At 60.9% G+C, this 461,373-nt stretch carries 364 protein-coding genes, 7 tRNA genes, 3 rRNA genes, 1 other RNA gene and 5 pseudogenes (2 of these 380 only partly in view); 210 read left to right on the plus strand and 170 right to left on the minus strand.

Annotation, left to right across the window (positions count from 1 at the left end):
- The 3 genes from HS101_10230 to HS101_10240 form a co-directional block, all read right to left on the minus strand.
- A protein-coding gene (locus HS101_10230; GenBank protein ID MBE7506647.1) for a class I SAM-dependent methyltransferase crosses the window boundary here: on the minus strand, nucleotides 1-171 show its 5' end (the start). The gene continues 681 nt to the left of window position 1, outside the view; only the first 171 of its 852 coding nucleotides appear in the window; the start codon lies at nucleotides 169-171; its stop codon lies off the left edge, out of view.
- Nucleotides 172-340: 169 nt separating this feature from the next.
- Nucleotides 341-1,957: an activator of (R)-2-hydroxyglutaryl-CoA dehydratase gene (locus tag HS101_10235; GenBank protein ID MBE7506648.1), complete on the minus strand. Its 1,617-nt coding sequence runs from the start codon at nucleotides 1,955-1,957 to the stop codon at nucleotides 341-343.
- Between the two features lie 733 nt (nucleotides 1,958-2,690).
- Nucleotides 2,691-3,962, minus strand: coding sequence for a glycosyltransferase (locus HS101_10240; protein ID MBE7506649.1), 1,272 nt, complete (start codon nucleotides 3,960-3,962; stop codon nucleotides 2,691-2,693).
- Nucleotides 3,963-4,070: 108 nt separating this feature from the next.
- Here HS101_10240 and HS101_10245 point away from each other — a divergent pair, with 108 nt between their 5' ends.
- Nucleotides 4,071-5,294 carry a glycosyltransferase family 4 protein gene (locus tag HS101_10245; GenBank protein ID MBE7506650.1) on the plus strand — a complete coding sequence of 408 codons (1,224 nt, stop codon included), beginning with the start codon at nucleotides 4,071-4,073 and terminating at the stop codon, nucleotides 5,292-5,294.
- A 475-nt stretch (nucleotides 5,295-5,769) separates the two neighbouring features.
- Here the strand turns inward: HS101_10245 and preA are convergent, their stop codons facing one another.
- Nucleotides 5,770-7,206 carry an NAD-dependent dihydropyrimidine dehydrogenase subunit PreA gene (gene preA, locus HS101_10250; protein ID MBE7506651.1) on the minus strand — a complete coding sequence of 479 codons (1,437 nt, stop codon included), beginning with the start codon at nucleotides 7,204-7,206 and terminating at the stop codon, nucleotides 5,770-5,772.
- 295 nt (nucleotides 7,207-7,501) lie between these two features.
- On the opposite strand from preA, the gene HS101_10255 reads away from it, so the two are divergent.
- Complete coding sequence (locus HS101_10255; GenBank protein ID MBE7506652.1) at nucleotides 7,502-8,458, plus strand: glycosyltransferase family 2 protein; 957 nt, start codon at nucleotides 7,502-7,504, stop codon at nucleotides 8,456-8,458.
- Between the two features lie 14 nt (nucleotides 8,459-8,472).
- Here HS101_10255 and HS101_10260 read toward each other — a convergent pair whose 3' ends face one another.
- Nucleotides 8,473-10,419, minus strand: a complete 1,947-nt coding sequence (locus HS101_10260; GenBank protein ID MBE7506653.1) for an ABC-F family ATP-binding cassette domain-containing protein — start codon at nucleotides 10,417-10,419, stop codon at nucleotides 8,473-8,475.
- A 208-nt stretch (nucleotides 10,420-10,627) separates the two neighbouring features.
- Here HS101_10260 and HS101_10265 point away from each other — a divergent pair, with 208 nt between their 5' ends.
- On the plus strand, nucleotides 10,628-11,851 hold the full coding sequence (locus tag HS101_10265) for an efflux RND transporter periplasmic adaptor subunit (GenBank protein MBE7506654.1): 1,224 nt from the start codon (nucleotides 10,628-10,630) through the stop codon (nucleotides 11,849-11,851).
- A gap of 10 nt (nucleotides 11,852-11,861) precedes the next feature.
- Complete coding sequence (locus HS101_10270; protein ID MBE7506655.1) at nucleotides 11,862-15,068, plus strand: multidrug efflux RND transporter permease subunit; 3,207 nt, start codon at nucleotides 11,862-11,864, stop codon at nucleotides 15,066-15,068.
- Between the two features lie 58 nt (nucleotides 15,069-15,126).
- Here HS101_10270 and HS101_10275 read toward each other — a convergent pair whose 3' ends face one another.
- On the minus strand, nucleotides 15,127-15,678 hold the full coding sequence (locus HS101_10275; GenBank protein MBE7506656.1) for a hypothetical protein: 552 nt from the start codon (nucleotides 15,676-15,678) through the stop codon (nucleotides 15,127-15,129).
- Nucleotides 15,679-15,760: 82 nt separating this feature from the next.
- Nucleotides 15,761-17,059, minus strand: a complete 1,299-nt coding sequence (gene eno, locus HS101_10280) for a phosphopyruvate hydratase (GenBank protein ID MBE7506657.1) — start codon at nucleotides 17,057-17,059, stop codon at nucleotides 15,761-15,763.
- 303 nt (nucleotides 17,060-17,362) lie between these two features.
- On the opposite strand from eno, the gene HS101_10285 reads away from it, so the two are divergent.
- Nucleotides 17,363-18,835 carry a B12-binding domain-containing radical SAM protein gene (locus HS101_10285; GenBank protein ID MBE7506658.1) on the plus strand — a complete coding sequence of 491 codons (1,473 nt, stop codon included), beginning with the start codon at nucleotides 17,363-17,365 and terminating at the stop codon, nucleotides 18,833-18,835.
- A 111-nt stretch (nucleotides 18,836-18,946) separates the two neighbouring features.
- Here the strand turns inward: HS101_10285 and HS101_10290 are convergent, their stop codons facing one another.
- Nucleotides 18,947-19,471, minus strand: a complete 525-nt coding sequence (locus tag HS101_10290; protein MBE7506659.1) for a hypothetical protein — start codon at nucleotides 19,469-19,471, stop codon at nucleotides 18,947-18,949.
- A 281-nt stretch (nucleotides 19,472-19,752) separates the two neighbouring features.
- On the opposite strand from HS101_10290, the gene HS101_10295 reads away from it, so the two are divergent.
- Nucleotides 19,753-20,979, plus strand: coding sequence for an MFS transporter (locus HS101_10295; protein ID MBE7506660.1), 1,227 nt, complete (start codon nucleotides 19,753-19,755; stop codon nucleotides 20,977-20,979).
- A gap of 21 nt (nucleotides 20,980-21,000) precedes the next feature.
- Here the strand turns inward: HS101_10295 and HS101_10300 are convergent, their stop codons facing one another.
- The gene (locus tag HS101_10300; protein ID MBE7506661.1) at nucleotides 21,001-21,987 is read right to left on the minus strand and encodes a PKD domain-containing protein; all 987 of its coding nucleotides are present in this window, start codon (nucleotides 21,985-21,987) and stop codon (nucleotides 21,001-21,003) included.
- A gap of 153 nt (nucleotides 21,988-22,140) precedes the next feature.
- On the opposite strand from HS101_10300, the gene HS101_10305 reads away from it, so the two are divergent.
- The 13 genes from HS101_10305 to ruvB all read left to right on the plus strand — a co-directional run bounded on the left by HS101_10305 (nucleotide 22,141) and on the right by ruvB (nucleotide 36,473).
- Nucleotides 22,141-22,596 (plus strand): response regulator transcription factor, encoded by a 456-nt coding sequence (locus HS101_10305; protein MBE7506662.1) that lies wholly within the window; start codon nucleotides 22,141-22,143, stop codon nucleotides 22,594-22,596.
- A gap of 621 nt (nucleotides 22,597-23,217) precedes the next feature.
- Nucleotides 23,218-24,000, plus strand: a complete 783-nt coding sequence (locus tag HS101_10310; protein MBE7506663.1) for a hypothetical protein — start codon at nucleotides 23,218-23,220, stop codon at nucleotides 23,998-24,000.
- A 55-nt stretch (nucleotides 24,001-24,055) separates the two neighbouring features.
- Nucleotides 24,056-25,423, plus strand: a complete 1,368-nt coding sequence (locus HS101_10315) for a sigma-54-dependent Fis family transcriptional regulator (GenBank protein MBE7506664.1) — start codon at nucleotides 24,056-24,058, stop codon at nucleotides 25,421-25,423.
- Nucleotides 25,424-25,500: 77 nt separating this feature from the next.
- The gene (gene ribD / locus HS101_10320; GenBank protein ID MBE7506665.1) at nucleotides 25,501-26,616 is read left to right on the plus strand and encodes a bifunctional diaminohydroxyphosphoribosylaminopyrimidine deaminase/5-amino-6-(5-phosphoribosylamino)uracil reductase RibD; all 1,116 of its coding nucleotides are present in this window, start codon (nucleotides 25,501-25,503) and stop codon (nucleotides 26,614-26,616) included.
- Nucleotides 26,617-26,733: 117 nt separating this feature from the next.
- Entirely contained in the window at nucleotides 26,734-27,966 is a 1,233-nt protein-coding gene (locus HS101_10325; GenBank protein ID MBE7506666.1) for a TlpA family protein disulfide reductase, read from the plus strand.
- A 21-nt stretch (nucleotides 27,967-27,987) separates the two neighbouring features.
- Nucleotides 27,988-29,724, plus strand: coding sequence for a glycosyltransferase family 39 protein (locus HS101_10330; GenBank protein ID MBE7506667.1), 1,737 nt, complete (start codon nucleotides 27,988-27,990; stop codon nucleotides 29,722-29,724).
- An 88-nt stretch (nucleotides 29,725-29,812) separates the two neighbouring features.
- The gene (locus HS101_10335) at nucleotides 29,813-31,021 is read left to right on the plus strand and encodes a redoxin domain-containing protein (GenBank protein MBE7506668.1); all 1,209 of its coding nucleotides are present in this window, start codon (nucleotides 29,813-29,815) and stop codon (nucleotides 31,019-31,021) included.
- Nucleotides 31,022-31,203: 182 nt separating this feature from the next.
- Nucleotides 31,204-32,097 carry a diaminopimelate epimerase gene (locus HS101_10340; protein ID MBE7506669.1) on the plus strand — a complete coding sequence of 298 codons (894 nt, stop codon included), beginning with the start codon at nucleotides 31,204-31,206 and terminating at the stop codon, nucleotides 32,095-32,097.
- Nucleotides 32,094-32,594 (plus strand): 2-C-methyl-D-erythritol 2,4-cyclodiphosphate synthase, encoded by a 501-nt coding sequence (ispF, locus tag HS101_10345; GenBank protein MBE7506670.1) that lies wholly within the window; start codon nucleotides 32,094-32,096, stop codon nucleotides 32,592-32,594. The genes HS101_10340 and ispF overlap by 4 nt, the downstream gene beginning before the upstream one ends.
- A gap of 92 nt (nucleotides 32,595-32,686) precedes the next feature.
- Entirely contained in the window at nucleotides 32,687-34,198 is a 1,512-nt protein-coding gene (locus HS101_10350) for a cysteine--tRNA ligase (GenBank protein ID MBE7506671.1), read from the plus strand.
- Nucleotides 34,183-34,770 carry a crossover junction endodeoxyribonuclease RuvC gene (ruvC, locus tag HS101_10355; GenBank protein ID MBE7506672.1) on the plus strand — a complete coding sequence of 196 codons (588 nt, stop codon included), beginning with the start codon at nucleotides 34,183-34,185 and terminating at the stop codon, nucleotides 34,768-34,770. The genes HS101_10350 and ruvC overlap by 16 nt, the downstream gene beginning before the upstream one ends.
- Nucleotides 34,767-35,399, plus strand: a complete 633-nt coding sequence (locus tag HS101_10360; protein ID MBE7506673.1) for a Holliday junction DNA helicase RuvA — start codon at nucleotides 34,767-34,769, stop codon at nucleotides 35,397-35,399. The genes ruvC and HS101_10360 overlap by 4 nt, the downstream gene beginning before the upstream one ends.
- Before the next feature lie 6 nt (nucleotides 35,400-35,405).
- Nucleotides 35,406-36,473 carry a Holliday junction branch migration DNA helicase RuvB gene (gene ruvB, locus HS101_10365; GenBank protein ID MBE7506674.1) on the plus strand — a complete coding sequence of 356 codons (1,068 nt, stop codon included), beginning with the start codon at nucleotides 35,406-35,408 and terminating at the stop codon, nucleotides 36,471-36,473.
- Here the strand turns inward: ruvB and HS101_10370 are convergent.
- From HS101_10370 to trxA, 6 genes are all read right to left on the minus strand, one after another.
- Nucleotides 36,470-37,684, minus strand: a complete 1,215-nt coding sequence (locus HS101_10370) for an amidohydrolase family protein (GenBank protein MBE7506675.1) — start codon at nucleotides 37,682-37,684, stop codon at nucleotides 36,470-36,472. The genes ruvB and HS101_10370 overlap by 4 nt on opposite strands.
- Nucleotides 37,677-38,978: an amidohydrolase family protein gene (locus HS101_10375; GenBank protein MBE7506676.1), complete on the minus strand. Its 1,302-nt coding sequence runs from the start codon at nucleotides 38,976-38,978 to the stop codon at nucleotides 37,677-37,679. The genes HS101_10370 and HS101_10375 overlap by 8 nt, the downstream gene beginning before the upstream one ends.
- Before the next feature lie 189 nt (nucleotides 38,979-39,167).
- The gene (locus HS101_10380; protein MBE7506677.1) at nucleotides 39,168-41,363 is read right to left on the minus strand and encodes an ABC transporter ATP-binding protein; all 2,196 of its coding nucleotides are present in this window, start codon (nucleotides 41,361-41,363) and stop codon (nucleotides 39,168-39,170) included.
- 166 nt (nucleotides 41,364-41,529) lie between these two features.
- Nucleotides 41,530-41,835 carry a DUF4286 family protein gene (locus HS101_10385; GenBank protein ID MBE7506678.1) on the minus strand — a complete coding sequence of 102 codons (306 nt, stop codon included), beginning with the start codon at nucleotides 41,833-41,835 and terminating at the stop codon, nucleotides 41,530-41,532.
- A complete protein-coding gene (locus HS101_10390) occupies nucleotides 41,832-43,775 on the minus strand; it encodes a hypothetical protein (GenBank protein MBE7506679.1) in 1,944 nt (647 codons plus the stop codon). Before HS101_10390 ends, HS101_10385 begins: the two co-directional genes overlap by 4 nt.
- 499 nt (nucleotides 43,776-44,274) lie before the next feature.
- The gene (trxA, locus tag HS101_10395; GenBank protein MBE7506680.1) at nucleotides 44,275-44,601 is read right to left on the minus strand and encodes a thioredoxin; all 327 of its coding nucleotides are present in this window, start codon (nucleotides 44,599-44,601) and stop codon (nucleotides 44,275-44,277) included.
- Nucleotides 44,602-44,884: 283 nt separating this feature from the next.
- Between trxA and tpx the strand changes: the two genes are divergently transcribed.
- The 6 genes from tpx (at nucleotide 44,885) to HS101_10425 (ending at nucleotide 53,156) form a co-directional block, all read left to right on the plus strand.
- Nucleotides 44,885-45,391, plus strand: coding sequence for a thiol peroxidase (tpx, locus tag HS101_10400; GenBank protein MBE7506681.1), 507 nt, complete (start codon nucleotides 44,885-44,887; stop codon nucleotides 45,389-45,391).
- Between the two features lie 1,006 nt (nucleotides 45,392-46,397).
- The gene (locus tag HS101_10405) at nucleotides 46,398-48,644 is read left to right on the plus strand and encodes an FdhF/YdeP family oxidoreductase (protein ID MBE7506682.1); all 2,247 of its coding nucleotides are present in this window, start codon (nucleotides 46,398-46,400) and stop codon (nucleotides 48,642-48,644) included.
- A 54-nt stretch (nucleotides 48,645-48,698) separates the two neighbouring features.
- The gene (locus tag HS101_10410) at nucleotides 48,699-49,733 is read left to right on the plus strand and encodes a 23S rRNA (adenine(2503)-C(2))-methyltransferase RlmN (GenBank protein MBE7506683.1); all 1,035 of its coding nucleotides are present in this window, start codon (nucleotides 48,699-48,701) and stop codon (nucleotides 49,731-49,733) included.
- Nucleotides 49,730-50,218, plus strand: a complete 489-nt coding sequence (locus HS101_10415; GenBank protein MBE7506684.1) for a GNAT family N-acetyltransferase — start codon at nucleotides 49,730-49,732, stop codon at nucleotides 50,216-50,218. The genes HS101_10410 and HS101_10415 overlap by 4 nt, the downstream gene beginning before the upstream one ends.
- 94 nt (nucleotides 50,219-50,312) lie before the next feature.
- Nucleotides 50,313-51,524 (plus strand): hydroxyacid dehydrogenase, encoded by a 1,212-nt coding sequence (locus HS101_10420; protein ID MBE7506685.1) that lies wholly within the window; start codon nucleotides 50,313-50,315, stop codon nucleotides 51,522-51,524.
- 30 nt (nucleotides 51,525-51,554) lie between these two features.
- On the plus strand, nucleotides 51,555-53,156 hold the full coding sequence (locus HS101_10425; protein ID MBE7506686.1) for a phosphoglycerate dehydrogenase: 1,602 nt from the start codon (nucleotides 51,555-51,557) through the stop codon (nucleotides 53,154-53,156).
- Between the two features lie 303 nt (nucleotides 53,157-53,459).
- Here the strand turns inward: HS101_10425 and HS101_10430 are convergent, their stop codons facing one another.
- Nucleotides 53,460-53,840, minus strand: a complete 381-nt coding sequence (locus HS101_10430) for a DUF2294 domain-containing protein (GenBank protein MBE7506687.1) — start codon at nucleotides 53,838-53,840, stop codon at nucleotides 53,460-53,462.
- A gap of 825 nt (nucleotides 53,841-54,665) precedes the next feature.
- On the opposite strand from HS101_10430, the gene HS101_10435 reads away from it, so the two are divergent.
- On the plus strand, nucleotides 54,666-55,052 hold the full coding sequence (locus HS101_10435; GenBank protein MBE7506688.1) for a carbon storage regulator: 387 nt from the start codon (nucleotides 54,666-54,668) through the stop codon (nucleotides 55,050-55,052).
- Nucleotides 55,053-55,181: 129 nt separating this feature from the next.
- Here the strand turns inward: HS101_10435 and HS101_10440 are convergent, their stop codons facing one another.
- Entirely contained in the window at nucleotides 55,182-55,562 is a 381-nt protein-coding gene (locus tag HS101_10440; protein MBE7506689.1) for a DUF2294 domain-containing protein, read from the minus strand.
- 350 nt (nucleotides 55,563-55,912) lie between these two features.
- Between HS101_10440 and HS101_10445 the strand changes: the two genes are divergently transcribed.
- The 19 genes from HS101_10445 (at nucleotide 55,913) to HS101_10535 (ending at nucleotide 71,438) form a co-directional block, all read left to right on the plus strand.
- A complete protein-coding gene (locus HS101_10445) occupies nucleotides 55,913-56,653 on the plus strand; it encodes an isochorismatase family protein (GenBank protein ID MBE7506690.1) in 741 nt (246 codons plus the stop codon).
- A 307-nt stretch (nucleotides 56,654-56,960) separates the two neighbouring features.
- On the plus strand, nucleotides 56,961-57,269 hold the full coding sequence (locus HS101_10450) for an RNA-binding protein (GenBank protein MBE7506691.1): 309 nt from the start codon (nucleotides 56,961-56,963) through the stop codon (nucleotides 57,267-57,269).
- A 141-nt stretch (nucleotides 57,270-57,410) separates the two neighbouring features.
- Entirely contained in the window at nucleotides 57,411-57,899 is a 489-nt protein-coding gene (locus tag HS101_10455) for a hypothetical protein (GenBank protein ID MBE7506692.1), read from the plus strand.
- 333 nt (nucleotides 57,900-58,232) lie between these two features.
- Nucleotides 58,233-59,147 (plus strand): DUF1571 domain-containing protein, encoded by a 915-nt coding sequence (locus tag HS101_10460; GenBank protein MBE7506693.1) that lies wholly within the window; start codon nucleotides 58,233-58,235, stop codon nucleotides 59,145-59,147.
- A gap of 34 nt (nucleotides 59,148-59,181) precedes the next feature.
- Complete coding sequence (locus HS101_10465; protein MBE7506694.1) at nucleotides 59,182-60,105, plus strand: prolyl oligopeptidase family serine peptidase; 924 nt, start codon at nucleotides 59,182-59,184, stop codon at nucleotides 60,103-60,105.
- A gap of 382 nt (nucleotides 60,106-60,487) precedes the next feature.
- Nucleotides 60,488-60,910, plus strand: coding sequence for a DUF2294 family protein (locus tag HS101_10470; GenBank protein MBE7506695.1), 423 nt, complete (start codon nucleotides 60,488-60,490; stop codon nucleotides 60,908-60,910).
- Nucleotides 60,911-60,935: 25 nt separating this feature from the next.
- Nucleotides 60,936-61,424: a DUF2294 family protein gene (locus HS101_10475; GenBank protein MBE7506696.1), complete on the plus strand. Its 489-nt coding sequence runs from the start codon at nucleotides 60,936-60,938 to the stop codon at nucleotides 61,422-61,424.
- A gap of 57 nt (nucleotides 61,425-61,481) precedes the next feature.
- Entirely contained in the window at nucleotides 61,482-61,697 is a 216-nt protein-coding gene (locus tag HS101_10480; GenBank protein MBE7506697.1) for a hypothetical protein, read from the plus strand.
- 79 nt (nucleotides 61,698-61,776) lie between these two features.
- The gene (locus HS101_10485) at nucleotides 61,777-62,811 is read left to right on the plus strand and encodes a WG repeat-containing protein (protein ID MBE7506698.1); all 1,035 of its coding nucleotides are present in this window, start codon (nucleotides 61,777-61,779) and stop codon (nucleotides 62,809-62,811) included.
- A gap of 176 nt (nucleotides 62,812-62,987) precedes the next feature.
- Nucleotides 62,988-63,158 carry a DUF1328 domain-containing protein gene (locus HS101_10490; GenBank protein MBE7506699.1) on the plus strand — a complete coding sequence of 57 codons (171 nt, stop codon included), beginning with the start codon at nucleotides 62,988-62,990 and terminating at the stop codon, nucleotides 63,156-63,158.
- A 198-nt stretch (nucleotides 63,159-63,356) separates the two neighbouring features.
- Nucleotides 63,357-64,067 (plus strand): hypothetical protein, encoded by a 711-nt coding sequence (locus HS101_10495; GenBank protein MBE7506700.1) that lies wholly within the window; start codon nucleotides 63,357-63,359, stop codon nucleotides 64,065-64,067.
- A 363-nt stretch (nucleotides 64,068-64,430) separates the two neighbouring features.
- Nucleotides 64,431-65,429, plus strand: a complete 999-nt coding sequence (locus HS101_10500; GenBank protein MBE7506701.1) for a DUF3494 domain-containing protein — start codon at nucleotides 64,431-64,433, stop codon at nucleotides 65,427-65,429.
- 58 nt (nucleotides 65,430-65,487) lie between these two features.
- Nucleotides 65,488-65,628, plus strand: a complete 141-nt coding sequence (locus HS101_10505; protein ID MBE7506702.1) for a hypothetical protein — start codon at nucleotides 65,488-65,490, stop codon at nucleotides 65,626-65,628.
- 174 nt (nucleotides 65,629-65,802) lie between these two features.
- Nucleotides 65,803-66,348: a hypothetical protein gene (locus tag HS101_10510; protein MBE7506703.1), complete on the plus strand. Its 546-nt coding sequence runs from the start codon at nucleotides 65,803-65,805 to the stop codon at nucleotides 66,346-66,348.
- A 161-nt stretch (nucleotides 66,349-66,509) separates the two neighbouring features.
- Nucleotides 66,510-67,658, plus strand: coding sequence for a glycosyltransferase (locus HS101_10515; GenBank protein ID MBE7506704.1), 1,149 nt, complete (start codon nucleotides 66,510-66,512; stop codon nucleotides 67,656-67,658).
- Nucleotides 67,659-67,834: 176 nt separating this feature from the next.
- The gene (locus HS101_10520) at nucleotides 67,835-68,806 is read left to right on the plus strand and encodes a hypothetical protein (GenBank protein MBE7506705.1); all 972 of its coding nucleotides are present in this window, start codon (nucleotides 67,835-67,837) and stop codon (nucleotides 68,804-68,806) included.
- On the plus strand, nucleotides 68,781-69,764 hold the full coding sequence (locus tag HS101_10525; protein MBE7506706.1) for a glycosidase: 984 nt from the start codon (nucleotides 68,781-68,783) through the stop codon (nucleotides 69,762-69,764). Before HS101_10520 ends, HS101_10525 begins: the two co-directional genes overlap by 26 nt.
- A gap of 805 nt (nucleotides 69,765-70,569) precedes the next feature.
- Complete coding sequence (locus tag HS101_10530) at nucleotides 70,570-71,085, plus strand: hypothetical protein (protein MBE7506707.1); 516 nt, start codon at nucleotides 70,570-70,572, stop codon at nucleotides 71,083-71,085.
- A gap of 35 nt (nucleotides 71,086-71,120) precedes the next feature.
- A complete protein-coding gene (locus tag HS101_10535; GenBank protein ID MBE7506708.1) occupies nucleotides 71,121-71,438 on the plus strand; it encodes an HPF/RaiA family ribosome-associated protein in 318 nt (105 codons plus the stop codon).
- A 246-nt stretch (nucleotides 71,439-71,684) separates the two neighbouring features.
- Here HS101_10535 and HS101_10540 read toward each other — a convergent pair.
- Nucleotides 71,685-71,769: transfer RNA gene (locus HS101_10540), tRNA-Ser, on the minus strand.
- A gap of 305 nt (nucleotides 71,770-72,074) precedes the next feature.
- Between HS101_10540 and HS101_10545 the strand changes: the two genes are divergently transcribed.
- The 4 genes from HS101_10545 (at nucleotide 72,075) to HS101_10560 (ending at nucleotide 77,740) form a co-directional block, all read left to right on the plus strand.
- On the plus strand, nucleotides 72,075-72,713 hold the full coding sequence (locus HS101_10545; protein MBE7506709.1) for a sigma-70 family RNA polymerase sigma factor: 639 nt from the start codon (nucleotides 72,075-72,077) through the stop codon (nucleotides 72,711-72,713).
- Nucleotides 72,714-72,786: 73 nt separating this feature from the next.
- Complete coding sequence (locus tag HS101_10550) at nucleotides 72,787-75,582, plus strand: serine/threonine protein kinase (GenBank protein ID MBE7506710.1); 2,796 nt, start codon at nucleotides 72,787-72,789, stop codon at nucleotides 75,580-75,582.
- Nucleotides 75,583-75,638: 56 nt separating this feature from the next.
- Nucleotides 75,639-76,748 (plus strand): 3-dehydroquinate synthase, encoded by a 1,110-nt coding sequence (aroB, locus tag HS101_10555; protein ID MBE7506711.1) that lies wholly within the window; start codon nucleotides 75,639-75,641, stop codon nucleotides 76,746-76,748.
- 371 nt (nucleotides 76,749-77,119) lie between these two features.
- Nucleotides 77,120-77,740: a PEP-CTERM sorting domain-containing protein gene (locus HS101_10560; GenBank protein MBE7506712.1), complete on the plus strand. Its 621-nt coding sequence runs from the start codon at nucleotides 77,120-77,122 to the stop codon at nucleotides 77,738-77,740.
- Between the two features lie 209 nt (nucleotides 77,741-77,949).
- Here the strand turns inward: HS101_10560 and HS101_10565 are convergent, their stop codons facing one another.
- Together HS101_10565 and HS101_10570 are read right to left on the minus strand one after the other, a co-directional pair.
- The gene (locus HS101_10565) at nucleotides 77,950-78,231 is read right to left on the minus strand and encodes a hypothetical protein (GenBank protein MBE7506713.1); all 282 of its coding nucleotides are present in this window, start codon (nucleotides 78,229-78,231) and stop codon (nucleotides 77,950-77,952) included.
- A gap of 467 nt (nucleotides 78,232-78,698) precedes the next feature.
- A pseudogene (locus tag HS101_10570) lies at nucleotides 78,699-79,780 on the minus strand (IS3 family transposase).
- 173 nt (nucleotides 79,781-79,953) lie between these two features.
- On the opposite strand from HS101_10570, the gene HS101_10575 reads away from it, so the two are divergent.
- Complete coding sequence (locus HS101_10575; protein ID MBE7506714.1) at nucleotides 79,954-80,841, plus strand: hypothetical protein; 888 nt, start codon at nucleotides 79,954-79,956, stop codon at nucleotides 80,839-80,841.
- Between the two features lie 80 nt (nucleotides 80,842-80,921).
- Here HS101_10575 and pheT read toward each other — a convergent pair whose 3' ends face one another.
- From pheT to HS101_10605, 6 genes are all read right to left on the minus strand, one after another.
- On the minus strand, nucleotides 80,922-83,315 hold the full coding sequence (gene pheT, locus HS101_10580) for a phenylalanine--tRNA ligase subunit beta (protein MBE7506715.1): 2,394 nt from the start codon (nucleotides 83,313-83,315) through the stop codon (nucleotides 80,922-80,924).
- A gap of 56 nt (nucleotides 83,316-83,371) precedes the next feature.
- Nucleotides 83,372-83,641, minus strand: a complete 270-nt coding sequence (locus HS101_10585) for a DUF2283 domain-containing protein (GenBank protein ID MBE7506716.1) — start codon at nucleotides 83,639-83,641, stop codon at nucleotides 83,372-83,374.
- 278 nt (nucleotides 83,642-83,919) lie between these two features.
- Nucleotides 83,920-84,150, minus strand: coding sequence for a type II toxin-antitoxin system HicA family toxin (locus tag HS101_10590; GenBank protein MBE7506717.1), 231 nt, complete (start codon nucleotides 84,148-84,150; stop codon nucleotides 83,920-83,922).
- Nucleotides 84,151-84,152: 2 nt separating this feature from the next.
- Nucleotides 84,153-84,416, minus strand: a complete 264-nt coding sequence (locus HS101_10595; GenBank protein MBE7506718.1) for a hypothetical protein — start codon at nucleotides 84,414-84,416, stop codon at nucleotides 84,153-84,155.
- A 22-nt stretch (nucleotides 84,417-84,438) separates the two neighbouring features.
- Nucleotides 84,439-85,494: a phenylalanine--tRNA ligase subunit alpha gene (pheS, locus tag HS101_10600; GenBank protein MBE7506719.1), complete on the minus strand. Its 1,056-nt coding sequence runs from the start codon at nucleotides 85,492-85,494 to the stop codon at nucleotides 84,439-84,441.
- Between the two features lie 86 nt (nucleotides 85,495-85,580).
- Nucleotides 85,581-85,829 carry a hypothetical protein gene (locus tag HS101_10605; GenBank protein MBE7506720.1) on the minus strand — a complete coding sequence of 83 codons (249 nt, stop codon included), beginning with the start codon at nucleotides 85,827-85,829 and terminating at the stop codon, nucleotides 85,581-85,583.
- 120 nt (nucleotides 85,830-85,949) lie between these two features.
- Between HS101_10605 and HS101_10610 the strand changes: the two genes are divergently transcribed.
- From HS101_10610 to arsB, 3 genes are read left to right on the plus strand one after another with little or no spacing between them, the layout of a single operon-like run.
- Nucleotides 85,950-86,336, plus strand: a complete 387-nt coding sequence (locus HS101_10610; protein ID MBE7506721.1) for a winged helix-turn-helix transcriptional regulator — start codon at nucleotides 85,950-85,952, stop codon at nucleotides 86,334-86,336.
- A complete protein-coding gene (gene arsM / locus HS101_10615; GenBank protein ID MBE7506722.1) occupies nucleotides 86,333-87,148 on the plus strand; it encodes an arsenite methyltransferase in 816 nt (271 codons plus the stop codon). Before HS101_10610 ends, arsM begins: the two co-directional genes overlap by 4 nt.
- 36 nt (nucleotides 87,149-87,184) lie before the next feature.
- Nucleotides 87,185-88,324, plus strand: coding sequence for an ACR3 family arsenite efflux transporter (gene arsB / locus HS101_10620; protein ID MBE7506723.1), 1,140 nt, complete (start codon nucleotides 87,185-87,187; stop codon nucleotides 88,322-88,324).
- A gap of 36 nt (nucleotides 88,325-88,360) precedes the next feature.
- Here the strand turns inward: arsB and HS101_10625 are convergent, their stop codons facing one another.
- Nucleotides 88,361-89,080 (minus strand): aquaporin, encoded by a 720-nt coding sequence (locus HS101_10625; GenBank protein MBE7506724.1) that lies wholly within the window; start codon nucleotides 89,078-89,080, stop codon nucleotides 88,361-88,363.
- 187 nt (nucleotides 89,081-89,267) lie between these two features.
- Between HS101_10625 and HS101_10630 the strand changes: the two genes are divergently transcribed.
- From HS101_10630 to HS101_10640, 3 genes are all read left to right on the plus strand, one after another.
- Nucleotides 89,268-90,140 (plus strand): carboxypeptidase regulatory-like domain-containing protein, encoded by an 873-nt coding sequence (locus tag HS101_10630; protein MBE7506725.1) that lies wholly within the window; start codon nucleotides 89,268-89,270, stop codon nucleotides 90,138-90,140.
- A gap of 98 nt (nucleotides 90,141-90,238) precedes the next feature.
- Entirely contained in the window at nucleotides 90,239-91,336 is a 1,098-nt protein-coding gene (locus HS101_10635; protein MBE7506726.1) for a cytochrome-c peroxidase, read from the plus strand.
- 182 nt (nucleotides 91,337-91,518) lie between these two features.
- A complete protein-coding gene (locus tag HS101_10640; GenBank protein MBE7506727.1) occupies nucleotides 91,519-92,805 on the plus strand; it encodes an MFS transporter in 1,287 nt (428 codons plus the stop codon).
- 364 nt (nucleotides 92,806-93,169) lie between these two features.
- Here HS101_10640 and HS101_10645 read toward each other — a convergent pair whose 3' ends face one another.
- The 4 genes from HS101_10645 to HS101_10660 all read right to left on the minus strand — a co-directional run bounded on the left by HS101_10645 (nucleotide 93,170) and on the right by HS101_10660 (nucleotide 97,721).
- A complete protein-coding gene (locus tag HS101_10645) occupies nucleotides 93,170-94,192 on the minus strand; it encodes a thrombospondin type 3 repeat-containing protein (GenBank protein MBE7506728.1) in 1,023 nt (340 codons plus the stop codon).
- A gap of 671 nt (nucleotides 94,193-94,863) precedes the next feature.
- On the minus strand, nucleotides 94,864-95,784 hold the full coding sequence (locus HS101_10650; GenBank protein MBE7506729.1) for a hypothetical protein: 921 nt from the start codon (nucleotides 95,782-95,784) through the stop codon (nucleotides 94,864-94,866).
- Between the two features lie 2 nt (nucleotides 95,785-95,786).
- Complete coding sequence (locus tag HS101_10655) at nucleotides 95,787-96,710, minus strand: polysaccharide deacetylase family protein (protein MBE7506730.1); 924 nt, start codon at nucleotides 96,708-96,710, stop codon at nucleotides 95,787-95,789.
- 63 nt (nucleotides 96,711-96,773) lie between these two features.
- Nucleotides 96,774-97,721, minus strand: a complete 948-nt coding sequence (locus tag HS101_10660; GenBank protein ID MBE7506731.1) for a hypothetical protein — start codon at nucleotides 97,719-97,721, stop codon at nucleotides 96,774-96,776.
- Between the two features lie 604 nt (nucleotides 97,722-98,325).
- On the opposite strand from HS101_10660, the gene HS101_10665 reads away from it, so the two are divergent.
- Complete coding sequence (locus tag HS101_10665) at nucleotides 98,326-100,248, plus strand: hypothetical protein (protein ID MBE7506732.1); 1,923 nt, start codon at nucleotides 98,326-98,328, stop codon at nucleotides 100,246-100,248.
- Between the two features lie 15 nt (nucleotides 100,249-100,263).
- On the opposite strand, the gene HS101_10670 is transcribed toward HS101_10665, so the two are convergent.
- A complete protein-coding gene (locus HS101_10670) occupies nucleotides 100,264-101,751 on the minus strand; it encodes a dienelactone hydrolase family protein (GenBank protein ID MBE7506733.1) in 1,488 nt (495 codons plus the stop codon).
- 129 nt (nucleotides 101,752-101,880) lie between these two features.
- Here HS101_10670 and HS101_10675 point away from each other — a divergent pair, with 129 nt between their 5' ends.
- Nucleotides 101,881-102,975, plus strand: coding sequence for a tRNA-dihydrouridine synthase (locus tag HS101_10675; GenBank protein ID MBE7506734.1), 1,095 nt, complete (start codon nucleotides 101,881-101,883; stop codon nucleotides 102,973-102,975).
- A gap of 29 nt (nucleotides 102,976-103,004) precedes the next feature.
- On the opposite strand, the gene HS101_10680 is transcribed toward HS101_10675, so the two are convergent.
- On the minus strand, nucleotides 103,005-103,370 hold the full coding sequence (locus HS101_10680; protein MBE7506735.1) for an STAS domain-containing protein: 366 nt from the start codon (nucleotides 103,368-103,370) through the stop codon (nucleotides 103,005-103,007).
- A 103-nt stretch (nucleotides 103,371-103,473) separates the two neighbouring features.
- Between HS101_10680 and tsaB the strand changes: the two genes are divergently transcribed.
- Nucleotides 103,474-104,202, plus strand: a complete 729-nt coding sequence (gene tsaB, locus HS101_10685; GenBank protein ID MBE7506736.1) for a tRNA (adenosine(37)-N6)-threonylcarbamoyltransferase complex dimerization subunit type 1 TsaB — start codon at nucleotides 103,474-103,476, stop codon at nucleotides 104,200-104,202.
- Here tsaB and HS101_10690 read toward each other — a convergent pair whose 3' ends face one another.
- Nucleotides 104,203-104,388, minus strand: a complete 186-nt coding sequence (locus HS101_10690; GenBank protein ID MBE7506737.1) for a hypothetical protein — start codon at nucleotides 104,386-104,388, stop codon at nucleotides 104,203-104,205.
- A gap of 178 nt (nucleotides 104,389-104,566) precedes the next feature.
- Between HS101_10690 and HS101_10695 the strand changes: the two genes are divergently transcribed.
- The 3 genes from HS101_10695 (at nucleotide 104,567) to HS101_10705 (ending at nucleotide 109,609) form a co-directional block, all read left to right on the plus strand.
- On the plus strand, nucleotides 104,567-105,604 hold the full coding sequence (locus tag HS101_10695) for an aminotransferase class I/II-fold pyridoxal phosphate-dependent enzyme (protein ID MBE7506738.1): 1,038 nt from the start codon (nucleotides 104,567-104,569) through the stop codon (nucleotides 105,602-105,604).
- Between the two features lie 123 nt (nucleotides 105,605-105,727).
- Nucleotides 105,728-109,258: a methionine synthase gene (gene metH / locus HS101_10700; protein ID MBE7506739.1), complete on the plus strand. Its 3,531-nt coding sequence runs from the start codon at nucleotides 105,728-105,730 to the stop codon at nucleotides 109,256-109,258.
- A 129-nt stretch (nucleotides 109,259-109,387) separates the two neighbouring features.
- Nucleotides 109,388-109,609 (plus strand): hypothetical protein, encoded by a 222-nt coding sequence (locus HS101_10705; protein ID MBE7506740.1) that lies wholly within the window; start codon nucleotides 109,388-109,390, stop codon nucleotides 109,607-109,609.
- Between the two features lie 40 nt (nucleotides 109,610-109,649).
- On the opposite strand, the gene HS101_10710 is transcribed toward HS101_10705, so the two are convergent.
- From HS101_10710 to HS101_10740, 7 genes are all read right to left on the minus strand, one after another.
- Nucleotides 109,650-110,819: a PEP-CTERM sorting domain-containing protein gene (locus HS101_10710; protein MBE7506741.1), complete on the minus strand. Its 1,170-nt coding sequence runs from the start codon at nucleotides 110,817-110,819 to the stop codon at nucleotides 109,650-109,652.
- A 181-nt stretch (nucleotides 110,820-111,000) separates the two neighbouring features.
- Nucleotides 111,001-112,296, minus strand: coding sequence for a beta-ketoacyl-[acyl-carrier-protein] synthase family protein (locus HS101_10715; protein ID MBE7506742.1), 1,296 nt, complete (start codon nucleotides 112,294-112,296; stop codon nucleotides 111,001-111,003).
- The gene (locus tag HS101_10720; protein ID MBE7506743.1) at nucleotides 112,293-113,642 is read right to left on the minus strand and encodes a beta-ketoacyl-[acyl-carrier-protein] synthase family protein; all 1,350 of its coding nucleotides are present in this window, start codon (nucleotides 113,640-113,642) and stop codon (nucleotides 112,293-112,295) included. The genes HS101_10715 and HS101_10720 overlap by 4 nt, the downstream gene beginning before the upstream one ends.
- A gap of 33 nt (nucleotides 113,643-113,675) precedes the next feature.
- Nucleotides 113,676-114,155, minus strand: coding sequence for a beta-hydroxyacyl-ACP dehydratase (locus HS101_10725; GenBank protein ID MBE7506744.1), 480 nt, complete (start codon nucleotides 114,153-114,155; stop codon nucleotides 113,676-113,678).
- Between the two features lie 13 nt (nucleotides 114,156-114,168).
- Nucleotides 114,169-114,558 carry an acyl carrier protein gene (locus tag HS101_10730; protein MBE7506745.1) on the minus strand — a complete coding sequence of 130 codons (390 nt, stop codon included), beginning with the start codon at nucleotides 114,556-114,558 and terminating at the stop codon, nucleotides 114,169-114,171.
- Between the two features lie 33 nt (nucleotides 114,559-114,591).
- Entirely contained in the window at nucleotides 114,592-115,101 is a 510-nt protein-coding gene (locus HS101_10735; GenBank protein MBE7506746.1) for a beta-hydroxyacyl-ACP dehydratase, read from the minus strand.
- A gap of 252 nt (nucleotides 115,102-115,353) precedes the next feature.
- A complete protein-coding gene (locus tag HS101_10740) occupies nucleotides 115,354-116,235 on the minus strand; it encodes a prepilin-type N-terminal cleavage/methylation domain-containing protein (GenBank protein MBE7506747.1) in 882 nt (293 codons plus the stop codon).
- A gap of 158 nt (nucleotides 116,236-116,393) precedes the next feature.
- Between HS101_10740 and HS101_10745 the strand changes: the two genes are divergently transcribed.
- On the plus strand, nucleotides 116,394-117,284 hold the full coding sequence (locus HS101_10745; GenBank protein MBE7506748.1) for an SDR family oxidoreductase: 891 nt from the start codon (nucleotides 116,394-116,396) through the stop codon (nucleotides 117,282-117,284).
- Here HS101_10745 and HS101_10750 read toward each other — a convergent pair.
- A complete protein-coding gene (locus HS101_10750) occupies nucleotides 117,281-119,074 on the minus strand; it encodes a VWA domain-containing protein (protein MBE7506749.1) in 1,794 nt (597 codons plus the stop codon). The genes HS101_10745 and HS101_10750 overlap by 4 nt on opposite strands.
- A 165-nt stretch (nucleotides 119,075-119,239) precedes the next feature.
- Here HS101_10750 and HS101_10755 point away from each other — a divergent pair, with 165 nt between their 5' ends.
- The 11 genes from HS101_10755 to HS101_10805 all read left to right on the plus strand — a co-directional run bounded on the left by HS101_10755 (nucleotide 119,240) and on the right by HS101_10805 (nucleotide 132,931).
- Nucleotides 119,240-120,151, plus strand: coding sequence for a sugar phosphate isomerase/epimerase (locus HS101_10755; GenBank protein ID MBE7506750.1), 912 nt, complete (start codon nucleotides 119,240-119,242; stop codon nucleotides 120,149-120,151).
- A 38-nt stretch (nucleotides 120,152-120,189) separates the two neighbouring features.
- Nucleotides 120,190-121,215 carry a DUF1570 domain-containing protein gene (locus HS101_10760; GenBank protein ID MBE7506751.1) on the plus strand — a complete coding sequence of 342 codons (1,026 nt, stop codon included), beginning with the start codon at nucleotides 120,190-120,192 and terminating at the stop codon, nucleotides 121,213-121,215.
- A gap of 42 nt (nucleotides 121,216-121,257) precedes the next feature.
- The gene (locus HS101_10765; GenBank protein ID MBE7506752.1) at nucleotides 121,258-122,136 is read left to right on the plus strand and encodes a bifunctional 5,10-methylenetetrahydrofolate dehydrogenase/5,10-methenyltetrahydrofolate cyclohydrolase; all 879 of its coding nucleotides are present in this window, start codon (nucleotides 121,258-121,260) and stop codon (nucleotides 122,134-122,136) included.
- Between the two features lie 146 nt (nucleotides 122,137-122,282).
- Nucleotides 122,283-123,398: a VWA domain-containing protein gene (locus tag HS101_10770; GenBank protein ID MBE7506753.1), complete on the plus strand. Its 1,116-nt coding sequence runs from the start codon at nucleotides 122,283-122,285 to the stop codon at nucleotides 123,396-123,398.
- 94 nt (nucleotides 123,399-123,492) lie between these two features.
- A complete protein-coding gene (locus tag HS101_10775) occupies nucleotides 123,493-124,395 on the plus strand; it encodes a MotA/TolQ/ExbB proton channel family protein (GenBank protein ID MBE7506754.1) in 903 nt (300 codons plus the stop codon).
- A gap of 18 nt (nucleotides 124,396-124,413) precedes the next feature.
- The gene (locus HS101_10780; protein ID MBE7506755.1) at nucleotides 124,414-124,851 is read left to right on the plus strand and encodes a biopolymer transporter ExbD; all 438 of its coding nucleotides are present in this window, start codon (nucleotides 124,414-124,416) and stop codon (nucleotides 124,849-124,851) included.
- The gene (locus HS101_10785) at nucleotides 124,848-125,330 is read left to right on the plus strand and encodes a biopolymer transporter ExbD (GenBank protein ID MBE7506756.1); all 483 of its coding nucleotides are present in this window, start codon (nucleotides 124,848-124,850) and stop codon (nucleotides 125,328-125,330) included. The genes HS101_10780 and HS101_10785 overlap by 4 nt, the downstream gene beginning before the upstream one ends.
- Nucleotides 125,327-128,056 (plus strand): tetratricopeptide repeat protein, encoded by a 2,730-nt coding sequence (locus HS101_10790; GenBank protein MBE7506757.1) that lies wholly within the window; start codon nucleotides 125,327-125,329, stop codon nucleotides 128,054-128,056. Before HS101_10785 ends, HS101_10790 begins: the two co-directional genes overlap by 4 nt.
- A gap of 19 nt (nucleotides 128,057-128,075) precedes the next feature.
- On the plus strand, nucleotides 128,076-128,852 hold the full coding sequence (locus HS101_10795; protein MBE7506758.1) for a hypothetical protein: 777 nt from the start codon (nucleotides 128,076-128,078) through the stop codon (nucleotides 128,850-128,852).
- A gap of 161 nt (nucleotides 128,853-129,013) precedes the next feature.
- Nucleotides 129,014-131,590, plus strand: coding sequence for a hypothetical protein (locus tag HS101_10800; GenBank protein ID MBE7506759.1), 2,577 nt, complete (start codon nucleotides 129,014-129,016; stop codon nucleotides 131,588-131,590).
- A gap of 57 nt (nucleotides 131,591-131,647) precedes the next feature.
- Nucleotides 131,648-132,931, plus strand: coding sequence for a glycosyltransferase family 4 protein (locus HS101_10805; GenBank protein ID MBE7506760.1), 1,284 nt, complete (start codon nucleotides 131,648-131,650; stop codon nucleotides 132,929-132,931).
- Between the two features lie 18 nt (nucleotides 132,932-132,949).
- Here HS101_10805 and nth read toward each other — a convergent pair whose 3' ends face one another.
- The 4 genes from nth to HS101_10825 are packed head-to-tail and all read right to left on the minus strand — an operon-like array spanning nucleotide 132,950 to nucleotide 135,907.
- Nucleotides 132,950-133,672 carry an endonuclease III gene (nth, locus tag HS101_10810; protein MBE7506761.1) on the minus strand — a complete coding sequence of 241 codons (723 nt, stop codon included), beginning with the start codon at nucleotides 133,670-133,672 and terminating at the stop codon, nucleotides 132,950-132,952.
- Nucleotides 133,669-134,115, minus strand: a complete 447-nt coding sequence (locus tag HS101_10815) for a DUF4149 domain-containing protein (protein MBE7506762.1) — start codon at nucleotides 134,113-134,115, stop codon at nucleotides 133,669-133,671. The genes nth and HS101_10815 overlap by 4 nt, the downstream gene beginning before the upstream one ends.
- Nucleotides 134,116-134,171: 56 nt before the next feature.
- Nucleotides 134,172-134,846 carry a molybdenum cofactor biosynthesis protein MoaE gene (locus HS101_10820; protein MBE7506763.1) on the minus strand — a complete coding sequence of 225 codons (675 nt, stop codon included), beginning with the start codon at nucleotides 134,844-134,846 and terminating at the stop codon, nucleotides 134,172-134,174.
- 14 nt (nucleotides 134,847-134,860) lie between these two features.
- A complete protein-coding gene (locus HS101_10825) occupies nucleotides 134,861-135,907 on the minus strand; it encodes a phosphotransferase (protein ID MBE7506764.1) in 1,047 nt (348 codons plus the stop codon).
- A gap of 124 nt (nucleotides 135,908-136,031) precedes the next feature.
- On the opposite strand from HS101_10825, the gene mtnP reads away from it, so the two are divergent.
- Both mtnP and HS101_10835 read left to right on the plus strand, forming a co-directional pair.
- Nucleotides 136,032-136,919, plus strand: coding sequence for an S-methyl-5'-thioadenosine phosphorylase (gene mtnP, locus HS101_10830; protein MBE7506765.1), 888 nt, complete (start codon nucleotides 136,032-136,034; stop codon nucleotides 136,917-136,919).
- Nucleotides 136,916-137,449: a phosphatidylglycerophosphatase A gene (locus tag HS101_10835; protein MBE7506766.1), complete on the plus strand. Its 534-nt coding sequence runs from the start codon at nucleotides 136,916-136,918 to the stop codon at nucleotides 137,447-137,449. The genes mtnP and HS101_10835 overlap by 4 nt, the downstream gene beginning before the upstream one ends.
- A 741-nt stretch (nucleotides 137,450-138,190) precedes the next feature.
- Here HS101_10835 and HS101_10840 read toward each other — a convergent pair.
- The gene (locus tag HS101_10840; GenBank protein ID MBE7506767.1) at nucleotides 138,191-138,874 is read right to left on the minus strand and encodes a hypothetical protein; all 684 of its coding nucleotides are present in this window, start codon (nucleotides 138,872-138,874) and stop codon (nucleotides 138,191-138,193) included.
- Between the two features lie 536 nt (nucleotides 138,875-139,410).
- A complete protein-coding gene (locus tag HS101_10845) occupies nucleotides 139,411-139,689 on the minus strand; it encodes a helix-turn-helix transcriptional regulator (GenBank protein MBE7506768.1) in 279 nt (92 codons plus the stop codon).
- A 1,172-nt stretch (nucleotides 139,690-140,861) separates the two neighbouring features.
- Between HS101_10845 and tnpA the strand changes: the two genes are divergently transcribed.
- Nucleotides 140,862-141,290 carry an IS200/IS605 family transposase gene (gene tnpA, locus HS101_10850; protein ID MBE7506769.1) on the plus strand — a complete coding sequence of 143 codons (429 nt, stop codon included), beginning with the start codon at nucleotides 140,862-140,864 and terminating at the stop codon, nucleotides 141,288-141,290.
- Between the two features lie 643 nt (nucleotides 141,291-141,933).
- Nucleotides 141,934-143,246: pseudogene (locus tag HS101_10855) on the plus strand (IS1380 family transposase).
- Nucleotides 143,247-143,904: 658 nt separating this feature from the next.
- Here the strand turns inward: HS101_10855 and dnaK are convergent.
- Nucleotides 143,905-145,815: a molecular chaperone DnaK gene (gene dnaK / locus HS101_10860; GenBank protein ID MBE7506770.1), complete on the minus strand. Its 1,911-nt coding sequence runs from the start codon at nucleotides 145,813-145,815 to the stop codon at nucleotides 143,905-143,907.
- A gap of 384 nt (nucleotides 145,816-146,199) precedes the next feature.
- Between dnaK and HS101_10865 the strand changes: the two genes are divergently transcribed.
- A complete protein-coding gene (locus HS101_10865) occupies nucleotides 146,200-147,504 on the plus strand; it encodes a thioredoxin family protein (protein ID MBE7506771.1) in 1,305 nt (434 codons plus the stop codon).
- A 159-nt stretch (nucleotides 147,505-147,663) separates the two neighbouring features.
- On the plus strand, nucleotides 147,664-149,334 hold the full coding sequence (locus HS101_10870; GenBank protein ID MBE7506772.1) for a glycosyltransferase family 39 protein: 1,671 nt from the start codon (nucleotides 147,664-147,666) through the stop codon (nucleotides 149,332-149,334).
- 21 nt (nucleotides 149,335-149,355) lie between these two features.
- Here the strand turns inward: HS101_10870 and fsa are convergent, their stop codons facing one another.
- Nucleotides 149,356-150,000: a fructose-6-phosphate aldolase gene (gene fsa, locus HS101_10875; GenBank protein ID MBE7506773.1), complete on the minus strand. Its 645-nt coding sequence runs from the start codon at nucleotides 149,998-150,000 to the stop codon at nucleotides 149,356-149,358.
- 180 nt (nucleotides 150,001-150,180) lie between these two features.
- Here fsa and mutM point away from each other — a divergent pair, with 180 nt between their 5' ends.
- From mutM to HS101_10905, 6 genes are all read left to right on the plus strand, one after another.
- A complete protein-coding gene (gene mutM / locus HS101_10880) occupies nucleotides 150,181-151,011 on the plus strand; it encodes a bifunctional DNA-formamidopyrimidine glycosylase/DNA-(apurinic or apyrimidinic site) lyase (protein MBE7506774.1) in 831 nt (276 codons plus the stop codon).
- The gene (locus tag HS101_10885; protein ID MBE7506775.1) at nucleotides 151,008-152,210 is read left to right on the plus strand and encodes a hypothetical protein; all 1,203 of its coding nucleotides are present in this window, start codon (nucleotides 151,008-151,010) and stop codon (nucleotides 152,208-152,210) included. Before mutM ends, HS101_10885 begins: the two co-directional genes overlap by 4 nt.
- Before the next feature lie 149 nt (nucleotides 152,211-152,359).
- A complete protein-coding gene (smc, locus tag HS101_10890; protein ID MBE7506776.1) occupies nucleotides 152,360-155,959 on the plus strand; it encodes a chromosome segregation protein SMC in 3,600 nt (1,199 codons plus the stop codon).
- 215 nt (nucleotides 155,960-156,174) lie between these two features.
- Entirely contained in the window at nucleotides 156,175-156,495 is a 321-nt protein-coding gene (locus tag HS101_10895) for a transposase (protein ID MBE7506777.1), read from the plus strand.
- Nucleotides 156,405-156,824, plus strand: coding sequence for a transposase (locus HS101_10900; protein MBE7506778.1), 420 nt, complete (start codon nucleotides 156,405-156,407; stop codon nucleotides 156,822-156,824). Before HS101_10895 ends, HS101_10900 begins: the two co-directional genes overlap by 91 nt.
- Before the next feature lie 772 nt (nucleotides 156,825-157,596).
- On the plus strand, nucleotides 157,597-158,430 hold the full coding sequence (locus HS101_10905; protein ID MBE7506779.1) for a hypothetical protein: 834 nt from the start codon (nucleotides 157,597-157,599) through the stop codon (nucleotides 158,428-158,430).
- A 502-nt stretch (nucleotides 158,431-158,932) separates the two neighbouring features.
- On the opposite strand, the gene topA is transcribed toward HS101_10905, so the two are convergent.
- Complete coding sequence (topA, locus tag HS101_10910; GenBank protein MBE7506780.1) at nucleotides 158,933-162,073, minus strand: type I DNA topoisomerase; 3,141 nt, start codon at nucleotides 162,071-162,073, stop codon at nucleotides 158,933-158,935.
- Between the two features lie 790 nt (nucleotides 162,074-162,863).
- Between topA and HS101_10915 the strand changes: the two genes are divergently transcribed.
- From HS101_10915 to HS101_10940, 6 genes are all read left to right on the plus strand, one after another.
- Nucleotides 162,864-165,671, plus strand: a complete 2,808-nt coding sequence (locus HS101_10915; protein ID MBE7506781.1) for a zinc-dependent metalloprotease — start codon at nucleotides 162,864-162,866, stop codon at nucleotides 165,669-165,671.
- A 350-nt stretch (nucleotides 165,672-166,021) separates the two neighbouring features.
- Nucleotides 166,022-166,438, plus strand: coding sequence for a hypothetical protein (locus HS101_10920; GenBank protein ID MBE7506782.1), 417 nt, complete (start codon nucleotides 166,022-166,024; stop codon nucleotides 166,436-166,438).
- Nucleotides 166,439-166,648: 210 nt separating this feature from the next.
- On the plus strand, nucleotides 166,649-166,900 hold the full coding sequence (locus tag HS101_10925; protein MBE7506783.1) for a hypothetical protein: 252 nt from the start codon (nucleotides 166,649-166,651) through the stop codon (nucleotides 166,898-166,900).
- Nucleotides 166,901-166,930: 30 nt separating this feature from the next.
- Entirely contained in the window at nucleotides 166,931-167,587 is a 657-nt protein-coding gene (locus HS101_10930) for a hypothetical protein (protein ID MBE7506784.1), read from the plus strand.
- Between the two features lie 162 nt (nucleotides 167,588-167,749).
- Nucleotides 167,750-168,151, plus strand: coding sequence for a hypothetical protein (locus HS101_10935; GenBank protein MBE7506785.1), 402 nt, complete (start codon nucleotides 167,750-167,752; stop codon nucleotides 168,149-168,151).
- 43 nt (nucleotides 168,152-168,194) lie between these two features.
- Entirely contained in the window at nucleotides 168,195-169,046 is an 852-nt protein-coding gene (locus tag HS101_10940) for a type II secretion system protein (protein ID MBE7506786.1), read from the plus strand.
- 26 nt (nucleotides 169,047-169,072) lie between these two features.
- Here HS101_10940 and HS101_10945 read toward each other — a convergent pair whose 3' ends face one another.
- Genes HS101_10945 through pilM form a run of 13 tightly spaced genes read right to left on the minus strand, consistent with a single transcriptional unit; the run spans nucleotide 169,073 to nucleotide 184,092 of the window.
- Nucleotides 169,073-170,311, minus strand: coding sequence for a type II secretion system F family protein (locus HS101_10945; GenBank protein ID MBE7506787.1), 1,239 nt, complete (start codon nucleotides 170,309-170,311; stop codon nucleotides 169,073-169,075).
- 13 nt (nucleotides 170,312-170,324) lie between these two features.
- A complete protein-coding gene (locus HS101_10950) occupies nucleotides 170,325-171,545 on the minus strand; it encodes a PilT/PilU family type 4a pilus ATPase (GenBank protein ID MBE7506788.1) in 1,221 nt (406 codons plus the stop codon).
- Nucleotides 171,538-173,253 carry a Flp pilus assembly complex ATPase component TadA gene (tadA, locus tag HS101_10955; GenBank protein ID MBE7506789.1) on the minus strand — a complete coding sequence of 572 codons (1,716 nt, stop codon included), beginning with the start codon at nucleotides 173,251-173,253 and terminating at the stop codon, nucleotides 171,538-171,540. The genes HS101_10950 and tadA overlap by 8 nt, the downstream gene beginning before the upstream one ends.
- 35 nt (nucleotides 173,254-173,288) lie before the next feature.
- Nucleotides 173,289-173,630 carry an STAS domain-containing protein gene (locus tag HS101_10960; GenBank protein ID MBE7506790.1) on the minus strand — a complete coding sequence of 114 codons (342 nt, stop codon included), beginning with the start codon at nucleotides 173,628-173,630 and terminating at the stop codon, nucleotides 173,289-173,291.
- A 31-nt stretch (nucleotides 173,631-173,661) separates the two neighbouring features.
- A complete protein-coding gene (locus tag HS101_10965) occupies nucleotides 173,662-175,431 on the minus strand; it encodes an HD domain-containing protein (GenBank protein ID MBE7506791.1) in 1,770 nt (589 codons plus the stop codon).
- A 47-nt stretch (nucleotides 175,432-175,478) separates the two neighbouring features.
- A complete protein-coding gene (locus HS101_10970) occupies nucleotides 175,479-175,889 on the minus strand; it encodes a response regulator (GenBank protein MBE7506792.1) in 411 nt (136 codons plus the stop codon).
- 29 nt (nucleotides 175,890-175,918) lie between these two features.
- Nucleotides 175,919-177,526, minus strand: coding sequence for a PAS domain-containing protein (locus HS101_10975; protein ID MBE7506793.1), 1,608 nt, complete (start codon nucleotides 177,524-177,526; stop codon nucleotides 175,919-175,921).
- The gene (locus HS101_10980) at nucleotides 177,523-178,860 is read right to left on the minus strand and encodes a tetratricopeptide repeat protein (protein ID MBE7506794.1); all 1,338 of its coding nucleotides are present in this window, start codon (nucleotides 178,858-178,860) and stop codon (nucleotides 177,523-177,525) included. Before HS101_10980 ends, HS101_10975 begins: the two co-directional genes overlap by 4 nt.
- A complete protein-coding gene (locus HS101_10985) occupies nucleotides 178,857-180,884 on the minus strand; it encodes a secretin and TonB N-terminal domain-containing protein (protein ID MBE7506795.1) in 2,028 nt (675 codons plus the stop codon). Before HS101_10985 ends, HS101_10980 begins: the two co-directional genes overlap by 4 nt.
- A 58-nt stretch (nucleotides 180,885-180,942) precedes the next feature.
- Nucleotides 180,943-181,650, minus strand: coding sequence for a hypothetical protein (locus tag HS101_10990; GenBank protein MBE7506796.1), 708 nt, complete (start codon nucleotides 181,648-181,650; stop codon nucleotides 180,943-180,945).
- A gap of 51 nt (nucleotides 181,651-181,701) precedes the next feature.
- The gene (locus tag HS101_10995; GenBank protein ID MBE7506797.1) at nucleotides 181,702-182,265 is read right to left on the minus strand and encodes a hypothetical protein; all 564 of its coding nucleotides are present in this window, start codon (nucleotides 182,263-182,265) and stop codon (nucleotides 181,702-181,704) included.
- Nucleotides 182,262-182,930 carry a hypothetical protein gene (locus tag HS101_11000; GenBank protein MBE7506798.1) on the minus strand — a complete coding sequence of 223 codons (669 nt, stop codon included), beginning with the start codon at nucleotides 182,928-182,930 and terminating at the stop codon, nucleotides 182,262-182,264. The genes HS101_10995 and HS101_11000 overlap by 4 nt, the downstream gene beginning before the upstream one ends.
- Nucleotides 182,931-182,943: 13 nt before the next feature.
- Nucleotides 182,944-184,092: a pilus assembly protein PilM gene (gene pilM / locus HS101_11005; protein ID MBE7506799.1), complete on the minus strand. Its 1,149-nt coding sequence runs from the start codon at nucleotides 184,090-184,092 to the stop codon at nucleotides 182,944-182,946.
- Between the two features lie 846 nt (nucleotides 184,093-184,938).
- On the opposite strand from pilM, the gene HS101_11010 reads away from it, so the two are divergent.
- Nucleotides 184,939-186,258 (plus strand): IS1380 family transposase, encoded by a 1,320-nt coding sequence (locus HS101_11010; protein MBE7506800.1) that lies wholly within the window; start codon nucleotides 184,939-184,941, stop codon nucleotides 186,256-186,258.
- Nucleotides 186,259-186,518: 260 nt separating this feature from the next.
- Here the strand turns inward: HS101_11010 and HS101_11015 are convergent, their stop codons facing one another.
- The 4 genes from HS101_11015 to HS101_11030 all read right to left on the minus strand — a co-directional run bounded on the left by HS101_11015 (nucleotide 186,519) and on the right by HS101_11030 (nucleotide 194,244).
- Nucleotides 186,519-187,373, minus strand: a complete 855-nt coding sequence (locus tag HS101_11015) for a carbohydrate ABC transporter permease (protein MBE7506801.1) — start codon at nucleotides 187,371-187,373, stop codon at nucleotides 186,519-186,521.
- On the minus strand, nucleotides 187,370-189,742 hold the full coding sequence (locus tag HS101_11020; protein MBE7506802.1) for an extracellular solute-binding protein: 2,373 nt from the start codon (nucleotides 189,740-189,742) through the stop codon (nucleotides 187,370-187,372). The genes HS101_11015 and HS101_11020 overlap by 4 nt, the downstream gene beginning before the upstream one ends.
- A 6-nt stretch (nucleotides 189,743-189,748) precedes the next feature.
- On the minus strand, nucleotides 189,749-193,135 hold the full coding sequence (locus HS101_11025; GenBank protein MBE7506803.1) for an alpha amylase N-terminal ig-like domain-containing protein: 3,387 nt from the start codon (nucleotides 193,133-193,135) through the stop codon (nucleotides 189,749-189,751).
- Between the two features lie 77 nt (nucleotides 193,136-193,212).
- Nucleotides 193,213-194,244: a LacI family DNA-binding transcriptional regulator gene (locus tag HS101_11030; GenBank protein ID MBE7506804.1), complete on the minus strand. Its 1,032-nt coding sequence runs from the start codon at nucleotides 194,242-194,244 to the stop codon at nucleotides 193,213-193,215.
- Between the two features lie 210 nt (nucleotides 194,245-194,454).
- Here HS101_11030 and HS101_11035 point away from each other — a divergent pair, with 210 nt between their 5' ends.
- From HS101_11035 to pdxA, 8 genes are all read left to right on the plus strand, one after another.
- Entirely contained in the window at nucleotides 194,455-195,435 is a 981-nt protein-coding gene (locus tag HS101_11035) for a DUF1559 domain-containing protein (GenBank protein MBE7506805.1), read from the plus strand.
- A 382-nt stretch (nucleotides 195,436-195,817) separates the two neighbouring features.
- On the plus strand, nucleotides 195,818-199,978 hold the full coding sequence (locus HS101_11040) for a proprotein convertase P-domain-containing protein (GenBank protein MBE7506806.1): 4,161 nt from the start codon (nucleotides 195,818-195,820) through the stop codon (nucleotides 199,976-199,978).
- A 160-nt stretch (nucleotides 199,979-200,138) separates the two neighbouring features.
- On the plus strand, nucleotides 200,139-202,910 hold the full coding sequence (locus HS101_11045; protein MBE7506807.1) for a hypothetical protein: 2,772 nt from the start codon (nucleotides 200,139-200,141) through the stop codon (nucleotides 202,908-202,910).
- A 293-nt stretch (nucleotides 202,911-203,203) separates the two neighbouring features.
- Nucleotides 203,204-203,881, plus strand: a complete 678-nt coding sequence (locus HS101_11050; GenBank protein ID MBE7506808.1) for a PEP-CTERM sorting domain-containing protein — start codon at nucleotides 203,204-203,206, stop codon at nucleotides 203,879-203,881.
- A 165-nt stretch (nucleotides 203,882-204,046) separates the two neighbouring features.
- Complete coding sequence (locus HS101_11055) at nucleotides 204,047-206,176, plus strand: tetratricopeptide repeat protein (protein ID MBE7506809.1); 2,130 nt, start codon at nucleotides 204,047-204,049, stop codon at nucleotides 206,174-206,176.
- Nucleotides 206,177-206,447: 271 nt separating this feature from the next.
- On the plus strand, nucleotides 206,448-207,389 hold the full coding sequence (locus HS101_11060) for a hypothetical protein (GenBank protein MBE7506810.1): 942 nt from the start codon (nucleotides 206,448-206,450) through the stop codon (nucleotides 207,387-207,389).
- Nucleotides 207,390-207,600: 211 nt separating this feature from the next.
- Complete coding sequence (locus tag HS101_11065) at nucleotides 207,601-208,245, plus strand: riboflavin synthase (GenBank protein MBE7506811.1); 645 nt, start codon at nucleotides 207,601-207,603, stop codon at nucleotides 208,243-208,245.
- Nucleotides 208,246-208,345: 100 nt separating this feature from the next.
- Nucleotides 208,346-209,419 (plus strand): 4-hydroxythreonine-4-phosphate dehydrogenase PdxA, encoded by a 1,074-nt coding sequence (pdxA, locus tag HS101_11070; GenBank protein ID MBE7506812.1) that lies wholly within the window; start codon nucleotides 208,346-208,348, stop codon nucleotides 209,417-209,419.
- Nucleotides 209,420-209,576: 157 nt separating this feature from the next.
- Here pdxA and HS101_11075 read toward each other — a convergent pair whose 3' ends face one another.
- The 5 genes from HS101_11075 to HS101_11095 all read right to left on the minus strand — a co-directional run bounded on the left by HS101_11075 (nucleotide 209,577) and on the right by HS101_11095 (nucleotide 217,763).
- Nucleotides 209,577-211,403, minus strand: a complete 1,827-nt coding sequence (locus HS101_11075) for a matrixin family metalloprotease (GenBank protein MBE7506813.1) — start codon at nucleotides 211,401-211,403, stop codon at nucleotides 209,577-209,579.
- Nucleotides 211,404-211,515: 112 nt separating this feature from the next.
- Entirely contained in the window at nucleotides 211,516-213,480 is a 1,965-nt protein-coding gene (locus HS101_11080; protein MBE7506814.1) for a hypothetical protein, read from the minus strand.
- A gap of 530 nt (nucleotides 213,481-214,010) precedes the next feature.
- Nucleotides 214,011-214,880 carry an inositol monophosphatase gene (locus HS101_11085; protein ID MBE7506815.1) on the minus strand — a complete coding sequence of 290 codons (870 nt, stop codon included), beginning with the start codon at nucleotides 214,878-214,880 and terminating at the stop codon, nucleotides 214,011-214,013.
- Nucleotides 214,881-214,966: 86 nt separating this feature from the next.
- Entirely contained in the window at nucleotides 214,967-216,364 is a 1,398-nt protein-coding gene (locus HS101_11090) for a diguanylate cyclase (protein ID MBE7506816.1), read from the minus strand.
- A gap of 292 nt (nucleotides 216,365-216,656) precedes the next feature.
- On the minus strand, nucleotides 216,657-217,763 hold the full coding sequence (locus HS101_11095) for a class I mannose-6-phosphate isomerase (GenBank protein MBE7506817.1): 1,107 nt from the start codon (nucleotides 217,761-217,763) through the stop codon (nucleotides 216,657-216,659).
- Between the two features lie 92 nt (nucleotides 217,764-217,855).
- On the opposite strand from HS101_11095, the gene arfB reads away from it, so the two are divergent.
- Complete coding sequence (arfB, locus tag HS101_11100; GenBank protein MBE7506818.1) at nucleotides 217,856-218,293, plus strand: aminoacyl-tRNA hydrolase; 438 nt, start codon at nucleotides 217,856-217,858, stop codon at nucleotides 218,291-218,293.
- Here the strand turns inward: arfB and HS101_11105 are convergent.
- The gene (locus HS101_11105; GenBank protein ID MBE7506819.1) at nucleotides 218,290-219,162 is read right to left on the minus strand and encodes a hypothetical protein; all 873 of its coding nucleotides are present in this window, start codon (nucleotides 219,160-219,162) and stop codon (nucleotides 218,290-218,292) included. The two genes, arfB and HS101_11105, sit on opposite strands and share 4 nt — an antisense overlap.
- Before the next feature lie 476 nt (nucleotides 219,163-219,638).
- Here HS101_11105 and HS101_11110 point away from each other — a divergent pair, with 476 nt between their 5' ends.
- From HS101_11110 to HS101_11130, 5 genes are all read left to right on the plus strand, one after another.
- On the plus strand, nucleotides 219,639-220,382 hold the full coding sequence (locus tag HS101_11110; GenBank protein MBE7506820.1) for a DsbA family protein: 744 nt from the start codon (nucleotides 219,639-219,641) through the stop codon (nucleotides 220,380-220,382).
- A 209-nt stretch (nucleotides 220,383-220,591) separates the two neighbouring features.
- Entirely contained in the window at nucleotides 220,592-221,221 is a 630-nt protein-coding gene (locus HS101_11115; GenBank protein ID MBE7506821.1) for a hypothetical protein, read from the plus strand.
- 210 nt (nucleotides 221,222-221,431) lie between these two features.
- Nucleotides 221,432-222,517 carry a PIN domain-containing protein gene (locus HS101_11120; GenBank protein MBE7506822.1) on the plus strand — a complete coding sequence of 362 codons (1,086 nt, stop codon included), beginning with the start codon at nucleotides 221,432-221,434 and terminating at the stop codon, nucleotides 222,515-222,517.
- The gene (locus tag HS101_11125) at nucleotides 222,514-222,795 is read left to right on the plus strand and encodes a hypothetical protein (protein ID MBE7506823.1); all 282 of its coding nucleotides are present in this window, start codon (nucleotides 222,514-222,516) and stop codon (nucleotides 222,793-222,795) included. The genes HS101_11120 and HS101_11125 overlap by 4 nt, the downstream gene beginning before the upstream one ends.
- Before the next feature lie 160 nt (nucleotides 222,796-222,955).
- Nucleotides 222,956-223,636 carry a superoxide dismutase gene (locus tag HS101_11130; GenBank protein ID MBE7506824.1) on the plus strand — a complete coding sequence of 227 codons (681 nt, stop codon included), beginning with the start codon at nucleotides 222,956-222,958 and terminating at the stop codon, nucleotides 223,634-223,636.
- 69 nt (nucleotides 223,637-223,705) lie between these two features.
- On the opposite strand, the gene HS101_11135 is transcribed toward HS101_11130, so the two are convergent.
- From HS101_11135 to HS101_11150, 4 genes are all read right to left on the minus strand, one after another.
- Nucleotides 223,706-224,533 (minus strand): hypothetical protein, encoded by an 828-nt coding sequence (locus HS101_11135; GenBank protein MBE7506825.1) that lies wholly within the window; start codon nucleotides 224,531-224,533, stop codon nucleotides 223,706-223,708.
- 39 nt (nucleotides 224,534-224,572) lie between these two features.
- Complete coding sequence (locus HS101_11140) at nucleotides 224,573-225,676, minus strand: peptidylprolyl isomerase (protein MBE7506826.1); 1,104 nt, start codon at nucleotides 225,674-225,676, stop codon at nucleotides 224,573-224,575.
- Nucleotides 225,677-225,819: 143 nt separating this feature from the next.
- Entirely contained in the window at nucleotides 225,820-226,752 is a 933-nt protein-coding gene (pyrF, locus tag HS101_11145; protein ID MBE7506827.1) for an orotidine-5'-phosphate decarboxylase, read from the minus strand.
- A gap of 112 nt (nucleotides 226,753-226,864) precedes the next feature.
- Nucleotides 226,865-227,053: a hypothetical protein gene (locus tag HS101_11150; protein ID MBE7506828.1), complete on the minus strand. Its 189-nt coding sequence runs from the start codon at nucleotides 227,051-227,053 to the stop codon at nucleotides 226,865-226,867.
- A gap of 567 nt (nucleotides 227,054-227,620) precedes the next feature.
- On the opposite strand from HS101_11150, the gene HS101_11155 reads away from it, so the two are divergent.
- From HS101_11155 to HS101_11195, 9 genes are all read left to right on the plus strand, one after another.
- A tRNA-Ile gene (locus tag HS101_11155) sits at nucleotides 227,621-227,694 on the plus strand.
- Nucleotides 227,695-227,908: 214 nt separating this feature from the next.
- Nucleotides 227,909-227,981 (plus strand) — tRNA-Ala (locus tag HS101_11160).
- 367 nt (nucleotides 227,982-228,348) lie between these two features.
- Nucleotides 228,349-231,264, plus strand: a 23S ribosomal RNA gene (locus HS101_11165).
- A 201-nt stretch (nucleotides 231,265-231,465) separates the two neighbouring features.
- Nucleotides 231,466-231,573, plus strand: a 5S ribosomal RNA gene (gene rrf, locus HS101_11170).
- Between the two features lie 571 nt (nucleotides 231,574-232,144).
- Nucleotides 232,145-232,573 carry a DUF393 domain-containing protein gene (locus HS101_11175; protein MBE7506829.1) on the plus strand — a complete coding sequence of 143 codons (429 nt, stop codon included), beginning with the start codon at nucleotides 232,145-232,147 and terminating at the stop codon, nucleotides 232,571-232,573.
- Nucleotides 232,574-232,693: 120 nt separating this feature from the next.
- A tRNA-Arg gene (locus tag HS101_11180) sits at nucleotides 232,694-232,767 on the plus strand.
- 52 nt (nucleotides 232,768-232,819) lie between these two features.
- Nucleotides 232,820-234,001: a HupE/UreJ family protein gene (locus tag HS101_11185; GenBank protein MBE7506830.1), complete on the plus strand. Its 1,182-nt coding sequence runs from the start codon at nucleotides 232,820-232,822 to the stop codon at nucleotides 233,999-234,001.
- 704 nt (nucleotides 234,002-234,705) lie between these two features.
- Nucleotides 234,706-236,279: ribosomal RNA gene (locus HS101_11190) — 16S ribosomal RNA — on the plus strand.
- Nucleotides 236,280-236,815: 536 nt separating this feature from the next.
- Nucleotides 236,816-237,268 (plus strand): hypothetical protein, encoded by a 453-nt coding sequence (locus HS101_11195; protein MBE7506831.1) that lies wholly within the window; start codon nucleotides 236,816-236,818, stop codon nucleotides 237,266-237,268.
- 28 nt (nucleotides 237,269-237,296) lie between these two features.
- Here HS101_11195 and HS101_11200 read toward each other — a convergent pair whose 3' ends face one another.
- Entirely contained in the window at nucleotides 237,297-238,583 is a 1,287-nt protein-coding gene (locus tag HS101_11200; GenBank protein ID MBE7506832.1) for an IS256 family transposase, read from the minus strand.
- A 231-nt stretch (nucleotides 238,584-238,814) separates the two neighbouring features.
- Between HS101_11200 and HS101_11205 the strand changes: the two genes are divergently transcribed.
- From HS101_11205 to HS101_11235, 7 genes are all read left to right on the plus strand, one after another.
- Nucleotides 238,815-240,089, plus strand: a complete 1,275-nt coding sequence (locus HS101_11205) for a DUF362 domain-containing protein (protein ID MBE7506833.1) — start codon at nucleotides 238,815-238,817, stop codon at nucleotides 240,087-240,089.
- 37 nt (nucleotides 240,090-240,126) lie between these two features.
- Nucleotides 240,127-240,630: a phosphohistidine phosphatase SixA gene (sixA, locus tag HS101_11210; protein ID MBE7506834.1), complete on the plus strand. Its 504-nt coding sequence runs from the start codon at nucleotides 240,127-240,129 to the stop codon at nucleotides 240,628-240,630.
- Nucleotides 240,631-240,800: 170 nt separating this feature from the next.
- Entirely contained in the window at nucleotides 240,801-241,745 is a 945-nt protein-coding gene (locus HS101_11215) for a CHAD domain-containing protein (protein ID MBE7506835.1), read from the plus strand.
- A gap of 48 nt (nucleotides 241,746-241,793) precedes the next feature.
- Nucleotides 241,794-243,515, plus strand: coding sequence for a Ppx/GppA family phosphatase (locus HS101_11220; protein ID MBE7506836.1), 1,722 nt, complete (start codon nucleotides 241,794-241,796; stop codon nucleotides 243,513-243,515).
- On the plus strand, nucleotides 243,512-244,207 hold the full coding sequence (gene tmk, locus HS101_11225) for a dTMP kinase (GenBank protein MBE7506837.1): 696 nt from the start codon (nucleotides 243,512-243,514) through the stop codon (nucleotides 244,205-244,207). Before HS101_11220 ends, tmk begins: the two co-directional genes overlap by 4 nt.
- A complete protein-coding gene (locus HS101_11230) occupies nucleotides 244,204-244,977 on the plus strand; it encodes a thymidylate kinase (GenBank protein ID MBE7506838.1) in 774 nt (257 codons plus the stop codon). The genes tmk and HS101_11230 overlap by 4 nt, the downstream gene beginning before the upstream one ends.
- Nucleotides 244,978-244,995: 18 nt before the next feature.
- A complete protein-coding gene (locus tag HS101_11235) occupies nucleotides 244,996-245,676 on the plus strand; it encodes an NAD(P)H-hydrate epimerase (protein ID MBE7506839.1) in 681 nt (226 codons plus the stop codon).
- 9 nt (nucleotides 245,677-245,685) lie between these two features.
- Here the strand turns inward: HS101_11235 and HS101_11240 are convergent, their stop codons facing one another.
- Both HS101_11240 and HS101_11245 read right to left on the minus strand, forming a co-directional pair.
- A complete protein-coding gene (locus tag HS101_11240) occupies nucleotides 245,686-246,552 on the minus strand; it encodes an alpha/beta fold hydrolase (protein ID MBE7506840.1) in 867 nt (288 codons plus the stop codon).
- Nucleotides 246,553-246,772: 220 nt separating this feature from the next.
- Nucleotides 246,773-247,759, minus strand: a complete 987-nt coding sequence (locus HS101_11245; protein ID MBE7506841.1) for a hypothetical protein — start codon at nucleotides 247,757-247,759, stop codon at nucleotides 246,773-246,775.
- A gap of 216 nt (nucleotides 247,760-247,975) precedes the next feature.
- On the opposite strand from HS101_11245, the gene HS101_11250 reads away from it, so the two are divergent.
- Complete coding sequence (locus HS101_11250) at nucleotides 247,976-248,692, plus strand: glycosyltransferase family 2 protein (protein MBE7506842.1); 717 nt, start codon at nucleotides 247,976-247,978, stop codon at nucleotides 248,690-248,692.
- Between the two features lie 19 nt (nucleotides 248,693-248,711).
- Here the strand turns inward: HS101_11250 and asnB (HS101_11255) are convergent, their stop codons facing one another.
- Nucleotides 248,712-250,700 carry an asparagine synthase (glutamine-hydrolyzing) gene (gene asnB, locus HS101_11255; protein MBE7506843.1) on the minus strand — a complete coding sequence of 663 codons (1,989 nt, stop codon included), beginning with the start codon at nucleotides 250,698-250,700 and terminating at the stop codon, nucleotides 248,712-248,714.
- A 175-nt stretch (nucleotides 250,701-250,875) separates the two neighbouring features.
- Between asnB (HS101_11255) and HS101_11260 the strand changes: the two genes are divergently transcribed.
- Together HS101_11260 and HS101_11265 are read left to right on the plus strand one after the other, a co-directional pair.
- Entirely contained in the window at nucleotides 250,876-251,625 is a 750-nt protein-coding gene (locus tag HS101_11260) for a CPBP family intramembrane metalloprotease (protein MBE7506844.1), read from the plus strand.
- 302 nt (nucleotides 251,626-251,927) lie between these two features.
- A complete protein-coding gene (locus HS101_11265) occupies nucleotides 251,928-252,848 on the plus strand; it encodes an acyl-CoA desaturase (protein ID MBE7506845.1) in 921 nt (306 codons plus the stop codon).
- An 806-nt stretch (nucleotides 252,849-253,654) separates the two neighbouring features.
- Here the strand turns inward: HS101_11265 and HS101_11270 are convergent.
- Complete coding sequence (locus HS101_11270; GenBank protein ID MBE7506846.1) at nucleotides 253,655-256,606, minus strand: N-6 DNA methylase; 2,952 nt, start codon at nucleotides 256,604-256,606, stop codon at nucleotides 253,655-253,657.
- A 612-nt stretch (nucleotides 256,607-257,218) separates the two neighbouring features.
- Here HS101_11270 and HS101_11275 point away from each other — a divergent pair.
- The 8 genes from HS101_11275 (at nucleotide 257,219) to HS101_11310 (ending at nucleotide 265,251) form a co-directional block, all read left to right on the plus strand.
- Nucleotides 257,219-258,115: a hypothetical protein gene (locus HS101_11275; protein MBE7506847.1), complete on the plus strand. Its 897-nt coding sequence runs from the start codon at nucleotides 257,219-257,221 to the stop codon at nucleotides 258,113-258,115.
- A gap of 99 nt (nucleotides 258,116-258,214) precedes the next feature.
- On the plus strand, nucleotides 258,215-258,805 hold the full coding sequence (locus HS101_11280; GenBank protein ID MBE7506848.1) for a hypothetical protein: 591 nt from the start codon (nucleotides 258,215-258,217) through the stop codon (nucleotides 258,803-258,805).
- A 96-nt stretch (nucleotides 258,806-258,901) separates the two neighbouring features.
- Complete coding sequence (locus HS101_11285) at nucleotides 258,902-259,702, plus strand: DUF554 domain-containing protein (protein ID MBE7506849.1); 801 nt, start codon at nucleotides 258,902-258,904, stop codon at nucleotides 259,700-259,702.
- Nucleotides 259,703-259,826: 124 nt separating this feature from the next.
- A complete protein-coding gene (locus HS101_11290) occupies nucleotides 259,827-261,662 on the plus strand; it encodes an SLC13 family permease (protein ID MBE7506850.1) in 1,836 nt (611 codons plus the stop codon).
- Between the two features lie 137 nt (nucleotides 261,663-261,799).
- A complete protein-coding gene (locus HS101_11295; protein MBE7506851.1) occupies nucleotides 261,800-262,369 on the plus strand; it encodes a hypothetical protein in 570 nt (189 codons plus the stop codon).
- 15 nt (nucleotides 262,370-262,384) lie between these two features.
- Nucleotides 262,385-262,750: a hypothetical protein gene (locus tag HS101_11300; protein ID MBE7506852.1), complete on the plus strand. Its 366-nt coding sequence runs from the start codon at nucleotides 262,385-262,387 to the stop codon at nucleotides 262,748-262,750.
- A 40-nt stretch (nucleotides 262,751-262,790) separates the two neighbouring features.
- Nucleotides 262,791-263,687 (plus strand): CPBP family intramembrane metalloprotease, encoded by an 897-nt coding sequence (locus HS101_11305; protein MBE7506853.1) that lies wholly within the window; start codon nucleotides 262,791-262,793, stop codon nucleotides 263,685-263,687.
- A gap of 244 nt (nucleotides 263,688-263,931) precedes the next feature.
- On the plus strand, nucleotides 263,932-265,251 hold the full coding sequence (locus HS101_11310) for an IS1380 family transposase (protein ID MBE7506854.1): 1,320 nt from the start codon (nucleotides 263,932-263,934) through the stop codon (nucleotides 265,249-265,251).
- A 276-nt stretch (nucleotides 265,252-265,527) separates the two neighbouring features.
- On the opposite strand, the gene HS101_11315 is transcribed toward HS101_11310, so the two are convergent.
- The 3 genes from HS101_11315 to HS101_11325 all read right to left on the minus strand — a co-directional run bounded on the left by HS101_11315 (nucleotide 265,528) and on the right by HS101_11325 (nucleotide 269,519).
- Nucleotides 265,528-266,142, minus strand: a complete 615-nt coding sequence (locus HS101_11315) for a hypothetical protein (GenBank protein MBE7506855.1) — start codon at nucleotides 266,140-266,142, stop codon at nucleotides 265,528-265,530.
- A 520-nt stretch (nucleotides 266,143-266,662) separates the two neighbouring features.
- The gene (mgtE, locus tag HS101_11320; GenBank protein ID MBE7506856.1) at nucleotides 266,663-267,988 is read right to left on the minus strand and encodes a magnesium transporter; all 1,326 of its coding nucleotides are present in this window, start codon (nucleotides 267,986-267,988) and stop codon (nucleotides 266,663-266,665) included.
- A gap of 181 nt (nucleotides 267,989-268,169) precedes the next feature.
- Nucleotides 268,170-269,519, minus strand: a complete 1,350-nt coding sequence (locus HS101_11325; GenBank protein ID MBE7506857.1) for an aspartate aminotransferase family protein — start codon at nucleotides 269,517-269,519, stop codon at nucleotides 268,170-268,172.
- A gap of 186 nt (nucleotides 269,520-269,705) precedes the next feature.
- Here HS101_11325 and ffs point away from each other — a divergent pair.
- From ffs to recR, 4 genes are all read left to right on the plus strand, one after another.
- Nucleotides 269,706-269,804, plus strand: an RNA gene (gene ffs, locus HS101_11330) — signal recognition particle sRNA small type.
- 7 nt (nucleotides 269,805-269,811) lie between these two features.
- The gene (gene dnaX / locus HS101_11335) at nucleotides 269,812-271,311 is read left to right on the plus strand and encodes a DNA polymerase III subunit gamma/tau (GenBank protein ID MBE7506858.1); all 1,500 of its coding nucleotides are present in this window, start codon (nucleotides 269,812-269,814) and stop codon (nucleotides 271,309-271,311) included.
- 9 nt (nucleotides 271,312-271,320) lie between these two features.
- Nucleotides 271,321-271,659: a YbaB/EbfC family nucleoid-associated protein gene (locus tag HS101_11340; GenBank protein MBE7506859.1), complete on the plus strand. Its 339-nt coding sequence runs from the start codon at nucleotides 271,321-271,323 to the stop codon at nucleotides 271,657-271,659.
- Nucleotides 271,660-271,695: 36 nt separating this feature from the next.
- Nucleotides 271,696-272,298 (plus strand): recombination protein RecR, encoded by a 603-nt coding sequence (gene recR, locus HS101_11345; protein ID MBE7506860.1) that lies wholly within the window; start codon nucleotides 271,696-271,698, stop codon nucleotides 272,296-272,298.
- A gap of 411 nt (nucleotides 272,299-272,709) precedes the next feature.
- Here recR and HS101_11350 read toward each other — a convergent pair whose 3' ends face one another.
- From HS101_11350 to HS101_11365, 4 genes are all read right to left on the minus strand, one after another.
- Entirely contained in the window at nucleotides 272,710-273,234 is a 525-nt protein-coding gene (locus tag HS101_11350; GenBank protein MBE7506861.1) for a DinB family protein, read from the minus strand.
- A 37-nt stretch (nucleotides 273,235-273,271) separates the two neighbouring features.
- Entirely contained in the window at nucleotides 273,272-273,616 is a 345-nt protein-coding gene (locus tag HS101_11355; protein MBE7506862.1) for a nuclear transport factor 2 family protein, read from the minus strand.
- A 64-nt stretch (nucleotides 273,617-273,680) separates the two neighbouring features.
- The gene (locus HS101_11360) at nucleotides 273,681-274,145 is read right to left on the minus strand and encodes a DoxX family protein (GenBank protein ID MBE7506863.1); all 465 of its coding nucleotides are present in this window, start codon (nucleotides 274,143-274,145) and stop codon (nucleotides 273,681-273,683) included.
- 53 nt (nucleotides 274,146-274,198) lie between these two features.
- Nucleotides 274,199-274,696: a MarR family transcriptional regulator gene (locus HS101_11365; protein ID MBE7506864.1), complete on the minus strand. Its 498-nt coding sequence runs from the start codon at nucleotides 274,694-274,696 to the stop codon at nucleotides 274,199-274,201.
- Between the two features lie 250 nt (nucleotides 274,697-274,946).
- Here HS101_11365 and HS101_11370 point away from each other — a divergent pair, with 250 nt between their 5' ends.
- Nucleotides 274,947-275,096, plus strand: coding sequence for a hypothetical protein (locus tag HS101_11370; protein ID MBE7506865.1), 150 nt, complete (start codon nucleotides 274,947-274,949; stop codon nucleotides 275,094-275,096).
- 99 nt (nucleotides 275,097-275,195) lie between these two features.
- Here the strand turns inward: HS101_11370 and HS101_11375 are convergent, their stop codons facing one another.
- The 4 genes from HS101_11375 to HS101_11390 all read right to left on the minus strand — a co-directional run bounded on the left by HS101_11375 (nucleotide 275,196) and on the right by HS101_11390 (nucleotide 279,079).
- Entirely contained in the window at nucleotides 275,196-275,627 is a 432-nt protein-coding gene (locus HS101_11375; GenBank protein ID MBE7506866.1) for a DUF309 domain-containing protein, read from the minus strand.
- A gap of 9 nt (nucleotides 275,628-275,636) precedes the next feature.
- Nucleotides 275,637-276,398 carry an isoprenylcysteine carboxylmethyltransferase family protein gene (locus HS101_11380; GenBank protein ID MBE7506867.1) on the minus strand — a complete coding sequence of 254 codons (762 nt, stop codon included), beginning with the start codon at nucleotides 276,396-276,398 and terminating at the stop codon, nucleotides 275,637-275,639.
- A gap of 53 nt (nucleotides 276,399-276,451) precedes the next feature.
- Nucleotides 276,452-278,500, minus strand: coding sequence for a redoxin domain-containing protein (locus tag HS101_11385; protein ID MBE7506868.1), 2,049 nt, complete (start codon nucleotides 278,498-278,500; stop codon nucleotides 276,452-276,454).
- A gap of 201 nt (nucleotides 278,501-278,701) precedes the next feature.
- The gene (locus HS101_11390) at nucleotides 278,702-279,079 is read right to left on the minus strand and encodes a CoA-binding protein (protein MBE7506869.1); all 378 of its coding nucleotides are present in this window, start codon (nucleotides 279,077-279,079) and stop codon (nucleotides 278,702-278,704) included.
- A gap of 1,053 nt (nucleotides 279,080-280,132) precedes the next feature.
- On the opposite strand from HS101_11390, the gene HS101_11395 reads away from it, so the two are divergent.
- The gene (locus HS101_11395) at nucleotides 280,133-281,704 is read left to right on the plus strand and encodes a hypothetical protein (protein ID MBE7506870.1); all 1,572 of its coding nucleotides are present in this window, start codon (nucleotides 280,133-280,135) and stop codon (nucleotides 281,702-281,704) included.
- A 166-nt stretch (nucleotides 281,705-281,870) separates the two neighbouring features.
- On the opposite strand, the gene HS101_11400 is transcribed toward HS101_11395, so the two are convergent.
- Nucleotides 281,871-283,499 carry an exo-alpha-sialidase gene (locus HS101_11400; protein ID MBE7506871.1) on the minus strand — a complete coding sequence of 543 codons (1,629 nt, stop codon included), beginning with the start codon at nucleotides 283,497-283,499 and terminating at the stop codon, nucleotides 281,871-281,873.
- Nucleotides 283,500-283,857: 358 nt separating this feature from the next.
- On the opposite strand from HS101_11400, the gene HS101_11405 reads away from it, so the two are divergent.
- Entirely contained in the window at nucleotides 283,858-284,994 is a 1,137-nt protein-coding gene (locus tag HS101_11405; GenBank protein MBE7506872.1) for a hypothetical protein, read from the plus strand.
- 183 nt (nucleotides 284,995-285,177) lie between these two features.
- Here HS101_11405 and HS101_11410 read toward each other — a convergent pair whose 3' ends face one another.
- The 3 genes from HS101_11410 to HS101_11420 all read right to left on the minus strand — a co-directional run bounded on the left by HS101_11410 (nucleotide 285,178) and on the right by HS101_11420 (nucleotide 287,489).
- On the minus strand, nucleotides 285,178-286,683 hold the full coding sequence (locus HS101_11410; protein MBE7506873.1) for a glycine--tRNA ligase: 1,506 nt from the start codon (nucleotides 286,681-286,683) through the stop codon (nucleotides 285,178-285,180).
- A gap of 53 nt (nucleotides 286,684-286,736) precedes the next feature.
- Complete coding sequence (locus HS101_11415) at nucleotides 286,737-287,123, minus strand: hypothetical protein (GenBank protein MBE7506874.1); 387 nt, start codon at nucleotides 287,121-287,123, stop codon at nucleotides 286,737-286,739.
- Between the two features lie 153 nt (nucleotides 287,124-287,276).
- Nucleotides 287,277-287,489, minus strand: coding sequence for a YgiT-type zinc finger protein (locus HS101_11420; GenBank protein ID MBE7506875.1), 213 nt, complete (start codon nucleotides 287,487-287,489; stop codon nucleotides 287,277-287,279).
- Between the two features lie 237 nt (nucleotides 287,490-287,726).
- On the opposite strand from HS101_11420, the gene HS101_11425 reads away from it, so the two are divergent.
- Nucleotides 287,727-289,400, plus strand: a complete 1,674-nt coding sequence (locus HS101_11425; protein ID MBE7506876.1) for a hypothetical protein — start codon at nucleotides 287,727-287,729, stop codon at nucleotides 289,398-289,400.
- A 698-nt stretch (nucleotides 289,401-290,098) separates the two neighbouring features.
- Nucleotides 290,099-290,887, plus strand: coding sequence for a PEP-CTERM sorting domain-containing protein (locus HS101_11430; protein MBE7506877.1), 789 nt, complete (start codon nucleotides 290,099-290,101; stop codon nucleotides 290,885-290,887).
- A gap of 160 nt (nucleotides 290,888-291,047) precedes the next feature.
- On the opposite strand, the gene HS101_11435 is transcribed toward HS101_11430, so the two are convergent.
- On the minus strand, nucleotides 291,048-291,557 hold the full coding sequence (locus HS101_11435; GenBank protein MBE7506878.1) for a transcriptional repressor: 510 nt from the start codon (nucleotides 291,555-291,557) through the stop codon (nucleotides 291,048-291,050).
- Nucleotides 291,558-291,699: 142 nt separating this feature from the next.
- Here HS101_11435 and HS101_11440 point away from each other — a divergent pair, with 142 nt between their 5' ends.
- Entirely contained in the window at nucleotides 291,700-292,317 is a 618-nt protein-coding gene (locus HS101_11440; protein MBE7506879.1) for a 4Fe-4S dicluster domain-containing protein, read from the plus strand.
- A 261-nt stretch (nucleotides 292,318-292,578) separates the two neighbouring features.
- Here the strand turns inward: HS101_11440 and HS101_11445 are convergent, their stop codons facing one another.
- The 7 genes from HS101_11445 to HS101_11475 all read right to left on the minus strand — a co-directional run bounded on the left by HS101_11445 (nucleotide 292,579) and on the right by HS101_11475 (nucleotide 304,204).
- Nucleotides 292,579-293,160, minus strand: a complete 582-nt coding sequence (locus tag HS101_11445; protein MBE7506880.1) for an IS630 family transposase — start codon at nucleotides 293,158-293,160, stop codon at nucleotides 292,579-292,581.
- Nucleotides 293,157-293,528 carry a transposase gene (locus HS101_11450; GenBank protein MBE7506881.1) on the minus strand — a complete coding sequence of 124 codons (372 nt, stop codon included), beginning with the start codon at nucleotides 293,526-293,528 and terminating at the stop codon, nucleotides 293,157-293,159. The genes HS101_11445 and HS101_11450 overlap by 4 nt, the downstream gene beginning before the upstream one ends.
- An 81-nt stretch (nucleotides 293,529-293,609) precedes the next feature.
- Nucleotides 293,610-295,583, minus strand: coding sequence for a signal peptide peptidase SppA (gene sppA / locus HS101_11455; GenBank protein MBE7506882.1), 1,974 nt, complete (start codon nucleotides 295,581-295,583; stop codon nucleotides 293,610-293,612).
- A gap of 61 nt (nucleotides 295,584-295,644) precedes the next feature.
- Nucleotides 295,645-298,002: a hypothetical protein gene (locus HS101_11460; GenBank protein MBE7506883.1), complete on the minus strand. Its 2,358-nt coding sequence runs from the start codon at nucleotides 298,000-298,002 to the stop codon at nucleotides 295,645-295,647.
- 559 nt (nucleotides 298,003-298,561) lie between these two features.
- Entirely contained in the window at nucleotides 298,562-299,464 is a 903-nt protein-coding gene (locus HS101_11465) for a sigma-70 family RNA polymerase sigma factor (protein ID MBE7506884.1), read from the minus strand.
- A 163-nt stretch (nucleotides 299,465-299,627) separates the two neighbouring features.
- The gene (locus HS101_11470; GenBank protein ID MBE7506885.1) at nucleotides 299,628-302,552 is read right to left on the minus strand and encodes a protein kinase; all 2,925 of its coding nucleotides are present in this window, start codon (nucleotides 302,550-302,552) and stop codon (nucleotides 299,628-299,630) included.
- Between the two features lie 29 nt (nucleotides 302,553-302,581).
- Complete coding sequence (locus tag HS101_11475) at nucleotides 302,582-304,204, minus strand: hypothetical protein (protein ID MBE7506886.1); 1,623 nt, start codon at nucleotides 304,202-304,204, stop codon at nucleotides 302,582-302,584.
- Nucleotides 304,205-304,551: 347 nt separating this feature from the next.
- On the opposite strand from HS101_11475, the gene HS101_11480 reads away from it, so the two are divergent.
- Entirely contained in the window at nucleotides 304,552-304,869 is a 318-nt protein-coding gene (locus tag HS101_11480) for a hypothetical protein (protein ID MBE7506887.1), read from the plus strand.
- A gap of 210 nt (nucleotides 304,870-305,079) precedes the next feature.
- Nucleotides 305,080-306,498, plus strand: coding sequence for an amidophosphoribosyltransferase (locus tag HS101_11485; GenBank protein ID MBE7506888.1), 1,419 nt, complete (start codon nucleotides 305,080-305,082; stop codon nucleotides 306,496-306,498).
- A gap of 47 nt (nucleotides 306,499-306,545) precedes the next feature.
- Here the strand turns inward: HS101_11485 and HS101_11490 are convergent, their stop codons facing one another.
- Entirely contained in the window at nucleotides 306,546-307,448 is a 903-nt protein-coding gene (locus tag HS101_11490) for a zinc dependent phospholipase C family protein (GenBank protein ID MBE7506889.1), read from the minus strand.
- Nucleotides 307,449-307,622: 174 nt separating this feature from the next.
- On the opposite strand from HS101_11490, the gene HS101_11495 reads away from it, so the two are divergent.
- Entirely contained in the window at nucleotides 307,623-308,219 is a 597-nt protein-coding gene (locus HS101_11495; protein ID MBE7506890.1) for an RDD family protein, read from the plus strand.
- A gap of 158 nt (nucleotides 308,220-308,377) precedes the next feature.
- Here HS101_11495 and HS101_11500 read toward each other — a convergent pair whose 3' ends face one another.
- The 3 genes from HS101_11500 to HS101_11510 all read right to left on the minus strand — a co-directional run bounded on the left by HS101_11500 (nucleotide 308,378) and on the right by HS101_11510 (nucleotide 311,654).
- A complete protein-coding gene (locus HS101_11500) occupies nucleotides 308,378-308,881 on the minus strand; it encodes a DUF4411 family protein (protein MBE7506891.1) in 504 nt (167 codons plus the stop codon).
- Nucleotides 308,881-310,071, minus strand: a complete 1,191-nt coding sequence (locus HS101_11505) for an ImmA/IrrE family metallo-endopeptidase (protein ID MBE7506892.1) — start codon at nucleotides 310,069-310,071, stop codon at nucleotides 308,881-308,883. The genes HS101_11500 and HS101_11505 overlap by 1 nt, the downstream gene beginning before the upstream one ends.
- Before the next feature lie 80 nt (nucleotides 310,072-310,151).
- On the minus strand, nucleotides 310,152-311,654 hold the full coding sequence (locus HS101_11510) for an asparagine--tRNA ligase (GenBank protein ID MBE7506893.1): 1,503 nt from the start codon (nucleotides 311,652-311,654) through the stop codon (nucleotides 310,152-310,154).
- Between the two features lie 625 nt (nucleotides 311,655-312,279).
- Between HS101_11510 and HS101_11515 the strand changes: the two genes are divergently transcribed.
- Nucleotides 312,280-314,340, plus strand: coding sequence for a serine protein kinase (locus tag HS101_11515; protein MBE7506894.1), 2,061 nt, complete (start codon nucleotides 312,280-312,282; stop codon nucleotides 314,338-314,340).
- A gap of 10 nt (nucleotides 314,341-314,350) precedes the next feature.
- Here HS101_11515 and HS101_11520 read toward each other — a convergent pair whose 3' ends face one another.
- Nucleotides 314,351-314,752, minus strand: a complete 402-nt coding sequence (locus HS101_11520) for a hypothetical protein (protein MBE7506895.1) — start codon at nucleotides 314,750-314,752, stop codon at nucleotides 314,351-314,353.
- Nucleotides 314,753-315,009: 257 nt separating this feature from the next.
- Between HS101_11520 and HS101_11525 the strand changes: the two genes are divergently transcribed.
- Entirely contained in the window at nucleotides 315,010-316,311 is a 1,302-nt protein-coding gene (locus HS101_11525; protein MBE7506896.1) for a DEAD/DEAH box helicase, read from the plus strand.
- 46 nt (nucleotides 316,312-316,357) lie between these two features.
- On the opposite strand, the gene HS101_11530 is transcribed toward HS101_11525, so the two are convergent.
- Together HS101_11530 and HS101_11535 are read right to left on the minus strand one after the other, a co-directional pair.
- Nucleotides 316,358-317,809 carry an adenylosuccinate lyase gene (locus tag HS101_11530; GenBank protein ID MBE7506897.1) on the minus strand — a complete coding sequence of 484 codons (1,452 nt, stop codon included), beginning with the start codon at nucleotides 317,807-317,809 and terminating at the stop codon, nucleotides 316,358-316,360.
- A 28-nt stretch (nucleotides 317,810-317,837) separates the two neighbouring features.
- Nucleotides 317,838-318,836, minus strand: a complete 999-nt coding sequence (locus tag HS101_11535) for a DUF1570 domain-containing protein (protein ID MBE7506898.1) — start codon at nucleotides 318,834-318,836, stop codon at nucleotides 317,838-317,840.
- A gap of 145 nt (nucleotides 318,837-318,981) precedes the next feature.
- Between HS101_11535 and HS101_11540 the strand changes: the two genes are divergently transcribed.
- The gene (locus tag HS101_11540; protein ID MBE7506899.1) at nucleotides 318,982-320,013 is read left to right on the plus strand and encodes a thioredoxin-disulfide reductase; all 1,032 of its coding nucleotides are present in this window, start codon (nucleotides 318,982-318,984) and stop codon (nucleotides 320,011-320,013) included.
- A gap of 12 nt (nucleotides 320,014-320,025) precedes the next feature.
- On the opposite strand, the gene HS101_11545 is transcribed toward HS101_11540, so the two are convergent.
- Entirely contained in the window at nucleotides 320,026-320,943 is a 918-nt protein-coding gene (locus tag HS101_11545) for a glycosyltransferase family 2 protein (protein ID MBE7506900.1), read from the minus strand.
- Nucleotides 320,944-321,126: 183 nt separating this feature from the next.
- Between HS101_11545 and HS101_11550 the strand changes: the two genes are divergently transcribed.
- Nucleotides 321,127-322,611, plus strand: coding sequence for a hypothetical protein (locus tag HS101_11550; GenBank protein MBE7506901.1), 1,485 nt, complete (start codon nucleotides 321,127-321,129; stop codon nucleotides 322,609-322,611).
- 10 nt (nucleotides 322,612-322,621) lie between these two features.
- Here the strand turns inward: HS101_11550 and HS101_11555 are convergent, their stop codons facing one another.
- On the minus strand, nucleotides 322,622-323,038 hold the full coding sequence (locus HS101_11555) for a DUF3052 domain-containing protein (GenBank protein MBE7506902.1): 417 nt from the start codon (nucleotides 323,036-323,038) through the stop codon (nucleotides 322,622-322,624).
- A 340-nt stretch (nucleotides 323,039-323,378) separates the two neighbouring features.
- Between HS101_11555 and HS101_11560 the strand changes: the two genes are divergently transcribed.
- From HS101_11560 to HS101_11570, 3 genes are all read left to right on the plus strand, one after another.
- Nucleotides 323,379-323,450 (plus strand) — tRNA-Asn (locus HS101_11560).
- A gap of 293 nt (nucleotides 323,451-323,743) precedes the next feature.
- Nucleotides 323,744-324,943, plus strand: a complete 1,200-nt coding sequence (locus HS101_11565) for an ImmA/IrrE family metallo-endopeptidase (GenBank protein MBE7506903.1) — start codon at nucleotides 323,744-323,746, stop codon at nucleotides 324,941-324,943.
- Nucleotides 324,940-325,401, plus strand: coding sequence for a DUF4411 family protein (locus HS101_11570; GenBank protein ID MBE7506904.1), 462 nt, complete (start codon nucleotides 324,940-324,942; stop codon nucleotides 325,399-325,401). Before HS101_11565 ends, HS101_11570 begins: the two co-directional genes overlap by 4 nt.
- Here HS101_11570 and HS101_11575 read toward each other — a convergent pair.
- From HS101_11575 to HS101_11595, 5 genes are read right to left on the minus strand one after another with little or no spacing between them, the layout of a single operon-like run.
- The gene (locus HS101_11575; GenBank protein MBE7506905.1) at nucleotides 325,398-325,865 is read right to left on the minus strand and encodes a hypothetical protein; all 468 of its coding nucleotides are present in this window, start codon (nucleotides 325,863-325,865) and stop codon (nucleotides 325,398-325,400) included. The genes HS101_11570 and HS101_11575 overlap by 4 nt on opposite strands.
- Nucleotides 325,838-327,160, minus strand: a complete 1,323-nt coding sequence (locus tag HS101_11580; protein ID MBE7506906.1) for a recombinase family protein — start codon at nucleotides 327,158-327,160, stop codon at nucleotides 325,838-325,840. The genes HS101_11575 and HS101_11580 overlap by 28 nt, the downstream gene beginning before the upstream one ends.
- Before the next feature lie 24 nt (nucleotides 327,161-327,184).
- Nucleotides 327,185-327,622 (minus strand): DUF2924 domain-containing protein, encoded by a 438-nt coding sequence (locus tag HS101_11585; protein ID MBE7506907.1) that lies wholly within the window; start codon nucleotides 327,620-327,622, stop codon nucleotides 327,185-327,187.
- Nucleotides 327,623-327,649: 27 nt separating this feature from the next.
- Nucleotides 327,650-328,021, minus strand: coding sequence for a hypothetical protein (locus tag HS101_11590; GenBank protein ID MBE7506908.1), 372 nt, complete (start codon nucleotides 328,019-328,021; stop codon nucleotides 327,650-327,652).
- 31 nt (nucleotides 328,022-328,052) lie between these two features.
- Entirely contained in the window at nucleotides 328,053-328,397 is a 345-nt protein-coding gene (locus HS101_11595) for a hypothetical protein (GenBank protein MBE7506909.1), read from the minus strand.
- A 144-nt stretch (nucleotides 328,398-328,541) separates the two neighbouring features.
- On the opposite strand from HS101_11595, the gene HS101_11600 reads away from it, so the two are divergent.
- Together HS101_11600 and HS101_11605 are read left to right on the plus strand one after the other, a co-directional pair.
- The gene (locus tag HS101_11600; protein MBE7506910.1) at nucleotides 328,542-328,787 is read left to right on the plus strand and encodes a hypothetical protein; all 246 of its coding nucleotides are present in this window, start codon (nucleotides 328,542-328,544) and stop codon (nucleotides 328,785-328,787) included.
- Complete coding sequence (locus tag HS101_11605; GenBank protein MBE7506911.1) at nucleotides 328,784-329,035, plus strand: hypothetical protein; 252 nt, start codon at nucleotides 328,784-328,786, stop codon at nucleotides 329,033-329,035. Before HS101_11600 ends, HS101_11605 begins: the two co-directional genes overlap by 4 nt.
- A 142-nt stretch (nucleotides 329,036-329,177) precedes the next feature.
- Here the strand turns inward: HS101_11605 and HS101_11610 are convergent, their stop codons facing one another.
- Both HS101_11610 and HS101_11615 read right to left on the minus strand, forming a co-directional pair.
- A complete protein-coding gene (locus HS101_11610; GenBank protein ID MBE7506912.1) occupies nucleotides 329,178-329,789 on the minus strand; it encodes a TetR/AcrR family transcriptional regulator in 612 nt (203 codons plus the stop codon).
- An 843-nt stretch (nucleotides 329,790-330,632) separates the two neighbouring features.
- Nucleotides 330,633-330,746, minus strand: a complete 114-nt coding sequence (locus tag HS101_11615; protein MBE7506913.1) for a helix-turn-helix domain-containing protein — start codon at nucleotides 330,744-330,746, stop codon at nucleotides 330,633-330,635.
- Between the two features lie 241 nt (nucleotides 330,747-330,987).
- Here HS101_11615 and HS101_11620 point away from each other — a divergent pair, with 241 nt between their 5' ends.
- Together HS101_11620 and HS101_11625 are read left to right on the plus strand one after the other, a co-directional pair.
- The gene (locus HS101_11620) at nucleotides 330,988-331,293 is read left to right on the plus strand and encodes a transposase (GenBank protein ID MBE7506914.1); all 306 of its coding nucleotides are present in this window, start codon (nucleotides 330,988-330,990) and stop codon (nucleotides 331,291-331,293) included.
- 47 nt (nucleotides 331,294-331,340) lie between these two features.
- On the plus strand, nucleotides 331,341-332,342 hold the full coding sequence (locus HS101_11625; GenBank protein ID MBE7506915.1) for a DDE-type integrase/transposase/recombinase: 1,002 nt from the start codon (nucleotides 331,341-331,343) through the stop codon (nucleotides 332,340-332,342).
- A gap of 152 nt (nucleotides 332,343-332,494) precedes the next feature.
- Here the strand turns inward: HS101_11625 and HS101_11630 are convergent, their stop codons facing one another.
- Nucleotides 332,495-333,676 carry a hypothetical protein gene (locus HS101_11630; GenBank protein MBE7506916.1) on the minus strand — a complete coding sequence of 394 codons (1,182 nt, stop codon included), beginning with the start codon at nucleotides 333,674-333,676 and terminating at the stop codon, nucleotides 332,495-332,497.
- A 276-nt stretch (nucleotides 333,677-333,952) separates the two neighbouring features.
- Here HS101_11630 and HS101_11635 point away from each other — a divergent pair, with 276 nt between their 5' ends.
- The 21 genes and pseudogenes from HS101_11635 to HS101_11735 all read left to right on the plus strand — a co-directional run bounded on the left by HS101_11635 (nucleotide 333,953) and on the right by HS101_11735 (nucleotide 355,367).
- Entirely contained in the window at nucleotides 333,953-334,525 is a 573-nt protein-coding gene (locus HS101_11635) for an RNA polymerase sigma factor (GenBank protein MBE7506917.1), read from the plus strand.
- Nucleotides 334,522-335,283 carry a zf-HC2 domain-containing protein gene (locus HS101_11640; protein ID MBE7506918.1) on the plus strand — a complete coding sequence of 254 codons (762 nt, stop codon included), beginning with the start codon at nucleotides 334,522-334,524 and terminating at the stop codon, nucleotides 335,281-335,283. Before HS101_11635 ends, HS101_11640 begins: the two co-directional genes overlap by 4 nt.
- A gap of 26 nt (nucleotides 335,284-335,309) precedes the next feature.
- Nucleotides 335,310-335,873, plus strand: a complete 564-nt coding sequence (locus tag HS101_11645) for a TlpA family protein disulfide reductase (protein ID MBE7506919.1) — start codon at nucleotides 335,310-335,312, stop codon at nucleotides 335,871-335,873.
- A gap of 364 nt (nucleotides 335,874-336,237) precedes the next feature.
- Nucleotides 336,238-337,002 carry a trypsin-like peptidase domain-containing protein gene (locus tag HS101_11650; GenBank protein MBE7506920.1) on the plus strand — a complete coding sequence of 255 codons (765 nt, stop codon included), beginning with the start codon at nucleotides 336,238-336,240 and terminating at the stop codon, nucleotides 337,000-337,002.
- Nucleotides 336,999-337,922: a serine/threonine-protein phosphatase gene (locus HS101_11655; GenBank protein ID MBE7506921.1), complete on the plus strand. Its 924-nt coding sequence runs from the start codon at nucleotides 336,999-337,001 to the stop codon at nucleotides 337,920-337,922. The genes HS101_11650 and HS101_11655 overlap by 4 nt, the downstream gene beginning before the upstream one ends.
- A gap of 196 nt (nucleotides 337,923-338,118) precedes the next feature.
- On the plus strand, nucleotides 338,119-338,799 hold the full coding sequence (locus tag HS101_11660; protein ID MBE7506922.1) for a hypothetical protein: 681 nt from the start codon (nucleotides 338,119-338,121) through the stop codon (nucleotides 338,797-338,799).
- Nucleotides 338,800-338,893: 94 nt separating this feature from the next.
- The gene (locus HS101_11665) at nucleotides 338,894-339,781 is read left to right on the plus strand and encodes a hypothetical protein (GenBank protein MBE7506923.1); all 888 of its coding nucleotides are present in this window, start codon (nucleotides 338,894-338,896) and stop codon (nucleotides 339,779-339,781) included.
- Between the two features lie 511 nt (nucleotides 339,782-340,292).
- Nucleotides 340,293-341,126, plus strand: coding sequence for a hypothetical protein (locus HS101_11670; GenBank protein ID MBE7506924.1), 834 nt, complete (start codon nucleotides 340,293-340,295; stop codon nucleotides 341,124-341,126).
- Nucleotides 341,127-341,204: 78 nt separating this feature from the next.
- Nucleotides 341,205-341,990 carry a prepilin-type N-terminal cleavage/methylation domain-containing protein gene (locus tag HS101_11675; GenBank protein ID MBE7506925.1) on the plus strand — a complete coding sequence of 262 codons (786 nt, stop codon included), beginning with the start codon at nucleotides 341,205-341,207 and terminating at the stop codon, nucleotides 341,988-341,990.
- A gap of 53 nt (nucleotides 341,991-342,043) precedes the next feature.
- Entirely contained in the window at nucleotides 342,044-343,099 is a 1,056-nt protein-coding gene (locus HS101_11680; protein ID MBE7506926.1) for a methyltransferase domain-containing protein, read from the plus strand.
- A gap of 74 nt (nucleotides 343,100-343,173) precedes the next feature.
- The gene (locus tag HS101_11685; protein MBE7506927.1) at nucleotides 343,174-344,307 is read left to right on the plus strand and encodes an inorganic phosphate transporter; all 1,134 of its coding nucleotides are present in this window, start codon (nucleotides 343,174-343,176) and stop codon (nucleotides 344,305-344,307) included.
- Entirely contained in the window at nucleotides 344,308-345,330 is a 1,023-nt protein-coding gene (arsS, locus tag HS101_11690) for an arsenosugar biosynthesis radical SAM protein ArsS (GenBank protein MBE7506928.1), read from the plus strand.
- A 12-nt stretch (nucleotides 345,331-345,342) separates the two neighbouring features.
- Nucleotides 345,343-346,908: a DUF3179 domain-containing protein gene (locus tag HS101_11695; protein MBE7506929.1), complete on the plus strand. Its 1,566-nt coding sequence runs from the start codon at nucleotides 345,343-345,345 to the stop codon at nucleotides 346,906-346,908.
- A gap of 210 nt (nucleotides 346,909-347,118) precedes the next feature.
- Nucleotides 347,119-348,618: a VTT domain-containing protein gene (locus HS101_11700; protein ID MBE7506930.1), complete on the plus strand. Its 1,500-nt coding sequence runs from the start codon at nucleotides 347,119-347,121 to the stop codon at nucleotides 348,616-348,618.
- A gap of 66 nt (nucleotides 348,619-348,684) precedes the next feature.
- Complete coding sequence (locus HS101_11705; protein ID MBE7506931.1) at nucleotides 348,685-350,223, plus strand: mercuric reductase; 1,539 nt, start codon at nucleotides 348,685-348,687, stop codon at nucleotides 350,221-350,223.
- 253 nt (nucleotides 350,224-350,476) lie between these two features.
- On the plus strand, nucleotides 350,477-351,292 hold the full coding sequence (locus HS101_11710; GenBank protein ID MBE7506932.1) for a ferredoxin--NADP reductase: 816 nt from the start codon (nucleotides 350,477-350,479) through the stop codon (nucleotides 351,290-351,292).
- A gap of 36 nt (nucleotides 351,293-351,328) precedes the next feature.
- The gene (locus HS101_11715; protein ID MBE7506933.1) at nucleotides 351,329-352,855 is read left to right on the plus strand and encodes a hypothetical protein; all 1,527 of its coding nucleotides are present in this window, start codon (nucleotides 351,329-351,331) and stop codon (nucleotides 352,853-352,855) included.
- Between the two features lie 33 nt (nucleotides 352,856-352,888).
- Nucleotides 352,889-353,119 (plus strand): hypothetical protein, encoded by a 231-nt coding sequence (locus tag HS101_11720; protein MBE7506934.1) that lies wholly within the window; start codon nucleotides 352,889-352,891, stop codon nucleotides 353,117-353,119.
- A 121-nt stretch (nucleotides 353,120-353,240) separates the two neighbouring features.
- Nucleotides 353,241-353,906 (plus strand): annotated as a pseudogene (locus HS101_11725) (glycosyltransferase family 2 protein).
- Nucleotides 353,907-353,924: 18 nt separating this feature from the next.
- Nucleotides 353,925-354,569, plus strand: a pseudogene (locus tag HS101_11730) (glycosyltransferase).
- Entirely contained in the window at nucleotides 354,552-355,367 is an 816-nt protein-coding gene (locus HS101_11735) for a glycosyltransferase family 2 protein (GenBank protein MBE7506935.1), read from the plus strand. The pseudogene HS101_11730 and the gene HS101_11735 overlap by 18 nt, the downstream one beginning before the upstream one ends.
- Before the next feature lie 805 nt (nucleotides 355,368-356,172).
- Here the strand turns inward: HS101_11735 and HS101_11740 are convergent.
- The 4 genes from HS101_11740 to HS101_11755 form a co-directional block, all read right to left on the minus strand.
- Nucleotides 356,173-356,574: a hypothetical protein gene (locus tag HS101_11740; protein MBE7506936.1), complete on the minus strand. Its 402-nt coding sequence runs from the start codon at nucleotides 356,572-356,574 to the stop codon at nucleotides 356,173-356,175.
- A gap of 231 nt (nucleotides 356,575-356,805) precedes the next feature.
- Nucleotides 356,806-358,347, minus strand: coding sequence for a phage terminase large subunit (terL, locus tag HS101_11745; protein MBE7506937.1), 1,542 nt, complete (start codon nucleotides 358,345-358,347; stop codon nucleotides 356,806-356,808).
- Between the two features lie 187 nt (nucleotides 358,348-358,534).
- Nucleotides 358,535-359,206 carry a helix-turn-helix domain-containing protein gene (locus HS101_11750; GenBank protein ID MBE7506938.1) on the minus strand — a complete coding sequence of 224 codons (672 nt, stop codon included), beginning with the start codon at nucleotides 359,204-359,206 and terminating at the stop codon, nucleotides 358,535-358,537.
- Nucleotides 359,203-360,501 (minus strand): DNA modification methylase, encoded by a 1,299-nt coding sequence (locus HS101_11755; protein ID MBE7506939.1) that lies wholly within the window; start codon nucleotides 360,499-360,501, stop codon nucleotides 359,203-359,205. Before HS101_11755 ends, HS101_11750 begins: the two co-directional genes overlap by 4 nt.
- Nucleotides 360,502-362,081: 1,580 nt before the next feature.
- Here HS101_11755 and HS101_11760 point away from each other — a divergent pair.
- From HS101_11760 to HS101_11770, 3 genes are all read left to right on the plus strand, one after another.
- Nucleotides 362,082-362,591, plus strand: coding sequence for a DUF2924 domain-containing protein (locus tag HS101_11760; protein ID MBE7506940.1), 510 nt, complete (start codon nucleotides 362,082-362,084; stop codon nucleotides 362,589-362,591).
- On the plus strand, nucleotides 362,588-363,421 hold the full coding sequence (locus HS101_11765; GenBank protein MBE7506941.1) for a recombinase family protein: 834 nt from the start codon (nucleotides 362,588-362,590) through the stop codon (nucleotides 363,419-363,421). Before HS101_11760 ends, HS101_11765 begins: the two co-directional genes overlap by 4 nt.
- 105 nt (nucleotides 363,422-363,526) lie before the next feature.
- A complete protein-coding gene (locus tag HS101_11770; protein ID MBE7506942.1) occupies nucleotides 363,527-364,048 on the plus strand; it encodes a transposase in 522 nt (173 codons plus the stop codon).
- 138 nt (nucleotides 364,049-364,186) lie between these two features.
- Here the strand turns inward: HS101_11770 and tkt are convergent, their stop codons facing one another.
- From tkt to HS101_11865, 19 genes and pseudogenes are all read right to left on the minus strand, one after another.
- Complete coding sequence (gene tkt, locus HS101_11775; GenBank protein ID MBE7506943.1) at nucleotides 364,187-366,238, minus strand: transketolase; 2,052 nt, start codon at nucleotides 366,236-366,238, stop codon at nucleotides 364,187-364,189.
- Between the two features lie 13 nt (nucleotides 366,239-366,251).
- The gene (locus tag HS101_11780) at nucleotides 366,252-367,223 is read right to left on the minus strand and encodes an alpha/beta fold hydrolase (GenBank protein ID MBE7506944.1); all 972 of its coding nucleotides are present in this window, start codon (nucleotides 367,221-367,223) and stop codon (nucleotides 366,252-366,254) included.
- A gap of 66 nt (nucleotides 367,224-367,289) precedes the next feature.
- Nucleotides 367,290-367,760 carry an RpiB/LacA/LacB family sugar-phosphate isomerase gene (locus HS101_11785; GenBank protein MBE7506945.1) on the minus strand — a complete coding sequence of 157 codons (471 nt, stop codon included), beginning with the start codon at nucleotides 367,758-367,760 and terminating at the stop codon, nucleotides 367,290-367,292.
- Nucleotides 367,760-368,920 (minus strand): alkene reductase, encoded by a 1,161-nt coding sequence (locus HS101_11790; GenBank protein MBE7506946.1) that lies wholly within the window; start codon nucleotides 368,918-368,920, stop codon nucleotides 367,760-367,762. The genes HS101_11785 and HS101_11790 overlap by 1 nt, the downstream gene beginning before the upstream one ends.
- A complete protein-coding gene (locus HS101_11795) occupies nucleotides 368,917-369,423 on the minus strand; it encodes a carboxymuconolactone decarboxylase family protein (protein ID MBE7506947.1) in 507 nt (168 codons plus the stop codon). Before HS101_11795 ends, HS101_11790 begins: the two co-directional genes overlap by 4 nt.
- A 77-nt stretch (nucleotides 369,424-369,500) precedes the next feature.
- A complete protein-coding gene (pgl, locus tag HS101_11800; GenBank protein ID MBE7506948.1) occupies nucleotides 369,501-370,214 on the minus strand; it encodes a 6-phosphogluconolactonase in 714 nt (237 codons plus the stop codon).
- Nucleotides 370,211-371,611: a glucose-6-phosphate dehydrogenase gene (zwf, locus tag HS101_11805; protein ID MBE7506949.1), complete on the minus strand. Its 1,401-nt coding sequence runs from the start codon at nucleotides 371,609-371,611 to the stop codon at nucleotides 370,211-370,213. The genes pgl and zwf overlap by 4 nt, the downstream gene beginning before the upstream one ends.
- Nucleotides 371,604-372,308, minus strand: coding sequence for an HAD family hydrolase (locus HS101_11810; protein MBE7506950.1), 705 nt, complete (start codon nucleotides 372,306-372,308; stop codon nucleotides 371,604-371,606). Before HS101_11810 ends, zwf begins: the two co-directional genes overlap by 8 nt.
- A 22-nt stretch (nucleotides 372,309-372,330) precedes the next feature.
- The gene (gene gnd / locus HS101_11815) at nucleotides 372,331-373,350 is read right to left on the minus strand and encodes a decarboxylating 6-phosphogluconate dehydrogenase (GenBank protein ID MBE7506951.1); all 1,020 of its coding nucleotides are present in this window, start codon (nucleotides 373,348-373,350) and stop codon (nucleotides 372,331-372,333) included.
- Between the two features lie 79 nt (nucleotides 373,351-373,429).
- Complete coding sequence (gene pgi, locus HS101_11820) at nucleotides 373,430-375,172, minus strand: glucose-6-phosphate isomerase (GenBank protein ID MBE7506952.1); 1,743 nt, start codon at nucleotides 375,170-375,172, stop codon at nucleotides 373,430-373,432.
- Nucleotides 375,158-375,805: pseudogene (locus HS101_11825) on the minus strand (ROK family protein). The gene pgi and the pseudogene HS101_11825 overlap by 15 nt, the downstream one beginning before the upstream one ends.
- A gap of 54 nt (nucleotides 375,806-375,859) precedes the next feature.
- A complete protein-coding gene (tal, locus tag HS101_11830; protein MBE7506953.1) occupies nucleotides 375,860-376,945 on the minus strand; it encodes a transaldolase in 1,086 nt (361 codons plus the stop codon).
- 111 nt (nucleotides 376,946-377,056) lie between these two features.
- Nucleotides 377,057-379,462, minus strand: coding sequence for a glucan 1,4-alpha-glucosidase (locus tag HS101_11835; GenBank protein ID MBE7506954.1), 2,406 nt, complete (start codon nucleotides 379,460-379,462; stop codon nucleotides 377,057-377,059).
- Nucleotides 379,463-379,467: 5 nt separating this feature from the next.
- Nucleotides 379,468-380,919, minus strand: coding sequence for a glycosyltransferase family 4 protein (locus HS101_11840; GenBank protein MBE7506955.1), 1,452 nt, complete (start codon nucleotides 380,917-380,919; stop codon nucleotides 379,468-379,470).
- 619 nt (nucleotides 380,920-381,538) lie between these two features.
- Nucleotides 381,539-383,044 (minus strand): mercuric reductase, encoded by a 1,506-nt coding sequence (locus HS101_11845; GenBank protein ID MBE7506956.1) that lies wholly within the window; start codon nucleotides 383,042-383,044, stop codon nucleotides 381,539-381,541.
- A gap of 1,377 nt (nucleotides 383,045-384,421) precedes the next feature.
- A tRNA-Phe gene (locus tag HS101_11850) sits at nucleotides 384,422-384,494 on the minus strand.
- Between the two features lie 180 nt (nucleotides 384,495-384,674).
- A complete protein-coding gene (locus HS101_11855; GenBank protein ID MBE7506957.1) occupies nucleotides 384,675-386,189 on the minus strand; it encodes a S1 RNA-binding domain-containing protein in 1,515 nt (504 codons plus the stop codon).
- Nucleotides 386,190-386,755: 566 nt separating this feature from the next.
- Nucleotides 386,756-388,540, minus strand: a complete 1,785-nt coding sequence (rpoD, locus tag HS101_11860; GenBank protein ID MBE7506958.1) for an RNA polymerase sigma factor RpoD — start codon at nucleotides 388,538-388,540, stop codon at nucleotides 386,756-386,758.
- 211 nt (nucleotides 388,541-388,751) lie between these two features.
- Entirely contained in the window at nucleotides 388,752-390,668 is a 1,917-nt protein-coding gene (locus HS101_11865; protein ID MBE7506959.1) for a DNA primase, read from the minus strand.
- Nucleotides 390,669-391,068: 400 nt separating this feature from the next.
- Between HS101_11865 and HS101_11870 the strand changes: the two genes are divergently transcribed.
- Both HS101_11870 and HS101_11875 read left to right on the plus strand, forming a co-directional pair.
- Nucleotides 391,069-391,809, plus strand: coding sequence for an outer membrane lipoprotein carrier protein LolA (locus tag HS101_11870; GenBank protein MBE7506960.1), 741 nt, complete (start codon nucleotides 391,069-391,071; stop codon nucleotides 391,807-391,809).
- 49 nt (nucleotides 391,810-391,858) lie between these two features.
- Entirely contained in the window at nucleotides 391,859-392,827 is a 969-nt protein-coding gene (locus HS101_11875) for a hypothetical protein (GenBank protein ID MBE7506961.1), read from the plus strand.
- A gap of 25 nt (nucleotides 392,828-392,852) precedes the next feature.
- On the opposite strand, the gene HS101_11880 is transcribed toward HS101_11875, so the two are convergent.
- Together HS101_11880 and serS are read right to left on the minus strand one after the other, a co-directional pair.
- Nucleotides 392,853-394,565 carry a M3 family oligoendopeptidase gene (locus tag HS101_11880; protein ID MBE7506962.1) on the minus strand — a complete coding sequence of 571 codons (1,713 nt, stop codon included), beginning with the start codon at nucleotides 394,563-394,565 and terminating at the stop codon, nucleotides 392,853-392,855.
- A gap of 423 nt (nucleotides 394,566-394,988) precedes the next feature.
- Nucleotides 394,989-396,320, minus strand: coding sequence for a serine--tRNA ligase (gene serS / locus HS101_11885; protein MBE7506963.1), 1,332 nt, complete (start codon nucleotides 396,318-396,320; stop codon nucleotides 394,989-394,991).
- A gap of 244 nt (nucleotides 396,321-396,564) precedes the next feature.
- On the opposite strand from serS, the gene HS101_11890 reads away from it, so the two are divergent.
- Nucleotides 396,565-397,800: a VCBS repeat-containing protein gene (locus tag HS101_11890; protein ID MBE7506964.1), complete on the plus strand. Its 1,236-nt coding sequence runs from the start codon at nucleotides 396,565-396,567 to the stop codon at nucleotides 397,798-397,800.
- A gap of 263 nt (nucleotides 397,801-398,063) precedes the next feature.
- Nucleotides 398,064-398,684: a hypothetical protein gene (locus HS101_11895; protein MBE7506965.1), complete on the plus strand. Its 621-nt coding sequence runs from the start codon at nucleotides 398,064-398,066 to the stop codon at nucleotides 398,682-398,684.
- Nucleotides 398,685-398,807: 123 nt separating this feature from the next.
- Here HS101_11895 and HS101_11900 read toward each other — a convergent pair whose 3' ends face one another.
- Nucleotides 398,808-399,149, minus strand: coding sequence for a hypothetical protein (locus HS101_11900; GenBank protein MBE7506966.1), 342 nt, complete (start codon nucleotides 399,147-399,149; stop codon nucleotides 398,808-398,810).
- Nucleotides 399,150-399,388: 239 nt separating this feature from the next.
- On the opposite strand from HS101_11900, the gene HS101_11905 reads away from it, so the two are divergent.
- Nucleotides 399,389-400,393, plus strand: a complete 1,005-nt coding sequence (locus HS101_11905) for a hypothetical protein (GenBank protein ID MBE7506967.1) — start codon at nucleotides 399,389-399,391, stop codon at nucleotides 400,391-400,393.
- Between the two features lie 203 nt (nucleotides 400,394-400,596).
- Nucleotides 400,597-401,277 carry a Bax inhibitor-1 family protein gene (locus HS101_11910; protein MBE7506968.1) on the plus strand — a complete coding sequence of 227 codons (681 nt, stop codon included), beginning with the start codon at nucleotides 400,597-400,599 and terminating at the stop codon, nucleotides 401,275-401,277.
- Nucleotides 401,278-401,360: 83 nt separating this feature from the next.
- On the opposite strand, the gene ligA is transcribed toward HS101_11910, so the two are convergent.
- From ligA to HS101_11945, 7 genes are all read right to left on the minus strand, one after another.
- Complete coding sequence (gene ligA, locus HS101_11915; protein ID MBE7506969.1) at nucleotides 401,361-403,424, minus strand: NAD-dependent DNA ligase LigA; 2,064 nt, start codon at nucleotides 403,422-403,424, stop codon at nucleotides 401,361-401,363.
- 63 nt (nucleotides 403,425-403,487) lie between these two features.
- Nucleotides 403,488-405,542: a hypothetical protein gene (locus HS101_11920; protein MBE7506970.1), complete on the minus strand. Its 2,055-nt coding sequence runs from the start codon at nucleotides 405,540-405,542 to the stop codon at nucleotides 403,488-403,490.
- 241 nt (nucleotides 405,543-405,783) lie between these two features.
- On the minus strand, nucleotides 405,784-406,590 hold the full coding sequence (locus HS101_11925) for a hypothetical protein (GenBank protein MBE7506971.1): 807 nt from the start codon (nucleotides 406,588-406,590) through the stop codon (nucleotides 405,784-405,786).
- 172 nt (nucleotides 406,591-406,762) lie between these two features.
- A tRNA-Ala gene (locus HS101_11930) sits at nucleotides 406,763-406,835 on the minus strand.
- Nucleotides 406,836-407,181: 346 nt separating this feature from the next.
- On the minus strand, nucleotides 407,182-409,854 hold the full coding sequence (locus HS101_11935) for a vitamin B12-dependent ribonucleotide reductase (protein MBE7506972.1): 2,673 nt from the start codon (nucleotides 409,852-409,854) through the stop codon (nucleotides 407,182-407,184).
- 1,052 nt (nucleotides 409,855-410,906) lie between these two features.
- Nucleotides 410,907-412,346, minus strand: coding sequence for a GGDEF domain-containing protein (locus tag HS101_11940; protein MBE7506973.1), 1,440 nt, complete (start codon nucleotides 412,344-412,346; stop codon nucleotides 410,907-410,909).
- Between the two features lie 357 nt (nucleotides 412,347-412,703).
- Nucleotides 412,704-413,120 (minus strand): NADH-quinone oxidoreductase subunit A, encoded by a 417-nt coding sequence (locus HS101_11945; protein ID MBE7506974.1) that lies wholly within the window; start codon nucleotides 413,118-413,120, stop codon nucleotides 412,704-412,706.
- A 228-nt stretch (nucleotides 413,121-413,348) separates the two neighbouring features.
- On the opposite strand from HS101_11945, the gene HS101_11950 reads away from it, so the two are divergent.
- The 5 genes from HS101_11950 (at nucleotide 413,349) to HS101_11970 (ending at nucleotide 418,219) form a co-directional block, all read left to right on the plus strand.
- Entirely contained in the window at nucleotides 413,349-414,083 is a 735-nt protein-coding gene (locus HS101_11950) for a hypothetical protein (protein MBE7506975.1), read from the plus strand.
- Nucleotides 414,083-415,558 carry a RimK family protein gene (locus HS101_11955; GenBank protein ID MBE7506976.1) on the plus strand — a complete coding sequence of 492 codons (1,476 nt, stop codon included), beginning with the start codon at nucleotides 414,083-414,085 and terminating at the stop codon, nucleotides 415,556-415,558. Before HS101_11950 ends, HS101_11955 begins: the two co-directional genes overlap by 1 nt.
- Nucleotides 415,555-416,790: a glutamate--cysteine ligase gene (locus HS101_11960; GenBank protein ID MBE7506977.1), complete on the plus strand. Its 1,236-nt coding sequence runs from the start codon at nucleotides 415,555-415,557 to the stop codon at nucleotides 416,788-416,790. Before HS101_11955 ends, HS101_11960 begins: the two co-directional genes overlap by 4 nt.
- Nucleotides 416,741-417,499 (plus strand): N-formylglutamate amidohydrolase, encoded by a 759-nt coding sequence (locus tag HS101_11965; GenBank protein ID MBE7506978.1) that lies wholly within the window; start codon nucleotides 416,741-416,743, stop codon nucleotides 417,497-417,499. Before HS101_11960 ends, HS101_11965 begins: the two co-directional genes overlap by 50 nt.
- A 105-nt stretch (nucleotides 417,500-417,604) precedes the next feature.
- Nucleotides 417,605-418,219 carry a histidine phosphatase family protein gene (locus HS101_11970; protein MBE7506979.1) on the plus strand — a complete coding sequence of 205 codons (615 nt, stop codon included), beginning with the start codon at nucleotides 417,605-417,607 and terminating at the stop codon, nucleotides 418,217-418,219.
- Nucleotides 418,220-418,972: 753 nt separating this feature from the next.
- Here HS101_11970 and HS101_11975 read toward each other — a convergent pair.
- The 5 genes from HS101_11975 to HS101_11995 all read right to left on the minus strand — a co-directional run bounded on the left by HS101_11975 (nucleotide 418,973) and on the right by HS101_11995 (nucleotide 425,377).
- Nucleotides 418,973-420,850, minus strand: a complete 1,878-nt coding sequence (locus HS101_11975) for a lamin tail domain-containing protein (protein ID MBE7506980.1) — start codon at nucleotides 420,848-420,850, stop codon at nucleotides 418,973-418,975.
- Nucleotides 420,851-420,910: 60 nt separating this feature from the next.
- Nucleotides 420,911-422,083 (minus strand): HlyD family efflux transporter periplasmic adaptor subunit, encoded by a 1,173-nt coding sequence (locus tag HS101_11980; GenBank protein MBE7506981.1) that lies wholly within the window; start codon nucleotides 422,081-422,083, stop codon nucleotides 420,911-420,913.
- 6 nt (nucleotides 422,084-422,089) lie between these two features.
- Nucleotides 422,090-422,803: a hypothetical protein gene (locus tag HS101_11985; protein MBE7506982.1), complete on the minus strand. Its 714-nt coding sequence runs from the start codon at nucleotides 422,801-422,803 to the stop codon at nucleotides 422,090-422,092.
- Nucleotides 422,800-423,579, minus strand: coding sequence for a polyphosphate polymerase domain-containing protein (locus HS101_11990; GenBank protein MBE7506983.1), 780 nt, complete (start codon nucleotides 423,577-423,579; stop codon nucleotides 422,800-422,802). Before HS101_11990 ends, HS101_11985 begins: the two co-directional genes overlap by 4 nt.
- Before the next feature lie 478 nt (nucleotides 423,580-424,057).
- A complete protein-coding gene (locus HS101_11995; protein MBE7506984.1) occupies nucleotides 424,058-425,377 on the minus strand; it encodes an IS1380 family transposase in 1,320 nt (439 codons plus the stop codon).
- Nucleotides 425,378-425,710: 333 nt separating this feature from the next.
- Between HS101_11995 and mnmA the strand changes: the two genes are divergently transcribed.
- Nucleotides 425,711-426,850 (plus strand): tRNA 2-thiouridine(34) synthase MnmA, encoded by a 1,140-nt coding sequence (gene mnmA, locus HS101_12000; protein ID MBE7506985.1) that lies wholly within the window; start codon nucleotides 425,711-425,713, stop codon nucleotides 426,848-426,850.
- 9 nt (nucleotides 426,851-426,859) lie between these two features.
- Here the strand turns inward: mnmA and HS101_12005 are convergent, their stop codons facing one another.
- On the minus strand, nucleotides 426,860-427,405 hold the full coding sequence (locus HS101_12005) for a hypothetical protein (GenBank protein MBE7506986.1): 546 nt from the start codon (nucleotides 427,403-427,405) through the stop codon (nucleotides 426,860-426,862).
- A 147-nt stretch (nucleotides 427,406-427,552) separates the two neighbouring features.
- Between HS101_12005 and HS101_12010 the strand changes: the two genes are divergently transcribed.
- Nucleotides 427,553-429,439, plus strand: a complete 1,887-nt coding sequence (locus tag HS101_12010; protein ID MBE7506987.1) for a radical SAM protein — start codon at nucleotides 427,553-427,555, stop codon at nucleotides 429,437-429,439.
- A gap of 15 nt (nucleotides 429,440-429,454) precedes the next feature.
- Here HS101_12010 and HS101_12015 read toward each other — a convergent pair whose 3' ends face one another.
- Entirely contained in the window at nucleotides 429,455-429,715 is a 261-nt protein-coding gene (locus tag HS101_12015; GenBank protein ID MBE7506988.1) for a hypothetical protein, read from the minus strand.
- Between the two features lie 555 nt (nucleotides 429,716-430,270).
- Between HS101_12015 and HS101_12020 the strand changes: the two genes are divergently transcribed.
- The gene (locus HS101_12020) at nucleotides 430,271-430,681 is read left to right on the plus strand and encodes a hypothetical protein (protein MBE7506989.1); all 411 of its coding nucleotides are present in this window, start codon (nucleotides 430,271-430,273) and stop codon (nucleotides 430,679-430,681) included.
- Complete coding sequence (locus tag HS101_12025; protein ID MBE7506990.1) at nucleotides 430,678-430,962, plus strand: hypothetical protein; 285 nt, start codon at nucleotides 430,678-430,680, stop codon at nucleotides 430,960-430,962. The genes HS101_12020 and HS101_12025 overlap by 4 nt, the downstream gene beginning before the upstream one ends.
- Nucleotides 430,963-431,536: 574 nt before the next feature.
- Here HS101_12025 and HS101_12030 read toward each other — a convergent pair.
- Nucleotides 431,537-432,829 carry a DUF1015 domain-containing protein gene (locus HS101_12030; protein MBE7506991.1) on the minus strand — a complete coding sequence of 431 codons (1,293 nt, stop codon included), beginning with the start codon at nucleotides 432,827-432,829 and terminating at the stop codon, nucleotides 431,537-431,539.
- 152 nt (nucleotides 432,830-432,981) lie between these two features.
- On the opposite strand from HS101_12030, the gene HS101_12035 reads away from it, so the two are divergent.
- The gene (locus tag HS101_12035; GenBank protein MBE7506992.1) at nucleotides 432,982-433,704 is read left to right on the plus strand and encodes a class II aldolase/adducin family protein; all 723 of its coding nucleotides are present in this window, start codon (nucleotides 432,982-432,984) and stop codon (nucleotides 433,702-433,704) included.
- Nucleotides 433,705-433,730: 26 nt separating this feature from the next.
- On the opposite strand, the gene asnB (HS101_12040) is transcribed toward HS101_12035, so the two are convergent.
- Nucleotides 433,731-435,671 carry an asparagine synthase (glutamine-hydrolyzing) gene (asnB, locus tag HS101_12040; protein MBE7506993.1) on the minus strand — a complete coding sequence of 647 codons (1,941 nt, stop codon included), beginning with the start codon at nucleotides 435,669-435,671 and terminating at the stop codon, nucleotides 433,731-433,733.
- Nucleotides 435,672-435,787: 116 nt separating this feature from the next.
- Between asnB (HS101_12040) and HS101_12045 the strand changes: the two genes are divergently transcribed.
- The 3 genes from HS101_12045 (at nucleotide 435,788) to HS101_12055 (ending at nucleotide 441,053) form a co-directional block, all read left to right on the plus strand.
- A complete protein-coding gene (locus HS101_12045; GenBank protein MBE7506994.1) occupies nucleotides 435,788-436,930 on the plus strand; it encodes a glycosyltransferase in 1,143 nt (380 codons plus the stop codon).
- 406 nt (nucleotides 436,931-437,336) lie between these two features.
- The gene (locus HS101_12050) at nucleotides 437,337-439,997 is read left to right on the plus strand and encodes a hypothetical protein (GenBank protein MBE7506995.1); all 2,661 of its coding nucleotides are present in this window, start codon (nucleotides 437,337-437,339) and stop codon (nucleotides 439,995-439,997) included.
- Between the two features lie 288 nt (nucleotides 439,998-440,285).
- Nucleotides 440,286-441,053, plus strand: a complete 768-nt coding sequence (locus HS101_12055) for an SIMPL domain-containing protein (GenBank protein MBE7506996.1) — start codon at nucleotides 440,286-440,288, stop codon at nucleotides 441,051-441,053.
- A 33-nt stretch (nucleotides 441,054-441,086) separates the two neighbouring features.
- Here the strand turns inward: HS101_12055 and HS101_12060 are convergent, their stop codons facing one another.
- Nucleotides 441,087-443,345: a serine/threonine protein kinase gene (locus HS101_12060; protein MBE7506997.1), complete on the minus strand. Its 2,259-nt coding sequence runs from the start codon at nucleotides 443,343-443,345 to the stop codon at nucleotides 441,087-441,089.
- Between the two features lie 8 nt (nucleotides 443,346-443,353).
- Entirely contained in the window at nucleotides 443,354-443,914 is a 561-nt protein-coding gene (locus HS101_12065; protein MBE7506998.1) for a sigma-70 family RNA polymerase sigma factor, read from the minus strand.
- An 845-nt stretch (nucleotides 443,915-444,759) separates the two neighbouring features.
- Between HS101_12065 and HS101_12070 the strand changes: the two genes are divergently transcribed.
- From HS101_12070 to HS101_12090, 5 genes are all read left to right on the plus strand, one after another.
- Complete coding sequence (locus HS101_12070; GenBank protein MBE7506999.1) at nucleotides 444,760-445,401, plus strand: carbonic anhydrase; 642 nt, start codon at nucleotides 444,760-444,762, stop codon at nucleotides 445,399-445,401.
- Nucleotides 445,402-445,516: 115 nt separating this feature from the next.
- Complete coding sequence (locus tag HS101_12075; protein MBE7507000.1) at nucleotides 445,517-447,115, plus strand: SulP family inorganic anion transporter; 1,599 nt, start codon at nucleotides 445,517-445,519, stop codon at nucleotides 447,113-447,115.
- A 296-nt stretch (nucleotides 447,116-447,411) separates the two neighbouring features.
- Nucleotides 447,412-449,625 (plus strand): threonine--tRNA ligase, encoded by a 2,214-nt coding sequence (locus HS101_12080; protein MBE7507001.1) that lies wholly within the window; start codon nucleotides 447,412-447,414, stop codon nucleotides 449,623-449,625.
- A 36-nt stretch (nucleotides 449,626-449,661) separates the two neighbouring features.
- A complete protein-coding gene (locus HS101_12085) occupies nucleotides 449,662-450,312 on the plus strand; it encodes a translation initiation factor IF-3 (GenBank protein ID MBE7507002.1) in 651 nt (216 codons plus the stop codon).
- Between the two features lie 126 nt (nucleotides 450,313-450,438).
- Complete coding sequence (locus tag HS101_12090; protein MBE7507003.1) at nucleotides 450,439-450,756, plus strand: hypothetical protein; 318 nt, start codon at nucleotides 450,439-450,441, stop codon at nucleotides 450,754-450,756.
- A gap of 70 nt (nucleotides 450,757-450,826) precedes the next feature.
- Here HS101_12090 and HS101_12095 read toward each other — a convergent pair whose 3' ends face one another.
- Nucleotides 450,827-452,272 (minus strand): glycosyltransferase family 39 protein, encoded by a 1,446-nt coding sequence (locus HS101_12095; protein ID MBE7507004.1) that lies wholly within the window; start codon nucleotides 452,270-452,272, stop codon nucleotides 450,827-450,829.
- Between the two features lie 51 nt (nucleotides 452,273-452,323).
- Between HS101_12095 and maf the strand changes: the two genes are divergently transcribed.
- Genes maf through HS101_12110 form a run of 3 tightly spaced genes read left to right on the plus strand, consistent with a single transcriptional unit; the run spans nucleotide 452,324 to nucleotide 454,231 of the window.
- The gene (gene maf, locus HS101_12100) at nucleotides 452,324-452,911 is read left to right on the plus strand and encodes a septum formation protein Maf (GenBank protein ID MBE7507005.1); all 588 of its coding nucleotides are present in this window, start codon (nucleotides 452,324-452,326) and stop codon (nucleotides 452,909-452,911) included.
- 36 nt (nucleotides 452,912-452,947) lie between these two features.
- Complete coding sequence (locus HS101_12105) at nucleotides 452,948-453,622, plus strand: hypothetical protein (protein MBE7507006.1); 675 nt, start codon at nucleotides 452,948-452,950, stop codon at nucleotides 453,620-453,622.
- Nucleotides 453,623-453,670: 48 nt separating this feature from the next.
- The gene (locus HS101_12110) at nucleotides 453,671-454,231 is read left to right on the plus strand and encodes a LemA family protein (GenBank protein ID MBE7507007.1); all 561 of its coding nucleotides are present in this window, start codon (nucleotides 453,671-453,673) and stop codon (nucleotides 454,229-454,231) included.
- A gap of 30 nt (nucleotides 454,232-454,261) precedes the next feature.
- On the opposite strand, the gene HS101_12115 is transcribed toward HS101_12110, so the two are convergent.
- Together HS101_12115 and HS101_12120 are read right to left on the minus strand one after the other, a co-directional pair.
- The gene (locus tag HS101_12115; GenBank protein ID MBE7507008.1) at nucleotides 454,262-456,964 is read right to left on the minus strand and encodes a ComEC/Rec2 family competence protein; all 2,703 of its coding nucleotides are present in this window, start codon (nucleotides 456,962-456,964) and stop codon (nucleotides 454,262-454,264) included.
- Nucleotides 456,961-457,977 carry a hypothetical protein gene (locus HS101_12120; protein MBE7507009.1) on the minus strand — a complete coding sequence of 339 codons (1,017 nt, stop codon included), beginning with the start codon at nucleotides 457,975-457,977 and terminating at the stop codon, nucleotides 456,961-456,963. Before HS101_12120 ends, HS101_12115 begins: the two co-directional genes overlap by 4 nt.
- Nucleotides 457,978-458,031: 54 nt before the next feature.
- Here HS101_12120 and HS101_12125 point away from each other — a divergent pair, with 54 nt between their 5' ends.
- Nucleotides 458,032-461,373, plus strand: the 5' portion of a protein-coding gene (locus HS101_12125) for a PQQ-binding-like beta-propeller repeat protein (protein MBE7507010.1). The gene runs 1,449 nt beyond the window's last position; 3,342 of the gene's 4,791 nt are visible here — the first part of the coding sequence; the start codon lies at nucleotides 458,032-458,034; its stop codon lies beyond the right edge, outside the window.

Below are 461,373 nucleotides of genomic sequence, written 5' to 3' on the forward strand. Positions count from 1 at the left end.
CTGCGTCTCGCGATGATTCAGAATCTCTCCCGGCCGTACGTCCGAACCGGCTATCAGATTGTCGACCGTGAACTTCACGGTTGACGCCTGCCTCAGGCCGTCCTCATCCTTTCGTCGCAGCACCCAGTTCTGCAGGGACTGCGGTACAAACTTCCCAATAAGTCGCTTCATCGAACCGCCACATCCTTTCAATGGCCGTCGCTGCAGCACCGCGATGACTCGCTGGAATTCGGCTGCAGGCCTTAAGTGGATGTTACGGTCGTTTCACCGCTTCCGACAATCCAAACACCTCCGAAACCGGTCCCGAACAGGCGTCCCGGATCCCCTGCGGATATCCCGCTCAAACGCCGACCAGCTCCGCCGCGCGAGACTCGGCCTCCACGCCCGCCGCCTTCATTCGTGCGCCGACGTCCAGGACAAAGTTCGCGGCCTTGCTGACGAATCCCTTGTGGTGCCCCACGTGCTGGAGCGGTCTTCGCAGTTCGCGATTCTCCGGCAGGTCAACAAACTCCCGAATCTGCTCCAGCGAGTAACCCGACGCCGCAACCGCCCGCTTGAACTCGTCCTTGCACTTCAGCTTGGCTTCGCCCAGCGCCATCTGAACCCGGCTGTGGGCATTGATGTCGCCCTCGCCCGACGTCTCGATGGGGATGTAGATCATCTCCTTGAAGTGACTCGTCACCGCCGCCTGGGCCCCATCACTCTGCGTGCTCGGCATGCAGCCGAAGGGCTTGAGCGAGAGCACCATGTGGGCAAGGTCTTTGTTTGAGTAATAGATGTTCTTGGCGACTTCCAGGTGACCCTCGCCGCCGCCGGCGCGACTGTTGTAATAAGGGTGCCCGGCGCGCGTGAGCTCAAGCTGTGGGGCCAGCTCGTGCACCGTGCCGCCGATCCCCTTGCGGAGCTTGTTGTACTCGTTAATAAGAATCTTCTCGGCCAGGGTCAGCGTGAAGACCTGCTTGCGCGCCTCGATCTCGCTCGCCAGATAAGCCTTGACGTTCCACTTCGGAATGTTGGTGCCGTCCTCGCGCAGGCCTTTGCGGTCATTCGCCTTCAGGCCCGCCTGATGCAGCATGTAGCAGATCCACGTCGCCACCGGCTCGACCAGCACTTCGGCGCCCTCGCCCTCGAGGAACGGGAACATGCGGAAGTTGCCGTCGCCCTCGGTCGTCTGGGCCCAGAACTCGCCCGTCACCTTCACGATCGGCTTGGGCCGCAGGAAATCAACCTCGATCTCCTCCTCGATCAGCTTGCGGCACTGCTCGAAAACGTCTGCGTAATAGGTCCCCTTGAGCTGGTCCAGGAACTTGGCCGCGTCGGCAGGGGTCTTTACCGGGGCGATCTTCGAAAGAAGCTTCGAAAGGACGCCGCTGTTCACGTCGTCATAATTCTTCGAGCGAACGGCGTTCTGGCACAAGTCCATGCACTTCTGCATGATCTCGTTCGTCTTGCCCGGCTCCAATTCATAAGGCCGAATCTGGTAGGCGACCTCATTGAGGATGTCCCCCATGAACATCGCATTGAGCAGGGTCAGGAAGAAGTTCAGGTTGAACTCCAGCCCCGCCTCCACCGCCGCCTGATCGAGCCCGCCCTGCTGCTGAAAGAGCATGACCCGGAAGCCGTCAAACCCGCTGTTGCGCAGGGCCAGCCGATACTCCGCCTCATACATGCCGAAGCGGCACGGTCCGCAAGCCCCGGCGGTCACAAACAGGTGATCGCTGAGAATCTTCTCAAGCGGGATGCCCTCTTCGTCGCGCATCCGCTTGAGATGATTGACCAGCGAACCGACCGTGAAATAGGTCGGATTGCATTGACCGTTGTTGCCGAATTCCTTACCCGCCTGGAAGTCAGCCTTCACCGGCGTCGGAATGAGTCCGACCTTATACCCCAGACCCTCAAGCCCGGAGACGATGAGTTGCTCATGGCGCAGCGTCAGGCCGCCAAGCCAGATCGTCACCTTGCCGCGCTCGGTCTTGGTGAATTCCCGCTCCCTGGGTCGCTTGAAGTGACTGATGGGCCCGACTTTCAGGCCGGCCTCTTTCATCATGCGCTCGCGCTCGGCGTGAAGCGTGGCTTCGACCGAGTCGCCTAACAATGGGAGCGAGATGCCGCCGGCGCTCGCGGCCTCAGTTTTTTCCGAGTGGCCTGTGCGTGCAACCATGATCCTGTCTCCTTGTTTCCTCGTATCCGTGTCGGACTCGTTGCCGTTTCGTTATCGTGGCGGTTTCGGCGATCGTGAATCGTCAATGTCCCAGATTGCCCTATTCTGGAACGCCCGGCCGTACGTTAGTTGGCACTAGCTTGTGCCTTGCCCAACCGGGATATCGGACTGGACTAGGTATGGCATTTCAACATTCTGTCGATCATAAGTCCAGCGTTTTTTTAAGTTAATCGCACGGGCAACATCCGGCCTCTCACGTTCAGTAAGACTAACGCAAAAGTTAGTGATGACTAACTTGCCATTTCGGGGAAGCCTATTCGCAAACTTGCTGAGGCGTTTCTCCCCACAAGCTTCGATGGCCAGAGAGCTTAGATACAGGACCGAATCAGTCCGCTTTCAATCCGCGACATAAAAAACCAGAGCCGATCGCCCCGGCGGATTCAATGCCCGCGCGCCAACTAAGAGGGATGTCTCCCAGTCATTCCGTCAGGGTGCCTTGGACAAGGTTGAAAACGACGGAATTCCAGATTCACGAATTCGAAAGCACGCCCCGAATGTGTCGGGCGAGACGCTCCGCTTGGCGTCGGCGATGGAACGCATCCAATCCAGATGGTGCGCCTCCCCCCGATCCCTCAGCGACAAGCCGCTCCGCATGCTCAAGCGCCCTTAAGAACCCGTCGTCATCCCCCAACCTGGCAAAACAGCATCGATCCGCCGCAAACTCCTCCAGCAGCCGACGGTCATTCGAGCCAGGCTCCTCCTCAAGGCAGATGATCGGCCTCCCCGTCTGCAGATACTCAAACAACTTCGCGCTGTATCCCCACTGCCCGACGTAAGCGCCGGAGATTAACAACAGCGCATCGGCCGACTGCATCCACTGCCCGGCGACCTCGCGCGAGGCCAGACCGGTCGTCTCCAAGATGTCCGACACGCCGAGTCGCTGGACATATGCGCGTGAAAGATTTCCGACGAAGACAAAGCGAATTCCACCCCGCCTCCCGCGAAGCCTCCGCACCGACTCAAAAAACAAATCCGGTCGATTCCGCTCAATGACCGTCCCGACGTGCGCGATGACCAGTCGCTTGTCCTCCCTGTCCCTTCTCGCCGCAATGACCCGCGACGGGTCCGACGACCCAGGGCCCGCCTCGCCGTCCGCGCACGGATCAAAACCGTTCATCACCACACCGACGCGTCCCCGCGGCACGCCATGCTCCGCCGCAATGGCATCCGCCATCGCCTCCGAGACGGCCACCACGCCCGCCGCCGCGCGAATCGCTTCTCGTTCCAAAGACTGATGCCGCTCCGCCGCCTGTGCCGACGTCGGTTCATAACCGCCCGGCCCCAGCCATCGATCCCGAAAATCCAGCACCAGCGGAACCCCCGTCTTGCGATGGATAGCAAGTGCCGCTACTACGACACTGGCCGGTGGAAAAGTGGCCAATATCGCGTCGAATTGCTCCTCGCGGACCAGCCGCTCCCCGCGCCGGGCCGCGCCGGCCGCCCAGTGCCCGAACCGATCGGGAAACACCAGATCACGCACCCATCGCGAAATCCGCCCCGTCTCCCGTGGGCCGTCATACTCTCCAAACGTCGCCGCGCTCGCCCCCAGCGGATCGGCCACGCCGATCACGCGCGCTCTTCCGTCAACGATGTCGTCCTCCTCGCGCTCCGCCGTCAGCACGCACACATCCACGCCGAAATCAGGCAGGTATTTCGCGAACGAGGCGATCCGCTCGGCCGCTGCCCCAACAGCCGGGGGGTACCAGTATGAGACCAGCAGCACTTTCATTCGGCGTTGCATCTGCGCTCCCGCTGCCCCATTGAAACATCCGCCCCGCCTCGTGTCGAAGCCCAGTCGGTCGGTTGCCGCGTCTCTCGCCTGCCGCTCACCAGCCGTTAACATGCCGCCATGTCGATCGACGCCCCGAGTCCAGGTCCGCTCGCCGGTCGTCATGTCGTCATCGTCCCCGCGTGGTGGCCGTCGCCCGAAGATCGGCTGGCCGGCGTCTTCTTCCAGGATTACGTGCATATGTTCGCCGCGGCGGGGGCCCGCGTCGGCGTCGTCTATGCCGATCTCGTCAGCCCGCGAAAAGTGACTCGCGACGCCCCCGTGTCGCTGATCCCGCGCACCACCATCGAGCAAGTGGGCGATTCCCCCGTCCTGCGCATGCGCGGCCTGCACACCGCCTTCGGTCGGCCGTGGATTCAGATGCAGCGTTTTCGCCGTTGGCTGCGAAAGGGATTGGTCGCCTATTCTGCCCGTTTCGGTCGGCCCGACGTGCTGCACGCCATGTGCGCCATCCCCAGCGGCTGGGCCTGCACGCACCTGTCCGACCCCCTCGCCCGCCGCGTCATCATCACCGAGCACACCGGCCCGTTCTCCCTCGCACTCACGCCGGCCACCGCCGAGCCTTTCGTCTTCGAGGCGATTCGCCGCGCCGTTCACGTCGTTGCTGTCAGCGAGCTGCTCAAGTCGCAGATGATCGCCGCCGGCGCGACGCGGGAGATTCACGTCATCGGCAATCCCGTCGCGGATGAGTTCACGACTTCGCCGATTCCGTCCGCGGAGCCGATGAGCCCCGCGAAGGGTCCGCTCCATGCCCTCTTCGTTGGCCGGCTCACCCCCGAGAAGGGAGTTTACGACTTGATCGATGCCGCCCAGAGACTCGCCCCGCGCTGCGATGTCATCTGGCGCCTCATCGGCGATGGGCCGCTGGCGCCGGAGTTGGAACAGACTGTCCAGCGGCCTGACCTGGCAAATCGCGTCAAGCTGCACGGCCCCCTCGATCGGCCGCAGATCCGCGATCACCTGCTTAGCGCCGACTTCTTCGTCCACCCCAGCCACGGCGAAACCTTCGGCCTCGCATTCGCCGAAGCCCTCTGCATGGGCCTGCCCTACGTCGCAACCGATGCCGCCGCGCAGGCACTCTCCCCACGCCCCGAAGACGGTGTCCTGTATCGGGCAGGCAGCCCTGCCGACCTCGCCGCCGCCGTTGAGACACTCATTTCAACCAAACCTTCGTCTGGCCGAACCAATCGCGCCGCCCACTATCGAGCGAGGTTTTCCGCACAGGCCGTTGCATTGCAATACGCAGAGTTGATCGCCTCGCCGTCGATCCAAAACCGACGCTGAATTTCAGCGACCGATCACGTCGAGGCACATTCATGCGAGGTCGGGGCTCACTGACGTGCGTCGCGACCGGCCGAGCATAGCTGGAAGCCATCGCTCCATGGACCGATCTTTAGCCGGTCGGCTTTTGCTACCAGCTTTAGCGGGTGGACCCTGTCTCATTCTGCTTCTTCACGAGCCGGCTTCAGCCGGCTTGCTCACGAACTAGGCAACTCGTCCATCAATCAATCCAGGTAAGGCGCGGACAGTGAGCAAGAATCGACTCGTAGAAGGCAAATCCTCTATGTCCACCTGGAAATCACCAGCGCTGCGAGTTTCTTACCAGAGGTCTCGGCCCCTAAGCCCCAGGACGGTCCATCCGCGCTTTTTCACCCAAAACGCGAACCGCCCCAACACGTGCCCGCCACGCGACTTGCAAACGTCCGCGCTCGCTTGTGTCACCTTATGTCACCTTCGTTTGGGCGATCAAAACCACGCGTCAGACGTGTTCCGGCGGTTGAATCTTGGCCATCTCTCCTGCGGCCAGCTTCTTCTGATACTCCCGCCAGGTAATGTCCGGGATCGTCCCCGCAACCTGTTTCATCGAAATGCACCCTTCCACCGGGCACACCAGCGAGCACATGTTGCAGCCCACACAGGTGTCCTGCTTGATGGTGAAAACCCCGACATATCCATCCCCCGAGCCGGGCAGAACGTTGACGTCGCCGCTCTTGGTGAAGTTCATGTTGGGATTGACGAAGGCCTGGCCGTTACCGTTGCCGCCGGTCGCGTGTGCGACCTTGCCGTACTTCTTGACGAATTCCGGCTCCTCGACGCGTTCCCACTTGATCGACTGGTGGCAGCCGTCTTCGCAGGCGATATAGCAGAGGCCGCAATGAACGCACTTGGCCTGATCGATTTCGGCGACGACCTTGTGCCCGAGGTTAAGATTACCCCAGTCGGTGATGTTCGGCAGCGCCTTGCCCTGGAAGTCGGAGATTCTCTTGAAGCCCTTTTCGCGCATCCAGTTCTTCAGGCCGCTCTCCATGTGCTCGACGATGCGGAAGCCGTAATGCATGACGGCCGTACAGACCTGCACGCACCCGGCCCCGACCAGCAGAAACTCAACCGCATCCTGCCATGCCTGAATCCCGCCGATGCCGCTGACCGGGATGCCCACCTGCGGATCAGCCGCCACGCTGCTGACCATGTTCAGCGCGATCGGCTTGACCGCCGGACCGCAGTAGCCGCCGTGCGATCCCTTGCCATCGACGGCGGGACGCGGCGCGAAGCTGTTCAGGTCGATGCCCATGATGCTGTTGATCGTATTGATGAGCGAAACCGCATCGGCGCCCGCCTTGGCCGCCGCCCGGGCCACCATGCGCGGATCGGTGACGTTCGGCGTCAGCTTGACCATCACCGGAATCTTCGCCACCTCTTTGCACCAACGGGTGATCATCTCCGTGTATTCGGGAACCTGTCCGACGGCGGCGCCCATGCCGCGCTCGCTCATCCCGTGCGGACAACCGAAGTTCAGCTCGACCCCGTCGCACCCGGTGTCCTGCACCTGCTTGATGATGTCGTGCCAGATTTCCTGCTTCGACTCCACCATCAGCGAGACGAAAAGGGCGTGATTCGGGAACTCCTTTTTGATCTGCCGGATTTCCGCGAGGTTCACTTCGAGCGTGCGATCGGTGATGAGCTCGATGTTATTGAGTCCGACAACCTTGCGTCCGTCGTAGTCGATCGCGCCATAGCGGCTGGAGACGTTGACGATCGGCTCATGGGTCAGCGTCTTCCATACTGCGCCCCCCCAGCCGGCCTCGAAGGCCCGGCGAATCTGGTAGGCGCTGTTGGTCGGCGGAGCCGATGCCAGCCAGAAAGGATTGGGAGCTTTCACGCCACAGAAAGTGATGGACAGATCGGGTGAAGACATCGGTCGCACTCCTGAATCATTCCGAACGAGTGATCGGGGTTCTCATTGTAACACTAAACCGGTGCCTGCCAGTGCGGGATTTCCAACTGGGTCCGCCCCCCGTGGGAACTGTTCCCATATTCGACTTCCCCGCCCGGCATTTGGAATCGGGACAGTCCTCCGCTGCCGAATTCGCCGCCGCATTCTGTCCTCCGGCTCGGATCGTTGCGGCCGCACGCGTGCGCCTCTGGACAGAACAAAGGCCGCGGTTTATAGCCCTTGCTTCAATGATGGCGGCAACGCGTCGAGGGACCTGATGAAGCTGATCGTGCAAATCCCCTGTCTGAACGAGGAAGCCACGCTCCCCGCGACCCTGCGCGACATCCCGCGGCAGATTCCCGGCATCGACAAGGTCGAAATTCTCATCATCGACGACGGCTGCACCGACCGCACCCTGGAGGTCGCCAAAGAGATGGGCGTCGAGCACGTCCTCAAGTTTCCCGGCAATCGCGGGCTGGGGCATGCCTTCTCCGGCGGCATGGACTACTGCCTGCGCCACGGCGCCGACATCATCGTCAACACCGACGGTGACAATCAGTACTTCGGCGGCGACATCCCGCGTCTGGTCCAGCCGATCCTCGAGGGTCGGGCCCACATGACCATCGGCGACCGCGAGCCGGAAAAGGTCGCCCACTTTTCATTCATCAAAAAGAAGATGCAGACGCTCGGCAGCAAGGTGGTGAGCTTCCTCGCCGGCATGCCGGTGCCCGACGTGGCCAGCGGCTTCCGCGCCTACAGCCGCGAGGCGGCCATGCGGCTCGTCTGTTCAACCGACTTTGATCACACGGTGGATCACGCCATTCAGGCGGGGCGAAAGCGGCTGATCACCATCAGCATGCCGATCAGGACCAACGAGAAACTCCGCGAGAGCCGGCTGTTCTCCAACATCGGCGTCTTCATCACCCGGTCGGTCGGCATCATGGTGCGCGTCTATTCGTCGTACCAGGCGATGAAAATCTTCACCATCGCGGGCCTCACGACCTTCGGCCTCGGCTTCGTCATCGGCCTGCGGTTTCTCTATTACTTCTTCTTCACCGAAGAACACGACCTGCACGTCCAGTCGCTCATCCTCTCCGCCGTCCTGCTATTAGCGGGTTTCCAGATGATCCTCACCGGCATCGTCGCCGACCTCATTAACTCAACCCGCGCGATTGTCGAAGATGTGTCCTACCGCCTTCGCCGCGTGGAAGATCAGAAGTCGCGGTCTGATTGATGCCACCGGACAACTCACGACCCGGCATCGACCGCCGCTTCCCATTCGGTGTTCAGTTCGTCGAGCGACGCCTTCAGCGCGTGATACTCTTCGTGAAGTTGCTTCGACCGTGCCGCGTCCTTCATCAGAACCGGATTGGCGAACGACGCCTCCAAATCCTTGAGTCGCGTCTCCTGCTCGATGATCTGCGACTCCAAATCCTCTATCCGCTTGGCCGCGTACTTCGACCGCGACTTAGGCCGTGACCCCGATGAGGAACCGCCCTGTGACGCGCGGCGCTGCGCCGCCTCACGGGCCGCTGCCCGCTCACGCTCCTTCTCCGCACGGGCAACCTCTTCGCGCTGCGCCAGCAGGCTCGCGTAGGTTGACCAATTCCCGGCGACAAGTTCGTGCTTTCCTCGCTCGGGCAGCACCAGGAGCCGCTCCGCGACGCGATCGAGAAAGTAGCGATCGTGACTGACCATCAGGATGCTGCCGGGAAACAATGTCAGCGATTCTTCCAGTGCCTCACGCGCCGGAATGTCCAGATGGTTGGTCGGCTCGTCCAGAATGAGCACTTGCGGACTCTGCCAGACCAGTCGCGCCAGCAGGACGCGTGACTGCTCACCGCCGGAAAGCGAACCCACCCGCTTGAATACCGAATCCCCTCGAAACAGAAACAACGCGAGATACGACCGGGCCTCAGCCTCCCTGATCTCGGGTCGAACCTGCCGAACCGCCTCAATCACCGTCAGCGACGCATCAAGGTCGCGATGCTCCTGGTCGTAGTAGCCGACGGTGAGATTCTGGAACAGCCGGACGGTTCCGCTCGTCGTGGGCGTCTGCCCCAGGAGCATCCGCAGCAGTGTCGTCTTGCCGACACCGTTGGGCCCGATGATGCCGATTTTCTCACCCCGGGTCATCTCAAAGTCCAGATCGCGGATGAGCACCAGATCGCCGAACGCCTTGCCGGCCTTTTCGCAGCGGATGACCATGTCGCCACCGCCGACCTGTTTGCCGAACTGAAGTTTCAGCTTCGCCGCGTCACTCTTGGGCTTCCCCAGTATCCTGCCGTCGGCCTCCATGCGATCCAGATATTTCTGCCGACCGCGGGCCTGCTTGGCGGAGTCCTTGGCGAATTTCACCTTGGCGATGTAATCGCGCTGGTGTGCCAGCCATGCGGACTGCTTCTCGTAGTCGCGCACCGCCTGAAGCTGACGAATGCGCTTGGCCTGGGCGTAGTTCGTGTAATTGGTCGGATAGACCTCGGTCTTGTGGTCCTCGACCTCAATGATCTTGGTGACGACACGGTCGAGCAGGTAGCGGTCATGGGAGATGATGACCGCTCCGCCGTGATAGCCGGCGAGGTACTTTTCCAGCCAGCGCGTGGCGTCGATGTCGAGATGGTTCGTCGGCTCGTCAAGCAGCAGGAAGTCGGAATTCGAGAGCAGCAGCCGCGCCAGCGCCGCGCGGCACTTCTGTCCGCCGGAAAGCTGCTCGACGAGTTGGGCATACTCATCCGGCGAGAACGAAAGGCCCCCGAGCACCTCGCGCATGCGGATCTCATAGTCATAACCGCCGGCCGCCTCGAAACGGGCGCGAAGCCGGTCGTACTTTTCCATGAGCGCCGGTTCGTCGGCGGTGCCGTGGGCGTCGCTGATGGCGTGGGACAACTCGGCGATCTGCGACTCCAGCGCGCGGTGGTCATCAAAGACGCTCGACACGACGTCGATTAGCCGCGCGCCGGGCGTGAGATTCGGTTCCTGCGGCAGGTAGCCGATGGTCGTTCCGCTGGAGATGGTCACCGTCCCCATGTCGGGCGGCTCGTTGCCGGTGATCAGGCGAAAGAGCGTGGTCTTGCCGCTGCCGTTGGCCCCGATGAGGCCGACCTTCTCGCCCTTGTGCAAATCGAGCGTTACGCCGGAAAGGACTTCATTTCCGCCGAATGACTTGAAGATGTTCTGAAGCGCGACCGCAGCCATGCCATAGGGTAGCAGAGAATCCGCTTCGGACGAAAGTGCGTGACATGCCGGACTTGGATCGGCGCTGGTTTTGAAGCACGCAACTCGATATGGGTTCGCCCAGCTATGCAATCGATTGGCATGGACTATACTTCCTTCCCAGGTCGGGACGGCCCAAACTGCATAATTGGCAACCCATGCGGGAGTGGCTGCGAGCGAGGAAAGAAACATGGCACGCATCATCCCGCTTTTCCTTTTCGCGGCCGCCCTGACGGGGTCCTGCGACAGTTCGCACAAGGCTCCTCCCCCTTCGCGAGAGCCTCCGGTCGTCAGCATCGCAAAGCCGCTTCAGATCGACTATCAGCCGTATGCCGATTTCACGGGCCGATTAGCCGCGGTCGAAGAAGTCGAGGTGCGGCCGCGCGTCGGTGGATTTCTGGAAAAGGTCAATTTTCAGGTAGGCAGCGACGTCGGCGCGGGAGATGTCCTGTTCGTGATCGACGCGCGACCATTCCAGGCCGAAGTGGATCGCGCCGCCGCGGAGGTGTCTCGAGCTGAATCGGCATTCAAGCAAAGCGAGATTGAATACAAACGCATTGAAGACTTGTATCAAAAGGAATCCGCGACGCAGATAGAGTTTGACCGTCTCATGGCGGCGCGCGACATGGCCAAGGCCGAATTGGCCGCCGCGAATGCCGCGCTGGCCAGGGCTCAGCTTGACCTCGAATGGACGAGGGTCACGGCACCCATCTCGGGCAGGGTCAGTCGCAATTTCGTCGATGCCGGCAACCTCGTCCAGGGCGGAGTTGGTATCGGCACCCTGCTGACGCGGATCGTGACCATGGACCCGATTTTCGTCTATCTCGATGTGGATGAGCAGACCATGCTGAGGTGCCAGAGGAAAATTCGCGAGGGAAAGATGGAGACCTACCGCGAGGGCATCGTTCCCGTTTCACTCGAACTTGCCAATGAGCAAGGATACCCGCACGAGGGCGGTGTCGACTTCGTCGATAACCGGGTTGATGCCGATACCGGTACCCTTCGCATTCGCGGGCGATTCGACAATCCGAAGCGGATTCTGGGTCCGGGTATGTTTGCCCGCGTTCGTCTCTTCATCGGAGAACTCCAGAGGTCGCTTTCTGTGTCGGAGCGCGCGATCGGCTTCGATCAGGGCGAGCGTTTTCTGCTCGTCGTCAACGCGAAAAATGAGGTGGAGTACCGCCGAATCAAGATAGGCGGCCTCGAAGAGGACATGCGCATCATTATGGAAGGGGTGGCTCCGGATGACTGGGTCATCGTCAATGGCCTGCAAAGGGTACGCCCCGGCGTCAAAGTCACACCGCAGAAAGTGAACATGCGGACGTTTGCTCCGGTCGAGAGCCCGTCCGCGCCAGACCCGGCGAAGGCCGCATCGCCCGCAATTACCAGCCAACCTGTGTCGGAAAACAACTAGGAGACCGGGTGTGTTTGCGAGGTTTTTCATAGACCGACCGGTCTTCGCTGCCGTCATTTCGATCGTGATCACGATCGCAGGCCTGGTGGCGCTGTTCACGCTGCCTGTCGCACAGTATCCGGAGATCACCCCCCCGACGATTCATGTGTCCTGCGTTTATCCCGGGGCCAGCGCTCAGGTGGTGGCGGATACAGTGGCCGCGCCCATCGAGCAGCAAGTCAACGGTGTCGAGAACATGCTTTACATGTCCTCGCAGTGCACCAATGACGGCACTTACAGACTGACTGTCACTTTTGAAGTAGGCGTGAACCTGGACATGGCCCAGGTCCTGGTGCAGAACCGAGTTTCTCAGGCGCTGCCCATGCTGCCGAGTGAAGTGACCGCCATCGGCGTGACGACGAAGAAGCGATCGCCGAATATCCTCCTTGCAGTCAACATTTACTCGCCGGATCAGCGATTTGATCAGCTCTATTTAAGCAACTACGCGACGATTCAGGTGAAGGATGAACTGGCCCGCATCGAGGGGGTGGGCGATGTTTCCTTTCTCGGTCAGCAGGACTACAGCATGCGGCTGTGGCTCGATCCCGATCGCATGGCCGAGCGCAGGCTGACGGCGTCCGACATCGTTGCGGCACTTCGCGAACAGAATATCCAAGTGGCCGCCGGGCAGATCGGTCAGCCGCCGGTGCCGGCTGGTCAGGAGTTTCAGTACGTCATGACCACGCTCGGCCGCCTGGTTGAGGCCGAACAATTCGGCGAAATCATCGTGAAGACAGGCGACTCCGGGCAGGTGACGAGGCTCCGTGACATCGCCCGAATGGAGCTCGGCGCCCGAAACCAGGATCAAAGCGCGACCCTCGATGGCAAGCCCTCGGTAGGACTGGCGATATTCCAGTTACCCGGCTCCAACGCGCTGTCCACGTCAGACGCCATCCGGGAAAAGATGGAGGAGCTGTCCAGGCAGTTTCCCGTGGGGCTTGAGTACGCGATCGTCTACGACACGACGCCCTTTGTCCGCGAATCAATTCATGAGGTGGTTATCGCCATGCGGGACGCGATCATCCTGGTCGCGATTGTGGTGATCGTCTTTCTGCAGAACTGGCGATCCACCTTGATTCCTCTCCTCGCCGTACCTGTTTCGCTCATCGGAACATTCGGTCTGATGGCCGTCGCGGGTTTCAGCCTGAACAATCTGACCCTGTTCGGTCTTGTCTTGGCGGTGGGCATCGTCGTCGATGACGCGATTGTGGTCGTCGAAAACGTCGAGCGGTGGATCGAGAGCGGCCTGTCACCTAAAGAGGCCTCCTACAAGGCCATGAATGAGGTGACCGGCGCGATCATTGCCATCGCCTTCGGCCTTTCGGCGGTGTTCATTCCGACAGCGTTCGTCTCAGGGATCACGGGACAATTTTACCGGCAGTTTGCCCTGACGATCGCAACGTCCACGCTTATTTCGGCGCTGGTATCGCTGACACTCAGTCCGGCCCTTACTGCGATCATGTTGAAACCGGAGGGCGCGAAACGTGACATCCTGAGCCGAATCATCGACCTGGTGCTGGGTTGGTTCTTTCGCGGGTTCAACCGGACCTTCGACTGGACGACTCACACTTACACAAGACTCGTTCGGAGATGCATGCGGGCTTCGGTGATCGCGATGCTCGTTTACTTCGGCCTTCTTGGCGCCACCTACTACGGATTCACGCACGTGCCGACCGGGTTTATCCCCAATCAGGACAAGGGCTACCTGCTCATCAATGTTCAATTGCCGGACTCCGCATCGATTGAACGCACCCGATCTGTCCTGGCACGGGTGGAGCAGATCGCTCGCGAGACACCGGGTGTCAAGCATTCGGTGGGCGTTTCAGGTCAGTCATTTCTCCTCAATGCGAACGGGTCGAATTTCGCTTCGATGTTCGCGGTCCTGGATAGTTTTCATAATCGCAATTCTCAGGAGCTCTCCGCTGATGCGATTGCGAATCAGCTTCGCCGTCGGTACTTCGCTGAAATCCAGGAGGCCATGGTATCGATCTTCGGCGCGCCACCTGTGGATGGACTTGGAAATGCCGAGGGATTCAAGATCATGATCGAAGATCGCGGCGGCGCGGGGCTGCCGGCGTTGCAGGCTCAGGCGGACAATGTCGTGACCGTCGGCAATCAGCAGCCGGGCCTCGTCGGTCTCTTCACTCAATTTCGAGCGGACACTCCGCAGCTTTACGTCGACATCGACCGCACCAAATGCAAGACCCTTGGCGTTCCGCTGGACGAGGTCTTCAATACGCTTCAGGTTTTCCTTGGAGGGTACTACGTCAACGACTTCAACCGATTCGGGCGCACATGGCAGGTCAACCTACAGGCCGCGGGGCCCTTTCGTGCGGACCCGGAGGACGTCAAGAAACTCAAGGTTCGTAACGGCGCGGGTGACATGGTGCCGATCGGTACGCTTGCAACCGTGCGGGATTCCAGCGGCCCCGTGCTGATAACACGATATAACATGTATCCTGCGGCGACAATCAACGGCGCGTCGATGCCTGGCTACAGCTCGGGCGAAGCGATCAGCACCATGGAGGCCATCGCCGGCAGCGAACTACATCGCTCCGTCTCATTTGAATGGACCGAGCTGACCCTCATAGAAATTCTCGCGGGCAATACGGCGATCTTCATCTTTCCGTTGTGCGTCCTCTTTGTTTTCCTGACGCACTCCGCCGAGTACGAAAGTTTCGCTTTACCGCTTGGCATCATCATGATCGTGCCCATGAGCATGTTGTGTGCGCTGATCGGCGTCTCTCTACGCGGCATGGATAACAACATCTTCACGCAGATCGCCTTCATCGTGCTTGCGGGTCTTGCCTGTAAGAATGCCGTATTAATTATTGAGTTCGCCAAGCAGCAGCATGATGCGGGCATGTCGGTATTCGAGTCGGCGGCCGAGGCGGCACGGCTGCGGTTGCGGCCGATTTTCATGACTTCGTTTACCTTCGTTCTCGGCGTCGTGCCGTTGATGATCGCGACGGGGGCGGGTCATGAAATGCGACAGACGCTCGGCACGGCGGTGTTTTCCGGCATGCTCGGCGTGACTCTGTTCGGCATTTTCCTCACTCCGGTTTTCTACTTTGTCATTCAATCCGCCGCTTTGAAGTTGCGGCCGGGTCATGCCCATGGACCGGTGGAATCGAGCGAACCGCCGGAAGTCGATGGCGCCACGAATCACAGCGAGTGAATTCTGAAATGATTTGCGTGTGACGCGGGCCGCCGTGTCCGAATGACCGGTCAGATCGTCACGATGTCGCCTGAGCAGTTGACGCGGCCGTCTTACTCATTCTCGATTCATCGCGCGGACTGAATCGCAATCTTGGGGCGAATAACACAAACGCCGCGATCGTGAGGCCGCACGACATCAGGAGGAAGACGGGCCGCAGGCTCGGATCGAGGAAGAGCGAGATAAGCCCCTTTGAATCGGCCCAACTCTCAGCGCGAAGGGCCCAATACGGCCAATCGGCGGGCAGGTGAAGCGCCGTTCGCGAAGCCTGTGCGTGGGTCAGACTCTCAGCCTGTTGGGGAAGAAATGAGCCATCGCCGAGGACGGGCAGGATGACTTCGTTCGGCCGTTTGTAGTGGAGGTCGAGGACGGCGAGGCGTTCGTTGACAACGGCGTCGTTCTTGAAGGCATACATCAGCTCGTCGCGGCGGGCCACTTCAGCTTCCAGGGCGGCGACATCCGCGGCGAGTTGGGTTTCTTCGGCCAGCAGGTCGCAGTAGTCCCGGAGGATCGGCAGCAGCACGGTCGGCGCGAAGACGACGAACGAAAGGCCCAGGAGCAACAGAAACATTAACCGATGACCCAGCGGAGAAGTGGGCGCCGGTTCCAATGGTCGCGACTGCGAGCTCTCGATCATCTGATCGGGCAAAGTTCTAACCCTTGTTCCAGTATTTGCCGCCGTAGACCGCCTGGTCGCCGAGGTGCTCTTCGATTCGGAGGAGCTGGTTGTACTTGGCCAGCCGATCGGTCCGCGACAGGCTGCCGGTCTTGATCTGTCCGGCATTTGTGGCGACGGCGATGTCGGCGATGGTGGTGTCTTCGGATTCTCCGCTGCGATGACTGATGACCGCGGTCCATCCGTTTCGGATGGCCATGTTGATGGCGGCGAGGGTCTCGGTCAGCGTGCCGATCTGATTCACTTTGATGAGAATGCTGTTGGCGGCCTTTTTGTCGATGCCCTGCTGAAGCCGCTTCGTATTCGTCACAAAGATGTCGTCGCCGACGAGTTGCAGCTTATCGCCCAGCCTGGCGGTAAGCTTGCACCAGCCGTCCCAGTCGTCTTCGGCGAGGCCGTCCTCGATGCTGCAAATCGGCCACTGCTTGGCCTTCTCCGCCCAATAGTCGGTCAACTCCTCGGAGCTGACGACGCGGTTGGGATTGCTCTTGTAGAACTTGTATTTGTTCTTGGCGCCGGCCTCGTTGGCCATTTCGGTGGCGGCCGGGTCGAGGGCGAACCATATCTGCTCGCCGAGCTTGTAGCCGGCCTTTTCGACGGCCGTGGCAATGACTTCAAAGGCCTCATCGTTTGACTTCAGGTTGGGCGCGTAGCCGCCCTCATCGCCCACCGAGGTGTTGTGGTCCTTCTCGTACAGGACCTTCTTCAGCGTGTGAAAGATTTCCGCGCCCCATCGCAGGGCCTCACGGAAATTCGGCGCGCCCCACGGTTGAATCATGAATTCCTGAAAATCAACGGTGCTGTCGGCATGCTTGCCGCCGTTGAGGATGTTCATCATGGGTACGGGCACGACATGGGCATGGCACCCGCCGAGATAGCGAAAGAGCGGCAGGTCGCACGACTCTGAGGCGGCCTTCGCCACGGCCAGGGAGACCGCAAGGATCGCATTGGCCCCGAGGTGGCTCTTGTTGGCTGAGCCGTCGAGGTCGATCATCGCCGCGTCGACCTCTTCCTGATCCATTGCGTCCATGCCAATGACGCACTCGGATAGCTTGTTGTTGACGTTTTCCACGGCCAGAAGGACGCCCTTGCCAAGATAGCGATTCTTGTCCCCGTCGCGCAGCTCCACCGCCTCGTATTCGCCGGTTGAAGCGCCGGAAGGGACGATCGCCTGGCCGGCAGAGCCGTCTTCCAGGACGACCACCGCCTCGACGGTCGGGTTGCCGCGGGAGTCGAGAACCTCGCGGCCGTGGACGTGTACAATTTCGGTGCTCATATCGCTGCCTTTGCGCGCGCAAGGGGTTAGAGTTCTATCGTCCGCGACCAATCTACCGCTGTACGGTCTTGCGGCGTACCGGGGTCGCACGGTCGAGACCCGCTCTTTCAAACGGATCAGGCGGTCAATGTAGGCCCGGGTACGGCTGGTGACAAGAACAGGCGCAATTCCCGCCGGTTGGCGGGCCTGGCTCGATCGGGTCGCCGGCGACTGAGGAAATATGACTCGGCGCGAAGGAAGCCGTTGCGCGGTACGCTTCGCAACGATAAACGGACACACGTGTCCGTTGTTTTGGAGTCAATCATGAACGTACTGCTCGTCTGGCCAAAGACGCCGGACACGTTTTGGAGTTTCAACCATGTCCTGCCTTTCATCTCTCGAAAGGCCGCCCACCCGCCGCTTGGTCTGATGACCGCGGCCGCGTTCCTGCCGCGAGATTGGGCGATTCACCTCGTGGACCTGAACGTCCGTCCGATGAGCGACGCTGACATTGCATGGGCCGATTACGTGATGATCTCGGCCATGATTGTCCACGTTGAGTCCGCGAAGGAAGTCATCGCTCGGTGCATCAAACAGGGAAAGCCGGTCATCGCGGGCGGCCCGTTGTTTACGACCGGTCACGAGCGTTTTCCTGAGGTCAATCACTTTGTTCTTGGCGAGGCTGAAGAGCTGATGGCGGACCTCGTCGCCGACATGCGCTCCGGTACGGTCAAGAAATACTATCTGGCGAATCGCAAGCCCGACGTCTCCCAGACGCCGCCGCCTCGCTGGGACATCATCCGCATGAAGGACTATGCGACCATGTCGGTGCAGTATTCACGAGGCTGCCCGTTCAACTGCGAGTTTTGCGACATCATTGTGATGAACGGTCGTGTGCCGCGCGTCAAGTCGCCGGAGCAGATGGTCGCCGAGTTGGATTCGCTCGTCACGGCAGGCTGGGACGGGCCGGTTTTTGTCGTTGACGACAACTTCATCGGGCACAAGGTCAAGGCAAAATCACTGCTCCGAGCGATCATCGCATGGCGTCAGAAGCATCGGATGAAGATCACATTCCTGACCGAAGCTTCGCTGAACGTGGCGGACGATGGGGAACTACTTGAATTGCTGGCTCAGGCCGGCTTCAAAAAGCTCTTCATCGGGATCGAGAGTCCCTCGGAGGAGAGCCTCGGTGAGTGCTCGAAGGTGCAGAACGCGGGGCGCGATCTTGTCGCGGATGTGAAGAAGATTCAGGCGGCCGGCCTGGAAGTCATGGGCGGGTTCATCGTGGGATTTGATAACGACAAGGAGAGCATTTTCGAGCGGCAGTGGCGGTTCATTCAGGAGGCGGGCGTCGTCACGGCGATGGTGGGATTACTGACTGCGCTGCCGGAAACGCAACTCTTCAAGCGGCTTCAAAAGGAGGGGAGGCTTTTGGGCCACAGCACGGGCAATAATCTTGACGCCGTGCTGAATTTTGTGCCCAAGCTGGATCGAGAGACACTGCTGCAAGGCTATCGCGATCTGGTGTGCCGGCTCTACATGCCGCGGGAGTATTACCGACGCATACTTACGTTTCTGCGACAGTACAAGCCCACCGGCCCGAAGACGCCGATCACGGTGCTCGACGTACGAGCGTTCCTGCATTCAATGTGGGCGATGGGCGTAGTCGGGTCGGGCAGGTTCGCCTTTTGGCGATTCGTGACGCGGGCATTTATCTTTCATCGACGGGCATTCGCCGAGGCGATGGGGATGGCCATCATGGGGTACCACTTTCGCCGCGTGGCACGGTCGATCTAGACTCGTCAGCCGCGAAACGAGGATGATGTTTGGGCAATAGAAAAGCCCACGGATTCGAATCCGTGGGCTTGGGTGTACGAACGTCTTATTGCTCGTTGTGAAGCGGCGTTCCTATTTTTTCTTGCCGTGGTCTTCAAAGTAATCCACGAGTTCCTTCGCGGCTGATTCGGCGAGATCATCATCGCCGGAGCCCGCTGCCTTGCTCTTGGTAACGATCTGCACGCGCCCGATGTCCGCGCCGTCCGCCTTCAGATAAAAGAGCGTCACGACGAATTTCTCCGGCATCAGGCCGCCGACACCGCCGCGGTGATACCACATGATGGCCGGCTCGATGGTCAGCATGGGCGAGCTGCCCTTGAACGGCGCGTCCTCCTCGGTGACAAGATACTTGCGCAACTGGGCGGACAACTGCGTCTTGAACTCAGTGCTCACCAGTCCGCCGAGCTCGGTCCGCGGCGGGGCGATGGTCACGCCCTGATAGCTGGCGAAACTGCCTCCCGACATCCCCGGAACGGGCTCGGACTTGGAGCTGGAACCCTTCATTTCGTTGACAGCGCGTCCGACGACCTTCGTACAGCCGGTATTCGAGCTCAATGCGGCAAGCAGGACGAAAGCGGCAATCGATTTCGGCTTCATTCTTTTGCTCCAAAAAAAGCTAGGTCTTGAAATGCAATTGGTTTCTACACAGGCCGTACGAACGAAACGGCCTAGACACGATCGCCGGTATTCTAGTCCGTCGGCATTCTCGGTCAAATCAGAGTTAGGCGGCACCTGTCAGAGACTCGTACTCCGATGGTCGAAGGCCAATACCTTGATGGGAACCACGGACTGTCGCTGCCGTTGTGGCGATTTCTCAAGGCTTCGTAGAGGATGCCGACTGATTCGGGAGCCCTGCCAAGCGGCTGGGAAATCGTGCCATGCTGCGACAATACCTCAACCTTCCACGCCCGGTCCACATTTTGTGCCTGGGCATGTTCATCAATCGCGCCGGCTCGTTCATCATTCCGTTTCTGGCAATCTACATCGCGCAAAAACTCGGCTACGGTGTTTCATTTGCCACCTGGACCATGGGTGCATTCGGACTCGGGTCGATCTGCGCCTCCCTCGCCGGGGGGCACCTTGCGGATCACATTGGCCGCAGGGTGGTGATGTTGGCCGGGCTCTTCGGCGGGGCGGGTGTCATGATTGTCATGAGTCAGCTCTCCAACCGATGGGCCATCATGGGCGCTGCGTTCTCGCTCTCGCTGATAGCCGACACGTACCGGCCCGCGGCGTCGGCGATGATTGCAGACCTGACCACGGCGCATGAGCGCCCTCTCGCGTTCGGGCTGATGTACGTGGCTATCAACCTCGGCTTCGCCATCGCCCCGGTCGTGGGTGGGTTTCTCGCGGAGAAATCATTTCAACTGCTGTTCTGGGGTGACGCTCTAACGTGCTCGGCCTATGGCGTGATCATTTTCCTCTTCATCCGCGAGACGCGACCCGTGTCGGGCAAGGCGTCTGCGGATGGCTCGCAGGATGATGGCGCACAGGTGCCGCTGCGTGAGGCGGCAAGGCACATTCTCCATGACGGTCCGTTCCTGAGGTTTTGTGCAGCCTCATTGCTCTTCGCGATCGTTTTCATGCAGGCGATGTCCACGCTCCCGCTCTATCTGGCTGGGCTCGGCATAGGCGAGAAGGACTATGGGCGCATCATCGCGTTCAACGGGGCGATGATCACACTGCTGCAACTGCCGCTGACTGCGCGATTGAACAGATACAATCGCGCCTACATTGTCACCGTGGCTGCCGTGATAACGGGCATCGGCTTTGGGCTCAACGCCCTGGCGACGCTGCGATGGCACTTCATCGTTACGGTGGTTGTCTGGACGTTCGGTGAAATGATGCAGTCGCCTTACATGCACGCCATCGTCGGCGACATGGCCCCGGTGAAGTTGCGTGCTCGATACATGGGCGTATTTACATTGATGTATGCACTGGCGATTTCGTTCGGTGTCCCCGCCGGCGGACAGGTGCTCAGCCGTTTTGGCGGGGAGGCTCTTTGGGTATCAACTCTGGTGATCAGTCTGCTGGGGGCCTGTATCTACTGGAGCATTCGCAATGAGATCGGCAAAGTGCCACCGGCCCCAGTCGAGGGGACATAATCGCTGGGAAAGTGGTAACACTTATGGTGTACCGACCGAGATATCGCGCTTGCGGGAATATTTCTTCCCATTAGACATGGCGACATTCACGGTGACTTCGTAACGACCGCTTTTCGCGTACACATGTGTCGGGGATGGCTCGATCGATTCTTCCCCGTCGCCGAAATACCATCGCTGGCGGGCAACTGGTGGCACGGCATCAAGTCGAAACTTGATCGTCGTTAATGCGTCCGGGTCTGGCACGCTCGTCGTGATACGCACCCACAGCCGCTCCTTGACCACCTTCTTGAAGTACTTCCAGGCAAGTTCGGGGTCGATGCGCCGATGCGTGCCGGCAATCTCCAATGCGTCGACATACATTCCGTGATCGCGAAGCCACTTGATGCACGCGACGCTCTGATCCCGCAGGAGGACGTCGCCCTGGCCATAGACGATGCTGATCGCCTGCCAGCGATCCAATCGATCCTCGGGAACATCCATGAATCGGGGATCGAAGGAACCCTGGCGAATAAGCAGGGCTCTGAAAATCTCCGGGTGGCGCAGGCCGGTATGCAGGATGGCAAAACCGCCGGCCGACCAACCGGTCAGGAATACCTGATGCTCAGCGATCTTGTATTGTCGCTTGATGGTGTCGACGACTTCCAGGATGAGCTGCTCGTCTTCGCGTTGAAGAGCTAACTGACGATCGGGCGACGGCGGCAAGTCTCCCCGGACACCGCTGAGGGTAGGCGCGACAACGATGATGCCCTGGTTCTCGGCGAACCCCGCCCACTCCCGCATCTGCAGCGGCGCGGTGTCGTAGGGCCAGGTTCCATGACAAAGGACGATGAGCGGCCAGGAACGTGCGTCGCTGTAGGTGCTGGGTACGAATCGCAGGTAAGGAGCCTGAGACTTCTCGGCCTTCACTTCAACGACGGGGGCCTGGCTGGGCAGGGTCTCCAGCGAAGGACAGCCGACGATAAGCGGCGACAGGAACAGAGACAGGCCGGCGCGGAATAGACTTCGCATATGGGACATCGGCCTATATATAAAGTGCTTGCGGCAATCCCGCCATCTTGATGCCCGGCAAGTTCGTTCCTATACTTTAGAAATAACAATCGACTGTGTGACCTCACCGGAGCCTTGAGCGGGGGGAGATCCGCTTAGGCAGGAGCAGCAACCATGCCGGCTAAACTTGAAGGCCGTTCGATACTGATCGTCGATGACGACCCGGACATCCTGTCCACCGTGCGGATGGCCTTTGAAAGCGCGGGCGCGAAAGTCATGACCGCAAACGACGGCAATAAAGGCGTCGACATGGCTCAGCGGCTCGATCCCGATCTCATCGTCCTGGACATGATGATGCCGAAGCGCAGCGGCTTTCTGGTCTTGGAGATGATCAAGCCCGGAAAAGAGACCGGCGTCCGACCCTTTGTGATCATGATCACCGCGAACGAGGGGAAGCGCCACGAGCTTTATGCGCGCCACCTCGGGGCCGATGAATACTTGAACAAGCCGTTCAGCATGGACCGCCTATTGGAGAAGTCCTGCGAGCTGCTTGGCGGTCAGTTTATCCCGCCAGAAGAGGCCTACCTCCGCCACCATCCCGAAGCCCGACCCCGCAGTCGCACCGACTAAGTGCGCAGGTTCAATGCATCGGGCATTTCTCCAACGATCCTAACTGCACCGAACTATGGGTGATTCGAAACTCGATTTCACGGCTCAACGAAATTGATGGCCGTTGCACTTTCGTATTCGGACGCTTCTCAGTTCTTCGAGTTTGTGGCCACGGCAAACGTTCTTCCACTTACGCTGCGTGGATGTTTTAGTTCGCTTCCGATTTTCCGAAGCTTGTCGATTCCACCTTGTTCGAATTTGTCGGCAATGAAGACTTTCATAAGGCGCCTCGATGCAACGTGTTCTTCCATTGGGAGACGTTAGCAATTGCCATGCCAGGACGCAGCATCGCGAATAGGAAGCCTGGCAGCGGAGAATCGGACGCTGATTAGGGCCTTAATGCATGGGCAAATTCGGCCTCAGGCAAACGGCGGGGGAAGTTGCCGGTTGCGAAGTTCTCGAATTCCGGTCATTCTAGAGACGGTGTAGACGCGTTCTCCTGCCCGGTGAGCTTCGCCTACCTAGGATTCGTAAAGGTTCACTATGAGTTATGTCCGCCTCCTCGCCCATGATGCCATTCATGGCCTACGGGGGTTTTTGGTGTTGGATGCCTTTGTGCGGCTCTTTATATGGGCTGCGTCGATGGCCTTTTGCGCAGCGCTCTTTACGCATTACGGTCTCTGGCCGTCGGAGACCATCATCGGAGCGAATCTCCCCACGGCGTGGGCCTGGGCGGGAACTTTGGTCAAGTGGATTATCGCCTACAACTCGATTTACGTCTTGATGCTGATTGTGCTGCGTCTGCCGATTCCGACCCCGCGCGAGGGTCGTTACTCACTCAAGCCGGGAAAGATCCCCAGTATTCAATTGGTCTGGTCGTGCCTGATCGCGACGCTCACCAAGGCTCGCTTCGAGGCGCCGTTCCCCGCGTTCCTGGTTTTTCATATGGCGAATTTGCCGCCGCTGTCCTGGCTAATGTCGATGATCTTCGGCCCGCGGAGCAAGTCCTGCTATGTAACCGATCCGCGGATTATCGACCCGCATCTCGTTTCGGTAGGGCGCAACGTTGTGATTGGGATCAACGCCATCATCGCGGCTCACTATCAGGAAAAGGACGCTGTCATCATCAAGCGAACGATCATCGAAGATGACGTCATCATTGGTGCATCGGTTCTGATGTCCGGGGCTCACATCAAGCGCGGAGCAACGATCGGCGCCGGCGCGGTGGTGCTGCCGGGCACGGTGGTTGGCGAGAACGAACATTGGGCCGGCAATCCCGCGCGTCGGCGGAAGGCCTCGCAGGATCAGAAGGCAACGGCCGAGCCATTGACCGAATCGTCGTACGCCGTACCAGACTTTTCCCATCCACAGGGAGAGCAGGGCACGGCGATCATCTCCGAGGCGCGCTCGGTGCCGATGGCATAGTCACCGGCGACTGCCGATTTGAGCGTACAGCGCCGTCCAGTTACATTTTCCATTGATGTCCGACACGGCATTTATCCTGATCGTCGAAGACGAGCGATCGCATGGCGAGGCGCTCAAGGAAGGCCTTGAGCGTAGCGGCCACGCGTGCCTGCTCGTCGAATCGGGCGAGCAAGCCATGACTTCGCTGGCCCGCAGACTGCCGCATGTGGTGATCTCCGACTATCAACTGGGCGGAACCATGAACGGGCTCGATGTCATTAAGAAGGCTCGGGAACTCGGTCCGTGGATGCAAGGCATCCTGATTACGGCGCACGGCGATGAAAAGCTGGCCCGGGATGCCATCATCGAGGGAGGCGCGTACGACTACCTGACGAAGCCGCTGGATTTGGAGGAGCTTCGCGGGACCGTGGGCCGGGCGGCGCGGCAGGCGCTGACGCTTCGCGAGAATCTCGCGATGCGCGAGCAGCTCAACAAGGCATATTCGTTCGAGGGCATTATCGCCGCTTCGAGTGCCATGCGGAGCGTCCTCGATCGGGCCCGACGGCTGGCTAACACGAAACTGACCGTGGTCATCTACGGCGAATCCGGAACGGGCAAGGAGCTGATCGCCCGGGCGATTCACAACAACTCGGATCGACGCAAGAAGGCATGGGTTCCGGTGAACTGCGCGGGAATCACCGAGAGCATCCTTGAGTCCGAATTGTTCGGTCACGTGAAAGGGGCATTCACCAACGCCCACGCCGACCGGGCGGGGCTTTTCGAAGTGGCCGACGGGGGCACGATTTTTCTCGACGAGATCGGCGACATGCCGAATCCGATGCAGTCGAAGCTGTTACGCGTGCTGGAGAACGGAGAGATCGTGCGTGTCGGTTCGAGCCGACCGATCAAGGTGGATGTCCGCGTGGTGTGCGCGACGAACCGCGATCTGAAACAGGCCGTCGCCGAGAAGACCTTTCGAGAAGACCTGTTCTTCCGCATCAATCAGGCGGAGATCAATTTGCTTCCGCTTCGCGATCGGCGGGACGACATTCCGCCGTTGGTGCACAGCTTCATTCAGCAGTCGAATTTGCTGCATCGCAAGGACGTTCGCGGCGTGACGCCGGACTGCCTTCGGATGCTGGAGAACTATCGCTGGCCGGGCAACGTCCGCGAACTTCAAAACGTCGTGAACCAGATGGTGGTCTTCTGCGATAGTGATACGCTGGACCTTGCGGACCTGCCTTCGACGCCTCCGATCAATGTCTCAACGGATATTGTTCCGCTCAAGCCGAGGGCGATGAATCTGACGCTGCGCGAGCTGGAAAAGCTGGCAATCCAGCACGCCCTGGCCCAACACGGCGGCAATCGTGAGAAGGCGGCTAAGCAGCTCGGAATCGGCGCGCGCACGCTCTATCGAAAGATCAAGGAATATGACATCCGTTAGCGGCGGGTCGGCGTGTCGCTTCGTCGGGGATTGAAGCGTCCTGTCGGTTGAGCCGTTGCCATTTGAGCCCATGTCCCATGAAGAATTGGTCGCAGGAAGATGAACGATTCATGCGGCGGGCCCTGGCGATTGCCCGGCGGGCAGAGGGTCGCGTCGAGCCGAATCCCATGGTGGGCTGCGTGCTGGTCAAGCGGGGCCGTATCGTCGGCGAGGGCTATCATCGGGTCTTCGGTGGGCCGCACGCGGAAGTCAATGCCATTGCTTCCGCCGGCAGGGCAGCGAAGGGGGCAACCGCCTATGTCACGCTTGAGCCTTGTTGCCATCATGGCAAGACGCCGCCTTGCACTGAAGCGCTCATCCGATCGGGCGTCGGGAGCGTCATCGCGGCAATGAAAGACCCCAACCCTCTTGTTGCAGGCCAGGGACTTCGCCGGCTTCGCGCCGCAGGCATCACCACCCGCGTCGGCCTGCTGAAACGGGAGGCGGAATTGCTGACCGCGCCTTTCATCACGTGTCAAACGCTGAGGCGGCCGTACTTCATCCTCAAATGGGCTCAATCGCTGGACGGCAAGATCGCCACGCGCACCGGAGACTCTCAATGGATTACATCGCTCGCGAGTCGCCGCGAGGCGCACCGTCTGCGAGCCCGCGTCGATGCGGTCATTGTTGGCGTGGAGACGGTGCTTGCCGATGACCCCGAACTAACGGCACGCCACGCGCCCCGACGGCGTACCGCCACGCGTGTCGTTCTCGACTCTCGATTGCGCACACCGCCGGCGGCGCGAATGGCGCGAACGGCGAACGTGACGCCGACGCTGATTGTCACCAGCTCGGCCGGGATCAAACAAAAATCAAGAGCGGCGGCCCTGAGGGCTGCCGGCTGCGAGGTGATCGCCATCAAGTCAACGCAATCGGGAATCTCTCTTCCCGCGCTGGCCCGCGAGCTTTATCGGCGGTCCATGACAAACGTGATGGTCGAAGGCGGCGGTCGGATCCTTGGGAGCTTCTTCGATTCGGGACTGGGGGATGAGGCCATGATTTTTGTCGCTCCGCGCTTGATCGGCGGGGCGGAGGCTCCCGGGCCGCTAGGCGGCATTGGCCCGAAAAACATGACGGATTTGGCCGCGCTGGAGGTGGTCACCGTCCGTCGCCTGGGGGTCGATCTCTGCTATAATGTGAGATTTCGCAGGTAGTATCGTTTTGCCATGAGTCGCGGCGCATTCCTGGCGGCGTGGCGTCGATGGTCAGTCCCGCCGATTCGTTTCGCGTGGACCGCTGAGACGAAACGGCTGATTTGCACGGAGAAAGTCATGAAGAGAGTGAAGCTGGTCGCGGCGATTTGTTGTGTGCTTGCATCGCCCGCGATGGCGGATGATGCAAAGCCGAACCCCAGGGCCGTTCTCGAACGTGCCAACGCAGCGGCAGCAAAACTCAATGCGATTTCGTATGATGCGAAGTTCTACGGTGAGGGGGTGATGGCGAAGAACATTCCGACGATGCAGGGACACGTCATCGCCCATCGTGGTGCGATGCCGACAAGGCCGAAGGTCCGGCTGGACGGCGAACTCACCCCTCCGGGCGGAGATACCCCGATAAAGTTCAAATTTGCCAGCGACGGCATGAAGGCGTTTCGAATTGATGACGAGAAGAAGCAGTTTCTCACCGGCGATGCGGCGACACTTAAGTCAACAGAGATGTCGGGGCTTATTCCTCCTAAGTACTTCGTTGATGCTCCGTACAAAGGGGAGCTCGATCTTCAGGACATTACGCATGCGGGCGTCGAAAAGATAGACGGCGTTGATTGTGACGTCATAGAGATCATCTACGACGCCTCAACCGGCCGAAAAATGACCTATTGGCTGGGCGCCAAGGACGGTCTATTACGCAAAGTTCAGAACATCATGGCGGTCCGTGTGCCGGGCAAGACGGAGCCGGAAACCGGACGCATCGTCTTTGAGACGTCGCGTTTTGATGCGCAGCCAAAGATCGACGAACAGACATTCGCCTTGTTCGCTCCCGAGGGCTATCAGTCGCAGGTGATCGCGACGCCGGAATTCGGCCCGGATGGCCTGCTCGCGGCAGGAAGGCCCGCACCGGACTGGGAGCTGAAAGACTTCGACGGCAAGACCGTCAGGCTCAAAGACCTTCGCGGCAAGGTCGTGCTGATGGATTTCTGGGCGAGTTGGTGCGGTCCGTGCAAAATGGTCATGCCCGGCATGCAGGCGATTCATGAAAAATTCAAGGACAAGCCGGTCGTCATCTGCGGCGTCAACTGTCGCGAGCGAGCCGAGACCGCGCCCGCGGCGAGGCAGTTCGTAAAGGATAAGAAGCTCACATACACCCAACTCATCAACGGCGATGAGGTCGCCAAGGCTTACCATGTACGCGGCATCCCCTGCATGTACGTGATCGGCCCGGATGGAAACATCATCTATGCGACCTCCGGCTATCAGCCGACTCATGAGCAGATGTTCACGAAGTTCATCGAGGAGACGCTCAAGTCGATGCCTTCGGAAGCGGCAACAAAGGTCTCGGTTAAGTAAGCCCCCAAGAATGCCCCATTAATGCCCCTTTCGTGGCAACGTCGTCATGCCGTGCTGGGTGTTTTCGCCCTTGCCGCACTTTTGCGGCTACCGGCGCTGGAACGCTGTCCGCCGCCGCTCCAACAGGACGAGGCATCCCGAGCCTACGACGCATGGTGCCTCTGGGAGACGGGGGGCGATCGCCACGCGGCGCGATGGCCCTTTTTTCTAGAGAGCTTCGGTCCGGGCGATTTCACCGCCGCGCTGAGCACTTACATCACCATTCCATTCGTCGCCCTCTTCGGGCCGGGCGCTTTGGCTGTACGGCTGCCGGACGCGATCTTCGGCGTGCTATCTGTCGTCCTGCTATACGGCTGGCTCAGACGCCAGTATGACGAGCGTTTCGCACTGGTCGCAGCATTGTTCCTGGCGACGAGTCCCTGGCACATTTCGATCTGTCGAACCGGACATGAATCAGGTTATGCGCCGTTTTTTCTGATCGCAGCGCTAAACGCAGCCTATCGCGCGGGGCTACTGCCGTGCGGAGATTCGAATTCATGGCTCCAGGTGCAATCGCCCAGATCGGCCCTCGGATACTCGTTGCTGGCCGGGTTCATGCTTGCAATGCTGGCTTGGCTATACCCTGCAACCCGATTGCTCACGCCGCTTCTCATTCTCGCCTGGCTCCTCTTTTCCACCCCTCGCCCTAAAGACATCGCCGCGACAACCAGAAAGTCGATGATCGCAGGGTTGGCGGGGCTCTTCATCGGCGCGTGTCCGCTCTGGATCACCGCCGTATTCCATCCTGAGCGCCTCGCGGCCCGAGCCGGCGTCACCGTTTTTATGGATTCCGACGAGCCGCTTTCGGCTCGATTCGTCAATATAATTGAGAGCTACGCTGCCAACCTCTCTCCGCAGTATCAGTTCCAATCGTTCGATGACATCTCAGGCGCGTATTACGACGGGGTTGGGCTTCATCTTCTTGTCTTTGCGCCGTTCGTGATCGCAGGGCTGATTCGGGTTGTCTTGGACGCACGAGGCCGCGCTTGGAGCCGCTTCCTGCTCGCTTGGTTTGTCCTCTACCTCGTACCGGCTGCAATTTGTGTGGATTGGAACCCGCACTCGTTTCGCACGGTGGGCGGCATCCCGCTATTTGCCATCATCGCTGCGACTGGCTGGCGATGGCTCGGTGAGATGCTGGTGCGCTACAGGCCCGTGTTACTCGTGCCAATGCGGAATCTGGCTATCGCCCTGATCGGGGTGAACCTGATCTACTTTGCAAACGCTTACTTTCGCGTGCTGCCCGAAAATCTCGAGCGCGGATATCAGACGGCCCTGGTAAACGCAATTGAGTTTGCCGGGGCGCGCGCGAAGGACGCCGACTTCGTGCTGGTGACACAGCGGGCCATCCAGCCGAGTATTTACGTTCTGCTGTATGCGCCGATTCCCCCCCGTGACTATTTGCAGCTTCCCGTCATCCGGGCCGGCGGCCTTCAGGGTTTCGACGAGGTGGTGCGGGTCGGAAAATACTATTTTCCGCCGAGCGGCCGGGGCGATCCCAAACTCGCAGCGAAATTCTCCAAGGTATGGAATGAACTGCCTCCGGACGCTCAGGGGCTGGTGATCGAGGCGAAGGGCAAATTCGGCGGCGGCAGGGTACTGGCCCAATTTGGTGAAGCGCCGGAAATCCCGGACGGCAGTACATTGGAGGTCCGCTGGTGGCAAAGGTCCGAGGACCCGGCCCCGCGAGACGATGCCTCAAAGGTCGGGAATCCGTGAATAGTATGCCCCGCGAATTCGTTCTAATATCTGTCGCCTGAGCCGAGCTGATAAGACATCGACTCAACGTCGAGCAGGGGAGTCATCCATGAAGTTGCATCATTGGACCTTTGGATCGCTCATTGTCGTCATGAGCCTTCCGGCGTTGGCCCGTGCCGACACCCTCCCGGACGTTCAGGAGATTCTGGAAAAGGCCGACGCGAACACCAAGGCTCTGACCGCAGTGAGCTACGAGGCGGAGTATTTCGGAGAGGGTCATCCTGACGTCGTTAGTCGCGTGACCCGAGTTCGTGGAAAGGCGACTGCTTTGGAGGTCAAAAAGGATCTGGTCGGAAGCATATTTGGTTCGTCCGGCAATCAGATGCGTTTTGAGGGCGAGTTCCAGATGCCGGGCACTGACGACTGGATTCCCTTTCAGGTCGCCACGGACGGTCGCAAGGTGACGCGCATTGATCCGGCGGGCATGTCGTTCACCACGGCAGCTCTGCCGAATGGGAGGAAGCTTCTGAATCCGGCTCAAAAAATACTGATGCTGGAGTATATCCACCCGAAACCGTTTAGTGATGAGTTGAACGCGATCAGCTCTGCAGTAGAGGGCGAAGCGGAAATCGACGGCTCAGATTGCTACGTAGTGTACGTGAAATATCAGGACCATTCCGAGTCGCGGTGGTTTTTCGGCAAAGAGGACTTTCTGCCTCGACGTGTGGAGCGGATTGTGCGCGGAGATGCCAAGGGCGCGGAAGTTCTTGTCGTGAAAAACCTGAACACGAACCCCGCCATCGAGAAGGCCACATTTCGGCTGTCCCCGCCCGAAGGATACATCGAGCGGAAATTCGACAACGAGGAGGAAGCGTCTGCGGCTGAGCAATTGTTGCCGATCGGTTCGACAGCGCCGGATTTTGAGTTGAAGACGCCGGAAGGCAAATCGGTCAGACTGAAGAGCCTTCGTGGAAATGTCGTCGTACTCGATTTCTGGGCGACCTGGTGCGGACCCTGTAAGCAGGCCATGCCCGGTGTGCAGAAGCTTCAGGACCGTTACAAGGACAAGCCGGTGAAGGTCATCGGGATCAGTTGCTGGGAGCGCAAGACGGCAGACCCCGATCAATACATGAAGGACAAGGGCTACACATACGGCCTCCTGCTGGGCGGCAACGAAGTGGCCGACCTCTACAAATTGGACGGCCTTCCGACTTTCTACGTCATCAACTCCGCCGGCAAGGTTGTCTATGCCTCCACCGGTTTCCTCCGCGACAAGGAAGAGGAAATCTCCAAAATCATCGACAATTCGATCGAATAATCCCTGCCCTCGGTGATGGTTGGGGCAACCCTGCCTTTTCTAAGGCCCGACCAATAGTTCGTCGTGCAACGATCGAGGTCGCCGCCGTCTGCTGCGCCCGCTGCTTGGCGAACACGATCCGCCGACGCTAAACTTGCCCGTCCGAAGGAGTGCAGGCATTGGCTAGGTTTGAATTCACCAAGATGCACGGGATCAGCAACGACTATGTTTATGTCGATTGCTTCAGGCAATCGCTGAACGGAGTCGATGTTCCCGCCCTGTCTCGCCGGATCAGCGATCGTCACCGGGGAATCGGTTCCGACGGATTGATTCTCATCACGCCGCCGTCGAAGGACGTCGCCGCTGACGCGCGTATGGAAATGTACAACGCGGACGGCTCTCGCGGGAAGATGTGCGGCAATGGCGTGCGCTGCGTGGCCAAGTACGCCGTGGATCACGGGTTGGCGGACGCCAAAGATGACAAACTGCGCGTGGAGACCGATCGCGGCGTCCTGACGCTCGTCGTCCTCCGCGGGCCGGGCGGCAGGGTCGAGCGCGTTCGCGTGGACATGGGGCCCCCGATTCTTGAGGCCGCGGACATTCCCGTTGAATTTCCAAGGCATCACGCTGGACCGATCGTTCGCTATCCCCTGGGCAGGTACATTCCGCTGGGCCAGCCCGCCGCATGGATGGAGGACTGCGGCTTCGAGCCTTTCATGACCTGTGTGTCGATGGGCAATCCACACATGGTGGTCTATTGCGGGAATGTCGCCGGCGTGCCGCTGCAGATGCTCGGGCCATTCTTCGAGCGGCAGAACATCTTCCCGGAGCGAATCAACGTCCACTTCGCCACGGCGCAGAGTCGAACCGAAGTGACGATGCGAACGTGGGAACGGGGAAGCGGAATCACCCAGGCCTGCGGGACCGGGGCCTGCGCCGTACACGTTGCGGGCGTTCTTGAAGAGCGGTTGGACCGTTCGACAACGGTTCATCTGCCCGGCGGCGACCTGAGTTTGGAGTGGCCCAGGGGCGCCGAGTCCAGCGTCTTCATGACCGGTCCGGCGGAGGAAGTCTTCCAGGGGGTTTGGGAAGAATGACGACAGACTTAATCATTCATCGGATTGGGCTGGGCACCGACCTTCATCGCCTGGTTGCGGGCGGACCCTTGCGATTGGGCGGCGTCGATATCCCGTTTGAATACCAGGCGGCGGCGCACAGCGATGGTGACGTCGTTCTGCATGCGGTCACCGATGCACTGCTTGGCGCGGCAGGGCTGCCAGACATCGGCGAGCGGTACCCGGACAGCGATCCGGCGAACAAAGGGGCGGACAGTCGCAGGTTTATCGCCGAGGTACTTGGAGATCTTCGCCGTAGCGGGTTCGTCCCTGTGAATCTCGATATCGTGATTCAGGCCGAACGACCGAAGCTTTCGGCTCACAAGGCCTCCATTCGTGACTCGGTTGCCCAGCTTCTCGGCCTCTCGCCCGATCGTGTGGCGGTCAAGGCGAAGACCAACGAGGGCCTCGACGCCATCGGGCGAGGCGAGGCCGTCGGCTGCGTGGCCGTGGTTGGCCTCATGTCGATCTCTTGTTAGATTAGCGTTCGGTCGAGGCGGGATGAAGCGGCGCGGCTCGCCTTCGCCGCTCTAAGTTCGCCGATCAGTTGTTACCCAGGTGACCCACAAACATGACGCTTCGCTTGTACAACACGTTATCCGGAGAAAAGGAAGTCTTCGAATCCGTCGAGCCCGGCAAGGTGGGCATCTACCTGTGCGGGCCGACGGTTTACAAGCCCGCCCACATCGGACACGCGGTTGGTCCGGTGATTTTCGACGTCATAAAACGGTACTTGAGCTACAAGGGGTTCAAGGTTACCTGGGTCGTCAACATAACGGATGTTGAGGACAAGCTGATCGCCGCATCGCGCGAGGCGGGTCGAACAGTGCCGGACCTCGCTCGGGAACTGGAACGCGAATATGTCGAGGCAATGGCCCGACTCGGCGTTCGGGCGATCGATCACATGCCTCGCGCCAGCGAGCACATCGGCGAAATCATCGCTCACATCAAACGCCTGATGGGTAACGGCGTCGCCTACGAAGCGGGCGCTGACGTTTACTATGACGTGGCCAAGAATGCAGAGTACGGAAAGCTGAGCCACCGCAAGCCCGAGGAGCAGCATGCTGGTACGCGTGAGGGACTCGTGCATTCCGGAAAGCGGAATCCGGGCGATTTCGCATTATGGAAAGGCGCCAAGCCGGATGAGCCTGCCGACGTGCAGTACGACTCCCCCTGGGGCAAGGGCCGACCCGGCTGGCACATCGAATGTTCGGCGATGGCGATGAAATATCTCGGCCAGACGTTTGATATCCACGGCGGTGGATTGGACCTGAAGTTCCCACACCACGAGAACGAAATCGCCCAGGCGGAGATGGACACGGGCAAGCCCTTTGCCCGGTATTGGCTGCATCACGGATTGACGCGATTCAACACGAAGAAAATATCGAAGAGCGACGCGAGCTTTGAGCCGGTCATGGAGTCGCTTCAGTTGCGCAACCTGTTGGCGAAACACCCTCCGGAGTTGCTGCGATTTCTCATTCTTCAATCGCAGTATCGCTCGCCGATTGATTTCTCCGAGGAGGCTTTGCGCGCCGCGAAGACCGCACTCGACACGTTCTATCGTTTGCTGGAGCGAATCGAGCGAACAACCGGCGTCGATCCGTACACCTTGAAGGTTTTGGCGGAGCAGGTGCGCGAACAGAATCCCCTGCCGGCCGCCGAAGACCTGATTCAGGAAACCGTGCGTCAGCAGGTCCGATTTCTGGAGGCGATGGACGACGACATCAACACCGCCGGCGCGATCAGCGTTCTGTTCGAGTTGGCGGGCATTCTTAACCGCTTCCTGGACGCCTCGCGCCTGGAGACAAAGGAAGACGAGAAGTTGCGCAAGGCGGGGCAGGGCGCGGCGGGGACGTTCATGATGCTGGCGCGACTGCTCGGGCTCTTTATCGAGAAGCCGCGGGGCGAAGAGTTGGACTCGAAGGGCGATGCCGCGGGATTGCTCGATCTGATCATCGAAGTGCGAAAGATGTCGCGCGACGCGAAGCAATTTCAGATCGCCGATCGGATTCGTGACAGATTGACGGAGCTGGGCTTTACGCTGGAAGACGGCCAGGATGGCACCCGATGGCGACGCGCCTGATCACCAGGCCTGTTAACCCGGCCCGATCTGATGATGCTGCGCTCGACGCCGCCTCAGCGGGGAAGCCCCCACTTCTGATTCTCGGAATCGATCCCGGCCTGGAGCGCACGGGTTATGCCGTCCTGGAGCGTACGGACACGGTCCGCGACGCCGGCTTGATTCGCTCCAATCCACGGGCCTTACTCGCATCGCGGCTGGGAGAGATCGCCGCGAGTCTCGACGAGGTCATCGACGAATGGCGACCGCAGCTCGTCGCCGTGGAGGAATTGTTCGCTCATTACAAACATCCACGCACGGCGATTCTGATGGGGCATGTTCGTGGGGTTGTGCTGCTCGCCGCGGCAAGGCGGGGTATTGGTGTTCTCGGGCTGCCGTCTACCCACATCAAGAAAGCGCTGACGGGAAACGGCCACGCTGGAAAAACGCAGGTGCAGCGTGCGATTCAGGCGACACTGAACCTGAAGCGTTTGCCGCAGCAGGCCGACGTCGCCGACGCACTGGCCATCGCGTGGTGCGCGGCGGTCACGAGTTTGAGACGCGACGACGGCTCGGCGGGGAGATCGCAACGATGATCGTGCGAATGCGCGGCCAGTTGAGCGAACTCGACGAGGTATCGGTCACCCTCGATCGCGACGGCATCTCCTACGAAGTCCTGGTCCCGGGCTATGCTGTGCCGGAACTTGCCGCGAGTCGCGGTCAGTCAATCACCCTGCACACAATTGAGTATCTGGAGGGAAGTTCCGCGGGGGGAAATCTGACGCCAAGACTGATCGGATTCCTTCACCCCGAGGACCGCGAGTTTTTCGAGACCTTTCTGACCGTCAAAGGCGTGGGCGTGCGAAAGGGACTGCGGGCACTCGCGGCTCCCGTGGCGAGGATCGCGGCCGATATTGAGAATGGTGATGCCGTCGCCCTGGCACGGCTGCCGGGTATCGGGCGACGGATGGCGGATCAGATCGTCGCGGAGCTCCGCGGCAAGGTGAAGGCCCACGCCTTTGCGGCGGCAACGTCCCCGGCGGCCGCGATCTCTGGATACAGCGCCGAGCAGCGCGATGCGATCGAAGTTCTCGTGGCCTGGGGAGATTCGCGGGCCGACGCCCAAAAGTGGATTGCGCGGGCAGCGCAGCTCCATTCCGACTTGTCCACTCCCGAAGCCTGGGTGAAAGCGGCGTATCGAATCAAGAGCGGGGCGGAGGGGTAAGTTCCGATGAGCCGCGAACGAATGATGAGCAACGAGCCGGGTGACGCCCGCGAGGAGCAGTCCAATTGGGCCCTGCGACCACGCCGACTGGATGAGTGCATCGGCCAGCGGCAGGTGATTGCCCAGCTTCGTATTGCCTTGGATGCAGCGAAAGGGCGACGCGAGCCGTTGGAGCACGTGCTTCTGGATGGGCCGCCGGGTTTGGGAAAGACAACGCTGGCCTATGTCATCGCAGAGGAGATGCAGGTTGCCGATCGCATTCGCATCACCAGTGGTCCGGCGATCGTGAAGACGGCCGACCTGATGAGCGTCCTGACGAATCTCTCCGAAGGCGACATTCTGTTCATCGACGAGATTCACCGGCTCAACAAGGTCGTCGAAGAATTCCTGTATCCCGCGATGGAGGACTATCGCGTCGATTTCACGATTGAGGGCGGCATGTCCGGCCGGACGGTGAATTTCCAGCTCAAGCGTTTCACCCTGATCGGCGCGACCACACGGGCGGGAATGCTGACGGCGGCCATGCGCGATCGATTCGGCCTGCGGTATCACCTTGAGTTCTACGAACCGGACGACTTATTGGAGATTGTGCGTCGCTCCGCGAAACGGCTGGAAATCCAGACCGATGAGGAATCGATGCGGATGCTGGCCGAGCGGTCACGGGGCACGCCGCGCGTGGCGAATCGGCTCCTGCGCCGCGTGCGCGACTACGCCCAGGTCCGCGCCGACGGAAAGCTGACGATCGGCGTCGTGGAGAAGGCGTTATCCATCGAGGAGATCGACGGCATCGGCCTGGACCGGCTCGATCGCGCCTTTCTCGCCGCCCTCATCGACACCTATCGCGGCGGTCCCGCCGGCATCGAGGCCATCGCCGCGACAATGGGCCAGAGCCGCGACACGCTCGAGGATATGGTCGAGCCTTTTCTTCTGCAGAGGGGATTTGTCACCCGCACGCGCCAAGGCCGATGCGCCACGCACCGGGCATATCAGCACCTCGGCCTGCCGCCGCCGGCCGATGCAACCAGCGCGGAGCCGAGCGATGCCGACGACGGGCTCTTTAGCGGTTCTGCTTAGCGCGCCGACTCGCTGACGATCTTGCCATTGATAACGACGCCGATGCAGTGCGTCGTGTATTCGAGCGGATCGCCGTCGAACAGCGCCACGTCAGCATCCTTGCCGGGCTCCAGAGTGCCGACACGATCGGCGATGCCGAGGATCTTCGCGGCATCGATGGTGATCATCGAGAGCGCATCGTTGAAAGAGTTTCCATTGGCTGCTGCGATTCCGGCCTCGAAGAGTACCACCCGCGTCTTGGGCACGTAAGATTCGTATCCGCTCTGGAGGGCCGTCGGGACGCCGGCCGCACGGAGCCTCGCCGCCGTTTCGAAGCTGATGTTCTCCGTTTCCCCTCGGCCGCTGCGCGCCATCGTCGGGTGAATGATTACCGGCACGCCGGCGGCCTTGATCTCGTCGAGAATCAGATATGCCTCCGCGGCCCCGTCGAGGACGAGCTTAAACCCGAACTCCTTCGCGACGCGAATCGCGGCCAGCATATCCGTAGTTCGATAGGCCGTGACCATGAGCGGCAGCTCGCCGGAAAGGACTCTTCCGAGCGTCTCAAGGCGCAGATCGCGATCGGGCCGCTTCTTCTCATCTTCCTCGCCCATCTTCTTCTGATAGGTCTGCGCCTTAAGTAACTCAGCACGCAGCATGGCCACGGCCTTGGACCGCGTGCCGGGGGACTTGGCATCTCCCCGCCCATCGACGCCAAGCCTTGCCGCGACCATCGCCACCGGCTTGATGAGCGCCTCGTCGACCGTGTTGCCTGTGGTCTTCACGATCATCGTCTGACCGGAGACCAGCGCGCCGGGGGCGTGGCCGGTGTGAATCGTAGTGATGCCGAAGCCGCGCAGCCATTCGATGAGGAGCTCGTTCGGGTTATAGCTGTCGATGGCGCGCAGCTCGGGCTGAATCGCGTCCGTTAGATCGAGCTGATCCTGATCTTGGTCTTGATTCAAATAGCCGGTCAGGCCGACGACAGTGTGGGCGTCAATGAGGCCCGGCGTCACCACGGCGGCACTAAGCACCCGCGCACCCTGTGGAACCGGGATCGAAGCGGCAGCGCCAACTCGGGTGATCTTGCCGTCTTCCACGATAACCACTCCGTCGCTGATCGCCGATCCGGCCATCGTATGAACGGTCGTCCCGCGGATGACAAGGGTCTCTGCACTCGTCGTGGAGCAGATTGAAAACAACACCGCCGCGATGAGGGAAAATCTAATCATTGTTCGGGCCCTCGAAGCAGCAGAAGTGCATGACCTGATCGTGTCCTGCGCCATACCCGCCGACGGCATAGAGTCGATCGGCCGGGTTCGCCAGGTCAAAGACGCGAGTCCCCTCGACGTAGGTTTCGAGGACGTGTGTATAGACACTGAGCGGATCGCCGGAGAGAACAATGAAGTCCGCATCTTTCCCGGGCTCCAGCGATCCGATGCGATGATCCAGTTCGAGCATTCTCGCGCCGGCGATGGTCAGGGCTTCCAGTGCCTTCTCGCGCGACATGCCGGCGCGGACACCGAGGGCCGCCATGCGCAGGAAAAGCCGTGAGTCCGTGATGGGGTCATCCGTATGAAACGCGACCAATACGCCGGCCTTCTCAAGGATGGCGGCGGTCGTCATCACCAGATTCGCCGCCTCAATCTTCCCGCCGGGGCTGTCAACAAGAATCACGGAACACGGCGCCTTCGCCGCCGCGATTTCATCCGCGACCTTCCACGCTTCGCTGACGTGGTGGAGGACAACCTTGAAGCCGAACTCCTTCTGAAGCCGAAGCACGGTCATGATGTCGTCATTGCGATGGGTGTGATGATGGACGACGCGGCGACGCTCCAATACCTCGACCATCGCCTCCATCTCCAAATCGCGCTCAGGCATTTTCTCGGGGTCGTCCTTCGCGTCGGCGATTTTCTGACGATAAGCCTGCGCCTTGACGTACTTCTGTCGAACCAGCGCCGCAGACTTGGATCGTGTCCCGGGAAACGGTGGGCCCTTCTGCGAATTCGTGCCGTTGGCCATCTTCATGCCGCCGAGGATTTGCCCCTGGGCGTCACGGATGGCCAAGTCCTCGATGGTGTGACCGTCTTTGTCCTTGACGTAAATCGTCTGTCCGGAAAGCAGATGCCCCGACCCGGGCATGATGTTCATCGTCGTCAGGCCGCCTGCCTGGGCCTTCTGAAAGCCGGAGTCGCGAACATTGATCGAATCGAGCACGCGTACGTCGGGCTGAATCGGCGCGCTCGAATCGCCGCCCCAGCCGCCGCCGACGTGGCTGTGCGTGTCAATGAGGCCGGGCATGATGACCTTGCCTCGAACGTCGATGCGCTCGGCGTCATCGGGTATGCGCGTTGCACCAGCGGCGCCGACAGCAACGATCTTGCCGTCCTCAATAATGAGAACGCTGTTCTCGATCTCCGGTGCGCCGATCGGAATCAGCGTGGCGCCGATGAACGCTTGAGTCGCCGCCCGAACCTCGCCTGCAACGCAGCAGAAAATCAGCCAAAAAGCGATGATGCTTCGCACGGTTTCCCTCTCCTCCCACGGTGTGATACGCAGAGAATCTGGTTCGCGATCTCCCCTCGGGCCAATGAACCCATCTTAGCGGAACCGAGGGAATGATTCATAGATGGGCGAATGTGCGCTCGGCACAACAGGTCCGAGAAACCCGTCAGACCGCGCGCGTGCTTAGCGACTGGTTCTCGAATGCTGCGATTACTTGTCGTCCAGAATCTGAGATCCGTACAAGGTTTGATAGAGCTTGCAGCGCTCCATGAGTTCCGGATGCTTGCCCGAATCGACCACACGGCCTCGGTCAAGAACGACGATGCGGTCCGCCTGGAGAATCGTCGAGAAGCGGTGGGCGATGATCAGTGCGGTCCGACCCTCCAGAAATCGCTCCACCGCGTCGTGAATCTTCTGCTCGCTCTCGCTGTCGATCTGACTGGTCGCCTCATCGAAGATGAAAATCGGCGCATTGCGCAGAATCGCCCGGGCAATGGCGATGCGCTGCTTCTGACCGCCGGAAAGCTGCGTGCCGTGTTCCCCGACGTATGTGTCGTACCCTTCGGGCTTCTCGCAAATGAACTCGTGTGCGTACGCGGCCTTCGCCGCATCGACGATTCGCTCGTGGTCCGGGTCGGGGCCGGGCGGAAACCTCTCCGGGTGCCGTCGACGCAGGACAAGCCTCCGGAGCAACCGGTCGTCGCCATAAGCGATGTTGTTGGCGAGGGTGTCGGCAAAGATCACGCTGTCTTGCGTGATAAGGCTGATCTGCCTTCGGAGTGACCACATCGAGTAATTCGCGATGTCCCTGCCGTCAATAAGAATGCGGCCTTCCTGCGGATCAAAGAATCGCATGAGCATGGCCAGAAGGGTTGTCTTGCCGGATCCGTTAGGCCCGACGAAGGCGATTCGCTCACCGCGCTTGATCGTCAGACTGATTCCATCAAGCGCGGGCCTTTCGCTGCCTGGGTAGGTGAAGTGAATGTTCTGCAGCTCGATGCTCTCGCTGATCGTCGGCAATACGTCGGCATCGTGACGACCGGATTCTTCCGTGGGCAAATCGATAATCTCGAAGACGCGGTCCAGCGCGGCGTTGGCCTGCTGAATGCGGTTGTAGAAAGATGACATCTTTCGCACGGGATCAAACATGCCCGCCATGCACGCGGCGATCGTGGCGAACTTTGCAAAGTCCATCCGATTGTCGAACATCAGATTGGCGAAATAGGCGATGGCCCCGATCGCAACAAAGACGCCCATCACTTCAAAGGCAGGCCCGGTCAGCGCGTCGGTGCGCTCGATCTTCATCTGCTGCCGCAGCATGTGCATGTCGACGGCGTGGAGATGGCGGCGCTCGTAGCTCTCCATCGTGTAGCCCTTGACCACGCGAATCCCGCTCAAAGCGCTCTCCAGTGCGTTGAGCATCCGGCCGTATCCCTGCAGAAGACCCTTGTTCGCCTTGCGGATCATCTTGCCGAATTTGCGGATCAGAATACCGGCGAGTGGAGCGACGGCGACGGTAATAAGCGTGATTCGCCAGTCGAGAAACAGGGCGAATGCGAATGCGAAACCGGCCTTCAGCGGCTCGCGCAGGCTCTTGGCAAAGACGAAGTTGAGGCCGCGATAGATGTCCTGGCTGTCCTGAACAAACCGGCTGACCGTATCGCTTACGCCACGCGAGGCGAAGTAAGAAACGGGAAACCTCAGCACCCGGTCATACATCTGCCGGCGAATGGCAACGACGGTGCGCCCCGCGACAAGGGCGATCAGATACTCACCGAAGAATCGGCACACGCCGCCGACCACCGTGATGACGAGAATGGTCGCGAAGACGATGGAGAGCGTCCGCATCTTCGCTTCCTTCGTCGTCTCGGCAGGCAGGAGACGTCCGATCCGAAGCAGCAGGTAATCGAGCGATTTCAGATCCTTCAGTTGCACCGTCGCGGAATGCGTCTCTCCGGTTCCCGGATGCAGCACTTCAATCGTCGCGTCCGATCCCTTGGGCAGGGCCGTCACCTCGCGAAACGCCTCCGGTCCGGAGAGCTTCTGCCCGTTGAGGCTCACCACCGTGTCACGATCCCGCACCCCTTCAGGTAGCTGCTTGGCCCCCTTGGTAGCCACGATCTGGAGTTGCCCGTCGGACTCAATCAACAGAAAGCGAAGCCGCTTCTCGCTGATCGTCTGATCCACCCAGGTCGGAAGGCTCTGGTTGTCGGCCATCAGCTTGATGACCGGCAGTAGCGTCACGATGTTCAGCGAGTACGTCATCGCGAAGATGACGATGCAGAACAGGCCGGGATACAGAGTACGGAAGTACGGCCGGGAAAAGCGCAACACGCGCATGAAATGAATCGGTGAGCCGCCCTTGCGGGTGGTATCAGACTGGTTGGCGCTTGGGCCTCCGGGCATTCGCGTCTCGGCTCCTTCCAGCACCCCTGGGCCCCCGCGGGTGGACGGGGCATTCTAGGGTAAGACCGCTTCCGCCGAAATGCGACGAAGCATTCCGCGCAACGGCATCTGGATTGGGCGGTCGCGATCCGATATTTCCGGACGATCTGGGGAATAAATGACGAAACTACGCGATTTGTTCGCCGGTCCGACGTGTATAGGTGACTTCCTCCGGGGCGAAGAGGGCAATCCCCTCGGCGCGCAGGCGCGGGGCATGGTCAGCAAGATACCGATCAAACGCCTCCCGCGAATCGAACCAATATTGAGCGACAAGTGTGGCGGCCGGCGAATCGAGGCGTATGACCTTCCCGTCCAAAGCCCCCGCGGCGACGACGTCCGCGATGTGCTTTGCGCGCAGCCACTCTTCCCAGCGAAGCGCCGCATCTTCGTGAGTGAAGGTAGCCTGGACTTCGTAAAGAATCCGCCCGGTCATGGATTAAGGAACGCCTGAATGAACAGGGGAATATCCGCGCCGTTCGCCGACGCTGAGCCGTCGAAGTCGGATCGCTCGACGTGACACGGCTCCGTGTCGAGATCCACCAGCACCTGCGCGAAGGCGTCAACATCATCCATATCCACGTCGTCGTCGCAATCAACATCGGCATTACCGCCGGGCACCATCACGACAAGCGTCAGCATGAGTGAGTCACTCGCCTCCCCGGGGATGTCCTCATCGCTCACGTCAATCTGTACGAGGCTCTCATAGGTGCCGGGTGCAAGGCCGGTGGTGTCAAACGAGAAGTCGATCGTCGATGAAACGGGGCCGATGCCGCTGGTCAGTGTAGGACTTCCGCCGCCAAACGGGGCCGCCACACCCGTGACGCCGTCGATGTCGAGCGTGGCCTGGTCCTCGTCGTGACCGAGATTAAAGATTTCGACGGGCAGCGGGTGGACGCCTGAGTTGGCCTGGAGCGACTGCGAAATCAGCTTTGCGTTTACTTCAGAGGTGTTATCGAAAGAGGCACTGGCAGGGCGTAGCACGCGAGTCTCCATATTGAAGTCGGGGTCGAGCACCTGCGCCGCCTGGCTGGCGGAAGTGACATCAACCGATCCGGCAAAAAGGCCAACGGTGCTGGTATCGAGCACAAGTGGCACGATCTCGGCAGGGTCGAGCGCCGGAATGACGCCGGTTGCCGAACCCGACAGGATGCCGGAGCCCTCAATCTCGTAATCGAGTTCATCCGCCCCCGCTGCAGTGATGGCTTGGGCGACGTTTCCTACTTGCACCTCAGCGTTGACCGCGGCCCCCACAATCACGCGGCCGCAGTCGCAACTAAACGACGCGCTCAGCACCGCAGGTAACTGGTAATCCACCACCACCGGCACGTGGTCACTCGCGGTCTTCAGATTCGTTGCCAGCGCGTTCGATCGCGGGATGTCCAGCGGATAGTAGGTGTTGTTCCCTGCGTTGATGTCCGTGTCGTAGTGGTTGCCATCATTGCCGAGCGCGCGACATGTTCCAGGAATCAGCGCCAGTCCCTCTCCGTCGTTGAATGCGGCGGTGATGTGCTGATGATCGAATCGGTCGTCCATTCCGCCGGCGACGAGTGAGCAACCATTGCGGCAGGGCGCCTGGGTGTGCTTGATCGCATTGCCCGCTCCGGCCCACGAACCGGTCCCCAGCGGGTCGAATGATTGGCCGTTGCCCGGTGTGGAAAGAAACTTCAGGTAGGCGGATTCTAGGTTGTGATAAACATTCCAGTCGCCGGTGTAGATGATGTGCGTCCCAGCGGGAAGCGAATCGGCATTGGAACGAACCGCGGTCGCGCCTGAAAGTCGTTGCGCGGCATCGCTGGAGTTGGGTGAAGCCTTGAGATGGCAACTATAGATATAGAAGGTCGCCGCGGGTGAGTCGTAGTCGATCAACCTCAGCTTCCAGCGGTCGGCGTTCCGGCCTGCGCCGGTGGAGATGTCCACGTGTCCCGCGACTTCTTCCACGAGCATGTCGGAGCGGTAGTACATCGCCTGAGCGCCGGCCGAACTGGACTCGCTGGTATTCGGCGGCGTGTTGATAGTGAAAGTTCCCAGGGCATAGGTGACGCCCGGCGGGGCGACGGTGTTGAGCATGGCGAGGAGAGGCGCCGCATCGGCACTACCCATCTCCTGAAATGCATAGACGTGCGGGGCGACGGCGAAGCCGGGTTTGTCGTCATTGTTCAGTGCCACGAAGACGGCCTGAAGGGCGGCCTGATTGCCGTTGAGCCGTGCGACGTTGTAATTGACGACTCTCAGTTGTGCTTGGGCGGCGGGCGTGAGAGCGCCGATGAGCAACGAGGCGATAAGGGCCGGGGCGATGAACTTTTTCATGGGTGTGTACTCAGTGATGGCCGCCTGATCGCCCTCCTCGGTCCAAGCGCCGGCATGCAAGACCATTATAACAGTATTGGAGACCTTTGAGGCCAGATTCAGTCTTTCGGACCTCAACAGGATTTTGTGAGGACAGTCCGGGATTGAGGCAGATTTCGATTGACCCGTAAAGGTTCCTATAGATACACTTTGGGTGTGGGCCTGAAGTGGTCGCGTTTGGTCCTCCAAAAATGGGCGGACGACCGACTCGATTCGCGAGGGTCCGCGGCGGAGCAGCGGCCCAACGGCCGCTTTTCCGCACTGGGCCCGCTGGCGACGGTCGGCGGGCGGGTTTCGGCCCGACGGCGCCAGTCACATTTGTTTGCCGGGCGTCTGCCGGGGAGTCGGCCCTTTGAAGTGGAGGTGATCCGTGGACATAGGTAAACGTTGGAGGCTGCTGTAGGGCAGCGAACGTGGCTGCTGCCAGCAGCCTTACTCAGCTTCGCCCGCCGGAAGTCCATGCGGACTCCGGCGGGCCTTTTTATTTGCCGAGTGATGGATGGGCCTCAAGCAGCGAGCGGCGCGCTTAGGCGCCGGCGAGGGCCGCCTGGAAGTCCTTCTTGCTGGTGAGGCCGACGAACTTTTGTGCCACTTGCCCGTCCTTGAAGATCAGCACGGTCGGGATTGCCTGAATGTTGTACTTGACCGGCGTCTCGCGATTGGCCTCGGTGTCCATCTTGCCGACCTTCACGCGGCCGGAATACTCCGTGGCGAGTTCGTCGATGGTCGGGCCGAGGGCTTTGCAGGGCATGCACCAGTCGGCCCAGAAATCGACAAGGACCGGCTGGCCCGATTGGAGTACTTCCGATTCAAAGTTGGCGTCCGTGAATTCGAGTGTATCTGGTCCGGCCATTTCTTAAATCTCCTGTGTCGCGTGACTTCGTCCGGCCCCCTCTGGTCCGCCGGAACATGGGTAGGGTCAGACGTCGTGCCTGTCCGCATCATATGTTTAGATGGCGTCCATCGCCGATCGGTTTCGGATTCTAGTAGGATGGGTACACAAGTCAAAAACGGCCGTTACGCAAGGCCCAGGCGTGATTCGTTGACGACTGCACGCCCCGAAATTAGAATCTTCAACCAATTCAGAAGTCAAGAACCCATCCAAATGTCGCACTCGAATCAAGGGAGATGACACCATGTCCAGAACGTGCACCCTTAAGGGAAACCCTTTGGATCTCGCGGGACCGGAGCTGAAGGTCGGCGATACGGCCCCGGACGCCGTGCTGAAGAAGTCGCTGGTCGATGATTTCAAGATCAGCGAGTCTGCCGGCAAGGCGCGGATTTTCAGCGTGGTCCCCTCGCTGGACACGCCGGTCTGTGCCGAGCAGACGAGACGGTTCAACAAGGAAGTCGCCAACCTGCCCAACGTCGACTTCTACACCATCAGTTGCGACCTGCCGGTGGCGATGAGCCGCTTCTGCGGCGCCGAGGGCATCAACACCGAGCGGATGAAGACGCTTAGCGATCATAAGGAGACCTCCTTCGGCCAGGCCTACGGCGTCTTGATTCCCAAGCTGCGGATTCTTTCCCGCGCCGTGTTCGTCGTCGATGCGTCGAACAAGCTGCGCTACGTCGAGTATGTACCGGAAGTCGCCAGTCATCCGAACTACGACGCCATCCTTGCCTGCGCGAAGGGGCTGTAATTTTTCGATCGGCCGGGCGAGAAATCGGCCGAGACGAGACGCGCGAGCTTGACAACGGTCGGCAGGTTTGCCGGCCGTTTTTTTTGCGCCGCGAGCGGGCCGGGAGATCGCCGGATTCGAAGTGACATAAGGTGACACAAGCCTCTTGCGGATTGTGGTAACGCTTGTGGCGGGCGCGGGTTGGGGTGGTTCGCGATTTGGGTGGTTTTGCGTGGAAACGTCGAAACGTCGAAACGTCGAAAAGTCGAAACGTCGAAACGTCGAAACGTCGAAATGGTGAGCGGCGGCGGGGTTGCGTGGGGGCATTCGAGAGGGTCCAGGCAAATGCAGAGGCGGCGGTGCTGATTGGGTCGCCGGTTGGTGTTGATGGCGATTGGGGGGCCGGATTTTCTGGGACCGCTTGCTGACGCGCGCGGCTCGGATTGGGGGGGCGGCGAGCGAACAAATCGATGGTGACAATAGGCGAAAAACGTTTTTTGGGGGCGAATGCAACTCGCGTGGTGGACATGTGTTGGGGTGGTTCGCGAATTAGGCGGTTTTTCGTGAAAACGCTTAAGGTGAGACACGACCGGTGTATGCCCGAATGTGCATGGCAAATTTCGGGAAATTTCGCTTGTAAGTCTTTGAAAAATGAGCCGGGAAGGTGACCCAAGTGAAACGCGAGCTGCGCGCGGGCGAGCATCCGCGACAACTCTTCGGAATTGTGTCTCGCGACGGGGGTTGCTGGTTGGCCGTCGCCAAACGGCAAGCCGCATCGAGGCCTGCCGCCGGGGGATTGCTCACGCGGTGACGTCCTCGCTTGCGCTTCGGGCTGGTATGGGCTTTGGATGGGTGCGGATGTTCGCATAGCAAAGGAAATGCTTGCTCCCTGTGCGCGCGGATTTTTTTCTTGAAGCGGGCGGAGTTAGTGGGTGGAGGAGGGGCGCCGGTCAATGACCGCCGGGCCGATGGCGGTAGAATGCGCTTTCGAGTGGGAGGTGCATCTTCAATCGGGAGGCGCGATCACATGGGCAAGCGGCAGAGCGGCGGGGGGTGGCAGGCGATCGGCTACACCCTGAGCGTTGCGCGGCGCGTGGGGTGGCGGCGAATGTGGCGGAGCGTGCGCTCGAAGAACGCGTGCAAGACGTGTGCCCTGGGGATGGGCGGGCAGCTCGGGGGCATGCGCAACGAGGCGGGGCACTGGCCGGAGATCTGCAAGAAATCGTTGCAGGCGATGGCCGCGGACATGCAGGACGGGCTGCGGCGCGAATTTTTCGACAAGTACGGATTCGACGAATTGCAAATGCTGACCTCGCGGGAACTGGAGGCGGCCGGGCGCATCGTGCAACCGCTCCACGCCGGGCCGGGCGAGGGACGCTATCGGCCGATCGACTGGGACGAGGCGCTTGCCCGGGTGGCGGAGAAGCTGAAGGCGACCGATCCGGCGCGCAGCTTTTTCTACATGAGCGGGCGATCTTCGAATGAGGCGGCCTTTTTGCTGCAACTGTTTGCCCGACTGTACGGGACGAATCACGTCAATAATTGTTCGTATTACTGCCACCAGGCGAGCGGCGTGGCGCTAAGCGACTGCATCGGCAGCGGGACGGCGACGGTGACGCTCGACGATCTGGAGCATGCCGACCTTTTCTTTTTGATCGGGGGCAATCCGGCGTCGAACCATCCACGGCTGATGCGCACGCTGATGAATCTGCGCCGCCGGGGCGGGCAGGTCGTGGTGATCAATCCGGTGGTGGAGCCGGGACTGGTGAACTTCAGCGTTCCGTCGGACGTGCGGAGCCTCTTGTTCGGATCGCAGATCGCCAGCGACTACGTTCAGCCGCACATCGGCGGCGATATCGCCCTACTGACCGGCGTGGCCAAGGTGGTGCTGGAGCGCGGGGCGGCGGATCGTGCCTTCATCGAGGCGGCGACCGACGGGGCGGCGGAGTGGGAGGCAAGCGTGCGCGGTGCTTCGTGGGCGGAGATCGTCGGCCGATCGGGCGTGGCGCGCGAGGTTATTGAGAGGATCGCCGAACGCTACATTCAATCGAAGGCGACGGTCTTCGGTTGGACCATGGGGATCACGCACCACGAGCACGGCGTGCAGAACATCCATTCAATCGTCAATCTCGCCCTGCTGCGCGGGATGGTCGGCAGGCCGCACGCCGGGCTGCTGCCGATTCGCGGACACAGCAACGTGCAAGGGGTCGGCTCGATGGGGGTCACGCCGACGCTGAAGGCGGCGGTGTTCGATCGATTGCAGAATCATTTCGGTGTTATGCTGCCGACGTGGGCCGGGCACGACACGATGAGCTGCATGCATGCGGCGGAGCGCGACGAGATGGATGTCGGCGTGTGCCTCGGCGGGAATCTGTTCGCGTCGAACCCCGATTCGACATTTGCCCGACGGGCGATGGGGAAGCTGGACCTGGTTGTCTATTTGAGCACGACGCTGAACCTGGGGCACGTTTGGGGGCTGGGTAAGGAGACGATTGTGCTGCCGGTGCTGGCGCGCGACGAGGAGTCGCAGCCGACGACGCAGGAGTCGATGTTCAACTATGTGCGACTGAGCGAGGGGGGGCCGGCGCGGCACGACGGGCCACGGAGTGACGTGGGCATCGTCGCGGCGCTTGCGGGGGCGATTCTCGGCGATGAAGGGCCGATTGACTGGGACGAATTGCAGACGCATCGCACGATCCGCGAGGCGATTGGCAAGATCGTGCCGGGATTCGAGCGACTCTCGGAGATCGACGAGACGAAGCGGGAGTTTCAGATCGCGGGGCGGACGTTTCACCAGGCGCGCTTTGCGACGGCGAGCGGCCGGGCGAAGTTTCACGTGACGGCGATGCCGGACGCGACGGGCGGTGACGGGCAACTACGCATGATGACGGTTCGCTCGGAGGGGCAGTTCAACACGGTGGTCTATGAGGAGGAGGACATCTATCGCGGGCAGGACCGGCGCGACGTGGTTCTGATGAACCCGGGCGATATGGAGCGGCTGGGCCTTCGCGGTGATCAGCTTGTGACGGTGCGCAGCGAGACGGGGGAGATGGCGGGCGTGCGGGCTCGGCCGTTCGAGATTCGCGCGGGGAACTGCCTGATGTACTTCCCGGAGGCGAACGTGCTGGTGCCGACACGGAGCGACCCGCGGTCGAAGACGCCGGCGTTTAAGTCGGTGATGGTGAGGGTTGAGGCGGCGGCGGGCGGGCTTGTGCTGCTTGGCGTGGAGAGGGCCGTGCGCAAGCGAGCGGGCAGTGACCTGAAGGCGTGCTGAGGTGGATCGCCAGTGATTGATTCCTGGTAGAATAGCCGCGGAGGTCGGTGGGCATTGGACGTTCTTGAACTGACATTCGATCAACTCCGCGCGGCGCGAGCCGTGTCGCCTGGGAAGCTTGCGGAGCTGCGCCGCGCGTATGCCCGATTGATGCGCGGGGAGGCGGAGGTTGAGGGCGATTTGACGGCGGCGGTTGCGCCGGTGGTTCGCGAGCAGCGCGACGGCGAGCTGATCAAGTTTGCTCAGCGACTGCCTTCGGGACTGGAGACGGAGAGCGTCATCATTCCGATGAAGGGCCGGCAGCGGGCGTGGCGGACGCTCTGCGTTTCGTCGCAGGTGGGCTGTGCGATGGGCTGCACCTTCTGCGAGACGGCGCAACTTGGGCGGCTGGCGAATCTGTCGGCGGGCGAGATCGTCGGGCAGGTGGTTGCGGCGCGGCGCGTCTTTGACGCCGATATTCGCAATGTCGTCTTCATGGGGATGGGCGAGCCGTTTGATAACTTCGAGAACGTCATTCAGGCGGTTCGCGTGCTGACGGACCCGATGGGGCTTTCGCTGGGCAAGGCGCATGTCACCATCTCGACGGTCGGTCGCACGGAGGGTATTCGCCGGCTCGCCGCATTGGGCTGGCGGCGGATTAATCTTGCGGTGTCGCTGAATGCGCCGAACGATGAGATTCGCTCGCAGATCATGCCGATCAATCGCGTCGAGCCGATGGCGATGCTTCGCGATGCGCTCGTGGCCTATCCGCTGCGAACGTGTCAGTTTTTTATGATGGAGTACGTGCTGATCCCCGGTGTGAACGACGCCGCGGAACACGCGCGGGAGCTTGTTGAATACCTGCGGCCGATCAAGTGCTGTTTAAACGTGATCCCGTATAACCCGCGTCGCGACTCGCCGTGGCCTGCGCCGCGCGAGGAGGACGTCGTCCGGTTTATTGGGCAGGTCGAAACCGCCGGGCAGTTCGTCAAACGGCGGCTGACCAAGGGGCGCGACTTCATGGCGGCCTGCGGGCAACTTGGCAATCGAGAGCTGAAGCGACCACGGACGGGCGAAGCGGTGTCCCTTTCCATCGCCGGTGCGATATGAGTGCGCGCATTCGAAAGTTTGAGCCTGCCGATCACGCCGAGTGGCTTCGCATGCGCTGCGCGCTTTGGCCGGAGTGCCCCCTGGAGGAGCATCACTGCGAGATGGCGAACCTGATGAGTCGCCTCGCCGATCAGGTGGTGTTCGTCGCGGTGCGGCCGTCCGGCGGGCTGGGGGGCTTTGTCGAAGTTTCGCTGCGCTCGGCGGCGCTGGGAGTGGAGTCGGGCCCGGTGGGATTTGTGGAGGGGTGGTTTGTTGATCCCGACATCCGCCGCGAGGGCATCGGTCGCAGGCTCATCGAGGCGGCCGAGGAGTGGGCGCGGGAGCGAGGGTGCATTGAGATGGCGTCGGATACGCCGGTGGACAATACGGCGAGCATCGCGGCGCACCGGGCGGTCGGCTATCAGGACACGGAGCAACTGGTTCACTTCCGCAAGGCGCTTTTTCCGCGCGGGCCGAACGAGGTCGCGGACGGCAGCGGTATTTAGCCGGGTGAATCCCGCGAATCTGTGCGCCGCGTCTTAAGTTCGGTATCATCACGCTTCGGTCATCTCGACGGAAATCGCGGAACGGAGCGGCATCATGAAAGTCCTCATTGCGGATAAGTTTGAAGCCTCGGGGATCGACGGCCTTCGCGCCGCCGGGTGCGAGATCATCAGTCAGCCGGGCCTCAAGGGCGATGAACTGAAGGCCGCGATCGTGCAGAGCGAGTGTCAGGCGCTGGTGGTCCGAAGCACCAAAGTCACCGCCGACATGCTCGACGCCTGCTCGCAGCTCGGATTGATCGTCCGCGCCGGGGCGGGCTACAACACCATCGACGTTGCCGCCGCCTCGCGAAACGGCATCTACGTATCCAACTGTCCCGGAAAGAACGCGGTCGCCGTGGCCGAGCTGACATTCGCACTGATCCTCGCGCTGGACCGCCGCGTCGCGGACAACACCGCCGACCTCCGCGCGGGTAAATGGAACAAGAAGGAATACTCTGTCGCGCGCGGGCTCAAGGGGCGGACGCTCGGCGTTGTCGGGCTGGGGCAGATCGGACTCGCGGTCGTCGCTCGTGCGCTGGCGTTTGAGATGGACGTTGTGGCATGGAGCCGATCGCTGACTGATGAGACCGCCGGCGAACTGGGCATCACGCGCATGGACAGCGCCGCAGAGGTCGCCGGGGCCTGCGACATTCTGAGCATTCACATTGCCGCGGCCGCCGACACGAAGGGCCTCATCGGCGCGAGCGTCCTCGATCGGTTGAAGCCGGGCAGCTATGTCGTCAATACGGCGCGGGCGGATGTGCTCGACTATGCGGCGCTGGCGAAGGCGATTGAAAAGAATCAGATCCGCGTGGGGCTCGATGTGTTCCCCGGCGAGCCGGAGACGGCGACGGCGGACTTTCAGGCGGACATTCTCAAGGCCGGGGGCGTGGTCTATGGAACGCATCACATCGGGGCGTCGACTGACCAGGCCCAGGAGGCCATCGCCGCCGAGACGGTCCGCATCATCAAGACGTTTAAGGAGACGGGGCAGGTTCCCAATTGCGTGAACATCGAAACGAAATCGCCCACGTGCTGCCAACTGGTCGTGCGGCATTACGACCGCGTGGGAGTTCTCGCCTCGGTGCTGGACATGCTTCGCCGGGCGGAGATCAACGTGGGCGAGATGAGCAACACCATCTTCCAGGGCAGCAAGGCGGCGGTCGCGGTTATCAGACTGCACCAGAAGCCGCAACCGGAGCTACTCGCCGCCATCGCCGATATGAAGGAGATGATCATCAAGGTGGACCTCAAACCGATCGTCTAACAACTGCCTGGGTGGGGGAGCCGGAACGACATGTTCAAGATTCTAGTGGCGGACCAAATCGCGGATGAAGGGCTCGCAGCCCTCCGCGCGAGGTCTGATATCTCCTTTGAAATAAAAACCGGCCTTTCGCCCGACGCGCTCGGCAAGATAGTCGGCGAATTCGACGGGCTGATCATCCGCTCCGGCGTGAAGGTCACACGCGAGGCACTGGCGAACCCCGGCAAGCTGCGCGTGATCGCGCGGGCGGGCGTCGGGGTGGACAATGTGGACGTGCCCGCGGCGACGGCGGCCGGCGTGCTGGTGATGAATACGCCGGACGCCAATACGGTCTCGACCGCTGAACACGCGATCGCCATGATCCTCGCCGCCATGCGCGGCATCGCCGGGGCGCACTCGCACGTTATTGAGGGCAAGTGGGAGCGCAAGCAGTTCATGGGTCGCCAGGTCGCCGGAAAGACGCTGGGAATCGTAGGGTTCGGTCGCGTCGGCTGCGCGGTCGCTCGACGGGCGCTGGGGCTCGACATGACCGTCATCGCCTTCGACCCGCTGCTTTCCGCAGAGAGCGCGTTGGACGGACGCGTGCGCCTGGTTCGCAGGCTTGAGGACCTTCTTCCGCTGGTCGACATTCTCACGCTTCATGCCTCGGTGAGCGCCGAGAGCAAAAAGATGATCGGCAAGCCGCAGCTTGAGCGCATGAAGCCTGGGGCGGTGTTGGTGAACTGTGCGCGGGGGGCGTTGCTCGATGAGGCGGCGGTCGCCGAGGCGCTGAATGCCGGGCGACTGGGCGGCGCGGCGATTGATGTTTTCTCCACGGAGCCGCCGGCGGGCAACCCGCTTCTGACGGCGAAGAACGTGGTGCTGACGCCGCATCTGGGCGCTTCGACGGAAGAGGCGCAGACGGCGGTTTCCACCGAGGCGGTGGAGTCGATTCTCAACTATCTCACGAATGGCGTCATCCGCGGGGCGGTGAACGTGACCGGCATGCCGTCGAATCTGTCGGCGCGCGACCGGGCGTACATGGACCTGACCGCGCGCATGGGGACGATCCTTTCACCTTTCTGCGCCGGGGGCGTCGAGCGCATCGAGCTGGTCACCCAGGGCGGCGATGCCTTGAGGGCGCTTTGCCCCACTTTGGCGCTGACCGCGCTGACCGAGTTGATGAGCCCGCACATTGAAGGCCGGCTGAACCTGGTGAACGCCGCCGATTTCGCGAAGGAACGCGGCATCGCGGTCGGCCATACCGGCCAGTCAGGCCGCCGCGACTACTACGAAGTCGTCACGCTGAAGATCGCACGCGGCACGGAAACGCACATCAGTGAGGGGGCCGTTTTTCAGGACGGCCTTCCGCGCATCCTGTCGATCGATGGCTATGGGATGGAGATCGTGCCTGAGGGGCTGCTGGTGCAAATCTTGAACAACGACCAGCCGGGCGTCATCGGACTTGTGGGCACTTTCTTCGGCGACCACAAGATCAACATCGCCGACATGGCGCTTTCGCGCCGCGGTCGGCTGGCATTGATGGTGCTGAAGATCGACGGCGAGCTGCCGGATGCGGTGCTCGACGCGCTGCGGGCCAAGGGTCCGCCGATTTTGTCGGTGCGGGCGGTGCAGCTTGCAGCGGTTGGTTCGTGAAGACCTTCCGCGGACGGCGGCGCGGGCTGCACTGCGAGAATCTTTGCGATCTCGCGGATTCGTCGGGCTTATCGAACTGGGAATTACCCACGACTACAGCAACGGCCGTGCGAGAAGGATGGCGATCGGCCCTTTTCGAGATGGCTCACGGCTCTCCGATGAACCGGAGGACAGGTCGGGGGCGTCCTACAACTTGAATGTGAAACGCGCTGTCGCGAACGTGCTGATGAATGATCGGTACTCCATAGCCGCAGTCGGATGCGCATACGGCCGTTGCAATCGGCGCAATGAATTGTGCACGCGCTATCGTCGTTTCGCCTCGCGGAAATCGGGCGGTTTGACGAGCGTGAAGACCACCAGTTCCTCTCCGGTCACGGTGCTGATGTCGTGGTGCAGGCTCACCACTTTGACACCGGTGATCTGCTCGACCATCGCCTCCATGACGGACCTCGCGGTCTCGATCAGGTGAACGCGCACCTGCTTGAGCAAGTCTCTGCCCTTGTCAACGGCGAGCGTTTTGACAAGTTGCTGTTCGGCGGCGGTCAGGACGCCTTTGAGTCGGACGATCAGAAGATCGCCAATGAGGTAAGCGTGGATCTCCTTCGGTCCCCGGCCCATGTATTCCTGCTCAAATCGATTGATCGCGTCGCAAATCGCAGCTTCGAGTTCACCCAGCGTTTTCATAGTGTGTTTAACAGTAGAGGGTTTCAGCGCGTTGTTGGGGACCGGGGAACGCCACGAAAATCACGGTTCCAAGCGATTTCGGAGAAATAGTAGTCGAACTTCGGAATTCCGCCATGAGCTTCCGAACAAAACCGATATTCGCGCGGCCGGCGGCCTGGACGAGTGCTCTCGTAAGTGGCACATTTTGGCGGGTCGCGAACCGCTCCCATTCCGACTGCAAGTCGAGCCAGAGCAGCACAATCCGTTTCAGATTTGCGGCGCAAAGGACAACGCAAAAACACGGCGCCCATGGATGCGTCGATCACGTGTGATGGGGACATGATCACGCCACTTGTCAAAATCGGTCCTTGCTTTGTTCCGGGGAGTCGATATAGTCCGGCCTGGAAGAGATTGGCGAGGAACTTCGGCCGATCTCATCAAATTCTGAGTCTTGTTCGTCGGATGACTTATTAAGGAGCAGGTCGCGCAGGCGACAGGCTCGTTGCAGAGTAAGCCGACGTGTTTGAGCGCCTCCGGGCGATCAAACACGTCGGCTTTTTTTTGTTCTCGATTTCACAGGTCGATTCGCACTGTTCAAGTTGGAACATCATGGACCAGCCCGAATCGGACATGGCGAAGTAAACCCCCGAGCGGCCGGACCGCAACGGCGGGATTCTTCAACAGTCAACGGCACAACAGAGCGCGATGATGCAACAATTGGAGCCGCGGCCGGCGTGTTCATTTCGGGCACGACGGTACAGGCATGACTACCCGCTCAAGGCATTGATGCAGGCATTGGGGGCGTCACCCGCGCCCCTGCGTCCGTGTCAGAATTGAGGCACTCAAATGTTTGTACTATCGAGAAAAAGTAATGAATCGGTGGTGGTTGGCAGCGAGAACATCCTTGGCCGGGTGCTGAGGGTCACGGTCCTCGAGATTTTGGATGGATGCGTGACGCTGGCGTTCGACACCGACGAGGATGTGGTGGTCAAGGCATCCGACTCGCAGACTGAATCCCCAAGTGGTCCGCCGATCGAGCGCCAACCCATGCGTGTCGAGATCGTGGAGGGTCGCCGTCGATGGCTTGAACGGCCGAAAAGCACTCCTATCGGAATGCTGTCGCCGTTTTGCAACCTGTGGCGAAAGACCACCGGGCTTGACGATGTCGACGAACCGGCGAGTTTGCAACCAGGATTTGGCCGGGCTCAACACCGCAAATGTCTTGTGCACTGATAGGGAAGCGTCATGAACGCTTGCCCGTTTACTCCGATTGGAGTCGCGAAATTGTTTTTGCCGCTTCGCGATGCCGCGCATCACTGAAATTCGCCATTGGTTCAACCGGCGAAACGCATTGTGCACGCACTATCGTCGTTTCGCCTCGCGGAAATCGGGCGGCCGGACGAGCGTGAAGACCACCAGTTCCTCTCCGGTCACGGTGCTGATGTCGTGGTGCATGCTCACCACTTTGACACCGGTGATCTGCTCGACCATCACCTCCATGACGGACCTCGCGGTCTCGATCAGGTGAACGCGCACCTGCTTGAGCAAGTCTCTGCCCTTGTCAACGGCGAGCGTTTTGACAAGTTGCTGTTCGGCGGCGGTCAGGACGCCTTTGAGTCGGACGACCAGAAGATCGCCAATGAGGTAGGCATGGGTCTCCTTCGGCCCCCGGCCCATGTATTCCTGCTCAAATCGATTGATCGCGTCGCAAATCGCAGCTTCGATTTCACCTGACGTTTTCATAGGGAATCTGATCCGAATCAAAAATACAGTGGAGAGCTTGACAATGAGAATGTGAGCCAATTCACCAAACCATTCGTCAAGCCGACGAGATTGAAGCCATTATAGTCGAGCCTCGAATGGACGGCAATTGCCTTTTCGAACGGCTCGACTATGATGGTTACACATAAGCGGCGTAAGAAATTCGCCGTTTTTCACGAAACCAATCAATGATTGTCGGATGACTAGACAAGGGGCAGCCCGGCTTTGTCGGGCGGTCTGTTGAAGAGTAGGCCGACGTGGGTATGCACCTTTGGGTGTGAGTCCACGTCGGCTTTTTTTTATTTGATGATCGACAGCGGAAGGGGAAGCACATGAGAGTACATACCAACATCGCTCGAAGGGTCCAACCCTCGCATACCAGCATTCTTCTGGATTTAAATACACAGTGCGATCTGTTCCTGTCCAACGGAGCGCTGCCGGTTGTCAACCGGGCAGAGGCCATATCCAACATCGGGCGGATCATGAGTTGGGCACGAATCAGATCGGTGCCCGTCGTGTCGAGTCTTGAGAGCATCCGCATCCAGTCGCATCCCAATGGGTTGCCAGCGTATTGCGTCGATCGTTCCCTGGGCCAGCGCAAAGTACCCGTGACGCTGCTGCCCAAGCGCACCGTGGTGCATGACAATCATGCGGTCGATGTTTCTCCGAATTTATTCAAACGCTATCAGCAAATTATCCTCTTCAAGCGCGCGCGAGACTTTCTATCGAATCCCAAGGCGGATCGACTCTTTACCTCGATATCCAGCCATCACGTATTTGTCATGGGGGCTGTCGCCGAGCAGTGTGTGACGGTTACGGTGATCAGACTGCTGGCTCAAGGGCATCGAGTCGCAGTCATTACCGATGCCTGCGGCGCATGGGACGCTGACGCCGGTGCGCAGGCCATGCGCCAGATGGACGCCAAGGGGGCTGTCCTGGTATCGACGGATGAGACGGTCCGCGGCGCTGCTGATGAGCGTCTGCAAGATTCACTTTCCGATGATGTGGACAGAGAAATCGAGTCATGTGTCACCAACTCACAACAATCTGCCGAGCCATTCTGTTGGACGTAGGTCATGTTGATCCAGTTTGGTTACCCATTGGCTCCGTCCTCCCCCGCGGATTGGGGTGCGATAGGCCGTCCAACAGTACCGGTAGGTGCGTTTTCATCCGTTCAGGACTTCCTTACCCGCCTCTCCTATAGTCGATTGATCGGCTTGACGAATGAGCCTTCAGATCTGTCCCGATGACTCATCGACGAGGGCAGTGGCAGCTTTTATTCGCGTGCCGATCCGGCCGGTGTAGCGAAGAGAACCAATTCAATGCGGCCCTGAAAGTAAGCAGGAGCCGATGAGCCCAAGTCGCAAGGGAGTGTTTGGCATGGGAAAGAAACTTTACGTCGGGAATCTGGATGTCAGCGTTGGCGATGCAGAGCTTGAGCAACTGTTTGGCTCGCTAGGCAGGATCGAGAGCGCCAAAGTCGTCATGGACCACGACACGAACCAAAGCAAGGGCTATGGAATCGTGGAGATGTCCACTGAGGTTGAAGCGCTGGCGGCCATTTCGACCCTGAGCGGCCAAGAGCACGCCGGCAAAGCGCTCAAGGTCAGCGAGGCCAGGCCGAAGCCGAAGGCGTTGGCGGTCGGGGAGCCGGTGGTGAAGTCCGGCGCCAGAATCCCCCAATGGTAGCGCGTGCAGCGCGGAATCGGAGCTATTTCGGAGAGATTCCCCACTCCTGTGTGCCCCGTTGACCAGTGTCTGCGGGTCGGCGAATTCATTTGTCGGACCGGATGATCGCTAAAGCCAATGGGGACTTGGAGATGGATGGTGATGAAGACCTCGGGAGATTCTCCTCACGTTGATACAGACGCAGTGGACATCGCGAAACAATTTCAAGTCGAGGTATCGCTTCTCGAAAATATCGAGCAGGCGATTCGATTCACGCTCGATTGGGACTCCGGGACACACGAAACGGTCCGGAAGCTGTCGACGTTGCGATTTGCGACGCAGACTTTCGAACGTCATCTGGCGCGAGTTCGGGCCCTGTCAGAGCATGGCGGATACATGCATCTGATTACAGACAAGAAGCCGCGATTGGCCAATGAAGTCACGGAACTCAAGAGTGCCCGGGACGAGCTGCAGGATCAATTTGAGCGCTTGATTGTTGCCCTGGAACACCTATCCGCGGGTAATCCGGCGCGGCTTGAGGAGATTTGTAGCGACTACCGGAGTTTCCTGGAGGCGCTGGATTTGCATGGTCAAAATGAGCGGGAGCTTTTTCATCGCGCTTGTTTCGAGGAGCTGGGCGGTTCGGGATAACATCCGGGGCGAGAGCACTCTGACAATTGGATTCTGCAATTCAACGCCTCATTGTGCCTTTTCAGTTGAATGACGAAGATCGACTCTTCCGGCTGTTGTTATTTGCGTGGATGTGCGCTATAGTTTTCTGGCAGCAAGGTCAGCGCGGAAGAATCGCCGGCCCCCGCTACCGCAAATCTTTGATCGTTGGATGACTTAATAAAGGGCAGTTCGGCAGTTCTGGACGGCCCGTTGAAGAGTATGCCGACGTGATTGAGTGCCTTTGGGTGCTCAACCACGTCGGTTTTTTTTCGCGCTGCGACGCGAGACGGTCGCGAAGAACGGGAGAACATCGTGGTAAGCCTGTCAGATAAATACAGTTCGAACCTGATGCGTTGGATCACTCGATTCAGGGCCAGGACGTTTGTTGGTTTGTCACTGATCACGCTGTTTTGCATTCAGTTCCAACTCGGCGCCGGGATCGTTGTGCCAGAAGTCCTGCGCGAATCGGTGGTGATGGCCGGGGTCACTGCCAATACGCCTCTGTTTGAATCGTTGATTCGGCGCGACCCATTGGGAGCGCTGATCGAGGCACGGACTGAGCACGTGCGCATCGTGGTCGATTATGAATGCGTCATGGTGAAGCAGGAACTTCTACCGTCCGGGATGAGCAAGGAGCAGGAAATCAAAGTCAAATTCAGGCATTCGCCCTACAGCGTCTATATGGAATGGGTGCGCAATCCGGGCATGGCTGTGCGTGTGCTCTACGTCAAGGGGCGATGGAGAGACTTGAAAGCAACAAACCCTGATGAACGTGAGCTGGCGATTGCCCAGCCCGGCGTCATCGCCCGACTTTTCATAAAGAGCGTTAAGGAACCGATTCATGGGCGGCTGGCGAAAAAGGCGTCTCGACGGTTTCTCGACGATTTTGGATTCCAGAAGACACTGGACCGGCTCATCAAGGTCAGCGAGCAAGCCAAGTCACGAGGTGAACTCACGCTCAAGTATTGTGGTGAGAGCCAATTCGATGGCAGGCCGGTATGGGTTATCCGACGGCATCTGCCGTACACCGCCGAGGGCGGACTTTATCCCGATCGCACCGCGGAGATTCTTGTGGACAAGGCGCTTCGCGTGGCCGTTGCCGTCTATTGCTATTCTGACGTCGAGCGGCACCCAAGCAATCTCCTTGCCAAGTACGAATATCGCAGCATTCGCATGGGCGCCGGCCTGACCAACAGAGACTTCGAACCCACCACCTACGGAATGTGATTCCCCTTCAAGAAAGAAAAGCAGGATGCACAAGGTGCACTTATCAATCGTTGTTATCGGCTTGGCGCTCTTCGCCGGCTGCGCCATTCCCCAACCGCGGGGCATGGGACAATATGCCCGTGTCCAGGAGCCGAGCACGTCGGCGTGGTATCACCTGTATCTGCCTGTCGACTATGTGAAGAACAAGGGCCGGCGTCCGGACCGCCATCAGCAGAAGTGGCCACTGGTCATGACTTTCCACGGCATGAAACCCTACGACAACGCGCTTCCACAGGAACGCGAGTGGGAAGAGCAGGCCGACATCTACGGATATGTCGTCTGCGCACCTGAGCTTCGGACCTGCGATTCCTTCGTTGAGTTTCCGCTGACGAAGGAACACGACTACGTGTTGGAGGACAAGCGGAATGTCATCGCCATCATGGACCACATCTTCGCCACCACGGAGGCCGATCCCGAAAGGGTGCTTTCGACGAGCTGGTCCTGCGGCGGCTATCTGGCGCATTATTTCGTAAACCGCTTCCCCGACCGTTTCGCGTGCATCGCGACTCGACTTTCCAATTTCTCGGCCGAACTCTTGGAGGAAGACAATGTCCCGCTCTATCGCGACCGGGTGCCCGTGGCGATTTACATCGGAGACGGCGACTTCTCGGCGTGCAAGCGCGAATCAGAGGAAGCCGCGGCCTGGTACAAGGCCCGTGATTTCCGTGTCGTGAGCGCCATGATGATCGATAACATGGGCCACCGGCGCATCCCACAGTTTGCGGCGGCATTCTTCGCGGGACAATTAGGCATCCAGCCGTTGCACCCCGTGAACGCCGCCAAGACCGTCTCCACGGAGTTAATGACGGATTACTACCCGCCGAGTGAGCTGATGGCGAGATTCTCGCCAGTTGAGCGAAATGCATCGTCTCCCAATCAAGGACGATCGCGCAACGTGCAGTCGCTTTCGAGCCGTTAATTCTGATAGGTCCCATTGTCAGCTTGCATCTGACGCGCCCTGAGGGGCGATCTTCGTTATTCACCCCTATCTCGCGGTTTTCAAGAATTAAAGGGATGAGGGAAGTAAATATAACGGTTTGTCGGCAATCAAGAACTTGCGCGCTATGATCCACTCGGTCACGGGGCTCTATTAGTCATTGTGATAGATGCCGTGACGAATTGACTCGAGGAATTCGGAAGACTAAATAAGGGGCAACTCGCAGCAGCGGGAGGCTCATTACTGAGTAAGCCGACGTGGTTGAATGCCTTTGGGCGTTTGAACGCGTCGGCTTTTTTTTTTGCTTAAGAGTTACCTGGATTTCGGTGGCCAAGGCAGGGCACCTTAACACGAATGATCAAAAATGATGGATGCATCACATTCGGAGATCGCACGCGAGATCGCCTTTGCAGCCAGCGCGTTTGAATTGCTGGTGACGGGCCACTCACCCAAGTCGGTGACCGTGGTGCTCAGCGATCGGACGTTGGTGATCACGCTGCACGGAGCTCTGTCGCCCGCCGAGCAGGTCCTTGTCAAGAGCCCTGCCGGCGCCGCGCAGGTGCAGGCATTCCATCAACAGTTGATCGCCACCGCAACTGATCCGTTCCTGCAAGAGATCACGAGAATTACTGGAGTGGGGGTGCTCCAGGCGACCTCCAAAGTCGCGGTAACGACCTCCGCCGTGGTGATGTTGTCTGCGCCTGGAACCAAGGTCCATGTCTTTCTGCTTGGCGGAAGCGTGCCGGTGTGTACCTGGAGCGGAAATGGACAGGTCGAGGCCGCTTAAACAGAGAGATTCAACGAGAACGAATATGACGGACAAATCCAAATCAGAAATTCAAAAAAATGACCCGGATCGGGTCGCGAATGGTGACAGCCCGCCGGGCCAGACCCAGTTGACGATGGCCCAGCAGATAGCCCGGGCGGCGAGCGCGTTCGAGCAGGAGAGGACCGGCATCATCCCGACTTCGGTAACGGTGGTCCAATGCGATGGGACATTGGTCATCACACTTCACGGCGCCTTGTCCCCGGCCGAACGGGCATTGGCAAATACCGCTGCCGGGGCTGCGCAAGTTCAGGAATTTCACCGGCACCTGTTCGCCAACGCCTCCAACTCGCTCAGGCAGGAGATCAAGAGGATTACTGGGGTTGATGTGCGCGAAGCCGCCGTGGAGGTCGAGCCGACATCCGGGGCTCTCGTAGGGGTATTTACAACCGGGACGACTGTGCAGGTGTATTTGATGGCCCAGGACATCTCCGCGGAGTCCTGGAACCGGGGCATTCCCGACAAGATCGTGTGAGAGTGCTGTCTTGAAACGGGAAAGATCGCCGTGTTCGTCATAACGAGAAGAAATGCAGTGTCGGTGATCTTGGATGGACTTGATAGCCAATCCCAATCGCTCAAGGTCACGGTGCTCAAGATTGAAGGCGGGAAGGTGCGGTTGGGCTTCGAGGTCAATCGGGGTGCTTCCATCCATCCTGCGGAGCCCAGGGACTGCGTCACTGCCGGCCTGGCAATGGAATACGCGAATGGAGGTGCGTGTGACGGCGATTTCGCCGCTGGAATGAATTAGGAATGAACCGAATGTGAAACGCCAATGTGACCGGCTTGCTCGACACCGACCGCTCCGGCACGCAAACAGAAAGACATGTATGCAAAAACCACGAAATTTCCTGAATACGGCCTGTGTTCTCGGGACGCTTGCCTTCACGGCTCAGAGCCTCCGTGCGGCTGACTTGTATCCCATCACTCGCGATGACAAGTGCGGCTTCATCGACAATACGGGAAAGGTTCAGATCCCCGCCACTTTCAAGGCCGTCCGTCCTTTCTCAGATGGCCTTGCCGCCGCGCAGCAGGATGACAAGTGGGGGTTCATCGATACTGAAGGCCGCTGGGCCATCAAGCCGGAATTCGAGATGGCAGACGATTTCTCTGAAGGCCTCGCCAAGGTATGCAAGAAGACCGGCGTGCTTGGGTTGGGCGGCAAGACGTGCGGGTTCATTGATCAAAAAGGCAAATTCGTCATCGATTATTCCTACAGCGACGCCGGCCGCTTCTCGGAAGGCCTGGCGCGAGTGGAAAAGGACAAGATGTGGGGTTTCGTCGACAAGACCGGAAAGATCGTAATCGAACCGCAGTTCAACGAGGCCGCGGATTTCGCGGACGGACTGTCTTGCGTCAAGGCGGGCGGAGAGTGGAAGGGAATGTACGGTTTCATTGATGCAAAGGGCAGGATGGCGATTAACCCGACGTTTAGCGCCTCTGCCAGCTTCAATGAGGGCCTGGCCAACTTCGAGAAGGACGGCAAGTGCGGCTACATGGACAAGAGCGGCAAGGCCGTCATCGAGCCGCAGTTCGAGGGAGCATGGGGCTTCTCTCATGGTCGAGCCTGCGTGAAGGTCGGCGGCAAACTCGGATTCATCGATAAGGCCGGCAAGATGGTCATCAACCCGGTGTATGAAAACGCCAAGGCTTTCAACGAAGGCCTCGCCTCCGTGCAGCGCGAGGGCAAGTGGGGTTACATCGGCACCGATGGCACAACGATGATTCCGCTCACTTATGAAGAGGCGGGCGATTTCACGAACGGTCTCGCCCAAGTCAAGTCACGCGGCGTCATGAGCTGGGTCGGAAAGAACGGACAGACCGTCTGGAATCCGACGACCAAGTCCGCCTCGCTCGGCGGTTGATATTCCGGCTGCTCAGGTGCGAGAGGACATGCGACCCTCATGGCTCTCTCGCACCTACAGCCGTTGTCTCGGTCTGTGCGTCTTAAAAGGCAATGCATCGCGTTTCAACGAATGAATCTGTACTTGAACGGGAATCCCAATGCAGGATCCGGTTCAGTGCAGGGGAGACATTGACCATGTTACGGCTAGCTGTCATTTTTCTGGTGGTCGCCTTGATCTCCGCCTTTTTTGGCTACGGCGGCGTTGCAAACTATTCCTATGAAGGCGCGAAGATCCTTGTCTTCGTCTTTCTTGTTCTTGCTGTCCTGTCTTTCCTGCGAGGAAGGTACAGAAGGCCGTCGATCTGACGGTGAACCGCGCTCGGTCCATTGGGGCAGACTGGCGGCATTCGGTCGGGCTTGGCCGCCAGCTCTGAGGGGAGATGATGGCGCGAGTCCCTGGATGGGATGAACCTCAAGAAGGGGTTCGCCCAAGTTGCAGCTGCGTAATTTAGGAACTGAAACCCTTTCGGTAGTGATTCTTCGGAACATTGCGGAAGAAATGAGTTGACCATGTTTACCATGAGATGGAAGCCCCCGCGCCCGATTACAAAGTGGGCTCCAGCTATTGCGATTTTGGTATCAGCGGCCGGTTGTGGACCGACTATCAAGACGGTCACGCCGACCGGCAAGCAGCCGCTGGAGTCTGTGCTGATTGAAGGTGACGGAGAGCGCGGCGGCGTGAAAGGTCTGGATCATGCCACGATCACAGTTGACGGTGGGACGGTCGGCACGCCACTGTTTTCATATCCTAGACCAGAAGTCTTCATCCCGGTACGCCGGGGAGATGGCCGCACGACTACGGGCACAGTCGAGGTGTCGGCTCGAAACGCTGCCGGCGTCGGGAATGTTGTCGCCTACACGGCAGCCAACGTGCCCGTTAACGCGCCGACGGTGAGCATCGACGTCATCACGCCGCCCACCCGGCTGCAGTTCTCCAACGAAATCACGATGACCATCGTTGGCGGAGGGATATTCCCGGGTGCGCGCAACTCGGGCCTTGATCGCCCGCATGCAGGACCGCCGGAGGTGCAGGCAGTACCCGCGGATGGCGGGGCGAATGTGTCGGCCGTGAAATCGATCTGTCTGACGGCCAACTCAATCCAGGTGTTCTTTGCCGACACGCTTCCGCGTGGCACCTACAGAATCTACCTGAAGAATGACGATCGCTACGGCGGCGCAAGCGGAACGTCGGATGTGATGTTCAAGTGGAAGTAGTCGCCGATTCGAGGAGTTCCGAGGAATTGTGGATCTGATCGAGGCGATGCGGAGAAGACCTGTGGACTAAAGAAGTTCGTACGCGATCGGTAGAGGATCCGCGAACACAACAAGCATCTGCAGGAAGTCGATGGGCGGAAGGCTACTGCCATGGCGGAGCCCCAAACATCACCGAACCCATGATGACTTCTGCTGCTCGGCCCGGAAGATGCGAAATGCAGCGTCAATCAAACAAGAGAGAAAAAAATGTATACCTGTAGTTTATGCGTATCCCGCAAGGTCCTAATGGTGCCTGTTGCACTTGTGCCGCTCATTCTAACGGCCAGTTGCGGATTGCTCTTTCTTTCGGGAGTCCCCGGCCCATTGGGCGGATTCCCCGATACCGTTTCGCCAACCGTCAATTCGACAGTTCCTGCGAACACGGCAACCAATGTAAAGCTCAATCAGAAAATAAGCGCGACATTCAATGAGGCGATGGACCCCGCCACGATGACAAACGTCAACTTCACCGTGACGGCGCCCGGACCAACAGCCGTTCTCGGTGACGTGACCTATGCAAACAATGTCGCGACTTTCGCGCCGTCAACTGCCCTTGCCCCCGGCACCACACTAAACGCCGAAGTTACGATTGGATCCAAGGACGTGGCTGGAAACGCTTTGGCGCAGAATTTCTTATGGAGCTTCACAACCGGAACAACGATCGCTCCAGATCCGGAGGCTCCCAACCAATCACCAGTCGACCTGCAATCCACTGCTGGATTTGCAGTCCTGGCTGGCTCCGCAGTCTCCAACAACGCGGGTGCGACCATCCTTAATGGCGACCTGGGGGTCAGTCCAAGCGCCACGGTCAATGGATTCCCTCCTGGCGTCGTGAATGGAACGATCCACGCGGCCGATCCGACCGCCGATCAGGCGAAGCTCGACTTGACCGCTGCATTTCTTGACGCCCAGGGACGATCAACAGACTCTCAAACTTTGCCCGGAAATCTGGGTGGACTTACCTTTGCGCCGGGCCTGTATACCAATTCGACTTCGGTTCTGATATCGGGATCGGGACCGGGCAACAATGTCACGCTCGATGCCCAGGGCAATGCGAACGCAGTCTTCATCTTCCAGATGGGCTCAACACTAACTACGGGGCCCGGCAGTCAGGTGATCCTGAGCGGCGGAGCCAAGGCGGCCAACGTGTTTTGGCAAGTCGGCACATCGGCGACGCTCGACACGACTTCCATCTTCAAGGGGAATCTTCTGGCTCAGACATCCATCACGTTAAATACCGGCGCCACGGTCGAGGGCAGGGTTTTGGCCCAGAACGGTGCAGTCACTTTGGACGCTAACACGATCACAACACCCACACCGTAGCAGATGAGGCAGCGAAGAGATGTCAGATGAGCGTGGCATCAGAAAGAGAAACGGAGTCATGAACAAAAACTGGCTTGGCGCGGTAGGCGCCGTACTGGCAATCGTCATCATCCTGTGGCTGATCGGCGGGGGCAAGATCAGCTGCCGCGATAGCTTCTGGGACAGTGACAAGAAGGTGATCGAAATCACCCACGATTGACGGCTCCGCCCACTACAGCCGAACGATCAAAACGAATGCATAAGGAAACATGTCAAAGCGAATGGGTAGAGGGCCGCCATTACAAACCAGACGATTGTACGTCGTGGTTTTATTTGGTGGATTCCTGAACCCCTTGCCGCGCCTGTCGCTGGTGCGGGAATTTGGAGACAGACCATGACAAAGCAATTAGCAATGACGACAACGGTGATGACCATGAGCCTCCTGTGCCTGGGGTGCGGGCGCATTTTTTCTGAAAGCATGGGCGCACGAGGAGCCTCGGGGCGCGTAGTCGATAGCAGTACATCGCAGGATCTCTCGAAGTATAAGAGCCTGAACTTCGAAACCATCACGGTCGCAAAAGGGGTGCAGGCTCCGACGGAGATGCCCGCCTTGATCCGCTCGGATTTCCTGGCAGTGGCCGATGAAAGAGGACTCGGGCAGGAAGGAGAACCCGGTCTCCGGCTGTCCGGTGAGATCATTCACTACGAAACAGGCAGCAAGCTGGACACGGTAACGGGCCCGTTGGAACAAGTGATTCTTCGCACGACGTTGACGGATGTGCAGAGCGGTGAAGTTGTGCAGGAAACGAATCTGGTTGGCCGTTCGAAGGCCTCATCGTCCAGCGGCGCTGAGAGCTTGGCTGGAGGCCTCGGTAAGGCACTGAATACGTGGCTCAAAAATGGCGGCGTGAAGAACAGTAATGAGAAGAGTGAGGGTTGAGTTCGCGTCGCTCATACGATTCATGATTCACATTTTTTCCGTAAGCGGTGCTGAGCATGCTTGACAAATCACGAACCCGCCACGTTCGGCCTCTTTTTGTGTCCACTTATCCGCCGGAAGAATGCGGACTCGCCACCTTTACGAAGGACTCCGCCGACGCGGTGGATCTGGTGGCGCTGGGACCGGTGTCATCGGTCGCCGCGATCCAGAAAACATGCGCACTCGACTACGCAAGTCCGCGCGTCGTGGATGTCATCGACAACAGCCGCCCCCATGCCTACCGCATGGCCGCGGAGGCGGTTAACGCTGGACCGTTTGATGTCGTCAGCCTGCAACACGAATTCGGGCTCTACAGCGGTGACTGGGGAGCGGACATACTGGACTTCGTGCTCGCCTGCCGCAAGCCCGTTGTCACGACATTCCACACGCTGATGACCGAGCCGAAGCCGCTTCCCCGGCGTATCATCCGAAACCTGGCGGCAAACAGCCGGGGAATCGTCGTGATGACGAAGATCGCCGCGAAGCTATTGGTCAGCGTTTACGGCGTACCGTCTGCGCGCGTGCGAGTCATTCCACATGGCGTTCCCCTGGTCTCATTGGACCACGACCGGGAGCATAAGGTCCGGCTGGGCCTGCCCGGCAAGAAGCTCATCTGCACCTTTGGTTTGATCAGCCGGGGCAAGGGGCTGGAACACATGATCAAGGCCATGCCGCGGATCGTGGCTGCTTTCCCGGATGCAATCTATCAAATCATCGGCGTCACTCACCCCCAGGTCAAACGACAAGAGGGCGAGGTCTATCGCGAATATCTTGCTCGCATGGCGGATGCGTTGGGCGTCGGCGCTCACGTGCATTTTGTGAATGAGTTTCTAAGCCTGCCCGATCTCCTGGAATATTTGCAGGCGTGCGACGTTTATGTCACTCCCTATGCTGGCAAGGACCAGATCGCCAGCGGCACCCTGGCGTATGCAATGGCCGCGGGACGCGCCATCGTGAGCACGCCCTACCTATATGCCGAGGAGGTGTTAGCCGATGGACGGGGTATGCTTGTGCCACCCGCGGATCACGCCGCTCTCGCCGATGCGGCGCTGCGACTCCTGGGTGACGAGGCGTTACGAAAAGAAATGCGCCGGAAAGCCTATGAATACGCCAAGCCAATGCGCTGGCCAAGCGTGGGCCGCGCGTATTTAAAACTCTTTTGCGAGATTGTAGCGTCAAGCTCAGCCAGAACCGCTCGAAGCCAATCGGCGACGTCGGCAACTCTGCATCAAAAGAGTCCTTCGGCTGCGGCTCTCAACTTAGGAATGTAATGGAATTCCCGAACACAGTCTCGCTTGATCACCTGGACCGGATGACGGATTCCACCGGGCTTATCCAACACGCCATTTACTGCGTTCCGAGGCGCGAGAGTGGATATACGGTCGACGACAACGCCCGTGCGCTGCGACTTTGTACACGGTTGTGGTGTCAACATCCGGACGACCGCATGTTGAGCCGAGTGACGGTGTATTTGAGCCTGTTGGAGTACGCGCGTCGCCCCGGTGGAGGGTTTCACAACTTGATGAGCTACCAGCGCCATTGGCTGGACACGGATAGCGAGGGAGACTGCCAGGGCCAGGTAGTTCGGGCATTGGCCGAGGTGCTCGCCAGCAGTCTGCCGGAGGACTTTCGTATTCTTGCTCTTGAGCTCATCGAAGGAGCTCTTCCCACACTGTCAGAACTACGTAGCATTCGGGCGGAGGCGTATGTGATTCTTGCCTGGGGCCGTCTTCGCGATGCGAATCTGGATGGCCTCGAAAAACTGGAGCGCGTGGCCCACTCAGCGGTCCGGCGATTGCTGGATTGCTATCACCGATCTTTTCGTCCCGGATGGTCCTGGTTTGAGTCGCACATGACCTATGCCAATGCAGTATTGCCGCATGCGCTGTTCGTCGCCGCGCGGCACTGGCCGGACGAACCATTCCTCGATGTTGCGAAGGCGTCATATACCTTTCTCGATTACGAAACAACGTCGAAGAACTTCTTCCAGCCCATCGGGAACAACGGCTGGTACCCTCACGGGGAGACGAAGGCAGTCTACGATCAACAGCCCATTGAAGCCGTCACCATGGCCGACGCCGCGCTTGCCGCATTCGGCCTCGTCGGCGAGGACAAATACCTGGCATCCTTTCATCGGGCGCGCGATTGGTTTCATGGCCGCAATAGTCTGGGACTGCCGCTCGTCGATGCCCGATCGGGCGCGTGCCGCGATGGCCTGCATTCCTCCGGCATGAATCGAAACCAGGGAGCGGAGTCGACCCTTGCGTACCTGCTCACAGAGGTAAGTCATGGCGAACTCCAGCTCATGGCGCCACGGAACGGTCAGGCCACGGGCAGCCCGGGACAACACATGCCGAACACGCATAAGAATCCCATAGAGAAGGAAGTCACAAATGCATCGAGCGTCAAATCGCCCTAGCTTGCACACGGTACTTTTTACGCGTCATAGCGCAAATCCCATTCTCACTGCCGCCGACTGGCCTTACCCGGCGCACTCGGTATTCAATGCCGGCGCATGCCAGATCGGCGACGAGACGATCCTGCTCGCACGGGTCGAGGATCGCCGCGGTCATTCACACCTGACCGTCGCGCGCAGCAACGACGGAGTGTCCAACTGGCAGATTGACACCAGTCCGAGCTTTGCCCCGGATTTAGAACTTCATTCCGAAGAGGAGTGGGGTGTGGAGGACCCTCGCCTCACCTGGATGGAAGAACGCCAGGAGTGGATCATTGCCTATACCGCGTACTCTCCGAGCGGCCCGCTGGTCGCGTTGGCCCGAACCAAAGATTTCACGTCATTCTCCCGTTTGGGCCCCGTCATGCCGCCTGAGGACAAGGATGCCGCGGTGTTCCCTCGTCGTTTCGGAGGCAGGTATGCAATGATTCACCGGCCGGTTTCCTCGGGAAGCTCCGGCGCCCACATATGGATCTCGTTCTCGCCGGATCTGATCCACTGGGGAGACCACCAGGTTTTGCTACACGCGAGACAGGGCGCCTGGTGGGACGCGAACAAGATCGGGCTCTCTCCTCCCCCGCTCGAAACTCCAGAAGGATGGCTGATCCTCTATCACGGCGTTCGGCATACGGCAAGCGGTTCCATTTATCGACTTGGCCTGGCCCTGCTGGACCTCGAAGATCCGCGCCGCGTAATTCGCCGTAGCGATGAGTGGATCTTCGCACCGGAGATGCCCTATGAGTGCCACGGGGATGTAGGCTACGTGGTGTTTCCCTGTGGTTGGATTCTGGACAAGGCAACTGGCGTCATTCGGATCTACTATGGTGGAGCTGACTCGTGTCTGGCACTGGCGACGGCTCAGGTATCAGAACTCTTGAATTACCTGAAGAAATGTCCTGGGCCGGTGAATATGACGCGGTGATTTGATTCGACCGCGTTCCACCGTTTCGAGAATCCGGGGCGATTCGAGCCGATTGCCTGATGGAAAAAGGCAGCGGTGGTTTCACCATAGACGAGGCGTCGATGAGGGACAACTGAAACGAGTGCAATAACCGAGGCCGCGCGGAGGATCGCCGCGGATCGGAGAAGGGGAAGGAATTCGATCTCCTTCGCTTTTGCAGCCTGTGCCGAAGCCGCCGTTTAACGCCCAACATCGAGAGCGACTGCGACTTCGCGCGACTCGCTGATGTATTGTCCCCTTACAGCTTTTGCCATTTCTTGATGCGTTTTGAGGACAGTTTATGGGCAGTCGCGTTCATGTAAGCACTCAAGCGAACAATCGCGCTTCAATTTCCCAGATCGTTCGTTCCCATGCGGCTGAGTGATTGGCGCGACCTTGATGCGGCGCAAGCAGGTGGAATAGGGACGCCCGCGTACATTGATCCGCCGGACTGATCCGCGATTGTTTGGATAGCTGGGTCATCTAGATTGATGTCTCCAAAACCCCTACAATTACGCGGAAGCCGAGCGCGAGTTTGAAGAAGTCAGCCGGACGCCGGCGGCAGTGAGCCTTTGCCGCGATCGCTCGCGATGGCCTTTGCGCCTCCGAGGAGTGACGGACAATCTTGTCTTGAAAAGCCTCCTCGAAGAAATGGCGTTCTCCGGCGGAAAGCCGGTTGACGCTGCGCCACAGGCTGAGAATCGCATGCCGGAAGTAACAGTCTGATCAGATCGGCTGGAGCGCATCAAGCGCGGCGGATCTATCCAAGAAGATGCAGGAGGCGTACATGGGCCACTCAATCAAACAAATACGTCGGAAGCGAGGACTGCTCGGAACCGGAGATGCGTCGGGCGACGGTGGCGTTGCTCCCAAACATCGAGCGTCCGGCTTGTCGCGGCCGGGCACGGGTCGACTCGGACGGGCGCTGGCGAAGGCGAGGAAGGAGACGCCGGGCACGCCCAATGAACCGAACAAGCCAAAGAAAAAGAAAAAGAAAACCTCATCGGCGGAGGCACTCAAGGAATGGGAAAACGAAGGCGGACAGACGCCGCCGCAAAGCGTACGACCACCTTCGAAAGCGGCGGCCGCCAGGAAGTCCGTGAAAAAGAAAAAACGAAAGCCTGCATCATCTTCTCCCAATCCACAATCCGTCTCCGCAGCAGATCGCGCGCGACAACGCAAAGCCAAGGCCGCCGCCAAGCTCTCTCGGGTCAAGCGCTCCGGTCTTAAGAACCGCGTGCTTGGACACGTGTCCGCCCGGGGCAAGCGCGCCCAAGCCCGTCGCGATGCGAAGAACGATTAAAAGCTAGGCACTTCGATTATTGAGGAACACACGTCATGATGATACAAGTCAATACGGGTAGACAGACCCCCGACTCCGCCGGCCTGACCGATTATGTTGAAAAGTTGATCCACGATGAGTTCGATCGCTTTGCGGACAGAATCACCCGGGTCGAAGTCCACCTGACCGACGTAAACAGCGCGGCCAAGTCGGGCGGCGACGATAAGCGATGTCAGATCGAGGTGCGCATGTCCGGCCTGCAGCCGTTAAGCGCGACCAACCACGCCGATTCGCACGAATTGGCGATGAATGGCGCCGCTGGAAAAATGTTGAGACTAATCGAAGCCACGCTGGGAAGGCTTGACGATCGTTGAGATTTGACGTGCGGCGGCCATCTGAATTGCTCGAATTAAGTGACAAACTGCACGACGACGACAGCCAGTAAGCGATGCCGGAGAACACGGGACACGCCCAATCGAGACGCAGGCGTGTTGAACAGTCAAAATCGGAATCGACAGTCAACCTCGCGTTTGATGTTGAGGCCGGTTTCGCAGTCAATAACCGTGACAACGCGGCAAGCTCCTTCTTTAGGCAAGCTTGCGACTTGCTTTGAGAATCATCGGAGAGGGAGGGATTCGAACCCCCGGTACCTTGCGGTACAGCGGTTTTCAAGACCGCCACCTTCGGCCACTCGGTCACCTCTCCAGCGGACCGTCGGCGGGCGCGCCGGTGGGCCTGAATCGAAATCGCGCCGCCCGATGGTCATCGGGATTGTACACCTCAAGATTCGGTTGGAAAGCGCGGGGCCCGTTTCGTCCATTTCCCGAGTGCCGCCCTCCCAAAATGATAGCCGTAGCCAAGCCAAATGCCCGGCGGGAAGCCCTATGACATGGGTCTCTCGTGGCCTTTTCCGCCGGTCCGCCGCGACACGGCTCGCCGCGATTGTCAGGTAAATCGCGGGCACATTTCCAATGGGGCGGGTAGAATCACCCCGTAGAGAGGGTCGGCTCGTGAATTCGCTTCCACAAGATGACGAGTCTTCACTGAAGACCTTGGTGTCCCGCGCGGTCGACGGGGACGCCGATGCCCTCTCTACCATGCTTGGTCGCTACGGGCCGGAGATCGAGGGCCGGCTTCAAATCTCGCGCAAATGGCGCACGGTTCTCGAGCCGGGCGATGTCATGCAGGTGACCTACCTGGAGGCCTTCATGCAGATCGGCCGGTTCCGGCCGGATCAGCATGCAAGCTTCCCGGCATGGCTCAAGCGCATCGCGGAGAACAACCTGCGCGACGCCATTCGGGCCCTCGAACGTCAAAAGCAACCGCAGCCTCACATGCGCGTCGAGGCGGCGGTGGGCGCGGAGTCCTTCGTCCAGCTCTACGAGGCCCTGGCGGCGACTTCCACGACGCCCAGCCGCGTCGTCGGAAAGGCGGACACCAAGCGGCTTCTCGAAGAATCCATCGATCAACTCCCCCCCGATTATGCCAGGACGGTGCGGCTCTACGACCTTGAAGGACGCCCGATCGGCGAGATTTGCAGACAGATGGGCAGGTCAGCGGGAGCGATTCACATGCTTCGGGCGCGGGCCCACGAACGACTGTGCGAGCTTCTTGGCACCGCCTCGGCGTGGTTCGGATCGAACGCGTGAATCGGGCCGCCGGTTTGTCGCATGAGAATCAGGAGGGCGGACCGGGATTCGGTCGCCCGTAAGGTCACCAAGCGTGAGCGAGCAAACTGGATCATCAGGACGTCACCAGGCGTGGATCAGCGCTGCGCGCGAGCAATTCGCGGCGGCCAAGGGGGTCGGCGGGTCGTCGGGCGATCGCGCGGCCATCGGCGCACCGGGCGGCACCGCGTCGACGACGGGCGGACGGCGAATCTCGGCTGCGCCCGAATTGCCGGGCTATTCGGGACTGGTCGAGCTTCATCGCGGCGGACAGGGCGTCGTTTATCGCGGGGTGCAGAAATCGACGGGCCGAACCGTGGCCATCAAGGTCATGCGCGAGGGGCCCTTTGCCGGGGAGAGCGATCGACTTCGATTCGAGCGCGAGGCGGCGATCCTGGCAAAGCTCCAGCACGATCGCGTCGTGGGGATCCTGGATCGCGGCGAGGAGGCGGGGTGCTACTACTTCGTCATGGATTACGTGGACGGCCGGTCGCTTGACCGGTATGTCCGTGAGGAGCAACCCAGCCTCCGTAAGCGGCTGGAGTTGTTCGCGCTCATATGCGAGACGGTCAGCGCCGCGCACGTCAAAGGCATCATCCACCGCGACCTTAAGCCGGGCAATCTGCTCGTCGATGAGACGGGGCAACCGCGCGTCCTCGACTTCGGCCTGGCCAAATTGACGTCGCTGGATGACTTCACGGTGACACCCGCGCAGACGATGACCGGGCAGTTCATCGGCTCTCTTCCGTGGGCGTCACCGGAACAGGTGGGCGGTGAGCCGGATCAGATCGACACGCGCACCGATGTCTATTCACTCGGCGTCATTCTGTTTCATCTACTGACCGAGACATTTCCCTATCGCGTCGTGGGCCGTCCCAAGGATGTGATGGAGAACATTCTGTCCGTCGTGCCGGACGCTCCGTCGCGTGTGGCGAAATCTACTTTCCAGGTGACAGCGCCCGGCGAACGAGTTGACGCGGATCTCGACACGATCGCGCTGAAGTGCCTTCAGAAGGATCGGGCACGGCGCTATCAGACAGCGGCGGAGCTGGCCCGTGATGTTCGGCATTATCTCGGCGGCGAACCGATCGAGGCCCGGCGTGACAGCACGTGGTACCTGCTGACCAAGTTGGCGGCGCGACATCGCACGCCGGCCGTCGTCGCCGGGGCGTTTGTCCTGCTGCTCGTCGGTTCGGGCGTCGTTTCGCTGGCCCTCTGGCGACAGGCGACGCAGGAACGCGATCGAGCGATCAAGGTCGGCGACATGGAGGCGTCGGCGCGGCATCGGGCGGACGCGGAGGCGGCCAAGGCGCAGGCGGTCAGCGGATTTCTGGAAGAGATGCTGACGGCGGCCGACCCGACGGTGGCGCGCAACCCCGATCTCACCGTGAAAGAGGCGCTCGATGTGTCGGCGAAGAAGATCGACGAAGGCTCGCTGAAGTCACAGCCGGAAGTCGAGATCGCGGCGCGCAACGCCATCGGCAAGACCTATTTCGGACTCGGACTTTATGAGGAGTCGCTGGCCCAGCATCGCCGCGCTTTGGAGATGGCGCGGCCGGACGGCGAGGGCACGGCGGCGATCGTCGATGAAGACATGCTGGCCGAACTGCTTCGCAGGCTCGGCGAGACTTTGTCCACGATGGGCAAAATCGAGGAGGCGGAAAAGGTTTTCGGCGAGGCGATTGAGATCGGACGACGGCTTCACGGCGACCGAAGCACCGAAGTCGGATTCTGTCTGAACGAACTGGCGATCATCCGGAAGACCCTCGGCGACCGGGAGGGGGCGGAGAAGCTCTATCGTGAGACCCTTGAGATCACGCGGGTAACGCCGGGGCCGGATAGCGCTGAGTACTGCGTCACGTTGAACAATCTGGCGATCCTCGTTTCCGGCCGCGGAGATTTCGACGAAGCCGAAAAGATGATGCGCGAAGTGCTCGAAACGCGCCGCAGGGTGCTCGGCGAGGACAGCCCGGAAGTTGCCAACAGCCTGAACAGCCTCGCCAATGTGCTTCAATCCAAGGGCGATGCCAAAAGCGCCGAGGCGATGCTGCGCGATGCATTGGCCCTGCGCCGGCGCGTGTTTGGAGCGGAGCATCCCGCGGTGGCGACGAACATCAACGATCTGGGCGTGATGCTGGACGGGCTGGGTCGCCACGACGAGGCAGCGGAGTTGCTGACGCAGAGCCTGGAGATGCGCCGCAAGCTCTTGGGCCCCGAGCACACGGAGACCGCCGTCAGCATGAACAACCTGGCGTACGCCCTCTTCAACAACCACGACTACCCCGGGGCGATCAAGATGTTCAGCGACGCCCTGGAATTGATTCGCAAGGGGTTTGGCCCGGTCCATCCCTATGTTTCCGGCGTCCTGTGGAATCTGGCGGATGTCTATGAGGCGATGCACGACGACGAGGCCTTCGAGAAAGCGACACGCGAGATGCTTGAGGTCGATACAAAAATCTTCGGCCTGGAAAGCGCCAAGGTCTGCAACGATCAAGTCCGCGTGGCCATGTGTTTGATCCGTACCGAGCGGCCGGCTGAGGCGGAGGGCCTGCTGCGACAGTGCGTGAAAGTTCGCGAGAAGGTGCTTCCGCCGGGGACATGGACCATTTACTCCGCGCGCAGCCTTCTCGGTGAAGCCCTCGCCGCCCAGAAGAAGTTTGATGAGGCCGAGCCACTGTTGGTTTCTGCGTGTGATGATCTTCAGAAAAATGAAGTCGCGCCGCCGATTCGCAAGAAGGAGGCAATCGAGCGCGTCATCCGGCTTTACGAATCCTGGGGCGTCGCCGCCGCCGACAAGCTGAGTCTGGCACAGCCGTGGCGCGACCAGTTGGCCAAGCTCGATGAGCCCTAGCCCGACCCTGCCGGCCGCCGGTTCAAAGTTGCACCCGTCGCGCTTATCATCTCCGCATGTCCACCGCCGCACAGGTTCGAGTTGATCTGCCGGGCCGCGCCTATGACATCCTGATCGGCGAGGGCGAGTTGGATCGCCTCGGCGAGCAAGTCGCCGCACGCATCGAATCGAAACGAGCCACCATTGTCACCGATAGTCATGTCGGGCCGCTTTACCTCAAGCGCGCCGCTTCAGGGCTGGGGCGCTCAGGCATCGATACGCACGCCGTCACAATTCCAGCCGGGGAAGCCTCGAAGTCACTGACCCAGCTCGCTCGCGTCTTTGACGAGTTAGCGGCGCGCGGCCATTCGCGCGACGAGGTGGTCATCGCGCTGGGCGGCGGGGTCATCGGCGACCTTGCCGGTCTCGCCGCGGCGCTTTGGAATCGCGGTATGCCCTTCGTGCAGTGCCCGACGACGCTGGAGGCGCAGATCGACGCATCCATCGGCGGCAAGACGGCGATCAACCATTCGGCGGGCAAGAACCTGATCGGCGCCTTTCATCAGCCGTCGGTGGTGTGCATCGACGTGACATGCCTGGGGACGCTGTCCGACCGCGACTTCATTGCAGGCCTCGCCGAGTCGGTCAAGCACGCGATCATCTGCGATCCGGCGTTCTTCGCATGGCACGAGACGAACGGGAAGCAAGTGCTCGCCCGCGAGCCGGCCGCGATCATTGAGTTGGTTCGGCGCAATTGCGAGATCAAGGCCCGCGTGGTTGAGCAGGACGAGCGCGAGTCTGCGACCGACGGCGTGGGACGCGCGGCGCTGAACTTCGGCCATACCATCGGCCATGCCATCGAGGCCCAGGCAGCATATGCCCTGCGTCACGGCGAGGCGGTGGCGCTGGGGATGATCGCGGAGATGGACCTGGCCGTCCGGCGCTGCGGGCTTGTCGCGGCCGATCGTGATCGGGCCATCGCGCTGATGGGAGCGACCGGCCTGCCGACGAGGAGCACGGCGCCGATCGACGCAGATGACATCATTTCACGATTGGGGACGGATAAGAAGAAGCGCGGGCAAATGGTCCGGTTTGTCGTGCCGCGCCATATCGGACAGGTAGCGTGGCTGGAAGGCGTGATCGAAGACGATCTCCGCCGCGCGCTCGCAGGCGTGTCGATGCCGTAGCACATCGCGGCGGCTGCCGATAATCCCGCCCTCGTTTCAACAAGCAATTCGAAATCCTGTCGAGCGGCCCAGGCACCCCAGTTTGCGGACGCACTTTTGCGCAGCGGAAGGCGGCGCGCCCGCACAGGCCGCAGATTCAGCGCGCGCGCAACAGCTTCACATCAGCCGCGTCCTAGCGACGCGGTGACGCTTCTTATTGAACACAACAAATCGGGGGGAGCCGAAGGGCGCCGTCGGCCCGGCAGTTGCCACATACACCAGCAAGACTGACCCACGCTGCCCTCAAGTGTTCATAGGCAGCCCGACCCGGCGAAGTCAAACGACCGCAGCAAAGGGCAATAACGCCCGAAGAATTGAAAGGGGCAAGACACATGAAGAATCGAATCCATCAGCTCTCACTGGCCGTCATCGCCTGCGGCTTCAGCGCTTCGACCGCCAACGCCACGCTCATCGACTACAACGGCATGGGATTCAAGTCGTCCATCAACTACAAGCTTGACGGCGATCCCAAGAGCGTCAAAGCGGGACAATTGCTTATCGACTTCGACGGCAAGGACGAGATCGCCTACTGCGTCGATCTTCGTCACACCATCAAGAGCGAGTGGCAGGCAACGTTTGTCAATGTCGATTTCATCAACGGTGGCAAGGCCGCCGCGTTCCTCTTCGACACCTTCGCCGCCGCCGTGGACAGTAATCTCAAGGCCGCCGCCCTTCAGGTCGCCATCTGGGAAGTCGTCGAGGACTATAGCTCGATCAACCTGGGCAGCGGCAATTTCAAGCTCACCACGACCGGCTCGATCGCTGCCCTGGCCCAGAGCTACCTGAGCGTCATCCCTGCCAACCTGAGCAACTACAACACCGACGCCTACATCATCAAGAGCGGCTCGAATCCGCGAAGCCAGCACCTCATCGTGCCGGAGCCGGGAACGCTGATCGCCATCCTCGCCGGCCTGCCACTGGTCTTCCGCCGCAGACGCGAACTGGCCGCCTGACCCTGATATCACCTTCTCCTGTTACCTGCCTACTGTTCGGACGCACACCTTTCCATCGGGCACTCGCAAAGGACGCGAGTGCCCGGTGGTTTTTTACGCGCTTCCGGGACGCCCAGTCGCCGATGTCGCAAGATTAAGTTGTGACCTGGGGCCCGGGATTTCGTATTCAAGGGAGGGTACGCGCGGGAGGCAGGCAGCCCGCCGAATTGTCATGCGAGGACTGAGTATTCATGATGGATGACGCCAGGGGAGAGCGGGGTGAGGGGCTTGGAGGATGGGTGCGCCGGCATCCGAAGCTGACGGCGGTTTTCTGCCTCTTTCTGCTCCTGCTGATGGGCACGCTCCTGTTTGACCGCGCGGCGGGCAATCGGCTTCAACACGAGCTGGACGCGATCAAGGCGCGCGGCGAGCCGATCAGCGTGCAGGATGTCAACGAGGCGAAGATCAATCTGCCGGACGAGAAGAACCCCGCGTTCACTGTGCTTTACCATGCCCAATTCCTGCAAAGGACCTGCAAAGTTTCTGAGGACGCCGACAAACGCCTACCGGAAATCGGGAGCGCGAAGCCGGAGTTCACGGGCGTTCCGCTTCCTGCCGAACAAGTTGAGGCACTTCGGTGGTACTTCGATTCGCGGATTAACGATGTCTATCCGCTCGCGGACCCCACCGACTCGCCATCCGAGGACGAATCCAGAAACACGACGCTTGCCACGGCCGTTGAGGAGATCGAAGCAATCCTGGCCGAGCCTGGCGGGCGATACCAGGTCACGGTCATCACTGACCTGCCCCCAATTTATGTACCAGTTGCTATGAGAGTCGAGTCCACTTTTCGATCCTGCGCAGGCGCTGATAGCGAACCGGCAGGAGGGGAAGAAGCCGGGGTCCAGGGGCAGAGCCCTTGGCGGGGGTTTGGGGGCAGGGCCCCCAAGGCTTCCGATCTACACTGGGCCGCATACGCCGCCGGCGTCTGATAGCCCAGCGACGAATGCGGCCGATGGTGGTTGTAATCATTTTGCCAGGTGGCCGCCAGGACCTTGGCCTCGCGCAGATCGGCGAAGGACTCGGCATTGAGCAGTTCATCGCGCAGCTTGCCATTGAAGCTCTCGGAGTAGCCGTTCTCCCAGGGGCTGCCCGGCTCGATGTAGAGCGTGCCAATCTGCGCCGCCTCCAAGTAGCTTCGCAGCGCCTGGGCGATGAACTCCGGACCGTTGTCACTGCGGAGGAACCGCGGCGCCCCGCGAATGAGGATCACCTGGGCGACGATGTCGATGATCACCGAGGCGGTCATGCCGCGCTCGACTTCCAACGCCAGGCACTCCCGGGTGTACTCGTCGACCAGCGTCAACCACTTCAGCGACCGATGGCCCTCATCCCGGTCATGGATGAAATCCCAGGCCCAGACGTGGTTGGGGTGTTCCGGGCGATGACGCAGAATCCCCCCGTCGCTATGGCCCAATCTGCGCTTCTTGTGCTGCCTTCGAGGCACTCGAAACCCTTCCTTCCGCCACAAGCGATAAACTCGCTTGCGGTTCACCTTCCAGCCCTCACCCCGCAAGAGCGCCCAGACCCGACGGTAGCCATACCGGGGATGGTGTCGTACCTGCTCATGCATCGCGCGCACCAGCATCGGCTCATCCTCCACCACGAGCGGCTCGTACCGCTGAGTGCTTCGCGGCTGACCAACCACCTCACACGCCCGACGCTCCGACACCTCGCATGCCGTCTGCGCCTCCTGCACCGCCTCCCTGCGGCGCGCCGGGCTCGCTATTTTCCCTTCAGCACTTCCTCCAGGATCTGCTTGTCCAGAATCAGGTCGGCCACCGCCTTCTTTAGCCGGCGGTTCTCGATCTCCAGCTCCTTGAGCTGCTTGGCCGCCTCGGCCTTCATCCCGCCGTACTGGTTCCGCCAGCGGTGAAGGGTCGGCTCGCTGACTTCCAGCCGCTGGCACACCTGACCGATGCTCGCCCCGGCCGTCAGCATCGCGTCCGCCTCACGCAGCTTGGCGATGATCTGCTCCGGGCCATGTCGTCTTCGCTTCATCAAGAATCTCCTTGCCCATCCGGGCAGTTAAGACTCTCATAAGAACTGGATCAAGTCTCGGGGAGCAGGTCATCACGCCTGCCATTAACACACTGCTGCCTGAATTGTCGAAATATCGGCAAGCTGCTCGATTTCTTGCGGCATCATGCGCACTGAATGCCGAGACAGGCGACATGACTGCATGCGCGAGGGATCTGGATGGCATTTATCGATTGGCAAGACTGTTTGACGGCGGGTATCAGTGGCTGATCGCCATGCTTGTTGACGTAAGCATTGAGGCGCATCACTTGTCATGGATCGAGCGCGTCATCAACCGCGTCGGACTGGATGCCACCCACTTGGCGACCATCCAGGGCCAGCTTGAGCGAACGCAAAATGGTCCCGACTTTCAAGGGTCGATGATGTCGGAGCGCGTCATGTTCCTTGATACCTATCAATGGGCGCGGTCGGGAACGGGAGGCGGCTTTGCCGCTCTATCGGGCTTGATAGCGGGCGGTCCGGGGACCGGCTCGTCAATTAACATTTGGGGGTACCTTCCCGCGCTGCCGAGCCTGGACGTGGTGTACGGGCTGGGCATGTACGCGGAACTCGTCGAAGCCACGCAGGAGCCTGGACCACAGTCACTCAAGCGAGCCAAGCAGGCCGAATCCAAAGCGATGTCTGCGCCGGCGTACCACGTCTATTCCCGGATCATGTTGCCGTCACTGTCGCGCTCGGTCGAATTGTGGCTACGCGGGGTCGGCTCCAAGCGGGCGATGATCGCCGCCCTGGCCTGCGAGCGGTATCGGCTGGCCAACGGCGAGTGGCCGGAATCGCTGACCGACCTCGTTCCGCATTACCTCAAGGCCGTCCCGGTCGATCCGTTCGACGATGCGCCGATTCGCTACGCCGTCACGCCCGAGGGGATCAGTCTCTGGTCCATCGGCGAGGACCTCAAGGACGACGGGGGCGACACCAAACGCCGCGAGAAGCAGACCGCCAGCAACAAGCCCACCGACTGGGGCTGGGTGATTCTCAATCCCGACCTTCGCGGCAAGCCTCTTCCGGAGCCGACGAAATAATCATTTTCTGAATTCGGCGTACTGCGTCATCCACGTCCGGCAGGGGCGCCGGACGCTACGGTTGCGCAATTGCGAGCGATTTATCCGCGAAGCTCCAGTCCGATCGCGCTAAGGTGCTTTTTGAAGCTGTCCTGAAACGTGCGGATGTCTTCTTCGCTGAGCGTGCCGTCGTCCTTGCCGATCTCGGCGCGGAAGGTGAGGCTGCGCTTGCCCTGCGGAATGGACCCGCCCTGGTAGGCATCGACAAACTCGACGCGTCGAAGCTGGGCGTGCGAATACTTCGCCAGTTCCTGCCTCACCGCTTCGTAGCGTCGGCCCGCGTCGCAGAGGGTTGAGAAGTCCAGCCGGACGCGCGGGAACTTCGGCAGCGCGGGCAGCTTCTCATGCCGACCGAGCAGATCGACGACCGCCGACAGATCGATCTCGCAAAGCGCCATCGAGACGGCCTTGAGCCGCTCGTCGATCTTCTGCTTGCACGCCAGCGGCAGGATCGTCGCCCGGCCTATCGTCCGATCGCCGGTGCGCACCTCGGCGATGCGCATCTCGTCCTCCCAGGGCTTCGCGCTGGTTGCCTCGGCGAAATCGATGGAGCCTTCGAACACCTGCATGGCCCAGCCGGCCAGCGCACCGCGCAGTCGATCCCAGACCGTGCCGTCCGCCTTCGCGCCTGACTGCGCCACGAGCAGGGCCATGTGCCGCCGCTGCGACTTCTCCACTTCCTTGATGCCGGGGAAGAAGGCGCTGCCGATCTCGATCAGGTTAAACCGCTCGTAGTGATGGCGGTTGCGGTCGGCCATGGCCAGCAGGCCCGGAGCAAGCGACTGCCGCAGGCGCGAGCAATTGTCCGCGGCGGGGTTTCGCAGGGTGATGCACTCGCCGGGCTCGAAGCCGAGCGCCTTGACCCAGTCGTCGTCGTACCAGATGTAATCGTGCACCTCGACGAAATCGCCGCCGACGCAGAAGTAGTCGAGCGTGCGCTGCTCCAGCGCGAGATCGGCGGACGGCTCGTAATAGCGCGCCGCCACGGTCGGCAGGACCGGGTCGATGTTGTTGTAGCCCACGAAGCGCGCGACCTCCTCGATGAGGTCCGCCTCGATGGCGATGTCTTTTGTCGCCCGATAGGACGGCGGCGTGACGAGCAGCTTCGCGCCGTTGCGCCGGCAGGTGAACTCCAGCTTCGTCAGAATCTTGCAGATCTCGTCGGGCGTTACCGGCTTGCCGATGAAGCGCGCGGCGAAGGCGCAGTCCAGCTCGATCGTCGGCGCCTTCTTCGGCGCGGGGTAGCAGTCTGACAGCGCGCTGGCGACTTCCAGGCCCGGCAACTCGGCCGAGGCGAGCCGGTGAAACCTCGCGATTCCCAGCACGGTGTTCGCCGGGTCGAGCGACTTCTCAAATCGGGCGCTGGCCTCGGTGCGATGGCCCATGGCCGTGGCGGCGCGGCGGATTGTCGCGGCGTCGAAGTTCGCCGACTCCAGCAGCACGGTCTGCGTCTTCGCGCCGACTTCCGTCTCGGCCCCGCCCATGATGCCGGCGATGGCGACGCTCTTGCGGTCACACTGGATCATCAGCGCACCGTCCGGCATGGTGCGCGATACGCCGTCGAGCGTGGTGAACTTTTCCTTCGGCGAGGCCGTGGCGACCTGAATGTTCGTCAGCCGCGCCCCGTCAAAGGCGTGCATCGGCTGGCCGAGCTCCATCATGATGTAGTTGGTCAGATCGACCAGCAGATCGATCGGCCGCTGCCCGCAAAGTGCCAGCCGGGCCTGCATCCACAGCGGCGATGGCTGCGCCGCGAGGCCGCGCATGAGCAGGCCGGTGTACCGCGGGCACTTCGCCGGGTCGTCGATCTCGATGGGAATCTCCGGCAGGCTGTCGGTCGGCAGTTCGCCGAGATCGGTCACGTCATATTTTTTCAGCGGCAGGTCGAGCATCGCGGCGACTTCGCGGGCGATGCCGTAATGGCCCCAGCAGTCCGGCCGATGCGTGATGGACTTGTTATCAATCTCGATGATCCAGTCGTCGAACAAGGCGGGGTCGATCGACGAGCCCGGCTTCGTGCCCGGCGGCAGGACGATGGCATTCGCCCCGACCTGCACGAGGCCCAGGGCCTGACCGGCGACGATCATGCCTTCGGACGGTCGGCCGGCGGGGTCGGTGGTGCCAAAGGTGTGGCCCGCGACCTTCGCCCCCGGTGGGCCGTAAATGACCAGCGAACCGGCCACAAGGTCGGGCGCGGCGGAGAGGGTGGCGTACTGCTTGTCGGCGATGAGCGTCACCTTCTGCAGCTTCACCTCGCCGGGCACGCGCTCGACGCCGTCGATCCGCGCCGCGACGAGGCCAGAGAAGTTCGCCTCGTGATGCTCAATGCCGTCCACCTCGGCGGCGGTGATGGTGAAACGAAGGGCCAATTCCCGCGGGTCAGTGCCGGACGGAACGGCGACGAAGTCTTTGAGCCAGTTGAGAGAGATCAGCATGGGTGCGTATTATGCGGAAGTGGGCGGGAAAGTCGATTCAAATGGGGGCGCTAGGATCAGGCGGCCGCGAGGGGGCGAACATCTTCCGCCGTAAGTGGTTTCTCGTGAAGGCTGTTTAGTACTTGATTGATGTCTTCCAGGCTTGCCTGCATCGGTGACGTGATCTCAACTCCAATGGCCCGACCATCGCCGGTGAAATCGACGACCAGCCCTTTGTCGCGCTTCTCAGTTCTTGCCGAAGTGTCCCCAGGCTTGCGATCAAGGTACAAGTACGCGGCAAGCGGCCGTCCTCGTCGAAATGTGCCTTCCAGGTACCTGTGCTTCATGGTTCTATCCGCCGGCATTCTCAATCGCGCACGCAGTCGCATTGAAAAAACTAAATGGAGTACCGGGGCGAAGCATCACTTCCTACGTCGAGCAGCCCGGTCCCTGCGAGTTCGTCGCGCGGTAGCTTTCGCGCCGTCAGCCCTCTCCTGCGACTACCAAAAGGATAATTCCTCATCGCGGGTCATGCTCTTGACCAACGAATAGACTTCGGTAGCGCCACGCCGCTGCATCGCAATGCAGTCAATCTTCTTTTTCCGCATACGTTGCACTGGCTCTTTTAGGCCCGTTCCAGGAGCCTGAAATACTCATCCCGATCAATCCCGGCGGTCCTCAGATTATTGCGGATGATCGAAACGGAAACTTCGTCGTATGTTGGAATCACGATAGGCCGCAGCACGCCCGGTTTGGTATAGCTCCGGTGGCTGCCTTCCTGTCTTGCAAATGTGAATCCCGCGGCCAGAAAGACCTTTTCCAATGTACGCCAATTCAAGGGAGTCATTCGCGGCATATTTAGACCGCCACTGCATGTCGTTCAACTCCCACCCAGACGGGTGCGATCCAAGTGCTGCCCTGTCGCGTGTACCCGCATTCCTCAAGAATCGTTTCCAAAGTCCCCGCATCGGTTGCAGTCTTGAGAAAGCACCGCACCGCCTCATCGACGGCCTCCCGCGCCGCCTGCGGCGAAGGGCCGCTGCTCATCACGTCCAGCGGGAGCGCGTGCGCGATGTACTGCGAGCCTTCCTTCCAGATGTTGATTGTGCAGTCAAGATTCATGGCGCACCTCCCTCTCAAGGTATTATACGGGGTTTCCGCTCAATCTCTGCGGGTTGACCATGCCGCGAATGTCGCCGCTGTTGAGAATCCGAATATCTCCCACCCCGTACTTCATCATCGCCAGCCGCGTCAGGCCCAGCCCGAAGGCAAACCCCGTGTACTCGTGCGGGTCGATGTTGCCGTGCCGCAGCACGTTCGGATGCACCATGCCGCAGGGCAGAATCTCCACCCACCCGCTTCGCTTGCAGGTGGCGCATCCGCTGCCGCCGCAGATCGCGCAGCTCATGTCCAGCTCGAAGCCCGGCTCGACGAACGGGAAAAACCCCGGCCGCAGGCGGACTTCCACATCCCGCTGAAACACCTCGCGCAAAAGCAGCTTCATGAACGCGATGAGATGGGCGATGGAAATATCCTTGTCGATCAGCAGGCCCTCAAGCTGATAAAACGTATTCTCGTGCGAGGCGTCGATCGCCTCATAGCGAAAGCACCGCCCGGGTGCGATGACCCGTAGCGGTGGGCCGAAGCGCTGCATCGCCCGAACCTGACACGGGCTGGTATGCGTGCGAAGCAGCCAGCCGTTGGTGAGCCAGAAGGTGTCCTGCGTGTCGCGGGCCGGGTGATCGGCGGGGATGTTCAGCGCTTCGAAGTTGTAGAACTCCGTCTCCATCTCCGGACCGCCGACCACGGCGAAGCCCAGGCTGGTGAAGATGCGCTCCACCTCGCGCTGCACGGCGGTGACGGGGTGAAGGCTGCCGCGCTGGGCGGCGGGCGGCGGAAGCGTCGGGTCGAAATCGGCGGACTGCTTCTTCGCCCCGGCGACCTCGCCCTTCCGCACGCCATCGAGCGCCGCGGCGAACAGCTCCTTGACCGCGTTCTTGGCCTGATTGATCGCCTGCCCGGCGAGCCCGCGCTGGTCCGGCGGGAAGGACTTGATGGTGCCGAGGGCCTCGGCGAGCGGGCCCTTGGTCAGCTTGGACTCCGCGCCGCGAAGGGCGTCGGCGGACTTGGCCTCGGCAACAGCAGCAGCGGCGTCGGTCCTGACCTGGGCGAGAAGTTTTTCGAGCGCGGCGAGGTCCATAAAGGGTCCTGAAAAGTACGATTCAGAGCGGTATTGATACGGGACGGGAGCGATGCGGGCAAGGTGATGAAAAGGCGGTCGGTGGATCAGCCGCGGCGCTTGCGTCGATCCGGCTGGTGGGCGTGTCCGTTTCCGATCACTTCGATGCCGGCAACGTGAAGGAACGGGATCAATGTGTACTTGTCAGACCTCGGCTCGGCAACGAGGATTTGCGACTTCATCACAACGACAAGGCTGGGATTGCGAACATCGTATGCAGCACCGCTGCTTGCCCGAATGCGAAACGGGTGAAACGGCTCCTTCTCGACAAGCTCACGAATCGAGGCGATTGTCATAGCAACATCATAGGTCCGCGGCGGTATTGCATCAATAACTCGACTTGCGGCATATATTTACAGTTTCCACAGCACGCGACGACTTGACATCAATCTGGATCCATTGCTATCATTTGCACAATGACGCAAATAAACAAAACTACCTGCGGCCCCCCCAACCGCCCCTGCTGCCAGGATGTCGCCGAGCTCATCGAGCCGAAGTTCTTCCGCGCCCTGTGCGACCCCAATCGCGTCGCCATCCTCGCCCGCCTCGCCCAATGCGGAAGATCCTGCACCGTCGGCGAAATCGCCTGCTGCTGCCCCGTCGACGTATCCGTCGTCTCGCGGCACCTGGCCATCCTTCGCGACGCGGGCATTCTGGAAGCGACCCGCCGTGGCAAGGAGGTTTATTACTGCGTCCGGTTCGACACGTTTGTGTCGACCCTCCGCGTCATCGCCGACGCCATTGAGTCTTGTTGTCCACCACCACAAAAAAAGGTTCCCCTTAAGAAGGAGAAACGCAAGTGAATACCCCGATCGACGTTCGAAAGATGGTCTCCGAATCCTACACCCATGCCGTCAACAATCCCGGCACCGGCTGCTGCGGCGGAAGTTGCTGCCCCACGCAAAAAGGCGCCCTCGCCAAGCTCGCCGGCTACGACTCCCAGGAGCTGGCCGCCCTTCCCGTCGAAGCCGTCATCAACTCCTTCGGCTGCGGCAATCCGCTTGCCTTCAGCGAAGTGCAGCCCGGCGACGTCGTGCTCGACCTGGGCAGCGGCGCGGGAATCGACCTGATCATCGCCGCGAAGATGGTCGGCCCGACCGGCCGCGTCATCGGCGTGGACATGACCGACGCCATGATCGAAAAGGCCCGGGCAAACATCGCCGCGGCGGGGATGAAGAACATCGAAATCCGAAAGGGCATCATCGAAGAGATGCCCGTCGAGTCGGGAACGGTCGATTGGGTCATCTCCAACTGCGTGATCAATCTCTCACCGGACAAGCCGCGCGTCTTCGCGGAGATCGCCCGGGTACTCAGGCCCGGCGGGAAGATGCGCGTGTCGGACATCGTCGTGCGCGAACTACCCGAAGCGGTGCGCAAGAACGCCGCGCTGTATAGTAGTTGCATCGCCGGGGCGATCGGCGAAGAGGACTACCTCGCAGGCCTCAAAGATGCGGGACTCCTCGATGCGGAGGTGCGCGATCGGCATTTATACGACGCGCCGCAGATCGAGGCCCTGGTCGGGTCTGAACTGGGATTGAATGCCGAGACAGCCGGCCTCGCGAAGACGACCGTCGGAAATGTCTGGAGTGCGATCTTCTACGCAAGAAAGCCCTGACCCACCGGTCGATGTAAATTCAATAGGAATTTCGCGATGAGCAATCAAACCGAGGTCCGTCGCTTGAATGTCTTTGAGCGGTACCTCACCCTATGGGTCGGACTCTGCATGGCCGTGGGCGTCGGGCTTGGAAAACTCGCGCCGGGCGCCATTGATTCGCTTCGGCGAATGGAATTCGGCGGCGGAAGCCAGATCAACATTCCCATTGCGGTGCTGATCTGGCTGATGATCTACCCGATGATGCTGAAGGTGGACTTCGCGTCGATCGTCGGCGTGGGCAAACGGCCGAAGGGTCTCATCATCACCTGTTTCGTGAACTGGCTGGTCAAGCCCTTTTCAATGGCTCTGCTCGGTTGGGTTTTCTTCAAAGTCCTCTTCCGGCCGCTGATCGGCGCGGAACTCGCGGACCAATACATCGCAGGCGTGATTATCCTCGCCGCGGCCCCCTGCACGGCAATGGTCTTCGTCTGGAGCTACCTGACGCGCGGCGACCCGGCCTACACCCTGGTACAGGTCTCGGTCAACGATCTGCTGATGCTCGTGCTCTTTGCGCCGATCGTCACGCTTCTGGTCAGCGGGGCGTCCGCGCTGACCGTCCCGTTCATGGTCCTCCTGTATGCCGTCATCTGTTTTATCGTGATTCCCCTGTCGGTGGGCGTCGCAACCCGCGTATGGCTGGTGCGGTCTCGCGGACTGGACTGGTTCGAAAAGACTTTTCTGCCGCGCTTCCACCCCGTCGCCGTCCTGGCCCTGCTCGCGACGCTCGTGCTGATCTTCGCCTTTCAAGCGGATAACATCACGAACCGCTCTCTCCACGTGGTGCTCATCGCCGTCCCCATTCTCATTCAGGTCTTCTTCAACTCGTCACTGGTCTATGGTTTGATGAAAATCTTCCGCGTACCGCACAGCATCGCCGCGCCGGGCGCCCTCATCGGGGCGAGCAACTTCTTCGAGCTGGCCGTCGCCACGGCGATCGCCTTGTACGGTCCCGATTCCGGCGCCGCCCTGGCCACGGTGGTCGGCGTGTTGGTGGAAGTACCGGTCATGTTGAGCGTTTGCGCATTCTGCAATCGGACGCGAGGGTGGTTCGACGCCGCAAGCCCCGAAGAATGTCCCACACCGGAGCAAGGATGCTGTGCCAATTGGCAAACGTTCGTTGCAGGCACGGCCGATTGAGCATTCGACCGCTGGTTGAATCTCCAGGATCCCTCTCTATGCCGTTTTCTGCTTGAGGAACCCATCATAGATCAGCGCGGCCACAACAGCCCCGACGATCGGGCCAATCCAATACACCAATTGCTGTGGCCAAAAGACATCGAGATTTCCGCTCATGGCCGCGACGATCCCGGGGCCAAATGTGCGGGCGGGGTTCATCGACGCGCCCGTTAGCGGACCTCCGACGAGGATATCCGCACAAACGATGAGTCCGATTCCGAAGCCGCCGATCTTGGGAGTGCGAGGATCAATTACCGTCCCGAAGACGGCCACGAGGAGCAGAAACGTCAGGCACGCCTCGATCAAGATAGCCTGCCCGGTCGTGACCGGATTCGCGTAGATCGGTGTGCCAAGGCTCGCCGCGAGGACGACCTGCTGATCGCCGACGGTCAGGCCTTTGAAAACGGCCAGCACCAGTGCGCCGGCGATTGTCGCGCCGATCAACTGGGCGATGATGTAACCAATCGCATCCGACAGGCTGATTCGTCCCGTCACCAGCATGGCAACCGTCACCGCAGGATTCACATGACCTCCGGATATATACATCGTGGCCGAGACCGCCACCGACAAGGCGATGCCGTGTGCAACGGCGATCCCCAGCAGACCCACTCCTGGAGCGAACTCCTGGTGGACCGCCAGGCACATCGCCCCGGCGCCGATGAAGCACAGCATGAAAGTCCCGACGGCCTCCGCGACGAACTTCGACGTATTGTTCATAAGGCTTGTCCTGCTCAATGATTCGAATCGTCAGACAGACAATACGGTGAAGGGTATGTGACCGCATCAGCGCGTGTCAAGATTGGTTCCACCGATGGCCGATCCGTGCCACGGGCACTATACTCCCGGAATAATATGCGCGGTTGGCACGCATGTCTTCTCCACGATTTCAACATGAGGTACCAGCATGGCACGGGTTTATCTATCGCACTTTGTCAGGGCCTTGATAGCCGTCAGCTTCCTGGGCCCATTCGCCGTCATCGCGGATCAGACCGCGCCGCCGACCGAGGCCGACGGCCCATCGCAAGTAGCGTCTGCCAACCTGAATCTCGAATACCAGTCATCCCCGCGTCGCTCGCGCCGCTCGCGCCGCCCGACGTCCTACAAGGTCGTCGACGTAAAGGGCGGCGGCACGCTTACCGGCACGGTCATCTACAAGGGCAAGATACCCGCCCCGCGCAAAATTCAAATCGTCAAGGATCACGAGTCCTGCGGAAAGCACCCCACCGAGGTGCCGCTGATGACCACCGACAGCGCGGGCCGTGTCGCACAGGCCGTCGCGTACCTGGCGGATATCAAAGAGGGCAAAGACTTCCCCGAGCCGGAGTCCAAGCCGCGCATCGATCAGAAAATCTGCGAATTCCACCCGCACATTCAGGTCGTCCGCGCCCGGCAGGAAGTCGAAATCCTCAACAGCGATCCCGTCGCCCACAACATCAACGCCTCGCAGCGCATCTACACCCTCTTTAACATCCTTCAGCCGCAGCAGGGCATGAAGGCCGTGCAGAAATTCACCAGGCCCGGAGTCGTCAATCTCAAGTGCAACGTCCACGACTGGATGCAGGGATACGTTCACGTCGCCCTGCACCCCTATTACCAGGTGACCGGCGCCGACGGCACCTTTCGTCTTGAGAATGTCCCGCCCGGCAAGTATGAACTGGCCGTCTGGCAGGAATATCTCGGCGAGCAGACGTTTCCCGTCGAAGTGAAGGCCGGGGAAACAAGCGACATGCAGATCGTGCTGAAGCCGAAGGACGGCGAAGAGGCAGACGCCAAGTAGCACAATTCGCATCCTATTGGAGCAGCGTATTCGTATTTCCATTTTCACCATCGCCAGTGAGGATTGAGCCAATGAGTCACGACAGCAGGACAATCAGAATGACAGTGATGGCGTTCGCCGTCGCCCTGGGCGCCGCCGCTTTGGATAGCCAGTCCGCCCGAGCCGCCGACAAGAAACTGGAACCGCTGGGCCCGGTGCCGATCCCCGCGGACAATCCCATGACCCCGGAAAAGATCGAATTGGGCAGGATGCTCTACTTCGATCCGCGCCTCTCCGGCGACAGCAGCCTCTCGTGCGCCAAGTGCCACGACCCGGCCAAGGGCTTTGCCAACGGGTTGCAGATGTCCGACGCCTACCCCGGCACCAAGCACTGGCGACATGCCCCCACCGCCCTGAACGCTGCCTACTCGAAGGCCCAATTCTGGGACGGCCGCGCAGACAGCCTCGAAGCGCAGGCCATCGGTCCGATCGCCGCGCCGATCGAGATGAACCAGAATTACACCCACCTCGTCGAAAAACTGAGCGGCATTCCCTGGTACCGCGACCAGTTCAAAAAGGTCTTTAAGAGCGACGTCAACATGGACAACCTCGCCAAGGCCATCGCCGCCTTCGAACGGACGATCGTGTCCAAGCCCGGCCCCGTGGACAAGTATCTGACGGGTGACAAATCGGCGCTGACCGACATGCAGAAGAAGGGCATGGGCCTCTTCACCGGCAAGGCCAACTGCATCGCCTGCCACCATGGGGCGAACCTGTCCGACGGCGAGTTCCACACCACCGGCGTCCCGGAAATCGAAGAGCTTAAAACGGAGTCCGATCGCATCGCCACGCGGCACTTCTTCGCCACCGATCAAAAGTATCCCAACCCGCGGAGCGTCAACGCCGACTACGGCCGCGAACTCATCACCAAGAGCCGGTCCGACCGAGGCAAGTTCAAGACGCCGTCGCTCCGCGAGCTGGTTCACACCGCCCCCTATATGCACAACGGCGCATTTGAGACGCTCGACGACGTCATCGAGTTCTACATGAAAGGCGCAGGCGATCATCCCAACAAGGACCCCCTGCTCAAGCCCTTCGATCTCACCGACCAGGAGTTTGACCAGCTTCTGGAATTCCTTGAAGCGCTTTCCTCCCCGAGTGTCGTGAAGGTTGAGAAGCCGGCCGAACTGCCCAAAAAGGACGACGGCACTCTGTAACTCCGCCGCCCTCTGACATGACATCGATTTCCCCGCGAGCCCAGGGCGCGATCCGCTCTGGGCTCTTGCGTGCGTGTCCCGCTTGCATGACGAATCGTCCTCTTGCAGTCTGTTGACCCGACATGACCTCGACACCCGCAGAGCCCTCCAGTGCCGTGACGCCAGGCGGGGGCATCTCCTCAATGCCATTTGCGCCGACGGTCCTCCCGAGCGACGGTCCCCTGGAGCGCGTCATGCTCCTGCACCTCGTGGGCACGTTCTGCCTCGGCACCGCCATCGCCACGCCGTACATCCTCCCATTCCTCGCGCGCGAGCGCTTCGGGGCCAACAACTGGCAGACCACCGTCCTGACGGCGGCCGTGCCGGTGACCCAGTTCGCGTCGATCTTTTGGAATCGCCTCTATGCCCGGGTCGGCACGCGCACGTACCTGGCAATCATCGCCACATGCGCCTGCATCCCCATCGCCCTGCTGGCCGCGGCCCAAAACATCTGGCACGTCATGATTCTCTTCGTCGTCGCGGCCTGCGGCGGAACCGCCGGCGTCGCGGCCATGGCCCCGCTCAACGGCGATCTATTGCAGACTTGTTATGCCACGGTACGCAGGGGCCGGATCTTCGGCGTCATCTGCGCCGCCCAGTTTCTCGCCACCATGCTCGCAGGGCTCGGCATGGGGCTCTGGCTGGATCACGATCGAGATGCGTTTCGTTTGTTCTTCCCCATCCTCGCGGCGTGCATGGCGCTCGGCCTGTTCTCGTACGCCAGGATTTCATCGAAGCCCTTCTGGATCGCGCGCCATCGTGCGCCTCAACTGATAAGCAGCTCATGGTTCTCGCCGCTGCGCGCCATGCGCGAAATCCTCAAAAAGGATCGTCGCTTCGCCGGCTACGAGGCGGCCTTCATGTCCTACGGCATCGGTTGGATGATCTGCACCGCCCTGATCCCCGCCATCGCCACCGACAAGCTGCACCTGAACTACACCGAATACTCCCAGGCGACGGTCGTCATCTATCAACTCACCACCATCGTCCTGCTCATGCCGATGGGCCGTGTCGCCGACAAGCTCGGTTCCATCAAACTCGCCGCGGTGTCATTCCTGTGGCTCACCTTGTATCCCATCGCCCTCATCTTCGTGCCTGCCGAGCCGACATTCGGGCTCTCCAGCGCGACATGGCTCAGCGCATTCGCGATGATCTACGCCATCGGCATGGTCGGCGTGCAACTGACCTGGACCCTGGGCCCGGTCTCGTTGGCCGGCAGCAGCGCGAAGGCCCCCGAATACCTCGCCATCCACTCCACCCTGGTCGGCGTCCGCGGCATCGTCGCTCAGGGCCTGGGAATGATGCTCTACGCCCTCACCGGCAGCTTTGCCTGGCCCCTGGCCCTTGCCTCCGCAGGCTTCGCATGGGGTTCCTGGCGAATGCGAAAACTGGCGGGCGACCATCCGTCGCACGGCCCGAAGCCCATCTGATCACCGGCCTCGACTCGGCAGCCCACGCAATAAAGCCTTGAAATGGCTCGATTTACGCCCATCGATGGAGAACCATGGGCTGCTGTTCGCGGCGCGCCAAACTTTTTCCAAGTCTTGGAATAACGCCGCCCCCATGCCGGTATTAGATTGGTAGAAGGGGTCATCCGCCCGGTGGCGGGAAGCCGACCTCTTCGTATTTGCTAATTCGTGTGTTCGATCAGCGGGTGATTGTTCGGCTCGCCCATCCGCTGATCATTGGCCCACTCGGTGGTCGGACCGAGTGGGTTTTTTTTGCGCGCCACGTTCCCGGAGGCGACGCGCCGCTTCATCCGCAATTCGCCATCCGATTCTGCGCGATGGGTTATCAATGCACATTAGGGTCGGTCGGCGCCGCGTCGATGCCGTCGATATAACCGTCCCCGTCATAATCCGGATTGTTGTCGTCCGGATCCGTGCCGGAGGGCAGGCCGTCGTTGTCGTTATCCGTCAACTCGCCGTCGAGCAGACCGTAGTAGTCGTAGTCGTTGTCATAGTCCGGATCGCTGCCATCGAGGATCGTGTTGCTGTTGGCGTCCGGATCGCCCGGATACCCATCGTCGATGTCATAGATGCCGTCGCCGTCGCTATCCGTCTCTGCTCCGTCCAATATCCCGTTGCCGTTCGCATCCGGATCGTTCGGGAACGGATCAAGAAAGTCGGGGATGCCGTCACCATCGGAGTCCGACTCGCCCGGGTTCGGGTCCTGCGCATCCACGATGCCGTCGCCGTCGTAGTCGCTCTCCTGCCCGTCGGGAACGCCGTTGCCGTTCGCATCAGGGTTGTTCGGATACTCGTCGTAGAAATCCGGAATGCCGTCGCCGTCCGAGTCCGTCTCCTTCCCATCGAGCACGCCGTTGCCGTCGGCATCCGGATTCGTCGGGTCCGGGTCAAGGGCATCGGGAATCCCGTCGCCGTCGGAGTCGGTCTCGTACCCATCGGCCACGCCGTTTCCATTCGCGTCCGGGTCGAACGGGCTTGAATCGAGAATATCGGGAATCCCGTCGCCATCCTGATCGATTCCGATGACATCCGGGTCCAGCCAGTTGGGAATGCCGTCATTGTCCCAATCGGTATCCATGCCATCGACGACGCCGTCGCCATCGGCGTCCGGATCGTTGGGAAATGGATCGAATGCATCGGGAATCCCGTCGCCGTCCGAATCCGGCAGGGCCCTGAGGGCCGCCCAGTTCATCGGCGGAACCGTGCCGCCGAAATAGGCGTTGATCGCCGCGGACCCGAGTTGAGAGAGTTCCTCCGTCGAACAGGCCGACAAAAGGATCGAAAATGACGCGGCGGCGAAGAGCCCCGCTCGCCCGGCCCGGCGATGCGCACCTACGGCAATACTCATGGAGATAGTCCCGAGAAAATCGGATCGCCGGACTCGCGCCTGCCTCGAGAGATAGTGGCGGGCGCCTGTGAAGATATCCAATACGGCCGGGCCTTCGGCAAGGGAGAACTCGCCGTTTATGTATCGGGCGACACAGGTCAGCCCTTTCTCGGACGGCGTCCGGCGATATCGGCTGATCCAAAGCGACCCGCAGCACCGCAATGATTCGGACCAAAGGCGCGGACAGTGAGCAAGCGTTAACTGGGGAGGAATGGAATCAACACATCCACCGCCGCCCGCTCCCCGGCGATCGGCGGCCTTCGATCACGAACCGGAATTCAGGCCCATGTCACCCAAAAACCGCCGGATTTGCGACTTGCCCCAACACATGCCCGCCACAAGACTTGCAACCGAAAAAAATCGACTGACTCACCTTATGTCACCTTCAATTTTGCTCGCTCGCCGCCCCCGATCCGAGCCGCGCGCGTCAGCAAGCGGTACCAGAAAATCCGGATATCCAATCACGATCAACGCCAATCGCCGACGCAATCAGTACCGCCGCCTTTGCATTTACCCTGGACCCCTTGGCCCCTTTTTTTTTCGCCTATTGTCACCTTCAATTTTGCAGCACTTGCGCGCGATCAAGGAAGCGGCTTGCCGTTTGGCGATGGACCACCAGCAATCCCGCCGCCCTAGCCGGCATGCGACATTGCGGCCTGCTCAACCGCCGCCGCGCCATTTGGTCGATCCTGATCGCAGTCCCCCTTATGAATGCGGGTCATCAGGAACGGCCGCCCCACCGCGTAGATCGTACTGCCCCGCGCCTCGGGCGGATGAAACACCGTCGGCAGGTCGTCCGGCGCAAGGGTCCAATTCTCGCCGGGACAGTCAAACCCCCAGCCATCCATCAGGAATCGCCGGCCATTCGCCCTGGCCGACTCCGCCGCATGGATCTTCGCAAAGGTTGGGTCCGCTCCCTCGGGATGATGACACACGTGTGTCACCACGCCCCAGTCGTTCTCCTCGGTGCGATAGACCACGCCGGACTGCGATTGATACGAATAGATCGGGTGCTTCCAGAACCTATGGTCGAACCACGCGTCGCCCGGGAGCGTCTCGGCCGAGTGCGGCCGCGCAGGGCCCGTTGTCCGCTGCGTTTTTTTCACCTCACCATCCGGAGAATAGACCCAGCGCCGCGCACCGCGCACGCAGAACCCACGCTTCAAATACACCGGCAGCGCATCGGGCCCCGCCCCGAATGTGCCGATCCATCCGTCGCACGCCTCGGCGATGGACTGCATCTTCGCCAGCAGCTTACCGCCCAGACCGGTGCCCTTGGTCTCCGGAAAGACGTGCCAAAGGGCCAGCCAATAGGATTGCGGTCGCGGATACGGGGTCACAATGGAGCCGAGAAAGCCGGTCATGCGCGTGCCGTCATACAAGCCCAGCACGCTCATCCCGCCGGGCCAAACCGATCGATCCACCCATTGCGTCGAGTAGGTGAATCGAAACATGGCATCGTCGGTCGCCAGCACGTGGCCGCGCCGCCAGTAGGTGTTGATGTAATGTTGAAGCTGCTTTGCATCTTCGCAGGGTCGAATCTCGCCGCCCATGACTATATGCCTCCCTGTCCGCGCCGCCCCAGTTCGTCCATCACATACTTTGCATCCACGCGCTCGTCGGTCCCGAGGGTCATCGTGTACCCGCAGCCGCGGGCAATCATCTCCGTCGTTTCGTCATACCTGCCGAAGGGGTACGCCAGCATCCTCGGCATGGCGCCGAACAGCCGGGTCATCGTCGCCGCCGCCCGCTGCATGTCCGCCGCCTGCGCCTTGGGGCCAAGCGATGTATATGGAACATGGTCGAAACCATGGCCGCCCAGCGAGTGCCCCGCCGCTTGCACCGCGCGAAGCTCCGCTTCGGTCATGAACCAGTCCTCCGCGCGCAGACCGACTTCGGCATTGATCTCCCGCAGAATGGCCCATGCCTGCTGCGGCGGCACCGCAAACGCCAGGGCAAACTTCAGCCGCCGCTTGTGCGGAACCTCGTAGTGATACAGCGCGTCCATCTTCGCGACATCGATCTCCACGCCGCAGATGTGCGGCTCGACCCGCCGCTCAAACTCCCGCCAGCCCAGATGCTCCGCAAGCGCGTGAAGCAGGTGCTGTGCGCACCACCGATCCGGCTCATCCGAGTACGGCCGCATGGGCGCGAAGAAAACCCCCGGCACGCCCAGCCCGTCAAGAATCTCCGCCGCAATGGCCTGGTCCTTCACCGCGTCGTCAAAGGTGATAAGGCCCAGTCGATCGTCGTCAGCGGCCCGCGCGGAGAACTCGTGCGCCGTCACGATTTCGTATTGCGACTTGATCGCCAGGATCTGTTCTCTGAAGCGCTGCGGCGTGATGCCGGTCACGCCGTCCGAGTCCCGCTCGCGAATGTAGTGATAGGTCGCGATGAAGTGCCCGATTGGCGCGCGGCGCAACCCCGCCGGACCAGCACCGGGACGCTTTGTCTTTTCCTGAAGTGTTTGCGCCGTCACACTTCAATTATCGGCACTCCTGCGGTCCCCCTCGGAGCCAAGTCTCAGCCCGCCCGAAGCACATTAGTAGTAGATTGTCCGCGTCCGATGGTGCCCGATGGCCACTTCAGGTGCGTGCGAGAGTTCCCACAGATACCAGTCCACCTCCCATGCCGCCGACTTCTTTCCCTGTGTCGCGAGCGCCTTCACCATTCGATCGACCGCCTGCACCGATGCGGCGCGAATCTCCATCTCCTCTTCGCTGCCCTCGGCGATCTCCTCCTCCCGCTCCACCCGAGCGGCCAACTCCTCCGAGAGTTTCAGGATTCCCAGGTGGCGCAGGGCCTGCGGGACGCGGTAGTCCGCGAAGGCCGTCAACTCCTCCAGCCCGGCCAGCGGCGGATGGTCGCGATGCTGCCATGCGACGGACAAGTCGAGGGCCGTGATCTGTGCCCGCTTCATGAAGTAGACGATGCTTCCGCGGTAGCTGCCCACGTCTCGAAACGAGTCGAACTCGGTCATCAACAACACGGCCAGCGGCCAGGCGCGCGATCTCGCGGATTCGACCGCATGGATGAACTGGCCGTCGAACCGCTCGAGCAGGACGCGGCCGGTATCGCGAATGATCCGCTCGCGCTCGTCGAGCAGCAGCAGCTCACCCTTTCCGCTGAGCACCTGTCGGATCTCGTCCGACGGCACCTCGATCCAATATCTGGCGTCGAACCATGCCGGCTCGTAGCGTACCGCCAGCAGAATCGAAACGAGCATGGCCTGGAAGCGTTCGTAGGTGGTCCCGCGCCACTCGATCTTCAGCGGACACTTCGACCAGAAGCAGAAGTTCAGGGCGTCAATGAGCAAGACGATATTGGCAAGCTGAGCCTGCGAGCCTTCCAGCTTTCCCAACAGGTCATGGCCCGAAGGGCGCAGTGCGTCGCGCGACATCTTCGTCGCCCATTGAGCGATGGCCGCATCGTCGATGGAAATATGCGACGCCCCGTCGATCACGCCGCGCGTTGAATCCAAAACCAGCATGTTTCCGACCGCCTCTCGAAAGTCATACGCGTCCGCGCTTCAGCGACAGAAAAACAGAAAGTCCCGTCTTGAAGCGCACGGACAATCAGGGAAAGTGCGATTTTGCAGGATATTGCGGCTCTGGCCAAGCCGGTCCGTAGCGCGGGAACGCTTACGAGCCCTCGTTGGGTACAAGACTATTCGGCAATTCGAACATTTGGGAATTGGAAGAATCGACGCACCCGTCATACATGAACACTGCGGAGCGAGACTCAAAATAGCCAACACTTCCAGATATTTCGAAGACCCTAGGAAACGATGATTCGGCCGGCCCTCGTTGCTTAATTTCCTCGCGGTTGCGGCGGGAATTGCGGCTGATTGCCAGATCATGATGAACCCAAAGGCGTCGCGTTCGATACCTGACCAGGCCCGCATTCTCCTAAGACCGTCAAATCTGCCCGTCCCGTCCGAATAAAGTGCCTGTTCCGGACCCATTCCCCGCATATCCAGTCGCTTCTGAGGAAAGAAAAACCTGTGTGAGGTCTGTCGGTGAAGGGTGTATTTCCTTCGGAGGTCCATCGGGTGGCCGGCAGCGAAGCCGGTTCCGACGGCGATGCGAATGGATATGAGGATTCTAAGAGGGATCGGCGTTCTGGCAATGCTGTTCGTGGCTGCGGCGGGTGACTGCCAGCAGGTGATGCAGCCACCGGTTGACCCGCCCGTCGATCCCGCTCCCAACCCACCGCCGACTCCGACGCACGCAACGCCGCCCGCGAAACTCGGCGAACTGCCGCTCGGCAGCGCTCCCGTCAACATCGCCCTCGACCTGACACGAAACCGCGGCTTCGTCGCAGACGGAAAGCGCGTCCGGCGCTTCGACCTTCAGAACCGTGTCTGGCTGCCGCTGGCATCCCCTAACGGTGTCTTCTACGGCCTCGATGTTGAAGACGACTTGATCGGTCAGATCAACCCCGCCACCGGAAAAATTAACCGTATCCTCGCCTACCCGGAAACGCTCTTCGTCCCGCCGCTTAACGCCGGATTTGCCGTCGGCATGGACTACAACCCGGACACGGGCAAGCTCTATATCATTGACATCTTCGCCCTCGGTCGTGCCGCCACGCTCTTCGAACTCGATCCGGCAACCGGTCAGCGAACACAGATTGGCGAAACGGGACTCGAAGGCATGGACGGTCCCCTGGGATCCATCTTCAGCCTGGCCCGCGACCCGGCCACCGGGCTACTTTACACCGTCGACGTGGTCGATGACCTCTGGAAAATCGACCCGGTCACTGCCACCGCCGAACACATCGGTCAGCTCAGCGCCGACCCACTTGAGTTCTCCAATGTCCAAGGGCTGAAGTTCTCCCCACTCGACGGAAAACTCTATGGCATCAATCCGCCGCTCAACGGCCCCGTACAGATTGTCACGATCGACATTCAAACCGGGGCAGGCACGCACGTCACTGAACTACCGCTCGGCTATACCGGAGGCAGCCTCGCCTTCAAGCCCGACGGCTCCATGTGGACCGTCAACCTCCTCGTGCCGACCATGCTCGTCCCGCGCACGGACTTTCTCTATCAGATCGACTACACAACCAACCCCGCCACGATTCCAGTCCAGTTCCCAACTCTCGAGTTCTCACTTTCTTCACTCGGCAACGACATCCACTTCCAGGCAATCAACAGCCTCTGCTTCGTCCCGCAAAGCAGTACGGACCAGATCGTCCCTACGTTCCAGAACATCGACGCTTTAGGGGTCGATCAGAACGGAGGTGTCCTCGCTTCCGCCGGCGCCGGCGTATTCGGCTTCGATCCTGACTTCGAAATCTTCCCCGCAGGCATAGGCGGCCTCGGCCTCGCCACTTTCCAGAGCATCACCGTGCATCCGCTCAGCAACATTGCCTATGTTCGCGACGGCAACTCCGGCAAAATCTATGAATTCATCCCGGACCAGAGCGGCGTCACGAACACAATCCAGTACCGTCCTTCCTCCTCATCTTACTTCCACCCGATGCAACCCGATGCCGGCATCGACACACAGACGAACAACCTGTACATCGTCGGCGACTTTCAGCTTCATCGCGTAAATCTGGGAACGGGTCAGACCGACGAAATCGACGACGGGCCCAATGAAGACCCGGTCGGCGTGATTGTCGATTCCGTCCGGCGACGGTTGCACGTCAACATGCAACTCGGCGGACCGGGCGGATGCTCGTCGATCCGCACCTACAACATCGACACGATGGAACAGCTCGCGGAAATCTGCGGCAGCAACTTTCAGATCTTCAACATTGCCTTCGATCCGGTGCGAAACCGCATCGCAGCGAACTGCCGCATCAGCGCCCCCTCCTTCGACATGAACGTACGCTTCTTCGACATGGATACGTTCACAGAGAATTCGATCGCGCCCCTTCTCCTACAGTCCGCGCCGGACAACACCAACCCGTCCGACGCCTTCCTCGCCATCGACTCCGTGCGAAACATCCTCCTCATCGCCCGGCCGGACACGCCCCCGCGACTTGAGTTCTACCAGATGCCCAATTAGGCGAGATCGCGCTCGCTACTCGAACACAAACTCCACCGCTTCGGTCAGCTCCTTCTCGGCAGCCTTCGGGTATTGGTGGCCCAGCCCCTTGTAGGACTTGTAGCGCACCGTCGCTCCCGACTTCTTGAGCACTTTCTCCGCGAGCCGGCTGGACTCGAGCATTTCCTGGTCGTCCCGGTCACCGACCATGATGACACAACGCATGTCGCCCAGGTCTTCGCCGTCCACCTCGGCTTCAAATGACTTGTCGAACTTGCCGGCGATTGAGATGACTCCGCGAATCATTCCCGCGTTGCGGATGCCGATGAGGTATGCCGCCCATGCTCCCTGAGAGAAGCCGACGATCGCCACCTTTTCCTCATCAACCTTGTACTGGTCCATGACCGACTCGACCGCCCGCATGACCTGGTCTTCCAGGTCATCGAGGCTCATGTCCCAGCGGTATTCTTCGTCGCCTAACTGGTAGGTCCCCTGTGGGGTCAGCAGGATGGCCCCCATCTGGTCCGCCACCTTCTGCCATCGGTCGCGCGTTTCATTCATGTTTCCGCCCCACGGATGCAGCGCCACGATGAGCGGAGCCTTCTTCGATTTGTCGAAGTGCTTCGGCAGGGTCACTTTTGTCGCCGGTTCGACTTTTTTGGCGGCGCTTTTGGTCAGTTCCTCGGCGAGCCGGATAAAGCGTTTGTTCTTGCGGATAAAATCGAGGTCGCTGTCGTCCTTCATCTGCTCGATCAGGTTTTCATTGAATCCGCCGGTGTGGACGGCTCGTTCAAACGCCTCGATCGCCTCGTCTCCGTGCTTCATGAGTGATTGCATGCACGCGACGTTGTAGGCCGTCAGGGCCTTCGTTGCGGCGTTCATGTCTTTCTGGGCGAGTTCTTCCGCCTTGAGTGCGATCTCCAGGGCCTGATCGTAGTTTTTCTCGCCTGCCGCCTGGATCAGTCTTCTGGTTAGCTCGTTGATTCGCATCGCGCGATCGCGCGGCGACATCTCCTCGACCTGCTTTTCATCCTTGTCGCTGGCGTCCGCTTTCTTCGCAGGTTTGTCATCCTTCTTTGCCGCAGGTTTTTCTTGCTCATCTGCATGGCCGCTGCCGTCTGCGCGCAGATCGGCGACGATCTTGCGGAATCGATCCTCGCCGCGAATGGTGCGAAAGTCGGCGTCGCTCATCAGATTGTCGGCGTCGCGGTAGCCCACGCGGATCGATTTCTCCAGCCACTCATACGCCTCGCCCTTTTCCCCCAGCAGGCAGTGCAGGCAGGCGATGTTGTAAATCGTGTCCGCGTCGTCCGGCACGAGGTCGTGCAGTTTCTTGGCGGTCTCCATCGCGTCCTTGTATTTGGCGGCGCGATACTCCGTCCGAAGCTTGCTTTGCAGCTTTGAAATCTCCGCGGGGTCCGCACCCGCTGCCGCCGGCCCAGCCAGCAGACCGGTGAGTAGAAGCGCCAATGCCAATACCCGCGCCCGCTTGATCCAGTGGGAAAAATTCATTGTCTGGTTCATGATGAGTTCCTCGAAGGTATGACGCATTCGCGTAACTGGCTCGCAACCACGGGGATTATACATCGGTCTACTCCGTATCGGCACCCGTGCCCTCAACCATGCCCGCCTGCTACAATAGGCAATATACTTATGCTCCACATCGGAAACATCCAGCTCGACGCACCCTTCGTGCAGGCCGCCCTGAGCGGCTACAGCGACGCCGCCATGCGGCTGCTCGCCCGGGAGTATGGCTGTCCGTACGCCATCAACGAGGTCGTCCTCGACCGCCTTGTGGGCCAGGCGGGAAAAAAAATGCGCCGAATGCTCGCCATCCCGCCGGACGACCATCCCGTGGGCGGCCAGCTTATGGGTAGCGAGCCGGAACAGTTTGCCGCGGCGGCGAACGATCTCGTCGAGGTCGGCTACGACGTCATCGACATCAATTTCGGCTGCCCGGTGCGCAAGGTGCTTGGGCGGTGCCGCGGAGGCTTTCTCCTTTCGGTTCCCGATCAGGCCCGTGACATCATCCGCAAAGTCTACGACGCCGTCGGGGACCGGGTCCCTGTCACGCTCAAGATGCGCCGCGGCATGGACGACACCGCCGAGAGCGAGGCGAATTTCTTTTCGGTCCTGGATGCCGCCTTCGAGACCGGTCTTTCCGCCGTCACCGTCCACGGGCGGACCGTCAGGCAGCGGTACGTGGGCCCGAGCAATTGGGAGTTTCTTGCCCGGGTGAAGCGGCATGTCGGCGACCGGGTGATTCTCGGCAGCGGCGACCTCTTTTCGGCGGAGGACTGTGTGCGGATGCTCAGCGAGACAGGCGTTGACGGCTGCTCGATTGCGCGCGGGGCCATCGGTAACCCGTTCATATTCCGCGAGCTTCGGGCCCTGCTCGATCAGGCTGCCCCAGTTGGACCGATGACATTTTCGGAAATTGCCCCTCCTTCCATTACCGAGCAGCGCCGCGCGCTGGCCCGTCATTACGATCTTGTTGCCTCACTCCACGGCGAAGAGTTAGCCGGTCCGTTGTTACGGAAATTTGGCGTTCGGTACAGCGAGCTTCATCCGCTCAGTGTCGACGTGAAGCGCGCCTTCCTCGCGGTGAAGTCCGCGGACGACTGGCACGCCATGCTCGATGAATGGTACGGCGATGAATCGCGCTACCCAGCGGTGACGCGCCGCCTTCGCCCCGAGGCCCTTATCGCGGCCGGGGCAACATGGGACTGCGAGCCTGCCGAGGCTTGATCAATAATCATCAGTCGGTGATAACCGAATCAACTCAGGCGAACGCCGAAGGACCCCAAAGCGTCGGCATCGGTCGGGAAGAATTTGAACATCTTGTCCAAACCGGTGAGGGAGAAGACCTTCATCAGTTCCTTGCGCAGTCCGGCGAAGACCATGGTGCCCTTGATATCCGCGACCTTTTTCTGGAGCGTGATGAAAACGCCGAGGGCGTGCGACGAGAGAAACTTGACGTTGGCGAAGTCCAGGACGAGCTTCTGCTTTTTCTGGACGTCGGTCAGTTTGTAAAGATCGCGGCCGATCTGTTCGATCGTGGCGGCATCGAGAATCGATGGATCGGTAAAGGTCACCAGCGTAACGCCCGCGTAGTCTTCCACGCGCAGATTTGAAGCAGCCACAGTCGAATACTCCCGTTTCAGCGAACAGCCCGAACCTCTATACGTCGCTCCGGCATGCCACTATCTTACGCCGGAGCACAGGCACAGGCGAGTCGGGGATTTCATGCAGACGATCCGCATTATTGGCATCGAAACGTCAAGCCGCCGTGGGTCCGTGGCCCTGGCCGAAGGCCCGAACGTGGTCGCGGAGGCAGAATTCTCGACGCAGACGCAACACGCCCGCGAACTCCTGCCCTCGCTTGAGGAACTCTACCTCCAAGTCGGCTGGCCCAGGGGCAAGGCGGACCATTGCTATGTCTCGATCGGACCCGGCAGTTTCACCGGCCTGCGGGTTGCCGTCGCCTTTGCCCGACATATGGCACTGGCCGGCGCGACTCAGATCGTGGCGGTGCCGACCCTGGCGGTCGTGGCGGAGAATTGTGCCGCCATGGGGCCGCCGCCGTCTCCGCTGGCGATCGTGCTGGATGCGAAGCGCGGGCAGGTCTTCGCCGCCGTGTTCGAATGGCGGGCAGGCGCATACCATGCCGTTGAAGCGCCGCACCTGGCGAATCCGCGGGAACTGATCGCGCGGTACGACGGGAAGATCATCGTGACCGGCGAGGGGATCGACTACCACAGGGAAGCCATCACCAAATCCGGGGCATCGGTCGTCGATCCTGCCTATTGGATACCTCGCGCGGCAAACGTGTGCCGACTCGGCCGGCGTCTTGCCGAGCAGGGCGCGTTCACGCCGGCGCGCGAGCTGATCCCGCTCTATATCCGTCGGCCGGAGGCTGAAGAAGTATGGGAGAATCGCCAAGCCGGGAAGGAGACGGGCGAAGCTGCTCGCTGACTAGAATCCGCCGAAGAAGAATTGCCGAATGGCCGTGTTAATCGGCAGGGTGACGGAGCTGAAGGCGGTTCGCATACCGAAGAGGGCGGCATCCTCGCGGCAGGTGGAAAGCTGAGCCGTCGTCCCCAGACAGATGGCGGCCAACATGATCCAGCGGCGTCGATAGGCTCGATTTAAGCGGTGCATGTGTCCTCTTGCCGATCCTCTGAGGCAAACCATCGGGCGGCCGTCCCGCCGCCTTCTTTATATCATCGGTCCGGGGCTGGGCCAAGCATGAAACGGCACGGGGGGGGCCGGCTTGGTTCGGCCGAGCCATCGGTTGTATATTGGACGGGTTTGACGCCTGAAGAAAGGGTTTCCCCGGATGAGCTATCCCTACGATTTCTCCAGCGACACGCAGACACGCCCCTCACCGGGTATGCGGAGCGCCATGGCCAACGCCGAGGTCGGCGACGAGCAGAAGCGCGAAGACCCCACGGTCAACCGGTTACAGGAAATGACGGCCGAGCTGACCGGCAAGGAGGCGGCTCTTTTTCTGCCCAGCGGCACGATGTGCAACCTCATTGCCCACGCCATTCATTGTCGACCGGGCGACGAAATCATCCTGGAAGCGAGTACGCACCCGGTGCATTTCGAGGGTGGTGGCCCTGCGGTCCACAGCCGGGCCTCGCTGCGGCTACTCGATACGGAAACGGGCATTTTCACGGCCGAGCAGGTGGAGGCGGCGATTCGCCCCGACGATCCGCACTTCCCGCGAACGCGCCTGGTGTGCGTTGAGAACACGCACAATCTCAAGGGAGGTCGGGTGTGGCCGCTGGAGGCGGTTCGCGCGGTCGCGGCCTGCGCGCGCAAGCATGGTCTTCTCCTGCACCTCGACGGTGCCCGACTGATGAATGCCGTCGTGGCGTCGGGCGTTTCGGCGAGGGATTATTGCGAGCCGTTTGACTCTTGCTGGATCGATCTGTCGAAGGGCCTGGGCTGTCCAGTGGGCGGTGTGGTGGCGGGCAGCAAGGAGTTCATCGCACAGGCGTGGCGGTATAAGCACCTGTTCGGCGGCGCGATGCGCCAGGCGGGCATCGTCGCGGCGGCGGGCGTTTATGCGCTGGAGCACAACGTTCAGCGCCTCGCCGAGGATCATGCGAAGGCCAAAGCGCTGGCACGGGGGCTGGCCGGCATCAAGGGAATATCGGTCGATGTCGATGCGGTGGAGACGAACATCGTGGTGTTCGACATCGCCGGCACGAAGATGCCGCGTACGGAATTCCTCAATCGGCTGATGCCGCATGGCGTTCGATTCAGCGGATTGATGAAGCCGACCCAGCTTCGCGGCGTGACCCATCTGGATATCCCGTCAGACGGGGTCGATAAGGCGGTTGCGGCCGTACGAGCCTGCCTTGGATGACGCTTCCATATCCGCCTGCGCGGATATGCGCGTGACCGGATCATATGATTATCTTCGTGACCACGACCGATCAATAGAATTACAATATGTATTGAACGCATCGGCTTCTGGAAGGATATTATCTTGGATCATCCATTGTTAAATCTGGCTCGGCAGCGTGTCATCGTCATTGACGGGGCGATGGGCACGAGCATTTACGCGCACGATCTGTCCATCGACAAGGACTATCGCGGCTGCGAGAACTGCACCGACATCGTCACCGACACCCGGCCCGAGATCATCGAGGAGATTCACTCGGAATTTCTGCGCGTCGGATGCGACTGCGTGGAGACGAACACCTTCGGGGCCAACAAGATTGTCCTCGGCGAATTCGATTTGGCCGATCTGACCTACGACCTCAATAAGCAGTCCGCACAAGTGGCGCGGCGGGCGGCGGACAGGTTTTCCACACCGGACAAGCCGCGATTCGTTCTCGGCTCCATGGGGCCGGGCACCAAGCTGCCGACGCTGGGGCACACGACTTTTGACATTCTCGAGGACAGCTACGCCGAACAGGCGCGCGGTCTGCTTGACGGCGGCGTGGACGCGTTGATCATCGAGACCTGTCAGGACATCCTGCAAGCCAAGGCGGCCGTCTGCGCCGCGACGATCGCCATGCACGAGAAGTCGCGCCAGGTGCCGATCTTCGTGCAGGTGACGATCGAAGTCACCGGAACCATGCTCGTCGGCACCGAGATCGCGGCAGCACTGACGACGCTTGAGTCGTATCCGCAGGTTCAGGTCATCGGCATCAACTGTGCCACGGGACCACAGGAGATGTCGGAGCACGTTCGCCACCTGGGCCGGCACAGCTCGCGGCTCATCAGCGTTGTGCCGAATGCGGGGCTGCCGCAACTCGTGGACGGCAAAACGCACTACGCCCTGACGCCCGCGGAACTGGCGAAGTGGCTCAAGGAGTTTGTTGTTGCCGACGGGGTTAATTTCGTCGGTGGTTGCTGCGGCACGACCCCAGCGCACCTGGAGGCGGTGGTCGAGGCGGTGCGCGGACTGATTCCGGCACAGCGGCAGCCGCAGCGCCAGCCGAGTTGCTCAAGCATTTATCAGGCGGTGACGCTCCGGCAGGAAAACAGCTTTCTGATCGTGGGGGAGCGGAGCAACACCAACGGCAGCAAAAAGTTTCGAGAGTTGCTCGTCGCGGACGATATCAACGGCCTGGTCGACATGGGCCGGGAGCAGGTCCGCGAAGGGGCGCACATCCTGGACGTCTGCGTCGATTACGTCGGCCGAGACGGCGTACCGGACATGGACAAGGTCGTCTCGCGCTATGCGCAGGACGTCACCGTCCCGCTCATGCTCGACTCCACCGAGTGGCAGGTGCTGGAGGCGGGGCTCAAGCGCGCGGGCGGCAAGTGCATTGTCAACTCGGTGAATCTCGAGGACGGCGAGGAAAAGTTGGAGCGGGTCTGTCCGCTGCTGCGAAAGTACGGCGCAGCGGTTGTCGCACTGACCATCGACGAAGACCCCACCGAGGCGATGGCCAAGGTCGCCGACCGGAAGATAGAGATTGCCCGACGGCTGCATGAACTGCTGACGAAGAAATACGGCATCGCCGAGGAAGACATTCTTTTTGATTGTCTGACCTTTCCAGTCACGACCGGCACCGAAGCCGATCGACGCCTCGCCCTGGAAACGCTTGACGGCATCGAGCGGATCATGACGGCGTTCCCTCGCTGCGGGACCATTCTGGGATTGTCCAACGTCAGCTTCGGCCTTGTGCCGGCGGCGCGGGCGGTGCTCAATTCGGTCTTCCTGCATGAAGCGATGCAGCGCGGACTTACCGCGGCGATCGTCCATGCCAGCAAGATACTTCCTCGCAACAAGATCAGCGACGAGCGATGGAACGCGGCGCTCGACCTGATATACGACCGACGGCGAGAGGGGTTTGACCCGCTTCAGGTCTATCTCAAGATGTTCGACAAGGGCGAGAAAGTCGGCGAGAAGCGAAAGTCGCTGGCGGACCTGCCCATCGAGGAGCGGCTCAAGCAGCGGATCATCGACGGCGAGCGGATCGGTCTCGAAGCGGATCTGAACGAGGCGATGACTCGATACAAGCCGCTGGAGATCATCAACACCTTCCTGCTCGACGGCATGAAGGTCGTCGGCGAGCTCTTCGGGGCGGGCAAGATGCAACTGCCGTTCGTGCTGTCCTCCGCCGAGACGATGAAGGCGGCGGTCGCCCATCTCGAGCCGCACATGGAGAAGGTCTCAGGCCAGAGCAAGGGCACGATTATCCTCGCCACGGTGAGGGGCGACGTTCACGACATTGGCAAGAATCTTGTGGACATCATCCTCAGCAACAACGGCTTTACCGTGCATAATCTCGGTATTAAGCAGCCGATCAACAACGTGATCGAGGCATTTAACAAGCACAAGGCCGACGCCATCGGCCTCTCCGGGCTGCTGGTGAAGTCTACGCTGGTCATGCGCGACGATCTCGAAGTGCTCAACGAGCGAAGCCTGACCATGCCGGTCATCCTCGGGGGCGCTGCCCTGACGCGCGGCTACGTTGAGAATGACCTGCGCTCGATTTACAAAGGCCCCGTCACCTATGCGAAGGACGCCTTCGAGGGATTAGCCTTGATGCGGCGGCTGTCCGAGGGCCAGCCGCTCTTCGAACCGGGCGGGCCACAGGTAGGCCCCAGGCGCACCAAGACGACGGCGCCATCTCAGCCCGCAGGCCCGCTGCCCGAGCGAAGCGGCGTCGCGATCGACAATCCGATCCCTACACCGCCGTTCTGGGGCTCTCGCGTGATTGAGCGGATCAATCTGCAGACGGTCATGCCGTATATCAACGAGAAGATGCTGTTCGGCGTGCAGTGGCAGTACACGCCCGCCGGCCGGAAGAAGGACGCGTACGACGCTTACATTCGCGGCGAGGTGCGGCCGATTCTTCACGAGCTTGCCAAACGGTGCGCACAGGAAGGCATTGTCGTGCCGCAGGCGATCTACGGCTATTGGCCAGCCAACAGCGAGGGGCAGGACCTCATCATCTATGAGCCGCCGCAGAGCGCCGATGCAGTCGCACCGGGCAAGCGACCGGCCTTGAAGGAGATTGCTCGCTTCACGTTCCCCCGGCAGACTGAGCCGCCGTACTGGTGCCTGTCTGACTTCTACCGGCCGATCGGCAGCGGCGAGTACGACGTGGTCGCGTTTCACATTGTCACAGTCGGACGCAAGGCCAGCGACGTCGCACGGCAATGGTTCGCGCAGAATCTCTTCCGGGACTACCTGCACCTGCATGGCTTTAGCGTGGAGGCGACCGAAGCCCTGGCCGAGTACATGCACAAGCAGATCCGGATGGAGCTCGGCATCGCGGAAAAGGACGACCGCGAGGTGCGAAGGCTCTTTCAGCAGCGCTATCAAGGCAGCCGCTACAGCTTCGGATATCCGGCGTGTCCAAACCTGGGGGACCAGGCCAAGCTCTGGCCGCTCATGGAGCCGGGCCGAATCGACATTGAACTGAGCGAAGAGTTTCAGCTTGAACCGGAGCAATCGACCAGCGCGATCATCGCCCACCACCCCGAGGCAAGGTATTTCAACGTGCGCGGGGCCAAGACCGATGACCAGTTGGCGGCCCGGATCGGCAAGGCTTAGCGGACAGGGCCCGCCTTTTTTTACGGTGAATATTCACCGATTCCCGCATAATACATGGGTGGGACTGGTAATTGATTGGCGATGCGTCGAGGATGTCACTCGTTCATCGCGATTGGTGGAGGTTGATCCATGTTGATTGCAGATTCTGCCTGGGCCGAGCTTTTCAAGATGCCGAACATTGCCATCTTCATGGGCTGCATGATTCCCATCGTGGCCAGCGTTGCAGCCGCATGGCGGGGCATTGAGAAGACAAAGTCCGACAACGCGCTCAAGCGCTCCCTGGTCGAGCGCGGACTGGCCGTCGACGAAATCGAACGCGTCCTCACGGCAGGGCGGCGCGAGAGGAAATAGTCGGGGCTGAAGGTCGTGGGCGAAGCGAATCCAGCCTGAATCAGGGCGTCACGATGCAATCGACCAGCGCGCGGATGTCCTGCCCGTCGCGATGATCGTCGAGATTCAGGTCGGCACAACCGCAGGGCATTCCCAACAGAAGACAATCAAGAAGCGGCTCGATATCCAATGTCGAGCATGATCCGTCGTGATTCAAGTCGCCGTCGGCGCAGCTTAAATCCGCGAGCCAGGCTTCGGGCCGCCCGTTTTCGTTTACGGCGTTGCCCGCGATTTTCAGCCCGTCGCCCGAGATGCCCACGGCCTCGGTCAGTGTCATGTCCGTGAGATTCAAGGCGAAATCCCGCGAGAGTACGTCCACGAGATTTCGCATTCCATGCTGAGCGTCCCAGATGAACGGCCGCATGCCTGACGCCGTGCTCGCTGCGCCGACAACAATCGAGCCGTCGCCCGACACACCCATGGCCCGGCTGTCGATTGCGCCGCCCGGGAGGTCGCCCAGCAGTTGATATTCTCCGTTTTCCCAGCGGAATGCCTCGGTGCGGGCCGCATTGAACGTGGCATGGCCGACGATGACCGATCCGTCGTCGGAGATTTGGAGCGGCATGGCGAACTGTGCGCCAGTCGGTGGATCGATGAACTCGACCACGCCGAGCCGCCAGCGAAACTCGAACCCGACGATGGTTGAACCGTCATCCGAGATGCAATTGGTAAACGGCGGAAAGGCTCCCTTGGGGAAATCATCGAAGAGATCGTGCATCACTCCGTCGATCCAGCGGAACGGATGATCGCCGACGTCTCCGGTTCGGCTGATGCCGACCACCGTGCTGCCGTCGCCCGATACTTCAAATCCGTGGCTGTAGAAGATGTCGCCGGGGAGATCACCGAGGCCGGTCATGATGCCGGCTTCCCATCGAAATGCCTCGGTGCCGTTCGGCGAGAGACTCATTCCGGAAACGACCGACCCATCTCTGGAAACGCCGCCTGCTTCACTGTACTCGGTGAACTTGTTCTTGAGATTGCCGAGAGAGATCATCGTACCGGCCTGCCGGCGATAGGCGGTTACATGGCCATTCTCAACGGTGTTTCCAACGACGGCTGATCCGTCACGCGATATCGCGATGACGTTGCTGAAAGCATTCGTCTGGTCCAGCGACCCGAGCGGGGTAAACGATCCTGCACGCGCCCACGAAGCGAATGTACTCAATGACACAACCGCCGCAAACCTTGAGAGCGGTCCAGCAGAATTGAAAAAATGTATCATCGGCGGTTCCTCCGAAGTGAGGCGCACAAAGGCCCGGGCGAGACGTCTCAATTCGTCAGTCTACAATCCTGCTCGTTGAGATGGAATAGCGGGGAGTGGAATCCCGAAAAAAAACTGGGCCCAATCCGTATCAATCGGCGAATGCCGCCACGACCAGCGTGTCGTTCTGCCCGCCGAAGCCGAAGGAATTGGACAGGCAGTTGCGCACCTTCGTCTTTCGGGCCTCGTTGGGGACGTAGTCGAGATCGCAGTTGGGGTCCGGCGTTGAGTAGTTGATCGTGGGCGGAAGGACCTGATCGCGAAGCGCAAGCAGGCAGGTGATCAGTTCGCAGGCGCCCGCCGCGGCGATCAGATGGCCCAACATGCTCTTGACGCTGCTGACCGGAACTTTCTTGGACAGATCGCCGAAGACGCCGCGAATGGCCTTGGACTCGATCTTGTCGTTCTCTTCCGTGCCGGTTCCGTGGGCGGAGATGTAGTCGATGTCGGCGGTGGTAAGGCCGGCGTCCTGCATAGCGAGTCGCATGGCGGCCATGGCGCCGCGACCGTCCTCGTGAATATCCGTAATGCGGAAGGCGTCGGCCGTCGAGCCGTAGCCCTTGACCTCGGCGTAAATCTTCGCGCCGCGGGCCTTGGCGTGAGACAGTTCCTCCAGAATAAGCATGCCGGCGCCTTCGCCGAGGACGAAGCCGTCGCGCGTGCGGTCGAACGGCCGCGAGGCGGTGATGCACGAATCGTTTCGGGTGGACAGTGCGGTCAGCCGATTGAACCCGGTGACACCGAAGGGGTGGATCATCGAGTGGCAGCCTCCGGAGATCATTGCGTCTGCATCGCCCCGGCGAATCATGTTGGTCGCCTCGCCGATGGCCTGGGTGCTGGCGGCGCAGGCGGTCAGCGTGTTGAAGTTCGGCCCTTCGACGCCGAAGAGCTGGGCGATGTGCGCCGCAGCCATGTTTGGATCCTGCTCGGCCTCGACGATCTTCTCCAGGCACTTGTAGGCGACGTCGGCCCAGCGCTTAGCATCGAGTGTGTTCTCGCCGTAGTTCCAGCCTTCGACCGCCGCGGCGGTGAAGTTGTCGAAGTCCATCGGACCCTCGCCGCCGCCGAGATAGACGCCGATGCGGGTCTTGTCGAGCTTGGCAGCCTTTTCAAAGCCGCTGCTGTCCCAGGCGATCCGCGCGGCCGCGAGGGCAAAGCCCGCCTGGCGGCTGACGCCCTTGTGCATCTCGTAATCGGGGCCGATGAACTTGCGCAGATCGAAGCCCTTCACCTCGGAGGCGAACTGGGTCGGGAAAGTGCCTGCATCGAAGATCGTCGTGGGGGCGATGCCGCTCTCGCCGCCGAGAATCCTCTTCCACGCCGTCTCGATATCGTGACCGAGCGGTGTGATCCAACCCATGCCTGTAACGACGACTCGCCGCGTCATGCGTGATACCTCCGAATGAGCAGGGCGGCGGTTTGTCCGCCGGAAAGGGCGCTGGCCACGGAGAGCCCGACTTCGGCGTGGCAGTCGGTCGGATCGCCGCGGACGACATTGAGCCCACAGGCCGGATCGACGTTTGTTGTGTTGAGCGACGGCGGAACGATCCCGCGCGACATGGCGAGCGTGAGCATCGCCAGATCAATCGCCCCGCTACCGGCGCCGCAGTTGCCAAGCGATCCCTTGGTCGCGAGGACCGGGACTTTGCCGGCGTCATTCCCTAGAGCGCTCTTGAGGCCTGCCGCTTCGGCCGCATCGTGCTGAACGGTGCCTACGCCGAAAGCGTTGATGAGACCGACGTCCGTGGGATTCGCGCCGGCGTCCTTGAGAGCCTTGCCGATGGCCAGTGCGAGGCCGCGGCCGTCCGCCTGGGGCTCAAGCCAGTTCTTGGCATTCACCGATGCGCCGAAGCCGACGACCTCGGCGTAGATGCGAGCTCCTCGCGCCTTGGCACGCTCCAATTCCTCAAGAATGAGCAGTCCGCCGCCTTCGCCGATGACGGCGCCCTTGCGATCCTTGTCGAAAGGACGGCAGGCCTGCGCCGGGTTTTCGTTTGAGTCCGTCACGAGCCGATTGAGCAGCGACTGGCGCATCAACCCCATGGGATTGACTTTGCTTTCAGCACCGCCGCAGATGCAGATGTCGGCCGCGCCGCGCTCGATGGTGCGGTAGGCCTCGCCGATCGCGAGATGGCTGCTGGCCTCGCCGCATGTGATTGTGTTGCTCGGAGCCTGGCAGTCGTGAACGATGGTCACGTGGCAGGCCAACATGTTCGGAAGGAACTTGAGCAACCAGAGCGGTGTCAGGTTGCTCATCCCCTCGGTGCCCCACTTCTTCAGCGAGAAGCCCCGATCCTGCGCCGCGTCCGGTCGCTCTGCAGCGGTGGACAGCGCCCCGGCCAGTTCGTTCAGGTCGGCACAGATGAGGCCTGCGCCGATGTTCGCGCCGAAGCGCGTAGAATCGACATCCGCCGCCGGCGCCTCGCCGCGCTCAACCAGGCACTTGGTCTGCACGCCGGCATCTTTGACGGCGTGATAAGCGGCGATGACGGCAAGCTCGATGTCCTTGGCCATCACCTTGGTGGCCTTGCGATAGCCCTTTGGGACACAGTCCTTGACGTTGCCGTTTTTGACTTCACCGGCGATCTGCGACGTGAAGTGGCTGGGATCGAACGCGGCGATGCGATCGATGCCGCTGCGCTTTTCGACCAGGGCCTCAAACGTCTCGACGGCGCCCAGGCCCAACGGAGAGGCGACCCCCAGTCCTGTGATTACGACACGGTGCTTCTTCATGGCGATCCTGTAGCTTAAGGGGCTCAGCAGGCCTTACTTCTGATCGACGGTCACATTATATGTGCGAAGGAGTGACTTGAAGTCTTCGGTGAAGACAAAGTTCTCCTCGGGGAATGACAGGCCGCTCATGTTGTTGTCGATGTGGGAGAAGACGATGTCGATCTCCGCCAGCGGCTCGCCATCGACAAAAACCCGGCCCACCGTGCTCGCCGCCTCGGCAGAAACTTGCTCAATTTCCGCCTCGTAGCGAAGCTGCTCGCCGGGGCGCACCTCGCGCTCGAAACGAGCCCGCTTCACCTTCGCGAGGATAACCTTTTCCTGAAACTGGCGGGCCTCACCGACGAGAATACCCGCGGTCTGGGCCATGCCCTCGACAATCAGGCTGGCCGGCATCACCGGGTATGCCGGGAAATGGTCGTGCAGGTGCTCTTCGGCGAGGCTGACGTTCTTAATGGCGGTAGCGCGCCTGCCGGATTCAAAATGGGTGAACTTGTCGATCCAGATCCAACGCAACGCAGGACGCCCCCTAGGCCGCCATCTTCGTCGTCACATAATTGACAATCGTCTTCACGGTGAACAGGTTCGGCATCTTGGCGACGTCAGGATCCGTCTGAAACTCGGTGAAGTCGGCATGCGGCATGGCCTTCTTCAGCGTGTCGAGACCCTTGGTGGTCATCTTGCCGCCTTCGACGTACTCAGGATTGTTCAGGATGTCGTCGGGGAAGAGCTCGCCGCGGGGAATCTTGATTGAAAAGGTCTTCTCCAGACGAAACACGATGTCGAGAAAGTCGATCGACTCAGCGCCGAGATCGCCCGTCAACGTGGCGTCCTCCTTGATTTCGTCGTCGTCCACGCCCAGCGCGTCAACCAGAACTTCCTTGACCTTTGAAAACACATCATCTCGACTCATCGCCATCTTCAGCGTCCTCCCTGGGACTTTCTCAATTCGTTAGAGGCCGACGGCCAGCGCTGCCGCCGTCTTCGTCGCGGCTGGTCCTCCGACCAGATCAAACACCCTGCGTGCCGCGACCACTAGTTTCTCGTCAACGTCGACCAGCGCCGGATTCTTCTCGGACAGGTTATAGTGCCGCAGCGTCAGGCGGGCCTTGACCATCTCTTGTCCGTCACTCATCCCGAAGGCCTTAAACTGGCTCAACCCTTCGGAAATCTCCATCGCCTCGGCTGTCACTTCGAGCGTCCGGCCCGGGGCGACGAAGCTCTTGTAATTGATGTTCTTGGCTTCTTCCAGTACGACCATGCTCTTGGAGAAGTCCTGAGTCGCCCGAACCAGCCACGCCGCGGATTGAACCATGGCCTCGAGCATCATGACACCCGGCATCACCGGAAAGGTCGGAAAATGGTCCGCGAGGTACTCCTCCGCCAGCGTCAGATTTTTTCGCGTAACGATACGGCTGGGTGGCTCGATGCTCAGGATGCGATCAATCAGAATGAACTTCATACCGTGCCGTGTTCGCGATCCGCGAGCTGTTGCTATCTATTGTGCCGGCGACTGTTTACGGCACAGTAACCGTCTCATGAAACCTTCAGCCTGTTGCCTAAACTTGGCTTTGTAGCGGCTGGCGAGCCTTCTTGCAAGCACCCTCGGACGGAGGCGGTACACACGAAATGGGTACATGGGCCAGGGTGGAGCCTCGGACCGCTCGCGAATGCTCCTAACTGTTGATTGAGCATGACTTTGAGGCGCTACACCTTACGGCCCGCGCCGCGGACGGTCGAAGATAGGGGCCGACGGGTAACAGTCCATGCGCCACCCCTCGCCTCGCCGTAGCCAATAGTTTCCCGTCGGGTCGGTACCGCCCGTTTGCCCGCTCAGGCGGATCGGACCGGCGTGGCCGTCGGCAAACGCAACATTGAACACGTTGGACTTTCGGTGCCACCCTAGAACATCACGGTTCGGATTCCACTTGGCAACTTCGGACACCGTCTCTTCAATCAAGACCGTCATCCCAGGGTCGGGGACCTTCGTACTTGTCCGAAGGTAGGGGCCGAAGAAATTCTGCTGGAATGGAATTTCCTGGGTTCCGGTGAAGTCGATGTGGTTGTTCAACCGGTAGCTCGTACCCGTGATTTGATAGACGTTGAGGTGTGAGCGGCTGGGATGCAGGAAGTACGGCTCGAAATTAACGCCGCCCGATCCGACGTCCTCGATGGGACGATCATTGGGACACTTAAATAATGCCAACTCCGCGCCTGCAGCATCGACATAGACATATTTATTGAGCAGGCGGTTTTCCTTCACAAAGTCAGCTGAGCGAAAGACTCCCACGCCGGTATTGCCGCCGTACTCGTACTCGCCGTCGTAAAGCCAGCGGGTCTCAGCCATCGGATGCACCGGCGTCGTGTAATGCTGCTCGTCCTCGTCGCTGTACATCGACAGGCACTGGCCGATCTGCTTGAGATTCACGAGGCACTTGACCTTGGTCCCCTCGCTGCGCGATGACGACAGCGCCGGGAGCAGCAAACTGATCACCAGGGCGATGATCGCCAGGACGACGATCAATTCTATGAGGGTAAAGGCGGAACGACGGGCGACGCCTCGGACCCCGCGAGATGAGGGCGAACGCGCTGGCATTTGCAGAGGCGGCATGGGTGCCTCGCTCGAAGGGGCTGCCGGGACGGGCATCAACTGCTGACTTCGGCTCGCTCCTGTATCATATCGGAAATCGCCGCCGAGTGTACACAGCGGGCGATGTTTCGACGCAAAACGGGAACGCCCAGGGGTCTGGCGATTTGGCGGGAAAATGGCTCATCACCGGCGCGGGAGGCCAACTCGGCAGTGTGCTGATGCGTGTGCTCGCACACCGCGACCTTGAAACGATCGGGCTGACCTCCGTTGAAGGCCCCCAACCGGACGTCGCGAGCTGCATTCGCGGCGATCTGACCGACGCGACGGACCTCCGCGAGATTGTCCGTTCGCACCGCCCGGCCGTCATCGTTCACGCGGCGGCAGTGACGAGCATTCAGGCTGCCTATGAGAAGCCGGATGTGACGCAACGCGTCAACGTGGACGCAACGCGGACGCTGGTAGAGCTTGCGGCAGAGATCGGCGCGCGAATCGCCTTCACCTCAACCGACCTGGTGTTCGATGGTTCCTCGGCGCCCTACCACGAGACGGATGCCGTATCGCCTTTGTCGGTCTATGCCCGATCGAAGGTGGAGGCGGAGAAAATCGTTCTCGCTTACGACCGGGGAGTCGATATTCGACCGGCGCTGATGTACGGCCTGCCCGTGGTGAATCGGCCGACGACGTTCCTGCAACAACTCGAATCGCTGCGGACGGGCAAGCCGCTCAAGCTCTTTGAGGACGAGTTTCGCACGCCGATCTGGCTGGAGGACGCGGCCGAGGCGACGCGCGCCGCCGCCGCGTCTGACTATCACGGAGTCCTGCACCTCGGCGGGCCTGCGCGGATGAGCAGGCTGGAGATGGGTCGCGTCATGGCGGCGGCACTGGGAATCACAAATCCGCCTATCGTTCCGACCCGCCAATCAGATATGCAATTCGCGGAACCTCGCCCGGCGAATGTGAGTCTCGATTCATCGAAGTTCGCCGCTGAATTCGGAACCCCACCCGGCCGTACAATGAAGGAAGCGATGAAGTCGATCGCGACGGCGCTCACCTAGCCAATGATAAACCGACGACGCTTCACGTAGTCCCAGACGACGTAGCGATCCAATTCCCGCCCCCCGACGAAGAATACGCGGCCACTGGTGCTCTCGGCGAGGCGATAGGCGAACTTCACGTCCTCCTCGGTCTGCGACCAACTCGATAGCAGGAAAATGTTGATGGTGATGCCCTGCTCGCGACAGAGAAGCCCCTCTCGAAGCGTGCTGTTTTCGGTTCGCGAGTCCGGCGGATAAAGCAGGTACAGCCACTTTTCCTCGAAGTGCGCCGTCGGAAGGCCGTCGGTGATGAGGATGATCTGCCGGTTGGGCGTGTCCTGCACCTGAAGCAGTTGCCGGGCCATCTGCAAACCGTGTTGCAGGTTGGTGAAGTGCGGCGGGATGTCGCGCTCGGTGAGGCGGTCGTCGCTCATGTCCGCCTTGAGCCGCACGAACGGCTTGTGGATCGTCACCGGCTTGGGCAGAAGCTGTGGCACCTCGGAGATGTGCCGGCGCTTGGCGAAGGTGAACATCTCCACGAAGTCGACATAGTCGCCGGGATACTCGCTGCGGATGAGCCCGTGCAATGCGAGCGCCATGCGCTTGACGTTGACATATTGCCCGTTGAATCGCATCGAGCCGCTCATGTCCATGCACAGTACGGTCGCGCACTTCGGCGTGTTGCGCGTGACGTGAATCTCGATGTCCTCAGGCATGAGCCGGATTCGCCGGGCCGGGTCGGCACTCTCCGAACCCGACGGCGTGATGCCGACGATTGCCTCGGCGCTCGGCGCCGGCTGAAGCGTCGTGCGTTCGCGAATCATGGCGTTGATCATCGACTGTCCGACGTCCATGTTCGCCAGGCTGTCGCCGAATTCGTACGACTTGGTCCGCTGCGTCTCGACCACGCCGTCACCCACGATCGGCTGCGCGTGCCGCCCGCTCTTGGCCGCCTGGAGATCCGCGAAGATGCGATCGAGCAGCTTCGACTGGAAAAGTTTGAATGCCTTCGGCGTAAGCTGGTATCGGCCGTCCTGCTGTTGCAGGCCCTGCTGCTCGGCAAGTTGCCGAAGCATCTCCTCCACCTGCTGCCGCATGCGTTCGAGCCCTTCGATCTGCTCCTCGTCGGCGAAGCGCCCCAACTCATCCATGTTGATGAGATAGATCTTCGCGTTCTTCGCCGCTTCCCTGAGCTGCTCGATCAGGCGGTCGATCGTCTCCAACTCTTCCTTGATCTCAATCGCCTGCTCGACCGACATCGGACGCCGGCCGGTGAATGCGTACTTCGCGGCCAACTGCTCGACCTCGTAACGGGCCCCGAGCTTGTCCATCAGCGAAACTAGCTGCCGTGCAAACTCGCCTCGCTGATCCTCGCGATACCACATTCGCTCGAGGTCGGCGATCTGACCCTCGCGCACGGCCTTGTCGAATTGCTGCCGTCGATTCTTCGGCGGCTCCGTCTCTCGCGCCGCCTGTTGAAACTCGCGCTCGGCGTCTTCGCGCGCCGCGGTGGTCTCGTAAGTTTCAAGAATCTTCCGCTTGCGTTCCTCAAGCATTGCGATGAGCGAACTGATGCTCGGTCCGAGCCCCGTGATCTGCGAGGGGTCCAGCTCGATCGCCTCGGCCAGCTCCTCTTCGGTCAGGTTTCGAAGGCTGCCGTATTCCAGGAGATGTTCAAATGCGGGCGTGACCAAGTCCGGGGGCGTCGCCGAGGGCATCGGAAACCGCTGAGGGTCGTACCCAAGATAGGTATGTACGATCCCACCAGCGTGACGCCGCGGATTCTCCGAAGGTTGCTTTGAGTCAGCCATTCATCTCTCCCGGACGACATTATACGTTCCCCGCAAGGCTCGAAGCCTGAGATGTCCGTTCTTTGACGCAGAATGCCCCCTGCCCTATCTTTTCGACCCAAAGGATGCGATCCGTTCAAGTGCTTTGCTAAGCCGTTGTCCTGACGATTTCCCGGAGCCCGATTTATGAAACTCGCCTACAGCAACGTTGCCTGCCCCGGTTGGGACATCGTCACCCTGGTCGAGAAGGCCAAGGAGTATGGCTATCAAGGCCTGGAGCTGCGCAGCCTCGACGGTCAGATGCACCTTCCGCTTGCGCCGCAGCTCGCGTCGAACCCGGCCAGGGTCGGCAAGTTGATGCGCGACGCCGGCGTCGAATTGGTGTGTCTGGCGACTGCCGCCGCCTTCCATATGCGAAATGCGCGGGAAGTTGCGGAGAATCAGGCCCAGGTGCGCGAATACATCGAACTGGCAGGCAAGCTGGGCTGCCCCTTCGTCCGCGTCTTTGGCGCCGAGATTCCCAAGGCACGCTTCTGGCTCATCGGTAACGAACGGCGCGAGGTCGTCCTCGGTCGAATCGCCAAGGCCATCGGCGAAATCGCTGACTTCGCGGCGGCCCATCGCGTGACCATCCTCATTGAAAACAGCGGCGACTTTACCGACAGCTCGGCCATGTGGTACCTCGTGGACGCCGCGAACTCACCGGCGGTTAAGTGCTGCTGGAACCCGATGGCGGCGCTGACGCGCGGCGAACGACCCACCAGTTCCATCCCCCGCCTGGCCGCCCGTATCGCGCACATACATCTGACCGACGCCAAGTTCGATGGCCGGGCGTTTGACGGCCACGTCCTCCCCGGTCAGGGTTCCGTCGAGATTCCGAGGCTCATCCAATTGCTCAAGGGTATCGGTTATCGCGGATACCTGTGTTTTGAATGGCCCAAGTTGTGGAACCCCGGCCTCGCCGATGCCGATCGCGCGCTGCCCGCCGCGGCGAAGTACCTCCAGCCGCTTCTCGACGAAAAGACCATCCCGATGACGGCCTACAAAGGCGACAAGTACGCGCCCCGGCAAGGCCACGAGCTTCTCGCCGCCGAATGACGGCGACGTCCCGGCGTACCGCGTGCTAACATTCGCTGATGCTCTTCGCTCCGACGCTCCTGCTTGTCGCAATCGCGCTGGGTGATCCAACCGTCGGCGGACCGCCGGTTGACACGGAACTCGCGCGGACTCTCCTGAGTGACTTGGGAATCCGGTTCAGTGCCGACTACGGGAAACACTTCAGCGTCATCTCCGACTCCGCCGACCAGTCTGCAAACATTATGAGGACGGCGGACGACGTCTATCAGCGCGTCATTGAGTTTGCCGGTCGCCTCGAGCTAAGCACGACACGCCCGGGAAAAAAGATGACCGTTGTGTTCTTCAGCAAATGGGAGGACTACAGACGCTCCGGAGCAGCGTCGGGATTTTCGGTGAATGAAAACGCTCCCGGTTTTTTCGATCATAAGTCCGGGGTCTGCTACGGCTATGACTATGCCAATTCCTCCCTGATGCGGGAGAAGCGGGCGGTGCTGAAAACCGCGCGGGCGAAATTCGACGCCGATCGAGACGCCGGCACCCTCAACAGCCTGACGGAGGAGCAGATCGGTCAGCGGCTTGCGGCCATCGTGCAAATGACCAATGCGCTCTTCGAACACGAGAGTCTCATCAACCAGACTGTTATTCGACATGAACTGGCTCATCAATCACTGGCAAATCTCGGCATTCAGACGCCGCGCATGAAAGACCTGCGCTGGCTCTGCGAGGGGCTGGCGACGCAGTTCGAATCCGTCAGCGGCATCAACGCAAACCGACTGGCCGACTTTCGGGACATCGACTGGTCCGATCCAAAGCTCACCGTGCGTACGCTCATCACCGACTCGAAGCTCCTCGGCCCGGGCGCCGAACAGCCGTCGGTGGGTTACGCCGCCGCCTGGGGACTGGTGCATTACCTGATCAACGAGAAGCCGCGCGAATTCGCCGCGTTTGTCCGGCTTTTTCAACAGCTGCCGCCCGATGGAACATCGCCGGCCGAATCGGACAAGGCCGCGTTTGAGAAGTGTTTTGGCAAGCCGGACGCCAAGTTTCAACTCACCTGGCTGGAGTACATGTCGGCGCTCAAATAATTCCTGATTGATAATTGCTCTTGCCCGATTGAGAATCGAGGCATGATCGCCAAGCTCATTGATGGAAAGGCCCTCGCGGCGCAAATCAAATCGGAAGTAGCCTCACGCGCCAAAGCCCTTGCACATCGCGGCCACAAGCCCTGTCTTTCAGCGATCCTCATCGGAGACAATGCCTCGGCTGCGAGCTACGCGCGATCGCAGGCAAAGCACGCCGAGGAGGTCGGCGTCGAGTATCAACTGACTCCGCTACCCGCCGGCACAACCGAAGCCAAGGCGATCGACGCGATCAGAAAGCTCAACGAGGACGCAAAGGTCCACGGCATCATTCTCCAACTGCCGGTACCCCAGCCGCTCGACGCGTTCAAGCTCCAGCGTCAGATTAGTCCAGACAAGGATGTCGAAGGCGTCGCCCCCGCCAATCTCGGCCTGCTCGCCATGGGCCGCAAGGCCCTGGTCCCCTGCACCGCTGCCGCCGCCTTCGCTTGTCTCCGCGCCCACATGCCCGACCTCGCCGGGCGCGATGCCGTCGTCATCGGCCGTAGCGTCATTGTCGGCAAGCCGCTGGCCATGCTGCTCTTAAGCGCAAATGCCACCGTCACCCAGTGCCACACCCGGACGCGAGACCTCGCCGAGCATACGCGCAGCGCGGAAATCCTGGTCGTCGCCGCCGGTGCTCCGAGCCTGATCGGTGCCGAACATGTTGCACCCGGCACCATCGTCATCGACGTCGGCACCCATCGCGTCAAGCTCATCGATTCGGATGGCGTCGAGCGCACCCGCACGATCGGCGATGTCCGATTCGACGAAGTCGCCCAGGTCGCCTCGGCCATCACCCCCGTCCCCGGAGGCGTTGGGCCAGTCACCGTGGCCATGCTCCTGCAGAACACGATCGAGGCCTGCGATCGACAAACTCACGGGTAAATGGGTGCTTTGGCTCAGTTCAGCGGTCAAACATCGGGCGGCGGGCACTCGCCTAAGATTGATACCCCCCGGGGCGTGGATATAATCACCTGAAGCGTTCCTCACAGCATCGCGCACTTGGAAAACAATCCTGCCGGAGGTCGCCATTGCCCCTCGCCGATGATCGCCCCACGCCACAGTCTTCCGCGCAAGGACTCGTCGCCGCCCGGCTTACGCCTGAATCCGCTGCCTCCCGCACCGCGGAATCTCAAAACGCCGCCTCCCTGTCGCCTGGCGTGGGTGAATCCGCTGCCCCAGGCCGTTCACTCGCCCCGGTCAGTACACTGGGCTCGCTCGGACTCAGCCTTGTTTCACACGCAATCGTCGCCGCCCTTTTCGGCCTCGTGACATGGTCGGTCGGCAGCATTGTTCGCGCCGCCCCACCGGAGATTCACGCTCAGATCGTCGCCGCTGATGTGCCGGCAGGAAGCGGCGGCTTCCGTTTCCCGGGCAGCGCCCTGATTGACCGGCCCGACTCCGCCACCGCAGCCGGCGCACCGGCCCCCGCTGCCTCACTCGCAGACCTGATCGCCAACCAAACCCCACCGGATGCCGCCTCGTTATCCGCTTCCGGGACTTCGCTTGCTCGCCTCGCATCAAGACCCATCAGCCGTACCGATCTCACCGGCACCGGTACCGGCGGCGATAACGGTCGAGGAACCGGCCTCGGCGACCGCGACCTTGCCGGCGGCGGCCCCGTCGGAAGCCTCTGGGGCGTCGGTGAGGGTCAGAAGGCCCGATCGATCGTATACGTCATGGATCGAAGCGGCTCGATGGCGGACACCTTCAAGCTGCTCCAGCGCGAACTGATGCAGGCCATCGGCTCCCTCGAGCGCGACCAGGAATTCAATGTCATCTGGTTCAACGAGGGCGACGCGACGCTCATGTTCACCAAGCTTGTACCCGCCACGCTGGAGAACAAGCGAAAGGTCTTTGACGCGATCGCCGCCATCATCCCCAGCGGGCAGACCCAGCCGCTTAGTGCCATTCAGACAGCCCTCAGCTACAAACCCGATGTCCTGTTCCTGCTCTCCGACGGTGACTTCGGCGAGCAGAATCGCCGCATCACCAGTACCATCAAGCGCAAAAACAAGAATCGCGAAACGATCATCAACACCATCCTCTTCGTATACGACACGATGGGCGACGGTCAGCGCGTGCTGCGGAGCATTGCGGAAGACAACGGCGGCGTTTACAAGCACGTCCGCCAGGAGGATCTCTAACTCGGAATGATCAATTGGCCGCTCTCAATTGAAAGTTCCGATGTCCGTCACAGAATGCGATTCTGCGACGATTGGGCCCAGTGATAACTGCCTCATGAGGATTCGTATGACGACCGTGCGGGCATTGATAGTCATCGCAGTGATACACGCATTTGCCGTTCCCCTTCACGCGGCCGATGTCCCCGTCGAGTCGGGCCGATCGTTCCTGCGCGTGCTGAGGGACGGCGCGGAGTGGCCGGGCGTCATCATCCTCGCCTTGTCGCTCGCCGCCGTGACCATCATCATCGAGCACTTCTGGACCATCCGCCGGTCCACCATGTCTCCTCAGCATGAAATCGAAAACACTCGGCAGCACATCGAGGCACGCCGATTCAAGGAAGCCATCGAGGCCATTCAGGGCAGCCGCACGATGTTCGCCGACGTCATGTCCACGGCCCTTCGCCACGGCCGCCACGGCTTCGATGCCATGCACGAAGCCGCCGACGAGCGTGGCGCCGCGTGGACCAGCCGTTTATTCCGCAAAGTCGATGCGCTCAACGTCATCGGCAACCTCGCGCCGCTCATGGGGCTTCTGGGAACCGTACTGGGAATGATCGAGGCCTTCGGCGAGATGCAGGCCGCGCACGGCGCCTACAAGCCGGAGAACCTCGCCGGCGGAATCAGCCTCGCCCTGGTCAATACGTTTCTCGGGCTGGCCGTCGCCATTATCGCGCTTGGCTTCTTCGGCGTCTGCCGCAGCCGCGTCGATGCCATGACCGTCGCCGCCCACGCCGCGGCGATTGACCTGCTGGAGTTCTTCCGCCCGGTGGCCGTCGGCATGCCGGCGAGCCCGCCACCCCCGACTTCCGCAGCGGCTGCGCCGTCTCATGCTGCCGTTCCTGCGCCGCAAACTGCAAAGCAGGAGGCGCGTCAGTCAGGCCTGGCCTCCAAGTCGCCGGACGCCTCAGCCCAGTCGAGCGGCCCCAGCGTGCCGCAGCCCACCGCGACGTCACGATAGGAGCCTTACTCCGTCATCATGCGCCGACCCCTCCATACGACCCCGTTGGAACTGAACCTCGCCCCGATGGTCGACGTCATGATGTGCCTGCTCATCTTCTTCATGGTCGCCACCAAGATGGTCCAGCAGGAGACCAGCAGCATTGACCTCCCCCCGGCGAGGTCCGCCCGTGAACTGGACGCCGCGCTGCTTGCAGACCGGCTGGTGATCAATATCCGCGCGGCCGCCGATCCTGCCGCCGCGCCGACCTACCTGATACGAGAGCAGCCGCTGGATGAAACGAGCGTCGTCGAACAAATCTCGCGCGAGGCCGCGGCGAACCCGCAGCTCAACTGCGTCCTGCGCGCAGACAAGTCCGTCCACTATCGATACATCGAGGATGTCCTCGCCGGTTGCCTCGCATCGGGCGTCCAGAACATCGCATTCAGCGCGGCCACCGAGGAGCCCACGCCATGATGCGATCGAAGTTGCACCGCGCGCGTCATCCCTCGTCGCCCTCGATCCCCAATCTTGCCCCGATGGTCGACGTCGTCATGGTCATTCTCATTTTCTTCATGCTGGGCACCAGCTTTGCCCTGTCAGAGGGCGTTCTCCCGTCCCAGCTTCCCGCCCAAGTCGGGCCCGGCGGCGCAGCCTCCGTCGCCATCGTGCCGCAGGTCCGCATCGCCCTGGTGACGCGCGAAGCGAGCGCAGCGTGCCGCATTCTCGTCATGGGCAAGGAATTGTCTGAGGAGGGATTCGAGGCCCTTCACCTGTTCCTACGGCAAAAAGTCGAAGCCGGCGCTGACCCCGCCGGACGCGTTCTCCTCGCGGTCGATCCGGACATTCGATACGAAGACGTCGTCTACGCCATGGACGCGTGCGTTCGCGCCGGCATGCCCAACGTGCAACTTGTCGTCGGGCCCGGCGAAATCGCGGCGGCTCGGCAGCCATGAAGCATCAGGCCACTCCTTGTTCAACTTCCGCCGGCCCACGTGGACGCCTTTTCACGCGGGTGTTTGCGTTCATCCTGGCCATGTCCGCTTTGAGCCCCGCGCGCCTTGGGGCACAGGCCGTTCTCGACGTACGCGCGGAGCCGGAGGACAAGCTCGCCGCCGAGGAGCGAAAACTGGTCCAGGAGCTGACGCGCCGCCGAATGCCCGAGCTCGTCGAAGCCCTCTTGCGAAACGCCCCAAAGACCTACTACGTGCACATTGCCCGCGCATACGCACAGGCAGCTCCCGAAGCGTCCGAACAGTCGATCAATGAAAAGTTCACCAATAAAGCGGCAAGCTACTATCGCAAGGCGATCGCGCTGGAGAAATCTTCCAAGTGGTTCAAGGGCCTGCGCCGCAGCTTCGAAGTCTGCGACTGGCGCATCGAATATGCCGAGTTCATCCTCCGCCAGCGCTGCGCACCGGACCTGGATCGATTTGAGATGACGAGCGGCCTGGACTTCAACCGTTCCCGGCTCGTCGATTTGCTGGAGGACGCGGAGAAACTGCTGGAAGCCGCTTCAGTCAGGCTCGACGATTTCAAGGTCGGCATGCGCACTCGCGAGCAGGACTTCCTCCTGCTTGGGCTCGGCAACAAGATCCCGCGCCTCGCCGCCAGACATGCCGTCATCAGCGCATGGACGAAACTCTACCTCGGCCAGATCGAGGGAGCGGCCGCTCCGTCGGGGAAGAACAGGCTCCTCTCCGCGCTGGATGCCTTCGATCGGATTACGTCCACTTCAAAGGACGATACCGGCAAGTACAACGCCGCCATTGGCGTGGGCATCGCCCTGCGCGAACTCCGTCGCTACCCGGAGTCCGAAATCGCCTTTAACCGCGTGATCGATTCGACGGCTGCCTCGGCTATTCAAACTCGGGCCCGACACGAAAAGGCGCGACTCTTTCTGGTTTCCGGCAATACGGACAAGGCTCAGAAGGAGTGGAATGCGTTGGCAGCCGCCGCAGATTCCGCCGTCGCCGCGAACGAGGCGTTTTACCTGGGCATTGCGCCTCTGATGTTTGCCTACTCGGACATCCTTGCTTCGCAGTCGCCGCAATGGCCGCCGTCCGAACAGCTCAAGCATCGCGAGCGCGCAACGTCCGCCCTGCACAAGATCGCACTGCAAGGCGGCGCCTGGCACGAACTGGCCGGCGTCTATCTCGGCCTGCTCGACATCCGGGGACAGGATTTTTCACGACTCGGCGACGATGAAGTCTTCAGCACGGCGAGCCGTCTCATGGAAAACGATCGCACGACGGAGGCGATCGAAGCATGGCAGACGTTGCTCAAGCGGCCGCTCGGCAGCGAGCGAAATGCCCATGTGCGATTCAACCTCGGCATCTGCTGCCTCGCGCAGGAAATGTATGCAGAGGCTGCCGACGCGATGGATCAGGCACTCGCCGACGGACTGCCGCCCAAGCAGTCCGAGCGGGCCGCCGAAGTCGCCTATCAATGCAGGCGCATGATCTCCGGAAAACATCCGTCACCGGATGCCCATCGAAAGCTCGCGGAATCCGCCGAGCGACTCGTCAACTCCTTCCCTGACAGCAAGCTCGCCGACGAAGGCCGGTGGGTCATCGGTTTGGCACTCAAGGAGGCCGGAGACGTGTTGTTCGCTCGACAAGCGTTCGCCCGGGTGCCACCGAGTTCGGAGCACTATTGGGACGCCAGACGGGGCGAGGCAATCTGCGCCCAAAAGCTCCACGAGAATGATCTGGGCCGAGGGACTCAGGCGTCTCTTCGCCGATCCGCTGAAGTGGCCGTCGATCTCTGGCGTCGATTCGCTGACGACTTGCAGGAAATACAAAACCGCACACCCGCCAAAGGCTCCAAAGACCCGGCCAGTCATCGACCGTCCGCCGAGTTGTTGGCTCAGTGGCAAACCGAGGCGCGCGTCGCCGCAGCCGCGCTCCTGGCCTCGGAAGCCGTCGGCGATTTCACGGAAGCATTAAACCTGCTGAACGGTGCGGCGTCCGATGCCAGATCGGTCGGGCTTCGTCTTCGATGCCTCCGTGCGACCGGGCAATCCGAAGCGGCGAAGCAGGAACTCTCGTCGTTCCTGAAGCACGCCGCCGAGGGCGGCTCTCCGGACGCAGTGCTCAACCTTGCAGTAGGGTTTGAACGAGAAATGGACTCGCTCATCGACCAGGGACGGTTGCCCGCCGCCAAGGAAGTCGCGCAGGACGCGGTCCCGCTTCTTATCCAGTTACTCCAACAGGTCAAAGAGTCGAAAGACGGAAAGCTCAACGCAACAGTCATAGAGACCAGCCTTGCCCGGGCACTCGGCATCGCCGGCGAAATCGAGCAATCGCGCGAGCGCTTCGACCGGCTGATCGCCGAATCACCAACCAACGGCGCAATCATCCTCGCAGCTGCCCGGACAGAGGAGCGCATCAGCACCGCCTGGACCGGCGAGAAGCGAGACGGGGCCGCCGCACGCGCCGAGTCACTCTGGGCGCGCCTGCTCCGCGACGCCGGTTTGCGAGATCGCTCTCCCGATCACTATTGGGAGGCCCGGTCCTATTGGTTCGCCCACCTGCTTCGCCACGGCCGCGCCGAAGACGTCATCAAAGGCATCGAGTCCGAACAGGCATGGCATCCGGAGCTCGGCGGTCCCCCCTGGAAGGACCGGCTGCTGACGCTGTCTGCCGAAGCGCGAAAGATGACGAGCGACCGGAAGCCATGATCGAAGAAGTACCATTGTCATGACGTTCTTGTTGTCACAAATATGGATCAGCCTTTTCCTCGCCATGGGCCAGCCCGCGCCCGCCGCCGACGCTTCAGGCGATCCCCTCGCCGAAGGCAAGCGGCTGCTCGAAGGCGTCCGTGACGGCGTGTTCTCGTTCGACGATCCCGCCTTCTATTGGTTCTGCCGATATGTCCACTCTCATCCGCCGCCCGTTGAGCCAGCCGATCGAGCATCCGGCACACCGCTGAACTGGAAGGTTCTCTTGGAGCGACCCTCCGACCATCGCGGGCAACTCGTCACCATTGAGGGCGTCGTCCTCTCCTATCAAGCCCACGATGTCACCAATCGTCCCGATCTTCCCCGCCTCTACCAAATGGAATTATCCCAGGTGGCCGGCCCCCTGCTCTGCTCGCTCGTTCTCACCGAAGACCCCGGCGACGTCCCGCTCCACAGCGTCATCAAGGCTCAAGGGTACTTCATCAAGATTCGCGGTTTTCGCGCCCGCGACGGCGCCGAAAATTCAAGCCCTCTTATTGTTGCAAACAATCTCTCCGAATTGCGAGCCCCCGCAGCGCGCGTCGCGAATCCGCTCGAGGATCGCCTTTCATCCCGGCTCGTCGGGGCCGTTGTCGCGATGGCGATGATCTGGTTCTTCATGCGACGACGACTTCGAAGCGTCGAGCCCCATGCTGGCGGGCCCGGCGCCAGGGTGCGCGCCGAGAGCCCGTCAGATCGTGACTTTGACTGGCTGGTGAAAAACGACCAGCCGCGCAAGCCAGATCGCGACGCGTGACAATCATTCCTGGGCGGACATTCCCGCCAGGTCCGCTCAAGCTTGCAACGGATCGCTCCCTCCGAGAAAATGCGGAACTGCCTCATAAACTGTCGCGGCGTCAAGACGCCCGCGAAGAATGGGGCTCACGCCGACTCATTCGGCCCGACACGAGAGGAACGATGCTGCGCAATCAACCACTAGGAATCATCACCGCCCTCTCCTGCGTCATGATGCTTGGCGGATCACGTTCATTCGCGGCGAGCCGTGCCGATGTCACCATCACCCCTTTGGGCGGTGGCGCGATCGAACAGGGCAAGACGACCCAATCATTTCGCATCCCCACGGACATTGACGGGGCCCTTCCTCAGGCCCTGGTCATCGTCGCGGCCCAGCCGCTGGCAGCCGTCGCACCGGCCGCCCCACTCGCCGATGCACCTGAATCCGAAGAGGACGTGCCCAAGGTCAAGGTCCCGGCCACGGTCAAACTCACCATCTCAGGTCAGCAGCTTCCCCCCTGGCAACTCTACAAATTCCCCAGCGCCTACGTGATCAGTCCGGCGACGCTCCGCGCCAACCCGCAATACGCCGCCGGCCGCGTGGCAATCGACTTTGACCTCGACACCGTCGCGGAGGCCGTGAACATCTCCGCCTTCGGCATGCCCGACCCGCTGATGTTGAGCGATTCTCTCGACGGCCCGATTTCCACATACCTGGACCAGGCCCAGGATCCGCAACTCAAGGCCTACTTCGGCGCCATGGCCAACGAGATGGCCGGTAACAAGGAACTGGCCCGCTCGACCTATCACCACCTCGCCGGGTCGCCAGACGAGCGGCTTGCCCGAATGGCCCGACGCGGCGTGCGTCTGCTGTCCTACGATCAGCGTCCGCACAAGCTCTCCGGTAATTTCCGCGAGCACTATCGCTGGGGACTCTTCCTGGGTCAGACCGGCGTCTTCGCTTCGGCGTTCAAAGAGTTCAATGAATGCCGGATCATCTACCAGATGCACTCCGACGCCCAGTATCGCGCCGGCGAGATGCTCGACCATATGGATGGCGACATCTTCAAGGTACAGGACTATATGGACCGCGCCGCTTCGTCCGCCTTTGAACGGCGCCCCGCCCAGTGGTCCGTCCTCATCGTCCTGATCCGCGGCGTAGGCGATGCCCGAATGCCCGACTCGCGGCTCCTCGATCTCAAGGCCTCGTGGATCATCGCCAAGGACATGATCCGCGGCGCCACATCGGGAAAGGTCGTTCCGCAGGCAGTCATCTATGAACTCGATAAGCCGGACTCGTTCCCACTGTCAACCTATCCCGGCGGTCTTGTCGGCCCCGCCGAGGACATCGTTGCCAAGCGCGGCTGGTTCGACAGTGTGATATTCATCCGTCCGCGAGCTGCCGACGATTCCGGCCCGCGTGTTCAGTCTGTCGGCGGCGACGTCGGCCCCAACGGCGCAGGCCTCTCCGTAGTCGGCACCGACGCAACCTGGCAGGACTTTCTCCTGGCCTGGTATCAGCAGTTCGCCTGGGCGGCGCGAAACGGCGGACTGACCGGCGGCATCCCCATGCCCGATGAACTGGCTGACATCGGCCACCATCCGGTCCCGGACATCGGCTATGCCATCCGCGCGGCACTCAAATATCATTGGCCGCCGGAAGTCCTTCCCTGGGTGAAGATGGTCCCCCGCCCCGGCGCGACCGAGTTTGTCCGCCTCTGGGATGTTTCCAGTTCGATGGCCTTCTCAGATTCCACCGCGCTGGAGAGCAGGTCAGACGTCGTAGATATGAATCGCCTCGGAGTTTCCGCCGGCGCATCGGATACAACGTTCGCGAGATGCTGGGTCTACTCACCCGTGGATCAGCAGGCTGGCGTCTGGCTCGGCGGAAGCGCTACCCTCGAAATCAACAGGAGCCCTGCCTTTGATACGAAATCCCAGGACGCCTCATCAGCGAAGCCATTCCTTCCCGACACCGCCGCGGCAATCGCGATGCTTCACACCGGCTGGAACGAGGTGAGAGTCACATTGCCGACGAGCTCGTCATCATCAACCTCTACGAACAAGTTCTCACTGCGTTTCTGCGGAATTGACGACCGACCCATCCCCGGACTCGCCTACGTCAACGTTGCACCGGATAGCGACCTCGCCCCCGCCGACGTGCCGCCCAAGCCCGGCGATCACTACGCATGGGACCGCGTCCGCCGCGACTGGAGCACATCGCTGCCGAATCTTTCAATTGAAGACTTACGACAGATCACGGGCATCACCAGCCTGACCCTCTCCGGCACGGCAGGCGAGCATGGCCACGCAGTCCTTAACGGCCTTCAGTCATCGTCCGGCGCAGTCGTTCGCATTCTCAATGGCGAATGGAAGCCCGGCGAAGATTCCGACGTCGTCCTGAACAATCTCCTCGACTGGGACCGCGAAGATTGCATGGCCCTTCGCTTCAAGAAGGACGGCCGCGACCGAGACCTCCTCTTCGTCAAGCCCGAGGCCCTCTTGGCCTACATGACCCTCCTCGACGAACCCGCCGCGGCCGAGCAACTCTTCGGCAAGTCCCCGGTCGAAGAGCGTCTGCTCGGCTACGTCGTCATCCCGACAAAACAATCGTCTCGCCGTCTCTTCGTCATCGACTGCCTGCTCGGCAGAGACGGCGCCTGGCCGCAGGACGAGGAAGACCTGCTCGGGCCGATCGCCAAGGAGTACATCCCCAATCCGCCCCGCATGGGCCCCGGCTTCAGGCAGGATAGCGAATAACATTAACAACCAGCCATCGGCGACGGACCGCCGATATCAATGCATGGAGGCGATGCGGTGTCGACCAGGACCGCCATACCTGAATCTCGTTCCAGAACCCTCGGGGCCCCGCTCGATCCGCTGCTCGCTGCGCCCACGATCACAACAGGCTTTTCTCAAACCCCCCTCCCGCAGATCGGCCGAGGTCACTGCGTCGCGGTCCTCGCCGTTCACCATGTTCACCCAGGCGGCCAGGTTCTCACCGGCGGCGCGGAAAAGTATGTCTGCGATGCCGTTGAGGCTCTGCTCTCCGTCGGCGCCCGAGTTCACGTCGGCTACAGCGGCGTCTCGGTCTATGGAGACTTGCTCGACAGGCATGCGCCCGACGCCCTCACCGTCGAGCACGTCGGATGGATCGACGATCAGCTCTCCGGTGACGACAAGCTCGGCCTGATGCGCCACCGCGAGCGCAGGCGTTGGCTCCGCGCCACCCATGCCGACACGCTCTTCGTCGTACAGCAGGCCTCCGGCGCGGCCTTCTTCGCCTCGCTCGTCGCGGCCCGCTCTCTGGGCCTTCGCGTGGTCTCTTCGATACGACAGATGGCGCCGAGTGCTGCCCAGCGCCGCCGCCCGACTTCTCAGATGGCCGCGATGCTGCGGCCTTCCATCCGACGCCGCGCGCTGCCGGCAAGGTGCTGCGACACTCTGATCTTCAACAGCGAGACGGTCGCCCGCGACTACTTCCACTCCTTTGCCTTTTCCGAGGATCGCGCGAGGATCATTCTCAACGGTCATCGCCTTCTGCCCGCTGCCGCAAAGCGCCGCCGAAATCTGGAACCGGTCCTCGGTGTCGTCGGCCGCGTCTCAAAGGAAAAGGGATGCGACATCGTCCTCGCCGCTTTCGGCCAAATCGCCAAACAAGATCGACATTCTCGACTCGTCTTCTTCGGCGACGGCCCGCTGGTGCCGGCGCTGCAGGCCGACGCCGTATCGCTCGGAATCGCCGATCGCGTCTCGTTTCTGGGCTACGTCGCCGACCGCGATCGTCTGTATTCGGATATCGACATCTGCATCCAGGCCTCGCGCCGCGAGTCCATGGCCAACACCGTCATCGAGGCCATGTCCCGCGGCATCCCCTGTGTCGTCAGCAATGTCGGAGGCTTGCCCGAAGCGGTGCGGCACCAAGAAACCGGCCTCGTCTTTGCCGACGGAAATGTCGAGCATTGTGCCGAGGCCGTCCTGGCATTGTTGATGAACGAGCGCAAGTGGTCCGCGTTTTCAACGGCCTCCGCGGCGCATGCCCGGCGAATGTTCTCGTGGGAGCGATTCGCCGTACAAACCACGCGCGCGATTCTCGGTTGATCCCCCCTGCCCGAAACGCTATGCCGAGTTGAACGAGTGCGCCGAGGGACACAAGTCCGCAAGCGTGCAACGGTCGCAGTCAGGCTTTCTCGCCGCGCACACCCGCCGTCCGTGCCAGATCAGCGCATGACCGACAAATGTCCAATCGTCTTGCGGGATTAATTCCATCAGGTCACGCTCGATCCGCACGGCATCCTTGTCATCCTTGGATCGCCAACTGAGTTTCAGCCGGTGCGACAACCGCCCGATGTGCGTGTCGACCACGACGCCTTCATTCTTCTTGAACCATGTGCCGAGAACGACGTTCGCCGTCTTTCTCGCCACGCCGGGAATCTCCAGCAGGTCATCCATGTTGTCCGGCACCTCGCCGCCAAACCTCTCACAGATCACCCGTCCCGCGCCGATGATGTTCCTGGTCTTGTTGCGAAAGAACCCGGTCGATTGAATCAGCTTCTCCAACTCTGCGGGCCTTGCATGCGCGAAGTCCGCCGCCGACTTGTATCGCGCGAATAACTCGGGCGTCACCTTGTTCACCCGATCGTCGGTGCATTGAGCGGACAAAATCGTCGCCACAAGCAGTTGCAGAGCGGACTCGTGACCCAATGCGCAGTCCACGTCCGAGTACAACTTATGAAGTTCGCCGACGATTTTTTCAGCCCGGTCGTGGCGTGAGGCGGCGGATTCCGTGCCGCCGAACTTCTTAATGCCTCCGCGCCGAGTTTTCGGCTTCACCGATTTCATGACGCACTCCCCGGCGAGCGCCTGTCGCGCTGCGGCATCGCCATTTCGATATTGAGGATGAGTACCAGCACCATCACCGCTTGCGCGATGCGAACGGCCGATGCGTGAAAGGCATCGAACGCGGCCTTCACCGCCGCCTCGGCGTCCGGCGCCGCAATGTCCGCCTGCATGTTCGCGATCTTCGGCGTCATCACCATCGCGCTGTACAGCATCAGTCCCGCAGCACCCAAGATGATCCCCATTCTCACCTTGTCCCGTGTGGCGCGCCGGCCCCTCAGCAGTGATGCGATCTGCCACGCGACAATAACGGCCGCGCAGGAAATCTGCACCGTATCAAACCGGGAAAAGTTCTTCGCCATCACCTTTCCCGCGATCATATTCGGCCGATCCACATCGACCGTGCGCATCACGGAAAAGGTCGTCGGCGCGACGATGGCCATCATCACAATCGCACCGAGCCAGATGCCCGCCGCCGTCTGCGCGATCGCCCGAGCAATCGTCATGAACACGTGGGGTCCACCCATTCTGCCGAGCCATCGGCCCAGATGTTTTTCTTCCAGATCGGCGCGTCCGCCTTCACCTTGTCTACAATCCATCGGCAGGCGTCGAACGCTTCCACCCGATGCGCACTCGCGACGACGACAAGGATCGACGCCTCGCCCAGCAAGATGCGCCCCAGTCGATGGTGGACCGCCGCATCCAGAACGCCAAATTTCTCGACCGCCTTCTTCCGCGCGGACTCCATCTGCTCCAGCGCCATCTCCTCATACGCCTCATACTCCAGCGCCGTCAGCGGCTTGCACCCGTCCAACTCCGCCCGAACGGTCCCCACAAACGTCGCAATGGCCCCCGCGTCCGGCCGCATCAACTCCGCCACCACCGCATCCGTGACAAGCGGCTCCCTCGTCAGTCCCACGCGCGGCGCAGGCGCGCCCCCCGACACCGGCGGAATCACCGCGATCTCATCGCCGTCCTGGACGACGTGGCTCAGCGGGACGAATGTCCGATTCACCGCCAGCCGAATCCCCAGTGACTGTCCCAGCTTCGGATATTTCTCCGCCAGCCTGCCCGCCACGCCGCCGACCGTCTCGCCCGCCGCGATCTCAAGCGAAGTCTGTTCAACCTCCGCTCGATCTTTCGCCGGGCCGTAAAACTTTACGATGACATTAGCCATAACGTCGCATCACCTTATTCCTTCTCCGTGTCGATCTCAAATGCGCCGGGATTCTGCCCCAGCCAATCCGCCTTGCGCCGGAGCATCTTCAGAAACTCAAAACCATCCAGCCCGGCAAAGGTTCCGCGCTTCAGGATCGGCGAGATGACCTGCGCGATGAGCGCCTCCTGCATCAGAAACCGCAGCGTGCGAATCTCCGCATGGGTCAGGGTGTTCATCTCGTCATAGCCGTGCAGAAAGCGAATGATCCTCGCCTCGTCGGCCCGAGCCTCCCATGCGGACAGGTCGCGCGGACCCGTAATCATGGAGAATTGCAGGCATCCGTTGGCGATATCCACCACGCGCGGGGCGACCCGTGCCGCGTCGTAGTCGATGACCGCGACCACGTGCTGCTTGTCGAAGATCAGGTTTCCGGGATGCCAGTCGGCATGGATGATCTGCGGCTCCCACTTGAGCAGGCCCAGCTCGTTGGCCTGCGCCGCCGCCATGGCGTACGTCTCGCGGAGCGAACCGATGGTCGCCGCGAGTTCATCCTCATGCCCCACCGCCGAAGGGCGCTTCGCGAGGACGGCCTGCATTCTCCCGATCGAATCATGCACCACCTTCGACCCATGATAGGTGCCCGGCGGCGGCGGATACTCCGGCTGATAAGCACTCACCAGGGCGTGATAGAGGCCCAGCGTCTTGCCGGACTCGTAGGTCGCCAGCATCCCGCCGTCGTATGGCTCACCATCGATGAACTCGTAGACCTCGTAGATGCAGTCGGCGATCTTGAGCATCGAGTTGTTGTCTGCCCGGGTGCCGATCAGGTGCGGCATCGGGAAGTGATGATTGGCCAGGTAGAGTTGCAGCGCGTGGGTGAAGGCGATCTTGTAGGGGTCGTCCTTGCCCTTGGGTCGGCGCTTGAGCAGGAACTTGCCACGGTCGGTGGTGACCAGAATCTTGGCCGCCTGATGCGAGCCGCGGGGGAAATCGCGGAGGTCCACGATCCTGCCGAGATCGTAGTGGCTCAGCACGATGGCCAGTTCCTGCTGATCGAAGATTGCCCGGGCTTCCGCCATGGCGGTAGTTTACGCGAGTCAATGATGGAGGTAACGGCCGGCGATTTGACGGATTTCCCGGCTCGCCGGATATTGCCGACGAACGGCGGATGCGATGGCGCACCCGCGGGAAAGGACACGGCGCATGGCGACGGAGATCATCGGGCTCATCGGCGGCACGGGCCTGGGTCATGCCCTGGCGGGCGAGATTCGGGGCGCGGCGGTGACGGTGGAGACCCCGTTCGGTCCGCCGAGCGCTCCGATCACGCGGGGGAAGTGGGAGGGTGTTGAGATCGCCTTCCTTCCGCGGCACGGTCCGAGCCACACCTTCGGGCCATCGGCGGTGCCTTATCGTTCCAATATCTATGCGCTGAAGTCGGTGGGCGTCACGCGGATCATCGCCAGTGGGGCGACCGGAAGTCTGCGCGAGGAGATTCGCCCGCGCGATCTGGTCATCGCGGACCAGGTCATCGACCGGACGTATCGGCGAAGCTCCAGCTTTTTCGACGAGCCGGGGATTGCGGCGCATGTTGAGTTCGCGGAGCCGTTTTGTCCGGCGATGCGGCGAATTCTCTTGGACAGCGGGGGGCAGGTGCAAACGACGTTGCACGACGGGGGGACTTATGTGTGCATGGAGGGGCCGGCGTTTTCGACGGTGGCCGAGAGCCGGATGCACCGCTCGTGGGGCGGCGACCTGATCGGCATGACCTGCATGCCGGAGGCGAAGCTCGCCCGGGAGGCGGAGATGTGCTACGCCCTGGTGGCGCTGCCGACCGATTACGACTGCTGGCGTCCTCACGACCCGGGGGCCGACCGAACCGCCCTGCTCAAGGAGATCATCCATAACGTCGAGGTCGCCACGGCGAACTCGGTACATCTCATTCGCGCCGCGCTTCGGCGATTCGTCGATCAAACTCCCGCGGCCTGCACCTGCCAGAGCGCTTTGGCGATGGCGGTCTGGACGAAGCACGAGGCCATAACGGCCGAGACCCGGCGGCGACTCGGACCGATCGCGGCGAAGTACTTCTCATGACACCATCGCCGCCTGAAACCACCGCCACCGCGCGCACGACCGCGCAGCATGTTCTTTTGTTCGTCGGCTCGCTTTCGTATGTTGGGTTCGTCCCCTTCGCGTCGGGCACGGTGGCGGTGGCCGTCGTCGGCGTGCCGCTGTATCTGCTGCTGGCGCTGTGGCTCAAGATCGGCGTCGGGGCGTACATCGGCTTCACGGTCGCGTTCACCGCCGTGAGCATATATGTCGCGGATCGCACCGACCGCATCCTCAACGAAAAGGACAGCAAGAAGAACGTCATCGACGAGATTCCCGGTTTTCTGGTAGCGATGATCGCCGTGCCATGCACCTGGCAGCTTGTCGCGGCGGCGTTTTTCCTCGAGCGGGCCATCGACATCGCCAAAATCTGGCCGGCGAACCTGATCGAGCGCAGGCTGCCCGGCGGATGGGGCGTGGTGCTCGACGACATCGTCGCGGGTTTGTACACGCTGGCGATCCTGCACGCGGCGGTCCGATTCGCACCGGGCTGGCTGGTGGGGCTCGGCTCGTAGGGCCCTTTCTGAGCGGGTTTTCGCGGCACATCCAAGGTGACATAAGGTGACACAAGCCTCTTGCGGATTGTGGTAACGCTTGTGGCGGGCGCGGGTTGGGGCGGTTCGCGTTTTGGGAGGTTTTGGGAGGAAACGTCGAAAAGTCGAAACGTCGAAACGTCGAAATTTTGAGCGGCGGCGGGGTTGCGCGGGGCATTCGAGAGGGTCCGGAAAAATGCAGAGGCGGCGGTACTGATTGCGTCGGCGATGGGTGTTGAATTTGATTGGGGGTCCGGATTTTCTGGTACCGCTTGCTGACGCGCGCGGCTCGGATTGGGGGGCCGGCGGGCGAGCAATATTGAAGGTGACACAGAGGCGCCAGAGGCCGTCCTGCGTGAATGCAAAGGCGGCGACACAAGGCGAAGCGTGGGCGGCTGGTTGACCGTCGCCAACCCACTTTGCTACGCCCCATAGGCAAGCCGGCAAGCCGCTTCGGGGCCCAGCGCGGGATGGGTGTAGGTCTTCGCATAGCAAAGGAGATACTTGATCAGCGCTCGCGCGGATTTTGGGGGAGGGGGCGGTGTTGATCGGCGAAATAAAAGCCCCCGGTCAATGACACCGGGGGCTCAGTGTGTCGGGGGTTGGGGTTTTGCGAATAGCGAGTCGCGCTACGCGGAAGAAAACCCTGGGTGAGTCACCGCGTCTTGTCGGGACAAAACCACCCGATTGCTCCTCTCGCCCGAGAGTTCACTCATCATCTATTCACGAACGGGTGCGGCGCGGCCGACGACCCATCTTTACCTGATAAACAAGCAGCGACAGAAGTAACACGGCCGTAGCCGGTTCGGGAATAGGCCCATAGGTCGGAGGTGAGACCACCGTGCCGTCGATGACCGATGCGAAGGACGTCGTGAATGCGGGGGCGTCCGTCTGCACGACCAGCAGGGCGCTGTTCGAGCCGGGCGAAATAAGGCCGGACCCAATCGGGAAGGAAATGAAACTGAAACCCACCACGTCGGCGGTCAGCCGGTCGACATACGCCGGCATAACCCCTCCCGGCGGCGCCTGGTAACTCGCATCGGTCAGGAAGCCCTGATACCCGTTGACAGTCAGGCGGGAGATCATGTTGACGCTGATGGCATCGGAGGCCAGCAGGTACGTGAAGGTGAGGCCGCCGAATGGATTGGACGGATCGCCGGCGATCACGGATGACGTCAGCGTTCCGCTGTAGTTAATGCTGGCGAAGGGCACGGGAACACCGCCGGCCACCAACACTCCGCCCGTCGGGTCCGGCTCCGCCGGCGCCGGGAACAGCAGTCCACCAACGCCCAAAGGCGCGGCGCCGGCCGTCACGGAAAACGAGAGCACGAGCGCAAGCGCAATCGCCGAGCACCGAACGGCGCCGACGCGCCCGAGCGCACAACGACTGATTGCTCTCGCCGCCATCGAATCGTGGAAGGACAACGGCTTTGAAAAAATGGACGGCGACGAATGTCGCCCCGATACAAGGCAACACGGATTGGCCCTTAGATACATGAGTGATCTCCCCTCCTTAAGGTGATCCCCGCCGCAGCGATTCGTGCGACGCGCACGTCTCTCCCCATGGCATTTCAATTCATACTACGAGTTCGACTACCGCGTTACTAGCTGACTATAGTGCTAGTACTGCCGAAAATCGGAATGTTCGCTACCAATTGTGACGATCAATCTCTTCGTTCGAAGCGCCCTACCAATCCATATAGATAGCCATCGATCCGCGCTATCGAGCTTGTATATCGGCGTCAAAACGACCACTGCAGGCTGCTGGAGGCGAATCGCCCTCTCTTTAGACAGCTAACAATTGTGTCAGAAAGGCGGCACCGGCAACGAGCCTGAAAAATCCAATGGGCGAATTCAATTTAGATACGACCAATAATTCGCGGCAATATCGGCGATCGCTCTTGTCACCGGTGGAACAGTCGCTTTACCGTGACCGAACAGCGTTATTTGCACGCGATCGCGTGCTTCCAGATGTGAAGGACCACATCCAGCTTATCGCTCGTGCCCGTCTTGCGGTGGAGGTTACGCAGGTGGAACCGGACGGTAGATATGGCAAGCTTTAGAGTGCGGGCGATCGTTTCATTTTTCAGGCCGCAGCAGATAAGGGTTACGATTTGGATCTCGCGCGGCGTGAGGTCAAAGCTGGCGGCGAAGCTGCAAATCGCCGGCTGTGCGCCTGGCGGCAGCCGGGCGCCATCATGGAGCCATCCGAAGTCGCCCATCGGAGGCAACCCCTTCGGCAATTGAGGACCGTTTGTCCTAAGACCTTCATTCATCCGTGTCACCCGGCCATGACAGGTTTCAACTGTATGCGCTGACCGGCGTCATGGCCGGTCAACTGAACGAATTCCGACGTTGTCCTCCCTCGCTGGATCGATCAGGATCAACTCGCCGTTGTCGAATTGTTCCTGCCGTCCTCACCATTCCCCGGGAAGCGCCGCGGCAGTCAGACTGCCGCGGCGAACCTCCCAAGGCCGAGAAAGGAGAAAATCGGATTCACTGGCGCACGTCGGTCTTATAGTTACAAGGTACGACCGCCGAGCGTCCTATCCTTTGCAGCGCAGGCACGAAGACTGCGCGTACGCACCGAAAAAACGATGAACTTCCGGCAGAGCGGGCCGGCGTTGCTTGCACCGGTTTGGCGCGGTTGCCATGAATCACGCCTGCATGGCGTCATGGCAAGCACGCGCAGCATCACTCGACCCCTCGGTCCCCTGGCCCTTCCTCTCTGGATGCATTCTCACCGGCGATTCGGGCTTGTTCACCGAGCTTATTTTGTGGGTGTCGCCCGACGGAAAAGACTGGTTCGAAAATCGGCACGCGCGCGTGCCCGCTAGAGAGCCTCCCTTGCTGCAAATTCGTAGTTGACCCATTTGGCGTTTTCGCGGACGGAAGCGACGCCAAACCACAATTGCAAGTCGCTGGTGCAATCTTCAACAAAAAGTCGGCGGGGCACAACCTATCGATCTCGATAGGCAGTGGAGAATGGGCCGCGTGGCGATGTTGTCAGCACGGCGCCCGATGCCGCAGGTAAGCCGCCCACCGGTGCTGGTTGTGTCGCTTTGTTCGGCCCAGCGGGGCATTAAGTTGAACTTCGCTTGATTGCCGGCCCGGTGACGTTGAACCTCCTTTTGAACGGCCCTGAACGCCCCCTATCAATATACACCTGGGAATAAACAATGAGAGTCTAAATCTGTGCCTTTTTGACCCGGGCGAAGGCACCGGCCTGGAAATCCTGCGGGGAAGGCCGTTGAAACGGCCTGAAGGCTATGACGGTGATGCGGAGCGCTCATGGCTTCGTTGTTGTCGCTTTGTTCGGTAGGTATATTGCCGGCGCATCTACGTCGTTCGGCGTCCAGAAGTCGTAACGCTTATCTTTTGAGAGGGTCCGGCCCTGCCGCGTAACGTCTATAGCGAGATTAATCTGCATATCACCTGGCACACTAAGGAGAGCCTGCGCGTGCTAGCCGATCAGATTGAGAACCGGGCGCACCACTACCTGCGGCATCGCATGTTGCAGACGCCGGAGGTGATCGTTCACGAGGTCGGCGGCGTCGAGGATCATGTTCACATCGCGGTGAGCGTGCCGTCGTCGCTGCTGATCAGCGAGTGGATCGGGGAACTCAAGGGGGCCAGCGCTCACTACATCAACAGCGAGATTGCCAATCGGAAGCTGCTGGCGTGGCAGGCGGGCTACGGCGTGGTCAGTTTCGGCACGAAGGATTTGCCGTGGGTGGCGGCGTACATTCGCAATCAGAAGGAGCACCACGCGCGGGGGACGACACAGGAGCGGCTGGAGAGAATCGATCGGTTCAACGGGTGAGGGGTGCGTTGCGAAAACCGATTCGGCGGAGCGTGGTGGAATGGCGGATTCGCGGGGTGGCGGATTTACGGAGTGGTGGAGTGGTGGAGATTTGGTGGTCGTCGGTTTGAATAGACCGTTGAAACGGCCTATGGCAGATTGCGCGTTGATGCAGCATTGTATAACAGGAAATGTTCCTTGCGATTCACGTCCGGCAGAGGCGCCGGACGCTACGCAGATGCGCAAGCCGCTTTAGCCCGATGAAACGGCCTGGGCACGATTAATTTGGAAATACGCCCGTTTACCACCGTGTTCTCTTCCCCGTTCGCGGAGTTTTCCCGAAGGGCATGGGTCTGTGTTTTCAGCCCCGTTCACGGGGCTTTCCCGAAGGGCTACTAGACCAGCCCTTTAGGGCTGGGCGACGGGTGCCGCGCTTGTTGCACTCACCCCCACCCCGGCCGCGTAGCGCCTGGGGTGAAATAGGGCGAGGGTCGGGCGGCTTTGTTGACCAGGGCTAAAGCCCTGGCCTAGCCCGAATATTTCATCAGGTCGGCGTTGAATAGGAATAGAAAAAGCCTCGAAGCCCTGTAGACTGGGGTTTCGTAAGAACATTCCGGTCCATAGGCAGGGAGGCTTTTTCGTGACAGACTGTAACAGCAAACCGATGTTCTTTTCCAGTCTCGGCCGCAAGAAAATCGTGGCCGATTTCACAGGCGGAACGCTCACCTCAGACGCCGGGGGTCTGCTGCTTCGGGAGGTCGAGCGGCGTCTGGGCCTGGTCGATCAACTGGCCGGGGTCATCAACGACCCGCGTGATCCGGCCTGAATTCAACATGACCAGCGGGTCATGCTGGCCGCCGCATCTTTGCCATTGCGATGGGCTACGAAGATCTCAACGACCATCAAGCCCTGCGGAGCGATCCCGTGCTGGCGGTCCTGACCGGCGGCCGCCGAGCGCGGATGAGCCGCTGGCCAGCAGTCCGACCTTGTGCCGGCTGGAGAACCGCGTCACGCGCGGCGACCTGGCACGAATGTCGCGTGTGCTGGTGGAGCAGTTCATCGCGTCCTATGAATCGCCGCCGGAGGAATTGATCCTCGACTTCGACGCGACCGACGATCCGATCCACGGCAACCAGGAAGGCCGCTTCTTCCACGGCTATTACGACCACCACTGCTTCCTACCGCTGTATGTGTTCTGCGGCTCGCGGCTGCTGGTCTCCTACCTGCGGCCCAGCAACATCGACGGGCCCATCACGCCTGGCCCATCCTGAAGCTGCTGGTGCGCGCTTGCGACAGGCGTGGCCCGGGGTGCGGATCATCGTCCGCGGGATTCCGGCTTCTGCCGCCGGCGAATGATGAAATGGTGCGACCGGCACGGCGTCAAGTACGTGCTGGGCCTGGCCCGCAACACCGTCCTGGAGAAAGCGGCCGAGTCCTTCATGCAGGCGGCCGAGGCCCAGTTCGCCACCACGCAGCAGAAGGTGCGGAACTTCCACGAGATCGAGTACGCGGCGCAGACCTGGGATCGCCCGCGCGCGTGATCGTCAAGGCCGAGCGGCTGGTTCAGGGGCCCAACGTTCGATCTGTGGTGACCAACCTGACCGACCGCACGCCGAACGATATCTACGACGGTCTGTACACGGCCCGCGGCGACATGGAGAACCGCATCAGGAGCAGCAGCTCGGGCTCTTCGCCGATCGCACCAGTTGCCACGCCTTCCTGGCCAATCAGTTCCGGCTGCTGTTGTCCTCGGCGGCCTACGTCCTGGTGGAAACGCTGCGCCGCACGGCCCTGGCCGGCACCGAACTGGCCGAGGCCCAGGTGAACACCATTCGCCTGAAACTCTTCAAGGTCGCCGCGCGGGTGGTCGTCTCCGTGCGCCGCGTCGTACTGCGACTGTCGAGCAGCTGCCCCCTGCAGGACCTGTGGCGATCCCTGGTTCCACGACTCCGCCTGATCCCGCCCGCCCCATCATGACCCGAAAAACAACCTGATCACCGCTTGGGGGTAAGGGGGCCCTGCGCGCTCCAACCTCCACCTTCATCCCTCCGCTCACGCACAAAGCCGAAAAACTCCGTCCATCACCATTCGAAGATCACTGATGAAATATGCGGGCTAGTAGCCCTGCGGGGAAGGCCGTTGAAACGGCCTAAGAGTACATGCACTAAAACCACTCTTCGACAATTCGAACACCATCTGTCGTTGGAAGATACTGGCAAACTGACACCACAGAGTCCTTCCCATCGTCGGTGTGCGACATGATATCTCTACCACGCTCCAAAAGACCTAAATCAACAAGGTGGTCTAACAGGAAGGGCGCTCCAACTACATGCCGTCTGCGGCAGGCAAGTTTCAGTGCGTTCACTCCGTAATGCGTCAGAGTCTTGACAATAAGGTGCCTCTTGCGGTCCCGGATTTGACCCTCAGTAATGTCACCATCCTTAGCGTGGAACCTCTGGTGACAATTGTGGCACAACACGATTCGATTGTCATACGTGTTGTTAGTGTGATTCCCATCGATATGGTGAATCGTGAGCGCGCGGGCTTCCCGCGAACCGCATAGAGCACAGCTATCGTCCGTCTCAACCCAGAGATAGTCCTCAATTCTCAACAACTGCGCCCTAGCAACTGGGTCTTACTTCTTCACCTCGAACTCCGCATCAATCACGTCGTCGTCCTTCTTCGCGCTGCCGGGGGCGGCGCCTTCGCCGCTGGGGGCGGCGCCTCCTGCCGCTGCGGAGGCCTTGGCCGCTTCCTCGTAGATGATCTTGCCGAGTTCCTGCGACGCGGACATGACGTTTTCTATTGCGCGCTTGATCGCGCCGGCGTCGTCGTTCTTGATGACCTCCTTGAGGTTGCTGACCGCGCCTTCGACCTTGCTGCGCTCGGCTGCCGGGACCTTGTCGCCGTGCTCCTTGAGGGTCTTTTCGGTCTGGTAGGCGACCTGATCGGCCTGGTTGCGGGCGTCGATGAGCTCTCGCTTCTTCTTGTCGTCCTCGGCGTGGCTCTCGGCCTCCTTGCGCATCCGCTCGACTTCGGCCTCGGACAGGCCCGACGAACCCTCGATGCGGATCTTCTGCTCCTTACCAGTGCCGAGGTCCTTGGCGGATACGTGCAGGATGCCGTTGGCGTCGATATCAAAGGTGACCTCGACCTGGGGCACGCCGCGCGGGGCCGGTGGAATGCCGGCGAGGTTGAACTTGCCGAGGGTGCGGTTGTCGCCCGCCATCTGGCGCTCGCCCTGGAGGACGTGGATGGTCACTTCGCCCTGGTTATCCGCGGCGGTGGAATAGACCTCCTTCTTGCTGGTAGGGATGGTCGTATTGCGCGGGATCATGACGGTCAGGACGCCGCCGAGGGTCTCGACGCCGAGTGACAGAGGGGTGACATCGAGGACGAGGATGTCCTTGACGTCTCCGCCGATGATGCCGGCCTGAATGGCGGCGCCGACGCCGACGGCCTCGTCCGGGTTGATGCTGCGGTTCGGCTCCTTGCCGAAGATCTCCTTGCAGAGCTTCTGGACGGCGGGCATGCGGGTGCTGCCGCCGACGAGGATGACCTCGGTGATGTCCTTGGGGCTGAGCTTGGCATCTTCCATCGCCTTGAGGACCGGCCGACGGCAGCGCTCGGTGAGCGGCTCAGTGAGCTGCTCGAACTTCGAGCGGGTGAGGGTCATGTTCAGGTGCTTGGGGCCGCTGGCGTCGGCGGTGATGAACGGCAGGTTGATGGTCGATTCCATGTTGCCGGACAGCTCGCACTTGGCCTTTTCGCAGGCCTCCTTGAGGCGCTGATGGGCCATCGCGTCCTTGCGGAGATCGACGCCGTACTGCTTGCGGAACTCCTCGGCGACGTGGTCGATGAGAATCTGGTCGTAGTCATCGCCGCCGAGATGGGTGTCGCCGTTGATGGCGAGGGTCTCAAAGACGCCTTCGCCGACGTCGAGGATGGAAATATCAAACGTGCCGCCGCCGAGATCGAAGACGGCGAGCTTGCCGCCCTTGTTCTTGTCCATGCCGTAGGCGAGCGCCGCCGCGGTCGGCTCGGGCAGGACGCGCTTGACGTCGAAGCCGGCGATGATGCCTGCTTCCTGGGTGGCCTTGCGCTGGGCATCACCGAAGTACGCGGGGACGGTGATGACCGCCGCGGTGACCTTCTCGCCGAGATAATCCTCCGCGGTCTTCTTGAGGTCCTGAAGGATCATGGCGGAGATTTCCGGCGGGGTGTATTCCTTGTCGCGAATCTTGACCTTGACCAGCTCTTCCGATCCGCCGGTGACGGTGTAGGGCACGAGCTTCTCCTCGGAGCCGACTTCGTTGTGGCGCCGGCCCATGAAGCGCTTGATGGAGAAGACGGTGTTGACGGGGTTGGTCACCTGCTGATGCTTGGCGATCTGCCCGACGAGGCGCTCGCCCTTGTCGGTGAAGCCGACGACCGAGGGCGTCGTGCGTGCGCCGAGAGAGTTGGTGAGAACCTTGGGCTGTCCCCCTTCCATGACGGCGACGACCGAGTTGGTGGTGCCGAGGTCGATTCCGATGATCTTTGACATAGCGGGTGCTCCTGTGTTGTTTTTTGGGGCTGCCGTCTTCGAGGTTTTCTGATCGCGGAGGCGGCGCGTCACTAAACCTGATTGCAAGCGGAATGCCACGGACGCGGGCGACGGAGGAGAAACATAAACCTATGTCTCCAAGCAGATTATAGATTTCTCGAAAGGGTGCGGAAGCGACAGGGTGTCCGCCATCTGCCAGTCTGACATGCCGGTATGGCCCGTGGCAGGTTCGGCAGGAGCGGCGGAAGTGTCTTTCGGGTGTTGAAACGCCTGCCGGTGGCGGGCCTTTTACCGATAGAATGAGACCGTTCGAGAATGCCCCAAATCGCTTGCCCGATCGCCCTTTTCGTCGGCGGGCGAGCCGCCCTGGATGGAGCCCTGGTCATGAGACGTTTTCTAAGTTGTGTCATCCTGCTTGCATCGGCCTCGGTCGCTTCGGCGGAGGCGCCGTTTTATGACGGGAGTTTTGAAGATGCGTGCAAGGTTGCCCGGGAGAAGGGCAAGGTCCTGATGGTGGATTTCTATACGACGTGGTGCGGCCCGTGCAAACTGCTCGACCGGCATACGTGGCCCGACCAGGCGGTGAAGAACTGGCTGAGCGAGCGGACGATTCCGCTGAAGATCGATGCGGACAAGAATCGGCCCCTGGCGGCGCGGTACAAGATTCGGTCGTATCCGACGATGGTGTTTATTCGTCCTGACGGGAGCGAGCTGGGGCGGACGGTCGGGTTTCAACAGCCGCAGACATTTCTGACCAACGCCGCCAAGGCCATCACAGGTAAAAATGCGAAGCCCGCGCCGACGGAGGAGCCCGCTGTCAAGCCGTCGGACAACGGCATGGCGAAGGGTCTGGACAAGATCAAACTGGCTCGCGAGCTTGCTTCGTCAGGCAAGCAAAAGGAGGCGCTCGACGAGCTACTGTGGTGTTTTGATCATGGCGAGGAGCTGGGATCGGGCTTCTCACGGATGCGGCTGACGACGGTACTCGACGAGATCGTGAGCCTGGGCAAGAGCTATTCGCCCTGCACCGAGGCGCTGGCCCGACGGCGCGATCAGATCGAAGAGACGGCCGCGAAAATGCTGGCCAGCGTCACAGCGACTTCCAGCCCGGATCGCGGTGCGCTGCACAAGGTGACCACGCGCGTTTTGGAGGCGGCGGCAATCAACCGCGTGTTAGGCGAGAGCAAGCGACAACTGGCGCTTTACGAGTCGCTCAACGCCCACGGGGAGATCGGGCTGGCGATTCAGCGGATGCTGTTTCCCGACGTGCTCGATCTGCTGGTTCAGCAGAAGCGCTATGACGACATCGTGAATCTTGCGGGCGATGTTTTTCAGCGGGTCGAGGCGAAGATCGCCCAGTACAACCAGTCGAGCAAGTACGGCTCCACGATGAACCAGCGGGCGCGCGACAATCTCGCCATGTATCTGAAGCAGCAGGTGGTGTTTGAGTCGGGCAAGTATTACGAAGCCCTGCTGGGGGTCGGTCGTTATAACGAAGCGCAGAAGCTGGGGCGGCGGGTGATTCAGTTCGACCCGTCGGCGACGGCGTTTACGACGCTGGTTCAGCATGCCATTACGGTGAAAGCGTACGATGCGGCGCGGGAGATGGTTGCCCTGGCCGAGGCGACGCTGAAGTCGGGCGAGCTCGGGCTGGTTCGAAAACTGGCGACGATGATCCCAGCGACGTGATTCGGCCCATCGTCGCTCCGTGATCGTTGAATATTCCCATCTGGCGTTTTCTTCGGTCGACGTTTCAATGTCGGGATGCCGCCCGGCGACACGAGAACTTCGCCATCCTCAAGCGCGAACGGCCCCTTGCGGCCGGCGGGTCATCGATTCTTCGCATCAGTGCCCGTCGTTCCGGCGTGGATGTGGATTCTCCTTGCCGCGCTGGCGATTCACGTTAATGGCGCGGCCAATCTCGCCTGTCTGAGCAGAGACGGGGTGCAATTCGTCACCTATGCGAAGAGACTGGCCGTCGAGCCGCTGGCGGTCATGCGCGACACGACCAAGCAGCCGGGCTATCCGGCGCTGATGCTGGCGGTCAACCGGATCACGATCAATTCGTTCTACAAGGATCACCCGATCATCTGGCAGGGGTGCGGGCAGTTTGTCGCAATTTGCGGCGGGGCGGCGGCGTGCTTGTTGATCTACTTCCTCGGGCGGCGGTTGTTTGGTGACACGCGGATCGCACTCGTCGCCGGGCTGATGGCGTGCGCCTGGCCGCAGGGGGCGATGCTGGGCGCGGATGTGCTTTCGGACATGCCGCACCTGGCGCTATTTCTGGCGGCGATGGTCATCGGTCTGTCGGCGATGGATCGGATGTCGCTACCGCGCTTTGCCGCCTGCGGAGCGGTGGCCGGCCTGGCGTACCTCGTGCGACAGGAGGCGCTGGGGCTGGTCACCGCGATGGCGATCTGCGCGCTGTGGCCCAGTGCAACGGAGCGATGGGCCCGGCGCGTCGCGGGGGTGGCGTGCATGGCCGGGGCGTTTGCAGTCATCGCCGCGCCGCACTCCATCGCCACGGGCAGGGTCATGCCGAACAAGAGCCTCGATGAATTGATGTTTGGCAGAGAGGCCGCGGCTGTGCGATCCTCGACGGGGGACACGCATGAGACCGGGCGACCGGAGATCGACGCCACGACGTCGACACGCGCGGCGACTCTGCGGCAGTCGGCGGTCTTCGCGCACCAGGTCGCGTGGTACATGGCCCCGGCGCGGATGGTCGAGGAGTGGTGCAAGAGCGGTCGATACGTCCTCTCGACGCTGGCGCTGATTGCCTTGATTCTCAAGACGGCGCCGCGTCCGGAGTCGCGCGGTACCCGACTGGTGGTGGTCGCCATCGCGCTGCAACTCGTCGCCGTGCAGCTTCGGGTGAAGTCGTACGGCGAGATCAGCTCGCGCTATCTGCTGATTCCCGCGGCGCTGACGATTCCGTGGGCCGCGGCGGGCATGAGCGCGCTGGTGACGATGATCGCGGCCGCGCTGGCCCGAGGAGCCGGTCAAACAGAGGCGGACCCGACGATCCTGGCGCGACGCCGGATTCGCAGCCTCTGGCTCTCGGCATCGCTCGTCGTCTTCGTGCCGCTGGTTTATTACGCGACGATGCAGATCAACGCCGACAAGGCGCCCTACAAGCTCGCGGGCTGGTGGCTGCGATCGAACACCAAACGCGCCGACCGGGTCCATGCCCACGATCGACTTGAGCAGGTCATGTTCTACGCGGGGCGAACGTGGCCGGAGACGACGTGGATTCATGGGGACGACGGTCGCACCGAGCCATCTCTGGATCGCCTGGATGGGATCATCCGCGAGACGATGCCGGACTATGTGGTTGATGCCCGACGAAGCCGCGACGGCGACAAAGCGGCGCAGGACGCCTACTTCGAGCAGCTTTCGAGCGGAGATTCAGACTCACTGGAGGTAATCTGGAAAAGCGGCGCGGCGAATCACGAAGTGATCGTGATGCGCGAGAGACAGGCGGCGGAAGCGGCGGAAGACAAGCCCACCAGCGAGTAGATGAGTGATGCAGCCGGCGGCTTAGGCCTTTGACTTCTTCCAGTCCGACAAGAACTTCTCCAATCCAATGTCGGTCAGCGGATGCTTGAGCAGTTTGTCGAAGACGCTGTACGGCATGGTGCTGATGTCGGCGCCGGCCTTGGCGGCCTGGGCGACGTGCAGCGGGTGCCGCAGACTGGCCGCGAGAATCTCGGTTGCAAAGCCGTAGTTGTCGTAGATCTGGCGAATCTCCTCGATGAGCACCATGCCGTCCTGACCGATGTCATCGAGGCGGCCGAGAAACGGCGAGCAGAAGGTCGCGCCGCCCTTGGCGACGATGAGCGCCTGAATCGGCTGAAAGATCAGGGTCAGGTTGGTCTTGATGCCCTCGGCGGTGCAGATCTTCAGGGCCTTCACGCCTTCAGGGATCGTCGGCAGCTTCACGATAATGTTGGGGGCGATCTTGGTCAGTTCGCGCGCCTCTTTGATCATGGCGTCGCATTCGGTGGAAACGACCTCCGCCGAGACGGGCCCGCTGATGATCTCGCAAATCTGGCCGACGAGAGTTTTGAAGTCCTTGCCCTCCTTGGCCACGAGGCTGGGATTTGTCGTGACGCCGTCGACCATGCCGAGTGCGGCGCCGGCCTTGATCTCGTCCAGATTCGCGGTATCGAGGAAAAATTTCATCGCCTGTTACCTCCGTGATGCATTCTCTTTTTGCGGGTGATGTCCGCGCGAACCATTGTCGGCGGAATCCTGCCGGACCACAGGGTGATTCTAGCGTAGGCGGTTCGACTCCACCACGCCCCTCGCCTTTGCGTGGCGCAGTGACCGGTCCGAGCGTCCTGTGCTAGGATAGCCCGAGCCATGCCCGAATTGCCGGAAGTTCAAACCGTGGTGACACAGCTTGCCGGACGGCTGCCCGGTGCGACGATTGCCCGCGTGCTGCTGGGCCGCAGGGACATCGTCCACTCGGGCCATCGCATCCTGACGCGCGAGGCGGTCGGCGGGAAGATTGAGTCCGTCAGCCGGATCGGCAAACGGATCGTGATCCAACTCTTCGGCGGCGCGGAAATCGTCGTGCACCTCGGCATGACCGGCAGGTTGACCGTGGAACCGATCGACGATGTTCTCGCACCTCATACTCATCTGCGTGTGCGCTTCATCGGACGCATGGACGAGCTGCGATTTCGCGATCCCCGGCGATTCGGCGGCGTCTGGTGCCGCGGGCGCAGTGACGACTCGAACGGCAACGGACTTCCGCAACTCGGGCCGGACGCACTGACGATTCGCGTGCCTGTCCTCCGGCAAATCCTGTCGCGGCGACGGCAGGTCAAGGCCGTTCTCATGGACCAGCGCATGATCAGCGGGCTGGGCAACATCTACTGCGACGAGGCCCTGCACAAGGCGGCGATCCATCCGCTGACGCCGGCCGATTCACTTTCGCCGAAGCAGATCAATCGCCTGGCGTGCAGCATCCGCTCGACGCTACAGGCGGCGATCAAGGCGGGCGGCTCGTCTTTGCGCGATTATCGCAATGCAAATGGCGAGCCGGGCTGGTTTCAGGTCAGCCATCGAGTGTACGGTCGTGAAGGAGAAGCCTGCCGAGCATGCGGCGCGAAAATCATCCGGAGCCAGATCGCCGGCCGCTCGACGCATTTTTGTCCGGCGTGTCAGAAGGAACCGGTGACGCGATGAGCGACGCGATCGCCGCGGCCACCTCCATCAAGCAGCCGCGCCCTCATCGAATGCGGTATCTGCTGCTGACGTTTATCGTCGCGGCGGTCAGCTTTCAATATGTCTCGATCACGCTGTGCGTCGGGCTGATCGCGTTTCTCGCGTATGAGTCGCTCTATCGGCGCAATCCGCGCGTCATCGCGCTGGTCGTCAGCGGGCTGATCTCATTCGGGGCATTCGAATACTTCGGGCGATACGTCCTTAAGTCGCAGATGTCGCGGTTCTTCACCGCCGACGCCGATCACCGGCTCCTCCCCAACAAGGCCCTGGGCATCAACAGCGACGGGATTCGCTGCCCGGTCGAGGCGGACGACTTTTCGGCCGACACCTTCAACATCATCGTCCTCGGCGACTCCTTCGTGTACGGGTCTAAGCTCAAAGCAGACCAGACCGTGCCGGCACAAATCGAACAAATCCTCCGGCAGCAGAATCCCGCGATTCAAGCCCGCTGCGTCAACTTCGGGTGGATCTCATCCTCGCCGGGCCCATCGTATCGCCTGCTTCGCGACATCGGCGCGACCTACAAGCCGGATTTGGTCGTGCTGGCCCTCGACGTCACCGATTTTCACGACGACATCTGGGTGCTCGGAAAGGTGGGATACTGGGATCGCTCTCCGACGGCGTTCCTCTTTGCGCGGCTGGGACTGCGCGGGGTCATCACCGAGCTTTACGAGAACTTCCGGCTCAATGTCATCTGGCGGACCCGATCGACACGGGAGCGGCTGTTACCGGCCAGGCGGTTTTTCGTCGTGGAGCAGCCGCTGGAGAAATCTCTCCCCGACATGGTGGAGACGGAGGAGAACCTGCGTCGAATCTCCGCGTACTGTAAGGATGAGCTGAAGGTTCCCTTTGTGATGGTCATGTATCCGCGACACTTCCAGTACAGCGACCGCGAGAGCCCGCATAATTGGGAGGGGAATAGCTACACGCGGCTCGGCCCCTATAGTCTGGAGCCGTTCAAATGGCTGGCGGCGCTGGGTCCGCGCGTGCCATTCCCGGTGCATTCGCTACTGAAGGATTTCGAGCAATCTGAGAAGTTTCCGCTGCACTTTGATGACGATCCACACTGGAATGCCGACGGGGCTCACGTCGCGGCAGAGGGCATCATTCGCGCTCTGGAGAAGGACAAGCTCCTCCCGGCTTCGCAACCCAGCCGGTGACCTGAGGCGGTCGAAAGACGCTTCGGTGGATTTCGAGGTTACAATCCGCTGGAATCCAGCCTAAGCCCTGATACAATACGGGCTTCCATACGGGGGACCGCGGACAGGATGCCGCGGCGAACAGGGACGCACGGAGGCACCGGGCACATATGCTCCTCAAGAAACTCACCGCGACCGGCTTTAAGTCCTTCGCCGACAAGACCGAATTCGAGTTCGGCTCCGGCATTACCGGAATTGTCGGCCCGAACGGCTGCGGCAAGTCGAACGTCGTGGACGCCATCAAGTGGGTTCTGGGCGAGCAATCGGCCAAGAGCCTCCGCGGCAAGCAGATGCTGGACGTCATTTTCAACGGGTCCGGCACGCGCAAGAGCTCGGGTCTGGCCCAGGTTGATCTGACTTTCGACAATACCGACGGCACGCTTCCGGTGGATCAGGCCGAGGTGACGGTCTCGCGGCGGCTCTATCGCAGTGGGGAGAGCGAGTATCTGCTCAACAAGCAGCTCTGCCGGCTCAAGGACGTGCGGGAGCTGTTTCTCGATACCGGCATCGGCATCGACGCCTACAGCGTGATCGAGCAGGGCCGGGTGGACGTTCTCTTACAGGCGAACCCCACCGAGCGGCGGCAGATCTTCGAAGAGGCCGCGGGCATCAGCAAGTACAAGGTCCGCAAGAAGGAAGCCCAAAGGCGGCTTGAGCGCGTCAATCAAAACCTGCTACGCGTGCAGGACATCGTCGAGGAAATCGAGAAGCGCCTGCGCAGCGTGAAGCTCGCCGCGGGCAAGGCTCGCAATTACCAGTCTTACAACCAGCGCCTCCGCGAGCTTCGCAGCCGATACGCGCTGGCCGAATACCACCGCCATCGCTCGGATGCCGATGCCCACTCGCGCGAGGCCGACGGCCTTTCCGATGAAGTCACGCGCATCCGCACCGACCTTTCGAATAATGAGGCGCGATCGAGTCAGGCGAATGTGCGCATTCTCGAGTTGGAGCAGGAGACGTCGCAGGCCGAGAGCCGGCTGCTGACCGTTCAGTCGCAGATCACCGGCCAGCAGGAGCGCATCGCCGCCGCCGATCGCCGCATCTCCGATCAGACGGATTTGCTCGGCAGCTCGCGCGAGCGGCTCGCCGGATTCGATGGGCAGGTCGCGGCGCTTGAATCGCGCCTCACCGAGCAGCAGCGGGTGGTCAGTTCGATCGAGCAGGAGCTTCAGTCCGTCCAGGCGGAGCTTTCCGCCATGCAGGATCAGGATCGAGGCCTTGCCGGCACGTTGCTTGAGACTCAGCAGCGTCTCGACGACGAGAAGGCCGGCATCATCGAACTGCTTCGCCGGACCAGCCGGTTGAACAATGAGATTCAGGGGCTCAACCTCCAGCACGAGTCTCTGACCACGCAGAAGGCGAAGCTCGACGAGCGCGATCAGGCCATCGCCACCCAGCTTGCCGAGGCGTTCGATAAACAGCAGCAGATGAATGCCCGCCGCGAGCAGGTGCTCGACCTGATCGAGGACCAGACCAAGAAGCTCGAAGAGACGCGCGGCAGCCTTGCCGAGGTCGCCCATCATCGCTCGGCCCTGCTCGATCAGCTTGCGGCGGCCAAGGAGTATCGCAGCGGTCTGGAGAGCCGGCGGCAGCTTCTCGCCGAGATGGATCGCAAGCACGAGGGCCTTATGGCCGGAGCGCGCGAGATTCTCCAGCAGCGAGACGCGGCGCGCGGCGATGAGGAGGCCAGTGCCGCCGAACGCGAAGGGCCGTTCTCCTATGTCCTTGGCGCGGTGGGTGAAATCTTCGACGCCGATGTCTCCCATGCCGGACTGATCGAGGCCGTGCTGGGCAATTATGAAAAGTATCTCGTGGTCGCCAAGCGCGATTCCATCCTTGCGGATCGCGATGCGCTGGCGGAGTTGTCGGGCCCGGTTCGCGCGTTTTGCCTCGATGCCGTCCCCCCACCGATCGGCGGGCCGGACATGTCGAATCAGGAGGGCTTCATTGCGCGACTGGTCGACTGGATCACCTATCCGCCGACTTGCGAGCGACTGGCCCGACACCTGCTTGGCCGGACGTATGTCGTTGAGTCGATCGAGCATGCCCGGCGGATGGCTTCGTTGGACTCGGTGGCGCGCTTCGTGACGATGGACGGCCTGGTCTGGGATTCTGACGGGCGCGTCGGCCTGGGCCCGATGGGCGCCGGCACCGGCATGATCAGCCGCCGCAGCGAACTGCGCGAACTGGACAAGCAGCTTGAGGAAGTCGGTCAGCGCATCGTGACGCTGTCCGACGATCTGAATCGCAGCGACTCGGAAGCCGGCCACCTTGAAGAAGTGGTCGAGACGCTGCACAACGCCATCGCCGACGCCAACACGCAGCGCGTGGAAGTCGGCGCACAACTGGCGGCGGTCGAGGACGTGGTCAGCCGGCTCAGCCAGGAGCGGCCGCTCATCGCGTCTGAAGTCTCCATCCTGGTCAACCGGCTCGCCGAAATGCGCGAGCGGGAGTCGGTCAGCAAGCAGGACCTCTCCCAGCTTGAGACGCGCAGCACCGAGAGCGAGCGCATGGTCGCGGAGCTGCAGGCGAAGATCGAATCGCTCGCCGCCCAGCGCCAGACCATCGCCGAGTCGATCACCGGCGCACGCGTGCGAACGGGCGAGCTTTCGCAGCGCCGCTCAGCCGCTTCAACCGCCATCGCGGAACTTCAGGCCGCCCGTATTCAGCTTCAGACGGATCGCGACAAGGCCGAGCACGACGTGCAGCTTGCCCAGGAGCGGATCGATCAGTCGAACGCGCAGATGGCCGATGCCAAGTCGGCGCTGGAGCAGCTCACCGTCGAGCATAAGGAACTGACGGAGAAGGCCCGATCGCTTCGCGAGGATCGCGACACGCTTCGCTCCGAGGTCGAGAGCCTGGCGAGCGATGCCCGACGTCTCCGCGGCGATCAGGAGCGGGTCGAGGCCCAGCTTCACGAGCGGCAGATCAAGCTTCAGGAGCTTCGCGTGCGGCTGGAAGACCTCGCCGCGCGGGTGATGGAAGAGCTGTCGGTCGATCTCGTAACGCAGTACGCGGATTACGTGCCGGATCAGGAAGAGGACTGGCCGGCGGTCGAGGCGGAGATCGAAGAGTTGCGGCAGAAGATCGACCGCTTGGGCAACGTGAACCTCGACTCCATCACCGAGCAGACGGAGCTGGAGCAGCGGCTCGAGTTTCTCACCACGCAGTGCAACGATCTGAAGACCAGCGAGACGCAGCTTCTCGAACTGATCGAAAAGCTGAACGTCGAATCGCGGCAGCGCTTCATCGATACCTTCAACGCCGTCGTCCCCCACTTCCAGAGTCTCTTCAAGCGACTCTTCGGCGGCGGCAAGGCCGAACTCATCCTGATGGACCCCAACGACGTGCTCGAGTGCGGCATCGAGATCAACGCCAAGCCGCCGGGCAAGGAGCCCAAGGGCATCAGTCAGCTCTCCGGCGGTGAGCGCACGATGACCACGATCGCGCTGGTGCTGGCGGTCTTCCGCAGCCGGCCGTCGCCGTTCGTGCTTTTGGACGAAGTAGACGCAGCGCTCGACGAGGCGAACAACGTCCGCTTCAACAACATCATCCGCGAGTTCACCGAGCTCTCGCAGTTCATCGTCATCACCCACTCCAAGCGCACCATGGGCATCGCCGACGTCCTCTACGGCGTCACCATGCAGGAAGCCGGCGTCTCCAAGCGCGTGAGTGTCCGCTTCGACGAGGGCGAGTCGGCGGTTGCGTAGCGTGATTCTCCTAAGAACAGAATTATTCACTGCACATAACAATGTTCGTGCCTTAGTAACTATCTCAAAAGGCCGAGTCATGCCGATAGATAGATTGGCGAGCATAACCCGGGGAGCCAAGGATGGCCCGCAAGCGCAAGGCGATGGAACCGCTTCCCACGATCTGACATGTTCCGGACGCTTTTTGGAACATTATTCAACCGATTATCTTCGAGATGGATCCGGCTCCTGTCACCGGGCGTCCGCGCATCGATCCGCGCGGGGCGTTCGATGCGATCATCTATCGCATGCGAACTGCCGTTCAGTGGAACCAGCTGCCGGACTGTTTTCCCGACGACAGCAGCGTGCATCGCACGTTTCAACGTTGGGTCAAATTGGGGTTGATGGATCGCATCTGGTCGGCAATCGTCAGCATGTGCGACGAATTGGGCGATGTCGATTGGGAATGGCAGGCGGCCGATGCGGCGATGGGCAAGGCGCGTTTTGGGGGGATGATGTCGGCCCGAACCCGACGGATCGTGCGAAAAACGGCGTAAAACGCAGCCTGCTGGTAGAGCGGCAAGGCGGCCCGTTGTCGATCGTCGTGGCCGGCGCAAACGTTCACGACACCAAACTGCTGGACCGAACGTTGAAAGCCGTGATCGTAAAGCGGCCTCGTCCGACCAAGGCCGAACCGCAACATCTTTGCTTGGACAAAGGCTACGACAATCCGACGGGCCACGAGGCGACCCGGCAGAACAAATACACTCCGCACATTCGCCGAATCGGCGAAGAGAAACTCGACGAGAAAAAACACAAGAAGCATCCGGCTCGCCGATGGGTCGAGGATAAAGACAAGGGCATTGCCCGCGCGCAAATCGTGTAAATCCGAAGGTGACATATAGTGACACACGCGATTTTTTTTGTATGCAACTCTTGTGGCGGGCATGGGTTGGGGTGGTTCGGGTTTTGGGTGATTTTTGGTGGAAACGTCGAAAAGTCGAAAAGTCGAAACGTCGAAATTTGGGGGACCTGCGGCCTGGGGCGATGAGGGGCTGAGAGATTGCTGCAAGAGTGGTGACACAGGGCGATGCTGGGGCCGCTGGTGGGCCATCGCCAAACGGCAAGCCGCCTCACTGCACGGGCGCAAGTCCTGTAATTCTGTAGGTGACAATTGGCGAAAAAAGTTCTGGGGGACGTTTGCAAGTGTTGTGGCAGACACGTGTTGGGGCGGTTCGGGTTTTGGGTGGTTTTGGGGTGGAACCGTCGAAAAATCGAAACGTCGAGACGTCGAAATTCCGCGGACCCGGGGCGTGAGGTTTGGGGTTGGGATTGCCGGGACCATGGACATCGCTCGCTACCTCGCGGGGCGGGGGTGGATTAGACTTCAAATACTAAAGCTTGCTCCCTGTCCGCGCCGGGGCCGTCGGGCTGGATAGAATGAGTCAACGCGAGACAACCGAAGGGGATGAGTTTTCGGAGGGATGGCGGCGGATTGACGGCCGGCGCGGGAGGCGGAACTGAGAGGATTGAATGCCTCCAGAATGCCGAACGAGAATGGAGGCGGAAAAGTAGAATGTCCCCCACGGCAATTCTTTGCTCGAAGCGGTCGACTCGCTCGAAAAAATGTTTGAATGAGATTCATCGAAGGAACGTAAATGACTGAAGCCAGTCCGCTCGATTCGCGTCGTGAAGTCCACTCGAAAGTTCCTGAAGTCACGCTCCTGTTCTGGATCATCAAGATCGCCGCCACGACACTCGGTGAGACCGGGGGCGATGCGGTCTCGATGTCGATGAAACTTGGGTATGTCGTCGGGACGCTTATTTTCGCCACGTTTTTCGTGGTTCTTGTCATCGGGCAGATCAAAGCCACGGAGTTTCATCCGACTCTGTACTGGGCCACCATTATCGCCACCACCACCGTTGGGACGACGCTGGCCGACTTTTCAACACGCGATCTGGGCATCGGATATGCCGGCGGATCGCTGCTGTTGTTCGCGCTGCTGATGCTGTCGCTATTCGTCTGGCATCGGACGCTGGGCACGATTTCATTCCGAAACCTTTATACGTCCAAAGCGGAAATGTGTTACTGGGTGACGATCATGTTCTCTCAGACTTTGGGGACCGCGCTGGGCGATTGGGTCGCCGACGGAAAAACCGAAGACCCAGCCGGCCTGGGGCTTGGATACGCCGGCGCCGCGCTGATCTTCGGCGGGTTGCTGCTGGTCGTCGCGGCTTTGTGCTTTTCCACGTCGCTCTCGCGGACGGCGTTGTTCTGGTCGGCGTTTGTTCTCACTCGCCCGCTCGGCGCGGTCGTCGGCGACTTTCTCGACAAACCGCACGACCACGGTGGTCTGGCACTCAGCCGTTATATGGCATCAGGGGTATTGATGGCGTTCATCGTCGCCTGCATTTTCTTCTTCAAACATCGTCCCGCCGCGACGGGACGAACTGGCCCGACACTCCCGCACATGCCCCCAAGGTGCGAGTGAGTCCGCTTGGAAAGGTTCTAGTGCAGATTGCGCGTCCCTCTCTAAAATCGGGACATTCTAGAATGCCATTAAGTTAGCACTTTGATTCGCCGAGCTAAGAAAAGGTGTCAGCTAAGAAGTGTCAGGATGATTTTTTTGACGGGTGGGGGAAATAGGCGTGGACATTCTACTTTTCTGACGTGATGCCCCCATGTCGTTAGTCTCCCCGCATGCCAGGCGCTGCACGGGCAGCCGTCGGGGGACTTTGTGATTACGGTGTTCATCCTGGCGATGATTGCATGCGGGCCCGATACGGCGACCAAGATTACGCCGCGTTTGTCGATTTGTTTGTGCGGGCCGATGAGCGCGCCGGAATGCGACTGGCCAGCGTACGCCATAGCGGATTGCGCGTCGATGCAGCGTTTTATATCAGGAAATGTTGCTTGCGATTCACGTCCGGCAGAGGCGCCGGACGCTACGCAGATGGCAAGCTGCTTTGGTCGTCGCACACTTATTCGATGGACTAGGCCTTTGACTCGGCCAGCTCGGCGCCGACTTCGCGGAGGAGGCCGGGGGGGGCTTCCATTGCTTTCTTGCATTTCGGATAGCCGCTGCATCCCAGGAAGCGGCCGGTGCGGCCCATTCGCAGGAGCATCTTCTTCCCGCAATCGGGGCAGGTGACGTCCGTCTCGATGGGCTTGGCGCGTTCCGGTTGAGGCGAATCGGCTTCGGCCTTCTTCTTTGCTTCACCGCGCAGATTTGAGACTGCCCGACACTTGCCGCATGAGAAGAAGGGCCCGAAGCGGCCCTGGCGCAGGGTCATTTCGCCGCCGCATTCAAAGCACTTGAGCCCCGATTCCGGCCATGTCTCCACGACCGGTCTGCCGGTGAGCGTCCATGCGAATCCCTTCGGCGGGGGCCCCAGGGCGGCGATCTCTTCCTTGGTCAGGCGTTTTACTTTGCCCTTGGCGGTTTTCGCGCGACTCGTCCGGCCGTTTCCGGCGGCGGTCTCGGGCGGGGCCTCGGGAATCTCGCCGGCGGCCTCCTTGCGCTTCAGTTCGTCCAGCTTCTCCATCGCCATGGCGTTGCGGCATCGCGGAAACCCGACACAGGAAAGGAACGGCCCGCGACGGCTCTTGCGGATCACCATTTCCCGGCCGCACTTGTCGCATCGGGCACCGGCCGATTCCGGCTTCGGCTTCTCGACGAACACGCCTTCGGGCATGGGGCTCGTCGCCTTGCACTCCGGATACTTCGTGCATCCCAGGAATGACTTGCCCCGGGCCCACTTCACCGCCATCGGGCCGTTGCATTCGGGGCATTTTTCCTTGATGTCCTCGGCGCTGACCTTCTTGAGTGCCACGCCGGCGTCATCGCACGGCTTCGTATTCGTGCAGTCGGGATAGCCGGTGCATCCCAGGAAGAGGCCGGACTTGCTTTTGCGAACCATCATCGGCTTGCCGCACTTCTCGCACGGCTCGGTGCCCATGATCGGCTCGATCGGCTTGCCGTCGCGATCGACGTTGCGAGCTTCCTTGCATTCAGGGTACCCCGTGCAGGCCAGGAAACGCCCGTTCTTGCCCAGCCGGTAGACCATCGGCTTGCCGCAGGTGCTGCAGACATATTCGCTCGGCTCTGCCCGGACGGCGTCCATCTCGTCGTGCGCCTTGGCGAGCGCTTCTTTGAAGGGGTCGTAGAATTCGTGCAGGACGTCGTGCCACTCCATCTGCTTGTCTTCGATCTTGTCGAGATCGGTCTCGATGTCGCTGGTGAAGCGGATGTCCATGATCTTGGGGAAGTGGGCGCAGAGCTTCTCGGTGACGATGTCGCCGCGCGGCGTGGGGTAGAACTTGCGATCCTCCTGCTCCACGTATCCGCGATCCTGAATCGTCTTGATGATCGCCGCGTAAGTGCTCGGCCTGCCGATGCCTTCGGACTCGAGCGTTTTGACCAGCGATGCTTCGGTGAATCGCGGCGGTGGGGCGGTGAACTTCTGCTTGGGTTCGATCGCAATCGGGTTAACCGCCTGGCCCTCCTTGAGAGCGGGCAATAGCTGGTCATCGCTGCTCTTGGGCACGCCGACCACTTTGTAGAAGCCGTCAAAGGCGAGGACGCGGCCGCTGGCCTTGAAGACGGCCTCGCCCTTGTCGGTCTTTGCGCTGATCAGCACATTGGTCGAATCCCACTCGGCGGGGGTCATCTGGCAGGCGACGAATCGATTCCAGATCAGCGTGTAGAGCTTGTGCTGCTCGGGCGTCATGTGGCCGCGCATGGCGTCGGGGGTGCGTGTCACGTCGGTCGGGCGAATGGCTTCGTGGGCTTCCTGCGCCGACTTGCCGCTGGCATAACGATTGGGCTGTTCCGGTAGATACTTGTCGCCGAACTTGCTGCCGACAAAGTCGCGAACGGTGTGCACCGACTCGGCCGAGAGATTGGTCGAATCGGTTCGCATGTAGGTAATCAGACCGACGTTGCCTTCGCCGGTCTTGATGTCGATGCCTTCGTAGAGCGCCTGCGCCACCTTCATCGTCCGGCTGGTTGCGAAATGAAGCTGGTTGGCGGCGGCCTGCTGGAGGCTGGCCGTCGTGTAGGGCGCCGGCGGTTTGGTGCGCGTCCGCTTGGTTTCGATCGACTTCACGGAGAATGCCGGCGCGCTGGCCTGGCGGATCTCTCCGAGCATCTCGATCTGCTTGAGCCCCAGGTGGGTGTATTGCTCCCAGACGTCTTCAATTACGCGCTCGACGTGAAAGCCCATCGCCTCGGCGATCGGCCGCACTTCATTGATGGCGCTGGCGAACGATTTCTGGCCCTTCGATCCTTCAAGCCGGCCTTCAGCCTTGAACGGCGAGCCGGAGACCTCGACCAATTCCGCGCCGAAGCAACCTCGCTCGCCCAGCCAGGCCATACGATCCTTCTGCGTGGGCGGCTCTGAGCCCTTCGCGGTTGGTCGGATGAACGCCTGCCAATCCTTACCCAGTGAAGCGGCGTTCTTGGCATCGGTGGCGAACACGCCGTCGATGGCCCAGTATTCCTGCGGCTCGAATGCCTTGATGTCTTGTTCGCGATCGACGATCAGCCGCACCGTGACCGACTGAACCCGTCCGGCCGAGAGGCCCTTGGCGACCTTCTTCCACAGAAGCGGTGAAAGTTCGTACCCGACGACCCGGTCAAGAATGCGCCTTGCCTGCTGGGCATCGACCTTGGCGATGTCGATGTCGTGCGGCTTGGAGAACGCCTCCTTGATGGCGCCCTTCGTAATCTCATTGAAGATGACGCGCTTGATTTTTCTGGCCGGGAGGTCGAGGGCCTGGGCAAGGTGCCACGCGATCGCTTCCCCTTCCCGGTCGAGGTCGGTCGCGAGATAGACGATGTCCGCGTCCTTCGAGAGCTGCAGAAGCTCGTTGATCGTTTTCTGGTGGCTGGGGAGGATTTCGTACACCGGCTCGAAGTTTCGGCCCGGGTCCACCCCGTATTGATGCGGCGGGAGGTCGCGGACGTGCCCCTTTGAGGCTCGAACGACGTAATCCTTCCCCAGATACTTATTGATGGTCTTGGCCTTGGCGGGCGACTCAACAATCACGAGTGATTTTCCGCGAGGCTCGCTGCCTGCCTCATCCGACGGATCACTCTTCTTTGTAGACTTTTTGGTAGCCTTCTTGGCCATGAATTACCTAACTTTCGATCTGTCCAAACATTAGAACTCGATCGACGCCCGGCCCGGATGGTTCCGGCGTCGCCGATGCGGGCTATATCGGCCGCAGGGGGCGGTCACTCTCCGACTAATCAAGCCTCCCGGTACCGGAATACCGAGCCCCCGAAGCGTCGGGAACCTAGCACTCCTTTGTCCTGCTTGTCAAATCACAGCCCCCTAGAAAGCCCCAATTGGCCCTTCGGGCCAAGATTATGGAGATTCAGGACTCGACCGGGGACAACAGACGGCTTGGTTCCCGCCAAGCCATCCGTCCACCGTTTTCCAGGAGAGGCGAATTCGCACTAAAACGTTCGCTGCGCACCACTTGCGCGATGCCGATTGCTCAAATGCGCCGCGAGCCGTGGCTCGATCGTTCTCCGTGGGCGCCGAGAGCCGTCATTTCAATACTGAGAATCGATGGGGCACGCACCCTGATTTCGCCATGGCGAATATCAGGCAACATACGCTGCTGGCGCTCGTGAAAAGGCCGCCGATAGCTACTCAATTCGATGTAGCGAGACACGCTCGCCCAATAGGGAAGGTGAGTTTCTGCCCTTTTTTTCGTTATCATCCTTGTCGGGTGGAACCCTCGGGCATGTCGTCCGTAAGAGGATGGGCGAGCGAGCTTCACTTGTCGGGAGGTTTTTTTTTCAATCGTTTGGCAGCCCCGAACGACCGTCGTGCTTCATATGTTTGCATCGTACTTCGATCCGGCTGATCAGAATTACCCGCTAATAACCGTCTGCTTTCCAAGGAGTTCTCTATGAACAGCAAGTTACTCGCCTCATTCCTGGTCGTCGTTTTGACCGGTGCGGTGCAGGCTCAAATGGACGCCCGTCCGATGCCGCCCAAGGATGCCAAGCCGCCCGCCTCGGCCGGACCGGACAAGGAGAAGCCAGAGTTCCCGCCCTTCGATGAAGCAATGAAGGACTACGAAGAAGTGCCGACCGCCGAGTCGCCGTTCTTCCCGCTCTGGTACAACAAGAAGACCGACTCGCTCCGGGCACAGATTCCCGCAAGCATGATCGGTCAGCAGTTCCTCATCGCCACCAGCATGGCGGGCGGTCCGGTCGCGACAGGCTTCCAGATCGACCATTTCCTTGCCTACTTCGATCGCATGGACAAGAACCTCGTCCTTATGCGGGTTGATCCTCGGTATGTCGAGGGCGAAGGCGATCAGCCGCTCTCCGACGTCATCAAGCGCAGCTACGGCGGCGACGACATTCTCAAGTCCATCTCCATCCTCACGATGAAGGGCTCGGACCCGATCATCGACCTGGATTCATTGTTCAAAGGCGACTTCTCCGGCATCGGACGCTGGGGCATGGGACAGGTCAATCCGCAGCTTTCCAAGTGGGCCAAGTACAAGACATTCCCGCAAAACGTCGAATTGACGGCTGACCTCGCCCTGATGAGCAACGGTTCCGGACGACGTACCTTGTTCCATTACAGCCTCTCCAAGATTCCCGAGTCCTCCAAGGGTTACAAGCCCCGGCTCGCCGACGATCGCGTCGGTTACTTCATGACCGTGCGCAAGGACTGGACGAAGGAGCACAACGCCAAGACGCTTTTCGATCGCTACATCAATCGATGGAGGCTCGAAAAGCGCGACCCCTCCGCCAAGCTCAGCGCCCCCAAGGAGCCCATCAAGTGGTACATCGAAAAAACGGTGCCGCTCAAGTACCGCCGCTGGGTCAAGGAGGGAATCCTCGAATGGAACAAGGCCTACGAGAAGTGCGGCTTCCTCGATGCCGTCGAGGTTAAGCAGCAGGAAGACTACGACCCCGAGACAAAGGACCTCGATCCCGAAGACGTTCGCTACAACTTCTTCCGCTGGATCGTCACGGGTCGTGGTTTCGCGATGGGCCCTTCGCGCGATCATCCGCTCACCGGCCAGATCTTCGATGCCGACATCGTTTTTGACGATGCGATGGTTCGTTTTTACGAAATGGACTATGCCAACATGACCGGCAATGACGAGGCCTGGCGTCCCTACGAGCCTATTGCCGAGGACTTTTTCCGAACACATCCGGAGTGGTCCTTCAGGTCGCCCTTTCAGAACCTTCTGCCCAATGTCCGCCTCAAAAACGATCCGGAGGCCGAATTCCGTGCGAACCTGATGAAGCACATGCAGCGCCGCGGTCGCCCCATCTGCGAATGCGCCGCCGGCATGGCTCACCAGATGCAGTTTGCCGGCATTGCCCTGGAAGGTCAGGGACTGGGCCGCAGCAACGAAGATTTCATGGGACAGGTCATCAAGGAAGTGGTGATGCACGAAGTCGGCCACTGCCTCGGCCTGCGTCACAACTTCAAGGCCAGTACCTGGCTTCCCATGGAGGAAATCGAGGCCCACAACGAGGCCGGCGAGGCCAACGTCGGGTCCGTCATGGACTACAACCCCTCGATTGTCGTCGCCCGTGACAAGAAGCAGGGCTCATTCACCACCCGCTCCATCGGCCCCTACGACTATTGGGCCATTGAGTACGGCTACCGCCCCGTCGGCGAGCCCTACAAGAGTGAAGAAGATCTGCTCAAGAAGGTCGCGTCCCGTGTGGCCGAGGCGGGCCTCGACTACAGCACAGATGAAGACACCATGTGGGTCATTTCTCCTGACCCGCTTTCCAACCGCTTCGACATGGGCCGCGACGTTAAGAAGTTTGCCGAGTTCCAGATCGACGTCGCTGAATCGCTCCTCAAGGACATCAGCGAATGGGCGGTCAAGGACGGCGAGTCCTACAACCGACTTCGCCGTGCATTCGGCAGGCTCCTCTTCGAGCGCGGAAGCGCCTGTGAGTACGTCGCCCGGTTCGTCGGCGGCGTCATCGTGAATCGCGACCACCGCGGGGATGAGGACGGCCGCACTCCCTTGAAGGTCGTCGATGCCAAGACGCAGCGGGAGTCGCTGGAATTCTGCTGCAAGAACGTCTTTGCCGAGGATGCATTCCAGATCAGCCCCAAGCTCCTCGCCCTCCTGGCGCCCGGCCGCCATTGGCACTGGGACAGCGACGAATTCTCGCTCCGCGTGGAATTCAACATCCACGATTTCGTGGCCCAGAGTCAGTTCGGCGTCCTCTTCAACCTCATGAATCCGTTCACCATCGGTCGCATCCACGACAACCAGCTCAAGTTCCAGGAGGACGACGAAGTCTACACCCTGGCCGGTCACATGACCTCCCTGAGCGATTCCATCTGGTCGGAGCTTCAGGAAAAGTCCCGAAAGGGCACCGACGAGAAGCCCATGATCTCCAGCTTCCGCCGAAACCTTCAGCGGATGCACGCCGGGATGCTGATCAACCTGATCCTCAGCGAGCCGGGCGCCATCGTCCCGGCAGACGCAAATGCCATTGCCCGGCTCTGCGCCAAGCGGCTTTCTGATCGGATCGCCAAGTGCCTCAAATCGGGTGATGCCGACCTCGCCACCGAGGCCCATTTGTGCGACGTGCAGAAACAGCTCGACAAGGTGCTGGACGCCCAGTACTCGATCGGCGTCTTTTCGGGCGGCGGAGGGTTGTTCTTCCTGGGTAGGACCACCGATGACGCAAAGCCCGTAACTATCTTGCCCAGCCGTTGATAGAGTCTTTCGCGGGGGTGGCGGACCCGCCCCGGCGCGACCCTTTATCCGCCTGCCGGACTCCGGCAGCAAATGCCCCGAACCCCTCTGGGTTCGGGGCTTTTTTTTGTGCTGTGAAAAACTTAAATTCACCGCCGAACAAACGCTTGACATCGCAGCCGAGAAGATTAGAGAATTGCGCTTTGACCGGACGATTGAATCATCCGGTAGCGGTCGTTTTTGAAAGCGTGGAAGATTCATCTTCCAGGACATGAGACTTCACCGCACGCCGGCAGGGCGTGCATCACGCGGTGCCGCAACCGCGAACACATTATTCAGCGGCGATTTTTCTCCTTCAGGAGTAGACACTGATGACACACAACGAAAACACAACAGCCGACTCCATGAATCTCACCGACCACGAAAATCTCGTTGAAGTGATGTTTGCCCGTAGTACCGCGGAGGCAAACGATTGCGTGCGGGCCCTTATTGAAAGCGACATCCCGGCGCGCATGGAAGGAAGCGGTCGCCCCGGAGCCGGCTACGGCATCGCCGTGCTCGTTCCGCCGGACCGAATGATCCTGGCCTCGGAGCTTCTTGCGGCCAAGGCCCACGACGACGAAGACGACGAGGACGAGGAGAGCGAAGACAGCACCGACGAAGAAGTGGATGACATCGACGACGACGAGTTCGACGACGATGAGGACGATCTGGACGACGACGAAGACGAAGATGATGACGACGACGAAGATGAAGACGATGAATTCGAAGTTGGATACGACGATTAGCCGATAGGTGAGGAGATGCCCTGCGGCCGCGCAATTTTTGCCGGTCGCGTTCGCCAACGGCCGGGCCGGGGCACGCATCGAACCTCGCCCAGTCAGCTCGCCGAGAGGACGTGACCTATGGATACGCCCGCAGCAACCACCCCTCGGCCCAATTCTGACGCCCGCGAAAACGCTCAGGACAGACGAGCCGACAATCGACGTGAGTCCCCCGTGGACCGCCGTGCAGGCCTTGAACGCCGCCGTGGGCCGGGCAGACGCCGCTCGGATTCCCGCCGAAGCGCCGAGGAAGGCGAGCTCAATTCCGAGCAGTTTGAGTTCGTCATGGCTATGGACGAATACAAGCGGGCCAACAAGAAGCCGTTCCCCAGTTGGACCGAAGTCCTCGAAGTGCTAAAATACCTCGGATACCGGAAGGTCGCCGATGTGGGAGAGCACGTCGATCGGCCCGCCACGGAAGATTGACCCTCTTTCCCGATGCCGGGGGATTCAGGCATGCCGACCGACAATTACGAGGTCGTCGACGTCCTCATGCTCGTGGGCAATATTGTCCCGATCGCCTTCTATTTCCTCATCCTCGGTCTCGTCAACAGCCACGCCAGACCCTGCCTCATTACCAGCCGATCCGACTTTCTTGCCCTCACCGGCGTCCTCCTGCCCGTTTTGCTCTGGCCGGTTCCGGAGTTCGTTCGATCGGGCATGTACGTCCCGCTTGCGGGCGGCATGCTCCTGGCTGCTACGGTTTTCTATTATCTCCTTCCCAAGCGCGATGCGGGATTCGTGATTTACAACATCTCACTTCGCCAGTGTGTTCGGTTGATCGAGCAGGCCACGACGCGACTCGACCTCGCCGGACGTCGTCAGGGAAACTGCTGGATGGCCGACGACGGATCGCTGCGCATCGAGCTGCGCCCGTTCCCCTTGCTGCACAACGTCGCGTTGCACGTTGAGCCGACCGACAGCAAGAGCGAGGCCCTCGTTCCGCTGATCGGCATGGAGATCGACCGGCAACTGTCCACGGTTTCGCAGCTTCCCTCCAACATGAGCGCCGGAATGGTCCTCGCCGGCGTGACCCTGCTGCTCCTGCCGATGTGGATGGTCAGCCGCCACGTTGACGACCTCGTGGACGCGATGTTGCACCTCTTCGGCTGATGCACCAAGCGCCTCCGGCGCGACTCCCATCCCCTCCGTCTCCAGCCTTGCGCGCCAGTCATTCAATCCCGTCCTTTGGTTTTGGGAATCTCCTCGTTAGAATCGCGGTTTCAGTGGGAGACGAGTTTTTCGATCCGTCTGGTGGATCGTGGAATCCGTGCCGTGAACCGAGCCAACTCGATCAAGCTCTCCATCACCTGCGTCCTGTTCCTGGTAGGGGGGCTCCTGGTGATGAAGTCTCTTTCCAACCCCGACGCCGAGCCGGTCGCCACAGACGCCCGGCCGGTGGACCTTATCTGCACCAAATGCGAGAAGCATTCGACGATCAGTTATGACGAATACGCCAAAGCGCCCATGAAGAGCGCCGCCGGGAACTTGGGCCGCGTCGCCGGTGCAGGTCGAACGCTGGCGGCCCAGGCTCGCCGTGCCGATTTCGTGTGCCCCGCATGTGGTGAAAAGTCGGCCCAGCCGGCAAGCAAGTGCGCCAGGCATTCGTTATACTATCCTCGATACACCGACACCGGCGCCAACGGACAATGCCCGCAGTGCGGCGTCGGAGGCTGATCGACACGTCCAGGAAGCGGCGAGCAGACAGGACAACGGGCTCATGCGACGATCCGCGTTCACCCTGATCGAGCTCTTGATGAGCATCGCCATCATCTCCGTGCTCATCGGAATCCTCCTGCCCGCGCTCAGCGGCGCGAAGGAGGCCGCCAACGTGGCCTATTGTCTGTCCAACTTCAGCACACTCACCAAGACCGCGGAAATGTACATGGAGGATCTGAACAAGCGAACCCTGCCGTGGTACGTCGCTGATTTCAATTTTCGCGGCATCACCACGGTCAGCGAATACAGCTACGGCGGTTTCCAGCACACGACGCCCAGCCCGGATCCGAGATTCAGAATGTTGGACACCTTCATCCTGAAGACCAGCGAGCGGCCCTTCAACAAGTACATTGCCAAAGGCGCCGACGGTACGACGCCCATCAAGTCTTATATTTGCCCCTCGGACAAGTCGTGGATCACCCCGCTCGTGGGCGACAGGCTTCCCGAGGAATTATCCCCGACGGACGCATACTCATCATGGCAGGTTCAGGGGAACAGCTTCGCCATCAATTGGTACTGGCTCAACGGTCCACCGTGGAACGGTGAGGAGGGCTGGTACGGAAACCTTGCGTCTTTCAGTCTCACCGGTGAGAAGATGCTCTCCAGGAAGACCGGTGGGGAGGCCGCCAAGTTCGTGCTCTTCACCGAGAGTTGCATGAACTACTACATGTACGATGCACGGCCGCGCAGTGGAAACTACGGCGAGAGCAGAATTCAGAAACTGGGCCCGGGCTGGCATCGCAAGTTTTCCACGTATGCGCTCGGCTTCCTCGATGGTCACGCCGAGTTCCGCTACGTCGACACGCGCTACTCCGACGATACCGGCTTCGACATCTGGCCGACCATTCGCTAGCTTGAGGGCCGTGCCGAACTCAGGCTTTAGTGCATTGCCTTGGAGATGGTGAAGATCGGCAGCAGAAGGGCCAGAACAAGACCGCCGACTACCACGCCGAGAAACATGACGATGGCCGGCTCAAGCAGGCTGGTCATGGTTTTGATGGCCACGCTCAGTTCGGCCTCGCAAAAGCTGGACACGTTCTCCATGACGGTGCCGAGCTTGCCGCTGCGTTCCCCGGCGCCGAGCATTTTGTTGATCGCCTTGGGCACCTGTTTGTAATCCGCGAGGGACTCGGAAAGCTGCTGGCCGCGCTCCAGACGCTCGTTGACTTCCTTCCACATGGATTCGTATTTCGGGCTGCCGCAAACGCCGGAGGTGAGGCGGACGCTGTCGAGCATGGACACGCCGGCCTGGATCATGGTGCCCAGCGTTCGAAGGCTGCGGGCAAGATAGGTCTTGTGGTACATGGGGCCAAGCAGCGGCAATGCCAGCTTGATGGTATCGAGCCTGATGCGACCTGCCGGGGTGAGAAAATAATAAATGGCCGAACCTCCCCCGATCACGACAACGGCGAAAACGTAGAGGCCGTAGGTCATGAGGTTGTCGCTGAATACCAGCAGGTATTTGGTGAGGACGGGCAATTTGTCCTCGCGACCGGCGTAGATGGCGTTGAATTTGGGCAGGACGAAGGTCATGAGGAAGATGGTGACGCCGATGGCGAATACAAACATCACAATCGGATAGGTCACGGCCCCCTTGATCTTTTTTCTCAGTTCTCGCTGATCCTGAATGTGATCGGCGAGGCGGCGAAGGATCGGAGCCATCATGCCCGACGCCTCCGACGCCTTGACCAGGCTGACGTAGAGATTCGGGAAGACTTCCGGATGCTCGGCGAGCGCCGCGGAGAATTCGGCGCCGCCTTCGACTCGCTCAATGACGCCGTCCAGCGCCTCGGCAAAACGCGGCGAGTTTCCGTCATGACGGCAGGCCTCAAGCGCTTCTGACATCGAAACGCCCGTCTCCGTCATGACCGCGAGCTGCCGCGTGAAGAAGATCAGGTCGTCCGGGCGAAATTTCTTTCTGTTAAAAAAATTGGACGTCCGCGCGGTTGGTGCTGCTGCTGCGGCGGCTTTGGTCGCCTTGCCGCGAGCCGTCACCTTGACGACAAAGCGGCCCTCGTTGCGGACCAGCTTCGCCGCCTCGACGGGGGAGGCGGCTGTGACGTCGCCCTCCACCATCTTTCCGGTGTTGTCGCGCGCAACATATGCGAAAACAGGCATCAGAGTCTCCAGGTCAGTCCGCTTGTTCCGCCCAGGGAATCGACTCGCTCGCCTTTCTGTTGGCAGCGCGTAACCCGGCGCGAAGCTCATCCGTGTCCACGGAGTCACCGATGAGCCGCGACAGCCGTGCACGATCGGTCGTCGCCGCGAGGGCGGAGTCCTTATCTATGCGACCGGAATGGACGAGCTCCGCGAGATTCTGCTCCAGGGTGTGCATGCCCAGGCTGCGGCCTGTCTCGATCATCGAGTTAATCAAGTGGGTCTCGTTCTCGCGCAGGGCCCGTCGAATGCCGGTGGTGGCGACAAGGATTTCCGTGGCCGGGATCAGCGTCTCGTTCATCTCGTCGCGCAGGAGGGTCTGACACACGATGGCCCGCAATGAGGCCGCGAGCTGGACGCGAATCTGCCCCTGCTGCATCGGAGTGAAAACGTCAATCAATCGGGCCAGCGTCTGCGACGTGCTGGACGTATGCAGGCTTCCGAAGACCAGGTGCCCGGTCTCCGCGGCGGTCAGCGCGGTGGAGATCGTCTCCAGATCGCGCAGCTCCCCGATCACGATCACATCCGGTCGCTGCCTCAAGACGTGCCGCAATGCCGAGGCGAACGTCGGGCTGTCCGAGCCGATCTCGCGCTGCTCGATGAGGCACTGGTCGTTGGTGAAGGCGAACTCGACCGGGTCCTCGATGGTGATGACGTGCGCGGCGCGGGTGTGATTGATGTGATCGATCAGCGTCGCCAGCGTGGTGCTCTTGCCCTGTCCCGTGCCGCCCGTGACGAGAACGAGCCCGTTTGGATAGTCAGCGAACGAAAGAACCTGCTCGGGAAGATTCAGTGATTCAAACGTTGGAACGTCCCGGGGAATGGAGCGAAATGCCGCCGCGAGGGTCCCGCGCTGATAGTGAATATTCGCACGACATCGGCCGGCGCCGTCCAGCTCAATCGCGAAGTCGAGGTCCTTCGCCTCTTCAAGCCGCTCGATCTGATGCGGAGTCAGCAACGCCTTCAGGTGGGCGTCCAGTTCCACGGCCGGTACTGCCGGCAACTCCAGCGCCTTCCACTTTCCATTCACATGAATCGTCGGCGGCGCATCGGCCACGAGGATCAGATCGCCGGCGCGCTCGTCGATCAGCCGCTTGAGAAGCCCGCGGACATAGCCGTCCTCACGGGTGGGGCAGTCGCCGCCGGCGCGAGTTGCAGCCCGGCTCTCGGTATCGGTACGGGGGGGCTCATGCAGCACAGACACGGAACACCTCCTCGACAGTCGTGATACCCGCCTTCGCTTTCAACATGCCGTCCTCGTAAAGGGTGCACATCTTGGCGCTCAGCGCCACCTTGCGAAGCTCCTGGAGCGGCGCTCCGTCGGAGATGGCCTGGCGCAGCGCGTCATCGGGAATGAATAGTTCGTGAATGCCGACACGCCCCGAATACCCGGTGCCGTGACATTTGGCACAGCCCTTTCCGACCATCAGCGACTCGACGTCGTACCCGAGCTTTTGCATGGCGTGTCGCGTGTTGGGCGTCGGCTCCTGCGGCTCCTTGCACGACGGGCAGATCTTTCGCACCAAGCGCTGGGCGAGCACCGCCTCCAGCGCGGCGGCGATGAGATACCCCTCAACGCCGATGTTGTGCAGTCTGGTGATGGCGGAGACGGCGTCGTTGGTGTGCAGGGTTGAGAGCACCATGTGGCCCGTGAGCGCGGCCTGGACCGCCGTCCGCGCCGTGTCATCATCTCGAATCTCACCAACCATGATCACGTCCGGGTCCTGTCGCAGGAGGGCCCGCAGAACCGTGGCGAATTTCAGCCCGATCTTTTCGTTGACCTGAAACTGGTTGATCCGGCGAAGGTTGTACTCAATGGGGTCTTCCACCGTGCAGACGTTTCGCTCCGGCGAGTTGATCTCCATCAGCGCGGCGTAAAGCGTCGTGCTTTTGCCCGATCCCGTGGGGCCCGTGACGAGGACGAGTCCGTGCGGATGCAGCAGTTGCGTGCGGAAGGCCTTCAGCAGGTCGATGGAGAAGCCGAGCGTCTCCATGTTCACCAGAATCTTCGAGTTATCGATGATTCGAATAACGACCTTCTCGCCCTGCATGTTGGGCAGCGTGCTGACGCGAAGGTCGATGGGGCGGCCTTCCATCATGACGTGAATGCCGCCGTCCTGCGGAAGCCGGCGCTCGGCGATGTCGAGCCCGGCCATGATTTTGATGCGCGAAACAACCGGCGCCATCATCTGCGCCGGCGGATTGAGCTTTTCATACAGCACGCCGTCGACGCGATTCCGGATGCGCAGGCACGTCTCGTCGGGCTCGATGTGAATATCGCTCGCGCCTTCCTTGACCGCGCTGTAGATCAGGAAGTTCACCAGCTTGATGACCGGCGAATCGCCCGCCATGCCTTCGAGGCTGGTGATGTCATCGACCTTCGTCTCAATCAGCTCGAAAGTGTCGGCCGACACGTCCTCGATGATGTCGTCAATGACGAAGACGTTGGCGCTCTTAACGTACTGGGCGAGAATCGCCTGGATGTCGGCGCCTGAGACGGCGACGACCTGCACCGTATGGGTGGTGATGCGCCCGATCTCCTCGAGCAGAAACACGTTGGCCGGTTCGCTCATGGCGACGGTCAGAACGCCCTGAACCAGGAACAGCGGCAAGATGCCGTGTTTCTCAAGAAACTCTCTCGGGATCAGATCGATCACGCGCGGATCGACCAGTCGCGGCGTCAGCTTGGCGTAGGGAACGTTATACGCCTCGGCGAGCGCCTCGACGACCTGATCCTCGCCGGCAAGTCCGAGTTCGATGATGACTTCGCCCAGGAGCTTCTTATTGCGGCTGGACTGCTGCTCTTCGATGGCGCGCTCAAGCTGCTCCTCGGTCAGCAGCCCCTTCTTCAGAAGGATCTGCCCCAATTGCTTCTTGCCTGCCTTCGCGAGCGTTGATTGCATTTCGACGGCTCTTTTCGTTTCGGGCTAAACCAATATCACGCAAAGCTTCTGACGGCGGCATCAATATCGGCGCAAACCTCAAACCTTCGCGACAATCTCGTGATCTCAAGCACCTTCTGGACCGTCTGGTTCAGTCCGCACAACCGGATGCGGCCGAGCCCGTTCTCGCATTGAGACTGCAACTCCAGCAGCAGCTCAAGGCCCCGGCTGTCGATGGCATCGGCTCCCGCGAAATCGACTACGACGTCGTGCCGACCCTCCGACTCGAGTTTCTTCACGTGGTTCGCGAACTCCTCGGTATTTTCGCCGGCGAGGTCTTCAGTGACGCTGCATACCGTCACGCTTCCATAATGGGTGATGCTGGTCGGCATCTTCATGGGCTCCAGATTCTAAAAAAGACGATCCCCTTCAATTCGGATTCAGCACGGCGTGCAGCGCGCCCAGGTGCGAAATGGTCGCGTCACTGCCTGAGCACGCCCGCGCCTCCTTGAAGAGCTTTTCAAGATCGAGCTTGACGAAAAGCTCCGCCAGGTGCGGGTCGAACTGCGTTCCGGCACACCGCCGGACTTCCGAGATCGCCACGTGAAACGGAAGCGCCGACCGGTAAGTCCGGTTCGTCGTCATCGCATCAAAGCAGTCGGCCAGGCAGATGATCCGCCCGATCAGCGGGATCGCTCTACCGGCAAGTCCGTCCGGATATCCGCGACCGTCCATCCGCTCGTGGTGATAGAGAACGCCGGGCATCAGGTCGCGCGTCTGTCGAACCGGCGAGAGAATTCGCACGCCGATTTCCGGATGCTTCTTCAGCGCGTCGAATTCTTCGTCGGTCAATTTTCCAGGCTTGCAGAGAATGGCGTCCGGCACGCCGATCTTCCCCACGTCGTGCAGAAGTCCGGCGAGGTACACCCGCTCGCAGTCCGTCGGTGACAGCTGCGCCGCCCTGGCCAGTGCGCGACTCAGGAACGCGACGCGCTCGGAGTGGCCGTAGGTGTAAGGGTCCTTGGCATCGACGCTGTTGACAATCGAGTGCAACAGGCCCATGAGGAGGTCGGTCAGGTCATCGTAGAGCGTCTGGTTCTCGAGGAATGACTTGATGCGATCTCCGACGGCTCGAAAGAGCTGCACATCGACCGAGGTAAAGTCTCCGCCGTCGGGGCAGTTCAGGGCGAGCATGACGCCGAGAAGCTTTTGATGATTCCATAGCGGCAGGGCGACTGCATGTCGAAGCCATGAACTTGCCCAGGCAAGTTCAGGCCGCGAGGCTGCGTCGTTGAGCAGCACATGGCTGGGCGTCTTGACCGGGTCGAGATTGCAGGCTTCGGCCAGCTTCAGCAGGCTCAGTGCGTCGGCGCCCGCGTCGAGCTCGCCGACACAAACCACGCGATCGCTCAGTGAATTCGCGTCAAGTGTGGCGGGCACATTTCGAACTTCGCCGGCCGATTGACCCTCGGTCAGAACAAACGCAATAGCGGCGGCCCGGGACACCTCGTTGACCTGCTCGCCGATGGCGTGAAGGAGCTTCTGCGGCCGCTGCGGGAGACCCATCTGCGTGCTGATTCGATAGATGAGGTTCAGTTCCTCGTAGGTATTCTGCAGGTTCTGAACGAGAAGATCGGATTCTTCGGCCGCGACGTCGATCTGGCGAGCCTGCTCGACGGTGAGCCGCAGTAGGTCGACAACCGACGCTTCCTGTTCGTCGGCAATGCGTCGCTCGCCTTGTGCGCTCGTCTGCATCGCGGTCAGATCGAGATTGCACGCGCTGCACAGCCGCGCAAACGACTCACCGCGAAGATCAGACTTGAGGTACGCGCCGACGATCGCCCCCAATGGTCGCTGTCGACGGTGAATCATCGCGACCGCGAACCGCAGATCATCGGGCCAGGGGCCGGGGCCGAAGTCGATCGTTGCGACGGGATTGCCCGCGCCCAACTTTTGGGTACATGCGCGGACGAACTCGGTGAGGCCGGCGGCGAATGTCCCCTTGCGCGACCAGAGCGTGTTCCAGAACTGCGAGCCGTCCTTGTCCCACAGTATGGCCTGTCCGTCACTGCTCCAGAGTGAGAGCCACAGACCGGACTGACGCCAGTGTAGCGCGAGTCGATCGAAACCGTCGGGCGACAGTGGCCAGGTGACCCTGGGGAGCGGGATTCGTCCCTGGCTCTCCAGAGTGGTGGTCATGCCCTGTGATCTTCTCGTGGTAGACGGCACAAAAAACCTCTCGGCGGCTAAACGCCTGCATTCAGGTCCGACGCGACGGCATTGCCGGCGCCCTCGATCACTTGTCGCACGGTGCTCAGTACTTCGCGCGGCGAAAAGGGCTTGATGAGAACCTTCTTGATGTTCGTTCGGCCCAGCTCCTGCTCGTTGAGCGAGAATCCTCGGGCCGTCAGCATGATCGCCGGAATGTGGCTGGTGCGTGAATCGGCTCGCATCTTCGCGCAGAGCTCCAGCCCGCTTAGCAGCGGCATTTGATAATCGGTGACGACCAGGTCCGGAATCTCCGTCTGGGCGATCTCCAGTCCTTCGGCGCCGTCGGCCGCGGTCAGAACCTCGAAATCTGCATGCCTGAGTTTGGCCGAGACAACATGCAGGATGTGCGGCTCGTCATCACAAACCAGGATTCTTTCAGCACTCATAAAGTATCCCCATGTGCGATCTTTGAAGATCAGTTCTTCGTGTTCTCCCCCGCAAGCGGCAGCACTATACCGAATGTGCTCCCTTTGCCGACCTCGCTGGTCAGCGTCAGCTCGCCGCCGTGGACCGTCTCCACGATCTGCTTCACCAGGTTCAGCCCGAGGCCCGTGCCCTTGGCCAGTTGCTTGTTGGCCTCGACCCGGAAGAACTTCTGGAACATCCTGGGTAGGTCTTCCTTGGGTATCCCCAATCCCGTATCGGTGACCTCGATGCGAATCGACTTGTTCACATCCAGCGGCAACATGCGAAGCTGGACGCTCCCGCCGCTGGGCGTGTACTTCACGGCGTTGGACAAAAGATTGAGAATCGCCTGGTAGATCAGGTCGCGATCCGCCATCACCTGATACATCGTCGGCGTCAGTTCCTCGGTCAGCGTGATGCTCTTCTCCTCGGCGGCCGGACGCATCAGATCGCACGCTTCCTTCGCGACGATGGAAAGCGACACCGCCTCTTTGCTGATGCGGACCGTCCCGGCCTCGATGCGGCTGATGTTCAGCATGTTGTCGATGAGCCGGCCCAGCCGATCGGCGGACGCGTCGATGATTCCGTAGTATTCGTTCCGCGTCTTTTCGTCGCTGGCCTCGCCGTCCACGAGCATTTCCACGTACGCCCGAATCGACGAAAGCGGCGTCCGAAGCTCGTGCGCGACCTGGGCCACGAATTCGCTCTTCATGCGCGCTGCGAGCCGGTCCTTCGTGATGTCGCGCATCAGGCAAACGACCCCGTGCGACTCGACCCCGGCCATCCCGCCGGACGTGTGCGACCCGATGGGGGAGAGTGTCATCGCAAAGACGCGGTCGCCGATGTCGATTTCAATCCGCCGTTTGGCGACGCGCACCTCGGCCTCGCGCGAGTCTCGGATCGCGGCGACGATTTTCTCGTCGCTGATGATCTCCGAAACCGGCATGCGGGTGGACTGGTCGCCCTTGATGCCGAACAGCTCTTCCGCGGCCGGATTCACCTGGACCAGTTGATCGTATGCGTCGGTGACCAGCACCGGGTCCGAGATCGCCCGAAGCACGGCCTCGGCCTGCTGCTTCTGTACCCCGGAAAGGCTCAGGGCAAGTTCCATCTGCTTCTGGTCGGACTTGATTCTCTGCAACTGGCCGCTCAGCGACGTGGCGTGCTGCTCGACCGCCGACCACACCTGCTGGAGTTCATCGTCGATCGAAGGAGGCGGCGCGACATCAGCGCGCTCGCGGCCGATTCGATCCAGGGCGATGCGCAGTTCCGTGATGCGGTCTTTGCGCGCACGCCATGAGAACATCACGATCGCGATCGCCAGACCGTTGAGGGTAAACATGCCGAATTGTGCGCCGCGGCTGAATCCGCCCCCCCAGAATCCAAACGCCATTCCAGACAGGAGCCAGCATGCGGCGATCGCCAGAGGCACAATCGCGTGGATCGCCCTGAGTTGAGCGATGTACGCCCGAACGCCTGCCGGCTTGCCTGTCGCGGCGCGATAGGGCGTCGACGGCGTCAGCTCCGGCCGCGGCGCGTCGCGCTCCGCGCTCGGCGCATCGCCGGTGACGACATCGTCATCTACCTGCGACCAGGGTTTGATCTGCGTCTGCGTCATGGCTCCATTCCGCCGACATCGTCGGGACAATCGCCCGCGAATTCGGGATTGGCGGCTTCGACCCTCATGGACAACAAGTTCAGCCGTCTTGCGGCCGGTTCAAAATCTGGCTCCAGCTTCAATACCTGCCGGTACGACTCGCGCGCGGCCGTGACGTCGCCCTCAGTCTCCGCGGCCTCGCCGACGAGAAAATGGGCCGCGGCCAGTCCCGGCTCCTCCAGAATGGCGCGCTGGCCGGCCTCGCGCGACCTCGTCGAGTCCCCGCTCCGAAGCGCGACATAAGCTAGCAGTACCCAGGTCTCCGAGGTCATGGCACTGTTCGCAATCACGTGATCGAGCGACTCAATGGCCGATTCGAAATCGTTGGCCTGCACCGCTGCCCGGGCATATACGCGCCACGCCGTCATATTCTCCGGGCATTCCTTCATCACCCGGCGGAGAGCCGACATTGCCTTCGTCGGCTTCGACGTGTTCAGGTAAGCGTCGGCAAGCATGAGCAACGTGCTCGGCCGGCTCGGTTGTTCGGCGCTGGATGCGTTCTCCGCGGCCGGCTCTATGACGGCGGCGGTTTGTTCAGCAAGCGGCTCAAGGACGCGGATGGCCTCCTCGTACCGGCTTGCCCAGTGCAGCACGTTTCCGTACTCCGTCTGAAGGTTTTTATCTCCGTCGCAGATGCGCAGCGCATCGCGGCAGAACTCGACCGCGGGTCCCCTGAGCCCGACGATGCGCGCGATGCGCGAGCTCAACATGCGAAGCGACACGTTCTGATCGAAATCGATCAGCCGCGGATGAACGAGCTCGAGCGCGTCCGTCGGACGATTCATCGCCACGAGCACTTCCGCCTCGGCCAGCAGATACGCCGCCGTCTGCGGCGAAAGCTCCGCGGCCGTCGCATAATGCTCAAACGCCGATGGCAGATCGTCCTGTCGCTGGGAGATCTGACCGGCCAGGTAGTGAATCTCCGGATCGCCCGGACTCAGTGCCGCCGCAAAAGCGACAGCCTGACGGGCTTCGCCGATCTGTCCCTGGGCAAGCCGAATGCGTGCGGCGATGAGATATGCGTTTGGATCGTTCGGCATCATCGCCAATGCTTCATCGAGCGCCTTCTCGGCGGCTTCGAGACGTCCTGCCTTAAGATGCCCTTCGGCCAGTTGTAGCTTGACGCTTCCGCGCACCGAGTCCCAGCGCTCCTTGGCTGCGGCGCGCTGATTGTTTTCCATGTGCGTCGAAAGAAGGGTGCTGTCGATGCGACTACACGCCGAACTTGAAAGGGCAACCGTAAGCGCGATCAGGCGCAACGGCTGCCTTACTGCATCTCGGAGTATTCGGGTCATGGCAATTCCTCCCGCTTTGCGTCCTCAGGGGATGCGCCGTCCGATTCGCTCTTGTCCGCGGGTCCTGAACTGGTCCCCGGTCCGTCCTCTTCGCCGATGGGGCCCTCAAGGCCGCTTGGCAATTCAAACGGCGGGCCGGGTCGCCCGAACGGGGGGGTAACGGCGCCGGATTCGCTCTCAATGCGGTCGCGAACGAATCCGCGAATGCTCGATGCCTCCGACTCCCACAGCCGCTTGCCCAGGAGTTCTTCCTTCAGCTTGATGGCATGCAGATGCTGCGGGTATGCGTTGACGGCCAGTTGCGCATCCCAGATTGCCTTTTCGATGTCGCCGCGCGCCATGTGTTCCGTCGCCCATCGATAGTGAGCCTGGCTCAGGCGCTCGCGCCCGAACCACTGAACGCCCTGGCGAGCGCCCGCCCGATACCGCTCGATATCCTCGGCCACGGCCCCCGACGCTTTCTCGTCGGCCTCGCCCTTGAGGATGTGGACCGTCAGTAGAACGATGACTTCTTCGCGGACCGTCGCGTCTCGCGTTCTGCGGAAGAGCGCGCCCGCCACGGGAATGTTCCCCAATAGCGGCACCTGCCCGCGCGTCGCGGTGCCGACCTCGCGGAACAACCCGCCGATGAGGATCGTGCGCCCGTCGCGTACAAGAATGTTGGTCGTCACTTCGGTCGTCTGCTCAAACGGCAGGTTCGCCTCGGTCAATCCGCCGGTCGAATCCTTGGGATGAATCTCCATTCGGACGATGCCGTCCTTGCCGATGAACGGGCGGAACGTAAGCACCGTGCCGGTCTCAAGAAACTCAACGGTCTGAATGGCCGTCGTCTCCGTGATCGTGGTCGTCAGATAGCCGTCGCGTCGACCGACGATGACCTGGCCGACCTGCTTATTCAGCGCGAGCAGCTTGGGATTGGCCAGAATGTCCGTGTCGGTAATCTGCTCCAGCGCCCGGACGAATACACCTATCTGGTCCTTGAGGATGCCGAACGTAAACCCGCCGTCGGGCAGCCCACCGTTCAGATCGGTGCGCACCGTAAAGTTGGTGTTGTTGAGCTGCGGCGTCGGGATGTTGCCGGTGGTGATCGACTGCGCCGCCGGGCTCACGCTCGAGAGCTGGGAGAAGTCGATCCCGCCGACGGTGGTGAAGTCGATACCCAGCGAGTTGTCTTCATTGAGCGTCGCGCGAAGGATCGTGGCCTCAATCAGCACCTGTTCGGGCCGCGTATCCAGATCGGCGATGACCTGGCTGACGTTTTCGATGATGTCTTCGAAGTCGGTCACGACGATGATGTCGCCGGACGCCGTGGCATCGCCTTCCGTGTCCTCGGGTCCCGTCTCGCCGCCAAGGCCTCGTGTGGATGGCGGGGTCGTCGCGAGTTTGCCCGACGTGCTCAGCAGCGGGGCAATCAGTTCCTTGGCCGCGGCGGCATTGAGATAGGTCAGCTTGAAGACTTTGGACACAACGCGGCGCTGGGACTGCTGAAGCTTCGACAGCTCGTCGATCGGGTGAACGAAAATGAAGTTCCCCTCTTGTCGGTACCCGAGCCCGTTGGAAACGAGCATTGCATCCAGCGCCTGATCGAAGGTCACGCTGTAGAGGCTGGCCGTGACCGTTCCCGTCGCATTGCTTGACAGCACGATGTTCCGCTTCGACGGCTCCGACAGCATCCGAAGTGCGTCGGCGATGGGCAGTCCCGACACGTGCATCGTCACGCGATCGTCGAGACCGACGCGGACGAACTGCTCCGTCTCGGGCTTCGCAGCGGGTGCAGCCTTCGCCTCGGGCTCGTGCACCGTGCCGTTCAACATGTCAGGTGAGATGGTCGTATCCGGCTCCTGCGCCTCAGTTCCTCCGCCAAACGTGAACAGAGAAGCCGCGCAGAGTGATGACAGCACGAAGATCGCGCGCCGTCGGCGATTCAGGTCGACGAAGCCGGTCCGGCCGTGTCGCGGCGCCGCGTGTGCCGGCAAAGTGGTTTGCCGATTGCGCCGGGATGTAGATTCTGAGACGATAGACATACGAACTCCGCAGGAATCCGAGACATTCCATCGGTTGTCGGACCCTTGCGGTTGTGCTTTAAGGCATGGAAAGGACGCGCTGGATGCCGCCCTTATCGAGCGTAACTTGCCGATCGTCGATGCGAACGACCGAAAACCCGCGGATCTTGTCGCCCACGCGGACCAAACGTCCGGAAATGTGCGCCAGGGCCTTCGGGCCGGTCATGGTCGAGTGAAGTACAAGCTCGGCGAATTCCTTATCGATGTCTTCAGTTTCCTGGCGTCGAAAGGCCTGGTACGAGACGATGCCGCCGCCGAGCTTGCTCCAGAAGCTTCGGGCGACACTGTCCTCGTTCAAGGCTCTTTGCTCGGAACCGTCCTCCAGAATGACCAGCGGGAACTTCGACCACGCCGGCGCCTTAAACAGGTTTCGCGGCGGTGTGCGCGGCATTTCAGCGATACAAACCGTCGAACTGCCGCTGCCGCCGAGCAGCCAGTCCGCGATCTTGTGGTCGGCCTCTTCCTCTGCCGGATTCGTGGCCTTCGGCTGCGCTGGGGCAAGCGTCTCAAGCGTCGGCGGCGCGGTCGTCGCGACTGCCGCCGGGGCCGGCTGGGCCGGCGGGATGAGATCGTCCGCGGCGGCCAAGGCCGGATCGGGCTTCTTGCTGAAGAGCCCGGTTACGACAAACAGCAGGACGATGAATAGCACGCCGAGAATGGCAGACTTCTTCTTGTCCGCCATCAACTGCGTACGAAACTGCGTCAGCATGTCGTTGACATTCGCCACGATATTCGAACTCTCAATCCTCTGCGCCAGATTCCGCGTGTCCGGCGCCGCCTATGGGCGGAAGTAGGTGTGCACGACAAGATCCGCCTTGATCCTGCCGGGCTTCATTTCGTCGTTGATCAGTTTCAGCGACTCCACGTGCGATAGTCGTTTGTTCTTCTCCAGAAAGTCGAGGAACTTGACCATTGCCGGAAAGTCCGTCTGAAACGCGATGCGCACAGGAAGCACGGTGGTCCCCACCGCGAGCTTCAGTTCGTCGGGAACGCCCTCGTCAACAATGGTCTTGGCCGGGCGCGGCTCAACGACGTAATTGATGATGTCACATTTTCGAAAGCCGTCTGACAGATAGCTGAGAAACTCGCCGAATTGCCGATCCCTCGGCAATCGATGGCGAAACCCCTGCAATTGCTCGCCCAATTCGACGGTCGCAGCGTACAGGTCGCTGATGTTGCCGAGCGCCGCCTGCTTTTCCTTGACGCGCTCCACTTCCTGGGCGGCCGATGCCCGGGCTTCCTTCAGCTTCTTGACGCCCGGCGTCAAGAGACCCAGGACGAAGGCCGCGGTCAGGACAACCACGATGCCGGCGGCGGCCATGTTCATCTTTGCAGCGCTCATCGAGGATGCTTCTCCTCCGGATGCAAATCGCAGGTGAGCTTGAATCCCTGTCCCCGACGGCCGCCCCAGACGACGATGCCCTTGAGTTCCATCTGCACGCGCGACACCAGCGGCGACTCTTCGAGCAGGGCGGAGAACTGAATGACGTCCGGCGTCTCCGTGGCCAGACCGCTGATCACCAATTGCGGGGCGGAAAGCGGCTGGCTCTCGGGTTCGACGGTTTCAGCCGGCGGTGGCTGCGTCGTATCCTGCGCCTTGGTCGACTCTCGCGCCTTCTCAGTCTTGGCGTAGCGGCCCGCGGACGGCGTGGTCAGGACCAGATCCGTCAGGAATACGGTGTCGGAGATGCGCCGGCTCACATCCGAGAGCACTACCACCGGGCTGGCCTTCGATTCCAGGATCGCAAGGAGGGTCAGACCGTCTTCCAGTCGGGCCCGCTCCTGTTCCATTTCCGCTTTCTTGGAGAGATGCGTGTCGACCTGCGTCTCCTGAGACTTGACCTGCACGGTCATCGCCTGCGCCGCGCTGATTCGCTTCTGATTCGCGACGACCCAGAGAACCATGAACACAATCATCGCGCTGATGAGCGACGCCCGAAGGCGCACCGCGCCCTTCAGAGAGCGCGTCTCATGATACTGTTCCGGGATGAAATCCAGATCGATCACGTCTGACTCTCCCTCATGCCACAGGGGCGCCCACCGAGCCACAGGCCTGTGTTGAAGTTCGAATGCAGGTGGCCCCGCGAAGGGCTAGCCCCGTCGCGACGCTCCATGCAGGCGCCAGCGTCCGCTCGTCCCGTGAAAGGGCCTGCTCGATGCCCGCCATTCCCCGCAGCGGATGTCCGATCGTGCACGGAATATCGACCGATGCGGAAAACGCCCGATGCAGTTCGGGCTCGTGCGCCTCGCCGCCCACCAGCGTGAGCGTTCCGGGCCGCTGCCCACGAAACGTCACGGCAAGGTAGCGCAGGCAAAGCTGCATGTCGCGGCAGATGCGCTCGGCGATCGGGCGAATGGCATCGGCCGCTCGCGCGCGAATTTCGTCGGGAATGGCGTTGTCGGACTTCGATGGTGAGGACGCGCTCTCGTGCAGGATGCGCACTCGAAGTTCCGCCGCCTGGTCGGGCGACAGATTCAGCGCCTTGGCGACCGCCGCGTTCATCTGCTCGCCGCCGACGTCCAGCAGCTTTACGAAGCAGATGTCGGTTCCCCGGGTAATGACGATGCTCGAACCACGCCCGCCGACGTCCAGAAAGACGTTGACCGATGCCGCGTCCTCGCTTCGCCGCAGGAATCGAATAAAGCTCCGGGCCACTGCGCACGGCGTGACATCAACCGCCGTCGGTCGAAGTCCAAGGGCCTGCAGCATCTCTACCTTCGACGTCACCGCCTCCTGCGTCGCGGCGAAGACGAGTATTTCTTCTTTGATTTCCGTACCGTGACGGACCTCGCCTGCGGAGAAGAATCGCACCTGGGCAGGCTTGCCGGCCATGTCGAAACGGTCCTGGGCCTCGAATTCCACCGCCGCGGCGAGCTCTTCCGGCGGCATCTTCGGCAGGCGAATGCTCTTCATCTGGAATTCGCTGAGGCCCAATCCGGCGACGACTTCGCGGCCGCAGAAGGGCCGCGTCGCCATAGCGTCTTTTACGGCGCGCTCCAGCATCTCCGCCCGCTCCCGCGCATCGGTGATGCCCGGCGGAAGCTCGAAGTGCGTCGCGGCCTGTACGACGGGATCGCCCATGGCGTCGGCGAACTGAATCATTCGCACGCCGGTGGAGCCGAGGTCGAGACCGATCGGTCCGTGTTTTCTGCCTCTTCCGATCAACATTTTCCCCCAGAATGAGCGCAGTCTGGTTGGTTTCTGCCGGTTCCCGTATCGGCTGATGCTCCCCGCCGATTGAGGACCGCATCGCACGGTTGCGGAGAGGGCAGTGATTATGGACCCGTGAGTTATCGAACCGTGGTGGGGTGGGTGCGCCCGTGCTCTTGGGTGGGGCGAGGCGTCTTTGGGGGCTTGGTGATCGCGGATTTGAAGGTGACATAAGGTGAGTCAGCGGAGATTTTTCGATTGCAAGTCTTGCGGCGGGCGTGTGTTGGGGCGGTTCGACTTTTAGGTGGTTTTGCGTGGAAACGTCAAAACGCCAAGAAGTCAAAAAGTCAAAACGCTGGGAGGTGAGTGTGCGCGGGCTCATTAGGGAGGTCTCCTGAGTCATGCGTCCGGCCGGGTTGCGAGGGTTTTGAGTTCGGCATTGCGCGGCCATTGAGAAATCCTTCGCCGGGATTGGGTGGGTTGGTTTCTATTAATTGATCCTTGCTCGGCGTGCGCGCGGGTGTGGGCATTGGCCCGCGGGAAATGCGACCCCCTCGGGGTCGGTTTGCGCGGGGTGGGCGCGGTACAGGGGCGATGCCCCTGCCTACTAAATTTTGGCCCTTCGGGCCGGACAGGCACACTTGTAGCCCGTCGTGGGTTCATCCGGCCGGACAGGCACTCTTGTAGCCCGTCGTGGGTTCATCCGGCCGGATACGCACTCATACAGCTAGCCCGAATATTTCATCAGGTCGGCGTTGAATAGGAATAGAAAAAGCCTCGAAGCCTTGTAGACTGGGGTTTCGTAAGAACATTCCGGTCCATAGGCAGGGAGGCTTTTTCGTGACAGACTGTAACAGCAAACCGATGTTCTTTTCCAGTCTCGGCCGCAAGAAAATCGTGGCCGATTTCACAGGCGGAACGCTCACCTCAGACGCCGGGGGTCTGCTGCTTCGGGAGGTCGAGCGGCGTCTGGGCCTGGTCGATCAACTGGCCGGGGTCATCAACGACCCGCGTGATCCGGCCCGAATTCAACATGACCAGCGGGTCATGCTGGCCCAGCGCATCTTTGCCATTGCGATGGGCTACGAAGATCTCAACGACCATCAAGCCCTGCGGAGCGATCCCGTGCTGGCGGTCCTGACCGGGCGGCCGCCGAGCGCGGATGAGCCGCTGGCCAGCAGTCCGACCTTGTGCCGGCTGGAGAACCGCGTCACGCGCGGCGACCTGGCACGAATGTCGCGTGTGCTGGTGGAGCAGTTCATCGCGTCCTATGAATCGCCGCCGGAGGAATTGATCCTCGACTTCGACGCGACCGACGATCCGATCCACGGCAACCAGGAAGGCCGCTTCTTCCACGGCTATTACGACCACCACTGCTTCCTACCGCTGTATGTGTTCTGCGGCTCGCGGCTGCTGGTCTCCTACCTGCGGCCCAGCAACATCGACGGGGCCCATCACGCCTGGCCCATCCTGAAGCTGCTGGTGCAGCGCTTGCGACAGGCGTGGCCCGGGGTGCGGATCATCGTCCGCGGGGATTCCGGCTTCTGCCGCCGGCGAATGATGAAATGGTGCGACCGGCACGGCGTCAAGTACGTGCTGGGCCTGGCCCGCAACACCGTCCTGGAGAAAGCGGCCGAGTCCTTCATGCAGGCGGCCGAGGCCCAGTTCGCCACCACGCAGCAGAAGGTGCGGAACTTCCACGAGATCGAGTACGCGGCGCAGACCTGGGATCGCCCGCGCCGCGTGATCGTCAAGGCCGAGCGGCTGGTTCAGGGGCCCAACGTTCGATTCGTGGTGACCAACCTGACCGACCGCACGCCGAACGATATCTACGACGGTCTGTACACGGCCCGCGGCGACATGGAGAACCGCATCAAGGAGCAGCAGCTCGGGCTCTTCGCCGATCGCACCAGTTGCCACGCCTTCCTGGCCAATCAGTTCCGGCTGCTGTTGTCCTCGGCGGCCTACGTCCTGGTGGAAACGCTGCGCCGCACGGCCCTGGCCGGCACCGAACTGGCCGAGGCCCAGGTGAACACCATTCGCCTGAAACTCCTCAAGGTCGCCGCGCGGGTGGTCGTCTCCGTGCGCCGCGTCGTACTGCGACTGTCGAGCAGCTGCCCCCTGCAGGACCTGTGGCGATCCCTGGTTCCACGACTCCGCCTGATCCCGCCCGCCCCATCATGACCCGAAAAACAACCTGATCACCGCTTGGGGGTAAGGGGGCCCTGCGCGCCCCAACCTCCACCTTCATCCCTCCGCTCACGCACAAAGCCGAAAAACTCCGTCCATCACCATTCGAAGATCACTGATGAAATATGCGGGCTAGTCGTGGGTTCATCCGGCGGGATGCACGCTGTAGAGAACTATTCGCGGAGTCAGCGGGCCGGACTCTTATTCTTACTGCGGGGCCGATTTGAGGGCCCAAACGGGCCGCGCGAGGCGAGCTATCCCTTCACCGCTCCGAGCGAGAGGCCGCCGACGAATTGTTTTTGGGCGACGAAGAAGAGGACGATGCAGGGGATCATCGTCACGATGCTCGCGGCCATGAGGTAGTGGGCCTCGCGGAAGTCGCCGTACTGGTTTTGGAACGAGTTGAGCGCGACGGCGAGCGTCATCTGGTCTTCGCTTTGCAGGTAGATCAGGGGCCCCAGGAAGTCGTTCCACGCGAAGATGAAGGTGAAGATCGCGGTGATGGCGATGACCGGCTTGCAGATGGGCAGCATGATCTGCATCCAGATGCGCAGGTGGCCGCAGCCGTCGATGCGCGCGGCCTCGACCAGCGCCTCCGGCACCTGGGAGAAGAACTGGCGAAACATGAAGACATAGAACGGCGTGCCGAAGAACATCGGCACGACGAGCGGCAGCAGCGTGTCGATCCACCCGAAGGAGCGGAAGAGGATGAACATGGGGATCATGGTCACCTGCGCCGGGAGCATCATGGTGGCGATCATGATGATGAAGAGGGTCTCCCGCCCGCGAAAGCGCAGTCGGGCAAAGGCATACCCGACAAGGCTGCACGAGAGAATCTGCCCGACGACGCAAAGGGTGGTGACGACGGTGGTGTTGGCGAGGGCATCGAGAAAGCCGTGCCACGGCCGCGACCCCATGCGGCGAAGTGCCTCGGGATAGTTATGCCACTGAGGGTCGGAGGGCCACACGCGAAAGCCGGATGCCGCTTCGGTTGCTTGCGCCTCGGTGGACAGACTGGTGGTAAACATCCACCAGAAAGGAAAGATCATCAGGATGCTGCCGACGACGAGGATCGCCATGGCGAGGCGGTTTTTTGTTTTGGAGATCATTTCAGCGCCTCGTAGTAGACGAACCGCTTTGACGTCTTCATCAGAATCAGCGTCAGGGCGAGGATGATGAGCAGGAGCAGCCAGGCCATCGCGGACGCGTAGCCCATGTCGTGGAAGTCGAAGGCCTGGTTGTAGAGGTAGACGACGTAGAAGCGCGTCGCGTCGCCGGGGCCGCCGGCGGTCATGACCCAGGCCTGGGTGAAGACCTGGAAGGATGCGATGACGGCCATGATGACGTTGAAGAGAATGACCGGGCTGAGCATCGGGAGGGTGACGGCGAAAAACTTTCGCCAGCCGACGGCGCCGTCGATCTCGGCGGCCTCGTACATGTCCTTGGGGATGCCCTTGAGGCCGGCGAGGTAGATCATCATGGTGCCGCCGATGGCCCAGAGATTGACGATGGCGAAGGCGGGAACGCCCCAGGTCTCGGCGTCTTTCTCGAACCAAGCGGGGGTGTGCCAGCCGGTTGGCAGCAGGGGATCGATGACGGTCTTGAGCAGGCCGTGTTCGTGGTTGAAGACCCACTTCCACATGACGGCCATGCCGACGCCGGCGAGGACGCTGGGTAGATACCAGACCGCGCGGTGGACGCCGATGGATTTGAATTCGTTGTTCATGAGCATGGCCGCGAACAGGGCGGCAAGCTGGCTGGTCGGCACGGCAAGCAGGGTGTACCAGAGGGTGATCTTCAGCGCCTTGTGGAAAGACGTGTCGAGCTGCCAGAGCGTGCGGAAATTGTCGAAGCCCAGGGCCCGGGCATGTTCGAGGGTGGACATGCCGCTCCACTTGGAGAAGGCCAGCAAAAGAGAGAGGACGATCGGGAACGCGGTGAAGGCCATGAATCCGATCACCCACGGGCTGACCATGAGATTGCCGGCCAGTTCTTCGCTGAGGGCGAGGCCGCGCGGGCGACGAATCCACCAGATCGCGGCGGCGGCGAGGACGATGATCAGTACAGGGATGGAGATCCAGAGGTAGATGCTGCGCCAGGGCATCGGTGGATACTCTCGGCGAAGCAGCTCGTCGTTCTTCTGCCACTCGGCTGACACTCGGGCAAGCTGGGGCGCGATGGGTTTGCCGAGCTTGTAGATGTCCTCCAATCGGACGCGAAGCTGGTGCAGATAGCGCGGCTCCGAAGGCCAGTCGATGGGCTCGGCATATTGTGCGGCGGCAAGGAAGGCCTGACAGTTCGCGGGCTTCTGCGCAGGGTCGCAGAAGGAAGGCGAGAAGGCGACGGACTTGAGCGTCGGAATGGCGAGGCCGCCGCTGCTCATCAGGGCCTGCCCGCGCGGGCTGTTGAGGTATTTGATGAAGCGCCAGGCCTCATCGCGGTGGGGGCTCGATTTGGCGATGGCCCAGCCGGTGGTGAAGATGCCGTTGCGCGGCGGCTTGCCTTTGGCGTGTGGCAGGGGGGCGAAGTCCCAATCGAACTTGGAGATGAGTCGATAGGTGGGGCACTTCCATCGGCCGAAGGGGCCGGCCATGCCGACGTTTCCGGCGAGAAAGGGTTCGAGCAATGTTTCGAGCTGGGTCTTGGCGGATACGAGGGTGCGCTTTTCCTCGTGGAACCAGACGCGGAGCTTTTCGAGGGTGGCGATGACCTCGGGGTCTTCGAACTTGTAGGTCTTCCAGTTGTCGTCGGTGAAGTCGTATCCGTGCGTCCAGAGAAAGATTCGGACCATCGACTCCCAGGTGACGAAATCGGCGCCGTAGCAATCGGGCAGCTTTGCGATCGCGCGGGCGCGCTCGATGAATTCCTCCCAGGTCCAGTCGTCGTTGGGGGGAAACGGCACGCCGGCGCGGCGGAACAGGTCCTTGTTGTAATAGAAGCCGACGCCGGTGAAGTCCTTGGCGAGGGCGATGAGCTTGCCGCTGCCGATCCGGTTGGTTTCCTTGTCGAAGCGGAAACAGCGAAGGACCGACGGGAAGTAGTCGTCTAGATCGACGGTGGGGACGCCGGTCGCCTTGTCCTGGGCGATGAGTTCGTCGAGATCGACGACGAGGTCTTTGACGGCGATGTCGGCGGCCTTTTCGTAACCGAGGTAGAAGACATCCGGCGGGTCACCGGCGGCGAACATGGTTTGCAGTTTGGTGTTGACCTGGGCCGCCTGGCCGAGATTGGTTCGCAGAATGCGTATGCCCTGGTTTTCCGGGAGGGAGGTGAAGTCGCGGCAGAGCTGCTGGACGATGGCGTCTTCGTTCTTCTCGCCCCAGTGCAGGACGGTCAACTGCACCTGACCGGCGCGGAGCTTTTCTTTTCGCAGCGAACGCGTCCCGACCCAGGTAAACGAGAAGATCAGCACGATGGCCGCCGCGACGGCGACGATCAGCCGCAGGGTGGAAGCGATTCCATGAACGAGCTTCTGCATGAGAAATCAGCGGGGCGCGGGAGAATCATCGGCGTTTACCAGCACCGCGGCAGTGTACGGCGAGAGCATCAGACCGCGAAGCCTGCCGCCCTCAACGCGAACGTGGGGATGGGCGGGCTTCTTCAGACGAATGAAGGGTCGCCCGACGGCTTTGTCATCGGGGGCGCCGATCAACTCGGCCTCTTTGGGATCGTCGAGGTGGGCGACGACTGCGCCGTCCGGCCAGGGCGACGAAATGTTGAGGCGGCGGCTTTGCTTGCTGTTATTGAACACGACGGCGACGGTCTGTCCGTCGAGCGAGCGGGCAAAGGCGAAGATGCCCTGATCGTCCTTGCACTCGAGCGTGTCGAAGGTGCCGAGCTGAAGAGCGGGGTAAGTGTTGCGAATGGCGATCAGGCGACGGTAGTGATCGAGCAGATCTTTTTCGATGATATCGTCGGGGCTCTGGTAAGGCATCAACTCGGGCCAGAGCATCGGCTTGCGGCAGGAGGGGTCGTCGGCGCCGAACATGCCGACTTCATCCCCATAGTAGACCATCGGCGCGCCGAGGTAGGTCATCTGCATCGTGACCAGGAGCTTCTGCCGCTGGTAGCACTCGGGGGTTGGCCTGGATTCGTTGTAGTTCGGGCCGTTGTCCTGGAGGCGATTGGCCTGATCGTATTCGAGGTCCGGGTTCATCAGCATCGACGCGAGGCGATCGGTGTCGTGGCTGTCGTAGAGGTTCTGCAGGACGTAGCTGACCTGCGGCAGATACCAGCCGAGAACCTCGCGGAGCTGGCGGTCGAACTCGCTGGGCTTGATGCGCTTCTCGTTGTTGACGAAGAATCGCTGACAGGCGCGGGCGTACGGATAATTCATCACGGCGTCGAAGGTCTGGCCGTCGAGCCAGACTTTCGATTCCTCCCAGAGCTCGGCGACGATATAGGCGTCGGGGTTGGCGGACTTCACCACTTTGCGCCAGTCGCGCCAGAAGTTGGCGTTGATGTCGCTGGCCACGTCGAGACGCCAGCCGTCGATGCCGTCGGATGGATCGCCGTCGCCGTTGGGGTCCATCCATCGTCGCGTGACGGCGAACAGGTGATCGCGGACGGGCTTGCAAAGGCCCAGGGCGTCATCGTGTTTGAGGCGCGGCAGGGCGCCATCGTCGCGGTCCCAGGCCTTGTAATGGAAGGGCTCCCAACTGGTGATGTCGAACCAGTCGGCGTACTGCGACTTCTTGCCGTTCTTGAGGACATCCTGAAATGCCCAGAACTCGCGGCCGACGTGGTTGAAGACGCCGTCGATGATGACCTTGAAACCCTGGCGATGAGCTTCCTGGAGGAAGTCGAGGAAGACCTTGTCACTTTGGGACCATTGCCACGTCTTCGGGTCGGTCGTTTCGCCCTTGAGGCGATCGAGGCTGCCGGCGACGCCGAACGCGTCGTCGACGTGGCGAAAGTCCGAGGCGTCGTACTTGTGCAGCGAAGCGGCGGAGAAGATCGGGTTGAAGTAGATGGCGGTGATGCCGAGGTCGCGGAGGTAGGGGAGTTTTTTCTGCGCGCCCTGCAAATCGCCGCCGTAGCGACGGTCGAAGATGTATTCGAAGAACGAGCCCTGCTCCTTGAAGCGCCCGGCGGCATCCTTCGCACTTGAGCCGTCGTAGGGCTTGTGCCAGTCGTGGGTCCAGGGGACGGTGCGCGGGGGATCGTTGGACGGCTCGCCGTTGCAGAAGCGCTCGGGGAAGATCTGATACCAGACGACGCGTTTGGCCCAGTCGGGCGTGTCGAAGGACATTCGCAGGTCCGCCTCAAAAGGTTCGACTTTAAGCGAGATGGCAGCATCCGGCTCGGCCGGCATCTTATAGCAATCCAGGGTGTCAAGCACCGATCTTGCGCCGCCGTCATGCAGATTAAAGACATACCTGATCCTCCGGCCGCCGACGGAGCACATCGCTTCCCAGAAATCAAAGCCGTCGCTGGAATGAGTGCGGCGCAGCGGGCTTCTGACTTTGCTCACCTCAAAAGCGATCTCAGCGGACTCAACGTCGTCGGCGAGCGTTCGCAAGCCGACGCGGATGAGGTTCTCGTCGATCACCTGGAGGTAGGTGCTGCTCGTGGGGTCGTGGTGGACGGCGGCGGAGGCGATTTGATCGGGCTTCGGCGCGCCGAACTGGGCTGCGTCGGGGCCGATGCGAAAGCCGCTGTTGAAGCCGCCGGATTCGTCGGGGGAGCGGAGGCGCTGGTCCGCCGCCGGGTCTTCCATCCAGATATGACCGTTGATCAGGAGCTTGTAGCGATAGCGTCCTTCGGGCAGCTCGATGATGCGCCCGAAGACGCGGTCGTCGGTCCAGAATTCGTAAAGCGGCGTCGCCCCCGGGGTCCAGTTGTTGAAATCGCCGACGACATCGATGCGCTCGACATAGACGTCCGACGGCAACGCGTCGGCGGACTTACGGTCGAAGTTGATCGCGTGGAAGCCTTCATTTGTCAGAGCGGCCTGGTGCAGCGCGGGATCGTAGACGAGAAGCTGCGTGCCGGCTTTCGAATGGAGTTTTTTGGGGTTCTTTGCTCGCTTCGATTTGCCGGTCGCGGGAGTGAACGAGACCTTCAGGTTGCCTGGCTTATCGCTTAGGTAGATCGTGCCCCAGCGATTGCCGTGGAGTGGAAGCATCGGGGTGACGTCGCGATCTTGAGTGTCGGATTTCGGCGATAAATCCGCCGACCAGCCCTGGCCGAGGCGGACGATTTTTTTTGTTGTCGCCGATTGCTTACCGTCGCTGACTTTCAGCGAAACTTCGAAATTGCCGGAGCGCTCGACCGTGACGGCCTGCTGCAGGTGGTTCATGTTGCCCGGCTTGGACGGCTCCAGGAACGCGAGCCCATCTTGGGAAGTAACGTTCCACTCGCAGGATTTGATTTCTCGGCCGCGCGGGGCCTGGCTGAGTGTCGCATCGAGAACGACGCGGGCGGCGCCGACGTCTTCGCCGATGGCGCGGAAAAACGCGACCGGTTTTTTGGGCAGCGATTGTTCCATGCCCCAGGTTTTTTTGTCGACGTCCAGCCAGATACGGTAGACCGCGGACTGCGGGATGGTGAGGCGAATATCGCTGCCGGGCTGTACGAGACGGTCATCGCCGGCGCTGCCGAGGTGACGATTCCACGATCCGTCGAAGACGAATTTGCAACTATAACTGCCGCACTCCCAGAATCGCGTCAGTTCAAGAGATTGGCCGCGGCGCTTGAGTGCAAAGTCGTTGTCACCGGTCGCCCAGTTGTTGAAGGTGCCGGCCAGTCGCACGACCTTGAAGTCCGGCGCATCGGCGGCGGCCGTCGTTGTCGCCGCGAGAAGGGCGACGAACAGGAACAGGCGGCTTGGAGAGCGGGCAAATGACATGGTGGGACGTGAGGTCGTCATGCGCATTACTGTATGCGAAAACGATTTACCGTGCATCCACACAGAGAGCGGAGGACGGCACTCGAACGAACGCAGTTTTACTTCCTGGGCGCCGCCGCGGATTTGCGAATGGTGATGGAGACGGGGTGCGTCTCCTCGACGGACAAGACATGGCCCTCGAGCAGGGCCAGGAGGCGTTCGCAGGCGCGGCGGCCGATTTCGTAGATGGGGGTGTGGATGGTGGTCAGCGGGGGGTCGCAGAAGGCGGCCTGGTGGATGTCGTCGCAGCCGACGACGCTGACGTCGGCCGGAACGCGCAGGCCGATGTCCTTGAGGCCGCTGATGGCGCCGATGGCCATCTTGTCGTTTCCGGCGACGATGGCGGTGACGGCAGAGTCGCGCTCCATGAGTGCCACGGCAGCGGCAGCACCGCCTTCTTCGGTATAGAGCCCGTCCTGAACGCGATCGGTCGGAAGGCTGAGGCCCGCCTTTTTGATGGCGGCCTCCATGCCGGCGCGCAGATCGTGCGTCGTTTGCACCTCGGCGGCGCCGTGGATAAGGGCGAGGTTTTTATGGCCCAGATCAAGCAGGTATTTGCAGGCCAGGCGGCCGGCCTCGTGATAGTCGCAGCGGACGAAGTTGAGCGGCTGGTCGGGGAGATAGTTATTGACGACGATGACGGGCCGGGCCCGCTCGCGAAGGACGGACAGATAAGTGTCACGGTTGGTGACACCGAGGCAGAGGATGCCGTCGACGAAATGTCGATCGAAGAGCTCGACGTGCTGGTTGGAACCGAGGAAGACATCGTCAGCGACTTCGAGGAGGACTTTGTACCCGGCGGAGCGCGCGTGGTCGTGGATCGCGCTGATGATTTCGCCGAAGTAAGCATCGGCAAAGGCATGGCGGATTTGCGGTACAAGAATCGCGATGAAGCCGGTTCGCTGGGATTGAAGTCCCTGGGCCAGGCGGCTGGGGCGGTATCCAAGCCGCTCGACGGTGGCCAGGACACGATCGCGGGTGGCCTCGCTGATCCGCCGGTCGCGCTTATTGAGGACAAGCGAGACCGTGGTGAGGCTGGATCCGCTTTCTCTCGCTACGTCCTTGATACTAACGGTCTTACGTTTCGCCATGGCAGCTCGGATGGCGTGGTGGAGGCCGTTCGAGCCTCGAACCAGCGCTTGGGACTATGATAGCAGGAATGGTTGAATATGCGCATGGGTCAGTAATGGGTCGAAAAGGGCGGGAAAGTGGCTTGAATTTCGCGTCTCGACCGATATACTTCTTGTAGTAAAAGGTTTTACTAACAAGCAAACGAAACCTGCGAGCCGACAAGGTTATTCATGGACTTGCTCGTCTGTCAGGCGAATCAGCGGCGGTGCCAACAGCGCGGCGACACACGTCGTCGTCGGTTGCCACGTTTGCATAAACAGACACAGACACGTCTTTGCCTTGCACCTCCCGCCCGACACGCCTCTGCTTTCACGCTCATCGAACTGCTCATCGTCATCGCCATCATCGCTCTCCTGATTTCGATACTACTTCCTGCACTGTCCCGTTCGAGAGAAATCGGTCGACGCACCGTGTGCGGATCGAACCTTCGCCAGACCGGCATGGCGATGTTGAACTATGCCCAGGACTTTGACAGTTGGCTTCCGGCCAAGGGCAGGGCGGGGACGGCTGTTAGGGACCTCGCAGGGCTCCAGCACGCCGGCTCGACATCGATGAGATATGGGCCGGGTCTCATTGGAATATTTCGCGACATCATGGAGCGCAAGCATACGCAGGAGTCAGGTGGGCCGGATGGAAACGCGGCGGGGCCTCAATATCTTCCAGATCCCAGGATTCTGCTCTGTCCCAGCGACACCAAGAACAACTATCCGAATAATCCACGAGACAACTATGGAATACTGACCGGGGACAACATCTGGCCGACACGCGCGATCGAAAAGTTTGCGGACCTGCCGCGGTCTTCGTCTGAAGAGCGAGATTACAAAAAGTCGCACAGCAGTTACTTCTATGTCGCACTTTGGCGGAATGATGATCGCGGTGATTTCATCCTGATGGCCGATCAATCGAACCGAAATGACACGGGCCCGTTATCGTGGCAGGGACTCGATGCCGAAGACAATCATGGAACACGGGGAATGCAGGTTCTGCTTCTCGATTCCCATGTCGAATGGACTCCATTACGCAGTGGAGAGTACACCGATGTTCAGTTTGCTTCCCGGCGATATTGGGGCCTGGTTAATAGTGCAAGGCCTCGCTATTCCGCACCGGACCCGGGCATTACGCGAAGTTCCGAGGTTCAGACGATTGAATAGCGGACGCAAGGCTTGTCCGAGATAGATAAACGATTTAGCAGGGTGCGGACTTGGTGGGCCGCACCACGAACCTTTACAATGGACGGGTGAAGACAACTCGATCGGATCGCGGCCGTCGCTCTTGCGATGTGTCGTGTCAAAGTCGCAAATGCCCTCGCATCGGCCGACCGACTTCAGGATCGAGAACTCAGCCCGGGGGAACTGTTAGGCGAGACTTCTTGCTCGCCGGCCCAGGACATTAAGTCGTCGACAATCCTCCGAAGGCGCACACTCGCTGGTCGGGTGTGCATTCAACGGTCGAGTCCTCGACATATTGAGTTGAGCAGGTAATCGAAGCGTTAATTGGCAGGCCCTGCGGGGTTTGCGATGCTGGAGGTGGATTGTGGCATCGAAGAAGTTGCATGGCGTCGTTGTCGGTTTTGTCATTACAGCGTTAGTCGGGTTCGGCTTTGTTGCGGCCGATGTCGCCTTTGCGGGCGATTGCAGCGGCCTGCCTCCGATCACCGGAGCTGACCTGACCCAGAACTCAGTTTACCCCCCAACGCCTAACGCCCTGCAGAACAACCCCACGGGTTTCGGCGATTCGCGCCCCGACTCGCTGGGCGGAAATGAGTTGAACCAGCTCTACCTGGCCAACAACTCGGCGAATCTGTACGTCGGCGTGACAGGCAATCTGCGAGGCGACGACACCAATCAGAATACGATTCTGATCTTCATCGACACCGACAACATGGGCGGCCCGACGGCGCTGGAAACGTCGGGCATCGTGGGATCGAACGCCCTGCGGAACCTGGACCTCGACAACATGACGCCCGGCGTGAAGCTCGATTTCGATCCTGAGTATTGCATCGCCATCTGGAACGATCAGAACGTCTATACGGCGCTGCGTCACAATCTGCAGAATCCGTCCGACGTGGGCGTGACGATCGCGAGCATCGGCGGAACCTTCGCGTTCACCAATGACAACACGATGGGCGTGACGGAGGATCTGGGACTCGACCCGCAGACAGCTCAGGCGGCCACTGCAGTGAATGGATTTGAAGTTCGCCTTCCGCTCGCTCAGCTTGGTCCGCTGGCGAATAATGCGACCATCAATGTTCAGGTCCTGCTCGCGAGCGGCGGCGGATTCATGAGTAACCAGAGCCTCCCGCCGCTTGGCCAGCCGAACGGCGGCGTCGCCAACGTCGGCATCCACAATCCGGCCGGCGATCCGCCGAACGATGTGGACTTCACCAACGAAGCGCGGTTCCCCGGCACCCAGAATACTTCCTACACGCTGAATCCGTCGGGTCTGGCCCCGACCGGTTCGATCAATGGGCAGAATATTCCGACGCGCTACGGCACGAACGGCATGCTCAAGGCCACGCAGAACAACCACACCGGCTTCGGCAATGCCACGCCGTTTGCACCGCCGACCGAAGGCAGCGAGCTCGATCAATTGTTCGTCAAGGCGGACTTCACCAAGCTCTATGTCGGCATCACCGGAAACGTCCCGGCCTTCGGCGACAACCGCAACACCGTCATGTTGTTTCTCGACGTTCCCGACAACTTCCTTCCGGGCGTCAACGACCTGGCAGGCGTGAACACCTTTGTCGGCGGCCCCGGCGGCCTGCAAATGATGGGCCAGGGCGGCAACGGCGGGTTTACCTTTGATCCCGGCTTTTCGCCTGAGTGGGTCATCATGTATTGGCGGCAGGACAACGCCCATCAGGGCCGCATTCAGGACCTGCGCAACGACGAATTCCTCCCGCTCAACTTCTCGATTACGCCCGCCCAGCATACCGGCGGCAGCGCCAGTTACATGGCTGCCAATCTCAGCAACGTGCTCGGCGTCAACAACATCGCCGGTGACGATCCTATTCGTCAGACCGGTCTCGCCGATGGAACGCTTCCCGACCCGGACGCGCCGCCGACCACCGGCGTACAGTTCTCGCTCCTGTGGGACGACCTCGGTGTGGATTTCGGCGGTGGCAGCGCCAACGTGAAAATGATGGCCTGCGTCGTTAATGGAACGGGTTTCATCAGCAATCAGTTCCTCCCGCCGCTGAACCCGACGGTTCTCACGCCGATGAATGCGAACGCGTCGTTCTCCGACGCGCCGCTTCCGCTGGCGATCCCGGACAACACCGGAACTCCCGCCACCGACACGAGAACCGTCGATATGTCCGGCGCCGGGATTGATCGCGTGACGGACGTCAACGTGACGGTCAGCATCTCCCACCCCGATATTAGCCAGCTCAGCGTTGCGCTGCGGCACGTGGGCAGCGGTCGCCAGGTTCAGCTCAAGCAGCCTGGCTCCGGTATGGGGGCAAACCTCAATGTGACCTACGACTCTGACGGCGGCATGGGCACGGTCCAACCGGCCGAATCGCTGCTTACGTTTAACGGCGTGGATCCGAACGACGACTGGCAGCTTATCGTCAGTGACGGCATCTCGGGCCAGACTGGATCGATCAACTCCTGGGGCATCGCCGTCACCGAGTACACCGGCGGCAACGTCGATAATCTGGGCTTGTATGACGCCATTGACAACGACATCGATCTGGGCGCCGAGGAGCCGGGTGTCCGGTTCGGTGGCAACCAGTACCTCGACTTGACTGTGACGCCGACCGGCGCGCCTTCAGGATTCACCGGCAGCAATATCCCCGCTTCGTTCGGGGCGATGCCGTTGGTGACACAGAACAACTACACCGGCTTCGGCAATGCGGTTCCCGGTGTGCTCGGCAACGTGCCCGGCTCGGAGTTGGACCAGATTCGCATCAAGAATACGTCCGACCGCCTGCAGGTCGCCGTGACCGGCAATCTGGAGGGCAATGGCAACGTATATGTGTTGCTGCTTGACACCGATCAGGCCGGCGGAGGCTTCAGCACGATCCCCGTGCTCTCGACGCCGCCGCCCGTGATGAACGGGATAGACGGTTTGACGCTGGACAGCGGCTTTACGCCGAACTACGCGCTGGTCGTCGGTCGCGACCCCACGGCGGGCGTGCCGGTCGATGACTTCAACGTGTTCCTGAAGAACATCAACACCAACGTCTCTCGTACGATCGGTCGCTTGATCCGCAATTCCGCCGACGGGACGCTGCAGGACGCCATCCCGAACCAGAACGGCAGCGAGTTGGATGCGCTCTTCATCCAGAACGACGCCTCGAAGTTGTACGTCGGCATTACCGGCAACCTGGAGGCCAACGGCAACACGTGGGTCATCCTGTTGCAGACGACGGCGATGGGCTCCGGGACGAACATCCTCGAGTCGACCGACGTCACTGCCTGGCCCAAGCCGCTGCGCGGTATGAGGGCGGATCGAATGGATATCGGTTTCCATCCGGACTTCGCCATTGTCATGCAGCGAAGCGGCGGCAACTACTCAGCACAGTTGGTCGACCTGCTCGACCTTCCGCCGGGGGTGACCGTCACGAACCTGACCTTTAGTTCCACTTATCCGCCGGGCGCCAATGCCTTCATCGGAGACAACACCAATCCCTTCGGCGTGAGCGACGCCGTGGCGGATGACACAGCGCCGGGCGTGGGGATGGGCATGACTGTTCAGCAAGAGAACGCGTTGACCGCGCTCCGCGGCGTGCAGTTCTCGATCGCCCGCAGTTCGCTGATGCATGACATGGGTTCGCCGCCGGCCGATGGCGCGGAGATCAAGATCAGCGCTCTGTTGGTTAACAACGGCGGCGGTGGTGCGGTGCCGAGCACCTACTACAGCAACCAGTTCCTGCCGCCTATTGACGGTGGAACGTTTGCCAACCTGACCGAGCCGCCTCCTCCGGGACGGCCGACGGAATTTATCGACCTCTCGAATGAGATGATCGCGCCGGGTTCGCAGTTCTACTCCTATACGCTCGCGACTTCGGGCGCCTATGCCGTGCCGACGACCTTCAACGGTCAGGGCATCCCGGCGGCAATGGGATCGCCGAAGTCGATACAGGAGAACTACACCCAGTTCGGCAATGCCGTCCTGGTCAATGCCGGCAATGCCAACTGCATGCAGGTGGCGATGAACAACGACAACACCGACGGCGTCACCGGGAACAGCGCCACGATGCCGGAGACGGCGACGACCGGCATGGAGTTCGACATTCCGTTTGCTGACATCGGGCTGACACCGCTCGATCCGGAAACGGGACCGTTCGTTGAGGTCAAGGTGATGGTCGCCCTGACCGGCAGCGGTGGATTCTTCTCGAACCAGATTCTCCCGCCGCTCAACAGAAGCCCGGCGGCGCCCAACCTGGGTAACATCGTGGCCATGAACCCGATCCCCACCGTTTCCTGGCTCGGTAATCTGTCCGACGAGGCCGTGGCGCCAGGCGTCCAATACCTGAGCTACTCGCTGCTTCCGTTCTGCGGTGAAGACCCGGCCGACATCAACGGCGACGGCATGTTTACGACGGCGGACATTGACGCCTTCGTGGGGGTGCTGCTGGGAACGGTGACCGATCCGTGCCCGGTGCAGAAGGCCAACGTGAATAACAACGCATCTACCAACGGCCTGGACGTCCAGGCGTTTATAAACGTGATTCCGTTCATCCCCTGATGGACGGCCTCAATTGAATGAAGTGAACTCTCGCGCCGCCGCTCATTATCCGGGCGGCGGCGCGGTTTCATTATTGCGGACTCGGGTCGACGAGGCCGGAATCCGAGGCGTAGAATAGGTTGGTTCGATTCGATGAGAATCCCCGTCCCGAATGGGTGGCATGATGATTCATAAATCAAGAGTTTGGCTGGTCCTGGGAGTCGCTCTCGCCGCAGGGTCAGCGCGTGCGGAAGACACCGTCATGCTTCAATACTTCGAAGCCCAGTGGGACGTCATTCGCTACCGAATGCCCGACGTGTTTATGGCCGGCTATGACTCGACCTGGCTTCCGCCTCCCCAGCGCGGCGGCGGACCGACGAACACCACCAGCGTCGGCTACGACCTCTTCGATCGGTTTGATCTCGGCAGCGACGCAACGCCTACGCGCTATGGCAGCGAATCGGACTTCCGCCTCATGATTCAGGAATTCCACAAGGCAAACGCCCGCGTGTTTGTCGATTGGATCATGAATCACAACGCCTTTTCTGATCGAAACACGGTCAACTTCGAGTTGCAGGGCGGATACCCCGGATTCGTCCTGAGCACCGGCGGTGATCCGGACGGCGACTTCAATCCCTACGCCGCCGGCTGCCAGCAATCCACTTCGCCCTGTTGCAGTTTCTCATTGGCGAACCCGGTATGCGGGGCCTGCTGCTACCACCTTTATGACGGGCGTCTGCTGGGCTTGATCGACATCGCACAGGGAAAGAATCACCAGTTCATCCGCCATCCGGTAATGGCCGGCGATCCGATGAACATCCCCGCCGGCACGCAGCGAAACCTTCCGAATGCGGCGAATCGTCGCTTCTATCCGGACACCGGCCTGCCCGCGATGATGCCGCTGAACCCCGGCACGCCGCGCAATCCCAGTCCGCCGCAGTACACCTTTTATCCCTACGACCCGGCGAATCCCGACAGCGGCGACGCCGTCGTGGAGAGCGCGACGACACTGTTGCTGCGTTCTTCAAGGTACTACCTGGAAGTGCTGGGAGTGGATGGCTTTCGACTGGATGCGGCGAAGCACGTCCCGACCTGGTTCTGGGATAACCTCTGGGATGCGGCGGTCTTCGAGGACTACGTCGGTTTCGACGGCGTGCGCCGAACGCCTTATTCGTTCGTCGAGGCCGTCGAGAGCAACTCAAACACTGCCGAGTGGGTGCGCAAGCCCGGCGAGCCCGGCTCGGGATGGCCTTCAACCGGCTGGGAATTCGGCAATCGCGACGCGCTTGATCTCAACGAAGCAGGCGCGCTGCGCGACCTCGTCTCCAACGACGGCACCGGTTCCTGGGACAACATCATCGGAAGCTCCGTCGATAACGTCGACGGTTTCAACAACGGGACCATCGGCGTCCACCACGTCAACAGCCACGACAACACGATCGGCGACGACGAGAACGACTCGGTCGCCTTTGCTTACTCGCTCATGCGAACCGGTCCCACCATCGTCTATCACAATGCGCTGCAGTTCGGGGCCAACGTGGACAATTTCCCCCGGGCCAACGGCCGCGACGACGCACTCGGCCTAGGCTCGAACATCATCACCACCCTCGTGAAGATTCGTAATCAGTACGCCCGCGGCTGGTTCTTCCCCGTATCCAGCGGCAACAGCGACGTCCTGGTCTTCACCCGCCGCACGCCGAACAGCGTGGATAACGTTCTGATCGGTGTGAACGATTTGGAGACCAACGGGTTCACCTCTCGTACCGTGACGACGACGTTTCCAGTCGGCACGCGGCTCCACGAGCTGACCGGCAACGCCGCCAGCGCTTTGGTTGATCCCAACAACAACATCCCAGAGGTCATCACCGTCGGGGCCGCCGGCAGCGTGACCGTCAACGTGCCGCGAAATCGCAACGCCAACGGCGTCTTTCACGGCCTCGGATATGTCATTTACGGTCCCGCCGTTCCGACCGGCACCCTCTCCATCGCCAACGCGACGACCACGATCGCACCGCCGGATGTCGGCTCGACGCCCGATCACCTTCAGCGGATCAACCCCGTGACCATGGTGACGTCGCCGACCTTCGACATCCTGCTGCAGACGGTTCAGACGGATCTCCTCGACCCGGATACCGACGACTTTGCCGTCTTCAGGATTGATTCCGGTTTCAAGGACTACAACGGCAACGGTTCGACCTATATGGGGAACCCGTCCTCCGACTTCAACGCGGGCAACTCCACCTCCGACAGCCCCAGTTACGGATTTGAGAATTTCCTTACGGAGAATTCCCCGCTGTTCGGCGGCGGCAGCGGGACCTATCGACAGACGATCGACGCGGCCGCGCTCGGCGAGGGGTATCACTACATCACGGTGCGAGCCTATCGGCACCGCCCGGTCGGCGACCCGCTCTTCGGCGAATTTCGCATCGTCATCTTCGTCGATCTCGATGATCCTGATTTCAACCTTCTTAATCCGACGACGACCTGCAACAACGACGTGACGACTCTTCCCGTGACTTTTACGGTCAAGGGGGTGGATGCGACGCTCGAAAAGGTTTACATCTTCTTCGACCTGCCCGCCTCGACGAACTTCATCGGACTTGCGACCGGCACGGCAAACCTGGCGGCGCAGTACCTGGACACCTTCACACGAACGCGCAGCTCCTACGTCAGCGGCAATCATCGCGTGGACATCGTCGGATTTGAGACGCTGCCCAACGGAACCAACAAAGTGCGCTACAAGGCCTACACCGGAATTCAGGCGACCACCGGCGCGGGCATCGGAGCCGGGGACGTAAACGCCGATGCCGTGAAGGACGCCAAAGACATTCAGGGATTCGTCTGGACCCTGACCGGTTTCAATCCAAACTACAGCCCGACGGCGGATATGAACTGCGACGGCCTCAACGACGTGGCGGATATTCCGGATTTTGTTGACGGCTTGTTGCAATAGGCGCTGGGTCTTCTCGGCATTTCGGACCTGTGAATTCGTCCGGCTTGGGGGTTTTGGCCCCGCCCTGGCCTGACTGTTGGGCAGGGTAGGTAAGATGGGTAGTGCGTACCCTTTGCACGGCCGGGCTGGCGATGCGGTTTACCTTATGGACGGGACCGCCAAAACATTGACTTTAAGAGCCGAATTGTGGTAAATTGTTTTTCCAGAGGCGAAAATGGTTGTTTTCCGCCTCGACCAAAAGTGTTGAATTTGCTTATCCCGGATTGGGAAGAGAAGAAACAGGAGTAAGGAAAATGAAGAAGTTGTTGGCAGCATGCGTATTGTTGGCAATGGCTGTACCTGCCCAGGCCACCATTTACAACGACTCTGTGAATGATGTGTTCACCGGCGCCGGTGGCGGCATCCTCGACATCGTGTCGGTCGAAGTGACCAATGACGCGACTGACATCTCGTTCAAGTTCACGCTCGCCGGTGACGTCGACGCCACGGACTGGGGCAAGTACATGGTCGCGATTGACAGCGTGGTCGGCGGCGACTCTGCCGGCAACGCCTGGGGACGGCCGATCTCCATGAGCGCCGGAATGGACTCGTGGCTCGGCGGTTGGGCCGACAGCGGCAACGGCATGGAGCTGTACAACTGGGCCGGAGGCTGGCCATTCCCGCCGAATGAGGCCACATACAACGGCTCGACGACTATCAGCGTCAGCAAGAGCGGCAGCATGTTCACCATGACGACGTCCCTCGCCAATCTGGGCCTCAGCATTGGTAATTCATTCCTCTTCGACGCCTTCACCAGCGGCGGCGGCGGCGGTGACGGCGCGGTCGATTCGCTCGGCAATCCGAATCAGAACATTGGCGACTGGGGCGATTTCTCGGATGCGACGCCCCTGAAGTATATTGTCGTCCCCGAGCCGGCCACTCTGGCCATTCTCGGTCTGGCCGGTCTGGCGCTGATTCGACGCCGACGCTAAGACGACAGTTTCAACGACGATGACTTCGCGGCCCGCGGCTTTCTAACGGAAGTCGCGGGCCGCTTTCTTTTTGGGATTTGCAGTTCTGGCGAAACACCGCCGGTCGGATATATGCTCGCTGTCTTGAACGAGCCGCTCGAGCAGGTTGGATCGCGGAATAACACCATGCAAGGTAAGCCCAGTCAGTCATCGACCCCGTCGCCTTCAACCGCGACCCCTCCCGCAACGCCCCAGGCTCGTCGGTACTCGCTCCGCAAGCGATTCGTCTTCGCGATGCTGGCATTCTCGATTCCGCTCGTCTTGATCGGGGCAACGGAGCTCGTGCTTCGCCTCTGCGGCTTCGGCGGCTATCCACCGACGATCCTCGAACTCGGCCCCACGCCTGACGGTGTCGTGTGCATCACCGACAAGGCCGGCCCGGCCTCCTACTTCTTCGCCAACCGCAGCAAGCAGGGGGCGATCAATACGTTCACCTTCCTCAAGCCCAAGCCCAAGGACACCGTGCGCATCTTTCTGGCCGGCGGCTCGGCGATGAAGGGGTTCCCACAGCCGATGTGTTTCGCGCCGTCGGCATTCCTGGAGGCGATGCTAAGTAGTGTGTGGCCCGGCCGCCATGTCGAAGTCATCAATCTCGGCACGACGGCCGTCGCCAGCTTTCCCGTCCTCGGAATGGTCACGGAGGCACTGAATTACGAACCGGACCTGGTCGTCGTGTACGCGGGCAACAACGAGTTCTACGGGGCGTTCGGCGTGGCCTCGCTCCATTGGGCCGGCAGCCATCCGTTGGCGATGGTTGTAAATCGCGCGGTCCGCTCGACTGCATTGATGCAGGGGATCGACCGCCTCATCGCCGGTCCGCCCGCCGGCGCGCCGGATCGAACGCTGATGGAGGTCATGATCGGCCAGGACTACGTCGGGCCCGATGATTCACTCCGGGCCAACGCAGCGAGAAACCTCGGCAAACACGTCTCGGAAATCATCAGCCGCTGCGCCAGTCGTCGTGTCCCGACAATCGTGTGCAGCGTCGCGGCTAATGAGCGCGACCTCGCTCCATTGGGTACGGAGCGATTGGACGATCTGGCGGTCGCGGATCAGAAGCGCGTCGGCGAACTGCTCGCCGAGGCTGATCGCACCATCGTCTCTGACCCGTCGCATGCCGCCGAGCTCCTCCAGTCGGCCATCAAGTTGTATCCCGCCCATGCCAGGGCTCACTACCAGCTCGGTCGGGCATTACTGGCAAAAGGCAATACCGAGCAGGCGCGTGTTGCATTTGAAGATGCAATCGACCTCGATCCCATGCCCTGGCGGTGCATCGGAGAGTGCAATGACGCGCTGCGGCGCGCCGCCAGCGAGGGGAAGGCGATCTTCTGCGACACGCGGCAGATGTTTCGCGACCAGAGCCCCGGCGGCTGCATCGGCTGGGAACTGATGGACGATCACGTCCACCCGACGTTGCTGGGTCAGGCGGTGCTGGCCCGATCGATCGTGCAGACGATGGCCGGTCTGACCGGGCCGCTTGGCGTCTCAAAAGAGGCGTACGCGAAACTGCCGACGAACGAGGAACTCCTCAAGCGCCTCGGCGACAACATGTACGATCGCTACGCCGTCGCGCACACGCTGCGCAAGCTCATGGAGATTCCATTTTTCAAGACGACGAACCCCGGCGCATTCGAGCGTTTCGACAGGCTGGCCCGGGATTATGAATCGCAGATGACGCCCGATGTCCTGACGGCGGCGCGGCAATGGCGGGATCCCAGGTCCCATCCCGGCATCCTGCGTCCGATCACGGCGATGGTCGGTCGGGTGATGATCCAGCGAAACGACTTCGCGGCCGCGGAGACGCTTTATGCCGCCGCGCGGAAGGCGGTGCCGGCGTATTCTTCGGCCAGTCTCGAATACGATTATTTCATGCTAATTTGCCGCGAGCGCCTGAGGGGCCGGCTGTCGGGCGCCGACCGTGAGATCGCGAGTCGGGCAATCGAGCGCGGCAAGTTCATGATTCCTCGCGGGGCGGCAGATTCCGGCATGGTGGAGCGCTATATCGGCCGCCTTCACCAATTGCGAAGTGAGTGGGAGGCGGCGATTCCGTTTCTCCTTGCGAGTCGGCCGAAAGTGGGCGGGACGGACCTGGTCGCGGTGGATCAGGCCCTGATCATGTCGTATCGCCGCACAGGGCGAATGGACCAGGCCTACAAGCTGGTCGAAAACGGCATCCAGAACAGCGGACAGTACGCAGGCATGTACCGAATGCTGAAGGCGGAATTGGATCAGCCGATGCCTGCATCAGGACCGTGAGTCTTCGCACACCCGCCGGAGACTCGATCAGAGGCCAAATCCCCCAGTGGTGGGGGCTCTACGGCGGCTGGTTAATAATCGACGCAGAGGCTATAATGGCGGGTTATTGAAACCCCGAGCACGTTTTGCGAATATAAACCTGTAACCGCCTTTGATTCGTGAGAATCGAAAGCGTGTGAGGCAACGAGCCGAATCGCGGATCGACGACGACCGCGAGCACCAATGTCCGTCTTCCGGATTTCGATGGAAGACCAATTCAAGGAGTCAGTAGATGAAGCGATTTGTCATAGTTGCAGTTGCATTGGCCGCCGTTTGTGCTTTCTCGGCTGATCTTGCCTGGGCCGGCCCCGGCTGCTGCAAGTCCAAGCAGGACAGCAAGGACACCAAGTTGTCGAGCATGACCGCCTGCTCGATGGGCGAGTTCCCGCATCTGACGATGCTGGTGGGCGACAAGGAGTTCGACTGCCCGATGGCTGCCGACAAGGCGGCTGAGGAAAAGGGCGCCAAGGTCCGCTTTGCCGTCGCCGGCGAGCAGTTCGACTGCAAGGACAAGGCGATGGCCATGCTGGCCGACGTGTCGGAGCGCTTCGTCGGTCGCTATACGACGATCGCCGCCGTGGTTGATGGCAAGACCATCTACTGCGCCGAGGACATGACCGGCTGCTGCAAGGCCAAGACGGCCAGCGCCGAAGGCTCAAGCTGCTCCAAGTCGAAGGCCGCTTTGGCCAGCGCCAAGAGCGAAGGTTCTTCGTGCAGCAAGTCGAAGGCCGTCCTGGCCAGCGACAAGAGCAAGGGTTCTTCCTGCTGCAAGTCCAAGGCAGCCCTGGCCAAGGCCGAGGGCAAGGCCTGTGCGAGCGCCTGCAAGAAGGAGTCCTTCGCCTGTGTTTCCAAGGAAGAGTTTGCCAAGGCGATCAAGACCGATGGCGCCAAGTTCATCGTTCTCGCACGCAACTTCGACAGCTATGACGACGCCGTCAAGGCCCGCGCCGCGGCGATGGATGCCATGAAGGTCGTCAAGATGACCTACGTCGTCGAAGGCAAGGAAGTCGATTGCTCCAGCAAGGTCTGCCCGATGGCCAAGAAGGCCGGCAAGGTCGAGTACGTGATCGGCGAGACCAAGACCAACTGCGAAGTCTCGGCCCGCATCAGCATGGCCAAGGCCCAGTTCGACGCCGCCAAGAAGGCCGCCGACCAGAAGCTCGCCAAGATGTAAATCCGATCCGATTCGGATTCGATCAATGAATAGAGGCCCGTCGGATCACTCCGGCGGGCTTCTTTCTTGCGCGTTGTAAAGAGTGGGGGGGTCGTCTGCAGGTCGTGCCTGTTTGGCCCGGTGTGGCGGTTCACGATAGCATGTGGCGTGTCGCGGGCGTGGCGAAACAAGAGCCTACAGCCGGCAGGGCACCTGAATAAGTCGGGGCATCATGTTCTCTGGCATTATTGATTGCATCGGAGAGGTCGTGGAGGCGGGCGCCGTCCCTGGTGGGATGCGCCTGCGGGTTCGCGCGCCGGGCTATTGGACCGGCGTCGCCTTGGGCGCGAGCATCGCCATCGACGGCGTGTGCCTGACGGCGACCACAACGTCAGGGGACATCGCGACATTCGACGTGGTGGCCGAGACGCTTCGCAGAACCACCCTCGGCACGTTGCGCGCGGGGGGCCGCGTGAATCTGCAAAAATCTCTGAAGGCCGGCGACCCGATCGACGGGCACTTCGTGCAGGGGCACGTCGATGCAATCGCGAGGGTCGAACGCGTGGAGCAATCGCCCGCGGAGTCGATGTGGTGGTTTGCCCTCGATGCAGATGCGATGCGCTACGTCATTCCCAAGGGGTCGATCGCCATCGACGGAATCTCACTGACCGTCGCGAATCGACGCGACGACTGCTTCAGCGTCGCACTGATTCCCACGACGCTTGAGCGGACGACGCTCGGCGATAAGCAGGTCGGCGCACGGGTCAATATCGAAACGGACATTCTTTCTCGAACGATCGTGCATCATCTCCAGACCATCGCAGGCGACGACCCGCAAGCGTTCGTCGAGCGCCTCAGGCGATCCGGACAGGCGTAAACCGTCCGCGCGGGTCGCGGCTCAATCCTGACGATATAATGAATCGACCGTTCGCGGTGTTCCCGTTGGGAATGACGAACGGCCTCTTGCGGAGTTCTTTGTGGATTCGAAGGTCGACAAGGCAGGTGGCTTGCCGCGCATCGGCATCACCATGGGTGATCCCGGCGGCATCGGCGCCGAGGTCATCGTGAAGGCCCTGGCCGACGAATCGCTGCGCAGTCGGGCACAGTTCATCATCTACGGGATCGATGAATTGCTGTCCTACGCGGCCGACCTCGCCGAGCTGAACCCCTACTGGATACACCGCTCGCACGAAGAACCCCTCTCCAATGGGGCCAACGTCGTCACGGCCGACTTCGACGAATTCGGACTCGACACGCGACCGATGCGCAAGCCCACCGTCGAAGGCGGCAAGGCTTCGATGCGCTTTCTCGACGAGGCCATCGCGGACATCCGCGCCGGCAGGCTCGACGCCATGGTGACCGGCCCGATCAACAAGACCGCCTGGCAAATGGCGGGCTTCGAGTTCGCGGGGCATACCGACTTACTGGCCCGACGGTTTCGCGCGAAGCGCGTCTCGATGATGTTCACCGGCGGCCCCCTGCGCGTCGCACTGGCCAGCATCCACGAGGCGCTTTTCGAGCTACGCAACGGATTCACCATCGGCCTCGTCTTCCAGCCGATCGATCTGCTCCACACCGCGCTTCGGGACTGGTTCGGCGTGCCCAATCCGCGTATCGCCGTTGCCGGGTTGAATCCCCACGCCGGGGAGAACGGCCGATTCGGCGACGAAGAAATCCGCGTGATCCAGCCTGCCGTCGAGATGGCGGTCAATGCCGGCATCAATGCCACGGGCCCTTATCCCGCGGACACTGTTTTTCTTAGAGCTGCTCAGGGCGAGTTCGACGGCGTCGTTGCCATGTACCACGATCAGGCCCTGATTCCCGTCAAGCTGCTGGCGTTTGATCGCGCCGTCAATCTCACCCTCGGCCTGCCTATCATCCGCACCAGCGTCGATCATGGGACCGCATATGACATCGTCTCCAAGAACCGGGCCGATCCGGGCTCCATGAAGGAGGCGATTCGCCTGGCGATCGATCTTTCGGGCCGGCAGCGACCGCCGAAAAATTCGCTGGACAATTCTTCGCCACCGACCGAGCAATACCTCAAATAGTCGACCGTGTCATGGTCCCGATTCAGGCCTCTGCCGGAACGATCCAATCGAAGTTCAAACGCCTTGTCATGGAATATGAAAAGGCCCGCGACAAGTCAATGTCGCGGGCCTTTGTGATGGTTCACAATCTCTGACGGGACTTTGCCCGCTCAAGACGTTACATGCTGTTGATGAATGTCTGCACGTCCAGACCGTCGCCGAACGTGTTCAGGTTCACGTCCTCGGCGCACGGCGTCGAATTATCGACGTCGATCAGGTGGTCCACGAACGGGCCGATGTCGGTGACCGTCACCACGCCGTCGCCGTCGAAGTCACCCGGCTTGACGATCAGGTCGTAAGAGACCGAACTCGTTCCGACGCCGCACTGACTGAGGGCCTTCACGGTAATCGTGTAGGGCGTCGCCGACGCGATGGGGCTGGGCCATGAGACGACACCGGTATTGTTGTCGATGACCATGCCGCCCGGAGGAAGGCCGTCGAGGGTCCAGATAAACGGAGGCGTTCCGGATGCCGACGGCGCCGGTGAGGTGTAGGGAACGCTGCAAACATTGGCATCGTCGGCGATCGGATCGACGACCGGATCCTGGCAGGGCGCCGCCATCACCGAGATATTGAGGACATAGAGTTGTGACGTCGATGGGGCGTCTCCCTCGTAAACGCGGACGTAATAGTCGCCCGCTGCGGGCAGCGTGACTCCGGAGATCGTCTCTGTGAGGCCCCCGGCCTGAGTGTTCGCCGTGGCGAGAACCGTGCTGCCGTCGGTGTCAATCAACTCGACATTGAGATTGGCGGCCGCCAGGCTGTTGGTCGGGCATCCCGAGGGACACGACCCCGTTTGGACGCAAGAGTCGTAGCTGCTGATACCGCGTGGCGTGACCGTAACAGTCGCCTCGCGGGGGCCGGGAACACTGAAGAGATACCAGTCCTGCTCCGCGTTGGCGTCGATGCTGATCGTCGACGAAACCGTCGGACTCGTACCGCTGACCGGCGGCGGGAGTTCACCCAGCGTGATCGGCGAGCCGATGTCAACCGCCCCGATGGGGCTTGCTGCGCCGGCTGAGTTATTACCGGCGCCGCCTTCAAAGCTGTCGCCGTAGTGGCGCTGCGCGGCGCGGATATCGTCGTGGCGAACGCCGTCAAACGCGAGGGCGAGAAACGGTTCCATCAGCTTCGTGTTGTTCACCGGGCACACGTGCAGGATGCCGAGGCCGTGGCCGTGCTCGTGCGTGATGATGTTTCGCATGAAGCGGTGCTGGTTCGCGACGCTGGACCAGCTTTCGCTGCGATCGAGGACCATGTCGCCGTTTTGGGGAAACTGGTTATATGCCAGAACGTTGTTAGCGCCGTCGATATTCTTCATGGAGATGCGAATGTCTCCACGAGCGCCCGCCGCGCCCGAGGTGCCCCATGCCGCTCCATCGTCCCAGTCCGTGCCGCCGACAGTGATGCGCGTATAGGTGACGCCGCTTACTTCGGCCCACCGGTTAAAGCTCTGTTCAAACCGGTTGATCCACGTCGCCCGGCCCCCTTGCGAGGCGAACAGCGAATCCAAACGGGCGAAAAGGTCGCTGTTGGCCGCGGGCTCGCCGATGCCGTTCGGAATAAACAAGCCGTCCGGTACGAAGCTCCAGGTCAGATTCCGATTGCTGCCCTGAGAACCCAGCCAGCGATTGGTGATCTGATAGCGGGGACCCGCGGCGTCGCCCTCCAACAGATTGTTAAGGTACTCGACAACCTCTGGAGCCGTGCCGACCGCAAAGCAGGCCTGCGTATATTCCCGATTCGGGTCCGGCAATCCCCAGGTTTCATGGTAAAACTCGATACCAACTCCCGGCACGGCAATGCCGTCTTCTACGGACGTTTCCTCCAATACGGCCGACATGTCGCCCCGGCCGGGAGATTGAGCGACGGCCGATTGAACCGCCATCATCGCAATCGTCGCGGCGCAAAACAGGTTTCTCAACGCGGTTGGTTTTCGTTGCATCAGTCGATTCCCTTTCTCAACGGTGTACTTGCGTCAGCGGCCTCGGAGTCCACGCAGAGATTCCGGAACGCATCGCCGTCAATCCACACAAAGCAAAACATCAATTCGGATGCTAATTGCAACCGAAGACAAAACAGTTGACCATCTCCTGGACATCCAGGCCGTCGGTAAATCCGTCGAAGTTCAAATCGCTCCGAAAAATCGCGCCCTCCGGGATATCGATGCCCAGTAGTGCGTCCACGAAGCACGGGATGTCGCCTTCCACGTTCAGCAGGCCGTCGTTATTGCAGTCTCCGATGAATGGAATCGTATCTATCTGCGATGACGATCCGAAGGCGGTCTCAATGCCGTCCTGATTGCGCGCCTTCGCCTTCACAATATACGACTGACCCGCGAGCAGGCCGGTGATCGTCGTCGTGTTTGATTGAATCCACGTGAACGCATTGCCGTACGGCCCGGGCGGGCTCACGTCGAAGTAAATGCCCGACATTCCCGCGTTCAGATTGGTGAAGGCGCCGGTCGCCGTGACCTGGGCCGAGTCGTTGGTGACATTGAAGAAGGCGATTCCGCTGGGCGTCTGAATAAGCGTCGCCGCATCCTCGATCTCGGAGAAGGTGTTCTCGTTGGGCGTCGGAAGGACGGCGTCGCGCGCCTTGACGCGATAGGCATAAAGTGTGTTGGCATTCAGGCCCGCGTCCACGTAAGAGTTCGGGGTCTGCCAGCCGCTCGTCGTCCCGCCGGGTCCGCCGGTCGTTTCCTCAAAAAAGTACTGAACCGGATTCGTCGCGTCGGTCGCGATCGTCGCGGTCATGGTGATGCTTGAGGTACTCAGCGCCGCCGGATTCGATGAAAAGGTCATCGGCTCCGGTTGCGGGGGCGTCACGTCGGCTGGCGAGGCGGGAAAGTCCCAGCCGATCGCGTCGAACATGTTGCGGTCGGCAATGCGATAGAAATTGGGGAAAAAGGTCTGACCGGGAGCCAGCGTCGGATCCATGATCGCATCGACGCCCTCGCGGAAATGGCTGGCCTGGCGCGGGTCGCCGTCTGACATTCGGTACTCGGCGGAAACGATGTCGGAATTGTGGTCGTCATCCGGCGTGTTGAAATGGGCCAGGCGGGCAAAGGTCTGAAACTCGGTCGTGTTGGAGGGGTTCTCCGCCGTTCGGCGGAATCGATAAAAGTCGAGAAGCTCAATGTCGTTTGTTCGGAAATCTACGCCCGAGGTAAAGCCCATGGCATGGCCCACCTCGTGAATCGCCACGGACTGGAAGTCCGTCGTTCCGCCGGTAATTCCATTGCTCGGGTCGAAGTCGAAATTGAACGAGCTGTTAAACGTCATCGAAGCCGCCGAGCCGCCGACCGGGCCGATCGCGGCGCGGCTATTGGCGACGGTGACGAAAACGCGGTCCTCATTTGTGGCCGAGCCGAAGGCATTGTACTTGACGGGAATCGTGCTCCCGGACGGAAGGAAGTCCTGGATCGTATCGTCAAGGTCCTTGCCGTTGATCAGCCCATCACGCGCGACGGGGTATGTATGCAGAACATAATTACTGCCCGTCGCTCCGATGATCCCGCCGCCCAGGTCGGCGAAGTTGACGTTGACGGTAAACGAGATGGGGTCGCCCCAGATCGATTCGATGTAGGCCTCTACCGTTGCGAATGCCGTGACGGCCGCCGGCGGAACCGAGCCGTCCAGGTTGAAGATCACATCGACGGCGGCCCCGCGAGGATTGGCCCCGCTGTCCTGCTCCGCCAGTTCGGCCAGCCCGTTGGCGGCGAACACCGCCGTGATCTCGCGATCCCAGCGCGCAAGGTCAACGACACTCACTCGGCTGACGTCGCTGCCGCACATCGGCCGCAGAACCGATTGTCGCGGCAACAGAAACTTTTTCCCGGTGACGGGGTCCGTCGCCTCGGCCGGAGGAAGCGGGCGAACGAAGACGAGTGCGTCTTGACGGATGCCCGATGGTTGAGGCATCGCCGCCTCCGGCGTTGTGCCGTCATGAGCCTGAGCAGGCGCCGTGATGAGCGCCATCAGGATGGTAATCACTGTTGGGGTAATCACTCGATTTGACATCGCGACCCTTCTCCGATGAGCGAGGCTCTCCGGACCGTCATACCGCCTGCTCCGATCACACCAGCGGCGGGCACGGTCTGACAAAATTTCCAGTCCATCGGGTCGGCGATGGGATTGGGGTTCTATTCGTTTCAGCGCCTGAATCCTGCGGATTCTCAAGAGGCGAACGTCCCACGGACCTTCGACAATCAGAAATGCCCACATGGACAACAAGCCTTGCCGGGCAGAATACTTCCGAACTATTTATTGTTTGCGAGGAAAGACAATTGACGCTCGAAATGCCTCGTCAGGCGAAGTCCGAACCAATGGGAACCCCTCCCGGCCAGAGACCACGAGACTACTCACCCACTCCCGCAAACGCGGCACTACCCACATTTCTATTATCGCTGGATTTCGCAGGCGGGTCAAGGTTGCAGCTCCCATAATATCCGTCAATCTCTTAAGTTGTGTGAAAAGGCGCAGCATTGAGGTGAATACCGATATGACCGTTTCTGTATCGTCCTGGCTCGCCGCAACGCGACCGGCGGGCCTCAGGATGGATCGTGGCCGCGCATGTCGGTCAGCAGTTGGTGATGAATCGCCCGAGCCCCTCCGAGGACATTGAAATCCTCCCCGCCATAGGCATCGAGTTGAACGGGCCAGGGCGATGCCCCCGATGCCGTGGTCATCAAGCCGCCCGACTCTTCGATCAGAAGTGCCGCCGCGGCGATGTCCCACAATTTGCACTCGTTGGTGTACGCGGCGTCCACCAGTCCCGCTGCGATCCACGCGAAGTGAAGGCTGGTCGATCCCATGTTGCGAATCAGATACCGGCCGATCCAATCCCGCACAAACGGCGGCATGGGCTTGCGCCGAAACGATCCGACGGCGATCGTCGTCTCACGGTCAGAGCCGACAAGGGGCGCGACATTCGCGGCGTGATGCGTCGAAATCGCCGGCACTGACCCATCCAGCAAAATTCGATCCTCGTTGCGCAGCGCGCCGCCGCCGGAGGCTGCCGAATACATGACGCCGCTGCTGGCGTCATAGATCGCACCAGCGATGGGGCGGCCGTTGTAAAGCACGGCGATCGAGCACGCGTAAATGCGGATGCCCCGGGCGAAGTTCCGCGTCCCGTCGAGTGGATCGACGACCCAGCAATAGGGGCTCGACTTGATTCGGCCGTGTCGGCTGGGATCGGCCAGCGTCTCTTCGACAAGGACGGCATGATCCGGAAATCGCTCCGCAATTGCTCGGAGAATCGCGTCCTGGGCGATGTGGTCGGCCTCGGTCACCGGGCTTTTGTCTGGCTTGCGCCGGACACTGACCTTCCCAAAGAGCCGATCGGCAGCGCGGCCGCCCCGATGAGCCAGCTCGACAGCGAAGCGACGCAGTTCGTCGGGATGCAGGGACTCGGACATGGTCGCCGCATTCTCAAAGGTGAGCGGATAAAGGTCAAAACGTCCGGTCGTCGAGAAGGCGGAGCGCTGTCGCTCCCGATCGCACGTTAGGTGCACAATCCTTCAGCGGGCCTCACGACGGTGATTCGATCCTTGCCGCCCGCCTTGGCGAGGTAAAGCGCTTCATCGGCGAGATGGAGAAGCGATTGCGCCGTCGCCGGTTGATCCTTCTCGCGACTCGCCAGACCAATGCTCAGCGAGGCAACGCTCGCCTCCGGCATTTCCCGAGCGACATCTTCACGGAAGCGACTAAGCAGCCGCTCCGCCGATCGGCGGGCATCGTCGGGCATGGTTCGCGGCAACAAGACCGCGAACTCGTCGCCGCCATATCGAACCGCCACGTCGCTCTCGCGCACCGAACCGGCGATGGCCTTGGCCGTCAGAGAGATCAGGCGATCGCCCGTCTGGTGCCCAAGCGTGTCGTTGACGCACTTGAGGTTGTCCAGGTCGATCATCATGCAGGTGAGATCGGACTGGTATCGGGTTGATTCGGCGAATAGCTGCCCAAGCACTTCGTTGAAGTGGCGGCGGTTATAAAGGCCGGTGAGAGAGTCTCGGGATGCGAGCTCGCTCAGCAGTTGATTGGCCTCCTGAAGCTTTCGGGTTCGGTCGGTCACGCGCCGTTCGAGTTCGCGGCTCTGTTCGGTGAGCTGGTGATGCGAGATAATGAGCTGATCGGCCATCTTGTTGAAGGCCCGCGCGAGGTCACCGATCTCGTCCGCCCGGTCGTCCGGAACCTGCATGGTCAATTCGCCGGAGGCCAGAGCCGCAGCGGCACGGGACATCTTGTTCAGGGGCAGCACGAGCCGGCGAACGATCTGATAACTGAGCGGGACCATCAGCAGGGCGATTCCCATCGACAGCCCGATGATGTTGCGCTTCATGCTCGACACCGCTCGCTGCGCGGCCTTGAGGGTCAGGCCGATTCTCACGAAGCCGACGGTCGGTCGCAATCCAGGCGCCCCCACGATTTCGTCCGCGGCAACGACGGGATACACCACGTCGATGCACGGGCCGGATTTCTCGTTCTCAATCAGGCGCGGACAATTGATCGGCTCCACCGAAAAATGCTCCCGGTCCCTGAAGAGCGATGAATCAATCGCGCCGGCGCCCCGCTGGTTGCATGCCAGCCAGCGTCCGGACAAATCGGTGAAGATGATATAGGCCACGTCGTCGTTTGAAATCACATCCTGCGCGATGCCGAGCAGCCGGGCCCGATCGTCGTGCTGCACGGCGCGCGAACCGGCCGTGGCCAGAGCCCGCGCTAGGTCGGAAGCCTGCCGCGAGGTCTGGTCCTGGACGATTTCTTCGGAGAGGCGAAGCGACGTCTCGCCCGTCAGCGCCGTAGCCACGAGCACCACGCCCGCAAGCAGCACGGTCGTTCGGACCTGAAGTCCGAAGAAAGTTGCCTGGATTGGCTGACCTTTAAGAGCTCGTAGCTTCATTCGTATCTGAACTCCCATCGCATCCGTCAGCCGTATGGCGCGCGGAGGCGATTGAGACACGGCCTGCCCATCCGCGCCCTTAGCCCGGCGCGCAAACAAGCCCAATATCCCGATATGTTTTATCGAGTGCCCCGGCGTCACACTTAACGATCCTCCCACTTTGGGAAGCTCGCCGGATTCCGAGAATAATGACGCTTTGAATGTGCCCTTGATCGCGCGCTGAAGTGCGAACGACCGATACCTCGGCGATCGATGATCCCAACTCTGCCGATTCGTTATATCGGACGACGGCCTAAGGTTTGGAAGGTCCGCGCCGGGCTGAGATGCTCAGCGGGATCGGCGAATTCGCCGTGCCATCGGGAGATCGCAGCGTCGCTCGGTCCGGCCTCCCATATGCGGCAAGGTCCGACGCGACGGGGATGGTCACCTCCAGCCACACGCAATCCGCGTGAGTCTTCAATCGCGGGGTGTCCAGTCTGGCCGGAAGAAGTACGACCTCTCCGCGTCGAAAGGTCTCGCGCCCGTCGCGTCCGTGGAGAATCTCTCCGTCGCCTTCAAGAATGATCCAGACCACCAGCTCGGCATACGGAATCGGCTGTTCGACGCCGCCGGCGAATCGGACGCGCTCGATCGTGAACGACGGACACGTAATGAGCCGCGTCACCGTCGTGAACACGCTCGTGACGTGCGAGCGCTTTTCAAATGCCCTGAAGTCCTTGTAATCGCGAATGCACTGCAACCCCTCGGAGATGTGAAGCCCCGCGTCGCCTGTCGGCCGCTCGCGCTGCCAGTCGTAGAGCCGAAATGTCGTATCCGAGGGAGTCTGAATCTCGGCGACCACCACTCCGGGCCCCAGGGCATGGACCGTCCCGCTTGGAATGCAATAAGTCTCGCCGGCCTTGACCTGAATGCGATGAAGCAGATCGACGATGCTCGCGGGGTCGTTGTGGACGGCGGCGGCCACGTCGTCGAGATGGACGTCGCTCCTGAGCCCTCGATAAATGACGCCCGGATCTCGCGCCTCAAGGACGTGCCATGCCTCATCCTTGGCGGTCACGTCAATCCCGAGTGCTTCCGCAGCCTGGGCATCGGGATGTACCTGAATGCTCAGCGGCGCCTCGGCATCTAGAAATTTGATGAGCAGCGGAAAGCAGCCGCCCGGCGCACGCACGCTGCCGAGGAGTTCAGCCTTCCACGCACCGACAAGGTCGCCCAGCGAGCGGCCCTTCGCCGGCCCCCGCGAAACGATCGACTGGCCCGCCGCGAGCCCGGCGCACTCCCACGATTCGCCGATCGCGATGTCCGGCGGTAGCTGCTTGCCGAGCAGCCGTTCCAGATTCCGCCCGCCCCATACCTTGGGTTTGAAGATCGGCTCGAAGATAAGCGGGCAGACTTGCATTCCGGGGATTGTAGCTGGATCGTACCCGAGGCAACATGTACACGCCGGTTCTGCCCGATTGATCCGGCCGAACAACTTCGGGAGTTAAGCGCATGAGCGCTCGGACGGTAGAGATCAATCAGCACCTGGAAATCCCGCTTGCCGAGCTGTCGTTCTCTTTCAGCCGAAGCGCGGGGCCCGGCGGCCAGAACGTCAACAAGGTCTCGACCAAGGTCTCGTTGAAGTTCGACGTCGCGTCCAGCCCCAGCCTGAGCGAACATCAAAAATCGCTGATCAATGAAAGATTGGCGACCCGCATCGATAAGACCGGATGTCTTCGCATCTCGTTGAGCTCCGAACGGAGCCAACTGGCCAACAAGGAGGCGGCTATTCTGCTGTTCGCCCGGCTGCTCTCAAACGCCCTCCGCGTACGCAAGAAGCGGATCAAGAGCAAGCCCACCGCCGCCTCAAAGCAAAGGCGATTGGACGCGAAGCGCCGGCAGGCTCAGCGCAAGCAGGCGCGCGGCCGGATCGATCGTCAGGATGATTAGGGATTCAGGATCAACCGTCCCGTGGCGGTCCGCTCGACAGGATCGTTCGCATTGTCGTCAACCACCGCGAAGACGCTGTAACTCCCGTCGGGCACGGTGGTGCCGTCCTGATCCAGGAAGCTGAACGTGAAGGTGCCCGTGTTGCCGTTGTTCGACAACGGATCATTGCTCAGCAGTATCACTTCGTTTCCGTTGTCGTGATCGTCATCAAGGTCGAGCCCGAGCGTCAGTCGCGCGTCGGCATTGTTGTTGCCGTTGTCGGTCCACGTGATGTTGAAAGTGTTGCCCGTCGTCACGGTGACGTCGGTAGCGCCGGGCGCGGTGAATGTAAAGGTGGGAACCGGCAGCGACGTCGTCACGGTCAAAACGCCCGTCGTGCCCCGATCGGTGTCACGCGAGATCGCCGTCGCCGTCTCACCGTCCGGCGATTCGATGATCGCGGTAATCACATAGTCTCCGACGCGAACGCCGGTGATGTCCCACTCGACCCGGTCGCCGTCGCCGTCGGCCAAAGCGTCCCTGCCGGAGCCGACCGTCCCGTCACCGACGAGGTGGATCGGATCGCTGGTGCTCTCACCGAGGCTGTTCTCGCGCTGGGCGATGATGCGGACCGAAGTGCCCGCGATGGTGGCGATATCCGCCCACTGAACAATGGCCGCCGCGCCCGGCGCGGCCGTCGTCGGAGTCGCCGGAATGACGATGCCGATCGCCAGCGTCGTGGACGTCGGCGAATTGACCGATGTCTTGGGCGGTGGAACCACCCCGTAAAGCAGCATCTCTCCCGTGCACCCGGCCAACAATGTCAGCGCCAGGGAGCAAAGCTGTTCGCGGAAGAGTCGATTTCGGGCAGGCCGTGTCTCAGTGTTCATAGCAATGTCCCGTTCCCCTCTCCCAATGGGTATGGCGGAGGGCTTGCGGCGAGGAGGTGTGGCGAGGTGTCTTGTCCCACCCGAACAAAGAGCATGCCCACAACCTGATTCTTGGCCTTGTCACCCTCAAATGTCAATTCGGCGGCGGCGCACCACGTATAGTTTTCCGTCCGATGGGCCTCCTACTGGAGGAAAAAATAAGGACGTGGCCCTGCGAGCCTGCCAGACCCCGGCGGCAATCCCTCAGTCGAAGCGGAGATATCGGAATGGTCCGTAAAAACAGGGGTTTTCGGCGATCTCGCTCCTTTTCGCCCCGCCTCATTTCTTGACGCGACCCTGGTTGCTTCTTAGAATCATGCGTCATCAGCCGATCTGAGCCAGGCCTCGCAATAGATGCTCGTTCCTCGCGCTATATTCAGACCAGTCCAAGAGTTCCAGATGCCTCGTCGAAAGCGCGAAGCTAAGGTAGGGAAGAAATGAAGCCATCCAATTCACCGAATAGTTCCTCATCCACCTGGGCCGGTCGCCTCTGGTCGAAACGCCCGATGCGCATCACGGCTGGTCTGTTCCTGCTCATTGGGATGGGCCAGTCCGGCGGCATCTGCGGGACAAACACCGGTGGTGGAGGCAACGGCGGCGGAAATAACGGCGGAGGCAACGGCGGCGGAACGACGAATACGATCAATCTGCTCGCCAGCGACCACATCCTGGGCAATCCCAACGCCACCGTCGTCGTCGTCGAATACTCAGATTTCCAGTGTCCTTTCTGCGGCAGGTTTGCCCGGCAGGAATACGCCACCATCAAGCAGAATTACATCGACACCGGGAAGATCCGCTTTGTCTTCCGCCACTTCCCGCTTCGTAACATCCACAATCGCGCCGAGGCCGCCGCACGTTCGACCGAGTGCGCCAACGATCAGGGCAAGTTCTTCGAGTTTCACGACCTCGTCTTCAACACCACCGACGCCAACGGTCCCATCCTGACCGACGCCCAGCTTCAGGCACACGCCGTGACGCTCGGCCTGAACACAACCACCTTCAACGCCTGCTTCCCGCCCGGCGATTCCAAGGCCGCCCGCGTCCAGCAAGACGTCAACAGCGGCACCGCCCTGGCTATCACTGGAACCCCGACCTTTTTCGTCAACGGCCAGCGCTTGTCAGGCTTCCAGACCGCTGCCCAGTTGAGCGCCGTGATTGACCAGAAGCTCGCCGGTAACTGATCCGGTCTTTCGACTTCCTCGCTACGAAGTTCCTCCTCGCCTACCGGGGAGCGGCAATTGCTGCACATCGGGCGCAATTACCGCCGGACCTCACATGGAATCACTTCGCCGACTTCCAGACCGTCGCCGCGCATGCCGATCTCCATGGTGGGCCCCGGCATGGTCCCCGGCCCGGACATGAATCATCGATGCGGGAAAGTTGTGCTCGAATGAAGACGAAATCAGTTCATGACACGGTTCGGCGGGCAGGAACGGTCATTGCCGCGTGCATCATGGCCGGCCTTTTGGCCTGCACCCCGACGTCCCTCTTCAACGATCTCGCTGCACGATCTGATTTCGGCCCCAACGGCAACCCTGTTCCGCGGGCGATCCAGGTCGGCTTCATCAACAACACGCCGTTTCGCGCCATCTTCACCGCCGGCGGCTATGACCAGCTTAGTAACGACGCCCTCCCCACCAACTTCGTTCAGCTTCGCCTCGAAGGAAACGCGACCACGGCCCAGATCCCTCAGCCTTGCCGCGGAACCTTCTCCGTCGGCGGCGCCGAGTTGGTTCGCCTGATCGAGTTGAACCGCAACAGCCCGGCCATCAACATTACGGATAACGCCGCCCTCATCACCGGCGTCAATTTCTCCGCCGCCCCCCTCGGCGATCCACTCGAAGCGGAGCCGACCGAAGGAACCGCCGTCGGCGTCGAAAGCCTGGTCGGCGTCGATTTCACCTGCCAGCGGACCGACATCCGCCAGAACACCGGCACCGGGCTGCTCCTCTACACCTTCGAGCAGGATGCCATGGCGCCCGGCGGTTTCCGCATCGACTTCACCTTCATCGCCCCCTGATCGGCGGCGACGCGACCCCGCTTCGCCTGTCGCAGTTGCATCTCGTGCCCTGCCTGCCGCGCGGCTATACTACGCTTTGGGACGACGCTGTCACCGGCAGGTCCCCGGGCAATCATCATTCATCGTTTCTTTCCGCCGAGGCCCGCGGCGAGCGTTATCCGGATGGCCGGTGTTCATCGCGAGATTCGTCCCTGCCCGGGCGTCGCCATGCTGCTTCAATTATGCCTTCGCGCGTTTCTTTTCATTGCCCTCATCGCCACCGGCCTCAGCTATGCTGAATCGGAAGAGAAGGGGGAATTCCTCGGTCAATACCGGGTCGTCTTCATCATCGGCTCGGTCTTCCTGGCCGGGCTGATCGTCCTGATCGACTTGAACATTTCGCGAAAGAGCCTCCAGGCGATTTCCGGAGTTTTCTTCGGTTTGGCGGTGGGCCTGCTGATCGCCTATGGCATTAATGAGGTGCTCATCGCGTTGATGAAATCATTCTCGCCATCTCTCTTCGCGGACGGGAGGGAGCACCCCAGCATCGCCATCACCCGGGTCCTGATCGGCCTCATCAGTTGCTATTTCTGCGTCAGCTTCATCCTTCAGACCAAGGACGATATCCGCTTCGTCATCCCCTACGTCGAATTCGCCAAGCAGATCAAGGGCCAGCGCCCGATCATTCTCGATACCTCCGTCATCATCGACGGGCGTATTGTCGACATCTGCGAGACCGGCATCCTCGATCAGCGACTGATCGTGCCCAAGTTTGTCCTCTCCGAATTGCAGGCCGTCGCCGACTCCAGCGACAAGCTCAAACGCAATCGCGGTCGCCGCGGCCTCGATGTCCTCAACAGCCTGCAATCGAACAAGGCGATCGATGTCCAGGTCCTCGAAGACCACGATATGTCCGCCGACCGTTCCGAGCCCGTCGATCTGAAGCTGCTCTCGCTCGCCCAGCGTATGAACGGTCGGGTGGCGACCAACGACTACAACCTCAACAAGGTCGCCAAGGTCCGTGGCGTCCAGATCATCAACATCAACGACCTTGCCAACGCCATGAAGCCCATCGTCCTCCCCGGCGAGGCCATGACGGTAAAGGTCGTCAAGGCAGGCGAAGAGCAGGGCCAGGGCGTCGGTTACCTCGAGGATGGCACCATGGTGGTCATCGAACAGGGTCGCGCCCACATCGGCGAAATCGTCGACCTCGCCGTCACCAGCGTTCTCCAGACCTCAGCCGGCCGAATGATCTTCGGCCGCGTCGAAGGCGTCTCCCAGCCCAATCGTCGCCGACCCTCGCAACAGGAGGCATGACCAGCGCCGCCATGACCGACTACTCACCGCATCAGCGAAAGATCATCAATCGCTACTACGATCACCGCGACACCATCATGCTGACCAAGCTGGCCGACATGGTGTCCGAGCTATACCTGGCCGACACCGACAAAAAGCGCGATCAGCTCTGGAAGCGGGTCGAAACCGCCATGAAAAACCTGAAAATTCCCCCGGCCACCACCGCCCACATCATGGAGAAAAAAAGTCCGGAGCTTCTCGCCGGGCATCTACGCGACTGGCAAAACGGCGCAAAATAGGCGATTCTCGCGGCATTCGACCCCATCGCCTTGTCAACGGTCACGACTGATGTGAAGATGATCGTTCGGTTACGGATTCGGTTTCTCGATCATTCAGGAGGTGCTTGCCATGTCTACGCGACGCGAATTCTTGGGCGGTATCGCAGCCACCGGCGGACTGATGCTCTTGCCCGAAGCGCTGGGCCTTTCCTCGCTCGCTGCCTTCGAAGGGGAGGGCGGAGGCGCTCCGTCGCAATACGAGCTGCCTCCACTGCCGTATGCCTACGATGCACTCGAACCGTACATCGATGCCCAGACGATGAAGATTCATCACGATCTGCATCACAAGGGCTACACCGACGGGCTCAACAAGGCACTGGCGACGCTGGCCGTGGCCCGCGACGGCGGAGACTTCGCCGGCGTCGGACCGGTCTCCCGGGCACTCGCCTTTCACGCAGGCGGCTATTTCAACCACAACGTCTTTTGGAACAACATGGCGCCCGCCGGCAAGGGCGGCGGTGGAAAGCCCGATGGCAAACTCTCCGCCGACATCAACCGCGACTTCGGCGGCTTCGATAAGTTCACGGCGCACTTCAGCGCCGCGGCCGCTTCGGTCGAGGGCAACGGCTGGGGCGTCCTCGCCTATCATCCGGCCCTCAAGCGCCTGATGATCTTCACCATGATGAACCAGCAGATGCAGACCCCCATCGGCAGCATCCCGCTGCTCATGTGCGACGTCTGGGAGCACGCCTACTACCTCAAGTACCAGAACCGCCGAGCGGACTACATCAAGGCATGGTGGAACGTCGTGAACTGGAAAAACGTCTCCGAGCGCTACTACGCGGCCATGGCTCAGGCGTAGTCGAATCGGGCCACGATGATTGAACGCTGCGCTGTCGAAGCGGGCGGTCCGGACATGGGCTGTAGTAACTCAGCGGGCCGCCCGGGCGAGGAACGGGTGGTCGATGCCGGTGTTGGATTTCATGAAGTGCTTGGCCGTGGCGAGCCGCTCGTAGAAATCCATCTTTCGCTGCGCATATTTTTTCTGGGCGCCGTTGGACGCGGCGACCTCATCGGCGGCGGCGCGCTGGAGTCCTGCCAGGCAGTCGCGGAGCCGCGGGGCGATCTTCTTCCACCCGGCGATGCACGTCTTGCGAATCCTCTGGATGATCTGCTTGTTCGCCGTGCTGCCCTTGCGGAAGGCCCTTGTGGCATCCAGGGCATTCTCAAAAATGCCGGCGAGCCGATTAAGGGCCAGCAATTGCGATGACACCGCCTTGGCGACCTCGCCGGGCCTGCCGCGCGACGCCGTGGCAGGCGGCTTCTTGAGCAACACCTTGAGTTCCGCCGAACCAGCCTGCACGCGGGCAATGATGACCGAAAGACGCAGGCCGACCGGCACGAAGTTGTACGTCGCCCAGCCGGAGCCGTCGCAGAAGTCGCATCGGGCCATCCCCAGCGCGACGCACGGCTCGCAAGGCCAATCGCCGCTGGCGCGCCCGCGACCGCCGCATGACGGGCACTTCAGCAACCCTCGCTTGCAATAGAAGCACGGGAAATGCGCCAGGGCCTTTAGAAGCTGCTTCGCACCCGCCGCGCCGAACTGCGACCTCAGCCAGGGCGTCAGATCGGTGTTCTTCTTCACCACTGATTGAGACAAGCCCTCGACCAAGAGCGCGGCCGCGTCCGAGTCACGCTTCTTCCCCAGCGCGAGGCGCACCTTGGCGACGAAGTCGGGCGTCTTGGGTTCGGTCGGCATGTTGCAGGACTTCGACGAACAGCGGAGACGCGGTCCGGACTATTCGTTGATTCCGAGCAACTCGACTTCAAAGACGAGAATGGAGTTCGGCGGAATGCCGGGCCGACCCTGAGCGCCATAGGCAAGATTCGGCGGAATGATCAACAACCGCTTGCTGCCCACCTTCATGCTGCCCACGCCCTCGGTCCACCCTGCGATGACTTGGTTAAGGCCAAAGCTGATCGGCTCGCCGCGATCGACCGACGAGTCAAACTTGCTGCCGTTGGTGAGCCAGCCGGTGTAGTGCACCTTCACCTTGTCGGAGACCTTGGTGGAAGTCGGGCCCGCGCCCGTCGTGATGTCCACATACCACAGCCCGCTTGGCGTTGTGACGCCCTTGGCGACGTTGCCGCCGCGTGACTGAACCAGTGCCTTCGCCGCATCCTGCTCTTTGGCCGCCTGCATGGACTGCTCCTTTGCTTTCTCGGCCATGCGCTTTTGCTCGGCCTCGATGAGGGACTTTACTTCACTCTGCTCCAATATCGTTACCTTCTTAATGATCACCGGCGTCTTGGCCGCGGCGGGCTGTTGGCCATCGGCGCGCGGGTCCATATCGACCGGCGTGTTGCGAATCTTTTCGACAACATCCATTCCGTCGATGACCTTGCCGAAGACGCAGTAGCCCCAACCGCCCGGCGACTCGGACTTGAAGTTCAGCATCGCATTATCCTGAACGTTGATGAAGAACTGGCTCGTCGCGGAGTGCGGGTCGCCCGTCCGCGCCATGGCGATCGTGCCGCGGTCGTTCTTCAGTCCGTTGTTGGCCTCGTTCTTGATCTTGTCCTTGGTCGGCTTCTGCTTGTAGCCCGGTTCCATGCCGCCGCCCTGAATCATGAAGTTCTTGATGATCCGGTGGAACATCGTGCCTTCATAGAAGCCGTCCCTCGCGTACGACAGGAAGTTCTCGACCGTGCCCGGGGCCTTCTCTCGATTCAGCTCAATGACGAAGTCTCCCAGCGTGGTGGACATGCGCACATAAGCTCGATCGGCGATCTTCGGTTTTCCGTCGCTCATATTGGCCTTGTCATCCGCAAGAACGGTCGTGGCGGCGAACGCGGCGACGATCGCTGCGAACCCATGGAATTTCACGAAACAGCGCGTCATTGGAGCACCTCGTTTGGATAGTGATTGTTGGGTGAATCATGCCGTGTGAGAGCCCGCAATCTCAGGCGGGCGTTGGTGAATGCTAGGTGGCAGGGCCGGAGGTGTCAAACCGGCGGATCGAGCGATTCGGGCCGGGCCGCGCATCACAATCTAGCGGCGCGGCGGATGTCGGCGACGAAGTCCTGACAGGACTTGCGGACGCAGGCCTGCCAGTCGCCCGAACACCCCGCGCGCATCGCGGCATCAGCATACGCGAATATCACCGAACGCCCGGCGGCGATGATCGCGCCCTTGCCGCTCGCGTCGAAATACGGCAGGAAATCCTCGGCGCGGCCGCCCTGTGCGCCGTAACCGGGCACGAGAAAAATGGACTGCGGCATCGCCTGACGCAATCGGGCGGCGTCCGCGGCATTTCGTGTGGCCACGACGGCGCCGACCGACGAATAGCCGTGACGCCCGGTGGTATCAGACTCCGACGCCCAGCGAGCGACCTCGCCGGCGACGATCTCGTGAACCTTGCGACCGTCACCGGTCACGACGTCCTGAATCGCCGCGGCGGACTTATTTGAAGTACGGACGAGAACAAAGACGCCGCGCCCCTCTTGTTTTGCAATGTCGATGAACGGACTCGCACCGTCGCTGCCGAAGTAACCGCTGATCGTTATCGCGTCCGGCATGGCCTGCGTTTGCGCGTCGGCCAGGGCCGCGTCAGACAAATGGGCTCGGGCGTACATCTCGGCCGTGTGCCCGACATCCCCGCGCTTAACGTCGCCGATGGTAATGAGCCCGGCGGCCTTCGCCCGGTGTAGTAGCCTGTAATAGCAGGCGATTCCCCCTGCCCCGTATGCCTCAAAATAAGCGGAGTTGATTTTCACCGCCGGGACGATGCCGGCGATGCAGTCGATCACCCGGTCGGCGAATGCCTCGATGCACTGCAATTGCGTAGCAAGGTCGGGATCAGGCCCGTGCGGCTTGGTGAGTTCGTCCGGCAGATTTCGAAAGACCGGATCCAGTGCGACGACGCAAGGCGCCTTGAGGCGGTCCACTGCGTCGAGAAGTTGATCGGCGAAGCACATCGGTGAGATTCTGGACACCCTGGGAATACAAACGTCGATGGATCGCGCGGGCCGCCGCAAAGTGCCATTCGCCTGTCACCGACGCCGGGCCGGTGAAAAGCGGGGCAGTTGATTAAGCCTGGTCCGTGGCTTCTGCTTCAGCGGCGGGCGCCTTCGGCTTGGCGGCCTCGTCGCGGCCGCGAAGCTTGTCGAGCTCTACCTTCGCCTCGCGCCACATTTTGTAGGCATCCTTGCGATTGCCCTTCTTGAACTCAATGGCTGCGAGTTCCTTCTTTCGCTTGATTTCTTTCGTCTTTCTCATTGCTCTCGCGTCTCCTGGTGGACGATGCTACGTCGCGATGTCCTTTTATGCAGGCCGGTCGGGTGGCCCATTCGCTAGATTCTCAACTCGATACAGCGGAGCAATTATATCTGACCCGCGAAAATCCGCGATGCCGCCGGGCAATCTATTTCGATGGCATTTGGAAATTTCCGGGTCCTTCCGCAGGGCCAGCCATATCCTTATGCTGGACGGTCACTTAGGGGAGGCAGAAAATCATCCCCGAATGTCGCTTGCCGGGGTTGACAAGGTTCCGGGCCGTGCTACATTACTGTGCTGCGAGTTGGTGATTCAACTTGCTTTGAGTTGGTTCGGTTTCAGAGCGGAAAGGGTTCGATTGAATCGACGGACTGGCGATACGAGAGCGAATCGCTCGGCGTGACTGAAATCGGAAGGCCCTTTGATCTTGAAGAGCCACCGGAAGTCGCCGGTGGTTTTTTTAACGCCAAATTTTGCGAGGCGTTGCGAAAATTGGCCGGTGGCGGCCCAGAGATAAGTGTCTCGGTTGGTCGCTCAGGTTGAATGGATCGGACAATCGAGGGCAGAGTAGGGCTCGTAGCTCAGTTGGTTAGAGCGCGTCCCTGATAAGGACGAGGCCAGTGGTTCGAGTCCACTCGGGCCCATTCACGCCGCCCGAAGTGGTTGCGGTGGAGAAAATGGACTGGGGTGCATTAGCACTGATCGGCGTTGCCTTGCTGCTGGTGATCTGGAGGATCAGAGGCGGCGGGTGAGGCCCAAAAGGATGTGACTGAGAGTTCTCAGTCAGCGAGAGAATGGAAGGCCCGACGGCCCGGACGAGACGATGGCCCAATGCTGGTGGCCTTCTCGGAGAGACACGGGGCCGTAGCTCAATTGGGAGAGCACTAGCTTTGCAAGCTAGGGGTTGCCGGTTCGATCCCGGTCGGCTCCATTCGGTAGGTGAGTCAGTCTTCGGCCATCTGCTTTCGGGTTTCATCGCCCGCGAGCTGATGGCCGAACGCTGACGGCGGGAAGTAGGTCGGAGTCATCCGGCCGGCGGCTCGCAGGATCGTTCGATTGCTCTTTGACAATAGAATAGAGTGGATATGTGAGGATCGAAATCACAATGATCCTCAATGTTCTACGTTTCTTCTGAACGACCTGGCGGCCTTCACAGCCACCGGGAAAATCGGAGGAAGCGCAGAGCGCCGACGGCGACTTGGCACAATTTTGAGATTGCCTGGCTTGGTTGTCGCAGCGGTGAGTCGGACCGAAAGGTCAGGCGAACTGGTGTGGCGGATCAAATCAGCGATTGATAAATGTGGTCAAGCTCGTAAGGGTACATGGTGGATGCCTAGGCGTCCAGAGGCGATGAAAGACGTGGTAGGCTGCGATAAGCTCCGGGGAGTTGTCAAACAAGCGTTGATCCGGAGATCTCTGAATGGGGAAACCCCGCATCGCGGATAAGCGGTGCGACTGGCGTATGAATGTATAGTGCGTCAGAGCCGACCCAGGGAACTGAAACATCTAAGTACCTGGTGGAAAGGAAATCAACCGAGACTCCGTTAGTAGCGGCGAGCGAAAGCGGATATAGCCCAAACCGGGCTTCATGCCCGGGGTTGTGGGGCCTCGAGGAGTTACAAAGGCGCGATCAGCAGAACGGCTTGGAAAGGCCGACGATACAGGGTGACAGTCCCGTATGCGACGATCGTTGCTCTCCGTTGAGAGGATTCCCAGAGTAGCGCGGATGTCGTGAAACTCCGCGTGAAGCCGGGGGGCCCACCCTCCAAGGCTAAGTACTACTGGACGACCGATAGTGAACAAGTATGGCGACTGAAAGGTGAAAAGAACCGCAACAAGCGGAGTTAAAAGAACCTGAAACCATGTATTTACAAGCAGTCAAAGACCTATGGCCACCTTCGGGTGGTCACGGTCGATGGCGTACCTTTTGCATAATGGACCGGCGAGTTACTCCTCTGTGGCAAGGCTAAACCGCTCCGCGGTGGAGCCGTAGCGAAAGCGAGTCTGAATAGGGCGATTGAGTCGCAGGGGGTAGACCCGAAGCTGAGTGATCTACCCATGGGCAGAATGAAGCGCTCTTAACCGGGCGCGGAGGTTCGAAGCCGTGAACGTTGAAAAGTTCTGGCATGACCTGTGGGGAGGAGTAAAAGTCTAATCAAACTCAGAGATAGCTGGTTCTCCCCGAAAATGCTTTAGGGCATGTCTTGGGCCACTACAACGTGGGGGTAGAGCTACTGAATGGATCGCGGGGTCCACCAGACTACCGCCTCCAATCAAACTCCGAATACCACGTTGACTATCCCAGGAAAAAGACTGTGGGTGATAATGTCCACGGTCAAAAGGGAAACAACCCAGACCGCCAGCTAAGGTCCCAAATTACATCTAAGTGCATAAGGAAGTTGGATTTCTGTGACAGCGGGGATGTTGGCTTAGAAGCAGCCACCATTTAAAAAGTGCGTAATAGCTTACCCGTCGAGAAATCCGGCACCGATAATGAACGGGACTAAGATGTAAACCGAAGCTGCGGCAATAGTGACACGAGAGTGTCACTATTGGGTAGGGGAGCGCTGATAGGCAGATACAAGGCGTACCGTAAGGAGCGCTGGTGGGCCTATCAGGTGAGTATGCCGGTTTGAGTAACGAGAAAGAGGGTGAAAATCCCTCTCGCCGTAAGCCTAAGGTTTCCTGGGGAAGGTAGATCCGCCCAGGGTTAGGCGGACCCTAAGACGAGGCCGAAAGGCGTAGTCGATGGACAGCAGGTTAATATTCCTGCCCTTCACTTAACCTATCCACACGTGCGTTTTTCCGAGGTGCAGCCCACGACGAGGTTCGAGGGTTCCCGAGAGGGTGAGGCCAATTTGTTGCTGAAGTGCGCGGAAGAGGAACCGAGAAAAGCGTGTGGGATTTATTAAGTGAAACCGTACTAAAACTGACACAGGTAGGCGAGGAGAGTATCCTCAGGCGCTCGAGAGAACGGTCCTTAAGGAACTAGGCAAATTCACCCCGTAACTCAGGGAGAAGGGGTCCCTACTGCATGTAGCAATACAAGCAGAGGGCGCAGAGAATCGGCAGCGGCGACTGTTTATCAAAAACACAGGTCTCTGCTAACTCGCAAGAGGATGTATAGAGACTGACGCCTGCTCGGTGCGGGAATGTTAAGGAAGGCGGTCAAGGGGTTCGCCCCTGAAGCTGGCGACCGAAGCACCCGTAAACGGCGGCCCTAACTATGAGGGTCCTAAGGTAGCGAAATTCCTTGTCGGGTAAGTTCCGACGCGCATGAATGGCGAAACGACTGCTGCACTGTCTCAAGGACCGACTCGGTGAAATAGGACTTGTGGTGAAGATACCACATACCCGCGGCAAGACGGAAAGACCCCGTGAACCTTTACTGTATCCTGATACTGGAGCCGGTTATTACATGCGTAGGATAGGTGGGAGGCTTTGATCCGCCGGTTTCGGCCGGCGGGGAGCCATTGTTGAAATACCACCCTTGTACTATTCGTCTCCTCACCATGACCCGTGAATCCGGGCATGGGACCGTGTTAGGTGGGCAGTTTGACTGGGGCGGTCTCCTCCTAAAAAGTACCGGAGGAGTGCAATGGTCGGCTCAGCACGGTTGGCAATCGTGCGTAGAGCGCAAGGGTATAAGCCGGCTTAACTGCAAGTTATACAGAACGAGCAGATGCGAAAGCAGGCCCTAGTGATCCGGTAGTCCCGTGTGGAAGGGCTATCGCTCATCGGACAAAAGGTACTCCGGGGATAACAGGCTGATCTCCACCGAGCGTCCATAGCGGCGTGGAGGTTTGGCACCTCGATGTCGGCCCATCGCATCCTGGGGCTGAAGGCGGTCCCAAGGGTTCGGCTGTTCGCCGATTAAAGCGGTACGCGAGCTGGGTTCAGACCGGCGTGAGCCAGGTCGGTCCCTATCTGCCGTGGGCGCACCAAACTTGACGGGAAACAACCCTAGTACGAGAGGATTGGGTTGTAGCAACCTCTGGTGAATCTGTTGTCCTGCTAAGGGCAGCGCAGGGTAGCCATGTTGCGAAAGGATAAACGCTGAAAGCATCTAAGCGTGAAGCCCCCCCGAAGATAAGGTTTGGAAGTCTCTTCGGAGACGAGAGACCCCTCGTAGACCACGAGGTCGATAGGCCAGAGGTGTAAGGGCTGAGAGGCCTTGAGCTGACTGGTACTAATGGTCGAATGCTTGACCACATTTATCATTCGCTGATAAGTGTGATCCAATGTCCTCCGTCGGCAATGGATCTTCGTGTTTCGGTTTTCCGTATCCACTCTATTCACTATATTTGAGGGAAGCCTCGCGGCCTTGGCTCATCAATCGTGATGGGTGCCCAGCATCGTCGCGACGGCTCCTCCAAGTTTTGCTTCGTGCGGCCGGCAACGTCGCACGGAGCTTTGCTGGTGCCCATACCCAAGGGGAAACACCTGATCCCATTCCGAACTCAGAAGTGAAGTCCTTGGGGCCGATGGTAGTCCAAGTGGGCGAGAGTAGGTTAGTGCCAGTTTTTGAGAGGCCCGGTGCTCGCAAGATCACCGGGCCTCGCCTTTTTTACCCCCCCCCTTACCCTTCCTGACGCCATCGTTGTGCCGGTCCTGCTGCGCCGCCGGGGTGACGAGGGTTCGGGTGGGATGATGGCCGGTTTTGATTCGATAATCCGTGGCCGGTTTTCAAGTGATGGATGACATCGCGAGGCTCCGCGTGGCGCGCAATCCATTCATCCACCTCGGCTTGAACGGCCTGGGTCAGCCGCCGCTCAGCGCCTTGCCGTCAGATTCCCGTCAGCAAATCGCGAGCCGGCAATTGCATTGTCGCGGTGGAATCGATACTCTCCTGCATCGGCGTACTCATCTGCCCATCGTGGGCGGCTCGGAACCTCGAACAAGTCCCGAGAGTACGCCGTCTTTTTTTACCCAGCCTCCATCAGTGAAGTTCGGCTTTAGCTCGAATCGCCCCCACTGCCCACCAAAACTTTCACCTAATCTGTACGGCCTATCGCGCAGATTAGAATAATTCGTCACTACCGATCGCCGTTTCGCTTATACGTCGTCGATCCGCGACCGCCAGGTTCACAGCCCATGCCGGCCAACACCGACCATCTTCCACCCTCCCCCGACCAGCCCATCCTGTTCTACGATGCCCAGTGCGCCCTCTGCGACCGAACCGTTCGCTGGTGCCTCCGTCACGATCGCCGCGGCCGCCTGCGTTTCGCGCCGCTCCAGGGCAGCACTTACGCATCTCTCGCCGACGACGCCAAGCCGGCCGAACTTCAAACCATGGTCCTCCTGACCGACGACGGCCTTCACGTCACAGGCGAAGCCGCCTTGCGAGTGCTGCATTCGCTCGGCGGATTCTGGGCTGTTCTCGGCGCCTTAGGCCGCGTCGTGCCGCGCTTTGTCCGCGAAGCCGCCTACCGCTACGTAGCCAGACGCCGCGCCTCTTGGTTCGGCCCCGCCGATGCATGCCTCTCCCAGGGCCAACATGACCATCGTAGATTCCTCCCGTAAAGCCGCATCACATCCGTTGAACCCAGCGGCCTCACCGCAGCAAACCTATTCCCAGAGCCCCGGCCCCGCCCCGACTTGAGTGTGTCGAAGAGTTGGATTACCTTCTGTCCTCTTGGCGAGGCGCCTGTAGCTCAATTGGATAGAGCATCTGACTTCGGATCAGAAGGTTGGGGGTTCGAGTCCCTCCGGGCGCGGTTTTCCATCCTCGGTCCTCGGTCATCCGATGCTCGGGCCGATTCGTTCTCGGTGAACCTGAAAGGACGGCGGATGGGCCGCGATCATCGCCCCGCATTACGTCCCCTGCCCATTCTTTCTCTCCTCGCCGGTTTTCTCCTCCCATGCGGCGCGGCAAGCGCTCACGACGTCGCCCTCACGCGCGTGCGCGCCTGCTTCGATCCGCCCGGCCGCTTCCAGGTGGACCTGATCTACGACGTGGACGCCTTCGTCCTCGGCCTTCGCCCCGAGCACCTGACCGCCGAGGATCTCGAATCACTTCGCGCGATGTCGCCCGAAGACGTCGACGAACGACTCGATGAACTGCGCTCCCTCGCGCTCCATCGCGTACGCCTCCGCTTCGACGATCAAAAGACCGCCTTCGACGTTTCATTCCCGACCATCGACTCCCCCGAGACCGTCGCCGCAACTCAGACCGACGCGGCGCACGGAAGCCGCAGCAACCGGATCATCCGTCTGAGCGGCGAAGTACCCGAGGGCGCCACTCAGTTTGTCTTCTGGGCGTCCCGCTCATTCGGAAACGTCATCCTCGAGTTTGTCGATGCCGCCGGCGTCTTCATGGCCCAGCAATTGCTCGAAAAGGGAGCCCGCAGCGATCCCTTCGACCTCCGGCGCCCGGCCCAGCCCGCGGGTTTCTTCTCCGTCGTCCGCGACTACGCGGTCCTCGGCTTCGAGCACATCATTCCCGAAGGGCTCGATCACATCCTGTTCGTTCTCGGATTGTTCCTGCTCAGTACGAAGATGGGCCCGCTGCTGTGGCAGGTCTCCGCCTTCACCCTGGCCCACACGGTCACCCTCGCCTGCGCCACTTACGGTGTCATACATCTGGCACCATCCATCGTGGAGCCGCTCATCGCCCTCTCTATCGCCTACGTCGCCATCGAAAACGTCTGCACCAGCAAACTCCACGCCTGGCGGCCGATCGTCGTCTTCGCCTTCGGCCTGCTCCACGGTCTGGGCTTCTCCGGCGTCCTCCAGGAATTGGGCCTGCCGCCCGGTCGGGTGGCGACCGCACTGGTCTCATTCAACGTCGGCGTCGAGATCGGGCAGCTCGCCGTTATCGCGCTCGCGTTTCTTGTCGTCGGCCGGTTTCGGCGTCGCCCGTGGTACCGCCCCAGAATCGTCATTCCGATGTCCCTCGCCATCGCCGCCGTGGGCCTGTATTGGTCGCTGGAAAGAACCGGCTTGGTCTGACGATGCCGCTCTCGCCGAAATTCGCCGCCATAACCCGTTGCCCGTCAGATGCTTAAGACAGCCTCGGAATCGCCGGTTTGCCGCCTTGACACGGACTAAATCGGAGCTATACTCCCCATGCACTAGTCGGTAGTCCGGTGTTAGGTATGTTCGCTGGGTCACCTGTCGCTCGTGCCGCTTTGCGGTTTAAACGGCGACCTAAAAGGGTGGCGATGGCGGGTTCTTCCTGGCTCCGGTTTTTTTATCGCCTGAGCGTAAGGACCGTCGGTAGATGCCCAGCGCATCGGGCCGAAATTCCGGCGAAAATTCGACGGATTGTCCGGTTGACAGGCTTCTGAATGCTGGTATAGTGCGTGGCTCGCCGCAGCAAAGCGGCGAACCTCGAAATCGGCCCCGCGTCGGTTTCGCGTCTGCTCTTTGACAAGTAAACAGAGATCGCCGCGAGAATGTGGAGCAATCTTGCCGCTGCAATGGCAAGGCTTGCTCAGATCCTATTAGTCGTCGCGACATCGGGTAACACCGTGTCCGGCGAAGATAGGTGTGCTTTTGCCGAACTTAACTGTTCGGCTTTTGCTCAAACATTCTCGTGTGCAGACGAACGTTTGAGCTTGGTGTTTTCGATTGGTGAAAACCGATCGAAAACCCTGTCGATGTCGATGAAATTCCGGTGCACTTCGGTGCTTCCGGATTCAACGATAAAATTCGAAGAGTTTGATCCTGGCTCAGAACGAACGCTGGCGGCGTGGCTAAGACATGCAAGTCGTACGATAGGTTGTAGCAATATGGCCTATAGTGGCGGACGGGTGAGTACAAAATAGGTAACGTGTCCCGGGCACAGGGATAGCGTCGGAAGCTTGCTTCCTTTGCGAAAGTGACGGTAATACCTGGTAATGTCATTGAAAGGCATCTTTTGATGACCATAAGGTGGGGACCTTCGGGCCTACCGGCCTGGGAGCGGCCTATTTCCTATCAGCTAGTTGGTGAGGTAACGGCTCACCAAGGCAACGACGGGTAGCCGGACTGAGAGGTTGGACGGCCACATCGGGACTGAGACACTGCCCGGACATCTACGGATGGCTGCAGTAACGAATATTCCGCAATGGGCGAAAGCCTGACGGAGCGACGCCGCGTGGAGGACGAAGGCCTTTGGGTTGTAAACTCCTTTTAGGGTTGGGAAAGCAATGGGCGCTAATATCGCCCGGCGTTGATCTAGCCCAGAAAAAGCCTCGGCTAATCCCGTGCCAGCAGCCGCGGTAATACGGGAGAGGCAAGCGTTGTTCGGAATCACTGGGCTTAAAGCGCGTGTAGGCGGTTCGGTAAGTACTTTGTGAAATCTCCCCTCTCAATGGGGAAATGGCTTGGTATACTGCCAAACTTGAGGTAGGTAGAGGTGCCTGGAACTCTAGGTGGAGCGGTGAAATGCGTAGATATCTAGAGGAACGCCCGTGGCGAAAGCGGGGCACTGGGCCTGTCCTGACGCTGAGACGCGAAAGCGTGGGTAGCAAACGGGATTAGATACCCCGGTAGTCCACGCCGTAAACGATGCGCACTAGGTTTGCATGACTCTGACGTCCTGCGAGCCGAAACAAAAGCGTTAAGTGCGCCGCCTGGGGAGTACGGCCGCAAGGCTAAAACTCAAAGGAATTGACGGGGGCTCACACAAGCGGTGGAGGATGTGGCTCAATTCGAAGCAACGCGCAGAACCTTACCCGGGTTTGACATGCTAGAATTAGCTCCATGAAAGTGGAGTGACGCGGCTTGCCGTGGAACTAGCACAGGTGCTGCATGGCTGTCGTCAGCTCGTGCTGTGAAGTGTCGGGTTAAGTCCCTTAACGAGCGAAACCCTTATCGTTAGTTGCCAGCGCGTCATGGCGGGCACTTTAACGAGACTGCCGGTGTTAAACCGGAGGAAGGTGGGGATGACGTCAAGTCCTCATGGCCTTTATGCCCGGGGTTGCACACGTCCTACAATGGGAAGGTACAGAGCGATGCGAGACCGCGAGGTGGAGCAAATCGCAAAAAACTTCCCCCAGTTCGGATTGCAGGCTGCAACTCGCCTGCATGAAGTTGGAATCGCTAGTAATCGCGCATCAGCTACGGCGCGGTGAATATGTTCCTGAGCCTTGTACACACCGCCCGTCAAGTCATGGGAGCTGGTAGTACCCGAAGTCCGTTTAGCGAACCGCAAGGAGCGGCGGCCGACGGTAAGACCGGTGACTGGGACTAAGTCGTAACAAGGTAGCCGTAGGGGAACCTGCGGCTGGATCACCTCCTTTCTAGGGGATTACCTAGACGTGATTCGACGCTGTCTTCGGATGGCCTCGACGCGTACAGGTCAGCACATTCTCGGATCGCAGCAATGCGATTGGGCAGCTCGGTGACGAGCAGCCCCGACGATCTCTGTTTCTTATTATCAAAAACGCCCGGCGTGCCTCGTGCTCGTCGGGCGTTTTTTTTATTGGCAGTTCGAGTCGAATGGGCTGCTTATCCGACGGAGGTATCCGCAATCTGATCCTTCGGGTCAAACTCAAAACCGCACTCGGGACAGATGCCGCTCGTAAGACCCCTGAGCTCATATCCACACGAACGGCAGAGACCTGGCTTGCCTGCTGTGCGCCGCAAGAGAACTCGCTTCATGATTATTCCAAACAGGACGCCGGAAACTATCGAAATGAAAAAATCACGTGATGCTCGCCCCCAAGTATATTTAAACGCCGGGTCAGTTAGGAACTCATACACAATATGGACTGCGGACAACGGAAGTCCGAATCCAAGAATTCCCCATGCAATCCAGTTCTTTGGAAGGAGTTGCCGATGGCCGATTTGTCGTCGTGCCAGTTGTGCCCTTTCTTTCTCCCAGTTAATCCAGTGCTTACCGAAGAGCAGCCAAGCTGGGTACCAGAGCGGTGCAGTCGCGGCTGCGACCAAAATCGAAAAGATGTTCATCAACACCGGGATGCGACCGCCGCAATCAGGACAGAACAAACCAAACCAATGGCCGAAGGCGTTGCCCTTGGCCCAGCAAAGTCCGTGGTGGAGCTTCATGCAATGAGGGCACTTCACGTACTGCCTCATGGTTGCCGTTTCATCACACCGAAGGCACAGGTAGATTCGCTTTGGAACGCGTTGCCCGAGAATGATTTCATTGAAGACCAACGCTGGATTGATAACCCAGTGAAGGTTGAGCCAGTCCTGCCATTCAGACGCTTCGGCGCGGTTCCCTCCGCACTTGGGGCAGACGAAGTCATCGTGATCGTGCAAGAGTAATGGTCAAATTTCGTTGATGACGCGGTAATCAGGCGGCGTTTCTCTCGGCCTTTTCTCCATTGACGAACTTCACACCGGCGATGACATCGGGAAGCAGCGTCGCGCCATTGAGCAGCCGCCAGTGGTTCGCGGCGGACTCGCACAGCTTGAACACCATTGCCAGACACGCGATCCGACTGCCGTTGCCTTTGGTCCGGCGGTGACGCAGCCGCACCGTGGCGAACGTACTTTCGATCGGATTCGTCGTCCGCAGGTGCCGCCAGTGCTCGGCCGGGAAGTCGTAGAACGTCAGCAGCACCTCGCGATCCTTCACCAGGCACTCGGCCGCGCCGGGGTATTTGGCCGCGTAGTGGGCCACGAAGTGATCGAACGCCTGGTTCGCATTCTCCCGCGTCGGCGCCATCCAGATCTCGTGCAGCTTGGCCTTCGCGCCGGTCTGCACCCGCTTGGGCATCTTGTCCAACACGTTGGCCGTCTTGTGCACCCAGCAGCGCTGCGCCCGGGTCGTCGAATAGACCTTCGGCAGCGCCGCCCAGAAGCCCAGCGCTCCGTCCGCCGTGGCCAGCTTCGGGTCGATCGTCATGCCCCGTTGTTGGCAGTCCAGCAGCAGCGAATACCACGACTGCTCGCTCTCGCGATGGCCGTCGACCACCGCGATCAGCTCCTTGCGGCCGTCCGCCCTCGCGCCCATCAGCACCAGAATGCACTGCCGGTCTTCCTCCAGGCGGATGTTGAAGTGAATCCCATCCGCCCAGAGGTACACGTAGTGCTTGCCTTCCAGGGAGCGGCGATTCCATGACTGGTACTCGTCCTGCCAACTCGTCATCAAACGCGTGATCGTCGTGGCGCTGAGCCCCGCCGCCTGGGGACCGACCAGCGCCTGCAGGGCCTCGCTGAAGTCTCCGGTGCTGATGCCCTTGAGGTACAGCCAGGGGATCAACTCCTCGATGGCCTTCGTCTTCCGCAGGTACGGCGGCAAAATCGACGAACAGAACCGCTCCACGGCCTGGCCATTTGCATCCAACGCTTCGCCGGCCTCGCCGCGGCCGACGATCCGACGGTCCCACACCCGCGGCTGCGTCACCTCCACCGGCCCGACGCCGGTGACGAGGGTCCGGGTGGGATGATGGCCGTTCTTGACCACCTGCCGGCGGCCTTGCGGATCGCGCAGATCGGCGTGCCCTTCGATCCAGCCATCGACCTCCGCCTCGATCGCCTGGCCCAGGAGCCGTTGGGCCCCGTCCCGCAGAATCTCCGTCAAAACGTCTCGGCTGGGGACTGGAATCGTCTCGATCGACTCGTTACTCTCCTGCATCGGCGTACTCCTCTGCCCATCGTGGGCGGCTCGGAACCTCGAACAAGTCCCGAGAGTACGCCGCCTTTTTTTATCCCGCCACCATCAACGAAATTCGGTTATAGCTCGATCGTGCAAGTCTGGACCCACAGGCGGCAATCTCCAAAAAGGGCCCAATCAGGATGGTCTCGCGGAGATGGTGACCCTTTCAAAGCACTATCATATACTTAGGGAACACTCCAGGGAGTCAGAATGGGATCTTCAAAAGTCGCAATTCTTCGTACCACACCCGCCACGGTCTTTGAAGACTATCACCGCCTCATGAACCTGGCCGACTATCAGTCCGTCGTCGCCAAAGACGTCGAGACCGCCCTGAAGATCAATATCAGTTGGCACTTCTTCTTTCCCGGCAGCTCCACCGTCCCCTGGCAGCTCGACGGCGTCATCCGCGCCATGAAGGCCGACGGCTACAAGCCCGAACTCATCCACGGCTGCCACAACCGCACCGTCGTCATCGACGCCCATTTCGGCGAGCGCCAGAACAAGCAGGTCAACGTCACCGAGGCCCACGGCCTGCGGAACATTCACCTGTATGAGGGCGAGCCCTGGGTCAACGTCCGCGACGCCGTCGGCGATCTGGCGGAAAAGTTCCTCGTCCTCAACAAGGTCTATCCCGACGGCTTCGCCATCCCCAGGCGATTCATCGGCGAAAACATCATCCATCTGCCCACCGTCAAGACGCACGTCTTCACCACCGCGACAGGCGCCATGAAGAATGCCTTCGGCGGCCTGCTCAACGAACATCGCCACTGGACCCATGAGGTCATCCACGAAACACTCGTCGATCTGCTGATGATCCAGAAGAAGATTCATCGCGGCGTCTTCGCGGTGATGGACGGCACCTTCGCCGGCGACGGTCCCGGCCCGCGCTGCATGATCCCCCACGTGAAAAACGTCATCCTCGCCAGCAGCGATCAAGTTGCGATCGACGCCGTCGCCGCGAAGCTGATGGGTTTCGACCCGATGGCGATCAAGTTCATCCGCATCGCCCACGACATGGGCCTCGGCTGCGGCGACCCGCGACAAATCGAAATGGTCGGCGACCTCGACGCCGCCGCGGAGAACTGGCACTTCGACGGCCCCTTCAAGAAGATGACCTTCGCCTCGAAGATGCAGCACAAGATCTACTGGGGCAAATTGAAGACCTCCCTGGAGTGGTCGCTCAAGACCTGGCTCGCCCCCTGGGCCTACATCGCCAGCGTCATCTACCACGACAGTTTCTGGTACCCCACCCGCGCCAAGCGCCACATGCGCGACGCCCTGGCCAGCGAGTGGGGCCGGCTCTTCGCCAACTGGGAGCAACTCACCCCCAACGAAAAGGGCTTTCCCTCCGTCGGCGATCTGCCCGCGCCGCTGACCCTCACCGGCGCCTCAGCAATGCTCAAGTCCATCAAAATCCTCGGAACCTGCATCCGCGAGGCGCCCGAGTTCCGCCTCTTCAAGAAGCAGAAGCACGGCCTGGGTTAATGCCCGCTCCAAATCGTTCCGGATCGGCGCAGCATCCATGTTGATTTATCTCGTCCGACACGCCATCGCCGCCGCCAGGAGCCCCGGCATCCTCAACGACGGCGCACGCGAATTGACCCCCGAAGGCATCAAAAAAATGCGCCGCCACGCTGCCGCGCTGGCGATGCTCGGCGCCCAGATCGACGAAATCTGGACCAGCCCGCTCGTCCGTGCCCGCCAGACCGCCGAAATCCTCGCCGCAGGCCTCGAGCCTTCCCCGCCCTTGAAAACGCTTACGTCGCTGGAGCCCTCCGGAGACTTCGAATCGTTGCGCCTTCGCCTGTCTCAAAGCAGACACCTCACCGCCGTCGCCCTCGTCGGCCACGAGCCCTTCATGGGCGAATTCACAGGCTACCTCCTCGGCGCAGGCCGCGGCGTCGCCTTCAGATACAAGAAGGGGGGCATCGGCCTCGTCGAAATCGACGACTTCGCCCCACCCCTGCGCGGCGAACTATGCTGGCTCATGGCCCCCAAGCAGCTCGGCCTGATCGGCAAAGCCTAATCAGGCCCGGCCACTCACTCCGTGAGAATTTCGCAGGAACACGCCCCCATTCCTCATCCCCACACTAATTCTTAACGTGACCACCCCTGTTAATTCTGATATCCTTCGGGTGCGCCACGCATCGGAGTAGCCCTCCAACTACTGCACATAACGGCCTCGGAGGACGAAGCATGAGCGACAGCGTCAAGGCGTCTGTCTGCATCAGCCTGGCCGCCTACGTCGAAAAACAGGCGAAGCGATTCTCTTCCAACCTGGAAAAGGTCGTCGCCTCCGGCGATGTGGATGGCGTGCACGACGTTCGGGTTGCATCCAGAAGGCTGGTCCAGCCCCTCCGCCTCATGAGCGCCTGGCTCGGTGGCAAGCCCATCAAGCGCCCCGCAGGCCTCCTCCGCGCCACTCGCCAGACACTCGCAAAGGTCCGCGATCTCGACGTCCTTCTCGCCTCGCTCTGCGGCAGCGAAGCCACCTGGGCCCACGGCCTCGAACCATCCGACCTCGCCCGGCTGGAGGGCGCCCTGACGCGCCGTCGGCAGCGCCTCGCCAAAAAGGCCATCAATCGCCTCGCCCGCCAAAAGCCCCAGCGCGCCGCCGGTCTCATCTGGCGACTCTCCGACAAAATGCTCGACGTCGTCGACGAAGAAAGCGACCTCGTCCTCGCCCATCAGGTCGAGCGCCTCTTCGAGAAATCGCTGGAGCGCCTCGTCCATCGCGACCCCCGCGGCGATCAAAAGCACGACCTCCACGAAACGCGCATCTGCGTCAAGCGCGCCAGATACGCCGGCGAACTCATGCGCGACGTCGGCCTCCGCCGGGAAACCGACCTGCTCAAAGCCCTCGTCGGCATGCAGGACCGCCTCGGCCGCTGGAACGACCAGCTCATCGCCATCAGCTACGTCACCCGCGAAGCCCGCCGGCCCAAAGTCCTCGCCGAGGATGCCGCCTGGAGTGCAAGAGTCCTGTCCCTCGCCGCCGATTGGGCGAAGGAAGCCGACGCCGGACAGCGGCGAATCCTCGATGTCTGGGCCGAGTTCGACACCGCCCTCAGGGCATGCTTCAATCGATATCGGGACCGTGCGCAGTCCATTCGCGCCCCCGGTAACATTCACGTAAGCTGACGATTCGTAATTTGGATAGTGCTTCGCGATGACAAGGAATTCTGCTTAATGGAGTCGGCTCGGTCACACGAAACGAATTGCGCCGCGCCCGGAGCCGATCCCGGCGATGGCGCCGCCGCCGATGCACATGCCGCATCGGCCGCCACCGACCACTCCGAAGAGAGCTTCCTTAATCGAAAGCCCGGCGTCGTCCGCCGTCCGCCCCCGTCAAAATTCGCCGCCATCGACGTCGGCACCAACAGCATCCACCTCGTTATGGTCGAGATCTCCCCCGAAGGCGACTTCCGAATCGTCGGTCGCGACAAGGAGATGGTCCAGCTCGGCAAGGGCGGCTTCCAGAAGCACATCCTCACCGACCAGGCCGTCGTCGACGGCGTCGCCGCACTCGTCCGCTTCTCCAAGATGGCCCGCCTCAAAGGTATCGGCCGCATCCACGCCTTCGCCACCAGCGCCGTCCGTGAAGCCCGTAACGGCGGCGATTTCGTCGAGCGCGTCCTCAACGAACTCGGCATGGAAGTCCGCATCCTCAGCGTCGAGGAAGAAGCCCGCCTGATCTACCTCGCCGTTCGCCACGCCGTCGGCCTCGGCGAAACAGACGACCTCATCTGCGACATCGGCGGCGGCAGCGTCGAAGTCATCGTCGCCAGTGCCCGCCGCCCCTCCGTCCTCTTCAGCGCCAAATTAGGCGGCCTCCGCCTCGCCGAGCTCTTCATAAAAAACGATCCCCCGTCCGCCCGTGACTTGAAGCCGCTCAAGCGCCACATCGAACAGTGCCTCGCCCCGCTCGCCCGACGCGTCGGCGCCGTATCCTTTTCCCGGTGCATCTGCACCTCCGGCTCCTTCGAGTGCCTGGCCCGCATGTGCCTGCTCCGCCGCGGACAAACGCCCCCCGACGGCTCCGGCCAGATGAAGATCACCCGTGCCGAGTTGAAAGCGCTCCTCAGTGATCTCGTCGCCCGCACCAGCGAGCAGAAGCTCCAGATGCCCGGCATGGACGCCAAGCGCGTCTCCACCCTCGTCCCCGCCGCGACCACGCTCCTGGAAATCGGCAAGATGTTCGACGTCGCAGATTACGAGTTCTGCGACATGGCCCTCCGCGAAGGCATGATCATCGACCACATCGCCCACAGCAGGGCACACCTCCTCGCCCGCGCCACCTGGCCCGACCCCAGAACTCGAAGCGTCATCGAGCTCGCCGAGCGCTGCCAATACCATCGCGCCCACGCCGAACAGGTCCGCCGACTCGCCAACACCCTCTTCGACCAACTCGCCCCGCTTCACGGGCTGGAACACCGCTACAAGCAGCTCCTCGGCTTCGCCTGCGTCCTCCACGACATCGGCTACCTCATCGGCCACTCCGGCCACCACAAGCATTCCTACTACCTCATCCGCAACGGCGGCCTCAAGGGCTTCAACGAAGGCGAAATCGAACTCATCGCCAACCTCGCTCGTTATCATCGAAAGGGACGGCCGCGAAAGGATGACTACAGCTACGCCCATCTCGACCGCGAAAGTCGTCGGGCATTCAAAAAGCTGATCCCCATCCTCCGCCTCGCCAATGCCCTCGATCGAACCCACTACTCCGTCGTGCGCTCGGTGAAGTGCAGCCTGCTGGATGATCGCATCACCCTCGAGGTGCAGGCCGAGCAGGACTCGGAACTGGAAATATGGACCGCGCGTCGTCAGGCCGAACTGTTCGAAAAACAATTCGGCATCGCGCTGGAGGTCAGTCCGCCGCAGGATATCCCCAAGGGAGATGAGAACTCATGATCAACAGTGAGCTGCTCTTGCAGCCGCATAACTACCCCGGCCGGCTCATCATCGTCGAAGGCATCGACGGTTCCGGCAAAAGCACGCAGATCCGCCTCGTCCAGCGCTGGCTGGTCAGCCTCGGCTACAACGTCTTCTTCACCGAGTGGAACTCCGCCGATCTCGTCAAAAAGACCACCAAGAAAGGCAAGAAGAGCCGCAGCCTCACCCCGACTACCTTCAGCCTCCTCCACGCGACCGACTTCGCCCATCGCCTCGTCAGCAACATCCTGCCGCCCCTCAAGGCCGGCATGATCGTCCTCGCCGACCGCTACGTGTACACCGCCTACGCACGCGATCACGTCCGCGGCTGCGATCGCAAATGGATTCGCAAAGTCTATAGCTTCGCACCCAAGCCCGACATCGCGTTTTATTTCAAGGTGCCGATCGAAGTCTCCCTCAAGCGCATCACCATGGCACGTCAGGTCCTCAAGGACTTCGAGGCAGGCATGGATATGAAACTCCACCCGGACCCCATGGAAAGCTTCCGCCTCTTCCAGGGCATGATCCTCGAAGAGTACGACCAAATGAGCGCCGAAAACGACTTCTGCGTCATCAACGCCACTGGGACCATTTCCGAACAGCAAAAGCAGGTCCGCGAGATCGTCGGGGATCGCCTCCAGAGGTATAACAGAAAGCCGAGGATTGCATGAGCCAGTTGACTTTCTTCGGCGAGGGCCTGCCCTACATCGAGGCCTCCGACTATCCGGGCGTGTTGATCACCGTCGAAGGTACCGACGGCGTCGGCCGCACGACACAGATCGTCATGCTCAAGGAGTGGCTCGAGGTCCAGGGATACGGCGTCATCGAAACCGGCTGGACACGAAGCCAGCTCATCGGCCGCACCATCTCCCAGGCCAAGCAGGGCCGCTTGCTCAACCGCCTGACTTATTCGCTCCTTTACGCCGCCGACTTCGCCGACCGGCTCGAAAAGGAAATCATCCCTGCCCTGCGCAGCGGCTTCGTCGTCCTCGCCGACCGCTACGTCTTCACCGCACTCGCCCGCGACGTCGCCCGCGGCGTCGACCGCGCCTGGGTCCGCGACCTCTTCGGCTTCGCCCCCGTCCCGCACCTGGTGCTCTACCTGAAGATCGACGTCGCCTCTCTCATTCGACGCGTCATCCCCCGCGGCGTCATCGACTATTTCGAGTCCGGCATGGACCTCGGCATGGGCGACGATCCCTACGACTCCTTCAAGCGCTATCAGACCACCCTCATCAAGGAATACAACCGCATGTCGCAGGAGTTCGGCTTCCACGAGGTCAACGCCCGCTGGAAGCCCGAAAGGATGCACACCCGCCTGCGCGAAATCGTCACCGAGTTCTTCCGCCAGCGCAAGTTCTACGACTACCGCGGCGCTCCGAAATCCGACGCCGCGATTCTCAACGCCGAATTGCCCGAGCCCATGATCAAAACCAGATAATAGGTAAACGGCGCAGTCATGCACACCATCGCCCTCACCCGTGCCCAGGTACGCGAGGTCGATCGCATCGCCATCCACGAGTTGGGCATCCCCGGCATCGTCCTCATGGAGAACGCCGGCTGCGCAGCCGCTCAGTTGATCCTCGGTAAATCAGCCGACGACGCCCGCGTCGCCATCGTCTGCGGCGGCGGCAACAACGGCGGCGACGGCTTCGTGATCGCCCGCCTCCTCGCCGGCGCCGGTCGCCGCGTGACCATCTTCCTCGCCTGCGATTCCGCGAAACTCTCCGGCGACGCCGCGACGAACTATCACGCCGCGTCCCGCATGGCCCTCGAATTCGTCCCCTTCGATTCCCCCGAGCGCATCCACTCCGCCCAATCTCGCCTCCATCAATCCGAGGTCATCGTCGACGCACTCCTCGGCACAGGCTTCACCGGCCGAGTCCGCCCGCCCATCGACTCAGCCATCCACGCCATCAACGCCGCCACGAAAAGCACAATCGTCGCCATCGACCTGCCCTCCGGCCTCGACTGCGACACCGGCCTCCCATCGTCCCCAACCGTCCGCGCCCACCACACCATCACCTTCGTCGCCATCAAACAGGGTCTGACTCAGGACGTCTCGCGCGAATTTGCCGGCCAGGTTCACGTCGCCGACATCGGCACGCCCCCGGAACTCACCAACCGCGTCCGCCGTTAGAGTTGCTGATCATCCCCGTAGATACTTGCCGAACCACGTCACCGCCTGCGTCACAATGCCCTCGCTCAGCGCCGCCCCGCGCAGCCCGTGATCCTTTGAATCCACCGCCTCAAGCCGCGCCTCCGCCCCCGCGCCGCGAAGCGCGACCTCATACGCCTGCCCGTGCTCGAATGGAACCTGCTGATCCCCCGTCCCATGAAAAATCAGCGCCGGCCGCGCGCTGCCCGCAAGCAGCTTCGACCCGTCCTCGCGCGGCATCGTCACGAAGAACTCCTCGCCCAGCTTCAGCCCGTGATGATCGATCCACCCCTCGCGCCGCAAACCCCCCCACGCCTCCGGCGTCATATCCCGCTCGATCAGCTTGCATGGGTCCGCCACCGGAGCGATGAACACAAGACACTTCAGCCCCGCCATCTCGTGCGCCACCCGCGCCGCCGTAAACGCCCCGAAGCTGCTCGCGTAAATCCCCAGTCGCCCCGTATCCAACTCCGCGATCCCCTTCGCCGCCGCAAGCACCGCCCGCAGATCCTCCGTCAGCGCCGCCGCCGTGACATTCAAAAATCGCCCGTCGCTCTCGCCGCATCCGCGAAAATCAAATCGCAGACACGCGACGCCAAGCTCCTCCAAACCTCGCCCCAGCGACACCGCCCGGTATCCCGAACCGATCCGCGTCCCCGTCAGCCCGTGGCAGCACACCACCAAAGGCCACGGACCGCCCTTCGCTTCGGGAAGGTGCAGACTTGCCGCGATCGCCTGTCCCGCAACCGGTATTTGAAGAAATCGCAGCATCGCACCCTGTTCTCCGATCGGCGGAGAATAGGTCGAACCGCGCCGCCCGACAACCTGGCTCGTGCGATCACCGAGTGGGTGAAACAATAAAAAACCCTGCAAGTTCCACTAGGAAACTTGCAGGGTTGTTGAAAGGGACACGACAGCTACATTTATTGATATGCACCCGCCCGCGCGAAAATCAAATCGTGCGAAAAAAAATCTTTGAATGCCCGATGGTCCGGCAGGGGGGGTCGCATTTGCGGACGCTACGGTGGTAGTGGTGGGGGGGAGGGCCGTCTCCGTGGCCTCGAAAAAAGGACGGCCCCTAGTTCAGAATGCCGACGCCCAGATTGACCACGACGGTGTTACCGTTAACGAGGTCCACCTTGATGTTCTTCTGGCCGCGCACGATGTTCAGACTCTGGAACCGGTTCCCGCTGAATTGCAGGGTATAGGCCCCCGATTCCGCCACCGCGAAGGAATATCCGCCCGCCGAGTTCGTCGAACGCGTCGCGGTTCCGATGCTCACCGGCGCGCTGGGCACACCTTCGCCGAAATCGTATCGCCCGTTGCTGTTCGTATCGTTATAGACGACGCCCAGCACGAACGTCGGCGAATTCGGCGGCGCCCCGAAGTCCTGCGTCTGCATGATCGAGTCGTATCGCGTCCCGTTGTGCGTGAAGGACCCCCGGACGATTCCGATGCCCACCTCGCGAAATGCCTCGTTGAGCATCGTCAGCCGGTGCCCGCGCCCGACGATATCCGTGTCCACAAACAAATCGACGTGCTGCTGCTCGACGAACTGATTCTCGTTCACCGACCCCGTCGTCCCGCGCCATGCCAGGTTCTCGCCCGCCGAAGCGTACAGATACCCCGCGTCGCTCATCCGCTGAAACGGCGTCTTCCCCGTCAGCGAATTATGCTCGAAGTAATTCTGCGCCAGCATGTCCCGGCTGTGCGCCTTGGCCGATTGATTGAGAGATGTATTCAGCGCCACCGGCTGCTTCGGAACCGTATCCAGCTTCCCCGGGGCCCCCTCATCAATCGCAATCCCGTTCATCGACGCCTCCTGCGCCGGCCGCAGTCGCGCCCGATTGATCCGCTCCAGCGATAACTGCTCGAGCTGCGTCGCGCTCACCGAGATCGATGGCCCGGACCCGCCCGCATTGTCGTTGGTCAGGTCGCCCGCCGTCCCGCCGCTCGTCAGGGGATTCGTCGCCGCGCCGGGCACCGCATCGCACCCGGCCCAGCCCATCGGGCCGATGCCGATGGCGCAGATAATGGCAATCGAATAAAAACAACGCTTCAACATCCCCGCTCCCTGACTTATCCGTGCTATCCCCATCGCCGGGTCTTATTGGACACACCCAGTATACGCGATAGACCCCTTCTTCTCCAGCCGATTTTGCGGTAACTCTTGGCGCCGATTGGAGAGAACAATCGCCGCCGGTACGCGTAGTTCCCCATAATCAACAGGCCGGAGTCCCTTATCGACAGCGTGCAGGGTCGAGGTTTCAATGAGCATCTGATGAAGCAGCTTCCCGAACTTTCCATCTTTTTTCCCTGCTATAACGAAGAAGCCAACGTCGAACGCGTCGCGCGCGCCGCCGTCGAGGCCGCCTCCCGCTTCGCCGAGAAATTCGAAATCATCCTCGTCAACGACGGTAGCAAGGATCGCACCGGCGAAATCGCCGAATCGCTCGCCAAGGCTGACGCCCGAATCCGCGCCGTCCACAACAATCCCAACCTCGGCTACGGCGGCGCCGTCGCCCGCGGCCTCCGCGAATCCCGCTACAGTTGGATCTTCTTCACCGACGGCGACGGCCAGTTCGACCTCAACGAAATGGACAAGCTCATCAACCTCCTCGATCGCTGCGACCTCGCCGTCGGATACCGAATCAAGCGCGCCGATTCTTTCATCCGCAGGTCCAACGCCTTCTTCTGGGGCGTCCTCGTCCGCGCCCTCTTTGGCCTCAAGGTCCGCGACATCGACTGCGCCTTCAAGCTCCTCCCCAAGTCGCTCATCGACAAGATCGAGCTGCGCAGCCAGGGCGCCCTCATCAGCACCGAGCTCCTCGCCCGCGCCAAGTACCAGGGCCTCCGCATCGCCGAAGTCGGCGTCAATCACTACCCCCGCGTCGCCGGCCAGCAGACCGGCGCCAACATCAGGGTCATCCTCCGCGCCTTCGCCGAGCTGATCCGCCTGCGCAAGCACATCCGCGCCGAGGGCCTTCGCCACCACTGACACCGCCGCGGCACTGGCTCTATCTGTCCAGGTAAATCCGCGCCCACTGCTCCGTCAGCGCTGCCCGCCATAGCGCAAGCGCCGCCGAATCGTCCCCCTCATCGAATCGCCGCCCAAGCTTCTCCGCGCCCCCCGGCGAAAAGCACCCCCGCTCTCGAAACGTCTTGGAACCAATCGCCTCCCGCCACCACACCCCCAGCGCCCCGCGCATCCACGTGACCGTCGGCGCCGCAAACCCGATCTTGTCGCGCCGATTCAAAACCGCCTCAGGAACATGACCGCTCGCCGCTTCTCGCAGCATCGCCTTGAGTCGCCCGTCGCGCAGCCGCTCCTCCGCCGGAACCGACATCGCCGCCGCCGCGACACGCCGATCCAGATACGGCACCCGCGCCTCAATCGAATGCGCCATCGAGCTGCGATCCTCAAACCGAAGCAGCGACGGCAGACTCTCGTGAAAAATCACCCGCCGGCAAAACGCATCAAAAGACGTCCCGCCCGCTGCCCTTTCCCTCCGCCGATCCTCCAGCCCCAGCCCCTCCACAATCCCCGCCGACTCCTCCGTGTCGAACAACTCTCCCACCAGCCACGGACTGCGCCGCCGTGCAAACTGCGCCCGCAGTCGATCCCGCGTCGAGATCGGCCACAGGTGCGCCGCCGTATGCGCCGCCAGCGCCCGTCGCGTGTAGTGCCCCTCGCGAATCACGCCCGACCATTGACCCGCGAATCGTCCAACGTGCCCGCGCCGCAGCAGACTCGCCAGCAGCGGCGGAAAGTACCCCGGATACCCGCAGAAAAGCTCGTCCGCCCCCTGACCGTCCAGCAGCACAGTCACTCCCGCCGCCCGCGCAGCCCTCATCACTTCCCACTGCATGTAAATCGAAGGCGACCCGAACGGCTGCTCCTGATGCCACAGCAGTTGCGCCATGTCCCCAACGAGTCCCTCACCCGTCGGCTCCACATAGTGAGCGTTAAGCCCCTGGCACTGCCCGACAACCGCCTCGGCATATCGCCGCTCGTCAATGGCCTCGCCAGTCGCGCACGCCGTAAACGTGTGCTGCGACCAGCCGCACGCGCCGCCGTCCCGGCCCATCTCGCTCAGCAGGCCCACAATCAGCGAGCTGTCCAATCCGCCCGACAAACACGATCCCACCGGCACATCGCTGAAAAGATGCGACCGCACCGCCGACCGGATCGACTCGAGAATCTCCTCCGACCCGTTCCCGTTCGAGTGGGGGGGCGCCGTCTCCGACGCATCATCGTAAAGACTCAGCGTCCCCTTCGGTCCGTCGCGCGCCCCGCGCAGATCAAACGTCAGCGCGCACCCCGGCGGCATCGACCAGATGCCCTCGAACATCGTCCGATCGCTGTGATCGACCCACCCATACGCCAGAAAGTCCCGCAGCATCGACCCATCCGCATCCCGCGAAACCCCCGTCAAGAGCGACTTGATCTCCGACCCAAACGCAATCGCATTCCGCGTCCGCGTAAGATGCAGCGGCTTGATCCCAAACCGATCCCTGCTCAGCACCACCCGGCCCGCCGCCGGATCGTAAATCGCCAGCGCCCACATCCCCTCAAATCGCCTGAAGCACTCAACCCCCCAGTGCCGATACGCCGCCAGCACCACCTCCGTGTCGCTCCGCCCGCTAAATGCCATCCCCGCGGCACTCAGCTCTTCCCGCAGCGCCCGATGGTTGTAGATCGCCCCATTGAAAACCAGCCACGGCTGATCCTCGCCCGTCGTCATCGGCTGATGCCCCGCCTCCGTCGTGTCAATCACCGCCAGCCGCCGCGCCCCCAGCGCCACCTGCCCCGACAGATAATCCCACTGCACCTCCGCATCCACCGCCCCCAGCCGCCGATGAACCACAGGCCTGCCCCCCAAGCCGAACACCACCGCGCCGCCGTCGTCCGGCCCCCGATGAAACACCGCCTGCGTCATCGCGGTAATCAATCGGCCCGCCTCAGGGTCGAGCTCCGTCAGAATGAGGCCGGTGATTCCGCACATGACTCGGGATTATGCGTGACAATCGTCATTTAGCCGAGCGAGCACTTCTCACATTCGCACCGTCTTCGTCGAATCCTCCCAACCTCCTCGTCCGCCCGCCGATCTTCGCCCGGTTGCACGAATCGACCCGCCTACCGACAATCCTTCGCCTTGCAGTCTTTGGAGCAGGACCACGATGGCGGATACCCCCAACAACTCGCACCGGCCCGACCCACCCTGGCTCGCCGGCGTGGTCAAAGCCGAGCCCTCGGCCCCGCTCATCGTCCCCTACATGGCCTATCTCGTCCTGCTCGCCTTCAACGACGCCTTCCCCACCAGGCTCCTCCCCGTCGCCATCGTCCTGCACATCATCCTCGGCTTCTGGGCCGCCCTCATCTTCCGCCGTCACTGGCCCGCCATGGGTGACTGGCGCTTTCCCATCGCCCTCGTCGGTGGACTCGCCGCCGCATGGCTCTGGGTCGCCGGCCAGCACGCGCTCGACGGCACGATCATCGGCAGCTACGACCTCGGCGGCAGGCTCCCCCTCTATCCCGGTGTCCCCGAGCCGCACGACCCCCGCGAAGACTTCGGAACCGGCAACCTCTTCTGGATCTACGCCGTTCTCAAAATCACCCGCGCCTGCACCATCGTCCCCCTCGTCGAAGAACTCTTCTGGCGCGGCTTCATCCTCCGCGCCTTCATCCGCTGGCGCCGCCCCGAAGAAGTCCCCTGGGGCACCTTCGCCTGGAAGGCCATGATCGGCTCGGCCCTCCTCTCCACCATTCAGCACCCCGACAACTGGGGCGTCAGCATCGCCTGCTGGCTCCTCTTCAACGCCATGTTCTACTGGACCAAAAGCCTCAAGTGCCTCATCCTCACCCACGCCATAACAAATCTGGCGCTATATTCTTACGTCATTCGGGCAGCCGATTGGCGTTTCTGGTGATCCGGGCCCCCAGGGGCGTTTTAGGCCACTTGCCGACGGGTTGAAGCGACGCGAATTCCACCCTATAGTCACGCCTGATCGGCGCGGTCAAAAACGTTGGCTTTCACGTGGACGCCCACTCCGCCGATTTACTTTGAAGTGATTCGTTAAACGCGATTCTTCAGTCAGCCCGCATTGGGCTGGAAATGTTTCCGGCATCCGCTGCAATTCAGGCATGAGGCCGATTGCACTGACCTGCCGACCCTCGTGAGTAATCCATGGAAAAACAACGCTCGATTCCGCTCTCCGCCATTCCCTTTTTCATGATCCATGCCGCCTGCTTTCTCGTCTTCCTCCCCGGCATCTGGGGCACGACGACGACAAAGACGATCATCCTTGCGATTGCCCTCTTCGTGATCCGCAAGTTCGGCATCACCGGCGGCTACCATCGCTACTTCTCGCACCGCTCCTACAAAACCTCGCGATTCTTCCAGTTCGTCCTCGCCTGGCTCGGCGGAAGCGCCGCCCAAAAGGGCGCCCTCTGGTGGGCTGCCCATCACCGCCACCACCACAAGCATTCCGATCAACCGGAAGACATCCACTCGCCCGCCCGCGACGGCATCTGGTGGTCCCACGTCGGCTGGGTCCTCTCCCCGCAATACAACGTGACCCAGTACGACCAGATCAAGGACATGGCCAAGTTCCCCGAGCTCCGCTGGCTCAACGACTACCACCTCGTCCCGATCTTCGTCATGGGCGGCCTCTGCTATCTCATCGACGGCTGGGCCGGCGTCGTCTGGGGCACCTTCGTCAGCACCGTCGTCCTCTATCACACGACCTTCGCCATTAACTCCTTCTGTCACATCCTCGGCCGCAAGCGCTTCCCCACGACCGACGACAGCAAGAACAGTCTCATCCTCGCACTCGTTACCCTCGGCGAAGGCTGGCACAACAACCACCACTTCTTCCAGGGCTCCGTCAACCAGGGCTTCTACTGGTGGCAGATCGACATCACCTATTACATGCTTCGCGCCCTCTCCTGGGTCGGCCTCGTCTGGGACCTGAAGAAACCCCCGCAGCGCGTCCTGGCCCTCGGCCGGCAGAAGAACATTACCGACGCCATGGTCGAGCGCTTCACCGCCGCCTCCGACAAACTCGGCAAGACCCTCGCCAAGGGCCCCGAAGCCGTCACCGCCATCGGCGACATGGTCATGCGCCCAACCTCCCCCGACCCAACGGCCTAAGCGCAGCGCGTGTAGTTTCACGCGGCACATTCAATAACCCCCAAAGCCCCAGGCCCGTCCGCCTGGGGCTTTTTTTGTTTCGCGCGCCAAACTCCTAATCCTAATCCTGCTCCTACTCCTAATCTTTCCCCTCGCCCCCCCTCGCCCCCGCGCGCCCCCGTAGGGTGGGCTCTGCCCACCATCGATCGTGCGAGATTCCCTTCTCGCACACACCCGCGAGTGGGAATCCCTTCCCATGTCCGCCACCGTTCGCCCCCGCGAGCAATTCTTACCGCGACCAACTCCTGCTTCTGATGTCCCCCGCGCGCTCCGCGCGCCGCCCCATCCCGGCCCGCAGGGCCAAAAGTAAGTAGCCAGGGGCATCGCCCCTGTTAAGCAAATCCATCATGAATCCCCGACCCCGACGGGGTCGCATTTCTCCCTCTTCGTCATAATCTCCGCGCTGATCCGAAATTCCCATCTCGCCCCCGCCGCGATTGGGATTCCCTTCCCATGCCTCCCCCGCGCACCGCGCGCCATCCCCCGCGTAACCATCAGCGCGAAAAGCTCCTATTCCTGATCCTCCCCGCCCAATCAGGCCGCTTCAGCGGCCTTCCCCGCAAGGGCCCTTAGGCCAGGGCTTAAGCCCTGGTCAATCGAAGCCACGCCCCCTCCTTACTCTCCCACCCCCGGATTGTGCCGCATGCCGGATGATTCTGATTTCCCAACGAGCGGCACAATCCGGGGGTGGGAGCAAGTGGCATCCCCGCGGCTCATCCTGCCCACGCGTTCACCGGCGCGAAGGTCATCCTTGGGAATCTATGCATTCACGTCTTCGTTGATTCCTCGACGATTCGGATTTCTTCGTCGGTGAGGCCGTAGAGCTGGTAGACGAGCTGGTCGATCTGGCGGTCGGTGGCCTCGATTTGACGCTGAATCGATCTAGTTTCATGCTCAGTTTTCGCACTTCTCAGAGCTTCAAAAAAGATCTGAATACTCTTGACGCCACTAGCGATCTTTTTCGAAGTATCGTGACATTGGCTGTTGCCGTCGTCGGGTTTCGGAATTGGAAGATCGCGAGTCTGCTGAATGATGATCTTGGGAAAGTCGTCACGGCGAGCTACGCTATTGCTATTGCGGAAGAACCAAGACATTAGTTTGCTGTTGATGACTCCAAGCAAATATTGCAGAGACGGCGTGGAAGATATTTCTTGACGTGTAATCAAGCTCTGCACGGATTGCGCGGTAAAGAATTCTTGGTCAGTGTAAACCGCTTGAAGTCGGAGCTTTCTACTTAATACTTGCCGCAGGAGAATTCGTTCCCCTGAAAAATATTCAATTGGTTTCGATTCCTGTATCTCCGGGGTAAACGGAATATAACCCGGTTCGCCATGTTGCAGATCATACCTCTGAAGCGTGCCTGTGAATGCGAGAACGGGATTCTCCATGTTTGCCTTGATCGAAACTGGCTTGAAAGTCTCGATTCCGCGCTTCACCAAAACAAAGTCAGCGAGTCTGCACGAAGTACCTCGTAGTTTCTCAACGATCTGTACCTCATTAGTCGAACACGTGATAAGAAACTCGATATGAGGATTATTCGACCAAGAGGCAAAGTCTCCAAGCTTCTTAAAGGCCACGAAATCATGTTGACTTTGAATGCAAAATCGAGCCGGAAACACAACGAGGTCGACGCTACTAGGTCCAGCCATTCCGCGACCGACGCTTTTCTGGGCGGTAACAATAACCGCATCGATATAGGCACCCTTGAAAATGTCGAACGGCAACGAGACGAAGGAGGTTGGCACAAAATTCCTAAGGAAGAAATGGCGAAGTGGTTTGGACGATGGCGTCGAAACCCAGCCGGAAGGAATGATCATTCCGACAAGCCCCTTGAGCCCAAGGAGCCGTGAGGATTTCTCGACAAAAATAATAAAGCTATCCAGCGAATTTGAAGGGCATTCGAATGCGCTGCGGAGGTAGAGGCTCTCTTGCTCTCCAAAGAATGAACCGTAGGGTGGATTTCCTATGAGGGCGTCAAATCCGCCGGATTTCATGATTTCGGAAAATTCGGCGTTCCAATCGAAGACGTTGATTCGCAGCCGTTCCTCCTCGTCGAGGAGTGACATTTGCTTGTTGGCGTAAAAGTCCGGACCGATCAGGCTGTTGCCGCACTTGATGTTGTCGCCGAGGTCGGGCAGTGCTCGCTCGTGGAAAAGCTTCCACTGCGCGCTCACGCTTTCCGCGGACTCGCCCTCCAGCACCTTCAGCAAAAGCGAGAGCTTTGTAACCTCAACCGCCTGGGGGTCGATGTCGACGCCGTAGATATTGTTCAGCAGGATGCGCTTGCGCTCGGCCGTCGTCAGCCGCCATGCGCCGCCTTTGCCTCTGAAAATCTCAGCCTTCTTGCCAGTGGCGTGCTTCTCGGGATCGTCGGCGACGTACCAGCGGAGGTGCCAGTCGAGCAGGTATTGATAGGCGGCGATCAGAAACGAGCCGGAGCCGCACGCAGGGTCGAGAATGCGGAGCTTGGCGGCGTCCTTCGGCGTCTTCGAGGGCGGCGCAGGTATTCGGTCTACTCGGGCGGCGGGTTCGCCAGCAGCTACGCCGGTGGCCGGCTCATCGCCAAGAAGTCGGCCGACCGTGTGGCGCACGATGTAGTCGACGATGTAGGTGGGGGTGTAATAAACCCCACCCGCCTTCCGTACTTCGGGCTTGGGCTCGACCTTGGCCTGACGGCCCTTAAGAACGATGACTTCGCCGAGGAACTGTTCGTAAACCTGACCGAGGATGTCGGCGGTGAGAACTGAGAATTCGTATGGGCTCTCGGGATAGTAAAGGCGCTTCAGGATGTCCTTAAGAACTTTGTCGTCGATCTCCAGCGAGAGCGTAAGTTCGTCCGGGGACTCGTGGCGATCCTTTTCCTTTCGGAAATGGAAGATGCCGGAGTTGTACTTGTCGTCGGCGCTGCGGAAGAATTCGCAGAGTCGGGCATAGACCGCGCTGCCGTTTTGCAGAGATTGAAGGCGACCGTAAGGCTCGATGCCGCGATCCTCGCAGATACGCAGGAAGATGATGCGGTCAATGGTGCGCTGGACGGCAAAATTAAGTTCTCGCTGAGAAAGCTGGGGATTACGCAGAGCGACGTTTTTGGCGACGGATTTTCGCCAGTCGGCGATTTCGTCCAGGAAAGCGGTGTCGACTTCGGCTGTGCCGCGCTTTTTCCGGGCTGAGACGGCGTATTTGTCGAAGGAGCCCTTGAGCAGCGATTCGCGGGAGAAGATGCCCGCGATTTCGTCCCATTTGTCGGGATATTCGTCGAAGGTGCAGTAGAAGGTGCGAGCCGTGGATGGCTTGTCGTCCTTGACGGGCTGACGGCGGCAGTCGTAAACGGCGAATTCCTCGAAGTCGGTCAGGATAGAGAGCGGGAGCTTGGCGGACCACGCGTAGCGGCGAAGCTGAAAGGCGGGTTCGGCGTCGTTTTTTAAGTTGCGACCGGGTTTCTTGGCCTCGACGAAGAACTTGCGCGTACCGCCGATTCTAAAACAGTAATCGGGAGCCTTGGTCGCTCCGCCGATCTTGATCGCGTCCTCATGGATGACATCGCGGTAGGCCTCGGCATAGCCCGCGCGATTATTCATGTCCCAGCCGAGTAATTCGAACATCGGGTTGATGAAATCAATGCGGCACTGCGTTTCATTGTAATTGGTGGACCGGTAGTGCGCTTCGTCGTTTCGAAATTTCTCGATAAGCGTCACGATTTCTTCAGGGGGTCCGGCCATGTTGGGCATGATAATACCTAGAGGTCCCTGGGGTCCATACGCCCGGTCAATCAGACCTTGAACAAGAATTACTTGCTGCTTTCAACGCGCGAGCGCGGAGCAAGAATAATCAGTTGGAGCCCAATCCATCCATGCTCAGCAAGGGACCTCTCAATGCCCGCGCAACCCACCATCCAAACCACTCGGCCCCTTTGCCCATCGAATCCTCGCCCCCTTTCTCACCGCGCGCTCCAGGCCCCACGTCTCAGGTCTTTTTCATCCAATTTCCGCCCAAAACGCGCATCGCCCCAACTCTCGCCCGCCACAAGTGTTGGCACAATCCGCCAGAGCGCTGTGTCACCTTATGTCACCTTGGATTGTCCAAGCCTTGCCGCTCGAAACCCCACTCAGGAGGACGTTATCTTGAGCGACTTGCATCTCCATTTCGACATTTCCGCACCTACAGCCAATAGCCTGCAGCCTGCAGCCCAAACCCTTCCCCCAAGCCCGATAAGACGCAGGCAAGAATTGATTCCCGTGTCGCAAAGGCTTAAACTCTTAATGGTACGAAGCGGCCCTCCGAGGCGCCGCTTTTCACGCCCAAGTGATTCAATACCAGGCGACGGTGAATAAATGGCCCGCACTCCCGTTTTATTGTGTCTATGCGTCGCAGCCCTGCTCTTCGCCGGATGCACCGAATCCGAATCCCCCTCGCAGGCCACCCGCGCCGCCGGCGACCTCATGCCCGCCGGCGCACCGGTGAATCCCGACTACGTCGCCGATCAGGCAACCGTCAAGCTCGCCGTGGCCCGCGAGGTCCCTTCGTACGAGCCGCTGTCCTCGTTTCGTCACGAGCGAAAGGCCCCGAAGACCATCGAGCGAAAGTCGATCGAGGAGTTGAAGGCCTCCGCGACGAAGAGGTCGCCCCGCGCCGACAAGCCCGCCGCATCCGGCGCATCCTCCGGCGGTGGTTTCTGGAAGCAGCTCGGCGGCAAGCTCCTCACCGGAGGCGCCGCCGGTTCCGCCAAGCCGCCCGCCGATGACGAGACGACAGACGCCGCCGAAGACAGCGACGAGCCCGCCGCCGCCGAAGACGCCGCCGAAGACGACGCGTCCGAAGACGCAGCTTCCGAAGACGAACCCTCCGACGACGCATCCGCTGACGACGATGCGTCCGACGATTCCGCCGAAGACGCTTCCGAAGAATCATCCGAAGACGATGCCGCCGCCGAAGACGAGCCCGACGACTCCGACGCCGCTTCTGACGATGACGCCTCCGACGACGAAGACAGCGCTGCCGAGGACGCCTCCGACGACGAAGACAGCGCTGCCGAGGACGCCACCGACGACGAAGACAGTGCCGCCGAGGATGATTCCGGCGACGACGACAGCGCTGCCGAGGACGACGCCGACTCCGAAGACGAGGACGCCGTCGAAGACGACACCGCCTCCGACGACGACGACGCCGTCGAAGACGACAGCGATTCGGGCGACGACGAAGAAAGCTCCGACGATACCGAAGAGGAGTAACCGTGCCGCCCGTCGGGCCCAGCGCCGCCCGGCACTCACCTCACGTTAAGCGCACCTGCATCCTCGATACCCCGGCGATGCCTGGAAACGAAGAGAACCATGACCTCCGGCGACCCCATCGTCGCGGCCCACAGCGTGGCCGAGGCATTCTTCTACCTGATGGCCAAAAGGTGCCATCGATGCGGCACCGGTCCGCTCAAGCCCGCCGGCGGCCTCACCAAAACCGACCGCCCCGAAGCCCCCTGGCGCCTCTCCGGCCGATGCCCCAAGTGTGAATCCGACACCGTTTTCCATTTCCTGATATCGCCGGCCCCCACGCGCGAAGACGCCGCCTCCAGCGTCGTCAACGCCACCGTCGAACCATCCCGCGCCATCGACCTCCTCGGCTGGCTCACCCTCTTCCAGACCGTCCTCGCCTCCGCCGATCAGGCCGCCGACCGCGAATCAAAGCACGATCTCCTCCACGAGGCCGGCATGTGCCTCGACGAGGCCCTCAAGTTCTACGGCCCCGGCGAAGAGCTGCCCGGCCCCGACGCATTCTTCAACGGCGAGACCCGCCAGCGCTTCCTCGACCACCCGGGCCAGTTCACCCGTTCCCAATGGGCCGATCGCCGCGCCAAGCTCCCCATATCAAAGCGCGAAGACGACCCGCCCCCAAAACAAAAGCGCTGGTGGCAACGCAAGGGGTGATTCGCCGCCCAATCCGACGATATCAAACTGAAGGGACCAAGTGGACGTCAGCCCAGTCCCAGGCACGAGCCGCAGCCGTCCCCGCGCGGAGTACCCATGAACACTGTCTGGTCCATCTTCAACGGGACAATCGTCAACGTCATCACCGTGGTCATCGGTTCGACCATCGGCCTCGTCCTCTCCGCCAACATCCCCGACAAGTTCAGGCGCACCATCCTCAACTGCCTCGGCCTCGTCACCATCACCATCGGCATCGACGCCGCCGTCCTCGGCATGGTGGACGCATCCCGAAAGCACAGCGACAAGATCCCCACCTACGGCGCCCGCCTCGCCATGGTCATGATCGGTTCGCTCATCATCGGCGCGATCATCGGCAGTTACCTCCGCCTGCACGATCGCATCGAGGGCCTCGGTCGCTGGTTCCACACCAAGTACGGCGGCCCCCAGGGCGAGCTCGGCAGCGCCGCCCGCTTCGCCGAGGGCTACCTCTCCGCCAGCGTCATCTTCTGCATCGGCCCGCTCACCGTCCTCGGCTGCCTCAACAACGGCGCCAGCGCCAACCCCGGCCTGCTCTACATCAAGTCGTTCCTCGACGGCTTCTGCTCCATCGCCCTCGCCGCCTCGCTCGGTGTCGGCGTGCTGTTCAGTTGCGTCACCGTCCTCGTCCTGCAGGGCACTTTGAGCCTCGCGGCCTACTTCGCCGCCGGCGTCATTCCCGACGTCTCACTCTCCCTGATGAACGCCGTCGGAGGACTCGTCCTCCTCGCGACCTCACTGATGATTCTCGAAATCAAGAAAATCCCCGTGGCCGACTTCGTGCCCGGCATCATCCTGCCGCCCATCGCCGTCTGGGCGGTCGAGAAAATAAGCCCCGGCTTGCTTTTGGTCGGCTCGTAAGTCCGCAGCTCACATGCGCGAGCGATAATCGCTCGCCGCCGCTGGACCGCGCGTCAATCCGAAGTTCTAATCGCGCACAACAGATATCCGAGTCCTTGGGTAAATAGTCGGAGTGATCGACGATATGGGTTGGCAGGGCTGGTTCACACTCTCGCTCCTCGCAGTCATGATCCTGGGACTGGTGCGCTTTGCCCATCTCGCCGACGTCGTCTTCCTCGGCGGCCTCACCCTCCTCGGCCTCATGGGAATCGTCACGCCGACCGAGGCCCTCAAGGGCTTCTCCAATCCCGCCATGCTCACCGTCGCCGCCCTCTTCGTCGTCGCGTCGGGATTACGCGACAGCGGCGCCCTCGACGGCATCGCCCGCCGCCTGCTCGGCCGGCCGACCGGAGAGCGCCGCACCCTGCTCCGCCTCCTCGCACCGATCGGCGCGATGTCGGCCCTGCTCAACAACACAACCATCGTCGCGATGGCCATGCCCGTCGTCCTCGATTGGTGCCGCAAGCATCGCCTCTCCGCGTCTCGCTTCCTCATGCCGCTCTCGCACATCACCGTCGCCGGCGGCATCATGACCCTCATCGGCACCAGCACCAACCTCGTCGTTCACGGCCTCATGCTGGAATCAGATCAGCTCGGTCGCAAAGGCATGGGCTTTCTGGAAATCGGCATCATCGGACTTCCGCTGACCATCGTCGTCCTGGCCTATCTCGTCCTCGTCGCGCCGCGGTTGTTGCCCGAACGCCAGGAATTCCTCGAAAGCCTCGGGGCCTCCAAGCGCGAATACATGGTCGAAATGCTGGTGGAGGTGGAATGCCCCCTGATCGGTCAGTCCGTGCAAGCCGCCGGTCTGCGACAACTGCCCGGCCTCTTCCTCGCCGAAATCGAGCGCGCCGATCAGGTCATCTCACCCGTCGGCCCCGAAGAATGTCTCGAAAGCAGCGACCGACTCGTCTTCGTCGGCGTCGTCAGCACCATCGTCGACCTCCAGAAGATCAAGGGCCTCAAGCCCGCCACCGAAGAGATTCCCGCCGATCGCATCAGTGATCAGGGCCGCCACCTCTGCGAAGCCGTCATCAGCGCCAGCAGCCCGCTCGTCGGCCGAAGCGTCCGCGCCGCCAACTTCCGCACCGTCTACGACGCCGCCGTCGTCGCCGTCCATCGCAACGGCGAACGCCTCGCCGGCAAGATCGGCAACATCGTCCTCCGCCCCGGCGACACGCTCCTCCTGCACACCGCCACCGGCTTCCTTCGCGCCCATCGCAACAACCCCGACTTCTATCTCATCAGCGAAGTCGGCGGCTCCGAACCCGTCCGCCACGAAAAAGCCACCATTTCAATCGTCATCCTCGGCCTCATGGTTATCCTCATGGCCATTCCCGACATCCTGGAATGGTTCGGCGCCGCGCCCGCGCTTCGCGATCAGTTGGATCGCGGCCGCGTCTTCTTCGCCCTCAGCGCCGCCGGCCTCATGGTCATCTCCCGCTGCGTCGCATCCGCCACCGCGCGCAGGAACATCCAGTGGGACGTCCTCTTCGTCATCGCCGCCTCCTTCGGCATTTCCGAAGCGATGGAGAAGACCGGCGCCGCCGCGTTCGTCGCCGGCGCCTTCATGCCCGCCGCCAAGGCAATGGGACCGATCGCCGCATTGGCCGTCGTCTATTTCTCCGCCAACCTTCTCACCGAATTTCTGACCAACAACGCCGCCGCCGCCCTCATGTTCCCGATCGCCATGGCGACTGCCCACCAGATGCCCGACATCGATGCGCGGCCCTTCGCCATCGCCATCGCCGTCGCGGCCTCCGCCGCCTTCGCCACGCCCATCGGCTACCAGACTAACCTCATGATCTTCGGCCCCGGTGGCTACAAATTCATGGACTTCGTCAAAGTCGGCCTCCCGCTCAACGTCATCTGCGCCGTCATCAGCATCACCATCCTTTCGCTCTCCTACGGTCTCTTTTAACCCTGTTCCATCGTTTCACGGGCCGCCCATCCGCTGCGCCCTCGCCGCCCGCCACCCCTCGTTGACGCTCAAGTGCGGACAGATACAATCCGGCTCGGCGGCTGGATGTCGCCTTTAGCCGATGCAAAGGATCTGCCATGTCCTTGCCGCGAATCCTTCCGATCCACTCCTGCCTGACCCTCGCTGCCGTTCTCGCTTGCCTCGGCGGCTGTCAACGCGGTGACATTGGAATGTCTTCCGACGGCCCTTCCGTCGAGCAGCTTGTCTCCTTCTACAGCCCGCGCAGCATCAAGATTCTCCCCTTCACCAAGCCCAAGAGTTTCGACGACGACGTCATTCCCGACGGCATCGGCGTCTCCCTCCGCCCCCTCGATGAGGCCGGCGACCCCGTCAAGGCCTACGGCACCTTCATGTTCGAGCTCTACGCCTACCGTAAGGCCATCGGCACCCACAAGGGCGAGTTGCTCGCCAACTGGACCCAGCAGGTCCTCGACACCAGCGACCAGAAGCAGTTCTGGGAGCGCGTCACCTCCACCTATGAGTTTCAACTGAGTTGGGAGGGCAAACCCCTTCCGCCCGGCAACCGCTACGTCCTCGTCGCCAGCTTTCAGTCGGCGGGCAGCGAGCGGCTGTTCGACGAATACGAGTTTGAATTCCGCGTAACGCGCGAGGAAATTCTCAAGGCACTCACGAGTTCCGTTGAATAGGAAAGGACCACCATCATGACGAAGCGACACATTTTGAGAGCATTCGGTCTGGGACTGGTCTGCATCATCGTCGGCTGCGCCGAAAACAAGCTCACCCGCCACAATTACGAAATGATTCAGGAAGGCGCCTCCACCCGCGACGAGGTCAGGCTCACCCTCGGCGACAACTACACCGCCACCGCCTCAAACCGCTGGGAATACGAAGACGAGGACAACCATCGCTCCATCGTCATCCGCTTCGACGAATCCGGTAAGGTCAACGGCAAGGAGTGGCGCGACGCCGCCACCGGCGAGTGGGAAGGCCAGGCCGAGGGCATCGACCCCAATCCCGAAGGCCGCACCATCTCCGAGTCGAACTCCACTCAGACCATCAAAAAGTAGCCTTCCGACGCCGGCCTGATTCGTTGGTAGAATTCCGCTAATGAGCGATGAACCCGGGCCGCCGAATCTCAATCAGGACGACGATCTCGCGGGCGACCCGTTGGCGCTTCCTGCGCTTCCGGAAGTCCCCGCCCTCACCTACGCCGGTCACCCACCGCTCGCCCGCGCCGTCGACGACACCCGCTACCCGCGCATCGCCATGAGCCGCGGTTCCGCCGCCGTGGACCTCTTCGTCGTCGTCGCCTTGCTCCTCGCCGCCATCGAAGCGCTCCATCTGCTCAACTTTGCCGAGTGGATGCAGGCGCACGCCCCCGTCCTGGGAATGTTCTGGGTCAACGTCCTGATCGGCGCCGTCACCCTTATCATCGTCGCCGTCATGCTCAAGGCCCGCCGCCAGAAGGCGTCCGCACTCGGCCTCGGCAAAACCTCCTTCGGCAAAACCATCGGCCTCGCCGCCGCGACCATCCCCGTCTGCTACGTCTCGGTCCTCGTCACAGTCTCCGCCTACCTCGCGCTCTCAGGAACCTCGATCGACGGCCTCGTTCAGGAGCGCGCCGCCTTCTTCGACGAAGTGCCGCACATCCCGCCCCTCATCGCCGTGCTCTTCTCTCTCTTCGTCGGCCTGCACGAGGAGATTCTCTTTCGCGGCTTCATCCTCAGCCGCCTCCGCGCACTCTTCGGCTCCACCGTCGCCGCCGTCATCGCCAGCAGCATCGTCTTCGGCCTCCTGCACGGCTATCAGGGCGCCATCGGCGTCGTCCAGACAACCACCGTCGGCCTGGTCCTCGCGACCCTGGCCGCGCGCTTCCGCACCATCTGGCCCGCCATCCTCGCGCACGGCCTCTTCGACGCCATCTCCCTCGTCGCCGTCCCCCTCCTCGGCGACTCGCTTCAGCAGTTCGCCAATCAGGTGACAACGACGCAGGCCGCGAACTAGCGCTCCGTCACGTTCAAACGCCCGGGTAGCATGGGCCTCCGGCCCGTGCGCATCGGAGAGGCGATTCAGGAAATCGCGAATCAGGTGACAACGACACAGGCCGCGAACTAGCCCGAATATTTCATCAGGTCGGCGTTGAATAGGAATAGAAAAAGCCTCGAAGCCCTGTAGACTGGGGTTTCGTAAGAACATTCCGGTCCATAGGCAGGGAGGCTTTTTCGTGACAGACTGTAACAGCAAACCGATGTTCTTTTCCAGTCTCGGCCGCAAGAAAATCGTGGCCGATTTCACAGGCGGAACGCTCACCTCAGACGCCGGGGGTCTGCTGCTTCGGGAGGTCGAGCGGCGTCTGGGCCTGGTCGATCAACTGGCCGGGGTCATCAACGACCCGCGTGATCCGGCCCGAATTCAACATGACCAGCGGGTCATGCTGGCCCAGCGCATCTTTGCCATTGCGATGGGCTACGAAGATCTCAACGACCATCAAGCCCTGCGGAGCGATCCCGTGCTGGCGGTCCTGACCGGGCGGCCGCCGAGCGCGGATGAGCCGCTGGCCAGCAGTCCGACCTTGTGCCGGCTGGAGAACCGCGTCACGCGCGGCGACCTGGCACGAATGTCGCGTGTGCTGGTGGAGCAGTTCATCGCGTCCTATGAATCGCCGCCGGAGGAATTGATCCTCGACTTCGACGCGACCGACGATCCGATCCACGGCAACCAGGAAGGCCGCTTCTTCCACGGCTATTACGACCACCACTGCTTCCTACCGCTGTATGTGTTCTGCGGCTCGCGGCTGCTGGTCTCCTACCTGCGGCCCAGCAACATCGACGGGGCCCATCACGCCTGGCCCATCCTGAAGCTGCTGGTGCAGCGCTTGCGACAGGCGTGGCCCGGGGTGCGGATCATCGTCCGCGGGGATTCCGGCTTCTGCCGCCGGCGAATGATGAAATGGTGCGACCGGCACGGCGTCAAGTACGTGCTGGGCCTGGCCCGCAACACCGTCCTGGAGAAAGCGGCCGAGTCCTTCATGCAGGCGGCCGAGGCCCAGTTCGCCACCACGCAGCAGAAGGTGCGGAACTTCCACGAGATCGAGTACGCGGCGCAGACCTGGGATCGCCCGCGCCGCGTGATCGTCAAGGCCGAGCGGCTGGTTCAGGGGCCCAACGTTCGATTCGTGGTGACCAACCTGACCGACCGCACGCCGAACGATATCTACGACGGTCTGTACACGGCCCGCGGCGACATGGAGAACCGCATCAAGGAGCAGCAGCTCGGGCTCTTCGCCGATCGCACCAGTTGCCACGCCTTCCTGGCCAATCAGTTCCGGCTGCTGTTGTCCTCGGCGGCCTACGTCCTGGTGGAAACGCTGCGCCGCACGGCCCTGGCCGGCACCGAACTGGCCGAGGCCCAGGTGAACACCATTCGCCTGAAACTCTTCAAGGTCGCCGCGCGGGTGGTCGTCTCCGTGCGCCGCGTCGTACTGCGACTGTCGAGCAGCTGCCCCCTGCAGGACCTGTGGCGATCCCTGGTTCCACGACTCCGCCTGATCCCGCCCGCCCCATCATGACCCGAAAAACAACCTGATCACCGCTTGGGGGTAAGGGGGCCCTGCGCGCTCCAACCTCCACCTTCATCCCTCCGCTCACGCACAAAGCCGAAAAACTCCGTCCATCACCATTCGAAGATCACTGATGAAATATGCGGGCTAGCGCTCCGTCGCATTCAAACGCCCGGGTAGTATGGGCCTCCGGCCCGTGCGCATCGGAGAGGCGATTCAGGAAATCGCGAATCAGGTCACGACGACGCAGGCGAATTCGTAGTTGAAACTTGGAGACTCGGCACGCTACGGACCGCCGAACATCACAGTCAAGATCGTGCCGTAGATGAACAGAGTCAGCGCTGACACGAGTGCCGCAACGTATCCGAGAGAGCGTGGCCGTGGCAGGTGCAGGTAATACTTCAAGCCGGCGGACAGGTAATAGCCCGGGATGAAGATAATGCTTGCGTTACCGACAAGAGCAAGTGGCAACGCAACATAGTCGTTGTCCCCTGCGAGGTTCACGCCACATGAGAGGAAGAGGTAAATGATCGGCAGCAGGACACAAACCGGGGAAGCAGCGTAAGCCACCACCCTGAGCACTTGAACCGGCCGAACCCGGCAGCGCCCAAGCGTTTGTTGCAGGCTGCTGATGAGGCCAAGACTGGCGAGGAAAAAAACAGAAGCCCCTCCCGGAACGGATGCCGCATATCGCAAGGTCTTGTCAAAGGGCAGTGCGCTCACGAAAAGGAGTACCGAAGAGAGAGAATCAAAGTGATGTGCCGCCGCCATGGAGAATTGTAAGCCAAAAGTTGTGGCCGATGCGTGAAACAATTCTCCCAACCCTGCGAATGCCACGCTTAAGCAGAATGCTCCGCCGTGCAGTGTGACCGGGACCAACAATACGGCTGCAACAATCATGAGCCACAGAGCCGGAGACTCAGTTCGGTCATGTATCGACGCGGCAGCCCAGAAACTTCGCGGCCGAAACGATCGCCAGACTGTTTTCAGCCAGGATCGCATAGGTCGCGTCCGCCAGTGATGCTCAAACAGAAAATCGTTGGTCGAGGCCGACCGGTCCAGCACCTCGCGCCACTCAAACGCCAGCCCGCACTCCGGACACAACCCGCGCGACAGCGTCCGCAGGTTGTACCCGCACCGCGAACAGCAGACGTCGAATGTGATGGCATCCCAATCCGGAATGCCGTCTTCACCAAGGTACGATGTGCCCGGCCCGTTGCTTTCCATTTACGCCATTGCCTCGTACCTGCATTCTACCTCGCATCCGAAGGGATTCGCCACATATTCCAAGTGCCGGCGGCGTCACAAAGCCCGGCGTAGCTTGTTCGCAAGTTGTAAAGGAGCGAGGGCAAACGAGCGCCGTAACAGAGTCACTCGCGATCCAACCGCCGCGTCGCAATCGCAATCGCGATCCCACCAGCTAAAGCAGTGTTCCGCTCAGGATAAGCGCCGCCACGGTGAAATAGATCACCAAACCGGTCACATCGACCAACGTCGCCACCAGCGGAGCCGAGCTCGTCGCCGGGTCGAATCCCAGCCACCGCAATAAGAAGGGAAGCATGCTCCCAGCAATCGAGCCGAAGCTCACCACGCCGATCAGGCTCAACCAGACCGTCACGGCAACCAGCGTCGCATGCTCGCCATAATCGAAAAAACCCAGATACTGCCACAGCTCAACCCGCACGAACCCGATAAAGCCCAGCCAGGTCCCCAGTGTCAGTCCGGATTTTAATTCGCGCAGCAGCACCCGGCTCCAATCGCGCAGCCGAAGTTCCGACAGCGCCAGCGACCGGACGATCAGCGTCGCCGCCTGCGAGCCGGAGTTGCCGCCGCTGCTGATGATCAGCGGCACGAACATCGCCAGCACCACGGCTTTGGCGACCTCCCCCTCGAAGTAACTCATCGCCGTCGCGGTCAGCATCTCCCCCAGAAACAACACCGACAGCCAGCCCCCGCGCTTCTTGAACATGCGCAGGAAGCCCACGTCGAGGTAGGGCTCGCCCAGCGCCTCGGTGCCGCCGAGCTTGTGAATGTCCTCCGTCGCCTCCTCGCGAATGACGTCGACGATGTCGTCCACCGTGACGATGCCCTTCATCCGGCCCTGATCGTCGACCACCGGCACCGCGAGCAGGTCGTATTGCTCGATGAGTCTTGCGACCTCCTCTTGGTCGGTCGTCTCGTTGACGACGACCGGGTTGACATGCATCAGATCGTCGATTCTGGCCTCCCCCGGCGCGGCGAACAGTTCCCGCAGCGAAAGCACCCCGAGTAGCTGCTGCCCGCTGTTGAGCACATAGATGTAGTAAAGCGTCTCTGGATTGTTCCGCGTCTGCTGCCGTAGATATCGAATGGCCACATCCACGGTCGCATCGGGGCGCACGCGCACATAGCGCGGGCTCATCAGGCCGCCCGCTTCGTCTTCCGCATAGGCCAGGAGCGCATCGACCTCCCGCCGCGTCGACTCGTCGAGCATGTCGCGAAATCGGCTTCGCTCATCTTCGTGAAGTGATTGGAGCAGATCCGCGGCGTCGTCCGGCGCGAGAAAGCGCATCCACACCACCGCCTCGCCCCCGGCCATAAGCCGCACAAGCCCGGCATGGTCCGCGGCGCTCAGCGATGAGAAAAAGATCTGCGCGTCGTCGCCGGATAGAAGGGCGAAGGCGTCCGCCCGCTCATCGTCAAGCAGCGAAGGCCAAAGGGCGCGCAGCGTATCAACGTCGAGGGAAGCGCGGTCGACAGTAATCATGGCCGGTGGTCTCCCGCCTGACAGCGGCGTGCCACCGGTGCGTCAGGCCGTCAATGTCGGAGTCCTGCCATAAGACTACGAGGGCCGTCCGGACCGTTCATGGTTCCCGCCTCGTGGTTCATGGCGTCAGAAGTTTAGCCATCCCCGAACGCGCAGCAAGCCGCCCCCGCGCTACTCATGATCAAGTCCGAATTGCCCCCAGCGCCTCATCAATCACCGCCACCATAAAATCCGCATCCGCCTCGCTGATGCACATCGGCGGCTTGATCCGCAGCGTGTTCCCATACAGCCCGCCCTTGCCCAAGAGCAGCCCGCGCGTCCTCGCCTCTTCAAGTATCTGCGCCGCCTCCGCGCTCGCCGGCTCCTTCGTCTGGCGATCCTTCACCATTTCCACGCCCAGCATCAGCCCCAGCCCGCGCACCTCGCCGATCAGCTTGTGCTTGTCCATCAGCGCTGTAAGCCCGTCCTTCAGCCGCGTCCCCACCTTCAGCGAGTTCGCTTGAATGCCGTCCTCCTCAATCACGTCCAGCGTCGCCAATCCATACGTCGCCTGCACCGGATTCCCGCCGAACGTGTTGAAGTGCAGCTTGCCCATCATCGCCTTGGCGATCTCCGGCGTCGTCGTCACCGCCCCCAGCGCTGTCCCGTTACCGATCCCCTTGGCCATGCACACCATGTCCGGCTGCACGCCCCAATTCTGAAATCCCCAGTAATGATGCCCCGTCCGCCCGAAGCCCGTCTGCACCTCGTCGGCAATGCAAACCCCGCCCGCCTTGCGAACCTCCTCGTACACAATCGGGAAGTACTCCTTCGGCGGTGTCACTGCGCCGCCCACCCCCATGATCGGCTCGGCGATAAACGCCGCCACCTTCCCCGGCGTCGTAAACTTGATCAGCTCCCCGACATCCTTCGCGCACTTCACATCGCAGCTCGGATACGTCAGCCCCAACGGGCACCGATAGCAGTACCCCGGCATCCCGTGATGCACGCCGAAGCTGTGCGGCGTCGTGTATTTCCACGTGCTGTGCGCGGTGAGCCCCATCGTCGATTGCGACCCGCCGTGATACGCGTTGCGAAGCGCAATCACGTCAAACATCCCCGTGTACATCCGCGCCGTCAGAATCGCCAGGTCGTTCGTCTCGCTGCCGCTGTTCGTAAAATACGTCACCTTCAGGTCGCCCGGCATCTTCTCCGCCAGCCGCTTCGCATACTGCCCGACCGTCGGATGAATGTAGATTGTCGTCGTATGCTGAAGAACCCCCACCTGCTCCCGCACGCGCTCCACCACCGTCGGATGACAGTGGCCCACCGAAACCGTCACGATCCCCGCGAACGCATCGAGATACCGCGTACCCTTCTCATCCCACAGGTACTGCATGTGCCCCTCAACCGCCATGAAGGGCTCTTTGTAATAAGTAATCAGCGCCGGCGTCAGATACTGCTGCCGCAGCGCCAACACCTCCGCCTTCGAAGGACCGGCATACGGACGCGGCTGATGATCGCAAACGGGAAGCGAAATATTCTTGCTCATGCGTGGTTCCTCTCAACAATCCTTATTGTCCGATGTGGCCGGTATTCCGTCAAAAAACACAGGCGCGCCCGCCCCCACGGGCCCGCCGGCGCGCTCCCGGCTGGCGACGCCGTCAACCGGCGATATAATCCCGACCGGGACATTTGTCGCGCCAAACGCGGATCGCTTCGCGTCCTGAAATGCTGTGGCCTGGTCTCATGCAATGAGCTGCCGGAGACAACGGGTCAGGCTGGAAACAGAGCAGCCCATCTGTGGTGACCATGTGCCGTGAGGTGCTGGGCCGCAGCATTCCATGACGCGGACGATCATTGACTCGGCCGTCGCCGACCTTCAGCGGGAACCCATGACCTACACCGTACTGGCAAGGAAGTTTCGCAGCCGCACCTTCGACGAGGTCGTTGGCCAGGGCGCCATCACCACCACCCTGAAGAACGCCATCTCTCAGGACCGCGTCCATCACGGCTACCTCTTCTGCGGCACCCGCGGCGTCGGCAAAACGTCGATGGCCCGCATCCTCGCCAAGGCCCTCAACTGCCTCACCGCCGACAAGCCGACGATGACCCCCTGCGGCACCTGCGACTCCTGCGAAATGATCGCCCGCGGCGAAGATGTCGACGTGGTCGAGATCGACGCCGCCAGCAACACCGGCGTCGACAACATCCGCGAGCTGCGCAACAACGCCATCTTCCGCCCCACGCGCAGCCGCTTCAAGATTTACATCATCGACGAAGTCCACATGCTCAGCACCGGCGCCTTCAACGCCTTGCTGAAGACCCTCGAAGAGCCCCCGTCCCATGTAAAGTTCATCCTCGCCACCACCGAGTCGCAAAAAGTCCCCGCCACCATCCTCAGCCGCGTCCAGCGCTTCGACTTCAAGAGCATCTCCCCAACCGAGATCGCCGCCCAGCTCGCCTTCATCTGCAAAGAGGAGAGCGTCGAAGCCGAGCCCGACGCACTCAAGCGACTCGCCCGACTCGCCAACGGCAGCATGCGCGACGCCCTCTCCCTGCTGGATCAGGTCGTCTCCATGGGCGGCATGAAGGTCTCCATCGACGTCGTCAATGAGCTCCTCCCCGTCGCACACGACGAGCTCTTCGCCGACCTCATCGACAAGCTCGCCGCCCAGGACGCCGCCGGCGCGCTGGCCGTCGCCGATCAAAGCCTCTCCCAGGGTCGCACCCTCGACATCTGGTGCAACCTCCTCATCAGTCAGATCCGCGACCTCATGATCCTCCGCGTCTGCGGCGAAGACACCGACCTGGTCGACGTCCCCGTCGGCCTCCGCGCCCGCCTCGCTCAGCAGGCCCAGCAGTTCGACGGCGGCGCATACGTATACATGATCACCGTATTGGAAGAGCTCCGCCGAAGCGTCAAATCTTCCGGCAGCGGCCGAGCCCTCCTCGAAGCCGCCGTCGTCCGTCTCGCCGAGGCCGCCAACTTCTCCTCCATCGAGTCGCTCCTCGCCCAGACCTCCGGCGCTCCCGTTGACTCGCCCAAACCCCGGCCCACGGCCGCCTCCGCGCCGCCGCCCCCCGCGCGACAACAATCCCAGTCATCCACCCCGGCCCAGCCCGCGCCGATCCCCCGGCCCGCCCCCAAGGCGCGGCGCACCCCCATGACCGATGCCGCCCAGGCCTCCGCCCCCATCGGCCGACGCATGACCCAGGCAGACTTGAAAGCCGCCACCGCCGAACCCATGGTTCGCGCGGCCATGGACATCTTCGGCGGCCAGATCGTTCACGTACAAAGAGCCGACGCCGAAAGCAGCGGCCCCATCAATGAATCAAACTGAGGTGCAACCATGTTCGGGCAACTAGGCAATATCGCGGGCCTGATGAAGCAGGCCAAAGAGATGCAATCGAAGATGAAGGAAATGCAGGAAGCCGTCGCCAATGCCCGCTTCGAAGCCGAAAGCGGCGCCGGCGCCGTAAAGGCAACCGTCAGCGGCAAGATGGAACTCGTCGCCCTCACCATCAGCCCCGAGACAGTCAAGTCCGGCGACGTCGAAATGCTCGAAGACCTCGTCAAGTCCGCCGTCTGCGCCGCCCAGCGCAAGGCCGCCGACGGCATGCGCGAAGAGATGCAGAAAATGACCGGCGGCCTGAATCTCCCCGGCCTCGAAGGCTTGATGGGCCAGTAACCCGATGCTCGCTGAGCATTGCCCGGAATCGAAAACATGCCCGCCTCAATCCCGCCATCCCTGTCGCGGCTCATGCAGGAGTTCGAAAAACTCCCCGGCATCGGCCCGCGCAGTGCCGAGCGCCTGGCATTCCACATCCTCAAAAGCGACAAGGACGCCGCCCTCGCCCTCGCCGGCGCCATCCGCGAGGTCAAGGAAAACGTTCGCCACTGCCGTTCGTGTTACAACCTCACCGAGGCCGACCCCTGTCCCATCTGCGCCGACCCCCGCCGCGACCAGTCGCAGATCTTCATCGTCGAACAGCCCAACGATGTCGTATTGCTGGAGTCCACCGGCCTCATCCGCGGCGTCTACCACGTCCTCCTCGGCCACATCGCCCCCCTCGACGGCATCGAGCCCGGCGATCTCACCATCGACGCCCTCCTCGCCCGCGTGAAAAAGGGCGGCATCAAGGAAGTCATCCTTGCGACGAACCCGACGATGGAAGGCGAAGGCACGGCCCTTCACATCAAAAGCGTCCTCGCCGACTGCGGCGTCCCCGTCACCCGCCTGGCCCGCGGCCTCCCCAGCGGCTCGCAAATCGAATACGCCACCCGCGCGGTCTTGCAAGACGCCATCGAAGGCCGCCGCACCTACTAAGCACCTTGTGCATCCGCGTAGCGTCCGGCGCCTCTGCCGGACGTGAATCGCAAGGAACATCTCCTGACATGCAACACTGCATCGACGCGCAATCTGCCATAATCCTTGTTTCTCCCCACGAACCACTTTCCCCCCAACGTTGCCAACTTTCTCACTCGCGGCATCCTCACACGAATCGTGGCAACCTCACCCACCAATGGCATCTTCACGCGCAGGGTAGCATGGGCCTCCGGCCCGTGCGAAACGAACTGACCTCAAAAAAAACCTCATCTTCCCCCGCACAGGGTAGCATGGGCCTCCGGCCCGTGCGAAACGAACTCACCTCAAAAAAAACCTCATCTTCCCCCGCACAGGGTAGCATGGGCCTCCGGCCCGTGCGTACCGAATGACCAAGTGCCCCCGGTTTCCCCGCTAACCCCCAAACATCCGCAACAGCTCTCGCATCCTCGCCAGATGATAATCGTCGTGGTCCGCCGTAAACCGGCACATATCCACCAGCCGCATGCGCACCTTCAGTCGCGGATGCTCGCTCGTCCGCGCAAAGTCCCCGTCCGCCAGCCGCTCCAGCCGCGCCACAAACGTCCCGCGCTCCCGCCGAAAATCGCCGAGCACCTCGTCGATCGCCCGCTCGTTGTGCCCCGCCTGGTTCGTCGCCCGGTTGCTCATGTCCGCCGCCCGCAAGGTCGACGCACCCGCGAGATAGTCGTCGATCCGCCCGCTGTGCAGCGCGTCGAGATCGAGCAGGTGCCCGACGTTCTCCTGAATCGACCACGTCCCCTCGCGCTCCCGCCGCCGCAATACCCCGACGCCCACCCCGCGAACCAGCTCTTCAATCCGCGCCGGTGTCCCGCGCAGTCGCTCCAGCACGTCGGGAAACACCTCCACTGGCCCGTCGAAGGTCCACGTCCGATCGATCCATTTCAGTTTCGTGCCCATCACCTCGCCTCCCGCGCTCGCGCCTCAGCCCCGCCGCTTACGGATGATAGAACACCTCGCGCACCACCTTGCCGTCGCGCCACGTCTGAAGCGAGACCTGCCGCTGCACCATCCGGCTGTCGCCCTTCGGCGTAAAATCGAGGACCCACTCAATCGCCGCCTTGTCCCCGTCCACCAGGATGTTGCCGACGCTCGCCGCGTGGAATGTCACGTTGTTCACGAACTGTTCCTCATACGTCCGGTTGACGGCCTTTCCGGCCCGCTCGTTCGTCCCGTTCTCGCTCATCACCACGTCATCGCCGTAGTACCGGTCAAACGTCTCCAGGATCTTCCCCGCCAGGATGCCGTCAATCACCGCCTGTACGTTCTCTCGCGTGCTCATCGCAATGCCTCCGATTGTCCAACAACCATTCCATGCGTCCGATTGTCCGGCACAATCAAAAACCTCAATCCCGGACCGGTATGCCCTCGATGCTCGACTTCCCAATCAGCTTCGTCACCGTCAGCGCGCCCGGCCCCGTGAACGCCAGCCCCGTCACCACCACGGCAAGCGTCAGCGCATACTCCATGCCGTGATTCTGAAGACTGAACGCGTCGCCATGTACGGCGAAGACCGCCACGAACATGGTGAACGCCAGCGGCACAGCCAGTAGCCGCATCGCAAAGCCCGTCAGAATCGCCAGCCCGCCGAAAAACTCCGCCGAACCCGCCGCCACCGCGCTCGCCGTCGGCAACGGTAAGCCCATCTGCTCCATGAATCCCGCCGTCCCGCTGATCCCGTGCCCGCCGAAGAGCCCGAACAACTTCTGCGATCCGTGATACACAAACACCACCGCGATGATCGCCCGAATCAGCAGCAGCCCGATGTCCTGTGCCGTCGTTGCATTCTTTGTGGTTTGCGACGAGTCCATGTTCGTGTCCTCTCTTTCTGGTTTGTCTCAAAAAAATCAGCCCGGCCGTCCGTTCAATCCCGCGCGTCCGAAGCCGGCCCGTGCCGCGCCTCGAACAGCAGCTTGTTCAGCATCGCCAGCTTCCGCGCCCCCATGTGTCCCATCGTGGCCTTGTGCATCTCAAGTACCGGCTTGTCCAGTTCCCTCAGCACCTGCTGACCCTGCGGCGTCAGTTGAACCCACACCACCCGCCGGTCATCACGGCATCGCTCGCGCTTCACCAGCCCCGTCGTCTCCAGTCGGTCGATCAGCCGCGTGATGTCCGGCTGTCGGCTGATCATCTGCTCCGCGATCTTCCGCGTCGGCGCCCGCCCGTGCCCCCGCACGATCCGCAGCACGTTGTACTGCGGCGCCGACAAATCCCGTCCCTTCAAAAGCCGCTCGAACGCCGCCAGCACATGGTCGTACGTCCTCGCAACATTCAGGAACGCCTCCTGCTCCGGCAGGTCGAACGGCCTCCGCTTGCCGATCTCCACCGCCAGATTTGCCGGTCGTATCTTAGCTGGCTTCATGCCCAAAATATATGTTACAACGCCTATTGTGGCAACAGCAAAATGGCCCGGCCGGGAACTCTCTCCCTAACTCCTGATTCCCGCCCGAGTTCCCGCCGCCCCACCCCCGTCTGATCCAACGGTGGGGGGCCTCATCGCAAAACGCCGCCCCGCCCCCGCCCTCGCTTGACGCCGATCCCCGCCACTCGGATACTCATGCCGTAACGAGAACGCTCGCACTCGACGAACTTACAGCAAGGAGACGGTCATTATGCTTCCAGGAATCGGTGGTTTAGGCGGCGCAGGCGGACTTCTTCCGATCTACGCCATTATGTTTGTCATCAATCTCATCATCCAGCTCTTCAGCGGCGGCCTCGGCGGCGGCCTCGGCGACATTTTCGGCATGCCGGCGGCCATGTAATCGGCCCCAGTATCGCCCCTCGCAGGATTGATCCCGAAATGCTCCCCCTCCCATGAATCTCCGCGCGCATCGTCCGGCCCCGCGCATTTATGCATCTCGCTAATCGAATTCCCCGTTGCGCGGATCGCCAAACGCGTCGTACGCCAGTTCGATCGCAAACAACCGCGACGGATCGACCTGCACGCTCCGCGTCTTGAGGTCCTCAATCACCGGCTCGATCGCGTGCCGCAGCTTCGCCAAAAAACCCGGGATGTCCAGCCCCATGAAAACCTCTGGCAATCCCTCGAACAGTTCCGCCGACGAAACATAAACCTGTCGCACCCCGACCGCCCGCCCGCGACGCAGCAGCTCCAGCGTCACCGCCGCCTGAATGATCGCCCGGTAGAACCGCTCCCGCCGATGATCGCGCACCCGGTTCCAGACTTCCTCCCACGTATCGTGCGCCTCGAAGAATTGCCCCTCGTTAAACAGCCGAACCCCTTCGAGCCAGATGCGGCGCTCCTCGTCTCGCGGAAATTCGTCCAGCGGCATATCAATGGGTTACTTGTGCGCGAGCAACTTGTCCAGCGCCGGCCCTGCCCCGCGCCGCCACGGCATCGGAATCAGCATCGGCGTCCGCGCCCGATACTGCTGATACGCCTCGCCGAGCAGCTTCGACAAATCGCGCTCCTCGTATTGAATCCCGATCAAGATGTACCCCGTCATCGCCGCCGCAAATAGCAGCCGCCCCTGCGTCATCGTCGGCGCAGCCCAGAACGCAATCAGAAACCCGAGCATCAGCGGATTGCGCACCATCCGGTACAGCATCGGCTGCCGGAATTCCGGATGCGTATAGGCCTTCCCGCGAAACTGCAGCCAAACCTGTCGCAGCCCGAACAGGTCAAAATGATCGATCAGAAAACTCGAATAAAGCACCAGCCCCAACCCGCCCAGCGAAATCACCAACAGCGCCGTCCGCGCGCTCGATTGCTCAACCTCCCACACCACCTCCGGCATCGCCCGCCACTGCCAGAACATCAGCATGAGAATAAGGCTGGTTACCAGGACAAACGTGCTCCGCTCCGCCGGCACAGGCACAATCGATGTGAACCACCGCTTAAACCCCGGCCGCGACATGATCGTATGCTGCACCGCGAACAGCCCGATCAACCCCAGGTTCGTCGCAACCGCAATCCCCATCGGCCCGCCCGGTCCGTCGTCAATGTCGCGCGGAACGACCAGCCCCTCCACAAACCCCGCCAGATAAACAAACGTCCCGAAGAATACGAGATAACAGGCTAAGCCATACCCAAAAATGGCCATGTAACGCACCCTCAGACTCTCGCCAATTAGATGTGCCGCCGACCCGTCAGGTTTCAGCGATCGCTCTCGAATTTCGCCGACTTGATCGCCGCCTCAATCTGCGCCGGAATGACCGACTCCACCCGGTCCGCCGCCGCCGGATAAACCCCGAACACCGTTCGGTCCCTCCGTATGACCACCAGCGTCGGATAGCTCTCGACCTTGAACAACTGCCCGATCGCGTTCGTCGGGTCGTGCGCGTACGAAGCCGAGACGTTCAGCACGTTCATCGCCTTGTCGCACTCCGCCTTCGATAGCGACGCGCCCACCGTCTGATTGACGTGAATAAACTTCACACCCTTGGCCGCATAAGCCTCCGCCGCCGCCTCGATGATCGGGATCTGCGCCTTGCTCGCCGACTCATCGACCGCCACGAAGTTCAGCACCGTCGCCCCATACCCCGACGCGTCGTCGCGCTTGAACGTCCGCCCGCTCCCCAGGTCCAGCGTAAAATCCGGCGCCGTCCTGCCGACCGACTCCGGCTGGGCCTTCTCAACCTGCAACTTGCCCTGAGGGCTGTCCGCCAGCGAGCGACCGGTCAGCAGAATGTCCAGGCTCTTCGTGACCCGCTCGACGAAGTCGTCCTCGTTGCCCTCGAAAAACCCCTCAATGACGCCCGCCTTGTTCACGATCACCAGCGTCGGATAGATCAGCAGCTTGAACGACCGGCCCACCTCATTCCCCAGGTCGAAGCACAACTCCGACCTCATCTCCGCGTCCTGCATGATCTCCACCTGGCGATCCTGCGTCACGTCGGTGAACTCGCTCTTCTCGCAGACATTCACGAATCGAATGCCCCGGTCGCCGTAGCTCCGCCGGATCGCCTCGAACTTCTTCAACTGCTCGTGATTGTGCCGGTCACCCGGCGCGAAGAAGTTCAGCAGCGTCAGCGCACTGCTCAGGTCCCTGTTGCCGATCCCCACGCCCTCCATCGTCGTCAGGTCAAACCGCGGCGCCTTCCGACCGACCAGCTTGTCAATCGTCAGTTCCTTCCCACTCTCGTCCACCGCCGGCAACTGGCCCTCCACTGGCGCCCGCCGAACGGGAATCCGAATCGTCGGAAAGAAATTGTCGTCCGTCGTGATCGTCAGCGTCTTGCCCATCTCCGGCAGCACGTACTTCGGCGGCGCCTCCAGCTTGATGCGATAGGACTGGCCCTCGATCATCGGCGCCGTCGTCACCTTGATCTCCGTATCGTCGATCGTGACATCCTTCATCCGCACCGGCCGATCGCCGTTGTTCGTAAATAAGAGGACACTGGAAAAGCCCGACGTCGGCGATTTCAACTTGGCCGGGTCCCACATCACAAACGTCGGGATCACCTCCAGCCGCGGCGGCACATACGCAAACACCCTCACCGGCAGCTCCGGCTGCGCCTCCAGCGTTGTGTAAAGCAGCGCCATCGACTCCAGCCGCCCCTGCACCAGCGGCGTCTTCGTCTTCACATCGAGCCGATACTCAACCCCCGGCTTCACCTCGACCAGCTTGAAGGTGTAAAGCTCGTCCTCATCGCTCACCAGCGAGACTTCAAACTTCTCCTCGGTCTTGTTGAGAATCTGCACCGACGTCTCGCGCGCCTTGCCGTCGATGATCTTCCCAAACCCCGCGAATGTCGGATTCAGCTCGACCGGCGCGCTGCAACTGCCCGTCATGCGCAGCGTCAGCCGGGCCATCGCAGGATCGTTGGAAAGCACCGTCGCCGTGCGAACGAACGACCCCTCGATCTTTCGCGCATCAACCGCCAGCTTCAGCGGGATCGACTTGCCCGCCTCGATCACCGGCGGATAGTCCCCGTCCTGATAGCAGCCCGCGTCGAAGTCGATCCGGCCGATGACCAGATCGGCGTCCCCGGTATTGCGCAGGGTGAAGGTGTGCCGAAGCTGCAAACCGGTAAAAGTCTTGCCGAAGTCCTGCGAGGTCGAGTCCGCCTTGATCGCCGGGGCCGCGGCCGCCGGCCCGCCCAGCGCCAGGCTGCTCGCCCCGATCAAAACCACTGCCGTCAGCCGTATGCCTGTGAGAAACCGAGAGCCATCCATCGTGACGAACCCCATGAGCGAAGTCATTGGTCAATCGTTACTTAGCTCTCATAGTTTTAGCCCAGATCGGCCCGAATCGCCACTTCATCGCGCCCGCCGGCTTCGCCCCGCGCCGGGCACACCGCCGCGCCGGCCTTGCCAAACTGGTTGTCGGGCGTCGCGCCGCGCCGGCCTCGCCAAACTGGCTGTCGAGCGCCGCGCCGGCCTCGTGCGTGCGGTGCATGACGCCTAATCGGGAAACTGCCCCGGCGTTGCACCCGCCTCGATGATGCTGCACGCCAGGATCGGCTCCAGCCCCAGCTCCCGCGCCTTGGCCACCAGCTCGTCGCTCTCCGCGCCGGGGTTCACGAAAAACTCCTCCGGCTTGGCGGCGGCGATCGCCGGCAGCGTGGTCAGTCCCACGGCAGGCGGCAGGTACACCGTTACCCGATCGATTTTCTCGCCGATCTGATCCACCGAGGTATAGGCGGGCAGCCCCTCGATCTGCCTGCCCCTGGGGTTCACCGGAAAGACCCTCCAGCCCTGGCGAAGATACGCCCGAATGGCCTTGTTGCTGAACTTTCTGCGATCGGCCGATGCGCCGAGGACAACCACGGTCTTGGCCATGTCAGAATCCTCCGATGGAGCCTTGATAGGAACGCCAACTCGTGCGGGATTATAGACCCTCCCGCCGCCGCGACCGGGTAGCATAGGCTTCCAGCCTGTGCGTATTCCAGATTTAACACGATTGCAGCGTCGCCCGCCGGGTAGCATAGGCTTCCAGCCTGTGCGAAACGCCTCACAAATCGCGCCGGGTAGCTTCCAGCCTGTGCGAAACGCCTCACAAATCGCGCCGGGTAGCTTCCAGCCTGTGCGAACCCCCCCCAATCGCGCCGGGTAGCATAGGCTTCCAGCCTGTGCGAAACGAATAGAGAATCGCCGGGCGTTTGCCGCCGAGATCGCGCGGTGGTCGAAGGTGACATACGGTGACACACGGGATTTTTTTCGATTGCAACTCGCGTGGCGGGCGTGTGTTGGGGCGGTTCGCAACTTGGGTGGTTTTTGGGGGAAACGTCGAAACGTCGGAATTGGGGAAGCTGCGCTCCGGGGACTGTGGAGCGGGGTTTGTGGCGCGGAGGGCTTGAGTTCGACTGCGATGGCGGCGCACCGGGGCGGCGGCGCGAGGGGAGCGCGGCGGGTGATGGGGGCGATGGGCGGGTGGTTTGCGGTTTTTGACTTCATGATCGGTTGGTCCTCCAGGAGTTAACACTTGCTCATTGTTCTCGGGGTGGGGCGTGAAACCGGTGCGCCGAAGAGTGTTGGCGTTGTCGTCGCCAAACGGCAAGCCGCTTCGGGGATCGCGCGGGGAGCAGGTGCGCATCGCGCGGGGCGGCGGAAGGGGATCGCGCGGGGAGCAGGTGCGCATCGCGCGGGGAGTAGGTGGATATTTCGCGTGGAGGAAGTCGGAATCGCGCGGTAGAGCAGAGGGGAATTGCGCGGGGTGGAGATTTTTTGAATGGCGGAAGATTTTTTTTGGGTGCCAACGGTTGACTGTTACAGGACATGGCGGAAACACGCGGGAAATCGGCTGATTTTTGAGTTGCTCGCGGGCGACTGTGTGCTAAGTATTGGATCGGAGCGACAGTGATGTGACACTCGCTTCAAAGGGAGGCACCGGTTATGTCCGATCCACTATTTCGCCGACGCGAGTTGCCGACGGCGGTTGAGAAGAAGCTGCCGCGCGCGGAGCGACGGCGGCTCGACGAGGTTTTGCGGGCCGGGGACGGCGCTTCTTATCGCGAGATTTACGCTCAGTTCAAGCTTGGCGATCGAGGGGTCAGCTACTCGTCGTTTTATCGCTATGGGGCGCGGCGACGGGCGGTGGCGCGGATTGCGGATCTGGCGGGGGAGGATGGGGCTGAGCTTGCGTGCGCCGACGGTGGGATGAGGACCGGCCGGACTGAAGTCCGGGGCTCGTCGGTGGAGACGCCTGAGGGCTTGTTGGATGGGCTCGATGTTGAAGCAATTGTCAGCAAGCGGACCGAGTTCGACGACATCCGCCTCGAGCACGTCGCCGCGCGGTACGTCTGCAAGTACATGATCGGCCTCATCCACAGCGGCAAGGCAAGTGCTCGCCAGATCGAGCGTCTGGCCAACGCCTACAGCAAAACCGCCAGCGTGCAGATCAACCGCGACCGCATCAATGCGAACATTGAGCACCAGCGCGAGCGCATCGAGATCGCCCACAAGTCGCTGCAGATTCGCGCCGAGGCCGTGGCAGCGCGTGCGAAAGACGCCAAGCCCGACGGCGCAAAGAGCAAATCGAGCCCGCACCCCGACGCGCCGACCGCCGACGCGCCGTGGGGGCGCAAAGCCGATGGCACTCCGACGACGCGCGAAGAATTCCTCACACGGCTCGATCAGGCCGTCGCCGACATCTACGGCCTCGACCTCAAGTACGGCCCCAAGCCGATCATCAAACGCTTCCCCGGCGATCACCTGCCGCCCGATCAGCGCACCCCGGAGAACATCGCCGCCGGCCAGCGCGGATTGCTCCCGCACGAGCTCGAGGGCGAGCGCAAGGCGAAGGAGGACCGCGTGCGCCGCGCCGAGTTCGACGCCAAACGCGACGCCGAAGAAGCGGCGAGCAAAGCCAATGAGGCCGCGCGCTTCGCCGAAGAGGCCCAGCGCCGCCGCGAGGAATTCGAGCGGCAGGTCGCGCGCGGGGCCGCGGCGGCCGAAGCGAATAAACCGGCCGCATCGCGCGATTCGGAAACGCCCCTCGCATCACCCGGGGAGAATGAGCCGGTCACATCACCCGGCGCGGAAGATTCGCCCGCATCGCCCGGCGAGAATGAGTCGGTCACATCTACCAACTCCGCCAAGCACCATCCCGACCCGATTCTCGCGTGCCACAATGGCGGCACTCTTAATCTGGCGGGGGAATGTGCGAAGGAGTCGAGTGCCGACGGTGGGATGAGAACCGCCCGGACTGAAGTCCGGGGCTCGTCGGCGGAGACGGTGGGCCGAGCCCACCCTACGGGCAGCGAGGCCCCGAAGCCATCCGGCACCGAGGCCCAGCGCCAGGCCAAACTCCGCGCCGATCGCCGCGCCGAATGGGAAGAAAAGCATAAAAAGGAATTTCCGGCCCCTCAAAAGTGCGAGCGGCCCGACACCCTCGACGACCTGCTCAAACCCAAAGACCGCACCTGCGACCTGCCCAACTTCTGCGTCGACTGGAAGCACAAGTGAGGATTCAGCGGTTTACCGGATGAGTGGACGACGCTCCACGGGCGATGCGTTGCGGCCCGCTTCCTGACGGGAGCGGCTCTGATCGATCGCGGGCGCGCGTCCTCGCCCGAGGCCCCGTCGTAATCCACCTTCTCGTGGGGCTCTTGCGACAGATCGCCGTCAAGCCTCATCGGCGACGGGCTCTGCTGATGAGGCCGATCGCCAGTGCGAGACCCACCGCCGGAAGGACGCCCGGGGCGCAGGCGCCGCAGGCGGCGTTCGGGAGCAGTGGGGGCGCGATGACGGCGGCGCAGGCGTCGATGACGCCGTCGCCGTCGGAGTCGGTCTCGCATTCGTCGGGGATGCCATTGGTGTTGCAGTCGGCGCTGGCGGCGTCGGCGATGTCCTGGCCGTCGCCGATGCCGTTGGCGTTGCAGTCGGGAAAGGCGAAGCGCGTCGTGAGCATATCAAAGTCGGTGCCGATGGCGCCGCCCACGTTTTCGTTTGATTCCCAGGCGATGACCCAGTTTCCCCGACCGTCGGCAGCCGTCCATGCGAAATAGTCGTCTCCGGTATCGGTATTGGCGTTGGCGTTGAGCGGGACGGGATTGGTCCAGGTCGCCCCGTTGTCGGCGCTGTGGGCAATGAAGATGTCGTACTCGGCGCCGACCGTTCCGCCCGCGGCGTTGTCGCCATCCCAAACGGCGATCCAGCTCCCCATTTTGTCCGTGGACAGGTGGGGGATCTCGTCAGCGCCGAGATCGCCGGCGGCGTTGTTGTTGAGCGGCATCGGATCGGTCCAGGTGGCGCCGTTGTCCGTGCTTCGCGTGAACTGAATGTCGCCTTCGGTACCGGTGACGCCGCCGAGGTTCTCGCTAGAGGTCCAGGCAACCAGCCAGACGCCCTGGCCATCGGCCGCGATGGTGAGATCACCGCCTCCGTCTGTGTCGGTTGCGGCGTTGGTGTTGAGGACCGCGGGCGGCGTCCACGAAGCGCCGTTGTCGGTGCTGCGGGCAAAGAAGAAGTCATTGTCGGCGCCGATGACGCCGCCCAGATTCTCATTGGATCGCCAGACAACCAGCCAGTTTCCCTGGCCGTCGTTGCCAATCACAGGATCTTCGTCACTCCCGGTGTCGGTCGTCGCGTTGGTGTTGAGGGGTACCGGAGGTGTCCACGTTACGCCGGCGTTATTGCTTGTGGCGACGAATATGTCGGTATCGGAGCCCGGTCCGGTCATGTTGATTTGCGACCGCCAGACGGCGACCCAGTGTCCCTGGGAATCGGTGGAAATCTGGGGACTGGAGTCAGATACGGCGTCGATTGCCGCATTTGTGTTGAGCGGAGCGGGCAATGACCACGTCGCGCCATTGTTTGTGCTGCGAGCGTAGAGAATGTCGGCGTCGGTACCGATGGCGCCTCCGAGATTGGTGGTTGATCTCCAGACGACGATCCAGGTGCCGAGCGAATCCGTGAAAATCGCCGCCTGTGTGTCTTCACCGAGGGAATCGCTTGCGGCATTGATGTTGAGGGGCTCGGGTGTGGTCCACGATGCGCCGTTGTTCTCACTTCGGGCGAAGAGGATGTCGGAGTCCATGCCGATGGTTCCGCCGAGGGTGTCGTTGGACTCCCAGATGGCGACCCAGTGGCCCTGTCCGTCGGTGGCGATGTGAGGAATGTGGTCGCTGCCTGAGTCGCCGACGGCGTTTGAGTTGAGGGCGATGGGGTCGGGAAAGATCGTCGGAAAGTCGGCCATCGACCGGGTGGAGAAGATCGACAGGACGGCCAGTAACGGTAGGAAGAGTCGATTAGAGGACATGGGCGGAAACCTCCATTTATCTCACATCACGTGGGATCGACGGCGCCAACCAACCGTTTGCGCGGCGCTTACGCGATTCGTTTCCGAGGGAAATATGCGTCGGTGCGTTGAGCCGAACATCAGGAAAAAGCTGACCTATTCAGAGGCCGCCGGATTTCGGGAATTCGTTGGGGAGCAGGAAAAAGACTAACCCGCAGGGAAGGGAATTGGGTGTCATTGACGGTGCGTTTTCACGGCCTTGCGGGCTGGTGACGCCACGGGATGCGTGTTGTGAAGCGGTCGATTGACGCCCGATGCAGGGGGCTTTCGCATGTTCGATGGTGCGGTGATGTGGAACAGCGAAAAAGGAGCGACTTCGATGTCGAATGGCAGACGGATTCATTTGGTTCGACCGGCTTCGATGATGCTGGCAAGCGGACTTGCGATCGGGCTTTATGTCGCGTGCGGGACGCAGACGCCGGGCGGAAATCTGCAGGGGCCTCCCGGGGCCCTGGGGTTGCCCGGGCCGGTGGGTCCGATGGGAGAAGCTGGTCCGGCGGGGCCGGCGGGCGTGGATGGCGCGTCGCTGGTATATGGGAATGGTTCGGCGGGGGCGCGGACGATCGCAGTCGATGAGGACTGGCAGGACACGCCGCCGACGAATCTGATGTTTACCGATTTTACGGTGAATGCGGGGGTGACGCTGGACGTTCCGAGTGGGACGGTCATCCGATGCAGCGGTACATTCACCAATGATGGAACAATCCTGGTTCGCTTTTCGGGTGCAAGTGGCGGCAATCCTGCAGGAAATCCGTCCGGGATGATTCAACCAGAAATCGCATTGCCTCATCCGGGCGTCGCGCGCGGAGGGGCCGGTATTCCTGAGTTCGGAGATGACACGCAGTTTCGATTGGGGGGCAGCGGCGGCTCGGGTCTTTTGAGTATGCAGGGAAGATTTCTACTGCACCCGGGGACATTTGGCGGGGGCGGTGGGTTTGGGACATTCGCATTTGGCGGCGGCGGCGGTGGAGAGGCATTCAGCGTGCTTGCCCGAACAGCGATCGTGAACGGCGATACCGGGACGATTCAAGCGGACGGGTCCGCCGGACTTCAAGGGAGCGGCGGCGGCGGCGGAGGCATCATCATTCTTGCCTCGATGGGGAGCGTGACCAACAACGGAACTTTGTCGGTCAAGGGTGGAGACGGCGGACCGAGCAACAACACGACGGGCCCGGGGGGCGGCGGAGGTGGAGGGATTATTAACTTTCTAGCGCCGGTGATTAGTCACGGACCTGGTGCGATGGAATTGGTGAACGGCGGCGCGGCGGGCGCGGCGGTGTTTCAGTCTGTGACTGCGACGTTTCGATGGGGCGGCGGTGGCGGCGGCGCGTGCCGTGGGAATGGCGGGAGCGGTGGGCATTTGGACGCGGGGACGCCGGTGACGCCGGAAGACGCGGAGGCTGGAGAGGCGGGGGAGGTTTATGAGTGCGTTTACGACCCCACTCCACTCTTATGAGTGTGTGTGATCTCTCACGAGCGCTACGTCCTGTTTTTTTTCAGCCTTTAGCCAAATGTTGTTGGGCTGGTGTAGTGCCTCGACATATTGGTCGCTTTTTGTGGGAAGATCGGCGTTGTAACGCACGGGCCAGAGGCCCATGCTACCCATTGTCGGAATCAACTCTCATTCAGCGGCACTCATCTAGAGCCTTTCGCGGAGGTATTCGACGACTCGGGACTTGTCGATGCGCTCCTGCGAGCCGGTGTCGCGGTCGCGGACTGTTACGGTGCCGTCTTCTTTGGTTTGGCCGTCGATGGTGAAGCAGTAGGGGGTGCCGGCTTCGTCCATTCGGGCGTAGCGTTTGCCGATGGACTGCTTGGGGTCGTAGGTGACGGGGCCGAGTTTTTTGAGGTCGCGGAAGATGGGGTCGGCGATTTCGGGGAGGCCGTCCTTGTTGACGAGGGGGAAGACGGCGGCCTTGATGGGGGCGAGGCGGGGGTGGAACTTCATGAGCTCGGGCGAGGGGCGCGATTCGTCGACGGTGTAGGCCTCGCAGATGAAGGCGAGGGTGCTGCGGTCGGCGCCGGCGGAGGGCTCGATGACGGTGGGGAGGAAGCGCTCCTTCTTTTCGTCGTCGAAGTAGGACAAGTCCTTGCCGCTGGCCGTCTGGTGGGCGGTGAGGTCGAAGCAACCGCGGTGGGCGACGCCTTCCAATTCCTGGGGCTCGTCGGCGAAGGGGAAGAAATACTCGATGTCGGTGCAGGCCTTGGAGTAGTGTGCCAGCTCTTTGGCATCCTGATTGCGGGGCTTGAGGTTTTCGCCGGCGAGGCCGAGTGACTTGTACCAGTTGATGCGGACGTCGCGCCACCACTCCCACCACTTCATGGCGTCGGCGTCGTGGCAGAAGAACTCGATCTCCATCTGCTCGAACTCGCGGGAGCGGAAGGTGTAGTTGCGGGGGTTGATCTCGTTGCGGAAGGCCTTGCCGACCTGGGCGATGCCGAAGGGGACTTTGACGCGCGTGGAGTCGCAGACGTTTTTGAAGTTGGCGAAGATGCCCTGTGCGGTTTCGGGGCGGAGCCAGACTTTGTTGGCTTCGTCCTGGATGGCGCCGGCGAAGGTTTCGAACATGAGGTTGAACTGGCGGGGTTCGGTGAGTGTTCCCGCCTTTTCTGTATCAGGTCCGACGACATCGCGAAGTTCATTGATATCGTAACCTGAGATCGGATTTACCATCCAAGCTTCTTGGCTAATGATCTTTTCAGACATTCCCAGCGATTTTGCTAGGTGTTTAAGTAGTTTCCTCCGAGCGTGTGATTCGCCTTCCTCGTCGCCCACTTGAAATGCAAACGAAATCTTTCCTCCTTGCTTCCTCGCATCAAGGACAGCAACTTGGTCTGCACGATATCTTTTCTTTGATTCTGTGCAATCGATCATCGGATCGGCGAAGCCGGTGGCGTGGCCGGAGGCGACCCAGACTTTGGGGTTCATGATGATGGAGCAGTCGACGCCGACCATGGAGACTTCGCGTCCGTCGGGGCCGATGGGGGGGTTGCGGACCATGTCCTGCCACCAGGCTTCCTTGATGTTTCGCTTGAGCTCGACGCCGAGGGGGCCGTAGTCCCAGAAGCCGTTGATGCCGCCGTAGATTTCGGATGATTGGAAGATGAAGCCGCGCCTCTTGCAGAGGGCGACGATTTTTTCCATTCTTGGTGCGTCTTTGGGCATTAAGCCGTTCACTTTCTGATGCAAGTTGTAGATCAGTTCTGCGTTGATGTAACGATGCCGTTGTCAGAGTATGCGTACGAATGCTGATAATTTGAGATCCTATAGACCCATTGTCTATGCATCCCACGTCGCGTTCGCGTTTCGTGTATCGTAGTAGGCTGACCCCATGCTGCTGGAATCATCAATTCAGGGCCGCCAATCCTTACTTTTCGCTCGTCAATCAAATCAAGATCCTCGGCGGTAAATAGATTTCGTCGCACAATCTCAGCTTTCATTTTCTTAGTTCGACCATACAACGGAGTGCCATACGCCTTACAAAGATCATAATCTTTAACATCCTTGATTTTTTCTTCGTCCAATGAGGCAATATGAAGGACATTGCCTTCGCATCCGCAGGCAAACAGCGTTGCAACCAGCATTGTGATGAATCGGACGCACAAAAGTACACTCGTCGTCGAAAGCAGATTGTCCGAATGTCCAACGACTTCAAACTTCGCCTGTGATTGATGGCACATGAGCATAATTTCTCTTGCCCCGAGTCAATTATCTATTCCTCTACAGTTCGGGAGCCCCTAGGCTGAGGCGGCGAGCCTTCTGGTGCGTTCGTCGAGCGCGTTAATGGCGTCTTGAATCAGATCGACTTCTGACGGCTCGAAGTAGGCCTCGCCGCACTGACCGCAAACCCAAGCCGGGACGTGATCGAGGATAAGATGGTAATCCTCTCGATCCACCTGGAAGGGCGCATGGCCTCGGACCATTTTCCCGCGACAATGCAAGCAAGTCATGGATGCCTCCTGGATTTGTGATCGGCGTCCCATTCGGAGTCGCCCGGTAATTCGCCATGATAGGGCAGAACGGAATATCGCAAAACCGGGGGCGATTTGGATTTGGGGTGAATACGCACGAGCCGGAGGCTCATGCTACCCGGGGGGTGCGAATCTGATCGGCTTATTGTCGCAGGACGGCGGTGGGCGCATATAATTGCGGGCATCTGGACCAGCGCATTTAGGAAGGAGTCAGCCATGAATCAAGAGCGGGCAATTCGCCACTATGTATCCATATTGAGTGTCGCGGTGCTGATGACGGGGTGCGGGCGGCCGACGGCGACGTATCCGACGTCGGAATCGCAGACGCCGCTGTTTAGCGGAATGGGCAGTCATGGGCGCATCGTGTCGACGGATGTGGAACTGGCGCAGAAGTATTTCGATCAGGGGCTGACCTGGGCGTACGCGTTCAATCACGACGAGGCGATCAAGTCGTTTCGCGAGGCGGCGCGACTCGATCCGAAATGCGCGATGGCGTACTGGGGGATCGCGCTGTGCAACGGGCCGCACATCAACAATCCGGTGATGACGCCGGAGCAGTCGAAGGCGGCGTGGGAGGCGATTGAGAAGGCGACGGCGCTGATCGGGCATGCGAGTGAGACGGAGGCGGCGCTGATCGGGGCGCTGACCAAGCGGTATGCGAAGGAGGCGCCGGAAGATCGGAGGGAGCTGGATGAGGCGTATGCGGCGGCGATGGAGGAGGTTTATGCGTCCAACAAGGAGGACACCGACATCGCATGTTTGTATGCCGAGTCGCTGATGGATTTGCAGCCGTGGGACCTTTGGGCGGCGGACGGCGCTGCGAAGGGACGGACGAACGAGATACTGGCGGTGCTGGAGGGCGTGATGGAGCGCGACTCCAAGCATCCGGGGGCGTGTCATCTTTACATTCACGCGGTGGAGGCATCGCCGGGGCCGGAGCGGGCGAATGCGGCGGCGGACGTGCTGCGCAGGGGCGTGCCGATCTCGGGGCATCTGGTGCACATGCCGTCGCACATCGATGTTCAGACGGGCCGTTGGGCGATGGCGTCGGATCAGAATGTGGCGGCGATCAAGGCGGACATAGCGTATCGCAAGGTTTCGCCGAAGCAGGGCTTTAACAGCGTATACATGGCGCACAATCATCACTTTCTGGCGTTTTCATCGATGATGGAGGGACGGCGAAACGCGGCGCTGGCGGCGGCGAAGGAGATGATCGCGGGCGTGCCGCCGGAATTTCTGAATGAGCAGCCGCAATTCATCGATCCGTTCATGATGATCGTGCACGACGTTCACAAGCGGTTTGGCGAATGGGATGCGATTTTGAAATTGCCTGAACCGGACGCGAGATTGCCGGTGACGGTGGCGATGCACTATTTTTCGCGCGGGATCGCGTATGCGGCGAAGGGGGATACGGGTACGGCGCGGCAGGAGCAGGGGAAGTTCCGTGAGGCGGTGAAGCGCGTGCCTGAGGACCGGGTGTTGATGATCAACCCGGCGCACAAGGTGCTGGCGGTTGCGGAGCATATGCTGGAGGGGGAGATCGCTTTTCACGAGGGGAAGATTGAAGAGTCGGTGTCGACGTTGCGGCAGGGCATCGAGATTGAGGACACGCTTCTGTACATGGAGCCGCCGGAGTGGATTCAGTCGATTCGTCACACGCTGGGCGCGGTGCTGGTGCATGAGAAGCGGTTTGCCGAGGCGGAAGCGGTTTATCGGCAGGACCTGAGGAACTGGCCGGAGAATCCGTGGTCGCTGTTGGGATTGGCGAAGAGCCTCGGCGGGCAGGGCAAGACGGCGGAGGCGGATGAGGCGCAGAAGCGATTTGAGAAGGCGTGGGCGCGGGCGGATGTGAAGATCGCTTCGAGCTGTCTGTGCGTGCCGGGGCAGTGACCTGCCAATGTCTTGTCGGGCCAGCGGCGGCGCGGTCGTCGCGAGTGATGTCTTAATGCCACGTCTTTTTTGACTGGACGACGCGCGCGATGTCCATCGGGGACGCGTCGTTGTAATCCGCAAGGTCTCCCTAATTGCCTCGGGACCGAGAAAAAGCAGCCGGCACTTCAGTCCTTCGCGATTTGAGCCGGTTGCTTTCGGGGTCTGCGGTCCGGCACTCCTCCTGCCCATCAGAACTTCCGGAGAGAGGCACCGACCGTGACCCGGACGGGGTAGAATCGTGAGAGGGAGGGGAGTCCGATGATGATTGCCGCAGCCGATTTCTTGACAAACGAGTTTCGCAAGCGAGCGAAGATCTTTGTGCTGACGCTGTTTACCTATGCGGCGTTGTGTTAGGCGGCGCGGCAGGTCCCATTCGCTGGTGACCGTGCGAATCCGGTCGTTTGACACGCGATTACCCACGCATCCGCCGCTCATGGTTCAAGTCTGGCCGAAATAGGACCTTCCCGCCGGTTTTAGCGCAAATCTCGAACAGTCACCCGATCGGGTGAATCTCAGGTAAAAGCTCGAAAACGCTTGTGTCCGACGGTGCGTTTGCTGTCAGATACTCCGTGGAGCAGGAACTTTTTCCGCCGGATGCTGCTGCGTGGGAGCGTCCCGGAAATGGAAGCAACAGCGCTCAGTCATGGAGTAGGGAAATGAATCGTTTCATCTTGAACGCGATGGTTCTGTCACTGCTGGCGGTTTCGGCGCCGGCGATGGCTGACCTCATCATCGATGCCGGCGAGCCGACGATGACGCGGCATTTTGAGTTTGGCGCGACGAGCACGGGGAGCCCACGTGCAGCGGGCGATCCGTACTCCAACATCGATACTTTTTCGGGGTCGGGTGTGGCGAACGGCGGCGCGGCCACGGTGTCGGGCCTGCTGACGACGCGATATCTCGCGGACGATTTGAATCCCGGTCTGGCATACGCGGGCGTGGGGATTACTCGGTTTGACTGGTGCGTCGCGAACTTCAACGCGAGTGCGACGACGGCGCGGATGCGGGTTCGCTTTCACCAGGACGACATTGGCGCGGGGCCTGGTACTTACACGACGGGATTCAGCTTTACGGCCACGGCCATTCCGGTGGGCGTATCTTGCTTCTTCTTCGACAATGTGAATCCGTTCATGACCATCCCCGCGAACGGCAGGCTTTGGGCGGGCATCACCTTTGACAACTCCGGCGCGGCCGGGGCCACGGCTGCTTTGTATAACAACCTGGGAATGGGTCTCTTCGATCCGCCGACACAGGGCACGAGTCTGGACAAAGACTTCCTGACAACGGCCGCCAGCGTCGGCAATGTCCAGAATCCGGTTGGATCGGTTCGAACGTCACCGTACGCTCCGCTGAATGCCAACCACGGCTGGCGGCTTGTGCCGGAGCCTTCGAGCATCAGCCTGCTGGCCGTTGGGGCACTCGCACTCATCCGGCGACGCCGATAGGATTGGTTTAGCTGCTCGCTCGCAATCGTTATATCGTGCGTCAAACAGGAGAGACGTCGCCCCGCGCGACGTCTCTTTTTTTTTTGTGATCGCCAATGAATGAGTCGGCGCCTGGCGGAGGACGTGCTGATCACGGCGAGCGCCGGCGGGGGAGAATCGATCAGGGCTTGCGGCTCCGACCGCGGGCGGCGGCGGCCCTCATGCCGATGGGGCAGGCCTTCACGCAGGCTTCGCAGAGGCCCATGATGGCGAAGCGGTGCGAGAGGGAGTGGAACTTGTGGGCGGCGGCGATGAGGGTTCGCAGGCGGGTGACCTCGGCGGCGTCGAACTCGATGATGCGGCCGCAGCGGCGGCAGACCATGTGGTCGTGCGGGTCCTGGCCGTAGGTGTGCTCGTAGTGGACCTGCTTGTTTGAGAAATGCACCTCTTTGACGATTCCGCAGGCGACGAGGAGCTTGAGGGAGCGGTAGATGGTCGCCTTGCCGACGCGGGGGCCGGTCTGGCGCATGTCGAGGAGGAGTTGCTCGGCCTCGAAATGCTCGTCGGTCTTCATGACGGCGCGGAGGATGTCGCGGCGCTCGACGGTGTACTTGAGGCCGCGGTCGCGGAGGTATTCGCGGAAGACGTGCTCGGCGGTCTCTATGACGTTGTCGCTGACGGCTCGGGCCATGATCGGGCTCTTTTCGTGCTTGAGGGAGGACGTTTGCAGCGGGCATGCTGACGCCCTGCGTCAATCTATCGCGCGCGGTGGAGAATGTCCAAGTTGACCGGCCTGCTTGGGACGCGGGGCGAGGGGGCCTACAATTCGACTGATGGCCGAACAGGACGAACAATTGAACGAGATGGATCCACATGACCGGCGGCGGTTCTTCCGGGCGGGGCTTTCCCGGCTGCTGAGGCCGGTGGCGGGATTCATTGAGAAGAAGCTGCCGATCTTGCCGTATGCGGGCGAGCGGATGCTTCGACCGCCGGGGGCGATTGAGGAGCGGGACTTTCTGGAGACGTGCTTTCGGTGCGGGTCATGCGTGGATGCGTGCCCGGCGAATTCGATCGTGGCGATTGCGTCTTCGGACGAGCGGCTGAACGGAACGCCGCAGGTCGACCCAGCGGTTCAGGCGTGCGTGATCTGCGACGAGCTGGCGTGCATGAAGGCGTGCCCGAGCGGGGCGTTGAAGCTGGTGGACCGGTTTGAGATTCGGATGGGGCTGGCGGTGGTGGATTACGAGGTGTGCGTTCGAACGGCGGGGGAGGATTGCCGGATTTGCGTGGAGCGCTGCCCGTTGGGTGAGACGGCGATTGGGATTGATGATGAGGGACGGGTCGTCGTTGTCGATCCGGGGGCGACGGGTCGCGGGTGCACGGGGTGCGGGGTTTGCGAGCAGTATTGTCCGACGAGGCCGATGCGGGCGATTCGGATTGATGCTGTTTAAGGCACGCCGGTTGATACTACGATCAGTATGTTGCGTTTGAGGACTGTTCCGCCGGGAGTTAATTTCGTCAGACAGCGCTCCGTCGCCCCATTCGGGGCTCAGTGAATCCGGCCTCACGCCATCCCACGGGCTGGCGCCCGTGGCTACGTTCCTGTGCCCCTACCGGGGCATACGAGTCAAAGCCTGAGAACACCCAGGGCGCAGAACTTAGTTCCATCGTTCGGCGACGATTCACACCAAGAGCAACTTAATGGAACCTGACTAGAGCGTTTTGCGCTTTTCTGTAGCGACTCCGCAGTGCGTGAAGTAGCCCAATGCATCTGAGGGGCTGATCGCGGCGATGGCCTTTGCCATTCCGGTGCATAGTTCCTCAAAGTTTCTGGCGGCCGCGGTGCGCAGAATCTGTTTGGCCTTTGACCACATCATCTCGATCGGGTTGAAGTCGGGCGAGTACGGGGGCAGGAATGCCACGTGCGCGCCGACGGCAGCGATGGCTTCGTGTGCACCGACGGCCTGATGAGATGCCAGATTGTCCATGACCACAATGTCGCCGGGCTGCAGGGCCGGAGCCAGAACCTGGCGGACGTATTCGGTGAATGAGGCGCTGTCGATGGCACCGGACAAGATCATCGGGGCAATGGCGCCGCGAAGGCGCAATCCGCAGAGCATGGTCGTGGTTTGCCATCGTCCATAAGGGGCGTGGGCTTTGACCCGCTGACCGCGCAGCGCTCGGCCGCGCAGGCGCGTCAGATTGGTCTTCGCTGAACTTTCGTCAATGAATACAAGGCGATCGGGATCGAGGCCTCCTAATTGCCGACGCCAGTGTTCACGCTGAATTCTCACATCCGGGCGGTTCTGCTCATCCGCGAAGAGCGACTTTTTTTTAGCGACAGCTTCATCTTGCGGAGCGAGCGGCAGAGATGTCCCAGGGTGATCTTCAGGCCCAGCCGGTCGCGGAGTTCCGCCAACGTCGCATCAGGTTGCGCCTCCACCAGCTTGCGGAGTCGCTCTTTCCGAGATTCATTTAGTCGGGGGATCGGTCCCGTGCGATGCGGAAGCGGCGCGATCGTCCCCAACTCGCGACGCCGCTGCTTGAGTCGTCGAACCCAGGCTGGCGACACATCGAACGACTTTGCAACCGGAGTAGTCCCGTGCCCGGCATCGCACGCTGCCAGCACCCGCCTGCGCAAATCCATCGAATAGGCTTCCATGCCAAAGTACTCCTTTGGCAATGAGCCTAACCCCTAGTGCACTATGGCGCTAGAGGAACGCGCAATCCGCTCTAGGTTAACCTATCGCGCCGGGCCGCTGATTGGCAGGGGCAGCTTCGGGGCGGCGAAGGCGCTCATCAGGTCGAATGGGGTCATTCGGGCGGCGGCCGGTCCGTAGAGGAGATCGGCGTCGGGGATTGCCATCCAGCAGAGCGGGGCGGTGCTCGTGCCGAAGAAGCGCACCTGGCTGTCGAAGCTGATGATGGGCGTAGGCGTCTGGGCCATGGCCGCGACCTGGCTCATCATGTTGACGCCGGCGAGGGTCTCGAAGAATTCACCGAAGGTGGCCGGGCGCGGATAGTCGACGAGCTTGATCTCGGCGCTGGGCGGAATGTTGGCGAATTCTCGTGCCGCGGTGATGGCATCGTCGAGGCCGCCGAGGCGATCGACGAGGCCGACCTCCAGGGCCTGGCGGCCGGTGTAGATGCGTCCCTCGGCGAGCTTGCGCACTTCGTTCTTGGGCATCTTGCGGCCGTCGGCGACGCGATCGAGAAAGACTTCGTAGAAGTCGAGGATGTACTTCTGGAGGAAGTCGCGATCTTCGGGCAGCATGCCGCGGAAGCCGGCGCCGAAGAGGGCGCGGGCGCCGCGGGTCATCTCGTGGACGTTGATGTCACTGCGATTGAGGGCCGAGGCCTGGTTGGCGAGAATGGCCAGGACGCCGATGGAGCCGGTGATGGTCGTCGGCTCGGAGTAGATCAACCTGCCCGGGCAGGCGATGTAGTAACCGCCGGAGCCTGCGACGGTGCCCATGCTGACGACGAGGGGCTTCTCCTCGTCGAGCTGCTTGAGCTTCTTCCAGATGATGTCGGAGGCGTAGCCGCTGCCGCCGGGGCTGTCGATTCGCAGGACGACGGCCTTGATGGTCTTGTTCTTGCGGATTTCCTCGATGGTTTTGACGAAGTCGTCGCGCATGATGAGCATCGACGAGTAGCCGGCGCCGAGGCTCATGTCGACGATGGGTCCGCGGGCATTGAGGACGGCGATCTTGGGGCCGACTTCCTTGTACTTCTCCTGGGCCTTTTCGATTTCCTTGCCCCAGGCGCTGAGCAGGTCCTGAAGCGAGGTGACGTTTGAGAAGACTGAGTCGTATTCGGCGACCTTCTTGAACTTGAGCTTCTTGGCGACGCGCTCGGCGAAATCGTCGTAGTAGGCGATGGTGTCAACGAGGCCGCGATTTTTGGCCTCTTCGGCGTTGAAGAGGGCGATGTCGATGGCGTCCTTCACCTTTTGGGGCTCCATCTTGCGGCCTTCGGCGATGATGTTGACATAGTCGCCGTACCAACCGTCGAGGATCTCGCCGAATTCCTGTTTGAAATACTTGTTCGGTTCGCGCTGGTTCATGAAGCCGGGGTACTTGAAGCGACCGGCGGTGATGACGTCGTATTCGACGCCCATCATCTGGTAGTAGCCGCGCATGAAACCGAAGACGCGGCCGAGGCCGGGGATGGCCAGCGAGCCGGTGGGGGCGGCGCCGATCTCATCGGCTTCGCAGGCGAGGAGGTAGCTCATGGGATCGCCGCCGCTTAGATAGGCGATGACCTTCTTGCCCTCGCTGCGCATGCGGCTGACGGCGGCGCGCAGCTCCTCGACGTCGGGCAGGGCGAGGTTGACGCCGTCGAGATTGAGAAGGACGGCGCCGACTTCGTCGTCGTCGCGCCACTTGTCAAACTGATCGGCGAGCTCGCGCACGGTGCGGGTCTTGCCGGGCAGGGGGATGTTGAGCATTTTCGCGGCGATGAGGTTCTGATCGATCTTGACCTCGATCAGCTTCTTGATGGGGCTTTTCTTTTCCTTCCTGGGCTTCTTCTTGTCGGCGGAGTCGGTTGCATCGTCCGCATCGTCGTCGTCGGACGTCTTCTTCGACTCGGCCTTGGACGACTTCTTGTCCTTGTCGTCGCCGCCGCGATCCCAGGCCCGAGCCTGCGGGGGGAACATGCCGACCACGGAAAGTGCAAACAGTGCCGCAAAAGATGCCATTAGATTTCGTCGCATGACCACACTCCTCTATCCTGAAACACGCTTCGTGCTACCTTCATCGTCGGCGGCCGGTGAATCATCGAACCGCCAGTTCATCCTCGTTTTTCTCTTCGCGATCGGCGTCACCATCTTTGGCGACGCGGTGAATCTTTCCGTCCTGGTCGATGTAGATCGTCGCGTATTCGACGAATTCATCGGGGCGGAACTTGAGTTTCCACTCGGTCTCGGCCCAGTCGATTTCGTAGAGGTCGTCGTCGATTTCATCGTCGTCGTCGGTGATATCCCGGGTTTCTTTCTTGCTGGTGGTGAAGACGGAGACAATGCCGGCGACGATTCCGCTGTCTTTGGGGCGGAGCGTCAACAGGTTGGGATGGGACGAGAAATCCACGTAGCCGTCGAGCTCGGCGACGGTGGCGGGCCAGCGTCCGTAATCTTTCTTGAATAGTTTGGCGTGATGATAGAGGACGCGCAGGTTGCGGCAGGCGGACTGCTCGCGCGCGGCTTCCGAGGTGTAGCTGGCCGTGGCGGACAGCGATGCGATGGTGACGCCGGGGACGTAGGCGGCGCCGATGGGAATCGGGCCGGTATGGCGGACGTCGAGGCCGGCGTACTCGATTTTGACGTTGATGGTGGAGTCGCAAAGTGCGTCGCCCAGTTTTTCGGCGGTGGGGGCGGACTCAGTGACCTGGACCGTCGCCGCGAGAACGGTGATATACGGCTGGACCCATTCGTAGACCTTGCGCCAGTTGATGACGAGTTGCCAGTGGGCGTTTTTCGAGTCGGGAATCTGGATGTTGTCCTTCGACTTGCGGCGCAGCGACTGCCACCTCTTGATGGCGTCCTCGGGCTGGGTCGACGTTTCGGCGATGATCAGGCGGTGGCGGTCGTCTTCATCCTGCGGGGATTCAAAGAAGACGACGGTTCGGAAGGTCGCCAGGGAAAAGCCGCCTCCGCCATCGGCGGCGCTGTCTTTCCAGAAGTACACGTCATCGCCGATCTTGTCTTCGTGCCATGCGGGGGGGCGGTCGTCTTCTTTGCGATCTTTGGTGTCGTCTTCGATGGCTTCGCGGATGTCGTCTCTGATTCGCTCGGTGCGACGTGCGTAGAACTGATAATAGACATCGGGGATGGGGAAGAAGCCGGTACCCGGTAAGGCGGCGAAGGCCATTTCACCATCGGCTCGGCTGCCGATGGTTCCGTTTTCGAGGCCGGCGATGGTATCGGCGAGGCCGTCGGCCATGGCGACGTGAACGGCCCCGGCCAGGTAGGCGTTTTTCGGGAATGTGAAGGATGCGTTCGTCTTTTTGAGAATCTGCTTGATACCGAGGCCCAGGAGGGGGTTCCAGCGCACGTTGAATCGCTCGCTCCACTGACCGTCGTCGGTGAGTTTTCCGCCGTAGCGGATGTCGCTGACCATGGAGAAGCCGGCGAGAAGGGACTGGCTCTTTTCGTCTTCCTTGCCGGCGTCCATGTTGAGGCGGCAATAGACGAGCATGCTGCTTTTGGTGGGGGGGCGCCTGTTGCCGGACTTGTCGAGCTTTTCGCCGAACAGTTTTGAGGGCGTCTCCAGCTTGGCATCGGAGACGATCAGGCTGCCGCGCTCGGCGGACTTGACGACCGCGAGGATCACGTCGGGCGTTTCGAGCTTGTAGGTTCCGTCGTCCTGCTTGTTGAGGGAGATTTCCGAGAGGAGCTTTTTCGCCTTTTCATCCTCGAGCATTTCACGGAGGCGGTCGCAGGTGTCTTCCAGGGTCCAGTCGAGCTTCACGGCCCATCGCGGGCGGCCGTCGCGATCCATGGTGAAGGTCATCACGCCGATGGCGGTATCGGGCCAGTCGGCGACGCGCGAGAGCAGGCTGAGCACCGATTCAAAATCAAAGTCGTCGTCCGACTCCTTTTCGGTTCGCGGCAGCATTCCGGAGAAGGCCTTGACGAGCGTGCCGGTGCGGGATGATTTTGCCCCTTCGACCAGGCTCGTCACGGAAGGAATGAACACCTCGACCTGGGGGACGTTGGACTTGTCTTCTTCCTTGTCCTTGGCCTTTGACTTGCCCTTGTCTTTCTTATCCGCGGGGCTTGTCGTGGCGAGCTTCTTTTTTGAAGGCTTCTCATCCTGCTCGTCGGAGGACGGCTTTTCGGATTCGTGGTCGCGATCGTCGTCGTCGGCTTGAGACTTCGCTTCGGTGTCCGATTCCTCGGCGGTTGATTCTTCGGGTTCGTCCGCGGCTTCGTCGTCGGCCTCGTCCGAATTGTTCGCATCGTCCGAATCGTCGGCGTCGTCCGCATCATCGGGCGGTGAGTGAACCGGGCTGCTCATGTGCGTGGTGAGAACTGGGCGAGCCGCCATCGCGTCATGCCCGCCGAATCCAATTGGACCGGCGATGACGAACACGAAGATGAGAAGAATCAAAAACCGCCGGGACAAAATGGACATCGGCGACCCTCCACCAGATCGAATCCCCGAGACAAGCGTCGATCGGTTGCCCTTGTCGTGCCCGAAAGGGCCGTCATATCATATCAGATATCAACAGGGACACGACTGCATTCGCGGGAAATCGCCCGATTCATCACTCTCTTCGGCCATTTGGGGCCGTCTAAAGAGCATCGCTGGGTTTAGAAACCGTCGCCCCCAATCGGCGAGGCGTCGGTTATCAGAACGCTCCGGCGGTCGCGCGTTCACGCGTTCACTTGTAAGTACGAAATCCGGCAGCCTTCGAGGGCCGACTCTTTGCGGTCCTTCGGAAGGCCCGACGATTCATCGCCGCCGGATGTTCACGATTGCGGACCCTGACGCACGTTACCCGACCTTTTATTGGTCAATCATTTCACCCCGGTTCCCGATACCCGACGTGGCCTCGACCCGGGAGCCCGATGGTGGAGATCGGGTCATTCGCCGGGCTGTCGACCAACCAAGTCAACTACTACCGTCGCCGGCACGGGGCCACGAACGATTTGTACACCTGCGACGGATGAGCGGCTCGGCATACCGGGTGTTATTGTGCCCGGGAGAGGAAGCCGACGCTGGTCTGGAAGAATTGCTCGGCGAGTTCGGGTCGGCTTGCCGGACCGCTCTCGGTGGACAGGTCGTCGAGATTGGCGCGACACATCAGGCATCGCACCGTGTCGAGGTGAAACCGGGTATATGACTGCCAGGGCTCTTCGAGGACGCCGAGCAAGTGCGAGCCGATGGTCCCGCGTTTGAGGCAGGAGAGCCGGCGCTGCCGCCAGACTTTGGCGATGGTCTCTTCGCCGGAGAGCTGGGCGTCGTCGAGCAGGCCGCGATCGTCGGCATCGAGTTCTGCGAGGAACTCCTGCAATCTGCCGAGTGCCCTGAACTTGACACCGGCGATGGCCTTTTCGTCGCGGCCGAGTAACTCGGCGACCTCTTTGTTGCGCAGGCCGACGTAGAAGATGGACTCGATGACCTGCAAGTCTTCGAGCTTGCCGCGGTCGCGCAGCTCCTCGATCAAACGGCGCAGGATGGTGGCCAGGACGTCGGCCTGACGGGCGGCGCGTTCGCGGCCGGCGGCGACGCTGCTGGGTGTTTCGGAGTCTTCGGATTCGATCATGCCGGGCGAATCATCGTCGATGTCGAAGCCGGCGGTGTATTCCGAGCGGCGCTGCTTGCGGGTGAGGATCTCACCGATCTTGTAGCGGAGAATGGCGAAGAGGTAAGTTTCGAGGGAGCGAGAGGCGTCGTAGTGCTTGAGACTGGTGACGAAGCCGAGCAGCGTCTCCTGGACGGCATCTTCGGCCTCGCCGACTTCGCGGAGGCGCGTGCGGGCGAAGGCCAGCAGGCGGCCCTGGTAGCGGTCGATGAGCTGCTGCCATGCCCGCTCGTCACCTTTGCGTACCGCTTCGACCAGGAAATGGTCGGCATCGTTGGCCTGAACCAAAAACTCCCACCTTCCCTGAAAAGGGAACGAATCCACATGGCGCGGCCGATCGGCGTTGCCAAAGAGCCCCAGTATACCGGTTCACGGACTTGTGTCAGCCGTGGAGCATCCGCGGGGCCCGGCGTCATGGATGGATTGAATAACGAAGTCAGCGGGGCCAACCTCACGCGACGCCGACGACCGGACCGCCGGAGGGTACTTCGCGGCCGCTGAGCAGACCGCAGAGATCGCCGATTTCCTCGTTTAGCGCGTGGAGCTGCTTCTGGACGGGTTCGTTGAAGCTGGCGTCCATGTCGAGGAAGCAGGTGATGCGGTAGCCGCCGGTGTCGAGTTCGTATGCGGCGACGTTGAACTTGACCTTCCACTGGCGGATGTCGGAGCTGTAGAACTGGGCCGGCCAGGTGCCGCGCTCGAAGGACCAGAGCAGTTCGCCCTTGGAGACGAGCTTGTAGCCGAAGACGCTCATGTGGCGTTCGATGAGTCGCGGAAGACTGGCGTTGGGATCAATTTCGAAGACGCGGCGCAGGGGCAGGGCGAGCTTGTTTTTTTTCTCCATCTTGTTTTTCCTCGGTCGTCCGGCGGCGTATCCGCTGGTCCAGAGTGCGACTGAAGCAAGGATGGTCATGATCGCGACTGGCGGGATGACGCTTTCGGCATCTCCGCCGCTGAGGACGGCGGCGAAGAACGCCATCAGGACGCAGCCCGAGCCGAAGGCGCCGTAGGCGAGTCGCTTGAGGCGCTGGGACTTGTAAGCGCGCTTCTGTACTTCGTCGTCTTCTGCGTCGAGGAACTTAGGCTTGTAGGGTGCGACAGGGACAAACCAGACGAAGAGGCTGCCGATGGCGCCCAGCAGGACGCCGGCCAAGGCCAGCGGCATGAACTCATTGTCGATGTGCATCATGCCCATGGTGATGCCGGAGCAGGCGGAGACGGCGGCGCCGCCGAAGAAGATCGCGGGTCGAAAGACGCCTCTCCAAAGGCCGCGTTTGTAGCCCGACCAGGAGCGCGTGAACATGAAGAGGAACACGGCCATGGCCGTTGTGCCGAAGATGGAGAAGAGGCCGAGTTCGCGGTCGGCACCGAACTTGTCTCTAGTAAAGATGATGGTGGAATCCATCATGTTGGGCGTGGCGTAGAGGATGATTCCGCTGACGAGGGCGAAAGCGGAGCCCATCATCCAGAGGGCGCGGACGGCGCTGGACCGTCGCAATCGCGGATCGGTCTCGGTTTTGTCGGCCGCCAGCGTGGCGGGCGCGGGACCGGGCGACTGCGTACCGGGAAGCGGCGGCGGCGTACTGTCAGATCGACGGGCCACGCCCCGACTGAAGCCGGGCGGCTCGACTGCGACGGCCATCGGATCGGGTGCTTCGTCAAAGCTGGGCTGATTCCCCTCGTCGTCGTCGCTGCGCGTCTTTGGAACGACGGCGCCGGGTTTCAAGGGCCAGAGGCTGCCGATGGCCTGCACGACGAGGGAGGCGGCAGCGACGATGACGCCGGTCTTGAAGGCCTGGCCGTCGAGAAATATTCCGCCGGCGATGAAGCCGGCAAGGCCGATGGAGAAGGCCGAGCCGAGCGACATCTTGCCTTGGCGACCGTCAAAGAGTCTTCCCGCCCAGTCGCCGAAGATCATGCAGAGGATGAGGGGGCCGGCCCAATCCGACGGGCCGAGCATTCTGACGGTTCGATAGATCGTCTCGCCGGCTTTGTTCGTATCTTTCACCATGGTCGTGATGTGGCTGCTCAGTTCGCTCGTTCCAACGAGTCCGACCGCGGCGATGGCGGCGATGAGGAGACGGGGTACCCAGACGCCGGCGACTTTCAATTTCTCATAGCTCAGCCAACTTCCGACCAGGACGCCCTGCACGATGCTGGCGATGTTCAGGAAGACGACGCCGGCGAGCAGGCCCTTGTGGGGCGTGTTTCCGGCGATGATGCTGACGCCGAAGGAGATGCCGACCGCCAGGATCATGGCGATGACGGCGCGGGCGCCGTGGCCGCCGGGGGCATGACCCGCCTGGTTGAGTTGCAGCGCCAGTGTCGAGTTATCGATGCGCCCGGCCATGCGGCCCATGCCGCGGCCGATGCGATTGTGGACGCGTTCGAATCTTCCCGGCGGGCCCATTCGCGCCGGATGAATGGCGACGGGCGGTGTGTTTCGGCCGACGTTGCTGCTGCCGGCGCCTGTGAGGGTCGCTGCGCCGGGGTAGTCGGCGGCGCGGCGCAGATTCATCTCGGCCGTGGCCTTTGCCGCGGCGGTGGACAGGCTGCCCGGCTCGAACGAGGCGACGGACTGATCAAGCGAGGCGACGGAGAAGATCTCCGAGACCATTTCCTGGACCGTCTGGTAGCGGTCGTTCGGATCCTTGGCCAGTGCCTTGCGGATGACATGGGGAAACGGCTCGGGCAGTTCGTCCACCTCGGGCTGGGCGGTCAGGTGTTTCATGAGCACTTCGCCCATGGTCGCGCCGGCGAACGGCACCCGGCCGAGAAGCATCTCGTAGAGCATGACGCCGAGGGCGTAGATGTCGATGGTGCGGTCGTAGTTTCCGCTGCCGACCTCGGGGGCCATGTAGTGAACGGTGCCGACCGACATGGTCTGGCCGCTGTGCTGGCTGGTGGCCATCAGCTTGGCGAGACCGTAGTCGCCGATCTTCACGTAGCCGTCTTCGTAGAAGATGTTTCCCGGCTTCAGGTCGCGGTGGACGATGCCGCGGTCGTGCAGATAGGCGAGGCCTTTGGCGATCTCGCGGAGGAAGTATGCGGCCTTTTGCGCACCGAGTCCGGCGGCCTCGGCGTTCATCAGGTCGCGCAGCGAGGGCCCGGTGACGAATTCCATGATGACGAAGTGATCGCCGTGCTCGTTTTGTTTGACGTCGTGGAGTCCGACGAGGTAGGGGCTCTTGAGGTTGAGGCAGTGGGCGACGCCGCGCAGCTCGACGGAGGGATTCTCGCGCAGGTACTTGAGGGCGACTTCCTTGCCGCCGTCGCTGAGGGCGTAGTAGACCTCGCCGAAGCCTCCGCGGCCGACGCCGCGCTGGATGGTGTAGCCATCCAGCGGCCGGTCACCTTGATTGAATTGAAACGCCATCGCATTCGCCCTTCGTCAAGCGACTCAGACTAACCAATTACCCGACCGACGCCGGCGGCGCGATCAAGTCCGGATACTGACAGACGCAAGTCTCCAATGTTCGTCAACACACCGAGCGGCAGGTGGACCGGCGCACCGTCCGGCCCCATGGGCTTGGCCATCATCTGGCCCGCGCGCTCCATGAGGACGAACCCGCCGAGACTGGGTCGCAGTTGAATATGACACTCCTTGGTGCTGCCCATGAGGATGGGGCCGTTCCATAGTATGACGCGGCGGCAATCGCCGCTGGTGCGGACGCCTTCACCGAGATCGAGGGCGGCGGCCATGCTCTTGAGGCTGGGCCGCCGAAAGGTGAGGCGCACGCGGCTGCCGAGGCGGATTCGATCTCCGTCCTGGAGCAGTGCATGTTCGACGGCTTTGCCGGCGAGCTCGACGCCCTTGGATGAGACGATGAAGTAGTCTTCGCCGGCGCGGATGAGTTCGGCGTGGCGGTCGGACAAGTCGCTGATGAGTTCGAGGTCGGCATGTCCCGAGCCGGCGCGTCCGACTGCGATGCGATCGCCTCGGAGAAGGAGAAAGCTGCCGACGCCGTCGATTCGAAAGACGATGCGACTGGGAAGAACGCCGCATAAAGGTGAATCAGGCTCTGAAGGAATCGGCGGCGGGCCTTTCCTCGCCGGCGTGACGGGCCGCGAGACGGTGTCGTCGGAGACGCCGGCCTGTGTCATGACGTTGGCCGGGACGTTGTTTTCGGAGAGCAGTCCCAGCGGACCTTCGAGCAGCGCCTTGCGATGTTCGGTGAGAGCGTCGAGCCGGTCGCGGACGTCGGCCAGCCAGTCGGCCCGGGGACCGACGCGGGTCAATCTTCCCATGAGGACGCCTGCTTTGGTGAAGTGATCGTCTGCCAATGCCCTGGCGGCTGCCTCGACAAGCCTGAGGGCTTCGTCCAGGTCGATGCGGTCGCTGCGCGATCGGCCGAGGTCGGCGAGTTCAGCGATGCGTTGTCGGGCGCGACGCAGGCGACCGGCCTGGTATTCCTTTGTTGCTTCGTCGATGACGCGGTCGAGGATCATCGATTCCGCGTCGGCGAGGCCGGGGAGATTGGCGTGCAAGGCGCGGGCAGTGCGAAACTGCTGGACGGCTGTTGAGAGGTTTCCATCTTTGAGGGCGGGCCGGACCGCGGCCAGCGCCGCCTCGGCTCTTTCGACCTGTCCGTGAATCGCCTGCGACAGGGCGCCGATCTCGCTGTTCTCAACGGGGGCGCGGGCCCGGGCATCGGCTGCGGCGTCGATGCTGCCGGCGGCGAGGTGACGGCGCGCGTCGTTGATGACGGCCTGCTGGCGATCGGCTACGGCCGCGTTATGGCCACGGGCGTCAAGGGCCCGATTGCGCCATTCGGCGACCTTGCGGCCGTCCATTCCACATTCGCCGGCGCGGTCGAAGTCGGCGAGGGCGTCTTCAAACTTCCGGGCGAGGAGGCGGTCCTGGCCGCGGAGCATGAGGGCCTCGGCGAGTCGCCCGAGGAGCTGGGAGGCCTTCTTGTCCCGTTGAAGCTGGTGGACCGAAACGAGCTGGCAGGCGTCGTCGAGCCGGCCCTGGGAAAGGGCGTCCTCGGCGCTTTTCAGATGGGCTGGTGATGATCTTCCAAACATCGGTCCACTCCCGCGACTCAGCGGCCTGGCTTGTTGTGCGAATTGTATCTCAAGTCTGATTCTGCGTTTAGGCGGAGTTCCGGTGAGGGGTTTCCTGCGATGGGCCATGTGGATTTCGCTCGCCGAAAAATGCCGCGACTCGTCAGATTCACAGTCATCCAGAGGCACTCCCACATGGCGGTTTTCGGGCCTATCCCGTTCCGCTCATGGGTATTGGCCTTCCGGCGTTGAATATTCCCGATTGCGGGCCGGTGGGGGGCATTCCGCTAACCTCGCGGGGCAGGGCGTGTCTAGTGCATGAAGCAACGCGGTCCGAAGGGCGACCGCGAGAACAGGAGAAGACTCCCATGAAGCGCAAACTGACACGACTGGCAATGATGTTCGGACTGGTTCTGGCCCTGGTACCGACGATGGGGTCGGACGGCTGTGACCGCCGAGGTGGTTACGGCTATTCCGGGTTCGACTTCGGATTCGACTATCTCCCGTCGTTCGGCGGGTTCGACTTCTTCAACTCGGGGTACGAGGAGAGCTATTACTACGAAGACAGCTACTACGATGACGGGTATTACTACGACGACGGGTACTATGACGACGGGTATTACTATGGGGATGGCTACTACGACGACTTCTGGAAGAAGAAGGGCGCAGGAAAGCCACGCAAGTAACCCGGTCGGCCGCCGAATCCAATAGCACATTCACACTGACAAAGCGTTGACGAAGGCCGCGGATTGCCGGAAGGCGGTTCGCGGTTCTTCATTTTGAGCATGGGTCGCTTGTCGAAGGGGCGGATTTCACCTATCGTTCAGTATCTTTCACGGGTGAAAATTGCTCATCCGTCGGGGAGCCACGCCGTGCTGGATCGGTCTCTTAACATCATTTCGGAAGTGAAGCATCACTGCGGACTCTTCGGGGTCTTCGGGAGAGCCGACGCGGCCGAACTCGCCTATCTCGGTATTTACGCCCAGCAGCATCGCGGCCAGGAGGCGGCGGGTATCTGTTCCGTTCGCGCCGGGCGCCTGCATCGACATGCGGCCATGGGCCTGGTGACGCAGGTCTTCGACGAAAAGCGCATGGCCGAGGTCCGGGGTGATTCGGCGATCGGCCACGTTCGCTATTCGACGACCGGCTCTTGCAGCGTCGCAAACTGCCAGCCGCTTCTGGTGCAGTACGGCGGCGGTCAGGTCGCGGTCGCGCACAATGGAAATCTGATCAACGCGGCGCAACTGCGACTCGAACGCGAGGCGCAGGGGGCGATTTTTCAGACGACCAGCGACACCGAGGTGATCGTCCATCTGCTGGCCAGCCCGCAATTCGCAGAGACGCCCGATCCGCTGGCCGCCGTGTTGAGCACGCTCAAGGGGGCCTTTTGTCTGCTCTTTATTTACCCCGATCGCATCGAGGCGGCGCGCGATCCGTTCGGGCTGCGGCCATTGTGCATCGGTCAGCTCGAGGACGGATGCTATGTCGTCGCCAGCGAGACGAGCGCTCTGGATATCGTCGATGCCGAATACGTCCGCGACGTGGCGCCCGGGGAGATCGTGACGCTCTCGAAGGACGGCCTGAGTTCGCGCATGTTCGTTGCATCCGGCAGCAATCGCCGGGCGCACTGCATCTTCGAGCAGGTTTATTTCGCCGATCCTTCGAGCAACGTATTCGGTCAGAACGTGCACGAGTTTCGCGTCGCGCTGGGGCGGCAGTTGGCGCGTGAAGCGCCGACCGACGCCGATCTGGTGATTCCCGTTCCGAACTGTGCGCGATGCGCGGCGATCGGCTACAGCGAGGAGAGCGGGCTTCCGCGGGAGCGCGGTTTTACGACCAGTCATTACAGCGGTCGCAGCTTCATTATGCCGACGCAGCCGCAGCGCGATCTGGCGGTGAAGATGAAGCTCAATGTGATTCGCCCGGCGGTCAGGGACAAACGATTGATCGTGGTGGAAGACTCGGTGGTGCGCGGGACGACGACGCGCGGAAAGATGGGGGCGCTGCGGAAGGCGGGGGCGAAAGAGATTCATCTGCGCGTGGCGAGCCCGCCGATCCGGCATCCGTGCTACTTCGGCATCGACTTCCCCGATCAGAACCAGCTCATCGCAACCGGCAGGAGCGTCGAGCAGATCCGCGAGTATCTGGAGGTCGATTCTCTGGCGTACCTTTCGCTGGAGGGCATGCTCAAGTGCGGGGCGCAGGTGCCGGGTGACTATTGCACCGCGTGCTTCTCTGGGAAATACCCGATGCCGGTGAGCGAGCCGCTCGACAAGTTCGGTTTCGAGCGCCGGCCGGAGAAGGCCCGACACTGAGTATTCCACGGCGGGCAGGGGCGCCGGCCGCTACGTCGAGCGATGATTTAACTTTCCGTGATTGATGCGAGCTGGGACTGCTTTGCGGCGTGGCCGAGGGCGGCCTCGCGAATGATCTGATCGTGGGGAATCTTCGCGCGCTTCAATTGGCAAAGCTGCCTTCGCTGCGCCTTGGCGTATGAGAGGGAAAAGTTTCCGTTTGGATCTTCCTGCAATACGACCGAGGCGTCGCCCTTGGTGAGGAGGTCGATGATGCGGGCGATTGATTCGGCGTGGTAGCTTTCCACCAAAGCGCTATCGAGCGAGAACCTCGACAATCGTTCCCAGAAATCGACGCTCCGTCGCCAGGCGTCCTCGGAGGCCAGGAGGTTCATACGCTTGAAGAGAAACCGATTCGTCCGAAAGGAAAGCAGGGTCCGCTGAAGCTGCTCACGCAGGAGATGTTCCGGCTCAGGGTAACACCCGCAGAGCGATCGACGCAGTTGCCGCCAATAGGGTGTGTCGATTCTCGCGTCGGCGCGAATTTCCCAATACAAATGGCCAAAGGAAACGGTCGATCTGCTGACGGCCATCTGGAGGGGCAGGAACTTGTTATGGGCGACGGTGTCGGCGGCGAGATGGCTCAGATAGCCATAGGCGAAGGCCTTGCCCTGGTCCGACTCGGCATTTGTCAGGAGCGAAAACCCGGTCGACCAGCGGTGGCAGACCTGCTTGACCTGGCTCAACTTCTTGGCCAGGACGGTGTCGGTGGCGACGTTGCCGTAGACGAAGAACCTGCGATGACGCGCGATGAGGGCGGCGATGCCCGCCGGCAGGAGGGCAAGGTGAGACAGGACGTCCGACGCAAGCTTAACGTGGGTCGCGGGCCCCCAGGCCAGGGCGTCGGAGGTGACGACTAAGATGACAAGAGCCGCAAGAATCACAACGGCTCGGAAGTTGGTGGTTTTCACGGCGATCCCTTCCTGGGATGCTGACAGCCGCATTTGGCGGGCTGTCTGATGTCCTGCGCGATTGTAGCTGCCCCGGATGGCCGATTGCAATTCCACGCTTTCGAATTGATCGGCCCGCGGGCGACGGAACTTGCGGCACTGGAGCCGATCGCCGCGCACCGATAAAACACGGTTATGCCCGATCTCGGCCAGCACGTTGTATTCGCCCCTCAGAGCTACGCCTCGATTCCCCGTCGAATCATAGCGGCCGCCATCGACGTCGCCCTTTTGCTTTGCGTCCTTACCGGCGCGGGGGTCGTACTTCAGGCCCAATACGTGCCCAATGAGGTCATTGTGATGCCGCGTTCGGCGGAGAAGCAGCGGCTGATCAACAAATATATGAGGCCCGTCCAGTTACCTACGGTTGTCGGCTGGTTTTTGTTCTGTGGGGCGTACCACGTTGTTCCGCGGCGGCTTGGCGTCGGCACGCTCGGTTATCTCGTCGCCGGCGTCCGTATCGTTGACGGGTTCGGGCATGCGCCGGGGTGGAAACAGCTTTTTAAGCGATTTGTTCTTGGCGTGCCGTTTGTCGGATTTTTCGGCATGGCGTATTTGACGTGCGCACAGAACCCGCGTCGACAGGCGTTTCACGATCGGTGGAGCGGGACGTGGGTCGTGCGCCGGTCGGCCGTGTCCGAGGGACCGGCGAAGCCGGCGTATCAGACGAAGCTGCTGGGCCCGGTGCTGCTGACTTATCTTGATCTTGAACCGCTGGAGGGCGGCGGCGGCTGAGCGTCGGCGGCTAGGGATAGAACCTTCCCATCATGCGCGGGAAGGGGATGGTCTCGCGGATGTGCCCAGAGGCCGCAGAGCCAGGCGAGGGTTCGTTCGACGCCGAGGCCGCCGTGGGAAGTGGCGCATTGCATCGAACGTCATGGATCCAACAACAGTCATGTCGTGCTCGGACTCAGCACAAACCGCACACCTTGAAGCCTCAGCAACGCGTACGGCGTCATGCTCTTGACGCCGACGCCAGCGCACGCGTCCGGCACCTTGATCTTCTTCTTGCTTGGTGTCGTTGCCGGCTTCTCCAGCGTAACGACAGTGTGGGCGCCCGCGAGCGCTTGCGCAATCAGAAACGAGTCCGCCACGTCGAGGAACTCGTTGTACGCAGCGGCGTGAAAGCCGGATGTCAATGCCCAATGGCTCACCCGCTGAAAGGCGTCGCTAAAGGTGGCGTCAGGTCGGAGAAAGAAGCCATTGGGAAGAGTGGCTGCCCAGGCGCTCAGGTCATCCTGCTGCGCGCCAAGTTCGTCGGCCACGCGCTCAATCGAGCGGATAGTACTGGCGTTGGCCTCGCGCATGAGCCATTCCCAATAACCCGGGCAAAAATCCAAGCCGTAGAAGCGACGTTTTGCCTCGATGAATACCCCGGTATCGAGCAGATAGGCCATTAGACCGGCCCCCCGCTCAGGTACTTGGCCATGCCGAGGCGCTCGCCGAGCGTTTCCAGCGTGCGGACGTTGCGACAGCCCAGTAGGCGGAATGCCTCCGTGAAGGTTGACCGACCCTCCCAAGTGCTGGCGATTACGGCTGTAGCGAATCGCGTGCTGAGGCGGAACCTCGCCGTAGCATAGTAGTTCCCGCCAGTGCCGCCTTCACCGGACTCTTCCCGAGCAGCTATCAGCGCGCTCAGTCGTGCAGATTCTCTGCGATAGGCGCGGTCGTGTTCCTCACGCGTCAGGCGTCCGGCGTCGAGCATGCGACGCAAGACGACCAGCGTACTGACCCTATAGATGTCGGCGAGACGCCCCGCTTCGCGGAACAACTCGGCGCGTGGACGCAGTGCCGCCCTGAACCCGGCGAGCGGCGCCAGCACCTCAGCGGCGACGGCGTTGCACCAGCGTTCGACCTCGAAGTGCGTGTTCGGCGAAATGGAGACGTCAGATATGCCGGATTCACCCGTCCAAATGTGTGCTAACTCGTGAATGAGCGTGAAGAGCTGGGCGGCCTTGGTGTCGGTACCGTTCACGAAGACTAGTGGCGCGAAGGGATCGACCAGCGCGAAGCCGCGAAACTCCTCAGGATCAAGTCGTCGACGGGTGTTGGCGCCGACGTAGCCGCTCACCATTACCAAGACGCCTAGTGCGTCCACTCGTTCGAGCACAATGCGAAGGGCGTCGGCGTTCGTGCGGGCGACTACGCCGAGCGGCTCAAACAAACCAAGCGCATCGCGAATGCTCGAGGCGGTACGAGCAATATCGGCACCCAATCGCACGGAATTCACGAATACGAGTGGCTCCTCGCCCATCAACTGGGCATGCTCTCGGTACCATTCCTGTCGTTGCTGGCACATGTAGATCGTGTCGAGCAGTTCGGGACTGGGCCTTGCAAAATCCGCGCCTGGCATCGTCCGAAAGTCAGGGATGGGGATCCGCTCGACCGGAGGCTCGGTTAGAAAGAAGTAACCGAAGGGTGCATGTGTCGCCTTGGCGAATTCCTCAAGCTGCTTGAGAGTAGGCTGGCTGTCGCCCCTTAGCCATTCGGCGAGCTTCGGGAATTTTGCACGGAAATCCACAAGCGAACGGCGCGAGCGCTCCATCGCCCATTTCAGGACACTTGCGCTGACACTAATGCGGACCATGGCCATCGTGCTCCCTTAGACTAATACTCTATCGTCGACTGATCCTCCTAGGCCTCCAGGGTCTCTGGAATCAATATACGCTACGGGTAAAACCTTCCCATCATGCGCGGGAAGGGGATGGTCTCGCGGATGTGTTTGAGGCCGCAGAGCCAGGCGAGGGTTCGTTCGACGCCGAGGCCGAAGCCGCCGTGGGGGACGGTGCCGTAGCGGCGGAGGTCGAGGTACCACTCGTAGTCGGCGGGGCTGAGGCCTTCTTCGTTGATGCGCTCGAGCAGCACGTCGAGGTCGTCTTCGCGCTGCGAGCCGCCGATGATCTCGCCGTAGCCGTCGGGTGCGAGCAGGTCGACGTTGTTGCAGCGCGTGGGGTCGTCAGCGTTGCGCTTCATGTAGAAGGCCTTGCACTCGCGGGGGTAGTGCGTGACGAAGCAGGGGCGCTCGTGAAGGCGGCTGATGATCGTCTCGTCGCTGCCGCCGAGGTCGCCGCCGCCGTCGAAGTTCGCGGCGAGCTGCATGTGGTGGGGGATGTTCTGCACCTCGACTTCGAGGTCGCCGAGTTCATCGCGCAGGTCGTGAATCTCGGCGACGAGCTTGTCCTTCTCCCACTGCTTGATGCCCTGGGACTTTTCCTTCGCCTCCTTCTCGGCGATCAGACCCTTCACCTCTGCCACGCGGGCGGTCTTGGTCGTCAGGTCTCGCTCCAGTAGCTCCTTCGCCTTTGGACCACGGAGAATGTCGGCGGCCTCCTTGTGGGTGATGCGGTTGAAGGGCTTTTGCACCTTTTCCAGTGCGGCGATGTCGCGGCCGAGGAACTCAAGGTCAGGGCGATGATCGCGGAGGATGCGCTGGACGATGGAGCAGATGAAATCCTCGGCGACTTCAATGACGCCGTCGAGATCGGCGTAGGCGATTTCCGGCTCGACCATCCAGAACTCGGTGAGGTGGCGGCGGGTCTTGCTCTTCTCGGCGCGGAAGGTGGGGCCGAAGCAATAGACCTTGCCGAAGGCCATGCAGGCGGCCTCGACGTAGAGCTGGCCGGTCTGGGCGAGGTAGACCGGCTCGCCGAAGTAGTCGACGGTGAAGAGGGTCTGGGCGCCTTCGCCGGCGGCGGGCGCGAAAATGGGGGTGTCGATCAGGGTGAAGCCGTTGCGGTTGAAGTAGCCGCGAATCTCATCGACGAGCGTCGCGCGGATGCGAAGGATGTGCCACTGCCTGCGGCTGCGAAAGTGCAGGTGGCGGTTTTTCATGAGAAATTCGATGCCGTGGGGCTTGGGGGTGATGGGGTAGTCCACGCTTTCGCCGAGGACTTCCAGGGCGGTGACATCGATCTCGTGGCCGCCGATCTGCTTTTCGTTGGCGCGGACGAGGCCGGTGACACGGATGGAGGACTCTTGTCCGAGGCGGCGGGCGTTTTCGAAAAAGCTCTCGGTGGTCTCATTCTTGGCGACGACGCACTGGCAAAGGCCGCTGCCGTCGCGGACGACGAGAAAGGCGATCTTGCCGGAGTCGCGGCGGTTGTAGAGCCAGCCCTGGAGGGTGACGGTTTGGCCGACGTGTTGGTGGAGGTCTTTGATCAGTGCGGTCATCTGGCGATTCGACTCCTTGTTCGACATCTGGAATAGCGGGCGGCTGGCGGCCGAACATTTCGTGATTGTCGTTGACTGCGGCGATAGTCTGAAAAGTAACCGAGTATAATGTAACGGAATCGCACCGTGGGGCGAGGCGTTGTGATACTGCGTTCCGCGCTTCCCTCCTATCATGGATTGCTGGAAGTTGGGAATCCTTTTGTCGGGGGCGGCGGGGTCACGGTCGATTTCGCGCCGGCGGCGTTGTATCTCTTAATACTGGGTGGGCTCGTCGGAGTCAGGCGGAGAAAGTTGATTGGGCGTCTCTCTGCGTAGGCTGTTCTACGGCTTTGCGGGCGGGACGTCTGCGGCGACGCGGCGGGGGACCGAAGTTTCCGGCAATCGGCAGGAGATTGATCGCTCCGCAATTCGGGTGCGATCGCGCGGGTGAATTACCGCTACTCCTGTCGCGGCAAGACTTTATGTGTCGCCGTCGGTTGACTCTGGAGTACCAGTCCGATATTATTCAATAGAGGCCAACGTTTTGTTATCTGAACGATGGGCCACGCCCTCGCCGATCAAGGGTTGACGCCGCCGAATCGGCTAACGTCCACGCGATCGCGCTTAAAGAATCAGGGAGTCAGACATGGTCAATAAGAACTCTATCCTGGAACTTGTCTCCAAACGCCAGGACCCTCAGGGCTTCCGCGATGAACACTGGGAAGGATCGTTTGACGATTACCTGGACATCGTGACGCGCAATCCGCGCGTGGCGCGAAATGCGTTTCAGCGCGTCTATGACATGATCCTGCACTACGGGACGGAGCGGTTCACGAAGTTTCGCCAGGATTGCGTTCGCTACAAGTTCTTTTCCGATCCGATCGGCCACGGGGAAGACGCCGTGTTCGGCCTTGAAAAATCGCTGACCCAACTGGTGGACTTCTTCAAGTCGGCGGCGCAGGGCTACGGCACCGAGCGGCGCATCCTGCTGCTGCACGGTCCGGTCGGCTCCGCCAAGTCGACCATCTGCCGGCTGATAAAGAAAGGGCTGGAGCAGTACACGCGCACGGATGACGGCGCGATGTATTCATTTGCGTGGCGGATCCCGCGAGCGAACGGCGAGTACGACATCGTCGATTGCCCGATGCACGAGGAGCCGCTGAAGCTGATTCCGAAGGAGCCTCGTCGCGAGGTGATCGTCATGCTGAACGAGTCGCTGCCGCCGGAGCAGCGCATCAGCGTGACGGGCGACCTCGATCCTTTCTGCCGCAAGACGTTCGCGGATTTCCTCAGGCAATATGACGGCGACTGGCGCAAGGTGATGGACCATATCGTGGTCAAGCGACTGGTCATCAGTGAGAAGGATCGTCGGGGCATCGGGACGTTTCAGCCGAAGGACGAGAAGAACCAGGACTCGACCGAGCTGACCGGTGACATCAACTATCGCAAGATCGCCGAATACGGCTCGGACTCGGACCCGCGGGCGTTTAACTTTGACGGCGAGCTCAATGTGGCCAATCGCGGCGTCATTGAGTTCATCGAAGTGCTCAAGCTGGACGTGGCGTTTCTCTACGACTTGCTCGGCGCGTCGCAGGAGCACACGATCAAGCCCAAGAAATTCGCCCAGACCGACATCGACGAAGTGATCGTCGGGCACACCAACGAGCCGGAATACAAGAAGCTCCAGAACAACGAGTTGATGGAGGCCTTCCGCGACCGAACGATCAAGATCGATATTCCGTACAACGTCATCCTCGATCAGGAAATCCGCATTTACGAGAAGGACTTCAACAAGGAGCGCATCCGGGCGATGCACATCGCTCCGCATACGATCGAGACGGCGGCGATGTGGGCCGTCTTGACGCGGCTTGAAGAGCCCAAGAAGGCGGGACTGACGCGGCTGCAGAAGCTCAAGCTTTACAACGGCAAGAGCATCCCCGGGTATACCGAGGACAGCGTCAAGGAGCTGATCGAGGAAGCCCGGCGCGAGGGCATGCAGGGTATCAGCCCACGGTACATTCAGGACAAGATTTCAAACTCGCTGGTGAGCGATCAGGCGATCCAGGAGAAGGGCATCAATCCGTTCATGGTGATGAACGAGCTGGAGGGCGGCCTTTCGCACCACTCGCTTATCTCCGACGAGGAGTTGAAGAAGCAGTACAAGGAACTTCTCTCGGTGGTTCGCGAGGAGTACGAAGACATCCTCAAGGCCGAGGTGCAGAGGGCGATCTCCGCGGATGAAGACGCGATCAAGCGCCTGGCGACGAACTACATCGAGAACGTCCGGGCGTACACGCAGCGGGAGAAAGTGCGCAACAAATACACCGGCAAAGACGAGGAACCGGATGAAAGGCTCATGCGGTCGATCGAAGACAAGATCGACATCCCCGAGAGCCGTAAGGACGATTTCCGCCAGGAAATCATGAATTACATCGGCGCGCTGTCGCTCGACGGGAAGAAGTTCGAGTACCACACCAATGCCCGACTGCAGAAGGCGCTGGAGCTGAAGCTGTTCGAGGATCAGCGGGATACGATCAAGCTGAAGAACGTGGTCAGCGGCGTCATTGATGACGAGACGCAGGCGAAGATCGACGTGGTGAAGCAGCGGCTGATCAAGTACTTCGGGTACAACGAGCAGAGCGCGACGGACGTGCTGAACTACGTGGCGAGCATCTTCGCGCGAGGCGATGCCAAGAGCGAAGACTAGCCGGCGCGGTTTATCTCAGGAAGAGCAGTCCGACGGCCCAGCGAATCACCAGGCAGTAGAGCAGGGTGAGCAGGACGTAGAAGCCGACCCGAAGGGCGGATTCGACGTCGGTGGGGGCCAGCCCGCGACGCTTGGTTCCGCGCATGAGTTCGAGGACGGCTTCGGCGGGCACGTGTCCGTGCTCGTATTCGACGCCGCGGATGATCAGATTTGCCTCGGTGGGCAGGATGGCCAGGCGGCGTGCAAAGCGCACGAGCGCTCTGCGGCGCGAGAACGTCAGGCGGTTCTCGGCGACCTCCCCTTTGACCATTTCCCTGAACAAGCGACGATTTGCGATACGCTTCGCGTCCGCCGCGGCATCGCCGCCCGACAGCGCGGTCTCGAGCGTTCCGTCCAACAGTTTGTGCCTCATGAGTGACCCCCCTAACCAACGATAGGGCCGCAGGCCGGCGGGAATCCAGTTGACGGGCGCTCAAAAAAACTCCCCGGGAGGCGGCGTTTACGGACCGAAGTTGCGAGTCGTTTGTCACCGGGGCGGTGCGGCCTTATTATCAGTCTCGATTATCAGACGAGGACACTCCGGCCCCGGCAACCATTGCTCGGTGTGATTCGGCTTCTCGTTTTACTTCGGAGCTCTGGTTGATGCGTGACATAACACGACGAGATTGAATGCACCGGCACCCCGACCTACCTGAAGCGTTTGCGAAACTGGGGCTGGAAGCGCCGATTCTCCGCGCGCTGGTGGATATGGGATTCACCGAGCCGTCGCCCATTCAGATCGCCCTCATCCCACATGTGCTGGCCGGCAAGGACGTCCTGGGGCAGGCCAAGACCGGAACCGGGAAAACCGCGGCGTTCGGGATGCCCACATTGCAGATGATCGACCCGACAGGGCGAATGCAATTGCTGGTTCTGACTCCCACCCGGGAGCTTGCGGCCCAGGTCGTGGGCGAGTTTCGCAGAATCGCCAAATACACGGAGATCCATTGCGTGCCGGTGTACGGCGGGACGAGCATGAAGGAGCAGCTTCACCTTCTGGGTCGAAAGCCGCATGTCGTGGTCGGCACGCCGGGACGGGTGATGGATGTTCTTCAGCGAAGGGCCTTGACGCTGGACTCGCTTCGATTCGCGGTGCTGGACGAAGTCGATCGCATGCTGGACATCGGTTTTCGCGACGACATACGCCGGATTCTCGGGCAGGTGAAGCATGCTCACCAGACCGTCTTCGTCTCGGCGACCATTGACGACGAGATCAAGAGGCTGACCAAGCAGTACATGCACGATCCGGTGGAGATCAACGTCTCCGAGGACGTGATGACCGTCGAATTGGTGGAGCAGTGGTACTGCGTGGTCGATCCGTGGGACAAGTTTCGACTTCTCAAGCTGCTGCTGGAGCAGGAAAAGCCCAAGCTGGCGATCATCTTTTGCAATACCAAGCACGGCGCGCGCAAGCTCGCACAGCGGCTGCATGCGGCGGGCATGGAGGCTCGCGAGATTCACGGCGACCTCGTCCAGCAGAAGCGCGAGAAGATCATGGAGCGCTTCCGCAAGCATCAGATCCCGCTGCTGGTCGCCACCGATCTGGCGGCGCGCGGCATCGACGTTCACGAGATCACCCACATCATCAATTACGATCTGCCCCAGGACATTCAGGTCTATGTGCACCGCGTCGGCCGCACGGCACGCATGGGCGCAAGCGGCAAGGCCTACACTTTTGTGACGCGCGAAGAGGGCCCCGATCTCACCAAGATCGAGATGATGATCAATAAGCAGCTTATTAAGCTGGATATTCCCGGGTTTGAGCCGCGCGTCGCGCCGGATTCTGTCCCCGGGCCGGGCCAGTCCGCGGGCTCCTCGCCTCAACCCGCATCGGCATCCACGCCCGCCTCGCCGAGCACAGCCGTTTCCGCACCGCCTGCTCCGACGCACTACACCGGCAAGGTTCCCTTGTCGCGTCGCAAGCGGCGATAATCGCTGCAAAGAAAAGTTCGGCGTTCGATCAGCGACGCGGCCATGCCTAGACGGATATCACGGCACGGGGTCGCCGTACGCCGGTAAATCGCTTGCGAAGTGGGGCGATGACTGTCTTGAGAAAGTCGTCAACCTGCTGGGGGGCGAGGCCGACGAAGCGACTGGGGTCCATCACCGCAGCAAACTTCACGCGATCAAAGAGCTGGTCGGCCCGGAGGCGGTCCAGGAGGTCGTTGCTCATGCCGTCTCGTTTGACTCGCGCGGCGGCAGCGCCAGAATGGACTCGGATGCGTTCGTGAAGTGCCTGCCGATCGCCGCCGGCTGACGACGCGGCCATGAGGATTTCCTCGGTGGCGATGAAGGGCAACTCGGCCTCGATCCGCGAGCGCATCACTTTCGGATAAACCACGAGCCCGGCGGCGATGTGGGCGACGATCTGCAACATGCCGTCGGCGGCGAGGAATGATTCCGGAATCAGGAGTCGCTTGTTGCTCGAATCGTCCAGGGTGCGTTCGAGCCATTGCTCCGCGGCATTCTGAAAGCCGGACTGGGCGAGGCTGATGACAAAACGCGCCAGGCCGGTGGCCCGTTCGGAGAGCATCGGATTGCGCTTGTAGGCCATGGCCGAGCTGCCTACCTGGTTTTTCTCGAAGGGCTCTTCCATCTCCTTGAGATTCGCGAGGAGGCGCATGTCGTTGGCGAACTTGTGCACGCCGGAAGCGATGATCGCAATGGCTGAGATCACCTGTGCGTCCACCTTGCGCGAGTAGGTCTGCCCCGTTACCGGCTCGATCTGTTTGAATCCGAGTTTTTGCGCAACGAGTTCCTCGAGCCGGCGGACTTTCTTTTCACTGCCGAGCAGGGACAGGAAGCTGGCCTGGGTGCCCGTCGCGCCGCGTATGCCTCTGAAGCGGAGGTCCGACACCAGGCGGTGGACCGCCTCCAGATCGCGCACGAAGTCCCAGCACCACAGGCTGATGCGCTTGCCGACGGTGGTGAGTTGCGCCGGTTGGTAATGGGTGAAGCCGAGGCAGGGCAGGCTGCGGTGACGTTTGGCCTGGGCGGCCAGTGCGTCGATCACGGCGAGCAGCCGGCCTCGAATCATGTCCAGGGCATCGCGCATGATGAGCAGGTCGGCATTGTCGACGATGTCCATGCTGGTGGCGCCGAGGTGGAGAATGCCGCGCGCCGCCGGCGCGACGTCGCCGAAGGCGTGCAGGTGGGCCATTACATCGTGTCGCAGCTTCTTCTCGTAGGCGCTTGCGGCGGCGAGATCGATTCGATTGAGCCCGGCGCGCAGGGCGGAGATTTGTTTCGCGGAGATCTTCAGGCCCAGCTCGCGCTGTGATTCGGCGAGGGCGAGCCAGATTCGCCGCCAGGTCAGGGCACGATGTCGCATGGAGAAAAGGGCGGACATTTCGGGCGACGCGCTGCGCGCCACGAGGGGGCTGGTGTAAACGTCTTGCCCGTCCGATGCCTTGGGAGCGATTCGACCCATCTTGCTCACGCTCGCCTCGCCTCGGTTATTAGGAATTAAGTTCCAGGAATCCGAGCAGCCAGGCCTGGTATTGCAGATCGAAGGCCTCAAGATCGTCGGATACGTAGGCGCGAAAGATGGCCTCGCCGCGGCTCATTTGCCCGTCGGTGTCGGCTGCGAGAAACGCGCGGGCCTTGCGATCCATCTCTTCACTGCCCAGTTCGTTAAGGAGCGTGCGGAAACCGTCGCGGTAGTCATTGTCCCAGTCAGGTCGCATGAGAAAAACGACCAGAGACCATGCCTGAGAGTAGTAGGTCAGCACCTCGGCGGAGGGCTTGTGGATTTCCTGACCGGCATCGGTGGCGAGGATGCGCGCCAGGGGCTGCAGTTTGCCGTGGCTGTAGGCCTTGCGAAGGGCAGGGCGGCGCAGGGTATTGCGCTCGTGAGTGAAGATCGGTCGATTGTCCGGCCCGAGTTCAAAGGCCTCGAAGTAACAGGCCAGGCCTTCGTTGATCCAGGCGGGAATCGGCTTGTCGTGTGTGACTTCGAGATACTGGTGCAGACCCTCGTGGGCCAGAATGGAGAGGGTGCTGCGTCGCGAGCCGTAGTGAGAAACGGTCAGGCCGCGCTCCGAATAGCCGCCGGATCGAATCTGCTTGTAAATCGCGGCGCGGGGCCCGGTGAACTCCTCGGTGAATCGCTCCCAATCCCAGCGAGACTGGAAGAGATATGTCGCCAGGGGTTCCTTCGGCATGCGTTTCGGGGGCAGTATCTCGGCGTAGGTGTCCCAGCACGCCTCGAGGAAAGTCGGCATCGCATCGGTAAAGGGCTTGGCCTTGCAGGTGGTGTAGATGATGTAGTGGTCACTCGTGAGCTTGACGCCCTTGCTGTTGCGATACGTCCACTCCTCTTGCTGAAACTGAACAGGCTCGGACGATTGCATTTGCAACTTCGAGCAGCCTGATATGGCCGTCAGGATCAGCAGGGCCGGACCGAGCAGTCGGCTGTTCATTCGGTTGACCACGACTAGAATATGGGCGGCTTCCATGCGATGTGCTATGCTAGGGGCTTGCGCGGGGCCATGCAACGGCCTTGGTAAGGCGCAAACGACTGACGACGCAAGAGATTTTCTTGTGACCGCGCCTGCGATGACGAATCCAATTCTCCAGACGATCTGAACTCGAGAGGTAGACATGCCCGACATTGAAAAAGTAATCATCATCGGCTCCGGGCCGGCCGGCTGGACGGCAGCCATCTATGCTTCCCGCGCGAACTTGAACCCGCTGGTCTTCGCAGGCCGGCCCAAAAGCGTCCCGAGTTTGATCCTGCCCGGCGGACAGTTGATGCTGACGACGGACGTTGAGAATTATCCCGGGTTTCCCGAGGGTGTGACCGGTCCGAAGCTGATGGCGTATTTCGAGCAGCAGGCGGTGCGATTCGGCACGCGCATCGTCACCGACGACGGGCTGAATCCCGACGTTTCAGATCCCGACAGCGGGCACACGTCAAAGTATCAGGACTGTACGAGCGTCGATTTTTCGAAGCGGCCGTTCAAGGTCGTTTCGGAGGACGGGACTGAGTATCAATCGCACTCCGTCATCATCGCGACCGGCGCGATGGCGAACTGGATGGGACTGGATAACGAGCAGCGGTTGGCGCGCAGCGGCGGCGGCGTCTCTGCGTGCGCTGTGTGCGACGGAGCCATGCCGATCTTTCGGGGCAAGGAAGTGGCTGTCGTCGGCGGCGGCGACTCTGCCGTGGAAGAGGCGATCTATCTGACCAAATTCGCCAGCAAGATATATATCATCCATCGACGCGATCAACTGCGGGCCAGCAAGATCATGGCCGAGCGGGCCAAAAGCAACTCCAAGATCGAATTCAAATGGAACTCGGTGGTGACGGACGTGCTTGGCGATCAGAGCATCAAGGGGCTCCGTCTGAAAGATACGAAGACGGAAAAGGAGAGCGAATTGCCGGTCGGCGGATTGTTCGTCGCCATTGGTCACACGCCGGCGACGGAAATATTCAAGGGGCAGATTGATCTGGACGCCAAGGGTTATGTGAAGCTCAAGGATACCTACCGTTCGACCACAAGCGTCGACGGCGTGTTTGTGGCGGGGGACTGCGCCGACAGCGTGTATCGGCAGGCGGTTACCGCCGCGGGCATGGGCTGCAAGGCGGCCATCGACGCGGAGCGCTGGCTGGCGGAGCATGGCGTGGAGTAGGTTTGCTTTTTCTCAAGAGGGGTGCGGGCTTAGCGAGACATTGCGTTTCAACCGCCCCAGGCAGAAATTCGCCAGCACGCGCCAGGGGTTGGCGAGCGTCGGTTGCAGCAGCGCCGCGCGGGCGAGTTCCTTCCCCGCTTGTTTGAGGTCGCCGTTTTCCAGGTAGTGCATTCCGGTGCGTTCATGCACTCGGGCGATCGCCCGGCGCCGCAGATTGCCGCCGGGGTCCATGCGGTGATACAGGGCCGCGTGATCTTCGATGAAGTCGGTCATCTCGCCGCGATGGCGCTGCGGGTTCGTCCAGTGCGCCGGGCCCGGTTGCTGTTTGACCAGCGGATGCGGCAGTAGCAATCCCTGATATCGCTCCAGCAGGGCCACGGCCAGACGCCGGTCTTCACATCCCTTGCCGGGGGCGAACCCGCCGATGGACTCGATCGCATCGCGGCGAATCAAGATCGACGAGCAGATGCCGGAGAGTATGTTACGAATCAAGAGCTCGCGGCGCATGATGGCCGGGTCGAGAGAGCCATTCCAGAATGAGTAGTGATACCGCTGCTGCGCGGCCGACCAGGCCAGCGCGGCGGTCACACAGAAATCCGCCGCCGGGTGCTGCGAGAGCGCGGTAAGTTGCAATTCCAGTTTGTTCGGCTCCCAGTAGTCATCGGCGTCCAGAAACGCCAGCCAATCGCCATGTGCCGCCGCGATCCCGTTGTTTCGGGCAACCGACGCGAGGAGATTCTCCTGGCCGATGTATCGCACGCGACCGCCATAGGCCCGGCAGACGTCGGCGGTGTCGTCCCCGCTGCCGTCGTCGACGACGATGATCTCATCGGCGGGCACGGTCTGGGTCAGGACCGAGTCGATCGCCTTGGGGAGGATGGGCGCGGACTTGTAGCTGGGGATGATGACGGACACAAAGGCCTGTGTCAGATCGCGCATATGTATACATCGACTACGCTGGCCGGCGAGTTTGGGATTTTGGGAATCGCTTCCGATCCGCTTTGTTACGGCGTCAGGGGTCGGGGACGGCCGGATTCTACCGGTGGTGGACATGCGGCCCATATTGACGAAGCCCCCGTCCGGCGTAATATGCGGCGCGACTGAGGTGCATAAATGGAAGCCACCCTATCGCCCCCCAAGAAGTTCCTGGAAACCCCCCTCGCCTTCGCCCTCGTTGTCCTGATCGGCAACGCCATCGCCTGGGCAATCCCCGGCAATGTGATCAAGATGATCGCCCGAGAGCAGCCGATCGTCCTGGGGCGCTATTCACGCGCCCACTTCTGCTGGCTGGTCTTCGCGCTGGTCCTTTCCGCGATTGCCGTCTTTATCCGGTGGGCGCCGTCGGCCGCCGCGCGTAAGCGGAGGGCATTCATCCTCGTCGCCGGGTGTCTTGGCCTGGTTCCGGCGTTGTTCATCGTTGACCTCTCCCTGCGCATGCGCACGGAGTATCCCTACGCCCCGGATGCCCATGTCTTTCACCGTCCGCCGGGCGCCAAGTACGAACTACCCTACGAGGACGTTCCTGAGTGCAGGCGCTCCTTCCCGAAAACGCCGGTGGGTTATGGACGCGTCGAGTGTGTCATGAGCTACGACGCCCAAGGGTTTCGCAATCTCACGAACCCCGACACATGCGACATCATCACTTTGGGAGATTCCTTCACGGAAGGCTCACGCGTGTCGGACGGTGAGACATGGCCGGACATATTGGCCGCTCAATCCGGCCTGAGTGTCTACAATCTCGGCATGTCCGGCTACGGGGCGCCGGAGTACCTGGCAAGTCTCGAGTACTTCGGTATCTCGAAGAAGCCCAGGCTTGTCATTTGCATGTTGTACGAAGGCAACGATTTCCGGTCTGACAATCTCGAACCGCACGCCGGCGTCACGGCCAAGCAGATACTTGCGACCAGCCCGATCATTGTGGCGATCAATAACTTTCTCTGTCAACAATTGGGGGCAATCGGCGCCACGCGCGAGCTGCCGGGCATGGAGCCGCTTGCGTGGCTCCCGCTTACGATCCCCAGCACGCCGGAAGGGAGGCATTACGCCTTTCCCGCAAAACAGCTCACCGAGCTTTACATCACGCCTGAAAAGCTGGAAAACGAAGGCGCCTGGTTCGTCATCACGTCCAAGCTCAAGGAGATGAAAAAGCTTTGCAATGCCGGCGGTGCGACCCTCGCGGTCGCCTATGCGCCGAACAAGGCGCACGTCCTGTTCCCGCTCGTTGCCGACCGGTTGGATGCCGCCAACGTGCGCCGGTACATGGAGTTCAAAAAGCGCGTGCTCAAGGCCCCCGAGGGCAAGGACTTCATGCCCAGCATCCTGGTAAGTCTCGACAATCACGAGAAACATGTCCGCGAGTGGTGCGAACGGCGCGATGTGCTGTTCATCAGTTTGACCAAGCCCATGCGCGACGCCGTCGCCGCCGGCACGCAAACCTACTACACCTATGATCAGCACTGGTCTCCCGCCGGGCACGTCGCCGCTGCGAACTGCGTCATTGAGGCGCTGCGCAAGGAGCCCGTCCTTGCCGCGCTGTTCGAAAGCCCCGCCCGTGCTCAGTCATCGAAAATGGCGCAGGGCTCTTCCGAAGGCCCTTAGGCATCCCACGTCACATGCGGCTGCGGTCTTTCACGCGAATGACCAGCCGAAGGCCGGACCATGTCTCGTCGATGGCGCAGACTTTGTTGTCTACAAGTCCGGCGGCCAGGCCTAAGGCGCGCACCGTGTCCTCGGTCACATCGGTTTTCACGCCGGATGCCTTCTTGGGCCAGGCAATCCAGAGACCCGCGGCGGGCTCCATGTTCGACTTGAGTCGCGGCAGTGCTTTTTGAAGCAGGGCGGCGCTCTTGGTGAAGAAGACGATCACGGAGAACCGGCCGCTGCGGGGCCTGCGCGAGATCGTTAGCGTCTTTGAATGGGGGCCGATCAGGTCCAGGAAATCCGATGGTTCGCCGTAGAGTGCGACGCAGTGGCCCTCTTTCATTCCGAGCTTCTTGTGAAGCGGTGTTCCCGAGTAGCGTGCCATCGCGTGGCCTCCGAATGTGATGGAGCCGCTCCGTGGGGAGGTCCGCGTGGCAGCGTAGACATTCGGACGTTGGATGAAAAGGGCGTGGGTACCGAGGGATTCGCGCGCTTGCCATTGAGGCCGGGCGAGGCCTCCCTGATTTCGCGGCCGTCCGATCGGCGCAGGGACATTTTCGCGGAGGATTTCCGCCGCAATCATGCGGCCCATGGGGCGATCGGCTCGTCGGAAAAGGCCGCGATTATTGATCGGTTCTTGCAACATTACCGGGGCTGGACAAGAGCCGGAATATGGGCTTTACTTGATAGGCTCTCGCGAACGGCTAAACTGTAAGCGAGACAGGTCCCCGATAGCTCAATGGTAGAGCGAGCGGCTGTTAACCGCTAGGTTGTAGGTTCGAGTCCTACTCGGGGAGGTTTACCCATTTGCTATAGCGCAGATCGTTCCTGGGTTAACAATTCTCTTGGCCTTGGGTCGCGTTCACTGGGTTCTAAGTCTTGATGAAACGCCGGTTAAGGACGATTACGCTTGCAACCCCGGATTCCTCTCTCGTCAGCGAGTGTCAATTCATGCCACTAGAGAGAGGAGGAATCGAGCCCAACTTACGCGATTCCTCTCTCTTTGGGCCGATTCGGAGCCCATTCCGGTTAACTGCCGTTTCGTCAATTGGCATTGGTCGGCGTGCCTATTTGTCCGATGACGTGAACAATGGCTAGTCGCACCCTGGCAGAGGTTACACCGGGCGTACTTCTGTGGGCCCGAGAGACTCTCGGACTCAACAGTGACACAGCGGCTCGGTCGATCGGTGTCAAGCCAACAACACTTCAATCTTGGGAAGGCGGCGACAATCAGCCCAGCATTCCCCAGTTGCGCAAGCTGGCCACGGTCTACAAGCGGCCGATCGCGATCTTCTTTCTGCCCACGCCACCAGAAGATAGACGCCCGCCCCGAGACTTTCGGCGCTTGCCAGAGGGCCCGTCGGCGACGCTCTCCCCCAGCCTGCGACTGGAGATTCGAAAGGCCGAGTTGAGACAGTCGGCGGCGACCGAATTGGTATCCGAGGAATCCCCCATCGCCCGTCTCCTCGGTTCAGCCTCGTTGTCGGCTGATGTCGACGAATTGACAGGCCAGATGCGCCGGGAACTTGGCATCAGCTTGAAGTCGCAGATTGCATGGCGCGATCCCTATGTGGCATTGCGGCAATGGACCGATGCGATCGAATCGTCAGGCTGCCTGGTGTTCCAAGCATCCAAGGTCGAAGTCTCCGAGATGCGCGGCATCTCACTGTATGACGCACATGTCCCGGCCATCCTTCTGAATGCCGCCGACTCGCCGCGCGGTCGAATCTTCTCACTCGGCCATGAATTGGGCCACCTCCTGCTGGGCGCGGCAGGCCTATGTGATTTGGACGAGTTCGAATTGCGGAACTCAGAGGCGGCACGCATCGAGGTCTTCTGCAACCGATTCTCGGCAGCATTGCTCGTTCCCAAGTCCGCCATTCTGGATCATCCGATCGTCGCCGCTCACTTTGACCCAGACGAGTGGTCCGACGAGGACCTGTTAGCGCTGGCCCGACACTTTTCAGTCAGCACCGAAGTGATTGCTCGGCGGCTCGTCACCCTAGACCAGGCAAGCCAGTCATTCTATGTGGCCCGAAGAGATGGGTTCCTGAAGGATGCCGTCGCGTACCGGGAAGGCCTACGCAAGTCCAAGGGTGGGCCTCCACTTGCCCGCCGGGTCCTGGCATCGGGCGGCCATCGCTTTACTCGGATTGTCATTTCGGCTTACCACGACGAGGCCATTACCGGGAGTGATGTGGCCGAGTACCTCGGCATCAAGCTCGACTACCTGCCGCGCATCGAAAAGGAACTGGAGGGCGCGCCGACTCGGCGCTTGGGCAGGCCATGACCTATAGTCTGGATACCAGTGCCTTTCTGGATGCGTGGGAGCGCAACTATCCCATCGATGTCTTTCCCAGCTTGTGGGAGCAAATGGATGGCTTTGCGAAGGGTGGCGTTCTCATCAGTGTCGAGGAAGTCTATCAAGAGATGAAGAAGAAGGCGGACGGCGTCGTCCGCTGGGCCAAGAATCACCGAGACATCTTTCTGCCGCTGTCGCCACCGATCCAATCCCGGCTTCGAGAGATCATGAAGGCATTTCCCAAAGTTGTGGACCCCAGGCGAAGTCGATCCGGGGCCGACCCGATCTTGGTTGCAGCGGCCATGGTTCAAGGCTCGGTCGTCGTAACTGGTGAGAAGGGAACCGGAAAAAAGGACAAACCAAGAATCCCCGACGTCTGCGGGCATTTCAAGGTGCGCTGCATTCCCACGCTCGACATGCTCAGAGAATTGAAGGTGAAGATCTAGCTCCCGCTCGTGACCGAGGTGCCTAGGAGCCCAGCGCCTCGACGACGGCGGTGTTGGTTTTCGACGAGGCTCCCGAATTCTCGCACTTGTGCGGACCAGTCATCTATTCGAAGGATGGGCCGCATGTCGCGTTCCTTCAGGTCTTTGGTCTTGGCGTCGTCGTCCAAGAGCAGGCGCTCCTGAATAGCCGGCGCGAGTCGGCGGAGGGCCATGATCTGCGAAAGCCGGGCTCGGGTCAGTCCGAGTTGCTTGGCGACCTCCGATTGGCTGGATGCCCGCCCTTCGGTAATGGCCTGTTCGATCTGGTACGCAAGGACGAGGTGGCGGACCAACTGCGATTGGTTTCGGGCGTCCCTTGTCTGGTGGATCGACTTCTTCGGATTCGTCCCCTTGGAGGCTTGCGGGAATGATACCGACATGCTGGAAGCATTCTGATTCAAGCCGTCTGCCGCTTCTTCAGGCATCGCATGAACTCCTCAGTAAAGTGAATGTCCAGCCGCTGCTGTGCGCCGTCGATCTCGATGGCCTTGACCACGAGCCGGATCAACCGCGCCTGGGCCTCTCTGGCGAGCCCATCCCATTGCGAGCGCAATATCTGTGCTGCGTCGGCGATGGTGGAATTCTTCAGCAGTGACTGATCGATCTTCAATTCCCGAATCTGCCGCAGCACCAGTTCCTCGAAGTTCCTGGCGTTGACCGAGCGTGTGGGACATGACGCCGCCCCGCGCTTGAGCGACTTGCAGCAGATGTAATACCGATAGCGCCTTGTCCCTTTGCACGAGACGCTGGAGATCATCGCCGCATTGCAGGACTTGCATCGAAGAATCCCCTTGAGTAGGGCCCCATGTTGATTGCGGACTAATGAGCCTCGCGTTGACCGATTCCGGTCCAGCATCGATTGCACGCGGTCGAACAGCGCTTGATCCAGGATGGCCGGGTGCTCTCCTTCGTGGACATGCTGGTAGTGCCTGACCTTGCCCAGGTAGGCCACGTTGGTCAGCAGAACGTAGATGTTGGTCTTGTCGAAGGGCCTTCCTCCCATTTGCCCGCCCTTGCTGCTTTCCCAGCGCTTGGTGGTCCAGCCGCGACGGGCCAGTTCATCCACCGTCGCCAGAAGCGACTCCTTCTTCAGGTAGAGTTCGAAGATCTCCCTGACCTTCGGCGCTTCTTCCTCGTTGACCACCAGCCGCTTATGGACCCGATCGATGTCGTAGCCGAGGACCGGCCTGCCGCCTGCCCATTTGCCCTTCTTTCGGGCAGCAGCGATCTTGTCGCGCGTTCGCTCTCCGATGATCTCCCGTTCGAATTGGGCGAAGGACAACAGGATGTTCAGGGTCAATCGACCCATGGAGTCGGCGGTATTGAAGTGCTGGGTCACGCTGACGAAGTGGACATTCTTGTCCTCAAAGAGCTTCATCAATCGAGTGAAGTCCAGGAGCGACCGGGAGAGGCGATCGACCTTGTAGACAACGACGCAGTCCACTCGGCCCTCGGTGACGTCGGCCAGCAATTTGCTCAGCGCCGGCCTGTCCAGGCTGCCGCCTGAGTATCCGCCATCGTCATACTTTTCAGGAATGACCACCCAACCGGTGTGTTTTTGGGAGGCGATGTATGATTCTCCCGCTTCGCGTTGGGCGTCGAGCGAGTTGAAGGCTTGATCCAGCCCTTCGCTGGTCGATTTACGGGTGTAGATGGCGCAGCGAACCGGCCGAACCTCTACGGAGCTTCGAGGCGGGTTCGATGCTCCTTCGAGGTCCATTCGACGACGTCTGGGCATGGGGGGTTATTTCTCCTGGGAGATGAGGCCGAAGAAGAGCAGGCCATTCCAGTGGGCACCGGTGACCACCTTCGCGATCGCGCTGAGGGAGCGGTAGCGCCTGCCCTCGAACTCGAATCCGGATTCAAGAATGGTGACGATGAGGTCGCGGCCCTTGTAGGCGCGGCGGAGCATCGAGCCTGGCGGGGGCAGACGTATGTCTCGACAGCGGCTGGGGCCATGCCCCCGGCCACGTCCAACGGCGGCGGAGACTCCTGCGTTGCCGGTTGTATCAAAACCGGAATTCCCGGCATCCGAGGCCCGACAATTCACTTCTGATTTGTCCGCGCATCGTCGCTTGGCTCGGGCGATCATACGGCCGAGCGGGTTGAGCAACTCCGCCAGTTCGGCCAGTTGGCGCTGAGCCTGGCGTGAGAGTTGGGCGCTACGTGTCGAGTGTTTCATCGCATGCCCTCGAACGTGTCACGCACACTACTTGGCGAACTCAAACTGACCTCTTTCGACCTTTTTGAATCGTGCCGCCTTGCCCTTGGCGGTGATCTCCCGAAGGATCGCGGCGTACAAAGTGGCATGCGGCGTCTTGCCGCCGGGGCTCTTCCACAGGTCCTGCGTGGCCATCGCGTCGATCAGCTCCTGTGATCGCATGGGCTTGGCTGCCTTCTTGAGGACGGTCGCGGCGGCGTCGAGGGCGCTGGTGCGCTTTGGCTTGTCCACCTTCGTGGCTTTGGCCGCAGGTGCTTTTGTTCCCAGGGCGGCGATGGCCACCTTCTCCTTCGGTGCACTCGTCGCCTTGGCGTTGGCCTTCTTGTTGGTCTTCGTCGTCTTGGTCTGCTTCGTACTCATCGATTGACTCCTTGGTTAAGGTCCGGCCGCATCAACGTGATGCGGCGTTTTCACATATCTCTGGCCTTTCGCGCCGCAAGCTCCATTTGCTCGTTCGCTTACTTGATCGATTCAAGCGTCCGAACCTGCTTGGTGTTGCGAACAGGTATTCGCCTTCGCGGGTGCGAATCGTCAGGGTCAGGCGGCCGCGGGCCATGAAAGCGCCGTTGCGAACGACCCGGCCGATTCGGTAGTTATTGCTGCCCGAGATCACCATGACCTCTTTCCCGTCGAGTTTGGTTCGTATGTGGTGTGTCTTCGTCATCATCTTCTCTTTCTCGCTCGGTACGCCCCATGCGTACAACCACATGAGGGCAAGTCTGGCGAACACAATCAAGACAATCCGGCCAGGATTCCGAGGGGATTGTGCAGATTCTTCGAGATATATTTGCGACCATTAGGCCTAAGACAGGCACAGATGTTGCATGGCTACTTGGTTGTTAGAGTAGATGATGGCGTCTAAGGAGGTATCAAGAGTTTGGTGCCCTTCAGCGCCGACATTCGGTCTGAACCGCGTCTCGGGCTGGAGCGGTCTGTGCTGGCACAGAAGTACGCGGCGGTGGACCGTGACGACGCCAGCGTTTGGTGGGATGCTGAATACGCCAAGACGCCGACGACGGTGGCCCAGCGGGTTCACATTCTGAGCGGCGCAATCTTTCCTATCTTTGACAAGATCATGGGCTCGTCGGGCATCCAGAGCGTGAAAATTGCACCAGCGGTGCCCTGAGGAGGTACAGCGCTGGTGGGTCTGAACCTCGCTCCGTCGGATGTGCCAAGCGTCAAGCAGCGGCTCGGCATTGGCACGCCACTGAGGCAAACGTGGCCGTTGAAACCGACGCGGCGGGAAACCTCAAACCCTCCAAAAAGAAATCCACGGAACGCATCGACGGGATCGTGGCCACGGTCATTGGCCTGGGCAGAGCCCTGCTCGAAGAGGGCGAATGCAACCCCCGCGTGTTCCTGATTCTGTGGTGAACAGACGATAGGATCCGGTATTAGAGTCTCCATTTGTCGCTTGTTTAACCCCCTTTTTGAATTCCCTTCGAATTGGCATCCGGAACCCTTGCCAATCAATATGTTTAGCAAAACTGTCCTTCCGTAGGTGGTATCGCGATCCTTACTGCGGCGCTAGAGTCTCGAGATAGCCTGCGAATCCAGCCACGGACTGTTTGAATACTCTATTGTCAGACGCTGGTTTCGCGATACCGACTACGCCTTCGATAGCGGCCACGATGAATGCAGCAGCATTGACTGTTTCTAGATCGCGCCGGACAAGCCCATTCCGCTGGCCGCGTCTCAGAGCGCCAGCGAGTACGGATCGCCAATCGTCGAGCAGCGCATTCATGCGGGCGCCAAACCCCGAATCCACTCCCCCGACTTCTTGAATCAGGTTGTTCAACGGGCACCCCTGTGCCAGGTGACGATTGGGCAGTTTTGTCAAGCTCTGCATTCGTGCCCTGAGTTCGCCTAGCGGGTCTTCGGTGCGCACAAATGGGTCAATCCAACGCTCTCGAACCCATTGTGCCACTACCTCGTCGAATACGCAGTATCCGAGTTCGTTCTTGTTCCTGAAATGGTGATAAATCGCGCCCTTCGTGACGCCGGCTCGTGACATGATCGCGTCCAGCCCGGTTGCTTGGAATCCGTTCCTGAAGATCAGGGAAAATGCGGCACCGATGAGTTTTTCACGGCTTGTCGCGCGAATCCGTTGATTAGTCTGCTTGCCCATCCTAGCGCCTCGAAATGGATTCTGAAGGGTTACGGTACATCGCTGGCACACCTCTTGACAGCATACCGACCGGTCGGTATGCTGTCAAGAACAAGGTCGGAGGAGCTCGAAGATCTGAGCGAGAAGACCGTGCCGGTAGTGATGGACAGCTCTTGATAGAAACCCGATCGCCCGTCCATAAGAGTTTTTTCAGCGGTCACTGCGGGTGGATGCGTGATGTAAAAAACTCTCAATTGACAAGTAACGACCCCAAGAGAAAGGAACAGGAAACCATGAATTCGAAACGCCTGGCAGTTGTATGTATCGGACATGCACTCATATTTGCGGCTGCTATTCTGATCTCTTCGTTGGTGCTTGCGGGTACAGGACATAACCAGACGATATCCAACTTGATTCTTGCTCTCTGGTTCATTTCCTCCTTGTTCATTCCCGGGACCGCCGAGAGAGTCAAATGCGAATGGTCATGCATCCGGAGGCTCTTCGGTTTTTCGGGCAAACCATCGTCAAAGGGATGATGGGTTTGGCGGACAGGATTCACAGATCATTTAGACCGCACTCACCTCGCGCTTCGGCAGAGTTGAACGCGCGTTAGCGGAATCACGCTTAACAGTTTTCGAATTGGAAACTCGGAGCCCCAATTCATGAATTCGAAGTTGCCTTGATTGTTGCCCTTAAGTGCGGTTCCAAGGGGCCCTGTTCGAGTGAGTCACGGCGGGCCTTCTCGGCAGGTGCCAGCCGGCATGTCTGGGAGCGTTGACAATGCACGTTTGCGAGGCTTGCGTATGTTGGCCAGACCGACGGTCGCATGAGTCGGGCGTTTTTTTTCTCCAACTCCTCAAGTCGTTAGGCCTGGTCGGCCTTCAAACCGCCGTACTCCTTCAGCCAGCGGTAGTACGTCTGCACCATCACGCCGAATTGCTTGCAGGCATGGACGATTGTTTGTCCCTGAGAATCCATGACCAGTTTTGACAGGTAATGGAAACACGCTATGCGAAAGGGGATAATGAGCTAAAATGTAGTGTTTCACGCCAAATGAGACAGTCGGCACTTCCGGTATAGTGATGGATGCTCCGAGTCCCCTGAGGGAGAACCAGCTTCGCAGGTTCCCCCTCAGACTCCCCCTCCTTGAGCTTCTTCCCCTCCGCGGGGAGGCCTTGTTGGAGAGGGCAGCAGGTTTGGTCGCACGGAGGAACGTACCGTGTCCAATCGTAAGCCACGTCGTAGCTGGAAGCCGGCGGACAAGCTCCGCATTGTGCTGGAGTCCATGAACTCCGACGCCAAGCTGGCGGAGATCTGCCGCCGCGAGGGTCTCTCGCCCAACCTGGTCTATCAGTGGCGCAAGGCCCTGATGAAGTCGGCGGACAGCGTCTTCGCCCGCAAGACCAAAGACGGTGGGCCGGACCCCAAGATCGAAAAGATGGCCGCCGAGAATACGCGGATGAAGAGCGTCATCGCCGAGGTGATCGCCGAGAACCTCGAACTAAAAAAAACGCTCTCGGACTAAGCGACCATGCCCAGCTTCCGACAGAACTCCAGCGCGAGGTGCAAGCAGTGGTGACGCAGACAAAGCAGCGCATCCGATGGCCCCTGCGGCGAATCCTCCGCCATCTGGAGATCGCCCCGGCCACCTACCACCGATGGCTCACCAGAGCCGGCGATGGGGCCTCCGCGCCGACGGCCCGCGCTGCATCAGGGTCGCTGTTTGAAATTCTGCTCTGTGAACGGCAGAAGATCATCGACTATGCCCTGAGCCACGCAGACCTGCGACACCGCGAATTGGCCTGGAAAATGTTGGATGAAAACGTGGTCGCGCTCAGTCCCTCGACGGTCTATCGCGTCCTGGGTGAAGAGAATCTGGTGTGCCGCTGGGTTCCCCGGGGTAAGAGAAAAGGCGTCGGTCGGGGCGACCGGCCGACCCGACCCAACGAACAGTGGCAGACCGACCTCCGCTATGTGAAGGTTGGGCTGCGGAACTTTTACTTGCTGGCATTTCTGGACGTGTATTCGCGCTACATCGTGCATCACGAACTCCTGCGCTTCATGGATGGTCGCAGCGTCGCGATCGCCGCGGCCACGGCCATTGGAAAGCTTCCCGCCGGTATTCGCCCGACCATCCAGAGCGACCACGGCTCCTGCTACATCGCCCGGGAGTTCGCCCAGACCCTGGACGCCATGGACGTGGGACATCATCTGATCCGGCCGCACACGCCGACCGACAATGCTGAAATCGAGCGGTGCAACCGGACCATTGGCGAGAAGATTGATGAGGCGTTGGAAGTGCTGGAGACTGCCGACTTCGCCGCCGCCGAGGCTGTCATCGACGGCGTCATCGACCATTACAATCACCACCGGCTGCACAGCAGCCTGAACTATCTGCGGCCGGTGGACTATTATCGAGGTGATCCGGAGCCGCTCCTGGCCGAGCGACGCCGGAAATTAAAAACGGCCAGGGAACTGCGAAAGCAGGAGAACTTGAAACTGCGACAAAAACGACTGCCCTACCAGGCAGAGGAAACCATCCTTAATTCCGAAAGGCAATTTGTCTCACTTTGAGTGAAACATTTCAAAAAGCGTAACCCGTGAATTCCGTGTGGGTTGCGGTTTTGACCCAATTGAATCCTCTACTCGACACGGCCCGTGGGTTGGCATTGGCGATGGCATGAAGAATGGTGCGATTTTGAGCGTCCTCATGGTCCAGTCCAGCATCAGGTTCCGAGTGCCAAGACCAGTAGCTGGATGTCCAACCCGTCCACCGCACCATCACCGTTAAAGTCTGCCCGAGCAATCTGTGCGGGATCCTGCTCGTTTCCTAGCAAGGTTTCCACGAAGGCTGCCACATCATTTAGATCTTGTTCCCCATCTGCGTTGAGGTCGGCGAACGGTCGGATGCCGAACCATGATCGCGAGAAGGGTGAGGCAAGGAAGAACTCCACGAGCGCGTCCGCGACCTTTGCGGCACCAACAGGCCCGGGGTGTGTCCCGTCAGATTGAAAATCACCGCATTGCCAAACCATGCCGTCGGAACGGGGTGAAAGGCCGTCGGCCCAGAGGTAGGGTCCCCAAGTCAGCCATGGGGTCACGGTGTTGTAGTTGAGGTCTCCGGCGATGGGATCGCCGGGGGCATTTGACATTTGATCTATCTGAGACTCCACCAACCACTTGACGGAAAAACCAGATTCGTAGGCATAGGGCTCGGGGTTGAGGGCATTCGTCGCGTACCCGGCATAGATGCGGCTGGAAAAGAAGATGCTTCGGAGGTTTGGGTACCTCGTCTGACAGGCCCTCACAGTGTTTCCCAGGCGCGTCATAAGAACGAAGGCGTCGGCGGAGGGACTGGGCAGTGATACTTGCGGCACGGCGTCGGCCTGCTTGAGCCAGACGACTTGCACTTGTGCTTCGGTTAGGCCGCGTTGTGCCAGGATGGACTGAGCAGTGTCGTAAACGGGCGAGGCGGCGGACTGCCAGCTGGAGGCGTCCTGGCCGCCTTGGGCGGCGTTGACGATCTTTAGGGTCGCATGATTGACATCAGGGTGAATGGCGGCGCGCGACGCAAACTGCATGAACTCAATCGACGTATTCGACATTCCGACGGACATGAGCACGACGCTCCCGGCCGGGCTGGGATCGCCGTTGGCGTCCAGCGGGCCGATGCCGAGGGCGCGTCTTGCCCCTTCCAGTCCGTGGAGGGTGGGCGGGTGATTACGTCCTCCTTGGAATAGTCCAACTGAGTAGATGCCAAGATGAGGTTCTTGCGCCAGATCAACCAGCGGCGGAAAGCCGACCGACGACCCGGCGCAGTTCTGCCCCATTAAACGATTGCCGGGCAGAATGGAAAGCATCGCGATCACTAGGCCGGTTGTCACCGGCAGGTTGCGCGGACGGTTCAACTGATACCTCTTACCCGGAAGGGCTCGATGATGCGGAATAACAAGCATGAGCACAACTCTCTTCTCCCCAGTGTTTATTCTCGTTTGGTGGCGGGAATTGCATGATTCTGGGACGATTAGGGATGATTCCATAGATCACCTCGTCTCGTGGATCCGTGGAGGGCGCCGGGATTGGCATCTGAAATGGTGCAATTTCGAGGGGTCTTCCAGGAATGTACACCGGGGGAACGAATTCGCAGGCGTAGTTTCTGCGGCTGAACTCGGATTGGAAGTCGATTGAAACTGACCCGGGATAGCGAAGGGTTCCTTCAGCAATTGGAGCCATTACGGCACCAGCTTTACGGGTACGCGCATCGTGCGCTGAATCGGTCGGACCAGGTCGCCGATGTGCTTCAAGAAACCGTGATGACGGCGTGGCGAGAGTATCCGCGTTTTCTGGCCGGTACGAATTTTCGGGCATGGGTGTTTCGGATCATGGTAAACACGATCTTCACATTCAATAAACGAACTGGTCGCGAGCGAACAATTTCCGACGTCGATACAACGTTGGATGTCGAGGCTGTGCTGGAGCATGAATCCGAATGGGCTTTGATTCTTGAGGAACCGAGCCGCTTGCAGGACATTCTCGACGAACGACTGGTTCAAGCGCTGGATGACCTGGGACCGAACGAGCGGCAGTGCTTCCTCCTGGGTCAGTTGCAGGAGTTTTCGTACAAGGATATCGCTGACATGCTTGATCTCCCGTTGGGCACAGTTATGTCGCACGTCCATCGCGCTCGCATAAAGTTACGGGAGCGGCTGGCAAGTTTTGCGATTGAACGCCGGTACATATCGGGGGGGCGACCATGAATTGCCAACAGGCACGTAGCCGACTGAGCCCTTATCTCGATTCCGAACTCGACGCCGGCACAACCTTCGCGATAAGCGAGCACCTGCGAGGCTGCGACGGGTGCCGTGGTCGATTTGAGGCTGAGCGCGAGGTCGAGCGGCTAGTCGCCACCCGGCTTCAGTCAGTTCACGTGCCGAACGCACTGTGGGACGAAATCGTGCGCCCGATCCGACAACGGTCATTCAGTCGTTGGCGGCTGTACGTACCGCTGGCCACCGCTGCGGCAGTCCTCATCGTCACCTGGACCGGGTGGACCCTTAGCAGACGGGAGAGGATTCAACCGCACTGGGTGGTCCAGGAGTTTCTGGCCGAAACCGACGGTGGCCAGCCATTTGCGACGTCGTCTCCCCGAGTGAACAGCGCGGGCATGACGATGCCCCTCGAGCCGTTCGCGGACCTGGTTGTCAGTCTTGCCGGCGAATACGCACTGAACCATGTTGTTCAGATGGTGCGGCTCGACACGAAAGCGGACGAGGATGGCGCCGAGTTTGTAGAACTTCGGCTGAACTGTTGCGGCGAACCAGTGCTACTGCGGGCGGCGAGGCGGGATCATCCCGGCCGTATGCGTGAGTTCATCGGTGCTGATTCATCGAAGCTCGCATCGCTCCCAACGACCGACAAGGTGACTATCACCGAGCGCGAAGTGGGTGATTATGTTGTCGTGGCTGTTTCGCGGCATCCGGTATCACAGCTCCTTTCGGGGATACGGATTCAGTAAACCAACAAGCACCAGAGGCATTGCTTATGTCTAAGTCCATGCGTCGTCGTCCAATGAAGATCTCGCTCTTTGTCGCCCTTCTTCCAGCACCGATTCTGGTCGGAGTTCTTTGCGTGCAAACCGGTTGCAACTCGGGTCGTCAAGCGGACGCGCACCAAGGTTCAAGCACCGATGAACTCATTGGGACGAAGAAGTGGTCGGAATTGTCGGTCGCAACGCTGGAAGGCAATCAGATAAAGCTATCAAACTTGGTCGGCAAACCGATGATTCTTGATTTCTGGGCGACGTGGTGCCCACCATGCCGAAAGCAACGCGAGGTACTGCACGAGCTATCGGGGAAGTATCGTGATCAACTCGTCATTGCGGCCCTTTCCGTGGATCAAGACTCGGAAGCATGGAAGCACTACGTCTCAAAGCACGACAAGATGACACACGAATTACGTGCTACCCCGGAGCTCATCGAACGCTTCGGTGTCGAGGCATTGCCAACGTTGGTGATTATCGACTCGGCGGGCCGAGTTCAGAGCGTCTCGGCCGGATTGACAGACGTCGAAGAGCTTGGCAGGATCCTCAGGCCCATGATGCAGTAATCTTGTGTCTCAGCCCCGCTGGATAGTGTTCGTCAAGCAACTCGGAGTGCCCAAGGCAGCTGGGATTCATGAGGCGTTCAGGCACGAGTTTTTGAGCCATCTCTTGTCGCCGCACAAGCCTGATCGACCGGCGTGCTGCGCGCGAAGCAATGGGCAACATAATTGGCGACAGGTGTCAGTTGTCTCGTGATGGGCAAGGCCCTCACGAGGTGACGACAGGAGCGTTACAAGCCCGGTTCGTACGATGACAAAATGGGTTACAGCCCGCCGTAGGGCCTTGCTCTTGGAGTAACCGACCTCGGACATCTCCACCTCCTGTCGAGCTAGAAGTAGCTCGCCCACAATGTTGAAAAGAGAACTCCGCATGTTTAGAAATCTCGCTGTTGTGCTCTTTCTTGGTGGCGCGGTTGCGTCAAGCGGGGGTTGCTTAGGACGGTCCGCTGCCGGCTTGCACTCCACCGATCAAGCGGTGCACGTCGTGTCGACTTCATCTCCCTCTTGCCCGATTTGCGCGCTTTACAGCCTGCACCGGACGGAAGTAGTTCGCCTTCAATCCGACGAAGGCCAGGGAACCGGGGTGGTAATCGGTTCATCGGGCGATATCCTTACCAGCGCCCATGTTGTTGCCGGCTTGGAAGAAGTCCGCGTCGATACTCATGATGGGCATCACTTCTTAGGAAAGATCGCCTTCCGGGACGTGGAAAATGACCTTGCTGTCGTCAGGATTGAAACGCCTGGTTTGGTATGGAAGACTGTCAAGCTCGATTTCGATGAAGATTTGCCCGTAGGCACCAGGATCTTCGTAATCGGCCATCCGGTTGGGCTGGGCTGGACGGTGACGCAAGGCATCGTTTCAGGACTGCGCGGGGCCGGCGAAATTGCCCTCTCGGAATTGATCCAGACCGATGCGGCGATTTCTCCCGGCAACTCCGGCGGTCCGCTGCTGGACGAACACGGGCACCTGGTAGGAATCGTTCGATCCAAGTTGATAGGGCCGGGAGTCGAGAACGTGTCATTCGCAGTCCCTTCGCGGGTGGTCAAGATGTTTCTCGGTCGCGTACCTTCCAGAACCACTTCAACATCGAACGCGTTTCTCAGGAGCGCCGGAATCCTGGCGGCACGGACATGATGGATCGTCAGAGGGAGGCGCTCCGCGAGAAATCGAAGGACTGCATCATGCCTTACAAGTCTGAGTCCGCAACGCGGAAACCGTCGCCCCCAGCATCGCATCAGTTGCAATGCATGGAGGTCTGGGGCGGCAACACGGCCATCGAGAGCGGAATTTCTCTTCCCGGCATTGATGCGTGGGTCTATAGTCAGCCATTCAAGGGCCAAGCGTCCGGTGGCGATGTGCATTACGTTTCAATGTGCGGCATGGGGCGCATTGGCCGGTTCATGTTGGCCGACGTATCCGGCCACGGAACCAGCGTGAGTGAACTGGCGATCCAACTCCGAAAGCTCATGCGCAAGTCGATCGGCCGACATGATCTGACTCGGCTTGTGCGGGGGCTGAACCGTGCGTTTGGACGGCTGAGTGAGAGCGGCGTCTTCGCCACCGCCGTGATCATGACGTACTTCGCCCCTACGGATCAGCTCGTGTGTTGCCTTGCCGGCCATCCCCGGCCGCTTTGGTATCAAGCAGCAACGCGGACATGGAGTTTGCTCGGTCCATCACTCACTGATACGCTTGAGTTTCAAGGACTTCCGCTTGGCATCATTCGTTCGACGGAGTATCGCCAGTTCGCCGTCACGCTCAATCGTGGCGATCTCATCGTCGCTTACACCGATTCTCTCATCGAATCTCACGCGCCCGATCGGGAGCCGCAAGGAGAAGACGGCCTGCTTTCCGTGGCATCGTCGATCGGCGCCGGCCAGCCCGCGACGTTCGGGCACGACCTGATCGCCGCGGTCGATCGTGCCTCGGGTGACGCGGCCACGACCCGCGATGATGACCTCACACTGCTCGTGCTGCACCACAACGCGAGCGATCCGAAGCCCGTGAGCATCGGGCATCGCCTGCGAATGATGCTGAAGATGATGGGGCTCTGAGCGGGCGCATCCGGCAACCTAGCCGCTTCAATACCTCCACAATTCTTTCGCTTGGCTCTGCCAGCCCCTAATTCGCTGCTCGGGGTTAATTGTGCAATTTTCCCGCCAGCCCCGGAATGTACTCACGGTGCCGGCAAACGGATGCCCGGTGGCGAAGTAATCCGCCTGTGGTCGTATGCAAATGGAGTCCATTTCGTTGGCGTGCCAAAATCGGCGCCACAAACCACTCTTTGATTGGATTGAACGCTTGCGCATGAAGATGAGCGTAGATGTCATCGAAGCGGCGCCCGTTGATGGACTGGCGGAATCAATCTCCACGTGTGACTGTTCGAGACGATCGTGGTTTCGTCAGCCGATGCGGCTCATGCTTCTGTTTGCTGGTGGAGGGATAACGGTGTTTATCGCGGTTGAACGCATTGGAACGACGGCGAACGCGAGCGCCATTGAATTCACAACGAACTACGGCGGTGGGTTTCTTGCGATCGGTTTGACGGACCATGATCCGGGTTTCGTCGTTCTTTCAGCGATCGACCAAGAGCATGTGGATGTCTCGGCGGAACAATCCAGCAGCTTGGCCGTGGGGACGCGCACTCGCGCTGAGGTCCACACACCACAACAGCGATGGTCGACGAGACTTCGCTCGCCGCAGGTCGTCATCGTCAACGATGATGGAACAGTGATCGGACGCGATGTGCAATGGGGGTTCGAAGACTTCGCCCGCATACGAGCGGCCACCGATTGTTTGCATGAAAGCGCGAAAAAGAGACACCGGTGCGGCGCGCCCTTCACCGACTTCAATGATCTGGTGACTTCCGGGGCGTTGAAGCACGTACCGGACGAGGTGCGGGTCTTCCTGAAGCGCCACGAGGAGCCTTGAACGAACTGTGTTTGCTCGGCGGTAGAGAGGCCCAATGTATCCCCGGGACGCAAAGAAATCTGAATTGGGCAGAATACCTAATTGGAGACCAAGTATGAAGTTGACTGGAAAACTTGTGATTGTGGGGCTGGCCGTGTTCGTGGCGCCGATGGGTGTCAGCGCAGCCGATCTGCCGCTGGCGCTGGACGGCAAGTGCTCGGTGTGCCTTGCCAAGACGAACAAATTTGTGGAGGGGAAAGCGGCGTACACCTCTGACTACGACGGTAAGACGTATCGCTTTCCGGCGGCTGAGCAGAAGAAGATGTTCGATGCCGACCCGGCCCAGTTCGTGCCCGCTTTGGGTGGTGACTGCACAGTGTGCCTGGTAGAGGTGGGCAATCGCGTGGCAGGAAAGACGGAGTATTCGTTGATTCACAAGGGCCGACTGTACCTATTCCCGGAACAGAAGCAGCTTGCCATGTTCAAGAAGAAGCCAGCCAAGTACGCCGACGCCGATCTTGCACTGGGTGGTGACTGTGCGGTTTGTCTCGTGAAGAAGAACAAGGTCGTCAAGGGCGATCCGAAGTACGCGGTTGTGCATGACGGGCTCCGCTACCTTTTTCCTGGCACTGAACAGAAGGCGATGTTCGAGAAGAGCCCGGCAGCCTTCGCACCGGCTCTCGGCGGCGATTGTGTTGTCTGCAAAGTGGAAATGAAAAAGAGTGTGCCGGGCAAGGCGGAGTTTCAGACGGTGTACAACGACCGGCTCTATCTGTTCCCCGAGCGGAAGCAACTCGACATGTTCAAGAAGAATCCGGCCAAGTACGCCGACGCCGACCTGGCGCTGGACGGCAAGTGCGTCGTTTGCAAAGTGGAGATGAAGAAGGACGTGCTGGGTAGCGAGGATTTCGCAGTCGACTATCACGGAAAGCGATACCTGTTTCCGGACGCTAAGACGAGGGGCATGTTCCTTTCCAATCCAACTAAATACGCGAAGAACTGAATGACGAATTCTACGGTGGACACGCCCGTGGCGAGCCAAGCTACTCCTCCGGCACGCCCGGGCGATTGTCCACCGTACTCCCAATAGTCGAAAAAGCGAATTGACTTGTCCGTATTCATGGTGAATAGCCGCCGGCATGTGTGTTCGCGACTGAACCCCGCTGCTTCGATCAGCGATAGCCGTTTTTTCACGCGTCGTTCTCGCCTGGTGACGAGTATTCGGTGCCTTTCGGGTGGGCCTCGTGGCGACTCGATCGAGCTGATGCGATCTTTGGATGCGGTCAGCCGTCTGCTGCTGTGATCGAAATGAAGCCGGCTTTTTCCCCTCCGGGAAGCACCGGGAATCCCTAAGAAGGATCCCGGTGCTCTCCATCTTGCGGTGACTCACTTCTTGCCTCGGCGAGCGGTAGGTTGAACGGGAAAATCGACGCGAACATGAGATGGTCGTGCCGCGAAGTTGTAATTGTAGTTGTGCGAGAAAAATGATGACAGGATGCACGAGAAGAGTCGCAATGAGGCGCATCGCCGTGATCGTGATGCTGGGGTTCATCGGCCCGGGCTTTGTTCGCGGCGAATCGATCCCTGTTCCGAACTTTTCCTTCGAGTTGCCGGCGGTTACGCGCGACGAGATGAACCCGTTCGGCGCCCTCCCGTTCATTGATGACTGGGACGAAACCGAGGTCGGTCTTCAAGACGAATTCGATCAAAACACGGGTGTCTTCTTGAACATCGACCCCGGCTCACCGGATCGGATTTCGAACGCCCACCTTGATCGGCTCGCCTTTATGAGTTCATTGGTCGGGAACGACCTGCGGCAGGAATTGACTCGGGTCTTTGAGGTCGGCCGGTCGTACCAACTGACAGTGGCCGTCGGGACCAGCTCGACATTCCCGGTGGGCACCGATGAGGCATTCGAGATTGCGTTGTTTTACTTTGAGAATGGCGTCGAACAAGTGATCGCTTCAAGCCTTGTCCATGGGGCCGATGTCGGAACGACGGTCCTATCAGACGTCATCGTTGACGCGCCAGTGGTTTCGTTGGGCGACGCGTGGGCTGGCCTGCCGATCGGCATCCTGATTCGCCCTTCCATCGACGACTCCAATGATTCGGTCGGAGAGGGATTTTGGAACCTAGACTTCGTCCGGCTAAGCGCGTCCGATCCGGCGATGACCGGGGACGTCAATTGCGATGGAGCCGTGGATCACCATGATGTCGTTGCCCTGGCCGAAGTTCTGATGGGAATAGACAAAACACCGTGTCACGTCGGTGCAGCGAATGTGAACGCGGACATGGAAACGAACGGGCTGGATATTCAACCGTTGATCGACCTGCTTGTCTCTTCGTGAGGCCGCCCGGTGAGCATCCAGAATCCGTCTGAAGGACATACCGCGAAGTTTGACGTGGCTCGAGAGAATGGACTCAATATGATCTCAATCAATCATTCAAGTGGACGGTCATTCGGTGGATTGTCACATGGACTCACGCTGATTGAGGTCTTGGTATCTGTTTCCGTCGTCGCCGCGCTGATCGCCGTCCTCGTCCCGGCGCTCAGCCATAGCCGACGCACCGCACATGAGACCGCGTGCCTCTCTAAGTTGCGCCAACTCGGAGTAGCGATCGCCGCCTACGCAATAGACCACGACGGCTTTATACCCTACGGTCCCAAAGCACCTCCGCCATCCGCCACGAATTTCTACCCGCAGACGGGAAACGTCACATCGCTGTTGTCACTGGAAAGCGGCGCCCCGGTCGGCCTCGGATTGCTCCTGCACGGTTACCTCGGAGTTATTCGGGAAGTGCTGTTCTGTCCTGGGGCCGATCAAGATCAGGATACCCAAGCCGCCCTTGCGGACGTCGGGGTGTCGCAAGTCGAGGGTAGTTATTATTACCGCCACGCATCCGTGTCCACCCTGAGCGGCCCGGCGAAGCGTCCCCGCGTGAAGCTTGATGCTCTTGGCACGAATCGAAGGGGGGGAGCGATTCGGTGCCTCGCCCTGGACACCCAGTTAATCGCGCCGCCCAAGATGGCGGTGTTCAACCTAAGAACAAGAACCCATCATCAGCAGCGCCTCGTGAACGCGCTCTTCACCGATGGGCATGCAAGCACTCACCTCAACATAGATAGGCGTTACACAGTCGACGTCACCGTTTCGATTTATAACACACTGGATGCCATTCTACGAAACTTCGAAGCCCTCGATTCTCAATGACGCATCTGCTGAATCTCTATGAAAATGTCACACGATAATGGAAGGCGGAATTCATGACCACACAATCGCCCACGCACGAAACCGTCCGCGAATACTACGGCCGCGTCCTCAAGAGGTCTTCCGACTTGAAAACGGACGCCTGTTGCTCGCCGAACGGCATGCCGGGGCACATCCGGTCCATCATGACGCAGCTTGCCCCTGAGATCGTCGAACGATTTTACGGCTGCGGGTCACCGATCCCGCAGGGGATCGAGGGCTGCACGATCCTTGATCTCGGCTGCGGCACCGGGCGGGATGCATTCATCTGCGCCAAGCTCGCCGGGCCGCGCGGCCGCGTGATCGGCCTTGACATGACTGCCGAACAATTGAGCGTGGCCCAAGCCAATGAGGAATCCCAAGCCGCTGCTTTTGGTTTCGGCAGACCGAATACCCGGTTTGTTCAGGGATACATGGAGTCTCTTGGCGATGCCGGCATCGAGGATGAATCCGTAGACGTGGTGATTTCAAATTGTGTGTTGAATCTATCTTCCGACAAGGAATGCGTTTTCTCCGAGATTCTTCGAGTTCTCAAGCCGGGCGGCGAGTTGCTTTTCTCGGATATCTTTGCGGACCGAAGGCTCTCAATAGATTGGCGTGAAGATCAGGTCCTGCTGGGCGAATGCCTCGCGGGTGCCATGTACGTCGAAGATTTTCGCCGTTTGCTCCACTCCTTGGGCGTTCTCGATTACCGAATTGTCGCTCGACGGCCGGTTTCCATCGATAATGAAATGGTGAAATCCAAGGTCGGAATGGCGCGGTTTGATTCCCTCACTATTCGCGCGTTCAAAATAAAGTCCCTGGAAGACCGATGCGAGGATTTTGGGCAGGTCGCGACTTATCTTGGAACGGTCGCTCATTGCCCGCACTCGTACGTGCTGGACGATCATCACGAGTTCATCACCGGCAAACCCATGTTGGTTTGCGGAAATACGGCTGCCATGCTCTCCGAAACCCGACTCGCAATTCATTTTCGTGTGCAGAGCGATCGGACGCAACACTTCGGTCTGTTCCCATGTGGAAAGTCGCCCACACTCGATGCAGCGATAATCGCCGAACGAGGGTGTTGTTGAAGACCAGTCGGATCGATTTTCTCTTTTTTGATGCCCAGAGAAGGGCAAGGATTTTTCACTAGGAGACGTGATTCGTGACGAGTGTGGTCTTGGCGCTTGCGGTGTTCTGGCTCGCGTATAGCAATGGCGCAAACGATAATTTCAAAGGCGTCGCAACGCTTTACGGCAGCGGCACGCTCAGCTATCGCACGGCCCTGACTTGGGCGACGGCGGCAACGCTTGCCGGAAGCGCCATGTCCATTTTGCTGGCCGGATCGCTCGCCAAGGTGTTTAGCGGAAAAGGGCTTGTGCCCGAGGAACTCACACGGGGCAGCAATTTGCTGATCGCCGTCGCATCCGCGGGCGCCGTCACGATCCTGTTGGCGACATTGCTCAGCATGCCGACGTCCACCACGCACGCGTTGACTGGCGCTCTCGCGGGTATCTCCTTACTCGTCGGCCATGGCCCATCGAGTCTAAGCACTCTCTGGGGTGGGTTCTTCCTGCCGCTCTTGGTCAGTCCGCTTTTGGCGATCGGCGGAGCCGTTTTCCTTTATCCACTACTCCACCGTGCCCGTCGGTACATGGGCGTAACACATGAAACGTGCATCTGCGCGGGCACCGCAGCGCCTCAAACCGTGCGAATCGTTGAGCACGGGTCCAGCCTATTGGCAGTACCGGTCGAAGGCGGCGCCAGCATCACGATCGCCTCCCGGCAGGAATGTATTGAGCGCTACGACGGGCGCATCTTGGGAATCAGCGCCCCGGCCATTGTTGACGGCGTTCATTTGCTTAGCGGCCTTTCCGTCTGCTTCGCCCGGGCAGTGAACGACACGCCCAAGATCGCCGCCTTGCTTCTGGCCGCAGGAGCAGTTGGGGCGAATTTGAAACTGACAGTGGTCGCGGTCGCAATGGGCGTCGGCGGCTTGCTGAATTCGCGAAGAGTGGCCGAGACCATGAGCAGGCGGATCACCGCCCTGAACACCGGCCAAGGCTTGACCGGCAACTTGATCACGGCCGCGCTGGTGCTTGGCGCCTCCCGGCTTGGCATGCCGGTCTCGACCACGCATGTCTCATGCGGCGCGCTCTTCGGCATCGGCATGGCAACCCGCCGGGCGAAGTGGAAGACCGTGACCCAGATCGTTGTCGCCTGGTTGACGACGTTGCCGATGGGCGCAGCGCTTGGCGCGGGGATATTCTGGCTCCTGACACATATTGGAGGCAACTAAATGACGGCACCAGCAACCGTTCCCCTGACCATCGCCGGCGCGAGCGAGTTTGACCGTCGGGTAATCGAAGAAACCGGCGAGCCGCTGCATGCATCGTCGATCGACACGATGCAGGTCAACGTCGGCCTGACCTGCAACATGGCCTGTCGCCATTGCCACGTGGAGGCTTCGCCGCAACGGACCGAGAAGATGAGCTGGGAGACGATGTTGCAGGTCATCGAGGCGGCCCAGCGCGGCGGGGCGAGGTGCATTGACATCACGGGCGGCGAGCCGGCTATGAATCCCGACTTCAGACGATTCGTTACGGCGGCGCGATCCGCGGGCTTCGAGGTGATCGTGCGGACCGATCTGACGATCATGCTCGAAGACGGCTACCGCGACCTTCCGGAGTTTCTGGCGGGCCAGCGCGTTCACCTGATTGCCTCGCTGCCATGCTACCTGCCGGACAACGTCAACCGGCAGCGCGGGCTACGAGTTTACGAGCGCAGCGTCGAAGTCATTCGTATGCTCAACGGCGTCGGATTCGGGATTGCGGACCAGCTGCCGCTCGACCTCGTCTACAACCCACTGGGGCCGGCGCTGCCGCCACAGCAAAGCTCTTTGGAAAGCGACTATCGACGCGAGCTGCGGGCTCGATTCGGCATTCGGTTTACGCGCCTGATTGCCATTTCCAACATGCCCATCGGCCGCTTCCGACACGATTTGGAACGAGAAGGCAGGCTGGCGGACTATGAAAAGCTTCTCCGACAGCAATTCAATCCCGAAACCATCGGCCCGCTCATGTGTCGGCACCAGGTTCACGTGAGCTGGGACGGCACGCTGCATGATTGCGATTTTAACTACGCCCTTGCACTCCCGACTGCAGGCGGTTTGCCGCGGCACGTCAGCGAATTCGATCCTCAAAAGCTTAGACATCGGTCGATCGTAACGGGCGCGCATTGCTTTGGCTGCACGGCTGGCCACGGATCCTCGTGCGGCGGGGCGCTGGCAGAAGTAACCCATGACGTTTCAACAGCATCATAAGGAGCCATGTCCATGAGATGTATTCAACCGAGATTCGTTCTTTTCGTGTCGGCGTGGATCGCCGCAACTTCCTCCCTCCTGTCGGCCCAGCAGGCACAGACCGAGCAAGCCAAGGAATTTCAACGCATTCGTCGCCCGGGGTCGGTGAACCTCGAAAAGGAATATGCGATGGATCATCTGAAGATTCCGGAGGAACAGATTCACACCCTCCTGCCGCGTGACGCCATTCCTGCGTTGACGGATCCAGAATTGGAATCCGCAGGCGGCGCTTCCTGGCTCCCCGATGACGCCAGGGTCATCGACGTAACCGTAGGTAGCGAGACGATCGGCGTGCCGCTTCGCGTTCTGGACTGGCACGAGGTCGTCAACATGACCGTCGGGGATCGGCCCGTCGCGGCCACGTATTGCCCGCTGTGCGACTCGGCAGCCGTATTTTCGCGCGAGATTCGCTCGACGAGTGGCGAGGCAAAAGACAAGCCGACCGTGTTGGAGTTCGGCGTTTCCGGTGCGCTCTACAACTCCAACGTCCTAATGTACGATAAAACGCACAAGGGCCTCTGGAGTCAGTTGGGCATGAAAGCCGTCTCTGGCCCGCTGGCCGGGACGAGCCTGGAAGCCCTACCTGTCGTTGTGATTTCGTTTTCGCAGTTCAAGCGATCGCATCCCGCGGCGCGCATTGTGAGTCGCAACACCGGTCACAAACGGGACTACGCTCACTCCCCGTATGAGCAGTATCTCACCAGCGACGATTTGCGGGTTCCGGTGGCGAAGATTGGAAGTGAACTGCCGCGCAAGACGCTAGGAGTCGGCGTTGCCAGTGACCAACAGGCATGGTTCGTTCCCGTGGCGGCGGTCGGCGAAGGCTACACACTCAAGACGCCCGCCGGAGATGTTCGAATAGCTCGAACACCGGCGGGTGTTTCCGTGATCGATGCACCGCAACATGTGCGAACGGCGCAGACCTTCTATTACTCCTGGTCGGCCTTTTACCCTGATACCCATGTGGTCACGAGCAACGCATCAGGAGAACTCAAGAGGTCACCGGGATTATCGGTTGGCGAGAAGGCCCCGGACGTCGCCCTCACGACCTTGGAAGGTAAAGCCGTTCACCTGGCATCGCTCTACAAAGACGGGCCTGTCGTACTCACGTTTTATCGCGGGGGGTGGTGCCCAATTTGCAACCGCGCCCTTTCGAGCTGGCGAGACAAGCTTGGCGCGTTGGAGGCAGCCGGAGGCAAATTCGTGGCCCTCTCGCCGGAGAAGCCGGATCATGCCGCGAAGACAATTGAGAAGGGGCACTTGAACTTCACCGTCCTCGGCGATCCGAGGCACGAGGCCGCCAAGGCCTTCCGCGTGCACTTTACTGTTGATGAAGAGACGAAGGCCAAGTACAAGGGATTCGGACTCGATGTGGCCGAGTCCAATGTCTCGGGCACATGGGATCTCCCCGCTCCGGCAACATTCGTCATCGACAAGGGCGGGGTCGTGCGCTATGCGTTCGCGGATTGGGATTACAAAAAGCGAGCGGATCCGGACGAAGTCATCGCAGCCGTCAAAACTCTAACGAAAAGCCGGTAGGAAAAGACAGCCCAGAAGCAGGGAGTACTCATCTTGAATGCGCACTCGATCAACACGGCCACCGGCGGTAACGAACCGACGGCTCAGATAACCGTCAACTCCGGAAGCCGATCGTCATGGCGACTGGTGAACCTGGTCGCTGCGGCGACCATCGTCATCTGCCTGATCATCCTCACACGCATTCTCCCCGTGGAAAGGGCAATCGGCGCAATGCAATCGGGCATTGACCGACTCGGCTGGTTCGGCCCGCTCGCCTTCGGCGGCGCATACATTCTCGCGAGCCTGCTCTTTGTGCCCGGCTCGGTCCTCACGCTTTCATCCGGAGCGCTCTTTGGCTTGCTATGGGGAATGGTCATTGTATCGATTTCCTCGACGATCACCGCGGCATTGGCATTTCTCATTGCCCGTCACTTCGCTCGGGCGGGCGTCCAAAGAGCCGCCCAGGGAAATGCGCGATTTTCGGCAATCGATCGGGCGATCGGCACGGGGGGTTGGAAGATCGTGGCCCTCTTTCGGTTGTCGCCGGCTGTCCCGCATAGCTTGGGAAATTACCTCTACGGAATATCGTCAATTCGCTTCTGGCCCTACGTTCTGGCGAGCTGGATCTGCATGCTCCCTGGGACGTTCATGTTTGTGTATCTCGGCCATGTCGGCGCCGAGGGTCTTCAGGCGGTAAGCGCAGGCGGCAGCGCGATCGGCGCCGGCAAGGCGATCCTGTTGTTCGCCGGTCTGCTGGCGACGGTGGTCGTGACCGTGTATGTCACGCGTTTGGCACGACGTGTCCTCGCCGAGCAAGGTGCATTGGATATGGCATCACCCCCGCCGGATTCCGGATCCTCTCCCCTCGACGCCGGAGCAGCGCCGGTGAGCAAGCGAAAGATGGCAGTGCCCATCTTCGCCCTCGTTCTTGCGGTGATAACGGGCGTAGCATGGATGCGGCGAGACGCCCTGCAAGGCATTTTCGGCCCGCCGGGCGTCAAACTGGTGGAGGCATACGGCTCGGAAGGCGTGGGAGCCTCGTTCGACCATTCAATTTTCAATCAACTGCTCTCGAGCCACGTCACCGAGGGGGGCTGGGTGGACTACGCCGGCCTGCGTCGGGACTCTTCGCAACTCGACGCATACATTGCTCTAATCGCCAAGGCGCGTTTCGATGAGTTGAGCCGCGACGAAAAACTGGCCTTGTTGATCAACGCATACAACGCATTCACCCTGAGGCTCGTCCTCGACAAGTACCCGGTCACATCGATCAAGGACATTCCCGACGCGGATCGATGGAATGACAAACGATGGAACCTGGGCGGCAGCGTCTGGAGCCTGAACCAGATCGAGCAGAAGCAGATTCGTCCGAAGTTCAAGGAGCCGCGGATTCACTTTGCCTTGGTGTGCGCGGCGGTTGGCTGTCCGCCCCTGCGAAACGAAGCATACGTCGGCAAGCGTATCAACCGGCAGCTCGATGAACAAACGCGCTACGTTCACTCCCACAGGACGTGGTTTCAATTCAAATCGGATATCAAGACCGCTTACCTGACTCAGCTCTACAAGTGGTATGGCGGCGATTTTGAGCAGGTGTCAGGCGATGTGCTGAAATTCGCCGCGTCTTCCTCAGACTCCCTGCAAGCGGCATTGAAGGACGGTATGCCGATTCGCATCGAGTGGCTTGACTACGACTGGCGATTAAACAGCATTGACAATCGGCAGGATCGATAGCAAGGAGACGATTGAGTGATTGCATCGCAAGAAGACATGGCAGCCGAGGCGCGGCCCGGAGGTCCCATGGCGGATCCAGCCAATGGCAGTGCTATGATCGGTCGCCCGCCGCAGACCTCTTCCGCGGATGAGCACAATCGCCGTTTGGTGGCAAATATCCATCCGACTGCGTGGACCAACCCGACTCCCGCTGGTCGTTACAATCTGGTCGTCGTCGGCGCGGGAACAGCAAGTCTGGTAACGGCGGCCGGCGCTGCAGGCCTCGGCGCAAGGGTCGCCCTGATTGAGCGCGACCTGATGGGCGGCGACTGTCTAAACGTCGGCTGCGTCCCGTCCAAAGCCTTGATTCGCTCCGCCCGCGCATTGGCCGACGCGCGAGATGCCCGAAACTTCGGAGTTCGCGTGCCTGAAGGGTTATCTGTGGATTTTCCAGCGGTCATGGAGCGAATGCGTCAACTTCGCGCCGGGATCAGCCCGAATGACTCAGCGCGGCGATTTCGAGAGTTGGGCATCGATGTCTTTATTGGCGAGGCGCGTTTCACGAGTGGGCAGACGGTCGAAACCGGGGGACAGACCCTCCGTTTTGCCCGGGCGTGCATTGCCACCGGCGCGCGGGCTGCATCATTGCCGATTCCAGGCCTCGCCGAGGCGGGCTATCTTACAAATGAAACGATCTTTTCGTTGACCGAGCTTCCACAGCGATTGGCGATCATCGGCGCCGGACCCATCGGCTGCGAGATGGCGCAGACATTCGCCCGATTCGGTTCGAAGGTCACGCTCCTGGAGGCTGGACCACACATCCTGGGACGCGAGGATCCCGACGCCGCAGCGCGAATCGAGGTTGCGCTCCGCAGCGATGGCGTCGATATCCGCTGTTCCGCCAAAATCCAGTCCGTTCGTCACGAAGGTGAAAAAGTGATCGCCTTGCAGGACGACGAGGAAGTCCGCGCCGATGCGATTCTGCTGGGTGTCGGCCGGGCGCCCAACGTGGAAGGGCTGGGCCTGGAGTCGGCAGGCGTCGAGTTCGAAAAACGAGCCGGCGTCAAGGTCAACGATCGCTTACGGACGACGAATCCGCGCATCTTCGCTGCCGGCGACGTTTGCTCGCGTTACAAATTTACGCATGCCGCGGATTTCATGGCCCGGATCGTGATTCAGAACGCGCTATTCGTCGGGCGTGCCAAGGCCAGTGCCCTGACCATTCCCTGGTGCACCTACACCGATCCGGAAATCGCGCACGTCGGGATTTACGAGCATGACGCCAGAGAGCAAGGCATCGACCTTCGCACGATCACCCTTGAAATGAGCGACGTGGACCGTGCCATCCTCGACGGCGAGACGGACGGCTTCCTGAAGGTTCATCTCAAGGCCGGGACTGACAAGATTCTGGGCGCGACGCTCGTGGCCCGGCACGCGGGCGAGATGATCAGCGAGATCACCCTTGCAGTGGTCGCCGGAAAGGGCCTGGGGACAATCGCCCGAACGATTCATCCGTACCCGACGCAGGCTGAAATCATCCGCAAGGCGGGCGATGCCCATAACCGCACTCGCCTGACGCCTTTTGTTCGAAAGCTGTTCAATCTGGTATTGAAGCTTCGTCGGTAAGGAGGTTGAGGGGATGCCTGATCTTTTAGTAGGGATCGCAGGATGGCTTCGCGAAGCATTACAACCATCCGTAGTGGGCCGGACGACGGTCTATGCCATCGTGGTGGGCGCCATGCGGGCGATGAGGGAACGACGGCAAGACCTGTGAGGAAATCGGCGGCTTGTCTTGCGACCTTCGCCGACCGTGTTTTGCACAATTAATACCGCGGGCTGCGCTTAGGTAATCTGCCCGAAAGGGGGTTGAGGTATTCCAGTGAAAATGACTGAACTCAATGCCAAAGTTATCCAGCGAATCGAGATATCGACGGCGCTCATCGTTCTCCGGGTTTCGTTCGATGGCTGGGAGATGCCTGCGTTTACGCCCGGCCAGTTCGCGGTCTTGGCGCTTCCCGGCAACAGCGCCCGCTGCGCGATGTGCGAGGAGGAGGATGAGACGGCCGAGGGGGAACGACTGATCAAGCGGGCATATTCCATTTCCTCGTCTTCGCGGCTGAAGGAATTCCTGGAGTTCTACGTGGCCCTCGTTCCATCAGGTGCGCTGACGCCGCGACTGTTCGCCTTGCAAATGGGCGATTCACTGTGGCTGGGCCCCAAGTTCAGCGGAATGTTCACGCTTAGGGAAGTGCCACCGGACAAGCACGTAGTGCTGATTTCGACAGGGACGGGGCTGGCCCCGTACATCAGCATGCTGCGCGATGAGTTACAATGCGGAGGGCCCCGTCGCTTCGCGGTCGTTCACGGTGCGCGCCATAGCTGGGAATTGGGCTATCGGAGCGAATTGATGATGCTGCAGTCGATGTGTCCGAACATTACCTACTTGCCGCTCATCAGCCGTCCTCAGGACGAGCCCGTTCATTGGACCGGCCGCGCCGGTCGGATTCAATCGGTCTGGCGCGAGAATCCGTTGCGCGAATTTTGGAAGTTTGATCCGACGCCGGATAACACACACATTTTTCTCTGTGGCAACCCCGGCATGGTCGAGGAGATGACCGCCATTCTCTCCCAGGACGGCTTCAGTGAACATTCTGTACGCCAGCCCGGACAGATTCACATCGAGAAGTATTGGTGAAGAAACCCGGCGGACCCTTGAACAACCGGAGACATCGTGAAGAGGCGGACGCATCGGACCCGTACGACCATCAAGGCGACTGAACGAGCCCCGCTCCCAGCACGTGCTTCCGTCGCAAATGGCTCCGCATGCGACGGGAGACGGCGCGGCACTGTCGGGCTTGTCGCCGCCGGACTGACGGCCATTGGTTATGCAGCGGCGCTGGCGGTCATCGGCGCAAGCCGAAATAACGGGACTATTAATACGGAGACGACCCGCTGGCTTTTTGTGACCGCATCGGTCTTAGCCGGCATCATCTTTCTGATCGGTCTTCATTCCGCCCGCGATCGACCGGTCCGATCGACTGACGCAATCGTCATACTGGGAGTCGGAGTCGCTGCTCGTTTGATCCTCATTCCGGCTGCACCGTTTTTCGTCTCGGATTGCTATCGATACCTTTGGGATGGGGCGACGACGGCCTCGGGTGCGAACCCGTGGGAGTTCGCACCAGGCGACGTCCTGGCCAAGGTTGAAGGAGGACCGAATGCACAGGACGTGCCGACGGAGCTGGTGGAGCTCGCACGAAAATCCGGACGGAACATTCAACGCATCAATCATCCGAGCCTTTCCACCATCTACCCGGCAACCGCACAAGCCGTGTTCGCCCTCGCCTATTTTGTAAGGCCGTGGAGCCTGGGCGCCCTTCGATTCGTTCTGCTCCTGTGTGACGTCTCGACCGCATTGATGCTGATACTGCTGCTGCGATGGCTAAAACGTCCCGTTAAGGATGTTGCATGGTATTGGTGGAATCCGCTTGTGCTGCGTGAGGTGAGCCATAGCGCCCACATGGACGTCATCGTCCTGCCATTCGTCTTGCTTGGATTATTCCTTATCGTCCATCAACGGGGAGGCCTGGCCGGCCTGGCGATGGCGTTGGCAGTGGGCGCCAAGATATGGCCGCTCGTCCTGGTGCCGCTGTTCTTCCGTTCATCTGCGCAACGACTCAAGGAATCAGTATCGTTTCTTGCCGCGTTTGTCGGAATCTCCGGCCTGCTTTGGTGGCCGGTCGTAAAGGGAACGATGGCTGGATCGAGTGGCTTCCTCGCCTACGCCACATCCTGGATCAACAACGATGCCATCTTCAGTGCGATCAGATGGCTGACTCATCACGCGCTCACGATCGCCTCAGTGAATCCCGACTTGGGTCCGTTTGTATCGCGGCTCATTGTCGCTTGTCTGATCGCGAGCGTGATTGTGATCCAAACCAAGAGGCTCGGGCACAGCGCAATTGACCTCGTTCGGCGATCGTTGTTGGTCACGGCTGCCGTGTATTTCCTCAGCCCGGCCCAGTTTCCGTGGTACTATGTATGGTTACTTCCGTTGCTTGCCCTGCACCCGCGGTCCTCGCTGCTGATGTATACAGTTTTGCTGCCCCTTTACTACTTCACCCATGCCCATCCCTGGATAAGGTGGATTGAGCATCTGCCTGTACTGGGGTGGTTTGCGATCGAAGCGTTTTACGCGAAAGTCGATCTGACTGTCCTGCCGCCAGCAGTTCGACGCGATGTTCAAGTGAAGTTCTAGTCAAGAAACATTACTCGGGAAGGAGAAACGGCCATGAAAGCAAGAAAGAGACGCGCCTGTCAGATGGGAGGATTGTTCCTCCTGATGGTAGTCGCGCCGGCGCTGTCGCAGGAGTCGGGCGATCGACGCCGTCTGGCAACCACCCAGCCCGCGGCTGAGGCGGAGAAGCCAGCTGCGCCGGGCGTGGCAGAACGGGCGCCGCTGGTGAAGCGGCCCATGGGGATTCGCCCCGGCGCTGAAAGACATCAAAAAGTGGCTCGGTGAGTCTAGAAAGCTTGGCCGCGAACCAGACGCGACGTCGCCCAATAACGCCGCTCCGACGTCGCAGCCAGTCGGAAGCCGGTAGCTCCAAGCTAAGCCAACCCGCGTTACGGAATACGTGATCATGTATCAAGATCAGATCGTCGCGATTGTCATGCCCGCACTGAACGAAGAGCGATCGCTCCCCGCGGTTCTGGGCGCCGTGCCCGGCTGGGTGGACCGCGTCGTCGTGGTGGACAATGGATCCTCTGATCAGACTGCGGTAGTGGCGGAGCGGCATGGGGCGATGGTCGTTCATGAGCCGATGCGCGGCTACGGAGCCGCTTGTCTCGCCGGAATCCGCGCCGCGACAAACGCCGACATCTTGGTATTTCTCGATGCGGATTTCAGCGACGATCCCGCCCAGATGGAGCGCCTCGTAAAGCCGATAGTCGGCGGCGAGGCCGACATGGTGATCGGCTCGAGAACGCTTGGAAAGCGCGAACGTGGCTCGCTGTCGGTGCAGCAGCAATTCGGCAACGCGCTGGCATGCGGCCTGATGCGTGTGTTCTGGAAGCACCGATATACAGACTTGGGGCCGTTTCGTGCAATCCGAACGGATGCACTGCATTCCTTAGGCATGGACGACCGCGACTTCGGGTGGACGATTCAGATGCAAATCCGTGCCCTGCGAGCCGGCCTACGCGTGATCGAAGTTCCGGTTGACTACCGTCGCAGGATTGGGATATCGAAGATATCCGGCACGCTCTCAGGCGTGTTGCGCGCGGGCACCAAGATTCTATCGACAATTGCACAAGAACGAGTGAGCTTGCCGGCTGTTGCCAGTTTCCAGCCTGAACCAGAGCATCTCATCATCATCACCCGTTATCCGGAGAAGGGGCGAACGAAGACGCGCCTGATTCCTGCCCTGGGCGCCGAGGGGGCGGCGAAGCTCCAACGCGGCTTGACCCTCAGGACTCTGGCGATGGCTGACGCGATTGCGGAAAGACGAGCTTGCTCCGTCGAGGTTCGGTTTGAAGGAGGCGATCATGCCCTAATGCGCGATTCGTTCGGCGAAGATCGCCTATACCTGCGCCAGCACCACGGCGATCTCGGTGAGCGGATCCACCAGGCTTGCGTCGATTCTCACAAGCGCGGTGCTGGTGCAATCGTGGTCATCGGCAGCGACTGCCCTTCACTGGATGCCGATCGTCTTGAGTCCGCCTTCACCGCTCTACATGACCACGACATCGTGCTTGGGCCGGCCCGAGATGGCGGATACTACCTGATCGGCTTGAGCCAACCGTGCGCAGCACTATTTGATGGGATTGATTGGGGGTCAGCGAACGTTCTTTCGCAGACAACTCAGCGTATCCGGCGCGAGGGCCTCTCCTTACACACGCTGGAAATCCTCTCAGACATTGACCTGCCCACCGATCTGGCCGGACAACCCGAAGTGGTCGAGGAACTCTTCCGCCAAGCCGAGAAACCGCGCCTTTCGGTCATCATCCCGGCCATCAATGAAGCGCAATACCTCAGTCGCTGCCTTGACAGCATTCCCGGCAACCCAGGGATCGAGGTCATCGTGGTTGACGGCGGTAGCACTGACAAAACCGTTGAGATCGCAAAATCGCGCGGTGCCACCGTGGTCTCTGGAGGACCCGGACGGGCCTCCCAGATGAATGCCGGTGCTGCCATTGCGATCGGAGATTCGCTCATGTTCCTGCACGCCGATACTTGTCTTCCTCCAAATGGTACCCGGGAGATTGCGCGTCTCATGGCAATGCAGGGGACCGCGTTGGCTGCTTTTCGGCTTGGATTCGATCGTCATTCGATTGGCCTTCGATGCATCGGATGGCTCGCAAACTTCCGCTCCCGCGTGTTAAAGATGCCCTATGGCGATCAGGCGTTTTGTGTGCGAACTGAACGGTTCCACCTTTTGAAGGGTTTCAAGACGTTGCCCTTTATGGAAGACTTCGAGTTCGTTCGCCGCGTTCGCCGATGCGGCGTCGTAAGATTGTCTAACTTGGCGGTTTGCACCTCCGCCCGTCGATGGCTGCGGGATGGTATCTTGCGCACGACCCTAGTGAATCAAGCCTGCATCTTCGGCTTCTTATTCGGCGTGTCGCCGAGGACTCTGGTGATGTTTCGCGGGAGAGGTACTTCAAATAAAGTGGCGATCGCGCAGGCGCCGCCGCTACCATTTGCGGAGTCCGATCGCCCGAGCTCTCAATCCTCTAATCAAACGGCTCGACTACGATTGGAGCCTTAATGACGAATAACAACAGCCGAGTCACCGCGACTGGGCGTGCAGTTGACCGGTTCTGAAAAAGAAGATGATGTTGATATTTCGGAGAATTCGCGCGGGTCCACGAGCGAGGGTCCAAAATGTTGATGGTCATCCTACTTGATTGAGGGTGTGTTCTTAGAGTTCGACTTGGGCCGACGCGATTGCTGTTGCTGGTGCGCATTGGCGAAGTTTCGGCCAGCGCGGGCCGGTATCATACGCGATCGGCGTTTGACTAGTTCCGGATGACGATTTCGATCAGCAGGCTCATCAGCCCACCCAGAAATTCTAGGCGGCAAATGTGCTCGACGATAGGCAACTTCGTGGCCGAGAGATGGGTAGCAGTTCGGTGTTCATTTCGTTCAGTCTACCCGTGGCGATCGCCGCAGCGGTCTCAGGGTTCACGTATTGGAAAACCCGGCAGCGGCCCACTCCCGAAGGGCATTGGCGATTGATCCCGATCTTTGCATGCACATCTTCGGCGTCTTGGCTTCCTGCCTGATGATAACATCGCGAATCGCCGCGGCCATCGCAGAACTCAACGCCCTGGCCTTCAAGACCCGGCGGTTCGAGGCGGATCGAGTCCAACTCTCCGCTCAGGACCGGCGCCATGCAGGCGACGGTCCAACGTGCCTCGTAGCGATTGCCAGCCGTGCCCGATGGCCCACCCGCAGGCGGCATAGGGGTATTGTGCCGCGGACGCCGGTTACTGACTACCCATTGCGTTGCGGCATAGACCGAGCAAACCCCAGAGTGGGCGCACTCCACGATTGATCAATTCCTGCCGAAGTTATGCTTCGTGCTCGGCCGTTGTATCTCCTTCACCGCCATCCACGGTGCATTCAAGCTCATCCTCGCGCCACAGGCCGAGCTTTCGGGCATCCCAGAGCCTGCGCTGGATGCCTTCGAGCAAGTAGGCCACCAGCAGGCAGAGGCCATTGCGTTCGACGCAGAACTTGCGGGTTTCTGCGATCCCCAGCATGTCCATCCATTCTTCCGATAGCTCCATCCGGTCGAGCGGGGTCAGGATACCGGCGTCGAAATCCATCCCCATGCGTTCCTTGAGAAAGGCCAGGATCGTCCCATGTTCGATATGCATCTTGATCAGGTCGATTGACACATCATCGTAGCGGCCACAGCATGCGGCCCCGTTGAGTTGAAAGGCCAGAAAGGTTCGTAAGCTGACGCGCATGACCTAAACTCCTCAAAAGGTTGCTCTTATTGACGCCGTGTCACCGTCGGTTGCATGAGAGGACCGCATCCGCTGCTGAAGACTTGGGATGCCCCACTTTTCGTCTCTAAGGTGGTTGATTCATCCGACCCTAGGTTAGTGATCCGCACGTTGCATCTCTCGTCAGACAATTCTCCACCTACATTGTTCATTGCTTGGTCAACAACTCGAGCTAGCAAGAATCCCCTCGTCTTACCAAAGCCCCGGGCAGTCGGCGATCGATCCCGAAATCCCAAAGAAAGAATCCAAGTTGGGTTGCATGGCCACAAGGCGACGATTGAGTTCGATGCACTCTTCCCATTCCTCTTTGGTCGGTCCGCCACCCACGACGCGCGCCAAGTGCACGGCCAATTGCAGGGCATCGGGGGCGTCATCATGTGAGGCCTTGGGGAAGAGCCGGAGCTGCTCGATGAGGACGCGATGCCTTTTGCAAAGCTGTAGCGCGCCCGAACGGATCAACGGCTGCAGGCTCTGAATGCGGCCCATCTTGTCGGTGGTGTGGTTGATGCCTTCGACCGGGAGGTAGAGGCTTTTGGCCTTTGAACGCCGTTCGAGCTCATCCTTCATAAAGGACTGGAACTGGTTGGTCTCCAGGGCGAACCGGGCGTATTTCCGGATGCGCTGGTAGTCGAGAATGTCGTCGATGATTTTGTCCGGCTTCCGCCGGGAGATGTCGGCATCGAGGACATAGAGATTGCCGCTCTTGGCATCCTTCAGCAGGGTGATGATCGCCGAGTCGTCGGCATGCTTGCCGAGTTTGCCCAGGGAAGGGTCGCAGGCCCCGAAGAACTGGGCATTGCTCTCCAGCGATGCGATCAGCGCTTGCTCGGTCGACCAGGTCTCATCCCAGAACCGAAAGTCCTCGTCTGCAAAGTAGCAGTCGGCCGGGTTGACCGGCTCGTTCTGCTTTTCGGAATCAAAGGCGGCCGGCCCATCGCCTTCGCGCATGAGCATCAGGGTGTGATAGTCCTCGCACTCCGGCCAGAGGACTTCGGTGCCTTCCAGCATCGCCTCACGATGGGCCTCGAAGTAGGCCTTGGCGGCGGCAGGACCGGTCGCGCCGTCGTATTCATCCATTCGTCGAAGGATGGCGACCCAGGCTTCCCATAGGTCTTGCCGAGATGCCCAGGCCATAACTGAGCGATAGATGCGGCCGATCCACATGGGGTTCTTGGTGGGGTCGGTCAACTTGGCCAGCAGGGCGTCGTAGTGCTGGATGGTCCCGACCACAACCACACGCGTGTCGCGGGTGCCCGACTTGAGGATGGCCTTGTGGAACCACTCGTCCAACTTGAAGCGGCCCTCGGCCGTCGCCGTGTTCTCACGTCCCTCGACATCGTCGAGGAGGATGAGTTCGGGTCGATCTTGGCGATGGCGCTTACCCCGAATATTCTGGCCGTAACCCAGCGCCGTGACCTTCACCTTGTTGGCGGTGATGATCTCATTCTTGCGCCAGCGTGGCCAACGGGGGTAATGGCCACCTTGCTCGCAGACCTCGGGGAAGTCGGCGACGAGGCGGTCGTTCTCGACCAATTCGTCCTTCACATGACCGAGGAAGTCGGCGGCTTTTTCTTCGGTGTCGGAGACCAGGACGATGAACTTGGCCTTCTTGTAGCAGATGAACCAGAGGAGGTAGATCAGGCTGACGAGCGTGCTCTTGGCGCTGCCGCGCGGGCCGGCCACAGCCAATCGTCCTCCCGGCGGCAACTCCTGAAGGAGTTCGTACAGTTCCATGTGCATCTTGCTGGGGGGGCGGCTTAAGTGCTGAGCGAAGTAGAACCTCGCGAAGGCGTCGAGGGAGTGTTGTGCGGCATTTCGCCGTTCAGTTCGTAACTGCGATTCGATTCTAGATGTTTGAAGTTGTCCGACAGCGTGCATCCTGCACATCTCCATAGGGGCATCAAGCCCGCCAGTAGGGGGGTTAGGGTTCTTGCGCCTTGACGTCCTCTTTGAGTCGATCGAGTCGGACCGACATCCGACCGCGCTCGACCTCTTCTTGCAGCGCCATGCAGCGGTCGGCCTGCTCGGTGGTTAAACGGCCCGTTGCCTTGGAGACTTCCACGACCTCCTGCAGTTCCTTCGCGAGTTGGTCATAGGCGGCGATGGGTTCGGCATCGAGCCGCTGATAGACCTCGGCCACGACGCCGGTGGGGACGCGGGGCAGGTAGCCGACCGACTGGAGCTTCTCGAAGAACTCCTTAAAAGTCTTCCAGGCCATCCCTTCGGCCATCAGTCTTTCCATGCCGGAGCAACCTCCCTCGCGGGCGATGCGGCGCAATCGCGCGATCGACACTTCCGCTTCATGGGCCAATTGACCGATCATCCGCTCGGCGAATCGCGGGTCCGGGGCCAGGGCGAGTTCTTCACGGATCTGGTTGATGTCCCGACGAATGGTCCGTTCATTGCGGCCGAGGATCTGGGCAATCTCGGCGATGACATATCCCTCGGTCCGCAGGAATTCCACGCAGCGCCGCCGATCCTCGGTCGACAGTCCCTTGGGAGAAGTCCGCCTGTCCTTGATCTCGTTGATGAGTGTCAGGACCGGGATTTCAGGGGGGCCCTCCTGGGAAGTGGAAGGGGCCGTCGGCTTCACAATGCAACCTCCAGCCGGGCCAGGTAGCGCTGGCGCAGGTCATGTAACGGCTGAAGGTCACCGACGAATGTCAGGTAACGCCGAACGATCGCATCGCAGTAGCGCGGGTCCAGTTCGATCCCGAAGCACCGACGGGTCAGTCGTTCGGCGGCGATGAGCGTACTGCCCGAGCCTAAGAAAAGATCAAGCACCACATCATCCCGACGGCTGCTGTTGACGATGGCCCGCTCGGCGAGGGCAATGGGTTTTTGGGTGGGATGTCGATACTCCCGGGTGCAGTCGCGGGGGACCTGCCAAAGTGTCGACTCATTGGTCGGGCCGTACCAGCGATGGGCCTGGCCATCATCTTTCCAGCCGTAGAGGCAGAATTCCGTTTGCTGATTGAAATCGCCGTATCCAATCGCGAATCGTTCCTTGGCCCAGGTGAGGACGCAGGAGATGTGCGCGCCGGCGGCCGAGAGCCGGGCATGCATCGGCCCGAACTGCCGGTGGCCATTCCAAAGGTAAAATGGCGCACCCGGTGCAAGTGATGCGAGCATCCCGTCAAGAATGCCGCCCAGCCAGGATTCGTAATCTTCCTGGGTCAGATTGTCGTGGTAGATTCGTCGCCATTGGCGGGAACGCTTGGGGCGGGCCTTCTGCGGGGTGGGTCGATTGCCCCCGTAGTAGGCGACGTTGTAGGGCGGGTCGGTAAAGACCAAGTCTACCTGTATACATTGTAGTAGCCGGGCCACATCCTCAGATTTCGCGGAATCGCCGCACAGAAGCCGATGGGGACCCAACTCGATGAGCTCTCCCGGCTGGGTCACGGGCGGTTCCTCAGCCGCCTCGTCGAGCGAGTCAGCTAGATCGAATCCATCCTCTCCGGCCGACTTCTGGTCCCCGAATCGATCCAGGAGTTGCCCGATTTCGACGCGGTCAAAGCCGGTCAACGAGACGTCGAAGTCAGGGATCGTCCCGAGTTCATCCAGGAGGGCAGCCAGCTTATGACGATCCCAATCCCCCTGGACCTTGTTGAGGGCGATGTTAAGGGCCTTCTCGCGCTCCGGAGGCAGATCGACGACGCTGACCTCCACCTCCTTTGCGCCGTTGGCCACCAGAATCTTCAGTCTCTGATGCCCGCCGACCAGATGGCCACTTCGTTCATTCCAAACCAAGGGTTCGACGCAGCCGAATTCATCGAGCGATCGATGAAGGCGCTCGTACTCTTCGTCGCCGGGTTGAAGGTCAACGCGGGGGTTGTACGGCGCTGGATTGATCTTCTTGATCGCGACTTTCCGAATTCTTAGTGGCATGTCGTCTTACCTCGTTTGCATTTGCACGTAATGCCAGTATCGATATCTAGGTAATGGCGTCTTGACTTCAATTTGATATGCGCACTCGAAGATAAGATTAACTGCCCAGGCAACAGAGCAGAGAGCCTGATCGCAGTCGTGTCGAATGAAACCGACAACAATTGGACCCCTGAGAATGAATGCAAGACTTAATGCAGTAAATAAAGGCATTTGCTTCATTCCTTTGAAGCCCAACTCGCAGATGTGTTTGCGCGATCCATCGCGTTGACATCTTCGGGGTCGACATATTAGTTGACCAACACTCCAAAATTATCAAGTGGTTAGAGTCATTTTGTTGAAGATTTTTTTTGCGTACGCCAACTTGTCCGTACAAAAACAGTGCCACGTATCAGGCATGATCGCCACTTCGAAAACTGGAATGCGCGCCCGCGAAAACTGGACGGCGCGCCGGCAAAAACCGGACAGTGAGCCAAGAAAACCGGACAGATTTCCAGTGTGAATTGCGGCGCAAGTGATGATCGGCTCGCTCGTTAGGATTTGGCGCATCGTACGTGGCGCGCGGCAAATGGACGTTGCGCGCGCGCTAGAAACTTCCGAGACGTCATTTCTAGGTGAATTCTTCGAACGCCCTTCGAACGTCATTCGAATGACCGAGGGCGACCGACAACGTGTGAACTCTTGTTGAACTAACTTGGAAATTGACGGAAAGGCATTTCTTCGTACGTCCAGTCGAACCAACAGGACTCTAAGAATTAATCGCAGTGGTAAACTGGGTAAATGCCGGTCGACACGAAGCGGACATGAACCAGCGCTTTGTGCCACAATGATTTGCGCGTTTTGAGGACCCCAAAAGACCGGACAAAGTGGACATTGTAGTGCAGCCAACTCGTGGCGTTTGGCGTCATCCACGGAGAGGAAGTGCGCGGTGTGGGGTACCCCCGGAGGTATTCCCTCCAAGGCAGAAAGCGCCGGCGATTTTGTTAACGGCCCGCTCCGCGCGCGTAGGCAAAACAGACCGTCGTAACTCGCGCAACCCCCTAGACGTTATCCAAAAAACGCAGATTCGCCCGACTCTCGGTCCGGCGCTGTACCGCGACCGGGCGCTCGCGCTCCCCGAGGTGGGACCACGGCCCCCGGCCCCGCGCTCTCGAACTCTCACCCTCTTGCGCTTAACACCTGCGTCGGGTTAACAGGGTAGTTTGATTCGCGGTCCGAACACATCACGAAACGATTCTGCGTATATAGATAGTTGAACGCGGGCACCACGGATCGGTGCCCCGTCGATGACATCCAGCCAGACGTCCGGCCGAGCGCCAAGCGCACGCCGGCGTGGGCCTCACAGGAGACCACGCCATGTGCCTTGCGCCCGAAGACGAAGCATCTCTCACACCCGACGAGCGAATCCACGAAATCGCCGCCATCCTGGCCGAAGGGGTACGCCGGGCGCGCCACGGGGCCACCTCACCGCCAGAAATCGACGCCCATTTGCCGGAATCCGACGCTTCCGGCCTTGAGGTGTGTTCGCCCTCTGGCCCTGATGGGTCCCGGCGTCAACCCGAGAGGACGCAGGAGGTATGAACATGCGAACGGACGTGGAGACGGCGCTAAGAGCGCTTAACAAGATGACCATTGGCCAGCTGCGAGATCGCTATGGCGAGGTCTTCGGTGAGAAGACACGGTCATTCAATCGCCAGCACCTGATCAAGCGCATCATCTGGCGCTTGCAGGCCATCCGCGAAGGCGGCCTGTCCGAACGGGCCAGGAAGCGGGCGATGGAATTGGCAAACGATGCTGATCTGCGAATCAGCGCACCGAAGGCCAACGAGACTGAAGAATCGCCTGAATCGTCGATCGTGCTCCCGCTTCGGGTGCCGCGTGACGACCGGTTGCCTGCGGCAGGCACGATGCTGCGGCGCGTCTACAAGGGCCAGTCGATCCACGTGCGCGTCTTGAGCAAGGGCTTCGAATACGACGGCGAGGCCTATCGCTCGTTGACGGCCATTGCCCGCAAAGTCACCGGCTGCCAATGGAATGGGTTTCACTTCTTTGGCCTCAGCGCCGCGGGCCCGAAAGAAAAGGTGGCCTCATGACCGGCAACAACACCAAGGCCCGGCGCATCAATCAGATTCGCTGTGCCATCTATACCCGCAAGAGTACTGAAGAAGGTCTGGAGCAGGAGTTCAACTCGCTCGACGCCCAGCGCGAGGCGGGGGAGGCCTTCATTGCCAGCCAGAAGGCCGAGGGCTGGGTGGCGCTTCCCGAGCGCTACGACGATGGCGGATTCACCGGGGCCAACATCGAGCGGCCGGCGCTCAAGCGCCTGATGGCCGACGTTGAGACTGGGCGGATCGACTGCATCGTGGTCTATAAGGTCGATCGCCTGAGTCGGTCGCTTCTGGACTTTGCAAGGCTCATGGAGACCTTCGAGAAGTATCGCATCTCCTTTGTCTCGGTCACCCAGCAGTTCAATACCACTCATTCGATGGGGCGGCTGACCCTGAACATCCTGCTGTCCTTCGCCCAGTTCGAGCGCGAGATCATCTCAGAACGGACCCGGGACAAGATTGCCGCGGCGCGGCGTAAGGGGAAATGGTCGGGCGGGATGCCGGTCCTGGGCTACGACCTGACCAAGGACTCGAAGTTGCAGGTCAACGCCGAAGAGGCCGAGCGGGTCCGGGCGATCTTCAAACTCTACATCGAGAAGCAGTCGCTGATCCGAACGGCGGAGGAGTTGGCCAACCGGGGCTGGCGGGCCAAGCAATGGACGACCCGCAAGGGAACAGCGCGTGGAGGGCGGCACTTCGACAAGGGCAGCTTGCGGCAACTACTCACCTGCGTGACCTATCTGGGCAAAGTGAAGTACAAGGACGAAGTCCACCCCGGCGAACATAACCCGAATATTTCATCAGGTCGGCGTTGAATAGGAATAGAAAAAGCCTCGAAGCCTTGTAGACTGGGGTTTCTTAAGAACATTCCGGTCCATAGGCAGGGAGGCTTTTTCGTGACAGACTGTAACAGCAAACCGATGTTCTTTTCCAGTCTCGGCCGCAAGAAAATCGTGGCCGATTTCACAGGCGGAACGCTCACCTCAGACGCCGGGGGTCTGTTGCTTCGGGAGGCCGAGCGGCTGGTTCAGGGGCCCAACGTTCGATTCGTGGTGACCAACCTGACCGACCGCACGCCGAACGATATCTACGACGGTCTGTACACGGCCCGCGGCGACATGGAGAACCGCATCAAGGAGCAGCAGCTCGGGCTCTTCGCCGATCGCACCAGTTGCCACGCCTTCCTGGCCAATCAGTTCCGGCTGCTGTTGTCCTCGGCGGCCTACGTCCTGGTGGAAACGCTGCGCCGCACGGCCCTGGCCGGCACCGAACTGGCCGAGGCCCAGGTGAACACCATTCGCCTGAAACTCTTCAAGGTCGCCGCGCGGGTGGTCGTCTCCGTGCGCCGCGTCGTACTGCGACTGTCGAGCAGCTGCCCCCTGCAGGACCTGTGGCGATCCCTGGTTCCACGACTCCGCCTGATCCCGCCCGCCCCATCATGACCCGAAAAACAACCTGATCGCCGCTTGGGGGTAAGGGGGCCCTGCGCGCCCCAACCTCCACCTTCGTCCCTCCGCTCACGCACAAAGCCGAAAAACTCCGTCCATCACCATTCGAAGATCACTGATGAAATATGCGGGCTAATCTAACAGCTTTCTGGCAACCGCAGCGACGCGTTGGGGTTCGAACCCATACTTCATCTGCAGTGCTTTGAGCGGCGCCGAAGCTCCGAACGTCTCCATGCCGATGACCCGTCCGGATGCGCCGACGTAGCGCTCCCAGCCGAGCGTTGAGCCTTGTTCTATGGCAACGCGCGCCGTCACTTCGGCCGGCAGCACGCTGCTGCGGTAATCATGCGACTGATTCTCAAAAATGTCCCACGACGGCATCGACACGACGCGTGAGCGAATACCGTCAGCGGAAAGTTGCTCGTGTGCCTGCACTGCGAGACATAGTTCGCTGCCCGTGGCGATGAGGATCACCTGGGGCTTGCCGCCGGGAGCGTCGGCGAGCACATAGGCGCCGCGTGCCACGCCGGCCGCGGGGGCAAATTTGCTGCGGTCCAGGGTCGGCAATGGTTGGCGTGACAGGATCAACGCGGTCGGCTGGTGGCGCAATTGCATGATATACCGGTACGCCTCGACAACCTCGTTGGCATCGCCGGGTCGCAATGTGACCAGGCCCGGCATGGCGCGCAGTGAGACCAACTGCTCCACGGGTTGATGCGTGGGGCCGTCTTCACCGTCGCCCATCGCGTCGTGCGTGAAGACAAAGATGGCGGGCAGTTCCATCATCGCCGAGAGACGAATGGCGGGCCGGGCGTAGTCGCTGAAGATGAAAAACGTCGCACCGAAGGCTCGGAGTTTTGATAACGAAAGCCCATTGACAATGGCGGCCATTGCGTGCTCGCGGATTCCGAAATGCAGGTTTCTTCCGCCGGGGCTATCCGCCTGAAAGTCTCCCGCTCCCGCAAACTTCAACGTGGTCCTGTTCGATGGCGCCAGATCTGCTGAGCCTCCCAGCAACCAGGGGATGTTCTGCGCGAGCATGTTGAGCACCTGGCCCGACGCATCCCTCCCGGCAATGCCGATTCCATCGGTGGGAAAGCTCGGAAGGTCTTTGTCCCACCCCGCCGGAAGTTCGCGCCGCTGCATCTGGTCGATCTCAGTCGCGAGTTCGGGATACTCTTCCCGGTAGGCGGCGAAGAGTTCCGTCCAGCGCTGCCGCGCTTCGGCGCCACGCCTTCCGATCCCGGCATCGAAGTGTTCGCGGACGCCGTCGGGAACCAAGAACTTGGCATCCTCCGGCCATCCGTAGAATCGTTTACTGAGACGTATCTCGTCGTCGCCAAGCGGCTCACCATGGGCGGCCGCCGTATCCTGCTTTTGCGGCGCACCGTACCCGATGTGGCTATCGAGAATGATAAATGTCGGGCGGCCCGGGGTCTGCCGAAACACGTCCAGCGCGTGCTCGATTCGATTGATGGCGTTGGCGTCCGCGACGCGCAAGACATTCCAGCCGTACGCTAGAAACCGGCCGGCAACGTCCTCGGTGAAGGTGAGGCGCGTGCTGCCCTCGATGGTGATGTGGTTGTTGTCGAAGATCCAGCAGAGGTTGTCGAGCGCGAGATGCCCCGCCAGCGACGCGGCTTCGGAGGAGACGCCCTCCATCATGTCGCCGTCGCTGCAGACGGAATAGATCTTGTAGTCGAAAACATCGAAGCCCGGTTGGTTGTAGCGATGGGCGAGCCATTTCTGGGCGATGGCCATGCCGACGCTCGTTGCGACCCCCTGGCCGAGCGGGCCGCTGGTGGTCTCGACACCTGACACCCAGTGGTACTCCGGGTGACCGGGGGCCTTGCTGTTGAGTTGGCGGAAACGTCGAATGTCGTCGAGTGAAACGGACGGAAGCCCCACGACTTCGTAATCGGCGTTGACAGCCTGTGTCCGTGTGAGGTGGAGCACTGACCACAACAGCATGGAAGCATGGCCGTTGGAGAGCACAAACCGATCACGGTTTGGCCAGATGGGATCCTTTGGATCGAACCGCATGACGCGATTCCAAAGGGTGTAAATCAGCGGCGCCAGCGCCATCGGCGTGCCGGGATGACCGGACTTTGCCTTTTGAACCGCATCCATCGAGAGTGTGCGGATGGTGTTGATTGACAATTGGTCGAGTTGTTCATTGGTCATGGCGATTCTCTTTCTAATTTCGCGTGCGGTCGTCTTGACGCCGGTAGCCTTCGAGAAAGCGCCGGTCGATATGGTCTTTCAACCACATGCTGGACCGTCCGTTCCACCAGAACGGCCCCCACGTGGATAAGGCGGTGCCGTCGCCAAGATTGAGGATGGCGAGATAACGTTTCTGAGGCGTGTATTCCGCCAGTGGTTTACCATCCGAGCTGGCCAGCAGGTTGGCGTAGATGTAGACGGCCTGGCGCACACCGAACACGCCCGGCTTGGGTAGATCGAAACCCTCCATCGCAGCGCAGTCGCCGCCAGCAAATACCCGTTGGTCGGCGATCGAATACAATCTGCCATTGATGCGCAATCCGTTCTTGGAGTGGGTCGGCAAGCCCATTTCATGCACAAGCGGATTGGCTTCGAGCCCCAGTGCCAGGACGACGACATCGGCGTCGATGCGGCTGCCATCTTCAGCGATCAATGACTCCCCCGCGCGGCGAACGATGCGGGTGCGCGTGCGGGTTACCAGGCCGCGTCGGGTCAGCTTTCGCTGAAGCGCCCTTTCGGCGCCCGGTTCCTGCAACGGAAGAAACTCGGGAATTGGCCAGGAATCGAAAGAGACCGTGTCAATCAACACCAACTTGCGAACTCTTTCGGGATAGTTGACGGCGATCAACTGCGCGACCCCGCCGCCGACGTCATGCGCCACGCTGTCGGCGACCTTCAGTTCGAGTTGATCCATCAGCTTCGCCATCAGACGGCTTTGCGCCTCAATCGAGACATTGGCGTCCGCGGGTTTATCAGATAGTCCGTAATTCAGCATGTCCGGCGCGAATACCTGGTGCGCTTTGGCCAACGCCGGCATCACGTTCCGCCACAACAGGCGCGATGTCGGAATGCCATGAATGAGAACGACCGGATTCCCTTCGCCTTGCCGGTCGTAAGCGATGCGATGGTCATCAATGTGAACGACTTGATATTGGGTTGGCTTCACTCGTTTTTCCTTCAATAAAAGGCGAGGGCCTAATATGTGACACGCGACGCTTCGAATGTCAGGGAGTCAAGATGTGCGGGACGATGCATTCCGCTCTGTTTCCAGGGCCGACACCTTGCCGAGCCGCCGCAGATGCCGTTCATCCTCGCTGAATTCCGCGGCAAGAAACGTCTGAACCAAGTCCCACGCCACTGCCGGTCCTACCGTCCTGCCGCCGATACAGAGAACGTTCATGTGGTCATCTTCGACCCCTTGGTGGGCCGAAAAATGATCCTGAATCAGGCAGGCACGAACGCCCTTGACCTTGTTGGCGCACACAGACGCGCCCACACCGCTCCCGCAAATCGCCACGCCGCGATCGACATCCCCTGCCGCCACCGCCAGGGCCAGTGGGATGACGAAATCGGGATAGTCGTCATCGGGTATCAAACTGGGCGCTCCGAAATCCACGACATCATGGCCGGCCGCGCGGAGTTGCGCGAGCAGTTCTTGTTTCAAACCAAACCCACCGTGATCCGAGGCGAGGCCTACGCGCATCATGGCAATACCTCCGTGCCCTCAGTCAGGTTCTGTTGTCCCGCCGTTGAGCGTCGGCGATAAAACGGAAAATCGGTGTAGCCCTTGGCGTCTGGCGCGGACCACACTTTCTTATCTGCCGGCGCATTCAATTCCCATCCGTTGGCGAAACGCTCCACAAGATCCGGGTTACTCAAGAAGGGCCGTCCGAAAGCAATGAGGTCCGCGACGCCGGAGGCAATCGCCGCCTCGCCCGATTCCTGTGTGTAGCCGCAGTTGCCCATCAGCGGTCCGCCAAACACGGCGCGGAATTCGGCGAGGGTCATCGGAGTGCCTTGTTCGTGAAATCCAAAAGCCAGGCCGTCCACCACGTGCAGATAAGCCAGGCCAAATGCGTTCAATTGCGCCGCGGCATGGGTAAAGGTCTCCCGGAAATCCGGCGACCCCATATCGTTAAAGTTTCCGTTGGGCGAGAGACGCACGCCCACCCGATTCGCAGGCCAGACGGTGACGGTGGCCTGAACGACCTCCTTCAGGAAACGGAACCGATTCTCGACGTTCCCACCGTAATGATCCGTTCGCTGGTTGGTTTTCGACTGCAGGAACTGGTCAATCAGATAGCCGTTGGCGGCGTGGATTTCCACCCCGTCAAAGCCGGCGGCCTTCGCCCGTTCGGCCGCCCGGCGATAATCCTCCACCACGGCCCCGACTTCCGCTGTCGCCAGCGCGCGCGGTGTTTCGTGAGGCCGCTTGCCGTCGGGTGTGTGGAGATCGTCGCCGTTGATCTTGATGGCGGAGGCGGAGACCGCCGGCTGGCCGCCATGAAAGGCGCTGTGCGAAGCGCGACCACAATGCCAGAGTTGCAAAAAAAACGGCGTGCCTTTGGCGTGCAAAGCCGCCGTCACTTTCTTCCAACCGGCTACTTGCTCCTCGTTGTAAATGCCCGGCGAATCCACCCAGCCCAGTCCTTGTTCGGAAATGGTGGTTGCCTCCGCGATGATCAGTCCGGCAGAGGCGCGCTGCACGTAGTATTCCGTCATCAAGTCGTTCGGTACTCGTTGGTGTCCGGCGCGCCCGCGGGTTAGCGGAGCCATGAACACGCGATTGCGCAGGTGCAGCCCGCCGAGATCAAAGGTTGAAAGCAAATGAGGCAGATGGGGGTTATTGGGTTGTGTCATCATGAGATTCCTCTGGCGATGTCCACGTCCGGCTCGCAAACACGTTGTCCAACGGCGTCCTCGCCAGATGAGTGGTGTCGTTGCTTATGGTCTTGATCGCTGTGATGACGATGACTTCGAGCACGTGGGCGAGGGTGAATCCCGCGGCCAGGAATGTGTCCAAGGCTTCCTCCTTTACCCATCCGCACCGTTGAACCATCGCGCAGCGCCTGAATGGTGGTGGACGGAATGTGGGCCATCGCCGTTCCCGCGGAGTGGGCTGCCATGCAATAATCACAGCCGTTCTCGAAGCTCGCGGCGAGCATGGTCACCCGCTGTTCCGTGGGCGTCAGCGTGGCTTTGCTTTTTATGCGGCCACTGAGTTGTAAGTAAGCGCTCACCGCCAGAGGTGATTCGGCCAGGCTGCCCATAAGATTGGGAATGAACTTGTAGGCCATTCTTACTTCGGCCAAAGTCGACGGGGATGCTTCTGGAGCAGTTTGCGGGGTGTGGATTTCAGATTTCATATCGGTCGTTCTTCTCGTTCGATTGTCTCGGAATCAAGGCGGTTCGCTCCGCGCCGGGGCCTGCGGCGTTGGGGGAATTAACGAACGACGTATTCATTGGGGCCAATTTGTTCCGCCGCCGCGCGATCGGCCAATACCAGTACCTGATTTCGATTCACCCCTCCCGCCGGAATGGACAGGTCGCCCGTCCAGAGCCGGGCAAGCATGGCGGCTTTCTCGGATCCGGTGACGATCCACAGGATGCGGCGCGATCGATTCAGGATGGGATACGTCAGTGTCATCCGTCGCCTTCCCTGGTAAACGCCGGTCATCGCGACATCAGACTTCGTGACATCGAGAACGGAATCTCCCGGGACAAGAGAGGCGGTGTGACCGTCCGACCCGAGGCCCAGGTGGACAAGGTCGAGGATCGGCGGCGAACCGGCGATCTCTGAAAGCTCCCGCCCATAGCTCGCGGCTGCCGCGTCCAGATCGGGCAAGTCCACCGGCATTGCATGGATCTGTTCACCGTGCAGCGGGGCCTGTTCAAGCAGGGCCTCGCGCAAGAGGGTCAGGTTTCGGTCGGGGTGACCCAACGGGGCGACTCGCTCATCGACTTGGACAACATGCAGACTGTTCCACGGAACGTCTTCTCCCGCCAATACGCGGAGCATCCGGCGCGGAGTTTGGCCGCCACTGAAGGCCACGTTGAAACGCCCGCGCGTATGCACGGCTGCACGGGCCTCTTCCGCAATGATCACAGCAGCCGCCTGGGCGACCGCATCGGCATCGGCAAGGACTTGCATCTTCATGAACATGGCTCCGTTTCGGATTCGTCCGCTTCGACCGGATTGTGCCAGCCTCCAGCGGGCAAGACACTCTGGTCGACTTCGCTCGGCCCCCACGTTTTCTTCTCGTATTCGTGGACCGTCGTGTCCGCCTTCAAGACCGGATCGACGATGCGCCACGCCTCTTCCGCATAGTCCTGCCGGGCGAACAGGGTGGCGTCTCCCTGCATGGCGTCCCCGAGCACGCGCTCGTAGGCGGATGGCTCGCTGGTGCCTTGATGACGGCACGCTACCATCTCCACCGACTGACCCAGTTTCTGCTCGCCGGGCCCAAGCACATTCATGCCCAATGCGAAGAGGATCTCGGGACTGATCCGCAATCGCAATTCGTTTGGTTTGAGGTGAAGGTCTTGATACGAGATTGCCGGCCGGCACAGCCGGACAACGACTTCGGTGCAGGTGACGGGCAGACACTTTCCGGCTCGGAGAAAAAAGGGAACGCCTTGCCAGCGGTCGTTCTCAATATCGAGTCGCAGGGCGGCGAACGTCTCCACCTTCGAATTCGGCGCCACGTCCTTTTCGTCTCGATAGCCAATGAACTGCCCGCGTACAAGGTTTTTCGCCTCGAGTGAACGAGTGGCCTTGAGAACCGCGACTTTTTCATCGCGAATGGACTCGCTATCGCGTCTGGGAGTCAGCTCCATAACCAGATTGGTCAGCACCTGAAAAAGGTGGTTCTGGATCACGTCGCGGATGGCGCCCGTTTCCTCGTAGAAGCCGCCTCGACCCTGGACGCCGAAGTCTTCCGCCAGAGTGATCTGCACATTATCGATGTAGTGGCGGTTCCAGATCGGCTCCAGAAACGCATTTGCAAATCGGAAGAAGTGCAGGTTGTTCACCGGCTGCTTCCCGAGATAATGGTCAATGCGAAAGATCGCTGACTCGTCGAAGGTCTTGAGCAGAACCTGATTGAGTTCCCGGGCGGAGGCCAGATCACGTCCGAAGGGTTTTTCGACCAGCACGCGCGCCCCCTTGGCGCAACCGGACTTCTCCAGTTGTTTTACAACCGTTTCAAACATCTGAGGCGGTATGGCCAGATAATGCGCCGGCCGCCTGGCATCGCCCAGTTCTTTGCGCAGCGCCTGAAACGTCCCCGGCTTGGAATAGTCGACACTTACATAGCGCAGGAGCCCGCACAGTTTTTCAAGAGCGACGGGGTCTATCTTGCCGTGCTTTTCCAGGCTCTCGCGGGCCCTCGCCCGGAGTTGGTCGGCAGTCCAATCCGATCGACCCACACCAATGACCGGCACATCCAGATTGCCGCGTCTGACCATGGCCTGTAACGCCGGAAAGATCTTCTTGAAGGCCAGGTCACCCGTGGCGCCGAAAAAGACCAGAGCGTCGGACTGAGACTTATTCATCTTGCCCTCGTTTCAAATAGTCGAACGCCACCAATTGCGTCAGGTCGTATTGCAGCAAGTCGCCGATCGCATCGAGACTGATGTCTGCGGCCGGATAGCCGGCCAGAATCTTCGGGTCGAGGGCGTAATGGCCCTGGCGCACGAAGACCGTCGTCACCCGCCGGCCCCAGATTTTCTTGATGGCGCTTAGTAGACGCAGTTTGTCCTCGAAAAGCACGTAATGTTCGGCCGGGCAGCGCTCGGCAACATCGTCGAGCTCTTGCTCCTTGTGCGGATAAATCATGACTTGCCCGTCCACCGCGCTAAACAGTCCGGAGCGTTCCACCTTCCAGGGTTGGAAGACTACGTCACCGTCGGTGAGCAGGGCCGCCGGACCCCACTGCTTGACGTGGGCGATGACTTCGGGCACGCCGGGAAAGAGGCGCTCGGCAAAAGGGTAGTTCAGCAAGTAGTGGGAGACGGTGAAAATGCCCGGATCGTGTGGATACTCGACGCGAAAGCGCTGCAAGGCGCCCAGGTAGTCCGCGTGGCCGATCTCCGTTCGAATGTCCTCGAAGATGCGCCAGTAATATGCCGCGCACTCGGCGCCCACCTCACTGTCGAGGTGACTTTGCAGGTCGGCGATAACACGGTCGTTGTCGAGCAACGTGTTGTCCACGTCGAACAGAAACGCGACGGGGGACCGGGATGGGTTCATGACATGGCCTTCCCTTCCGCCGCTACTTGCCGTCTGACTTCTCGACGTGCCCGCCGAACTCGAAGCGCATCGCGGACAGCAGCTTGTCGGCAAACTCCGCCTCGTCGCGCGAGCTGAAGCGCGAGTAGAGAGCCGCGCTGAGCACCGGCGCCGGAACGGCCACGTCGATGGCCGCCTTGATCGTCCATCGTCCCTCGCCCGAATCCGAGACCCAGCCGTCAAATTTCGACAGAGTCGGATCTTTGACCAGGGCGGCCGCGGTTAAATCCAGCAGCCATGAGGCGATCACGCTGCCGCGCCGCCAGACCTCAGTAATCTCGGGAAGATTGAGATCGAATTGAAACTCTTCGGGGTTGCGAAGCGGAGTTGTCTCGGCATCGTCGGACTGGTCGTTCTTGCCCACGTTGGCATGGGCCAGGATATTCATTCCCTCGGCATAGGCCGCCATGATGCCGTATTCGATGCCGTTGTGCACCATTTTCACGAAGTGGCCTGCGCCGCTCGGCCCGCAGTGTAAATAGCCCTGTTCGGCGGTACCGCCCATCTTCCCACGCCCCGGAGTGCGCGGGATGTCGCCCATCCCAGGCGCCAGCGCCTTGAACACCGGTTCGAGACGCTCGACCGCCTCCTTCGTGCCGCCGATCATCAGGCAGTAGCCACGTTCCAGGCCCATCACGCCGCCGCTCGTCCCACAGTCGATGTAGTGGACCTTCTTGGTCGCGAGTTCCTTGGCTCTGCGGAGGTCGTCCACGTAATAGGAGTTGCCTCCGTCGATGAGGATGTCGCCGGGTTCGAGATGGGGCAGGAGGTCGGCGATGAGTTGCTCCACAAATGCCCCTGGGATCATCATCCAGATCGCCCGCGGCTTCTCCAATTTCTTCACGAGGTCCGCGATCGAGGATGCCCCAACGGCCTTCTCACGTGTCAGCTCCTCCACTGCTTTGGGCGACCTGTTAAAGACCACGCATTGATGGCCGCCCCGGATAAGCCGTCGCACCATATTGGCGCCCATTCTTCCGAGTCCGATCATTCCGATTTGCATAGAATCTTCTCCCTGTAGAACGGCTGGCATGAAAGCGTCGCGTTGTTCTCGACCTGATGGATAGTAGAGCGCATTTACTTCATGGGCTCGGTGTTTCTCTCATTTTTCGATAGCGACAGATAAGCTCTTTTGTTGAACTGTCATGTCCGAGCGGCGAATCCAAGTTCGCATCGAGTTCCGGGAGAATCCGTTGCGCCAGCATTTTGCCCAATTCGACCCCCCACTGGTCGAATGAGTCGATGTTCCAGACGACACCCTGGGTGAAGACGCTGTGCTCGTACAGCGCGACGAGCTTGCCGAGCGTTTCGGGTGTGAGCCGTTCGGCAAAAATCGCGTTGGACGGACGATTGCCTTCAAAGACCCGGTGCGGCGCTAGCGCGTCCGGCGTGCCTTCCGCTTCGACCTCCTCCGGCGTTTTGCCGAATGCCAACGCCTCTGCCTGGGCGACGACGTTCGACATGAGGATGTCGTGGTGCGGGCCGAGAGCGTTAAGCGATCGGTAGAAGGCGATAAAGTCACAGGGAATGAACCGGGTACCCTGATGAATGAGCTGGTAGAAGGAATGCTGGCCGTTGGTGCCCGGTTCGCCCCAGTAGATGGGGCCGGTCTGGTAGGCGACTTTCGACCCGTCCAGCGTGACGTGCTTGCCGTTACTCTCCATAGTTAACTGCTGCAAGTAGGCCGGGAAGCGATTCAGGTAGTGTTCATAAGGCAGGACCGCGATGGTTTGTGCGCCGAGGAAGTTCGTGTTCCAGACAGTCAGCAAGCCCATGAGCACCGGCAAGTTCCGCTCGAACGGCGCGTTGCGGAAGTGTTCGTCCATCTGATGAAAGCCGTCGAGCATGGCGCGGAAGTTTTCCGGACCGATGGCGATCATGGTCGAGAGACCGATGGCCGAACTCAGGGAGTAACGTCCGCCGACCCAGTCCCAGAACTCGAACATATTGGACTTGTCGATGCCGAACTCGGCCACCTTCGCTGTATTCGTCGAGACCGCGACGAAGTGCCGACGTACCGCCTGAACATTGCCGCCGAGGTTCTTGAGCAACCACTCCCGCGCCGATTGCGCGTTGGTCATCGTCTCCTGCGTCGTAAACGTCTTTGAGGCTACGACGAACAGCGTCTCCGCCGGATCGAGGTCGCGGGTTGCTTCAACGACATCCGTGCCGTCGACGTTGGATATGAACCTGAACGTCATCGCCCGGTCGCTGTAATACTTGAGCGCCTCGTAGGCCATGACCGGGCCGAGGTCCGAGCCGCCGATACCGATGTTGATGACATTGCGAATCCGCTGACCGGTGCGGCCCTTCCACTCACCGCTTCGAACCTGGTTGGAGAAGTCCGCCATCCTGTCGAGCACCGCATGGACCTGGGGCATGACGTTTTCGCCTTCCACCATGATGGACGCTTCGCGCGGTGCGCGCAAGGCCACGTGCAAGACGGCGCGATTCTCCGTGATGTTGATCTTGTCGCCTCGGAACATGGCGTCGATCTTCGCGCGCACGCCGGACTGCTCCGCCAGTTGCAGCAGCAGCCTCAGGGTTTCATCGGTGATGCGATTTTTCGAGTAATCGAGATAAAGACCGACCGCCTCGGCCGTCAGGCGTTCGCCACGCGTGGGATCATCGGCGAAGAGCGTGCGGAGATGTACGTTACAGACCGCTTGCCGATGGCATTCCAGCGCCTTCCATGCCGGCCGTTGTGCGAAGTATGAGATATCAGCCGATCGACCATCTTTGTTCGGGGCTACTGTTTCGGGAAGATTTTCAGTGAAAGTCGGCGGTACCGGAGATGGATTGCTGTCGCGCCTATTCTCCCACATGCGAAATCCACCCACGAACGCGTTGGCATTGTCGCCGGCGCGGCAACCTGGCGGCAGTTCGTCGAGTTCGCTCACATTGCCACCGCCCAGTACCACATCATTGGGTTGGAGCGCTGAAGTTAGACGGGCGACCACCTTCGCGACATGTTTCCGCCACTTCTGTATCCCTCGCCGTTCCTTGCTGTCGGCACTGACATAGTCCTCGAAGGTACTTTTCTTGTACGGAAGGTGGGCTAACTCCATCGGCACAACCATGCCATCCACCACCATCGCAGAGCCAAGCCCAGTCCCCAGGCCCAGAAAAAGCATCTTGCCGCCCCGGTAGCTCCCCAGCGCCTGCATGGCTGCGTCATTCATAAGCTTCACCGGAGACCCGAAGGCAGCGCGAAAATCGAACCCAACCCAACCTTTGGCCAGGTTTTGTGGTTCCGATACGACACAATCGCCAAGTGTGACTCCGGGGTACCCGATCGATATCACGTCATACTTCCAACCTTCTGCCAACGTCTTGACGCCGGTCACCATCTGCTCGACGGTCATTTCCGGCCCGGACGAAAACTTGCGAGGTTCGTCTTGCCCGGTGGCAAGAACCTTCACATGCGATCCGCCGATATCCACAACCAGAACATTCATGACGCCGCCCCTCTTATGCAACGAATCCGTCCATGCGTTTGTGCCATAGCGTCCCTAAACTGCATTCATGACAACCGTGCTTTTGGATTCGATGGTTTCGATGAGTTCGTTCCAGGACTTAACGAACGAAGCGGTCCCGTTGTCCTGAAGGCGCGCGGCCAAGGCATCGATGTCGATGCCGGCTTTGGCGAATCGGGCCAACACGGCCTCACAGTCGCCGCCATCGGCCGGCAGAAGCGGGCCGACCTCGCCACGATCGGCAAAGGCTTTCAACGTTTTCTCGGGCATGGTGTTGATCGTGAGGGGAGCGGCCAGCCCCTCGATGTACAACACGTCAGAGGCATTGGGGTCTTTGGTTCCCGTGCTGGCCATCAATAGTCGCTGCGGGCGGGCGCCGGCGTTGAACGCCCGCTGCCAACGCGGCGAAGCCATCAAATCGCAATATGCCTTGTAGGTGCGCTTGCCGATGGCGAGGCCGAGTTGGTTGCTGAGTGTTTTGGGCACCTCGTCCTTGACCGCGACGTCCCAGCGACTGATGAACAACGACGCGACGGAGGTAACGTCGGGCGGTAGACCCGCGGCGATTCGCCGCTCGATGCCGCGGAGGTAGGATTCGGCCGCCGCGATGTACTGCTCGCGTGAGAATAGCAACGTGACGTTGATCGGGACGCCGGCAAAGGTCGATTCCTCGATCGCGGGCAGACCTTGCCGGGTGCCCGGAATCTTGATGAAGAGATTGGGGCGCCCCGCGCGGGCGTGCAGCTCCTTGGCAACTGTAAGCGTGGTCTCGGTGTCATGCGCCAGTAAAGGTGACACCTCCAATGACACCCAGCCGTCTACACCGCAGGTACGATCGAAGGTCGACCGGAACAGGTCCGCCGCCTCGGTGAGGTCTTCGATCGCCAGTTTGAAGAACAGATTCTCTCCAGACTTGTCGTCCCCGGCGAGTTTGCGAATCGCGGCGTCGTAGGCGGTGCTGTCCCTGACGGCGTTGCGGAAGATCGTTGGGTTGGACGTCAAGCCGGTGATGGATAGCTCGTCGATGTATCGGCGAAGCGTTCCGCTCGTCAGCAGTTCACGCGTGATATTGTCGAGCCAGAGACTCTGGCCTTTTTCGTGGAGCTTTTGGGTCGCGTTCATGGCGTTACCTCGTAAGTGAATGGGGGTCGGAAGACGGAATCGTCAGTCTTCTGTAGCGGAATCTGCACACACGTTGCCTTATTCCTGATCTCGCTGGGTTGCCCATTCCGATTAGTTTTTTCCCTGAATTTTGGTCTGATAGTCCTTGCCCTCCCAGCGATCCTCATCCGTCCAGTAGAAGGTAAACCGAATGGAGCCGGATTGGTCCTTGTGCACGGGAATATCGACGAAATGAATGTTCAGTGCCGTTGCCGTGGCGGGTGTATCCTGAGTCGTCCTCCATTCATCCTGCGACCAGCGCAGGCGGAAGGGAGCCGGCGCCTGAATGCGCAGCGTCATCTCCGGCCGGATCGTGCGAACGCGACGATTGGGTTTCCAGACTTCCAGCGTCATGCAGTCGCGACGATGATGGTAGTGATCAAAGACAGCGGGAATCAGGTCGAAGACCTTGCCGTCGCTGGCGGAGCGGAGCAGCTTGATGTATTCCGCATGCGCCCACATCAGCGGAGTTGCCGCCCCCGTTTGCCCACCAAAATGCAGGTGCAACTCGGGGCGGTCCGGTTCATCCCAAACCTGTTCGGGCAACAGTCCGGTGGGACTGGCAAAGCCCTCCAGCGCGCGAAGATAAGGAGCGGCATCGCGGCCCGCCGCGAGTTCGTAGTGTCCGCGTTCGCCGGTCAGCAGTGGCCAGATACGACCCGTGCCCCAACCCTCAAACGGACTGCCATCCGCACGCTGCCCGTAGCCATCGTGGTTATAACGCCGCCAGCATGGGCCGACCGGTGTGTCCACTTTGAGCAGCGCATCAACCACACGCAGCGAATCCTCGATCAGCGGATCGCCCGCCTTGCGGATGCCGTAGCGCACCAGTTCCAGAAACCCTGCATCCACGATCTCTTTGGCCGGAAACTCATTGGGTCGCTCTGGCGAAAGATTGGCGATGCGCAAGCTCCCGACATTGGGATCTTCATTCGGTTCGGGATCACCGACATCGGCCGGATGGATGCGGATAAAGTGACGGCGAATGTCCGTTACGAGCGTCCCCTCGGTCGTGACCGTCCAGGACTCCACGTGACACTCCAGAAAGTCGGCATACTGCCGGATAAAAGTCGCGGTTGCGTCGTCTCCCCGCTCGCGCGCAAAACCGGCGGCACAGATCAGCGCGGCGATGTTGGAAGCCAGCGTCGAGGGCGAGTATCCGCTGTTCTCTTCCCAGCGTTCTTGCGGTGTCGCCGGTCCTTGTCGCATGAGATAACTGGCGGCCCGCAGCACCATCGGGTACGGGTCAAAATCCCGCAGCGCGCCGGCCTCGTTCAACCGCCACGCCAGGATGATCGGAAACGCGACTTCGTCGAGCTGAATTCCCGTCCAGTACGAATCGCCGTTGATCCAGAAGTTCTGATGAAACCCGCCATCGGGTAGTTGCGAGCAGGCAAGATAGATCAGGGACCGCAGCGGCGTCTCAAAATTGCCCGCGGCGAGCAAGCCGATGGCACTGTTGACCATGTCGCGCGTCCAGACCAGGTGATATCCGCCGATATTATCGTCGCCGCGAGTCTCACCCCACGGAATGCTCATCGAAGCTATTATCGCACCGGGATAGGTCTTGTCCTCATGGGCCAGAAGCAGACTGTGACTGCTGTGGTACAGGCGGCCGCCATCACCGAGAATCTTCTTTTTGACCGGCAGAACCTTTTCGCAGACCCGCTCCCACTGCTCGATGAATCGCTTGCGATGATCGGCAAAAGGCACGCCGAGCGATTGCAGAAGCGTCGTGACCGCATCGTGCCGCCCGGCTCCAAAGGCCAGCCCCAAGGTGAACTCATAACCGCTGCGCAAGTCCAGCTCACCGATGAGCGCGATGTTGCCGTTATCCGCCAGGTCGAACTCCCAGTCCATCTGGAAGTTGTCCGCCAGATCGGTCCAACCGTCCGATCTCCCCACATAGCCGCACGAGCGACGCACGAACGGAATGGACGCGGCAATGGCCAGCCAGGTGCCGCCCTTATGTGCCACTTGAATAGCGCGGCCGGCGACTTCGATCGATCGTCCATTGTTTCCGAAGCCGCCGACTTCCAGGTGGGGAGCCAGGAGTGAAAACAGCCGCAACTTGCTCCGCAGCGGTTCTTCGGCCTCCAACCGCGTATGAATCAGGACGCAGGCATGGTGCGGATCGGCGATGATCTGCTTGATAATTCGGAAACGTCCCTCGCGATCCACGTTGATTATTTCATAGCCCAAGGCGTGGTGAGACAACTCGCGAATCGTGACGTCGAGATGACGACGCTCATCGTGGAAGAACGTTTCGCCGTCAGTGACCAGATACTGAAGATCGCGAATCTGGGGCTTGTCGATGGTCGGGTAGTAGACTTCATTCAGGATGCCGGCCGACAGCGTAAACCACAGGCGGCTTGATGCCGAGTATGCCGTTCCCACTGCGTCCTTGTTTCCACGGGTCCAGCGCGGCTCGATTCCGGGCTTTCCGAACGCCGTTGTTTCCTTGGGAGTATGTGTCATATTCATCATTCGAGCTCCCCTGAGTTACGAACGACACTCTGTGTTGCATTGACCAGGCCAGACAATGGCTTCGTATCTGCGGGACGCACTTCACAATTGACCAGCGGATCGCGCCGGGCGCCCACTTTGCGCTTGCGTCTATTTATCCTGCTGACGGCTGACGCGAGCTTGCCGGCAGCCACGCCGATTGGCGCCGCGCGATGTTTCCGTGTGTTCGGTAGTTCGATGGCACTCGTCTGATCGCCGTCCAGGCCGGCTGGACCAGGCGCGCGAGCTGCCTCATGTGTGGCAGTCCGACGGGACGGGTCATACACGGCGAGTGTCTTTTCCGCGATCTGCTGCCAGGAAAAAAGTTGTACGACTTCACGGTGGCCGTTTACCCCCATCTGTCGCGCGCGATCAAAGTCCATGAACATCGTCCCCAGCCCCCATGCGACCGAATCGGCATTGGGATAAACCAGCAAACCCGTGCGCTCATGATGCACGTACTCTGCGGGGCCGCCGATCTGCGTGACAACGACCGGCTTGCCGGCACTCCATGCTTCCAACACGACAATGCCGAACGGCTCGTTGCGGCTGGGTATACAAACCATGTCCGCAAGCTGAAAGAGACGGGGCAGCTCGTTACCGTTGCGATGCCCAAGGAAGCGTACCGCATGTTCAATACCCATCGCACGCGCTCGCTCCTCAAGCGACCAGCGCATGTCACCATCGCCGGCAAAGATGAACTTGGCCCGGTCGTAGTAGTGCAACACGGCGGGGATCGCTTCGAGCATCAGGTCGGGGCCCTTCTGATATGCCATACGACCGCAGAAAAGCACGGTCGGATCCATGCTGCCAATGCCGTAACGCCCTTTTTCGATTGCTGGGTCAATCGAGACTTCAAATCGCGATGCCGCGACGCCGTTGTGAATCACTGTCGTTTTCCAGATCGGAACGTCATACATGCCGGCGATCTCGGCGCGGGTGACGCCGGACACGGCAATGGCCTGATCACACCAGTACAACCCGGCGCGCTCCTGCTCTCGCACGCGAGCGGAGCGGCCTTCGGGATAGGTGTTGCCGCATCGGGCATATTCGGTGGAATGAATCGTGAGAATGCTGCGCCGTCCGCGCTGCTGCTTGATCCAGATCATCGCATTCGCGGCCAGCCAGTCATGGGCATGGACAACATCAAATGCCCCAATGTAGTTTTCCGTGGCGAGGAATTGATCAACCATCGCCCGGCACATGGTGTTGATATCATCGACAAAATCGCCCTGGCCATGGTATTGGCAGCGATGCTCATGAACCAATCCGACGCATTCATACGCCGGCTGGCCGTGCCCCGAGCGCGTGAAGACATGAACTTCGTGCCCATTCGCGGCCAGCGCGTCGGCCAGTTCGCTCACATGTGCAGCCACTCCACCGACCGCGATGGAGCGGAGCGACTCCCACGACAACATAGCAATACGCATGGCGCGATCCTCTCTCGCATGCATTCATGACATCCGTGTCGTGGTTCATGAGGTGACCGACCAATTACGAAGCGGCATATCCGTCGGCCGCCATCGTGTTGGAAACGCTCAACAGTTGCGAAGCTCACGCTCAGCTTGTATCCAGTCTGAAACAGGATCCTCTGGGGCCCCGTCACGTTGCTGAATAATCCGAAACACTCGTGCGCTGATCGCCTCGTCTGCCGGTTCGACGCCCGTCGATGCTGATGCCGGGTACATCGTCTCTTCATGTACCAAAGTCCAACCGGACGTTGGAGCAGGAACCTCCGTTTTTCCCTCGGCAGAGGCGGTGGAAGCTAAGGGCCGCGCAGTGGCGTGGTGTGCCGTGGCAGGCGTCTCCTCCGTGCATCGCATGGTCTGATTCAGCTCCGCCGATTGCGTGTCCTCGGCCGAACCGCGCAGGCTCCCCGTCGAGTCAGCCAACCCGGACCGCTGAGTTTCGCTCGGCGTATTCTTCATCCGATTTGTTGTCGCATGGGTGCGCGTGAGTTTTTCCATTGTCGTGTTCTCCTTATTGCGGCGGACCGTCGAAGCACGGGGCACCAAAATGCGATTGCGCGATACACATGCTGCACAGCGTTTACCGCGTCCAGGCCAGCCACTTGTTGAAGAGCCGCTTCACGAATGGCGTCACGCGCGTGCGACTGTATTGATCGCCGAGGTTGCGAATCGCGTCGGCCAGTGTTGGATAAGGGTGGATCGTGCTGCCGATCTTGCTCAAGCCCAATCCGTGCGTCATTGCCAGCGTGATCTCGGAGATCAGGTCACCAGCATGACTCGCAACGATCGTTGCTCCGATGATCTTGTCGGTGCCCTTCTTGACGTGGACTTTCACGAAGCCTTCGTCTTCTCCGTCCAGAATCGCCCGGTCCACGTCGCGAAACTCCCGCACGAACGTGTCGACTTCGATGCCCTTCTCCCTGGCCTGCCCTTCGTACAGTCCAACGTGGGCAATCTCCGGGGTTGTATATGTACACCACGGAATCACCAGCGACGACGACTTCCTGCGGCCCATGAACAGCGCGTTCTGAATCAAGATGCGCGCCGTGAAATCGGCCATATGCGTAAACTGGTACGGCGAACAAATGTCGCCCGCGGCGTAGATCATGGGGTTCGTCGTCTGCATGCGTTCGTTGACCGTCACCCCCTTCTTGTCGTAATTCACACCAACGGCGTCCAGATTCAGATTCTCGACGTTTGGCGCTCGGCCGACCGAGACCAATAGTTTGTCGACCGGCTCGTCATACCCAGTGCCGTGCGATTCGACCGTGAGTTGGATTCCCGCGCCATTCTTGATCTCCAGGCTCTTGCCGCAACAAAGCAGCTTGACGCCGGATCGCAAAATCGCCCGTTGCACGATCGCCGCCGCGTCACGGTCTTCGCGCGGCAGGATGTCGTGTTCGGCCTCAACCAGAAACACGTCGGCCCCGAGTTGGGCAAACGCCTGCGCCATCTCACAACCGATCGGGCCGGCGCCAATGACGCCGAGTCGTTGCGGCAATTCGGTCAATGAAAAGAGTGTTTCATAAGTCAGATACTCGACGGAACTCAAACCAGGAATCGCCGGCGCCGCGGCCCGCGCTCCGGTCGCGATTACCGCCCGCTTGAAGTTAAGCTTCGCGCCGTTCACGCCGACCGTGTTCGAATCCACAAACGTCGCCTGCCCGAAAAAGACGTCGATGCCCAGGTCACGGAACCGCTGTGCTGAATCGTTCGGGCTGATGTGGGCGCGCAGCCGTCGCATCCGCTGCATCGCCGCCGCGAAGTCTGCGTTCACATCGTCTGGAACTTCCACCCCGAACTCACGCGCATTTCGCACGCCGGCCGCCACACGGGCCGCGCTGATGACTCCTTTCGAAGGCACGCAGCCAACATTCAGGCAGTCGCCGCCCATCAGATGTCGTTCGATCAACGCCACTTTGGCGCCCAGCCCCGCGGCTCCGGCGGCCGTTACAAGGCCCGCTGTGCCGGCTCCGATCACGACGAGATTGTATCGGCCGCTCGGTTTCGGGTTCACCCAATCCACAGGATGAACGTTGCGAACCAGCTCCCGATTGAACTCGTCCGCCGGACTGATCTGCGGCAATCGCTCGATCAACGGCTGATCGACCATTCTCGTGTTTTCTTCCCGCGGCACGGGGTCCTCCATCCTCTTCTTATCGAGACTGCTTGTCGACATGACTGCTCAATCTCCAGTCGTATGCAAGCCACTCAATCGACGAGCCGGCGCCGCTTTCCATGGCCTGTCTCAATTCTGGCGAGTATCACGCGCCGGATTTTGCCGTACTGCTCGCGAATTGCACGAAGTCGTTGCGGCACCAGTCATGGAGTGTCGTGAGACGGAGCACGTTTACCCATCACCGCCAGCTTTGGCCCGGCCGCGGCGTGTTCACATGTGCTGCTACATCCGCGACTCCGCCCGTGCCAACTGCCATGCCTGATGCCTCTTAGGTCTTCATGCACGACCCCGTTTCACACGAAAGCGAATGCGACTGTTTACGTGCATCGCGGCCTGCACCGGCCGCTTCGCCCATGAACGCGCACAAAAAAAGCCGGCGCGGTTAAACACCGTGAAGGTGCTGAACCACGTCGGCCTACGCAGAAACGAGCCACCCGGCATGCCCGGAGTGCCCTTTTGTTCGTCATCCGATCCGAGCGATCGAAATCGACGCGAAACGCGTCGGGATTTCCCTCGCTACCATCATGGTAGGGCATGTGGAATAAGAGTCAAGCGCGGGAGAATTCTCTTCGATGCGTACCGATCATGCGTATTCATCGGTATGTAAATCGGACGAATCGCCCCGCGGCATCCCGGCCAGCGAGGTCAATTCAGCGACTGGCTTGACAACTTCGTTAGCAGGACCATCGCCAAACTGGCAAGCGCAAGCTCGCGACGCTGTGCTTCTTGTGCCATGCCTGATTCCAAATCGTAGAAGGAGCGGCGACAAGGAGAGCGAATCCTGGTGCCTTGCTCTACTCAAGCCCGAGCGTTGCAGACGTGTAAGTCTGGTGGTTTAAGACGATTGCGATCAAGTAGCGGCGTAATTCGGTGGTGAAACACCATCTTCCCAAGCTTAACGTCGCGGGTGCGAATCCCATCGACCTCCTCCACATTCGAGAAAGCACTACCTCCGGGTTCGGCAATTGACGGGTTCGGTACTTGACTCGAATAGAAGTTGAAGGCTATTTGCCGAAACGCCGCGCACGCTTGCGTATTTTAGGTTGGCCCGACGATCCGCGATCACCAATTGGTCAAACGTAGTGAACCCGCGGACCACTCAAACTCTGGCCGGACATGTGGACATCAAGACCACGATGCAGTTCTGCGCTCAGGCGACGGACGGTCAGTTGGAGAAAGTGAGAGAAGCAAGGATCGCGAAAACGAGTGAGGTCAAATCGACATCGGCTGACCCCAAAGGGAGCCCAAGGGTGGCAAAGGCGGGCAAAAAACCCGCTTTTTGACTGGGTAGGGCCGGAATTGAACCGGCGACACACGGATTTTCAGTCCGTTGCTCTACCAACTGAGCTACCTACCCGATGCGTCTCGCGGATATCCGCGAGTCCTCGACCAAGCGAGGGCCCGGCATTATCCGAGAGGGTGAAGGGCGATGCAAGGCCCCTTGCCGCGGACGAGGACGATGCTCGGAACCAATGGGGATCGGCTGCCATGCCACCATCATATTCAGTACAGATTCTTCGACCGAAAGGACCGGCATTTAGGACCGGGCGAATTTGGAAGGATCCAACGAGCCCAAACCCTGATCCCACTCGATCGTGATGCCGCCGCGCCGTGAGGCCTGCTTGGCACGCTTCTTGGCCTGCTCTTTCTCGGCGGCTGCGCGCCGGGCAGCGATCTCGGCGAGTTCCTCGGGGGTCGGCTCGCGCGGGGGCGTCTTCATCGAGAGCGAAATCTTCTTGTTCACCGTGTCGACCGCCAGCACACGTACATCTACCTCGTCGCCGGGCTTGACCTTGTCGGTGACGGCCTTGACGTGCGTGTCGGCCAGCTCGGAGATGTGAATGAGGCCGTCGATGCCCTCTTCCAACTCGACGAAAGCGCCGAAATCAGCGGTGCGGGCGACCTTGCCCTTGATCTTCGCACCGGCGGGAAAGCGCTCGGCGACCGATGCCCACGGATCGTCCTTTACGGCCTTTAAGCTCAGTGAGATGCGCTGCTTACCCTGATCGACGCTGAGGATCGAAACCTCCACGACGTCGCCATCCTTGACAATCTCCGATGGATGGCGAACGCGCCGGGTCCACGACAGCTCGCTGATGGGAAGCAGGGCCTCGACGCCGGGTTCAAGCTCGACGAATGCGCCGAAGTTCTGCATGCGGACGACTCGCCCGTTGACTTTTGCGCCGGGGATGTATCGATCCGCGACGTTGGTCCACGGATTGGGCTTCACTTCCTTGAGGCTCAGAGAGACCTTTTCTTTGTCTCGCTGGAGCTTGATGACCTTGACCTCGACCTCGTCGCCGACCTTGACGACTTCCTCCGGCTTGTTGATGCGGCCCCAGCTCATGTCGCTGACGTGCAGCAGGCCGTCCACGCCTCCCAGATCGATAAAGGCACCGTAGTCGGTCAGGCTCTTGACGGTTCCCTTTCGAATCTGTCCGAGAACCAGCTCGCCGAAGACCTTGTGCTTCTCCTGCTCGGCCTCGACCAGCAGCACCTTGCGGCGCGACAGGACGATGTTCTGCTCGTTCGCTTCAAACTTGGTAACTTCGGCGCGGATGGTCTGTCCCAGGAGCGCCGAAATGTCCTTGAGGAAATGCACATCGACCTGGCTGGCGGGAATGAAGCCGCGAAGGCCTTCGATATCCACCTCGAGGCCGCCCTTGTTCATGCCGCTGACGACACCGGAGACGATGGTGCCGGGCTGCATGGTGGCGAGCGCTTGAAGCTCGCGGGCCTTCTTTCGTGAGACGATGAGCAGACCGAGTCGCTCGTCCTTTCCGACCACGGAGACTTCAATCGGATCACCAACGGCGTACTTCTCATCCCTGCCGAATTCGGCATGCGGCATACTGCCGAGGCTCTTGCCATCGAAGTCGATCAGAACATCCTGCGAACCGATATTGGCGACGCGGCCCTTGATCAGTTGGGCCTCCTCGGGCTCCTGAACCTTTGGCGCCGCGTCGGCCGCGGCGGCCATTTCCTCGGCGGTCATTCCACCCATCATCGTGTTCAACTCGCGTTCCACCGAATCCTGCTCGCCGTCCGTCATCGCCGCGACAAGATCGGCCGGGCTCTTTGGCGCCGGGGCACTCGGTCGATGCGGCTTGTTCGCGGGTGGCGCGTCAGGCGTTGGTGCTTGCGGTTGTGAATTTGTATCGGACACAGGCGGAGTGTGATGGGTTGGTTCCATGGAACGCTCTTCGTGGGACGAGGATGAGGGTTGTGGTGATTGATCCGTCATGATCTCAGAGTCGCCGTCAGGAAGGCATCCTCACATCCATACGGCGGACAATTGAAAGGTCACGAGTATACGCTTTATCGAGACCATCAGCGCTGGAAGTAACCGTCCTTCCGGCGATGAAAACTTGTTTGCGACTCCGGGTTTCGCTAATCGTGTCCTTACTCGACGCGCCCCATCCAGAAAGCATGACGATTGGGGGGTCGAACCCGTACTAGGCTAACAGAAACGCCAAGGCGAGTCGAGCCGGAACAAAAACCCTGTGAGCCAAAAAAAGGCGGTCCGTGAGACGATGTTCACGGACCGCCTTGGTGTTCCCTTATCAATTGCTTAACAATCCGCCCGGCCCCACGGAGGGGCCCGCTAACAGAGCGCTGCTACATCGGCTCTTCGTGATGCTGGATGTTGCCATCCTTGTCGAGGAAGCCTTCGAGCTTGCGGCAGCGCACCGGGTGCTGAAGCTTGCGAATGGCCTTGGCTTCGACCTGTCGCACGCGTTCGCGCGTGACCTTAAAGATCTTGCCGACCTCTTCGAGGGTATATGTGTATCCGTCGCCGATTCCATACCGGAGCTTGATAATCTCCCGCTCTCGATAGGTCAGGCTCTTGAGAACCTGCTCGATGCGGTCCTTGAGCATCTCGTTGGTGGCCGTGCTGACCGGGCTTTCAGCGGAACCGTCCTCGATGAAGTCACCGAAGTAGGAATCTTCGCCTTCACCGACGGGCCTATCGAGCGAGATGGGGTGCCGGCTGATCTTCAGGACCCGGCGAACCTCGCTCAGCGGCATGCGTGCCTTCTTGGCGATTTCGTCGATCGTGGGCTCACGGCCGAGCTCCTGGAGCAGATCGCGCGAGATGTTGCGCAGGCGGCTCATCGTCTCGATCATGTGGACGGGAATGCGAATCGTGCGGGCATGGTCGGCGATGGCGCGGGTGATGGCCTGTCGAATCCACCATGTCGCGTAAGTGCTGAACTTATAGCCCCGACGATACTCATACTTATCGACGGCCCGCATCAGACCGGTATTGCCTTCCTGAATGATGTCGAGGAAGGACAGACCGCGGTTGCGGTACTTCTTGGCGATGGAGACGACCAGTCGGAGGTTTCCGCCGGAGAGCTTTCGCTTGGCGTCTTCATACTCGGCGAAGACGCGCTTCACATCGACGACGCGCTTGCACAGCATTTCCGGCGTCTCAAGGACAAGGTCCTGGAGGCCGGCGATTTCGTCGCGCATGGTCTCCTGGTCTTCTTCGGGAATGGCGGCGAGCTTCTTGGGATCGGCCAGTCGCCGCTCGATCTCGGTCATCTTCTCGGACAGGGCGAACAACTTGCGCATCATCGGCGTGACGCGGCTGGTTCGCAGAGCCAGCTCCTCGAAGAGGGTGACGGCTTTGCGACGGCGCTGATGAATGCGACGCCAAATGGTCTTTTCGTTGGCTTCGGAATGACGGCCGTTGTGAAGCTCGGCCCAGTCTTCCTGATTGAGCTCCATCAGCTTTCGGACGGTGGCGAGATTGCCGGGGAGTCGCTGAAGAACGGTCTGCTTGGCCTGGTTCTCGCCGGTGGAAATCTTCATCGTGCGATCGAAGGGCAGTGAGCCTTCGTGAACGCACTGGATCGTGTCGGCTGCGGCGGCGAGACTGCAATCCGACTCAAGCACCTTGCGCCGAAAGGCGGTGCGCGTCAGTTCGATCTTCTTGGCAAGGGCGATTTCCTGGGAGCGCGTCAACAGAGGAATCTCGCCCATCTGGGTGAGATACATGCGGACCGGATCGTCGATCCGGCGACTGGGCGCTTCGACGGGGAACTCATCCTCGACGGCAACCGGCTCGGCCTGAGCAAACGGCTTTTTGACGGCGGTGGCATCTTCGCCGAATGCGGCCAGCTTCGTGGCTTCGGCCTCATCGACCATGTCGATGCCGATTTCTTCGAGCTTCTGGAGAATGGCCTCAAGGCGATCAGGCAGAATGGCCTCATCGGGAAGGGCTTCGTTGAGCTCCTCCCATGTGAGATAACCGCGCTGCTTGCCCTTCTCCACCAATTCGCTCACGCTCAATTCGACCGGGTCGGCGCTTCGCGCGACGGCGGACGGCGTGGAATTCGCGGCGGCTGCCAAGACTGTTGCTGGAACGGGGGGTTCCTTCGTATGTTGTTTCGTCATCGCTCGCGTCATATTTCGTGCGGCTCCAATTCGATGCAGTTTTACGGGCGGCGGGGCGAGGATTCGACCCGCGAATGTTCGCTCTCTACTCCCGATTATCGCGACCGCGGCAACCGTGCGGCGGTCGGCTCTCTCTCCCACTGGTTCGGGCGTCGGTCTGCGCCGGAAAAATACATCCGGCAAAGACGCGATGGCTCAGAACCTCGCCGATTTACTCGGCGCTGCGCGGCGACTCGAAACCGGCACCCGCAGTCAATGGGGTCGCCAGGTGTTTGTGCGCCGCAAAATGACTCACCCGTCGGGCCACTTCAGTGACGGCTAGCCGGGCGGACCGATCATCGTCGGCCGCGCTGTCGGCATCGTTGCTCGTCCCGGTCGATTCGACCGGTATGGCCTTTCCTCTCAGCCCTGCCGTGATATGGGCGAGCTGATTGTGCTCCTTGATCTGCCTGAGCCGTTCGACGGCGCCGCGGAGCGTGGCTTCATAGTTTCCGCGGCACAGGCCGGCGGCCTGCAAATCCATGATCCTCGCGGCGATGTCGACCGACTCAAACCGGCCGAGCAGTGCGGCGAGCGACTTCTCGCATTGTTCATCGCATGCCATCTCACGAACGGCATGCGCAATCTGGCGGAGCTGGACGTCGGCGGATATCTCCGGGTCGAACTCCGAGGCAATCTCTTCGTAGAACTGGGGCTCGTTCAGCAGGACGCCGAGCAGGTCCGTCATGGCCGCCGACCCGTCATCGCGGGAGGTTGCGGCTTGACGTTTGACACTCGGGGCTGCCGGGCCGACCGACGCGGAAGGGCCCGGTCGGCGCGCGAGAAGCCTCAGTTGGCGATTCACTTCATCCGCTGGGACTCCCAGCAACTTCCCTACCTGGTTAAGAATCAACCCCCGTTGGATCGGATCAAAGGCACCCAGGTCGGTAGACCTGACGATCAGGTTCAAGAACTCCTCGACCGCCCTCCGTCGGTCCAGGGGCGAGGCCACTGCCTGGCAACGCCGCACGACCTGTTTCCACTTGAATTCTAGCGCTCCGAGTGCCGAGGTCAAAACCGCATTAAACGCCTCGGAGCCTGCGGAAATAAGGAAATCGGCGGGGTCCTTGCCTTCTGGGACGTTGGTCAGGCGAACGTCCAGTCGCTCGGTCAGGAAAAGAGGCAAGCTACTATCCGCGGCGCGCTGACCGGCTTCATCGGAATCAAATACCAGGGTGACCGAATCGACATAGCGGCTCAGCAGTCGAATATGTTCGACGGTGAGGGCGGTGCCAAGCGTCGCCACGGCCTGGGTGAAGCCGTGCTGCTGGGCCATGATGCAGTCAATGTAGCCCTCGACCAGGATGGCGTTTCTTGACTCTCGGAAGGCGTCTTTGGCAGTGGCCAGGCCGTACAGGCAACGGCTCTTATCGAACAAAGCACTCTGCGGTGAGTTCAGGTATTTGGCGTCGTCATCGGCCAGCGTGCGACCACCAAAACCGACCGTCCGACCCATGGCATCCACGATGGGGAAGATCAGCCGGTCGCGGAAGGCGTCATAGAGCGAACCGTCCTCCCGTGGTTTGGCCAGGCCGGCGGAAAGCAGTAGGGGCTGAGGAATATCGGCCTGTCGGGCGGCAGCGACCAGCACAGTCCAGCCACCCGGCGCAAAGCCAATAGCAAATCGTTCGGACGACTCCGGCGAGATCTTCCTCGCATCGATGTAATCCCGAGCAGCCTTGCCTTGCGCTGAAAGCAACTGGGAACGAAACCACCGAGAGGCCCACTGATTGGCCCGTTCCAGGTCCAACTTACTCGAGCCTTCGCGCTCGCTGCCGCCGCTTGATCGCTCTTCGAGGTTGATGCCGGCCCGGTTGGCAAGAATGGCCCGAGCCTCAAGGAAATCGACCCCCTCGCGGAGCTGGACAAACTTAAAGACGTCGCCTCCCGCTCCACACCCGAAGCACTTAAACGTCTGTTTATCGGGCGTAACGTTGAACGAGGGCGTTTTTTCGTTGTGAAATGGACAGAGTCCCTTGAAGTTTCGGCCTGCCCGCCGAAGGGTGACATATGCCGAGACGACATCCATGATGTCGGAGGCCTGTCTGATGCGATCGGTTAGCTGGTGGGCGGTACTCTGACCGATCACGTTAACTCCCAAGTGGTTCAATCGGCGGCGGTGCGGATAGAGATCGTTCCGTGACCTTAACCCTTGAATTGTCCAGCGTTTGTGACGACTCGGTACGCCCTGTTCCCCCAAAGAAGGGGCTTGAAAAAGACCAGTAATTATAACACCAATACTGGGACCGGGCAAATTATCGGCGAAGAAAAATAGCTATACGACGCAGCGGGCTTTCGTTTCCTTGATATGGGACGAAGTGCCATTTGTCAGCTTTGTCGGTAGCTGCTCATTTAGGGAGCGATTCGTTTTCCCAGTGACGGTTCGAGCGTACTCGCCGCCGGATTGCTTCGACCGTAGGATGCCGCCGAATCGGTCGAAGTCCGCGTGGACGGCGAACCGTGAATTCTTTCGTCAAGGCATGTCTATCATGAAATCACAAGTTGCAAAGCCGTTGTGGACGATCGCGTTGGTGCTGTTTTGTGCCGGCCAGGTTCGGGCGGAAACGATTGAAGACGTGAAGCAGAAGATTCACGCGAAAGTCTCGTCATACAAAAGTCTTGAATATAGGGCGATCTTCACCATAGACGTCAACATGCCTCAGATGAGCATGAAGTCGACGACCGAGCAGACGGCGCAATACGTGAACAATGGCGACAAAATCCTCGGACGGTTGGAGACCACCAGCAAGTCCGAGCAAAAGATGGGCGATCAGGCGAGCAAGACCGAATCCAAGACCGTCGACATCTCCGACGGCCAATTTGCGTATACGGTGTCCGAAACCGACGGGACAAAGTCGGCCTCGAAACGAAAGGCGGACCTCACCAAGGAGCTCAGCCCGTTCAACGCCCAGGCTTCGTTTAAGCTCATGGAAGAGCAATTTACAATCAAGCTGCTTCCGGACGAGACCGTTGACGGCAAGGCGGCCTGGGTGCTGGAGATGAAGGCCAAGGACCCGGCACAAAGCGCGTTGGTGGGAAGGACGCTTTCCTATTATGACAAGGAATCAGGAATCAGCGTCAAAAGCATGAGCTTCGACCCCAGCGGCAAGCCCACGACGACCTCCATGACGAAGGACATCAAAATCAACTCGACCATCAATCCTGACCGGTTTGTTTTCAAGGCGCCGCCGGGGGTGAATGTCGTGGACACGACAGTTCCGGGGAAGTAAGCGGTCCGTTTGGCCCGCGTGCGGATGCTCGGATATACTCCTGGATTCTATGCCGAGTCAGAATCTCGCAGTTGAGCTTCCCGTGCAGGAATCCACCGGGGAGAGTTTGTCTAACGAGCGGCCGATTCCCTTGGGCACGCGCCTGCGAATCGGCTTCGTCCGGGGTTTTCTCGTTTTCTATGCCCGCTGTTTCGGGCTTTCCGGCCTCTATCGCCTCGGGCGGTTTTTCGGCATCCTCGAATACTCCTGCGACTATCGCCGACGGGGTCGGGTGCATCGCAAGCTCCAGTCGCTCTTTGGCGATGAAATGTCGCCGGCGCGGCGGCGGCAGGTAACGCGCCGGTACTTCATGCGCGTCCGCTGCGACAAGATGTTCTACACCATCATGGACCGCATCCCGCGCGGCAAACTGCTCAATCGAATCAAGATCAAGAATGTCTACAATGTCGACGATGGTTTGGCGCGCGGCAAGGGCCTTTACGTCGCACTCTGCCACTACGGCTCTCATCATGTCGCCGGTTTGATGATGGCCCTTCGCGGGTACAAGCTTGCCGGCGTGCGCGACCCCAAGGAGAGCCACGTCCGGCGCTACATTCAGCAGAGATATCGAGAGACATTTCCGGAAGTGGCGGCGATGAAGTTCGTCTATGCGAGTTCGTTTCCTCGCGTCATTTATCGGCACATGCAATCCAATGCCATCGTCGCAAGCCTGCTCGATGTGGATCGCAATCGGGGCGAGAACACAAAGACTTGCAAGGTCACCTTCTTCGGTCAGGAGCGGCAATGGCTTACCGGCCCGGTGCAGATGGCCGTGCGCTGCGGGGCGACCATCATTCAGGGGTTCGTCGTTTCGCGAAAGAACTTCTACTACCAGCTCATCGCAACCCCGCCGCTGGTGGACCCGGCCGAGGCGGCCGCCGCCGACGAGGAATTGGTCGTTACCCAGATCGTGCAGCAATACGCGGCGGCTGTTGAGCAGTTCGTCCGCGAACATCCCGATCACGTCATGAACATCTGACGTCGGCCATTTGTTGCGGCGGACTTCAGCACAGCTCCATCTCAGCCGCGTGGACCATCGGCTCCAAGGTGCCCGCCGAAAAATCGAACTGCACGCCGGCGGTGGCGAACAACTCCGGCAAGGGCCGCCTTCCTCCGAGAGACAGGGCTTTTCGATACGAGGCCACGGCCCCGGGGAAATCCTTTTTTGAATTCAGCCACACACCCAGCGCGCCTAATTGGGCAATGCCGTATTCCACATAGTAGAAAGGCACCGTGAAGGGATGGCCCTTGCGATGCCAGTTGTAAGCCAGGGCATCATCGTGGCCGGAGTAGTCGACCCAGTCGCCGAAGCGGCGATTGAGTGCCACCCATGCGGCCTTGCGCTCGTCGCGGCTGTGCGTCGGATGGGTGTAGGCCCAGTGCTGAAGCATGTCGATGGTGGACATGTAAGGGAAGAAACGCACGATGCCGTCGAGATGATCCTGCCAGGCCCTTGCGGCATCAGCGACGTTGTAGAACTCGCCAAGATGCGGTCCGGCGATCAATTCCATTCCCATTGAGGCGACCTCTGCGAATTCGATCGGCGGATCGCGCAAGTCCGCCAGCGGTTCGTGAGCGGCGGCGAAGACGTGAAAGGCGTGGCCGCCCTCGTGGAGCAGGGTCTGCACGTCGTCGTGCGTGCCGACGGCGTTCATGAAGATGAACGGTTGCCGTCGCCCCTTGTATTCCATCATGTAACCGCCGGGGGCCTTGCCCTTGCGGCTCTCGAGGTCGAGCAGGTTTTCCTTTCGCATCGTGTCGAACTGGCCGGCGAAATCGGGGTGGACCTTGGCAAACATGGCGGCGCAGCCCTCAATCAACCGGGCCGCGCCTTCAAAGGGCCGAAGTGGATCGCGCCCCTGCGGATCCACCGCCATGTCCCACGGTCGTAGAGAATCAATTCCGAGTTGTGCCTTGCGTTTCTCTGCCAGCCGCCGGGCAGCGGGCACGACAATCTCGGCAATGGCGTCGGAAAACGTTTCGCAGTCGGCGGCGTTGTAGTCGAATCGCTCCAGTTCCTTGAAGGCGTAGTCCCGGTAATTTGCGAAGCCGGCATTCACGCCGATTTTGTGCCGCACGGCGACCATCTTGTCGAACTGCGCCTCAATCTCCTCACGGGCCTCGGCCCATTTGTCGGCCATTCGCTGCCACGCATCCTGCCGCGTGTGACGATCCGTGTTCTCCAGATAGCGACCCATCTGCTGTATGGTCTGTTCGCGGCCCTCGTACTGGACGGTCAGGCCGCCGGTCACTTTCTGGTATTGCTGACGGAGCTTCTCGTCCTCGGTCTGGAGCGGGACGTTCTCCTCGCGGAATATGGCGGCGCTGTTCTCGACCTGTCGAATGAAGACCTCGAAACGCTCGCGCGGCAGAGCCGACCGGTGATCGCAGGCGAGGAATTTTTTCTCAAGGCGATTGTTGCAGACACTGGCGAGCGGCTGGACATTCTCGACAAAATCCAGATAGCGCTTTTCGCGCGCGGCGTCGTCGGTCTGGCAGGTCATCTCGACGTAGCGGATTGAGCCCTCCTCGTCGAGCCACGCGTCCAGATCCGACCATTCGAGCAGCCATGCCTCCAGGGCAGCGGCGCTGCCCAGCGGTCGGGCTTCCAGATCGCGATAGAGGCCTTCGACGACAGCGGGCTTTCCGAGGTCGGCGTCCTTAGGAACGAAAGTGCGAGTGGGGCGTGGCAATGGAGTCCTCCCTGACCGGCGAATGACAAATGGAAACGAATCAAGACGCTTCGCCGAATGCGGATTGCACGATAACGGGAAATCGCGAGGAGTAAAAAAGGCGTGCGGCACCCCGTGGTTTTGGCGCGGTCAAAGGGTGCCGCAGCGAGTGGAAGACTGGCTTTTCCTGATTCCCATCGGCTCACAGGTAGCGAGCCGTTGAGTGCCGTTCGGACAATATCTTGAACCCCCAATCCGGCCTCTCGGATTGGGTGGAAATTCGTATCTACTCGGTGGCAAAGCCACTTAGGGAATCCTGCCGCCCCTCGATGGTAGGGTGAGCCTATTCGTCCACCCTACGCTAACATTATAATCCTGAGAATTTTAGCGGTCAAGCCCGGCCGGACACATTTCCCGATAATGTTCTGTGATGCGACCCGAATGTTCGGGCATTCCGACTCCGACGAGTCAGTGCTTGGTGATCCGTTCACGTCCACCCATATAGGGTCGCAGCGCCGCGGGCACCGTCACGCTCCCATCGGCGTTCTGATACTGCTCCAGAATCGGAATCAGGATTCGCGGGCTCGCGATCACCGTGTTGTTCAGCGTATGGCAGAATCGGGTCTTCTTGTTCTCGCCCTTGTAGCGCAGATTCAGCCGCCGGGCCTGAAACTCCCCGAACCGCGACGCGCTGTGCGTCTCGCCGTAGCTCTTCCGGGAGGGCATCCAGGTCTCGATGTCGTACATCTCTACCTTGCCCTGGCCCATATCCCCGGTACAAACCGCCATCACGCGATAGGGCAGTTCCAGCTTTTGCAGGACCGCCTCGGCATTGGCGATGATCTCGTGGTGGAACTTCTCACTCTCGGCCTCATCGGCCCGACACAGGACGACCTGCTCCACCTTGTCGAAAAAGTGAATGCGGTAGATGCCGTAGGTGTCCTTTCCCGCCGCGCCGGCTTCCCGCCGGAAGCACGTGGAGACGGCGGCCAGCTTCACCGGCAGCATCGACTCGTCGAGAATCTCGTCACCGTACATCGCCGTCAGCGAGACCTCCGCGGTACCGACGAGGCTCTTTTCATCGCGTTCGCAGCGGTAGGCCTGCTCTTCGCCGCCGGGGTAATAGCCCGTTCCGTACATCATTTCGTCGCGGACGAGGATCGGCACGGTGACCGGCTCAAATCCCCGCTCGATGATGACGTCCATGGCGAGACGCAGCACCGCATGATGCAGCAGGGACCCCGCTCCGCGCAGTAGATAGTTCCGCGAGCCCGCCAGCTTGACCCCTCGCTCGATATCGAGAATCCCCAGCGAAGCCCCCAGCTCGACGTGGTCCTTCGGCTCGAAGTCGAATTTCCGCGGCTCGCCCCATCGCCGAGCCTCCACGTTTTCATCTGCGTCCTTGCCGATCGGCGTCTTGGCGGACGGCACCTGCGGAACTGTGAGCATCAGCGCCTTGAAATCGGTCGCCGTGGTCCGCTCCTCGTCCTCCAGTTCCTTGATGCGCTGCTTGATGGCGGCGGACTCGGCCTGAAGCTTGTCGCCCTCAGCCTTGATCGTCTCGACCGGCGTTCCCTTGGCGATGGCCTCCTGATACCACTTGCTCTTGGGGTTCTTATAGAGGCCGATCTGCGAAGAAAGCTCGTTGCTCTGGCCGCGCAGATTGTCGGCCTCCTGCTGAATCTGCCGACGTCGATCGTCGATCGCAAGCAGGTGGTCAAGGTCGCAGGTGACCCGCTTGTCCCGGATGGCAGCCCGGACGGCCTCGGTATTCTGTCGTATGAAGTTGATGTCGATCATGGCTTTCCAGGGCTCCGGCAGGGGGTTCTCACGGTGCTTGGCGGGCCCACTTTCCGGGCGGGTCCATCGCCGAAGCGACGGACCGGCCGGTTCGGGACCGATTACGGGGCGGATGATAAGGGAATTCGCGGTCCTGCAAAGCGGCGCGGGCCGGACTGACGAGTATACATGGGTAGGCTCTTGAGCCTGGCGCGGGCTCTTTCCTCGCCTCCAAGAACATGATTTCGGCATAGGGTGTCTCTCAATGCGACGATCCGCACTCAAGATGATCTTCATGTCACTGGCATCCGCCCCGTTACTCGGCACGACGTGCCTGGGCGGCACGGGCGGAACCGGCTTTCCTCGAACGGCGAACTGGAACCGGGCCACCGTGAACACAGGCGCGGCTCTTCGTCCGACCGTTTCACTGACCGCCGACTTCGACGGCGATGGCAAGGTGGACATCCTCGTCGGCTACGCCGGCTCGGGGGCGTCGAACCCCGCTGTCGTCATCTTCTTCCAGGATACGACGACTACCTTTACCGCTGTTACGCTCGCCAGCAGCACCGACCTTGCCGGTATCGTCGGTCTGGCGATCGGCGATCTCGACGCGGATTCTCACCCCGACGTGGTTGCAGCATGTAACGCGCGGCTCGTTTATCTCCACAGCCCCGCCGCTCCGCGGACCGGCGCCTGGACCCTCTCGACGCTCGACCAGTCCAACGACGCAGCGCTGGGACAATGGAACGACGTCGCCATCGGAAACATCGACAACGCCAACGGCCAGGACATCGTTGCCTGCAATGCCGGCACGCCGGGTCGCGTGAGCTGGTTCCGCAGCCCAGCGGCGAACATTGTGAACGGGACCGGTTGGACCCGCGTGGACATCGACATGGCCTCGCGCACAAATGCCTCGTCGGTGGCACTAGCTGATTTCGACGCTGACAATCGAATCGATGTCATCTCAACAGCGCCCGGTGAGAGCACCGCCCGTGTGGCGTGGTACAAGAATCCGGCCAATCCGCAGACCGACTTGTGGACCAAGTTCACCGTCGGGAATCTGGCCGCCGCGTCACGACTGGCCATCGCCGATTTGAACGTGGACGGCCGCTCCGACGTGATCTCGATCAACGGGCCCGGTCGGCAGGTCGGTTGGTACGTTCGGCCGGTGGACGCGACGCAGGCGTGGAGCGGGTTCCTGCTGACCATGTACACGACTGCGCAACCAGTGGACGTAAAGGCGGCGGACTTGAACGCGGACAATCAGGTGGACGTCGTGGTGGCGACCAATACCGGCGGCACGCTCCGCTGGTTCATTCCCACGCCCGGCCAGACGCAGACGGCCCAGTGGCTGGAAAACAATGTTCGCGACGTGACGGAGACGATCCAGCGAATCGCGCTCGGCGACATAGATGCCGACGGCCGGCCCGACGTCATTGCCCCGCTTCAAGCCGCGTCATCCGCCGCCGACACCGTCGCTTGGTTCGAGAATCCCGAGTGAAATCGCGGTTGTAGGGCCCCGATCGGTAACAACATTGTATCAGCGGGCCTCGAACAGCCCCTGCACCGAGATGCCCGTTTCAATCCTATCCTTTGTTGCCGGCTCAAGATAAGTCCGATTGCACATCACCATCACTTGTCTGTATGAGACGAGTCTTCCGTGAAAGCATGAACAGCGCGGCTACGTCTTGCATACATGGTTAGCAGTGATTCGCCGCGGAGCGTTTCCGAGGCAGTCACTCGGTCATGTAAAGGAGTCGTATCATGTACAAGTCGAAGTGGTTTGTGGGTTCGGCCGTCCTTGCGGGTTGTCTCGCGATTGTCGGTCGCGTATCAACCGTCTCGGCAGCGGGCAACGATGCCCAGATTGCAAAACAACTGACTACTGACAAGATCACGCTCACCCGCGCCATTGAGGTGGCCCAGGAAGCCTCCAAAGGCAAGGCAGTCAGCGCCAGCGCGCGGATGATGGGGAGCGACTTGGAGATTTATGTACATTGCCTGGCCGGGGACAGGTGCATGGAAGTGCCGGTCAACGCCAAGACTGGCAAGGCTGGAAAGCTGACCGAGACCAAGGCGATTGGAAAGCTCAATCCTCTGGCACAAGCCCGCGAGGTCGAAAAGCTGTTGACCGAGGACAAGATCACCCTTGCCTCAGCCATTCAGACCGCCCAGACCAACAGCAAGGGAGAGGCAATCTCCGCTCATTGTACGACCGCCGGCGCAAAGCTGACGATCGAAGTCCGCTGTGTCGCCGCGGAGAAGCCGCTTCAGGTGTTGGTGGACGGCAAGACCAACAAGGTCACCAGGACGGAACAGGTCGCGCAGGCCGGTGGACACCCCCGGCATCACGGCGGCAATCATTCCAACCCGCCCAAGAAGTGATTGGTTCGTGCCCGCTCTCCCAGCCGCGACCACCGGCGAGTAGGTCGCGCGCTGGACATGCAGGGTCCGCCTTCCTGAATCTTCAAAAGGCGGACCCGATCATTCTGAATCTCATGTCAGGTTTCAGGGTGGTGGCCCATCCGGTTGAGGTTGCTCCATCGAATAGAGCCACCACCGCCGCTTGGCCGATTCGCCGCGTTTGACATGCCGAACGGCGTAGAGCGTCATCACCTCGCCGCTGTCCACGCGCACCTTCCAGAAATGTTTTCGGTAATAGGCCTCTCCCCTGCGATGAAACTCACGCTCGCTCGCCTTCCATTGCGTGATTGTCTCAGCGATTACGTAGTGACGGTCTCGCCAGGTAAATCCCGTCGGTAGCCCGGGCTGGCCCGATGCCATCGCTGCGGCATCAAAGCTCGCCGCGTCGGGCACGATCGCCTCGGAAATGAATGTCTCATCCGCCATCTGAGGAGTTCATCGTACCCGCCCTCTTGAGTTCTGCGATCTCGCAACCCGAAGGATGATTCACAGAATCGACCGATAGAATCCACACCAGCCGCCAAAAAACCGGTTTCATACGTCCGGCTCACTTCGATTTCTTCATGGATCCCCGCGCCCGCTCGATATAGGAAGCGGCGGAATCCGGGGGCTTCGCGTGTGCGCGAGTCGCGAGCTCCGCCTGATCTTTGAAAGGGTCGATCGCTATGAACGCCTCCGCTGCAACAGATGTCGTCCTGACGAAGCCGCCTCGCCGTGTGCCCGCGCCGGTTTGTGTCGGTGCGCTCCTCGGCGCCAAGCAACTGCAGTTCGGCTGCGGCATCATCCTCATCGCCATGACTGTGATATGGATTCTCCTGCGGGGCGAAGTATTCAGCCCGCTGACCGGACTCGCCCTGCTCGGGCCCACGACCCAGGTTCAGGGAGTTGTGCAGGAAGTGTTCGAAGGCGAGAAAGTGACGTACAAACCTTACGCAACCGATGGCTATGGGAATTCATATGGTTTGGAGCGCGTCACCATTACCGGCGTGCGCTATGGTTACACCGGGCCCGATGGCACGCCGCTCTCCGGGGTCGCTACGGGACTGCGGCAAAACCGAGACGAGGCAATCACCGACGTCGGGGCGTCCATCCCGGTTGAATATTCAAACTGGCATCCCGAACTCTCGCACGTCCCCGGCCTGAAGAGCGACGCTGAGGCCAAGACGTACATTCTCACGGGCGCGTTTTGGCTGGCTGTTTTCTTCGCAGTGTTGGCGGGCTTTGGCATCCTCGATGCGATGTGGCACGGCGTCTCGCAGATTCGGCTGATGGGGCGGGGTATTCTCACCGAGGGCCGGCTGATCGACCTTCGGCAGTTGCCCGTGTTGGGGATGGTTAACCTGCGGCGAATGGTCTATTCCTTCTTCGACGGCCGGCAGCAGCGGCAGGCAAGCGTGGTAGGGACCGCCGATGACATGGCCACGGCAACCCCGCAGCCGGTCTTCTTCGACCCGTCGAACCCCGATTCGATTGCCCCGGCGAGCATGATCGCGGGACACTTCGAAATCGACGCGCAGGGCGATCTGACCGAGGGCGACTCAAACCCGTACAACTACATGTGGCTTCCGACGGCCTGCTGCCTCGCGGCGGCGTGGTTCACGCTGAACCTCTTCGACCTGGCCGAGACCCCGGAATTCCTGAAGACGGCGATCGCCTTCATGGAAATCTGACCGGTTCGCGGTTCCAACTGCCCCGTCGTTCCTAAATGCCCGTCAAACCGGGGGCTTACATAGCGCCCTGATGACAATTCCAACGTCCGTCGATACATTCTCTAAGTGACCGGGCCACTATGAAATGAAAGGACGCGGCCGTGAATAGTCCCATGCAAAATAATGAGTATCGATCGAGCGGATCATCGCAGTTTGAAGGCAGCATGAACATCTTCGCGCAGGGATTTGAAGGCGCGGCTGATCGCAGCACCTTCATCATGCGCACCTACATGCACCTGGTCGGCGCGGTGATGGCGTTTACCGCCATCGAAGTCGCCCTCTTCCAGAGCGGGCTCGCCGAGCGCATCGCGGTCGCGTTCATGAGCGTCAGTTGGTTGATCGTACTGGGCGGATTTGTCGTGGTGAGTTGGTTTGCCACGCGCACGGCCCATGCGGCGGCGACCCTCCCGGCCCAGTATCTGGCGCTGGGCATCTTCGTCGTGGCTCAGGCGCTCATCTTTGTGCCGCTGCTCTACATCGCCAACTCGTTTGCGCCCGGCGCGATCGAAAGCGCCGCCGTCTGCACTCTCGTCGGCTTCGGTGGACTCACGTTCGTCGCATGGGGCACACGGAAGGACTTTTCATTTCTCCGCGGCATCCTCTGGTGGGCCGGCGTCTCGGCGATGGTCGCCATCGTCGCCAGCCTCATCTTCGGATTCACCCTCGGCACTCTCTTTTCGGTGGCGATGGTCGTCCTGGCCGGCACGTCGATTCTCTACGACACATCCAACATCATCCGCCACTACCCCGAAGACCGCTACGTCGGGGCGGCGCTCCAGTTGTTCGCCTCCGTCGCGATGATGTTCTGGTACATCCTGCGGATATTCCTGAACGCGCGGCGGTAAGACGTCTCCACAGTAAGTTTCAAGACAAAAACAAGGGCTCACCCTTTCGGCGGTGAGCCCTTTTTTGTGTCACGGCTGTGGAACTATATTTTTCCTGCTAATTTCTTAAACTCATCTTCGGTAAGTACGTTCACGCCTAGCGACTTTGCCTTTTCCAATTTACTCCCCGCCTCATCACCGCAGACGAGGTAATCCGTCTTCTTGCTCACGCTGCCCGACGTCTTGCCGCCGAGGTCCTTGATGAGCCGCTCGATCTCGCTGCGCGAAAAGTTCTTCAACGTGCCCGTCACGACGAGCGTCTTGCCGGTTAGCGGCTGGTCTCCACTGACCTGGCGCTTCGGCTGTGTCATGTTCACGCCCGCGTCGCGCAGGCCCTGCCACGCCTTGCGCCCCGCCGTGCTTCCGAAGAATTGCCGGATCGACGCCGCCACTTCCGGCCCGACGCCTTCAACTTCCTGAAGCTGCTCCTCGGTTGCGTCGGCAACCTTCTCCATTTTGCCGAAGTGCTCGGCGATGATCTCCGCCGTGCTCACGCCGACGTGGCGAATGTTCATGGCCGCCAGCACGCGCGCCAGCGGCCTCGCCTTGCTCACCTCGATCCCCTCAATCAACTTGTCGGTGCGCTTCTCGCCGAATTGAACGATGCTCTTCTTCGTTTCGCAGGTCTTGGTGTCTTTGCGCTGCTGCTCAATCTCCAGCGTCATGAGTTGATCGCGACGACCGGGCAGCTTGTAGATGTCGGCGTAAGCGTGGAGCCAGCCCTTGTCCACCATCTTCTCGATCATCACTTCTCCGAGGCTCTCGATGTCCATTTGATCCCGGCCGCAGAAAAACTTCAGCCGTTCCTTGATCTGCGCATCGCACGACGGGTTGATGCACCGCACATAAACGCCGCCCTCATCCTTCTCCACTTCACCGTTGCAGACCGGGCACTTCGTCGGCGGCTCAATCTTCTTCGTCCCTTTGGGCCGCTTTTCAATCACGACCCGAATCACCTGTGGGATGATCTCGCCCGCCTTCTCGATCACCACCGTGTCGCCGATGCGAACGTCCAGCCGGGCGACCTGGTCAAAATTGTGCAGACTGGCATGCCGGACAATCGTTCCCGATAACTGCGTCGGCTCCATCACCGCGCGGGGCGTGATCGTCCCGAGTTTGCCGACCTGAAAATCGACGTTCAGCAGCTTGCTCTCCGCCTGCTCGGCCGCGTACTTGTAGGCGATGCACCACCGCGGATACCGGCTCGTCGCGCCGAGAACATCTCGCTGGTCGATCCGATCCACCTTGATGACCAGCCCGTCGGTCTCGTATTCCAGATCGCGCCGCTTCGCGTCCCACTCGTGGACGAACTTCACCACTTCGTCGATCGACTCACACAGCTTCTGATGCGGGCTCGTCGGAATGCCCCACGCGCGGAGCTGCGCAAACAGCGTTGAGCCGCGGTCGAACTTCGCCCCGACGATCTGGCCGTTACCGTGGGCGATGAAGGACAGACCTCGCGTGGCGATGGCCGCCGAGTCGAGACTCTTGAGGGTGCCCGTTGTGGCGTTCCGCGGATTGGCGAACGGCTCTTCGCCGTCCTTCACGCGCAGCGCGTTGAACGCGTCAAACGCCCTGCGCGGCCAATAGACCTCGCCGCGCACTTCCAACACCTCCGGCCAGCCCTTGCCGTGCAGCCGCAGCGGAATGGCGCGAATGGTGCGGATATTCGCCGTGATGTCGTCGCCCGTCTTTCCGTCGCCGCGCGTTGCACCAAGCACGAGCCGCCCATTCTCGTACCGCAGCGAGGCGGACACGCCGTCGATCTTCGGCTCGACGAGATACTCGTACTTTGCCCCCTCTAACCCGCGCGAGACACGCCCGTCAAACTCGCGCAGTTCGCTCTCGTTATAGGTGTTGTCGATCGACATCATCGCGGCGGCGTGGGTGACATGCCGGAAGCCCTCGATCGGCTTCTCCCCAAGACGCTGCGTGGGCGAATCGGGATCGAACAGTTCAGGGTGCGCCGCCTCCATTTCCTTCAACCGCGTGAAGAGTTTGTCATACTCCCGATCGGAAAGCTCCGGCTTGCCTTCGACGAAATAGAGATGATCGTGCCGGTTGATCTGCTCGCGCAGCTCGGCGATGTCCTTCTCGACGTTGCTCACGATGGGCGGTCCTTCTGCGTAACGTTGGCGGCGCTCTTCGAATCCGCAAATATACCGTCCCGGCTAGAGTTCGCTTTCCTCGCGCGGCGGGATGGACGTCGTCGTCTCGACGTAGAGCAGCCCCGAGTAGCCATCCTGCGTCTGCGCCCCTTCGCGAATTCGGGCGATGCACCGCAGACCCGTCGGCGGCTGGTCCGGCTGCATAGCCAGGCGGTAGGCCATCGACTGCGAGATCTCAGGCTTGTAGCGAAGCTCCCGATGAATCAGGCCGAACTCGGCGATCGTCTCGATCGGCGGCTCGTAGGAACGAAGCTCGCCGTAGGCGATGAATTCGTAATTCATGAGTTGCTCGTGCGGTCGAAACGGCACGACGACGTACCTGACGCCGAGCTTCTCAAGCTGCTGGACGGCGAGCAATTCGTCCCGCTCGGCATAGAACTGCGCCGCCGCGACGATGCCCTCCATCGCCCGGTGATAAGGCGCGGCGACGATCGGCAGCCGCGTGCGATAAAGCAGCATCGGTCCCTCGCCGTCTTCGCAGAGGATGGCCCGGCGAGTTTCCGGGGACGCCGCGCGCGATTCAAATTCGCTGATCCGCGCGGCGACATGCGCGGTTCGCAGGTTGGTCGGATGCGGTTTGGGGCTTTCAAACTTGAAAAGAAAATCGCTGCACGGCCAAATCAGCACGACGCACGTAGCTGTGAGGAGCCCCGCATCCATCCACGGCCGCGCTGGGGTTGATTTCAAGGCACGGCGGATCAATTCGATGAGGCCGATGATTGCGACGGTCGTCATTGGCAGGAAGGCATGATCCAGCCATCGCCGCTGGATGATCGCCAGTGCCGCAAAGCCCACGGCCGAAAGGGCGAGCATCGCTCGAGGACCGACGGGCAGCATTCCGCCTCGCACAAAGAACCACAGCGCGATCGGCAGAACGTACGGCCAGAAGCCCAGCCACAGGTGCAATTGGGCGAGAGAGAATTGGCTCGCCGTGCGCGTCCAGAGCGGTTGAAGTTCCACAATGTGGGCCGACCAGCGGATGAATTCGGAGCCCATGACATCTCCGAAGATGTGGTCGCTCTGCACGAGTGCCCAAACGGCGAACACAGCCAGTCCCGTGGCCAGCGGCGTCCAGTGGCGCAGACCGTGAACAAACTTGCTGAGTATCCCCGCTCGTGCCGCGGTGACGGCCCCCGATGGAGCGAGAAACGCCAGCAGCGTTAGTGCGACGTGAAATACGCTGACCTTGTCTGCCGCGGCGGCGGAGACGGTCGGCCAGTTTTCAATCAGAAAGCCGGTTGCAACCACAAAGAAGACGACGCAGCCCCATTCAAAACGCCGTGTCGCCCACGTCACACGTTGCGCCTCCGGTGCGCGAAAGGTCGCAATTGTCGCGCCGCACAGAATCGCCAGCCACACCGCCATCGCCTGAGGAGCGACCCACAAGGCAAGGCCCGTCGCCGCCCCACTGAGAACGGCCGCCCGCTCGGATGGAACCGCGGGTGATCCATCCGGCGTACGCCTGGGAAGCCACAAGAGCGCGCCGACCATGAAGAGCAACTCGAGCAGACAGTGATGGTCCGGATGGCCCAGGGCAAACGGCCTGTGGAATGCGGGCGAAACAAGGACCACCAACGATATTGCCAATGCGATCGGCCAACCCGTGGCCCGTTGAAGCAGCAGAATCAACAGCGAAACATAGATCGCCCCGACGATGACCGGCAGCCAAGCCGCCGCACGGTCGAGCCGGGCCTGCGGATTATCCGCCAGCAGCGGGCCGATGGATTTCGCCGCCGCGACGACGAGGTAGTCCATCGGCGCGGTCCAGTGCAATGTCGTGCCCACCGGCCAATTGATCTCCGGCATCTGCCTGACAAGCGATGTCCGGCCCTCAAGAATCTCGCGGGCCCGATACAGGCGCATGTAATCATCTGGGTCGGTGAAGAGGACGCCGCTATCGGTAAAGACAGCCGGAGCGCGGCGGGCTTCAACGGCCACGCCCAGGGCAACAATAATGAGGCCGATGATCGGTCCCGCCACGCGACGCACAAGCACCTCCAAAGGTCGGCGGCCTCCCCGCTCGACCGCGTAGAGCATAACGCATGTTCGCGGCTCCATCAGCGGCGCTTGCCTTAACCATTGGAATCTCGGTCAAGGCACACGGTCGGCCACGAGCGCGCAAAAAGAAAGCGTCAGGATTCACTGGGAATGCCCGACGCTTTCCGGAGGGGAAAGAAGCCGATTGCCTCTGCCCGGCTCCTGATAAATCATCGAGGGCGAACCCTCGAAGCATGAACGTCTTTTTTAGAGGTTCATTTTTATTATTTTTATTTCAGCGGCCGCAAGACGGTCGATGAAATCACTTATGAACTACTTTCTCAAGCTTTTTCTGCGTTTTCTTTAATCCACTTCGGACCTTTTTAATACTCTCTCTTGGTTTTAGGTCCTCTGGCGCGGCGCCGCTGATTTCAATCATCGTGTCCCTGACAATACCACCTACCTCACGAGCCGCGGTCTCCAGAGGGAGCTGCCCCATGATCTTGTCTCTACGGATTTTTTCTTCCGTCTGGGTTAAGCGAAATACATTTGCTGCAAGCTCAGTCCTACCCATGTGGTCAATCAAGGAATCCTTTTTTGATATGCCCTTGTGCTGCTTGATTTGCCACAGGCTCATGTTGTACATGCCTCTGTAGCCAGCATCCTGGAACCTCGCGTAATTTTCGATCTGTCCACGTCGCGCAACGCTACTGAGACTCTTTTCCCGTTCAGCAATATCGCGACGAAGGATTACGCGTTCAACATTCTCTGATTCCTCAGAAGCCTGCCGAACTGCTTCAGCGATAGAGATGAAGTACGCTTGGGCTTTGGCAACTGCGGGCTTCTTGACGTCGCCATTCATGACGGTCAAGTAGCATCCGAACCGTGAAAGCCAATAGTCGTTTCCGTCTGAACTACGTCGAATTACTTCAAAATTGTCATGAACCGAGATGTTCAATGTTGCGCAAGCCGCGATCGCTCGATTGATGGCACCGTTAAATGAGACAGCATCCGAGTAGCCGAGTAGCTTCATTAGATCCGATGCCAGCCACCGGGATTTTTCTTCCTCGGGATTATCTACCCCGAGGCTTTCGAACTTTTGAATCTCAAATCCTTCGATAACTCTCATAACGATGCCGCTCCCTTAGTAAGCAACTACATATTGTGGCCCATTCCTTGGGTGTCAACAATATTTTGTAGTTTTTGCTTGACTTTCGGTTCTGCAAACCGATATAAGCACATCTCTGATATGGTCCACTCAACACTCAAACTATTTGAAGTCAACGCGATTAAAATATCGCAGGCCCCGGTGGGAATTGAACCCACTAGTACGGCCATGCAACGGCCGCCGTCTAAGCATTTGACTTCGGGGCCCGCAATCCCGGCTGGGGGGCTTTCGCCCTCCAGCCCACTTATTCCTTCCCAGTCCGATTTGGACACGTCAGCTTCTCCGTTTCCGGAGAGCAGCAAACGCGCGCTTCAGGGGAAGCCGTAGTCGCTTCGTGGCTAGTAGATCAACCGGCCTAACGACTTTTCTTGCGGTCAGGAGCTTGGGTCAGCACTGACCCGGCAAGCTTTTTCGCCGCTTTCGAACTCGTCTTCCCTTTTAGCACTTTGCCAGCAAGTGATGCTAGCTTCTTTGAAGACTTCTCATTCTTAGCCATATTCTCTCACCTCCTTTCGCTCATTCAAAGTAGGTTTAGAGGTCAACTGCTAACAGTTAGCAGTGCGAGTACCCGCATCCGTGGCACTTAGTGCATCCCTCACCGAAATCGAGCACCCCGCCGCACTCCGGACATTTCAACTTGTAATCGTTGCGATGCGAGGCCACCTGAACAGCCGGCTCAGCGAGTCGCCCGGCGGTAATGGTCACATCGGCGTCGTGTTTGTCGCCGCCGTTGCCGTTTCCGTTCTTCGGCGATGCGCCGGCATCCGCATTTGAAGGATCGACTTCGCCCAGGAGCAGGGCCCGCAGGCCGAATCGCTCCTTGGCCTTGGTGTACTTCTTGAGCCCTTGGGCCAGGCCGTCGCCGAGCGACATGATCCGGCCATCGCGCGTCGGGATCTGCATCGACGAGCCGATGCCCGATAGCTGCTTAATGACGTAAGACAATCGCCCACCGGCACGCAGCCACAGGCTGATCATCCGGCAGATGGCCTCCAGATCGCTGGTGGCGATGTCGCCGCCCTTGCCAAGCTGAGCAAAAACTTCCAACTCACGCTCGGCCTGCGGGTCCACGGTGATCTGAATGTGCATGTTGCCGAACGGCGTCTGCTGTCGAACGCGAATGCCGCTGGTGATGGAGGGCAGCTCGCGCGGCTCAAGCGAGGGCGAGGTCTTCTTAACCTCGGTGATTCGCTCGCCGAAGAGATTCCGCTCGGTGGTGATTCGCATTCGCTCGCCCTCGGCCTTGCGCTCGATGACTTCACGATCCAGGCTCGGCGCGACGGCAGCCGAAGGGCTCCCGGCGGCCTTGGCCTTCATCTCCTCATGCTTCTTCTCCGAGTCGGCCAGCGCCATCGGCTGACTGGAGCGGCATCCATCTCGATACACGGTGACCCCCTTGCATCTCAGGCTGTAGGCCATCCTGTAAATCCCGTCCACGTCGGCCGGGCCGGCTTCGCTCGGGAAGTTGATGGTCTTGCTGATCGAGGAGTCGCAGTGCTTCTGGAAAGCTGCCTGCATCTTAATATGCCATTCCGGCGAGATGTCGTGGGCGCACACGAAGACGGCTCGTACGTCCTCCGGAATGTCATCAATATGAGCGAGGGTGCCTTCCTTGGCGATCTGTTCCATCAGTCCCTCGCTGTAGAATCCCCGCTCTCGAGCCACGTGAACAAACGTCTCGTTGCTCTCGATCATCGGGGTCTTGCCTTCTTCCTGCCCCTTTAAGACGTTGCGGAAGAAGGCAAGGCTGAACATCGGCTCCACGCCGCCGGAACAATCCGCGATAATGCTGATGGTTCCGGTCGGAGCGACCGTTGTCGCACAACTGTTGCGCATCGGGCGATGATGCTGCGTGTCCCACGCGCTGTTGGTCCAGTTCGGGAAGCTGCCGCGCTCCAGGGCCAGCTTCTCCGAGTAATTGTGGGATTCATCATTGAGAAACTTCATGAAGCGCTCGCCCCATGACACGCCGGCGTCGGAGTTATAAGGCACGCCGAGCTTATAGAGCGCATCGGCGAAGCCCATGACGCCCAGGCCGATCTTGCGATTGGCCTTACAGACGTCGTCGATCTGCGGCAGCGGGTAGTTATTGGCGTCGATCACGTTATCAAGAAAACGAACCGACTCGTGAATCGCCGTCCGCAAGGCGTCCCAGTCAACTTCCGCGTCCGCCGTACAGGCATCCTTCACGAACAAGCCGAGATTGATACTGCCGAGGTTGCACGCTTCGTAGGGAAGCAGCGGCTGCTCGCCGCAGGGGTTCGTCGCTTCCATCCGGCCGACGTGCGGCGTCGGATTCGCCTCGTTGATGCGGTCCATGAAAACCACGCCCGGCTCGCCCGTCTGCCACGCGTGTTTGATGATGATGTCCCAGATATCCTGCCGCGTGTAAACCGGCGTCAGGCCGTCGTATTTCTCCGTCGGAATCAGATCCTTGACCGAATAGTCCGCGATGCGCACGGACTTGGGGACGTAAAACTCGAGATTGTTGCGGGGGTTTCGAGTGAGGTGCGGTGAATGGGGGTCCTTCAGGAAGGCGTCCATCCATTCGTCGGTCATCTTCACCGAGATGTTGTAATTCGTGAACTGGGTTAGGTCCTGCTTGGCGTGCAGGAACTTGATGATGTCCGGGTGGTGGACGTACATCATGCCCATGTTCGCGCCCCGGCGAAACGCGCCCTGTTGAATCGCGTTCGTCGCCTCGCTGAAGGCTCGCCAGAAGGAGATCGGCCCGCTGGTCGTGCCGCCGCTTGACTTGATGTAGTCGCCCGTGGGACGAAGGGCGTCAAAGGCGAAGCCCGTTCCGCCGCCCGCCTTCTGAATCAATGCCGTATGCTTGATCGAATCAAAGATCCCGTCGATTGAATCGGGAACCGGCAGGACAAAGCATGCGCTCAACATGCCCATCGAGCGGCCCGCATTCATCAGGGTCGGGCTGTTGGGCATGAACTTGCGTGACGCCATGAGATTCTTGAATCGCGCCTTCCACTCGCTGCGACAAGACTCGTTACCGCCGTAAGTCAGTTCGACGTCGGCCATGACCCGCGCGACCCGCTCAAAGAGGTCGTCCGGCTGCTCCGTGCATTCCCCGGACTCGTTCTTCTCCAGATAGCGCGCGCGCAAAACCCGCAGGGCATTTTCGGTCAGGCCGAACTCACCATAGCGAGCCGAGGGTGCGACATCCTTGTCGCCGACCTTCATTCGATCCGTCGAAAGATTCACCATACTTGTCACCCGGTTCCCGATATGGGCCGCGGCTTTCCGCCGCCGGCCGCGCCTGATCAATCGATTGCGACCGTCGCCACGAACGGCCGCCACCGATTGAGTTTGATTCCATCTGACCGAGGTCGAACTCCAACGAGAGCAACGCGAAGCGGCGGGCTCCCCTACGGGTAGGCCACATCTGGTCCCGCTTCGCTGCAGGCTCGATAATCAACTTCGGATTGCCCTCTACGATTGCTTGAGGACAATCCGTTTAATACCCCAATATGTAGGGGGTGTCAACGAAATCTTATCAAAATATTGTAGTATTCCTAAGGTTTGAAGGCATTTCGGTTTATGGAGTGAATCTGCAAACTGCCCATATTATTGACCACTTCGATTACAACTTGTCGCTCCTACGCGGACTTAGAGTCGCACCCCACTCGACAGGTCCGAAAAAACCTCCCTACCAGTTTACTTAACCCAACAATTCACTGGCGGATTCGTCGCCCCCAGGTAGCGCGCGAATGCCTTGACCGTTCGCGACTGGATTCACTCGTGGGCCGATTGGGCCGTCAGAATGGCGCCCGTCAGCCCTCGCGCTAACCCGGGAAGCCGCGATTTCACCGCGCAAACGGTCGCCATTTCACGGCTAAGACCCAGGCGTCCCGCCGCTAAGCCAACGAAGATTTAGGGACTTGCAATTAAATCGGTCGGGCTGATTTCGTAACATCGAAGCAACTGGTTTTCGGAAGGGAATACTCCCTAAACTGGGTAACCCGCTTCGCATCAGTGAGATCCAAACCTTTCCGAACTGGAGAATACCCGCCTCCTCGTCAGTTCTCGCGGCGTTAACCTCGAAAACATCGACGGCTTTGAGAATCCGCCGGTCTTCCGCGGTTCGCCGGCGTTGGTCAATCTCCAGCTCACCGCGCCCTACGGCCGCAGCGGAGAGCTCACATCACTCCGTGCGTTTTCCACCGGCGCCGCCTTGCAGCACATGCCCAGGACGCTCGTCCGCAATACTGACCCATCGGCCGGGCCGCATGAGTCGTTTGATTCCTGACGTGAGCTGGTTATCCAATCAGGCCGGACTTGCATTGATTGCGCCCGCAGCGCTTGGCTTCATAGAGGAGCTTGTCGGATTGCGCAATCAGCGTTTCTGCGGTCAGCGTTTCCGTCGGCATGGACGTAGCAGCCAGGCCGATGCTCACCGTCGGCGAATACGATCCTGAGGCGACGCTGATTGAGATTCCGCTGATCGCGATGCGGAGCCGTTCCGCCAGAGACGCGGCTGCCGGCAGTTCGCTCTCCGCGGCGATCACGGCGAATTCCTCACCGCCATATCGAGCTGCGTAGTCACACTTTCGGACCGTCTCCTTCAAAACCCGGCCCACCTGCTTCAGGACTTCGTCTCCGATCTGGTGCCCGTACCCGTCATTCACCTGTTTGAAGTGATCCAGGTCGAGCATCAGCAGCGCGAGCGGGCGGCCGTGCCGGCGCGATCGCTCCACTTCCGCGGCGAGCCTCGCGTCGAACCCTTTTCGATTGGTCAATCCGGTCAGGCCGTCGGTGATCGCCTGGCTTTCCAGTTTCTTCGCTTGCTTGACCAATTCCTGACGCTCCAGACCGCCGGCCACGTTCAACTGCTCCGCGAGATCGCGCGCCTGATCCTCGATCACCTCTGGATCGGGCAGTTCATCCAGCGAGATACCCAACATGCCGGCAGTTTGCCGAAATTGATCTTCAATCACGGAAATCTCAATCACTTGCTGCGGCCGATTACCCTCGAAGCCCTTCGACAATCCGCAGAGTACGTCCGCGATCTTCTTGGCGTGGAGAACGGCTTCGGCGATCTGCCTGGCCTCGGCGGTCGGGGCTGCCGCCGGATTCAACTGATACCGCACGGAATCTACAAGCAGGGCAGGCAACTTCCACTGGCCCAGAAGCTCTGCGCCGATCTCAATGTGAGATTCCCCGAGGACCGCCTTCTCCTCGTCGATCCCATCCGCCATGAGATTGGGCAGTCTTGCCAGAACGCCGTCATACTCCTCGGGCATCGCCGTCACAAACGCGAGCCTGCCGATTCGCGCAAGCAACCCGGCGGTAAACGCCTCATCCGCCCGCGCCGGACAGCCGACCGCCATGATCCCGCGGGCAGCCGTGGCGATGGCCGTCGCATGCGCCCAGAAGACGTCATAATTAAAGTGAGGGCATTTGGGCTGGTGGCTCTTTCGTACAAGTGAGAATCCCAGCGCCGTCACTTTGACGCTGCGGATACCCAGCATCGTGACCGCCTGCTGAACGCTGGTGATTTCACTCCGCGGACCCACCATGGGAGAGTTGGCGTACTTGAGCAGGCGCGCCGACATGGCCGGATCCGTCAGAATTAAATCCGAGATTTGTTTGACGGTGACATCCGGCGACTCGGCCAGCTCAAGTATCTTCAGTGCCGTGGTCGACGGGCTCGGCAGACGTTGAGTCCGGGCAAGTTGAGCGTACAACGAAGATTTCAAGAAAGGAGCCTCCATCTCATCGCGGCGGCTCCGCTATGAGGGAAGGCACAACCGTCGATGGCTCTAAACAAGCTTGGCGCGAGACCCTGTCGTGACCAACACCGGATTAAAGACCCGGCTTGTCACGAATTTGGGATTTATCTAGAAAGTATCGGCACCATCAGCGGCGTTGTAAATGAGATTTGGAACCAATTGAGCGAAAATGAGAGTGGCGATTTTTTCCTCACTCGAACGACTGATTCTTCCGAGTGAGGCTGTCCCTTGAGCGCAATTTGCGCAGGTATCGTAATGTCGCAATTTGAGATCAATCCACGGTGTAAGACGGCCTTTTCGTGCTTGCATGGTCGTCGACGTTGACTAATCGAATTCGAGGACGCCCTTGCCGAGGTCGTAAATCAGCCCGACCAGCAGCAGTCCGAAAAAGATTGCCATCTCGACAAAGAGAAAGTTCAGAAGCGGAAGGTCACCGGCCGAGTGGGCGCTCATGAAGTTCACCGCCCACGGATACAGAAAAATAAGCTCCACGTCGAACAGCAGAAACAGCATCGCGACGAGGTAGAACCGAACGTTGAACCTCCGTCGCGCATCGCCGACGGTCGGCATGCCCGATTCGTACGTCGCGTCCTTCCTGTCGCCGGTGCGCTTGGCCTTCGGGATCAGGTGAGTCAGCAACATGATCACGGTCGAGACGACCATCGTGAAAACGACCAGCACCACGATCGGGCCATAGCCGAGATCGGACGCAGCCATCATCAAATCACAGTTTCCAGCCATAACGGCATCCTAATCAGGATTCGATGGATGAGGAAGGGCGCCGTGACCGCCCGGCCCGGCCGCCGCTTCCGCCTGATCGGTGGCCCCTGCCTTTGACAACGAAGCCACCCACTGGGATGCTGTTGGGCGTTGTGGACTGCGTCCGCACACTTGGGGTATCGGCCCGATGCTTGGTCGTGACATTCCGATTGTTCGGGGGCTTTCCGCGATAGACGCTGGGATGATGCGTTGAGCAAGCGGCGCCCATTTTCGATCCTGCCTCAACCGGACGGCACCACATGCGGACCGACCTGTCTGCACGCCGTCTACCAACATTACGGTGACAGGCTCTCCCTTGACCGCGTCATCCGCGAGGTGCCCGCGCTGAAGCAGGGCGGCACGCTGGCTGTCTTCCTCGCCTGCCACGCGCTTCGGCGTGGATATCACGCCAGGATTTACACATTTAACCTGAAAGTGTTCGATCCGTCGTGGTTCGACGGACGTCAGCGCGTCGATCTCCGCGCCAAGCTGGTCGCCCAGGCGAAGCAGAAACACTCACCCAAGCTTCGCAGGGCGACGAAGGGGTATCTCGAATTCCTGGATCTCGGCGGCGAAATCCACTTCGAAGACATCAGCAGGTCGCTGATTCGCGATGCGCTGGTCCATGACCGACCAATCCTGACCGGGCTCAGTGCCACCTATCTCTATCGCATGCCCCGCGAGCACGGAGAGACAGGGCGGGAGGACGATATTCGCGGTGTGCCCTGCGGGCACTTTGTCGTCTTATGCAGCTACAACCGCAAGAAGCGGGAAGTTTTGGTGGCCGACCCGCTCGATCCGAATCCGCTGGCCAAAGGCCACGTTTATTCAATCGGGGTTGACCGCGCGATCGGGGCGATCCTGCTCGGCGTGCTCACCTATGATGCAAACATGTTGATCATTGAACCGCGAAAGATCGTTCGGGGTCGCAAGGCGGCGAAATAATGGCGCACGTCATTGTCGTTGAGAATCCGAAGCGCTGGCCGCTGCACGTCCCGGGCGCGCCGGTTGTTGCCGCCAAGTCGTACTTGACCGACATGCACTACAGCGACATTCGGAATCTGAAGGTCTACAACCTGTGTCGATCCTATCGATACCAGAGTGTCGGCTACTACGTTTCGCTCCTGGCGATGGCCCGGGGCCACAAGCCGCTGCCCAGCATCACCACCATTCAGGACATGAAGACCCTGACGATCACGCGCATCGTCGCCGAAGACCTTGAGGCCATGATTCGTAAGAGTCTGCGGTCGATCAAGTCCGCGACGTTCACGCTCAGCATCTACTTCGGTCGAAACACCGCAAAGACCTATGACGAGCTGAGCCAGCGCCTCTTTCGATTGTTCGAAGCCCCGCTCCTCCGCGCCGAGTTCCGGCATGAGGACGATCAGTGGGCCCTGCACTCCATCCGCCCGATCGCCGCCAGCGACATCCCCGAGTCGCACCAGCCGTTCGCCGTCGAGGCCGCGACGGAATACTTCGCGCGGAGTCGCTCGCCCGCGCGACGGCGTCAGCCGACGCTTTACGATCTGGCCATTCTTCACGACCCCGCCGAGCAGCATCAGCCCTCGAATCGGGGCGCGCTTCGCAAGTTCTACGCGGCGGCGCGGCGACTGCGCATGGGCGTGGAGTTCATCGACCGCGACGACTACGGACGCATCGCCGAGTTCAACGCCCTTTTCATTCGCGAAACCACCGCCGTCAATCACCATACTTATCGCTTCGCCCGTCGGGCCATTGCTGAAGGACTGGTGGTGATCGACGACCCGGAGTCGATCGCCAAGTGCAGCAACAAGGTGTACCTCGCCGAGTTGATGAATCGATACGACGTGCCGATTCCCAAGACCCTCATCATCCATCGCGACAATCGGGAGCTGATCCGCGTGGCCATGCGTCTGCCCTGCATCCTCAAGCAGCCCGACAGCTCGTTCTCGCAGGGCGTCATGAAGGCAGAGACCGAGGCTGAAGTCGAGGAGATCGTCGATCGCCTCCTGGAGAAGTCCGACCTCATCATTGCACAGGAATTCCTCAAGACCGACATGGACTGGCGCATCGGCGTGCTGGATCGCAAGCCGCTCTTCGCCTGCAAATACTTCATGGTCAAAGAGCACTGGCAAATCGCCCAGACCCAGGGCGCCGAGACGCGCTTTGGAAGCGTCGAGGCCGTGCCGCTCGAAGACGTGCCGCCCGCCGTCGTTGACACGGCCCTTCGCGCCGCCCGGCCGATCGGCGACGGGCTGTACGGCGTCGATCTCAAGGTGGTCGGCAACCGCGTGTTTGTCATGGAGGTCAACGACAACCCCAACATCGACGCGGGCCAGGAGGACAAGTATCTCGGCAACGAGTTGTACGACCGGGTCATGGGTTCCATTCTGGCGCGGCTCAAGGCCAAGACCAACGGCGAGGGCCGCAAGTCGTCATGAGCGGGCCCCATCACCTGTTTCAGCGCTTCGGCGTCGAGCTGGAGTACATGATCGTCGATCAGGCGAGCCTCGACGTTCGTCCGATCAGCGACAAAGTGCTGGCGGCGCAGGCGGGGGAGATCACCGGCGATGTCGACTTCGGCGACTTGAGCTGGTCCAACGAGCTTGTCCTGCATGTCATCGAGCTGAAGACCGGAGAGCCGGTTTCGTCTTTCGATCGGCTGGCGGATTCGTTTCAGTCGGGCGTGGGACGGATCAACGACATACTTGCGCCGATGGGTGGGCGGCTGATGCCCACGTCGATGCATCCGTGGATGGACCCCCATAAGGAGATGCGCCTCTGGCCGCACGACTACGGCGAGGTGTACGCGGCGTTCGATCGCATCTTCGATTGTCGCGGACATGGGTGGGCGAATCTTCAGTCGGTGCACCTGAATCTGCCGTTTTGCGGGGACGAGGAATTTGGCAGGTTGCACGCGGCGATTCGATTGCTGCTGCCAATCCTCCCGGCGCTGGCGGCGAGTTCTCCGTTTATGGATGGAATGCCCGGCGGTTTCGCCGATGCGCGGCTCAACACCTACAAGTCGAACTGCAAGCGAATACCGTCCATCACCGGCCGGGTGATTCCGGAACCCGTATTCACGATGCAGGCTTATCGGGATCAGATTCTGCAACGAATCTATCGCGACCTCGCGCCGCACGACGCGGAGGGGCTGCTTCAGGATGAATGGGCCAACGCACGCGGGGCGATTCCGCGTTTTGACCGCGACACGATCGAGATTCGCGTGCTGGACATTCAGGAGTGTCCAGCCGCCGACATCGCCGTGCTGAGTCTGATCTGCTCGGCGCTGGAGGCGTTGGCGGGCGAGCGATGGTCGGACGTCGGGCATCAACAGTCTTTCTCGGTCGATGCCCTGGAGCCGATTCTGACGGCGACCATCCGCGAGGGCGATCGGGCCGCCATCACCGACGGCGAATATCTGCGATCGCTCGGCATGGGCGACCAGTCCGTCACGGCCCGCGAGGTCTGGTGTCACTTGCGCGAAGCCTGTTTGCCGCACACGGGGCAAATCGCGGGTGCGACAGCGCCGCTCGATGTGATTCTCGGCGAGGGCAATCTGTCGAGCCGGATCGTTCGGGCGGTCGGCGGCGACTTTCGCCGGCAGCGGCTGGCCGAGGTGTATGCGGAGCTTTGCGACTGCCTGGCGAAGGGCCGGATGCTGCGTGCGTAAGTTTGACTGCATCATCTTTACCTGCGAGCACGGCGGCCATCGCGTGCCGGCGGCGTATCAGTCTCTCTTCGCCGGGCGGGGGCGGCTCTTGCAATCGCACCGGGGATACGATCCCGGCGCGCTTGAACTTGCGCGAGGGCTTTCTCGAAACGTTCGTGCGCCGCTGATTTTCTCCGATGTGACGCGGCTTTTGGTTGAGTTGAATCGCTCCCCGGACAGCGACGATTTTTTTTCGGCCATCACCCGATCCGCCTCGCAAGCGCAGAAGGGTCGCATCGTCAGCGACCACTACCTTCCCTACCGGAGAAAAGTCGAGCGACGCATCGCAGGCTGGCTTGATGGCGGCCGGCGCGTGCTTCACCTTTCGATCCACTCCTTCACGCCGGTCTTTCGCGGGCGACGGCGAGACCTCGACATCGGTCTGCTCTACGACCCCGCCCGAAAGTTGGAGGCGGCGTTCTGCAGGGCCTGGCGCAAGGGCCTCGTGAAGTGTGACCCGTCGCTCACTGTCCGGGCGAACCAACCCTATCGCGGCACCGCCGATGGATTCACGACGTACCTGCGCACGCTCTCCGGGGCGGCCGCGCGTTATGCCGGCATCGAATTGGAGGTCAACCAGCGATTCTGCCGGGGCAGCGCAAAGCGATGGCGGACCCTTCAATCGAATATCGCCCAAGGATTGGCGCAGGCACTTGTGGCGGTTTCGTGATCGCATTCGAGATTTCACGCGGAGTTCAGTTAAGATATTCGCTGGTTCGGGAGAAAGGCCCGAGACGGCTCGCGGGCATTGTCTAAAATCTGAAGGAGACAGCAGATGCTTCTTGGCTCTCGTGTTGCCGCATTGAGGCTGCGGCTTGTCGCCATTCTCGCCGCGGCGGTTTGTTTGACCGGCTGCGACGTCCTCAATCTCATCAGCTTTTCCAACTCGCCGCCGGGCACCACGACGACCCTTGTCCTGGTGCGCCATGCCGAGCGCGATCCCGGTCTCGACCCGCCCTTGAACGCCGAAGGCCAGAACCGCGCCCAGGTCCTGAAGGACGTTCTCTCGGAGCGCGGGGTCAACGCCATCTTCGCCCCGGAGCTCATCCGCAACATGCAGACCGCCGAGCCACTGGCCCAGACGCTGGGCATCACCGTCAAGCCCTGGATCGTCGCCAACTACGTCAACACCGCCGCCTTCGCCGACGCCGTGGTCGACGACATACTCGCGAATCACGCCGGGCAGACAGTTCTCTTCGTCGGGAACATCGGCTCGACCAGCCTCGGGACGACCGGCATCAACGAGGAGCTTTACAAGCGCCTGGGCGGGACGGGCCGGCCGCCGAATCGCTATCAGGACATGTACATCGCCGTCATTCCGGATTCGGGAGAGGTTCGCTGGATCAAGACGATTTACGGTTCAGAGAGCAGCCTCGACACGCCGCTGTAGCGCGGACCAGTGGTTTGAAGTGCGGCATCGCGGGCCGACAAATCCATCCGCGCGCCCTTGTTTTGAATGGGCCAGGGGCCGCAAAGGGCTCAATTTCGAAGGTGACATAAGGTGACACAGCCGAATTTTTTCGCTTGCAACTCTCGTGGCGGGCATGGGTTGGGGCGGTTCGTGTTTTGGGCGGTTTGGGGGGAAACGTCGAAAAGTCGAAACGTCGAAATTTTGAGCGGCGGCGGGGTTGCGTGGGGGCATTCGAGAGGGTCCAGGTGAATGCAGAAGCGGCGGTACTGATTGCGTCGGCGATGGGTGTTGATTGCGTTTGGGAGTCCGGATTTTCTGGTACCGCTTGCTGACGCGCGCGGCTCGGATCGGGGGGCGGCGGCGTTCGCGTAAGTCGTGCAAAAGCGAAGGTGACATAAGGTGACACAAGGGCTTTGGGAATTGTGCCAACGCTTGTGGCGGGCGTGGGTTGGGGCAGTGCGCGTTTCAGGTGGTTTTTGGTGAAACACCGGTCCGGCGGCGTGACAGTCAGAACTCCCGGTGGGCCGAGGAGCGAGCCGGCGGCGATCGGTTGCGGGATACACGGGATGAATCGTGCGCAGAGCATTTCATTGTTAATACCTGCTCAGCGCTCGCGCGGATTTGGGAGGGATTCCGGTATGTCGGCCGATGCGCAAGGCGACACTTGCACTGGTCCGAGCAACTGGGATGAAGGGCTGTGCCTGGTCGGAGGCACGCGGGAGATTCAGTGCCTTACGGCCCCAGCAGGTCGGCGGTGAAGGGGGCGATGTCGAGGGCGTCGATGGCGAGGTCGGCGTTGACGTCGGCGCGTTCCAGCCGGCAGGAGTCGACGGACTGATCGAGGAGGATCGCCACCAGGGCGTTGATGTCGTCGAGATTGGCGAGGCCGTCGCCGTCGATGTCGGCGGGGAGGGGCGAATCCTGATCGTTGGGGCAGCCGGGGGTTCCGCCGACGAGGCCGCTGGCTTCCCAATTCGTCGAAAGGTTGCCGACCCAGGTCGAGTCGATGCGCTCCAGCGAGAAGCCATCGCCGTCAGGCGAGGTCGGCCACGCGCCGCTGTCGGAATACTCCACATCATCGACGAGGATGTACGGCACGAACAGCTCCGGCGGAGACTGCGGCGTGTCGGGCTTGAGCAATTGCACGCGCTCGCCGCCGTTACTGAGCTGGCCCGAGTAGGGGCCGATGACCTGGACGTCGTCGGCAAGGCCGTAGGTGGCGCGGAAGTCGACGAGCTTGGCCGGCTCAGCGATGGGATCAAAGCTGACCACGAGGAGGTATCCCTTGGGGGCGATCGACACGGCGAGTGAGAAAACGTGGCTGATGCCGCCGGTGAGCTGCCAGGGGTGTGTCACGCCGGGGCTTGGAAAGAAGGTCGAAAGGGCGAGCGGGGCGTTGGTGATGTTGCGCAGCTCGACGTATTCGTGGTCGGTGTTGTCGATGTTGCCGGGCAGGTCGGGCGGGTGGTACATCAGCTCGTTGAGGACGATCGGTCCGACGAGGGGCAGGGAGTTCGCCTCGCCGGGGGTGCGCGAGACCATCGCATAGAGGGGGCCGGTTCCGTCGGGGTAGCGGCCGATGGAGACGCCGTTTTCGGCGGGACCGAAGGTGATATAGTCGCGGCCGCCGGTCATGACGCCGAGGCCGTCAGCCTGTGACAGGACGACGTCATCGCCCTGGGAGGAGTTGAGGCCGAAGCCGAACTGGGTCTGGTAAAGGACGAGGTAGCCGTTGGCGGGGATCGTGGTCAAATCGGGGATCTGATACTGGGTGAGGTCGTTGAGCGAGTCGGAGAGGTACCACTTGCTGATGTCGATGGGGCTGCCGGTGGTGTTGTGCAGCTCGATGTAATCCTCAAGCGGGGGGTCGGTGTGGGTGAGGACTTCGTTGATGCGGACGGAGGTGAGCGGGGAGTACGGCAGGACGCTGCGCAGGGCGGAGAAGCTCTGCACGCTCGCGCCGCTGTTCCAGAGATTCGGGGCGCCGAAGGAACTGCTGCCGCCGTCGTTGTAGGCGGAGAGCGGCGTGATGGCGGCGGAGGGATTGGCCTCCAGCTTGCAGACTTCGTTGTTGCCGACGCCGCTGGGGGGGGCGATGCCTTCGCCGGCGGGGCCGAACTTCACCGCGTTGAGGCTGTCGCGAATGGTGAGTTGCCAGTTGTCATTGTTGACGCGGAAGTTGGAGTTGGTGATGTAGCTGCCGTTGGTATCGTCGGCGGCCTTGACGTTCAGCCACCACTTGCCGAGGGCGGGCTGATAGTCGTCGACGTTGTTACCGAGCTCCTCCGAGACGGTGATGATGGTGCCGCTTCGCAGGTCGGACCAGACGTTGTCATTGGTGAGGGTCAGGGTTTGCGGGCCGGCCAGGCTGCTGTCGTTGAGGGTCAAAGTCCATCCGCGCATGTCCAGATGGTCGGTGATGACGACCAGCTCAAACCAGTCGCCGCCGTTGCCCAGAACGGTGCCCCAGTAAGTGTCGGCCGAACCGTTGGCGAGAAACTGGGTGTCGCCGACGGCGTTGTATTCGTTGAGGATGACATCGGCCGCCCGCGCGGTCGCGGCGGCGCTTAGAAGAATCATAGCCGTCGCAACGGTCGTGATGAGTCGCATCTTTCTCTCCTCCGCCGGATGGCACGGCATGTTGAAGCCGCCGAATCGGGCGCATCTTGTTTATTCTTCGAATCTGAGCGTCACCGCTTCGCCGGGCATGAGGGTGGCGTCGTTCGACAGGGTGACGATGACCTCTCGACCCCAGATGGGCCAGGAGGGCATTTTTCGGAAACGAATCGGCGCCTCGGTAATGGCGTCGGCCACGCTCAGGACGGCGCCCTGCACCTGACGACTTTGTTCGTTGGTTGCGGCAACGGGAAAAACGCGAACCGGCTCGCCGAGGTAAACAAACTTCGAACGTTCCGGCGGGAGAAACGCGACGACGCGATTGGTGGCTGTGGGGGAGATATTGACCAGGGGTTCGCCGGCCAGCACGCGGTCGCCCGGCTCGACATAAATCGCCGTGATCTGGCCACGCGCCGGGGAACGAATGACGTACTGGTCGATCCGAAAGACGAGTTCGCGAATCTCCCTTTCGCGAACGTCGGCGGCAAGGCGGATCGGCGTGAGAACGGATTCGTAGTCGACAGGATCCTGCTGTGCGTCGGTAAAGGCGAACCAGCGCTCGTCGGCTTCCTTGAAGGCCTTCTTCATGCGCTCCAGCGCCTCGTCGGCCGTCTTGACGCGAGCCCGCAGGGCGTCGACCTGCGTCTTCATCAGGTTCAGCTCGCGGAAGTTCGCCTGATCCTCTTCATACAGGCGCTTCATGATGTTGTATTCGACCAGGGTTCCGTCGAGGGTGGCCTGATCACCGGCCCTTTCGATGATCTGGACCATGTGTTGAATGTGGGCGGATTCGCGATCGACCAGGAGCCGGCGTGCCAGGTCCCGGGCGTCGAGATCTGCGCTGGCCTGAGCCATCTCTATCTGGCTTCGCTCGGCCTCGACCTCGTATTTCAGCCGTTCCAAATCCTTGGAGATGGTCGAAAGGCGAAGCCGATCGGCGCGATCGTCCATCTTCGCCAGGAGCTCGCCCGGCTCGACGATCTGGTGAAGCTCGACCCGCAGTTCACGCACCATGCCGGGTTCGAGGTGGGCGATGGTTATGGAACGTTCCTCGCCATAGGCCACAACGCTGCCGGTGTTCGAACGTCGCGAGTAAAGCACCAACACGGCCGCGAGGGCCAGGAGCCAGACCGCGATGGGCCCGTAAGTCTCAAGCATTTTGCGGAGCAGGCGCTTTAGCCAGCGCGCCAGCCGGGACGAAACCGTTGATGATGCGGGCGGAACCATGTTGGTCTACGCCACCTCCTCGTGCTCCGGATCGACCAGCAGGTTGACGAACCGGATCGGTTTGGCGCCACGAAGCGTTGAGAGAAGGTCCGGGGCGGTCTCGGGGTCGCGGAGTCGGACACGGTAGACGCATTGATAGACGTTGCCGGCGCCGCTTTCCATGGCGGGGCCCTCGTCGATGGAGACGAGCGTATGTCGTTTGCAGTAACGAGCGAAGACGGCTTTAAGGTCGGACTCGTCGTATTCGCCGACGCTGATTTGAAAGCGAAGCACGCTTTCGAGTGAACGCCAGCCGCCGAAGCCGGTCATGTGAAGATACCAGGCGATCAGATTCGCCCCGAGAGCCCCGATCGCGGCGATTTGAATGAACCCCAGGCCCATCGCCATGCCGCAGACGAGGCACAGGAGAACATAAACATTGTCGCGCGCGTCGCGGACGATCGTACGGAAGCGAATGATCGCCAGGCCGCCGAGCAGACCGAAGGCCGCCAGCGGCGCCGAGGCGATGAGCATCATGCTCAAGGAGGCGATCATGGTGATGAGGACGAGCGACTGGGTGAAACCGCGGGAATAGGAAACGCCGCGGTGTGTCCACTTATAGAACCATGCATTAAGCTGACCGATGAGAAAGGCGGAGAGCAGGGTCAGCACCAGCGACCCGGCGCTTGACACCGTGGGCTCCTGAAGGGAGTACATGATTTCGTCCATGAAGCTGTTCATGCGATTCGAGTCTCCTTCATGTCCAGCGACACGCCCCGGGCGGCCTGCAGGCAGAGCGTGTACTTGCAGACGCCGCGACGAACGAGATCGCTCGATGCGAGCAGGTTCTTCAGCCAGACGGGGTATGTGTCGGTGAATTTGACTTCAAAAATCACGCCGCGAATCGGTACCGGCCACCAGGCGCCCGGGTCCGAGACCTGATTGGAGTCGACCGGCTGAAAGGAAAGCCGGCGATCAAAGCTGAGCCGGACGCCTTTGCCCGCATCCTGTTCGTAGGCCTCCCGCGTATAGAAGACCGCCACCTTCGGCGTCGCCCGAAGCTGATACCGAAGCCACTGAAACTTCGCCAGCTTATCGTTCGCTTCGGTTTCCGTAACTGTGCCTGGACAATGGGAGTTCGCGCCGTTTCGCAGCAGCCGGACGGCATCGGCGCGATCGACGATCGAGCGTTGTTTGTAGATGATGCCCATGACCTTGCGCTTGATTTCGAAGAAAGCGGGAAGGCCCTGGTCGGCCTGAAGGGCGTGACGATAAGTGCGAACCCGGAGCTTGAAGCGGTCCGGCTCGCCCGCTTCGACATTGCGCGCCAGTTGAAGGTCCGGAGAGTCGAGATAGACGGAGTGGATCGGGTACTGGCGATCGGCGAAGGGCTGGCAATTTCGGTCAAGTCGCAGGTTTTGGACGCAATACCTGCGGATGCGAAGCGCGAGCGCTTCGTCAATGAAGTACTTCACCTCGTGGCGCTGCCAAGATGTCCGAATCGAAGGATTCGTCATCGAACTCCCCGCTCAAATAACAATCGACCCTATTACAATGCTTAAAATGCGCCGGAGGTGAAATGGTCGAGCGTTGCACAACCCGCATTCTGCATTTCGACCGCTTCATACTGCAGAAATGCGAAGTCGAACTCAGCAGCACTGAGTGCATACCCAACCGATTACCTTGGCTTCTTATTCCGGCTGACCCTGGTTCGCTATCTTAGCGAATCCTTAACGCGAAGTGCAATCTCTTTCAAAAAAAGGTCGAACAGGGCAATTTAGGGATTTAAGGCTTGTTTAGGAATCCGAAATTGAATCGCCCCTTTTTAGCGAACTCCCCATGTGATCGCCTCAGTAGCCCGCATATTTCATCAGTGATCTTCGAATGGTGATGGACGGAGTTTTTCGGCTTTGTGCGTGAGCGGAGGGATGAAGGTGGAGGTTGGGGCGCGCAGGGCCCCCTTACCCCCAAGCGGTGATCAGGTTGTTTTTCGGGTCATGATGGGGCGGGCGGGATCAGGCGGAGTCGTGGAACCAGGGATCGCCACAGGTCCTGCAGGGGGCAGCTGCTCGACAGTCGCAGTACGACGCGGCGCACGGAGACGACCACCCGCGCGGCGACCTTGAGGAGTTTCAGGCGAATGGTGTTCACCTGGGCCTCGGCCAGTTCGGTGCCGGCCAGGGCCGTGCGGCGCAGCGTTTCCACCAGGACGTAGGCCGCCGAGGACAACAGCAGCCGGAACTGATTGGCCAGGAAGGCGTGGCAACTGGTGCGATCGGCGAAGAGCCCGAGCTGCTGCTCCTTGATGCGGTTCTCCATGTCGCCGCGGGCCGTGTACAGACCGTCGTAGATATCGTTCGGCGTGCGGTCGGTCAGGTTGGTCACCACGAATCGAACGTTGGGCCCCTGAACCAGCCGCTCGGCCTTGACGATCACGCGGCGCGGGCGATCCCAGGTCTGCGCCGCGTACTCGATCTCGTGGAAGTTCCGCACCTTCTGCTGCGTGGTGGCGAACTGGGCCTCGGCCGCCTGCATGAAGGACTCGGCCGCTTTCTCCAGGACGGTGTTGCGGGCCAGGCCCAGCACGTACTTGACGCCGTGCCGGTCGCACCATTTCATCATTCGCCGGCGGCAGAAGCCGGAATCCCCGCGGACGATGATCCGCACCCCGGGCCACGCCTGTCGCAAGCGCTGCACCAGCAGCTTCAGGATGGGCCAGGCGTGATGGGCCCCGTCGATGTTGCTGGGCCGCAGGTAGGAGACCAGCAGCCGCGAGCCGCAGAACACATACAGCGGTAGGAAGCAGTGGTGGTCGTAATAGCCGTGGAAGAAGCGGCCTTCCTGGTTGCCGTGGATCGGATCGTCGGTCGCGTCGAAGTCGAGGATCAATTCCTCCGGCGGCGATTCATAGGACGCGATGAACTGCTCCACCAGCACACGCGACATTCGTGCCAGGTCGCCGCGCGTGACGCGGTTCTCCAGCCGGCACAAGGTCGGACTGCTGGCCAGCGGCTCATCCGCGCTCGGCGGCCGCCCGGTCAGGACCGCCAGCACGGGATCGCTCCGCAGGGCTTGATGGTCGTTGAGATCTTCGTAGCCCATCGCAATGGCAAAGATGCGCTGGGCCAGCATGACCCGCTGGTCATGTTGAATTCGGGCCGGATCACGCGGGTCGTTGATGACCCCGGCCAGTTGATCGACCAGGCCCAGACGCCGCTCGACCTCCCGAAGCAGCAGACCCCCGGCGTCTGAGGTGAGCGTTCCGCCTGTGAAATCGGCCACGATTTTCTTGCGGCCGAGACTGGAAAAGAACATCGGTTTGCTGTTACAGTCTGTCACGAAAAAGCCTCCCTGCCTATGGACCGGAATGTTCTTAAGAAACCCCAGTCTACAAGGCTTCGAGGCTTTTTCTATTCCTATTCAACGCCGACCTGATGAAATATTCGGGGTAGCCCCCACGTGGCAACCGGAGGTCTCACGACTTGCCTGCGAGCGTCGTGCGGGCAGCTTGAGGCTTTTGCGGGGGGTGAGAGTGGGATATAGGCCGGCTTTATGCCCTGGGTGCCGGGTAATGGCAGATTGCGCGTCGCGGGGCCGCCTGGCGGGCTGGGTTTGCTGCCTCATTTCGCGATCCCTAAACTGGTATGCATGAGTGTGAAGCCGAAAGTGCTGGTCGCCATGAGCGGCGGAGTAGACAGCAGCGTCGCGGCCTGCCTCCTTCACGAGCAGGGTTACGACGTGGTCGGCGTCTTTATGCGCCTCGGCGCCGCCGATCCCGAGCCGGTCGGGGCCTGCAAGACAGGCGGTTCGACCGAGAGCACATTCTCTCTGCCGATTCGCTCGACGACGCCGGTCGAGCCGCGACATCGAGGCTGCTGCTCGGCGGCGGATGCGACCGATGCGCGCGTCGTGGCCGGAGAACTGGGCATTCCCTTTTATGCCCTGAACTTCGAGGAAGACTTCAGCCGCCTCAAGCAGTACTTCGCGGATGAGTATGCCGCCGCGCGGACGCCGAATCCCTGCGTCATGTGCAATCAGTGGCTCAAGTTCGGAAGGCTGATCGATTATGCGAACGCCATCGACGCCGATCTGATCGCCACCGGCCATTTTGCCCGAGTGGATAACTCCGGCGATCGGCCGCGACTTCTGCGCGCCCGGGACAGCGCGAAGGATCAGTCCTACGTCCTCTTCGGCGTTTCGTCGGAAATTCTCCGGCGAACGCTCTTCCCGCTCGGCGATCTGACCAAGGCGGAAGTCCGGGCACATGCCCGCAGGCTTGGCCTGGCCGTTCACGACAAGGCGGAATCGCAGGACATCTGCTTCGTGCCGGATCGAGACTATGCCCGCGTGGTTCGAGAGCGCCGACCCGATGCATTCATCGAGGGCGAGATTCGTCACGTTGATGGCCGCGTGCTCGGGCGACATGCCGGCCTGCCGAATTTCACCATCGGCCAGCGACGCGGGCTGCGCATCGCCACGGGCTCTCCCGTTTATGTCTCGCGGATCGACCCGGAGAGTCAGACGGTGACCATCGGCCCGGCGGAGTCGATTTCCCAGGCAACGACGCTTGCTTCGCGGATGCAGTGGATCGGCGAAAGGCCCACCGCGCCCTTCCAGGCGAGCGCGCGCATCCGCTACAACCACGAGGCCGCGTCGGCGACGATTGAGCCGCTTACAGGCGATCGCGTGCAGGTCTCGTTCGATGAGCCGCAGTGGGCGGTCACGCCGGGGCAGGCGCTGGTGATTTATCACGATGAAGAAGTGCTCGGCGGCGGCTGGATCGACTGACGCCGCGCGCTACTTGTGGGGGTTGTCTTTGCGGGCCATCTCGACGATCGACTGCGCCTCTTCGTCCGACAGCCAGTCCACGCGCATCCCTTCGAGCGTGTTGAAGAGCACGTGCCTTCCGCGCGTGAACAGGTCCAGATGCGCGTCGGCGCATACGGCGAGCGGTACCTTCTCACCGGCGGCGGGGATCACCGCCCAGTTTCGGGCGATCAGGTCATAATGGCGCGGCGAACTGCCCTTGGACGGAATGTCAAACATCTGCCACTGCTGCTCGAGGATGCTCACGTGTTCGTGGGCGAGGTCCACCTTCTTCGCCAGTTCCGCGTTGTAAAGCAGCGTGTCGCGGCACTCCCGGCGCCGTGTCTCATATCGATTCCACACCACGGTAAGCAGGATGGCCGCGGCGCCGAGGATCATCCACACCACGCGACGCCAGAAGACAACCTTCCGACGAAGGGCGATGGCGTCGTTCGCTATTTCTCGCTGGCTGGAATCCACTCGACACCTTGCTCCCGTCTTTTCCATCGGCCGGATGGCGCCTTCTCCATCCAACACCGAGTTTTATCCCTTGATCCGTCTAGAGACAATCCGCGTTTGGGCCACCCCACAGGATTCGCGTTTCTGAGAGTCCCTGCCGCATCCTTTGAAAAAACAGCGGTTTATATTGCAAACCCCCACATTCGAGGCTATCTTCCTCAACTTATGGAACTACCGAAACGCCCTCTGGGCGACGAGTACATCAGGCCGGGGGGGTATCGGGAACTCAGCCAGCGGCTCGCCGCCAATCCTAAGATGCGCGGATTGACCGCGCTGATCATGTACGCCTTCGATAACCGGACGCGCCTCCTGCCGTTCCTCTTTGCCGACTGGCGGATCATTCCCGCGGGCGTCCGGGCCGTGGCCGACTCCCTCGACGGCGCCGGCCTCACCAAGGCGCGCGTCGTCTTCCAGCTCTGGTCGCCGAATGTCAGGCCCTCCCATGCCCTCATGGAGAATCGGCCGCCGGATATCCTCCTCGTCAGCAGCATGCAGATTCACGCCCAGCGCGCCTACGACCTCGTGGCCGACGCCTGCTCCATTCCCGAAGACAAGCGGCCGCTCATTCTGTGCGGCGGCCCCAAGTCCATCTATGAGCCGTGGGACTACTTCGGCCGCGGCGAAGGCGGCAAGATCAACGCCGACTGCTGCGTCACCGGCGAATCCTATGTGATGCTCCAATTGATCGAGACGATCCTCGCCCACATGGGCACCGGGGATTCGGCGCGGCAGGCCTTCATCCGCGCCCGTGAGAGCGGAGCCCTGGAGAACGTGCCGGGCCTGGTCTATCGCATCGACCCGCCGGGCGGGCGCGAGGCGCACCTCGTTGACACCGGCGTTCAGCGGCTCGTTCAGTATCTCGACGAGTTGCCTCTGCCGCTGGCGGCCTATTCGCGGGTCGAGCCGCCGCACAAAAAGAAGACGCTCGCCCCGGCGCCGCTGTCGCGCGAGCAGATCACCAAGCGCGCCCGGATCAACTCGCTCATCATGACCCAGGGGTGCAAGTTCCGGTGCAGCTACTGCCCGATCCCCGCCTACAACCAGAACACCTTCCGCTTCAAGAGCCCCGAGCGTCTCGGCGACGAGATGACCCTGCTCAATCAGCAGTACGGCCTGCGCAACTTCTTCGGCACCGATGACAACTTCCTCAACCGCCGCGAGACCGTTGAGGAGATCGTCAATCACCTCGCCACGCGCCGCATCGACGGCCTGCGCTTCCACAAGAAGGTCCGCTGGGCCACCGAGGCCACCATTCACGACGCCTACAAGTGCATCGACCTCATGCCCAAGATGCGCCAGTCGGGCCTGCGGGCCCTGTGGTTCGGCGTCGAAGACCTCACCGGCACCATGGTCAAGAAGGGACAGGCCGGCACCAAGACCGCAGAGGTCTTCGCCGAGATGAACGCCAACGGCCTGTGCCCCATGCCGATGATGATGCACCACGACGGCCAGCCGCTCTACACGCCGGGCAAGCTCTACGGCCTCTACAACCAGGTGCGCTACCTGCGCAAGCACGGCGCCATCAGCATTCAGATCACCGTGCTGACGCCCGCCGTCGGCACCAACTACTTCGACACGCCCTACAAAGAGAAGATGGTCTTCAGCGAGGTCGCCGGCCATCGCGTCGATGAGGCCCGCTTCGACGGCAATCACGTCGTCGCCACCAGCGAGGGCAAGCCCTGGCGCAAGCAGGCCAACCTCATCCTCGGCTACGGCGCTTTCTACAACCCGATCAGCCTGCTGGGGGCGATGATTCGGCCCAAGCAGCGCCTCGCCGGCGCGGACATCGGCATGCAGATCATCGGCATGACCGCCCTGGCCAAGACGACGCTCGACTCTCTCATCTGGGGCTGGCGGCTGTGGCGCGGCCCGGTGAAGCGCTGCCAGGAAGTGCCCGGCTCGAAGCTGCCGATGGTCAAGGCCCGGCCCGACGAGATCGAGACCAAGCGCCCGACGGCCATCCCGCCGGACTCGATGGAGGCCTACGGCATGCACGTCGGAGACGACGGGGCGAAGAAAGGGTTCGCCCTGCCGATCCTCGCGGCGGGGTGATTTCGATTCAATTGCTCATTTTCGCCGCTTCTTAGGCCGCGTACGAGGGCGGGCAGCAGCCGCTTCCTCAATGCGTTTCTTTACGCGAGCCATGAACCTCTCACCATCAACAAGCTCGCCGCGCCGGGCTTCGTCCAAGCCTTCATCTATCTTTGCTTTCAAAATGTCGAGTTGCGAGTTCATTTGACGTTCAATGATCACCGATTCCACGTTGGTGCGAGGTAGGAATCTCGCTTTTGCCATGTCTAGAAGTGTCCATGATTGCTTTGTTTTCATAATCAGAGTTATTCCGCCTTATATGGTTTGTCGGTCTCGTCTCAGGTGAATGACCAATTAGTGCCATTGGGCGGGACAAGGAACCATGTCAAATTGGCATCGTAGCTTTCGCCAGACTACCCATTGAAGGTAGCGATCGTGAGGGCTATTCTACTGTCACTCGCATCGCCAATGCGCGTGCCCTAGCCTGCGGACGCAACTGGAATGGGAGCGGTCGTTCCTGAGGCCAGCAAGTCGAGTTAGTAGTCCAACATGATTGATCGCCCTTGTGATACATGGAAGACCTTCGAGTTACGGCTCGACGGATTTTTTGAGAAGAGGCCGATCGACCGTGATCGGTTTGTGTTTCGAGGCCATGCGAATGCGGAGTGGCTGCTCACGACGACACTTGATCGGTACCTCGAGAAATACGGTTTGAAGGACCGATAGCGAGCGCGGCTACTCTTGCTACAGACTTTTGGAGAGCAGGCTTCCGCACTTGGCGGCATTCCCAGTGAACCGGGAGAGGAAGCTATACCCCTTTCCGCCCGCCATCATGGCCTGCCGTCGACGATCATGGACTGGACACGATCGCCGTACGTTGCAGCTTTTTTTGCATTACGCGACGAGATACACGATTCTCCGGAACCGCCTAGCAATGTTGCGGTGTGGTGCCTTGATCTTCAAGAGGCCATTGGTCCATTTGGCGACGATGTGGAAATCATTGACGACCACCGTGCAATTCGATTGATTCCTCGCGCTATCGAGCAACGCTCCGTGTTTATTGACGTCCGGTATCCCTTCGACATGCTGACCCTCCCAGACGAAACGATTCGAAAGTTCATTCTTCCTGCGAAGGAGCGGAAGACGGTTTTGGCCCGGCTGGAAGGCATGGGACTCAATGAGCGAAGCCTTTTTCGGAGCTTAGAAGGGGCTGCAAACGTTGCCTCCTGGCGGGCCCGTGCTATGCTTATGGAGGAGTCATGAGCACACAACCTTTAGATTTCGACGAGCAAGGTGATTTGGGGAGGCTGGACCAACTCCTGATCGCCCTCTATGTGCAACACGCAACGACCGTGGATGCGCTGGCGTATTCCGAGACATTCGATCAGATATACGACGAGTTGCTGAAAGCGGGAGAAAAGCGATCAAAGGGCGAGGTCTTTCGAAGGATGCTTATGCTCCGCAAGTCCGGCCGTTTACCCAGGCTTGATCTCGACTTTGGTGGTCCAAACGAATCATTAAGTCAGGAACGGCGAGCAGGCTAACAGCAACTTGCGCAGATCAAGTCCTTGCTAGTGCGCGATTCTTTGCTCGCACCGTTTACCTTGGAATTCTCTTCCCTTCTTCTAATCAAGATTTCGGCGTCGCCGCGTCCCTAATTTCACTCTCAAAGGCGCGGGCGCTGAGCAAGAATTCACATATAGAGCCCAATTCACTTGCACCCCGCGAGGAAATGCTCGATGCCACTGGCCTGCCCAGACCAATTCTCAAGCCCCGGGCCTCAAACCTCAGGCCCGATTTCCAGCCTTCGACCCCGCCGCGCCGCAGGCCCCAGGCCTCAAGTCTCAGGCCTTTTTCTCAAAAAACCGCCGGAAAATCGAAGCGCCCCAACCCTTGCCCGCCACAAGTGTTGGCACAATTCCCGCGAGGCTTGTGTCACCTTATGTCACCTTGGATTTGCGCCCGCCCGAATCCCGATTCCGGCCCCGGCATCGCCGCCATGCCAACGACCCGACACCGGCCCCGCACTCACCCTGCTCTCCTGCTCTCCTGTTCTACTCCTACTCTCTGCCTGCTTGCAGGCCCCCCCGACTGGGAGAATCCCCAATGCCCCAGCCCCTAATACAGCGGGTTCACCACCATCCCCGTCGCGAGCTTGGGATAAAAATACGTCGACTTCTGCGGCATAAGTTCGCCGGCCGTGCAGATGTCGCGGAGTTGCTGCATGGTCGTCGCCGGCATGAGGCAGGCGATGCCGGACGAGACGGTCGCGTCGTTGACCGCCTCCATCATGGTCTTGTGATAGTGGATCGCCGGGGCCGTGCCGCCGCAGAGCTTCGGCGTGATGATTTCGTCGATGATCAGCCGGTGCAGGACGCTGTACGGCAGGGTTCGCCAGGCCGCCTTGCGCTTCGGTTCGAGCTCGGCGAGCAGGTCGGCCTTCGTCGGCGCGATCGTCGCGCAGACGTCGCCGGTGCCGATGTAAAGCGCCATCGAACCGGGCCCGGCTGAGGTCAGCAATGTTGCGAGGGCGTCTTCGTCCTTGGGCCGCTTGACGACCTCCCAGTTGAAGAAGCCGGCCAGCGCCTGCCGCAGCGCATCCGGCGTGATCTTTGGCACGCCGGTGATGGTGCGGAAGTAGGGCATGATCGTCGCGCCGGGGTCCTCCATGCCGCCGAGGACGGCGAGGACGTAATTGACCGGGTCGCTCTCGGGCGGCTCGCCGGACTCGGCCACCTGCTGCGCGCGATACATCAGCGCCGTGCCGTAGCGGTGGTGCCCGTCGGCGATGAAGACGGGCTTGTCGGCCATCTTGGCCATGACCTCTTCGATGATCGCGCGATCAGTCACGGCCCAGAGGACGTTCTGAATGCCGTCGAGAATGCCCGCCTGATCCGGCTCGCGATGGTCGATGGCCTCGCCGAGCAGAGCGGCGACCTCGTTGGCGGGATCGGGATAGAGACCGAAGATGGGGCTGACGTTGCAGCGCGTCGCGGCCGTGAGCTTGAGCCGGTCTTCCTTCGGCCCGCCGAAAGTCTGCTCGTGGGCGAAGACCTGCCCGCGACCGAACTCCTCGAGGCGGAGTCGGGCGAAGAACTTTTTGCGGGTGAGGGTCTTCTTGCCGAGTTTGTAAGACTGATGGTAGACGTAGAGGCCGGGCAGCTCATCACGAGCGAGGCAGCGAATGTCGAGCCAGCTCGTCATCTCGCCGGCGGCGCGCTGATAGACTTCGTCCGGCCCGGCGGTCTTCGGCGGCACATGGGGCAGGTCGATGGCGACGATGTTATGGTCGTCCTTTCGGAGCAGGGCGGCCTTGTCGGTGTCGTCGAGGATGTCATAGGGCGGGGCGATCAGGTTGCTGACGTCGCGTTCGGTGAATCGCAGCGCGGTGAAGGGTTCGATGTGTGCCATGGCGGACCTCGGGTGGATGGGCGTGTCTCTTTATGGACTCATGATCCGACGAATGACCGGCCGTGTCCAGCGATCACCCTTGCAGCGGGGGGAGGCGTCGGCTTTCGAGTCCACGGACGATGCGGTATCGTGCCCGGTTTGCGAGAAGGCGGATGAGCAGCGACTGGACAATTCGGCGCGAGATGTGCGAGGTCGCGCGGCGGGTCTACGACAAAGGGCTCGTCGGCGGCACCGACGGAAACATCTCCGCGCGCATGACCGGCGACCGGCTGCTGATCTCGCCGAGCGGCTCGTGCCTGGGACTTTTGGAGCCGGCCGATCTTGTGCTGATCGATCATTCCGGAAATGTCATCCTCGGGCGCGGCCGCCCATCGAGCGAGCGATGGATGCACATCGAGGCGTATCGCGAGCGCCCCGACGCCCAGGCCGTCATCCACGCGCACCCGCCGGCGACCGTCGCGTTCACCGTCGCGGGGATTGAGATGGACCCGTGCGCGCTGCCGGAGGTGATTCTGGCGTTCGGCCGGGTGCCGGTCACGCAGTACGCGACGCCTGCCACGACGGAGGGGGCGGTGGTGGTGCGCGAACTCATCCGGCAATACGACGCGCTGGTGCTCGATCGACACGGGTCGATTACCGTCGGGAAGTCGCTGAACGACGCCTTCTTCAAGCTGGAGAAGCTGGAGCACGGGGCCTATACGATGGTGCTGGCTCACCAGCTCGGCAGTGCCCGGCGACTGCCGCCGGAGGAAGTGGCGAAATTGGCGGCGCTGCGCGAGTCGATGGGGATCGGCCGAGCGAGCGATGTGCCGCCCAGTTGCACGCCGGGGGTTTCGATTCCGTCGATCAAGCCGAAGAGCAACGAGCGGTACTAGTGCCGTATCGTTGGCACTCTCCGCCGTTACTCGCCCGACGCGACTTCGATGCCCGCCGCGTGATGCTGCTGCCACGCCAATAGCGAGACCAACGCCCACAGACAGAAATTGTGATCGGCCCGGCCGGAGGAATGCTCGTTCAATGTGGCCATCGCGCCCTCGCGCGACAGGAGTGGCCCGAAGAAGCACTTGTCATCCGCGATGAGTTGTCGGGCGAAGTCATTCAGCGGGCCGCGCAGCCAGACGCCGACCGGCACCTCGAAGCCCTTCTTCGGCCGATCGTGCAAAAGCGGCGGCAGCATGTCCCTGAAGGCCTCGATGAGCAGGTGCTTCTTCTTCCAGCCGGCCAGCTTCCACTGCCAGGGCATGGCGAAGACGCTTTGCACGAGGCGATAGTCGAGGAATGGGGATCGCACCTCGAGGCCATGGGCCATTGAGGCGAGATCGACCTTGGTGAGCATGTCGTCGGGGAGCGACGTTTGCCATTCAACGGCGAGATGGGCATTCAGGTCGCCGTCGCCAGAGCCGGGCGGTCGATAGTGCCAGAGTAACTGCACGACGGCCTCAATGAGCTCCGGGGCGGTCGATTGGTCGGCGAGCAGACGCGTGAGGGTGCGGTCGTCGCTGGTGCGCATCCAATTCGCCTGGCGATGCGCCGGGCCCGGGTCCATGGAGCGGATGGCCCGCTTGGCCTGGGAGAAGATGCCTCCCCATTTCGTCTCTCGCCGCGAGGGCAAGCGCTCAATGAGGCTTCGCAGCGGGGCATAGAGGGGCGTTCGAGCGAGCCACCCGATGCGCTGATTCAGGGTGGCCGAGGCGTAGCGGTTGTAGCCCGCGAAGAGTTCGTCGGCGCCGTCACCGCTGAGGGCCACGGTGACATGCTCGCGCGTGAGGCGGGAGAGCAGATAGGTCGGCAGGACGGAGCTGTCGGCGAACGGCTCACCTACATGATGCTGGACGGTGGGGATGATGTTCTGCACGTCGGACAGTGACAACGGCAGCACAGTGTGATCGGTGTCGTGCATGTCGGCGACGGCCTTTGCGTAGCGGCTCTCGTCGTAGAAGGGATTGTCGGGGAACGACACGGAGAAGGTGCGTACGCGACGGTCGGAGGTTTTGGCCGCGACGGCGGTCACGATCGCCGAGTCGATCCCGCCGGAGAGGAAGACGCCGACGGGGACATCGGCGAGAAGCCGCTGACTAACGGCGTTGGAGAAAGTGGAGCGAATCTGAGCGCAGGCTTCTCGGAAGGATGAAGCGGCGTCGGGTGCGGCGGACCTTGCAGGCGAGATCGGCGGCGCCCAAGCGCGAATCTCAATTCTGCCGGATTGGTATCGCAACGAGTGGCCGGGTCGCAGCTTTTGAACGCCGGTGAAGATGGTGCGCGGGGCGGCGATGAAGCCGAGCGTCAGCAGTTGGACGACAGCCGTGGGGTCCATTACCAGATTATTCGTGGCCGGGCGAAGTGCGTGCAATTCCGATGCGAAGGCGATGCCTCCGCCGGGCAGCTCGGCGTGCAGAAGCGGCTTGACGCCTGTTCGATCGCGGACCAGGGTGAGCGTTTTGTCGTCGCTGCGCCAGAGGGCGAAGGCGAACATGCCGTTGAGATTGGGGAGGAATGACAGTTCCGGGTCGCGGCGGCACAGCTCCAGCAGGACCTCGGTGTCGCCGGTCGATTTGAAAAAGGCGCCGGCGGCGCGGAGCTCGTCGCGCAGTTCGCGGAAGTTGTAGATCTCGCCGTTATAGACCAGCGTGACTTTGCCATCGGCGCTGGTCATCGGTTGATCGGCGGCCGGGGTCAGGTCCTGGACCTTGAGCCGCGTATGGGCGAGGCCGAGACCGGCTGCGCGATTGACCCAGATGTCGTCGCCATCGGGTCCCCGGTGCCGAAGTCTTGCGCACATCTCGCGCAGCATCGCTTCGTCCGGCGCGGCGTCTGGTCGAAGGTATCCGGCGATTCCGCACATAGGGCGCAGAGGAACGGCAAATGCCACAAATGTCAAAACGACTTTCGATCCCGGCTGGGCGGCCACCGCGTGCGCTTGCTTTCACGATCCGGTGTCCTGAGCTACGCTAGCGAGCGATGAAGATTCTGCATGTGGTTCAATCGCTCGATCCGGCCTGGGGAGGCATCGCGCGGGTGCTGCCGATGCTCGCCGCCGAACTGGCGAAGGCGGGGCAGACTTGCCGCATCGCGACACTCGCGGGCGGGCGCTACGGCGCACCCCCAGAAGTCAAAGGCGTGGAAGTCCTACGGTTTGCCTCGCTGGACGGTTCGCGATTTGGAAAGTCGGCGGACTTTTCGGCACGGGTCGGCGAGCTCATCCAAAGCGCGGACGTGGTTCACCTGCACGGCCTGTGGACCGGTCAGAACTGGGCGGCGGGGAAGGCGGCTCGCAAGATCGGGAAGCCTTACATCATGACGCCTCACAGCATGATGATGCCGTGGGCGTGGCGCCGCAGCCGTTGGAAGAAGCTTCCCGCGGGCTGGCTTTTTGAGCATGCCAACCTGCGCGGGGCCAAGTTTCTGCACGCGTTGGCAGACGGGGAGGCGCGGGCCATGCGGGAGCTTGGCTTCAACGAGCGTATTGAGGTCATTCCCAACGGGCTGAATGTTGCGGAGTTCGAGCAACTGCCGTCGGCTGAGGCGATTGAGTCCCGATTCCCGGAGCTTTCGGGGCGCAACCTGCTGGTCTTCATCGGGCGGATTCATCCTCAGAAGGGTATCGTTCAGGCGCTTCAGGGGGCATTCGACACGTTTGCGGCGGCGAAGGATTGGCACTTTGTCATTGCTGGGCCGGACGAGGTGGGGATGCAGCGGATGCTCGGGGCCGCCGTTGCCCGGAAGAAGATGACGGATCGCGTCACGTTCACGGGTCTGCTCTCACGGGAGGAGGTTCGGTCGCTGCTCGGCCGGGCGGGCGTGCTTTTGCAGCCGAGCATGAGCGAGGGGCTCTCGATGTCGATCGTTGAGGCGCTGGCGGCGGGGGTGCCGGTGGTCATCTCGGAGGCTTGTAACATGCCGGAAGTGGAAGCGGGCGGGGCCGGCCGGATTGTCGAGGCGGATCGGGGTGCCATTTCTTCGGCACTTAAGCCCATTGTTGCATCGGAAGACGCCCGGCGGGAGATGTCGCGTCGCGCTCGGGAATTGGCCCGGGAGCGATACGATTGGCGGGGATTGATTCCGCGGTATGTCAAACTCTACGAGCGGGCGATCCGTGAATAAGTATTAGTACTCATCTCGATCAATGTCGCGAACGGCCGCTTTGCGGCTTGGGTGCGGGTGATCCTCGTTTCAAGTTCAGCCGAAGCATTGCCGGGGACCGACGCGCTCGAGCGAGGGATTGGTTTATACTGAAAGACTTTGATCTCGACCTAACGCTTTTTCTCTTCTGCAATTAACGATTGATATGGACATGGCATGTCGCACTCAGGGCCGGCGCATGTCGATCGCGGCATAGGACATGCTAGGAAAGTGGCACTGGCCGACCCCAAAAAAACCTTTGCTCGCGCCCACCGTGCGTAGGTACAATTGACGCGAGGCTCGATTCCCACTTCGGTCCCCATCGGGTCTGGGCATTTATTTTCACGCGCCGGCAGCAATGTGCCGTTCGATCAAAGGGAGGAATACCATGAGACAGAGCACAAGTTCGGTCGCAGTCTTTGTCTGCGCGGCATTGAGCATCCTGGCGACGTCCGGGCGCTTGATGGCTCAGTGCGAAGCAGAATGGAAGGGCACGCACATATTGGGTATCGATGGGGCCGTATACGCCCTTGCATCGTACGATCCAGATGGGCCCGGTCCTGAGTCTTCGCATTTGATCGTGGGCGGGCTGTTCAGCATGACAGATGAAGCCCCGGCATCAAATATTGCGATGTGGAACGGGTCGCAATGGTTGCCGATCGGCGCACCCGGCGATCCTGATGGCACCAACGGCAAGGTCAACGTGATCTTAAGCGTCGACCTGGACGGCGCTGGGCCGAACAATCCGGTCCTTATCATCGGGGGCGAATTCACGTCTGTAGGCGGTGTGTGGGCGAATCATATCGCGATCTGGAATGGGACAGCATGGTCGTCTCTACCACATGGTTCGGGGAACGGTGTGGACGGTGTCGTCAATGCATTGGCGATGTTTGATGACGACGATGCGGGCCCGAACCCTCCCGCGCTGTTCATCGGCGGGAGTTTTACGTCGGGAGGCGGCATCACTGCGAATAACATTGTGAAATGGGATGGCGTGAATTGGTCGGCTCTCGGCTCGCCGGAAGGCGTCAGCGGACAAGTCAACGCGTTGAAGGTTTTCGATGCGGACGGCATCGGTCCAGGATCACCCAAGTTGATCGCAGGAGGCGAGTTTGCCACCACCAGTGGCGGAACAACGGTGAATCGCATTGCCTCCTGGAATGGAGCGAGTTGGTCGGCACTTGGACAGGGAGTTAATAGCAGCGTTTACGCCATGGAGGTCATCGATCTGGACGGCGAAGGCCCGGAGCAGCCTGTGCTCATTGCGGCTGGATTGTTCACCAAGTCGGGCCTTTTCGTGAATGGCTCAGTCCTCAAATGGAATGGAGTAAACTGGAGCTCGATCGTGCCGGCGGGGGAGACTTCTCCTTTGGGTGTGCGGTCCTTTTTGTATGTTCCGCCTGATGGCGAGGGATCACCGCCGATTCTCTACGCAGCCGGGGACTTCGACCACATCGGCTCAACAGTCGTCAACTATTTTGCGAAGTGGACCGGGACGACGTGGACAGCGGTTCAAACACAGGGTCAGGTGGGTTTCTCGGGGCCCACTCGCGCCATGTTGATGCACGATGTGGACGAATCCGGTCCCGCCGGCCCGACGCTGGTATTTGGCGGCGCATTCGACCGCGCTGGTAGTGTGATCGCCCCCCATATCGCACAGCATGATGGCCAACTGTTTTGTCCGTGGCCGAATCCGTCCGGCAAGCTGGGCGGCGCCGGGGGCGATATCACCACCATGACGTTGTACGATGACGAAGGCGGGAATTCCTACCCCGAACTGTACGTCGGCGGCACCTTTCACAATATCGGGGAAGCAAGCAGCTACAACGTCGCGAAATGGGACGGGAGTAACTGGGTCAGCATCTCCACAGTCCCGCCGGGCGACTGCGTCCCTTACTCGATGGTGTCGATCGACATCGATGGACCCGGACCCGAGCCTCGTGTACTCGTTGTTGGAGGGTTCTTTACGAGGCTTGGTGGCGTCTCAGAGACCTCCGGCATTGTGAAATGGGACGGCGCTTCGTGGTCGGCGCTCAATGGAGTGCCGTTTTTGGGTTCCGGCGCCGTCGACGCCATGGCTGCATTCGATGAGGACGGCGACGGGCCCGGTCACGAGAAGCTCTTCATCGAATGGGGTTGGACAGGGGGAATCGCGCGATGGAACGGGACAAGCCTAACCGCGATGGGAACGATTGCCGGCGCCGCCCCTCGTCGTGTGAATTGCATGATCACATGGGATGACGACGGTCCGGGTCCGAACCCTGAGGCGCTGTACGTCGGCGGTAAGTTCGACAGCATCAGCGGCGTCCTCGTCGGCGGTATCGCGAAGTGGAACGGCACGAATTGGTCCGGCCTGCTTGGACCCCTCGGGCTCGGCGTTACCGGTGAAGTGATGTCTCTCGCGGTGCATGACGAAGACGGCGACGGGCCGGGCCTCCCGGTACTATTTGTGGGCGGCAGTTTTGCGCAAGCCGGGGGAGTAACCGTGAACAACATCGCGCGGTGGAATGGGTCAGGGTGGTCAGCCGTGGCCGGCACGAACGGGACCGGCGTGAACGATTTCGTCCGGGCCATGGCTTCGCTTGATGACGACGGGCCAGGTCCCAATCCGCCATCACTCCTGATGGGCGGTGGCATGTCGTTGGCGGGAACCGTACCGGCGTATGGCGCCTGCCGCTGGGATGGGCAGCGATGGTGGGCTCTCGAAGTACTTCCCGGTTATGGCGTCAATGCAATTCGCCAGGGCTGTCTCATTGCACACGATGACGACGGCCCGGGTCCGCGGCCGAAAGTCGCTTTTGCCGGCGGCTGGTTTTCGTCGGCGGGGGGGGTTACTGCACTGCACATCGCCAAGTGGGGCCGAGATTACGCGTTGGGGGCCGGCAGCCTCGATGGTCAGATCAACGGATCTGAGATTCAGTCGTTTGTCGATGCGCTTCTATCCCCGCCCGCAACCGAGGCACAGCTTTGTATCTATGACTTCGACCTTGATAGCGAGGTGAACATCAGCGATGTTCCCTATTTTACATCCATTCTCGTCGGAGGGTGATCGAGGGGCGTATTGCCGAAGTTTGCTAGTCTGCCCGTCAGACATTCGACGGTTGCAATGGGTGCGTCCCACTGCTTAGCCTCAGGCCAGCTTGGTCGTCAGCTTCATAGGCATCGTCATCTCATGTGACGAAGTGCCACTCGTCTCTTTTACTTGTCAGGTGTAATGCCCAATAGGAAGGAATTTCCATGCGCTGGCGGCGCGAACCAACTTTGCGGCGGGGCGTAGCAGGATGATCGGGCGAAGGAACGCCCGGCGCATTGGGGTCGGCGTCAGGGAGGAATCTCGGTGGAGTACAATCTTCGATTCAACTTTGCCATAACCGCGGCCGTGGTGGTGGTCGCCGGGATTTTGAGCGTGACCACCAGCGCGGTGATTGCCTCGCGGGCTTACGTGGAGCGCGGGGCGCAGGCGGTCAAGACAGAGCAGGTCATTTCGGTCAAAGGCTCGACTCGCAAGAGGATTCGTTCCGATCAGGCGGTGTGGCACATTGCCGTTCGCGGAGAACACAAGGACCTCAAGGAGGCGTTCGCCGTGCTGGACATGGGCGTCCGGGATGTGGCGGAGTTTCTTAGGGAGCAGGGGTTCTCTACTCAGCAGATCGTGCAGGACGCCATCAATACGGTTGAGCATCACGTGCGCGATGCAAAGGGAAACGAGACGCGGGAGATCAGCGCTTACTCGTTGTCGCGCGGTTTCACGATTACGACGCCGGACGTGGACCGCATCTTTCGCGCGGCCGGAGAGGTGACGCAGCTCATCGAAAAGGGGATACTCGTGATCTCATGTTCGCCGGAATATTACTACACGGACCTGGCGCCGCTGAAGGTCGGACTGATGGAGGAGGCCGCGAAAGACGCGAGGGCGCGGGCGGACAAGATCGCGGGGGCGGCGGGTTGCCGGGTGGCGGAGGTGATGTGGGCGAACATGGGCGTGCTGCAGGTGACACAGCCGCACTCGACCGACGTGAGCGACTACGGCGTCTATGACACCGGGACGATCGACAAGGACGTTCAGGCGGTGGTGTCGGTGCGATTTCGGATTGAGGCGGATTAGAGCTTCCTCGACATTTCCGGAGGATGTGTCGCGCTAGTTGGCGGCGGCGCGACTGGAGATGAGCGAGTCGAGGAATCGGCGTGACTCGGTCGTTTCGGCATGGGTGGGGCCGAGGAGTTTTTCGCGAAGGGCGAGGGCCTCCTCGCCGAAGGCCTGTGCCGCGGAGATGTCACCTCTTGCCAGTTTTACCTGAGCGATGCTGGAGAGGAGCCGGGCAATGTACTGATGATCCTCGCCGTAGCTGTGGTCACTGCGGAGGATGCGCAGGGCGGTCTGGAAGCACTGTTCGGCGGCGTCGAACTCGCCCTTGCTCTGAAAGAGCTTGCCGAGATTGTTGTGTACCTTGGCGACCTGAGGATGGACGGGGCCGAACGATTCCTGCTGGAGTCGCAGGGCTTCGCGATAGCTGCGCTCGGCGTCTGCGAACTCGTCGGGCGTGTGCCGGATGCGATAGAGGCCGCCCAGGATGCTCAGAGTCTGGGCGACGTCGTCGCGGGCCAGCCTGATCTCTCGTGAAGCGGCGGAGTCGGCCTGAACGGCGGCGAGGACATTGCGGCGGATGCGGAGGGCCTCCTCCAGGTTCGCCTTCGCTTCCTCGAATCGTTCGTCATCGTGGCTCTTGACGACGCCGAGATGATTGAGCGTCTCCGCAACGTCGGGGTGGTCGGGACCGAGGACGTTTCGACGAACGGCGACCGCCGCCTGCCATAGATTCTCAGCCTGGTCGGGCTCTCCCTGGAGAAGGCGCAGCACGCCGAGGTCGTTCATGCTTTTCGCGGTTTCGATGTTGTCATCGCCGAGCAACTTGCGGCGCGTTTCCAGTGCGTAGGTCAGGTGAAGCGCCGCCGAAGGCAGGTCGCTGAGGCTGCGGTAGGTGTTTCCGATCGTGTTGCGAACTGCCGCGGCGACCAGAGGATCATCTTCCAGTTCCTGCGTGAGGGTCTTTGCCTTGGCATCGAGCGATTCGAGGACGGTGACGTCGCGCCGCCCTGAGCGCTCCGGGTCCGGCGCTTCGTAGAACGACTCAAGAATCGTTTGCACGCGCTGCCCTCTTGCCGCTTCGGTCGAGATGCGGCGGGCCTGCAGCAGCGTCGACACACCGGTTCCGACGAACGTGAGGAGCAGCGTCGCGGCGAACCCGACAGACAGGCGATGCCGGGCGACGAGCTTGCGAAGCTGGTAACTCGTGCTTCGCGAGCGGGCGAGAATGGGCATGCCTGACAGAAAGCGGTCGATGTCGTCGGCGAAGGCGGCAGCGCTTTGGTAACGGCGCTGCGGTTCGTTCTCCATCGCTTTGAGGATGATCGATGCCAATTCGCCGGGTACCGCGCGTTTGAGGCATTCAGGTTTTATTGCCGGGTGAGGGTGAGCAGCGCCGAAAGCTGATCGTCGCGAGTTGCGGCCGGCGTCATCGGGCAGAGAACCGGTCAGGAGTTCATAGAGGACGACCCCGAGCGAATAGATGTCGCTGCGAATGTCGATCTGATCCTGCTGCCCCTGGGAATGTTCGGGGCTCAGGTAGGGGATTGAGTCGAGGTAGCGGTCGTCTTCGGCGTGGGTAGGACGTGCGGCTTCGTCGCGCCCCAAGAGCCGGGCGTGTCCTATATCGATCAGCTTCGGAAAGGCGGGAAGATCGTCGCCGTGCGAATGGCCGGCGGCCTGATCCGAGACGAGGACATTTGAGGGTCTGATGTCGCAATGGGTGACGCCGCGCTGGTGGGCGTAGCTGACGCCTTCGCAGACGCGACGGAAAAGGACAAGACGCTCGCGAAGAGTGAGCGGCTTTTCGTCGGGCCCTTCGAATCGTTGACCTTCGGCGAACTCTCGCAGGCCGACGCCGCGGACCAGCTCCATGGCGAAGAAGAGGCTTCCGTCGTCCAATCGACCCGCTTCCAGCATCGCCGCGATAGCCGGATGATTGAGGCGGGCAAGCGTCTGCACTTCCCGTTCGAAGAGGCGGAACTGAAAATCGCTGACGCGCGGGCCCGTGCCGATGACTTTCAGGGCGACCGGAGTTCGGGTATCGCGCTGCTCGGCCTGGTAGACGACGCTCGATCCGCCGCGGCCGATCTGCCTGATGATCTGGTAGTCGCCGATTACCCGCGGCGCTTCGGCGGTTGCGACCGGTGCGCAGCTAACGGCGACATTCTGCAATTCGCCGATCAGGTCGCGCATGTCGGAGACTTCGCTCTTGCAGGAGAGACAAACCTCCAGATGCTCGGAGATCTCCGCGCGCGAGGCTGCGTCGTCGTCTTCGCCCTGGACCCAGGTCCAGAGGCGATCTCGGGACATATCACAACTCATGAGATGCTTCCGGATTGATTGCGGAGGGCCTCACGAAGGTGCTCGGAGGCGCGAACGAGCCTTCCCTTGATGGTGGGCTCACTGACCTCCAGCGCTTCGGCGATCTCCGCGCGCGATAATCCTTCAACGTGCTTCAACATCAGCACGCTGCGATATTCTTCGGGCATGTTGGACAGCACCTGTCGCATCAATTCCTGTCGTTCGTTATAAACAGCTCCGGTTGGCCGGCCTGCGCCGAGCCTCGCGGCGTCGGCGAAGCCGCTACGGCTTAGGCTCTGCTGCCGCCTGCGCATGATGTCGAGGCAATGGTTGCGGGCGACCTTGTAGAGCCAGGGGCGGAGGTCACCTGAGGGCAGCTCCCTGCCGTCGCTCAATCTGGCGAAGGTTTCGCGGGCGACTTCCTCAGCCAGGGCTTCATCGCCCAGGTAACCCATGCAGAAACGATGCAGGGCTGCCTTGTACTTCTCAAAGATCGCATCGGGCGCGGCGACATGGTCTTCGCGCACGGTCCCGATGGGCCCGGAAACGGAGAGTGAGTTTTCAGATGTCAGGTCCATATTCCAATCGCCTTGCCGCGGGGACGTAATGGTCCCCGACTAATACTAAAATACGAACCTCCGAAACGTCATGACGTAATTTAATTGCCTAAAGTGCCGGGTAAATGCCCGTACAGAGGCCTGTAAATCGGGTTGGAGAATTATGGGGAGTTGCCCGTGACCAGATATCGGTCCGGTTGGTTGAGGGTCGATATCATTGGGGTCGTGATTGCTGGATGTCGCCCGGGCGGGTAGACTTGTGGCGTTCCCGGCCAACCGGCGAAAGGAAAAGGGTCTCCGTACGTTTAGTGCTACGAGCATGATTGATTTTAACAGGCAGTACAGCCGAGCAATTCGGCGAGTGATTCTGACGAGGGCCTATGCGGGCCTGTGTGCCTTCTTGCTTGTTGCGTCTCCCGCCATCATGCCTGGGAACGGGCCCTTCGGCTCCCGGGGCATCCCGGTCAACGAAGAAGAGAAGGGGGCTCCTGTCGAAAAGGGGGAGTGTCGGTCGGCATCGTCGGTCCTAGCCGCGGAGTCGTCCATTGCACACTCCGCAAGCAAGCGCCGCAGGGACCCACTTAACATTCTGAATTGTCTGGTCGGCGGCATTCGACAGTCGTCGTCGGGCAGCGCCGAGCGACTTTCCAGGCGATTTTCAGCGGCGTCCCTTTCCGGCTATCCGGCCGACGCGCCCAACATCCCGCTGCGGACCTGATCCCCCGATCGAGAACACGTCACCCGCAAAGCATCGCATTGTCATCGAATGGCTAAACCAGAATTAAGCCGGCGATTACCCAGGTTTCCGTGATAGGATACTTGGCCGTCCGGTCTGACCCGGCACATCGTGCCGCGAGGAGACTTCCGTGGAAAAGATCCGCAAAGGCGTCAGTTGCTTTCACGAAACGATATTCCCCCAGCAGAGGGAACACTTTGAACATTTGGCAACACAGCAGCGGCCCAATGCGCTGTTCATCACGTGTTCCGACTCGCGCATACACCCCAACCTGATCACTCAGACAGACCCGGGCGATTTGTTCATTCTCCGGAATCCAGGCAACATTGTTCCGCCGTACAACGCCACCGATCCAGGCAGCGAGGCGGCGACGATCGAGTATGCCGTCGCGGTGCTGCGGGTCCCCAATATCATCGTGTGCGGCCATTCGAATTGCGGCGCAATGGATGCGCTTCTGAGATGCGGCGAGCTCAACCAGCTTCCGGCCGTCGTTTCCTGGCTGCACTACGCGGAGACGACGCGACGGATCATGCAGACCTGCTTTACCGATCTCAAGGATACCGAGCGCATGGATGTGACGATCGAGCAGAACGTGCTCATGCAGGTTCAACACCTCAAGACGCATCCGTCTGTTGCCGCGCGGCTTGCGGCGAGTGATCTCCAGATGTTCGCGTGGGTCTACGAGATCGGAACCGGGAACATCCGCGAGCATAACTCGGCGAGCGGTCGATTTCTCTCCCTGACGCGTCCGCCTCCCGCGGATCGGGCTTGATCCGAAAGCGGTTGCTCATCCACCAATTCGAGTTGGTCGCATGCTTGGGCGGCGGCAATCGCGCTTGCGTTTTGATTCTTGATCTTGCACGAATGACGTTTCGGGAGTCATCCGAGTGAATACTGACAGGGCCACCACTTACTTTCCATCGCTGTTCAAGGGCGATTTATTAGCATCCATCGTCGTGTTTCTTGTGGCGTTGCCGCTGTGCATGGGCATCTCCATCGCCTCCGGCGTGGGGCCGGCGGCGGGTCTGATCACGGGAATCATCGGCGGCCTGTTGGTCGGCTCGGTGTCTGGATCACCACTTCAGGTGAGCGGTCCGGCGGCAGGTCTGACGGTGATGGTCTATGAGATCATTCAGCGGGACGGGCTCGCGGCATTGGGCCCGATCGTGCTTTTGGCGGGAGCGATCCAAATCGTCGCGGGTTTCCTGGGGTTCGGGCAGTGGTTTCGGGCGGTTTCGCCGGCGGTGATCAAGGGGATGCTGGCGGGGATCGGCGTGCTCATTTTCGGCAGCCAGTTTCACGTGATGGTTGATGACGGGCCGCGTGGGAGCGGACTTCAGAACTTGATCTACATCCCGGAAGCGATTCTCAAGGGAGTCGTCCCCAATGATGATTCGACCCATCATTGGGCCGCGATGACGGGCCTGCTGACGATCCTCATCATAATCATGTGGAAGCCGCTCGTTCCTCGCAAGCTGAGGATGATTCCCGCGCCGCTCGTGGCGGTCAGCATCGCGACGGTGATTGCATGGGCGATGAATTGGCCGGTCATTCGTATTGACCTGCCGGACCAACTGTTCACGGAGATCTCTCTGCCGGCGGGCGGGCAATTGGCCCGACTGCTTAACGGCGAGATCATGCTCGCGGCGCTTGCCCTTGCCTTTGTCGCGAGCGCGGAGACGCTGCTTTGCGCGACGGCCGTGGATCAGATGCACACGGGGGCTCGAACGCGCTATGACAGGGAATTGATGGCCCAGGGCGGGGGGAACATGCTCTGCGGACTGCTGGGCGCTCTTCCCATGACGGGCGTCATCGTGCGCAGCTCGGCGAACATCGAGGCGGGGGGCAAGACGCGGATGTCGGCGATCATGCATGGCGCCTGGCTACTCTTGTTTATCCTGGTGCTCTCGAATGTGCTGCGGCTGATTCCTACGTCGAGTCTGGCGGCGATGCTGGTCTATACGGGCTACAAGCTGATTGACTTCAAATCGCTTCGAAGACTGTCGGACTACGGCCGGGGCGAGGTCGCTATCTACATTGCGACGGTCGTGATGATTGTCGTTTCGGGGCTTTTGACGGGTGTACTGGTGGGGGTGGCGCTTTCGGTGGCGAAGCTTCTGTATGCTTTTACGCATCTGGAGCTGAAGCTGACGGATGTTCCTGGCGCGAACCGGACGGAGCTGCGGCTTCGCGGAGCGGCGACCTTTATTCGGCTTCCCGCGATCGCCGTTGAACTCGGCAAGGTGCGACCCAGCACGGAGTTGCACGTCCGCTTCGAAAACCTCACTTACATCGATCATGCCTGCCTTGACCTGCTCATGAACTGGGAGAAGCAGCACGAGGCGACGGGCGGTCGGCTAATCGTGGATTGGGATGACTTACATGGACGATTCCGTCCAACGAGAGAGGATGAGGAATCGGCCGACGACGACAACTCGGGAAAAGTCGGGAGGCCGGCGGCTCCGGCGACCGCGGGGGTGACTTGAGTTGCCGATGACAGGCGGTAACAGATGAAACGGGAATTCGCCCCCCAAAAAGCCGAAATTCGGGGCCGTCGCTTGACGGGAGAATTGCTTCGTCCTTATGATGGGCGCGGTTTCATTAAGGACTCGCTCAATGCCCGCGAAACGATCGTTCTTGTTCGCTCAGCCTTACACATCGTGATTGCGCCAGTGGTTCATCACTGGCATGTCGGCCTTTGCGCATCCTCCGCGCAAATTCGGTTTCGTAAATTATTCGCGAGGTTTCAGAGGACACGCGATTTTCCGGATATACGACCCGCATGACTCGAATCACGCTACCAGACAACTCGGTTAAAGAGCTTTCCGATCGCAGTACCGGTGCTGATGTAGCCGCGGCGATCGGACCCGGCCTGGCGAAAGCCGCGCTCGGCGTGATCGCCGACTTTGGTCACGGACCGGTGACGCTCGATTTGGCCACGCCGCTTTCGGGCGATTGCCGTCTGAAGATATTGACGGACAAGAGTGAAGAATCCCTGACGATACTTCGGCATTCGACGGCGCACGTCATGGCCGAGGCGATCTGCCGTTTGTGGCCGGAGACGAAGCTGGTCTATGGCCCGCCGGTCGAGGAGGGATTCTATTACGACATCGACCTTGCCCATCGCCTCAAGCCTGAGGACTTTCTCAAGATTGAGGAAGAGATGGGGAAGATTGTGGCCGAAGACCGTCCCTTTACGCGCTACGAGATGAGCCGCGATGAGGGTCTTACCAAGGTTCGCAAGGAAGGCAATCCGTACAAGGTTGAGAATGCTGAGCGGGCCAAGGGTGATGTCCTTTCCTTTTATGTGACCGGCCCTGAACCGGGGGCGTATTGGGAGGACTTGTGCATGGGGACTCATGTCCCCCGCACGGGGCGCATCGCAGCGTTCAAGGTGCTAAGCGTTTCCGGCGCGTTTCTGCATGGGGATGCAAGCAAGCAGCAGCTTCAGCGCGTCTATGGCACGGCGTTTTTCTCCAAGAAGCAGCTCACTGAGCATTTGACTCGACTTGAGGAAGCCAAAAAGCGAGACCATCGGAAGATCGGGCAGGAGCTGGGTCTCTTTTCGGTTGATCCGCTGGTGGGAAGCGGGCTGATATTGTGGAAGCCCAAGGGGGCTACGATCCGGCTTCTCCTGGAAAACCACCTTCGCGACAAGCTTCGGGAGCAGGGGTACCAGCCGGTTTTCACGCCGCACATCGGACGGCTGGAGCTCTATCGCACCAGCGGGCATTTTCCTTACTACCGCGACGCACAGTTTCCACCGCTTTACGAATCCGACGCGGCGCGGCTGCTGAATGAGTTGTGGGTGGTGATTGCCGAGGCCGTGCCCGCGGAGGGGTGGCCGGCCGAGGCGGATCGACTGCTCAGCGAATTGAAGCTGGCCGACAAGAACATCTGGACGCAGATTTCCGGCGCCGACGAGGGCGTGCCGCCGAACAAGCGATTGCAGCGTTCGCCCGAGGGCCGGGCCGCAAACCTGCAGATCATTCGGGAGCACCTGGCTACGTCGGACGGCTTTCTGCTGAAGCCGATGAACTGCCCGCATCACATTCGTATCTTCGCAAGTGAGCCGCGCAGCTATCGCGACCTGCCCGTGCGACTCGCGGAGTTCGGCACGGTTTATCGGTATGAGAAGTCGGGCGAAGTCTCGGGATTGACGCGCGTTCGCGGATTCACGCAGGACGACGCGCACCTGTTCTGCACGCCCGAGCAGTTGCAGGACGAGCTGGTGAGTTGTTTGAGCCTGACGCGATACGTGCTTGAGATGCTCGACCTGAAGGACTATCGGGTCCGAATCGGCCTACACGATCCAAATGACGCCAAATTCATCAAGAATCCGCAGGCGTGGGCGGAGGCCGAGGCCGCCGTTCGCGCTGCCGCGGCACGCAGCGGCATGACCGCGACGGAGGAGATCGGCGAAGCGGCCTTCTACGGGCCGAAGATCGACTTTGTGGTGAAGGATTGCATCGGCCGCGAGTGGCAGCTCGGCACCGTTCAGGCTGACTATATTCAGCCAGAGAATTTCGGCCTTGAGTATGTGGGTCGCGACAACCGAATGCATCGACCAGTCATGGTGCATCGGGCACCGTTCGGGAGCATGGAGCGATTCATCGGCATTCTGATCGAGCATTTCGAGGGCGCGTTTCCTTTCTGGCTATCGCCGACCCAGGTGGTCGTGGCGAACATCAGCGAAAAGAGCGCCGAGTATGCCGGCAAGGTCCATCAGCTTCTGAAAGTGGCGGGGATCCGTGCTGAGCTGGATGACTCGCCGGAAAAGATCGGGCCGAAGAAGCACAAGGCCCGGCAGATGAAGGTTCCGTACATCGCCGTGGTAGGCGAACAGGAGCACGCGGCCGGCACGGTGAACATCAACGACCGCGATGGTCGTACGCTGGACAATATGGCCCTGGATATGTTCCTGACGATGCTCGTTCAGGAGAACAATCCCGGGGGTCGGGAGTTCGCGGCTCGAAGGTCGCGACCGGCCGAATGATGAGCAGGGTCCTTATGGAAAGGAAGGTGGGCGCCTATTAGCAACCTAAGATGCAACGAACAGATCCGCTTGTCGCCGGTGCGGGTCATTGACGAGAACGGCACCATGCTGGGAGTCGTCTCGACGTCGGATGCCATGCAGCGCGCTCGAGACGTTGGCATGGACCTCGTGGAGATTTCTCCCAACGAGCGGCCTCCCGTCTGCAAGATCATGGACTACGGGAAGCACAAGTACCTCCAGTCCAAAAAGCACAAGCAGAAGCACCACGAGCAGAAGCTCAAGGAAGTCCGTATCCGTCCGAAGACAGACCCGCACGATCGCAACATCAAGATGGCCCATGCCCGGGGATTTCTGGAGCAAGGGGACAAGGTGCTCTTCACCATGCTGTTTCGCGGTCGCGAGCGGTTCCACCAGGATATCGGGGACGAGAGTTTCAACGATATCATCACCAACCTCGTGGACATTGCGAAGGTTGAGCAGCCTCCCAAGACGTTCGGACGGCGCATGACGATGGTGCTTGTGCCGCTGAAGGTGCCCGCGCCCGGAAAGCCCAAGCCCCCGGGTGGTGCTAAGGCCGCCAAGGCGCCCAAGGCGAAACCTCCCCAGGCGGCTCCGGCTCCGGAGGCTGATGCCGCGACAGGTGAGACCGCCAGCCAGACTGATGAGGCCGCGTCCCCGGCATCGTAACGACCGATATTGTGATTTTGCCGCGATGCGGGCGTTGGCGGGTTGTTTAACGAGGGGGGCGGGAAGCTTGCAGGTCCGCCGACGGGCTGCTAGACTGCTGGGCTTTCGATCAGCAGGAGCAATTGAATGGCCGCAGAAATCAGCCCGGGCACCGTCATCAGCGTGACAGTCACCAAGTCTCCGACCAATGAGGCGGCGGCCAAGACTTTGTCGCGCATCTTCGCCAAGGATCCGGAGAACAAGCGCGAGCGCGGTCGGCGCAAGAAGCTGCTCGTGGCGGCTGTGGAAGTGCGTCGGCGCGGCGGTCGGCCGTGGGAAGTTCGATCGAAGGCGCCGCGACTGGTTCAGCCGATCAAGGGCGACGGCTGCCGCATCACGGCCAGTTCGGACGTCCTGCGAGACCTCGGCAGCGTTCAGCGCTTCGTCGCGGTCAAGCCTGTCTGATTAACCAATTTGTGACGAGTTCATGGGACTTGCCCCGCGTGCAGCAGGTAGGCTGATCACGCGCGTCGATCTACTGCGCCGGTTGTGAGCCTGGGGGCGCGACTTCAAAGGGCCGATCGAGATACCAAGCCATTTGGGGAGGCGTGATGTTTCGAAACTCGTAATCGCCGAACTTCTCCGTTCTAAATGGGGTCCGCGATAATTGGATGCGGTCGTTCATGGGCGTCGCGCGGTTCAGGTCTTTCCAGGCTGCGATGTATTCGGGCGGGATCATCAGGCTGTCGAAGAATGCATCGCATTGCCGGTGTGATCCCAGTATTAACAAGAGCAGGGAAATGACGAGTGAGCCGTCGGAGGCGATCCGTCCCAGGCGGACAGTGATCTGCCTCAGCAGGCATATCCCGATCGCGGTGAACAGCGCCAGGCTGGGGCCAAGATAAAAGAGCCAATAGTGATGCACGCGGTACTGCCGCCAGAAGAGGGCGACCCACAGGACACCGGTGGCCAGGAGCACCATCGCCGCGGGCAGCCTGTAGATGGGCACAAAATGTCGGAATCGTCGGCTGCACAGGCCTAATAGGCCGATCAGCGCAAAGACAATCGTTACGAGAGATGTGTTGTCGATGGTGTGGTTCCAGGCATTGCCGATGATGATTCGGTCGTCGGCGCCGCTGCCGGTGCGGGCGGTGAAAATGGACCAAAGGCTGTGCCAAGATCCGTCGAGGCCCGCGTACACGATGTGAAGGGTGACCGCCGCGCAGGAGAAGATCGTCGTGGCCCAGACAAATGCGCACAGTCCGCCGCTGATGCGATTGCGTCGCCATGCGTAAGCAGCGTAGAGGCTGAATAAGGCTGCGAAGAGAAAGCCGGGCCAGTCGATCGCGGCGCAAACGAAGATCGCCAGCGCGAAGCCTGCCAGGTGTGAGAGACGGTGCGTGCGGGGAGTGGGCGGCGCCTCCAAGAATTGCCAACACCACAGGGCGAAGAGCATCGCGGCCATGCAGAATGGCTCGTGATTGACCATCCTGCCGAAGAACACGTTGAGCGGCATGATCGCGTAGGCAAAGCCGGCCAGCAGGGCCATCGGCAATCCCATCCATCGGCGAACCAGATCGAACAGGAGCGCCAGGGAGAGAAGCGAGGCGGCGATGGCCGTTAGGCGCGCGGCGAATTCGCTTTCTCCGAACAATTTGAATGCCGCGGCGATGACCCAGACGAGTCCGGCGGGATGGGTGGCGTAGATGCTGCGATCCTGCGGAGCGGCGTTTTCGCCGACGGCGACGAGGGGCATGCCGTGATGGATGTCGAAGGGATATCGCAGGGCGTTGCGGGCGAGCTGCGAATAAAAAGCGCCGTTCCAGTCGTGAATGCGAATCCAGGGCTCGTCAATCTGCCGGCAGAGACCGACGGCATAGGCCGTCAGAAGCAGCGCCAGGCACAGGAGGGTTCGGCGGCGGCGCAGCGGCCCTGCCGACGGATCACCTGAGGCTGCGGGAATCTTTACACACTCACTCACGCGGGGCATACTACCACTGATCGCCCGGCAACTACCACGAATTGAATTCTGATGGCTACCATCCGGCAACCCGACCGCCTCGTTCTCGCCTCGACCAGCCCGCGGCGCGCGGAGTTAATGCGCGAGGCTGGGTACCAGTTTCGGGTGGTGCCCCCGCCCTTTGCCGAGCCGGAAGAAAAGCACCCTCACGTGGACCCGGCGAACTATGCCGAGTCGCTGGCATACTTTAAGGCCCGAAGCATCGCGGACACGAATTTCGCCGACACGATCCTTGCCGCCGACACGATCGCGGTGATGGATGACGAGATCTTCGGCAAGCCGGAGGGTCGCGAGGATGCGCGGCGCATCCTTTGCAGGCTGTCGGGTTCAAGCCATCGGGTGATTACAGGGGTCGTGCTGATGCATCCGGAGACGGACGCGCGGCAGATGGGTCATTCGATCAGCGTCATCCGCATGCGCAAGCTATCGACGGAGGATATTGAATCCTATCTGGACACCGGTGCATGGGAGGGAAAGGCGGGGGCGTACGGCATTCAGGACCACGGCGATGCATTCGTCGAGCGATACGAGGGGAGCTTCTCCAACATTGTCGGACTGCCGATGGAACTGGTGAAGGACATGTTCGATAAGTGGGTGTGAGGCGCGGCGTGCTGAGATGCCGGGTACGATGCAGAGATGATCGATCTGGGGCCGGTGCTTCCGGTTGTCATTGTCGCCACGATCGCGCTGATCGTCGCGATCTTCGCATATCTCGCGGCGGAAAAGCGGCGGAAGGAGCTAGCCGCCTTTGCCATCGGAATGGGACTGGATTTCACTTCCTCGCCGGGTGACGTGCATGGAAAGTATGAATACTTCACGCCGTTTGGCAGCGGGCACAGTCGCCGTTCGAGGAACCTGATTCACGGCCGGCGAAACCGACTTGTCTGGGAGATGTTTGATTATCGCTACACGACGGGCAGCGGGAAGAATCAGCAGACTCATCGTTACGGCATTATTGCGGCGCAGGTATCGCTGGCCTTCCCGGTGATGCGGATCAGGCCCGAGGGCATATTCGACAAGATCGCCGCCGTGGTCGGTTTCGACGACATTGACTTCGAGAGCGACGCCTTCAGTCGACAATATCACGTCAAGTGCGGCGATCGCAAGGAGGCGTACGACCTGATTCACCCGCAGATGATCGAGTATCTGATGGCGATCAGGCCGTATGACTGGCAGTTCAGCGGACCCTGGATTCTCATTCACAAGAGCGGTAGGTTCTCCGTGGAAGAGATGGCCGCGGCCATGGAGGCGATTGAGGGCTTCCTGGAGCGTGTGCCGGAGTATGTTCGAGAGGACATCGGCCTGGGCTAGGGAGTGATTGTGCAGATCGATTTCGTCGCCAGCGGATTGCCGGACAATGTGCCGATCGGGCTGATCGTCGGCGGGGCCGTTGTTCTGGTGCCGGTGATCTGGTTCATTGCGACGCTGAATCGGTTCGTGCGGCTGCGGAATCTGATCCACGAAAGCTGGGCCAACGTGGACGTCGTGCTGAAGCGGCGATATGAGTTGATCCCGAATCTCGTTGAGACGGTGAAGGGGTACGCCGCCCACGAGCGCACGGTACTGGAGCAGGTCGTCGCGGCGCGCAATCGGGCTCTGGCCTCAACGGGTCGCGTGCGCGAGCAGGCGGATGACGAGCGCCGGCTGGTGAATGAGGTGAACCACCTGTTGGCATTGGCCGAGGCGTATCCAGACCTGAAGGCGAGCGAGAGTTTTCTGCAGCTTCAGCGCGAGTTGGTGAATACCGAGGACCGCATCGCCGCCGCGCGGCGGTTTTACAATGCCAACGTTCGAGAGAACAACACGCTGGTGCAGCAGTTCCCGTCGCTGATTGTTGCCCGATTGATGGGGCGACAGGCGGAGGATTTCTTTGAGGTCGATGAGCTTGCGATTCGCAAGGCGCCTGCGGTTGGGTTTTGAAATGCGGTCCGGCGGCCGGCCGACACGCGTTCAATCGAGCGTGATAATCGTGCCCGACTTAAAGGATTCAGCCCACGACCATTCCGGCCCAATGGTGACGCAAATACAGCCGTCATCCGCGGTGCTGAGATAGCCTCGGTCTCCGACAAGCCGGTCGATTCCGTTGGTCGTCAGGGCGCGGCGCTGGCCGGTGGATCGGACGCTCACCTTGGGATTCACCGCATCGACAAACGCCGCGGTGTTGCCGACGACGCTGCCGTGATGCGGCAGGGCGAGGACCTCGGCGCGGATGCGGGGATCGCTCGCCAGCGCTGCCATGGCCGCTTCGGTGATGTCGCCGGTGAGCAGGATTGAGCGATCCCGATAAGTCAGCTTGAGGACCATGGACGTATCGTTGGCATCTATGATCCGCCGCGATGAGGCCGGCGGGGGCCAGAGCATCTCTACCCGGACGGATTTGAATTCCTCGAAGGCATTCGGCGCGGATTGAATCTCGATGGAAATGCCCTTGTCGCGCAAGGCGTCCAGGAGGCGGCCGGGGGCCGAGTATTTCGGGGCGAAGCGTTCGAAGTGGTCGGTGATGATAACGCGTGAGAAGGCGACATCTTCGGCGAGCCTCGCAATGGCGCTGAAGTGGTCGAAATCGGTATGCGACAGGAAGACGGCGTCGAGCCGATTGATGCCCCGGCGGCGCAGAAACTCGCGCGCGACTGGCAGGACGTCGAAGGATGACCGGGTGCCAAAGTCATAGAGTAGCGTCTGGCCGTTGGGCAGCTCGATGAGGGTGCCGGTGCCGTCGCCGACGGCCATCATCCAGACCTTCAGCGCGTGACGATCTCGCTGCACCCAGCTTGTTGGAACAAACCACCAACCAATGAGCAGGACCGCGGCGATCTTGAAGCCGTGACGCCGAAGCACGGTCGTGTACCGCACCGAACGGGGGGCGGTGTTGTCGGCCAGTGAGTCCTTCTGAGTCTGTGCGCTATCGCGACTGGCGGCAGCGGTCTTCCAGTAACAGAACAGCCCGATTGTGCCGTAACAGGCCATCACCCAAAGCAATGACGGCGAACCCCCACTGATCACCGAGCCGGGAATACGCGCCAGGGTATTGACGACCGCGAGCATGGTGTTCGTAGTGAAAGCCAGGACAGGGCCGAGAAGCAGACCGGCCGATGGAAATGCCAGGCGTGCGATGACGGTGAGGTATCCGACGATGTTCGCGGGCATGGCGAGGAAGGCGATGACGAATGACCCAAACCAGCCCCAGGGCATGAAGTTGTTAAACAGATAGCAGGATAAGGGGGCGGTGATGATCCACTCGGAAATCGACAGCGCGAACAGTTGGGCGACGGCGGCTCCGAGCCAGAGCAGGATGCGGCGATGCCACCGCGGGGGAGCGGCATCCACGTCGAAAAGAGATAGCGCGAACGACCGGCCATCGAAGGCCCGGGCGAGGCGAGTCAAGCCGCGCTGAAGGAGAAAGTCGGAGATTTTTCGGCTGACGATCGGACAGAAAAAGAGCAGCCCGACGGTGGCGAGAAACGTGAACTGAAAGGCGGCGGAAAAGATATCTCCGGGGCGGAACAGCAGAATCACAACGGCCGCGGCGGCGAGGGCGTTGACGGAGTTGTATCGCCCTCGGAAGAAGGCAGCCGAACAGGAGAACACGCCGACGATTCCAGCGCGGAGGATCGACGGGCGTGGCTCGGCGATCAGCACGTAAGAGATGATCACGAGGCCGACGATCAGCGCGGTGTGGCGGTAGTAGAGGCCCGCGAATCGGGCGATCGTCCAGATGACGAGGGCCAGCCACGCGACCTGCATTCCACTGGCTGCGAGGAGGTGGGCGTTGCCGGTGCGAAGAAACGCCTCGTTCATGGCACGCGGTACGGCGGAGCGGTGGCCGAGGACCATTGCGGCGAGGACTCCGGCGGCGGGATCGTCCTGGGTAAAGGCATCGTCGAGGAGATATCCGCGCAGTCGCGTTCGGATCGGGTCGAGCCATTGAGCGAGTTGTGCGGTCATGCCGACTTCGTCGCGATCTTTCTGTTCAGACGATAGGGACTCAGGCGGGTCAATGATGACGGACTCCGCGTGATCGCAGGAGAGACCGGCGAAGACGCCTTCGTGCTTCATGAAACGGGACCAGTCGAACTCGTAGGGATTGGCCGGACCCTGCGGGCGGTAGAGCCATCCCGTGATTTTGACAAACTGCCCGACTCGCAGGTCGAGGCGCGGCGCTCTGACGTTGATGGCAACGAGGCCGGAGACCGTGAGCGGGCCGTCGATTCCCGTGAGTCGTCGGGCAATCAGCGTGAATTTCGTGGAGGGGCTGCGCGGGTAAGGCGTGGGAACATCGGGATCAGGCTCGCGGATGATAGGGGCGGTGGCGATTTGGCCGGTCAGGGTTGTCAGCATGGGATCGTCGTCAAGATAGTGGGCGATGTGGTCGGAAGAGAGGAATCTGTCGGAGGCGGCATGGCGGACCATGCCGAGCGAGGCTGCCGCGAGGACCAGGGTCGCGTAACAGATCGCGCGGGTTGCACGAGCTCGATAGGCAAATGCGAATACGACGCCACAGGCAAGGAGCGCGATCGGAACAGCGAGGCTGGGGGCCCATTGATCGTCGATGATGATGCCAAGGCCCAATCCTACGGCCACGGGCAGCAACGGCTTCGGGGCCGCGTGCCTTGGCGGAATGAGATTGCCGGCCGATAGCTCGGCGAGATTCATCCGTGGATTTCCGACCAGAGGGCCCGATGAACGGCAAGCGATGCGATCTGGGCGATCTGCGCCGCGGCGTGGAGCGAACATCGGGTTTGGCCTTCTCCACGGCGAGCCATGATGACGGATGCCATATACGTGACACCAAACACCAGTAACCCCAGCTTCAGCCCGACAAAATAGTTGCCCCCCTTGGCGCAATAGATGACGCTTAAGACGAGGGGGAGTATGGCGTGGGTCAGGAGGTGAAGCGGTCGGGTGGATGCCACGAAGGCTCTGACTTTCGGCTCCGCGTCGCGGCCGGTCCGGCCGACGCATGCGGCAACGATTATGCCCCATCGTCCCCAGAGCGGGGCAAGAATAAGGGGGCGGTAAATCGGCGCAGGATAGAGCCAGTTGAATTTTGATCTCCAGCCGGTGGAAGGCCACCAGGGGGTCTCGGGGCGAATGCTGAGTATGAGGATGAATTCGGTCAGGATCATCAGGCACAGGGCGAGGGAGGCGATTTGTGAGAATGGGGCAGATCGGTTGAGGGGGCGCATCGCCGGAGTTGAGCCGGTGAGGTTGTCGACGGTCCGCGCGAAGCCGAGAATAAGAAACGTGCCGGTAAAGCAGCAGTCGAGAAGAACGATGGCCAGAGCGGGAACGGGGCGGAGGCTGCCCGTCTCGCCAAAGACGCGCCAGGACATGCGAAACAGTCCGGCCCATGCCAATCCGACAATGAGCCCCAGCGGCACGATCCAATGAATGCATATTCCGTATGCATTCGTGGGGAGGTCGCTACCGAAGCGCCCGACCGGGAACATCATGCGCAGCGCGGCCATCAGGCCTTGCCAGGGCGTCGCGGCCGTCGATTCCGAAGGACCTGGTGCAGGCGCGTCACCGTTCGCGTGGGATTCGTCGTCAATCGGATCGCCGGCATGACTAGCCGCGGTTCTGCGAGTGTCGAAGTCTGAATCCATGAAAGAGAGGCCCGTCCTGGGGTCGTGATAGGACAAAAAGCGATCGAGGCGTGAACGCATGCGCTTCTCGACGCTGGTCATTGTATACTACCCGGGACGCTGCGAGGATAAAGAATGATGAAGCGTGAGGACATCGAGTCGCCGAGGACCTGCCGATTTGTGCGGCAGGTTGCAGTCGCTTGCGGGTGCGGTCGTCACCTCGCCGCAGGTGGCTTTCGCGTCGGGCCGGTGACCGTCATTCGACGGGTCATTCTCACTGTTCTGCTGATAGCCCCCGTCACCGGGCGCGCCGAGGCGTTTCAGCAGGTCCAGCAAATGATTCAAGAGCTCACCGCGAAAAGGGTGGAGCGAGCGCCGGCTGACGGGATGCGGTTGACCCCGATCGTAGATCGGGATGCCGAGGCGTGGCTCAATCGCGGAGCGGAGGCGGCGGAGCGGGGCGATTGGAAACTGGCCGCCGATACGCTTTCGCGGGTGATCGACGAATACGGCGACCGCACGATCTCGGTTGACGACGGGCGGCGATTCATTTCCGCTGCCAGGGCCGCGCGCTACGCCATTGCGGCCTGGCCGCCCGAGGGCATCGAAGCTTATCGTCTGCTATACGATGCCGAAGCTCGGCAAATGTTTGAGCAGGCGAAGGCCGACCATGACATGGACGGGTTGCGTCGGATTGCGCGGAGATTCGCTCTGACATCCGTGGGACCGGAGGCGATCGACCTGCTCATCGACTGGCTCATCGACGCGGGGCAGGGCGCCGAGTCGATCGATCACCTCCAACAACTCGGCGAACTTCGAGCGGGCCGCGCCTCGTGGAAGCAAAAGCTCCGCCTGGTCATTGCGCTGACCCTCAGCGAACAGCCGCAAAGGGCACGGGAGATCATCGCCGAGCTTCGCACTCTGAAGGGACAGCCTGACGCCCCCACGCAGGAGGGACTGCCCGATGATTGGGCAAAGCGCGTGGAATCCGTTGCCCAGTTTGTTGAGGCGTCGGCGACGCCGGAATCCGGCGGGCTTCAGTCACCGGTCGGACCGAGTTGGCCGCAGATGCTCGGTGCTCCATCGACCGGTGGGCGGATGTCGGCCATCAATCCGGCGGTGACGCCCGAGGATGCGTGGCGAGATTCACTGCCGGGTACACAGCGGTTGAACATCTCGGCGGTGCACCAATTGACGGTGATGACGGGTCGTCCGCCGGTGTGGCAGTGCGTGAGCGACGGTCGCAATCTGTTCTACTCGGGGCCGGAAGGGGTGATGGCGCGCGATCTGGCCACGTTCGACCTGCTGTGGCGGTCGGTGCCGAAGTCGAGTCCGCGCGATCCGGCGCTGACGCAGTTTCGGGTGAACGTCGGCATGACTGAGGCGAACAACGACGACCGGCTTGACGAGCTCACGACGATCAGCCTGTTTCACGACTATCGCGGGGCGCTTTCGTGCGGACTGGGAATGGTCTTCGCCGTCGAGCAGTTCGGCACAGTCAACGAGCGATTTCCGACGCGGCAGGGCGTGGCGGACCCGAACGATTCGTTCACGGTGACGACGCAGACCGAGGCCAACTCGATTCGCGCCTTTGAGGCCGACACGGGCCGCGCGGCATGGACGCGCGGGCGCGGCGGTCCGCCGGATGACGAATTCAAGTTCGCGCACTTCTACGGCCCGCCGATTGTTTCAGAGGATCGCCTCCTTGCCGTCTGTCAGGTGGGGGAGGATTTGAATCTCGCCGTTTTCTCGGCCGGTGGAAAGCTCCTGAGAAAGACCCTGTTGGGCAGCGGCCGGGCGGGCATGTTTCCGATCAACGGGGTGCTCCAGCCGACGGTGCATGATGGAACGGTGTTTGTCCCGACGGGGGCCGGCGTACTGATCGCCCTGAATTCATTTGACTATTCGCTGCGCTGGCTGGCCGCCTACGATCGCCACGAAAGCACGGGGATGTCACGCCGGCGCGGAGCGCCGGCCGTATTTGTGGCGGGCCGGGCCTTTACGCAGCCGGACGAGTGGATCAGCAGTCCGCCGGTTGCGGCCGGGGGATTTGTCATTCTCGCGCCGCACGACAGTGACAAAGTGATGGCATTCGACCGGCAGACCGGCGTCGCGGCCTGGCAGCGCGATCGCGGCAGATCGAGGTACATCATCGGCGCCGACGCCCGGCGCGTGCTGCTCGGCGGACAGGATATCGTCTCGGTCGACACGGCCACCGGCGAGGAGCAGTGGACCCAGAGCGGCGTTACGCCGACGGGTCGGGCGATCTACTGCGGCGAGCAGGTCCTCGTACCGACCGGCATGGGGCTCACGCGGCTTTCCGTTGCCGACGGGCAGGTACAGGAGCCGACACTGTACTCGCGCGATCCGATGGGAAATCTTTTTGCCATCGATGGGGCGCTCTACAGCCTTAGCGCCGAGTCCATCTCAAAATATGCCGATCTGGAGCAAACACGAGGGGCGGCGAAGCTGGCGCTGGAGCGCGATCCGAACGATCTGTCCGCGGTCCTTCGGCTCGGCTGGCTGGCGACGATGGAGCGTCGATGGAATGAGGCGCTCGAGCTCCTGGATCGCGCCGATCGACTGTGCACCCGGGAAAACGCCGACGAAATCGGTGCGAGAATCGCTCATCAACGCGTCAAGATACTCTTGAGCCTCGCGGCGGAGGCGGACCTGGAACATCGGGCGGAGTTCATCGTCCGGGCGGCCAAGGTTGCCCGGCGTGCGGATGATCGGGTTCGCGCGGGGCTGGCCCACTGCGATTTGCTCATTGAGCAGGGTTCGGCGGAATCGGCGATTCTCAATGTCCTCGATTTGGCGCGGAACGACGGCGATGAGCCCGTTTCACTTGAGGCGCAGCTCGATGCGCGTGCGACGGTGATGATTCGCGATCGAATCGTGCGGGCGTGGCGTAAGGCGAGTGAGTCCACGCGGGCCGAGGTTGCCGCGGAGATTCGCGAGCGTGTTGATGGGGCGCTGGTCGATGGTCGAATTTCCGATGCCGTACGAATGGGCGACGCCCTTGATCTCTTTGCCGATGAGGATGTCGACTCAGATCTGAGGGACGTCGTCGCGTCGCTGAAGACGAGGCTCGGATCGTACTTCCACGCGCAAGGCGATCCGGAGAGCGCGATTTACTATTGGGAGCTGGCGTACCGACCCACCGGCTCGGCGGAGGCCGATCCGACTGCCGCATTGCTGCTGGCGCGCACCTATCTGGAGTCCGGCGACGGGATCGCCGGGTCGCCGGCTGACGCATTGCGCGTGCTACGTTCGATCAGTCCGGATTGGGGGGATCGTCGTTTGCCGGAGCAGGCTACAAAAGCTGGATTTGACAGTGACCTTGCGACCGTGGGCGAGGCTGTGTCATCCCTGGAGCGTCGTCTTCCGGCCGGGCTTCTTGAGTCGGATCATCACTTGCCGCGCATCTTATCCGAGGCGAGTTCACTGGCTATTCAGCGGCAGGATGACGTGCCG

This window comes from Planctomycetia bacterium, from assembly GCA_015075745.1.
Lineage (GTDB): Bacteria > Planctomycetota > Phycisphaerae > UBA1845 > UTPLA1 > UTPLA1.

Excerpts from the sequence above, each read along its gene's own strand:
- HS101_11645 (MBE7506919.1), top strand. The coding sequence starts at position 335,310 with ATGTCTAAGTCCATGCGTCGTCGTCCAATGAAGATCTCGCTCTTTGTC.
- HS101_10440 (MBE7506689.1), bottom strand. The coding sequence starts at position 55,562 with ATGAAAACGTCAGGTGAAATCGAAGCTGCGATTTGCGACGCGATCAAT.
- HS101_11870 (MBE7506960.1), top strand. The coding sequence starts at position 391,069 with ATGAAATCACAAGTTGCAAAGCCGTTGTGGACGATCGCGTTGGTGCTG.
- HS101_10920 (MBE7506782.1), top strand. The coding sequence starts at position 166,022 with ATGACACACAACGAAAACACAACAGCCGACTCCATGAATCTCACCGAC.
- HS101_11105 (MBE7506819.1), bottom strand. The coding sequence starts at position 219,162 with ATGAACACTGAGACACGGCCTGCCCGAAATCGACTCTTCCGCGAACAG.
- HS101_10820 (MBE7506763.1), bottom strand. The coding sequence starts at position 134,846 with ATGGCTAATGTCATCGTAAAGTTTTACGGCCCGGCGAAAGATCGAGCG.
- HS101_11395 (MBE7506870.1), top strand. The coding sequence starts at position 280,133 with ATGTCCGATCCACTATTTCGCCGACGCGAGTTGCCGACGGCGGTTGAG.
- HS101_10690 (MBE7506737.1), bottom strand. The coding sequence starts at position 104,388 with ATGCACCGCTTAAATCGAGCCTATCGACGCCGCTGGATCATGTTGGCC.
- HS101_11810 (MBE7506950.1), bottom strand. The coding sequence starts at position 372,308 with ATGAACCCATCCCGGTCCCCCGTCGCGTTTCTGTTCGACGTGGACAAC.
- HS101_11015 (MBE7506801.1), bottom strand. The coding sequence starts at position 187,373 with ATGATCTCCAAAACAAAAAACCGCCTCGCCATGGCGATCCTCGTCGTC.
- HS101_10605 (MBE7506720.1), bottom strand. The coding sequence starts at position 85,829 with ATGACAATCGCCTCGATTCGTGAGCTTGTCGAGAAGGAGCCGTTTCAC.
- HS101_11540 (MBE7506899.1), top strand. The coding sequence starts at position 318,982 with ATGCCCGACATTGAAAAAGTAATCATCATCGGCTCCGGGCCGGCCGGC.
- HS101_10960 (MBE7506790.1), bottom strand. The coding sequence starts at position 173,630 with ATGAAGATGCCGACCAGCATCACCCATTATGGAAGCGTGACGGTATGC.
- HS101_11990 (MBE7506983.1), bottom strand. The coding sequence starts at position 423,579 with ATGACGAATCCTTCGATTCGGACATCTTGGCAGCGCCACGAGGTGAAG.
- zwf (MBE7506949.1), bottom strand. The coding sequence starts at position 371,611 with ATGAATAAGTCTCAGTCCGACGCTCTGGTCTTTTTCGGCGCCACGGGT.
- pheT (MBE7506715.1), bottom strand. The coding sequence starts at position 83,315 with ATGCTGATCTCTCTCAACTGGCTCAAAGACTTCGTCGCCGTTCCGTCC.
- HS101_10670 (MBE7506733.1), bottom strand. The coding sequence starts at position 101,751 with ATGAACCAGACAATGAATTTTTCCCACTGGATCAAGCGGGCGCGGGTA.
- HS101_11765 (MBE7506941.1), top strand. The coding sequence starts at position 362,588 with ATGACCGGCAACAACACCAAGGCCCGGCGCATCAATCAGATTCGCTGT.
- rpoD (MBE7506958.1), bottom strand. The coding sequence starts at position 388,540 with ATGACGAAACAACATACGAAGGAACCCCCCGTTCCAGCAACAGTCTTG.
- HS101_10930 (MBE7506784.1), top strand. The coding sequence starts at position 166,931 with ATGCCGACCGACAATTACGAGGTCGTCGACGTCCTCATGCTCGTGGGC.
- HS101_10265 (MBE7506654.1), top strand. The coding sequence starts at position 10,628 with ATGGCACGCATCATCCCGCTTTTCCTTTTCGCGGCCGCCCTGACGGGG.
- HS101_10490 (MBE7506699.1), top strand. The coding sequence starts at position 62,988 with ATGTTACGGCTAGCTGTCATTTTTCTGGTGGTCGCCTTGATCTCCGCC.
- HS101_11910 (MBE7506968.1), top strand. The coding sequence starts at position 400,597 with ATGAACATCTTCGCGCAGGGATTTGAAGGCGCGGCTGATCGCAGCACC.
- HS101_10245 (MBE7506650.1), top strand. The coding sequence starts at position 4,071 with ATGTCGATCGACGCCCCGAGTCCAGGTCCGCTCGCCGGTCGTCATGTC.
- HS101_11585 (MBE7506907.1), bottom strand. The coding sequence starts at position 327,622 with ATGAAACACTCGACACGTAGCGCCCAACTCTCACGCCAGGCTCAGCGC.
- HS101_10475 (MBE7506696.1), top strand. The coding sequence starts at position 60,936 with ATGACGGACAAATCCAAATCAGAAATTCAAAAAAATGACCCGGATCGG.
- arsB (MBE7506723.1), top strand. The coding sequence starts at position 87,185 with ATGAGCAATCAAACCGAGGTCCGTCGCTTGAATGTCTTTGAGCGGTAC.
- HS101_11415 (MBE7506874.1), bottom strand. The coding sequence starts at position 287,123 with ATGCTGGTTGCAACGCTGTTTGCCTGCGGATGCGAAGGCAATGTCCTT.
- fsa (MBE7506773.1), bottom strand. The coding sequence starts at position 150,000 with ATGAAATTTTTCCTCGATACCGCGAATCTGGACGAGATCAAGGCCGGC.
- HS101_10715 (MBE7506742.1), bottom strand. The coding sequence starts at position 112,296 with ATGACGCGGCGAGTCGTCGTTACAGGCATGGGTTGGATCACACCGCTC.
- HS101_12060 (MBE7506997.1), bottom strand. The coding sequence starts at position 443,345 with ATGTCCCGAGATCGCCTCTGGACCTGGGTCCAGGGCGAAGACGACGAC.
- HS101_11230 (MBE7506838.1), top strand. The coding sequence starts at position 244,204 with ATGAGCCAGTTGACTTTCTTCGGCGAGGGCCTGCCCTACATCGAGGCC.
- HS101_10290 (MBE7506659.1), bottom strand. The coding sequence starts at position 19,471 with ATGAAGCCGAAATCGATTGCCGCTTTCGTCCTGCTTGCCGCATTGAGC.
- HS101_10760 (MBE7506751.1), top strand. The coding sequence starts at position 120,190 with ATGCTCTTCGCTCCGACGCTCCTGCTTGTCGCAATCGCGCTGGGTGAT.
- HS101_10455 (MBE7506692.1), top strand. The coding sequence starts at position 57,411 with ATGAAGACCTCGGGAGATTCTCCTCACGTTGATACAGACGCAGTGGAC.
- HS101_10705 (MBE7506740.1), top strand. The coding sequence starts at position 109,388 with ATGTTGATTGCAGATTCTGCCTGGGCCGAGCTTTTCAAGATGCCGAAC.
- HS101_10635 (MBE7506726.1), top strand. The coding sequence starts at position 90,239 with ATGACAGTGATGGCGTTCGCCGTCGCCCTGGGCGCCGCCGCTTTGGAT.
- HS101_12115 (MBE7507008.1), bottom strand. The coding sequence starts at position 456,964 with ATGAATCTCGCCGAGCTATCGGCCGGCAATCTCATTCCGCCAAGGCAC.
- HS101_11175 (MBE7506829.1), top strand. The coding sequence starts at position 232,145 with ATGCCGGCCAACACCGACCATCTTCCACCCTCCCCCGACCAGCCCATC.
- HS101_10790 (MBE7506757.1), top strand. The coding sequence starts at position 125,327 with ATGAAGCATCAGGCCACTCCTTGTTCAACTTCCGCCGGCCCACGTGGA.
- tmk (MBE7506837.1), top strand. The coding sequence starts at position 243,512 with ATGATCAACAGTGAGCTGCTCTTGCAGCCGCATAACTACCCCGGCCGG.
- HS101_11980 (MBE7506981.1), bottom strand. The coding sequence starts at position 422,083 with ATGGTTCCGCCCGCATCATCAACGGTTTCGTCCCGGCTGGCGCGCTGG.
- HS101_10610 (MBE7506721.1), top strand. The coding sequence starts at position 85,950 with ATGACGCAAATAAACAAAACTACCTGCGGCCCCCCCAACCGCCCCTGC.
- HS101_12050 (MBE7506995.1), top strand. The coding sequence starts at position 437,337 with ATGAGACAGAGCACAAGTTCGGTCGCAGTCTTTGTCTGCGCGGCATTG.
- HS101_10380 (MBE7506677.1), bottom strand. The coding sequence starts at position 41,363 with ATGCCCGGAGGCCCAAGCGCCAACCAGTCTGATACCACCCGCAAGGGC.
- arfB (MBE7506818.1), top strand. The coding sequence starts at position 217,856 with ATGAGCGCTCGGACGGTAGAGATCAATCAGCACCTGGAAATCCCGCTT.
- HS101_11895 (MBE7506965.1), top strand. The coding sequence starts at position 398,064 with ATGTACAAGTCGAAGTGGTTTGTGGGTTCGGCCGTCCTTGCGGGTTGT.
- HS101_10975 (MBE7506793.1), bottom strand. The coding sequence starts at position 177,526 with ATGACGCAGACGCAGATCAAACCCTGGTCGCAGGTAGATGACGATGTC.
- HS101_12090 (MBE7507003.1), top strand. The coding sequence starts at position 450,439 with ATGGCCGCAGAAATCAGCCCGGGCACCGTCATCAGCGTGACAGTCACC.
- HS101_11055 (MBE7506809.1), top strand. The coding sequence starts at position 204,047 with ATGCAAGGTAAGCCCAGTCAGTCATCGACCCCGTCGCCTTCAACCGCG.
- HS101_10645 (MBE7506728.1), bottom strand. The coding sequence starts at position 94,192 with ATGAGTATTGCCGTAGGTGCGCATCGCCGGGCCGGGCGAGCGGGGCTC.
- HS101_11310 (MBE7506854.1), top strand. The coding sequence starts at position 263,932 with ATGTTCTTTTCCAGTCTCGGCCGCAAGAAAATCGTGGCCGATTTCACA.
- pheS (MBE7506719.1), bottom strand. The coding sequence starts at position 85,494 with ATGGACCTCGCCGCGCTCGAAAAACTTCTCGCCCAGGTCAGGACCGAC.
- HS101_10420 (MBE7506685.1), top strand. The coding sequence starts at position 50,313 with ATGAAAGTCCTCATTGCGGATAAGTTTGAAGCCTCGGGGATCGACGGC.
- HS101_10965 (MBE7506791.1), bottom strand. The coding sequence starts at position 175,431 with ATGACCACCACTCTGGAGAGCCAGGGACGAATCCCGCTCCCCAGGGTC.
- HS101_11095 (MBE7506817.1), bottom strand. The coding sequence starts at position 217,763 with ATGCAAGTCTGCCCGCTTATCTTCGAGCCGATCTTCAAACCCAAGGTA.
- HS101_11265 (MBE7506845.1), top strand. The coding sequence starts at position 251,928 with ATGATCCATGCCGCCTGCTTTCTCGTCTTCCTCCCCGGCATCTGGGGC.
- HS101_12045 (MBE7506994.1), top strand. The coding sequence starts at position 435,788 with ATGAAGATTCTGCATGTGGTTCAATCGCTCGATCCGGCCTGGGGAGGC.
- trxA (MBE7506680.1), bottom strand. The coding sequence starts at position 44,601 with ATGGCCGGACCAGATACACTCGAATTCACGGACGCCAACTTTGAATCG.
- HS101_10885 (MBE7506775.1), top strand. The coding sequence starts at position 151,008 with ATGAGCGACGCGATCGCCGCGGCCACCTCCATCAAGCAGCCGCGCCCT.
- tkt (MBE7506943.1), bottom strand. The coding sequence starts at position 366,238 with ATGACCAATGAACAACTCGACCAATTGTCAATCAACACCATCCGCACA.
- HS101_11250 (MBE7506842.1), top strand. The coding sequence starts at position 247,976 with ATGAAGCAGCTTCCCGAACTTTCCATCTTTTTTCCCTGCTATAACGAA.
- pgi (MBE7506952.1), bottom strand. The coding sequence starts at position 375,172 with ATGTGGGAGAATAGGCGCGACAGCAATCCATCTCCGGTACCGCCGACT.
- HS101_10530 (MBE7506707.1), top strand. The coding sequence starts at position 70,570 with ATGGGCCACTCAATCAAACAAATACGTCGGAAGCGAGGACTGCTCGGA.
- HS101_11010 (MBE7506800.1), top strand. The coding sequence starts at position 184,939 with ATGTTCTTTTCCAGTCTCGGCCGCAAGAAAATCGTGGCCGATTTCACA.
- HS101_11300 (MBE7506852.1), top strand. The coding sequence starts at position 262,385 with ATGACGAAGCGACACATTTTGAGAGCATTCGGTCTGGGACTGGTCTGC.
- HS101_11945 (MBE7506974.1), bottom strand. The coding sequence starts at position 413,120 with ATGGCTGGAAACTGTGATTTGATGATGGCTGCGTCCGATCTCGGCTAT.
- HS101_11470 (MBE7506885.1), bottom strand. The coding sequence starts at position 302,552 with ATGGCGTTTCAATTCAATCAAGGTGACCGGCCGCTGGATGGCTACACC.
- HS101_10675 (MBE7506734.1), top strand. The coding sequence starts at position 101,881 with ATGCTCCACATCGGAAACATCCAGCTCGACGCACCCTTCGTGCAGGCC.
- HS101_11215 (MBE7506835.1), top strand. The coding sequence starts at position 240,801 with ATGAGCGACAGCGTCAAGGCGTCTGTCTGCATCAGCCTGGCCGCCTAC.
- HS101_10330 (MBE7506667.1), top strand. The coding sequence starts at position 27,988 with ATGCCCCTTTCGTGGCAACGTCGTCATGCCGTGCTGGGTGTTTTCGCC.
- mtnP (MBE7506765.1), top strand. The coding sequence starts at position 136,032 with ATGGCGACGGAGATCATCGGGCTCATCGGCGGCACGGGCCTGGGTCAT.
- HS101_11550 (MBE7506901.1), top strand. The coding sequence starts at position 321,127 with ATGGAAGCCACCCTATCGCCCCCCAAGAAGTTCCTGGAAACCCCCCTC.
- HS101_11110 (MBE7506820.1), top strand. The coding sequence starts at position 219,639 with ATGAAGCCATCCAATTCACCGAATAGTTCCTCATCCACCTGGGCCGGT.
- HS101_12015 (MBE7506988.1), bottom strand. The coding sequence starts at position 429,715 with ATGAAAACAAAGCAATCATGGACACTTCTAGACATGGCAAAAGCGAGA.
- HS101_11740 (MBE7506936.1), bottom strand. The coding sequence starts at position 356,574 with ATGCGCGTCAGCTTACGAACCTTTCTGGCCTTTCAACTCAACGGGGCC.
- terL (MBE7506937.1), bottom strand. The coding sequence starts at position 358,347 with ATGGAACTGTACGAACTCCTTCAGGAGTTGCCGCCGGGAGGACGATTG.
- HS101_11760 (MBE7506940.1), top strand. The coding sequence starts at position 362,082 with ATGCGAACGGACGTGGAGACGGCGCTAAGAGCGCTTAACAAGATGACC.
- HS101_10485 (MBE7506698.1), top strand. The coding sequence starts at position 61,777 with ATGCAAAAACCACGAAATTTCCTGAATACGGCCTGTGTTCTCGGGACG.
- HS101_11325 (MBE7506857.1), bottom strand. The coding sequence starts at position 269,519 with ATGAGCAAGAATATTTCGCTTCCCGTTTGCGATCATCAGCCGCGTCCG.
- HS101_11970 (MBE7506979.1), top strand. The coding sequence starts at position 417,605 with ATGCTTCTTGGCTCTCGTGTTGCCGCATTGAGGCTGCGGCTTGTCGCC.
- HS101_11555 (MBE7506902.1), bottom strand. The coding sequence starts at position 323,038 with ATGGCACGCTACTCGGGAACACCGCTTCACAAGAAGCTCGGAATGAAA.
- HS101_11435 (MBE7506878.1), bottom strand. The coding sequence starts at position 291,557 with ATGGCCCGAGCCGTCAGCGACAACGTCATAGAGACCGCCGAGCACGTC.
- HS101_10640 (MBE7506727.1), top strand. The coding sequence starts at position 91,519 with ATGCCATTTGCGCCGACGGTCCTCCCGAGCGACGGTCCCCTGGAGCGC.
- HS101_11450 (MBE7506881.1), bottom strand. The coding sequence starts at position 293,528 with ATGGAAGCCTATTCGATGGATTTGCGCAGGCGGGTGCTGGCAGCGTGC.
- mgtE (MBE7506856.1), bottom strand. The coding sequence starts at position 267,988 with ATGATTACTGTCGACCGCGCTTCCCTCGACGTTGATACGCTGCGCGCC.
- HS101_10825 (MBE7506764.1), bottom strand. The coding sequence starts at position 135,907 with ATGGCGGAAGCCCGGGCAATCTTCGATCAGCAGGAACTGGCCATCGTG.
- HS101_10435 (MBE7506688.1), top strand. The coding sequence starts at position 54,666 with ATGTTTGTACTATCGAGAAAAAGTAATGAATCGGTGGTGGTTGGCAGC.
- preA (MBE7506651.1), bottom strand. The coding sequence starts at position 7,206 with ATGTCTTCACCCGATCTGTCCATCACTTTCTGTGGCGTGAAAGCTCCC.
- HS101_11695 (MBE7506929.1), top strand. The coding sequence starts at position 345,343 with ATGAGATGTATTCAACCGAGATTCGTTCTTTTCGTGTCGGCGTGGATC.
- HS101_10730 (MBE7506745.1), bottom strand. The coding sequence starts at position 114,558 with ATGGCGATGAGTCGAGATGATGTGTTTTCAAAGGTCAAGGAAGTTCTG.
- HS101_10595 (MBE7506718.1), bottom strand. The coding sequence starts at position 84,416 with ATGAATCTTGACTGCACAATCAACATCTGGAAGGAAGGCTCGCAGTAC.
- HS101_10775 (MBE7506754.1), top strand. The coding sequence starts at position 123,493 with ATGAGGATTCGTATGACGACCGTGCGGGCATTGATAGTCATCGCAGTG.
- HS101_11475 (MBE7506886.1), bottom strand. The coding sequence starts at position 304,204 with ATGTTTGGAAGATCATCACCAGCCCATCTGAAAAGCGCCGAGGACGCC.
- HS101_11065 (MBE7506811.1), top strand. The coding sequence starts at position 207,601 with ATGTTCTCTGGCATTATTGATTGCATCGGAGAGGTCGTGGAGGCGGGC.
- HS101_10590 (MBE7506717.1), bottom strand. The coding sequence starts at position 84,150 with ATGCCGCGAATGACTCCCTTGAATTGGCGTACATTGGAAAAGGTCTTT.
- HS101_11905 (MBE7506967.1), top strand. The coding sequence starts at position 399,389 with ATGAACGCCTCCGCTGCAACAGATGTCGTCCTGACGAAGCCGCCTCGC.
- HS101_10255 (MBE7506652.1), top strand. The coding sequence starts at position 7,502 with ATGAAGCTGATCGTGCAAATCCCCTGTCTGAACGAGGAAGCCACGCTC.
- HS101_11350 (MBE7506861.1), bottom strand. The coding sequence starts at position 273,234 with ATGGGCACGAAACTGAAATGGATCGATCGGACGTGGACCTTCGACGGG.
- HS101_11530 (MBE7506897.1), bottom strand. The coding sequence starts at position 317,809 with ATGGGTCGAATCGCTCCCAAGGCATCGGACGGGCAAGACGTTTACACC.
- HS101_11985 (MBE7506982.1), bottom strand. The coding sequence starts at position 422,803 with ATGAACAGCTTCATGGACGAAATCATGTACTCCCTTCAGGAGCCCACG.
- eno (MBE7506657.1), bottom strand. The coding sequence starts at position 17,059 with ATGAGCACCGAAATTGTACACGTCCACGGCCGCGAGGTTCTCGACTCC.
- HS101_11035 (MBE7506805.1), top strand. The coding sequence starts at position 194,455 with ATGGACTTGCTCGTCTGTCAGGCGAATCAGCGGCGGTGCCAACAGCGC.
- HS101_10900 (MBE7506778.1), top strand. The coding sequence starts at position 156,405 with ATGGCAGGCGGCCGATGCGGCGATGGGCAAGGCGCGTTTTGGGGGGAT.
- HS101_11575 (MBE7506905.1), bottom strand. The coding sequence starts at position 325,865 with ATGCCTGAAGAAGCGGCAGACGGCTTGAATCAGAATGCTTCCAGCATG.
- pilM (MBE7506799.1), bottom strand. The coding sequence starts at position 184,092 with ATGTTGATCGGAAGAGGCAGAAAACACGGACCGATCGGTCTCGACCTC.
- HS101_11275 (MBE7506847.1), top strand. The coding sequence starts at position 257,219 with ATGGCCCGCACTCCCGTTTTATTGTGTCTATGCGTCGCAGCCCTGCTC.
- nth (MBE7506761.1), bottom strand. The coding sequence starts at position 133,672 with ATGAAATCGGTGAAGCCGAAAACTCGGCGCGGAGGCATTAAGAAGTTC.
- HS101_10905 (MBE7506779.1), top strand. The coding sequence starts at position 157,597 with ATGACTGAAGCCAGTCCGCTCGATTCGCGTCGTGAAGTCCACTCGAAA.
- HS101_11080 (MBE7506814.1), bottom strand. The coding sequence starts at position 213,480 with ATGTCAAATCGAGTGATTACCCCAACAGTGATTACCATCCTGATGGCG.
- HS101_11200 (MBE7506832.1), bottom strand. The coding sequence starts at position 238,583 with ATGCAGGAGAGTAACGAGTCGATCGAGACGATTCCAGTCCCCAGCCGA.
- HS101_11295 (MBE7506851.1), top strand. The coding sequence starts at position 261,800 with ATGTCCTTGCCGCGAATCCTTCCGATCCACTCCTGCCTGACCCTCGCT.
- pgl (MBE7506948.1), bottom strand. The coding sequence starts at position 370,214 with ATGAAGATGCAAGTCCTTGCCGATGCCGATGCGGTCGCCCAGGCGGCT.
- HS101_11375 (MBE7506866.1), bottom strand. The coding sequence starts at position 275,627 with ATGCCGCTGGACGAATTTCCGCGAGACGAGGAGCGCCGCATCTGGCTC.
- HS101_11565 (MBE7506903.1), top strand. The coding sequence starts at position 323,744 with ATGGCTAGTCGCACCCTGGCAGAGGTTACACCGGGCGTACTTCTGTGG.
- sixA (MBE7506834.1), top strand. The coding sequence starts at position 240,127 with ATGTTGATTTATCTCGTCCGACACGCCATCGCCGCCGCCAGGAGCCCC.
- HS101_11025 (MBE7506803.1), bottom strand. The coding sequence starts at position 193,135 with ATGACGACCTCACGTCCCACCATGTCATTTGCCCGCTCTCCAAGCCGC.
- HS101_11495 (MBE7506890.1), top strand. The coding sequence starts at position 307,623 with ATGCCCGATCTCGGCCAGCACGTTGTATTCGCCCCTCAGAGCTACGCC.
- HS101_11525 (MBE7506896.1), top strand. The coding sequence starts at position 315,010 with ATGCACCGGCACCCCGACCTACCTGAAGCGTTTGCGAAACTGGGGCTG.
- HS101_11500 (MBE7506891.1), bottom strand. The coding sequence starts at position 308,881 with ATGGCCTATCTGCTCGATACCGGGGTATTCATCGAGGCAAAACGTCGC.
- HS101_10300 (MBE7506661.1), bottom strand. The coding sequence starts at position 21,987 with ATGCGAAGTCTATTCCGCGCCGGCCTGTCTCTGTTCCTGTCGCCGCTT.
- HS101_11890 (MBE7506964.1), top strand. The coding sequence starts at position 396,565 with ATGCGACGATCCGCACTCAAGATGATCTTCATGTCACTGGCATCCGCC.
- HS101_11090 (MBE7506816.1), bottom strand. The coding sequence starts at position 216,364 with ATGAAGCTACGAGCTCTTAAAGGTCAGCCAATCCAGGCAACTTTCTTC.
- HS101_10585 (MBE7506716.1), bottom strand. The coding sequence starts at position 83,641 with ATGAAGCACAGGTACCTGGAAGGCACATTTCGACGAGGACGGCCGCTT.
- HS101_12120 (MBE7507009.1), bottom strand. The coding sequence starts at position 457,977 with ATGCGTTCACGCCTCGATCGCTTTTTGTCCTATCACGACCCCAGGACG.
- HS101_11140 (MBE7506826.1), bottom strand. The coding sequence starts at position 225,676 with ATGACGCGCTGTTTCGTGAAATTCCATGGGTTCGCAGCGATCGTCGCC.
- HS101_11030 (MBE7506804.1), bottom strand. The coding sequence starts at position 194,244 with ATGGCGAAACGTAAGACCGTTAGTATCAAGGACGTAGCGAGAGAAAGC.
- HS101_10780 (MBE7506755.1), top strand. The coding sequence starts at position 124,414 with ATGCGCCGACCCCTCCATACGACCCCGTTGGAACTGAACCTCGCCCCG.
- HS101_11785 (MBE7506945.1), bottom strand. The coding sequence starts at position 367,760 with ATGCGCGTAGGCCTCGCCTCGGATCACGGTGGGTTTGGTTTGAAACAA.
- HS101_10340 (MBE7506669.1), top strand. The coding sequence starts at position 31,204 with ATGCACGGGATCAGCAACGACTATGTTTATGTCGATTGCTTCAGGCAA.
- HS101_10695 (MBE7506738.1), top strand. The coding sequence starts at position 104,567 with ATGAGCTATCCCTACGATTTCTCCAGCGACACGCAGACACGCCCCTCA.
- HS101_11220 (MBE7506836.1), top strand. The coding sequence starts at position 241,794 with ATGGAGTCGGCTCGGTCACACGAAACGAATTGCGCCGCGCCCGGAGCC.
- HS101_11425 (MBE7506876.1), top strand. The coding sequence starts at position 287,727 with ATGAATCAAGAGCGGGCAATTCGCCACTATGTATCCATATTGAGTGTC.
- HS101_11245 (MBE7506841.1), bottom strand. The coding sequence starts at position 247,759 with ATGTTGAAGCGTTGTTTTTATTCGATTGCCATTATCTGCGCCATCGGC.
- HS101_11570 (MBE7506904.1), top strand. The coding sequence starts at position 324,940 with ATGACCTATAGTCTGGATACCAGTGCCTTTCTGGATGCGTGGGAGCGC.
- HS101_11580 (MBE7506906.1), bottom strand. The coding sequence starts at position 327,160 with ATGGACCTCGAAGGAGCATCGAACCCGCCTCGAAGCTCCGTAGAGGTT.
- HS101_11840 (MBE7506955.1), bottom strand. The coding sequence starts at position 380,919 with ATGCGTATTGCTATGTTGTCGTGGGAGTCGCTCCGCTCCATCGCGGTC.
- HS101_11410 (MBE7506873.1), bottom strand. The coding sequence starts at position 286,683 with ATGGAAAAAATCGTCGCCCTCTGCAAGAGGCGCGGCTTCATCTTCCAA.
- HS101_10765 (MBE7506752.1), top strand. The coding sequence starts at position 121,258 with ATGATCGCCAAGCTCATTGATGGAAAGGCCCTCGCGGCGCAAATCAAA.
- HS101_10755 (MBE7506750.1), top strand. The coding sequence starts at position 119,240 with ATGAAACTCGCCTACAGCAACGTTGCCTGCCCCGGTTGGGACATCGTC.
- HS101_11085 (MBE7506815.1), bottom strand. The coding sequence starts at position 214,880 with ATGTCCGAGTCCCTGCATCCCGACGAACTGCGTCGCTTCGCTGTCGAG.
- tal (MBE7506953.1), bottom strand. The coding sequence starts at position 376,945 with ATGAACGCGACCCAAAAGCTCCACGAAAAAGGCCAGAGTCTCTGGCTC.
- topA (MBE7506780.1), bottom strand. The coding sequence starts at position 162,073 with ATGGCCAAGAAGGCTACCAAAAAGTCTACAAAGAAGAGTGATCCGTCG.
- HS101_11650 (MBE7506920.1), top strand. The coding sequence starts at position 336,238 with ATGTTTAGAAATCTCGCTGTTGTGCTCTTTCTTGGTGGCGCGGTTGCG.
- HS101_11705 (MBE7506931.1), top strand. The coding sequence starts at position 348,685 with ATGGCGGATCCAGCCAATGGCAGTGCTATGATCGGTCGCCCGCCGCAG.
- HS101_11050 (MBE7506808.1), top strand. The coding sequence starts at position 203,204 with ATGAAGAAGTTGTTGGCAGCATGCGTATTGTTGGCAATGGCTGTACCT.
- HS101_10390 (MBE7506679.1), bottom strand. The coding sequence starts at position 43,775 with ATGGTCTTGCATGCCGGCGCTTGGACCGAGGAGGGCGATCAGGCGGCC.
- HS101_11520 (MBE7506895.1), bottom strand. The coding sequence starts at position 314,752 with ATGAGGCACAAACTGTTGGACGGAACGCTCGAGACCGCGCTGTCGGGC.
- HS101_12020 (MBE7506989.1), top strand. The coding sequence starts at position 430,271 with ATGGACTGGACACGATCGCCGTACGTTGCAGCTTTTTTTGCATTACGC.
- HS101_11510 (MBE7506893.1), bottom strand. The coding sequence starts at position 311,654 with ATGACCGCACTGATCAAAGACCTCCACCAACACGTCGGCCAAACCGTC.
- HS101_10315 (MBE7506664.1), top strand. The coding sequence starts at position 24,056 with ATGTCCGACACGGCATTTATCCTGATCGTCGAAGACGAGCGATCGCAT.
- HS101_12030 (MBE7506991.1), bottom strand. The coding sequence starts at position 432,829 with ATGGCACACATCGAACCCTTCACCGCGCTGCGATTCACCGAACGCGAC.
- recR (MBE7506860.1), top strand. The coding sequence starts at position 271,696 with ATGCCCGCCTCAATCCCGCCATCCCTGTCGCGGCTCATGCAGGAGTTC.
- HS101_11515 (MBE7506894.1), top strand. The coding sequence starts at position 312,280 with ATGGTCAATAAGAACTCTATCCTGGAACTTGTCTCCAAACGCCAGGAC.
- HS101_10895 (MBE7506777.1), top strand. The coding sequence starts at position 156,175 with ATGGATCCGGCTCCTGTCACCGGGCGTCCGCGCATCGATCCGCGCGGG.
- HS101_10385 (MBE7506678.1), bottom strand. The coding sequence starts at position 41,835 with ATGACCGGGCGGATTCTTTACGAAGTCCAGGCTACCTTCACTCACGAA.
- HS101_10430 (MBE7506687.1), bottom strand. The coding sequence starts at position 53,840 with ATGAAAACGCTGGGTGAACTCGAAGCTGCGATTTGCGACGCGATCAAT.
- HS101_10405 (MBE7506682.1), top strand. The coding sequence starts at position 46,398 with ATGGGCAAGCGGCAGAGCGGCGGGGGGTGGCAGGCGATCGGCTACACC.
- HS101_10815 (MBE7506762.1), bottom strand. The coding sequence starts at position 134,115 with ATGATGGCCATCGTCGCGCCGACGACCTTTTCCGTGATGCGCACGGTC.
- HS101_10305 (MBE7506662.1), top strand. The coding sequence starts at position 22,141 with ATGCCGGCTAAACTTGAAGGCCGTTCGATACTGATCGTCGATGACGAC.
- HS101_10335 (MBE7506668.1), top strand. The coding sequence starts at position 29,813 with ATGAAGTTGCATCATTGGACCTTTGGATCGCTCATTGTCGTCATGAGC.
- gnd (MBE7506951.1), bottom strand. The coding sequence starts at position 373,350 with ATGCAAATCGGAATGATCGGACTCGGAAGAATGGGCGCCAATATGGTG.
- HS101_10630 (MBE7506725.1), top strand. The coding sequence starts at position 89,268 with ATGGCACGGGTTTATCTATCGCACTTTGTCAGGGCCTTGATAGCCGTC.
- HS101_11995 (MBE7506984.1), bottom strand. The coding sequence starts at position 425,377 with ATGTTCTTTTCCAGTCTCGGCCGCAAGAAAATCGTGGCCGATTTCACA.
- HS101_10295 (MBE7506660.1), top strand. The coding sequence starts at position 19,753 with ATGCTGCGACAATACCTCAACCTTCCACGCCCGGTCCACATTTTGTGC.
- pyrF (MBE7506827.1), bottom strand. The coding sequence starts at position 226,752 with ATGTGCTTCGCCGATCAACTTCTCGACGCAGTGGACCGCCTCAAGGCG.
- HS101_11390 (MBE7506869.1), bottom strand. The coding sequence starts at position 279,079 with ATGGCCAAGACCGTGGTTGTCCTCGGCGCATCGGCCGATCGCAGAAAG.
- HS101_11340 (MBE7506859.1), top strand. The coding sequence starts at position 271,321 with ATGTTCGGGCAACTAGGCAATATCGCGGGCCTGATGAAGCAGGCCAAA.
- HS101_11285 (MBE7506849.1), top strand. The coding sequence starts at position 258,902 with ATGAACACTGTCTGGTCCATCTTCAACGGGACAATCGTCAACGTCATC.
- HS101_11360 (MBE7506863.1), bottom strand. The coding sequence starts at position 274,145 with ATGGACTCGTCGCAAACCACAAAGAATGCAACGACGGCACAGGACATC.
- HS101_11505 (MBE7506892.1), bottom strand. The coding sequence starts at position 310,071 with ATGGTCCGCATTAGTGTCAGCGCAAGTGTCCTGAAATGGGCGATGGAG.
- HS101_11900 (MBE7506966.1), bottom strand. The coding sequence starts at position 399,149 with ATGGCGGATGAGACATTCATTTCCGAGGCGATCGTGCCCGACGCGGCG.
- HS101_10370 (MBE7506675.1), bottom strand. The coding sequence starts at position 37,684 with ATGATTAGATTTTCCCTCATCGCGGCGGTGTTGTTTTCAATCTGCTCC.
- HS101_11305 (MBE7506853.1), top strand. The coding sequence starts at position 262,791 with ATGAGCGATGAACCCGGGCCGCCGAATCTCAATCAGGACGACGATCTC.
- HS101_11205 (MBE7506833.1), top strand. The coding sequence starts at position 238,815 with ATGGGATCTTCAAAAGTCGCAATTCTTCGTACCACACCCGCCACGGTC.
- HS101_10845 (MBE7506768.1), bottom strand. The coding sequence starts at position 139,689 with ATGGGCGACTTCGGATGGCTCCATGATGGCGCCCGGCTGCCGCCAGGC.
- HS101_11670 (MBE7506924.1), top strand. The coding sequence starts at position 340,293 with ATGAGGCGCATCGCCGTGATCGTGATGCTGGGGTTCATCGGCCCGGGC.
- HS101_12035 (MBE7506992.1), top strand. The coding sequence starts at position 432,982 with ATGAGCAGCGACTGGACAATTCGGCGCGAGATGTGCGAGGTCGCGCGG.
- HS101_11380 (MBE7506867.1), bottom strand. The coding sequence starts at position 276,398 with ATGGCCATTTTTGGGTATGGCTTAGCCTGTTATCTCGTATTCTTCGGG.
- HS101_10650 (MBE7506729.1), bottom strand. The coding sequence starts at position 95,784 with ATGGGCGGCGAGATTCGACCCTGCGAAGATGCAAAGCAGCTTCAACAT.
- HS101_10835 (MBE7506766.1), top strand. The coding sequence starts at position 136,916 with ATGACACCATCGCCGCCTGAAACCACCGCCACCGCGCGCACGACCGCG.
- HS101_10720 (MBE7506743.1), bottom strand. The coding sequence starts at position 113,642 with ATGAAGAAGCACCGTGTCGTAATCACAGGACTGGGGGTCGCCTCTCCG.
- HS101_11060 (MBE7506810.1), top strand. The coding sequence starts at position 206,448 with ATGAAGCGATTTGTCATAGTTGCAGTTGCATTGGCCGCCGTTTGTGCT.
- HS101_11975 (MBE7506980.1), bottom strand. The coding sequence starts at position 420,850 with ATGCGACTCATCACGACCGTTGCGACGGCTATGATTCTTCTAAGCGCC.
- HS101_11135 (MBE7506825.1), bottom strand. The coding sequence starts at position 224,533 with ATGCCGACCGAACCCAAGACGCCCGACTTCGTCGCCAAGGTGCGCCTC.
- HS101_11400 (MBE7506871.1), bottom strand. The coding sequence starts at position 283,499 with ATGTCCTCTAATCGACTCTTCCTACCGTTACTGGCCGTCCTGTCGATC.
- HS101_10425 (MBE7506686.1), top strand. The coding sequence starts at position 51,555 with ATGTTCAAGATTCTAGTGGCGGACCAAATCGCGGATGAAGGGCTCGCA.
- HS101_11315 (MBE7506855.1), bottom strand. The coding sequence starts at position 266,142 with ATGATTGTTGCAGCCGTATTGTTGGTCCCGGTCACACTGCACGGCGGA.
- HS101_10735 (MBE7506746.1), bottom strand. The coding sequence starts at position 115,101 with ATGAAGTTCATTCTGATTGATCGCATCCTGAGCATCGAGCCACCCAGC.
- arsS (MBE7506928.1), top strand. The coding sequence starts at position 344,308 with ATGACGGCACCAGCAACCGTTCCCCTGACCATCGCCGGCGCGAGCGAG.
- HS101_11290 (MBE7506850.1), top strand. The coding sequence starts at position 259,827 with ATGGGTTGGCAGGGCTGGTTCACACTCTCGCTCCTCGCAGTCATGATC.
- HS101_11665 (MBE7506923.1), top strand. The coding sequence starts at position 338,894 with ATGAAGTTGACTGGAAAACTTGTGATTGTGGGGCTGGCCGTGTTCGTG.
- HS101_11115 (MBE7506821.1), top strand. The coding sequence starts at position 220,592 with ATGAAGACGAAATCAGTTCATGACACGGTTCGGCGGGCAGGAACGGTC.
- HS101_10980 (MBE7506794.1), bottom strand. The coding sequence starts at position 178,860 with ATGACCCGAATACTCCGAGATGCAGTAAGGCAGCCGTTGCGCCTGATC.
- HS101_10275 (MBE7506656.1), bottom strand. The coding sequence starts at position 15,678 with ATGTTTCTGTTGCTCCTGGGCCTTTCGTTCGTCGTCTTCGCGCCGACC.
- HS101_12025 (MBE7506990.1), top strand. The coding sequence starts at position 430,678 with ATGAGCACACAACCTTTAGATTTCGACGAGCAAGGTGATTTGGGGAGG.
- HS101_10350 (MBE7506671.1), top strand. The coding sequence starts at position 32,687 with ATGACGCTTCGCTTGTACAACACGTTATCCGGAGAAAAGGAAGTCTTC.
- HS101_11770 (MBE7506942.1), top strand. The coding sequence starts at position 363,527 with ATGTTCTTTTCCAGTCTCGGCCGCAAGAAAATCGTGGCCGATTTCACA.
- HS101_11935 (MBE7506972.1), bottom strand. The coding sequence starts at position 409,854 with ATGGTGAATCTTTCGACGGATCGAATGAAGGTCGGCGACAAGGATGTC.
- HS101_11720 (MBE7506934.1), top strand. The coding sequence starts at position 352,889 with ATGAAAGCAAGAAAGAGACGCGCCTGTCAGATGGGAGGATTGTTCCTC.
- dnaK (MBE7506770.1), bottom strand. The coding sequence starts at position 145,815 with ATGTCAAAGATCATCGGAATCGACCTCGGCACCACCAACTCGGTCGTC.
- aroB (MBE7506711.1), top strand. The coding sequence starts at position 75,639 with ATGTCCACCGCCGCACAGGTTCGAGTTGATCTGCCGGGCCGCGCCTAT.
- mutM (MBE7506774.1), top strand. The coding sequence starts at position 150,181 with ATGCCCGAATTGCCGGAAGTTCAAACCGTGGTGACACAGCTTGCCGGA.
- HS101_11370 (MBE7506865.1), top strand. The coding sequence starts at position 274,947 with ATGCTTCCAGGAATCGGTGGTTTAGGCGGCGCAGGCGGACTTCTTCCG.
- mnmA (MBE7506985.1), top strand. The coding sequence starts at position 425,711 with ATGAGTGTGAAGCCGAAAGTGCTGGTCGCCATGAGCGGCGGAGTAGAC.
- HS101_11795 (MBE7506947.1), bottom strand. The coding sequence starts at position 369,423 with ATGAAATCTGAAATCCACACCCCGCAAACTGCTCCAGAAGCATCCCCG.
- HS101_10945 (MBE7506787.1), bottom strand. The coding sequence starts at position 170,311 with ATGCCTGTTTTCGCATATGTTGCGCGCGACAACACCGGAAAGATGGTG.
- HS101_11270 (MBE7506846.1), bottom strand. The coding sequence starts at position 256,606 with ATGGCCGGACCCCCTGAAGAAATCGTGACGCTTATCGAGAAATTTCGA.
- HS101_11480 (MBE7506887.1), top strand. The coding sequence starts at position 304,552 with ATGAAGCGCAAACTGACACGACTGGCAATGATGTTCGGACTGGTTCTG.
- HS101_10995 (MBE7506797.1), bottom strand. The coding sequence starts at position 182,265 with ATGAGCGCTGCAAAGATGAACATGGCCGCCGCCGGCATCGTGGTTGTC.
- HS101_11405 (MBE7506872.1), top strand. The coding sequence starts at position 283,858 with ATGTCGAATGGCAGACGGATTCATTTGGTTCGACCGGCTTCGATGATG.
- HS101_10450 (MBE7506691.1), top strand. The coding sequence starts at position 56,961 with ATGGGAAAGAAACTTTACGTCGGGAATCTGGATGTCAGCGTTGGCGAT.
- HS101_11195 (MBE7506831.1), top strand. The coding sequence starts at position 236,816 with ATGGCCGATTTGTCGTCGTGCCAGTTGTGCCCTTTCTTTCTCCCAGTT.
- HS101_11755 (MBE7506939.1), bottom strand. The coding sequence starts at position 360,501 with ATGCCACTAAGAATTCGGAAAGTCGCGATCAAGAAGATCAATCCAGCG.
- HS101_10240 (MBE7506649.1), bottom strand. The coding sequence starts at position 3,962 with ATGCAACGCCGAATGAAAGTGCTGCTGGTCTCATACTGGTACCCCCCG.
- HS101_11925 (MBE7506971.1), bottom strand. The coding sequence starts at position 406,590 with ATGAGAGTTATCGAAGGATTTGAGATTCAAAAGTTCGAAAGCCTCGGG.
- HS101_11385 (MBE7506868.1), bottom strand. The coding sequence starts at position 278,500 with ATGACTTCGCTCATGGGGTTCGTCACGATGGATGGCTCTCGGTTTCTC.
- HS101_11280 (MBE7506848.1), top strand. The coding sequence starts at position 258,215 with ATGACCTCCGGCGACCCCATCGTCGCGGCCCACAGCGTGGCCGAGGCA.
- HS101_10510 (MBE7506703.1), top strand. The coding sequence starts at position 65,803 with ATGACAAAGCAATTAGCAATGACGACAACGGTGATGACCATGAGCCTC.
- HS101_11680 (MBE7506926.1), top strand. The coding sequence starts at position 342,044 with ATGACCACACAATCGCCCACGCACGAAACCGTCCGCGAATACTACGGC.
- HS101_11920 (MBE7506970.1), bottom strand. The coding sequence starts at position 405,542 with ATGGAGCCGCGAACATGCGTTATGCTCTACGCGGTCGAGCGGGGAGGC.
- HS101_11855 (MBE7506957.1), bottom strand. The coding sequence starts at position 386,189 with ATGACGGACGGCGAGCAGGATTCGGTGGAACGCGAGTTGAACACGATG.
- sppA (MBE7506882.1), bottom strand. The coding sequence starts at position 295,583 with ATGCGACGAAATCTAATGGCATCTTTTGCGGCACTGTTTGCACTTTCC.
- smc (MBE7506776.1), top strand. The coding sequence starts at position 152,360 with ATGCTCCTCAAGAAACTCACCGCGACCGGCTTTAAGTCCTTCGCCGAC.
- ruvC (MBE7506672.1), top strand. The coding sequence starts at position 34,183 with ATGGCGACGCGCCTGATCACCAGGCCTGTTAACCCGGCCCGATCTGAT.
- HS101_10740 (MBE7506747.1), bottom strand. The coding sequence starts at position 116,235 with ATGCCAGCGCGTTCGCCCTCATCTCGCGGGGTCCGAGGCGTCGCCCGT.
- HS101_11365 (MBE7506864.1), bottom strand. The coding sequence starts at position 274,696 with ATGAAGCCAGCTAAGATACGACCGGCAAATCTGGCGGTGGAGATCGGC.
- HS101_12080 (MBE7507001.1), top strand. The coding sequence starts at position 447,412 with ATGACTCGAATCACGCTACCAGACAACTCGGTTAAAGAGCTTTCCGAT.
- HS101_11590 (MBE7506908.1), bottom strand. The coding sequence starts at position 328,021 with ATGAGTACGAAGCAGACCAAGACGACGAAGACCAACAAGAAGGCCAAC.
- HS101_11640 (MBE7506918.1), top strand. The coding sequence starts at position 334,522 with ATGAATTGCCAACAGGCACGTAGCCGACTGAGCCCTTATCTCGATTCC.
- HS101_10260 (MBE7506653.1), bottom strand. The coding sequence starts at position 10,419 with ATGGCTGCGGTCGCGCTTCAGAACATCTTCAAGTCATTCGGCGGAAAT.
- HS101_11460 (MBE7506883.1), bottom strand. The coding sequence starts at position 298,002 with ATGTCCATTTTGTCCCGGCGGTTTTTGATTCTTCTCATCTTCGTGTTC.
- HS101_11610 (MBE7506912.1), bottom strand. The coding sequence starts at position 329,789 with ATGGGCAAGCAGACTAATCAACGGATTCGCGCGACAAGCCGTGAAAAA.
- HS101_11835 (MBE7506954.1), bottom strand. The coding sequence starts at position 379,462 with ATGACACATACTCCCAAGGAAACAACGGCGTTCGGAAAGCCCGGAATC.
- dnaX (MBE7506858.1), top strand. The coding sequence starts at position 269,812 with ATGACGCGGACGATCATTGACTCGGCCGTCGCCGACCTTCAGCGGGAA.
- HS101_11430 (MBE7506877.1), top strand. The coding sequence starts at position 290,099 with ATGAATCGTTTCATCTTGAACGCGATGGTTCTGTCACTGCTGGCGGTT.
- HS101_10560 (MBE7506712.1), top strand. The coding sequence starts at position 77,120 with ATGAAGAATCGAATCCATCAGCTCTCACTGGCCGTCATCGCCTGCGGC.
- HS101_11260 (MBE7506844.1), top strand. The coding sequence starts at position 250,876 with ATGGCGGATACCCCCAACAACTCGCACCGGCCCGACCCACCCTGGCTC.
- HS101_11075 (MBE7506813.1), bottom strand. The coding sequence starts at position 211,403 with ATGCAACGAAAACCAACCGCGTTGAGAAACCTGTTTTGCGCCGCGACG.
- HS101_11875 (MBE7506961.1), top strand. The coding sequence starts at position 391,859 with ATGCCGAGTCAGAATCTCGCAGTTGAGCTTCCCGTGCAGGAATCCACC.
- HS101_10865 (MBE7506771.1), top strand. The coding sequence starts at position 146,200 with ATGAGACGTTTTCTAAGTTGTGTCATCCTGCTTGCATCGGCCTCGGTC.
- HS101_10940 (MBE7506786.1), top strand. The coding sequence starts at position 168,195 with ATGCGACGATCCGCGTTCACCCTGATCGAGCTCTTGATGAGCATCGCC.
- HS101_10285 (MBE7506658.1), top strand. The coding sequence starts at position 17,363 with ATGAACGTACTGCTCGTCTGGCCAAAGACGCCGGACACGTTTTGGAGT.
- HS101_10575 (MBE7506714.1), top strand. The coding sequence starts at position 79,954 with ATGACTGCATGCGCGAGGGATCTGGATGGCATTTATCGATTGGCAAGA.
- HS101_10310 (MBE7506663.1), top strand. The coding sequence starts at position 23,218 with ATGGCCTTTTGCGCAGCGCTCTTTACGCATTACGGTCTCTGGCCGTCG.
- HS101_11700 (MBE7506930.1), top strand. The coding sequence starts at position 347,119 with ATGCAATCGGGCATTGACCGACTCGGCTGGTTCGGCCCGCTCGCCTTC.
- HS101_10520 (MBE7506705.1), top strand. The coding sequence starts at position 67,835 with ATGTTGAGCCGAGTGACGGTGTATTTGAGCCTGTTGGAGTACGCGCGT.
- HS101_11790 (MBE7506946.1), bottom strand. The coding sequence starts at position 368,920 with ATGATGACACAACCCAATAACCCCCATCTGCCTCATTTGCTTTCAACC.
- maf (MBE7507005.1), top strand. The coding sequence starts at position 452,324 with ATGGCTACCATCCGGCAACCCGACCGCCTCGTTCTCGCCTCGACCAGC.
- HS101_10665 (MBE7506732.1), top strand. The coding sequence starts at position 98,326 with ATGAGGATTCTAAGAGGGATCGGCGTTCTGGCAATGCTGTTCGTGGCT.
- HS101_11965 (MBE7506978.1), top strand. The coding sequence starts at position 416,741 with ATGCGGAGCTTTGCGACTGCCTGGCGAAGGGCCGGATGCTGCGTGCGT.
- HS101_10360 (MBE7506673.1), top strand. The coding sequence starts at position 34,767 with ATGATCGTGCGAATGCGCGGCCAGTTGAGCGAACTCGACGAGGTATCG.
- HS101_10750 (MBE7506749.1), bottom strand. The coding sequence starts at position 119,074 with ATGGCTGACTCAAAGCAACCTTCGGAGAATCCGCGGCGTCACGCTGGT.
- asnB (MBE7506993.1), bottom strand. The coding sequence starts at position 435,671 with ATGTGCGGAATCGCCGGATACCTTCGACCAGACGCCGCGCCGGACGAA.
- tsaB (MBE7506736.1), top strand. The coding sequence starts at position 103,474 with ATGCAGACGATCCGCATTATTGGCATCGAAACGTCAAGCCGCCGTGGG.
- HS101_11150 (MBE7506828.1), bottom strand. The coding sequence starts at position 227,053 with ATGAGAAAGACGAAAGAAATCAAGCGAAAGAAGGAACTCGCAGCCATT.
- ruvB (MBE7506674.1), top strand. The coding sequence starts at position 35,406 with ATGAGCCGCGAACGAATGATGAGCAACGAGCCGGGTGACGCCCGCGAG.
- HS101_10470 (MBE7506695.1), top strand. The coding sequence starts at position 60,488 with ATGATGGATGCATCACATTCGGAGATCGCACGCGAGATCGCCTTTGCA.
- HS101_10445 (MBE7506690.1), top strand. The coding sequence starts at position 55,913 with ATGAGAGTACATACCAACATCGCTCGAAGGGTCCAACCCTCGCATACC.
- tadA (MBE7506789.1), bottom strand. The coding sequence starts at position 173,253 with ATGCAATCAACGCTCGCGAAGGCAGGCAAGAAGCAATTGGGGCAGATC.
- HS101_11535 (MBE7506898.1), bottom strand. The coding sequence starts at position 318,836 with ATGGAAGCCGCCCATATTCTAGTCGTGGTCAACCGAATGAACAGCCGA.
- ribD (MBE7506665.1), top strand. The coding sequence starts at position 25,501 with ATGAAGAATTGGTCGCAGGAAGATGAACGATTCATGCGGCGGGCCCTG.
- tpx (MBE7506681.1), top strand. The coding sequence starts at position 44,885 with ATGTCCAGAACGTGCACCCTTAAGGGAAACCCTTTGGATCTCGCGGGA.
- HS101_10535 (MBE7506708.1), top strand. The coding sequence starts at position 71,121 with ATGATGATACAAGTCAATACGGGTAGACAGACCCCCGACTCCGCCGGC.
- HS101_11955 (MBE7506976.1), top strand. The coding sequence starts at position 414,083 with ATGGCGCACGTCATTGTCGTTGAGAATCCGAAGCGCTGGCCGCTGCAC.
- HS101_11130 (MBE7506824.1), top strand. The coding sequence starts at position 222,956 with ATGCTCTTGCCCGAAGCGCTGGGCCTTTCCTCGCTCGCTGCCTTCGAA.
- HS101_10625 (MBE7506724.1), bottom strand. The coding sequence starts at position 89,080 with ATGAACAATACGTCGAAGTTCGTCGCGGAGGCCGTCGGGACTTTCATG.
- ispF (MBE7506670.1), top strand. The coding sequence starts at position 32,094 with ATGACGACAGACTTAATCATTCATCGGATTGGGCTGGGCACCGACCTT.
- asnB (MBE7506843.1), bottom strand. The coding sequence starts at position 250,700 with ATGTGCGGAATCACCGGCCTCATTCTGACGGAGCTCGACCCTGAGGCG.
- HS101_11355 (MBE7506862.1), bottom strand. The coding sequence starts at position 273,616 with ATGAGCACGCGAGAGAACGTACAGGCGGTGATTGACGGCATCCTGGCG.
- HS101_10970 (MBE7506792.1), bottom strand. The coding sequence starts at position 175,889 with ATGAGTGCTGAAAGAATCCTGGTTTGTGATGACGAGCCGCACATCCTG.
- HS101_12105 (MBE7507006.1), top strand. The coding sequence starts at position 452,948 with ATGATCGATCTGGGGCCGGTGCTTCCGGTTGTCATTGTCGCCACGATC.
- HS101_12065 (MBE7506998.1), bottom strand. The coding sequence starts at position 443,914 with ATGGACCTGACATCTGAAAACTCACTCTCCGTTTCCGGGCCCATCGGG.
- HS101_10505 (MBE7506702.1), top strand. The coding sequence starts at position 65,488 with ATGAACAAAAACTGGCTTGGCGCGGTAGGCGCCGTACTGGCAATCGTC.
- HS101_10415 (MBE7506684.1), top strand. The coding sequence starts at position 49,730 with ATGAGTGCGCGCATTCGAAAGTTTGAGCCTGCCGATCACGCCGAGTGG.
- HS101_11045 (MBE7506807.1), top strand. The coding sequence starts at position 200,139 with ATGATGATTCATAAATCAAGAGTTTGGCTGGTCCTGGGAGTCGCTCTC.
- HS101_10325 (MBE7506666.1), top strand. The coding sequence starts at position 26,734 with ATGAAGAGAGTGAAGCTGGTCGCGGCGATTTGTTGTGTGCTTGCATCG.
- HS101_11615 (MBE7506913.1), bottom strand. The coding sequence starts at position 330,746 with ATGGATTCTCAGGGACAAACAATCGTCCATGCCTGCAAGCAATTCGGC.
- HS101_12010 (MBE7506987.1), top strand. The coding sequence starts at position 427,553 with ATGGAACTACCGAAACGCCCTCTGGGCGACGAGTACATCAGGCCGGGG.
- HS101_11420 (MBE7506875.1), bottom strand. The coding sequence starts at position 287,489 with ATGACTTGCTTGCATTGTCGCGGGAAAATGGTCCGAGGCCATGCGCCC.
- HS101_10795 (MBE7506758.1), top strand. The coding sequence starts at position 128,076 with ATGACGTTCTTGTTGTCACAAATATGGATCAGCCTTTTCCTCGCCATG.
- HS101_11020 (MBE7506802.1), bottom strand. The coding sequence starts at position 189,742 with ATGCAGAAGCTCGTTCATGGAATCGCTTCCACCCTGCGGCTGATCGTC.
- HS101_10985 (MBE7506795.1), bottom strand. The coding sequence starts at position 180,884 with ATGTCTATCGTCTCAGAATCTACATCCCGGCGCAATCGGCAAACCACT.
- HS101_11675 (MBE7506925.1), top strand. The coding sequence starts at position 341,205 with ATGATCTCAATCAATCATTCAAGTGGACGGTCATTCGGTGGATTGTCA.
- HS101_10840 (MBE7506767.1), bottom strand. The coding sequence starts at position 138,874 with ATGGCGGCGAGAGCAATCAGTCGTTGTGCGCTCGGGCGCGTCGGCGCC.
- HS101_10660 (MBE7506731.1), bottom strand. The coding sequence starts at position 97,721 with ATGCTGGTTTTGGATTCAACGCGCGGCGTGATCGACGGGGCGTCGCAT.
- HS101_10915 (MBE7506781.1), top strand. The coding sequence starts at position 162,864 with ATGAACAGCAAGTTACTCGCCTCATTCCTGGTCGTCGTTTTGACCGGT.
- HS101_11235 (MBE7506839.1), top strand. The coding sequence starts at position 244,996 with ATGCACACCATCGCCCTCACCCGTGCCCAGGTACGCGAGGTCGATCGC.
- serS (MBE7506963.1), bottom strand. The coding sequence starts at position 396,320 with ATGATCGACATCAACTTCATACGACAGAATACCGAGGCCGTCCGGGCT.
- HS101_10800 (MBE7506759.1), top strand. The coding sequence starts at position 129,014 with ATGCTGCGCAATCAACCACTAGGAATCATCACCGCCCTCTCCTGCGTC.
- HS101_10525 (MBE7506706.1), top strand. The coding sequence starts at position 68,781 with ATGCATCGAGCGTCAAATCGCCCTAGCTTGCACACGGTACTTTTTACG.
- HS101_11655 (MBE7506921.1), top strand. The coding sequence starts at position 336,999 with ATGATGGATCGTCAGAGGGAGGCGCTCCGCGAGAAATCGAAGGACTGC.
- HS101_11125 (MBE7506823.1), top strand. The coding sequence starts at position 222,514 with ATGACCAGCGCCGCCATGACCGACTACTCACCGCATCAGCGAAAGATC.
- HS101_11440 (MBE7506879.1), top strand. The coding sequence starts at position 291,700 with ATGGCCGAACAGGACGAACAATTGAACGAGATGGATCCACATGACCGG.
- HS101_11960 (MBE7506977.1), top strand. The coding sequence starts at position 415,555 with ATGAGCGGGCCCCATCACCTGTTTCAGCGCTTCGGCGTCGAGCTGGAG.
- HS101_10785 (MBE7506756.1), top strand. The coding sequence starts at position 124,848 with ATGATGCGATCGAAGTTGCACCGCGCGCGTCATCCCTCGTCGCCCTCG.
- HS101_10565 (MBE7506713.1), bottom strand. The coding sequence starts at position 78,231 with ATGGTAAAGCACAGTGAACGCGGGGTTCTTCTCGTCCGGCAGATTGAT.